Genomic DNA, 461,373 nt, shown 5'->3' with positions numbered 1-461,373 from the left:
GTCTATTTTTACAATGATATCATAATTAGAATCTAAAGTTTCAAAACCTTTCTGAAAAGCTTGAATCACTTTACTTCCCGGCATATGAATGGCATCTGAAGTTTTATTTACAACAGAAATATACGGATTGTGTTTTGCAAAACCCAACACGACTTCTTCAGTTTTATCTGTAGAATTGTCATTTACAACCACAACTTTTGATGGCAAAACAGTTTGAGAAACCAAAGATTCTAAAGTCAAGCCTATTAAATCTTGCTCGTTGTGTGCGGGAATGACGATGTAGTATTTCATTTTAAATTCCAAATTTTTAAAAATTCCAAATTCCAATTTTTGAGAATTAATCCCAATCTTCTAAAATTCCAAATTCCAATCAAAGCGGGTTCAATTGGAATTTAGGATTTTTTTATTGGAATTTGCCTTTAGGCTTTTATTTTTTCAGCCACAACAATATAATATCTCGGAGTGAAATATCTTAACAAGGGTCTGAATCCGAATTTTTTTACTGGATGTGTAAATTGTAATCGATCGGTAATTTTCCAGCCTGTTTTTTCTAAAAGCCAATCCAATTGCCAATCTTCAAATTCATGGTAATGTCTGTCCCACATATCGGTTTTAGAACGATATGCTGGCGAAAACCATAAACGTAATGGGATTGAAATTAATAGTTTGTCACATTTTACGTTTTGTAAAACTGTGTATGGATTTAGTAAATGTTCGAAAATTTCAAATGCAGTAAAAACAGTATATTCTTCCGTTTGTAGCGCCGTATGGTCGTTGTCTAAATCTTCGCCTTTTGTGTTTTTTACGGTATAGCCATTTTCTTCCATTATCTTAGAAAACGGATTGGGTACACCAAAATCAAAAATGGTTTCAGATGTGCTAACGTGCTTTTTTAAAAACTCTAAGGTAAGTTTGAATCTTTTATTCGGAAACGTTTTTTCGTACATAGTTATTGCGAACGAATTAATCTCTCGTTCTTGATTTTAATTAGGTCGCAAATATACTAAAAAAGTAATCAGTGTTCAGTTTTTAGTATTCAGTTGCGGTGCTAAGTTTTAAAATGAATTTCTCGCAAAGACGCGAAGTCGCAAAGTTTTGATTAAAAAAATAAACCATATAAGTAATATAAGTTCAATTAAAAGAAAACTTAATTGAACTTATATTACTTTTATGGTTAAAAACTTCGCGACTTCGCGTCTTTGCGAGATTATTTCACTCGACTTTAAATTTTAATATCTATAAACAAAAGCATTAATATTCATTCCAGCTCCAACTGAAGCAAAAATAAGAACATCGCCTTTGTTGATTTCGTGGTTTTCTATTTTTCCTTGTAAAATCAAATCGTATAGAGTAGGAACAGTTGCAACACTGCTATTTCCTAGATCGTGAATACTCATTGGCATAATATCTTTTGGAGCCGTTTTATCGTAAAGTTTGTAGAAACGTTCGATAATTGCTTCGTCCATTTTTTCGTTTGCTTGGTGAATCAGGATTTTTTTTACTTCATCAATTCCAATTCCGCTTTTATCTAAACAGCTTTTCATAGCGCATGGAACATTGCTTAAAGCAAATTCGTAGATTTTACGCCCATACATTTTAATGTATTTAATATCTGGATCTAAATCTGGATTATACGATTTTCCGAAGAAAAGATAATTCGCTTCATCATTGGCATAAGTAGCACTTTCGTAAGACAACAATCCAGCATCATCGGTCGATGCTTCTAAAATTGAAACTCCAGCTCCATCAGAATAAATCATAGAATCACGGTCGTGATCATCTACAACTCTCGATAAAGTCTCGGCACCAATTACCATTACTCTTTTTGCCATTCCAGATTTGATAAAAGCATTTGCTTGTAAAACGCCTTCAATCCATCCAGGACATCCAAAAAGAATATCGTAAGCCACACATTTAGGATTCTTAATTCCTAATTTGTTTTTAACTCTTGTTGCTAAACTTGGTAAAACATCAGTTTGATGCGTTCCTGTTTTTACGTCACCGAAATTATGCGCAAAAATAATGTAGTCTAAAGTTTCTGGATCGATTCCCGCATTTGCAATTGCTTTTTCAGCCGCAAAGAAAGCTAAATCAGAAGAATTGTATTGTGGTTCGGCATAACGACGATTCTCGATTCCCGTAATACCTTTAAATTTTTTAATTACAACTTCATTAGGATAACCAAAAGGAGTTCCGTCCTCATTTAAAAAAACATGTTTATCAAAATCTGTGTTTTTTACTTCTAAATTAGGAATATAACTCCCAATACCAATAATTTTTATTTTCATTTCCCTTTAATTATCCGATAAATTTAGTGCTAATGTATAAATAATATTATGATAACTATCATAAAAAATAGTATGCATGCATATAATTATGAAATAACTATTTTTCTGTAAATATATTGTCTTTTTTCTAATGATTTTTTAATATTTCCTAGATTTCAAACGATTGAAGGAGATTTCGAGGCTAAATTTTTTTTGCTTTTACCTTGATTTTATTGAAATAATTTCACAAAAGATTAGCAGAAAGTTATGTTTCTTTAAATCAGATTTCTTCTTTGTTGTTTGATGTGGAAAGTTTTAGGTTTCAAGTTATTCTAGAACCTGAAACCTGAAAATGGAAACAAAAATAAACCCGACAAGTTTTTAAAACCTGTCGGGTTTGTATATTATAAGAAAACTAAATTTTAGCTTTCCATGTAAGCTTCAATAGGAGCACAGCTACAAACTAAATTTCTGTCACCATAAGCATCGTCAACACGACGAACAGATGGCCAGAATTTATTGTCAGCAATATACTCTAATGGGTAAGCCGCTTTTTCTCTAGTATAAGGGAAATCCCAATTGTCTGTAGTTAACATTGCCAATGTGTGAGGTGCATTTTTCAATACATTGTTTTTATCATCAGCTGTTGCAACTTCAATTTCTTTTCTAATTGAGATAAGAGCATCACAAAAACGATCTAGCTCTGCTAAATCTTCAGATTCAGTTGGTTCGATCATTAAAGTTCCTGCTACTGGGAAAGAAACTGTTGGAGCGTGGAAACCGTAATCCATTAAACGTTTTGCGATATCACCAACTTCGATTCCGTTTTCTTTAAATGCACGGCAATCTAAAATCATTTCGTGAGCAGCTCTTCCGCATTCTCCAGTGTAAAGAATTGGGTAGTGACCCTCGAAACGAGATTTCATGTAGTTCGCATTCAAGATTGCGTGTTCTGTAGCACTTTTTAATCCGTCAGCACCCATCATTGTGATGTAACCATAAGAGATTAAACATACTAAAGCAGATCCGTAAGGTGCAGATGAAATTGCTGTAATAGCTTGTTCTCCACCTACTTTTAAGATTGGGTTGGTTGGCAAGAAAGGAACTAATTTCTCGTTCACACAAATTGGTCCAACACCAGGTCCACCACCACCGTGAGGAATAGCAAATGTTTTGTGTAAGTTTAAGTGACAAACGTCAGCACCAATTGTAGCAGGATTTGTTAATCCAACTTGCGCGTTCATGTTTGCACCATCCATATATACTAATCCGCCATTGTCGTGGATTAATTTTGTGATTTCAATAATTGAAGATTCGAAAACTCCGTGAGTAGAAGGATATGTAACCATTAAGCAAGATAAATCATCTTTGTGCTCAATTGCTTTTTCTCTTAAATCTTCTACATCAATATTTCCTTCTGGAGTAGTTTTCGTAACAATGATTTTCATTCCGGCCATCGCTGCAGAAGCAGGATTGGTTCCGTGAGCCGATGAAGGAATCAAACATACATTACGGTGGCCTTCGTTTCTTGACATGTGGTAAGCACGAATTGCCATTAATCCAGCATATTCTCCTTGAGCACCTGAGTTTGGCTGTAAAGTTGTTCCAGCAAATCCAGTAATTACATTTAATTGCTGCTCTAATTTTTTAAGCATTGTAATGTAACCTTCTGCTTGCTCAACTGGTGCAAACGGGTGAATGCTGTTCCAGTTTGGCATTGAAAGAGGCAACATTTCAGAAGCTGCGTTTAACTTCATTGTACAAGAACCTAATGAAATCATTGAGTGGTTCAACGATAAATCTTTACGTTCTAACTTTTTGATGTAACGCATTAACTGACTTTCTGAATGATGATTGTTGAATACATCATGTGTTAAGAAAGACGACGTTCTTTCTAATGAAGCAGGTAATTGACTAGCTTCAGTTAATTCAGAAACAGAAACCGTTTCTTTTCCTAAAGCTTCAGTAAAAATCGCAACGATTTGGTTGATGTCAGAAACTGAAGTCGTTTCGTTTAACGAAATAGAAATTGTATCAGCATCAACGTAGAAGAAGTTTACTTCGTTTTTCTCTGCTACAGCTTTTACTTTTTGAGCGTCTGCTTTTACTAAAATAGTATCAAAGTAAGCGGAGTTAATTTGAGAAACTCCAATTTTATTTAAAGCCTCCGCAGTAGTAACCGCCGATGCGTGAACTTTGTTTGCTATGTATTTTAATCCTTCTGGACCGTGGTAAACTGCGTACATTCCAGCCATAACTGCTAGTAAAACCTGAGCAGTACAAATGTTTGAAGTTGCTTTTTCACGTTTAATGTGCTGTTCACGAGTTCCTAAAGCCATACGTAAAGCACGGTTTCCATTTACGTCAATAGAAACTCCAATGATACGACCTGGCATAGATCTTTTGTATTCTTCTTTAGTAGCAAAGTAAGCAGCGTGAGGACCACCGTAACCCATTGGTACACCAAAACGTTGTGTAGTTCCAACCACTACAGCAGCTCCCATTTCTCCTGGAGAAGTTAAAGTTGCTAATGATAAAATATCAGCAGCAAAGGCAACTTTGATTTCGTTTTCTTTTGCTTTAGCAACAAAAGCACTATAATCGTTTACCTGACCGTATTTTCCTGGGTATTGTAAAATAGCTCCAAAAAACTCAGTTGAAAAATCAAAGTTTTCGTGGTTTCCAACAACTAATTCAATTCCAATTGGAGTTGAACGTGTTTGAAGTACAGATAAAGTTTGTGGTAAAATTTCTTCAGAAACGAAGAATTTGTTTGTATTGTTTTTCTTTTGATCACGAGTACGAACATCAAAAAGTAAAGCCATCGCTTCAGCAGCAGCTGTACCTTCGTCAAGTAAAGAAGCGTTTGCAATTTCCATTCCTGTCAATTCGATAACAGTAGTCTGGAAATTTAAAATAGCTTCCAAACGACCTTGAGCAATTTCTGCTTGGTAAGGCGTGTAAGCAGTATACCATCCTGGGTTTTCGAAGATATTTCTCTGAATTGGCGCAGGAACGATAGTTGGATGATAACCCAAACCAATATAAGATTTGAATACTTTATTTTTCTTCCCTAATTCTTGAATGTGATTTGCGAATTCATATTCTGTCATCGCAGGATCTAAGTTCAAAGGTGCTTTTAAACGAATATCGTCCGGAAGGGTTTCATAAACAAGTTGCTCAATTGAGTCAACTCCAATAGTTTTCAGCATGTGCTGAAGATCAGTTTCTCTTGGACCAATGTGTCTTAAAGCAAAAGCATCTGTTTTCATTTGTAGCTATCTATTTTTTTTAAATTGATGTGTTCGTACACCATTTTGACATACGAATCACATTTAAAAGTAAATGTGTTGTTTTTTTGTGGCGCAAAATTAAGTATTATTAATAATTTAATAGGTATTTTTAACTTCAATTTTTATCAATTTTATAACTAAAGAGTTGATTTGTTACCAATTGATTAGATTTGAGGCATGAAACTTCTAAAACAAATTTTCGATTTTTATTTAAACAGCAGTATTCACGTGGCTTTATCGTGCTATGCTTTGGTCCGAATTACATTTCATGTGTTTCATATTCAGTACGATGAGCCAATGGCATTGTTTGTTTTTTTCGGAACAATTGTAGGATATAATTTCGTAAAATATGACGCGCTGGTTCGGGTAAAGAAAAGCCCGATAGGAACTCAGCTAAAAATTATTGCTGTTTTGAGTTTTATTTCGGTGGTTTTAGTTGGGTATTATTTTTTTCATTTGAAGAGAATAACACAAATAGTCTCCGTTGGAATTTTTGCCATAACAGCGCTTTATACTTTACCTTTTTTTCCAAATCGAAGAAATGCCAGAAATTGGGCAGGAGTAAAAATCTACATTGTAGCTCTTTGTTGGGTTGGTGCTACTTTGGTTTTACCTTTAATAAATGCAGAAATTCCGTTTACCATAGATTTCTTTATCAAATGCATTCAACGTTTCGTATTGGTTTTTGTACTGATTCTAGTTTTTGAAATTTTAGATTTAGCCAATGACGATCCGCATTTGCAAACCGTTCCGCAGACCATTGGTGTAAAAAGAACTAAGATTTTAGGATTTTCGCTTTTAGTTCCGTTTTGGGTTTTAGGAATATTGACTTTTACGCTTCATGATCTTATCATTAACCTCATTATGGTGGTAACTTTAATGCTGTTTATTCTTTTTGCCAACACCAATCGTTCTAGATATTATACTTCTTTCTGGGTCGAAGCCGTACCTATTTTTTGGTGGTTAATGATTGTGTTTTCTAAATAATATTATTTTGGGCGTGTCCCTCCGGGTCGGGCTTTCGGCTAAATCTTTTATTCCGCTCCGCTGCATAAAAGGATACCGCCTCTATCCCTCACGCAAACCGTAAAATGAGAAAATTTATTTTCAAAAGAAGATTTATTAATTTTTTGAGTTGCCTCCAGTTTTAGCTGGAGGTAAAAAGAAGTATTGAATAAGGCTTTAGCCGAAAGATAAAGTTTGGCTAAAGCCTTCAACATTTGAACACATTTAATCTCCAGCTAAAACTGGAGGCAATTGAAATTAATATTTTAAAATCTGCCTAATCTGCGAAAACAAATTTTCAAAAAACTATTTTGTTTTTTGTTCTGCCAAAGCTTTATTCAAATCTGCTTTAGCCTCATTTAGTTTTTTTCTTTTCTTGTCGATTTTTTCTTTGCTTTCCTTATCCTTAATCGCTTCGTTCAAATCAGCAGTTCTTTCATTGACTTTTTGCTGTTTCTCTTTTACCTTTTTGTCAAGATCTTTGTTGACTGTTTTGGTGGTGCAATTTTTCTTGGTTTGCGCAATCGCTTCTTCAACACCTTTTATCTGATTTTGATTTCCAGCTTTTTTCGCAGCAGCTAATTTTGTGTTTAATTCACAAAGCTTTCTTTCACATCCTTTAAGAGTTGTACAATTACTTTGAGAAAACCCGACAAAAGAAATAACAAAAAGAATTAAAGTCAATATCGTTTTTAATTTCATAAGTATGTTTTTTTTTAATTTATAATTAATTCTTTTTAAGAATAATACTTATAAAATTAAGCAATTTATATTAAACGAATTTTTCAGAAACGGCTTTCAAAACCTTATTTCTTTCCAAAAGAAAATTAGTAAGATGTTTTTGCAAAAGCAAAATGTCAAAAAGTTTACCGAATATACCAAATGGAGTTTCATATTGTAAAAGGTCTTTCATGATCGTATGATTATTTTCTTCTTCAAAAAAATGTTCGTGTTTAAACGACTTGAATTTTCCTTCTTCCATTTCATCCACAAAATAATCATAGAAATTCATTGCAGTGATACGGCTTTTGTGAGTAAGGTAAAGCCCAAAATGTTTACCTCGCCAAGTTACGGTTTGGTTTAAATTAATTAAACTAGACGTTACACCAGCAATTGCTTTTTCTTTTGAAGGACTTGCCGATTGCTGATGAATATCGATATTTCTTGAAGCATCAAAAACGATTTGTTTTGAGGCTTTTATTTTGGTTGTGAGGTATATTGTTGTCATGACCCTTATTTTGCTTTTTCAAAATTTAAATTAAAAAAGATACCAGTAACTAGAGATGATAGTGAATACGCGACTGCAAAATCTAACCACATATTTCCTATTACATTATACATGGTAATGAAAATCCCTGTAATAGATATTAAAATTAGAATTCCTTTTGCAAACAAATTTGAAATTTGTTTTTGAAATAAAATACGATATACAAAAGCATAGAAAATATAAGTAGGAGTAGAGAAAATTAAGCTTAACAATAGTGTAATTGGATAAAGTTCCAAAAGCCCCATTGTTTGATGAGGGTTTGGGTATGAGTAATACAATATTTGTGAAATGAGAGGAGCTAGCAATAAGGTAAAAATTGAATGTTTAAACAAATAACTCCAATCTACATTTCGTGTTTTCATTTGTGTAATAAATCTTTAAAAGCATTATCAATATTTCCAAACTTAAATTGAAACCCATTTTCCAGAAGTCGCTTAGGAATTACATTTCTACTTTTCAAAACCAATTCTGTTTCAGTTCGAATAAAAAAAGATCCAATTTCAAGAAAGAATTTGTTCATCGGAATTCCGAATGGAAAACCAACCGCTCTTCTTAGTTTTTGCATAAAATCAACATTTTGAATTGGTTCTGGAGAAACTACATTTATAACTCCAGTAGTTTCTTTTTGAATAATAAAATCAACAGCATTGGCAAAATCTGCCTCATGTATCCAACTTATAAACTGATTCCCTTTTCCTTGTTTTCCTCCAAAACCAATTTTAGCCAAAGTCTTTAACGGAATAAAAGCACCGCCATTTTTTCCTAAAACAATCGAAGTTCGCAAAGCAGTTTTTAAAGTCTTTGGAGTTTCAGTTTTAAAGAATGCTTTTTCCCAAGAAAGCGCCACATTTATAGAAAAGTCATTTCCAATTTCTCCATCAATTTCATCCATTTGTTTGTCTAATGAAAATCGATAAATAGTTGCGGTTGATGAATTCAGCCAATGTTTCGGCGGATTTGTACAATTTAAAACGGCTTTATTTAGAATTTTGGTGCTTTCAATTCGAGATAAAAGAATTTCTTTTTTGTTCTCTTTCGTATAACGGCAATCGACAGACTTTCCTGCTAGATTAATTAAAACTGTAGCATTCTCCAATTCCTTTTCCCAGCCCGAAAAAGTTCTAGCGTTCCAATTTACATATTTAATTCCGTCAATTGTTTGAGATTTCCCTCGGGTTAGAATGACAATCTCTTCAAATTTATTTTTGAAATGATCGACTAAAACTTGTCCTAGAAAACCGGTTCCTGCTGCGATTATAAGCTTGCTCATGTGTTTTTCAAGTATTATACCCGACAGTTTTTTTAACCTCTGTCGGGTTTCGTTAATCTGATTAAGCTTTAAAAACTAATCTTTCTTCTCGCTGTGCCTCTTTTGCTTTTCTTTTTCCTCTAAAAAAGAAATACAAATTAAAGAATAACATAATTCCAAGATAAATAGAAAATCCGCCAATTTTATAACTTAGATTTTCGATTAATTCTTGATAAGTATCGTTGCTCAATTGCAATTCAAGAATCATTAGCGCAAAGCCAATATTTAAAAGATAGAATCCAGTTTCAAATAGTTTGTTAGTTGCCTGTGCAATATCTTCACGTCCTTTAAATATGTCAAGCATAAAGATTTTTCCATTTTTGAAAAGGGTTTTAGAAACATAATAAGTTAAAAATAAAGCGACTGGTAAATAAATTCCGTAACCGATTAAGATTTTTGTAGTTTCCATAATATTTAGTTTTTATTGTTATGAATTAGTTTTTGAACATACTTAGTTATAATCAAAATGTTGAGATAATGTAGAATTGAAATAATGAAAATTATGACAGCTGTTTTGATGCAAATTATTTCGATCAATTGAGCAGGAGAAATAATTTTTTGCCAGGAAATTAAAGTCATTGCACAATAGCCAATATTCAAAAGATAATATGCTAAAAGCAAAATCTGATTAATTTTTTGACAGAGATCAGCGTGGTTTGGGATTAATTCTAAAACAAAAATATTTCCGTTTTTGTAGCAGATTTTCCCCACTTTTAGGATAATGAAAATAGTTATGCTGAGGTAGGTAAAATACCCAATGATATTAAGATTCATAGTTTCCTGATTTATGAGATTTAATATATTTCTTCTAGAACAGGAAGAATCTGCAATTTCCGTTTGTTCTTCACTGTAATTTTTGAGCCTTCAGCCAAGAAAGTTGAAGTTGGTTTTTGAGTTTGAAGAAACCCAAAATCGGGTCCATAATTTTTTTCGAAATCAATATCAATTCGATGGTTTAATACTTCAAATTGTTCCCATCTTGGATGTGTCACTTCATATTCAAAAGTGGTTTCTTCATCGATTTTGGTGTATCCGAAATAATGTTCTGTAATAAATTCTGCTTCAGAATCGATTTCGATTTTACTTAAATCTTTTTTGGTTTCAATTTCAATTGTGTTCCATTCTTTATCCTTTTTCCATTGATAAATAAAAGTATTCGTGTTTTTATTTTCAATGATTTGATGTTTCATTTTCTGAGTTTCATAATGTTCCTGATACAAAGTATTGGCAATAAAAGTGATGGCTTTTTTAGGAACAATTTCTTTAATGAAAACCACTCCGCGTTTCCATTCGCCATTTTCAAAACGCTTTACATAAAATCTAAGATTCACTTCTTCAAAATTGATATGAAACGGAACTTTCAATCCTAAAACTTTAGTGTTTTTAAACATAAATCCGACCAAGCTTACGTAACATTTGTTGTTCCCAATGTCAATTTGAGTTCCTGCAGGAAGATATTTTTCTAAAATTGCAGCATCAATTTCATAATTGAAAAGTGCTAAGTTTTTCCATTCTGCTTTTAAGAAGTTCATGATAAGTTGTTTTTAAATTTTTAAACTTTCAGAAAAAAATGAAAGTTTAGGTTAAATTTTTTTATTTCATCATTTTTATAACCAGTTTTCCCAGCCAGTTATCATTAAATTCAGTCATTTTGTCCAACATATTGTCTGCTTTTAAAACGAAATCATACAATTTGGTAGTTTGATCTACAAAGTGTTTTTCTTCTGCCGAATCTTTCGGTTCGATAGTCGAAACTTCTTTTAAGATTTTTAGCGTTGGTTTGATTTCTCTTTTGCTTCTTTCTCTGGAAATTTTAACTGCTAATTCGTCTAAATCTTTTTCTGCTGTGAAAAATTCTTTTCTTTCCCCAGCTTTATATTCTTTATAAACAATTCCCCAATCCATTAAACCTCTTAAGTTCATACTGGCATTTCCGCGGGAAATCTGCAATTCTTCCATAATATCTTCCATAGAAACAGGTTCGTTCGAAACCATTAATAAAGCGTGGATCTGTGCCATTGTTTTATTAATACCCCATTGAGAACCTAATGCTCCCCAGGTTTGTACAAACTTATTTTTTGCTTCTTTGAATTCCATAAGTCAAATGTAAGTAAAAGTTTTTAAACTTTCAAAAATAATTGAAACATATTTAACGAATTATAAAGTTATGTTAATTCAAGTCTTGAATTTTTGATTAACTAATGAGAAAGATATTTTTGTAAAAATCACATTTTATGGAATTATACTACACATTTTCGGTACTTATTGTACTGGCTTCTTTCTTCGCCTATTTAAATTTAAGATTTTTAAAACTTCCAGGAACGATCGGAATCATGATTATTGCCATGTTGGTTTCGGTAGGAATTCGTCTTTTAGGAGACTCTTATTTTCCTGCAACGACTAAACATTTTTTTGATTTAATAAAAGAATTTGATTTCAACGAAATCCTAATGGGAGCAATGTTGAACTTTCTTTTGTTCGCCGGCGCACTTCACGTAAATATGGCAGATCTTAAAGAGCAAAAAGTTCCCATTATGATTTATTCTACAGTTAGTGTTGTATTGTCAGCTTTAATCATTTCTGGTTTGCTTTTTTATATTGCACCCCTTTTAGGAATAAAAATCCCTTATATATTTTGTTTAGTTTTCGGAACCTTAATTTCACCAACCGATCCAATTGTTGTTTTGGGCGTTTTAAAGGAAGCGAAAGTTCCTAAGAGAATTGAAACTAAAATCGTTGGAGAATCTCTATTTAATGATGGAGTAGCCGTAGTGATGTTTGCTGTTGTTTTGAAAATGGCAACCGACCCGACATTTGATATGACTTTTGGTTCTATTGCTTGGTTATTTGCAAAAGAAGGAATTGGCGGACTTTTATTAGGTGCTGTCCTTGGAATTTCGGCATCAAACGTTATGAAGAAAATTGACGATTATAAAGTATCAGTTTTAATCACGCTTTCTATTGTAATGGGAGGGTTTTTGATTGCTCAAAGTTTACACGTTTCGAGTCCGCTTGCGATGGTTGTTGCCGGATTGATTATTGGAAATTACGGTAAAAAAGTTGCGATGAGCGAAATTACCCAAGATTATTTAGGTAAATTCTGGGAACTTATTGATGAGATTCTAAATGCTATTTTATTCTTATTTATTGGTTTTGAGTTATTGCTATTACCAGATTTAAACAAACAATTACTAACGGGTTTCGTAGCTATCTTTATAGTATTGTTTTCAAGATTAACCTCAATAGTTTTACCGTGGAAATTCTTTGACATTTTTAAGTTCTTCGGAATCAGATCTGCTTACAACAAAGGTTCTTTAATGGTTTTGGTTTGGGGAGGAATTCGTGGCGGAGTTTCTATTGCGCTAGTACTTTCAATGCCTGAAGGAGAATATAAAAATCTTCTTTTGGAAGTAACTTATATAGTGGTGTTATTTTCAATTGTAGTACAAGGACTTACTGTTGGGAAGTTGGCTAAGAGAGTTTTGGAGAAAGAGTAAAAGAACAAAGAGTAAAGAAAATAGATGTTAGAGTAAAGATTTTATTTTTAAAACTTTAAAAAAGGACTGTCTCAAAAGTGAGTCAGTCCTTTTTTATTGCTTCTTATTTATAGTGAATTTGTTTTCTAGATATCAAAAAACTCCAGCGGAGCGATATCCTTACTAGTCTTATCGTTTATCTTCTTTAGAATAATTAGATTCTCCATTTATATTAATTTCTCCGCCTAAAAAACGAGGTTCCCGATTTCTCAAAACATCAAAAAAGGATTTAAAAACTGAGCCATATTCTCTAAAGCGAACATAATTATATCCAAGATATTCTCCATGGTTTGCAGAATATCCAGCTGATTTAATTCCGAGTTTTTGCCCGATATAAATGGCGCGATTTAAATGATATTCCTGCGAAATTAAAGTCGCTTTTTTAATCTTAAAAATATGTTTTGCTCGATACATTGTCGAATAGGTATCGAAACCTGCATAATCAATAAATATCTTTGTAGTGTCGACGCCATGATTGTAACAATAATTCTTCATTACCGTCAATTCATCGTATTCATCACGCCCGTTATCTCCCGAAAGCAGAATTTTATTAATGCGTTTAGCTTTCCAAAGCATTATTCCAGCATCCAAACGATCTTTTAAATATTTGCTTGGCTGATTTCCATTAATTCCTGCGCCAAAAATAATTCCGACATCATTTTTAGGGAATTTTTTAATTGAATAGTGAATGTATCTCTTAGTAGAAGATTTTACATAGTAATTTACTGAAACGACAGCAATCAATCCGATAATTGCAAGATAAAGCACTATTTTAAAATATTTTTTCACGGCTGGTATTTGTAAGATTAAGATTTAAAACACGAAGATAGTTAAAGTAAAACCAAATAAAAAACCGAAGCATTTCTACTTCGGTTTCAAAATTTAATTCTCTAGGAAACTTAGCAACTTAGGAGCTTAGTATCTTAGAAACTCTATAATAATCCCGCTCTTTTCAACAAAGCTTCAGGTTTTGGTTCTTGTCCTCTAAAACGTTTGTACAAAGTCATAGGATGTTCTGTTCCTCCTTTAGAAAGAACATTGTCTTTGAATTTCTTTGCAATTTCTTCGTTGAAGATTCCATTTTCATGGAAATATTCAAAAGCGTCTGCATCCAAAACTTCTGCCCATTTGTAGCTGTAATATCCAGAAGAATATCCACCTTGGAAAATATGAGAAAATGCCGTACTCATTGCATTTTCTTTTACGTCTGGATATAATTGTGTATTAGCAAATTGCTCGGTTTCGAAAGCTTTTAGATCGTTAATATTGGTTGGATCCTGTCCGTGCCAAGCCATATCTAATAATCCAAAACTCAACTGACGTAATGTTGCTAAACCTTCTTGGAAACTTGCACTTTCTTTAATTTTCTGAACGTATTCAATCGGAATGATTTCTCCCGTTTCGTAATGATTTGCAAACAAAGCCAAAGCCTCTGGCTCGTAACACCAGTTTTCCATAATCTGACTTGGTAATTCTACAAAATCCCAATAAACAGAAGTTCCTGATAAACTTGGGTAAACTGTATCTGCAAGCATTCCATGTAATCCGTGACCAAACTCGTGAAATAAAGTCGTTACTTCATTAAAAGTCAATAAAGACGGCTTTGTTTCGGTTGGTTTGGTGAAATTACAAACGTTAGAAATATGCGGTCTTTCGTTTATACCGTCTTTCACATATTGTGATTTGAATGAAGTCATCCAAGCACCGTTTCTTTTTCCTTTTCGTGGGAAGAAATCAGCGTAGAAAATCGAAACTAAATTTCCGTTAGCATCTTTTACTTCATAAGTGGTAACTTCTTCGTGGTATTTATCAATATCAAAAACCTCAGTAAAAGTTAAACCGTATAATTTTTTGGCAACGGTAAAAGCGCCATCTAATACTTTTTCTAATTGAAAATAAGGTTTTAGCTTTTCATCGTCTAAATTAAAAAGCTGCTGTTTTAATTTTTCAGAATAATACGCTCCGTCCCATTTTTCTAATTGTTCGATTCCGTCTAATTCTTTCGCGAAAGCAGTTAATTCTGCAAATTCTTTTTGAGCTGCTGGTTTTGCTTTTGCTAATAAATCATTTAAAAAAGAGAAAACTTTCTCCGGACTTTCGGCCATTCTTTCTTCTAGAACAAAATGTGCGTGCGTTTTATAACCTAATAAATTGGCTTTTTCAAAGCGCAATTTCGCTATCTTTAAAACATTTTCCTGATTATCAAATTCGTTATTCTGAAATGCTTTTGCACCAAATGCAATTGCCATTTTTTTACGCAATTCACGATTATCCGCATAAGTCAAAAACGGAACATAACTTGGATGATCTAAAGTGAAAATCCAGCCTTCTTTTTCCTGATTTTTGGCTAATAATCTTGCCGCTTCGATTGTTCCTTCAGGTAAACCAGATAAATCTTTTTCATCAGTTAAATGCAATTCGAAGTTGTTGGTTTCTGCTAAAACATTTTCGCCAAACTGTAAACTCAATTTCGATAGTTCTTTGTCGATTTCTCTTAATTGATTTTTCTTGTCTTCTGGCAGATTCGCTCCATTTCTCGAAAAACTTTTGTATTTTTTATCTAATAAAGTCGTTTGTTCTGCATTCAGATTTAAACTTTCTTTTTGATCGTAAACGGCTTTTACTTTTGCAAATAAATCAGCATTTAAGCGAATGTCATTTCCAAATTCTGAAAGTAAAGGCGAAACTTCCTGAGCAATTTTCTGCATTTCGTCATTGGTTTCAGCCGAATTCAAATTGAAGAAAATACTTGAAAGACGATCTAAAATATCACCAGAATAATCCATTGCTACAATTGTGTTTTCAAAAGTGGGTGCATCAGGATTATTTACGATGGCATCAATTTCAGCTTTAGCCAAAGCAATTCCTTCGTTGAAAGCAGGAACATAATCTTCGATTTTAATTTGCGAAAAAGGTGCGGTGTTATGTTTAGTTATAAATTTTGAAAGTAAAACACTCATTATATTATTATATTTTTTATTAATAAAAGGCAATTTTTTGAATTTCAAAGATAGCAATTAATAAAAACCTAATCATCTATACAAAATCGATTCTCAGCATAAAATCCTCTTAAATTGTGTTATAGATATGTTATTTATTGGTATAGGCGTTTTTAAAAGCGTAAATTGAAAAAATAGATTTGGCATTATAAAATGCGAATCATAATTAAAATAAAAAAATGATGAATTATCAAATTGTAATAAAGAATATTGATACGGTTAATGAAATTGAAGGTTATTGGTCAGACGAAGATTTTATTGCGTTATTAGAAAAATTCAATTATCCCGATGGCGCAACGGCTGAAAAAAGTAGTTTGGCAGAATTATTAGAAATGGCTATTTCAGATTATGAGCCTAACGAAGCTGCGCAAATAGTTTTGCACTATAAATTGGGAGATCAATTAAGCGAAGGTCAAATAGATCAAATATCGAACGATATGTTAATCGATAAGGTTTGCGAAGAATATCCAGAAATACACATGCAAGGCACTTTGTTTCATGTAAATCAATTGCTTTTTAAGGCGTATAATGGCAAATTTCCAAATGCAAAAGCTTCTATAGTTCATTTTTCAATGACACCAACTGATGGAGAAACACAAAAACTGACAGCCGAAAATGTACTAAAATTATTGAATAAAGGATTGTCTGAGAGAAATCTTATCAAGAGATTGTTTGAAAATCAAATTTCTCAAAATATTCCATTTCCAGAAGCTGAAAGTATTGTTTGGGATTTGAAAACAGATGATGATATCAACTATGATCTTGTTACTTCAGAAAATTGGATAAATAAAGAAGATATAAACGAATCTGAATTTGAATCTACTTTGGAAGAAGTTGAAGATGCAGCTTAATTCAAAAAAGAGATAAAATTGTAAATTTAGTTTAACAAAGAAGCTCAAAGAAAAAACACAGAGATTCACAAAAAAATTGTGCGCCTCTGTGTTTTTTTTTGTGTATCTCTGCGAAATTACTTTTTCAAACCTTCAGCAGCTTTATTTACCGCCGCTTTCAATTCTTCTTTATAAGAAATAATTGTATCTAAAACTTTTTTATCGTGGCTTCCGATGATTTGTGCTGCTAAAATTCCAGCATTTTTTGCACCGTTTAAAGCTACAGTTGCAACAGGAACTCCACCTGGCATTTGCAGAATCGATAAAACAGAATCCCATCCATCAATAGAATTGCTTGATTTTACAGGAACTCCAATTACAGGAAGCGGAGACATTGAAGCCACCATTCCTGGTAAATGTGCCGCTCCGCCCGCGCCCGCAATAATCACCGAGATTCCGCGAGTGTGTGCATTTTTGCTGAAATCGAATAATTTCTCTGGCGTTCTGTGTGCCGAAACGATATCTACTTCAACTTCTACATTAAATTGTTTTAATATGTCGATGGCATCCTGCATAACTGGCATGTCTGAGATGCTTCCCATTATAATGGCTACTTTACTCATTTTTTGTTTTTTGTTTTGTTTGTTTCAAGTTTCAAGTTTTGTTGAGAGTCAGCTGATTTTTTATTTTAATTTTGGAATCATATTCCAAATATCAATTTTAAATTCTTCTTGAATTGCTCTTAAATATTTTAAAGATTCTATTTCGTTTTCGATTTTTTCAGTAAAATAATCTAAAGCTGAAACTTCTTTTTCTGCAATTCTTTCTTTTCTTCTTTGAATAAATCTCTTTCTGTTTTTTACAAAAATTTCATCGTTCAGATTCAAAAGATCAATTAAGTTTTTTGCTTCGATATCTTCCGGATTATGTAGAAAATAGCCATCTGAATAAATCAATCTTGTTTCAAAATTTTCGTCGGTTGGATAAAGTATAGGCTCAATCCAAGTGGTTCTTTTAAGATTATTTGGTTTGTGCTTTACCATAAACCAATTTTGATATGAATCCGTTTCTAAATATTTCAAATTAGGATTAAAATGCTCTATATCAACGGCATCATTGCATCCAATATATTCTTCAGTGTAGGCGCAAAAGTTTTTCTGTTCTTTTAAAAGGATAGAAGACAATTTTCCGTTATTACTTTTTTTATAAATTATTTTTTGGATAATGATTTCAGAATTTGGGTTCTTAAAAACTCTTTTCATCTTTAGAAATTATATTCTTCACCTAATTTTTCTAACTGTTCTGAAATTTCTTCCTTCTTTTTTGGATCAGTTTCGAAGTGTATTTTTTGTTTTAAATCTAAATATTCTTGATGTTTTTGTTGTCCGTACTTATTAATATAATTGATTCCAAAATCATTGTAAAGCATGTCATTTGGATCATCTCCAATCGGTGAACTTCCTCTACTAATGATAACTTTTCCTTCATTATTAAAAGATAAAATAAACCTTTCATCAGGTTCGAACGAAGCGGCAATAAATGGAGAATGAGTCGCAACTATAAATTGCGCTTCAGGAGCTAAGTCCTGATAGAAATCCATTAAATCCATTTGCATGTCTGGATATAAAGATCGTTCAGGCTCGTCCATTAAAATGATTGTATCTTTAGTGTTCAATTTAAATAAAGGTAAAAATGATAGCAATAAACCTTTTGTTCCTGTACTTGTATTTTGGATTGGAATTATTTCGCCATTTTTTTTGTTTTTGATTGGAATCGAGTATTCAGTATTAATTAAATCAATTTCTAAATTTAATTTTTGTAAAACTGGATTGAATTTTTCAGCAAAAAAATCTAATTCATTTGGATTGTCTTTTTTCCATTTTTGAAATTCTAATCCAAGTTTTTTTGCGTCTGCAATGAGTCCCTTATGAATTAATTCAGACATTTTTTGAGTGAAATTTTTTCGATACTCTAATATGTCATTTATTAGATATAGCCAAATCTTAAAATCAGGATCATTACCAAAGATTAATCCATAGTTTTTTTTCGCATAATAATTAGAAATGTCTTTCAGTTCTGTACTATATTTTTCTATTAAATCAACTGGATTGTTCTTAAAGACCTGAATATTAGAATTGTTTATTAAATTTGCTTTGAAATAGAAAAAATCATTAATAAGATCTTCATCTATAATGAATTTTTCTGGTTCTTTGTCTGAAAGATCACGAGTATATTTTTCGTCACCATAAAAAATTTCATCATTCTTAAACTTAAAATAGGTTTTGTCAAATAATAAGTTTATTTCACCTTTAAAAATGCTTTCTTCATCAGCCACATATTTATTGCCAATTTTTTGTATTTCTATTGAAAACTTTAGAAAATGATAGATTAACTCTAACAATCCAGTTTTCCCAGTAGCACTTTGCCCAATAAAACATATTTTATCCAAAGGTTGGCCTTTACGATCGCCACTTTGATACGTAAAATCAAAATCTAGATTTTCTAAATGTCTAAACTGATCGATATGTAATTTTGAAATTTTCATGAATTGAATTTTTACAAATCTAATTAAAAAATGATTGCCATTTTAAACTGTGACTGCGACTAATTACTAATTACTTGCACTGATCACTTTAATAGTGTTCTTAACCTTCTCCGCAATTCGTCTTGCTTCAACCATGTTTTCATTTACGATTGTAACATGTCCCATTTTTCTGAACGGACGCGTTTGTTTTTTACCATAAATATGTGGTGTAACGCCGTCCCATCCTAAAATGGTTTCGATGTTTTCATAAACTACGTCTCCAGAATGACCTTCGGCACCGACTAAATTTACCATAATTCCGGCAACTTTGCTGTCCGTGTTTCCTAACGGAAGATCTAAAATAGCACGTAAATGATTTTCGAATTGTGAAGTGTAGCTTGCTTCGATTGAATAATGTCCTGAATTGTGAGGACGCGGCGCTACTTCGTTTACCAAAATTTCATCGTCCTGAGTCTGGAACATTTCAACAGCCAAAAGTCCAACATGATTAAAATTCTCTGAAACTTTTAAGGCAACTGCTCTTGCTTTTTCAGCTACTTTATCGTCGATTCTTGCAGGACAGATTACATACTCAACTTGGTTTGCTTCTGGGTGAAATTCCATTTCTACAACAGGATACGTTTTCATTTCTCCTGATGGATTTCTAACCACAATTACAGCCAATTCATTTTTGAACGGAACCATAGTTTCTGCAATACATTCTACATTTGGAAGCGTATCTAAATCTGAAGCTTGGCGAACTATTTTCACGCCATTTCCATCATAACCAAATTCAGTGCATTTCCATACAAATGGCAATTGTAAATCGTTAATTTTAGATTTTAGTTGATCTAAATTTTCGAATCTTTCAAATGGTGCAGTTGGGATATTATTTTTAGCGTAAAAATCTTTTTGAACACCTTTATTCTGAATTCCTTTTAAAGTTTTTGGAGATGGATATACTTTTAGGCCTTCGTTTTCTAATTGCGTTAAAGCTTCAAGGTTTACCAATTCGATTTCGAAGGTCAAAACATCGACTTGTTTCCCGAAGTTGTAAACGGTTTCATAATCCATTAGATCACCTTGAAAGAATTTGTTGCAGGCGATTTTACTAGGTGCTTCGTCACTCGGATCTAGAACGTAAGTTTGTATATCAAATTTTCTGGTGTCGAACAAAAGCATTTTACCTAATTGTCCGCCGCCTAATATTCCCAATTTAAAATCAGAAGAAAAATAATTCATTTTGTGTTGTGTTTTTGCAAAGATACTTTTTAATCTTTTTTTAGCCAAAATTTAGTTTTTCTGCTATGGATTGATAAAGTTTTGACACAGATTAAAAAGATTAAAAGGGATTTTTTTCCGCCACGAATTCACGAATTTTTTTTTCCTTGCATTATGTATAAAAAAATAATTCGTGAATTGCTTCGCCAATTTGCTATCGCTCGGGTCGTGGCTATTAAAACTATTTTATTTTCTTCAAAACTTCTTTGGCTACGGCTTTATAGGCTGCAGAATGATCTCCGAAATCTTTATCAATTATTACTTTTAATTCGGGATGAATCCAATCGTAATGATTTCCTAGAATATATAAAGTGCGAATCGAGTAGGCTTTTGTGGCCACTTTGGTATCATTAATTAGCCAATCAAAAGAAGCTTCAATGCAGTCTTGGAGATTTTCCTCAGAAAGTTGTATGCAGTTTTCGTTTTTCTTATAATGCGATTTAACTAAAAGTTGTGTCACTTTTGCAATCGGACGCATGGAGCTTTCGTCTTTTAAAACTTTCAGATTCGAACAGAAAAAGTCAAGATGAGGCTGGAGCCAAAGCAATTCTTCGTACGAAACAAATTCTAAAATCCAGCACGCTTTATGATTGTTTTTATCTTCGGGCGAAAAGCAAATTGAAACCAATTCACTAAAAAGCGTGGGGTTTTCTAGAACATCTTGAGCAGCTTTGAGACGGTTTTCTCTATATGCATTTACGTAATCCAGTTTTTTTTGCAATTCGGATAGCATTGTTTTTGGTATTTAATACAACGCTAAAATAAGTAATTTAATGAGATAATTCCGTAATAATTTATGGGTAATCCAGGATAATAAAATCTCGGTTGCGCATTTCCAACTCCTGTTGCATTGGTTAAAATCATAGAAGCATATTTTTCATTTGTTACATTATTGATTCCAGCGTCTAAGCGTGCTTTTAAACCCGATAGAATTTCGAATTGGTAACCCGTTTTTAAATTCAAAAGAGAATAAGAATCTGAAAAATTGGCATTAGAATCGTTCATTGGAATTTTATCTGTGAACTGAAAATCGGCTGAAATATAAAGCCCTGAATTTGTGTTTAAAATAAAACCTGCACTTGCCGTATTGGCTGGAACGCCAGTTAATTTATTTCCTGAATAATCATTTCCGTTATCGACAAATTCTTTGAATTCATAATTCCCGATAGATGTTCCGATGTAAGAGTTTAAATTGAAAGTTCGATTGATTGGCCAATTGTGATTCAATGAGATTTCGATTCCTTCATGAAACGTTTTTCCTGCATTTACGCCTTCGTATTGATCGTCGCCAATTCTTTTGGCAACTAATAAATCTTTAATTTCCATTCGGTAAACAGCAATTTGTGTATACAGTTTTTTATTGAAGAAATGTAGTTTTCCTCCCAATTCAAAATTATAACCTGTTTCGGGTTTAATGTTTTGATTGATGTTTCCTGTTGAGGTTAAAGTTTCTTCGGTTGCGGGAAGCGAAAATCCTCGGCTTACAGAAAAGTAAAAAGTTTGAATTTCATTCGGCTTAAATAAAAAAGAAAGTTGTGGCGAAAAAATGCCATCATAACTATATTCTTCCTTCGGATTATTCGCGGAAGCGGGAAAATCATTCTGCAATTCGAATTTGGTTTTGTTGTAATTTAATCCTGCTTGAATTTCAAATCGATCAGAAAGTAAAGTTCTAATTTGCGAAAAAACATTATAAAAATGTCTTTTTTGATCAGTTGCTGTAAGTTGATCGACCTGTAAACTTCCGTTTCCATTATTTTGCTGATATAGATTTTCGAAAGTATTACCGCTGTAATTATCTCTGAAATATTCCAATCCTGAAATAAATTGATTTTTGATTTTTCCGATTGTAAAATCACCAGAAAATTGTGTTCTTGCGCCAGAGGCAAAAGTATATTGACGTAAAATATCAAAAGGTCTCGGTTCGTTGCTGTCTTTATAATTGACGAAAACTGAAGTTGAATTATTTAAATGATCGTTTATTTTGAAATCATAAGCCAATCCGCCCAAAGTCGATTTGTATTCTTTGAATCCTTTTGAAGCTACCCAAGTCGGAGCTCCAGCTTGCGGATTATTTTCAAAAGTCGTTTTATTGATCGAACTCGGAATGTAAGCTTTCAAATAAGTGTAATTCGAAAAATAAGTCAGTTTGCTGTTTTTCCTCCTGAATAATTCTCCCGAAAGTGTAATTCCTTCCCGATTGTAAGCACTGTTTTGACGCCAGCCATCGGTTTTTAAATTATGATAACTGAGACTTAAAGAAGAACTTTTTTCGTTCAAATCAAAACTGACTCTGTTTTTGAGCAAGCCAAAGGAACCAAAAACAGAACTTATTTCAGTTTGATAATTGCCTTTTTTTAATATTTGAGGCGAAATGAGAATCGCTCCGCCCAAACCTGCTCCATAAATACTCGAAAGCGGCCCTTTTATGACTTCAAGTTGATTGATGTTTTGAAGATCGATATCGTCAATTACCGTTTCGCTGTTTCCAGAAGTCAGCGGAATACTTCCGTAAAAAGCTCTGATTTTATTGGTTCCGTATGGAGTTCTCGCGCCAATTCCGCGAATCGAAATTCGGGTTGTGGTGATATTTGAAGATTGCATAAAAACACCAGGAATGGTATTGATGATATTGCTAATGTCTGTGGTGTTATTTTGAAGTAATTCTTTTTCGGATAAAATGCCAATTGACGCGGAACTATTCTGTAAATCACGATTGATATGAAGCGGACTTATTAAAACTTCGTTCAGTTTTTGAGTTTTGACAGAATCAATATTTTGGACTTCTTTTTCTTGTGCAATTAGATTTTGTAAAATCGAAAAAACAATAATTAGAAAATAGTATTTTTTTAAAAACATATATTTTATGTAGCAATTCTAGGAATTTGGAATTTTATCTGAACAGATTACTATTGAGATTTATTTTTAACACATAGAAACATAGCATTGATTGAGGCAAAAAAGGCGTTTCACTTATCAAAAGCCACATAGCAAAACTATGTGCGAAAACGAGTTTTCTTAATAACATCTTTTAAACAAAAATCTATGTCTCTATGTGTTTAAAATTTTCTTTTTATAATTACTCCAATAATTTTCGGAATTGGAATTTGAGATTTAAGTATTGTGATTTATTTATTGGCCGTAACCTTCCAAATCGTATTACTGCTATCATCATTTACTAAAAGCGATCCGTCATTCATCACGGTAACGGCAACAGGACGTCCGTAAACTTCGGCTTTGTTTGCATCAGAAATAAAACCAGTTAAAAAATCTTCTGGTTTTCCTGAAGGTTTTCCATCTTTAAAAGGAGCAAATAACACTTTATAACCCGAAATTTTTGAACGGTTCCAAGAACCATGCTGACCTACAAAAGCGCCGTTTTTATATTTTGCAGGAAAAGCATCTTTAGTATAAAAAGCCAATCCCAATGAAGCAGTATGAGAACCAACGGGAACATCTGGAACAATTGCTTTTTCTACTAAATCTTTTCTTTCGCCTTTCATTCTCGGATCAGGAATACTTCCAAAATAAGAATAAGGCCATCCGTAGAAACCGTCTCTTTTTACACTTGTAATATAATCTGGAACTAAGTCGTCACCCAATTCGTCTCGTTCATTTACTGCAGTCCACAGTTCTTTGTTGGCAGGATTCCAGTCCATTCCAACTGGATTTCTAAGACCCGAAGCGAAGATTTTTTCTCCAGTTCCGTCAGGATTAATTTCTAAAATCGCGGCGCGACGCACTTCTTTGTCCATTCCGTTTTCGCCAACATTACTACCGGAACCTACAGAAACGTAAATTTTGTTTCCGTCTGGACTTGCCAATAAATTTCTGGTCCAGTGATTGTTGTAACCTCCCGCAGGAAGTTCAAGAATTTTTTCGCCTTTAGTTTCTAGCTTAAGCGGATTGTTTTTATAAGGGTAACGGTATAGTCCGTCGGTATTGGCAATGTAGAAAAAGTCTTTTAAGGCTAGCATTCCAAAAGGTTTGTTTAGCCCAGAAATAAAAACTTCTCTAGTTTCAAATTTTCCATCTTTGTCTTTATCTCTTAAAACGGTTATTTGGTTTTTACTGCTGCGTGTTCCGCTTTCTACAACAAAAATATCTTGGTTCGGCGCAATGTAAGTCCAACGCGGATTCTCAAATCCGTCAGCAAATTTAGTTACAGTAAAACCTTCAGGGGCTTTTGGAGTTTTGCCAGCAGGCCAGCCAATCACTTTACTATTGTTGCTTTTTGATTCGGTTGCATAGGGTGGAGGAAGCGTAATATCTCCAATGGCAGTTTTTACAATATTGCCTGGCTGTTTTGCCAAAGCTTCTTTTTCTTCTTTTTTTACTTGCCCATTGCAGGCAGTCATTAAGGCTAGTAACGGGATTGAAAATAAGGTTAAGGATTTTTTCATTGGTTTTTTGGAGTTAAATAATTATAGTACAACAATTTACTTAAAATTCAGATAGTCTCAAAAAATAATTTGTAAACATTAACTGATATTTAACATTCTTAAAAAATATCTCGATACACTCCATTTTGATAGAAGCAGTTAAGTTCTAATTCTTTATCTTTGTCCATTATTTTAAAATGAAAAATAATGATACAACTTCACGATAAACAATTTGTTCCGTTTATTTCGGCTAAAGAAATTGATTTTGCTTTAACTAAAATAGTGGCTCAGGTCGAAGATGATTTTGGAGATGATACGCCAATTTTTATTGGAGTTTTGAATGGCGCTTTTATGGTAGTGTCAGATTTTTTGAAAAAATATAAAAAACCGTGCGAGGTTTCGTTTATCAAAATGGCATCGTATGAAGGAACTGAAACAACAAATTCAGTTAAAGAACTAATTGGAATTAATCAAGATTTGTCTGGAAGAACGGTAATTATTATCGAAGATATTATTGATACTGGAAACACAATCGAAGAATTAAAGCATTTGTTTAAAGCACAAAATGTAAAGCATTTTAAAATTGCAACATTGTTTTTTAAACCAGAAGCTTATAAAAAAGATATAAAAATAGATTATATCGGAATTAGAATTCCGAACAAATTTATTGTAGGTTACGGTTTAGACTACGATGGTCTAGGAAGAAACCTAACTGAAGTTTACAAATTAGCAGAATAACAAAACACAACTATATATTCATTTAAAGACTTCTGAAAGACAGAGGTAACAACACTCATTTCAATTATGATTAACATCGTTTTATTTGGAAAGCCTGGTGCAGGAAAAGGAACTCAGGCAGAATTTTTAAAAGAAAAATACAATTTAACACACCTTTCAACAGGAGATATTTTTCGTTTCAATTTAAAAAATGATACTGAACTAGGAAAAAAAGCAAGAGTTTTTATGGACAATGGAGAATTGGTTCCTTGCGAAGTAACAACTGCAATGTTAATTGATGAGGTTAAAAAACATCCAGATACTGCAGGATTTTTGTTTGACGGTTATCCAAGAACAATCAATCAAGCAGAAGCTTTAGATAAATTTTTACCAACAATTGGGTCAAGCGTAACAGCAACAATCGCTTTAGAAGCTGATGATGAGATTTTGGTAGCACGTTTATTAGAAAGAGGAAAAACAAGCGGAAGAGCTGATGATCAAGACGAAGAAAAAATTCGTGTAAGATATCAAGAATATAATGAGAAAACAGCTCCGCTTATTGGATATTACAAAGAACAAAATAAGTTTCATGCCGTAGACGGTATCGGAACTATTGAACAAATTACAGAGCGCTTAACGTCAGTTATAGATAATTTGTAGAAAGCTTTTTAAGCTGTACGTTACTCCCGATAATTATCGGGCTCAAAAAAACTATTTTTCTAACTCTAAAACGGGCTTTTCAAATGTTTTTGACAATCAAAGTTTTTGGGTTAGAAAAATTAGTTTTTTAATTGACAGCCTTAATAAATTGAATACAAATTACATTTAACGAGACCATTTTATAACGAATCCCCTATCAATTGGAAATACTAATTATATTTTTTCTAATTCTATTAAACGGAGTTTTCTCCATGTCTGAAATCGCCTTGATTTCGGCCCGTAAAAACAGGCTGGAAACTGCTGCGAAAAAAGGCAACAAAAGCGCTAAAACGGCACTCGATTTAGCCAATTCCCCAAATAAGTTTTTATCTACTGTACAAATCGGAATTACCTTAATCGGAATTTTGACAGGTATTTATTCTGGTGACAAAATCACTGCCGATGTAGAACTTTTTGTAGCAGGTTTTGCAGCTCTTAAACCTTATGCACATTCAATTGCAGTTGGAATTGTAGTGGTAGTTTTAACTTTTTTCTCATTGGTTTTGGGAGAATTACTTCCAAAACGAATCGGATTAAATTATCCAGAAGCTATTGCTAAAATGGTTGCAATGCCAATGAAAGTGATCTCGATTATTACGGCGCCATTTATTTGGCTTTTAACTTCATCGACAGATTTTTTGCTGAATGTTTTTCAGATAAAACCAACTGCTGACGGAAAAGTTACCGAAGAAGAAATTAAAGCCATTATTAAAGAAGGTACGGAAGTAGGAGAAGTTCAGGAAATAGAACAGGATATTGTGGAACGTGTTTTCCATATCGGAGATAGAAAAGTAAGTTCGTTAATGACTCACAGAAAATCTGTTGATATGCTTCCATTAAAAGCAGACAGAGAAAAAATCAAAGAATTGGTAGTTCAGGATCTGCATGCTGTTTATCCAGTTTATAACGATAATTATGATGATATTGTTGGAGTTGTAACACTTAAAAATATTTTTGCTAACATCGAAAATGATAATTTTGATTTGTCAGCAATAGTTTCTGATGCACCTTATTTAATGGAGCAGACAACTGCCTATAAAGCTTTAGAAAACTTTAAGAAAACAGGAGTTCATTACGCTTTAGTTTCAGATGAATATGGGGTTTTTCAAGGTTTAATTACTTTGAATGATATTCTGGAAGCTTTAGTTGGAGATGCATCTGAGTTTTATAAAGATGAATTCCAGCTTATAGAAAGAGAAGACGGTTCTTGGCTGGTTGATGGACATTATTCGTTACACGATTTCTTAACTTATTTCGAGTTAGACGAACTAACAAACGATTACGAAGTAAATACTGTAAGCGGAATGATCATGACCGAGCTTTCTCATATACCAAAAGAAGGCGAAAAACTAGTTTGGCAGAAATTCGTCCTAGAAGTAATCGATATGGACGGTGTTAAGATTGATAAAGTGCTTGTGAGAGCATTGAAAGAGTAGAGAGAAAATTTGTTTCAGGTTTCATGTTTCAAATTTCAGATTATGCATTACGCAACTTGAAACTTGAAACATGAAACTTGAAACTTTACATAAACAAAGAAAATGACAGAAGGAAATTTTGTAGACTACGTTAAGATATATGTTTCTTCCGGAAAAGGAGGAAAAGGATCTACGCATTTACATAGAGAGAAATTTATTGAAAAAGGAGGTCCCGACGGAGGAGATGGAGGCCGTGGCGGACATGTGTATTTAGTTGGAAATAAAGGACTCTGGACATTATTTCATTTAAAGTTTGCACGTCACATTAAAGCTGGTCACGGTGGAGATGGAGGAGGCGATCGCAGTACTGGTGCAGATGGAGAAGATAAAATCATTGAAGTGCCATTAGGAACTGTTGTAAAAGACAAGGAAACGGGAGAGACACTTTTTGAAATTACGGAACACGGAGAAAAACAGATTCTTGCAAGAGGAGGAAAGGGAGGTTTAGGGAACTGGCATTTTAGAAGTTCTACAAACCAAACACCTCGTTATGCACAGCCAGGTTTGCTTGGAATAGAAATGGATGTTATTCTAGAACTTAAAGTTTTGGCCGATGTTGGTTTAGTTGGTTTTCCAAATGCTGGAAAATCTACATTATTGTCTGTATTAACTTCAGCAAAACCCAAAATTGCAGATTATCCGTTTACGACTTTAAAACCTAATTTAGGAATCGTAGCCTACAGAGATTTTCAATCTTTCGTAATTGCCGATATTCCTGGAATTATTGAAGGTGCTGCCGAAGGAAAAGGTCTTGGTCATTATTTCTTGCGTCATATTGAGCGTAACTCAACGTTATTATTTTTAATTCCAGTTGATACTGCTGATATCAAAGCAGAATATGATATTTTGGTGAATGAATTGACAAAATACAATCCTGAAATGTTAGATAAAGAACGTCTTGTTGTTATTTCAAAATGCGATATGTTGGATGACGAATTGAAAGCAGAGTTGAAAGCAGAATTAGATGTTTCGTTCAACGGAGTTCCTTATATGTTTATTTCATCTGTTGCCCAGCAAGGTTTAACAGATTTAAAAGACAGACTTTGGAAAATGCTTAACGAGTAAAAGTATTTTGCTAAAAATATAAAACCCGACAATATTATTTATTGTCGGGTTTTTACTTTTTGCACGAAAAAACAAAAAGTATTAAGATGGCTAAATCTTACTTTTATCTATAAACCAAAGTTTTTAGAGATTCCGATGCTTAAAGTCTTTCCAAAGTTAAAACCAAAATGTTCCTGTCTTGGATCATTTTTTCCATCAAGATTATCATAGTTGATTCCTCCAATAGAGAAATTTAAACCAAATCCTCTTTTCATATTAATGAATAAAGCTGGAGTAAGGCTTGCATACATTCCTTTTGCATCATTAACATTGGTAGATTGGTATCCAGCACCTAAATCACCAAAGACAGAAAATACATCTGAAAGCGGTACAGTATAACGTACAAAACCTCCAATTTTATATTTTTCAGTTGTGTCAGTTCCTTTTGTTTTTACATTCATAATAGAACCTTCAACTCCAGCTGTCCATTGGTCAGCAAACTGATATCCAACTTTTGGAGAAAATTCAAAATTTTCAAGTTTTGATTCTCCAATTTTATCAGAGGAGAATCCAACATTTCCGCCTAATAGGATAGAGTTTTTTTGTGCACTTACCATCGTTGTAAATAATATTACAACTGCTACTAACAATTTTTTCATTTTAATTTATTTTTATTTTGGATGGCAAATGTAGCAGAAAACAAATTGTAAGAAAAAATTTAGCATACAATTTTTATTTTGAAAGTTTATTTTTATAAATAATGATTTTAATTGAAGTTTAAAATCGTTTTATCTAATGTTTTTATTATTTTTTATGAGGTTACTTTCAAAATTTAAAGATTATTCTTGGTTTGCTAAAATTGTGAATTTCGCAAAATCATCTTTTGTTTTGTTTGTTATGTTTAGTTTATGATTGTTTAGCTTATTTTTTTTGCGAAAATGAGTTATATTCGCATCACTTAAACAAAATAACATGAAAAAAGTAATTTTATTCTTGACCATGTGCCTTATGGCTTTCCCAATGAGAGCCGATGAAGGAATGTGGTTTTTGATGTTTATCGAAAGATTGAACCATAGAGATATGGAAAAAATGGGCTTGCAATTGACAGCCGAAGAAATTTACAGTATCAACAATCATAGCTTAAAAGATGCGATTGTACAATTCAATGGAGGATGTACAGCTGAAATCGTTTCAAACAGCGGATTGGTATTGACTAATCACCACTGTGGATATAGCGCGATTGCAGAACTTTCAACTGCAGAACAAAATCATTTGAAAAATGGTTTTTGGGCAAAAAATCGTTCAGAAGAACTAAAGCCTAAATCTTTATACGTTCGTTTCTTTGTTCGTATGGATGATGTTTCAAAAAGAATCTTGTCTAAAGTAAATGATACTATGACAGAAACTGAAAGAAACAAAATCATTCAGCAAGAAATCGCTTTAATTGAAAAAGAAAACAGCGAAAACGGAAAATACACTGTTTCTGTTCGTCCTTTCTTTCAAGGAAATGAATATTACTATTTTGTTTATCAAGATTACACAGATGTACGTTTAGTTGGAACTCCTCCTGAAAGTGTTGGTAAATTTGGTGGAGATACAGACAACTGGGAATGGCCTCGTCAAACTGGAGATTTCTCTATGTTTAGAGTTTATGCAGATAAAGATGGAAATCCTGCAGCATATTCTAAAGACAATGTGCCATTGCAACCAAAGCACCATTTACCTGTAAGTTTAAAAGGAGTAAAAGAAAATGATTTTGCAATGATCTTAGGTTATCCAGGAAGAACAAACCGTTGGATGCCAGCTGGAGGAATTGAGCAAAACATTAAATATGCTTATCCTGCTTGGGTTGAAGGTGCAAAAACCGGAATGGATGTAATGAAAAAGTATATGGATAAAGATGCAACTGTTCGTTTACAGTATGCTTCTAAATATGCTTCAACTGCAAACTACTGGAAAAACCGTCAAGGTATGATCGATGCTTTAACAAAAGCTGGAACTGTAGATACAAAAGCAGAACAAGAGGATAAATTCTACGAGTGGGCAAGTAAACCTGCAAACAAAGAGAAATATGAAAATGTAATTCCGACTATCAACGATTATTACAGAGAAACAAACTTAAAAGCACGTCACGATAATTATTTGATGCAGCTTTTACGTACTTCTAGTTATGCAACTGGACCTGCTAATTTAGGAAATGCATTAATAGCTTACTATAAAGAAAATGATGCTAAGAAAGCAGAAATGCTTCCTAAAATCAATGCAATGGTTGAAAGCATCTATGGTGAGTTTAACGCTCCGTTAGAAAAAGATATTTTAGCAGCTCAATTGAATTTATATGCTTCAAAAGGTGCTGAATATGGAATTGCTACAGAAATTGCAAAAATGAAAACAGCTAATAATGGTGACTTTACTGCAGATGTAGCAAAAGCAACTGAGATTAGTTATTTTACTAATAAAGAAAAAGTATTAGCATTTTTAGCTGATCCAAAGCCATTGGCAATTGTACACGATCCGTTGTATATTATTTCTAATGATTTATTGACAAAATACCGTTCTAAAACAGACGATCAAGCAAAAGCGGATGATGGTTTTGCAACTGCTTACCGTAAATTGGTTGAAGGTTTAAGAGAATCTAAATTGAACGCAATTAAATATCCAGATGCAAACTCTACGTTGAGGTTAACTTACGGAAAAGTTCGTGCTTTACCTGCAGATCCTCGTAACGATGCAAAAATCAATAACTATACTACAATGGAAAGTATGGTTAAAAAATACAAAGCAGGAGATCAAGAATTTGACTTGCCAGCTCGTTTATTAGAGTTGAACAAGAAAAAAGATTTCGGACAGTATGCTGATAAAGCGGGATACATGCCAGTAAATTTCTTAACTGATAACGATATCACTGGAGGAAATTCTGGTTCACCAGTTCTTAACGGAAAAGGAGAATTAATCGGAATTGCTTTTGACGGAAACATCGAAGCAATGGCTGGAGACGTAATTTTTGATCCTAAATTACAAAGAACTATCAACGTTGATATTCGTTACGTACTTTGGATTATTGACAAATACGCAGGTGCTAAAAACATTATTGACGAATTGACGATTGCTAAATAATCTTCATTTCTTTATATAAAATTAAACCCGACAGTTTTAAGCTGTCGGGTTTTTTATTGTTTTTTACTTTTGTAAAGTATGTCATCCTGAGCGGAGTCGAAGGCTTGCCAATTGGAACGGGGCTTCGACTTCGCTCTGACTGACAAAAATATAGATTATATACTTTCGTTGGATTTTGAACACGAACGCTAGCGAACTGGCGAAGGAATTTAAAAATTGGAATTTCTAATTCACTTTTACTCGAATTCCTTTTGTATGACTTGCAAATTCTGGTGCATACATACTTTGAATTGTCGTAATTCCGTTTGAAAATTCTCCACTGTTATTTACTCGAATATCATATTCTAAAATATAAGTTCCTTTATTGATTTGGTCAAAGAAGAAATGTGTAGCGGCATCTTTTGTACTCATATAATATCCCAATCTATCAGAATATTTATATTGTGAAAGAACATTTACAGGCTCAAAACAAGAAGCGCGCATATCTTTTAAATGAATGTATTCTACATCTTCTTTCGAATTGATAATTAAACGGACTGTAACTAAATCTCCAATTTTTAAAGAATTTTTAGTTGTTATCTTTTGCAATTCGTCACCCTTAAGCGTATTTTTCTTTAGATACAATTCTTTCGAAACAGATAAAACAGCTCCAGTGTTATTTTTAATTTTATCTAAATCTTCAAAATACTGCCAATAAACACCGCCAAAACCTGGAATTTTAGATTTGTTTTGAAGGCTAATCGTAGCCATTTCTTTTTTTACTTCTTCAGCTTTCCAGTTTAGTTTGATGTATCCTATTTCGGCTTCTTTTTCATTTTCGGATAATTTTTTGGTCATGATTTTTTCATCTCCCAATTTTATAATTGTATTGTCTTTTACAGAAAGCCAATCGCTGCCTTGAAGTAATAATGCATAAATTGCTTCACTAGTTGATCTTGTTGTTGGCCAGTTTTTAGCTTGTTTGTTTTTTAGCAGCCAGACTTTCATTGCATCAACAGATTTGTTGTCTTGAGTAACTTCGGCGAAAGCCTCAATTAAAAGAGCTTGAGTTTCTATAGGCGCTTGATACCAATACCAACCTGGTTTATTGGCAATCCAATACATTCCCCAATCTTCATTGTTAGATGAATTTTCTTTTAAACTTTCAATGATTTTTTTAGCGCTTTCCTTTTCTCCAAAACGATTTAAGACTAAAGCTGTCAGTCCTTTTTCATAAATAGAATAATTTAACCAATCTCTTTTTGCCGTTTCTAGATACAATTTGGTTACTTTTTTTAAAGTGTCCGAAAGCGGATATTGTTCTAAATAAAAACTTCTGCTATATAAATAATGCAAATTAGAATATGGCCATCTCCAAATTAAACTGTTCGTTTCTTTATTGAATTTTACTCTTTTTTGATGTTCTTGTAAAAACTTGCCATCTATAAAAGGAATTGCGCTTTTAGTAATTTCATCAATTTTAAGATTTTGATTTTTAACCAATTTTGACAAATGGCCTAATCCTGCTAAAATATGTCTAGTAATGTAATCGTCTCCAGTACCGCCTTCAAACCATGAAAAACTACCATAAGAATTTTGTTTCTTTTTTAATTTTTCGAAAGTAGCTTCTTGCGAAGTTTTCATTTTTTCCAAATCAAATAAAACTGCAAAACTTTTCCTCTTTTCATCTTCATTTTGATTATCATTTAACCAAGGCGTTTCTGCCAGAATAATTGATTTTAGCTCTTCATTTTCTTCTAATTTTGGATTGATTTTCCCCTTTTTTCTCCATTCATCAAAAACGGCTGCAATTTTCGGATTGCTTGAAATTACTTCTGTAGCAAGCGCATTCGAATAAAATCGGGCAAAGGTCTGTTCTGAACATTCGTGCTCATATTCCATTAAATAAGGCAGAGATTGAATAGCGATCCATGCAGGATTGGAAGTGTACTCAAATGTAAATTGATGATTTTTTAATGTTGTCGAATTATTGTTTTTTAAGTTTTCAAAAGTGTATTCTTTCGTCGAATTTTCTCGAACCCAAATTGGAATACTTTCTGTAACGAGCATATTGTTAGTTAAAACAGGAATAATATTTTCTTCGCCATCTGAGAAATCACCTGATTTCGCCACGATTTTATATTGAATGCCTTGTAAACCTTCAGGAATTGTAACGGTCCAGCTTGCTGTAGTATTTCCATAAGCTGGAACCGTGAAACTTTTAAAGTTATCTGCATTTAGCATTTTAGCATCAATTGGTTCCATCGTTACAGCATCGAAAAGTTGTAAAGCAGCAATTCCAGTTTTGGCTTCGGCGGTAACATTTGAAATTTTCGTAGTGATAACAATTGTATCTTTTTCCCTAAAGAAACGCGGGAAATTTGGCAAAAGCATTAATTCCTTTTGAGTTACAACGTTTTTCTGCAAATAACCAGAAACTGCTTCTTTGTTGTGTGCAAATAAGCGAAGTTTCCAAGCGGTTAAAGCTTCTGGAGAGGTAAAAGAGAAACTCACTTTTCCTTGTGAATCTGTTTTTAAATTTGGTAAAAAGAAAGCAGTTTCAGATAAATTTTTTCTTGCTTTTACTTGATTTAATTCTTCTAATGCTTTTTTGTTTGCAGAACCTATATCATAAACAGTATTATCTTCTTCGTAAATAACATTTGAACTAACTGTAGTAATAGCAGCAGATAAGTTTGCTTTTTTCTGAATGCCGTATGCAGTAGTTACCACAACCTCTGATAAAGTACTTGAATCATTGGTTAAAACAATATCAATGAATTTTCTGTTTCCTACTAATACAGATTGGGTTTTGCTGCCAATATAACTAAGCTCAAGTTCTTCGTTTTCTTTAGCGTCTATTTCATAATAACCATCAAAATCGCTTTGAGTACTGCGTCTTGTACCTTTCACTACAATAGAAACTCCTGGCAAGGCAAGTCCAGAATTATCAGTTACAATTCCAGAAATCAATTTCGCATTGTAAGGTTTTTTAGCCTTTTTAGCAACCTGCATTTGATACAGTCTCTTTTGATGAATATTATTTTTGTTGTTAAAATCGAATCCAAACGACATTAATTTAATGTCTTCACTAAATAGTTCAAGTTGGTTTAGAGGTAGATTTAAATACATAATAGAGGCCGAAACCTGATCAAAACCAAATGAAGATTTCTTATAGCTTCTGTTATAATTATAGTCGTTTATGGCTAATATATTCCAATCATTTTTTGTAAACTGATCTAATGAACTGTCATACATGGAAGTTAAAATTTCAGCTTCATTTTTGGTGTCTTTTGATTTTAATTTGAATGACCAGTTTTCTGGACTTCCAGGTTGTATTTTACTCCTAAATGTTTCTACATTAAATTCTAATTTTGGAGTAATAGATTTTAATGCAACTGCTACATCACTAGAAAAAACTTCGTTTTCAAAAATGCTTTGAAACCCAATTCTTAATATGTTGTAAAACTCTTTCTTTAGCGGAATTTTTATTGTCGTTTGGTGGTTTTCTAAATGAATAATTTTTTCAAAAAAGACCTTACTATCATAATTTCCAATTGTTGAAATATAAAGTTCTGGGACTACAGAGGTTAATTTTAATAATACAAAACCATCTTTTTTCGCATCTTCATTTATCTGTACGGCCGAAAATAGTACACTTGGATTGAATTTATCTTTGCTTTGTTTAATCTGGAATTTAGTTGTGTTTTCTATTAAATTATCAAAACTGTCTTTTGCTGAAAAGACAATTTTGTAGTTTCCAGATTTGTAATTTGAGATAAAATCTAATGCGATTTTTTTATCTTTTTCGGTATCTACTTTTTTCGAATACACTAAGACTTCATCTTCTTTGCTATACTCCTGACCGTTTTGTTCGTACGGAAATAGTTTTTCGAAATCTTCATCAGATAATATTTGAATTTCTGGCGTAGGCCATACTCGTTTTTTGAATTTGCTAGGCAACGGACTTACGAAATATATTTTTATTTCACCTTTCGCAGCTAAAAACTCACCATTTAAATTGGTGCTTTTTAAAACAATTTCATTTTTATCTTTTGTATTAATTTGAGGATTAATTACGGTTTCTAAAACCAAATCATGATAACCCACTTTTACATTTGTCTGTGCATCGTGAGTTTCTCCATTTATATCAGTTACTCCTGCTTCTATAAGATAATTGAAAACTGGAAGATCTTTTTTTGAACTTTCCTCAGAAGGAGTAGCAATAAAATCAATGGCAAAATTCCCAGATGCATCTGTTTTGGTTTCGCCTGTTACTAAAACTTCATTTGAACTTGATGAATAATAGTCTCTCGAGTAATAGCTTGCATATCGTGTAACTTTATAAGTAACTTTTGCATCAGAAATGGAACTTCCAGCAAAAGCTTTGGCATTTCCTTTTACTTTTATGGATTGGTTTACTTTAAAAGTTTCTTTTTTAGGTTCGAAAGTGACTTCAAATTTTGGTCGTTTATACTCTTCAACTCTAAAGTAGGTTTGAGAATTTTCTAAGTCAACATGATCCCAAAAAGGGTGATCGTTTTCTTTTTTATTATAAATAATATCATTTTTCGAATGGTCAGATTCTTGAGCAGAAATTCCAAAAGAACCTGTCAAACCTGATTTTGGCAAAATAAATTCGCCAGAAAAAGATCCAAATTCATTGGTCGTTACATCAAATTTCTTGATTTCATTATAAGATGCATCTCTAAAAATAATTTTAAAAGAGGTTTGCGGAACAACGCTGGTTTTGTTTTTCCTCTTTTTAATAGCAATTCCTTTAAAATAAAGAGTTTGCCCCGGACGATAAATGGCTCGGTCTAAATAAAATTCGACTTTTCCTTTATAATCGTCATCTTCTTCATTTTCACTTTTATCATAATCTATAATGTAATTGATGTAATCTTTGTGAATTAGAATACTATCGTTTGAAGTAAACAATTCGAGAGTATCACCCTTGAATTTTACATTTTTAGTATTGTAAAGTGCAATTCCATTTTTTCCTGTTTTAAAGGTGGCGCTATATGTTTTTATAGTAACATTTTCTATAGGTTTTCCCGTTTTTCTATCTAAAACCTGATATTTTTCGATTTCATTTTCTTGAGATGCGAGGACACTAATGTTTGATGAAGTTATAGTTTCATACGTATAAGCTTTTGTGTTTTTAATGTCAGAATTGCTTTCAAAATAAACTAAATAAGATCCAGTTTTTATATTTGGCAAAAGTATTTCGGTGGTATATTTGAAATAGTCTTTTTTGTTTACAAGCGAATATTCTTTTGTGTAAGAAGGTGCATTTTTCAAAATAATGCTATTCACCAAACTGTCTTGGTTTAGATTTCTTGTTTTAAAATCAAGAAGCAGTTTGTGAGATATTTTATAAAATGAAACTTTTAAAGTATCTACATTTTTGTAATGAATAAACGCCCTCGCATTTTGTTCATTGTAAATGTATTTCTCCAGCTGGACATATAAAGATTTGGAAAGAATGTTTGCTTTTCTCTGTATCGCAAGTTTATAAGCATTTGACCGATTATTTACTTTTATTATGCTGTCAAGAATTGCTATGGCCTCGATATTATTATTTGGCTTCAATTCTTTTGATGCATCTCGATCTAGAATTGAGGCTTTTTCCAATTGAATTTTCTGAATAAGCGAATTGTCTTTTACATTTTTTTGAAAGCGAATTATGACATCAAGATATTCTTCATTGGAGAGATTTAATTTGTTTTTTAAAAACTGAATGCGCTCCCATTGATTTTCTTGCTTTGAATCTATGGTTTCTTGTTTTTGGTATAATGATAATGCTAAACGTAAATCGTCATAAGTTATAAAGTCTAAATTCAGTTTTATGAAATTGGCAGAGCTGCCTAATAAGTCATTTTTGTATTTAATTATATCTTCTTGAGCAAAGCTAGCGGAATAAACTTTTGAACTATAAATGGCGATATTTTCTTTGATGATATAATCAAATAAGTTTTCGTTTTTAAATTCTTCTAAAGCCGAATAATCAAATATCTGATCGTATTTTGAAAGAGGAGTATTTTTTAAAACAAGTTCATTTTCTAAACTCTTTTTTAAAATTAAATTGATTTGAGACGTAAAATTTACGGCTGTCCAAGTTAAAAAATCATCATTTAGAGTATTGATATTTGTTCTATTTCGGATGGAATAATTATTTTGAATAAAATAATCATTAAGGCATTTTGCATAAACGAGATTCAAAATTGCTTTTGAAGGTATAGAAACTCGATTTATATCGGTTTTTAAATTATTTAAAATTTTAGTCTGGGCATTTTCGTCAATTAGAAGAAGGTATTTTGAATGGTAGAAAAAACTTTTTATCATTTCGGCTTCATCTTTATCTGAAACGGCATCTTTATAGATTTTTTCAACTAATTCATTAGCTGATTTGGTTTTTCCTTCATTTTCAAAATCAATTACTTTTTCCCATTTCTTTTCATTTTGTTGTGCAAATACTGAGGTGGAGATAAATAATAAAACAAATATTATATTTTTCATAAGAGGGTTTTAATCTATAGATGATTAAATTTTAAAAAAGGTTGGGAAGATAGAATTGCTTTTAAAAATAATTTTCGTACAAATTAACAATTTATCTTTAAAACCAAATGATGGAATCTATAATTCCTTATTTTTGAAGAATAATTATTGAGTTTAATAAGTTATTTGCCATTTCGATTAACCGATTAAACAGTTTAACGATTAAACATTTTAAATGAAAACACATTTTATCGCCATTGGCGGAAGCGCAATGCACAATCTGGCATTAGCATTACATAATAAAGGATACCAAGTTACAGGAAGTGACGATGCTATTTTTGAACCTTCAAAATCAAGATTAGAGAAAAAAGGAATTCTTCCTGCAGAAATGGGCTGGTTTCCAGAAAAAATCACTTCAGATATTGATGCTATTATTTTAGGAATGCACGCAAAAGCGGATAATCCTGAATTATTAAAAGCGCAAGAATTAGGATTAAAAATCTACTCTTATCCTGAATTTTTATACGAGCAATCTAAAAATAAAACGCGTGTCGTAATTGGTGGTTCTCATGGTAAAACAACGATTACTTCGATGATTCTTCATGTAATGCATTATCATAATATTGCTGTTGATTATATGGTAGGAGCACAGTTGGAAGGGTTTGATACAATGGTGCATTTGACTGAAGAAAATGATTTTATGGTTTTGGAAGGAGATGAGTATTTATCTTCACCAATTGACAGACGTCCGAAATTTCATTTATATCAGCCAAACATTGCTTTGATTTCTGGAATTGCTTGGGATCATATTAATGTTTTTCCAACGTATGAAAATTACGTTGAACAGTTTGAGATTTTCATCGAAAAAATTACAAATGGTGGAATTTTGGTTTATAACGAAAATGATCCAGAAGTAAAACGCGTTTCTGAAGCAGCAACAAATCCGATTAGAAAAATCGCTTATTCAACTCCAGAATATGCTGTGAGTGATGGAGTGACTTTGTTAAAAACACCAGAAGGCGATATGCCAATTGAAGTTTTTGGAGCACACAACTTAAATAATTTAGCTGGAGCAAAATGGATTTGCCAAAACATGGGTGTTGATGAAGCGGATTTCTACGAAGCAATTGCAAGTTTTAAAGGCGCATCTAAGCGTTTAGAAAAAATTGCCGAAGGAAAAGGAAAAGTAGCTTATAAAGATTTTGCGCATTCGCCAAGTAAAGTGGCTGCGACAACAAAAGCGGTAAAAGAGCAATATCCAAATAGAACTTTAGTAGCTTGTTTAGAATTGCATACTTATAGCAGTCTAAATGCTGAATTCTTGAAAGAATATGAAGGCGCTCTAGAATATGCTGATGTTGCGGTTGTTTTTTATTCGCCAGATGCGGTTAAAATTAAACAACTGGAAGAAGTAACTTATGAGCAAATAGCGACTGCATTCAATAGAAAAGATTTAATCATTTATACCAATCCAGCTGAGTTTAAAGAATATTTATTCAATTTAAATTTAGATAATTCTGCACTTTTATTAATGAGTTCAGGAAATTACGGAGGTTTAAATTTTGATGATGTTAAAGGTTTGATTAATTAGAAAATTAGTCAATTTGGAAATTAGATAATGTGTCAATTGCTATACGATTGGCACATTTTTTTTTGAATTATATAATTGACAAATTTTCTAATTAGAAATTTCTTCGTATTTATAATGTCCTACAATTTTATATTTAAATAAGCAATCTTCCAAAACTTGTCCGCCTCCTACATTATGGACTATCAAATTGCGTTTTCCGTCAGCTGATTTTTTATTAGTTACAATACCAATGTGCGGAAGTTTGTTGTTAATTGTCCAGGTGACAAGTTCTCCAGTTTTATAGTCTTTAGCATTTTGTGTAACAGGCAATTTAGCGCCTTTTCTCTCAAAAAAGACTTCAAGATTAGGAACTCTTCTGTGATCTATATTGGTATCGGTTTTTGTCATTCCCCATTTTTTTAGATTTGGATAAAGCGAAAAATTTTCAATCATATCTTCATGGACTTCTTTTTGTAAATCGATATTTAGAATTCGATACGACCTTATTATTACATCGGTACAAACTCCTTTGTTTTTTGGAATATCACCATTTGGATAATCAATTTTAAAATAAGAAGGATCATAATCTATTGATGGATCAATTATTGAAATTGCGGCTTGTGATAGCCTTTCGGAGAAAGTTTTGGGTTCGGTATAATTTGAAACGTCGATGCTTTTAGTTTCTTTTTGCCGACAGGAGAGAAAAGATAATAAAATAAGGAAGGAAAGGAAAGGTTTCATTTTCAGGTGATTTAATTTTTAAAGATAATAAATTTTAAAAACGGCTGATATTTTTTGAAAGATTTTTCTTCTTTTTGATATCTTCGCCTTTCAAAATTTATATTATGGAAGGTGGACATTTTGCTATAAAAAATTGGTCAGATGATGACAAACCTCGCGAAAAACTAATGCTCAAAGGAAAAGATGCTTTAAGTGACGCCGAATTATTAGCTATTCTAATTGGTTCTGGAAGTCGTAATGAATCTGCGGTTGCTTTAAGTAAGCGTATTTTAGCGGCTACCAAAAATCTAACTGCCTTAGGTAAAATGACTATTTCTCAGTTGATGCAATTTAAAGGCATAGGTGAAGCAAAAGCCGTTTCAATAGTATCGGCTTTAGAATTGGGTAGGAGACAAAGAATAGAAGATGTTTTAAAATTAAAAAAAATAACTTCGAGTAAAGCTGTTTTTGATATTATGCAGCCCATTATCGGAGAACTTCCGCATGAAGAATTTTGGGTACTTTTTCTTAATAATTCAAATAAAGTGATTTATAAATCGCAATTAAGTAAAGGAGGTATTGCTGGGACAGTTGTAGATATACGATTGGTTTTTAAATTAGCGCTAGAAAATGGCGCTACAGCCTTGATTTTGTGTCATAATCATCCTTCAGGTGGTTTGGATCCGAGTATTGCCGACAAACAAATTACCAAGAAAATTAAAACTGCTGGAGAAATATTAGATGTTAAAGTTTTAGATCATGTTATTATAACTGAATCAAAATATTATAGTTTTGTAGATGAAGGAATTTTTTAATACATGAACACCAATATTACCGACATCTTTTTTGATTTAGATCATACGCTTTGGGATTTTGATAAAAATTCAGAAATGGCTTTTGATCGAATTTTCAAAACTAAGCATCAAGAAATCGTTACTCAAGATTTTATTAAAGAATATATTCCAATCAATCAAGAATGTTGGAAATTGTATCAGAATGATAAAATTACACATCAGGAGCTGCGTTATAATCGTTTGAAGTTTTCTTTCGACGCTTTGAATTATGTAATTTCAGAAGAGAATATTTTGGAAATTGCCAATGACTATATCGAGTTTCTTACCGACAACAATTATCTTTTTGATGGGGCAATTGAAGTTTTGGAATATTTAAAGCCTAAGTACAAACTTCATATTATAACAAACGGATTTGCTAAGGTTCAGGAAAAGAAAATTAATAATGCTTCGCTTGGAGGATATTTCAGTACCATTACAAATTCGGAATTAGCTGGAGTTAAAAAGCCAAATAGTATTATATTTGACTATGCATTAAAATTAGCCAATACATCTAAAGAAAGCAGTATCATGATCGGAGATGATTTTGAGGCTGATGTAAATGGTGCTTTAAATGCTGGTATAGATGCTATTTTCTTTAATGAAAAGCGAGTAGACGTTTCCGAAAATTATAAACAAATTAACCATTTATTAGAACTAAAAAAATATTTATAATGATGAGAATTAAAATTTTACTTACTGCAATTTTATGTTCAGTTGTTGGATTTGCACAGTCTATTAATGATTACAAAGCTGTAATTATTCCTCTGAAATATGAGTTTATGAAGACTGATAATCAATATCGTTTGGCAACTTTAAGCAAGCAAAATTTGACTAAAGCTGGTTTAGAAGCTTTTTATTCAAATGAACAACTTCCTGAGGGATATACAGACCGTTGCCAGGTTTTATATATGGATGTAGTAAGAGATAATGCTTTCTTGGTAACTAAACTTATTATAAAATTTAAGGATTGTTTTGGACAAGTGGTTTTTACTTCAGAAGCAGGAAAAAGTAGAGAGAAAGAATATGAAGTGGCTTATAAAGAAGCGTTAGACAATGCCTTTAAGTCAGTTTATGCTTTGCATTATAAATATAGTGGAAATCCAGTTGCAAATTCAAAAACATCTGCTCCTGTAAAAGCTGCTGTGGCAACAACTGTGGTTGCAACTCCAGTTGCTATTGCATCTTCGCCAGATTTGAAAGATCCAAATTTATTATATGCGCAACCAACAGAATCTGGCTATCAATTGATTGATAAAACACCAAAGGTAGTTATGAAGCTTCTTAAAACTTCTCAGCCAAATGTTTATATTGCTATAAAAGATAATGTTCAGGGTTCTTTAATCTTAAAAGAAGATGGACAATGGTACTTCGAATCTTATCAGAATGATAAATTAGTTTCAGAAAAAATTGTAGTTAAATTCTAAATACAAAATACGGCTTAATAACCGTATTTATCTTTCCAACGGTTCTTTAAAAATTCGCGGGTACTGTTCTCTCTAGAATTGTTTCCAGGATTATAAAGAACCGTTTCTTTTATAGCATCTGGAAGGAATTCTTGTTCGGCAAAATTATTGGCATAATCGTGAGAATACTTGTATTCATCTCCGTATCCTAATTCTTTCATTAGTTTAGTAGGGGCATTTCGCAAATGAATTGGAACAGGCAAATCGCCAGTTTGTTTTACCAGCTGTTGCGCATTGCCAATTGCCATATAAGAAGCGTTGCTTTTTGGTGAAGTGGCCAAATAAATTGCACATTGGCTTAAAATGATACGGCTTTCTGGATATCCAATTGTTGTAACAGCCTGAAAAGTATTATTGGCCATTATAAGAGCAGTTGGGTTAGCATTGCCAATATCTTCACTTGCCAAAATAAGCATTCTTCGGGCAATAAATTTTACCTCTTCTCCGCCTTCGATCATTCTTGCCAACCAATAAACGGCTCCGTTAGGGTCGCTACCGCGAATAGATTTAATAAACGCAGAAACAATGTCGTAGTGCTGTTCGCCAGTTTTGTCATAAAGAACGGTGTTTTGCTGTACGAGTTCAAAAACACGATCGTTGGTAATGGTAATTTCATCACCAGATGAAGCATTAACGACTAGTTCGAATACATTTAAGAGTTTTCTTCCATCACCGCCAGAAATACGCAATAAAGCTTCTGTTTCTTTTAGATTTATTTTTTTTGTCAGCAAATAGGAATCGGTTCTCATTGCGCGCTGTAAAAGAGCTTCTAAATCGGCTTTTGTAAATGCATTTAGTATGTAAACCTGGCAACGTGACAATAATGCAGGAATCACTTCAAAACTTGGATTTTCGGTTGTCGCACCAACCAGCGTTATCCAGCCTTTTTCTACAGCAGCCAAAAGCGAATCTTGCTGTGATTTGCTAAATCGATGAATCTCATCGATAAATAGAATAGGGTTTTTAGCAGTAAAAAGTCCGCCACTTTGTTTGGCTTTTTCTATAACATCGCGAATATCTTTTACACCAGAATTTATAGCGCTCAAAATATAAAAAGGTCTTTTGGATTCCTGAGCAATAATTTGAGCCAATGTTGTTTTTCCTGTACCAGGAGGTCCCCAGAAAATTAATGAAGGAATAATTCCTTTTGAAATTTGCTGTGTTAATGAACCAGTTGGTCCAACCAAATGATGTTGGCTTATATAATCTTCTAATTTTTGCGGACGAATACGCTCTGCTAAAGGTGCTTCCATAAATACAAAATTACTATTTTAAGATTTAAATTTCATTCATTCAAAAGTTAAAACAATTCGCAGAGAGAATGATTGTTCTGATTTGAGACAATTTTGTATTTTGATATGACAAAATATCAGTAAAATATTTTTGGATAGTTTTTTGAGTCCTGTTAATTGTTATTTTCTAAAAATATGAACGACACTAATTTTAGGTTTTCAAATTCGGTTATTGGACTTCCGATGTTTTTTGTCCTCTTTTTATGGATAGTATATTGGCTTCAGATCCGTTTTGATTTTGATTTTTATCGATACGGAATTTATCCTCGAGACTTGATTGGTTTACGTGGAGTTTTGTTCAGTCCATTTATTCATGAAAATTTAGATCATTTGTATAACAATAGTATCCCGCTTGTAATACTATTGGCGGCGATGCAGTTTTTTTATCCAAAACAAACATTAGGTGTTATAGGCTACGGGATTCTATTTTCGGGATTAATTACTTGGGTTGTCGGAAGAGAAAATTTTCATATCGGTGCTAGCGGATTAATTTATGTTTTAGTTAGTTTTATTTTCTTTAAGGGTATTCAAACCAAATATTATAGATTGGTGGCATTATCTTTAACTGTGATTTTACTTTATGGCGGAATGATATGGTATGTTTTTCCAGATGTTGATCAATCTATTTCTTGGGAAGGGCATTTAGCAGGACTTATTACAGGTTTTGTTTTGACATTGTTTTATAAAGCACCCGAATATGCAAAACCAATTGTTTACGATTGGCAGCGTCCAGATTTTGATCCGAGCAGTGATTCTTTTATGAAGCATTTTGATGAAAATGGAAATTTCGTTACTTTTTCCCATGAGGAGGAAGAGGATCAGATAGATTATTTTTCGTCTAGTCATCCAGTAAATTATATTGTAGTTAGAAAAGCAGATCAAGAAGAAACCGATGAATAATTTTCTTTGAAATAAAAAAAGTAAATTTGTTAGAGTAACAATTTAATCTTGAGCATTATGAAAATGAAGTTTCTACTTTTGTTTTTTAGTTTTGTTTTTACTGGGAAAGGAATTGCTCAATGTGAAATAAAAAATAGGATGCAGGCAGATGGCAGTATGATTTACTATTTTGAGCCAGCAGTTTTTTATACTACGAAATCAAAATCGTTGAAAATTAATATTGTTACAGATAAAGAGAATTATTTTGTTGCACTGCAGCCGACACCGTTTCCTGAAAAGAAAGTTGGAAAAAAGATCAAAGACGATTTAATAATTCATCTTGCAGATAACAAAACCTATAAGCTAGCACATTACGATACACAATATCGACGTAACGATTCTATAATGCAAGTTCTCTATTTGATAGACAATAAAGATCTTGATGCGTTTTCTAATTATGAAGCTATTACTGCTGAAATCAATATGGAAGGAACTGAATTTGTGAGAAGCTACAACTTTAAGCTTCACAAAGATGCTATCATCGAACAGCTTAAATGTTTTTTAAAGAAAGAAGAAAACTAATTATTCTTCATCCTTCATTTCAGGATGCTTTTTGGCTTCGATTTTCTTCTTAAGGTTTCGAATAAGATTATTGAATGTTAGAGTAAGCGAGGCTGCGTTGGTTGTTTGATTCCCGCTGTTTCGGGGAAGATATTCATTGCAATAGGTTAGTTCAACCTGAATATCATCCGAAAATAAATATCCAGCTCCAATATTTAAACGATTCCGATCAAAGAAACTTTCACCAGTAACTTTTGCTCCAGATTTGAAATAAAGCTCATCTGATGCAATTGCATATACAACACCGCTTCTTAATATTTTACTATTGATTGGTTGTATATATTTAATTTGCTGTCTATATCGAAGAACATTTTCATAATCATCATCTTCATTTCTCATATGACGGAATTCAGCACGCATTCTTGTGCTTAAAGTATATCCGGTTTTATGAAAGTAATAAATACCTTGAAGAGCAAATCGTGTTTCGGGAGATTCGAACTGACCTATTTCGGGTACATCTCTATTATTAAAATAGGCTATAAAAGCAGAGAACTTCCATCTGGGAGAAAAGTAATAATGTCCCCAGCCTCTAATAGATCTTTGAATGGTGTTATCAAATAAATTTGGAGATGATTCTTTACTACTATAAGCTGTGGCAACATCTATTTCTGTTGCCCATTTTTTGCTTAAAGTTTGGTTGAACTGAATTTCATTCCAAAATTGATTATACGTAGTATTTTGTCCGTAGCTGTTTGTAATTAGTAAAATTACAAACAGGCAGCGGAATATTGTAACTTTTGATTTTGAATTAGATTTTGAAAGCATTAATTAAAGGTATTTAATTATTTCATTCGCATCTTAATCTCTCAATGTGTTTTTAGGTTCTTTGGCGAACAGCTTCGTATAGAAAAGCACCACAGGCTACAGATACGTTTAATGATCCAATTGTACCGAACATTGGCAATTTGGCTTTTTCGTCAACTATTTTTAAAACAGAAGGGTTTATTCCTCGATCTTCAGATCCCATAATAATAGCCAATGGTTCTGTTAGTGATATGTCGTATATGTTTTGATCTGTTTTTTCAGTTGCAGCAACTGTTTTTACTCCAGAACCTTGCAAGTAAAAGATCGCATCTTTTATATGTTCAACTTTGCAAATAGGCACATTGAATACCGCTCCAGCAGAAGTCTTAACTGTATCTCCATTAACGGGAGCCGACCCTGCTTTTTGTATAATAATTCCGTTTACACCAGTACATTCAGCTGTTCTAATAATAGCACCAAAATTTCTAGCGTCTGATACCTGATCTAATATTAGAAAAAGAGGTTTTTGACCTGACTCAATCGTAGACTCAACTAAATGTTCTAAATCAATAAAACCAATAGGAGAGATGGTTGCTACTGCACCTTGATGATTATTTGGAGTAAGGCGGTTTAGTTTTTCTACAGGTACATAAGAGAAGTTAACGTTTGCACGTTTCATTACTTTCATTAAATCCTTCATAAGCTCACCAGAAATGTCTTTCTGTATGAAAACTTTATCTACTTCTTTTCCTGCTTGAATTGCCTCTATGATGGCTCTAATGCCAAATATTTGATGTTCTTTTTCCATTGGACAAATATAGGTAATATGTTTATATAAAAAAACCGCCCTGAATTAACAGAGCGGTTTTGATATATTGTTTTTCAGAATAAATTAGAATTTATCCCAGAAAACGTGAACTTTAAGTTTGTTTCCTCCAATTGCAGTAGAAGCAGCAGCCCAATTTGCATTGTTTACTGTTTGCTCGTTGATTGGATAAGTGTAACGTTTTGGAATTTCTCCTTCAGCAGCAGCAACAGCGTTAGCAGGTGCAACTAAAGCAGGGAAATCTAATCTTCTGTAAGAGTTCCAAGATTCGAACGGTCTGTTGAAGAAAGCAATCCAAGCTTGTTTACCGATTTTTTCTTTGTAAGTTGTTCCTGAAGCAGTAGCATAAGCTACTTCTGGTTTAGCTAAGTAAGCAGCAGCTTCACTTGCAATTCCCCAGTTTTCGAAAGAAGCAGTAATCGCTCTGTTATAGTAGTACTCAGCAGTATTTCCAACAGCATATCCTCTTGCAGCAGCTTCAGCTAAGTAGAAGTTAGATTCAGTAGCCTCAGCTAATAAACCTGGGAAATCAGCAGCTTTTAACTTATCTCCAATAGCAGAGAAATTTTGGTAAACGTTAGTTGGACCATTAAGACCTCCTTTGTAAGATCCGTCAGGCATTGCATTGAAATAAATAGCTCTTCTTGGATCTTCCAAAGCGTTCATTTCATTAACAATAGTTTCAGAAGCAACGAAGTCATTACGGTTACTAGCTACTAAGTTAGCAAAGATAGGATTGTACATTGGAGCAGCTCCTGGATAGTCAAAAGTTGCATTTTCTGTATTGTTTAAGATAACTCCAGCGTTGTAAGCGCTTTCAACTGTACTTTTAGAAAGTGCAGCATCAGCATCAGCTAAATTCAAACCAATTTTTAATTTCAAAGTGTTAGCAAAAAGTTTCCATTTTGCTACATCACCTCCATAGATAAAGTCAGCAGAACCAAAAGAATCAGCACTAGTATCTAATTGAGCAATAGCCGCATCTAATCTAGTGATTAATTTAGGATAAATAGCTGCATCATCTTCGTATTTAGGTAAAATTACTTCTTTTACTTTTAATGCGTCAGTATAAGGAACATCTCCATAAGTATCCACTAAAACTTGGAAAGTGTAAACTTGAAGGATTTCAATTAAAGCAATTTTATTTTTTTGCACAGTTGGATCACCAGCTTCAGTTAAAATTACTTCTTTTGAAGTTTGTAAGTTTCCTAATGTACTTCTATATAATGCATTCCAGTGTCCGTCTCCAATTCTTCTTGTAGTAATATTGAATCTAGCTTCTGTATTGTATTGAGTCGCAGCCCAATATTGAGATGCATATCTTAGGATACTTAAGTTAACACTTGGAGTTACTAGTTGATCTGTCAACTCTTTTTCAGCATTTGTGAAAAGCGTCTCAGAAGGCACATCGTAAGATTTGTCCTGGTCATTGTTGTATGTAGGATCATCACTTACACAGCTTGTCATAAATAATGACAATGCTGTTATTGAGAGGATTAATTTTTTCATCTTAGAAAGTCGCTTTAATATTAAATGAGTATACTTTTGTTGTTGGCATTACACCTGATTGAAAACCTTGAATGTTTCCAGATGATTGTCCAGCTTCTGGGTCAGCATACGGTAAATTTTTGTGAATAATCCAAAGATTATTTCCTAATAAACTAAATGAGATTGATTTAGCCATTGTTTTGTCTAAGAATTTAGACGGTACATTGTATGTGAAACCAACTTCTCTTAATTTTACGTAAGATGCATCGTAGATGAATTTTTTGTTTGGCTCAACTTCAACACCAAAACCAGCTCCTACCATGTTTGCAGGGATTCTAGATTGGTTTGGAGTACCATCTTCGTAAACTCCATCAAGGATAATACCTCCACCATTAGCGATAGAGTTTCTTAATGGGTTTCCTAAGTCGTTAAGACCAGCAGTTTCTGGGTAAAGACCTGTGTATTGTCCGTAAGCTTGATCTAGAGAATAAACACTTCCTCCTTTTTTCATATCGATTAAGAAGTTCAAAGAGAAATCTTTGTAGTTAAATCTGTTAGAAAGACCTCCGATCCAATCAGCTTGGATGTTTCCAATTACTTTATCAGTAGCAAGTAGGTAGTAACCATCTTCGTCAACTGTTTTGTTTCCGTTTGCATCATATACATAATCTGTTCCTCTCATTGTACCGTATGGTTGACCAACAGTAGCATTTAAAGAAACTCCATTTTGCCATGAAGCTAATTGTAAGTTATCTCTTCCTGCGTTCAAAGAAACAACTTTGTTTCTGTTCCTAGACCAGTTTACACCAACTTGCCATTCGAAATCTTTAGTTTTAACTGGCGAACCAAATAAAGATACCTCGATACCATTGTTTTGTAATTCTCCAGCATTAACTTGTGAAGATGCAAATCCTGTAGACGTAGATTGTGGTACGTTGAAAATTTGGTCTGTAGTGTTAGATTGGTACACAGATACGTCAAAACTTAATCTATTTTTGAACATAGCTGATTCAACACCAAACTCCCAGCTTTTTAATTTTTCTGATCTCAAATCTTTAAAGTTAACAAAAGTAGAGTTGTTAGCAAACATTAAGTTTCCGCCAATTAATCCATTGTTAATTTTCCATCCAAGTCTGCCAGCAACTGGGTCATTACCTACAACCGCATAGTTAGCTCTAAGTTTTAAGTTGTTTAACCAATCTTGTTTGATTAATTCAGATACAATGAAACTTGTTCCAAGTGACCAGTAATCATATTTATTGTTGTTTTGTGGTAAAGCAGTAGATTGATCTCTTCTGTATGAACCTTCAACGAATATAATTCTGTTGTAATCGATAGAACCTTGAGTATAAAGACCCAATTTGTTATAATTGATTTCTTGCTCTAATGGAGCAACAAATGACATTGAATTTGCTAAAGTAAACAATCCAGGAGCTACTAAACCTCCAGTTGTTGATCCGTCGAATGAATCTGTATGAGATTTGATGAAAGTTGATCCACCTAAAAGTTTTGCTGAAATTTTTTCAGAAATTTTTAAATCGTAAGTAGCAATGAAATCGTAAGTTGTCTGTAAGAAACTTCTTGTGTATAGCTCGTATCCTGAAGTTTCATCAAGAGCTTGTAAACCAAACTCTTCAGCGTGGCTTCCTTTTTCTTTTCTTAATTCTTGTCTGTCGTTAGAAGTATCAACAGTAACACGTCCTAAAACATTAAAGTTTTTTGTTATATCGTAAGAGATATTAGCACCTGCAAGAACTCTCGTTCTGTCATCAGAAGAGTAGTTTTTGTAACGGTCAAAGTATGGGTTGTTCCAATAAGCTGGAGCAAAATTTCCAGATAATGGATCATTCATGTTCCAAGTAACGTTTTGTCCGTTTACGTTGTATGCGTCTTTTAAGTCTCTAACGTCAACGTTAGTTTGCCACCATTGTCTGAAACCAGTTAAGATGTTATCTCCATAACCTGTACTGTTTCTACCTACTGTAGATTGGTCAGAGAATGTGAAGAATGCAGTTGTTTTAATTTTATCTGATAAGTTTCTTGAGAAACTACCATTGATAATATTTCTGTTTAATCTACTGTTTGGTAAAATTCCAGATTCATTGTTGTTAGTGTAGCTAAAGTTGTAAGATCCTTTTTCGTCTCCACCACTTAAACCAATGTTGTTAACTGTGCTGAAAGATTTTTGGAAGAATTTACCAGGATCATTAGCAGCAGCAACCCATGGAGTAGCTTTACCATAATTAGCGTTACCTGGAGCAAAAGCAGTCCATTGGAACACGTTTAAACTTGGGTCGAAAGCATTACCGAAAGATGAATCGGCAGTCATATCAACAACTTGATCAGGAATACCGTCTCCGTTAGCATCTGCTGTGTAGAAACTATCGTTTGGTCCTGAATAACCATTAGCTCCGTAACCTTTTTGGTACTTAATGAAAGTATCTTTGTCATAAGAACCCATAGAAGTTGTAGAACTGAAACTTACTCCTAAAGCGCTGTTTTTCTTACCTTTTTTAGTAGTAATCATAATCGCACCATTCGCAGCCTGGCTACCATATAATGCAGTTGCAGCAGCACCTTTAAGTACTGTAATAGATTCAATGTTGTTTGGGTCAATATCAGAAGCAGAGTTACCAAAGTCAAAACCTTGTCTTCCGCTTTTTGCTGATGCTGAGTTTAAGTTATCATTGCTAATAGCAACACCATCAACAACCATTAATGCTTGGTTGTTTCCAGTTAAACTTTTTGATCCACGAAGTACGATGTTAGTAGATCCACCAAAGTTAGAGTTAGTTTTAACCTCTAAACCTGCAACTTTACCTGATAAGTTGTTTAGGAAGTTGTTTGTTGGTGTTGAGTTAACTGTTTTTTCATCAAGTTTTTGTGATGAGTAACCTAAAGATTTTTTCTCTCTTTTGATACCTAAAGCTGTTGTTACTACAACTGCTTCAAGTTCTTGTGCATCACCTGATAATTTAACATTAACTACAGATGAGCTTGCAGCTACTTCTTGGGTTTTCATTCCAATGTAGCTAAATACCAAAACTTGGCTTGAAGATGCTTTAATAGAATATTTTCCATCAAAATCAGTTTGTGTTCCAGTTTTGCTTCCTTTCACTAATACACTTACCCCCGGTAAAGGCATACCTGTATTATCGGAAACTGTTCCTGAAACAGCTCTTTCTTGCGCAAATGTCAATTGCGCAACTAGTACTAATAAAAGCACTAAGAATCCATTGAACTTTAGTTTCATTTTTAAATATTTTGAATTAGTATCGCAAAACTCTTAATAATTTGTTAACTTTCCTAATAAAAAAAATATTTTTTTTGGTAAACCCTAAAATTTAACATTATAACATATGTTTACGATAGTGTTATATAATTGTATTTCCTGTTGATTTTGCTGTCCATTCGTGAGAATAATTCGTAAAATTCCATTTTTTGTTTCTATTCCCACACCTATACCGATTCCTATTAAATTCTTAATTTTTTTAGGATTTGAAATATTGGTTAAGTCTTGATATATAGCGTAATCAGCTATAGAATGGATGTATGCGCTTTTTGAAAACATATATCTGTATTCTGTAAGAAATGCAGAATAAAAATTTGCTTGTAGACTGTTTTCTGAAAATCCTCTGATTGAATTCATTCCGCCAAATCGAAATAATTCATTAGTAATATAATTTTTGCTGTCTAAATAGCAACTTTGAGAATTTATGTTAATGAAATTCTTGTTATTAAGTTTGAAATTGTACGCGGCATTTACATTTATATAAAATTGTTTGCTAGGATCTGCTGTTTCAAGATCATTATTTGTTTCTCTTTTTCCAAGGCCTAGTATCGAACTTAAAAATGCTTTTCCAGGCATGAGACTATTGTTGGAGTCTGTTTTTTTGTATTCGTATGTTGAAGTAAAGTAGGAATTATTGAAATCACTAATAGTAGAATTATTGATGTTTTGAATATCGCTTGATTCGGTAGATTGGTAGCCAAGGTAGATCTTGGAATTGTAATTTAAATAGTAGCCAAGATTGATGTCTGTTTTAGTGTTCTGAAATGTGCTGTCTTGTTTGAAGATGTTTAATTGTGCTTTTATTCCAAGTGGAGATTGAAACAGATAGGGGATCTCAAGTTTTGTGTTGAAGGTTTTTTGTTGGTTTCCGTCGCTTTTCCAATAAAGAGAAAATTTTTCGCCAGCTCGTAATATGTTTGTTAGTGAAATGTCCAGATAGCCATTTAGAATTAACTTTTTGTTTTCATCATTTGAAAAACCAATGTATCCATCAAAGTTATTGGCTTTTCTTTTGTCAAGATAGGTATAGATTTTGGTTGAATCTGAAGTAAATAAGATTTCGGGATATTTGGGCTGTGAAACAAATTCAAAACTATTAATGTCGTCATAAAGTTTTTTGACGGTTTCTTGATTAAAAGTTTTGTTTAGGTATTTTTTGTTTAATTGCTTAAGTGCTCCTTTTGGGAAATAGTCTTTCAAAGAAGAATTCGTGTAATTTACAATAATGGAATTTAAGGTTCTTTTTTTTTCGGAATCAAAATTTAAGTCGGCGTAAATTATTGAATTCTTTTTTTTGATGTTTTCAAGTTTGATTTTAGAAAATGCAAATCCTGCCTTTTCGTTGTTTGATATTTCTTGGTTTAAGAAATTTTCAAGTTCAGTATACGGTATTATTATGGTGTCTTTTGCTGTTTTTTTTGAATTATAAAAAAAACTATTTATACCTATATATATATGTATCTCTTTTATTCTAGTTTGCAAGTCCATTAAAACAGTGTAAGTGCTATCATTTACCTTTTTGTTTTCTAATGTTTTAGCGCTTATATAGCCTTGTTTTGCGAGTCTGTTTGTTACTGTTGAAATCTCGTTGTTTAGTGATTTTATATTTGGATGTTTTTTTGTGTAGAGTATGGAGTCAATAGTTTGGCTTTGTTTTTTGTTTATTCCATTTATATTAAGGTAGAAAGATTGCGCAAAACAATTTGATGATAGGAGTAAAATGAGTATGTAATATAATTGTTTCAAAAGCAATTGTTTTGTTAGTTAAATGTAAAGCAAATATCTAATGTTTCTTTGTGAAATCATAGATATAAATAATGTTGTTGAAAATTAATGATTTAACGTTTGTATAGTGAAAATTATTTTATACATTTGCAACCCCGTAAAAAGCGGGAATTTAATAAACATAATAATTTTTAGTATTAATTATGCCAACAATTCAACAATTAGTAAGAACAGGAAGAACTCAGATCACTAAGAAGAGTAAATCGGTTGCTTTAGATTCTTGTCCTCAAAGAAGAGGGGTTTGTACGCGTGTTTACACTACTACACCAAAAAAACCAAACTCTGCAATGCGTAAAGTTGCGCGTGTACGTTTGACAAATGGTAATGAGGTGAATGCTTACATCCCAGGAGAAGGACATAATCTACAAGAGCATTCGATAGTATTAGTGCGAGGTGGAAGGGTAAAAGATTTACCAGGTGTTAGATATCATATCGTTCGTGGAGCTCTTGATACGTCAGGTGTTGCAGGAAGAACGCAAAGAAGATCTAAGTACGGTGCTAAACGCCCAAAAGAAGCAAAAAAGTAATTTAAAAACTTTTAAGAAAAAGACATGAGAAAAAGAGCGGCAAAGAAAAGACCACTTTTACCGGATCCAAGGTTTAATGACCAATTAGTAACACGTTTTGTGAATAACTTAATGTGGGATGGTAAGAAATCTACAGCTTTTAAAGTATTTTATGATGCTATTGATATCATCGAATCTAAAAAGCAAAATGATGAGAAAACTTCATTAGAGATCTGGAAAGATGCTTTAACAAACGTTATGCCTCACGTAGAAGTACGTAGCCGTAGAGTTGGTGGAGCTACATTCCAAATCCCAATGCAAATTCGTCCAGACAGAAAAATTTCTATGGCAATGAAGTGGTTAATACTTTATTCAAGAAGAAGAAATGAAAAATCTATGGCACAACGTTTAGCTTCAGAGTGTTTAGCTGCTGCTAAAGAAGAAGGTGCTGCAGTTAAGAAAAGAATGGATACTCACAAAATGGCAGAAGCTAACAAAGCATTCTCTCATTTTAGATTTTAATTCGTAAAGAAATGGCTAGAGATTTAAAATATACAAGAAATATCGGAATCGCTGCTCACATTGATGCTGGTAAAACAACAACAACTGAGCGTATTCTTTTTTATACTGGAAAGTCACACAAAATTGGTGAGGTGCACGATGGTGCTGCAACAATGGACTGGATGGCTCAAGAGCAAGAAAGAGGTATTACAATTACTTCTGCTGCTACAACTTGTACTTGGAATTTTCCAACTGTACAAGGTAAAGTTATTCCAGAATCATTACCATACCACTTTAATATTATTGATACTCCTGGACACGTTGACTTTACTGTAGAGGTAAACCGTTCTTTGCGTGTACTTGATGGTTTGGTTTTCTTATTTAGTGCTGTTGATGGTGTTGAGCCTCAATCAGAAACTAACTGGAGACTTGCTGATCAGTATAGAGTTCCTCGTATGGGATTCGTAAATAAAATGGACCGTCAAGGTGCTAACTTTTTAGCTGTATGCGGACAGGTTAAAGATATGTTGAAATCGAATGCGGTTGCAATTACTTTGCCTATTGGTGATGAAGCAGATTTTAAAGGTATTGTTGACTTAGTTAAAAATCAAGCTATCGTATGGCATGATGAAACTCAAGGAGCTACTTTTGATATCGTTGATATCCCAGCTGATATGGTTGACGAAGTAAGACAATATCGTTCTATTCTTATCGAAGAGATTGCAACTTATGATGAAAATCTTTTGGATAAATACATGGAAGATGAAAACTCTATTACAGAGGAAGAAATCAACAATGCATTAAGAGCGGCTACTATTGATATGGCAATCATTCCTATGCTTGCTGGTTCTTCTTTCAAAAATAAAGGAGTTCAGTTCATGTTAGATGCTGTTTGTAAATATTTACCGTCTCCATTAGATAAAGAAGGTATTGAGGGAATTCATCCTGATGACGCTGATTTATTAGAGGAAGATCAAACGAAAATTTTACGTAAGCCAGATGTTAAAGAGCCATTCGCTGCTTTAGCATTTAAAATTGCTACTGATCCATTCGTTGGACGTTTAGCTTTCTTCCGTGCATATTCTGGGCGTTTAGATGCTGGTTCTTATGTTTTAAATACTCGTTCTGGTAATAAAGAAAGAATTTCTCGTATTTACCAAATGCACGCTAATAAACAAAATCCAATCGAATTTATTGAGGCTGGAGATATTGGTGCTGCTGTTGGATTTAAAGATATTAAAACAGGAGATACTCTTTGTGATGAAAAGAATCCAATTGTATTGGAGTCTATGAAATTCCCTGATCCAGTAATTGGTATTGCTATTGAGCCAAAAACAAAAGCTGACGTTGATAAAATGGGTATGGCTTTAGCTAAATTAGCTGAAGAGGATCCAACATTTACAGTTAGAACTGATGAGGCTTCTGGTCAAACTATTATTTCGGGTATGGGTGAGCTTCACTTAGATATCTTAGTAGATCGTATGAAACGTGAATTTAAAGTTGAAGTGAACCAAGGTGAGCCTCAAGTTGAATACAAAGAAGCGTTTACAAGATCTGCAACACATAGAGAGACTTACAAGAAGCAATCTGGAGGTCGTGGTAAATTCGGTGATATCGTATTTACAATCGAGCCTGCTGATGAAGTTGATGGTAAAGTTCCAGTTGGATTACAATTTATCAATGCTGTAAAAGGTGGTAACGTTCCTAAAGAATATATCCCTGCTGTTGAAAAAGGATTTAGAGAAGCTATGAAAACTGGTCCATTAGCGGGTTATGCTGTGGATAGTTTAAAAGTTACTTTAACTGATGGATCTTTCCACCCTGTGGATTCTGATGCATTATCTTTTGAATTAGCTGCAAGAATGGGTTATAAAGAATCTGGACGTGCTGCTGGAGCTGTTATTCTTGAGCCAATCATGAAAATCGAAGTTATTACTCCAGAAGAAAACATGGGTGATATCGTAGGTGACTTGAACCGTCGTAGAGGTCAGGTTAATGATATGGGTGATAGAAATGGTGCTAAAACGATTAAAGCTGATGTGCCTTTATCAGAAATGTTTGGTTATGTAACTACATTGAGAACATTATCTTCTGGTAGAGCAACTTCAACAATGGAGTTTTCTCACTATGCAGAAACACCTTCTAATATTTCAGAAGAGGTAATCAAAAAAGCAAAAGGTAACGCTTAATTTTAAGAAAATGAGTCAAAAAATCAGAATAAAACTAAAATCTTACGATCACATGTTAGTAGATAAATCTGCTGAAAAGATCGTAAAAACAGTAAAAACTACTGGAGCGGTTGTAACAGGTCCAATTCCGTTGCCAACTCACAAAAAACTTTTCACTGTGTTGCGTTCTCCGCACGTTAACAAAAAAGCGAGAGAGCAATTTGAAGTAATGTCATACAAGAGATTGATTGATATTTATTCATCTTCATCTAAAACTATTGATGCTTTAATGAAACTTGAATTGCCAAGTGGAGTTGAAGTAGAGATTAAAGTATAATTTTTTTATATTTTTTTATATAAAAAGCGAGGCATTTTTTGTCTCGCTTTTTTTGTTTTAAAAAGTTGTTTTTAGGTTGTGAAATTTATTTATTTTTTATTTATAAAAATTTTTACTTTTTTGTAAAAGCCTTTGTTTTAAAGGGGTGCGAGTTTTTTTTGTTGTGATTTTATTAATTAATTGTTATGATTGGGTTGCTTGAAGATTGAAAAAATAGACTCAAATTTTGTTATAATTAAGGTCGGTTTTGGTATTGTTTTGGAGCTTGGATTTTGATTATGAGCGATTTAATTTTTACAACTGTTTGGTATATTCGTTTTTAATGTCTACTTTTGCACTCCCTGTTTGGAAATTTCTGTTATTTTTAAATTGAAGGGAATTTTAGTAATTAATAATTAATATTTATGTCTGGGTTAATTGGTAAGAAAATCGGCATGACTAGTATCTTTGATGAAAACGGGAAAAATATTCCTTGTACAGTAATCGAAGCTGGCCCATGCGTTGTTACCCAAGTCAGAACCAAAGAGGTTGACGGGTATGAAGCGTTGCAACTTGGTTTCGATGACAAAAACGAGAAACATTCTACTAAAGCTGCTTTAGGGCACTTTAAAAAAGCTGGAACTGTTGCTAAGAAAAAAGTCGTTGAATTTCAGGATTTTGCAACTGAACAAAAATTAGGAGATCTTGTAGATGTTACTATTTTTGCAGAAGGAGAATTTGTGGATGTACAAGGTGTGTCTAAAGGTAAAGGTTTCCAAGGTGTTGTTAAACGTCACGGTTTTGGTGGTGTTGGACAAGCTACTCATGGTCAGCACAACCGTTTAAGAGCGCCAGGTTCTGTAGGAGCTTCTTCTTATCCATCTAGAGTATTCAAAGGAATGCGTATGGCTGGAAGAATGGGAGGAGAAAATGTAAAAATTCAAAACCTTAGAGTTTTAAAAGTAGTTGCTGATAAGAATCTACTTGTTGTTAAAGGATGCGTTCCTGGGCACAAAAACTCTTATGTAATCATTCAGAAGTAATGGAAGTAAAAGTATTAGATTTCAACGGAAAAGATACTGGTAGAAAAGTTCAACTTTCTGATTCAGTATTCGCAATTGAGCCAAACAATCACGCAGTATATCTTGATGTTAAGCAATATCTTGCTAATCAAAGACAAGGTACTCATAAAGCTAAAGAAAGAGCTGAAGTAACTGGAAGTACGCGTAAGATTAAAAAACAAAAAGGAACTGGTACTGCGCGTGCAGGAAGTGTTAAGAATCCATTGTTTAAAGGTGGTGGAACAGTTTTCGGACCAAGACCAAGAAGTTATTCATTCAAATTGAATAAAGGCTTAAAGAGATTGGCTAGAAAATCAGCTTTCTCAATCAAAGCAAAAGAGTCAAATATCGTAGTTTTAGAAGACTTTAATTTTGAAGCGCCAAACACTAAAAATTTCATTAACGTTTTGAAAGCTTTAGGGTTAGAGAATAAAAAATCTTTATTTGTGTTGGGTGAGTCAAATAAAAATGTATATTTGTCGTCACGTAATTTAAAGGCTTCAAAAGTCGTAACTAGCTCAGAATTAAGCACTTACGCAATATTAAACGCTAATAATTTAGTGCTTTTGGAAGGTTCTTTAGAGTTAATTGAAGAAAATTTAAGTAAATAATAGGAATATGAGCATTATTATTAGACCTATAGTAACGGAAAAAGTAACCAAAGAAAGTGAAGTTCTAAACCGCTTTGGATTCGTTGTTAACAAAAAAGCAAACAAAGTTGAGATTAAGAAAGCTGTTGAAGCTGCTTATGGAGTAACTATCGTTTCTGTTAACACAATGAATGTGAGACCAGATAGATCTACTAAATACACTAAAAGTGGTTTAATCAGTGGAAAGACAAATGCTTATAAAAAAGCAATTGTACAAGTACAAGAAGGAGAAACAATTGATTTTTACAACAATATCTAAGATAGAAAAATGTCAGTAAGAAAATTAAAACCTATTACCCCGGGTCAGCGATTTAGAGTTGTGAATGGTTATGACGCTATTACAACTGATAAGCCGGAACGCTCATTGATAGCGCCGATAAAAAACTCAGGAGGTAGAAATAGTCAAGGAAAGATGACCATGCGTTATACGGGTGGTGGTCACAAGCAGAGATATCGTATTATTGATTTCAAAAGAACTAAAGATGGAATTCCAGCTACAGTGAAATCAATTGAATATGATCCAAATCGTACTGCATTTATCGCTTTATTAGCTTACGCTGATGGAGAGAAAACTTATATTATCGCACAAAATGGATTGAAAGTTGGTCAGAAATTAGTTTCTGGACCAGAGTCTCAACCAGAAATCGGTAATACATTACCTTTAAGCAGAATTCCTCTTGGAACTGTTATATCTTGTATTGAGTTACGTCCAGGACAAGGAGCGGTTATCGCTCGTTCAGCTGGAACTTTTGCTCAGTTAATGGCAAGAGACGGGAAATATGCAACAATTAAAATGCCTTCTGGTGAGACAAGATTAATCTTGTTAACTTGTTCGGCTACAATTGGAGCTGTTTCTAACTCTGACCACCAATTAGTTGTATCTGGAAAAGCAGGTAGAACAAGATGGTTAGGAAGAAGACCTAGAACTAGACCAGTAGCGATGAACCCAGTTGATCACCCTATGGGAGGTGGTGAAGGACGTTCTTCTGGAGGGCACCCACGTTCAAGAAACGGATTGCCAGCTAAAGGTTACAGAACTCGTTCTAAGAAAAACCCGAGTAACAAGTATATCGTAGAACGTAGAAAGAAATAATAAGATATGGCACGTTCATTAAAAAAAGGACCTTTCGTTCATTATAAATTAGACAAGAAAGTTCAAGAAAACGTAGAAAGTGGTAAAAATGCAGTTGTTAAGACTTGGTCTAGAGCTTCAATGATTACTCCAGATTTCGTTGGACAAACTATCGCAGTTCATAACGGTCGTCAATTTGTACCAGTTTACGTAACAGAAAACATGGTAGGTCACAAATTAGGAGAGTTTTCGCCAACTAGATCTTTTAGAGGTCATGCTGGAGCAAAAAATAAAGGTAAAAAATAAAAGAAGCAATGGGAGTTCGTAAAAGAGAAACAGCAGATGCGAGAAAAGAGGCTAATAAGTCTATCGCTTTCGCAAAATTGAATAACTGCCCTACTTCACCTAGAAAAATGCGCTTAGTAGCGGACTTGGTAAGAGGTCAGAAGGTGGAAAGAGCACTTAACATTTTAAGATTCAGTTCTAAAGAAGCTTCAAGAAAATTAGAAAAACTATTAATATCTGCAATCAATAACTGGGAGCAAAAAAATAGTGAAGGTAATTTAGAAGAGGCTGGATTATTTGTTAAAGAGATCAGAGTAGATGGTGGAATGATGTTAAAAAGACTTCGTCCAGCTCCACAAGGTCGTGCACACAGAATAAGAAAACGTTCTAATCACGTAACAATCGTGCTTGGAGCTATCAATAACACACAAAGCAATTCTTAAGCAGCATGGGACAAAAGACAAATCCAATTGGAAATAGACTTGGTATCATCAGAGGATGGGACTCAAACTGGTATGGTGGAAATGATTACGGTGATAAACTTGCCGAAGATCACAAAATCAGAAAGTATATCCACGCTCGTTTATCAAAAGCTAGTGTATCAAAAGTAATCATCGAGAGAACTTTGAAACTTGTAACCGTTACTATCACTACTGCTAGACCTGGTATCATTATCGGAAAAGGAGGACAAGAGGTAGACAAGTTAAAAGAAGAACTTAAGAAAGTTACTGACAAAGAGGTTCAAATCAACATCTTTGAAATTAAAAGACCTGAGTTAGATGCTTATCTTGTGGCGACAAGCATCGCTCGTCAAATCGAAAGCCGTATTTCTTACAGACGTGCAATCAAAATGGCTATTGCTGCTTCTATGCGTATGAACGCTGAAGGTATCAAAGTTTTGATTTCTGGTCGTTTGAATGGTGCTGAGATGGCGCGTTCGGAAGGTTTCAAAGAAGGTAGAATTCCTCTATCAACTTTCAGAGCTGACATTGATTATGCACTTGCTGAAGCTCACACTACTTACGGTAGAATGGGGATCAAAGTGTGGATCATGAAAGGTGAAGTTTACGGTAAGAGAGAACTTTCTCCACTTGCTGGAATGGACAAAAAACAATCTGGTACAGGTGGTGGAAAAGGTGGAGATGCTCCTAGAGGCAAATCTAACTTTAACAAAGGTGGAAAACCAGACGCTCGTAAAAGAAAGTAAATTTTTAAACTAAAGAAAAATGTTACAGCCTAAAAGAACAAAATACCGTAAGGTACAAAAAGGTAGAATGAAAGGTAACTCTCAAAGAGGGCATGAACTTTCAAATGGAATGTTTGGTATTAAATCTGTACATGAAGATGGAATGTTCTTAACTTCTCGTCAAATCGAAGCTGCACGTATCGCTGCAACTCGTTACATGAAAAGAGAGGGACAATTATGGATTAAAATTTTCCCAGACAAACCTATTACTAAGAAACCTCTTGAAGTACGTATGGGTAAAGGTAAAGGAGCAGTTGAGTATTGGGCTGCTGTTGTTAAACCAGGAAGAATTATGTTTGAAGTTGGAGGAGTTCCATTGTCAGTTGCAAAAGAGGCTTTACGTCTTGCAGCTCAAAAACTTCCAGTAAAAACTAAGTTCGTCGTTGCTAGAGATTTCGAAGCATAATTTATATTTATTATGAAACAATCAGAAATAAAAGATCTTTCTGCAGCGGAGTTGCAAGAAAAGCTTAGTCAAACTAAGAAAGTATATGCTGACCTAAAAATGGCTCACGCAATCTCTCCAATTGCTAACCCACTTCAAATTAGAAGCGTTAGAAGAACAGTTGCAAGATTAGCTACAGAGTTAACTAAAAGAGAGTTACAATAATTGTATTCTGCTGAAAGATGGAAGAAAAAAGAAATTTAAGAAAAGAAAGAATAGGTGTTGTTACTTCAAATAAGATGGATAAATCTATCGTTATTTCGGAAGTAAGAAAAGTAAAACACCCATTATACGGTAAGTTCGTGTTGAAAACTAAGAAATATGTTGCACACGACGAAACAAACGACTGTAACATTGGAGATACTGTAAGAATTAGCGAAACGCGTCCTTTAAGTAAAACAAAATGTTGGAGATTAGTTGAAATCTTAGAAAGAGCTAAATAATTATGGTACAACAAGAATCAAGACTAAAAGTAGCAGATAACACGGGAGCTAAAGAAGTTTTAACTATTCGTGTTTTAGGAGGTACTAAAAGAAGATATGCCTCTGTTGGTGACAAAATTGTAGTTTCTATCAAAGATGCAACTCCAAACGGAAACGTGAAAAAAGGAGCTGTTTCAACTGCAGTTGTTGTGCGTACTAAAAAAGAAGTGAGAAGAGCTGATGGTTCTTATATCCGTTTCGATGACAATGCATGTGTTCTTTTGAACGCTGCAGGGGAAATGAGAGGAACTCGTGTTTTTGGTCCGGTAGCAAGAGAACTTCGTGAAAAACAATTCATGAAAATTGTATCATTAGCACCAGAAGTGCTTTAATTCGTTTTAAGATGATAAAGCTAAAAATAAAATCAGGAGATATCGTAAGAGTTATTGCTGGAGACCATAAAGGGGCTGAAGGTAAAGTTTTACGTGTTTACCGTGAAAAAAACAAAGCGATCGTTGAAGGTGTAAACATGGTTTCTAAACATACTAAACCAAGTGCTAAAAACCCTCAAGGTGGTATCGTTAAGAAAGAAGCTTCTATTCAAATTTCTAACATTGCTTTAATTGATCCTAAAACTAAGGAGACAACTAGAGTAGGTATTAGAGTAGAAGGAGATAAGAAAGTAAGATTTTCAAAAAAATCTAATCAAGTACTATAGTAATGGCATATACACCTAGACTAAAAGAAGAATATAAGAGTAGAGTAATCTCTGCTCTTAAAGAAGAGTTCGGATATACAAACGTGATGCAAGTTCCTAAACTTGAGAAAATCGTTTTGAGCCGTGGAGTTGGTGCAGCTGTATCTGATAAAAAACTTATTGACTATGCAGTTGATGAGTTAACAAAGATCACTGGACAAAAAGCAGTTTCTACAATCTCTAAGAAAGACGTTGCGTCTTTCAAATTGAGAAAAGGAATGCCTATTGGAGCAAAAGTTACTTTACGTGGAGAAAGAATGTATGAGTTTTTAGATAGACTTATCACTTCTGCTTTACCACGTGTTAGAGATTTTGGTGGTATTAAAGCTACTGGATTCGACGGAAGAGGTAACTACAATCTTGGAGTTTTAGAGCAAATCATTTTCCCAGAAATTGATATTGACAAAGTAAACAAAATTTCAGGAATGGATATTACTTTTGTTACTACTGCAAAAACAGACAAGGAAGCAAAGTCATTATTGGCTGAATTAGGATTACCTTTTAAAAAGAATTAAGACATGGCTAAAGAATCAATGAAAGCCCGCGAGGTGAAAAGAGAGAAAACGGTAGCTAAGTATGCTGAAAAGAGAAAAGCTTTATTAGAAGCTGGAGACTATGAAGGTTTACAAAGATTACCTAAAAATGCTTCACCAGTTCGTTTACACAACCGTTGTAAGTTAACAGGTAGACCTAGAGGTTACATCCGTCAATTCGGTATTTCACGTGTAACTTTCCGTGAAATGGCTAACAATGGATTAATTCCTGGTGTTAAAAAAGCATCTTGGTAATCTGGCAATAAGTTATTACTTTTGCAAACCAAAAAATAATTTTTAATTGATTAAAGGTTCGGGAGATGAGTATCTCCCGAAAACCATAATCGCAATCAAATACATATGTATACAGATCCTATTGCAGATTATTTGACTAGAGTTCGTAACGCTGTGGCTGCAAACCACAAAGTTGTTGAAATTCCAGCATCTAATCTTAAAAAAGAGATAACTAAGATCTTATTTGATCAAGGTTATATCTTAAGTTACAAATTTGAGCAGAACACAGTTCAAGGTTCTATCAAAATTGCTTTGAAGTATGATAAAGATACTAAAGAGCCTGTAATCAAAGATATCCAAAGAATTAGTAAACCTGGTTTACGTAAGTACGCAGGTGCTGCCAAATTACCTAGAATCCTTAACGGATTAGGAATTGCTATTGTTTCTACATCAAAAGGTTTGATGACAGGAAAACAAGCTAAGCAATTAAATGTAGGTGGTGAAGTAATTTGTTACGTATACTAATTTTAAACACTAGATAAAGATGTCAAGAATAGGTAAAAGCCCAATTGTAATCCCTGCTGGTGTAACTGTTGAAGTTAAAGACGGTATAATTACAGTAAAAGGAAAAAGAGGTCAACTAGTACAAGAGTTTTCGGACGTAAATGTAACTGTTGAAGGCGATCAAGTTTTAGTTGAAAGATCGTCTGATCATAAAGACCATAGAGCAAAACACGGATTATTTAGATCTTTGATCAATAATATGATTGTTGGTGTATCTGAAGGTTTCACAAAAGAACTAGAATTAGTTGGAGTAGGTTATAGAGCTTCAAACCAAGGTCAAAAATTAGATTTAGCTCTTGGATATTCTCACAATATTGTTTTAGAAATTGCTCCAGAAGTATCTTTAGAAACAGTATCTGAAAAAGGTAAGAACCCTATCGTAAAATTAACATCGTTTGATAAACAACTTTTAGGTCAAGTAGCTGCGAAAATCAGAGGTTTCCGTAAGCCTGAACCATACAAAGGAAAAGGTGTTAAATTTGTGGGTGAAGTATTAAGAAGAAAAGCAGGTAAATCAGCTTAAAATATAAGATTATGTCATTAACAAAATCTGAAAGAAGACAGAGAATTAAATTCAGAATTAGAAAATCGGTTAGTGGTTCTGCTGCAAGACCTAGACTTTCTGTTTTTAGAAGTAATAAAGAAATTTACGCTCAAATTATTGATGATGTAAATGGAGTTACTATCTTAGCTGCATCTTCTAGAGAAAAAGAAATAGGAAAAGGTACTAACGTTGAAGTAGCTGCTGCTGTGGGAAAACTAGTTGCAGAGAAAGCGTTAAAAGCTGGGATTGATACCATCACTTTTGATAGAGGTGGATATTTATATCACGGGCGTATTAAATCATTAGCAGAAGGCGCAAGAGCCGCTGGACTTAAATTCTAATATATTATGTCTAAATACAAAAATGTAGAATTGGTAAAACCTAGTGGTCTTGAATTAAAAGATCGTCTAGTTAGTGTTAATCGTGTTACTAAAGTTACAAAAGGTGGTAGAGCTTTCGGTTTTTCTGCTATTGTAGTTGTAGGTGATGAAAATGGAGTAGTTGGTCATGGATTAGGAAAATCTAAAGACGTTTCTGAAGCAATTGCGAAAGCAGTAGAAGATGCTAAGAAAAATTTAGTTAGAATTCCTTTGAATGGACAATCTGTTCCTCACGAACAAAAAGGTAAATTTGGTGGTGCACGCGTATTCTTAATTCCAGCGTCTCATGGTACTGGAGTTATTGCTGGTGGAGCTGTTCGTTCAGTTCTTGAGTCAGTAGGTATTCACGATGTATTGTCTAAATCTCAAGGATCATCAAATCCACATAACGTAGTAAAAGCAACTTTTGATGCTTTATTGCAAATGAGAAGCGCTCATACTGTTGCAAAACAAAGAGGTGTTTCTTTAGAGAAAGTTTTTAAAGGTTAATTCAGGAAATTATGGCTAAATTATTAGTAAAACAAGTAAGAAGCAAAATCAACTGTCCTCTTTCTCAAAAGAGAGGGTTGGAAGCTTTAGGTCTACGTAAAATTGGACAAGTTGTGGAGCATGAGTCAAATCCTGCTATCCTTGGGATGATAAACAAAGTTAAACACTTAGTTTCTGTTGAAGAAGCTAAATAACAAATACTGTTATGAATTTAAGTAACTTACAACCTGCTGAGGGATCTACACACAATCAAAATAAAAGATTAGGTAGAGGAGAAGGTTCTGGAAAAGGTGGTACCGCTGCACGTGGACACAAAGGAGCAAAATCTCGTTCTGGTTATTCTAAAAAGATTGGTTTTGAAGGAGGGCAAATGCCACTTCAAAGACGTGTACCTAAGTTTGGTTTCAAAAACATCAATCGTAAAGAATACGAAGGTGTTAATTTAGATACTCTTCAATTATTAGTTGATAACGGTGCAATTACTGATTCTGTTTCTATGACAGAGTTCGTAGCAAATCGTCTAGCTACTAAAAATGAAATCGTTAAGATTTTAGGTAGAGGAGAATTGAAAGCAAAATTAAAAGTAACTGCCCACAAATTTACTGCTACTGCAAAAGCTGCTATCGAAGCTGCTGGTGGAGAAGCTGTAACTATATAACTTATCTATTAAGATGAAGAAATTTATTGAATCAATAAGTAATGTTTGGAAAATCGAAGAACTAAAGAATAGAATCTTAATTACATTAGGATTGCTTTTAGTATATCGTTTTGGAGCACACGTTACGCTTCCTGGAATTGACGCAACGCAATTGACTGGTTTAGCGGGACAAACTAAAAATGGTCTAGGATCTATTCTAGACATGTTCACCGGGGGTGCTTTCTCTAAGGCTTCAGTTTTTGCCTTAGGTATCATGCCTTATATTTCTGCGTCTATTGTTGTTCAGTTGATGGGGATTGCGATTCCATATTTACAAAAACTTCAAAATGATGGGGAAAGTGGTAGAAAAAAGATTAATCAAATCACTCGTTGGTTGACAATCGCTATCACATTGGTTCAAGGTCCAACTTATATCTATAATTTATACAGAACATTGCCTAGTAATGCATTTTTGCTAGGCTTTAATTCTCCTGAATTTTTGTTCTCGTCTGTTATCATTTTAGTTACTGGTACAATTTTTGCTATGTGGCTGGGTGAGAAAATTACAGATAAAGGTATTGGAAATGGTATTTCATTGTTAATTATGGTTGGTATTTTAGCTCGTTTACCGCAAGCTTTTATCCAAGAGTTTACAACTCGTGTTACCAATAACAATGGAGGTCCAATGTTATTAGTTATTGAAATTATTGTGTGGTTATTAGTTATCATTTCTTGTGTATTGCTTACAATGGCAGTACGTAGAATCCCTGTTCAGTATGCTCGTCGTACAACTACGGGAGATTATGAGCAAGATTTGGCAGGAGGTAATAGACAATGGATTCCTCTAAAGCTTAATGCTTCTGGAGTTATGCCAATTATTTTTGCTCAGGCAATTATGTTTATTCCTGCGGCTGTAGCTGGATTGTCTAAATCAGATACATCACAATCTATTGTTGGTGCATTTAGTAATATGTTTGGTTTCTGGTATAATTTTGTTTTTGCAACTTTAATTATTGTATTTACATTCTTTTATACTGCGATCACTGTACCTACTAACAAAATGGCTGATGATTTAAAGAGAAGCGGCGGTTTTATTCCTGGAGTTCGTCCTGGAGCAGAAACTTCTGATTTCCTTGATAAAGTGATGTCTTTAATAACTTTCCCAGGATCTTTATTCCTTGCTTTGATTGCTGTGTTCCCAGCTATTGTTGTAAGTGTTATGGATGTACAACAATCTTGGGCGATGTTTTTTGGAGGTACCTCATTAATAATTATGGTTGGAGTTGCAATAGATACTATTCAACAAATCAATTCATACTTGTTAAACAAACATTATGATGGTTTAATGAAGACTGGTAAAAATAGAAAAGCGGTAGCTTAATATATTTATGGCAAAACAATCAGCAATAGAACAAGACGGATCAATCATTGAAGCATTATCAAATGCGATGTTCCGTGTAGAGTTAGAAAATGGACATATTGTAATTGCTCATATTTCTGGTAAAATGCGAATGCATTACATCAAATTATTACCTGGTGATAAAGTGAAACTAGAAATGAGTCCTTACGATTTGTCAAAAGCAAGAATTACTTATCGATATTAAAGGATATTCACTATGAAAGTTAGAGCATCAGTAAAAAAGAGAAGTGCCGAGTGCATTATCGTGCGTAGAAAAGGGAGACTGTACGTAATAAACAAAAAGAATCCTAGATTTAAACAAAGACAAGGATAATTATGGCAAGAATAGCAGGGGTAGATATCCCAAAAAACAAAAGAGGTGTTATTGCACTTACCTACATCTTCGGATTAGGAAAAAGTAGAGCTATCGAGATTTTGGAAAAAGCTCAAGTTAGCCAAGATAAAAAAGTTCAAGATTGGAATGATGATGAAATCGGAGCAATTCGTGAAGCTGTTTCATTTTACAAAATTGAAGGAGAATTACGTTCTGAAATTTCTTTAAACATTAAACGTTTAATGGATATCGGATGTTACAGAGGTATTCGTCATAGATCTGGTCTTCCATTAAGAGGACAAAGAACTAAAAACAACTCAAGAACAAGAAAAGGTAAAAGAAAAACTGTTGCTAACAAGAAAAAAGCAACTAAATAATAAGTAATATGGCTAAAGCAACTGCAAAAAAACGTAAAGTTATCGTTGAATCAACGGGTGAGGCTCATATTTCTGCCACTTTTAATAACATTATTATTTCTTTGACTAATAAGAAAGGTGAAGTTATCTCTTGGTCTTCAGCTGGTAAAATGGGTTTCAGAGGTTCTAAAAAGAACACTCCTTATGCAGCTCAAATGGCAGCAGAAGATTGCGCTAAAGTAGCACTTGAGGCAGGACTTAAAAAAGTGAAAGTTTATGTAAAAGGACCAGGTAACGGACGTGAGTCTGCTATCCGTTCTATTCATAACGGTGGAATTGAAGTTACAGAGATTATTGATGTTACTCCAATGCCACACAACGGATGTCGTCCTCCAAAAAGACGTAGAGTTTAATTTTTTATTTTTATAGTATAAACAAGGTAGAACATAGATTATCGAAGGATTAGACCTGAATTCATAATTTCTACCTTAAATTTTTTTTAAAATGGCAAGATATACTGGTCCTAAAACCAAAATCGCTCGTAAATTTGGCGAGGCAATCTTCGGAGATGATAAATCTTTCGAAAAAAGAAATTACCCACCTGGACAACACGGGATGGCTAAAAAAAGAGGAAAAAAATCTGAGTACGCTGTTCAGTTAATGGAAAAGCAAAAAGCTAAATATTCTTATGGAATTTTAGAAAAACAATTCAGAAATTTATTCGAAAAAGCATCAGCGACTAAAGGAGTAACTGGTGAAGTTTTATTACAATTATGTGAAGCAAGATTAGATAATGTTGTTTTTAGAATGGGAATTGCTCCATCTAGAAGAGGTGCGCGTCAAATCGTTTCTCACAGACACGTTACTGTAAATGGAGAGGTTGTTAATATTCCTTCTTACCACCTTAAGCCTGGTGATAAAGTTGCAGTTCGTGAAAAATCTAAATCTTTAGAAGCTATCGAACGTTCTTTATCAAATTCAAGTCATGTTTATGAATGGATTACTTGGAACAATGATCTTAAAGAAGGAACTTTCGTTTCTGTACCTGCGAGACTTCAAATTCCAGAAAACATTAAAGAACAATTAATCGTAGAGTTGTACAACAAATAATAATTGACTTAGTCGAAATTTATGGCAATATTTAATTTTCAAAAGCCCGATAAAGTTATCATGATCGATTCAACCGATTTTGAAGGTAAATTTGAGTTTAGACCTTTAGAACCTGGTTACGGATTGACAGTTGGTAATGCACTTAGAAGAGTTTTGCTTTCAGCGTTAGAAGGTTATGCAATTACATCTGTTCGTATCGAAGGTGTAGATCATGAGTTTTCTACTATTTCAGGTGTTGTTGAGGATGTTACCGAAATTATCCTTAATCTAAAACAAGTACGTTTCAAACGTCAGATTGAAGATATCGATAATGAATCAGTTACTATTTCTGTTTCTGGTAAAGATCAATTGACAGCAGGTGATTTTCAAAAATTTATCTCAGGTTTTCAAGTTTTGAATCCAGACCTTGTTATCTGTAATTTAGATTCTAAAATCAAATTGAACTTCGATTTAACAATCGAAAAAGGTAGAGGATACGTTCCTGCTGAAGAGAACAAAAAACAGAATGCTGCAATTGGAACAATTTTTACAGATTCTATTTTTACTCCGGTAAAAAATGTAAAATATGCAATCGAAAATTTCCGTGTAGAGCAAAAAACAGATTACGAAAAATTAGTTTTTGAAATTAAAACTGATGGATCTATTAATCCAAAAGATGCTCTTACTGAAGCTGCTAAAGTTTTAATTCACCATTTCATGTTGTTTTCTGATGAAAGAATTACACTTGAGGCTGACGAAATTGCACAAACAGAATCGTATGATGAAGAGTCATTGCATATGAGACAATTGCTTAAAACTAAGCTTGTTGATATGGATTTATCTGTGAGAGCATTAAATTGCTTGAAAGCGGCTGAAGTTGATACACTTGGTGATTTAGTATCGTTCAATAAAAATGACCTAATGAAATTCCGTAATTTTGGTAAAAAATCTTTAACTGAACTTGATGAACTTGTTGCAGTGAAGAATCTAACTTTCGGAATGGATTTAGCTAAATACAAATTAGATAAAGAATAATTTACTTCATATTTTGCTCTCCATAGTGGATTGTAGCAAGATGAAGATAAAAAAAACACGTCATGAGACACGGAAAAAAATTCAACCACTTAAGCAGACAGACTGGACATAGAAAAGCTATGTTGGCTAATATGGCTTGTTCTCTTATTGAGCACAAACGTATTAATACTACTGTTGCTAAAGCTAAAGCGCTTAAACAATTTGTTGAGCCTTTAATCACTAAATCAAAAGAAGATACGACTCACAATCGTCGTATTGTTTTTGCTTACCTACGTAGCAAATATGCTGTAACTGACTTGTTCAGAGATGTGGCTGCTAAAGTTGGAGACCGTCCAGGTGGATACACTCGTATCATTAAAGTTGGAAATCGTTTGGGAGATAATGCTGATATGGCAATGATCGAACTTGTAGATTTCAATGAACTTTACAACGGAGGTAAAAAAGAAGTTAAAAAAGCGAAAAGCCGTCGTGGTGGTAAGGCTAAAAAAGCTGAAACTGCTGCTCCAGAAGCTCCTGCTGCTGAAACAGAAACGACTACTGAAGCTTCTGAATAATTATGAAAGTAATCATTCTATAGAAATCAAGGATAAACTAATTTTTAGTTTATCCTTTTTTTTTGATTTTTTTGAAACCATAAAAATGTAACTTATTTAAAATGATAGGTTTTATTTTTACGGATGAAAGTTTTAAAAAATCTTGGAGGGGCTATTTTAAAGAAGTAAATTTGCAAAATTCTAATTACACTTAAAACTTATATTTTGGTTTTATAAATTGATTAAAAAACAATACAAATTAAATAATGAAATACACAACACGACAAAGCGCCATTTTATTACTTAGTGACGGAACAATCTTTCACGGAAAATCTATCGGGATTAGCGGTAAAACTTTTGGTGAAGTTTGTTTTAACACAGGGATGACTGGGTATCAGGAAATTTTTACTGATCCTTCTTATTTTGGGCAAATAATGGTTGCTACAAATACACATATCGGAAACTATGGTGTTAATGATTCTGAAGTTGAATCTGATAGTATTAAAATTGCCGGTTTAGTTTGTAAAAACTTTAGTTTTAATTATTCTAGAGAAAATGCTTCGGGAAGTTTAGAGGATTATTTTGCTAAACAAAATTTAATCTGTATTTCTGATGTTGATACGCGTGCACTTGTAAGCTACATTCGAGATAATGGTGCTATGAATGCAGTAATTTGTACAGATGGAACTTCAATTGAGGATTTGAAAAAAGAGTTGGCTAATGTTCCTAATATGGAAGGTTTGGAATTGGCTTCTAAAGTTTCAACTAATGAACCATATTTCTTTGGCGACGAAAATGCTACTTATAAAATATCAGCTTTAGATCTTGGTATCAAAAAGAATATTTTGAGAAATCTTGCTAAAAGAGATTGTTACATTAAAGTGTATCCGTTTGATTCAACTTATAAAGATATGTCTGAGTTTAATCCTGATGGATATTTCTTATCAAACGGCCCTGGAGACCCCGATCCGTTGTTTGGAGCAATTCAGGTTGCTAAGGAAATTTTGGCAGATAATAAGCCATTGTTCGGAATCTGTTTAGGGCATCAAGTAATTGGTTTGGCTAATGGTGTTGAAACTTATAAGATGTTTAATGGACACAGAGGAATTAACCACCCAGTAAAAAACATCCTTACAGGTAAAGGCGAAATAACATCTCAAAATCACGGTTTTGCTGTTAAGAGAGAGCAATTGGAAAATCATCCAGAATTAGAAATTACACATGTTCACTTGAATGATGGTACTGTTGCAGGAATGAGAATGAAGAATAAAAATTGTTTCTCAGTTCAATATCACCCAGAGGCTAGTCCGGGACCGCACGATTCGTCATATTTGTTTGATCAATTTGTAGAGAATATTAAAAGTGGCAAAGCCTAAAACGATGTAGTTAATAAATAAAGGTGTTTAATGACTACAATGCGTTTATAGTATTAAATATTTTTATAATTTCGAAAAAAAAATATAATTTATTAATAAAAAACAAAAATAATGAGTATTATAATTAAAGTTCACGCAAGACAAATTCTTGATTCTAGAGGTAATCCTACTATTGAAGTAGATGTAGTAACTGAAAATGGAGTTTTAGGTAGAGCTGCTGTTCCATCTGGAGCATCAACTGGAGAACACGAAGCTGTTGAATTACGTGATGGAGGTAAAGCTTATCTAGGTAAAGGTGTTTTGAATGCAGTGAACAATGTAAATACTGTTATTGCTGAAGAATTAGTGGGAACTTCTGTTTTCGAACAAAACACAATTGACCAATTAATGATTGATTTAGATGGAACTCCAAATAAATCTAAATTAGGAGCTAATGCTATTTTAGGGGTTTCATTAGCTGCTGCAAAAGCTGCTGCTAACGAACTTGGATTGCCATTATACAGATACGTAGGTGGTGTTTCTGCTAATACGTTACCAGTTCCAATGATGAACATCATCAACGGTGGTTCTCATTCTGATGCGCCTATCGCGTTCCAAGAGTTTATGATTTTCCCTGTAAAAGCAACTTCTTTTACGCATTCTATGCAAATGGGAACTGAAATTTTCCACAGTTTGAAAAAAGTTTTACACGATAGAGGTTTGAGTACAGCTGTAGGTGACGAAGGTGGTTTTGCTCCAAACTTAGCTGGTGGTACTGAAGATGCATTAGATACAATTAAATTGGCTGTTGAAAAAGCAGGTTATTCTTTCGGTGACGAAATTATGATCGCTCTTGACTGTGCTGCTTCTGAGTTTTATGTAAACGGTAAATACGATTATACTAAATTTGAAGGTGAAACTGGAAAAATCAGAACTTCTGAGGAGCAGGCTGATTACTTAGCTGAACTTGCTGCTAAATATCCAATTATTTCTATCGAAGATGGTATGTACGAAGATGATTGGAATGGATGGAAATATTTGACTGAAAAAATTGGTGACAAAGTACAATTAGTAGGTGATGATTTGTTTGTTACTAATGTTGAGCGTTTGTCTACAGGAATCCAAAAAGGAATTGCTAACTCTATCTTGGTAAAAGTAAACCAAATTGGTACTTTAACTGAAACTATTGCAGCTGTAAATATGGCGAAAAACGCTGGTTACACATCTGTAATGTCTCACCGTTCTGGAGAAACTGAAGATAATACAATTGCAGATTTAGCTGTAGCTTTAAACTGTGGTCAAATTAAAACTGGTTCTGCTTCTCGTTCAGATCGTATGGCAAAATACAATCAATTATTACGAATTGAAGAAGAATTAGGAAGCACTGCTTATTTTCCAGGTTTAAATGCTTTCAAGATTAAATAATCATAAGAGATATATTAAGATAAACCATTCATTTTTTAATGAATGGTTTTTTTTTGGAGTTTTAACAAATTCATAGCAGTATTCTTTTTTTAATTAGTCTTAAATTCATTAGATTTGATAAATTATTATTTAAAGAATTATTTCCAGTATATTATGTCAAAAATAGCTACATTAGAAATAGATGGTAAAAAGATTGAGCTTCCAGTAATCACAGGAAGCGAAAACGAATCAGCTATCGATATTAACAAATTACGTGATTTAACAGGTTTTATTACCCTTGATCCAGGTTATAAAAATTCAGGGTCTTGTACAAGCGAAATCACTTTCCTAGATGGAGAAGAAGGAATTTTGCGTTACAGAGGATACTCGATCGAAGATCTTGCAGAAAAAGCTAATTTCTTAGAAGTATCTTATCTTTTGATTTTTGGTGAATTGCCTACAGCTTCACAATTAGAAGATTTTGAAAATGGTATAAAAAAGCATTCTTTGGTAAACGAAGAAATGAAAAATATCATTGATGGTTTTCCTAAAACGGCTCACCCAATGGGAGTGCTATCTGCTTTGACTAGTGCTTTAACGGCATTCAATCCTAAAGCAGTTAATGTTGATAATGAAAAAGAAATGTACGAGGCTATTTGTAAAACAATGGCAAAATTTCTTGTAATTGCTACATGGACTTATAGAAAATCTATGGGTTATCCTTTAAACTATTACGATAATACAAAAGGATATGTAGAAAGCTTTATGCAATTAATGTTTAAATTGCCTACTGGTCCTTATGCTGCAAATCCAGTAATCGTAAATGCTTTAGATAAATTATTTATTCTTCACGCAGATCATGAGCAAAACTGTTCTACATCTACTGTTAGAATGGTAGGTTCTTCTCACGCAGGCTTATTTGCTTCAGTTTCTGCAGGAGTTTCTGCTTTATGGGGGCCACTTCACGGTGGAGCAAACCAAGCTGTACTTGAAATGCTTGAAGAAATTAATAAAGATGGCGGAGATACAGATAAATTCTTAGCAAAAGCAAAAGACAAAAATGATCCTTTCCGTTTAATGGGATTCGGACACAGAGTTTATAAAAACTTTGATCCAAGAGCTAAAATTATCAAAAAAGCAGCAACAGAAGTACTAGAGACTTTAGGTGTTGAAGATCCGATTTTAGATATCGCAAGAAAATTAGAAAAAGCTGCTCTTGAAGATGAATACTTCAAAGCAAGAAACTTATATCCAAACGTTGATTTCTACTCTGGAATTATCTACAGAGCTTTAGGAATTCCAACTGATATGTTTACTGTTATGTTTGCAATTGGAAGACTACCAGGTTGGATTGCGCAATGGAAAGAAATGCGTGAAAACAAAGAACCAATTGGAAGACCAAGACAAATTTATACAGGACATCCTTTACGAGAGTTTAAGTCTAATAAATAAAAAACGAAAGCTTCACTTAACTGTGAAGCTTTTTTTATATTTGCTCAAAATACAATAGAGTTATGTTGCAATTAAATGTAAAGAACGAAACGTCTCGACTTCGTGCTGTAGTTTTGGGTTCTGCTGTTCATAATGGACCAACTCCAACTATAGAAGAGGCTTATGATCCTAAATCGTTGGAACATATTAAGGCGGGAACTTATCCTTTAGAAAAAGATATGGTTGCTGAAATGGATGCTTTTAATGCTGTTTTTCAGAAATATGATGTTACAGTTTATCGTCCGGAAATGATTGAAAACTACAATCAGATTTTTGCACGAGATATTGGGTTCGTAATTGATGATATCTTTGTGAAATCGAATATTCTTCCAGATAGAGAACGCGAATTAGATGCTATTCAATATGTAATTGATCAGATAGATCCATTAAAAGTAGTTCGCCCTCCAGAAGAAGTTCATATTGAAGGAGGAGATGTTATGCTTTGGAATGATCATATTTTTATCGGAACTTATAAAGGAAGTGACTATAAAGACTACATTACAGCAAGAACCAATATGCATGGTGTGAACTATATCAAATCGTTATTTCCTAATAAGATTGTAAAAGAATTTGATTTGGTAAAATCTAAATTAGAAGCAAGAGATAATGCATTGCATTTAGATTGTTGTTTTCAGCCGGTTGGAAAAAATAAAGGTATTATTTATAAAAGAGGTTTTCGTGAGGAGGCAGATTATCTTTATTTAGTGAAGCTTTTCGGGAAAGAAAATCTATTCCATATTGAAAGAAACGAAATGTATAATATGTTTTCGAATGTATTTTCAATTGATGAAAATGTGGTGGTTTCTGAAAAGAATTTCACGAGATTGAATAATTGGCTTCGTGAAAATGGTTTTACTGTTGAAGAAATTCCATATGCTGAAATTTCAAAGCAAGAAGGTTTGTTGAGATGTTCAACGCTTCCATTAATAAGAGACTAAAAAAAAACAATTTTAAATTTCAGTCTTCTAGAAAAACTTGAAACTTGAAACAAAAAAATAAAGAATGATACAGACTACTAATGCTATCGTGATGATTCGCCCAGTTGCATTCAGGATGAATGAACAGACGGCTGTAAATAATTATTATCAAAAAGTATTAGACGGACTTTTACCAAGTACCGTTAATGCTAAAGCGCAACAGGAGTTTGATGCTTTTGTTGAAAAATTAAGAACGGTTGGGGTAGATGTTACTGTTGTTGATGACAATTTAGAGACTGATACTCCTGATAGTATTTTTCCAAACAATTGGGTTTCATTTCATGAAAATGGAGATGTGGCCCTTTATCCGATGTTTGCTGAAAATCGTCGTCAAGAACGTCGTGAAGATATTTTGGATACTTTGGAAGAAAAAGGATTCGAAATTTCTAATATCATGGATTATACTTCAGCAGAAGAAGATGGCATTTTCTTAGAAGGAACAGGAAGTTTGTTGTTAGATAGAGCTAATGGAAAAGCATATTGCGCGTTATCTCCAAGAGCAGACGAAGAATTGTTTATAGAGTTCTGTGAAGATTTTGATTATGCTCCTGTTATTTTTGAAGCTTTTCAAACGGTTGATGGCGAGCGTAAACTAATTTATCATACTAATGTAATGATGTGTTTAGGTGAAACTTTTGCTGTTATTTGTGCAGATTCTATCGATGATAAGAAAGAACGAAAAATGGTTCTGGATAATCTTAAACAAGATCAAAAGGAAGTTATTTTAATAACAGAAGACCAAGTGAATAATTTTGCAGGAAATATGTTAGAAGTTCGCGGAAAAGATGATAAGAGATATATTGTTATGAGTGCTTCTGCACACCAGATCTTAACTCCAAAACAGATTGCTCAATTGGAAAATCATGCAGAAATCTTAAGCTCAAGCCTTGATACAATTGAAGCTTGTGGCGGAGGAAGTGCAAGATGTATGATGGCTGAAGTTTTCTTGCCGAGAAGTTAAAATAAAAGATCTAATAAAAGAAAGGGATAAAATCATACTTGATTTTATCCCTTTCTTTTTAAAAACATTTTGGAGTTAAAAATTTCCTTTTATAATATTTACTATAGCACTTACTATGTATTGAATTCCGATAGAAATAACGATAAAACCAACAATTCTTGAAATAGCGACAATTCCAGATGCTCCTAAAATTCTAGCTAAATAATGAGCGCTTTTTAAAATAGCAAAAATCGCTACAGCAATTGCTAGAATCGCTAATGATGAAATTATAATTTCGTTTATTTCATGATGCTCTTGATAAAAAGCAATTAAAAGAGACATCGATCCAGGGCCAGCAAGCATTGGTATTGCTAAAGGTGTTAATGCGATATCATTTCTGTGTTGCGCTTCATTTTCAATTTTTTTATTGATTCCTCGTTTCTTGTTGAATTTTCCAGAAAGTAAAGAAAAACCAGAATTTACAATTACAATTCCGCCCGCAATTCTTAAGGCGTCTATGCTGATTCCGAAAAAAGTTAAAACATATTGGCCAATGAAATAAGAAACCAATAATATGATGAAAACATTGATTGCGGTCCAAAGAGAGATTCGTGATCTTTCTTTTTGAGAGTCGTGTTGTGTTAATCCGACAAAAATAGGTACAGTTCCAATTGGGTTTAGCACTGAGAACAAGGCAGCAAATAAGTAAATAAATAATTCCATATTATATTGATTGGTTGAAGTAAATGTAATTATTTTTTGATGTTTTTATGTGAAATTATGTTATAATAATGTTTTTATTGCTGTTTATTCTGAATCAAAGACATGAAGTTAAATCGTTCTTTTTGATTACTTTTGCAGTCTAAACAAAAACAATGAAAAATAAAAAAACATTAGTCATAGGAGCATCTACAAATCCAGAACGTTATTCTTATAGAGCAGTAAATATGCTGGCAGGAAAAGGACATTCTGTTTTAGCAATCGGACAAAAAGCAGGAGAAGTTGCTGGAGTAAAAATTCAAACTAAAGCGATACCAGTTAAAAATATTGATACCATCACTTTGTATTTAAATCCTATTCGTCAGAGAGATTATTATAATTATATTATTGAGTCACATCCTAAACGAGTGATTTTTAATCCAGGAACAGAAAACCCAGAGTTGTACCAATTACTAGAATTAAATGATATTCAAGTAGAGGTAGCTTGTACATTAGTTTTGTTGGCTACAAATCAATACTAAAATATTATTTGTCACTTTCATTTTAACATTGAAAAGAAAGGTGTTTCGTAATAAATTCTCGTTAGTGTTAAGCTTTGAATTTAATGGCTGTAATGTAGGCTAAACCATTAAAAGTATTACTTTTGTCGTCATGGAATTTTCATCAAAATTAATTGAAAAAGCGGTAAACGAAATGTCGCAATTACCTGGTATAGGTAAGCGTACGGCACTTCGATTAGTTCTTCATTTATTAAAACAACCTAAAGAACAAACAGCTTTTTTGTCTCAAGCATTATTGAAAATGCGTGAGGATATTAAGTTTTGTGAAAGTTGCCATAATATTTCTGATACTAAAATGTGCGAGATTTGCGCTAATCCAGTTAGAAATCATGAAACAATATGTATTGTAGAAGATATTAGAGATGTTATGGCAATAGAAAATACAGGGCAATTTAGAGGAATATATCATGTGCTTGGAGGTAAAATTTCACCTATTGAAGGAGTAGGCCCAAATCAGTTAAATATTTCTAGCTTAGTAACAAAAGTAAAATCTGGAAATGTAGCGGAGATTATTTTTGCGTTAAGCTCAACTATGGAAGGAGATACAACGAATTTTTATATCTATAAACAAATTGCAGATTCTGATATTATAATTTCGACAATTGCGAGAGGAATATCGGTTGGAGATGAATTAGAATATGCAGACGAAATAACACTTGGACGAAGCATCTTGCATAGAGTTCCTTTTGAAAAAACATTTAAAAACAATTAACTAAACCCCAAATAGCGATTATGTTTTTCTTGATATTAAAGGAAAAGATCTTTGCGAAAACATTGAACGAATGACAAAAAACAGTTTTTTTCTATTTTTATTAATCTCTACATTATTTACCTCGTGCATTCCAATCAAAGATTTGGTTTACCTTCAGGATAAAAATGATTCAGGAGAACAAGCAGCGATTGTAGCAGTAGAATCAAAACCATATAGATTGCAAGTGCATGATGTTTTAAAAGTTAATATAAAGGCAATAGACTCAAAATTAGTCTCTATTTTTAATACAACTGAAGGCGAAACTGGTCAGGCAGGCAAGAGCGAAGCTAGTTTGTACTTTGATGGATTTACAGTTGACGATCACGGAAATATAAGAATGCCAATTCTTGGAGAAATTAATGTAATTGGATATACTCTTGAAGAGACAAGAATAAAAATCGAAAAGAAATTACTGGAAGAATATTTTAAAAGCGAAGCAAATATTTTTGTAACAGTAAAACTAGCGGGTTTTAGATATACAATTAATGGAGAGGTTGGAAGTACAGGTACAAAAACATTATTTAAAGATAATGTAAATATTTTAGAAGCTGTTGCAAATGCTGGAGATATTACAACAGTCGGTAATAGAAAAGAAGTAACCATAATTCGTCAGAGTCCAACTGGTGTTCAACTGCATGAGATTGATCTTACAGATGTGAACGTAATGAAATCACCTTATTATTATTTACAGCCAAATGATTATATCTATGTAAAACCATTGAGGCAAAAAACATGGGGAACGGGTCAAACGGGGATACAGTCAATAGGGACAATAATCACATTATTGTCTTTGGCAACAACAGTTTATTTAATTATAAAGTAAAAAATAGGTTTTTAAAATGTTAGACATTAAAGATTTTGCCATTTTTGAAAATCATTCTCATTTTGATTTTAAAGGGTTTCTGTTGAAAATTGCAAGTTACTGGAAATGGTTCCTTGTGAGTTTGATTATCACATTCACTATTGCTTACCAGATAAATATTCGTAAAGAAAAAATTTACGGAATGCAAACCATGATTTCTATTAAAGAAGAAAGCAATCCTTTTTTTACATCAAACACCAGTTTGGTATTCAATTGGGGAGGAGTTTCGGATCAGGTAAATGGTATTTCTACAATTTTGCAATCAAGATCTCATAATGAACTAGTCGTAGATAAACTTCAATTTTATATTAATTACTTAGAGCAGGGGAAATACAATTTAATTGATTCTTACGGAGCGGTACCATTCTACGTCGATATTGACAAAACAAAGGGACAGCTTGCAAATACATTAATTAATATAAAATTTTTAAGCGAAAATGAGTATCAAATTCAGATACCATTTGAAGTTAATTCTGTTTCGTTAATTACTTATAGCAATAATTCTTATGGCAAGACGTCAGTACAACCCACAACTTTTATTAAAAAATACAAAGTGGGAGAACGTGTTAATCTTCCGTTTTTAGATTGGAAACTTCAAATAGTAGATAATCCAGGTTTTTATAAAGGTAAAGAATACTCTGTAAGATTTAATGATTTTGATGGAACTGTATCTCAATACAAAGGCATAAATGTAGATGCTGGAAAAAGTGCGGGGTCGTTGTTGACTTTGTCAATGCAAGGAACAAATAAAGCAAGAATGGTTGATTATCTAAATGCTACCGTAAGGATGCTTATGAAATTGCAATTAGATGGTAAAAACCAATTTGCAACAAACACTATTAGATTTATTGATAGTACTCTTGTTGCAATGGAATCTCAGCTTAAAGAGACTGGTAACGAATTAAAATCTTTTCAAAAAGATAAAAATATCTACCAAATAGAAGATGGTGGCTCTAGGGTTTCAGAGAAGATAATGAATTTTGATGTTGAGAAAGATCAAGTTACTAGAAAAATAGCTTATTATAATTCGTTAAGATCATATTTAAATAGTAGCGACGACTATTCTAGGTTGCCAGCACCTTCTGTTGCTGGAATTGAAGATCCTAATGTTGTTGCTAATGTTTCCAAACTTATAGCTCTTTCTACTCAAAGATCAGAAATGGCTTATGCTGTGAAAAGTGAAAAAATATTTAAAGATTTTGATAATCAAATGGCTGCGGTAAAAAATGTTCTTCAAGAAAATATTGTTACGGCTAAGTCTTCTTTAGTTTATGATTTATCTTTGTTAAATGCCAAAATTGGCCAAGCAGAAAGCACTGTTAAAAAACTTCCTGCTGAACAACAGGAATTACTGAAGATTAAAAGAAAATATGATTTGAACGACAATATCTATACAGAGTTTCTTCAAAAGAGAAATGAAGCAGAAATTGTAAGAGCATCTAACCTATCAGATATTCATTTTATTGATCCTGCAAAGGATATTGGTGGAGGTTTAATTGGGCCTAAGACTTCTGTAAACTATGTAATGGCTTTGTTCTTAGGGATTTTAATTCCTTTGTTGTTTGTTTTGTTAATCTTCTTTATTAATAATTCAATTCAGAATGGTGATGACATTAGTAAACTAACTCAAATCCCATTGCTCGGAGTGATTGGTATTAATAAAGACTCAGGAAGCTTAGCGGTTTTTGATAAACCAAAATCTGCTCTTTCAGAATCATTTAGGGGCTTACGTTCTTCACTTCAGTTTTTATATAAAAAACAAAAAGTTGACGGATCAAAAACCTTAATGATTACTTCTTCAATTAGTGGAGAAGGAAAAACATTCTGTTCTATAAATATTGCTACAGTTTTTGCTTTAAGCGAGAAAAAAACAGTAATAGTTGGTTTGGATTTAAGAAAACCAAGATTGGCAGATGAATTTCAATTAAAATCATCTCTAGGAGTTGTCAATTATTTAATAAGACAAAATAATTTAGAAGAAATTACTAATCAGACGCCAATCCCTAATTTAGACATAATACTTTCAGGGCCAATTCCCCCAAATCCTTCTGAGTTAATTTTAAGTGATGCGATGAAAGAATTGATTGATGAACTTAAGCAAAAATATGATTATATAGTTTTGGATACTCCACCAGTTGGTTTAGTAGCAGATTCGCTAGAATTAGTTCAGTTTGCAGATGTAATATTGTACATTGTAAGACAGAATTATACTAAGAAAGATATGATAACGTTGTTGAATACTAGGCTTAAACGTGGAGAGTTGAGCAACGTGAGTATTGTATTAAATGGTTATGAAAATAAAGCAAAATACGGTAGTGGTTATGGATATGGTTACGGCTACGGAGCTTATTCGAATGGTTATCATGAGGAGGAAGTTAAGGATGGATTTTGGAAAGCATTTTTAAATCGAATTAGAAAAAAATAAACTTTGACAAATGGAAATCAGGGTAAAGAATACAATTTTGATTACTGGGGGAGCTGGATTTATAGGTTCAAATTTGACTGAGTATTTTTTAGGCTTAGGCTATAAAGTCGTTTGTTTGGATAATTTTTCTACAGGCCATCGTTATAATTTAAAAGATTTCTTAAATAATCCTGATTTTAAGTTGATTGAAGGTGATATCCGGAATTTAGCTGATTGCAATTTAGCTGTTGAAGGAGTAGATTATGTTTTACATCAGGCAGCTTTAGGTTCTGTTCCTAGGTCGATAAAAGATCCAATTACGACTAATGATGTAAATGTTTCGGGTTTTTTAAATATGCTTACAGCAGCACGCGATGCTAAAGTAAAACGATTTGTTTATGCTGCGAGTTCTTCTACTTATGGAGACTCTCAAGGATTACCCAAAGTAGAAGATGTTATAGGAAAACCATTGTCTCCTTATGCAATTACAAAATATGTGAATGAGCTTTATGCGGAAATTTTTAGCAAGACATATGGATTAGAAACAATCGGACTTCGTTATTTTAATGTTTTTGGAAGAAAGCAAGACCCTAATGGAGCTTATGCGGCTGTAATTCCAAAGTTTGTAAAGCAATTTATGAGCCACGAGAGTCCAATAATTAATGGAGACGGAAATTATTCTCGTGATTTTACTTACATAGACAATGTAATTCAAATGAATGAGTTGGCTATGACTTGTCAAAATTTAGAAGCAATTAATACTATTTATAATACTGCATTTGGAGACAGAAATACTTTAAATGACTTAGTTGGATATTTAAAAGAATATTTATCAGACTTTGATCCAAAAATAAAGGATGTTCCAGTTATTTATGGCGAAAATCGAGCAGGAGACATTCCGCATTCTCTAGCAAGTATCGAAAAAGCAAAAAGAAATCTCGGTTATAATCCAAAGTATTCTTTGCAAGACGGGTTAAAAGAAGCTGTTGAATGGTATTGGAATAATTTAAAATAAATTTAAGATCAAGATAAAATAGATCAAATGAAAATTACAAAAATTTGCTGCATTGGTGCAGGATATGTTGGAGGGCCAACAATGGCAGTGATTGCTCAAAAATGTCCTCATATTCAGGTTACGGTTGTTGATTTAAATGAACAAAGAATAGCAGATTGGAATGATCCGAATCCTGAAAATATTCCAATATATGAACCTGGACTTTCTGAAATTGTAGCAGAAGCAAGAAGCAGAAATTTGTTTTTTTCTACAGATGTAGATAAAGCGATAGATGAAGCTCAAATGATATTTATTTCTGTAAATACACCAACCAAGACTTATGGAAAAGGAAAAGGAATGGCAGCAGATTTAAAATATATCGAATTATGTGCTAGACAAATTGCAAGGGTTGCAAAACAAAATAAAATTGTAGTCGAGAAGTCAACTTTACCAGTGAGAACCGCTGAGGCCATTAAAAGTATATTGGATAATACAGGAAATGGTGTTCAATTTCAAATTTTATCTAATCCAGAGTTTTTAGCAGAAGGAACTGCAGTTACAGATTTATTAAACCCTGATCGAATTTTGATTGGTGGAGATAAAACTCAAGAAGGTGAAGAGGCAATTAATTCCTTAGTAGAAGTTTATTCAAATTGGGTAAGCAAAGATCGAATTTTGACAACAAATGTTTGGTCGTCTGAATTGTCTAAACTAACCGCAAATGCATTTTTAGCACAACGTATTTCTTCAATAAACGCGATGTCAGAGCTTTGCGAGAAAACAGGCGCAAATGTAAATGAAGTGGCTAAAGCGATCGGTATGGATAGTAGAATTGGCTCTAAATTTTTGAAAGCTTCTGTAGGATTTGGCGGTTCTTGTTTCCAAAAAGACATATTAAATTTAGTATATATAGCAAAATCATACGGATTAAATGAGGTTGCAGATTATTGGGAGCAAGTGATTATTATGAATGATCATCAAAAAAGAAGATTTTCAAATAAAATTGTTCAGACTTTATATAATACAGTAGCCGATAAAAAAATTACTTTTTTAGGTTGGGCTTTTAAAAAAGACACAAATGATACAAGAGAGTCTGCAGCAATTTATGTTGCTGATGATTTAATAAATGAACAAGCCAAAATCTCCGTTTTTGATCCGAAGGTTTCTAAAACTAAAATGCTAAGTGACTTAGATTATTTAGAAACGAGAGCAAGTGAAAATAATCTTGACGCACTAAGTGTTTTTGATAATGCTTATGAGGCATGTAAAGACGCACATGCGATTGCAATTTTAACAGAGTGGGATGAGTTTACAACTTATGATTGGAAAAGGATTTACGATTCTATGCATAAGCCAGCTTTTATATTTGATGGAAGAAATATTTTAAATGCCAAACAATTAGAATCAATTGGATTCGTTTATAATGGTATTGGAGCATAAATTGGTTTTGTATTTGTAGAATTAAATGGAGTGGAATATGTTGCTTCATCCTAAATAAAAAAAAATGAATTGGTATGTTGTTTATACAAAACCGAAATGGGAAAAGAAAGTAGCAGATAAACTTAATCAGCTTGGAATAGAATGTTATTGTCCATTGATTACTCAAATAAAACAGTGGTCAGACAGGAAGAAGAAAATTGAAACGCCTCTTTTTAATTCCTACGTTTTTGTTCAGTTATCCGATTCAGATCGTAACTTAGTTTTTCAAGTACAAGGAGTAGTTAGGTATTTGTTTTGGTTAGGAAAGCCAGCAATTGTAAAAGATCAAGAAATTGAAATTATTAGAACAAGTTTAAAATCCCCGAATCTAAAGGATGTTTCAGTTTCGACTATTCAGGTTGGAGATAAAATTAAATTAGAGTCCGGTGCGTTTATCAATCAAGATGCAATTGTTCAGGAAGTTTCTAATAATTATTATGTGCTGGTGCTTGAAGCTTTAGGGTGTGTCTTGAAAATAAAATATAAATAACAGCGTTATCCAATAAAAAGTTAACAGAAGAGAAGTCTTTTTTTAGATTTTTTTCTTCTGTTTTTTTTATAAAGTAATTATTTACAGCCTGATTAATAACACATTGTGGGTAAGCGTTTTTTTATTAACAATTTGTTTTTGAGTATTACGGGAAACCGTATTGATTAACTAGAGTTATTATACTATATTTGCGCGAAAATGATTAATTTAGGCATCTGAGTCAGATATTGTGACTTGGAACGGCGAAGCCGTGAATTTTTAAAAGCCTAAAGAAATTAAAAAGATGGAGCTAGAAAAAAATATTAAAATTGCAGTTATTGGTTTGGGCTATGTCGGTTTGCCACTGGCTCGATTGTTTGCAACAAAATATTCTGTAATTGGTTTTGATATAAATGAATCGAGGGTTAGTTCTCTGAAATCAGGAACAGATACAACATTAGAAGTAGAGGATGATGTTTTACAAAGCGTTTTAATAAATAAAACCGATGAAAAAGAAGGACTATATTGTACTACCTCTATAGCGGATATTGCTGAATGTAATTATTATATAGTAACAGTTCCTACACCAGTAGACAAAAACAATAGACCAGATTTAACTCCTCTTTATAAGTCGAGCGAAACAGTTGGTAAAGTTTTAAAAAAAGGAGATATAGTTATTTACGAATCAACTGTCTATCCAGGAGTAACAGAAGAACAATGTGTGCCAGTTTTAGAACAGGTGTCTGGTTTAAAGTTTAATGAAGATTTTTTTGCAGGATATTCTCCAGAAAGAATTAATCCTGGAGACAAGGAACATACAGTTGAAAAAATTTTAAAAGTAACATCAGGCTCAACACCAGAAATAGGTTTAAAAGTTGACGCTTTATATAAGTCTGTAATTACTGCTGGAACCCATTTAGCTCCAACAATAAAAGTAGCGGAAGCAGCTAAAGTTATTGAGAACTCTCAGCGAGACATTAACATTGCTTTTGTTAACGAATTAGCTAAGATATTCAACTTAATGAATATCGATACTCAAGAAGTATTAGAAGCGGCATCTACAAAATGGAATTTTTTGCCATTTAAACCAGGACTTGTCGGCGGACATTGTATTGGTGTAGATCCTTACTACTTAGCACAAAGAGCACAGGAGTTTGGTTATCACCCAGAAATAATTTTGGCAGGAAGACGCTTGAACGATAGCATGGGCGAATATGTGGCTTCACAAATAGTGAAGTTAATGATAAAAAAAGGTATTTCGGTTAATGGAGCTGAGCTGTTAATGCTTGGTATTACTTTCAAAGAAAATTGCCCAGACGTTAGAAATACAAAAATTGTCGATGTTATAAAAGCATTAAAAGATTACGGAATAGTGGTTACTATTTTTGATCCTTTAGCTAATAATGAAGAAGTTAATAAAGAATATAAGCTGGAGACTATTAACTCTCTGCCTGAAAAAGAATTTGATGCATTAGTATTAGGAGTAGCTCATTCAGAGTTTCTTCAAATAGATTTTTCAAGTTTGCAAAAAGAAAAAAGTTTAATTTATGATGTAAAAGGAGTTTTAGGATCTTTGGCAGACAACAGACTTTAGATCTCCTTTTTTATTTAAGAGTATATGAGTTCAGATAAAACGATAACGCACGTAATACTTACTGGAGGAGTTGGAAGTAGACTTTGGCCACTTTCTCGTAAAAGTAGACCAAAACAATATCTTGAAATATTTGATGGTAAATCTTTATTTGAAATGACAGTTAAACGAAACAGTCATTTAGCAAATAAAGTAATGGTAGTTGGGAATGTTGATAATCATCATTTGAGTGGCAAAGTGATGGAAAAAACAAGTACTTCTTACATAAATATTATTGAGGCAACGCCAAGAAATACGGCTGCGGCGATAGCTTTTGCTGCATTTGCATCTGAACCTAATGATATTTTAATAATTACTCCGTCAGATCACATAATAGATCAGATGGAGAATTATAATCAGGCTATCAACGAGGCGGTTACAAAAGCTAATGATGGTTTTATTGTAACTTTTGGGGTTATTCCAACTAAACCAGAAACAGGTTATGGTTATATAGAAGCAGAGGGGGACAATGTAATTTCTTTCCGTGAAAAGCCAAATGAAACTACAGCAAAGGAGTTTATTGCAAAAGGCAATTTTTTATGGAATAGTGGAATGTTTTGTTTTAAAGCAAGTGTGCTTTTAGAGGAGTTGAAAAAATTCCAGCCCGATGTTTATGAAAAATCAAAAACAGTATGGGAGGGAAGTAATGATGGATTTTTAAATTTTGACTTATCTATGGAAATTCCTTCTATCAGTATTGATTATGCAGTAATGGAGCGTAGTAAAAAGATTAAAGTTGTTCCTGCTTCGTTTTCATGGTCAGATTTAGGCTCATTTGAATCAGTATATGATTATTTATATTCTAAAGGACATTCAACAGATTCTAACGGCAACATGGTTATTGGATGTGATAAGCATACCACTTTTCTTGGTTTGAAAAATACTATTTTTGTCTATACAGAAACGGCTAATTTAATTTTGCAAAAAGAAAATTCACAAGATGTAAAAGATATATATAACGAATTGGAAAAACAAAATTCCGATTTATTAAATTAATAAAAAGCATTTAAAATGAAAAAAATTTTAATAACTGGCGGTGCTGGATTTATTGGTTCTCATGTAGTAAGACGTTTTGTAAACAAATATCCGGAATATCAAATTTTTAATTTGGATGCTTTAACCTACGCAGGAAATCTGGAGAACATAAAAGACATTGAGGATAAACCAAATTATACCTTTATTAAAGGAGATATAGTTGATGAAAGTTTTATAAATGACCTTTTTAAAAAACATGAATTTGAAGGAGTTTTACATTTAGCTGCTGAATCACATGTTGATCGCTCGATAGAAGACCCATTAGCATTTGTAAAAACTAATGTTATCGGAACTATGAATTTATTAAATGCGGCTAAAAATCAGTGGAAGGGCAATAATGAAGGAAAAAGATTTTATCATATCAGTACAGATGAAGTGTATGGTTCATTAGGAGCTGAAGGTTTATTTAAAGAAACTACTTCTTATGATCCAAACTCCCCTTATTCCGCCTCAAAGGCTAGTTCAGACCATTTTGTAAGAGCGTATGGAGAAACTTACGGACTTCCATATGTTTTAACTAACTGTTCGAATAATTACGGTTCATTTCATTTCCCCGAAAAGTTAATCCCATTATTTATAAACAATATAATTAATAGTAAACCTCTTCCTGTATATGGAGACGGAAATTACACTCGTGATTGGCTTTTTGTGGAGGATCATGCCATTGCCATAGATTTAGTTTTTCACGAAGGAAAAAATCATGAGACCTATAATATTGGAGGTTTTAATGAATGGAAAAATATTGATTTAGTAAAGCTTCTTTGTAAAATTATGGATCAAAAATTGGGTCGTGAAGCTGGAGATTCTGAAAACTTGATTACTTATGTAAAAGACAGGCCGGGTCATGATTTAAGATATGCAATCGATGCATCTAAAATCAATACAGAATTAGGATGGAAACCTTCGGTTACTTTTGAAGAAGGATTAGAAAAAACTATAAATTGGTATCTTAATAATAAAGAATGGCTTCAAAATGTTACTTCAGGAGCCTATAAAGAGTATTATCAAAAACAATATTCATAAAAAGTATACTTACAATAAATATATCGAAGATAATTTTTCCTGTAAATTATGAAAAAAATAATATACGTTCTTACATTTTCTTTTGCATTAATAACATTTAATGCAACTGCACAAGATTTAATGAAATCCAAAGATTTAAGTTCTGTAAGAGTAGATTACTTATCAGATGATGATTTGACAAAAATTAGCGCTCAGTTAAAAAGTAATAACACAACTATTGAGCAAGTTGAATCAATGGCACTTTCAAAAGGTATGAACCAAGCAGAGTTTAATAAACTTAAGATTAAGCTTAATGATTATGAAAAGAAAAATTCAAAAGATGGTGGAAAAGATAAAAATAAGGATAGTAAATTAAAATCAGGTGATAAGGATTCAGAGTTTGGCAGAAAACAGGAAAAAATTAAAAATGAGAAGATAAAAGATTCTTTGAATGCATTAATTTTTGGATCAGAACTCTTTGATAATCCTACTTTAAATTTTGAACCAGATTTGAATTTGGCAACTCCTATGAATTACATTCTCGGTCCTGGTGATGAATTGCAAATAAGCGTTTATGGTGTTCAAGAATATAATGCTAATGTACCAGTAAGTGTTGAAGGCAAAATAAATATTGATTATGTTGGGCAAATTTCAGTTTCAGGAATGTCTATAGAAGCGGCAACACAAAAAATAAAAGCGGCTGTTGCTAGAGTTTACAGTACCGTTCGCTCTGGGCAATCTCAAGTTAGCATTAGTTTAGGAAAAATACGGACTATAAAAGTTACCATTGTTGGAGGTAAACAGCCAGGGAATTATTCTATTTCTTCGCTAGCAACTGTTTATAATGCTTTACATTTAGCTGGTGGGCCAGGAAAGAATGGGAGTTATAGAAATATTGAATTGATACGAAACAATAAGGTTTACAGGAATATTGACATTTATAGATTTTTAGTTAAAGGAGATCAATCTGATAATGCTACCTTAAAAGAAAATGATGTAATTAGAATTCCTGCATATACACAAAGAGTAACTGTAGAAGGTGAAGTAAAAAGACCAGGGATTTTTGAAATGAAAAATGGCGAAAAATTCTCAGACTTATTGAATTTTGCATCTGGCTTTAATGAATTTGCTTATACTGCTTCAGTAAATGTATTGCAAAAGACAGGAAAAGAATTTAAAGTCCACGATATAAATGAAAGTGAATATAATTCCTATCAACCTCAATCCGGAGATGTTTTTAGAATTACTAAGATTATAAATCGATTTGAAAATCGTATCAAGATTGAAGGGGCTGTTTTTAGACCAGATTATTATTCTTTTACAGAAGGGATGAGGATTTCAGATCTTGTGACAAGAGCAGAAGGATTAAAAGAAGATGCTTATAGTAAAAGAGCAAGAATTATTCGTTTAAGAACAGATTTAACAACAGAAATTGTTAATTTAGATTTAGGAGCCGCTTTGTCAGGTGATTTAAATGAAGATATTGAACTAAAAAGAGAAGATATAGTGACGGTATATTCTATATTAGATTTTAGAGAAGAATATAAAGTAACTATAGATGGGGAAGTAAAAAATCCTGGAGAGTATGAATATTTTGAAAATTTAACTTTAAATGATTTAGTGGTTCAAGTAGGTGGCTTAACTGGTTCTGCTTCAAAAAGAGTTGAAATTGCTAGAATGATTAAGTCTGATGCTATTGATGATGCTGACCCTAAACGTGTAGAATTAGTGGAACTGGAAATAACCGCAGACAATAATGAACAAGTTAAAAATTTTGTTTTAAAACCTTTTGATGTTATTAATATTCGTAGAATGGCAGTTTATGAAAAACCCGAAATGGTTAAAGTTAGTGGGGCTGTTACTTATCCTGGTAAATATGTATTGGCTAATAAAAAAGAGAAGGTTTACAATGTGGTGATGAGAGCAGGAGGTTTAACATCAATTGCAAATTTAGATGGTATGAAAATCAAAAGGCCAATCAAGGAAGAACAGATTGAGCAACTAGAAAGTATAAATCTTAACTACGATAAGAAAGAAACTTCTGAAGAGGGAGTTGATTTAAAGACAAAAGATACTCTCAAGTCTAGATTGTCAAAAAGACTTAGAGATGATTTAAAATATACTACAATTCCTGTAAATTGGGTGAAAATCGTTAAAGATAAAAATCATTATTCTAATGTTACATTATTTCCTGGAGATGAAATAGAAGTTGCTGTCTATAATGAAGGAGTAAAAGTTACAGGAAATGTATTATTGACATCTGAAATTCCATATAGAAATGGAAAAGGATTTAAATATTATATAAATTCTGTTGGGGGAGTAGATAGTAAAGGATGGAAAAGAAAGGCATATATAATATATCCCAACGGAAAAGCAGCAGTGACAAGTTCTTTTTTATTTTTTAGGTCTTATCCGAAAGTAGAGCCAGATTCGCAAATTGTTGTACCAGAAAAGCCTGAAAAGAGAAAGATGAGTGCAGGTGAATGGGCTGGTCTTGGGACAGCATTTGCCAGCTTGGCATTATTAATTGTAACTGCTTTTAAATAAATTTTGATGGAAAATACGGCGACAGAAAGTGATGAGCTCTTGTTTAAGGATGTGTTAGAAAAAGTGAAACAACTTATAGTTTATTTTTTTAATCATTGGAAAATAATTTTTATTGCAGGCTTTATAGGAGGGGGACTAGGGATAGTCTACTCATATATTAAAAAGCCTATTTATACGGCAACATTATCTTATGTTTTAGAGGATGAAAACTCAAATGGCGGGTTAGGTGGTGCATTAAGTTTGGCAGGAACTTTAGGTTTAGGCGTTGGAAGTAATGGAGGAGGAGGAGTTTTTTCAGGATCAAACTTAACAGAATTATTTAAATCTCGTAATATGGTTGAAAAAACCTTATTAATGCCAGTCAAAGTGGAAGGGAAAGAAATTTCGTTAGCTGAGATGTATATTCAAATTAATAAATGGCGTGATGTTTGGAATACACAGCCTAAGTATAAAACTATTCAGTTTCTACCAACTAGTGATCGCAAAAAATTTACAAGAGTTCAGGATAGTATCTTGGGAGTAATTTATAGCAATTTATCAAAAAGTTCTTTATCAATAGAGCAAAAAGATAAAAAAACTGCAATTACATCCATTGAAGTTGCTTCTGGAAATGAATTATTTTCCTTTTACTTTTGTGAAGCACTTGCTAAACAGGTTGGTAAATTTTACATTGAGACCAAGAGCAAAAAAGCTCGTACCAATATGGAGATTTTATATCGGCAAACTGATTCTATTAGAAGAGAATTAAATGGCGCGATACATGGTATGGCTGTAGCCAATGATAATACATTTATGTTAAATCCTGCACATAATGTTCAACGTGCACCATCTTCTCGCAGACAGGTAGATATTCAGACTAACACAGCAATTCTTGCTGAGTTAGTAAAACAATCGGAATTAGCTAAAATTACGCTGAGAAAAGAAACACCTTTAATCCAGGTAATCGATAGACCAATTTTGCCTTTACCCAAAGAAAAATTTGGGAAAACAAAGGGATTGCTAATTGGTGGATTTTTAGCTGTATTTATTAGTTTAATTTTTTTATTATTTAAGAAACTATTTTCTGAAGGGACTTTCAAGTAGCCCCATGCTTATATTATGAAACCATTTATTATTGATTTTCCTAAGATACATGACCCAAGAGGAAATCTTACCTTTCTACAAGGATTGCAACAGATTCCATTTGAGATCAAAAGAACATTTTGGACATATGATGTTCCTGGTGGCGAAGTACGAGGCGGTCATGCATATAATTCTCAAAAAGAAGTGATTATTGCTTTAAGTGGAAGTTTCGATGTTATAATTACTAACAAGGATGGTATAACGGAAAAGTTTTCTCTTAATAGAAGTTATTATGGCTTGTATTTACCAGCAAAAACATGGAGGCATATTGAAAATTTTTCAACAAACTCGCTTGCATTACATATTTCTAGCGAATCATTTTCAAAAGAAGATTATATTAGAGATTTTGAAGAATTTAAAATTTTGAAAGATGTATAATGTATCAGATTGTAAAATAATTGATTTGTCTCAAGTACATAACGACGCTGGTAATATTACAGTTTTAGAGAACAATATAAATATTCCTTTTGCTATAAAGAGAATTTATTATTTATATGATGTCCCTAAAAAGGCAGACAGAGGTGGACACGGACATTATGAGTTGCAACAATATATTGTTGCAGCAAGTGGTTCATTTACATTCGTGCTAGATGATGGTGTCAGTAAGAAAGATTTTTTTTTAAATGATCCATCAAAAGCATTGCATATCCAGCCTGGAATTTGGAGAGAGATTAAAGATTTTTCTAGTGGTTCAATATGTTTAGTTCTAGCTTCACATGAGTATAGTGAATCTGATTATATAAGAGATTACAAAGAATATTTAAAATATAGAAATGATACACCCATTATCTGATGTTAAGTCTACCAACATAGGTATTGATACTGACATATGGCAATTTGTAATTGTGTTAAAAGAAGCTGTAATTGGCAGTAGATGTAATATAAATTGCAATGTTTTGATTGAAAATGACGTATTTATTGGAGATGATGTTACAGTAAAACCAGGAGTGCAAATTTGGGATGGTATCTATATCGGTAATAAAGTAATGATAGGGCCTAATGTAACTTTTACAAATGACAGAATTCCAATTTCAAAAAATAAAAATTACAAAAATGAGAAAACAATAGTTGAAGATTATGTTTCAATTGGTGCAAATTCAACAATTTTATGTGGTATTAAAATAGGTTATAAAACTTTAATAGGGGCGGGAAGTGTATTAACAAAAAGTACTTCTCCATATACTGTATGGTACGGAAATCCAGCAAAGCATACAGGTTATATTACAGACGATTCAATTTTACTAAATTTGAACTTAGTAGATCGCTGTACTGGTGAAGAATATTATTTAGATGGATTTAGACCAATTAGAAAATGATTAAATTTTTAGATTTACAAAAAGTTAATGCCCAATATAGTGATGAACTAAAATCTGTTGCGGCTGAGGTAATTGATAGTGGATGGTATTTATTAGGCGACAGAGTACAAGAATTTGAAAATTCTTTAAAAGATTTTCAAGATGGAGGAAATGTAGTTGCTGTTGCAAATGGTTTAGATGCATTACGTCTTATTTTCAAAGCCTATATAGAATTAGGTATTATGAATGAAGGAGACGAAGTAATTGTTCCTGCAAATACCTACATTGCTTCAGTACTAGCGATTACTGATAATAATTTGGTTCCTGTTTTAGTTGAGCCAAATTTGGAAACCTATAATTTAGATATAGATTTAGTAGAAAGTAAAATTACTTCAAAAACTAAAGCTATTATGGTTGTTCATCTGTATGGAAGGGTTTGTTGGAGTACGGAATTAGAAAATATAGCTAAAAAATATAGCATAAAAATTATTGAAGACAATGCTCAGGCAATTGGTGCAAAATGGAATGGTATAAAAACTGGGAATTTAGGGGATGCTGCTGGATTTAGCTTTTACCCAGGCAAAAATTTGGGTGCATTGGGAGATTCGGGTGCAGTTACGACTAAAAATCCTGAGTTAGCTGAAGTGATACGTACATTGGCGAATTATGGTTCTGCACAAAAATATGTAAATCAGTATCAAGGATTAAACAGTCGTATGGATGAAATACAAGCTGCTTTTTTAACTGTTAAGTTAAAACATTTAGAAAATGAAGCTAAAATTCGTAGAGAAGTGGCATTTGAATATATTAGAAACATTGATAATAAAAGTGTAATTTTGCCAAATTATAATGAATATGAAGAACATGTATGGCATCTTTTTGTTATTCGTGTAAAAAATAGAGATGAACTGTATTCGTATTTGACTGAAAACGGTGTTCAAACATTAATTCATTATCCTATCCCAATTTATAAACAAGAGTGTTACAATTACATGTCGAATATTTCTTTACCAATAACAGAAATTATTCATAATGAAGTTTTGAGCTTACCTATTAGTTCTGTTATTACAAAACAAGAAATTTCAAAAATTGTAGAGCTTTTAAATTCTTATAATAGAATACCTTGATTAAGAAACTTAAAATAATTTTATCAAATCCTTTTTTGATATGTAGATTTATTATATGTAAAATAAAATCTATTTACTATTCTATGTATATAGATGAAGGTAGTAAGGGAAAAATTATTATAAATAATCCTCATATCTCTTTAAAAATTAAAAAAAGTCAAGGATCGAAATTAATATTAAATGGTGATGTTTTTATTAATTCTCACATTGGTGGCACAAATCCAATTATTATCACTTTAGGAGTTAATTCAACTTTAAAGATTGATGGTGATTTTATAATTGGAAATGGTGTCAAATTGATTTTAAGTGATGAGGCCTTTTTATATTTGGGAGGTAAAGATATTGAGTCAGGTTCTGGAATAACAGCAGATTCCGTAATAATGTGTTATAAAGATATTAGAATAGGTAAAGATTTTTTATGTGCTTGGAATGTCTTCATCACCGATTCTGATTGGCATACAATAGAAAATAAACAACATTATGAAAATGTGACTATTGGTAATCATGTTTGGATCGCGAATAATAGTAGTGTTTTAAAAGGCTCTACAATTTGTGATAATTCAATAGTTGCAAGTTTAACCAAAATTAGTAATAAATCATATCCTCCTAATTCAATGTTAGCAGGAATACCTGCTAATATTGTAAAATCAAACATATCTTGGTCAAGAGATATTTGATATATATCACAAATGAGGAATTTGTATTGCAAAACTTACGACCAATGCAAATCATTTTGAAAGCAAAGAAATTCAGTTTGAGTTTTTAGATGAATAATAAAGAAGAAGAAAAGGATGCCCTTAAAGCGACAGGGACAGTTGGAGGAGCTCAAGTTATTAATATATTGATTTCTCTTTTGAGAACTAAAGTCATTGCCTTAATTTTAGGCACTTTTGGAGTTGGGGTAGTTGGAATATTAACTACAGCGACAGACATGATAAGAAACTTTGCAAGTCTAGGTCTTCCATTCAGTGGTGTAAGAGATATTTCAATAGCAAATGCCAAAAAAGATGATTTAGAAATTTCAAGGATTGTTAAAGTATTCAATAAATGGATTTTTATTTCAGCCCTTGTTGGAAGTATTATTACTGTAATATTTTGTCTGCCATTAAGCAGGTTCTTATTTAATAATGATATTTATACTGTTGGAATAGGGTTTTTATCGGTTTCAGTTTTTTTTTCTACATTGGCTGCAGGTTATCAGTCGGTTATGCAAGGTAAAAGAGCTGTTTTATTGATGTCTAAAGCGACTATTGTCGCGAATTTTTTTGGCTCTTTGGTCTCGGTATTATTTTATCTTGTTTTAAAAGATAAAGGAATAGTTCCTTCACTTATCTTAATGGCATTAGTTAATTTTTTAGTTATCTATTTCTTTTATAAAAAATTACGAATTCCAAAATATAAAAAGATTTCAGTTATAGAATCATGGAGTACTGCAAAAGTGATGATTCGGATAGGATTTTTTACTATAATAGTCAGTATTGTTGAGCAATTTGTAAGTCTAGGCTTAAGAGCTTTTTTGTCTAATAAATCGGGAATAGACGGGGTTGGACTTTTTACAGCTGCAAATACAATTGCAACAATGTATCTGTCAATTGTGTTAAACTCTATGGCGAGTGATTACTACCCAAAATTATCTTCAATACATGATGATAATCATAAGTTAGGCGCAACTGTTAACAATCAACTTTATATTGTTCTATTATTGGCATCACCTATTATTATTGGTATGGTTGGGTTTGCGGAAGTAGCGATTAAGATTTTATATTCAAGTAAATTTTTAGGAGCTGTTTCAGTACTAAAATGGCAGATAATTGGAGATTTCTTTAAAATTATTGCTTGGCCATTTGGATTTGTTTTTTTAGCAAAAGGCCTAGGTAAACTCTTTGTTTTTAGTAATGTTTCTTATACGATTATTTATATTGCAAGTGTATATTTAAGTTGGGACAAATTTGGGTTTTTATCAATAGGATTATCTTTTTTCATTGCTCAGTTTTTTTTGATGGTTTTTATATGTCTATATAGTAATTTTCGATTTGGTATAAATATTTCTTCTAAAAACATAAAAGTTGTAATTGTAATGTTTTTTCTTTTAGCAGTTTCCTTTTGTTCTCATGAATATTTTACAGGACCTTTACGTTTAATGATTTCTGTTATTGCATTGATTTTTTCTATTATCTACTCTATATATAATTTAAGTTTAATAATGGATGTAAAAATGCTTATAAGCAGAATAATAAGAAGAAAATAATGTCAACAAAACCTCTTATATCAGTTGTTATACTTTGTTATAACCAAGAAGCTACAATAGCACGTACAATTGAAAGCGTATTACAGCAAGAAACAAACTATAGCTTTGAAATAATTATTGGAGAAGATGCATCCCCAAATGATAACACACGACTAATTTGTAAACAATATGCGGAAAAGTATCCTGATATTATTCACCTTATGGATAAACAACCAAATAAAGGTCTGTTGAAAAATTATATTGATTGCATACAGAAGAGTAGGGGTAGATATTTAGGAGTTTGCGCTGGTGACGATTGGTGGCATAATCCTCATAAACTGGAAATGCAGGTTCAATTTTTAGAAAAAGACAATAGTTTTGGATTAGTTTTTACTGATTATAGAATAGTGAATGTAAATAATAATGTTGAAGTTTTTACAAGTTCAAAGCCAATTATTGTTGACGAAAAAAAGATGTATTTAAATTTACTAAAAGGTAATTTTATTTCAGCGGGAACAGTAATTTTTAGAAAAGAAATTTTCTCTAAATATATAAACTTTGATAAGTTTATATCACTTGGTTTTGTAATGGAAGATTATCCTATGTGGTTAGAGATGATACAACATACAAAGTTCAAATATATACCTGTAGAAACCATAACTTATACTGTAGCAGAAGGATCTCTAAGCAACAATAAAAGCAACTACGAGAAAACTGAAAAATTTGAGAATGCAGTGTTCGATATAAAAAAGCACTTTTTAAGCAAATATTCAACTAATGATATTACTGTTAAAAAACTTCAAGAATTGCACCATAATTTTTTAGCAACTAATTTTATTAAGGAAGGACATTTTGAGAGAGCTAAATATCATTCGAATTTCTTAGTTAGAACAGGACTCAAGGGGTTTGTGAAATTTTTAATATGTAATACTCCTTTCGTCAAATTGTATTCAAATTATCTTAATAAAAGTTAAAATGGATAGAGATATTAGATTTTTGACCATTTTTACTCCTTGCGAAAATATCCATCTAATTAAAGACATTGGTATGATTCCATATGTTCTTTATAAAGAATTTAATTATAATTCTACTGTAGCAAGTTATAATAACGGTGAGTATCCATACCTACAAACAGATGTTAAAGGATTAAAACAAGTCTTTATAAAAAAAGTTTTTAAGAGTGAGTTCCTAAATTCGTTAAATTTCATACTTTTTAACTTTAGAAAATTTGATATTTTACAGGTTTATCATTTTTCACTAAAACATGTCTTATTGTTGTATGCGTTTAAGATTCTCAATTTTAGAAATAAAAAAGCGAGAGTTTTTCTGAAGATGGATGTGAATGATTCAATTAAAGATTGGAAATTTACTTTTATAAAAAGAAAAATTTATAAATTTCTTCTAGAAAAAATTGATTTACTTAGTTTAGAAAGTAAGAAACTTAATGATTTTGCTTTAAACAATAATATTTTTGGGAACAAAATTAAATATATCCCTAACGGCTTTTATGATTATGGAATAAGGAAAGATATCAAATATGCCAATAAGGAGAATTTAATTATAACAGTTGGTCGTATTGGATCATTTGAAAAAAATAATGAAGTGCTTCTTGAAGGTTTCAAAGAATTTTCTAAATTAAATGATAAATGGAAACTTGAAATTATAGGTCCAATTGAGGAAAGTTTTATAGCTTATATTAATAGTTTCATGAAAAATAATCCAAGTCTAAAAGATAAAGTTTCGTTCACAGGAGCGATTTCTGATCGAAAAGCTTTAGATGATAAATATAAAAAAGCAAAGATCTTTGTATTGACATCAATCTCGGAAGGTTTTCCATTAGTATTTCTTGAAGCTATTAAGTCTGGATGCATAATTGTATCTACTGATTTAAATACTGCTCACGATGTTACTGATGATGGAAGATTAGGTAGTATTTTTCCCATTGGTGATCATGTTGAGTTATCGAAAATTCTAAATGAAAAGGCATGTGACGAACAAAAGTTGTCTGAAGATTGCTTATCCATTCAAAACTTTGCTTACGAAAATTTTTATTGGAAAAATATTTGTCATAATATAATCACATTAATGCATTGCAAAACTAATTAAGAAATTGTAAATGAATGTTTCAATTATAATAGTAAATTATAATACTAAGGATTTGTTATCTAATTGTATTGGATCAATTTACAGTAATACAAAAGATGTCGACTTTGAAATCATCATTGTCGATAATGCTTCAATAGATGGCTCACAGGAGCTTATAAAAGAAAAATTTCCTGAAGTTGTTCTTATTGAGTCAGAAGTAAATTTAGGCTTTGGAAAAGCTAATAATTTAGGAGCAGAATTTGCTAAGGGTGATTACTTATTTCTTTTGAATTCCGACACTATTTTGCAAAATAATGCAGTTTTTTACTTTTTAGATTTTTATAAAAAAAATAATAATTTAAATATAGGATGTCTGGGAGGTATGTTAGTTGATGAAAATGGAGAAATTATTCATTCAGCAGAGCAGTTCCCTTTAAAAAGGACGGTAATATTTAAGATAATAAATAATTATTTATCTAAATTATTTAAATATCCATATAAATTGGATATTATAAAATTTGATAATAATCGATATGTTGAAGTAGATTACATCACTGGAGCTGACCTTTTTTTGACAAAGGAACTATTTTTAAAAGCCGGAAAATTCGATCCAGTTTTTTTTATGTACTTTGAAGAAACAGATTTGCAACTACAGATACATAAATTAGGATTAAAGCGTTATTTAATTAAAGAGCCCAAGATAATACATCTCGAAGGAGCAAGTGTTGCTGAAGAAGATTTTTCAGCAAAGAAAAGAATGATGATCAACGATGGGATGTTTAAATACTTCAAAAAGAATTCTTTTATCTTAAGTTATTATTTATTTAGGTTTGTCTATTTAATTGTGAGGTTACCTATTTTATTAGATAAGAGATTAACACTGAAAGAAAAATCGCAGTTTTTTTTCTCATTGGTTAGTTAAATTACGTAAACTGATTTAACTAAATATTGTTTGAAGTTTAAAATAATTAAGCATTGGGGATCTACATAATTTTATTTTTGATACTAGTCACTCTAAGTTTTACTGATTACGTTCGCTTTGATAAAAACCAAAGGAAAATATTTTTGGTAACAGGGGCGTGTGTATTTTTCCTAATTTTCTGGGCATTTGCCAGTTTAAGATGGGAATGCGGTACAGATTGGGAATCTTATTTTGATACATTCTATTATTTTTCTGATGCCCATACTGTAAATTTTGAACCAGGCTATATTGTTTTAGCGGGTCAAATTAGGCAATACACATCAAATTACACTGTTTTTCTTACTATTTTTTCCTTTTTATGTTTGACTTTTAAATTTTCCTATTTCTATAAATTTCATAAAGAGTTCTTTTTTACACTTATTTTATTATATTTTTGCTATTACTTTGCTGATATATTTGCAGTACGTCAAAATTTGGCAATTTCTTTGACATTATTTAGTACCATTTTTATTATAAGAAGACAACCTTTTTATTTTGCTTTATTTGTAATATTAGCATCATCAATTCACTATTCTTCAATACTATATTTTTTGGCTTATTATATTTATTGGACTAAAATCAGTGACAAAACTTTTTATTACTTAGTAGCATTTTGTGTAGCATTAGGATTAATTGGAATAGGCACATTAATTTTAGACTTAGTGTTAAGAGTTTTAGGAATTGATGGTTTTATAGGAGCAAAAATAAATAATTATCTTAATGAAGATAGTGAAGTATTGAATACAACTAATAATCCAATTGTAATGTATTTACTTGGTGTCACAAAGAGACTCTTATTTATACCTTTTTTTATTTTCGTAAAAAATAGATCCAAAGGCAACTTTTTGTACTTTCAAGGTTATTTTAACCTTTATATGATAGGGAATTTGACATATTTTGTTTTTGCAAAAGATTTGGCTGTATTTGCAAGAGCATCTGTTCCTTTTCTTTTCTTTGAAATTTTTTTAATAGGATATTCGCTGTCTTTCTTTAAAACTAGAAAAATGATGTTATTAACGGTATTTGCCGTAGTTATTTTTTTCTCTTGGACTAGATTTAATGCTTTAGTTAATTCCTATTACAATCTTTATGTGCCTTATAATTCAATTTTTAATAAATAAGCAAACTATTTTTCAATGAAAAATACAATAATAATAAGTGAAGTGTCTCATATAGGAGAGATTCATTTTCAGGTAAATAGTTGTTTTATTGAAATGATTACGAAAAGTAATCCATCAAGTAAGGTTATGTTTGTTGCCGAAAAAAAGCATGTTAGTGCGGTAAGATTTAATTTGGAATTATCGAATATACAAAATTTGGAATATTTACCATTTGAAGGATTTTATAATGAAGAAAAATTTAAGTGGAGATCCAGAATTATTGGAGAATGTAAACAAATCCTGAAAATTTTTAAACTCGCAGCATTACATAAAAATGAGTTATTTATATGGACATGTTTGTTTCCAACAGGACACCTTTTTTTAAATATTCTTCTACTTTTTAAAAAAAACACCAAACACATTATAATTTTGCATGGTGAGCTAGAATTATTGAAAGGAAAAAGAAAATCTGAAATTTTCTTAGGTATTATTCTTAAACTAGCATTTTTCTTAAGCAGTAAAAAAAATAAATACATAGTACTTGGAGATAATATTAAAAAAAGTTTAAAGGGCTTATTAAGTAATTCCACATTAGATAAAACATATTCTATATTACATCCATATAATTTTTGTGTAAATAAAGAAAATCTGATTAATAAAGAAGATTATAATGGATTAAACATCGGCGCGATTGGAACACAAATGTTATCAAAAAATTCTAATTGCATTTATGATTTAGGAGAATATTTTAAAAGTGAAGTTATTAATAATAAAATTAATTTGCTCACAATTGGAAAAGTACTTCCTGAACTAAAAAAATATCAAAATGGCTTTGTTAGAAATTTATATTCAGATTCTTTCGTTTCACAGCAAAAGTTTGAATTAGAAATATCAAAACTAGATTTTGTAATTTTTTTCTATGACAATAATTCTTACAAACTGTGCGCAAGCGGAGCCATTTTTGAAGCAATTAGGTTGGAAGTGCCAATAATATCTATCAAGAATGACTTTTTTGTGTGGTTATTTGAGAGTTTCGGCGAATTTGGGTTTCTATGCGATGATCTGAATGAGATCAAGCATGTTATTAGTGAATTGAATCATCAAAATTATAAGAAAAAAAATGAAGAATTTAAGAATAATATGAGACAATTTAAGATTGATAATAATTTAAGTAAGATCTCTTTAAAGCTTGAAGCAATTTTATGAAAAATATTGTCACAATTTCTGCTGTCGTTCCTATTTATAATTCACAGAAAACGATTGCTAAATGTTTAGAATCTATCTTAAGCCAAACAGAAAATGTTAACGAAATTATTATTGTTGATGATGGCAGTGTGGATAGATCTGTAGCTATTGCTAACGAAGTGTTAAAATCTGTACATGGTATAATGATAGTTTTAGTAGAACAAGAAAATGCCGGGCCTTCAGCAGCTAGAAATAAAGGTGTTTCATTGGCGACTAGTAGTCATATTGCTTTTTTGGATAGTGATGATATATGGTCACCTGATCATATTAGAAATGTTAAAGAATTTTTTCAAGAAAATGATAGTTTCAAAATCGTGGCAACAAAATATTTAGGCGCGCCGATAAGTTATGTAGGTGAAATTTTTTTGAAAAAAATGCTTTATAAAAACTATTTCCTAACTCCTTGTGTTGTTTTAAAAAAAGATGTATTTTTTGAAGTAGGCGGCTTTAATGAAGAAATGAGTTTTGCTGAGGATTATTTTTTGTGGCTCAGTATAATTTCTAATAATAGAGGTTATTTATTAGATTATGTTGGAGCAGCAAATGTTGATGATAAAAAGGTTTTTGGACAGAATGGATTATCATCAAACTTGCGACTAATGCATGAAGGGGTTTTACAATGTTATAAAAATCTCTATTCAAATAAATTAATAAACTATAAAACTTATATAAAAATTATTTTTTTTGAAAAAATTAAATACTTGAGAAGAATTATTATAAGTTGTGTTGTTAAAAATGAGTTATCATGAATATTAGACTTTTTATATTATTTGGTTTATTATGCTCATCGATTTTAATATTTAGTTTTACATCTCAAAAGGATGTTTTTTTTGAGGATAAAATATCTGTACTTGATTTTGGTGCGCGAGGTGATGGAATGACAGATGACTCAGATGCTTTTGAAAATGCAATTATATATTGTATTAAAAATCAAAAAACATTATATATCCCAAAGACTCAACAAACCTATAATTTGAATAAAACTATTCGAGTGGAGTTACTAAAAGGTGAAAAAATTAAAATTATATCAAATAAAGCAACAATTACTCCAAAAATCACTGATACAAGGAGTGCGTATAAATTAACTCCTTTTAAAGAACATGTTTTTATTTCTATAGGAAGGAAAATAAATTCAATCTATAAACCTGAAGAGCCTACTGAAAATATAGGGACACAAATATTCATTTCAGGATTAGTAATAGACGGAATTCAACAGGAAGTTACTAAAAATGTACACTCATTTGATGATGATATATATATTGCGGCACAATTTGTATCTGAAAAAGTAATTGTGGAAAATTGTGTTTTTAGAAATATAAATGGTTATGGTTTGAGAATTCATGATGTTTTAAATAGCAATATTAAAAACTGCAAATTCATAAATGTTGGAGGTAGAGGTTATACCCAATTCGCAAATAAAGTTGATATGGACGGATTTGGAGACGCCATTTATCATGCAAAAGTTAATTCGAATGCGAAAATAGTAATTAAGGATTGTTTTTTCGAAGGGAAAATTACTAATAATAAAAGGAGTAGATCGGCGTTGACATTCGAGTATTCGACTTTTCCATATGACGTTTCTATTAGTAACGTAAATATTTCGGGCTATGCAAAGTGTCTCCATATCGAAGAAACTGCTAAAACAATTTTTAGATTAAAGAATGTAAAATTTGAAGACTTTAATTTTGCTATCGCAAATGTTCTTAATGACTCTTCAATAATTTATTTACAGAATGCAATTGTAAAAGTAGGATTTAACGATGGCAATGATAATGGTGATGCGTTAGCATTTTTAAATTATCATAGCACTGCTAAAATATATGTAAGTGATTCTGAATTAGATTTTAACGGAAGAGAAAAAGCATATCAGAGTGCAGTTGGATTAGTGAAAGTTGAAAGATCAACAATTAATGGCAACAATACTAATTTTTTCTTTGCTGACGGCAATACTATTTTCTCATATTGTAAATTTATAAATTTTGGCGGGCACGAAATGTCTTTTTTTTCTAATGATAAAAGCTTAAAATATAAAATTGAAAATTCAAAGTTTATAGGGAACTCGAGAAAAGATATAAGTGCAAAATATGTTAAATTAGAAATTAATAATTAATTTTATTCTAAAAAGCATTTTTTTAAATAAATATTGGAATTTTAAAATAATCTTTTAATAAGTAAATTGCTAGAACTATAAATACTAGCAGACATTTTATACAACTTAGTTTAATTTATGAAAATTCTCCAAATTGTAAAATATTATGATCCATGTCAAGGAGGTATGGAAAGTGTAGTTAAAAATTTAGTTGAAGGTGTAGTTGATTGTTCCGACGAAATTAATTTTACAGTTTACTCGAATAATCATGTGAAAAGTTTTACTCGAGTAAAAAAAATATTCGGTAAAATCATTGTTCTTAAAGAAATAACACCTCTTTTTCTTAAAAGTCAACCTCTGAATTTGAGATATCCAGCATTAAAGAAACTAATAGCAGAAAATGATATCATTCATCATCATTACCCATTTCCTACTATGGAAGTAAGCTTATTAAGATATCTTAAGAAGTGCCAAAATAAAAAATTAATCATTACTTGGCATGCCAATATAAAAAATTCTCGGTGGAGCTGGATCGAGAAATTTTACAACCCTATGATTAAAAAAATATTGGATAGGGCAGATTGTATTATTGTAACTTCTCCACAACTTTTTGAAGCTTCTAATATTTTAAAAGATTATAAAGATAAAATAAAGGTCATTCCTTTGAGTTTTGACCCAAAGTATAAGATTTCAGCTGGTAAAAAAATGCCTGAAAATAGAAATTTCGAACTACTTTTTGTTGGTAAGTTGAGAAAGTATAAAGGGGTTGAATATTTGATTGAAGCTATTCAAAATTTGCCTGTAGGACTCACCATTGTAGGGAATGGTGAAGAACTAGAAATTTTGAAAGAAAAAGTAAATTCTGTGAGCTTACAGGATAAGGTTCGTTTTATTACTAATGCTTCTGATGAAGAATTGTCACAAATTTATCAAGCTTCGGATTTATTTGTTCTCCCATCAATTAATGAAGCAGAAGCATTTGGAGTTGTACAATTGGAAGCTATGGCAAATGGTCTTCCTGTTATAAATACAAATTTAAATTCAGGAGTGCCTTTCGTATCATTAAATGATTTTTCGGGTATTACAGTAGAACCAAAATGTTCTAAAAGTTTAAAATGTGCGATTGAGAGAATAATAGTTAATAAAGAATTATATGAGCTTTTTTCTTCAAATGCAATTCAAAGAGTAGGATTGTTTACGCGTAAAAAAATGTCTGAATCATATTTAGAGGTGTACAATGCTTAGAGTCATAATTACTGGTAAATCGGGGTTTGTAGCGCAGAATCTCTCTAGTTATTTTTCAACCATTCCATTTTCTACCTCTTTTATTTCATTAAGAAATTCTAAATGGAAAAATAATCTTTCTGGTGATGTAATTATACATTTAGCAGGAAAAGCCCACGATCTTAAAAATGTCAGGAATGCTTCAGAATATTTTGAGGTTAATACTTATTTAACCCACAAATTATTTGACTTTTTTATAGAAAGTGAAATTAAGGATTTTATTTATTTTAGTAGTGTAAAGGCTGTTGCCGATCAAGTTTCGGAAACTTTGTATGAAGATGTTTTGGCAAAACCAAAAACCCCGTATGGACAGTCAAAATTAAAAGCAGAAGAATATATTTTATCGAAACAAATTCCAGAAGGGAAAAGAGTTTTTATAATAAGGCCTTGCATGATTCACGGACCAGGAAATAAAGGGAATTTGAATCTTTTATACAATTTTGTAAAAAAAAGAATTCCATATCCTTTAGCAGCTTTTCATAACGAAAGATCTTTTTTAGGAATAGATAATCTTAATTTTTTAATTAAAGAAATTATCCAAAACAAACAGATTTCTTCAGGAGTTTATAATTTTTCGGATGATGAGGTTTTATCTACAAATGAGCTTATTGAAATTGTTTCAAGGGTTTTGAACAAAAAAACACTTTCAATAGCAATTCCTAAAGCTTTAATTAAGGGGATAGGTAAAATCGGAGATGTAATTAAATTACCTTTAAACTCTGATAAAATTCAAAAATTAACTGAAAATTATAGGGTTTCAAATCAAAAAATAAAAGATGCTGTCGGAATTGATAAAATGCCATACACAGCTAAAGAGGGACTTGAAAGAACAATAAAAAGTTTTATAAATTAGATAATGCAATATACAATTTTAGGAATTATTTTAATGATTATTATGTTGCTCTATTTTAAAGTAGCAGATCATTTTAATATAATTGACAAACCAAATCAAAGAAGTTCGCATACAGAAATTACTTTGCGAGGAGGTGGAATCATTTTTTGGTTTGCAGCATTGTTATATTTTGCTCAAAACATTGAAACTAATTTCTTTTTTTTTACAGGAATTACTTTAGTCAGTTTAGTCAGTTTTTGGGACGATATTCAAAGTTTATCAAATAAAATCCGAATTTCAATTCATTTCCTTTCCATCACGTTAATTTTTTTTGATTTAAACTTATTTACTTTCGTCCCAATTTGGATAGTTTTAGTAAGTTACGTATTAGCAATAGGGCTCATTAATGCCTATAATTTCATGGATGGAATTAATGGTATTACAGGGCTTTATACTTTAGTAGTAATGGGGTCACTGTTGTATGTAAATACAAAAATCCAGCTTTTTACTGATGGTGTTTTTATAATATATGCAATGATTGCGAGCTTAGTTTTTCTGTTTTTTAATTATAGAAAAAAAGCAAAATGTTTTGCAGGCGATGTCGGAAGTATTGCTATAGCTTTTTGGGTAATTTATCTGGTGTTAGGACTAATTCTAAAAACAGAATCACTTATATGGTTATTATTTTTGGCAGTTTATGGAGTTGATGCAGTTTGTACAATTCTACACAGACTTTATCTTAAACAGAATATTTTTGAAGCGCATAGATTGCATTTATATCAGGTTCTTAGTAATGAATATAAAATACAACATAGGTTGGTATCTCTTCTTTATGCTTTAGCCCAGACAGGAATTTCTTTAATAGTTATTTTTCTTTATCAAAAAGTTCAGGATGCAATTATATTCGTAATTGTAATTTTGCCTTTATTATTCCTTTATTCATCAAAATTTTATTTATTAAAAAAAGTAATTTAAGATTGAATCATGGAACCTAAAATAATTCAAGGAGGAAAATTTTCAGATCATCGAGGAAGTATATCTTATGTAAACGATTTTAGTTTTACAGATATTGAAAGATTTTATATTATAAGTAATTCTAAAGAAAATCCAATTCGTGCGTGGCAAGGACATAAATTAGACGCAAAGAATTTTTATTGCCTTTCAGGCTCTTTTAAAATTCATTTTATAAAAATTGACAATTGGGAGAATCCTTCAAAGGACTTGGCTATTGAGACTTTTTTAGTTTCGGAATCTGACAGCAAAATTGTTCACATACCAGCTGGTTATGCAAATGCAGTTGAGTCTCTTGAAGAAAACTCAAAATTGATATCGTTTTCTACATTATCATTAAGTAATGTTAATGAAGATGATGTTCGTTATCCGTCAGATTATTGGCATATTAATAATGGACAATAAGAGAATTTATTTGTCATTATCTCAAGAAAGCGGATTTGAGCAAGAGTATATTCAGAATGCATTAAAGTCAAATTGGATTACTTCTAGTGGCCCAAATGTTGATGAATTTGAATATAGAATCCAAAATTTTTTTAAAAATGAAAATTTTGTTACGGCGACAAATTCGGGAACGTCTGCTATACATTTAGCATTAATTTTATTAGGTGTTAAAAGTGGAGATGAAGTGATCTGTCAAACTATGACTTTTGTAGCTTCTGCAAATCCAATTTTGTACCAAAATGCATACCCGATATTTGTAGATAGTGAAGTAGATACTTGGAATATCTGTCCGAAAAATCTTGAAATTGCAATAAAAGATAGGATAAGAAAAGGAAAAAAACCAAAAGCAATTATAGCAGTACATTTATATGGAATGCCTTATAAAATTGATGAGGTTCATTCAATTGCTGATAGATACGGCATACCAATTATTGAAGATGGTGCCGAAGCTCTTGGGAGTACTTATAAAGAAAAAAAATGTGGTAGTTTTGGGACTTTTGGGATTTTGTCTTTTAATGGTAATAAAATCATTACCACTTCAAGTGGAGGAGCATTAATTTCGAATTCAAAAAGCATAAAAGAAAAAGCTATTTTTTATGCAACCCAATCAAAAGATTCAGCTGTACATTATCAGCATAGTGAAATAGGATATAACTATAGAATGAGTAATATCTGTGCCGGAATTGGTCTTGGACAAATTAAAGTTTTAGAACTGAATATTCGTCTTAGACGAGATAATCATTTATTCTATGAAGAAATTTTTAAAGACATTCAAAACGTACAACTATTCGATAATCCAAGCGGTGACTTTTTTTCTAATTTTTGGCTAAATACAATATTACTTGAAACAAAGATAGAAAGAGAAAGGTTGAGACTTGCTTTTGAAGAAGCTAATATAGAGAGTAGACCATTATGGAAGCCAATGCATTTACAGCCAGTTTTTGAAAAGTATTCCTATTACGGTAATAAAGTTGCTGAAGAATTGTTTGAAAAAGGCTTATGCTTGCCATCAGGATCAAATTTAAGTGCTAAAGATAGAAGTAGAATAAAAGAGGTTATTATAAATTTCTTTAAGTGAATAAAAAAATTAAAATGAAAATCGAAGAAACGTTTATAAAAGATTTGATAATAATTGAACCAACAGTATTTGGAGACGAAAGAGGGTATTTTTTTGAGTCTTATAGTAAAACTAAATTTGAAGATTTAGGGATTAATATTGAATTTGTTCAGGATAATCAGTCATTTTCAAAGAAAGGGACTTTAAGAGGTTTACATTATCAAAATCCTCCTTTTGCCCAGACAAAACTAGTTCGTGTTTTAGAAGGTGAAATTATTGATGTTGCAGTAGATTTAAGAAAAGATTCTCCTACTTATGGAAAAGCATTTAGTATTCTATTGTCAGCAGAGAATAAAAAGCAGTTATTAGTGCCACAAGGATTTGCGCATGGATTTTCAGTTATTAGTGACACTGCTTCAGTAATGTATAAATGTGATCAATTTTATAATAAAGCCTCTGAGGGCGGAATTAAATACGATGATCCGTCTTTGAGCATTGATTGGGGAATGAATCTGGATGAAGCAATAGTTTCAGAAAAAGATCAAATTCTTCCTTTTATTGAAAATTGTAATAGTTTATTTTAATGAAAAAAATTTTAGTAACTGGTGCAACAGGACAATTAGGATCAGAACTTTCAGTTTTAGCGCCTTCTTATCCTCAATATGATTGGGTATTTGCAGATAGAACTCAAATTACATTAGATAACTTGGAAATGCTTCAATCCCAATTAGAGGCAATTTGTCCTGATGTTATATTTAATTGTGGAGCTTATACAGCAGTTGATAAAGCTGAATCAGAAAAAGATTTAGTTTTTACAGTAAATCATTTAGCAGTAGAATTAATCGCAAAATATGCACGAGAAAAGAACGTTAGATTAATTCACGTTTCAACTGATTACGTATTTGATGGAACTTCGTCAATTGCTTTGGATGAAAAAGCTGAAACTAAACCTATAAATGTTTATGGAGAAAGTAAATTGGCTGGAGAAATTGATTGTTTAAAAGAAAACCCAGAATCCATTATTATTAGGACTTCGTGGGTTTATAGCAAGTTTGGAAATAATTTTGTAAAAACAATGCAGCGATTGATGCAGGAAAGAGAGGAAATTAATGTGGTTAATGACCAAATAGGTTCTCCCACTTACGCTGCTGACTTGGCTAAAGCAATGATTGATATCATCGAATCCTCAAAATGGATCCCCGGAATTTACAATTATTCGAATGAAGGCGAAATAAGCTGGCATGAATTTGCTTTAGGCATTAAAGAGCTTGGAGATTATAACTGTAAAGTTGTTGGAATTCCTTCATCAGCTTATCCAACCCCTGCAAAAAGACCAAGTTACTCACTATTAGATAAGAAAAAGATAAAAACAGTTTATAATTTAGAAGTTCCAAATTATAAAGAAAGTTTAAGAAAGATGTTTGCTTAAATTAAAAATGATTTGAAGATTTATACGAGAGAATTTCAAGGAAATCTAAAATCTAAAATATAAAATCAAAATATATGAAAGGAATTATATTAGCTGGAGGTTCTGGCACAAGATTGCATCCATTGACATTAGCTGTAAGTAAACAGCTAATGCCGGTTTACGATAAACCTATGATTTATTATCCGTTATCAACATTAATGATGGCAGGAATTAATGAAATTTTAATTATATCTACCCCTCACGATCTACCGCATTTTAAAAAACTTTTAGGCGATGGGAGTACGGTTGGTTGTAAGTTTAGTTATGCAGAACAACCAAATCCGAATGGATTGGCTCAGGCTTTTGTAATCGGAGAGGAATTTATTGGAAAAGATAAAGTTGCTTTAGTACTGGGAGATAATATTTTCTTCGGTACTAATATGCAGCAATTGTTAAAAGATAATGCGGATCCAGATGGAGGAGTTGTTTTTGCTTACCATGTTTCGGATCCTGAAAGATATGGAGTAGTGGAATTTGATGAAAGTAAAAATGCTATTTCTATTGAGGAAAAACCTTTAGAACCTAAATCTAATTATGCCGTTCCAGGACTTTATTTCTACGATAATTCTGTTGTAGAGATTGCAAAAAGCATAAAACCAAGTGCTAGAGGTGAATATGAAATTACGGATATAAACAAAGTTTATCTTGAAAAAGGCAAATTAAAAGTGGGTATACTAAGTAGAGGAACAGCTTGGCTGGATACAGGAACTTTTAATAGTTTAATGCAAGCTGGGCAATTTGTACAAGTTCTAGAAGAAAGACAAGGATTAAAGGTTGGGTGCATTGAAGAAATTGCATGGAGGCAAGGATTTATTGACGATGCACGACTGGAAGAATTAGCTCAGCCATTACTTAAATCTGGTTATGGAACTTATCTTTTGGAATTTTTAAAGCAAAAGAAAAAAGGTGTTAAAATTTAATTTGCACCATTAAGTAATTATTTAAAACCTTTAATTTGTATTTTTGTATAAAGTTCAAATTTTACTGACTTAAAAAATGCTAAATTGAATACAGAAAAACCAAATAATATAGCCTCTTTGTTATATAGAACCTTTTCTCCAAGAAACCTTAGAGCAAATATCAATAATTTGAGTTATTTGCCTAGGTGGATTATTGTTGCTATTGATGTAATGGTTTTGTTTTTTTCATTTTCCTTTACTTATTTGCTTTTTGATGGAACTGCAATTGGGTACATTATAACTTCTCATGATTTTTATTTTGTAGCGGGATTAATAACAGTCAATATATTTTTCTTTTGGCTCTTTAGAACCTATTCAGGAATTATTAGACACTCCTCATATATTGATGCAATAAAATTGCTTTTCTCTCAAATGTCAGTTTTAGTTTTCTTTCTATTTATAAATCTAATATTTGAATTATATACTGGGCATAAAGCATTTTTAAATACAGCGCTTTTTATCAATTTAGTTTTATCTTTTTGCGGCCTATTTTTATATCGTGTTATTGTAAAGCAAACATTTGAGATGTATTTTTCGGAAAAAGCGACAACTAAGCTTGTACGGACAGTTATTTATGGTACAGATGCAAATGCAATTTCTGTCGCAAATGCTTTAAAATTTGAGACGCCTTCTAGGTTTAAAATTGTTGGATTTGTTGATAAGAATAATCAGAATGCATCTAAGAGAATGCTAGATCTTCCTATTTTAATTTTAAGAAAGAAACTTCCTGCTTTAATGCGTTCTGTTGCAGCAGAAGGGGTAATTATTGCAGATAAAAGTTTGACAAAAGATGAACAACTTATTATTGTTGATCAATGTTTAGAGTTCAATTACAGAGTATATACGGTTCCATTGATTTCAGATTGGGAAAATCAAAAAGAAATTTCTCAGAAAGTAAAAAATATACAGATTGAAGATTTATTAGAAAGAAAACCTATAGTCTTAGATAGTAAATCAATTTCGAAACAATTAAAAGATAAAACAATCTTAATAACAGGTGCGGCTGGTTCAATTGGGAGTGAGATTGTCAGACAGGTTCTGAATTTTAATCCAAAAAATGTAATTGTTTTAGATCACGCAGAGACACCGTTACACAATTTATGCTTAGAAACTCAGGGAATGAATTTCAGCACGAAAATTGTTGCAGTAATTGCTGATGTAAGAAGTAAAAAAGCTTTAGAAAAAGTTTTTAAAAATTATAATCCTCATGTTGTTTTTCATGCGGCAGCTTACAAACATGTGCCTTTGATGGAAGAGAATCCGTCTCAAGCAATTCAAACTAATATTAAAGGAACTAAAAACCTTGCCGATTTAGCTTGTAAATATCAGGTTAAGAAATTTGTAATGGTTTCTACCGATAAAGCTGTTAACCCAAGTAATGTAATGGGGGCTAGTAAACGTATTGCAGAAAAATATGTGCAGTCTCTATTCTTAAAAAACCAAAGGGAAAAGGTTGAAGGGGGTACAAAATTTATTACTACTCGTTTTGGAAATGTTTTAGGCTCAAATGGATCTGTTGTTCCCTTATTTACTAAACAAATAGCAGAAGGAGGACCAGTAACAATTACACATCAGGATATAATTCGTTATTTTATGACAATCCCTGAGGCATGTCAACTTGTATTAGAAGCTGGAGCTATGGGTAATGGTGGTGAAATTTATATTTTTGACATGGGTAAACCAGTTAGAATTATTGATTTGGCACGAAAAATGATTAAGCTGGCTGGTTTTATTCCTGACAAAGAAATTAAAATTAAAATAGTTGGTTTAAGACCTGGAGAAAAACTTTACGAAGAATTATTAAATGATACTTCTAAGACTCTTCCAACACATCACAATAAAATCATGATTGCGCAAGAAATTCAAGACGAGTATGAAAATCTTCATAATGAGGTTGATGAATTGATAGGAATTGCTGATTTTTACGAAAATGATGATATTGTTTCAAAAATGAAAAAGATAGTTCCAGAATTCAAAAGCATGAATTCAACTTTTGAAGTTTTAGATAAATAAGATCAAACAAAAATAAATTCAAATATAGTCAAGAGGTGTTTTTTTAAACGCCTCTTGATATTTTAAACAAATTTTAAAATGTTAAAAATCTTGTTAAATTTTTTAAATTAAGATTTTTAAGCCCCTTTAAATGGATTCTAAAAATACAAACGACTGGCTGTTTGAAATAACACCCAAGAATAAATTTTTCTCGCTTAATTTTAAAGAAATTTGGCAATATCGAGATTTACTAATGCTTTTCGTAAAGCGAGATATAATTACAGTTTATAAACAAACTGTTTTGGGACCACTCTGGTATCTAATTCAACCTTTGTTTACTTCTATAACCTTTACCATCATATTCAATAATGTAGCAGGAATTAAGACGGGATCTATTCCACCATTCTTATTTAATCTTGCCGGAATTATGGTTTGGAATTATTTTACTGCTTGCTTAAATGGAACCTCAGATACTTTTAAATCCAATGCAGGAATATTTGGGAAAGTATATTTCCCTAGAATTATTACTCCTTTATCAATAGTAATTTCGAACTTAATAAAATTTGGAATTCAATTTGGGATATTTATTTTCTTTTACATTTTCTTTTATTTTCAAGGAGCAGATTTAAACCTAAATGCATCAGTATTATTTTTTCCAATCTTAATTTCATTTATGGGAATTTTGGGGTTAGGTTTGGGTATGATGATTTCTTCAATGGTTACTAAATATAGAGATTTAAATAATTTAGTTGGTTTTGGAGTACAATTACTAATGTATATATCTGCTGTAATGTATCCCATGGAATTAATAAAAGAAAAACTTCCAAAATTTGGATGGATTGTAGAATACAACCCATTGGCTTATGTTATAGAAACTTCTCGCTATATGCTTTTAAATATTGGAAGTATTTCAATTTTGGGTTTAGTATATACAATGATAATTACAATTGTAGTTTTCTTCATTGGGTTACTAATTTTTAATAGAACAGAAAAAAGCTTTATAGATACTGTATAAATGAAAGACATCATATTAAAAGCTGAAAATATCTCTAAGCAATATCGTTTAGGTCAAGTTGGAACAGGTACTTTAAGTCATGATTTAAATCGATGGTGGCATAAAATTCGAGGAAAAGAAAATCCATATCTCAAAATAGGAGATATTAATGATCGCTCTACAAAAGGAACTTCAGATTATGTTTGGGCTTTACAGGATATAAATTTTGAAGTGGAAAGAGGTGAGGTTTTAGGAATTATTGGAAAGAATGGGGCAGGAAAATCTACGCTTTTAAAAATTCTTTCAAAAGTTACCGCACCAACAACAGGTAGTATAAAATCTCGAGGACGTATAGCTTCTTTATTAGAAGTTGGTACAGGTTTTAATGGTGAAATGACAGGAAGAGAAAATATATTTCTAAATGGAACCATTTTAGGAATGACTAAAAAGGAAATTGCTTCAAAATTAGATGAAATTATTGCATTCTCAGGATGCGAACGTTACATAGATACCCCTGTAAAAAGATATAGCTCTGGAATGACAGTACGATTAGCATTTGCTGTTGCAGCATTTTTAGAGCCAGAGATTCTGATAATAGATGAAGTGCTTGCTGTAGGTGACGCAGAATTTCAAAAAAAGGCTATTGGTAAAATGAAAGATATTGCTAGCGGTGAAGGAAGAACGGTTTTATTTGTCAGTCATGATTTAGCTGCCATAAAAGCATTATGTTTGAAAACAATTCTATTAAACAATGGTAATGTTCAAATGATTTCTGATACAGAGACTGTTATAAATACCTATTTATCTTCTAGTACTTCTGAAGAATTATTAATTAAAAAAAATGCTGGAAAAGTAATTACAGATATTGAAATGCCCGAGAAAACTCAAATATTTTCAGGTAAACCATTCGACTTTTCTGTATACTTTAATAATAATGAACTGACCCAAGCTTCTTTAGGATACTTAATTAAAAATGAAAGCGGGCAGACGGTCATGGCTGCCAATATGCATCAGTACGGACAGAATTTGACAATTGATACAGGTCAGAATAAAATAGGCGTTCACATTGATCGATTACCCCTTAATCCAGGAAATTATTCTCTATCATTATATTTGAGCAATGGAGCATTTGATTTGGACATTCTCGAAGAGGCGGTATCATTTAATGTTTTTTGGGATGATGAAAATGTGATTGGCCCTAAAAAGGGGTGGGGATGGACATATGCCAAAACAGAATGGATTTATTAAAATAATATTTTAAATGAAGAATTGTATTTTATGCGAATCTGAAAAGATCAGCAACTATGAAAATGTTAGCTTCGAATTGCTAAAGAAAATTTATAAAAATTCTCTAGATATTGACATTTCGAAAGGATTAGAAAATGATGCTGATATAAAATTTTACCATTGTGAAAATTGCAGTCTAGATTTTTTTGAACCAAAATTTGCAGGTGATGGCTTTTTTTATGAAGAATTACAGCGTAAGAGAAAAGTTTATTACAGTCCGGATAGAAAAGAATTTGAATCTGCTTCAGAATTTATACAAGAAAATGAATCGGTTTTAGAAGTTGGATCAGGTTCTGGTTTTTTTGCCCAAAAAATAAAAACCAATAATTATGTTGGTTTAGAATTTAATGATGAAGCAATTAAAAAAGCCAGTGAAAAAGGAATAAAATTAATTAAGCAAAATATTGAAAAGTATGCTGAAAACACTGAGGAGAAATTTGATGTAGTTTGTTCTTTCCACGTTCTAGAACATGTACAAAATCCCAGAGAATTTCTGAAAGCTTCGATTAGCAAATTAAATCCTAAGGGAAAACTTATTATCGCAGTTCCTTGTAACGACTCAGCTTTAACTAGTAATCATAATCATATACTTAATCTTCCGCCTCATCATATTACGAGATGGAAAATCAGCTCGTTGATAAGACTTGTAGATCTTTTTGACTTGAAATTAATAGATTATAAAGTCATCCCAATTTCTGAAGACATTAGCAAAAGACAATACCTTAAGTATGTTATGTTAAAAAAGGTCGTCAATATTCTTTATCCTAAAAACAAAATTGTAATAGATCCTCAAAAACTAAACAGGGTAAAAAAATGGACAGATTTTATAGTTTCTAAATTGAGACTTCATAAAATGTACAATCAAAAAAAGATTGTAGGAGAAAATGTAATGTTCGTTTTTGAAAAAAAATAATAGACCAGTATAAATGAAAGTCTTGTTTTGGTTAGGCTCTTTTCCTGCTGTTTCGGAAACTTTTATTAGAAATCAGATTGTTGATTTGATTGATAATGGAATCGATGTACAGATTTTTTGCAACAGCAAAAATGAAGATATACAAGGATTAGAAGGATTTGAAAAATATGATCTGTTAAACAAGACGATAGACTTTAAAGATATTTTACCTCAGTCAAATTTTAAAAAAATAAAAAGTTTTTTTAAAATTTTGCTAAATCATTTTTTGACTTTCAATTTCTGGTATTTTATTAAATTATTAAGGCTTTTGCTTATCGAAAGAAAAAGTTATTCTTTCAGTTCTTTTTTTATTCTCAATTATATTTTAGCTCAAAAAATAAATGTTATCCACTGTCATTTTGGGCCCATAGGAAAAAAAGCTGTATTTATAAAAAAAATAGATGTACCTGTAAAATTAATCTGCACATTTCATGGATATGACATTCGTCTGGGGATAAAAAGAGGAAAAATGTTCTATAGTGATTTGTTCCGTTATGCTGATTCAATACTTTCAATATCAAACTACAATAAAGAAATGTTATTGTCTTTTGGCCTGAACCCTAAAAAAATGGAAGATTTAAATAACGGTGTTGCAGTGTCTTCAGAGAAAAAACATAAAGAAAAAAGAAATGAAGAAGTACAAATACTAGCAGTTGGAAGATTGGTTGAAGAAAAAGGATATGATTTGGCTCTAAATGCAATTTCAGGCTTTCGTAAAAAAAATCCAGAAGTGAAGTTTCGTTATGATATTATTGGAGGCGGACACCTCGAAAAAATATTAAAACAAAAATGCAAAGATTTGAATATTGAGTCTTTGATTACATTTCATTTGTCGCAAAATTCTGAATTTGTAAAAAGTAGAATGCAAAATTCTGATTTTCTTTTGCTTAGTAGTTTACAGGAAGCAATTCCGACAGTTATTTTAGAAGCTCAAGCATATTCACTTCCTGTTCTTGCAACCAATGTGGGATCTGTGAGGGATTTGGTAATCAATGATAAGACGGGCTTTTTATCCGAGGTTTCCGAAGAAGCTCTTATTACATCTTTAGAAAGGATGTTTAAAAATAAAAATAAATGGGAGTTTTATGGGGCTAATGCAAAGAGAAATATAATTCTTAATTATGATAAAAATAAGCTTACTCAGAAATTAATAAAAATATATCAGGTATAAAGATGAACAGTCCTTTAATTTCTATCATAATTCCAGCTTATAATCGTGCATATATTATTGCCGAAACATTAAATAGCATTTTAATACAAACCTATCAAAACTGGGAATGTATTATTGTCGACGATGGGTCATCAGATGGTACAGAAAAAGTGGTAGATGAATTTGTGAAAAAAGATAATCGCTTTAAATTTTACAGTAGACCTTCTGACCGCTTAAAAGGAGCGAATGCCTGTAGAAATTTTGGACTTGAGAATAGTAAAGGCGAATATGTAATGTTTTTGGATTCAGATGATATTTGTGAAACTTTTTGTTTAGAGGAAAGGGTAGATATATTTATGAGCGATCCAACAATAGATTTGTTAATTAGAGACACAGCTTTTCTTATTGATGATGTAAAGCAAACATTTTCTATTAATAAAAATCCGGAAACAAAGAACAGTGAAGAATATTTAAGTATGTTCTTGAGCTATACAATTCCTTGGCCGATAATGGCATGCTCATATAAAAAAAACAGTATTGCAAATTGTAAATTTGATGAAAATTTAAAGCGTTTTCAGGATTTAAGTTTTAATATAAAAGTACTTTCGCAATCTAAAAAGATAAAGACACACAGAGATTTTAAAATCGATAATTATTACCGAGATGATAAGTTAAAGGTTCTTAGGCCAAATTTTATTAAAAATATTTACGAGTCACTTATTGTTTTTTGCCAAATTCATAAAGATTTATTAGTCAATAAAAACTATAAATTAGATTTTCGAAAATTTATTAGTAAAATTATTTTACAGTTTTTAATGCCCTATTTTTATGAAAACAAGAAAGAATCTAATAAATTTCTTTTCTGGGCAATTAAATCGAATATTTTTGCAGTAAATCAGAAATTCACAGTAGTAATGATGCTACTTTTCTTAAATGCTGGACTATTTAAAATACAGGGTATTGGAATGAACAGACTCAGAAATAGATTTAAAATAATCGCAAATTAATTTGGAAGAACGAGTGTTAGAAAAAACTTTAATTTCTGTTATTGTACCTTGCTATAATCAAGCACATTTCTTGTCAGAAACTTTGCAATCTGTCTTAGATCAAACTTTCGGAGATTGGGAATGTATTATTGTTAATGATGGCAGTCCAGATAGTACAGAAGAGATAGCTCGAGAATGGTGTAGTAAAGATTATCGTTTTAAATATCTGAAAAAAGAAAATGGAGGTTTGTCAAGTGCAAGAAATGCCGGAATTACAGTTAGTGAAGGAAAATATATTCTGCCTCTTGATTCAGATGATAAAATTCATTTTACATTCTTGGAAAAGATAAGTCAGGCTTTCATAAAAAATAGAAATTTAAAGTTAGTTACCTCAAAAATTAAGTTTTTTGGAATCAATAATAGTGAAATGAAACTACCAGATTATAAATATCAAAAATTATTGGTGCGAAACTGTTTTGTTTGCTGTTCTTGTTTTGAAAAAAAGGAATGGGAGAGAGTAAACGGGTATGATGAAAAGATGAAATCATTTGAAGATTGGGAGTTTTGGATTAGAATTCTAGATGAAAAGAGTCAAGTGTATAAAATTCCAGAATTTATGTTTTTTTACAGAAAGCATGAATTAGGGAGCATGAGCAACAAATTTGTAAGGGATCCTGATTTTTATTTCGGATTATACGATTATGTGTATGAGAAACATAAAGCAATTTATAAAAAATATTTTCCAAATCCCATTATAGCTTATAATGAAAATTTGATTTTAAAAGAATTCAACGAAAAAGTCAAAAAGAATATTATTTTTAAATTGTTAGTGAAAATCAAGACCAGATTATGAAAATTAGTGTTATAATTAGAGCTAAAAATCAGGAGAAAGCTCTTGATTTTCTACTTAAAAATTTAAAACAAAGGTATGCTCAGGAAATCGATGAGGTTATTGTTTTAGATAATTTATCTGTAGACGGTAGCCGCAAAACAGCAGAAGAGTATGGAGCTAAATTTGTTTCGATAGAAAAATTCAGTTACGGAGGCAGTGCAAATGTGGGAGCTTCATCTGCATCACATGAAATTGTAGTTATATTTAGTGCACATTCTTATCCCGTTAGTCCTGACTTTTTTAAGGTAATAAAGCAAAAATTTGAAGAAAATGCAAATTTAGCTGGTCTTAGATGCCTTCATTCAACAAATGATTATAAGAATTATATATTGGGTATAGATGCTGTTACTGATCCAAATAAATCGGGTCTGATTTTTTCTGGTTCTGCTTTTAAGAAAGAAATATGGAAGATTATTCCTTTTAATGAAAATGTGCCGACTTTTGAAGATAAAGATTGGACCAAAAGAGTATTAAATGCAGGTTATACAATTGATTTTGCTCCAGTAGTTTTTAATTATGAAATAAAAAGAACAAATGCCCAGAATTATTTTCGATTTACAAGAGATGTGATTGGCAACTATCAGATTTGGCATCAGGAATATTCAGGACTTTCAATTCTAAAAGGATTTATAATGTCTTTAATTAGAATATTTAAAAAATCTTTCATAGAAGTATATTACGCATTTAAAAGAATGTTTTTTATGATTCGTTTTAAGTTTAATAAACCACAAAAATTCGATTATTAATGAGAATCATTTTTTTGTATTGGTGTTCTTTAAAACGAGAAGACAAAAGAGATAATTATGGTGATGTACTATCTAAATACATAGTTAAAAAGCTGAGTAGATCTTTTGTAATTAAGGTTAAATATCCGTCATCAAAATTCTATAATTTTTTTATAAAAAATTATAGTGTGATAGGCAGTATTATAACAGCGGCAAGTGCAAACACAATTGTTTGGGGAAGCGGTATTATAAAAAAAAATGAAAATATCAGAAAAGCTATTTTTTTGGCGGTTAGAGGCCCTCGTACAAGAAAGAGAATAATGGAATTGGGTTATGAAGTTCCTGAAGTTTACGGCGATCCAGCAATTTTACTTCCTATTTTGTTTGAAAATAAAACAGCAAAGAAATTTCAAATTGGGATTATACCGCATTATGTTGATTATGATGAAGTAAATAAGTTTTATAAAAATGATCAGAGAATAAAAGTAATTGATTTACTAACTTCTGATGTAGAACAGACGACAATTGAAATATTAGAATGCGAAAAAATTGTATCATCGTCCCTTCATGGAGTAATAGTTTCGCAGGCTTACAATATTCCTGCTTTATGGGTTAAATTTTCAGATAAATTGTCTGGAGATAATGTTAAATTTTACGATTATTTTGAATCGTTAGATATTCTATATAAGAAAGAATTTTTATATAGAGTAAACGATTTAACATATGAGGAAATAAACGCTTTATTATCTGATAATAAAGAGATTTTACTTCCTAATGAAGAAATTGTTTCTTTGAGGAGAAAGGAATTACTAAACACTTGCCCTTTTATTAAATGAGAGTAGGCGAAAACCCTGTAAGAGATAAACAAATTCAAAAAAGTGACGCTTTTCATAGAGTTATCATTCCATTGTATATTCCTGATGAAGAAGGATATTATGCAGATGCTTTTCAGATTTTTAAATATTGTCTGTTATCCGTAAAAAAAACAAGCTCTTCTTCTATTAAAGTATCTGTAGTAAGTAACGGAAGCTGTGCGAAGGTTAATGAAAAATTAGTAGCTCTTCTTAATGAAAATGATATTGATGAACTAATTATAGAAAAAAGCCCCATTGGCAAAATTAATAGTGTTTTAAAAGCACTTCGAACAGCAGATGAACGTTTGATTACAGTAACTGACGCAGACGTTTTGTTTGATAATAATTGGGAAAAAGCAGTTTTGGAAATTTTTAAGGCTTTTCCGAAAGCAGGTTCTGTAAGTCCGGTTCCTGTTTTTAGAACTCACTTCAGACATACAGGCAATATTTGGATGAATCATTTTTTTTCGAAAAAAATATTCTTTAGGTCAGTAAAAAATCCAGAGGGATTAACAGCATTTGCAAAAAGTATAGGTTGGGAATGGTTGGACTTAAAGTTTAAAGATGTAATAGGAACGATAAAAGTCAAAGATACTACTGCAGTTTTAGGATGTTCACATTTTGTGGTTACTTACAAACGTGAAGTTTTTAATGAGTCGCCTAAAAAAAATAGCAAATACTTATTAGGAGGAAGCAGTGAACATTTATATCTAGATGTACCAGTTTTGAAAATGGGCGGATATCGTCTTGCAACTTATGATAATCATGCGTTTCATATGGGGAACAGTTTAGAGCCTTGGATGATCAATATTTACGAAAATTTGATAACGAATGAAAAGCAGATTTTAGATTATAGTTTTTTAAAGAAACTCAAAAAGAACAAACTAGATTTTTTTTTAAGTGAAAAAGTTTTTAGAGGAATTATTAGCATTAAAAGAATTAAAAATTATATACTTAAACGTAAAGGACTCACCAAGGAACAAATTAAAAATTTTACAAGTTGATATCAATTGTTTTAACCAATCGAAATCGAGATTTAAATATTGTGAAAAAATGTTTAGACTCACTCCAAAATCAGTCTAATGATCGATTTGAATTGTTTTTTGTAGATTATGGTTCTGAGCAAACTTATTATGTCCGTTTAGAAGAATTAATGTACTCTTATCCTAAAGCAAATTTTATTAACTGTCCAGTTTCAGGACAGCTTTGGAATAAATGCAGGGCTATTAACATTGTACTAAAAAGCTGTAAAACAGACTTTTTTTTCGTAGGAGATATAGACATGATCTATCATCCTAATTTTGTACAGAGACTTTATGAACTAAAAAAAGAAAATACAGTCAAATATTTTCAGGTAGGCTTTTTGGATAAGAATCAAAGCAGAAAAAGTGGTTCATTTGAAGAATATAAAATTAGTTTTAATTCTACGATAGGCGCAACAGGAATGACGTTGTACCCAACACAATTGCTGAAACAGATTAACGGATTTGATGAGTTTTATCATGGTTGGGGATCAGAAGATACAGACGTACATGTCAGGTTAAAAAATCTTGGTATAACTGTTGAATATTATGATAAAGAAATTTTGTTGCTACATCAGTGGCATCCGAAAGTATATCGCTCAGTACATAATAAAGTTGCTTTTCATTCTTCACTGGAAAAAATCAACTCCAGATACCTTTTACAAACCGATAAGTTAAAAAAAACTAAGGCCAATCTTAATTTTGAGTGGGGAATAATTCCAAATCCTTATGATTATCACTCTTTAGAAAATCCTAATGTTTTTATTTCCTTAACAAATGAAAAAGCGGCAATCGATGCTTTGCTTCGAGGTATACTGAATAATTTAAAAAATTCAATTGCAGAAATAGAAATTAAAAAAACTGCGAATGAGAATAAAATAAAAAATCTAATCAAAAGATTTGTAGGGAAAAAGTATAATGAATATTACGATTTTCAAATAATAAACAATTTACTTTTAGAAGTTATAATTTCTTTTTACAGAAATGCACCTTATCAATATTCTATGGATCAAAATAAAATTCGTTTAAAAATAAAACTATAAGAAACTTAATGATCAAGAAAATACTTAAAATGCTGAAAGGCGTTAAAAATCTAGATTCTAGAATCCAGAAAATTGAAACATCTACTAGCCAAAATAGAAATGAGAAAAAATCGGATATCGAAAGATGGCAGGACAAAAATGAATTATTCACAAATTGGAATCAAAGAACTGCAATTTTAGGAGATTTTATTATGCCCGATTCGGATATAATAGAATTTGGAGCTGGTAATATGTTCTTAAAAACATATCTTTCAAACTATAAAAGTTATACACCTTCTGATATTGTAAAGAGATTTGATGAAACCGTGGTTTGTGATTTAAATGCAGAAATAGATATCGATTTTTCAAAATATCAAGCAGTAGTTTTCAGTGGTGTTTTAGAATATGTTTATGATATTGATAGAGTTTTCGAGATAATTTCAAAAGACATTAAACAGGTTGTCATTTCTTATTGCTGTTCCGATATTGTACAATTAACAAGAGAAAAAAATGGTTGGTTAAGTGATTATACTTATAATGAACTGATTGAAATTTTTAAAAAGTATAATTTTGAAATTATAAATTATACTGAATGGAAAAAGCAGTCGATTTTTAATCTTGTAAGTAAATCAAATACTTAGGAATAATAAACTAATATTAGTCTGAAAACGCAAAAATCTTTATTTAAATAATAAAAATTATGAAAAAAATTGCCATAATTCCACTTCGTAAAAATTCAAAAGGGATTTCTGGAAAGAATAAAAAGAAAATGCTTGGAAGACCTCTTTTTTCATGGGTTCTAACAGAAGCTATTTTCTCAGAATTAGATGAGGTTTATGTTTTTACAGATGATCAGGATATTATAGATTATATCCATAGAGAATATTTTTGGACTCCAAAAGTGAAGACGCTTTTGAGAAATGATGAAAATGCTTCTGATACAGCATCTACAGAAAGTGCCATGTTAGAATTTTCAGCAATGATTAAAAATGATTTTGATTTGTTATGTTTATTGCAGGCAACCTCTCCAATGACAAAAGCTAATGATATAAATGCAACATTAAACGAAATTCTTATCAATAAAAAAGAATCGGCTTTAACGGTTGTCAATACACATCGTTTTATCTGGAATTCAGACGGAACTTCAAGTAATTATGATGTTTTTAAAAGACCAAGACGTCAGGATTTTGACGGATTATTGATTGAAAACGGAGCTGTTTATGTGACCACAAAAGAAGCTTTTCTAAATTCAAAAAATAGAATAAGCGGTTCAATTGGTTTGGTAAAAATGGCAGAAGAATCTCTTATAGAAATAGACAGTTTATCTGATTGGGATATTATTGAAAAACTTTTAGGAGATCGTCAGAAAAAACAAAAAATACATCAAAGAATAGATTATTTAGTTTTAGATGTCGATGGCGTGTTTACAGACGGATGCGTATATTATGATGCAAATGGTGAAATGGCTAAAAAATTTGATATGCGCGATGGAATGGGCTTAGAAATTTTAAGACAAAATAATGTTGAGGTTGTTGTTTTGACATCAGAAAATTCTGATTTAGTTGCTCAGAGAATGAAGAAATTGCAGATTAAACATATATTTTTAGGAGTAAAAGATAAATTTTCCTTTTTAACACATTTTCTTTCGGAGAGAAATAGTAGTTTTGGCGCCGTTTCGTACGTGGGCGATGATGTAAATGATTTAGCAAATATTTGTAGCGTTGGATGGTCTTTTACGCCAGCAGATGCAACAGATATTGTAAAAGCAAATGCTGATTATGTTTTGACACATCAATCGGGATCAGGTGCAATACGCGAAACTTGTGAAATTTTATTAAAGTACAATAAACGTTATGAAGGAATTTAAAAAACCTTATGTGATAGCCGAAATTGGTTGCAATCATAAAGGCGAAATGGAAATCGCAAAAGAGTTAATTAAAATTGCAAAAATCTTCGGAAACGCAGATGCGGTTAAATTTCAAAAGCGCAATAATAAAGAGCTTCTAACAGAAGAACAATATCATGCTCCACACCCAAATGCTTCTAATTCTTATGGAGAAACGTATGGTGAACACAGAGAATTTTTAGAGTTTGATGTTGAACAGCATAGAGAGTTAAAAAGGTATTGTGACGAAATTGGAATTACTTATTCTACATCAGTTTGGGATACAACTTCTGCAAAAGAAATTGCGTCATTAAATCCAGATTTTATTAAAATACCTTCTGCTTGTAACAACAATTTTGAAATGTTGGAATGGCTTAGCGAAAATTATTCAGGAGAAATTCATATTTCTACAGGAATGACAACTAAAGACGAAACAGATATTTTAGTTGATTTTTTTACAAAAAAAGAAAGAAACAAGGATTTGGTTTTGTATAACTGCACATCAGGTTATCCCGTTCCTTTTGAAGATGTTTGCCTTTTAGATATTAATATTTTACAGCAAAAATATGGGCAAGAGGTTAAACATATTGGTTTTTCAGGTCATCATTTAGGTATTGCTGTAGATATGGCTGCTTATACCTTGGGAGCTAATATTATAGAAAGACATTACACTCTTGATCGAACATGGAAGGGTACAGATCATGCGGCTTCATTAGAACCTATGGGGTTAAGAAAGCTTACGCGTGATTTAAATGCAGTTTACCAGGCATTAACTTTTAAATCGTCTGATATTTTACCAATAGAACAAATTCAAAGAGATAAATTAAAAAATAAAAAAGTTTAATTGTATGTTTTTCTCAAACACGATTAGACTTTTTTGGTGGAATGAAAAAATCATTCAAAAAAAAAATAAAGAGAATTACGGAGATCTTTTAGGCAAATATCTTGTCGAAAAAATATCTTCAAAAAAAGTTGTTTTTGCTTGGCCAAAAAAGTTTTCATTTTTCGATTGGTTTGCTCCTATTTATGTTACAATTGGAAGTATATTAGCAAACGTAAATCATAAATGCATTGTTTGGGGAAGCGGTATAATTAATCAGAAAATAAGGGTAAAAAAAGCAGTTTTTCTTGCCGTTCGAGGACCTCAAACAAGAAAATATCTTCTAAGCCTTTCTTATGATGTCCCAGAAATTTACGGAGATCCAGCATTATTATTACCAAGGTATTTTAATCCTAAAATTGAAAAAAAATATAAATATGGTTTTGTGCCTCATTACAATGATTTCAAAATAGTAAAAGATTGGTTTAAAGATAATCCAGAAGTACTTCTGATAGATATGATGACAAATGATATTGAATCAAAAACAATAGAATTTCTTCAATGCGAGAAAATTGTTTCATCTTCACTTCACGGAGTTATTATCGCACATGCTTATAATATTCCAGCTGTTTGGCAGAAGCTTTCTGATAAGGTGTTTGGTGATGATATAAAATATCAAGATTATTATGAATCTGTGGATTTGCCATTTTTTAAACCAGAAATAAGATTTGAAAAATATTCTGTTTCTGACTTGGAAGATTTATTCGAAAAACTTCCAAATCTTCCAAGAAGAGAAATTATAAATCAATTATGTGACGGATTAATGAATGTCTGTCCTTTTAAATAAAAACTTTAGCGAGCATATTATAGATTTTTGTTTTCGATGAAAAAAAACATATTTATTTTTTTACCTGATGGTGTTGGACTTCGAAATTTTGCTTTGACTTCTTTTAAAGAAATTGGCGAAAAGAATAATTTCGATATTACATATTGGAATAATACACCTTTCTCAATTACGGAGAAATTAGGTTTCAAGGAGTTAAAAATTCAAGAAAAATCACTACACCCGTTAACGACAGTTTATAGTCGCGCACGTAAAAGAATGGAATTATGTTTTTTTGATAAGAAGTTTAAAGAAGTGGTTTATAGTACCTATAATTTTCCACAATCTTATAAAGGAGCCAATAATCTTGCTAAAAGTTTAATGGTTGATGTTTTAACAATTTTTGGCTCTAATGAAAAAGGAATCAAATTTGTTAGAGGACAAATAAAGAAAGGAGAGCGCACTACAAGCAAATACAAAGAAAGTAGGAGACAATTAGAAGAGCATAAGCCAGATTTTGTTTTTTGTACCAATCAACGCCCAACTCAAGCAATTGCTTCTATTTTGGCGGCACAGGATTTAGGAATTCCAACAGGAACTTTTATTTTTTCTTGGGATAATCTTCCTAAAGCAACGACATTAGTAGAAACTGATTATTATTTTGTGTGGAGTGAGCACATGAAAAAAGAAGTTCTAATGTATTGCCCTTATGTAAATGAAGACCAAATTTTTGTTACAGGAACGCCCCAATTCGAAAGTCATTTTGACAAGGCACTTTTGCAATCGAAAGAAGACTTTTATAATTCACATAATCTTGATTTTAGCAAAAAATACATTTGTTACTCAGGTGATGATATAGTTACATCTCCTTTAGATCAATACTATTTAGAAGATTTAGCATTATCAGTTAGAGAATTAAACCAAAACGGATATTCCTTAGGTATTATTTACCGAAAGTGCCCAGTAGATTTTACAGATCGTTATGATGAGGTTTTGAAGAAATATCAAGATGTTATGGTAAGCATTGATCCATTGTGGAGCCCAGTTGGGGAAAATTGGAATGAAATTATGCCGACAAAAGAAGATTTTGCATTGCAGGCAAATATTTGTGAATACACAGAATTTGTTGGTAATATTGCTTCTTCTATGGTATTTGATTTTTCTGCACACAATAAATCTTGTCTCTTTTTTGATTATGAACAACCACAATTAAAAAAAGGAATTCGAGATATTGGACAAAATTATAAATACATTCATTTTAGATCAAAACCTTCCGAAGAAGCTGCTTTATGGATAAGAGATAAAAGAAATCTAACTACTATAGTTAAAAATATTATTGACGGAAAAATTTCAAGTGTAAAAGAGAGTAAAAAATGGTTCGAGATTATTGTTGGACCAAATCCGACCAAAGCATCTGAAAAAATCTGGGAAAGTTTAAACAGCATTTTAAGAAAGTAAACATTTATGTTCTTTAACTCTTTGGCTTTTGCCATATTTTTACCAATAGTCTTTTTCTTATATTGGTTCGTTTTCAATAAAACAAAAAGCAGACAAAATGCTTTGTTGATTGTGGCCAGTTATTATTTTTATTCTTGCTGGGATTGGAGATTTCTATTCCTGCTAGTTTTTTCTACATTTTTAGACTATTTCACAGGAATTCAAATTGAGAGAAGCAACTCAGAAAAGGGACGAAAATTTTGGTTTTGGCTTAGTATTTTAGTGAATTTAGGATTTTTAGGAATTTTTAAATACTATAACTTCTTCGCTACTTCATTTGCAGAAATGTTTACTTCTCTTGGCTTTAAGGTAAGTCCAATGCTATTGAATGTAATTTTACCAGTTGGAATTTCATTTTACACTTTCCACGGATTATCTTATGTGATTGATATTTACTATAAAAGAATAAAAGCAGAATATAATTTTATAGATTATTCTTTATTTGTAAGCTATTTTCCACTGTTAGTTGCAGGTCCAATAGAAAGAGCAACGCATTTACTGCCTGAGTTAAAAGAAAAACGCGAATTTAATTTAGAAAAAGCAAAAGAAGGAGTTTACCAAATTGTTTGGGGATTAGTTAAAAAAGTGGTTATTGCCGATACCTGTGCCGTTTATGCAAACGCTATTTTTGATCATTATCCTTCAATGAATTCTTTTTCATTGATTTTAGGAGCAATTTATTTTGCTTTTCAGATCTATGGAGATTTTTCTGGATATTCAGACATAGCTCTGGGAGTTTCCAAATTATTTGGTTTGGAGTTGTTGAGGAACTTTAATTACCCTTATTTTTCAAGAGATATTGCAGAGTTTTGGCGTCGCTGGCATATTTCGCTTTCATCTTGGTTTCGAGATTATTTATATATTCCGTTAGGAGGAAGCAAAGGTGGTCTTTGGATGAAAATCAGAAATACATTTATCATCTTTATTGTTAGCGGATTTTGGCATGGTGCCAACTGGACATACATAGTTTGGGGATTTATAAATGCTCTTTATTTTCTTCCTTTATTATTGTCCAATAGCAATAGAAACAATATGGATTCTATTACTTTAAGATGGAATTTTGACTCTGTTAAAGTATTGTTTAGCATTTTAACCACTTTTTTATTGACTTGTGTGGCTTGGGTATTTTTTAGAGCAAAAACAATCACTGATGCCGTTTTATATCTAAAAAAAATATTTACTAATGGAGAGTTTAGTGCTCAGTACTTAGATAATGAACGATACAATTATGAATTATTACTAATGATTGGCTTGTTCGTTCTGGTTGAATGGAATAATAAAACCAAAGTTGAGCCAATTTCTGGAAAAAGAAGTATGCTAAAAATGGCTTTGGCTATTATCGCTATTATCGCTTTTGGAACGTACTCTGATTATAAAGAATTTATTTATTTCCAATTTTAATGAAGAAGTTTTTATTATACATATTAGGAATTTTTCTTTTAACAGTTTTGGTAGCGGTTATCTTAGACGGATTGTATACTTATGTTTTTATGCAGTCAAGAAACCGTGGCAAAATTGAAACCGTTTTTAACTCTACAGCAAAAAAATACGATGTCGTGATTTTGGGTTCTTCAAGAGCTAATAATCATTTTGTGTCGCAAATGTTTGAAGACAAAGGTCTAAAAACATTCAATTATGGAATGAGTGGCGGGCATTTGTTTGAAGCTTCATTAATGTTGAAATTGATGATTGAAAGAAAATATGAGATTAAAAACGTAATTCTAGAAGCAGATTTGAATCTTTCTAGCGATCAAGAATCTGAAGGTGTTGCGACAAAGTTTTTACCCTATATTCATCATTCAGAAGTTATAAAAGATCATTTTTCAACAGAAAAGAACTTTAATGAGTTGTACTATATTCCCTTTTATAGATATGTGAAATTTGATTCTAAAATTGGTTTTCGTGAGATTTATAAAATAGTGTCAAAAGAAAAAAACAATACCTTAGATAATTTAGGATATTATCCGTTAGAAAAACATAAAAATGGCAATATGAAAAATAATATTGTCAATTTAAATCCATTGCCACACAATAAATACTACGAAGAGATTAAAGACATATGCAAAAAGAATGGCATCAATTTTATTGCTGTTATGACGCCAATGTGCGAGAATGTTTTTGGGATGAATTATTTTGACAAAGTAAAAAAGGCATATCCAGAAATTCATAATTACGAAAATACAGTTATTGAAAACAAATACTTTTCTTCATGTGGACATATGACAGATGAAGGAGCGAGATTGTTTACCGCAAGAATTATTAAAGATTTTTTTTAATAAAGGATAAGTTTTTTAATATTCAAAATGTTAACATTTAGTAAAATAGGAAAGAAAGGTAATTTGGGGAATCAACTTTTTCAAATAGCCTCAACTATCGGTTTAGCGGTCAAGAATAATCGAGAATTCTCTTTTTTGCAATGGAAATATCAAGATGCATTTAAAAATAAATTACCACTTTTATCCTTAAATCAATCTTTGTTTAACCATATTGAGGAAAAAGAATATCATTATCATCAATGGATTTTTGGAGCTGATAATTTTGATATTAGTGGTTGGTTGCAAACAGAAAAATACTTTGATATCGAATTGACAAAATACTATTTTGAGTTTTCAGATTCTTTAAAAGAAAAAATTAATAATAAATATGGTGAGGTTTTAAAAAAACGTACAATTTTAATTTCTATCCGCAGAGGAGATTTTGTAAATCACAAGGATTATTTTCAACTTCCAATAAATTATTATTTAAATAGTTTAGCAGTATTTTTTCCAGATTGGATTTCTTGTAATCTTATTGTTTTGAGTGATGATATCAATTATTGCAAATATCATTTTTCATTTTTAGAAAATGCCTTTTTTGGAGATGGGTTAAATGAAACGGAACAACTTTGTCTAGGAACAATGTGTCATGATTTTATAATAAGTAATTCTACTTTCTCTTGGTGGACAGCTTGGCTTGGGGAAAAAAGTGATTCAAAAATTATAAGACCATTCAAAAATTTTGATGGACAAAAAAGTAAAGAACTTAATGATAAAGATTATTATCCAGAACGATGGATAAAATATAATCATTTGGATCAAAAAATACAGTTGCATAATTTATGTTTTTTTATAAATGCTAGTAGGAATAGAGATGAAATTAAGGCATATCTGTCTAACTATTTTGAAGCAGAATTTGTTTTAAATGAAGAAAATTTTCAGTTTCCGAGAAATATTTATTTTATAAAGAAGGATTATTTTCTACCTCCACTTTTAGTTTATTTCTCTTGGTTAAAGCTTGAAAAATCTAATATATCCTTGGTCGTTAATAATGCAGTGAAAGTTTTTGAGGTGTCAAAATCATTAAATTACAAAGAGTTTGCAGTACAACAAGATTTTGGTCTTTTCTCAAAAATTTTTTCATTCGCAAAGAAGAGTAGCAAAAAAAGAAGTTACGAGCAGAAGATTTTTATTAAAAAAAGTGATGCGTTAGATTTAAATAAGAGTAAAGAAAACGAGCTTTTGGTATGTTTTTCTGCAGGTAGTTTTCTTAATATTGGAGGATATAAATTTAGTTTCAAAAGATTCTTGAAAACGAAAGAAAGACAATTAAAACGTACCGTGAAGAAAAAATTGAATAAAATAAAAAAATGAAACCAGACCTACATGTTGCTTATATTGTTTCTCATTATCCTCATAATGCTTTCGGGCACGATGGAGGAATTGGGACAAGCGTTTTTACTTTGGCTGAAAAACTAAAAGAGTTTAATGTACAAGTTTCTGTTTTTGTATATGGACAAAAGGAAGAATTTGTTATCGAAGAAAAGAATACGACGATTTATAGTTTGAGTAATAATAAAGGGAAGTTTTTTAGTTTTTACTGGAATAGAAAAAAAATACAAAAATTCATTAATAGAATTATTCTCGAAAAAAAGATTGACATCATTGAAGCGCCAGATTGGACTGGAATTACAGCTTTTATGCAGTTTAAAATTCCGTTAATAATTCGTTTTCATGGTAGTGATGCTTATTTCTGCTATTTAGAAAATAGAAAGCAAAAACTTAAGAATTTCTGGTTTGAAAAATTAGCAATTAGTAATGCAGACGCATTTATTGCTCCAACAAAATTTGCTGGTGAAATTTCAAAAAAGCTTTTTAAGATAAAGGGAAAAGAAATTAAGAAGATTTATAATGGCTTGAATCTTCAAAATTTTGAAAACCAAAACCCCGAAAAGTTTGAAAAAAACGTAATTCTTTATATCGGTGCTTTAATAAGAAAAAAAGGAGTTTTAGAACTGCCAGACATTTTTAACAAAGTGCGTAAGGATTATCCGGATGCAATATTAGTTTTAATTGGAGGCGATGTTCCCGATTTAAAAACAAACTCAAAATCAACTTGGGAGTTAATGAAGGGGGTGTTTTCTAAAGATGATTTGTTGAATGTAAATTATTTGGGGAAAATTCCATACAGCGAAGTTCAAAAGTACATAAAGAAAGCAAATGTTTGTGTGTTTCCGACTTTCGCAGAGACTTTAGGAATGGTTACTATAGAATCAATGGCCATGCAAAAAGCGATTGTAAATAGTAATATTGGTTGGTCTCGGGAACTTATCATAGATAAAGAAAATGGTTTTTTAGTTCACCCTTCGAATCATGATCTATATGTTGAAAGAATAAAAGAGGTTTTGAAAGATGACTTATTAGCTAAAAAAATGGGTAGATCGGCTAGAGAATATGTTGAAGAAAAATTTGACATCAATAAATTGGCGCTTGAAAATATCAAATTTTATCAAAAAATTATAAATTTAAAAAAATGATAATTGTTTATCATCAAAATAATGAAATAGTAAAAGTTGAGGCAAAAAGCAATCATGTTTTCTCTGAAAAGAAAAGTATTGCTGAAAGCCTAATTGAAATTGCAAAAAAGTTTCCGCAAGATTTAATTATTTGGACCCATATCTCATTAGACTCTTACCTAAATGTTAAAAAAATAGAGGAAATATTTCATCACGATAAGATAATGGCTTCCTATAATTTATCGTCCAATAATTTTATTTCTGATAATATTGGCTATGTAGAGTTATCACCTTTTTTAAAAATAAACAAAAAAGTAAGTTATCCAACTTGGATGATGAGTAGTCATGTTGGAGGAATTCACGCGTCTGTTTTATTAACTTTAAAAAATCAAATAAAGTTAGATGCAAATTTTGACTATTTTTTAAATTCAGTAGCAAAATTGGGTATGCCTCTTGGGCTCTTATGCTATTCTGATCCAAATCTACTACAAGATTATCCTGAAATTTTTCCAGAGCATAAGAATAATAAAACCCTTTTTTTTCGATTTGTTAAGCAACATTATAAAGGGCGCTGGACCTTTTTATTATTTTTAGATTTGCTTCTTTATCAAAGAACATTTGCCATTTTTCCCTTTCTATTAAGCTTTTTTTATAAAAGAAGATATTTACATACAGATGTATTCAATAAAATTAAAATCAAATCTAAAAATAAAGTAATTGAAAAAGGAACTATAGATGTAATTATCCCGACAATTGGACGAAAAAAGTATTTATATGATACTCTAAAAGATCTTTCCTTACAAACATTTTTGCCAGGAAATATTGTTATTGTGGAGCAAAATCCTGTTCAGGGTAGCATCACAGAACTTGACTATATTTTGAACGAAGATTGGCCATTTCAAATTAAACATATTTTTACGCATCAAACAGGAGCATGTAATGCAAGAAATTTGGCTATAAAAGAAGTGAAAAGCGAATGGATATTTATGGCGGATGATGATATTCGGATAGAATCGGATTTCTTGGAAAAAACATTTCAGATAATTAAAAAAGAAGGAATCGAGCAAATTACTTTAGGATGTTATCATTTTGATTATCCTTTAAAGAAAAAAATAAAACAGAAATTTCAATGGGGTAGTTTTGGTTCAGGCTGCAGTATTGTAAAGACTAAAAACATAAAAACACTTTCTTATAATATGAGTTTTGAATTTGGTTATGGAGAAGACAGTGATTTTGGAATGCAGCTAAGAAATTTAGGGCATGATATTCTCTATTCTCCAAAACCAGAAATTGTTCATCTAAAGGCACCAATTGGAGGTTTTAGAACAAAACATATTTTAGCTTGGGCAAACGAGAAAGTTCAACCAAAACCATCTCCTACAGTAATGCTGAATAAAGTTCTAAATTTGACTCAAAAACAGATTCAAGGGTATCGAACTGTTTTGTTCTTTAAATATTATAAATTTCAAAAAATTAAAAATCCAATACGATATTATCTTAATTACAAAAAACAGTGGTCACAAAGCCTATATTGGGCTAATATTTTAAATGCAAAAAAATGAAATTTTCATTAATTATTTGTACATATATGCGATCTGAGTCACTTCTCAAATTGTTGAACTCAGTAAACAATCAGAGTAAATATCCAGATGAAATTTTAATCATTGATGGATCGCTAAATGAAGAAACAAAAGATGTTTTAGCTAAAAATAATTTTAAAAACTTAAAATATTTTTTAGTTTCAGATCAGAATAGAGGTTTAACTAAACAAAGAAATTTTGGAATTTCGAAAGTGGACAGTGATACTAAAGTAGTTTGCTTTTTGGATGACGATACGGTTTTGGAATCAAATTATTTTTATGAAATAATTAAAACATTTCAAGATAGACCTGATGTAATAGGCGTAGGAGGTGTATCTTTAAATCAAAACAAATGGAAACTTCAGAAAGCCAGTAAGAGGTATAACAAAAGAAGATATTATTTCTTTGAAGGGTATTTTTATCCCGAAGGATTGAGAAATGTTGTTCGAAATTATCTTGGACTTGCTTCTAACTTAGGTCCGGGGAAAATGCCAGCATATTCTCATGGACGCACATGTGGGTTTCCTTTAACGGGTAGGACTTATGAAGTAGACTTGTTAATAGGAATGGCAATGTCATTTAGGAAGGATATTTTTGATAGAATTAAGTTTTCAAAATTTTTTGAAGGCTATGGTTTATATGAAGATGCTGATTTTAGCTTAAGAGCTTTACAATTTGGCAAAAATGTAATTAATACTAATGCAAAATTAAATCACTATCATGATCCCTCTGGAAGACCTAATAGATTTAGATATGGTAAAATGGTAGTCCAAAATGGTTGGTATGTTTGGCGTATTAAAAACCCAAATCCTAAATTGATGGATCGTTATAAATGGAATTGCATAACAATTTTATTAATTCTAATAAGATTTAGCAACGCAATCACAAGCAATACTGAAAGAACTCAGGCTTTTACCGAAGCATACGGAAGACTCAATGCTTATTTTAGCCTTGTATTTAATAAACCGACCCATATCAAATGAAAAAAATAATATTTATCTCATTTAGTTTAGGGACAGGTTCTGTCTCGGATTACTTTTTGGCTTTGGTCGAAAATCTAAATAAAAAATATCAGATAATTATTTTTTCTGATACTATGATTAATGAAGAAGTTGTAGTTCCCAAAGAAGTTGTTATAAAATATTGGCCTTCAACACGTCCAACCAAATGGGTAGATGGTGTTTTTCTTTACCGAAACATCAAAGAATATCGTCCTTCAATGACAATATCTATTTTTGGATCGGTAAATATTTTTTTGATTGTTGGATTTTTATGCGGAGTAAAAACTAGGATCGCTTGGATCAGGACTTTAAGCTCTCAGTTCAAACAGAAAAATATATTAGTTTTTAGGAAAAGATTGTTATACAAGTTAGCAACTAATTTTGTTACAAACTCTAATGCAACAAAAGACGATGTTAATAAAAAATTTCACGTTCCAATTTCTAAAATAATGGTTTTGCCAAATTCAATTAGAGATTTTTATTCAGATATTCAATCTGTTAATGATGCGAATATAAAAGTAATAACCTATGCTGGCAGGCTACATAAGTCCAAAGGAGTTGAAGTTCTCATAAAAGCATTCTCCAAAATCTGCACTCAATTTGCAGATGTAAAATTAACGATCATTGGATCAGGCGAAGAAGAAAGTAATTTAAAGAAACTGGTTAAGGATTTAAAGTTGGAAGAATTTGTGGACTTTAAAGGGAATTTATCAAGAAACAAAGTTTTAGAAATGTTTAAAAGCTCTTATCTAGCAGTTGTGCCAAGCCATTCTGAAGCATTTGGTTATACGGTTATAGAAGCGATGAGCATGAAAACATTAATAATTGGAGCAGATAATACAGGTATTAAGGAAATAATCCGAGATAATAATACAGGTTTACTTTTTGAAACAAATCAAGTTAATGATTTACATGAAAAAATTAATAGTGCTTTATTAAACCCTGAAGTAAGAAATAAATTAGCACTAGAAGGTTATAATCATTTTAAAAATAATTATGAGACATCAGGCGCAATAAAAAGAGACTTATATTATTTTGATAATTTAATGAAAAATATTAATGAATAATTTTGCTAAAGCACAAATAGTTTGCAAATTTCTCCCTCCAATAATTTCGCAATATGTTAGAAATAAGATTTTGACATTTAAGGAAGGCGAGGTTCTATCTATTAATTTCAGAAAAAAAGCTATAACAGGAAGTCAATTTATAGGAAATACTAATGATTTTCATGCTTTAAAATTTGGAGTACATGGATATTTTGATTGGAGAAACGTTATACTAGTCAATGAAATTTTAAAACACTACAAGGGCACTATTGTAGAAGTTGGAGCCAATATAGGTACTGAGACAATTTGTTTTGCGGATATTGCAAAAAAGCAGCAAGTTGATGTAATTGCTTTTGAACCCGTTCCAGCAAATTACGATGCAGTTTATGTCATAAAAAAAGAGAATAATTTAAACGAGTTAGCAATAATTAATAAATTGGTTTCTCATGAAATTGGTTATTCTTTTTTTAAAATGCCAGATGGAAATGAATCAGGTTCCGGTTTTATTGCAAATCCTATATCCAAAGAAGGCTTTCGGGAGTTTGAAGTTACAACCTTAAACTTCGAACTATTAGATAAAAAAAATAGCGCTGTTTTTGCTATCGATGTAGAAGGATTTGAATTTAATGTGCTTTTAGGAGGTGTTGACGTTATTAAAAAGGACAGACCATTTCTTATTTTGGAAGTAAACGAGAATTATTTACAAAAAAGAGGAAATACTACTATAAAAGAGTTAAATGCATTTTTGGATGAGTTAGAATATACGCCATTTTATATAGATAAATTAGGATTGAAAAAAGTTGATATATCTAATTTTAAAGTAAAATCCAATAAAAATTGGATTTGTATACCAAGAGAAAAAATGGCAATAAAAGATAAGTTATCAAGTAGTATTTTTTACAATGCATTAAATCCTCTTATAAATTATAGAATTCTGTAATGAAATTTGCTATTATTACTCATGTAAATCACATTCAGGTTAAGGATCAATATTTTGGTTACGCACCTTATATTCATGAAATGAATATTTGGTTAAAATATAGTAATGAAATAATAGTTGTTGCTCCTACTATAAAAGCAGATTTAACCCCTATTGATCTGGCTTATAACCATTCGAGTGTAAAATTTAAAACTATTCCCTCTATAAAATTTACAAATTTAAGAAGCTGTCTTGTATCGCTATTAAAGTTGCCTCTAATATCTTGGACACTGTTTTGGGCGATGAAAGAGGCAGATCATATACATTTGCGTTGTCCTGGTAATATAGGATTGATAGCATGTTTTATCCAGATTTTATTTCCTGCAAAAAACAAAACAGCTAAATATGCTGGGAACTGGGATCCTAAAAGCAATCAGCCATTGACATATAATTTACAAAAATGGATTCTGAAAAATACCTTTTTAACTCATAATATGAAGGTCTTAGTCTATGGTAGCTGGGAAAATCAAACTAAAAATATACTGCCTTTTTTTACTGCAAGTTATTCAGTTGCTGAAAAAGAAATTGTTGAAAAAGAAGAGATTTTAACTACTGTTAAATTCATATTTACAGGAACTTTAGTCGAAGGGAAAAACCCCTTGTACGCTATTAAATTAGTAGAAGAACTTAATAGAAGAGGGATAGATTCGACATTGGATTTATATGGAGATGGTATTGAAAGAAAAGGTCTGGAGGAATATATTTTACAGAATACGCTAGATAAATTTGTGTTTTTACACGGTAATCAAACCAAAGAAGTCCTTAAGAAAGCTTATCAAAAGAGTCATTTTGTTGTTTTACCCTCGAAAAGCGAAGGCTGGCCAAAAACAATTGCTGAAGGAATGTTTTGGGGATGCGTTCCCTTGTCGACAAATGTTTCCTGTGTTCCTTATATGATAGATTACGGAAAACGTGGAGTATTATTAAAAATGAACATTAAGGAGGATGTTGATCAATTGCAAATGTTAATTTTAGATAGAACTGTATTTTTAGAAAAAAGTAAATTAGCTTCTGATTGGTCTCAACATTATACAACAGAATTTTTCGAATCTCAAATAAAAGAACTGCTTAAATGAGAGTATTACAGTTAATAGATTCATTAGAAGTAGGTGGTGCAGAACGAATGGCGGTTAATTATGCCAATTCTTTGTCAAATGAAATTGAATTTTCGGGATTAATAGCAACTAGAAAAGAAGGGCAACTGGTTTCTCAATTAGATGAAAAAGTTTCTTATTCGTTTTTAAATAGAAAGAAATTAGTGGATTTGTCGGCTGTGTTTAAGCTAAGGAATTACATTAAAGAAAATAAAATCGAGATTATACATGCTCATAGTTCTTCATTTTTTATTGCCACTTTAGTAAAAATTACCTTTTTTAGAGTAAAAATTGTATGGCATGATCATTATGGATCGCGCGCAAAAGAATCTATAAAACAAAATAGAGTTTTAGTCTTTTGTTCTGTCTTTTTTTCTTCCGTTTTTGTTGTTAATCTCCAATTGAAAAAATGGAGTGAAAATAATATGTTTTGTAAAAAAGTATTATTTATACCAAATTTCAGTTTGAGCCTTAATGAGTCATGTGAGATTACAAAGTTGAAAGGAACAGATGGTAAAAGAATTGTCTTTTTGGCTAACTTAAAAAATCCAAAAAATCATATACTAATCCTGAGAGCATTTGCGGAGCTAAAACTCAATAAGTTTGGTTGGAGCTTACATTTGATTGGAAAAGATTATATGGATTCATATTCAGATAAATTAAAAAACTTTATAGTAGTAAATTCTTTAGAGAATCACATACATTTGTACGGAGAAAAAAATGATATTAAATATATTTTATCTCAATCTTCAATTGGAGTTTTAGCTTCAACTGAAGAAGGATTTCCTGTTACACTTTTAGAATACGCATTATCAAATCTGGCTGTTATATCTACAAACGCAGGTTATTGCTCAGAAATTATTAAAGATGGTGTCGAAGGATTTCTTTTCGACCCTTTATCTGAAGTTGTGTTAATTGAGAAGTTAAAAAAAATTACTCAAAATGATGAGCTTAGGCAATCTTTCGCAGATAGCTTTACTAAGTTGGTTAAAAAAAGCTATTCTGAGAAAATCATTATTCAAAAATTAATTTCAGCATATAAAATTGCTTAGAATGAAAAATAAAACATTTTCTTACAGCCTTTTGATCTTTATTCATGTAATAATTGCTGTGGTAATTTTTGTGATACCTTTTTTATCGAAACTATATGCTTTATTAATTGCTTTAGCAGGGACTATTATTATCGTTAAAAGCAAAAACAAAAACAATGAAGTACTTTTTGTTAGCGCATATCTTGTGGGAGCTGAGGTTTTTCTTAGAATGACGGGAGGAAATTTTAATAATGAATACGCAAAATTTTGTGTTATTGGTTTTATGTTCCTTGGTATGATATATAGTAATTTTTCAAAAAGTGCATTAATTTATTTATTTTTTTTTACGCTCCTAATTCCTTCTATTCTAATTACTGCCAATTATCAAGATACAGGAACAGATATTAAAAAAGTTTTATTTTTTAATTTATCGGGACCGGTTTGTTTAGCAATATGCTCCATATACTCATTTGGGAGGAAAGTTACTCTCGATAATCTCCAAAAGCTATTATTAGTTATGGGATTTCCTATTATTTCTACAACTGTATATTTGTTTCTATATACTCCTAATATACAGGATGTTGTAGTAGGAACTCAATCAAATTTTGAGACTTCAGGTGGTTTTGGACCAAATCAAGTGTCAACTATATTAGGGTTAGGAATGTTTATTTTCTTTACACAAATGATTTTGTTTTCAAAAACTAAAATAGAATTGCTAATAAATGGAGGGTTATTTGTTTTTATAAGCTATAGAGGGATTGTCACCTTTTCTAGAGGAGGAATTATTACTGGTGTAGTAATGATTATTTGTCTGTTGTTTTTATTGTATTATTTTTCAAATGCAAAAGGTAGAAGAAAATTTACTTTAGTTTTTACTTTAACAATTGCTTTAGGAATAGGTATTTGGATTTATAGCTCTTTTCAAACAAGAGGTCTTATAGAGAAAAGATATGCTAATAAAGATATGCTAGGAAGAGAAAAGAAAGATAGACTAGGAGGTAGAGAGCAAATAATGGATGCTGATATTGCACTTTTTTTAGATAATCCCATTTTTGGTGTTGGTGCTGGACTTAGTAAAGAAAAAAGAGCAGATCAACTTGGAGTAGCAATTGCTTCACATAACGAAGTAACTAGACTTTTTTCTGAACATGGATTAATGGGTATTTTTGCACTATTAATAATTGGAGTTACTCCCTTTGTTTTGTATATAGAAAATAAGCAGCATTTATATTTTTTATCATTTTATTTTTTTTGGTTGCTAACAATAAATCATGCGGCAATGCGAACAGCAGCCCCTGCATTTATATATGCATTATCGCTTCTTTTTGTGCAAGTGAAAATTCCTGAAGAAACAGAAAATTAATAAATTAGTTATATTTTTTTGCGATACATTTGCTTTGCCCTAACCCAATTAAAACCTACAAATGATGTTCTCAAAAAAGAAAATGCATTTTGAAATTTCGGAGAGGAAGATATTGCTTCTTTCTTTTGATGCTATTTTTATTTTATCCGCGTTATATCTATTAAGTTCAGTATTTGACTATCATTATTTTGAATTTGATATTCACAGCTCGTTGAGTATTCTTTTACTAATTGCCTATCTTTATATTTTCGGAGTAATTTTTGAAATTTATAATTTACAAGTGGCAAGCAATCAGCTTCAGATTCTGCAGAATGTCATTTTTACTGTCACTGCTACTGTTCTCGCTTATTTGTTTACACCAATTCTTTCTCCTGTATTGCCTAAACAGAGGCTCGTTATATTAATATTTTATTTTACAATATTAATTACGCTGTTGGTATGGCGTTTGTTTTACTGTTACTTTCTAGCCTCTCATCGTTTTTCTCAAAGTGTAGTTTTGATTTGTGACCAAAGCGAAGTTGAAGAATTAGTTTTAGGATTAGAGAATGTCGATCCGCATTATAAAATTATTGGTTTTGTAAACTCCGATTCTATTGCAGATGAAAATCTAGATTTTCATTACGTAAAAGAAATAAAGAAGGATGCTCTAGAACATTTTGTATTGACACATCATGTTTCAGAAATCATAATTGCTTCTCAAAATACAGATGGCATCACTCCAGATTTATATCAGCAACTGCTTCATTTATTAGAAAAGGGAGCTATTATACGAGAATATACTCAGGTTTACGAAAGTAAAACACAACGAATCCCAGTTCATCATATAGAAAAAGATTTTTATAGATTTTTTCCTTTTAGCAGAAGTAATAGCAATAAACTTTATTTGTCTTTTGTTCGGCTTATAGAAATCATGTTTTCTATGTTGGGACTATTAATTTCCCTAGTTTTTATACCAATAATTTTTATTTGCAACATCTTTGCAAATAAAGGAAGTCTTTTTTATACTCAAGAAAGAGTAGGGAAAAATGGTGATATTTTCAAGATTTATAAATTTAGAACCATGACAGAGAATTCAGAAACCAATGGAGCTGTTTTTGCTGTTCATAATGATAAAAGGGTTACTCCGTTTGGTAAATTTATGCGAAAGTCAAGAATCGATGAACTGCCTCAATTTATTAACGTTTTAAAAGGAGACATGGGCGTAATTGGTCCAAGGCCTGAGCGTCCTTTTTTTGTTGAAGAAATCGCGGCTGTAATGCCTTTTTATGAAACACGCCATGTAATTAAGCCTGGACTTACAGGATGGGCGCAGGTTAATTATTCTTATGGAGAATCTATAGATGAGAGTTTGATTAAACTTCAATACGATCTATACTACATAAAGCACAGAAGTGTTTTTCTTGATTTGAGTATCACTTTCAAAACCATTACTACGGTTTTGTTCTACAGAGGTCAATAATATTTTTTAGATTATAATCGGAATTGGTTTTTTGTTGCGAATAGCTGTTCGCACTAAAACCACTCCGCTTGTAACGATTAACGGTAAAGTGATGAAGAAATGTGCTTTGTTAATCAAAAACAAAAAGTAAATCACTAAAAGGACAAAGTTGATTAACGAAAAACGATAAGTCCATAATTTGTTTCTGAAAATGGAAAACAAAACTAAAAGTAATAAAAGCGGACTGAATAATAATACATTATAATTCATTGCTAGTTCTTGGTGAAAAGAATAAAATCCCATAATAACAAAGAATATTCCAATAAGAGATAAGATCAAAAAGTAGATTTTATCAACTGTTTTGTTTCTGGCGAAGATTACAAAAAGTAAGATAAAAAGATAGGTATAGATGTTATTCCACAAAGATTTTGGAGTCTCTTTTGTAAATTCTAATAACGTTTTGCTTTTTGAAGCTAGAGGCTTATTTTGGAAAGTAGTTTTGTCCAAACTGTTTTTCAATTCAAATGGAAGAAAAATTCTTGTTCCCATTTGATCTACTTTCGTTCCAAAAATAATGCTTGTTCCCAACTGATCATAAAAATGACCATCAAAGTAAGGAAACAGAATAGAGCGATAGGTTTTGTCTGTGTCTTCTGTTTTAGCAATTACATTTCCGCCTAAAGTTTTATTTACCACATCAACAACCATTGAAGTGCAGTTTTTGTCGATAAATTTGTAAGTATAATAACGCTCGTCAGAAGCTAAAACTGCATTTAATTGGTCGAAAAGTTTTTGTTTTAAATCTTGAGAAATCAGTAATTCCTGCTCATAAATACTTCTTTTTTCATAAGTGTATTCATTAAAAAAATCTGCATAAGAGTGTACTGTTGCAAAATATTGAAGATCTCCTTTTGCGAACTTTAGAACAAAATTTGGAGTTCTAAAATCAAAAGTTCCGTAATTGTAAACAACGTCAAAATTGTTTCCAGGATCTAAAACTCTAATTCCTGTATGTCCGAAATAAGAATACGTTTCGTTTCCAAGTCCACAAGTCAAAATGCTAATTTTAGCATCTTTAGATAAAGCTAAACTTTGGCTGAAACCAATAAAACTGGATAAGAATAATAAAATAAAAAGTGCTTTTTTGGACATGACAGTTTTCATGATTTAAAATTTTAATGTTTTTTGGTTTCTAATTATTATCTAAAGATACCTAAATCTACTTTCAGCGAAAAAATATTAGAATACAACGCAGTGCTTTGATTTCCTAAATCAGTTAAGGCATAATCAATTTGTATGCCTTTATATCGAAATCCTAAACCGATATTAGGCTGAAAGTTTACTTTTTCAGTATTGTCCAATTGTGTTACATTCTGAAAATTTCCTGCACCAGCTCTAACAAAAACCAAATCGGTATACCCAAACTCAAACCCTAGAGCTGGGTCTATACTTATAGGTTTTGAAGAAATGATATCATTTGTCTGTTCAAATCGCATATTTAAATTTGCAGAAGTCACAAGACTGCATTTGTTATGAAAATCAAATCTTTTTGAAACTCCCAATTGTGCTTTTGGCAGTGTTATTTCTGTGCTTTCTGGCAATTCGTTATTTTCTCCCGGAATTGCATTAGCGATTTTGGCATATTCTTCTTCATCAATATTCCAAATGTTGTAAGTTGTGGTAATGTCTCGAAGCATTAAACCAAATTTCCAATCGTTTCTTTCAAATTGAAGTCCAATATCAAATCCAAATCCCCACGAATTAGCAAATTTTCCAATTACTCTTCGAATTACTTTTGCGTTTACACCATATTGAAATCCATCAACAGGCAGTTTTCGAGCATAAGAAAAAGTAAAACCATAATCTGCAGTAGAGAAAAGACTGATTCTATTATAATCTATATTTCCTTGATTATCTATTAATTGTGTGGTATCCATGATATCGTCGACTCCAAAACGAATCATCGAAATTCCCCAAGCACTTCTGTCATCAATGGGGCTTGCGTAGCCTATGTAATCGTATTGCGCAATATTAGCAAAATAGCTGGCGTGCATTAAAGCAATTTGATGATCTTCAAGATGCGTTAAACCTGCAGGATTCCAGTAAACAGCATTTACATCATTGCTAGAAGCAGTTACAGCACTTGCCATTCCAAGAGCCGCGGCATCGACACCAATATTCATAAATTCATTCGAATATTTTCGAACAGTTTGTGCATACTGAAAAGTACAACTCCAAAGTAATAAAAACACTAAATATTTCTTCAACGTATATGTTTTTGCAGATCGAGGCCTGTTTTTAAATTTTTATCAAAAATATAATATTTTACTCATCTAATAAGTTCCTTTAGTTAAATATTCCGAAAGTCATACTTTGAAATAAAAAACTCTCTAAAAAACTCGTTTTGCATCGAGTTATTATGCTAAATTTGTTCTCTTCCAATATCAAAACTTTAAGCTATGAATATTAAAAAGCATATACCAAATCTAATTACATTAATCAATCTTTTCTGTGGCTGTGTCGCAGTTGTTTTTGTCTCTAAAGGAGATTTTTTAATGGCTTTTTACATGGTTTGCTTGGGAATCTTTTTTGATTTCTTCGATGGTTTTTTTGCCAGATTATTTAAAGTTTCAAGTCCGCTTGGATTACAGTTAGATTCTTTGGCAGATATGGTGACAAGTGGCGTTGTGCCAGGTTACGTCATGTACAGTATGTTTGCTAGAGGCGGTGATCAACTAGGAAATCAAGCAATTGTTCCTTTTTTAGGATTTATTATAACTTTAGGCGCCTGCTACAGATTAGCCAACTTTAATATCGACACGCGTCAGACAGATTCGTTTATTGGCTTGCCAACTCCTGCAAATGCCATTTTTATTATTAGTTTGCAAATAGTTCTGGATATGTATGCAGATTCGTCTCTTGTAATTCTTGAATTATTAACAAATCAGTGGGTTTTATTACTTGTTACTTTGGGTAGCGCTTACATTATGAATGCTGAAATTCCATTATTTTCTTTAAAAATTAAAAAATTCAGCTTAAAAGACAATGCACTTCAAATCGTGTTTTTGATTGTTTCAGTATTGTTAGGGGTATTACTTCATTACATTGCAATTCCGCTGATTATTGTTTTCTACGTTTTACTGTCTATTATCAATAATCTATTTCTGAAAAAGTAATTCTGTTTAATGGCAAGAAAAACGACTTATCGTAAAACATATTCAAGAAAACCAGCTGGAAGATCTTTTCTGAGCAGACTTTTTCGAGGACTTTTATTGATTTTTTTCGGACTTTTATTCATTGGGATAATTTATCATTATCGCAAAGGACTTGCTTATTATTTAGGTTTTAAAACAGAAAAGGTTTTAGATGAAGATGCGGTTGATAAACATCTTTCTGATGTTAGAAATATTCGTGTTCTTGAAAATCATAAAGGAAAAGTAATTGGAATCGACGTGTCCGAATTTCAGGGAAAAGTCGATTGGGAAGAAGTCGAAATTTTAGATGAGAAATACCCGGTTCAATTTGTTTTTATTCGTGCAACTGCAGGGAATGATCGTGTAGATAGACAATTCAAAAGAAATTGGGAAGGAGCAAAAGAAAATAAAATCATGCGTGGCGCATATCATTATTATCGTCCTAACGAAAATTCTATAGAACAAGCAGATCTTTTTATCAAAACAGTAAAATTACAAAAGGGAGATCTTCCGCCAGTTTTAGATATCGAAAAATTACCTAAAAATCAGCCTTTAGATAGTTTGAAAAAAGGGCTGAAACGTTGGTTGAATAAAGTCGAAAAACACTATCAGGTTCGTCCAATAATTTATTCTGGTGAACGATATTATTCTGATTTTTTAAAAGAAGAGTTTAGCGAATATCTTTTCTGGATTGCCAATTATAATTTCTACAGAGAGAAAATCGAAGATGATTGGCTGTTTTGGCAGTTTACAGAAAAAGCTTCTCTGCCAGGAATCAAACACCGAGTTGATGTTAATATCTACAATGGCGATTTAGAACAATTGCATTTTATTACGGTTGAGTAATAGTGATCAGTTTTTAGATTTTTAGTTTTCAGTATTTTATCAAAAAAAAAGTTTTTTAGTCTCAGCCCAAAACTGACCACTAAAAAACTGACCACTGAATACTTTTTTTAATTTATTTCAATAAAACTAAAATAACAATTATTATAAAAGGTAATAGAAGCATTACGGAATATGGATTGGCAAAATTTATAGTATAACCCATCCATTGAATCTTTTTGGGAGGAAGCAATCTTTTGTCTTTCGGATTATAATAGCAGGTGTTGAAGAAATACCAATTCTTTGGATCTTTATGCCAATTATCGTAATCTTCCTGAGTTGGTTTTTCTGATTTCATTCGTAACTTTTTTAAGAATCTTAGATTAAAAAAAATGGTAAAAAGAAATTTGTATTTTACTTTTTACCATTCAGATATAACTTTCTTAAAATTCCAGTTTCTTTTTACGAAGCTCGAAGTTTTGTCCAAGATAAACGCGGCGAACCATTTCATCTTCTACCAATTCTTCTGGAACTCCTGCTTTAAGAATTCCTCCTTCAAACATTAAGTATGTTTTGTCGGTAATCGCTAATGTTTCCTGAACGTTGTGATCGGTAATTAAGATTCCAATGTTTTTATTTTTCAATTGCGCCACAATTCGCTGAATATCTTCAACTGCAACTGGGTCAACTCCTGCAAAAGGCTCATCCAATAAAATAAATTTAGGATCGGTTGCCAATGCACGGGCAATCTCTGTACGACGACGCTCACCTCCAGAAAGTAAATCGCCTCGGTTGGTGCGAATGTGTTCTAAACTGAATTCTTCGATTAAACTTTCCATTTTAGCAATCTGTTCTTCTTTAGAAAGTTTAGTCAATTGTAAAACGCTCAAGATATTATCTTCAATGCTTAATTTTCTAAATACGGAAGCTTCTTGTGCCAAATAACCAATTCCTTGCTGAGCACGTTTGTACATTGGGTAATCAGTAATGTTCAAATCGTCAAGATAGATGTTTCCTTGATTTGGTTTTACCAATCCCACAATCATGTAAAAAGACGTTGTTTTTCCAGCTCCATTCGGACCCAAAAGCCCTACGATTTCTCCTTGATTTACTTCAACAGAAATCCCTTTTACAACACTACGTCCTTTATAGGTTTTGATTAAATTATCGGCTCTTAGCTTCATTTTTTTTAATTAGATAATGTGTCAATTTGATAATGAGATAATTATTATCTCTGTTGGCAAAATAAAATAAAATAAACTAATCAATTAAAATAATTAACATATCGTATAAAATTATCTAATTGACTAATTATCAGATTATCTAATTGCCACTTTCTTCAAGAGCTTCCCAGAATTCATAAGCTCTTCTTAAATGAGGAATCACAATTGTTCCTCCAACTAGAGTTGCGATTCCCATTGCTTCCATCATTTCTTCTTTAGAAACGCCTTCTTTATAGCTGGTTTCTAAATGGTATTTTACGCAGTCATCACATCTTAAAACAGTTGATGCTACTAGACCCAAAAGTTCTTTTGTTTTTACATCAAGAGCGCCTTCAGCATAAGCGTTAGTGTCAAGATTAAAAATTCGCTTTACAATTTTATTATTGTCGGCAAGCAGTTTTTCGTTCATTTTAGAACGATAGTCGTTAAATTCTTGAATGATATCAGACATTTTCTTTTAATTTATTTCTGTAAACAACTTTCGAAATCAAAATACTTACTTCGTAAATAATCAACATCGGAATTGCTACAATGGTTTGACTTACTACATCTGGAGGTGTAACAATAGCTGCGATAACCAAAATAAGGACTACAGCATATTTCCAATACTTTCTTAAGAATTCAGGAGTTACTAATCCTAATTTTGTTAAGAAATAAATAGCAATTGGAAGTTCAAAAAAGATTGCGCTTCCAAGAATACTCGTTTTAACCATTCCCATATAAGATTCTAGAGTAAATTGGTTTTTTACCACATCACTTATGGAGAAAGTAGCAACGAAGTTTACCGACATCGGAATTACAACAAAATACCCAAATAATACTCCTAAAAAGAAAAGTAGTGAAGAGACAAAAATGAATAATTTTGCATTTTTTCTTTCTTTCTCATAAAGGGCTGGGCTGATAAATTTCCAGATTTCCCATAAAATATAAGGGAAACTCAATATGAAACCAGCCAGAAGACACATCCATACAAAGATGTTAACCTGACCTTCCATTTCGGTATTCTGAATAATAAAATTCAGTTCTGTGATGCAAATGCTGTCAGCAAAACCTAGCTGATGCGATAAGTCGCAAAACCAAACATAGGTAAAGAATGTTGGTCTTATTGGACCTAAAATAATTTGATCAAATAAATAATCACTAATAAAATAAGTAACAAATGCCATGATGCATGTTGCAAGTGTACTTCTAACCAATAACCATCTTAGTTCTTCAAGATGATCCAAAAATGACATTTCGCCAAGATTTTTTTTTGCCATTATACGATTCCTTCTTTTAAAATGTCATGTAAATGTAAAACGCCTTTGTACGTTCCTTCGTCAGAAACAATTAGCTGTGTAATAGAGTAGTCTTCTAAAATATTTAAAGCATCGACAGCCATAGTTTCAGACGAAACTACTTTTGGATTTTTAGACATAATATCCCTTGCAGTTAAGTCCGCAATAGTATCTACGTCGTTTAGCATTCTTCGGATGTCTCCATCGGTAATAATTCCAACAATTTTATTGTCTTCAATTACTGCAGTAACTCCTAATCTTTTTTCAGAGATTTCAAAAATCACTTTTTTGACAGATGTATCAGGAGCTACAGCTGGTTTTAGTGAGTTTTCTATCATATCTTTTACGCGAAGCAATAGTTTTTTTCCTAAAGCACCTCCTGGATGATAAACTGCAAAATCTTCTGGTTTAAAATCACGCATCTCCATTAAACAAACGGCTAAAGCATCACCCATTACAAGCTGTGCTGTTGTGCTATTTGTCGGAGCTAAATTGATAGGGCAGGCCTCTGTGTCAACAGTTGTGTTTAAAACCAAATCTGAACCTTTTGCTAAAAATGAAGTTGTGTTTCCTGTAATAGCAATTAAGGTGTTTCCAAATCTTTTTAATAAAGGAACAAGGACTTTGATTTCGGGACTATTTCCGCTTTTAGAAATGCAAATAATGACGTCGTCGTTTTGAATCATTCCTAAATCGCCGTGAATTGCTTCTGCGGCATGTAAAAACATAGAAGGAGTTCCGGTTGAATTAAAAGTAGCCACCATTTTTTGTGCAATGATCGCGCTTTTTCCAATCCCCGTCACGATCAAACGGCCTTTGGTTTCGTATATGCGTTGGACAGCTTCGTAAAAATTTTCGTCCAAAAAATCAATTAGTTTTGTAATTGCTTCACTTTCAGAGAGTATTGTTTTCTTGGCAATCGCCAATATATTTTCTTTTGTGATCAAAACAGAATATTTAAAATTTGTATGTATAAAAGAAAGTTGTATCTTTATGTGTTGCAAATTTATACAAAATACCATTAATATAGAGAATGAATTCAAATGAAATTGAAATACATAAAGAATTAAAGAAGTATTTCGGCTTTAGCCAATTTAAAGGCTTGCAAGAGCAAGTCATTACGAGTATCCTAGACAGAAAGAATACGTTCGTAATAATGCCGACTGGTGGTGGAAAGTCTCTTTGCTATCAACTGCCAGCTTTAATTCAAGAAGGAACAGCAATTGTTGTTTCTCCTTTAATTGCTTTGATGAAAAATCAGGTTGACGCAATTCGAAGTCTTTCGTCTGAGAATGGAATTGCACATGTATTAAATTCTTCCCTAACTAAAACAGAAATTGCTCAAGTCAAAAAAGATATTACGTCTGGATTGACCAAACTTTTGTATGTCGCCCCCGAATCATTAACAAAAGAAGAATATGTAGCCTTTTTACAAAGTGTGCCTATTTCTTTTGTTGCTATCGATGAAGCACACTGTATCTCAGAATGGGGACATGACTTTAGGCCAGAGTACAGAAATCTGAGAAATATAATTAAGCAGCTGGGGAAAGTGCCTATTATTGGACTTACTGCAACTGCAACACCAAAGGTTCAGGAAGATATTCTGAAAAACCTTGATATGGTAGACGCTAATACTTTTAAAGCGTCTTTCAACAGACCGAACTTATATTATGAAGTTCGCACAAAAACAAAAAATATCGAATCGGATATTATTCGATTTATCAAACAGCATAAAGGCAAATCTGGAATTATTTACTGCTTAAGTCGTAAAAAAGTAGAATCGATTGCCGAAGTTTTACAAGTGAACGGAATCAGTGCGGTTCCTTATCATGCAGGTTTGGATGCAAAAACGCGGGCTAAACATCAGGATATGTTCTTGATGGAAGATGTCGATGTCGTTGTAGCAACAATCGCATTCGGAATGGGAATTGATAAACCAGATGTTCGTTTTGTAATTCACCACGACATTCCAAAATCATTAGAAAGTTACTATCAGGAAACGGGTCGTGCAGGACGTGACGGCGGAGAAGGGCATTGTTTGGCTTATTACTCGTATAAAGATGTAGAAAAGCTAGAGAAATTTATGTCTGGAAAACCAGTTGCAGAACAAGAGATTGGTTTTGCACTTTTACAGGAAGTTGTGGCTTACGCCGAGACTTCAATGTCGCGTAGAAAATTCCTTCTTCATTATTTCGGTGAAGAATTTGACAGCGAAACAGGCGAAGGAGCCGATATGGACGACAACGTTCGTAATCCAAAACATAAAGTAGAAGCCAAAGAAGAAGTGGTTAAGCTGCTGGAAGTTGTTCGCGATACGAAACATATTTACAAGTCAAAAGAAATTGTCTTTACTTTAATAGGGCGTATTAATGCTGTTATTAAAGCGCACAAAACAGATACGCAACCTTATTTTGGTTCTGGTTCAGGCCACGACGAAAAATATTGGATGGCTTTATTGAGACAAGTTTTGGTAACAGGACTTTTGTCAAAAGATATTGAAACTTATGGCGTAATAAAAATTACGCAAGAAGGTCTTGACTTTATCAAAAAGCCAGTTTCATTTATGATGTCTGAAGATCATGAATACACCGAAGCCGATGATGAAACTATTGTAACTGGAGGAAAATCTTCTGGTACTGCAGACGAAGTTTTAACTGGGATGCTTCGTGAACTTCGTAAAAAAGTAGCCAAAAAACTTGGAGTTCCTCCATTTGTAGTTTTCCAAGATCCTTCGATTGAAGATATGGCTTTAAAATATCCGATAACAATTCAAGAATTATATAATATTCATGGTGTTGGTGAAGGAAAAGCTAAAAAATATGGAAGCGAATTTGTTGCTTTAATCAGCCGTTATGTTGAGGACAATGATATTATTCGCCCAGACGATTTGGTAGTAAAATCTACTGGAGTAAATTCTGCAAACAAATTATATATTATTCAGAATATCGATAGAAAACTTCCATTAAGTGATATCGCTTCCGCGAAAGGACTTTCGATGGATGCGCTGATTAAAGAAATGGAGCAAATCGTTTATTCTGGAACCAAACTAAATATTAAATATTGGATTGATGATATGCTTGATGATGATCAGCAGGAAGAAATCCACGATTATTTCATGGAATCTGAATCTGATAAAATCGAAGATGCCTTAAAAGAATTTGATGGCGATTACGATATTGACGAATTACGTTTAATGCGTATTAAGTTTATTAGCGAGGTTGCTAATTAAATTCCAATATTTTAAATTCCAAATTCCAACCCTTTGGGAAATATTCAAAATAAAAATTCCAAATTCCAAGTTTTTTATAGCATTGGAATTTGGAATTTTCTTTTTTAAGAATTTTAATTTTTTGGAATTTTACTCGGTATAAACTTCCCCACGATGTGGTTTCAAAGCATCTCTTACTTTTATCATATTTTCATCGGTTACAACCATAAAAGCTATGGCGTACATATCGTCTATGATTTTAAATCCTGTAATATTTAAAGGTAGCTTTTCAATTACTATATATTCTTTCAAATGGATCTCGTGATGTTCTGCTGTTTTTGCAGAAGCGGGACCACGGAAATCCCAGATTAGTTTTATTTTTCTAGACATTTTTTTAAGGTGCAAAGGTTGAGAATTGCAAAGGTACAAAGTCTCTTTTGAAAATTGATTTTTATCTTTTTCTCAATTGTCAGTTCGAGCGGAGTCGAGAACTAGGTATGTATTTCGAATTCGCTTACTGTGATAAAACGGGATTTAGAATTGGATAAAATTTACAATTGATAATATCTCATTTCAAAGTGCTATTTTTGCAGAATAATTTCGGTTTATCAAATCATAAAAAAAATAATTATAAATGAAGGATGATTCAGTTTCAGAGGAGTTGTTTTTAAGTGAAGCAGCAAAAGCGCATTTACAGACAGCAGGAAAATGGGTTTATGTAATGTCTAGCTTTGGATTGTTAATAATAGCTTTTTTTATTCTTCGTTTACTTTATGATTATATGTCGTTATCTAATTGGGATGATGTTCCAACAGGAGGAGGAGTTGGGTATATAATGATTATGAGTTTATTGCCTATTTTTATCATAGCCTTTTTGATAATTCTTTTTCCACTTTATTATTTATATAAATTTTCTTTAAATGTCAAAATAGCATTTAGAGATGATGATTCAGAAGCATTAGAAATTTCGTTTAGATATTTAAAAATGCATTATATGGCTTTAGGAATTGGAATACTTGCATATGTTGGCTTGTATTTTTTAATGTCTAAATTCTTTTAATAATATTAATTACCTTTTTATAAAAATGCCTAAAGAACTTTTACTTCAAGTAACACCAGAAATTGCTGCAAACGAATCATTGCTAAAAGACCATTTGTCTAAGCAGGTTAAAGTTTCTGCTCAAGAAATTCAGCACGTTTCAATTTTAAAACGCTCTATTGACGCACGTCAGAAAGCGATTAAAATTAATTTGAAAGTTCTTATTTATTTAAAAGGCGAACCTTTTCAGGAAACCAAAATTCAGCTTCCTATATATAAGGACGTTTCGAATGCGCAAGAAGTTATTGTGGTTGGCGCTGGTCCGGCTGGACTTTTTGCGGCACTGCAATTAATTGAATTAGGTTTAAAGCCAATTGTATTGGAACGCGGAAAAGACGTTCGAGGCCGTCGTCGTGACTTAAAAGCGATAAATCGTGAACACATCGTTAACGAAGATTCTAATTATTGTTTTGGCGAAGGCGGAGCAGGAACGTATTCTGATGGAAAATTATATACGCGTTCTAAAAAACGAGGTGATGTAACTAGAATCTTAGAACTTTTAGTGGCTTTTGGAGCTTCTGAAGACATTTTGGTAGAAGCGCATCCGCACATTGGAACTAATAAATTGCCTAAAATTATTGAAGATATCCGAAATAAAATTAGAGAATTTGGTGGTCAGGTTTTATTTGAAACTCGTGTAAGCGATATTTTAGTAAAGAACAATGAAGTTGAAGGAATCGTAACGCAAAACGGAGATAAAATTCACGCCAATAAATTAATCTTGGCAACAGGACATTCGGCGCGTGATATATTTGAATTATTAGATAAAAAGAAAATTTTAATAGAAGCAAAACCTTTTGCTTTGGGAGTTCGTGCAGAACATGCGCAAGAATTAATCGACAGTATTCAATACAGCTGTGATTTCCGTGGCGAACATTTGCCGCCAGCGCCATATTCTATTGTAAAACAAGTTAACGGTCGCGGAATGTACTCATTCTGTATGTGTCCAGGTGGAGTAATTGCACCATGTGCTACAAGTCCTGGAGAAGTGGTTACAAATGGTTGGTCACCATCAAAACGGGATCAGTCAACAGCAAATTCTGGAATTGTAGTCGAATTGAAATTAGAAGATTTTAAGCCTTTTGCCAAATTCGGCGCTTTGGCTGGAATGGAATTTCAAAAAAGTATCGAACAAAAAGCTTGGCATTTGGCTGGACAAACTCAAAAAGTACCAGCGCAAAGAATGATTGATTTTACACAAAGTAAAGTTTCAGCAGATATTCCGAAAACATCTTATGTGCCTGGCACTACTTCGGTAGAATTGGGACAGGTTTTTCCAGGTTTTTTAACTCAGATTATGCGTCAGGGATTTCAGGATTTTGGAAAATCAATGCGAGGTTATTTAACTAACCAGGCAATTTTACATGCGCCAGAAAGCAGAACTTCATCTCCAGTGAGAATTCCGAGAGATCCTATGACTTTAGAGCATTTGCAGATCAAAGGTTTATATCCTTGCGGAGAAGGTGCAGGTTATGCGGGCGGAATTATTTCTGCAGCAATTGATGGCGAAAAATGTGCCTTAATGATTGCGGAATCCTTGAAATAATTGGCTTCGCACTTTTCATGTAGGAAAAGATTGTTATCTTAGTATTCTGATTTTAATAGAATATTCCCCAAAGATGACAATACAAGAAATCGAAAAAAAATACGGATTTGAATTTCCGCTCTTATACAAACAGTTAGATGCAGACGGCATGCTTGATGTCGGAGAATATGGCCCAAATTGGTATACAGAGGTTTATCCTACTTTAAAAGAGAATCCGCCTTTGCTTCTACATTCGTATGATTTTGAATCATTGAATTTAAAATCGGTTGCCGAAGAAATAGAAGAACTTCAAGATCCAGAAGATTATCGAAATATAAATCCAGAATTTAAATTTATTCCGTTCGCTAAAAGTGGCGGTGGCGATCATTATTGTTTCTTTTTAAACGAAGAAAATAATGGAGATGTGCCGATCGTTTTTGTTTGGCATGACATGAACGAAGTGAATTATCTGGCAAAAAATCTTCAGGACTTTATCTTCAAAGTTTTATTGATCGATATGTCGAAACAAGATGTTTACAATGAACTTACTGATGAAGAATTTAGAAACGACATTGAATCGGTTTTTAAATCGCACAAAAAGTATTTGACAGAACAGCAAAATACAATTTTGTCTGCTATTTTAGAACGCGATATTATTGATTATGAAATACATGTTTCTCCAAAAATCGTAGAATCGGCTAGAGGATTATTAACAGATTTCGAATTAGAATCGATTGTCAATGAAGTGATTCCTTTTGATAAAATGAATCAGAGTTTTAAATATTCAAACGATTAGTTTTTATACAAGATATTTTTATGAGCTTTTTCTCCAATCTATTTAACAGAAATAATGATCCAAAATCGATCATTTCTTTTGATGTTGTCGATCCCATTTATTCGTATTTATATAACCAAGAATCTAGCCTTGAATTTAAAGTAAAAGGAATTCAAGAAGATGTTATGGTAAATTTATTTTTCTTTCCAAGTTCTTTCGATCATGAAGAAGGAAAAGAAGAAATTAAAAAAGCAGGTTTCCATAATTCGTATGAAGTTCTAAACGAGCTTTATAAAAAAGTGAATATTGGAGTTCTTTCAGACGAAGCCATACAAGAAGGTCTAGAATATGATTTTATACACATTCAGTTTTATTCGGAGCCAACCGCAGAAGAGAAAAAGTTTTTTAAACGTTCGATAAAAAACTTTGTAATCTTTTTTTGCTGCACCAATAGTTTAGAAGTAAACGATTTTAAAATATTGTATTCAGGAAGACATTTCTTCGATTATACAAAGGGATTGTTGGAAAGTGAGCTCTTGGATGTAAATAATCCGAAGAATGAAAGTGAAGCAATTGGAATTAGAGATTTTAAATTGGTTTTACAGGGAATCTGTCAGTATTTAAATATTGAAATTCCAGAAACGGTGGAACTTTCTTCGTCTGAAAATTTAGTAGAAAGTGTAGAAGCTACTCTAGAATCTTTTGAAGAATTTATCAAATTAGTTTCAAGAGAAAATATCGAAGAAAAAGAACTGAAAAAACAATCTAAAAAGCTCTTTAAGGACTATCAAAAAGGAACAAATGAATATCATGCTATTGTTGATGGTCATTTTAATTTCTTTGAAAGTATTGATGCCTGGAACAGCGACTGGAAATTTGATCCCGAAGATGCTGAGTATTTTATTTCTGAAATGATTGGCGAAGATCTTAATTTCGAATATCCGGAAGAAACCTATAGTCATGATTTGTTTCCTTATATTCAATCAGCTTTAGAAAAACGCGGTTTCGAATTAATGAGTTACAATACAAATGGAGATAATTACTTGTTTTTTGTAGCCAATAAAGAAGATGTTGGCAGAATTTTAGAATTATCTGAATTGACAAAAATTGAAGTAGATCGGTTATGATATTTTAGCCACGAATTGCACAAATTTTCACGAATTAATTTTAATCCAAAGAGAAAAAATTAGTGAAAATTTGTGCAATTCGTGGCTAAAAAAAATTAAGGAATCAAAATAATTTTCCCAGTGCTTTTTCTGCTTTCTAGAAAATCATGAGCCAGTTTTCCTTCTGATAATTTAAAAGAAGTTGGTTCAGAAAGTTTGATCTTTCCTTCTATAATCCAATCGAATAACTGAGTTGCTCGCTTAATTCGTTCTTCTTTAGAATTCAAATAACTCCATAAATCGCCTCCGGTTAAAGTTTTAGAACCGTCCATTAGCATTCTAGGATCTACAGGTGCTGGATCTCCGCCCGCCATTCCGAAGAAAACGACTTGTCCGCATTCTTTAGTAACTTCAAAACTTTCCATTAAAGTACTTCCAATACTGTCATAAACGGCATCGACACCATTTGGAACGACTTTAAAAACTTGTGATTTCCAATCTTCATTGTAAAGAAAAACATGGTCTGCGCCTTGTTCAAATCCGATCTTCGCTTTTTCTGCAAATGAGGTTAAACCGATAACAGTTGCACCCAAAAGTTTACTGATTTGAGTTAATATCTGCCCAACTCCGCCAGCAACCGCATGTATTAAAACAGTTTCTCCTTTTTGGGTTTTGTGACTGTCTGTAGCAAGATAATGAGCGGTTAAGCCTTGAAGCAAAACAGAAGCTGAAGTTTCAAAAGAAATATTCTCAGATAATGGAATAATATGATTTACATTTACGGCCACCAATTCTGCATTTGCAAAAGGAGAGTCGGCAAAAGCCACACGATCACCAACTTTGTATTCTGAATGATTGTTGGTATCGACCACAATTCCTGCGCCCTCATAACCTGCAATAAAAGGCGGATTTCCTTTTAAATGATAATTCCCTTTTCGGCGGTAAACATCGGCAAAATTTAGTCCGATGGCTTTCATTTCGACTAAAATTTCATCTTTTTTTAATTGTGGATTAGGGATTTCTATATATTCTAAAACATCTGATTCTCCAAAAGAAGAAAAGGTAAGTGCTTTCATTTTTGAGTAATTTAAGAATGTAAAGTTCGGGAAAATTCAAAAGAAAAAGCCTCAAAATAATTGAGGCTTTGGTTTATTTTTTCTTGACCACAGATTAAAAGGATTTACATAGATTTTTTTCAGTTTCAATTTAAAAATCTTAATAATCCTTTTAATCTGTGGCCAAAAAACGAATTAGATCTTAGGAAACTTCATATCATTAAAAGTGCTTTTTTGTTTGGCTAAAGCTTCGATATCTTGCCATTTTCTAGGAGAATCTACAGAAAGGTTTTCGTACGAATCTTTAAGCATTAAAATATCATCTTCGATACGAACGCCGATATTCCACCATTTTTTATCGCATTTACTGTTTGCTGGAATATAAATTCCCGGTTCAACAGTAAGAATCATGTTTTCTTTTATAAGAGTTTGAGGCCCGTTGTAAGTTCCTTTGTCATGAACATCTAAACCTAAAAAGTGCGAACAGCTATGAGGATAATATAATCTTACATCTTTTGGATCTGTAATAATTCCTAATTTAATCAAACCTTTGGCTATAACGTCTTTTGCGGTTTCGTTTAAAGCGACTAGCGGAGTTCCTTCTTTGCAGATTTTAAAAACAGCTTCTTGAGCATCATATACGATTTGATAAATCGCTTTTTGTTCTTCAGTAAATTTTCCGTTTGCCGGAATTGTTCTAGTAACGTCTGCAGAATAACCGTGATACTCAGAACCAACATCCATTAGCAATAATTGATTGTCAATTTTTGTGGCGTTGTTTTCCCAATAATGCAAGATACATCCGTTTGCTCCAGCGCCTACAATTGGCCCATAACCCTCGGCTTCTGCACCGTAGTGTTTATGAATGTAAGCATGAATTCCGTCAACTTCATTTTCGCTCATATCTGGACCCACGGCTTTCATAACTTCGTTATGTGCAATGCACGAAAGTTTTACCGTTTTGCGCATCAAGACAAGTTCTTCTGGCGTTTTTATTTCACGAAGAGAACTGGTAATTTTAGAGAATAAATTTGTTGAATCTTCATTTGCTTTCGTAATTTCTGCTTTAGATTTAAATGATTTCAGCAAGACGTATAAATTGTCAGGATGGTCGCTTTCTTTTGCATCTGTAGGGAATTCGTCGTAAATAACTTTATCGAATTTTGAGAAATCGATGGCAAACGCGTTAAAATCTTTTCCGTTATAAACAGTGGTAAAGCCAAGCTTTGATTTGGCGCCTTCAATTCCTAAACGTCTTCCTGTCCACATTTCACGAGTTGCATTTTTTTCTCTAACAAAAAGAACTTCATTATACTTTTCGGTGCCTTGTGCTTCTTTAAAAATTAATAAAATAGCATCTGGTTCTTTGTATCCTGATAAATAATACATGTCAGGATTTGCGTGGTAATTGTAATCGATATCTCTAGAAAAAACTCTTTCGGGATAAGAAAAAACAACTGCGACAGAATTGGCAGGCATTAAAGCTCTAAAAGCTTCGCGTCGTCCTTGATGAAATTCTTTTGTGAGATAATCTGTTGGAAGGTTTTCTTGCGATTGAACAAGCGAAGTGGTCAATGCAAATACAAACATAAATAGGAATTGTTTCATTTTTTGGTTTTTTATTGATGATTTTGGTCTTTTTGATTGATGCAAATTACAAAAAAAATAGTGTCACTTGTTTTATTTTAAACATCTGGACTATAAAACTTTAAATAATTTGTAGTAACTTAGAGACAGAAAATAACGGCTTTGGATAAAATTTAAGCTTAAGAAAAGCGGTAACTGGGCATGAATATTGAGAATAGGATTTTATAGAATTATTTTAGTTCAAAAAATAAAACAAATTATAAATCTTTAAAAAACATTTTTATGAAAAAATACACATTTGCAGTCCTTTCAGTTTTAACTTTATTATTTGCTTCATGTACAGCATCAAAATCTGCTTCTAATGAAGGTGATTTATTTGGCACGACGTGGGAGTTAGAATATATCTCAGGACCAAGAATTGCTTTTGAAGGATTATATCCGAATAAAAAACCACAGCTTACTTTTGATCAGAAAGAAACAAAAGTTTATGGAAATAACGGATGTAATGGTTACAGTGCATCTTATACCTTAAAAGGGAAGTCTTTGACTTTTGGAGAAGAGGGGCCAACTACAATGATGTTTTGTGAAGGTGGGGGAGAACAGCAGTTTCTAAAACAAATTAGACAAATTACAAGTTATTCTATTGATAAAGACGGAAAACTAAATTTGATTCAAGGAGATATTGCAATGATGAGATTTAAAAAAGTAGCTAAGCAATAGTTTTAAAAGTCACTATAAAAAAAGGGATATGAAAAATCATATCCCTTTTTTGTTTTTATTCTAAAGCTGATTTATTTTCAATTTCAATTGCTCGATATTTTTACTGATAATGTTTTTGTCAGTAGTAGTTTTGGCTAAACTCATTGCGGTTTCGAAATGCTGTAACGATTTTTTTGTATTAACTTCAGAATAAAGATTTCCAAGTAAAGAATAATAAAAATGATTATCGGTTAAATTTAGTTTTTCGGCTTCTTTGATGGCTTCTTCTTTGCCTTTTACTTTAGATAAGGCGTAAGTTCTGTTTAAAGCCACAATTGGCGAATATTCTAAAATGATTAAATTGTTGTAGAGTTCCAGAATATTTTCCCATTTCTCGATTGTTTCTTTTTTAATAGTATGCCAATACGCAATTCCAGCTTCTAAGTGGTATTTTGAAAGTGTGTTTCCGGTTGAAGACTGACTTAGAAAATAAGCTCCTTTATCTATTAATTCTTGATTCCAAAGCGATTGATCCTGATCTTCATATAAAATAATTTCTCCATTTAAACCCGTTCGGGCATCAAATCTTGACGAATGAAAACACATCAAAGCCATTAAAGCATTGGTTTGCGGGAGATTTGTGCTTTCGTTCTGAATCAATAAATAAGTCAGACGCATGGCTTCAGTGCAAAGGTCTTTTCGTAAAGTAGTATTTTGCGAAATAGAGTAGTAGCCTTCAGAATAAAGCAGGTAAATAGTTTTGAGAACGGTTTGTATTCTGTCTTTTATTTCAGCGTTATTCGGATGCTGAATTTTTATATTTTCTTCCTTCAGTTTTTCTTTGGCGCGATTTATCCTTTTGTAAATAACTTCTTTATTAGATAAAAATGCATCAGAGATTTCATTAATTCCAAAACCGCATAATAGATTTAAAGCAAGGGCAATTTGAGCTTCCTCAGAATTGCAGGGATTGCAGACTGTAAAAATCATTGCCAGCTGACTATCAGCAATATTTTGATCAGATAAATCAAGGTCGATTTCAGGATTGTTTAATGGAGTATTGTATTTTATTTCGGTAACTATTTTGGTTTCAAAAACGTTATTTCTTTTCAGGTAGTTTTTGGTTTTGTTTTTAGCAACGGTATACAGCCAAGCAGTCGGATTTTCTGGTATTCCTTTAATAGCCCAAGTTTCTGAAGCGGTTAGAAAAGTGTCGCTTACAATATCTTCTGCAATTTCGATATGCTGAATTCCAAATAAGCTGCAGAGAACTGAAACTATTTTTTGATATTCGGTTCTGAATAAATTGGGAATAAGTTCTTTGTGCTCCATATTTTAAGGAAAAATGCCTAAGTAAAGATACAAAGGCATTTTTATATAAGTTAGTTCAAAAATCTAAACCGCCATTCTAATTTCGACATTTCCACCAAAATTTAAAACGGGACATCCTTGCGCGATTTCGGCAGCTTCATCGTAATCTTTGGCTTTAATAATGATTAGTCCGCCAATAGATTCTTTGATTTCAACAAAAGGTCCGTCGGTAATCCCTTTATTTGAGTTTACAAGTTTTCCTTGTCCGTCCCAGCGTTGTAAGGGTCTTGCAAGTTTATCTTGCGCGGCTAAACTTCCAAACCAGTTTTGCCATTGCTGTAAATGCTGTTGCAATTCTTCCGGCGACGGCTGGGTTTCTTTTGTTTTAAAATCTCTTCTGAAAATCAATAAAAACTCATTCATTTTTTTATATTTTATAATTGAATAATCTGCTTTTAAGTTTTATAAAGTTAATTGTTTTTAGAGAATAAAGTCAATTAGGATTTACCCGAATTGTCCTACTCTGTAAGTTCCTGGGGTATTCGCAAAAGTAATGTTTAGGCGATTCCAAGCGTTAATTGCAGCAACGGCAAGCGTAAGATCGATTAATTCTTGTTCTGTAAATTCAGCTTTTGCAATTTCGTAGATTTCGTCTGGAACATCACAGGCATTCACCGCTTCTGCCAAAGCAAGAGCAACTCTTTCTCTTTTTGTGTAATAAGGGGCTTCTCTCCAAACACTTAATCCAAATAAACGTTGTGTTGTTTCTCCAGCGGCTAAAGCTTCTTTAGAATGCATGTCTAAACAATAACCGCAGTTATTGATTTGAGAGATTCTGAAATTGATTAATTCCATAAGAGATGCTTCGATTGCTCCTTTTTTCAAGTAACCGCTAATTCCAAATAATGTGCTAACTGCTTTTTGACCTTGTTCGAATAAATTAAGTCTAGTTTCCATGATGTATATTTTTTAATTGTTTATACCCTAATAACAATCAAACTTTCAGGATTGGACAAAAAAGATAAAAAAAAATAGAATTATTTTTCGATTAAGAGAAAATGCCTGTTTTTATGCGGGTTTATGAAATAAAAAAACCGTCCATTTTTTTGGACGGTTTTAGAATAATATCATTTTTAAGCTTTATTTCTTTTTAAGTTTGTCTTTAAAAACCTTTTCAAACTTTTCTATTTTAGGCTGAATTACCATTTTGCAATACGGCTGGTTCTTATTGTTTGCATAATAATTTTGATGGTAATCTTCGGCTTTATAAAAAAATTTAAAAGGCTCTACTTTCGTTACAATTGGGTTATTGTACACTTTAGCTTTGTTTAATTCGGCAATAATACTTTCAGCAGCTTTTTTCTGTTCGTCATTTTTGTAGAAAATAACAGAACGATATTGCGTGCCAACATCAGCTCCCTGACGATTTAAAGTTGTGGGATCATGAACCGTAAAAAAGACTTTGAAGATTTCATTAATATCGGTTATGTTTTTGTCGTATGTTATTTGAACTACTTCGGCATGACCAGTTGTTCCGGTGCAGACTTCTTCGTAAGAAGGATTTGCGGCTTTCCCTCCTGAAAATCCAGAAACAACAGATTTGACTCCGTCCAGATTTTCATAAACGGCTTCAACGCACCAGTAACAGCCTCCGCCGAGTGTAATAGTTTCCAGATTCGCCTTTTTATTTTGCGAAATGCCATTCAGCGAAAGCGCTAAAAGACATATTAAAAGTATATTTTTCATTTGTAGATTATTTATTATCCGGAACAAAATCAAGAGCAATCGAATTCATGCAGTAGCGTTTTCCGGTTGGTTCTGGACCATCGTCAAAGATGTGTCCTAAATGTCCGCCGCAGCGTCCGCAAAGAGTTTCGGTTCTTTCCATTCCAAGAGAATTATCTTCTTTAAAAACAATGCTTTTTTTGTTTTCCTGTTCAAAGAAACTCGGCCATCCGCAGCTGCTCGAAAATTTTGCGGTCGATCTAAAAAGCAAGTTACCGCATGAAGCACAGTAATAGGTTCCTTTTTCGTCAGTATTCCAATATTTGCCTGTAAAAGGTCTTTCGGTATCGGCTTCACGCATTACGGCATACACATCCGCTGGAAGAACCTTTTTCCATTCGGCATTGCTTACGTTAAGTTTTGTTGTGTCGGTATTTGAATAATAAGGATTTCCGGGCTTACTGATTTTATTTTCCATAACGGCTGTTTTTGCAGTTTGTTTTTTTGTGTTTTGTCCGCATGCCTGAAAAATAAATAGCGGAATCAAAAAACAAAGGCTGAAAATTAGGTTTTTAGATTTCATAAGTTCTTAGGTAGATTAATCTGTATATCAAAGATACGTTGAGAATTAGCTTCAAATTACAGTGTTTATTATTATTGAGATTTTTTTAAGTGTGTTTTAACTTTTTATTAGTTACGTAAAAGAAGACAATGTAGTTTTTATGTCTTAATTTTAACAGCTTTTAAATTTTTAGGATAAATTATAATATTGTAAATCAGTAAAATAGAAATTTGGTCTGAGGCTTGCTTTTAGACAAGCTGAATTAGCATTTTTAAGCCATTTCTTTTTTCGTATTTTTGTTTGCTTAAGAAGCCTTATGACAGAAGAAAACGTAATACTAGTTAATCAAAACGATGAACAGATTGGCTTAATGCCAAAATTAGAAGCACATGAAAAAGCGCTTTTGCACCGTGCCTTTTCGGTTTTTATTTTGAATAGTAAAAACGAAATTATGCTGCAACAGCGTGCTCATCATAAATACCACTCTCCGTTGCTTTGGACAAACACTTGCTGCAGTCATCAGAGAGAAGGAGAAACCAACATCGAAGCGGGAAGCCGAAGATTGTTTGAAGAAATGGGTTTTAAAGCCGAATTAAAAGAGCTGTTTCATTTTATATACAAAGCACCTTTTGATAACGGTTTGACAGAACATGAACTGGACCATGTTATGATTGGTTATTATAATGAGGAACCAAGCATAAATCCAGACGAAGTAGAAGACTGGAAATGGATGAGTATTGAAGATGTTAAAGCAGATATTGAAAAACAGCCCGAAATTTATACCGTATGGTTTAAGATAATTTTTGATGAATTTGATCATTATCTAGAAGACCATAAATTATAGCCAACTAACCAGAAACATAAATGAGAGTAACCATATCAAGAAAAGCGCATTTTAATGCGGCACATCGATTGCATCGAAAGGATTGGTCATTTGAAAAAAACGATGCCGTTTTTGGAAAATGCAATAACCCGAACTTTCATGGTCATAATTATGGTTTAACAGTAAGTGTTACAGGAAAAATTGACCCGGAAACTGGTTTTGTTTTAGATGTGAAAGTATTGGCGGATATTATACGAGAAGAAGTAGAAATTCCGTTTGATCACAAAAATCTGAATTTGGATGTTCCTGAATTTGCAGATTTGAATCCGACCGCAGAGAATATTGCTGTTGTGATATGGAATAAAATTAGACAACGAATTCATGCCGACTTTGATCTTGAAGTGGTACTGAACGAAACGGAACGAAATTTTGTAACTTATAAAGGAGAATAAAAAATGTCATTAAAAATAGGAGATATAGTTCCGAATTTTACTGCGAAAGACAACAATGGAGAACTTTTTGAAAGCCAAAGCGTTTTAGGAAGAAAGCCAGTGGTCATTTACTTTTATCCAAAAGATAATACGCCTGGTTGTACAACTGAAGCTTGCAGTTTTCGGGATCAATACGAAGATTTTAAAGATTTAGGAGCTGAGGTAATTGGTGTTAGCAGCGATAGTGTAAAATCACATCATAAATTTGCAGCTAAACACAAATTGCCTTTTATTTTGCTTTCTGATCAGGATAAAAGATTAAGAAAACTTTTTGGTGTCCGCAATAATTTGTTCGGACTTCTGCCAGGACGCGTTACTTATATAATTGATAAAAATGGTTTGCTAATTTCGATATTTGACAGTGCAAATGCTGCAAAACATATACCGAAAGCCTTAGAAATTGTTCAAGAATTAGTATCGTAGGTTACCAAAATAGTATCAAATTAGAATTAATTAAACAAATATATTAGCCTAAAAACATGAGTCAAAATCTATACCCTTTGCAATTTGAACCGATTTTAAAAGAAAGAATCTGGGGAGGAGAAAAATTAAAAACTATTTTAAATAAACCAATCGTTTCTAAAATTACTGGCGAAAGCTGGGAATTATCTACTGTACAAGGCGATGTTAGTGTAGTTGCAAATGGAGTTTTAAAAGGAAAATCGTTAATGGATTTGATTGATGAAACGCCAGATGCGATTTTAGGAACTAAAGTTTATGAAAGATTTGGAAAACAATTTCCGTTGCTTTTTAAATACCTAGATGCAAGAGAAGATCTTTCTATTCAGGTGCATCCAAACGATAAATTGGCTAAAGAACGTCACAATTCATTTGGAAAGACTGAAATGTGGTACGTAATGCAGGCCGATGCTGATGCTAGAATTATTGTTGGTTTTAAAGAAGATTCTAGCAAAGAAGAATATTTGAAACATTTGCATGATAATACTTTGGTTTCGATCTTAGATGATGTGAAGGCAAAATCGGGAGATGTTTTCTTCTTAGAAACCGGAACAGTTCACGCAATTGGAGCTGGATTAGTAGTTGCCGAAATTCAGCAGACTTCTGATATTACATATCGTTTATACGATTTTGATCGTGTAGATGCACAAGGAAATAAAAGAGAATTGCATGTAGATCTTGCATTAGATGCCATTAACTATAATAAAGTTGATACGCAGAAAAAATACGAGTCTAAAGTAAATACTTCAAATACTGTTGTTGACTGTCCTTATTTTACAACTAATTTTATTCCTTTAGAAGACAAAGTGGAAGTGGTTAAGAGCGGAGAAACATTTACGGTTTATATGTGTATTGAAGGAAGTTTCGAAATCGAATATGACGGATTTAAGCATACTTATATTAAAGGAGATACTGTATTGGTTCCAGCTGCGATAAATGCATTTAATTTGAGCGGAAAAGCTTCAATTTTAGAAATTTACATTTCTTAGCATTAAATTTAAAGATAATATGTACTTTTGCAGACGCAAATTAAAATAATAAGAAAAATGGCAAACGTTAAGAATTTAAAGAAAGACATCAACTTCGTATTAGGAGATATTATTGAGGCAGTTTACTTGTTTGAGATGTCAACAACAGGAAATCCTACTCCAGAAACGAATGCTTTGGTCGATGAAGCTATCGCTGCATTCGATACTTTGATTACAAAAGTGAACGCAAAGAACGTTGAAAATAAAAAAGCACACTTCAAGCAAATTAATGTTGAATTAGAACAAGCTGCTAATCAATTGATTGAAAAAATCAACGCATTATAAGCAAAAAAAAGTGTAAAAAAGTGCAAATTTATTTTGGGAAATTGAAAAACCGCTTTATATTTGCACCCGTAATGACGCCGATGTAGCTCAGCTGGCTAGAGCAGCTGATTTGTAATCAGCAGGTCGTGGGTTCGAGTCCCTCTATCGGCTCAAAAAACGGAAACCATTCGCCTCGGCGAATGGTTTTTTTAATTATAGAGAGAGGTGTGAAATTTTTTTTGGAATATTAAAAAACATTTATATCTTTGCACTCGCAAAATAGGCCGATGTAGCTCAGCTGGCTAGAGCAGCTGATTTGTAATCAGCAGGTCGTGGGTTCGAGTCCCTCTATCGGCTCAAAAACCATCACAGAAATGTGGTGGTTTTTTTTTATGCCATTTTTTAAAATTTCAATTCTAAAATTCCAAATGCCAATTTTTCGGCGAAGAAGAAGTTACACTAGGAATTCGACAAAGATTGGTGGTTTTCTTTACGGAAGTTTTTCAAATATAGCTCGCGGTTTCAACCACAGGAAGCATATTAAATGAAACGTATTGCATTGTGGTGATTTAATTATGTTTTAAAGATTGAAAACCGCTTGCGATAGCATTTATATGCTTTGCGGGATTTTTGTTGAATTTAAGCATAAAAAAAACGTCCTGATAATTCAGGACGTTTTTCATTGTTGCTTTTATGTTTTATTCAGCTGGAGCTGGAGTTGTTGCAGCTGCTGGTGCATTTTGTTCTGCTTTTTTAACTTCAGCAACATACTTAGTTAGTTTCTTTCCATAAAGTGACTGTGCTACTTTTGGCGTCATTGATTTTTGAATGGTATCAAGAAACTTCAAATTGATATCGTAAATCTCTGCTAACGCAATATAAGGTGCTACTTCGTGATCTTTATTGTTTATGGCAAAGTTTGTAGCGTATAAATATTTTCTTTTAATATTTGACTGTTGTTTTGCGTCAATGCTGTCAATTGCTTTTTGATCTTGTCTTTTTAAAGCTTTGAATTTTGATTCAACCATAGACAAGTTTTCGTCTCTAAAACGAGTATTGATTTTTTGGTATTCCTCATATAATTCTTGGTTTTTAGATCCAGTAATTTTTGCACCAGCGATGAAGTTGTCCAAATTGGTGTCGATATTGATAGTTCCTGGCTCGGCAAAAAACAAAATGTTATTGTCTAATGAGTTTGTTACGCCTCGATCTAAATATAAATAGAGCATTTCTGGAGATTCTAATTTAATATCTCTTTCAAAAGCTGAGTTTCCATCAATTTTGATGCTGTCAATAGCAACAAGAGAAGTGTTGACAATTCTTTGGATATATAAAGTTCCGGTTTTTAAACCTTTAATGTTTCCTGTGATGTGTAGGTTATCAGCAGCTGATTCTTTTTTGCTACAAGATGCTAATACTGCAAGAGTAACAAAAGCAATTAGTGTTTTTTTCATTAGTTTTTGAGATTTTGGTGCAAAATAAAGAAAATAGTTTAAATGTAAATAGGGGTTATGTTTTATTTTTTATAAAAAAAATAAATCCCAATTTATTTCTAAATTGGGATACTAAAGTAATGCAAGAAAAGGGTTTACATCGACAAAATAAACGAAGTGCCATTTTCGTGCGTATAAGTGTAAGTTGCATCGCAGTCATTGTTTCCGTAATCTATAACTCCGTTTAAAATACCTCCTTGTACTTTTAATTGTCCTTTGGAGATAAATAAACAAGAATATTTTTTAATTAGTGGTTCTTTTACTGTCAAAGTAAGTGCTACACCATTTGAAGATGTTACGGTATGCGTGCCATCGATAATTTCGTAAACATTGTCAGATAAAATTAAAGGCGTGTCTGCACCTGCAGTTTGTTTAGTAGTGTAAGTTCCCGAATTGGTATAAACGCCTCCTTGTAAATCGGTTAATTTTCCATTAGTAACTTTTCTGGTCCATTGTGGCGTAGATTGAATAGTTGTAGTGTTTGTATATTCAATAGTTCCCTCTAATTTGATGTCTTTTATAGAATAGTCAATTCTTTTAATTGTCATTTTGCTTCCAGTTTCTGTAATTGGTCCTGAAAGTGTTACTTCTAGTTTTCCTTTACGCGTAAAATTATTTCCGTCTTTGCATCCTGCTGTTCCAAAATCGGCTAAAAAGACTTTAGGATAATTTCCTCCATTTGGCGTTGTAATGGTAATTGTTGCGCAAATTCCAGGAGGTGTATCGGCAGGTTTTCCAGAAGTTGAAGTGCTTGTACTGATTAAGAGACTGGTGTTAAGATCCATTTCGTTTGAAGTGTCAATGGCAACTGATGCTCCAATGCTGGTTAAGTCTGTTGAAACGGCTGGGTCGTTATTGTCGCTTGAGCAAGAAACATATAAAAGTGCTGTGGCACAAATGGTTGTTAATAAAATAGCAGTTTTTTTCATAGGGTCTTTTTGTTTTGGGTTAGATTAATAAGGCAGTCAAATGTAATAAAAAATTTGAATTGCAATAAAGGTCATTTAGTGGTAATCTATAGCGCTTTATAACGAATTTTTGAAGAAAAAATTATGGTTGAAGGGATGAGAAATAAAAAAAGCTGCCCAAACTGAGCAGCTTTTACTAAGATAGCATCTAAATGCTTATTTGATCATTTCGAAACTTCTTTTTACGAAAGCAGTAAGCGCTTCGCCTTTTAATAGGTTTTGAGATAATTTAGCTAAATCTAAAGCTTGTTTAACTAAATGCTCTTGGTGCGTTTTGTCTTCTGTATTTAAAATACTTGAAGCTAGATCAGAATTGGTGTTTACAACCAAATTGTACATTTCTGGCATATTACCCATTCCGAACATTCCGCCACCACCTGTTTGGCTCATTTCTTTCATTCTACGCATAAATTCTGGTTGCGTGATGATGAACGGAGCTGCTTGAGAATCCATAGCTTCCAATTGAACGCTGTATGCTTTTGGAATATAAGCTTCTAAAGAAGTTTTTAAAGCTGCTTTTTCGTCATCAGAAAGTTTAGAAATAGTGTTTTCTTCTTTTTTGATTAAATTGTCAATGTGATCAGAGTCAACACGTACAAAAGTTAATCCGCTGTTATCGTTTTCGATTTTTTGGATTAAATGCGAAATAATAGGAGAATCTAAAAGCAATACTTCATAGCCTTTGTCTTTTGCTGCCTCAATGTAAGAGTGCTGCGCATCTTTATTTCCAGCATAAAGAACTACCAATTTACCATCTTTATCAGTTTGGTTTTCTTTTAGTTTTTCTTTTAATTCTTCTAAAGTAAAGTAAGTGTCATCTACAGTTGGATATAAAACAAATGCACCTGCTTTTTCGTAGAATTTCTCTTCAGAAAGCATTCCGTATTCTAAAACGATTTTAATATCGTTCCATTTTGCTTCAAAATCAGCACGGTTTTCGTTAAATAAAGCTTTCAATTTATCTGCTACTTTACGAGTAATGTAGTTTGAGATTTTCTTAACAGCTCCATCTGCCTGTAAACCAGAACGAGAAACGTTCAATGGAATATCTGGAGAATCGATAACACCTTTTAACATTGTCAAGAATTCAGGAACAATTCCTTCTACGTTGTCAGTAACGTAAACTTGGTTTTGGTACAACTGAATTTTGTCTTTCTGGATTTGCATATCATTACCCAATTTTGGGAAATACAAAATACCAGTTAAGTTAAAAGGATAATCTACATTTAAATGAATGTGGAATAATGGCTCTTCAAACTGCATTGGATACAATTCTCTGTAGAAGCTTTTGTAATCTTCATCAGATAATTCAGAAGGCTGTTTTGTCCAAGCTGGATTTGGGTTGTTAATGATATTGTCAGTTTCAACCGTTTCATTAACGTAGTCTTCTGGAGCGTCTTCTGGTTTTGGAAGCGTTTCAGTTCTTGTTCCGAATTTAATCGGAATAGGCATGAACTTGTTGTATTTGTTTAATAAACCGCTAATTTTAGAATCATCTAAAAATTCAAGAGAATCTTCAGCAATATGAAGAATGATTTCTGTTCCGCGTGAAGTTTTGTCAGCTGGCTCTAAAGTAAATTCAGGACTTCCGTCACATGTCCAATGTGCCGCTGGCTCATCTTTGTATGATTTTGTAATGATTTCAACTTTTTCAGCTACCATAAAAGCAGAGTAGAAACCAAGTCCAAAATGTCCGATAATTCCAGAATCTTTAGCAGAGTCTTTGTATTTGTCCAAAAATTCCTCAGCTCCAGAAAAAGCTACCTGATTGATGTATTTTTCAACTTCATCAGCAGTCATCCCTAAACCTTGATCGATAATGTGGATTTTTTTACCTTCTTTATCGACTTTTACTTCAATAATTGGGTTTCCGTATTCTGCTTTAGCTTCACCAATGCTAATAAGATGTTTTAATTTTAAAGTAGCATCAGTACCATTAGAAACAAGCTCGCGTAAGAAAATTTCGTGGTCGCTGTATAAGAACTTTTTAATTAAAGGAAAAATGTTTTCTACTGAAACATTAATTTTACCTGTTGCCATATTTTTTAATTTTTGATTTAATTTGATGATTTTCATTCGTTCAAATAAAATACCAATTGTATTTTGGGTGACAAAATGTCGGAAATGTTAATTCTGAAAGAAAATAAATAGATTCTAAAACGAAAAATATCTTTATGAATCGTATATTTGTGGTACAATAATTGTTAAAAAGGCAAGTATTAATCTAAAAAAAATTGTACAAAATGAAGAAGAGTATTTTTATATGCTTGATTGCCGCTATGTTTTTTGCGTGTAAGTCAGCTTCGTCAACAGCTTCATCTTCTGAAGCAACTACGCTTTCAACAAAACTTGACAAATCGACTCAAGTAGCGTTAAAAGGGAATTGGGTACTTACCAATGTTTCTTACCCAGGTTCTGATTATATCAAAGTAAATTCATTTGATCTTGCAGATTCAAAATGTTTTATTGGAAGTACTTGGAGCTTTATTTCGAATAATAATAAAGGAACAATGGCTTTGACTTCGCCAAGTTGTACTGGATTTTCTTCGCCAATTGTATGGAGTATCAACAATCAAGGTTTGTTTGTGTTGAAAATTCTTAATGCAGGTGAGAAAGCGAAGAAAGTTAGAGATGGTTATTTGCTAAAAGTTGCAGGTGTAACTGAAAGTTCTTTTCAGTTAGTTGATAATATCAATGTGGGAGGTCAGGTAAAAGATGTGGTTTACCAATTTCAAAGAGCTAATTAATATTTTAAAGATATAGAAAATGAGAAAGATAACGGTTTTAGGTTTAAGTAGTTTAATGGTTATAGCTAGTTTTTTTACAAGCTGTGATTCAGTAAAAAACGCAAATAATACGCAAAAAGGAGCCGGAATTGGTGTAGTTGCAGGTGGTGTTATTGGTGGTATTTTAGGAAATAATATCGGACGAGGCGGAAACGCTGCTTTAGGAGCTGCAATTGGAGCTGCTGTAGGTGGAGGAACTGGAGCTTTAATCGGTAATAAAATGGATAAACAAGCTCGTGAAATTGATCAAGCTTTACCAGGTGCTTCTGTTGAAAGAGTTGGTGAAGGTATTCACTTAACATTAAACGAAAACGCTGTTCGTTTTGATACTAATAAATCTACTTTAACAGCTCAAGCAAAAGCTAATTTAGATAAATTAGTTCCTGTATTCAATGATTATGGAGATACAGATATTCAAATTTTTGGTTACACAGATAATACTGGAAAACCAGAATACAACTTAACACTTTCTGGACAAAGAGCTGCTTCTGTGCAAGCTTATTTAGTTTCAAAAGGATTAAAATCAAGCCGTTTCAAAACTTCAGGTTTAGGAATTGCAGATCCAATTGCAACAAATGATACTCCAGAAGGTAGAGCTCAAAACCGTCGTGTTGAATTTTCAATTACAGCAAACGACAAAATGGTAAATGACGCTAAAGCAGAAGCTGGAAAATAGTTTCTAATAAAATAAATTATCAAAAAAGCTGTTTCAAATAATTGAAGCAGCTTTTTTTTGACTTTAGAAATTAAACATTGTAAATTTGACGACTCATATTACAACTCATGCTTGACATTCAAAATATATCTTTTTCGTACACCGAAAGCCCCGTTATAAAAAACATTTCTTTTTCTATTGAAAAAGGCCAGAATATTGCGATTATTGGTGAGAGTGGCTGCGGAAAAAGTACGCTACTCAAGCTTATATACGGATTATACGATCTGGATGAAGGGAAAATTTTTTATGGCGATAAACCGATCTTGGGACCAAAGTTCAATCTAATTCCAGGGATGCCTTATATGAAATATCTGGCACAGGATTTTGATTTGTCTCCATACGAAACAGTTGCAGAAAACGTAGGTAAGTTTCTCTCGAACGGTTTTGCAAACATGAAAAAGCTTCGTGTTCAGGAATTGTTAGAAATGGTAGAAATGGATCAGTTTGCAAATGTTAAGACCAAATTTCTAAGTGGTGGACAACAGCAAAGAGTGGCGTTGGTTCGAGTTTTGGCTTTAGAACCAGAAGTAATTTTGTTAGACGAGCCATTTAGTCAGATAGATGCTTTTAGAAAAAATGCTTTACGTCGTAATTTATTTCGTTATCTAAAACAAAAAGAAATTACGTGTATTATTGCAACACACGATAGTACAGATGCTTTGTCTTTTGCCGATCAGGCAATTGTGATGAGAAGCGGAGAAGTGTTGGTAAAAGATGATCCTTCAAAAATATACGAAGATCCAAAGGTTAAATATGTGGCATCTTTGTTTGGAGAAGTAAATGAAATTCCGACTCATTTATTATTGTCTTACGCAGACGAAGCGCATAAAACATTAGTTTATCCGCATCAATTTAAAATGGTTTCAGAATCAAAATTAATGGTAAAAATAAGAAGAACTTATTTTAGAGGAAGCCATTATTTAATTGAAACAGTTTATAAAAGGCAGTTGATTTTCTTTGAAAGCGAAATAGATTTGCCGCTTGAACAAGAAGTTTTCCTGGCTTTAAATTATTTGTAATTAGGGAATGTGTCAATTAGAAAATTAGATAATTTCTAATTGTTAAAATAATAAACCCGACAGTTTTCAAAAACTTGTCGGGTTTACTTTTAGAATCAAATTATGAATTTAGTTTTTCAGATACTTTTCTAAGAACTGATCTTGTTCCCATAGCAAGTGCAAAATGTTTTCTTTTGCTACATAACCGTGAGATTCTTTAGGTAGAATAACCATTCTTGCTGGTGCTCCTAATCCTTTTAATGCTTGAAAATAACGTTCTGTCTGCAAAGTAAAAGTTCCCGGATTATTGTCTGCTTCTCCATGAACTAATAAAATTGGCGTTTTCATTTTTTCTGCATTCATAAATGGAGACATTGCGTTGTAAACTTCTGGCGCTTCCCAGTAATTTCTTTGTTCAGATTGGAATCCAAATGGAGTTAATGTTCTGTTGTAAGCACCACTTCTCGCAATTCCGCATGCAAAAAGATCTGAATGGGTTAGTAAGTTGGCAGTCATAAAAGCTCCATAAGAATGTCCTCCAACAGCCACTTTTTTACGGTTAATATAGCCTAAGGCATCTACTGCATCAATCGCCGCTGCCGCATTATCTACTAATTGCGAAATAAAATTGTCGTTTGGTTCTGTAGTTCCTTCTCCAATAATTGGAAAAGCAGCGTCATCTAAAACTACATAACCTTTTGTTACCCAATATACAAATGAGCCATAATAGGGGAAAGTGAATTCGTTTGAATTTTGAGTCGATTGAGAAGCGCTATTTCTATCTTTATATTCTGCTGGATATGCCCAGATCAATAGCGGCAATTTTTCTTTTTTAGTTTTATCATAACCAACAGGAAGATATAAAGTTCCTGAAAGCTCCAATCCGTCCTTACGTTTGTATTTAATAACTTCTTTGCTAACGTCTTTAATGCTTTCAAACGGATTTTTGAAATCAGTAACTTGTGTTAGGCTATTTTGTTTTTTTATATTTCTGAAATAGTAATTTGGGTATTCTGTTTTTGACTGAATCATAACTAAGATTTTCCCAGACTTGAAATCTTCAATTTCTAAAATATCCTCTTTTTTATCTTTATAAGGAGAAGTATAAATACGTTTTGATTTTAAAGTTTCTACATTGAATTCGTCTACAAAAGGAAACTGTCCGTTTTTAGTATAACCTTCGCCAATTCTATAAAGGTTGTTTTTTTCGATTGCTAAAACATATTTATTGTAAGCATTCTTTTTTGTTTCAAAAACTCCCGGATCAGAATAAACATCTTGCGAATTTCTATCCGTAATCATTTTTGGCTGCTGATTTGGGTTTAATGGATTAATCAAAAATGTTTTGGTGCTTCTTGTGTCGTACCATTCTTCAGAAAGAACCGCTAGATTGTCATTCCCCCAAATAATATCGCTAAAACGCTGTGGAGTTTTTGCTAATGAAGAAGCTTCTTTGTCGAAAGGCGCATCCCAAAGAAAAACTTCATCTCGATAATCAACTTTGTTTGCAGGATCTCCTTCGTCTAAAGCTACAACATAAGATAAAGTTGCCGGTTTGTCGTTTCTCCAAGCCATTTCTCTTTTTCCTTTTCGAACAGCCATAAAACCTTTTGGCATAATTTCATTTAAAGGAACCTCATTTACCGTTTTAATTTCTCTTCCGCTTAAATCATAAACAACTGTTTTAGATGGAAATCTGTTTAATGGAACTACATAAGAAAATGGTTTTTGAATTGTTGTCAGCATAATGTACTGACCATCTGGAGAGATTCTTTCTCCAGCAAACATAGCGGCGTCTTTGTATAAAACAGCATCTCCATTTAGTTTTACTTTATACAATTCAGAAGTTATGCAGTTTTCAAAATTAGCTTCGTCGTTTTTATTTTTCAGCATATCGGGATACGTTCTATTTTGAGATTTTTCTCCTGAAGTATTTGAAATAATCGGCCCAGTAGACAGATCTTTTTTAGAATCTAAAAGAGGCGGTCTGTTTTTAGGAAGCATTTTTGCTAAGATAGTTTCGCTGTCTAAAAACCAGTTAAACGGATTTCCAAGATTGGCATTTACTCTAGCTTCTGTGAGTTTTGTTGCTTGTGCGCTTGCAACATCTAAAACCCAAAGTTCTACACCAGAATTGGTAGTATGCGAGAATAGGATTTTTTTGTCGTTTGGCGACCAAAGAATGTTTGATATTTTCGGATTATCAGGGAGTCCTTTTACCTGAATTTCTTCCTTCCCGTTTATTTTTCTTAGTTTAAGATTGATTAAATACGTTACAGTGCTTGAAATATTAGTAACCGGATTAATTCTCAAACCAGCTAGACGAACTTCGTCTTGATTGAGGTCATCGAGCGTTTTATAAGTATTGCGATACATCAAGAGCATGTTCTCTTTTTTTGTATCCATTGATACGGAAGGAGCTCTTTGATAATCTGCCAAATCTAAAATAGATTTTGAAGGTTTTTGATAAGTTAGATTCTCCTGTGCAAAAGAGAAAAAGCTTATATTTAGAAATAAAAACAGTGTAACCTTTAATTTCATAGTTTGAATTTTATGGGTTTGTAATTGGTATTCAAAATGTTTGTCTAAGATAGTTTTGTCTTGTTACATCTTGAGCCTGATTTTTAATTTTTTTCAATGTTTGCATGCGAAAATTGTCTTTTCAAGAAGCAAATGATAATAAGTTAGCGTAGAATTAGAATATATTAAATTGCTAATAACGAAAAAAATAGTATTTTGTGTACGTATATTTTAAAGTATGCGTAAATTTGCAATCCAATTTTTTAATAAATAATAATAGATATATGTATCATTCAAAAATAGCTGGTTTAGGATATTATGTTCCTTCTAATGTGGTGACTAACGATGATTTGTCTAAGATAATGGATACCAATGACGAATGGATTCAGGAAAGAACCGGGATTCAGGAAAGAAGACACATTATCCGTGGAGAAGACACTACTACTTCAATGGGAGTAAAAGCAGCTAAAATTGCAATAGAGCGTTCTGGTGTTGCCAAAGAAGATATTGACTTTGTAGTTTTTGCTACATTAAGTCCAGATTATTATTTTCCAGGACCTGGAGTTCTGGTTCAAAGAGATTTAGGTTTAAGAACAGTTGGAGCATTAGATGTTAGAAATCAATGTTCTGGTTTTGTTTATGCAATTTCTGTTGCAGATCAATATATTAAAACTGGAATGTATAAAAATATTTTGGTTATTGGTTCTGAGGTTCACTCTACAGGTTTAGACATGACAACTCGCGGACGTGGAGTTTCTGTAATTTTCGGAGACGGAGCAGGAGCTGCAGTTTTAAGCCGTGAAGAAGATTTAAGCAAAGGAATTTTATCTACGCATTTGCATTCTGAAGGAGAACATGCAGAAGAATTGGCTTTGCAAGCGCCAGGAATGGGAGCGCGTTGGGTAACAGATATTATTGCAGATAATGATCCGAATGATGAAAGTTATTACCCGTATATGAACGGACAATTTGTATTTAAAAATGCTGTAGTTCGTTTTGCTGAAGTAATCAATGAAGGATTGGAAGCAAATGGTCTTCAGGTTTCAGATATTGATATGTTGATTCCGCATCAAGCGAATTTGAGAATTTCTCAATTCATTCAAAATAAATTTAAATTGACGGACGACCAAGTTCATAATAATATTCAGAAATACGGAAACACAACCGCAGCATCTATTCCGATTGCTTTAACTGAGGCTTGGGAACAAGGAAAAATTAAATCTGGAGATACTGTAGTCTTAGCAGCCTTCGGAAGTGGATTTACTTGGGCAAGTGCTATTATTAAATGGTAAAATAATCATCTTACATTATATTTTTTTTAAACCTGCTTCTTATTGGGAGCAGGTTTTTTTATACGCATTTGCCAATAGGAGCGCCCTTCGACTTCGCTCAGGGAGACAAAGCTTTAACGATTATAGAAGTTCTTGATTTCTAATTTGTCAGGCTGAGCGAAGTCGAAGCCCTCGTTCCAATAGGCACGCCCTTCGACTTCGCTCAGGGAGACAAAGCTTTGACGACTGTATATGTTTAGATTTCTATTTGTCAGGCTGAGCGAAGTCGAAGCCGCGTTTCTATTAGCACGCTCTCCTTAATGTTTTTGAATTAAATTTCTTACTTTTATTGTTTTTGAAGTAAAAAATGATGAAAAGATATTACGTCTATATTTTAAAATGCTCTGATGGAAGTTATTACACAGGAATGACAAATGATATAAATCGAAGACTAAATGAACATAATTATGGTTTAAATCAAGAAAGCTATACATTTCATAAAAGGCCTTTGGAGTTGGTGTTTTGTACAGATTTTAATGATGTTATCCAAGCTATTGCATTTGAAAAGCAAGTAAAAGGCTGGAGCAGAAAAAAGAAAGAAGCTATAATAAAAGATAAATGGGAGGATTTGAAAAAACTTTCTCAATGTTTGAATAAAACAACTCATAAAAATTTTAATAAAAAGGATGTTTAGTATTAAATTAGCCGTCGGTTTTGTTTAGTATAACAAAGCGACTTGTCAGGCTGAGCGAAGTCGAAGCCCACGTTCCAATAGGAGCGCCCTTCGACTCCGCTCAGGGAGACAAAGATTGAACATAATTTTTTTGCAGCTTGTCAGACTGAGCGGAGTCGAAGCCATTTTAATACAATACAAATGAAAAAAAATCAACTAGAAATAGCTTGTTTCAATTATGAATCGGCAGTAATTGCTCAAGCAAATGGTGCGGATAGAATTGAGCTATGTGAAAATATGAAACTGGGAGGAACTACGCCAAACTCTATTTTGGTAGTAAAGGTTCGCGAAAGTATAAATATAAAAATGCATGTTATTATAAGGCCTAGAGGTGGTGATTTTGTCTATTCTGACGAAGAGCTTACCGAAATGAAACAAGATATCAAGCAATATAAAAAACTAGGCGTTGATGGTTTCGTTTTCGGAATTTTAAAAGAAAACGGAAAAGTAAATAAAAAGCAGAATAAGGAATTAGTGCATTTGGCACATCCGTTATCGTGTACTTTTCACCGTGCTTTTGATGTAGTTAAAAATCCTGAAAAAGCACTTGAAGATGTAATCGACTGTGGCTTCAAAACCATTTTGACTTCAGGTCAAGGTGTAAATGTAGAAGAAGGAATTTTGGCTCTAGAAAGGCTTCAAGAACTAGCGGGAGACAGAATTGAAATTATGCCAGGAGGAGGTTTAAGATCTTCAAATATCAAACTGTTGCAAGAAAAATTAGATCTCACTTTTTATCATTCTTCAGCAATCACAGATAATTCTGAAACTGCAAATCCAGAAGAAATAAAGGAGTTGCGTAACTTTTTATAGAATAGAATAAAACAAAAAAAGTCTGGAGGTGGCAATCTCCAGACTTTTTTTCTACAAGAAATTATTCAAAAAATTATTTAAAAAATTTTCTCAGACAAGATTAGAACATTCCGCCCCCGCCTTTGTTAGTATTGTCATCTCTTTGTTTACGCTGTAAATTTTTGATTTTTCCACCTCCAAAGTTATAAGTCAAACCAAAGTAAACCGTTTGGCTCTCCCATTTAAACTGACCTGCTTGAGGATAAGGATACATGGTATCAAAAGCATATTTCATTGTATTGAAAACGTCATTGAAACGAACGCTTAAATTCATTTTGTTGTCCAATAAGGTATAACGTGTACCAATATCCATTTTATACATTTCGTGGCTGTTGTTTTGAAGTCCGTCTGTAGCACCTCTATAGAATCCGAAAGCTAAGAAACTTAAACGTTTGTTTACTTTAAAATTAGAGTTCATACGTCCGTTGAAAGCGGCAACAGTAATTTTTCTATCGATTGGATTACTTGTATTTGTTGCAGGATCGTATTGGAATACAATACCTTGCTGATTAATACTTGAGAAATCAATCGATGGCTGGATATCCCACCATTTTGTGATTTTATAATTAAAAGAAACTTCAAATCCGTAAGCTGTGTTGTGATCGTAGTTGGTAAAACTCATGATTTGTTTTTCCATGCTCGGATCTGCTGGATCAGGATATAAAATTCTGCTGATTTGGTCATTAATACTTCTCACAAAAACTCCAGTTGTAAAACTTCCTTTTTCAAGAGTTTTAGTATAATTTACTTCAACTGAGTTGGTAAACTGAGGTCTTAATTCAGGATTTCCTAATGAAGTAACTAACGGAGTAGCAAATTCACGAATAGGTTTTGTCTGTTCTAAACTCGGACGGTCTACACGACGGCTGTAGCTAAACTGCAACGTGTTTTTCTCATTCAAATTATACGTTAAATATGCTGATGGATACAATGTAATATAATCATCATCAAATTTAGTTTGGCCATAATTTAAGTTAGCTTGTACTTTATAGCTTTCAAAACGCGCACCCAATTGATAGCTAAACTTTTTGTATTTCTGTCCAAATGTTACATAAGCAGAATAAATATCTGTGTCATACGTATAATGAGACGTTTGATCTGCTACTGGTAACAAAGGATTTCCAGTCACATAATCGTTATCTGTTCTCGTGATTCTTGCCTCAGCTCCAGCTTCAAGGGTTGTTTTTTCGTTTAACGGATTAACATAATCTACGTTTACAGTACTTAACTTTCTAGTTCCTTGCAGAAAATCATTATATACAATACCCGAAGCAGTATTGTCAATTTTGGTCGTTTTAGTGTCAAAAGCAGCATTTTGAGTTTCTTTATTATCACTATAATTTGCTTCAAAATCTAAAGTGTGACCTTCTTTTTTAAAGATGTGTTTGTATGCCAAATTGTATGTTCCAACTCTATCAGGTCCCCAATAGCTAGATTTCTGAAAGATATTAGAAATATCAGAACCGGTTACATTATTGTAATCAATATCAGTGTCTACAAAACCTTTTCCGTTAGATTTGTTTTGATTGGTGTAGATAGACAAGGTGTTATGGTCATCAATTAAATAATCCATTCCTATTTTGTATAAGTAAGAATCATTATCATTCAAAACAGCTATATTTTGAACTATATCTTGATCAAATCTTTGGATGAATCCTGTGTTTTGGTAAGTACCAAAGTTTTGCCCCACATTTCCAAAGAAATTTACTTTCCCTGTTTTGTAATTTAAATCTAAAGATTGATTGTATTTTGCCGTTTTACCAAAAGTAATACCACCACTATAGCTTCCATTAAAACCAGTGTTTGCATTTTTGTGTAAGATGATATTAATGATTCCAGACATTCCTTCTGGATTGTATTTTGCACTTGGGTTCGTAATCAATTCAATTTTCTTGATAGAAGTTGACGGAATTTGTTTTAACAATTGAGCAGGGTCAATATTACTCGGACGCCCATCAATTAATACACGAACATTATCATTTCCGCGAAGTGAAAGTTTTCCGTCCTGATCCACATTTACAGAAGGAATATTGTTCATAATGTCAGATGCCGAAGCTCCAGCAGTTGTCAAATCCTTACCAACGTTAACTACTTTTCTATCAATTTTTTGTTCGATTGTAGAACGTTCTGCGATAATGTTAACCCCTTTTAATTGCGTTGCTTCTTCTTCAAGAGAAACATTTAAAGTGGCACTTTTTTTGTTTTCGCTCAAAAGAACAGAACCGATATATTTTCTAAATCCAATATATTGAATCTCGATAGTGTAACTTTTTAAAGCAATGTTTTTAAATGAATAGTCCCCGTTATCGTCTGTATTTACTCCAGAAACCACTTTTCCATTTTCTTTAAGCGAAACCGTTGCATAAGAAATCGGCGCGTTGTTCGACTTTTCTGTAATTTTTCCAGTAATACTTCCAGTATTCTGGGCCTGTGCAGTTGCGATTATACCTAATAACGCAAACAGAAAGAATTTTAATTTCATGATTTTTTTACTGATTATTTTTGATTTGATTGATGATGATGATTTCGTTTTGTTAGTTTTTTCTTTTTTTCTTTTTCTTGACCTTAAAAAATTAGAGTCTCTATTAAGACTCTTTTACAGTTGATATGTTACAAGAAATTAAATAAAAAAGTGTGTTTTTTTTCTCATGGACTGTTTTGTAAGAGATTACGGTTTTGATTTTTTGATAATTTTAACAATTAAAAAATGCGCTTTTTTGTCAAATTGAAACTCTTTTTCTGAATTTAATATGTTTTTGATTTTCTCTAATTGATGAATAAGCAGTATCTTTGCTCACTTTAAAATAAGTTTACATGTCATTATCACAAATTCTTACACCTTCTATACAAAAAGCAATACAAGCATTATTTGATGTTACTGTTGATAAAATCGAGTTTCAAACTACTAGAAAAGAGTTTGAAGGAGATATTACAATGGTAATTTTCCCTTTGCTAAAAGTGATTAAAAGTAATCCGGTTGAATTAGGAAATAAAATTGGAAATTATCTAGTTGAGAATGTTTCTGAGGTTGCTCGCTTTAATGTAGTTTCTGGTTTCTTGAATATTGTTATCTCAGACAGTTATTATGTGAATTTCTTTAACGGAATAAAAGATCAAAAACAGTTTGGTTTTGTAGCTCCAAATCCGGCAGAGAAAGCAATTATGGTAGAATATTCTTCTCCAAACACTAATAAACCTTTGCACTTAGGTCACGTTCGTAACAATTTGTTAGGATATTCTGTTGCAGAGATTTTAAAAGCTTCTGGTAAAAAAGTGTATAAAACTCAAATTATCAACGATAGAGGAATTCATATCTGTAAATCAATGCTGGCTTGGGAGAAATTCGGAAACGGAGAAACGCCTGAAGCATCTGGTTTAAAAGGGGACAAACTAGTAGGTAAATACTACGTAGAGTTTGATAAAGCTTACAAAAATGAAATTAACGGTTTAATAGAAGCTGGAAAAACAGAAGAAGAAGCCAAAAAGCAAGCTCCAATCATTATCGAAGCGCAAGATATGCTTAAGAAATGGGAAGCTGGTGACGAAAAAGTAATTGAGCTTTGGAAAAAAATGAACGAATGGGTTTATGAAGGTTTCGCAACAACTTACACAAATCTTGGAGTTAATTTTGATAAATATTACTACGAAAGCAATACCTATCTTTTAGGAAAAGATGTTGTTCAGGTAGGTTTGGATAAAGGCGTTTTCGAAAAAGATCCAGACGGTTCTGTTTGGATTGATTTGACAGATGAAGGTCTTGACCGAAAAATCGTTTTACGTTCTGATGGAACAGCGGTTTATATGACACAAGATATCGGAACCGCAATTCAACGTGTTAAAGACATGCCAGATGTTGGGGGAATGGTTTACACAGTTGGAAACGAGCAAGATCATCATTTCAAAGTTTTATTCTTAATCTTGAAAAAATTAGGTTTTGATTGGTCTTCAACTTTATATCATTTGTCATACGGAATGGTTGATTTGCCATCTGGAAAAATGAAAAGCCGTGAAGGAACCGTTGTAGATGCTGATGATTTGATGCAAGATATGACCGATACTGCCAAACAAATCTCAGAAGATTTAGGGAAATTGGATAGCTATTCTGCCGAAGAAAAAGCAAAGTTGTACAAAACAATTGGTTTGGGAGCTTTGAAATATTACATTTTAAAGATAGATCCTAAAAAACGTATTTTATTTAATCCAGAAGAATCTGTCGATTTTGCTGGAAATACAGGACCTTTTATTCAATACACATACGCGAGAATTCAGTCAATAATCCGTAAAGCCGATTTCGATTTTTCTAATAAAATTGAAATCGAAGAATTGCATGAAAAAGAGAAAGAATTGGTAAAACAAATCCAACTTTTCCCAGAAGTAATTCAGAATGCGGCTCAGAATCATAGTCCAGCATTAATTGCTAATTATACGTACGATTTAGTAAAAGAATATAACTCTTTTTACCAATCAGTTCATATTTTAGGAGAAGTTGATTTAACTAAAAAAATATTCAGAGTGCAGCTTTCTCAAAAAGTTGCCGAAGTAATCAAATCTGCATTCCAACTATTAGGAATTGAAGTTCCAGAGAGAATGTAAGAATTAAAGTTTAAGAAATTTAAAGCCAATAGTTTTTGAACTATTGGCTTTTTTTATTGCTTTTTTGGCTTATCCGGTAATATTTACAGTTTGACTCTTTATTAGTTTTGTATCATATTTCACAGTATTTAATTGCATAGTCATTAAGATATCTCCTAATATTCGTTTTTTAACTATTTTGAATTAGTAAGCTTTTAGTATAAATGATACAGGATTAAAACCATCTACAGATAGGTGGTTTTTTTGTTTGTTGCAAAAAAACTTGTAAGTTTATTTTTATAATAAATTATGTTAAATGAATGTAAAATCTTGTTAAAATTAATTTAATTTTATAAGTTGCGCCCCTTAATTCAAATAAACTATAATGAAAAGAAAATTTAAAGGATTTGCAATTCTTGTGTTTTTGTTGACTGCTCAATTGTTTTTTGCGCAAGAAAAAACAATTTCAGGAATTGTATCAGATGGAAGCGGACCAATTCCAGGTGCGAATGTTATGGTAAAAGGAACTAGCAATGGAGTTCAAACCGATTTTGATGGAAAATACAAGATTAAAGCAAAAACAGGAGATGTTCTGGTTTTTTCTTATATGGGGATGAAAGATCAGTCGGTTACCGTTGGAAATTCATCTTCTATAAATATTAAAATGCAGGAAGGTGGAGAACAATTAGAAGAAGTTGTGGTTCAGGTGGCTTATGGGACACAAAAGAAACAGGAAATTACAGGAGCTGTTTCTAAAATTGATTCAAAAATGTTAGAAACATCTCAAGCATCTAATGCAGTGCAATCCTTAACAGGGAAAGTTGCCGGCGTACAAATTAGCGCTAATTCTGGTCAGCCTGGAGATGCTCCTCAAGTAAGATTTAGAGGTATTGGTTCGATTTCATCTTCAAATGCACCATTATATGTGGTAGACGGAATACCATTTAATGGAGATATCAACTCTATATCAACTCAGGATATCGAATCAATTAGTTTTTTAAAGGATGCATCGTCTAATGCACTGTATGGAAGTAGAGGAGCAAACGGAGTAATAATTGTTACCACCAAAAAAGGAAAGAAGGGACAATTGACAGTTACTTATGAAACTAAAATTGGAGTTAATTCACGAGCTGTACCTGAATATGATATGATTAAAAGTCCAGCTGATTATTATAAAGCAGTATATAATAGAGTTAAAAATGGTTTAATTTATCAAGGACAAACACCAGCTAATGCTTCAAATATTGCTGCCCAAAATTTAATAGAAGGTGATACTTATTCTCTTGGATATAATAATTATAATGTAGCCAATAATCAGGTTATAAATCCAGCAACAGGAGAAATAAATGCAGATGCTAAGTTACTGTATCATGATAATTGGTCAAAAGCATTATTTAGAGATGCTATTAGACAAGAGCAGTATTTAAGCCTATCAGGTAGTACAGACAATCTAAACTCTTATTTATCTATTGGTTATTTATCAGATGATGGATATACGATCAATTCAAACTTTGAACGTGTAACATTGAGAGCTAATGTAGATTATAATGTTTCGAGTAAAGTAAAAATTGGAACAAATGTAAATTATGCACATTCAAACCAAAATGCTCCAATTTCAAAAACATCATCTTCAACATATAGCAATTTATTTAGTTGGGCTCGAAATATTGCACCTATATATACTATTTGGCAAAGAGATGACAGTGGTAATATGATTTATAATCAAGATGGTACTAAATCTTATGATTTTAACCAAAAAGGAGATCGACCTTATGGTTCAAATTTGAACCCTTATGCAACTACATTATTAAATATTAAATCAAATGAAGAAAATAAATTTGGTGCCAGAGCTTATGTTTCTGTTGAATTCTTAAAGGATTTTAATTTTAGATATAATATTGGATATGATTTTTTATCAGGCTATTATCTGACAAGTACAACAGGTGAAGGTGGTGACGATATGGGAGTGAATGGTCGAATAGGAACGGCTACTAAAAATGAATATACATTAACTAATCAGCAATTATTATCCTGGAAAAAAACTTTAGGAGAGCATACGCTTGATGTATTAATCGGTCATGAATCATCTGATTTTACTTCAAAAATGTTAGCGGGGCAAAAAAGTAATGTGGTCATATCTAATTTACCAATCATTAGCAACGCTACAAAATATGGTTATTTGGATGGTTATAATGACTTATATAAAGTAGAAGGTTATTTTTCAAGATTAAACTATAACTATAAAAACAAATATTTTGTTAATGCAAGCTTTAGAAGAGATGGATCTTCAGTATTTGCTCCAGAAAACAGATGGGGTAATTTTTATGGTTTTGGAGCTGCTTGGTCTGTGATTAAAGAATCATTCTTTCCTAAAACAAAATGGATCACCGATTTTAGAATAAAAGGTAGTTACGGAGAGCAAGGGAATGATAATATAAATTACCCAGTTACGTCACAAATTAGTCATCGCAGTTATTTTGGTAGTTTAAGAAACTATTATGCCTATGAAACTCAATACGAAATAGTACCAGATTCTGACGGTAATGCTAGTGTTTTAAATGTTTTTGAAGCAGATAAGAGTGTTAAATGGGAAAAATCTAAAAATTTAAATATAGGTTTTGATATTAACTTATTTGATAGAATTTCTATTGAAGCTGAATATTTTGAAAGAAATGTTAGTGATTTGATATATAATTTTCCTATCGCTTTATCTACAGGAACATCATTTGTTTCTAAAAACATTGGAGATATGGGAAATAAAGGGATAGAGATAAATTTAGGAGTTGATGTTGTTAAAAACAAAAATGTAGACTTCAATATTTGGGCTAATGTAACAAGTTATAGAAACAAGATAACGTCGTTACCAAAAGCATTTACAGATGGAATTTATCGTTTTGAGGTTGGGGCTCCTGCTTATTCATATTTTTTAAGAGAATTTGCTGGAGTTGATAAAGCAAATGGCGATGCATTATGGTATAAAGATGAGAAAGATACTAGTGGAAACTTAACAGGAAATAAAGTAACTACTAATGTCTTTGGAGATGCTACAACATATTTGAGTAAAAAAGACGCCAATCCAGATGTATATGGTGGATTTGGAACTTTATTAAGATATAAAAATATTACGTTTCAAGCTAGTTTTGCTTATCAATTTGGTGGTTATATGTACGATGGAGTTTACCAATCTGCCATGTATTCGGGGTCGGATAATATAGGCCAGAATTATCATAAGGATGTCACAAAAGCATGGACAATTGATAATCCGACTTCAAACATACCAAGAGTTGATCATATATCAATCTATCAAATGGGAAATTCAGATTATTTTTTAATAAAGTCTGATTATATAAGCCTTCAAGATGTTTCGATAGGATATAGCTATAATGATACTTGGCTTAAGGATTTAGGTATACAATCTACAAAATTTACTTTGATGGGCTCGAATTTAGCATTATGGTCTAAGAGAACAGGAATGGATCCAAGGCTAAATAGATTAGGAGAAAGGGTAAATAATGGGCAGTCGCTTAATGTGTATGGTGTGATGAGAAGTGTTTCATTTGGTTTAACAGTAAATTTTTAAGGACATGAAAAAGATAATAATAGCAATTCTGTTTTTACTGACTCTTACAAGCTGTGATAAAGAGTTTCTTGATACAGTTCCAGAATCAACAATTAATAAAGAACAATTGGCAACTTCTGCATCGGCGAATCAAGCTATTGTAAGTGGAATTTATTCTGCATTACGATCTTATGGATTAGCAATTGGAAGCAATCATGAAGATTATGGTCATAAATCTGTGCTTTCTGCAATGGATATGATGTCTAATGACATGCTAATGACAAAATCAAGCTGGTATCAATCTTTCTATACTTATATTGGTAGACAACAAACGAATTCAAGATCTAGATTAGTGTGGAATACATACTATCCTCAGATTAAATCTACAAATATTGTACTTGGAGGTATTCCGTCAAGCACTACCGATGAAAATTTAAAGGCAATTCGAGGCCAAGCTTTGGCTTTAAGAGGTTATTTCTATTTTATGTTGGCTCGCACATATGGACCTACATATATTGGCAATGAAACTAAATTATGTGTTCCTCTATATATAGAGCCTACATTAGAAGGTAAGGCGAGATCTAACGTGAGTGAGGTGTATAGCTTGATAGAAACCGATTTGAAGGAATCTATAGAATTATTAGCATCGTATAAGAGATCGAACAATGATTCTGTGGATCAAACAGTTGCAGAGGCTTTTTTAGCAGAAGTATATTTAGAAATGGGAAAGTATACGGATGCGGCAAATATGGCTCATCTTGCAAGAAAAAACTATACTTTGCTTAATGAAGCAGAATGGATGAATGGTTTTTATATTACAAAATCTAATGAAACCATGTGGGGAGCAACACTAAATTCTTCAATTAGTACTTTTGTTGCAAATTTCTTTGGTCATTTTGATAATACAAACGCTTCGGGATATGCAGGAGGAATGGGAATTTATAAAAATATAGACAAAAGTTTGTATAATAGTATTTCAGAAACCGATTTTAGAAAAAAAGCCTTTGTCTCTACATCAGGAAATTTGATCTATCCGTCTTTGCCAGCTTATGCAAATATAAAATTTAGAGATCCAACTATAGACGCCGGTAGTTATATTTATTTGAGATCTTCTGAAATGTATTATATAGAAGCAGAAGCACTAGCAAGATCTGGAAATGAAGCTTCAGCAAAGCAAGTATTGTATGAGATAACAATAACTAGAGATCCGTCATATACGCTTTCTACAAATTCAGGTTCGTCATTAATTAATGAAATAATTCTTCAAAAAAGAATTGAATTGTGGGGAGAAGGTTGTGCTTGGTATGATATGAAGCGATTAGGAGTTTCTTTGACAAGAGATTACGATGGTTCAAATCATCCTGCATTTGGTAAATTTAATATTCAAGCAGGAGATAATAGATTTATTTTTCAAATTCCTCAAGCAGAAATTGATGCCAATCCATTAATTGTGCAAAATCCATTATAATAAAAATTAAAAAACAAAAAAATCCGGAAGCTTTAAAAACTTCTGGATTTTTTTTTAAATGAATTTTCGTGTAAAAAAGTATTAACGAGATTTGTGTATGTTGTTTTTATAAGTATGTTTACAGAAGGAAATAATTGGTTGTTTTACAGCTAAAAGGGCCAATAAACAAAGAGAAAAATCGGCTTATGATACCATAAAATCAATGCGAGGAAGCCGAAAATCGTGAGAGTAGGCAAAATTTAAACCCAAAAACAATGATTAAAAAACCTTTACTTTTAATGATGCTTCTTTTTGCATTTACAGCAACAAAAGCTCAAGATTTAATTAACCCATCTTATGGATTTTCGCACAGTAAAACAGCTTACATTACGCTAGCAGACGGAACAGAAATTAGCGGAACTATTCGTGATATTGATAGAGACAAAGGGTTAATTGAATTTATTAAATTACAAGACGCAGCTGGAAAAAAACACAAACTAAAACCAGAGGATATTAAGTATATGTACTTACCACCTAGTGGACTTGATAATTTGACTAAAAAAATTGATTTTGGTACAGATTTTCAAAAATGGAACGATGATAAACTGAACCAAGAGTACTTAAAGGAAGGTTACGCATATTTTGAAACTGCTGATGTGCAAATCAAAAAGAAAAAATCAAAATTATTAATGCAACTTTTAAACCCTGCATTTAGTAAAGAATTTAAAATATACTGTGATCCACATGCAAAAGAAACTACTTCTTTAGGAGTTGGAGGTATTAAATTTGTAGGAGGAGATGCTAAATCTTACTATGTTGCTAAAAAAGATGCACCTGCATTTTTATTAAAGAAAAAAGAATACAAAAAAGAATTTGCAACATTGTGGAGCGGATGTGACAAATTAATCACTGCATCTGCAGCAGATCCAAAATGGACAGATTTATCAAGACACGCTGTTACTTATTCTGAGTGTGCTCAGTAATTAAATAGAACAAATAAAAAAATCCGGAAGCTTATAAACTTCCGGATTTTTTATTAACAACTAATTCTAATTACTTAACAAATTTGTCAATGATTTTATCTGTTTCTGCTTTTGCAGTATCTGGTTTCAAATCAAATAAAAGAGAGTAAAGTGCTTTTCTGTCAACTTTTGCCTCTAAGTTTAAATCTTGGTGTCTGTCAAAAAGAGTCTGCCATTTGTCACGAACGTTTTTCCAAAGCGCGTTATTTTCTTTCCACCATTTTTGAGCTGCTAGACATTTAACATCTGGAACTTTAGTATAAACGTCAAATCCTTTTTCTTGTGCTAACAAAACATCTTTTCCAGCATCGTCACGAACCAATTTGTCATTGTCTTGTTCATGATTCCATCCTGTAGAAGTAATTTCATGAATGTTTCTTCTTTTTAATACATTGTAATCGTTACGTTTTGTTTGCTCTCTTCTTGGAAGCGGTGCATCAGCAACGTTTGCCCAATAATCTTGCCCGTCAACGTGAACCCATGTTGAAGACCCTTCATATCTTGGACTATCATCTACTTGATATACTTTTTGAGTCCATTGTCCTTTAACCGCTTTTTTGTCTAGCTTTTTGTATTTCCAAGTATTGCCTTTGTCAAAAGAGTATAAGTCTGTGTTTTCGTATAGCCAATCTTGTCTCCAGTGTTTGATGATCATATCGTCACTTACAATCAATAAGTGCTGCATTACAATTTTGTTTGGAGTATCTTCTAATAACTCTACCCATTCTAATGCAGATTCATGTTTAGTCTCTGACGGCTTATAAGTAAGAGTGTCTTTTGGATATGAAAATGTTTCTGTGAAGTTAAACTTCACTTCGTAACAACCACACATTGATTTAATTGACTTAATGTCTTGTTGTTTTTTGTCCTGACTAAAACCAAGACCACATGTTAAAGCCAAAGCGGCTGACAGAAAAAGGCTTTTTGAAATCATAACTTATTGTTTTGTTTTTAAATTTTTCGCAAATATATAAATTTAATTTAGAACAATTAAAAATAGTTATATATTTGCATCGATTATTAAGACTGAATAAAAATAATGAAAATTAAAATTACCCTTTTTGCTGGACTACTTTTTTGTACTTATTCTTTTGCGCAGCAAAAAGATACTATTAAATCGGCTGAAAAATTATCAGAAGTTGTTGTTACAGGACAGTTTGAGCCACAATCTATAAAGAAGTCTGTTTTTAATGTACGTGTGATTTCGAAAGAAGATATTAAACAGTTAGCAGCAAATAATTTATCAGATGTTTTGAATCAGTATTTAAACATTACAATTCGAAATAGTGGAAGTGATGGACGTTCGACTGTTTCTATGTTTGGTTTGGATGCTCAGTATTTTAAAATCTTAATAGATAATATTCCATTAGTAAGTGATACTGGAATGGGTACAAATGTAGATCTAACGCAGGTGAATCTTGATGACGTGGAGCGTATCGAGATTATAGAAGGCTCTATGGGAGTAACTCATGGTGCAAATGCAGTGACAGGTATCTTGAATATAATAACTAAAAAAGGTGGTGGTTATAGATGGCAGATAAGCGCAACAGTTCAAGAAGAAACAGTAGGAAATGAATATGGTCTTTTTGATAAAGGTCGTCATATTCAGGCAGCTAAGATAGCCCATAACTTTAATGAAAACTGGTTTATAAATATAGGAGGAAATCGTAATGATTTCGCAGGCTTTTATGACGATAAAGAAGGAAAAGATTATACTGGAAATGATGGTTTGAGAGGTTACAGCTGGTTGCCAAAAGAACAATTAGTAGGAAATGCAATGCTGGGATATCAAAAGAATGACTTTAGAATTTTTTACAAGTTTGATTACTATGGAGAAAATGTTCATTATTATAATCCAATTATAATTCCGCAGGATAATTTTCCTTTTCCAAATACCTATTATACAAATGATAAAAGATTTATAACAAATCGCTTTTATCACCATTTAAATTCTAACGGAAAGCTTTTTTCTAAACTTAATTACAATGTTTCAGTTTCGCATCAAAAGCAAGAAAGGGATTTGGAGAAATTCAATTATCAGCTTGAAACAGAAAAAGAATTCGCCAACGATAGACAAACATACCAGTCTAAGGAAGTATTTTATTCTACAGGAACACTAAGTAATTTCTTTGATAGTAAAAAAGTTGATTTTCAAATGGGATATGAAATCACAAATGAGAATGGGTTTTATAATTCAGCAGCAGGAACTTTTAAAGATGATCAGCAGCAATTTAAAGACGTAAGGAAAAGACTTGAAAATTATGATATTTTCTCTGTAGCTGAAATTAATCTAAATGATAAATTTTCTATCCGCCCAGGTCTTAGATACTCTTTTCAAGCACAATTTGATAATCAATACGCAAGTTCTTTAGGATTGAGATATCTCTTTAAAAAAGGGTTAGAAGCAAGAGCTTCACTTGGAAAATCTTATCGTACACCTAATTTTGATGAACTCTACACTTATTTTGTCGATTCAAATCATAATCTTCAAGGAAATCCCGATTTAGTTCCCGAAAATAGTACTTCATATGAGCTTAGTTTTAAAAGATCTTGCTTTTTTGATTCAGGTGCTCAGATTGCAAATAATTTGGCAGTTACTTATTTGAATGTCGATGACCGAATCGATATGGTCTTGACAGATGTGAATCCGTTAGTTTATAAATATGTAAACATTAATAAATACCAAATGTGGAATATCTCTACCACAGAACAGTATTCTTATAAAAACTGGAACATAAAAGTAGGAGCGGCATTGGTAGGAATTTCTCGAAAATTGGACCTGGCTGCTTTGAATGTAACATCTGATGATAAATTCTTGTATTCTTTAAACTTAAACTCTAGTATTTCATACAATATTCCGAAGTGGAATACACTATTTGCTCTTTACTATAAGTACAATGGAAAACAACAGCAATTTGTAGCGGGAACGGATACAGATGGAAGCGCTAAATTCTTTTTAAGTGAGATCAGTCCTTACAGCTGGATGGACGCTTCTGTTCGAAAATTATTTTTCAAGAATCAATTTGAAGTCACAGTTGGCGCTAGAAATTTATTTGACATAACCAATGTGCAGACTGTTCAAAGTGGAGGTGCAACAGGTGGCGCACACGCTTCTGGAAGTCCCGATTTATTATTAGGATACGGACGCTCTTACTTTCTTAAACTTACATATAACCTAAATTTTAATTAATACATAAATCCAATGAAAAAAAACTTTATTTTAATTCTGTCCTTTATTTTACTGGCTTTTACAGCTTGTAATAGTGACGATGCTGAACCGGTTGTAAACTCGGTTGCTTTTGCTGCGACATCAGTAAATTTAGCAAATGAATCGACTCCAATCGAAATTAAATTTGCTTCTCCAACTGCATCTGCTGGGTCATTGACTATTATCTATACTGAAACTTCAGTTGCAAATGGTACAGATTATAGCACTACGCCAGCTATTGCTGCAAATAAGATAATTGTTCCTTTCGAACAAAATGTTTCTTCTGTTAGTTTTACTTTTAAAAAATTAAAAGAGGCTATTGAAGGAGAAGTGAAAAATGTTGTATTTACAATTTCAAGTGCAACGATAAACTCTACAATAGCTGAAAACAAAACAATTCAGGTTAATTTTAACGAAACAGCTTCTTTAGGGTCTGCTTTAGCTCCTGAATTAGGGGGGTCTGCTCAAGCAAATCAGGTATTTGTTGACTTAAGCAGCGGAAAACTGACTAGTGTAGTAAGAACTTCTTGGGATTTAGGTTTCTATTCTGGATCAGAATTCAGAGTAGTATTAAATTCATCTTTAAAAATGTCTGCTAAAGTATTAGAAACAACTAATATTGATGAAGTTCAAGCTGAAGATCCAACGATGCTGTTTTCTCAAGGAAGCGGAAATCCTGCTTTAGTTGATGATCCAACTGGAGATCTTACAAAAACTACTATCGCAGCAGTTTCTGCAACTGATTCAGAAAATAAGGTTTACTTAATCAATATGGGAAATAATCCGGCGGCTGTTGGTCTGGGAGCTGAAGGTGCTGTAGCTGGAACTTCAAGAGGTTGGAAAAAAATCAGAGTTTTGAAAAGCGGAAATGATTATAAAATTCAATATGCAAACATTGACGCAACAACTCACGATGAAGTTGTAGTCTCAAAAAATAGTGCATTTAACTTTACATTCTTTAGCCTTTTAGATAAGAAAACAGTTAGCGTTGAGCCACAAAAAGCACAATGGGATCTTAACTTTACTTCATTTACAAATGTTATTCCAGGACAAACTGGATTAACTCCTTATTTGTATGCTGATTATGTAGTAAATAATAGTAAAGGAGGAGCTCAGACTTATCAAGTTCTTACAAGTGCATTTACATATGAAGCATTTACATTGGCAAATGTTGATAACACTAAGTTTAACAACGATCCAAGAAATATTGGTTCTAACTGGAGAGGAACAAGTGTGATTGGGCCTACTGGTCTTCCTGTTTCTCAATTTGTTTTAAGAACAGATCGTTTCTATGTTGTTAAAGATCCTGCAGGAAATATTTATAAATTGAAATTTACAGGAGGTTTAAGTGCTGCTGGAGAAAGAGGTTATCCTACTTTCCAATATGCGATTTTAAAATAAATTCATAGATGAAAAAATCTAAAGATTATAAAGAATATTTCATTTTAACTTAAAAAATGCTTCAGCATTAAAATTTAGTTAATCATTAGCGTTGTTTTTTTTATTTTTTTTTTTGATTCAAGAGGTTAGAAATTCTAACCTCTTTTTTTTGTTCTACTTTCTTGTTAAAATGAAACAGAAACAAAATGTTATTCTATCTTTGCACAAATTTTTTCTGCAATAAGTTAACCATTATTTAATTGGTTTAATTTTTGAATGCAGTTCTTCATATTTTATAATTATTTAGGTGAATACAAAATCTTATTTTTTTCAGTCTTTTGCGATCGTTGCGTTAGCGCTGGTTGCTTTTATTGGGTTTAAGCAAATTCTTCCAGACAAAATATTTTCTGAGACTAAATTAGATTCTAAAAATATATTGATAGACAGTCTGCTTTTGGAATCTGTTGCCGAAGATTCTCTATCGCTAGACAAAGACAGTATTGCAAAAAGTGAGCAAGCACTAAACGGGCAAAAAATTGTTTTTGATGAAACCGAAGGAATCGAGTTTCCAGCCGAAACATTTGAAAACTACAAAGGATATCAGTACCTAATTTCTTTCTATGAGAAATTGTATCAGTTAGAAAAAAATCCTCAGAATAAAGTTAGAATTGCTTATTATGGAGATTCTATGACTGATGGAGATTTAATTGTACAAGACGTTCGTACTAATTATCAGGAACGTTTTGGAGGAAATGGAGTAGGATTTGTTTCTATTACTTCAGAGTCTGCGGCGTCAAGAGGTTCTGTAAAATCAACCTATTCTAAAAACTGGAAGACACAATCTTATTTAAATGTAAAAAGGCCAACAAGTCCTTTTGGAGTTAACGGACATGTGTTTTTTGCAAATGATAAATCCAATTCAACTTGGGTTCAGTACGAAGCGGGACTTAATAAGTATTCTACTTCTTTAGATAATGCAACCTTATTTTACGGTCGCTCGTCTAAAACAGGAAAAGTTAATTTCATTATCGGAAAAGACACTATCAAGAAAAGTCTTTCGCCAAATAGTTTAGTGAACACACTAAAAGTTTCATCTGGAAGTTTAAAAGCTTTCAAGGCAAACTTTGTTCAGGCAGATTCTATTCCGATTTACGGATTTAATTTTGATAATGGAAGCGGGGTTCACGTAGATAATTTCTCGCAGAGAGGAAATTCTGGACTTCCAATTTCAATGTTCAATGCAGATGTAATGAGAGCTTTTAATAATAGTCTAAAATACGATTTAATTATTCTACATTACGGAACGAACGTTTTAAATTACGGAACAAAAAATTATTCTTGGTATGAAAAAGGAATGACTAAAACCGTAAATAAAATTAAAGAATCATTTCCAGGAGTTTCAATCCTAATTGTTTCTACTGCCGATAAATCGACAAAATATGATTTAGAAATGAAGACCGATTCTGCTGTAGTTCCATTAATGAAAGCACAAAAACACTATGCGTTGGAAGCGCAGGCAGGATTTGTGAATTTATATACTTTGATGGGAGGAGATGGTTCTATGATTAAATGGGTTGATGAAACTCCTGCAAAAGCAAATAAAGATTATACCCACTTTAATCAACGTGGTGCAAAAGCAATTGGTAATTTGCTATACGGACAATTGAATAAAGGATACGAAGAATATAAAGTGCTCAGAGAAAAAAGAGATGCTGAAGGAACTAAGCCAAAACCAGTGAGAAAAGCCAGACCCGATTCCGTTTCAGTAACAAAAGATAGTGTATGATAAACAAACTTATTTTTTTCTTTTGTTGTCTTTTTTTTGCAACAAATGAAAAAACGCCAAAAACAGATGTACATCCAACACCTAAAAGTATGATTCAAAAAGCAGATAAAGCAATAATTGATGCTCCTTCTGATGGTCAAATTTATAATGCAAAAGCGTTAAATGATTTTTTTCAGAAACTGGAAAAAAACGAAGATCAGAAGAGTCAAAAAATCAATATTGTGCATATCGGAGATTCGCACATTCAAGGTGATTTGATGACTAATGAGATCAGAAAAAAACTGCAGCAGAAATTTGGTAATGCAGGACGCGGTTTAGTATTTCCGTATCAATTAGCTAAAACAAATGGTTCTTATAACGAACGTTTCAAATCGAATAGAACTTGGGAAAGTTATAGAAACATTCACCCAGTTAAGAATTGTCCGATTGGGTTGAGCGGAATAGGACTTTGGAGAGATTCTGGCGGATTTGTGATGGAAATGAACGTAAAAGATTTAGCTTACAAATTCAATACGATAAAAATTATTACGCCACAAAATCAGGATATGTTTGATTTGGCAATTTCGTCAAAAATCAATTCTATCCAGACAACAGAACCAAAAGTTATTACGCACAAAATTAAAAAAGGCGAAGTGCTTGGTACAATTGCAGACAAATACAATGTTTCGATTACAGAAATTAAAAGAGACAATCATTTAAAGTCTAATAATATCAGAGCGGGAAGAACCTTAAAAATTGCCACAAAGGAAACGAGACAAAAGACGATTTCAATGTCAGAATTTGTTCCCTTAGCAGTAAAATCTGATTCGTATTCGCACTATTATAATTCTGAAAATGCTTTGAGCCGAATTTTCTTGATTCCGAACAAAGAAGCAAAAGACTACGAGTTAAACGGAATTGTTTTAGAAAAAGACGCTCCTGGAATTATTTACAGCGGAATTGGAGTAAATGGAGCTAAATATTCAGACTACAATAAATATCCGTTATTCTTTGAGCAATTAAAATCATTGCATCCTGACTTACTGGTTTTTTCTTTAGGAACAAATGAGAGCTATGATCATTTAGATCCAGAAAAATACATTCGGGAGCTAAAAGAATTTATCTCCAATATAAGGGCACAGAAAATAGATGCGCCGATCATTGTAATGACACCGCCGCCATCTTTGCTAAGAAGAAAACCAAATACCTATATTGATGATTATGCTAAACAAATTCTTAATATAGCTCAGAAAGAAAATCTTGCCGTCTGGGATTTATACGATGAGTTTGGCGGAATGAGCGGCATCAGACAATTAAAAGTACAAGGATTAATAGGACCCGATTGGGTTCATTATTCAAAAAGAGGATACGAGAAACAAGGAGATTTGTTTACTCAGGCGTTTTTAAGATCATACGATAATTTTAAATCAAAGAAGTAAGTTGACAACAATAGATAGCATTAATAATTGGTTTATTCAAAATTTTGGTGCAATTACAATAGAGCAAGTTAAAAGTTGGTTCGTTTATAATGAAGACGAAAAACTTTTATTCAATACCGGTTTATTCTTAGGTTTATTTCTGGTTTTCTATTTTGTGTATGGTTTTTTACGCAAAACATTTTATTTGAGATTAACGTATGTTATTCTCTTTTCACTATTCTTTTACTACAAATCGAGCGGAATTTACTTTTTGTTGTTATTGCTCTCATCTGTTGTAGATTATGGTTTGAGCCAAATTATTTACAGAGAAAGCAGAGACGGTGTTAAGAAATTTTACTTGGTAATAAGTGTTATTTTAAACTTAGCCCTTTTAGGCTATTTCAAATACATGAACTTTTTGATTGTAACGTACAACGATATGTTTCATGGTAATTTTGCACTTCACAATGTTTTTCTTCCTGTTGGAATTTCGTTTTATACTTTCCAATCCATGAGTTATATTATTGAGATTTATAGAGAAGAAATTAAGCCTACAAAAAATTACATCGAATATTTATTCTTCGTTTCGTTTTTCCCGCAATTAGTTGCTGGACCAATTGTACGTGCGAAAGACTTCTTGCCTCAGATTTATCAAAAATTAAACTTGACCAAACAAGATGTAAACAACGCTTTGTTTTTAATTATAGGAGGTTTAATCAAGAAAACAGTAATCTCAAATTACATATCAGTAAACTTTGTTGACCGTGTTTTTGACACGCCAATGAGTTATACTTCATTCGAAAACTTAATGGCTTCGTATGGATATGCCATTCAGATTTACTGTGATTTCTCTGGATATTCAGACATGGCAATTGGTATTGCGTTATTGCTTGGATTTAAATTGCCAGTCAACTTTAGAACTCCATACAAATCGACTTCGATTACCGATTTCTGGAGAAGATGGCATATTTCGCTTTCGACTTGGTTAAAAGACTTTTTATACATTTCGATTGGAGGAAACAGAGAAGGTTCTTTCGCAGGATATTTATTCCCAAGTTTATTTTTCTTCGGATTATTGCTTTGGGGAATGTCTTGTTATAATGAAAGTATAATTCCGCTTATCATTGCAGGAGTCAGTATTTTAATTTTCGCTTTGTCATTTTTATTGTCAAGCAAAATAAAACAAACCTTGGTAACCAATTTCAATCTGTTTACCACGATGCTTTTGGGAGGTTTGTGGCACGGAGCAGGAGCACAGTTTATCGTTTGGGGAGCACTTCACGGATTAGCATTGGCAGTTCATAAAATATTTATGGAATTTTTTCCTTCGAAGAAAGACAAAAGGCCAAATTTCTTGTGGAGATTTTTCTCAATCGTAATCACATTCCATTTTGTGGTTTTCTGTTGGATTTTCTTCCGAGCTAGAGATTTCGAAACAGCCTTGCAGGTAATTAATAATATTGGTCAGTTGACATTCGAACCAGAACTTTGGAAAACAATTGTATTAGGTTATAAAAATGTTTTCGGATTGATGCTGTTCGGTTATGTTTGGCATTTCTTGCCAGATTCATTCACAAACGGAATGAAATCTGTTTTCGATAAAACACCATTATTAGTAAAAGCAATAATTCTGGGATTTGTTTATTGGATTGTTTACGCAACCGCAGTAGCTGGTTCGCAGCCATTCATTTACTTCCAGTTCTAAAAAGATATGGCCGCAAAGGCGCAAAGGTTTTATTCTTTGCGCTTTTTTTTGTTTTTGCCACAGATTAAAGAATTGAAAAGATTTTTTCACGCAGATTCTGCAGATTTTTTAGCAGATTTTATTTTTTAGATTTTAAATAATAATAATCTGCGCGAATCTGCTTAAATCTTTTTAAATCTGCGTGAAAAAACTTTGCGACTTTGCGAGCAAAAAAACATAGCGTTCTTTGCGTAAACCTTCGTGCACTTTGCGGTTAAATTGCGCTTAAATAAAAATTGCCTGAAATATCTAATTAGATTATCTTTGCACTTCATATAAAGAAAATGATATGTTTGATAATTTAAGTGATAAGTTAGATAAAGCGTTCCATATATTAAAAGGACACGGTAAAATTACAGAAGTAAACGTTGCCGATACCTTAAAAGAAGTTCGTCGAGCATTACTTGATGCCGATGTTAACTTTAAAATTGCTAAAGATTTTACCGCTAGAGTAAAAGACAAAGCAATTGGTCAGGATGTATTAACAACATTACAGCCAGGACAATTATTGGTTAAGTTAGTAAAAGACGAACTTACTGAATTAATGGGTGAAGACGTTGCTGGTGTGAACCTTTCAGGAAATCCAACAGTGATTTTGATGTCAGGACTTCAAGGTTCTGGTAAAACGACTTTCTCTGGAAAATTAGCTAACTTCTTAAAAACAAAGAAAAACAAGAAACCACTTCTTGTAGCGTGTGATATCTACCGTCCAGCGGCGATTAACCAGTTACATGTTGTGGGAGATCAAATAGGTGTTGAGGTTTACTCTGAGCCAGAAAATAAAAATCCTGTAGAAATTGCTCAAAACGCAATTAAACATGCAAAAGCAAACGGATTCAATGTTGTTATCGTCGATACAGCAGGACGTTTAGCCGTAGATCAAGAAATGATGGACGAAATTGCTCGTGTTCACAAAGCAATTCAGCCACAAGAAACATTGTTCGTTGTAGACTCTATGACAGGACAAGACGCTGTAAACACAGCAAAAGCTTTCAACGATATCTTAAACTTTGATGGAGTTATCTTAACGAAATTAGATGGTGATACTCGTGGTGGAGCTGCACTTTCAATCAAATCGATTGTAAACAAACCAATTAAATTTGTTGGTACTGGTGAGAAAATGGAAGCAATTGATGTTTTCTATCCAGAACGTATGGCAGAGCGTATCTTAGGAATGGGAGACGTTGTGTCTCTTGTTGAAAGAGCTCAAGAACAATTTGACGAAGAAGAAGCAAGAAAACTTCAAAAGAAAATCGCTAAAAACGAATTCGGATTTGACGACTTCTTAACGCAGATTCAACAAGTAAAGAAAATGGGTAACATGAAAGACTTGGTTGGAATGATACCAGGTGCTTCAAAAGCCATGAAAGATGTTGAGATCGAAGATGACGCTTTCAAACATATCGAAGCGATCATTTATTCGATGACTCCAGGAGAAAGAAGCAAACCAGCGATTATCGACGTAAAAAGAAAAGCCAGAATCGCAAAAGGTTCGGGAACTAAAGTCGAGCAAGTAAATCAGCTGATGAAACAGTTTGACCAAATGAGCAAGATGATGAAGATGATGCAAGGCCCAGGCGGAAAAAATCTGATGAAAATGATGGGAGGTATGAAAGGGATGCCGGGTGGTATGCCAGGAGGAATGCCGAAATAATAAAAAGAGTTTCAAGTTTAAGGTTTCAAGTTAAGAAACCAAAACTTGAAACTTTTTTAATTCAATAAATAGTAAGTTTCAACAATAACATGAAACTTGAAACTTGAAACAAAAATTAAAACCTGAAACAACACACAATGCAACTACTAGACGGTAAAAAAACATCTAACGACATTAAAAACGAAATTGCAGCCGAAGTTCAATCAATAAAAGTAGCTGGAGGAAAAGTGCCTCATTTAGCAGCCGTTTTAGTAGGTAATAACGGAGCAAGTTTAACTTACGTAGGAAGTAAAGTAAAATCATGCCAAGAGATTGGTTTCGATTCAACTTTGGTTGCTTTACCAGAAACGATTACAGAAGACGAATTATTGGCTAAAATTAAAGAATTGAACGAAGATGATAATCTTGATGGATACATCGTTCAGTTGCCTTTGCCAAAACATATCGACGAGCAAAAAATTTTATTAGCAATCGATCCAGACAAAGATGTTGACGGATTTCACCCAACTAACTTTGGAAGAATGGCTCTTGAAATGGAAAGTTTTATTCCGGCAACACCATTCGGTATTATGGAATTGCTAGAGCGTTACAAAGTAGAAACGGCAGGAAAACATACAGTCGTAATTGGAAGAAGCCATATCGTAGGACGTCCAATGAGTATTTTAATGAGCCGTAAAGGAAATCCAGGTGATTCTACAGTTACGCTAACTCACAGCCGTACAAAAGACTTAGCAGAATTCACTAAAAACGCCGATATCATTATTACAGCTTTAGGAGTTCCAGAATTCTTAAAAGCCGATATGGTCAAAGAAGGAGTAACCGTTATCGACGTTGGAATTACGCGCGTAGACGATGCATCAAATCCAAAAGGATACGTTATCAAAGGAGATGTTGATTTTGACGGAGTAAGCAAAAAAGCTGCGTTTATTACACCAGTTCCAGGTGGAGTAGGGCCAATGACAATTGCAATGTTGCTTAAAAATACTCTTTTAGCGAGAAAAATAAGAAGCGCAAGAAATAAATAAAAATTGCGTCAAAATATAGTTGCAAAGCCTGTTCGATCGAACGGGCTTTGTCTTTTTAATATATAATTAATAGTTTAAAGTTTTGGTTCTTAAAAATAAAGGATACTTTTGCACCACTTAAAAAACACTTCTCCAAATGGACGATTATTATTCGTTAGTATTTAATTAAAGCAGCTTTTGAAATTTTCAAAATGCTGCGCTAAAAACCTGTATTTTGAAATGAAAGCCTTTTACACAAACAACAACGGATTGGTAGAAATCCAAAAATGGACTTCAAATTGCTGGATTCACATCGAATCTCCAACAGAATCAGATAAAAACTATTTAGTGGATGAACTTCAGGTTCCTGAAGCTTTTTACAATGATATTGAGGATATCGACGAAAGACCCCGTATCGAAATCGAAGACGGCTGGACACTTATCATTATGCGTATTCCAGTTAAAAGTGGCGATATCAAAATTCCTTTTCATACCGTTCCTCTCGGAATCATTTTTAAAGATGATATCTGTGTGACCATCAGCTTTTATAAAACAGAAATCATTGCCGATTTTGTGTCGTATTCACAACGTAAAAACATCGAAATTGAAGACAATTTCAACCTTGTACTAAGATTGCTTTTGTCGTCAAGCGTTTGGTATTTGAAATATCTAAAACAAATCAATCATAAAATAAAACTTGCCGAGGATAACTTAGAGAAATCGATCAAAAATGAAGAATTGCAAGCCTTGCTTCAAATCGAAAAATGTTTTGTATTCTTCATCACTTCATTAAAGGCAAATGACGTTTTATTTCAAAGAATTAAAAATCTAAAAGCGCACAAAGCCAATTACGACCCAGAATTATTAGAAGATGTCGAAATCGAATTAAATCAGGCACAAGACACAGCCAATATTTACAACAACATCTTAACAGGAATGATGGATGCCTACGCTTCTGTAATTTCAAATAATATGAATACAATCATGAAACAGATGACGTCCATTTCGATCATCTTAATGATTCCAACCTTAATCGCCAGTTTGTACGGAATGAACGTGCCAAACGGCCTAGAAGAAAGTAAGTACGGAATCTGGATTCTACTTTTAGTCTCTATAATTCTATCTACTTTCGGAGTTCTTCTATTCAAAAGAAGAAGATGGTTTTAATTCAAAATTTCAAAATAGTAAAAGCCTGTTCGTTAAGAATGGGCTTTTTGTTTTTATAATTTGGGCGTGACCCCGACCCGTTGAAAGGGCAAACATACTTTACGCTTATGCGCCCTCTCAACGGGTCGGGGTCGGGCTATCCGCGCTACTTCGGTAGCCAGCTCCTATCCCTCACGCAACTTTACGGAGAGACCTAACAGGTTTTTAAAACCTGTTAGGTCTTACTTAAATAAAAAAATCACTTTTTTTATTTGTCAATTCAAAATAAATAATAACTTTGTAACGCAAAGTACTTTAATTATGAATCAAAAGCACCAAGAAGATTTAGCACATATTCGTTCCATGATGGAGCGCTCTTCACGATTTATATCATTAAGCGGACTTTCGGGAGTTTTCGCAGGTCTTTCGGCTTTAATTGGCGGAATCTATGTTTACCAGCTTTTTAAAGCAAACGGCATGGATTATCTAAATGATGAGCATAGATTATATTCTACCAATCTGGTTTCAGAATTATTCTGGATCGGAATCACAATTTTAGTATTTGCATTTGCATTCGGAATCTTTTTTACCATTAGAAAAAGCCGAAAATACAATTTGCCAATCTGGACTTCAGCAACAAAAAAGATGTTGTTCAATCTAGCCGTTCCGCTTTTAGCTGGTGGAGTGTTTTGCTTAGCAATGATGTACCACGGTTACTTTGGTTTAGTGGCGCCATCGACATTAATATTTTACGGATTAGCCGTTATAAACGCAGAAAAATATACATTTTCAGATATTAAATATCTAGGTTTTTCGGAACTGATTTTAGGATGTATTGCACTTTTTAATATAGGATATGGTTTGATTTTCTGGATTATCGGATTCGGGATCCTACATATTGTATACGGATTAGTGATGTTCAAAAAATACAAATAACCCAATGGGAATTATTGATAAACTAAATAAAGATTTTGAAAGCCGTGTCAGACTGGGTATAATGTCCGTTCTGATGGTTAACGACTGGGTAGATTTTACCGAGATGAAAGCGCTTTTGAATATCACCGACGGTAATTTAGCGAGTCATTCCTCTGCGCTTGAAAAAGCAGCTTATATCGAAGTGAAGAAAGAATTTGTGGGCAAAAAGCCAAAAACCTCTTATCAGGTAACCGATCTGGGGCGTGCAGCTTTTAAAGAGCACTTATCGTACCTTGAAAAATTAATGAAATCATAAATAACGCTATTTTTTTACCTAAAAACTTTGAATTACAAAGTACTTTTAAATTCATCAATCATGAAAAAACATCAAATTATCTTAGCCTGTACAGCGGTTTTTATACTGCTTTTTTACAACCAATCGGTAGGAATCAATATTTCTATTTTCGGTGTAGTTCTTACGCTCTTGATTAGTTATTTCTTTCAGGAAAAGTTTGTCGACAGATCGCATTTAGTTCTTGTAATGACGTCGATCTTGTCTTGTTTCGCCTTTGCATGGTACGGAGATGCAGCATCATTTTTTGCTTTAGCTTTATCAATTTTATTTTTACAATTTAAAACACAAGATGGAGAACTTAAAATGATTCAGGTTTTCCCTCTAATAGTCTTAAACGGATTTACTTCTATTGGCAGAATATTCATTTTTAAACAATGGCTTCCAGAACGCAAAATCCACAATGATTTTGCTAAAAAATTAATTGCCTTTGTTCTTATTCCAATTATTTTTCTCGGATTGTTTTTTATCGTGTATTCTTTCGGAAGCGATCATTTCTCTTCATTATTTACAGATTATGAATTAGATATTAATCTTCCGCAATTAATTGCAATGTGCATTTTAGGATTCTATATTTCGTTCAGCTTTTGGAATTACTGGGTTCCTGATGTTTGTTACGAATACAATCCGAAATTAAGTAATGATTTCAGTAATATTTCTGAAATAAAAAATCAAAGTACTTTTTCATTTTTAGATCTTGATTTCGAAAGAAAAAGTGGCGTAATTACTTTGTTTCTTTTAAATATCATGTTGCTAGTTTTTATCGCAACTTACAATTACGAACAGTTTTTTGAAGTAGTTGAAAAAACAAATCTAAGTTCTGATACGCACGAACGCGTAAACGCCGTAATTTTTTCAATCTTAATGGCAGTAGGGGTAATCTTATTTTATTTTAAAGGAGGTTTTAATTTTGATGAAAAAGCATCTTCTTTAAAAACGCTGGCTAAAGTTTGGCTAGGGCTAAACGTGATTTTAATTATAAGCGCGATTATTAAAAACTCAGAGTATGTTTCTTTTTATGGTCTTACTTATAAAAGGTTAGGCGTGTATGCTTTTCTAATTTTAGCCATTATCGGATTAGTAGTTTCATTTCAGAAAATCAGCAAACAGAAAACAAATGCTTTTCTTTTCAATCAAATGCTTTGGTATTTCTACGGAACGATTCTTTTATGCAGTTATATAAACTGGGGCGGTTTAATTACGAATTACAATATTTCTGTAAACAAAGGCGTAGAGCCAATTTTCCTTAGCGGGTTAAATTTTAATGATGAAGCTCGACGAGAATATTTCAAAAAGAACAATTTAGACGGAAAATATGCAGAATCGGTCAGAGAAGAAATGATCTGGAATTATCAAGATGCTAGCTTTTTATCTAAAGCATTATATTATGATTTTTTGAATAAAGAAAAGAAATAGAACAAAATGAAAAATCCCATTCAGTTACTTGAATGGGATTTCTGTTTTATTTATTATCTCCTCTTTTTTTAAATCGAGGATCGTGTTTGGAGATATAATTTTTTCTTCTAGTTGGAGTTGCACTTGAATTCGAAGTTTCAACTTTAGGAAGACTCGCTTCTTCGGTTTTGCTAGAAGGCTCAATCAACTGATTCAATTCTTTTATTTCATCATCGGTTAAATCTCTATATCTTCCAACAGGAACATCCAAAGAAATATTGATGATTCTAATACGTTTTAACGCCGTAACTTCATACCCCAAGTATTCAGACATTCTTCTAATCTGACGGTTTAATCCTTGCGTTAAAATGATCTTAAAAGTGTATTTGCTGATTTGCTCTACTTTACATTTTTTGGTAACCGTATCCAAAATCGGAACACCATTTCCCATTCTCTGAATAAAACGATCTGTAATGGGTCTGTCAACGGTAACGGTATATTCTTTTTCGTGATTGTTTCTGGCACGAAGAATCTTGTTTACGATATCACCATCATTGGTCATAAAAATTAATCCTTCACTGGCTTTATCCAATCTTCCAATTGGGAAAATACGTTTTGGATAATTAATATAATCAACAATGTTATTTTTAACTTCTAAGTTGGTAGTGCATTCAATGCCAACTGGTTTGTTGAAAGCCAGATAAACCAGTTTCTCGTTTTTTTCAACGATTAATTTTCCGTCTATACGTACTTCATCATCTGGCGAAACTTTAGTTCCCATTTCAGCCACAGCGCCATTTATTGTAACGCGTCCTTCTTCGATTAATTTATCGGCTTCACGACGAGAACAATAACCAGTTTCTCCTATAAATTTATTGAGACGTTTCAAATTTTCTTCCATACTGCAAAAGTAGGCAAAAGTTTAGATATCTTAGAATTTTAGAATTTAGACTTTAGATTTTAGATTTTTGAGAAAAAACTTAGAACCTTAGTAGCTTAGAATCTTAGCACCTTTTCTACGAATCATGAAAAACCGAACTATCACTCGGCGTTTCTTTTCGATCAAACATTCCGTAATCACGAACCACAGTCGCAATTCGTAAATGATAATCTTTAAAAACTTCATTTCGACCTTTTGCCTGCGCGTGACGATGCATTTCCAGATTTCTCCATTGCTGAATACTTTCTTCATCTTTCCAAAATGATAAAGACAACACTTTTGAAGGATCGGTAAAACTTTGAAATCGTTCTATAGAAATGAATCCTTCAATATGGTCTAATTCTGGACGCAGACTTGCAGCGATGTCCAGATATTCTTCTTTTTTTCCTTCGTTAGGAATTACTTCAAAAATTACAGCTATCATATTTTTATTTTTTTTATTGTAATGAAATCCAGATATTCTTCGGTAATCTGGCATTTATCATGGGTTCGTATTGAATATTATTTTCTAGAATGGTAACGGTATTGAATTGATTAAATAAAAAACATAAAGCTTCGGTAGTTAAATGAATAGAGAAATGTTTAGCCAGACACATATGACCGCCAATTCCGAAAGTTAGATTTTCAGCATTATTATTTCTTTCAATGTCAAATTTTGATTCATTTTCAAACTTCTTCCAATCTCGATTTGCCGACGCAAGCACAACTAAAATAGGATCATTTTTTTTAATTAGGCTTTTGCCGATGTAAAAATCTTCCGTCGCAACTCGTCTTGTATTGTGAATGGGCGGGTCAAAGCGTAAAGTTTCTATTACCGATTTTTCAATTTCTGTTTTACTAGAAAAAGTTTTATTATTCAGAATCTGCAAGAGAGAATTGCTCAAAATTCCTCTTCCCGCATCAAAACTCTGAATAAACAATCCAATTAAATTGCTAATGCTTATTGTTTTAATTTCGTCAAGCGAAAGAGAATTTGATTCCGAAATTTTGGCTGATAAAGATTCATAAAAGTTTAATTGAAAAAGCTGTTTTTCTACGATTGAAAATATTGTTGCTGAAACTTCATTTATAGATTTTACTTGTTCTTCTGTTTTCTGCGGAAGCATTATTTTAACCATAGATTCTATTTGGTTTGCAATAAACTCACAATCCTTTTCTTCAAAATTAAAACTTTGTAAAACAACTAGAACTGGCAGTTTCTTGCAAACCGAATTTACCCAATCTATTTTGTTTTCAGCTAAATTGCTTTTTATTAATTGGGAAATAATTGAATTGATATCTACAGATTTCATTTTTGAAAACAACAACATTGCGATTTCTTTTGAAATTTTATGCTGTATCCCGTTTGATAATCGTGTCAGATTATTTAAAATTTCTAATGCCTTTTTGTTCAGTTTTTGTTTGTTGTCTGGATTTACAGCCGGAATCTCAGCTTTAGGATTTTTCAAAATAGAAACACAATCTTCATAAGAATATATTGCCCATATTTTATTGGTTTCATCCCAATAAACGGGATTGTTTTGCAACATGTTTTTATAGATCAAATAAGGATCGCTGCTGTCAGATTGAAGGAATAAAGTTGACTTCATGTGGAATGTTTTTAGCAAAGTTATTTAACTTTACAAGGCAATAGTTCATTCTGCACTTAACTGTGAACATCTAAATGGAAGATCAATTTATAAAAACAGCATCCTTAATTGGCGATCCTACGCGCGCTTCAATTTTGTGGACTTTAATGGACGGAAGAGCTTTTACAGCTACAGAACTGGCAGTAAGCGTCAACACATCTCCGCAAAATATTAGTATGCATTTAGGGAAGCTTCTCGATGCCGATTTGCTTTGTGTAGAAAAACAAGGACGTCATAAATATTACCGATTTTCAAATAAAGAAGTCGCATACGCGCTTGAAGCAATGGCAAGTTTAGTTCCGAAACCTGAAGTTGCTTCGAAAGGTAAAGCAGAAACTTATCCTCCAATAAAATTCTGCAGAACTTGCTATGATCATCTAGCGGGAAAGATTGGCGTGGCTTTAACGGATAGTTTATTGGAACAAAAAATAATTGTCAATCAAAATAACACTTTTGAAATAAGTTCAGATGGGAAAAAGTGGTTTTCAGATTTTGGAATTAATTTGGAAGAAGCACAAAAACAAAAACGAATTTTCTTAAAACCGTGCTTAGATTGGAGTGAACGTAGAAATCATATTGCCGGTTCAATTGGAACATTGCTTTTTAATAAAATGTTGAAAGAAGACTGGCTCAGAAAAACTGAAAATTCGAGAGCTATTACTGTTACTGGAAAAGGAGAGAAGGAATTGCTGAAGTATTTTAAGATTGTTGTTTAAAAATTTTAGATTGCAGATTTTAGATTAATAGATTTCACGCAATCTTGTCATTTCGACGAAGGAGAAATCTTCGTGAGAAGCTCGACAAAGATTGGGTTTTCGTTACGGAGTTACTTGCGAAGATTTGCTTCGCCTGTTCGCTATCGCTCGAGTCTCCTTCGTCGAAATGACAATACTGCCGTTTTTTAAGGGAAAAACTTAGTGCCTTAGCGACTTAGTGGCTCAGAACCTTCAGGCGAAAAAAGAAACTCAATCACTTTATCATACAATTCATCATCATGCATTCCGTGGCCTAAACCAGAAGTTTCAATAAACTGACTATTTTTCCAATTGCTTGCTATTTTTTGCCCTTCGGCGAAAGCCACAATTTTATCTGAAGTATCATGAGCAATAAATCCAGGAATAGTAAATTGGGAGGCAAATTTCTGTCCCGAAAAATCTTCCAATTTAAAATTGAAGCGGTCCAAGAATTTACTTTCTAAAAGAGAAAACATTTTGGTATTTAGGCTCAGCATTGAAACGTAATTGTCTATTAAAGTTTTTAACTCTGAAGGAGCTCCTAAAATTACCATTTTGTTGATGCTGGTATTCGGGAATAAATATTGATGGTAAACGCAAGCTGCGCCTCCAATCGAATGTCCGATAATAATTTCTGGCTGGTATTTTTCTACTGCTTTATTGATAAACTCAGCATAAAGCGGCACATTAAATTCTTTTCCGCTGCTTTGTCCATGAGCTGGAGCATCGATGGCAATAATAGTGCTTCCGGATTTTTGAAGGTGAGGTAATGTTTTTTTCCATCGCGCAGCATTGCTTTCCCAACCGTGAACCAATAGAATTTTGGTTTCATTTCCTTTCCAGATGTAGGTTTGAAAATGATGTTCGTTATGATGAAACGTTTCTGTTTCTGTGTGTCGCAAAACTTTCGGAAGTTCTTCTTTTTTCAATCGGCCAATTCGCGGTTGGCTGAAAAGCGCATAAGAAAGTTCAACAGCTTTTTGCGGACGCACATAGCTCAAAAAATTAATATAAGATCCAACTGATTTTAATGTAATAAAACGAATGCCTTTTTTAATTCCCAAAACTTAATTTTTTTTTCTAAAGGTAAAAAATGTTTTGCCACAGATTAAAAGGATTAAAAAAAGATTTTATTCAGCATAAGAATAATTTAATCTGCGTTAATCCTTTTAATCTGTGGCAAAAAAAATAAGTAAAAAAAAAGTCCCGATTTAATCGGGACTTGATATTAGAATTTTGCGAACAATTGTTCCATTTTTTCTTTTTCTTCTTCAGCTAATTGAGTATCAACTAAAATTCTTCCAGAGTGCTCATCAGTAATGATTTTCTTTCTTGAAGCAATTTCAACCTGAGTTTGTGGCGGAATTGTAAAGAAAGATCCAGCAGAAGCTCCTCTTTCGATAGAAACTACAGCTAATCCGTTACGAACACTGCTTCTGATTCTGTTGTAAGCTGCTAATAATCTGTCTTCGATTTGTGAAGCAAATTCAGCAGATTTCTCAGTCAAGAAAGTTTCTTCTTTCTGAGTTTCAGCCATGATAGCATCTAACTCAGATTTTTTATGTTTTAAATGAGAGCTTTTAGCATCAAGTTTTTCTTTTAAATTAGAAATAACTTCTTTTTTGTGCTCGATAGAAGCTTTCATTTCTTTGATTTGCTTTTCAGCCAATTGAATTTCTAATTCTTGAAATTCAACTTCTTTTGTCAAAGAATTAAATTCTCTGTTGTTACGTACTGATTCTTGTTGTTTAGTGTACTTCTTGATAACCTCTTTATGCTCCTCAATAGCAATTTTCTTTGCTTTGATTTGCTCCTCAATCACTTCAAGTTCACCTTTCAGTTTTTCTGAACGAGTGCTCAAACCTGCAACTTCATCTTCTAAATCTTCAACCTCTAAAGGAAGTTCTCCTCTAACGTTTCTGATTTCGTCAATTCTAGAGTCAATAAGCTGTAAATCGTATATTGCTCTTAACTTGTCCTCAACACTTAATTCTTTCGTATTCGTCATATTCTATAAGTACTTAACTGGATTTGTATTTTCTTCCGATAAAATGATTGCAAAATTAAGAATTTTTTTTCGAAGATAATCAACAATATAATTTTTTGTATAGCGTTCGCTCTCAAAATGACCAATATCTGCCAAAAGTAGCTTGTTTTCAGCTTCATAAAACTGGTGATACTTCAAATCGGCAGTCAAAAAAGCGTCGGCTCCAGCCTGAATTGCATTTTTTATGGCAAAACTTCCAGATCCTCCCAAAACAGCAACTTTTTTTATTTTTTTACCTAAAAAAGCAGAATGACGAATTCCGTCGGCAATCATTTTTTCTTTTACAGAAACAAGGAAATCTTTTTCATCCATTTCAGTTTCAAACTCACCAATCATTCCTAAACCAATATTTTGGTGAGCATTCTTTAAATCGTAGATCTCATAAGCGACTTCTTCGTAAATATGATTCGCAAAAAGTGCTTTTAAAATTCTGGACTGAAGATGTTTTTCAAAAACCACTTCAATTTTAATTTCTTCTCCTGTATGCAGTTTTCCTTTTTCTCCAATTACAGGATTGCTGTCTTCATTTCCTTGAAAAGTAAAAAAACCTTGCGTGTTGAAACTGCAATTGTCATAGTTTCCAATTGTTCCAGCTCCAGCTTCAAACATGGCATTTCGAACTTTATCTGCATTATCTGGAACAGTGAAAGTGACTAATTTTTGAATGAAATTTTGTTTCGGAATCAAAACCTTAGTATTTGTCAATCCTAATGCATCGCAGAAAATTTTATTTACGCCTTGCGAATGATTGTCAAGTGCGGTATGAACGGCATAAATAGCAATATCGTTTTTGATCGCTTTTAAAATAGCGCGTTCTACATAATTTTTGCCTGTAATTTTTTTAATTCCAGAAAATAATATCGGGTGAAAACAAACGACTAGATTACAGTTTTTAGCAACAGCTTCGTCAATAACACTTTCTAAGGCATCATGACAGACTAAAACTCCCGTAGATTCGGTTTCAGAATCTCCAACTAAAAGTCCAACATTGTCAAAATCTTCGGCATAAGCCAAAGGAGCCATTTCTTCAAGAGCCGATATAATATTTTTGATTTTCATTTTCAGTTTTTTCCAAATTTTTGTTGGTAACAACTATTTATACTAATGGTAATAATAGTTGATACTAAAAGTACAAATTTAGTACATTTGTAATATAAAATTTATAAGTTATGACAACTATAAAAATTAACGAACGCACGAAGACAGGAAAAGCATTTATGGAAATGTTTGAAGCTTTCTTTAAAGGTCTTGATGGTATTGAAATTGTAGAAACGGATAGTTATGGACAGGTTAATGAGGAGCCAAGTATCTATAGTGCAGAATTTATTGAAAAAGTTAAAAAAGCAGAAGAGAATATTAAACAAGGAAAAACGACAAGATTAAATCCAGATGATATATGGGGAAGTATTTTGTAGAATTTGACGATATTGCTCGTAAAGATTTGAAAAGTCACTATAAATCAGGAAATAAAGCTACCATAAAAAAGATCGAAAAAATACTTTTGGAACTAACTGAAACCCCTTTTTTTGGAGAAGGACAACCAGAGGAATTGAAGTATAGTCTTAATGGATATTGGTCTAGAAGAATTAATCAAAAAGATAGAATGATTTATCGGGTAGAAGAAGATATCGTAACCGTTATTATAGTTTCAGCAATGGGACATTATTCAGATAAATAATTCTATGAACTTACTTCGAAAAATACTTTTCCCTTTCGCCATTTTATACGGATTCATTACTTCGATCCGTAATTTTCTTTTTGATAAAGGGATTCTAAAATCCACTTCGTTTGATATTCCAGTAATTGCGGTTGGAAATCTTAGCGTTGGCGGTACTGGTAAAACACCTCAAATAGAATATTTAATTCGTTTATTATCTGATAAATATAAAATTGCCACTTTAAGCCGCGGTTATAAAAGAAAGTCAGAAGGTTTTGTTTTGGCTAATGAAAATTCGAATGCCGAAATTTTGGGAGATGAACCTTTTCAGTTTTATCAAAAATTTCAAAATATAATGGTTGCTGTTGATGCCAATCGTACAAACGGAATTCAGCAATTACTTTCTCAAAACGAACAGCCAGAAATTGTTCTGTTGGATGATGCCTATCAGCATAGAAAAGTAAAAGCTGGTTTTTATATTTTACTGACTTCTTATGGTGATTTATATGCAGACGATTTTATGCTGCCAACGGGGAATTTGCGTGAAAGCAGGAGCGGAGCAGAAAGGGCTAGTATAGTAGTTGTTACAAAATGTCCTAAAATTTTAACAGAAGAAGAACAAACTGAGATTAGATTAAAATTGAAGTTGAAAGGCAGTCAGAAAGTCTTTTTTACTTTTATAGACTACGATATGATCATTTATGGTAAAAACGAAAAAATTGCCGTTAGTGAAATCAAATCAGAACCAAAACTTCTTTTAGCTGGAATTGCAAAACCAAAACCATTTTTTGACTACCTAAAAAATGAAAGTGATGAATGCTTGACTTTTCCAGATCATCATCATTTTTCTGATGCAGATTTAAATTCAATTCGAAATAAAGCAAACGGAAGGAAAATAATCACCACCGAAAAAGATTATGTGAGATTGAAAGACTCAGAGTTAGTAGATCAATTGTATTATTTGCCAATAAAAAGCTCGTTCATCAATCATCAGCAAGATTTTGATGCAACGATTTTAGAGTATGTAAAAGAAAACTCAAAATCTTAGCATCTCAGAAACTTAGTTTCTCAGTTAATCAAAAAACTTAGCAATAGTAGTGTAGAAATCGTCTGGTACAAAAGGTTTGGTAATTACGTCATCCATTCCAAAAGAAAGAAGCATATCTCGGTTTTCGTCAAGCGAAATAGCTGTTAAAGCAATAATTGGAGTCGCTTTATCAAATTCGCGAATCAATTTGGTAGCTGTCGTTCCGTTAATTCCAGGAAGATGAACATCCATTAGAATCATGTCGAAGCGTTTAACTTTTAAAAGTTCGACAGCATCTTCTCCATTGTCAACAATTTCGCAAGTGATATTTTTGTTTTCCAACATTTTGCGAGTGATCATTTGATTGATCTTGTTGTCCTCAATCAATAAAATAGATTTGTTTTTCAATTGTTTGTCATTATAAGGTTTTACTTCTTCGATTACTTCCAATGGTTCATTATTGATTTTGAAGTTTAACTTGAAGGTAAATGTAGAACCTTTACCTACTTCACTTTTTAATTTTATTTCGCCTCCTAAAAGTTCTATTAATTTTTTTACAATTGTAAGACCAAGACCTGTTCCTCCATATTTTCTGTTTACTTCGATAGAACCTTGAGAAAAGCTCTCAAAAACAGATTGAAGTTTGTCTTCAGGAATTCCGATTCCAGTGTCGACAATTTCGAAATAAACCGTTGCATTTTCTTCTTCCTGAGAATACAGTTTTGCGATAACATTTACGTGGCCGTTCTGAGTAAATTTTAAAGCATTGTTGATTAAGTTTAGTATAATTTGAGATAATTTAGTTGGATCTCCAATTAGATTGTCAGGAATGGTTTTGTCTATTTCTAGATTGAAGTAATTCTTATTGGCGGTTGCCAATTCTTTTAGTGAACTTTGAATGTTAAAAAGCAGTTCTTTAAGATTAAAACTGATATTTTCAACTTCGACTTTAGTCGAATCAATTTTGTTGATCTCTAAGATTTCGTTGATAAAAGTGGTCAAATAATTCCCAGAGAATTTTAAAGATTCTAAGTACTTTAATTGTTTTTTCTTCGGTTTGTCTTCCAGTAGAATATGGGTAATTCCGTTAATTGCATTCAAAGGTGTCCGGAGTTCATGGCTTACTGTAGACAAAAATTCAGATCTTGCTTTTGAAGCTTTTTCTGCTTTGTTTTTGGCCAGAATCAGTTCTTTGTTTTTTTCTCGAAGTAATAAATTGTTCTGGTTTCTGATGATGTTGTTTTTGTACAGCGCTAAACTCAAAAGGGATAAAATCGAAATCAAAGCAATTGCCAAAATACTAACCAATTTAGAATAGCGATATGTTTTGAGTTGAAATTTTTCTTCGCTTTCTTTCTTAATTGTGTTGCTTAAAGATTGATTTTTTTTGAATTTTTGGAATTCATCCAAATCAATTTTGGCATTTTTTAGTTTTAGCATATAATTTTCCAGCTGATAATGCTCGTCTAGGTAGGAATATGCCAGATCATAGTTTTTATTTTGTTTGTAGTATTGGCTTATGGCTAAAACGATTTTCGATTTCTTCGGAAAATCATTGATTTTGTCATTGTAATCTAAGGCTTTATTAAAATATATAATTGCCGAATCGTTTCTTTTAAGTTGCCCTTCAATTAAACCAAGCTGATAATAGGTATCTACTTTGGTTTTTATAATTGCATTGTTGTCTGGTTTTTTAGTGATTGCTTTAAAAGTCTTTAGTGCCGATTTAAGATCGTTATTGGTTTTAAATGCTAAAGCTTTCTGATAATTTAATATTTCTGCGTTGTCATTGATGTTCAGATTTTTAAGTAAATCTTTGGCTTTTGTGTAATAAACGTTAGCTGTTTTGTAATCGCCTTTTGCGGTATTTGTTACGCCAATATAATGCAAAGCCAAAACTTTTGTGCAGCTTGGTTTTAAAGTGTCGAATAAAGAAACCGTTTTATGGAAGTTTTTTAAAGCGTCTTCAAATTTTCTCTGGTTGTAATAGATTTTTCCGAGCTTAAAAGTCTGATTGGCCAAATTCTCTTTTTTGCCATTTTCTTCACAGAAATTAATCGACTTTTCGGTGTAATAAACCGCCTGATCAAACTTTTTATTGTTAAGGTTAGAATTAGCCAGCTTGTTATAATAGGTAACACTATCCGTATTCTTTTTAGCTTGAGAATACAAAAATGAGTTTAAAAAACAAACAACAATAAAAAGATAGTATTTCATCATGTATGGCAACGCTATTACAATGAATCTTATTTTTTTCTTATCAGTAAAATTAAATCGATCAATCTTGATGAATAGCCAATTTCGTTATCGTACCAGCCTACAACTTTTACCATTTTATCGATAACCGAAGTTAGCTGTGCATCAAATAAACAAGAATGTGTATTGCCAATTACATCAACCGAAACAATCGGATCTTCGGTGTAATCTAATATTCCTTTTAAATTTGTCTTTGAGGCTTGTTGGAATGCTTTATTTATTTCTTCAATGCTCACGGCACGTTTTACATTGAAGGTTATGTCTGTTAATGAACCGTCTGGAACTGGGACTCTAATACCACAGCCACCCATTTTATTGTGCAATTTAGGAAAAATTTTTGTTAATGCCTTAGCTGCACCTGTAGTTGTTGGAACAATCGACTGGCTGGCACCTCTCGCACGGCGTAAATCCTTATGTGGCTGGTCATGAAGACTTTGGTCTGTCGTGAAAGAATGTATAGTGGTAATGTAAGCTTGCTCAATTCCGCACAATTCTTCGATAATTTTGATCATCGGAGCAGCATTATTCGTTGTACAGCTTGCATTAGAAACTATATCTTCGTTTCCGTCCAAAATATGTTCGTTTACACCAAGAACTACCGTTTTGATTGTGTCAACTTCTGATGGAGCCGAAAGAATTACTTTTTTTGCTCCAGCTTCCAGATGCGCATTTAATTCTTCATGCGTTTTATATTTACCTGTCGACTCAATCACAATATCAATCGAATGCGACTTCCAGTCTATGTTTGAAATGTTTTTTTCATGAAAAAAGAAAAAATGCCTTCCGTCTACAATGATACTATTTTCGTCATGACTTACTTCGGCTTTCAAAACACCGTGAATACTGTCATATTTAATTAAATGCGACATGGTTTTGTTGTCTGCAATGTCATTTATAGCAACGACTTCGATTTCGGGGTGATTTAAAAGTAATCGGAATAAATTTCTTCCAATTCTTCCAAATCCATTAATAGCAATTCTTGTTTTCAATTTTTTATTTATTCGTTTAACTGTTTAATCGTTTAATCGGTTTTACAATTAAACGATTAAACGATTAAACTTTTTTATAAAATATGTTTTTGCGCTTTATAGGAAGAACGAACAAGAGGTCCACTCTCAACATGTCTGAAACCTAAATCAAGACCAAATTTTTCATATCTGGCAAATTGTTCAGGTGTAATGAATTCTTTTACAGGAAGATGTTTTTTACTTGGCTGTAAATACTGTCCAATTGTTACAACATCAACATTTGCATTTCTTAAATCTGTCATAGTCTGGAAAACTTCTTCTTCAGTTTCTCCAAGACCAAGCATAATTCCAGATTTTGTTCTGTTGATTCCTTTTTCTTTCAGATAACGAAGCACTTCTAAACTTCTGTCATATTTGGCTTGAATACGAACTTCGCGAGTCAAACGTCGTACAGTTTCCATGTTATGCGAAACAACTTCAGGATTTGCTTCTACAATACGATCAAGGTTTCTTTCAATTCCTTGAAAATCTGGGATCAAAGTTTCAAGAGTAGTTTGAGGGTTCATTCTTCTGATGGCTCTCACGGTTTCCATCCAAATGATAGAACCACCGTCTTTAATATCGTCTCTGTCAACGCTAGTGATTACAGCATGTTTGATATTCATGATTTTAATAGAACGAGCTACTTTTTCAGGCTCATCCCAATCTACCGTTTCTGGTCTGCCTGTTTTTACACCGCAGAAACCGCAAGAACGAGTACAGACATTTCCTAAAATCATAAAAGTTGCTGTTCCTTCACCCCAACATTCGCCCATGTTTGGACAGCTTCCAGAAGTACAAATGGTATTTAAATTATATTTATCAACTAAACCTCTGAGTTCAGTATATTTTTGTCCGATAGGTAATTTTACTTTTAACCACTTTGGTTTTGTGGTTTGTATATTTTCAGTGACTGTTTCCATATATCAATGTTCAAAGTACAAAGATACGGAATGTAGTTTATTTTGAGATGTTTATTTGCTTTTCCTTTACACATCATGTTTGCGAGGGATATTGAAGATAATTGCGTTAAAGTGTTAATAGGTTGCTTTTAAATATATTTAACGATTGTTTTTTTAGCTTGTATTTAATATTCAGATGTTCGATTTGATTTTTATCGAATTTAAAAGTTTAGCCTTAATCTGTTACAAATTTGGCTTCTTGAGATCTTGTAAAAATTATGCTGTACTAATTTTGTTGTTATTTTAACAGTTTTAAAAACATGAAAAAAAGAATTATTTTATTAGGGACTTTATTTGCAATTTTGAGTTTTACCAAAACAAATGCGCAAATACTTTCAGATAAAACTATGGGAGCTTTAGGAAAAGGTGTTTCAGGATTTACTTTTAGTGATGCAGATGCAGCAGCTTTAGCCAAACAATCTGTTGCGGAATTGGATGCAAATAATCCAGTTGCCGATTCAAAAGATGGATATTCAATTCGTTTAAATCGTTTGTTTGGGAAGCACATCACAAGTGAAGGAGTTACCTTAAATTATAAGGTATATTTAGTAAAGGATATTAATGCTTTTGCGTGTGCTGACGGAAGTGTTCGTGTGTTTGCAGGTTTAATGGATATTATGGATGATAATCAATTGCTTGCTGTTATTGGTCATGAAATTGGACACGTTGTTAATCATGATACAAGAGATGCGATAAAAGCGGCGTATAAAAAAGAAGCTTTATTGGATGTCGCATCATCGCAGTCAGGAAAAATTGAGACTATGACAAAATCTCAATTGGGACAAATTGGCAGTGCAATGATTGATAGCAAACACAGCAGAAAGCAGGAATCTGAGGCTGATTCATTTTCGTATGATTTTATGAAAAGAAATGGTTATGATGTAAATGCTGTAGAATCAGCTTTTAGAATTCTTCAAAATTTAAGTGAAGGTGCAGAGGCTTCTTTTATGACCAAAATGATGAGTTCACACCCTGACTCTGGTAAAAGAGCAGACGATGCTAAGAAAAAAGCGACAAAAGATGGTTTGTATAAAGCTTATGTACAACAGAAAATTGTAAATACTCCACCAGTAACAACTAGTGCTAAAACAACTACAAAAAAAACAACAACCAAGAAGAAGTAGTGTTTTATAAAATCTCAAAAACCGATAAAATCTTAAAAGAGTTTATCGGTTTTTTGTTGATCCTTATTCTGAATAATAGTTAGAATCTTGTTATTAAGTTAGTTAAAATTTTATACCTTTAATTGTTGAAAAACAAGTCTGATGTGAAATGAAATAGCATATTTGTTATTTACATTTGTTGTTAAATTGTAATTATAAAAAAATATGAAAAAGAAATTTATAATAGCGGGACTTTTATTTACAGCATTTGGTTTGACTAAAATGACTGCACAGATTAATTTTGGAGATAAGGCGATTGGTGCAGTTCAAAAAGGAGTTACGGGTTTTACTTTTAGTAATGCCGATGCGGCAAAATTATCTAGAGAAGCGGTAGATAAATTAGATGCCGAACATGAAATTGCTGGACCAACTGACGGTTATACTTTAAGATTAAATCGTGTTTTTGGAAAACATGCTTCTGGTGACGGATTTACTTTAAATTATAAAGTATATAAGTTGAAAGAAGTAAATGCTTTTGCAACTGCAGACGGAAGCGTTCGTGTATATTCGGGTTTAATGGATATTATGGATGACAATGAATTAATTGCTGTAATTGGGCATGAAATCGGACACGTAGCAAACAATGATTCGAGAGATGCTATTCGCGCGGCTTATCAAAAAGAAGCTTTAATGGATGGAGCAGCTTCTCAGTCTGCAACAGTGGCGACAGTTACCGATAGTCAGCTTGGAAAAATTGGAAGCGCAATTATTGATAGTAAATATAGTCGTAAACAAGAATCTGAGGCAGATTTATTTGCTTACAATTTCATGAAGAAAAATGGTTACGATGTAAATGCTGAAGAATCTGCTTTTAGAATTTTGGCAAAAATGAGCGAAGGGTCACAAGCTTCGTTTATTGATCAAATGATGAGTTCGCATCCAGATTCACAGAAAAGAGCAGATGAAGCTAAAAAAAGAGCAGAAAAAGATGGTTTGTATAAACCTTACGTGCAACAAAAGATTGTAAATACAGTTCCAGCAGCCACTACAACTAAAAAAGCAACAACTACGAAGAAAACTACAACCAAAAAGAAATAAGAGTTGTGTGTAATCATAAAAAATAACCCGGCAAAATGCCGGGTTTATTTTTTTATCCTAATACATGAAAAGCAAGAATCTTTTGCACTTCATAAACATTAACCGATTTATTAAATTGTTTTACAATACTCGGATGTTGTTCGCTTGAAATCCAGATTTTTAATTCGGCATCCAAATCAAAAGTTCCAGCTGTTTCTACACTAAAACGAGTAATGCTTTTATAACCAATAGATTTGTATTCTGTTTTACTTCCTGTAATTCCTTGTACATCAACCAAGATTAATCGTTTGTTGGTGAAAATAAAAGTATCGCGAATAAGTTTAAAACCCATTTCGATTTCTTCATTTGCCGTCAAAAGCTGTCCGTATTTTTTAATTAAATCTTCTTGACTTACTGAACCCGCATTGCCAAGAATTGCTGAAAATATTCCCATTATTCTGTTTTAATTTAGTTAAAATGATTTCCGTTTTGAAGGAGTAAATGTAGTCGATTTTGTTAATTTTTTTGGTTTGATTTAAATTTAATTATTAACGGAACAACTGTTATGGCCGTTAAGAAGGATGCTATAAAAGTGACAATTAAATTTCCAATATTTAAAGCTTTTGGATCTAATGCAAATCTCATTAATAAAATCGTAACGGTAAATAAAACAACAGCACTCCAATACAGTTTATTAATAGCGGTTTGGGGATAAGAAACTTTTGGAAGTTTAGAGAAAGCATATATTATAACACTAATTCCAAAAAGAGTGCTTGAATGCTGAGCTATTTTCCAAAACGGAATTTCTACTCCAAATATTGATAAGGTGTTTTGAAAAGTATCAAACTGATGAACAAAATAACCATGTTTATGTGTAAAAGCATCCCAGAAAATATGAGAAAATATTCCAACCAATAAAGAGATTAAAACGATAAACCAATTTCTTTTAAAATAAACATTCCAGTCAAAATCTTTAAAAATTAGAATTCTGTTTTTTATAAAAAATGGAAGATTTTGAAACAAGAGATTTTTAGTTAAATTATGAAAGAGAAAAGTTAGTAAAAGAGCAAAAGGTAAATCAAACCAGAAAATACCATTTAGAGTATGGCTGTAATCGCTTTTGACTTTCATGCGGAGAAAATATTCGAAATCAGGAGTAAGGCTTCCGATTACTAATGCTGTTATAGAAAACCATGATTTTGGTAAATATCTTAACGGAAGAATTATTGCAGGATGCGAAAATGTAAAAGGCATTAAAGTTGAATTTTAATTAGATAGGGGTTGATTGATGAATTAAATGTAACAAAAAAGCAGAACCTAAGTTCTGCTTTTTCACTTTTCAAAATATTTATATTATTCGACTTCTGTTTTTATTGTGATTGGAAGATTGTATGCAGTTCTAACTGGTTGTCCGTTTAGAACTCCTGGAGCCCATTTTGTTTTTAATGATTTCAAGACTCTAATGGCTTCTTTTCCTACTCCATAACCAGGATCATTTTTTACCATAATGTCTGTAAGCGATCCGTCTTTTTCAACTACAAACGATACATACACTCTTAATGTTTTTTCTACATCAAGTTCTGGTCTGCGGAAATTGTTTCCAACATACTTGTAAAACTGCGCGATTCCACCTGGGAATTCTGGAAGCTTATCCAGAACTGCAACAGAAACAGGATCGTTTGTTGGCGGTGCAACCGAAGCAACATCTCCATTTCCTCCAGAAGAAGGCATTGTATTAATTGCAGGTCCATTTCCAGTTGTATTGTCTGTAGCAGGTACATTTTCTGTATTTGATGCAATATTTTCAACTGCCTCTTGTGTTCTCGCTACTACAGGATTTGTTAGCTGTACCGCATCTGTTTTTGGTACTGAACTCTGTTCAACCATAGGTGCAGGCGGAGCTGGCGGTGGTGGCACAACAATAGGATCCACGGGGATAACCGTAGGTTTGTAGATTGTTGGTTCTGGCTCAACTTCAACAGTTGAAGACGTAATTTTGCTAATAAGTACAGGTGCACTTCCTAAAGCCGTTATTAACAATAAACCCATAAAGAGAGCTGTAACAGAGTTTTTGGAATTCTCCTGACGTAGCTGATAAGCGCCGTATTCTTTGTTTTTGTTCTCGAAAACAAGATCGGTCCACTTGTTTTCATAAATGCTTAATTTAGACATAATTTTTGGGTTTTAAGGTTAAGTAACTTTAAATCATACGCAGAAAAGGTTTAGGTTTGAGCTAACAACGTAAAAGTTGTAGTTTTAGTATTGTGGAAATCTGTTTATTTTAAGAATAAAACGAGTAATTATTTATTCTTTATTTAAAGATAATAAATTATCTGTTACGTTCGATAATTTCGGCTAATAATTTTTTAGCTCGCAAAAGTTTCACTTTAACGCTGCTTAACGGTTCGTTTATCTTAACGGCAATTTCCTGATAAGACATTTCCTGAAAATAACGAAGCTGAATTACTTCTTGGTAGTGTGGTTTAAGTTCTTTGATGCATAGAAGCAGACGAGAAAGATTCTGTTCTTTAATTAAAGCATCTTCTGCAGATGGAGTAGGGTCGGCAATGTTGTATGCCTGCTGGTCTTCGTTGTCTGTGATTTCTATAAAAAGATTGGTTTTCTTTTTTCGAAGCAAATCAATATAGACATTTTTTGCAATTGCAATAAGCCAGGTGTTAAACTGAAATTCTGAATTATAAGAAGCTATTTTATCAAAAGCTTTAGAGAAGGTTTCTATGGTAATATCTTCTGCGGTGGTTTCGTTTTCGGTTCTTTTGAGCATAAACGAATACACCTCATTCCAATAATGATCTAATAAAAAAGTAAAGGCGATCTGATCGCCTTTTTTTGCTTTTTCTATTTTAGAATTTATTTCCAATATACGGGTTTTGAAAAGATATTAGTTATAAAGATATTAATTTGCGTTAATATAAGCGCTATCTCAACAACTGGAAACCAAATTTTAATATCTTTTTCTTTTAATTTTCCTGCTGAAAATCCAATTACAGTCCATACAACAGTATAGCGTGTTGCTAAAATTGCTAATACGGCAATCCATTGGAATTGAAATGCTAATAATACAATAACTAATAAAAAGAAAAATAATTGTGAAATGAAGAATAGTCCTAACTGCATTTTATCAAAGAACTTGTAATGTTCTGCGGTAGAAATATGTCTTCTTTTCTGAGTAAACCATTCCTTGTAAGTAGTCTTAGGTTTTGAATAGGTAAAACTTTCAGGTGTATAAGAAATAGTTGTGTTTGTTTTATTTGCGGCCTGATTAATGAATAAATCGTCATCGCCAGAGCGAATCTGAATGTGGTCAATAAAGCCATTTACATTAAAAAACTCTTCTTTTTTGTAAGCAAGATTTCTGCCGACTCCCATATAAGGAAGTCCCATTTTTGCCCAAGAAAAATATTGTATTGCTGTTAGAACAGTTTCAAAGCGAATAATTTTGTTTAAAAACGAACGCTCTACTTTTTCATAACCTCCATACCCTAAAACGATTGTTTTATTCATGGTAAAATGCGAAGTCATAGAGGTAATCCAATCTTTTGAACTTGGGAAACAATCTGCATCTGTAAAAAGTAAATAATCTTTCTTCGCTGCTTTTATCCCAAGCGTTAAAGCGTATTTTTTATTTCCCCAGAAAGCCTCGTTATTTTCGACTTTTACCAAACGGATATTAGAGAATTCTTTTTCAAATTCTTCAAAAACCTCAAGAGTTTCATCGCTAGATGCATCGTCAATTAAGACAATTTCAAAATCTGGATAATCTTGCTGTGCCAAAAGCGGAATGTATTTTTTTACATTCTCTTCTTCGTTTTTAGCGCAAACGATTACAGAAACTGGAAGATTTTTAGGCTTAATGTGCTGTGGCTTAGCAAAAGCAAATTTCCCAAAGACTCCTAAATAATAAAATAATTGAACTACGACAATAGCAATAAAAAAGTAAAATATGTATATAAGCATCTGATTTATTTGATTCTATTAATTTTCACGTTCTGCGACTGCAAATGTACTTATCAATTCGATAATTTCAATAGCTAAAGCAGATTTACTTTCGGCATTTTGACATTTCTTTTGCAACAGCAATAGACTGAGGGTTTTCGGTTTTTTCTAATTCCGAAATTATGTTTTTGTAATTATGATCGTCACGGTTTTGGGAGAGTTTTTTTGTGGCTTGAATTTCGTCAATTTCGATTTCAAAACCAAAAATCCCTCTGGCTTCGCGCATTGTTTTTTCAGATAAATCTTCAACTCGTACTGGATTTTTAGAATTTGCTTCGTATTTATCTACAAGTTTTTTCAGTTGTTCTACTGAAGTTTCGTAATCCACAATCTTGATTCTTCCGTAAACATGTACAGCTATGTAATTCCAAGTTGGCACATTTTCGTGATCGTACCAAGAAGAAGAAATGTAACTGTGTGGACCTGTAAAAATGGCCAAAATCTGATCATTTGCCACAAAACCTTCCGCTTGCGGATTCAGTTTTGAAATATGCCCTTGCAAAATTTCTTTTCCGTCAGCATTCATTTCCAATTCTATCGGAATATGCGTTGCGCATAATTTTCCGTTGGTCTGATTGATCAGGATTCCAAAACTATTTTCTTTCAAAAAAGCTCTAATTTCCTCAGGATTTTCGTTTTTATATAAATCAGGTGTGTACATTATTTGTGGTTTAAGAAAGAGATTTTACAAACAAACTCAAGGTTTAACTCTCAATTGTTGCTTTGTTTAAGTTGAACAATTTTGAATTTGCGCCAAAATAAATAAGGACAAAACCAATAATGGTAAAGATAATTCCTTCTATTAAACATTGTATGGCAAAACTATCTGAAAGCAATACTCTTAGTGGTCGGAAAAGAAGTGAAAATATTTCTTTCCTAAAAAACTTTAATCTTAAAAGAACATATAGAGCAAGTGCCAATAAAATAGTATTTATAGAAGAAAGTCTGTTTTTCCAGTTCAGGAATGCCGCATAAAAAATGCCAACCACAAGAGCAAAAAAGATCCAGATATAGACACTTGGCCAGAAATTTAAAACATCTTCATTTGTAGGGAATAATCTATTCCAGATTTCAGGTTTCTGAAACTGAAATTGATGCTTCATGCAAATAATTTTATCTGCAACAGTAAATAATCGTAATTGATAAATGCCATCAATTAAGAAAATCATTCCTAAAAAATGAATTATAAGAATCCCTACGTTTAATTTTTTCATTAAAAAGATTTCATTAATGAAGTTTTATTTTTAAATCACATTCACTTCTGCCTCAATTTGAATGCCGAATTTTTCAAAAACGGTTTTCTGAACTTCTTTTGAAACGGCTAAAATTTCTTGTCCTGTCGCGTTTCCGTAATTTACTAAAACTAATGCCTGATTTTTATGAACTCCAGCATCTCCAAAACGTTTTCCTTTAAAACCAGCTTGTTCAATCAGCCAACCTGCAGGAACTTTTACTTCGGTTTCTGAAACTTTGTAAAATTTCATTTCTGGGAATTTTTGGTGGATTTTCTCAAAATCAGATTTCAATAAAATCGGATTTTTGAAGAAACTTCCGCTGTTTCCTAGTTCTTTCGGATCTGGCAATTTACTTTGTCTAATCGCGATTACAGCATTGCTCACATCTTTTAGTGTTGGTTGTGTAATGTTGTTTTTAGCCAATTCAGCCAAAATATCTCCGTAAGAGGTGTTGATTTTATGATTGCGTTTGGTCAATTTAAAAATAACCGAAGTAATAATATATTGGTCTTTTACTTCATGTTTGAAAATACTTTCGCGGTAGCCAAAATTACATTCAGCATTGTTGAAAGTTCTCATTTCCTGAGTTTCAATATTCATGGCTTCGCAAGAAACGAAAGTGTCTTTAATTTCCGTTCCATAAGCTCCAATATTCTGAACTGGCGTTGTGCCGACATTTCCAGGAATAAGCGACATGTTTTCTAATCCGCCAAAATTATTATCAATTGTATAAAGTACGAAATCGTGCCAAGTTTCTCCAGCCTGACTTTCAACCCAAACAAAATCGTCGTCTTCTTTAATTGTTTTTTTGCCTTTTAAATCGATATGAATCACCAAAGCGTCAATATCTTTTGTTAAAAGCATATTGCTTCCGCCTCCTAAAATAAATTTTTTCTCGTTTTGGTTTGCTGCTAAAACTGTTTTCAATTCAGCAATAGAATGAACGGCAACAAATTGTTTGGCATTGGCTTCAATGCCGAAAGTATTATATTTTTTTAAAGAAAAATTGGATTGGATTTCCATAAATAAAAGGCTTTTTAATATAGTTCAAAAGTATGAATTATAATTTATTTGTGGCTGTATTTTACCGCAAAGGCACAAAGTTTACGCAAAGTTCGCTAAGCTTTGCGTTCTTGGCGTTTAAATATCATGCAGATTCAGCAATTCATGATACTTCTCCGAAATAACTTTCATATTAATATCATAATTCGCATTTTCCTCGACAAATTTTCTATTTCGAGTAATCGCTTCATTTCGCAATTTAGGATTTTCAAAAGACCAGATTAATTCATTGGCTAACATTTCAATGTCATCAATTGTAATTAATTGGCCATTTTCTCGGTGTGTAATCCAGCTTTGATTCCCAGGAATATCTGAAACAACAGGAAAACAATTAGAAGCCATTGCCTCAAACAAAGAGGCCGAAACGCCTTCGGTAATTGGCATGCTGATATAAATATTTGATTGCTGTAGTAATTTTGGAAGTTCTGTGTTTGGGATTCTTCCTGTAAAAATCACTTTATTTTCGATTTGCAGCTCTCTCGCCAAATCTTTTAAATATTGTAGTCTTGTTCCGTCTCCAACAATCGTTAATGAAAAATCAATTCCTTTTTGATTCAAAATTCCGAAAGCTTTTAAAATAGAATCGTGTCGGTATTCTGGCTGAAGTGAGCGCGTTACAATCGCTTCAATTTTGTTCGAATTATTTGTTGATGGAGTAAAAAGAGATAAATTAATTCCTTTAGGAAGAACCAAAACTTTATCCATGTCAACCCCAGTTGCTTTCATGTGAATTGCCATAACGGGTCCCCAAGCATGGATTAAATGCGCTTTTTTGAAAGCATATTTTTGTATGAATTTCTTAAAAGGATACAGTTTAGATTCTTCAGGCCATAAATCGGTTCGCCCTTGCTGTGCGATTGCAATGGTTTTAGAGCCAGAAATTGCTGCAAGAAAACCATAACTAGTGGTCCTTTCAGCAATTACCATGTCTGGTTTTTCTTTTCTTATTGTTTTTCGAATGGAAAGAGGAGAGAAGAAATACTCTAAAATACGTTTGAATCTATGGTTGTTAGAAGTCTGAAGTTCCCAAGTGATAATTTCAAAATCGCCAAATTCTTTTAGGCCTTTCATCCAAGTGATGGCATCTGCACGATAAGATTCTCCAAGAAAAAGTATTTTCCTTTTCATTATAAAAGTTTTTTCGCCACGAATTCACGAATTAATTTTGAATAATTCGTGAATTCGTGGCGATTTTTTTTATTTCTAAAATTCTTCAGTATCCAAAGCGCGGTTGATGAATTCGTTTAGAGGTTTTAAAGCAATCAATTTTTGGCTCATTTTCTTTACGAAATCTTTTTCCGTCACCTCAGAAACATTATAAACCTGAGTTGCGGTGAAACTTTTCAGTTTTAAAAACTCAATTGCAGGATGATCTTTTTCATAACCGCGAGGCATGCTTTTAAGTGAATTGTTTTCGTTGATGTCTAAATTTCCAAATTCTTTCTTGAAGTTTTTATCGTTTAAAATTTCCTGTAAATCTTCGTAGAAAAAAGCGATTTCTTTACGGACTTTCTTTAAGTCTTCCGCTTCAGGCGAATAAAATCCGCCAGCAATAAAACTCGCACCTTTTTCTATATGAACATAATATCCGGCACGATTTGCACCTTTTGCACCAGCTGACATCCAAACGCCCAAATGTGCTTTATAAGGAGATTTGTCTTTAGAAAAACGAATGTCACGGTTTATTCTGAAAGTGCAGTTTTTAACTTCCAATAATTCCAATGAAGGATCAAGCGGTTTCATGGCATCCAGAAAATCGCTTACCAATTGATGGTAATCTTTCTTGAAAACTTCGTATCGCTTTTTATTTTCCTGAAACCATTCGCGGTTATTGTTCTTTTTTAAATCGTCTAAAAATTGCAATGATTCTTTCGTTAACATAATCCTTATATATTTTATTGCAGTTGTTTTTAAGTTTTTTGTTCAGGCTAATTTACTGATTTCTATTTTGTGATTAATTCTGAAAGTTGATACAAATTGTACCAAATTTCCCGAATTACAAATTGAATATCTTATAAGTCTGATGTGTCGATTTTACAATCGCTTCGGTTCTTTCTGGATGCGTATCCGAAATAAAAAGCTGTCCAAAGGTTTCACTATTTACCATTTCTACAATTTTGGCAACACGCGTTTCGTCCAGTTTATCAAAAATATCATCAAACAAAAGAATAGGTTTTACACCGCTTTGTTTTTTCAAAAACTCGAATTGCGCTAATTTTAAAGCAATTAGAAAAGATTTCTGCTGACCTTGAGATCCGAATTTTTTTATCGGATGCAAATCAATTTCAAAAGACAAATCATCTTTATGGATTCCAACAGAGGTATAATGCAGCGCTCGATCTTTATTGATGTTTTCCTGCAAAAGCGTTAAAAGGTCTTTTTCGAACAAATGACTTTCGTAAACCAATTGCACACTTTCTTCAGATCCCGTTATTGCCTGATGGTGTCTATTAAATATAGGTATAAACTGTTCTAGAAAATCTTTTCGTTTTTCAAAAATCGATTTTCCGTAACCTTGTAACTGTTCGTTATATATAGATAAGGTATCATTGTCAAAAACATGATTCAAAGCAAAATATTTTAAAAGTGCATTTCGCTGTGTGATTACCTTTTGATATTGTATTAATTCGTGTAGATAAGTAGCGTCTAATTGCGAAATCACACTGTCCATAAATTTACGGCGTGTTTCGCTTCCTTCAACGATTAAATCTCTATCTGCAGGAGAAATAATAACTAACGGAATAAAACCAATATGATCGGAGAATTTGTCGTAAGGTTTTCCATTTCGCTTTAGAACTTTTTTCTGTCCTTTTTTTAAACTGCAAACAATCTGCTCGGTTCTCTCATTTTTTTCGAGTTCGGCATCAATCACAAAAAACTCTTCGCCGTGTTTGATGTTTTGAACGGCAAGCGGATTAAAATAACTTTTTCCGTATGCCAAATGATAAATAGCATCGAGCACATTAGTTTTTCCAATGCCATTTTTTCCAACAAAACAGTTTATTTTGATGTCAAAATCAAAACTTGCTTCAGAAAAGTTCTTGTAATTAAATAATGAGATTTTGTTTAAATGCATTTGTAAGGACTCCAAGTGTAATATTTACTGCTTTTGAGCATTAAAAATTTGAGGCTGCAAATTACCGAAAATTATCGATATAATTGGCTTTAGCCCTTTCTTAGGCTTATTTATTTTACCGCTTTTGCGAAAGGATAAGTGAATCATGAAAATATTTCTTTTAAAATAGTGATAAAATTGAAATTTTTTACCTCAGTTTCAATAAAAATTTTATTTTTGCCGTTCACTAAATAAATTTTAAATGGCAACTTACAATAAAAGAGGATATAAGACACCAAAAGAAAAGGAAGTAAAAGAAGTGGTTACTGAAGAGCAACAAGTAGTTATTGATGAAAAAGACAGCACAACAGCTGGAGTTTTCTCAAAATTAGACGAAACAGCTTCAAGAACTGAGGATTGGGTGGCTAAAAATCAAAAAATCATTATTGGTTTAGTTGCTGGTATAGCGGTTGCTACAATTGGATATTTGGCTTACCAAAAATTTATAGCAACTCCGAAACAAGAAGAGGCTGCAAGTGAAATGTTTGTTGCGCAACAAAACTTTGAAAAAGCTGTAAACGGTGTTTCTAGCGATTCATTATTCAAATTATCATTAAACGGTTCAGAAGGTAAATTCGGATTTATTAAAATCGCTGACGAATATTCTGGAACTGACGCTGGAAATTTGGCAAATTACTATGCTGGTATCGCTTACTTAAATACTGGTAAATTTGATGAGGCAATTAAATATTTAGGTGAATTTAAATCAGAAGATGTAGTTTTAAGTGCTTTAGCTAAAGGTGCTACAGGAGATGCTTACTCTCAAAAAAATCAGCAAAAAGAAGCTTTAGATTTTTATGTGAAAGCTGCTGAATCTAACAAAAACGATTTTACAACACCTCGTTTCTTGTTAAAAGCTGGAAAAACTGCTTTAGCTTTAGGGCAAAAAGAAGATGCTTTGAAATACTTTAATGATATTAAGGATAATTACGATAATACTCCAGAAGCAGCTTCTGTTGATGCTTTGATTGGATTAGCGCAATAAAAATTTTAGACTTTAGATTTAAGATTGTAGATTTGTAGTTACGAATCTAAATTCTAAAATCAAAAATCTAAAATATTACAGATGGCTACTGAAAATAAAAATCTATCAGAATACGATAAAAACACAATCCCAAACGCGAAAGACTTTCGGTTTGGGATTGTTGTTTCTGAATGGAATGATACTATAACAGAAGGACTTTATAATGGTGCTTTTGATGCTTTGGTTGATTGCGATGTTCCTGCCCAACAAATTATCCGTTGGAATGTTCCAGGAAGTTTTGAGCTAATCTACGGCGCTAAAAAAATGCTTCAGACACAAAATGTGGATGCCGTTATCGTAATTGGATGTGTAATTCAAGGAGAAACGAAACATTTTGATTTTGTTTGTGAAGGTGTTACACAAGGAATTAAAGATTTGAATGTTCAAACTGATGTTCCGGTTATTTTCTGTGTTTTAACAGATAATAATATGCAACAATCTATTGACAGAAGTGGAGGGGTTCACGGAAACAAAGGAACTGAAGCGGCGATTGCGGCAATAAAAATGGCTTATATTCGTCAGCAGGCTTCAATAGCTCATGTTTATAATCAGCCATTGTTAGCTTCGGGAGCAATTCAAATTGAAGATTCTCCGAAAAAAATAGAAAACGAATAAGCACTTTTGTTTTAAAAAATATTAAAACCTATACTGTTAAAAGTATAGGTTTTTTTATGCTTTTTTTGTGATTGTATTAAGTCGCATCGAATTCGGAATTATATTATATTTGAGTTGATATCAAATTTTGGAATTATGAAAAGACCTTTACTTCTTATTTTATTGTTGTTGTTTTTTGAGGTTATTTTGGCTCAAAATAAAATCAATCAAAGTTTAAAAATAGAATTGGATTCGATTATGAAATCAGATCAGATTCTTAGGGAATATCTCGATTCTGAAACAACAGAAATTAGAAAAAAAGAAATTTTAAAGGAAATCGGTCGGCAGGACGACAATGATTTCAAAAACAATATATGGATGTATATGAATGCGCAGGATTCTGTGAATATGAAGAAGGTTGAAAAAATTATTCTGGATTATGGTTATCCCGGGAAAAGCTTAGTAGGTGAACCAACAAATGAATCTGCATGGTATGTTATTCAGCATAGTAAAAAAATATCTAAATATTTGCCTTTGATTGAAGCTGCTGCTAAAAAAGGAGAAATTGCGTTTACTCGTTTTGCAATGATGGAAGATCGTTATCTGACTCAGCAAGGTAAAGAGCAGATTTATGGAACTCAAGGACAAGGCAAGTTAATTACAAATAAACAGACCGGAAAGAAAGAATTTTTTAATTACGTTTCTCCAATTCAAAATCCAAAAAAAGTTAATAAACTGCGAAAAGAAGCTGGTTTTACTACAACAGTTGAGGAAAATGCAAAGAGAATGGGGATTGAATATAAAGTTTATACACTTGATGAAATTGCAAAAATGAATTAATATAAATTGCAATTCTTCTGTTTTGTAGACTGTTGTAGTTTTTGTTTTTTTTATGATTATTCTTATTCTAAAAGCCAATCAAAATTCACTAAATTTGTACTTCTTGGTTTATAAAAAACCTAATCTAAACTTTAAAATTATTTTTGCTTAATGTCGAGTATTATTCAATTGCTTCCTGATCACGTTGCTAACCAAATTGCTGCTGGAGAAGTGGTTCAAAGACCAGCTTCAGTCGTAAAAGAATTGTTAGAAAATGCTGTTGACGCCAAAGCAACTGATATCAAATTAATTATAAAAGATGCTGGTAAATCGCTAGTTCAGGTAATTGATAATGGTGTTGGAATGACCGTTACAGATGCCCGTTTGTGTTTTGCCCGTCATGCTACTTCCAAAATCCGCCAGGCAGAAGACTTATTTTCGCTTGGAACAAAAGGTTTCCGTGGAGAGGCTTTGGCTTCTATCGCGGCGATTGCGCACATGGAAATGAAAACCAAACAGGATCAGGATGAACTTGGAACGCATATTGTAATTGAGGGAAGTAAATTTGTTTCGCAAGAAGTGGCTGTTTTGCCAAAAGGAACTTCATTTGCGGTTAAAAACTTGTTTTTTAATATTCCAGCTCGCCGTAATTTCTTAAAGTCCGATACGGTTGAATTTCGCCACGTGATGGATGAGTTCCAGCGTGTAGCATTGGCACATCCAAATATTCATTTTAGTTTTTATCATAACGGAAGTGAGATGTACAATCTTCCTGCAGCAGGATATCGCCAGCGAATTGTTGGTATTATGGCAGGAAAAACGAATGAAAAATTGGTTCCTGTAAACGAGGATACCGAAATTATAAACGTTCAAGGTTTTGTATGTAAGCCTGAGTTTGCTAAGAAAAATAGGGGTGAGCAGTTCTTTTTTGTAAACGATCGATTTATAAAAAGCAGTTTCTTGCATCATGCTGTAATGTCTGCATACGACGGATTGCTGAAAGATGGTTCTCAGCCAAGTTATTTCTTGTATCTGCAGGTTCCGCCAAATACCATAGATATTAATATACATCCAACTAAAACAGAAATTAAGTTTGATGACGAGCAAGCATTGTATGCTATTTTAAGAGCATCTATCAAACATAGTTTAGGGCAATTTAATGTTGCTCCTGTTTTAGATTTTGACAGAGATGCCAATTTAGATACGCCATACCATTATAAAGATATGGAAGTGGGAATTCCAACGATTCAGGTAGATGGAACTTTTAATCCTTTTACTGATGATAAAACCAATCAGCATTATAGTAAAGCCGCTTCGGGATCATCAGGATATAGTTCGGGGTCTTCTTTTTCATCTTCGTCGGGATCATCTTCTTCTGGGGTGTCGTATTCGGGTTATTCCAAAAGGGTAGAACCAACCACAAGCTGGGAAAGTTTATATGTTGGTTTAGATGTCGAAAATCCAGAAAGCATAGAAAGTTCGCCATTCACATTTGAAAATGAAGAAGTGACTTCTTCTTTGTTTAATGATGAAGATGTAGAACAAGCTACTCAGAAAACGTATCAAATTCATAAAAAATATATCGTTTCGCCTATAAAATCGGGAATGATTATTGTGGATCAGCAGCGTGCGCATCAGCGAATTTTGTACGAACAATTTTTGCTGAATATGACCGTTAATCAAGCTTCGAGCCAACAGTTGCTTTTTCCTTTAGATTTGTTTTATTCGGCATCTGAAATGGAATTAATAGAAGAATTAAAACCTTCATTGGAAACAACAGGATTTGTTTTTGACGAAAGTAAAACTGATCACGTTGTAATTTCTGGAATTCCTGTAAATATTACAGAAAGTGAAGTCTCACAGGTAATCGAACAATTGTTAAGCGATTTGCAAGATGGAATTCCAGCAAATAGTTACAGTCAGAACGATACAATTGCCAAGTCAATGGCCAAAAGTTTAGCGGTTAAAACAGGATCTTATTTAACCGAAAAAGAACAAGATAATTTGGTAAACGGATTGTTTGCTTGTAAAGATCCGAATATTTCACCTTTTCAAAAACCTACCTTCATTACCATGCGTGTTGAAGATATAGATAAAAAGTTTGCTTTATGATGAATATGACTCCAGTAGTTAAACAACTGCTTATTATTAATATTATATTTTTTATTGGCTCTCAAATAGTACCAGTTTCTTATGACTATTTAATGATGTATTATCCTGAGAGCGATAATTTTAGGGTATGGCAGATTATTACGCATATGTTTATGCATGCGCCATTGCCAAATTTTGCACATATTTTATTTAATATGTTTGCATTGTATAGTTTTGGTTCTGCATTAGAACATTTTTGGGGCGGAAAGAAATTCTTGTTTTTTTATATCTCTTGCGGATTAGGTGCGGCATTGTTGCACACTGGAGTAAACTATTTGCAATTACAGTCCCTTCTAAGTTCTGTTTCTGATTTGAATTTGTCTAAATCAGAATTACATTTGATTTTGAATGCAAACTATTCATCATTATTTGATGCGAGCGGAAAAATGGTGCAAGGTGATATTGCTGCTATTTTAAACAAAGTGCATTGTACTCAAGAACAATTCAATGCACTGGCGCAGTCGAGTGCTATAGTTCAGTCACCTGTTTTAGGTGCTTCTGGGGCAATTTATGGTTTGCTTACAGCTTTTGCATTTATGTTTCCAAATGCACAGCTTGGCCTAATGTTTATTCCTATTCCAATTAAAGCAAAATATTTTGTTCCTGGAATTTTAGCAATCGACTTGTTTTTAGGCTTTAAAGGAAGCTCTTTATTTGGAAGCGGCGGTACAGGTATAGCGCATTTTGCCCACGTTGGAGGTGCAATTACTGGTTTTTTAATGATGTGGTACTGGAAAAAAAATCAGTTTAATAACAACCGTTGGAATTAATTTTTAACTTTAAAGTACAAATTCTAAAACAAAAGAGTTTCTATGAATATTTTAGACGATTTAAAATTACAATATAGATTAGGAGGTATTGCCATGCGTGTCATGTACTGGAATATAGCATGTTTTATTGTATCGCTTATTTTCTTCTATAACTATTCAAATGGTTTTTTTAATTTTCCAAGTTGGATTGCTTTGTCTTCAGATCCTCAGGTTTTTATGTTTAAACCATGGACTTTTTTAACGTACGCTTTCTTTCATGATGGATTTTTGCATTTATTGTTTAATATGATGGTGCTTAATTTTGCCAGCTCTTTGTTTCTCACGTATTTTACTCAAAAACAATATTTAGGATTGTATCTTTTAAGCGCTCTTTTTGCAGGAGTGGCTTTTGCGCTGAGTTTTTATCTGTCTAATATTGGTGGTTCCATTGTTGGAGCATCGGCTGCCATCATGGCAATTTTGGTTGCTACAACAACTTATTCTCCGCTAATGAATGTTCGCTTGTTTCTATTTGGAAATGTAAAGCTTTGGCATATTACTGCTGTTATTATAATTTTAGATTTGATGCAGTTTCGTCTTGGAAACATGGGTGGGCATATTTCTCATCTAGCCGGTGCCTTCTTCGGATTTGTTTATATTAAATTGCTACAAAACGGTACCGATTTAAGTACTATCGTTTCTAAAACTTTAGATTTCTTTGCGAATCTTTTTAAAAAATCTCCTACGACCCCATTTACAAAAGTTCATAAAAATTACAGAAAACCTACAGAAAAAACCACATCAAGAATTGTTACTAAAGATAAAACGCAGCAACAGATTGATGAAATTTTAGACAAAATAAGCCAGTCGGGATACGACTGCTTGACAAAAGAAGAAAAAGAGTTTTTATTTAAAGCTGGAAAATAAACTTGTAGGAGATAAATATGAAAAACCTTTCTTGGTTTAATAAAATAATGTTCTTTTTGAACATAGTGCTGACTGTGCTTACATTTAGCGTCTATGTTTTGCCTTTTTTAGCACCTAAAAGCTTTCCGCTTTTATCGGTGCTTACTTTGTTTATGCCAGCCTTTTTTGTGGCCAATATATTGTTTTTTATCTATTGGGGAATTCAGTTTAAAAAACGTCTTATTTTGTCTGGTTTGGTTTTGCTAACAGGAATTACATTTATTAGTAAATTTTATAAGTTTTCTGGTAAAGAGTATGTGAAGGACGAAAAGGATTTTTCTGTGATGAGTTATAATGTACGTCTGTTTAATGTCTTTAAATGGCTGGATCGTGATGATATTCCGTCCAATATTAAATCTTTTATCGACGAAAAAGATCCTGACATTTTGTGTATTCAAGAATATTCAAATTCTGCACATTTAGATTTAAAAGTATATCCGCACCGTTATATTTTTATTGATGGTAAAAAAATTAAAACGGGGCAGGCTATTTTTTCTAAATTTCCTATTATAGACGAAGGAAAGATTGTTTTTCCGAAATCAGATAATAATGTTGTTTATGCTGATATTAAGCGAGGAAAAGATATTATTCGTGTCTATAACATGCACTTGCAATCCATTAAGATATCTCCAGATGTAAGTGAGATTTCTGATGATATTGATAATGTAAATCAGAAAAAATCACAGCGTATTTATGCTAGAATCAGTAAAGGGTTCACACAGCAGCAAGAACAGGCTGAAATTTTTAAAGAGCATATTAAGAAATGCAATTATCCGATTATTATTTGTGGCGACATGAATAACAGTCCGTTTTCTTATGTTTATAGAAGTATTAAAGGCAAGCTAAAGGATGCCTTTGAAGAAGCGGGAGAAGGTTTTGGAGCTACTTATAAGTTTAAATATTATCCTGCAAGAATTGACTATATTTTTACAGACAGTAAAATGAAAGTAAAGCAATTTGAAAGTTTCTCTGATTTCGAAAACTCAGATCATTATCCCATAATGACAAGACTTTTGGTGGAATGATTTATTAGCAGAAAGTGAAAAGTGAAAAGTGAAAAGTTAAGGCGATATGAGAATTCATAATTCATAACTTATAACCCGTAATTCATATCTTATATAATTTTCTGTGTTTTTAGATAATCCATTGCAAACTTACCTTCATTAAAAAGTAAATCCAAAACACTTAAATTGTTGATGAAGCCATGTTTGTCGTCAAAAACCTGAGTGTATTTTTCGAAAGAATTTGCATCTTTTTTACCATTTGCCAAATATCTGAAATCGGTAAAATCATTTACTTCATGAAAATATTCTGTTGTTTTTCCAAATTCTAATTTCATTCTAAGACATTTCGTAACAATGTCTAAAACTTCGAAGTTTAAATCCATCAAAAATTGGTGTTTTTTCTCAAAAATAGCAGCAATATCGTCTTCAAAGTACTCGAAGAACGGAGAGCTTCTATATGCCGCTTCAAGCGATTTAAAATGCTGTTTCTGCCAATCAAATTCGTTTTCGATCAAAACGTCTTTTGTTTTCTGATGTGTCGCTTTAGAATGCTTAACAGGGATATTTAATAATTGAATTCCATTAGGACTATAGATGTAAGTTCTATTTCTATTAGTTTGTTTCTGAAAATTATCTTCCATTTCAAAAGTGATGCTGTCAGATTGCGCAATTACGGCAAAATGACTGATAGATGGAAAATAAGTTGGAAGTATTAAGGAATTCATTTCGTTTTGTTTCAAGTTTAAAAGTATCAGGTTTCAAGTTGACGTAAAAACGTGAAACTTGAAACCTGATACAAAAATAACTTTTTTTTAATTATGCTTTATTCTCTCTTCTTTTTTTCCAAATAAAATCTCCTACAAAATAGATAGCTAGAAGAATTAAGAAGTATTTGAAGTAAGATTGAGGCTGACCTTCACCATCTACAGTTGTAAATACTCGGCTCCAGCGAACTTTATTGATGCCTTTTCCGTTAGTATCCCAGCTCATCCAAATGAAAACTGGTTTTCCTACGATATGATCTTCTGGAACATAACCCCAGTAACGGCTATCTTCTGAGTTATGACGGTTGTCTCCCATCATCCAGTAATAGTTTTGTTTGAAGGTATATGTTGTTGCAGGTTTTCCATTAATTATGAATTTTGAACCTTGCAGTTCTAATGTATTTCCTTCATAATTGGTGATAATCTCTTTGTAGAAAGGAAGAGACTCATTTGTTAGGGCAACTGTTTTTCCCGCTTCAGGAATGTAAATAGGTCCCATGTTGTCTTGGTTCCATTTGTTGATGTGAGGGAAAATGTCGTTGTTGTCTCCTGTGTCAACTTTTCTAATTACAGCAGTAACTCCTGGAGTGTGTTTAAATCTTTCTGCTCCAGCTTCTGTTAATGCACCTAGATAAAGAGTGTCTCTTTTTTCAGTTCTAAAACCTGCTGGATCTGTAATATCTAATTCTTTGAAGATACTTTCAAAGTCAATAGATGTTTTTCCGTCTAATGCTACAGCGTATGAGTACTGAGGCTTTGCTCTTTCAGGTAAAACTAGTTTTTTTCCATTAATAAAAACATAACCGTCTTTTATTGATAAGCTGTCTCCAGGAATACCAACACATCTTTTTACATAGTTTGATTTTTTATCAATTGGCTTGATAACACCCGGTCTTCCTTTTGGTTCAAAGAAATAGTGAACTGTATCGACGGGCCAGTTGAAGACGACAATGTCGCATCGGTTTATTTTCTGAATAGCTGGCAATCTAAAATAAGGTAATTGTGGCCAGCTTAAATATGATTTACTTTTTGTTAAAGGAATAGAGTCGTGAACCATTGGTAATGCAACAGTTGTCATTGGAACTCTAGGGCCGTAGTTTAATTTGCTTACAAATAAGAAATCACCAATTAATAAAGATTTTTCTAAAGATGATGTTGGAATTGTGTAAGGCTGTACAACATAAGTATGGACTAAAGTTGCGACTATAATGGCGAATAATAAAGAGCTAACAGTATCTGCTGCTTTATTTTCAGGAGTTAATTTACGCTCTTTATGGTATTCTAATTTTTGAGTGTAATTAACAACATAAATGTAAAAACCGAATGTGAAAAGTCCTAAAATAGTGTCTAAGGTTGATTTTTTACCAAAGGTTCTTAGTGTTTCCACCCAAATAACTGGAAACATAATTAAGTTGATAATCGGGATGAAAAGTAGTAATGTCCACCATGTTGGGCGTCCGATAATCTTCATTAAAACGATAGAATTGTATACCGGAATTGCTGCTTCCCAGCTTTTTCTTCCTGCTGCCTGATACAATTTCCATGTTCCAAGAAAATGAATAATTTGAACGGCTAAGAAAAATACGAACCAAGAGTAAAGTGTCATAATATTGTATTTTAAGTTTCAAATTCAAGTTTTTAATAATCCTGAATTTTGGTCGATTATTGTAAGTTTAGTACATCTTTCATAGAGAAAATTCCCTGTTTTCCTGCTAGCCATTCTGCTGCAACGACAGCGCCAAGGGCAAAACCTTCGCGGTTATGAGCAGTATGTTTAATTTCGATGCTGTCGATAGCAGAATCGTAATTTACAGTGTGTGTTCCAGGTATTTCTCCAATTCTTTTTGCTTCAATATGAATTTCATTCTTTTTTGCTTCATCCATAGTCCAATTTGCGTAGTCGCTGTTTTGGATAACGCCTTGAGCTAAAGAAATAGCTGTTCCGCTAGGAGCATCAAGTTTGTGGATATGGTGAATTTCTTCCATCGAAACTTTATAAGAATCGAATTGCTTCATGATTTTAGCTAAATATTCATTTAGTCCGAAGAAAATATTTACTCCCAAACTGAAGTTTGAACTTGAAATAAATCCTCCTTTTTTCTCATTACAAAGTGCAATCATTTCGTCATAATGTTCTAACCAACCAGTAGTTCCTGATACCACAGGAACATTAGCGTTAAAAGATGCAGAAATGTTGCTCACTGCTGCTGATGGAACGCTGAAATCGATGGCAACATCGGCTGTTGAAAGCCCGTCATAGGTGTTGAATTCATCTTTCCTTAAAACTATTTCATGACCTCTTTCTAAAGCAATTGTTTCGATTACTTTACCCATTTTTCCGTATCCTAAAAGCGCAATTTTCATTATGATTTGTTTTTTGATTTTTTAAATAGAATTCAATCTATTAAAACTTATAATTAAAAGTTAGACCAACGTTTGGTTTGAATGTTACATCGGCAGGATAAATTTCTGGACGCATTGAAAGTCTTTCGTTTACGTTAAATTGTATCAACGCAGCGTCAACATTGGCATCGATTATGTTTAAAACATAGAATCCAACAACGAATAAAGCAGATAAATCTCTATTTCTTTGGTAGAATTTTTGTCCGGCAATAAGTCGGCTATCATCCAGATATTTGTAATTGTCATCGTTATAACCTTCTAATCTTCGTTTGTAGGCGTCACGATAATCATGGTATTTTTTATTGTTGTCTATGTAGAAATACAAACTTGTTCCGATTGCTCCGTAAACCAATGGAATTTTCCAGTATTTTTTGTTGTATGCTTGGCCTAAACCAGGTAGAACTGCAGAGTAAAAAGCTGCTTTTGCTGGTGTAAGCGGGTCTATTTCTTCTAATGATGTGGTGTCTTTTACGACCAAAACCGTGTCTTCTTTTACCTGGGCAAAAAGAGAAACGGTTCCTGTTAGAAAGAACAATAGACCAATGGGGACAATTTTATTCACTATCCGTTTATTAATTTCATAATTCTGTTAAAGTCAGCTTCAGAATTAAATGGAATTGTAATTTTTCCTTTTCCGTTACCAGCGACTTTTATATCAACTTTTGAACCAAAATAATCGTTGAAAGAATTTTTTTGAGTTTCTCTAACTACGAATGCAGCATCTGCTTTTGGCTTTCCATCTGCTTTTGGCTGTAAACCTTCGTGGTAATTTTTAACTAAAGCTTCTGTTTCGCGAACAGATAGATTTTGGCTAACGATTTTTTGGTAAATATCGGTTTGAACATCTAAATCTTCGATATTGATAATTGCTCTACCGTGTCCCATGCTAATAAAACCATCACGAATACCGGTCTGGATAATCGGATCTAATTTTAAAAGACGCAAATAGTTGGCAATTGTCGAACGTTTTTTACCCACTCTTTCACTCATTTGTTCTTGAGTTAATTGAATTTCGTCGATTAAACGTTGGTATGATAAAGCAATCTCAATTGGATCTAAATCATGACGTTGGATGTTTTCAACCAAAGCCATAACCAATGATTCGTTGTCATTTGCAATACGAATATAAGCAGGAACGTGAGTTAAGCCTACTAATTTAGACGCGCGAAGACGACGCTCTCCAGAGATTAACTGGTATTTGTTAAAATCTAATTTACGAACAGTAATAGGTTGAATTACACCAAGTTCTTTAATAGATGTGGCTAATTCACGTAATGATTCTTCATTAAAATTGCTTCTAGGCTGAAACGGATTTATCTCAATCGCACTTATTTCAAGCTCAATGATGTTTCCAACAACTTTGTCAGCATTTTTGTCTTCTACTGATTTGATGTCGTTTTCCGGATCTTTTAATAATGCAGATAATCCTCTTCCTAAGGCTTGTTTTTTAATTACTTTTGTCATAAAAACTATTTGCTGTTTTTCTTTATAATTTCCTGTGCTAAATGAATATAGTTTACGGCACCTTTGCTTGTCGCATCATAATTAATGATACTTTCTCCAAAACTTGGAGCCTCACTTAGTTTTACATTTCGCTGAATTACAGTATCAAAAACCATATCGTTAAAGTGTTTTTGAACTTCTTCTACAACCTGATTTGATAAACGTAATCTTGAATCGTACATTGTTAGTAATAAACCTTCAATGTCAAGATCTGGGTTGTGGATTTTTTGAATACTCTTAATAGTGTTCAATAATTTTCCTAATCCTTCAAGTGCAAAATATTCACATTGAATAGGAATAACTACAGAATCTGCTGCTGTTAAAGCATTCAAGGTTAACAAACCTAAAGAAGGTGCGCAGTCGATAATGATATAATCATATTCTTCTTTTGCTTCTTCCAATGCTTTTTTAAGCATGTATTCGCGGTTTTCTTTGTCAACCAATTCAATTTCGATAGCAACAAGGTCAATGTGAGCAGGGATCACGTCAACGTTTGGAGCTGTACATTTTAAAACGGCTTCTTTTGGTGTTACAGTATGTTCAAGTATTTGGTAAGTTCCGGTTTCAACTGTTTCTACGTCAATTCCAAGACCAGATGTAGCATTGGCCTGTGGATCAGCGTCGATTAATAATACTTTTTTCTCTAAAACACCTAATGAGGCAGCAAGATTTACTGATGTAGTAGTCTTTCCAACGCCTCCTTTTTGATTAGCAATAGCAATGATTTTGCCCATTTATTTTCTGAATTTTGAACCGTAAAAATACAATTATTTATGGTTTCTGAAAATCTATTTTGTTAACATTTGTGAAAGTGTGCCTAATCGGGCTTTCATGGGTGTTTGATAGAAAATTATTCTAGTTATGAATGAAGTTATTAATAAGTTTTTGATACAATTTAGTGGTATTCTTGCCTCAAAAAGACAAGAATCTAATTTTGATGTGAGAAAAACTTCTTATTTTAAAATCTCGATAGTGACATAAACTAAGCCACTTTTTTTATTAGATGCAATATCCATAAAAGCTCTTTTGCTGAGATCAATTTCTCTTCCGTTAACAAAAGGTCCTCGATCTGTAATTTCTACGATCGTGAATTTATTGTTAGCCTCGTTTGTTATTTTTAGTATTGTGCCAAAAGGGAATTTTTTATGTGCAGCAGTTAGCTCATTGTTGTCGAATCTTTTTCCACTTGCTGTTTTTCTTCCATTAAATTTATCATGATAATAAGAAGCGTGGGCATTTTTCTTATATAAGACACTTTCTTTTGCTAATGAACACGAATCTATTGAAATGATGTTTTTTTCTTGCGCAATTATAGCAGTAGAAAAAACTAAAGCAATAAATAATAGAATCTTTTTCATTTTGTTTTCTTTTTCTATTTGGGGCAAAAAAAAACTATTAAAGAAAAAGAGATGTCTTGGATAAGGCATATTTATGTTAGAAAAAGACAAAATTTAGAGATTTTGTAGTGTTTTTGATAAGAAAATTGAGATCAAAAGCGGACTCGAAGGTTGAAGATTATTGCTATTTTGGGCTTTCTTAAAATTATAATTATTACAATCTATCAAACCACAAAATGAACATTCTTATGAGTAAAAAAGCAATTTCATTATTTACAGCATTTGCATTTATACTGCTTTTATGCAGTTTTACTTCGTCGTTTTTGAATAACGAAAAAGTAGAAGGGAATAAAAAAATTGAACGCAAAATTGTTTACAGCAAAAAGAAACATAGTATTACATTATCATGGTCGGCTTTTGGTTCTTCTGGAAATTATATAATTACGAGAGGGGGCAGTCGTTTGGCATCTGATTTTGTTTCAGTAGGATCAACTTCTAAATTGATATTTACCGATAATAAGCCGAATGCAGCTAAATATGAGAATTATTATAAAGTAACTCGAAACGATGTTACCATTATAATTTCGCTCGAAAATCAGATTTTTGGAGATCATATGTATTTCTACGATAGAAAACATGAAAAAGCTGAAACAGCCCGAAATGAAATTAACGCACAATTTGGCAGTATTGGTTTAGGCGGTGCAAATGGAGAGTGGACAACAAAACGTCAGGCTTATTATTTTAAACCAAATCTTAAGGGACAAACCTACGATTTGGGCGGATCGGGTTCTGCATCGTCTGCAGCATCTAATGCCATAGAATTAGGGTTTTATTCTCATATTGGAGGTTTAGGAAAAGTGCCTTCAGATGTTAAATTGGGAGCAATATTTACAAGGCCTCATCTTTCTGGTGGAGCAAATGCGACTTGTACATTTTGGCGTTCTGTTGAAAATGTAGAAGTAATGCGTGATTTTTCATGGACGGTTTCTCAGTCAACTAGCGCCAGAAGATTGCTGATTGAAAATACTTCAAAGTATATTTCGGATATTGGAGATACTAACTTCTAGGGCAGCGGCGGTTTTATTGCAGATACTCATTATACATCTGCAAGACCGAACTGGGGTGGACAGCAACAATGGTATACTAGAAATTCTGTTTCCCTTCCGGTTCTGAGGCTATGGGAGGATCGTATAATATGGTTTGGCAGGGATGTGTAAATCCTCCTCAGGCAGATGATGCCAATTCTCCAATTCCGACAACTCCTATTATACGAGAAAAACCTTTTCTTTTTATCGATAATGACGGAGAATATAAAATTTTTGTTCCGGCTTGGCAAAAGGATAGAGTTGGAGTTTCATGGTCGGCAACAGATATAGGGAAAGGTGAAATTCAAGATTTGATTGCAAACTGGTATGTGGCTAAAGAAGGAGATACTGATGTAGAAATTAATGCTGCATTGAAAGCGGGGAAAAATATATTTTTCACTCCAGGGCACTATGCTTTAAATGCTCCGATTCAGGTAAACAGAAAAGATGTCATACTTCTGGGGGCTGGTATTGCTTCTGTGACGCTAGAGCCAACAGAAAAAAATACTTGGGGTTGTATTTATGCCGATGATAAAGACGGAATTATCATTGCTGGACTTTTAATGGATTCATCGAATAGTACGATCTATCAAGTTAGAATTGGTAATGAAGAAGCAAATACAGATCATAGTGCAGATCCTATTTTGCTTAGCGATATTACTTGCCGAGTGGGTGGAGTTCAGTCAAAAAATATTCAGATTCAGGCTTCTATGCAAATAAATAGCAATAATGTTGTAGGAGATCATTTCTGGTTGTGGCGTGCCGATCATGGTTCGCAGAAAGGTGGCGACGCACGTTGGAAAAGAGATAGATGTAAAAACGGACTTATTGTAGCGGGAAATGATGTGACGCTTTATGCCTTGTTTGTAGAGCATTATCAGGAATATGAAGTATTATGGTTAGGAGAACGTGGTCGAACTTTCTTCTTTCAAAACGAACCACCATACGATGCGCCAAATCAGGAAAGCTGGAGCAGTCAGGGAGGTAGAGTTAATGGTTATGCTGCATTTAAAGTAGCAAATTCGGTAAAAGAACATCATACTATCGGGATGGGGTCTTATGCAGTTTTTACAGGAACGGATGGGAATGTGAATAAGAAAAATGGTTTTGAAGCGCCTAATAATCCAAATGTGAAATTGGAAAAAATGTGTATTACCCGTTTTGCAGGTTCAGGAAATATTCAGAATGTTATTAATGGTACTGGCGGAAGCACGGCAACTGGTGTAAAACGTGTGGCATCATATAATAATGGAGAAGGCGTACAGCCTTTTGATGAAGAATTTATTTTGCCTAGTAAAGAATCTTATCCTGTTTATATAAGTATGGAGAAATAAAATTAGTAATAAGTTTATTAAAGATAGCCTCTAAAGAAAGATTGTTTTTTTAGACTGCACCCAAAAGTTTAGACAAATTAATAATTAAGTTTTATAATAATGAGCTCGATATTGTATCGGGCTCATTCCTTTTAGATTAAGTTTAATTCTGTCATTATTATAATAATTTATATACTCGATAATCTCTTTTTTCAATTGATTAATGGAAGTGTATTTTTTAAGATAAAACAACTCTGATTTTAATATTCCAAAGAAGTTTTCAATTATTGCATTATCAAGACAATTACCTTTTCTGGACATGCTTTGCATAATTCCTTTTTTCTTTAATAAATGCTGATATTGTGTCATTTGATACTGCCATCCTTGGTCAGAATGCAGAGTCAGATTAGTATTGTCCGGTATTTTTTTAAATGCTTTTTCAAGCATATTTAAAACTTGATTAAACACTGGTCTTTGCGATAAGTCATAGCTGATTATCTCTCCATTAAACAGATCGATTATCGGCGATAAGTATAATTTATTGCCAGAAACATTAAATTCAGTGACATCGGTTGCCCATTTCTGGTTAGGTATATCAGCCTTAAAATTGCGCTGTAGCAGATTAGGGGCTATCTTTCCCTGCTCTCCTTTATACGATCTGTACTTCTTGATTCTGATTAGACTTTTTAATCCTAAAAATTTCATCAATCGAAGCACTGTTTTGTGATTAATTAAAATCCCCTCTTTTTTGAGTAATAGAGTAATACGTCTATATCCTAATCTGCCCTTATGATAATTGTAAATCTGTTTAATTAAATCTTTTATCTCTTGATATTTATCGATTACCTGACCTTTCTTTTCATAGTAATAATACGTGCTTCTAACCATGTTCATACAATTTAGTAAAAGATCTAAATCATACTTATGCCTTAATTCCATTATGGTTTGAGCTTTTTGTTTTGATTGGCTTGCTCGGCTTGAACTAAGGCGTTGAACTTTTTTAGAATTTCGTTCTCAGCGCGCAGGTACTCTAACTCCTTTAAGAGTTCCTCTTCCCTGGTTAAAGGTTTGTCTGTTTTTCGTTGCTTTCTCTTAAAATTCATAACTGCTGGTCTGCCACGTGATTTAAGTTCTAAGCCTGCCAAATCATCTTTTGCATATTTTCTTTGCCAGCTTATTATGGTTGACTGCGCTGGAATTTTGAAAATCAAGCAGGCTTCATCCAAAGATAATGACTTATTTTGAATGGTTTGTATCACTTTTAATTTAAAGTCTACAGTATAAACTTTATTTTTCTGCCTTGGTAAAAGACCTTCAATTCCAAATTCATTATAGCGGCTAATCCAGCATGTAAGGTTGCTTTCAGCTATCTTGTTTGCTCTAGCTGTGCCTTTAACCGAGTTATGCCTTTTCATAACTTCTTCTACACAACGAAGTTTAAATTCACAATTGTACTTGACTTTTCTTTCCATAAAAATGCCCCCAAATAGTGTCTAACTTTTTGGGGGCAGTTCATTTTAGAGGCTATTTTTTTAGATAGTGTAAAAACAAAAAAGCCGAACATTTCTGTTCGGCTTTTGTCGGGGTGGCAGGATTCGAACCTGCGGCCTTCCCGCTTGAAGGCGGGACGCGATAACCGGGCTACGCTACAAATGATATATGAAATCTATGTCTTGTAGGTATCTTTTTGCACCACGTTTTTTTATTTTAGTTTCTAAAATCATCGCTTCAGATCTTGAGTCAAGTTGAATTGTATAAATGATTTTCCAAGGGACGCCGTTTTTTGTAGACAAGGATTGTCCATTATTGTGTCTATTAAGTCTGTCTTCCATATCATTAGTTTGACCAATGTAGAACTTTTCTTTTTTAGCGCTGTAAAGAATATAAACGAAAAACATAAAGTGTAAAATTTTAAGAAAAACAAAAAAGCCGAACATTTCTGTTCGGCTTTTGTCGGGGTGGCAGGATTCGAACCTGCGGCCTCCTGCTCCCAAAGCAGGCGCGATAACCGGGCTACGCTACACCCCGAAGATGTAATTTTGTTGTAGTGCCCGAAAGCGGATGCAAAGATATAAATAAATTTGATTTGTAAAAGGAAAAAATGAAAATAAATAAAACTTATTTCCACATAGCTATTTCAGATTTATTTTAGACGTTATTTTTTATAATAAAGTTTACATTTGCAACTCAAAAATACTATTACTATGTCAAATACAATCGAAAAAATTAAATGCCTTATTATAGGTTCTGGTCCTGCAGGTTATACTGCGGCTATTTATGCGGCTAGAGCTAACATGAATCCAGTATTATATCAAGGAATGCAGCCTGGTGGTCAATTGACAACTACTAATGAGGTTGAAAACTTTCCTGGTTATGTTGATGGAGTAACAGGACCTGAAATGATGATTCAGTTACAAGATCAAGCAAAACGTTTTGGTGCAGACATTCGTGACGGATGGGCAACAAAAGTTGATTTTTCTGGAGATATTCATAAAGTTTGGATTAACGATACAATCGAATTACACTGTGAAACTGTAATTATTTCTACAGGTGCTTCGGCTAAATATTTAGGATTGCCATCAGAACAGCACTATTTAAATATGGGTGGTGGAGTTTCTGCTTGTGCAGTTTGTGACGGATTCTTCTACAGAAACCAAGATGTTGTTATTGTTGGAGCAGGAGATTCTGCTTGCGAAGAAGCACATTACTTATCTAAACTTTGTAAAAAAGTAACGATGCTGGTTAGAAGCGAAAAATTTAGAGCTTCTAAAATCATGGAAGAGCGTGTTCGTAAAACTGAAAATATTGAGATTTTAATGAATCATGATACAGTTGAAGTTTTAGGAGACAACAATGTTGTTCATGCTATTAAAGCTTTAAACAAAACAACTGGCGAAACAATCGAAATTCCTGCAACTGGTTTCTTTGTGGCAATTGGTCACAAACCTAATACAGATATTTTTAAAGATTATATCACTCTTGACGAAACTGGTTATATCGTAAATACACCAGGAACATCTAAAACAAATGTAGATGGTGTTTTCGTAGCTGGTGATGCTGCAGATAATGTATACCGTCAGGCAATTACGGCTGCGGGTACAGGTTGTATGGCGGCTTTGGATGCTGAAAGATATTTGGCTTCAAAGGAGTAAGTTAAAAAGTTTCAAGTTTCAGGTTTCAAGTTGTTGGAACTTTGAAATCTTTGTAATAAAAAATCCCAGTCTAAAATTTTTAGACTGGGATTTTTCTTTTTCGGTATATTGATTTTTAAACTTTAAAAAGTTTACAATGTCGTTGTTTTTGCTTTTGTTGCGCCTGGCTTTTTAATTAGTTTTGCTTCTTCGCTAAAGCGTGTAAGGTCTATTTTTGGATCGCCATATAATGAAATTTCAGACTTGTCTCCAGCTGCTATTGCAATGGTGGTATCTGCTAAAATAGTAGCAACGGCAGAACCTTCAGCGGTAACATTTGCATCTTTCAAAGTAAATTTTGTTCCTGTAAAAACAGAATTATTGTCTAATCTAATAGTTGCTTTTTCGGCAATGCCTTCAATTGCAGCAGTTGCTTTTTGATACAAATCACATTTGAATTTTACAGCAGAAACCAATGTTTTAACCACGGCATTTTTACTCAATTGTAAATTTCCGTCTTCGGCTTTCAAGTTTAATTCTGTTCTAGATTTATCATCGGCAATTAAAGTAAATCTCTTTGCATTTACATTCAGATACAATTTAGAATAATCAACGCAATTCATCGTAATATCATCTAATTGCAATTCCTGAATAGCATAAACAATAGCTTCATTTTTAGTGATTACTTTATTTAATGATTTAGTATAAGTAACCTTAACAGATAATTTCTTGAATATAGAAGATTCTTTATTGGTATATAATCGAAGTGTTTTTTCTCTTAAATCCATTCCAATGATATCGTGAAGATTGTCATCGGCTTCAATTTTAATTTCGTTTTTTTCTCCTTGTTCCAAATAAACTTCAATATTATCATCGACTTCAAGGGCATCAAAACTTCCAACTTCTTTTATTGAGGTTGTCACAATTTTAGAACCTTTAATTTTTTCTCTTTTTTGAGCGAAAGTAAGAGTCGTAACACATAATAATAGGAGCAGGGCTGTACTTTTTTTCATTAATTCTAGATTTGATTTTGACAAATATAAAAAAATCATCCACTTTTGATGAATGATTTCGTTTATATTTAACAGTTGCGTTTTTAGCTTTTATTTACGCTTCCTCCAGATGTTGCCGATTTTTCAATTGTTTTTGGAGTACCGCCATAGTTAATATTTCCTCCGCTAGAAGCGTCTGCTTTTAAGCTTAAGATTGGTCGTACAGAAACTGTTCCTCCGCTTGAAGCATCTGCCTGAACATCATTGGCCATTAATTTTTCGGCATCAATACTTCCTCCGCTAGAAACAGAAGTAGTAAGACTTAATGCTTTACCTTCAATATCTATAGATCCGCCACTTCCAGCATCTATTGCGATTCTGTCAGATTCAATTTTAACATCCATCGAAGCTGCACTAGAGGCTTCTAAAGTAATGTCTTCACCTTGAATAAGTCCATTGGTTTCGACAGTTGAAGCGCTTGAAGCTTCTATTTTATGAATAGCAGGCATTTTTACCGTTACCGTTTTTGATGTAATATTGCGGAAAGAGCTGTATTTGCATTCTATAATAAGTGTTCCGTTTTCTACTTTAGTAACGATTTCTTTTTGAAGATTGTCATCAGCTTCAACGGTAATTTCTGTAACATCAGACTGTACAATAACCAAATCGATAGCATTGCTTACAGAGATGTTTTTAAACTCTCCTTGAACGGTTCTTTTTTCTGTTGTAACATTGCCGCTTCCTTCAATTGCATTCATGTTAAAATTACATGAAGCAAACAATAAAGCAGTAATAGCTATGATTATAAATTTCGTAATATGAATGATTATTTTTATCATGGTTTAGTTAGTTTTGATTATTACTCCGTTTTTATCAGTGGTTAGTCTTCCTTTAGTTTTTTTTCCGTTAATAACTTCTTTTCCGTTAATTTTAACCGAAACTTCTCTTACCGTATCATTGGCTTCAATTTGAGCATCATTAATGGCATTATTAACTTCTTCGTTTATATTCTCGTAGTCAGTTTCATCATTATCATTATCTTCATCAGCAGGACAGTTTAAACATTTTACTTTAGACCCGATAACTTTGTAATTGTAATCTCCGTTGTAATTTAATTCAAAGAAATTGTCATCTGAATTATAGTAATCTCTTACAGAAGAATCTGGTTTAACTAATTGCCCTTCTGGTAAGTAAAGATAGATGTCAACTTCTTGGCCTCTAAATTTGTTTTTTACATCTGTCAGAAAATAGTTATCCAAAATTAAATGATTTCCGTTAACTTGAAACTTATAATCGATTTTTTCTGCTCTTTTTTTAGCATTTGTAAAAGAGTTTCCTCTTGCACTTTTTTCAATCTGCATAAATGGAGTCGATTCGTCTGTGCGTAATACGTGTATACGTACATCATTAGAATAAATCAGTTCTTTGTTTGCAGAATCTTGTACAAACTCAAATTCTCTATAGTGGTTCAAGCTTTTTGTGTAATAATCATTGTACTTGAACTTAATGTATAAAGTATCGGTAGGTTTGATTGCCAGAACTTTTTTCTCTACTACTTTATTATCGTATGAAATTTCAGTTGCCTGTTTGATTCCGATACTAGTAAGAATTGCGATAGAAATAATCCAAAGAGCTAAAAGAGTGTATTTTGTTATGTTTCCGATTGATTTTAAATTTGGAGATAACAGTTTAAATCCTAAAAGAGTTAAGAAGAAAAACGGTATTCCAACAGCAAAGAACATTAACAATCCGAACGACCAAAGCGGGTATTCTGTAAAGTTTCCAGCTTCAACAAAATTCTGCCAAGGGAAATCAATAAAAATATTAGTTCCTAAAGTAAATACGCCAATCAATAACATGATTAAGGTAGAAATCCCTGAGATAATTAAAATTACGCCTAAAAATTTAGCAAAGATTTTAAAAACCGTCATGACAAAGTCTCCAAATGAACTACTTATTCTCCCAGCTCCCGACTTTACTTGGTTTCCCATTTTGTCATAATCCGCATTTTTGAATTTCTCAGAAAGCGAATCAATTTCTTCTCTAACTTTTTTTTCGATGTTAGAAATGGTTACTGGTTCTCCTGTCATTTCCAATTTTTCAGAAGTTGTAACAGCTTCAGGAGTTACAATCCAAAGAACGAAGTAAGCTAAGATTCCTGTTCCAAAACCTGCAAAAACAAAGATTAAGAATATGATTTTAATCCAAACGGCGTCAATTCCGAAATAATGTCCTAAACCTGTCGCTACACCGCCAATCATACCATTTTCTTTGTCACGATATAATTTTTTGTGTTTTCTTGCGCTGTAGTTATTGAAAGATTGATTTGCATTTTCTTCGTCTTCAATTCTATAATCTTCTGGTTGACCCATTACAGCAATCACTTCGTCAACATCTTTCAGTCCAACAACATGTTTTTCGCTTTTTTGTTTTTCTGTCAACAATTCAGAAACACGCATTTCGATATCTTTAATAATTTCATCTTGTCCAGATGAGTTGTTAAGTGATCGTTTTATAGCGTCAAAGTAGCGTGTCAATTTTAAGTATGCATCTTCATCGATGTGAAAAAACATCCCGCCTAAGTTAATATTTACTGTTTTGTTCATGACTTATTGATTTTGATTGGTGATTAGATTTACGGCGTCAGATAATTCTGTCCAGGTGCCGCTAAGTTCGTTTAAAAAAGTTTGTCCTATCTCGGTTAACCCATAATATTTTCGTGGTGGCCCAGAGGTCGATTCTTCCCAGCGATAATTAAGTAAACCGTCATTTTTTAATCTAGTTAACAACGGGTAAACGGTTCCTTCTACAACTAGTAATTTTGCGTTTTTTAAAGTGTCTAATATTTCAGATGTATATGCGTCTTTTTCTTTTAGAACTGATAAGATGCAAAACTCAAGAACACCTTTGCGCATCTGTGCTTTTGTGTTTTCAATGTTCATAATTTCATTTTGTTTTTTTTTGATTGAACAATTCGTTTTTTGATTGATGATAATTTGATTGATGATTGATTGCGAAACTTATTTGATTTGATTGATGTTTCGACTATAACTTTTAATTTTTTAGTGTCACTTTATAAAAGGAATCGTAAGCGGATATTTGTATAATTCTCCGTTTGAAGCTTTTATTGAAGCATAGATCACTAAAAAGAATTCAACGAATTTTAAAACTCCAAAAAGGACCACAGCGGTAATTCCAACACTTAAAAGTCCAATGTTTGCTTGAAAGTTAAAGTTTCTAATTACAAAATCGTCGTCATTAAAAACAGCTTCTAACGGAAGATTCTGCAAAAAAACAGTAACGAAAATCGGAATAGCAATAAGTGCTAAGATCAAACTGTAAAGCAAAATGCTTAACTGAAAATTTAAAGCTTGTTTTCCGTGATGATCTGCAAATTCAGACTTGTCTTTATAGTTTGTCCAAATGATTAGCGGAAAAATATAGTTCCCAAACGGAATTATATATTGGCTTAAAGTACTCAAATGAGTAAATGATGCTGTATTCTTTTCTGATGTTTTTTCCATGATGAGTGGTGTTGTTGTTTCCATGATTAAAAGTATATAGTAATTTCTTATGCAAATATATGTCTAAAAGACAGTATCTTGTTTTGCATAGTACCAAATATTAACAAAAAATTAACAAATTTAAAACAGTGAAATAACATTTAAAAGACTGAAAATCATTCCGAATGCTTGTCTTTATTGGGAATCTTTTGATATGCGAATAATTTATTGTGCATGCATAGTTTTTTTGTATTTTTACAAGAAAAAACAAATCATATGGCACTTTCGGTCTCAAAACTTAACAAATTCGTCTTGTTCAAATTACCTTCTGCATACTTTTGTGGTGTGCGTGTAAAAGCAATTGATAGTGATAGTTGCATTGTAAGTGTCAAGCATCGCTGGATCAATCAGAATCCGTTTAACTCCATGTATTTTGCTGTTCAAGCTATGGCGGCAGAGCTTACAACGGGAGCTTTAGTGATTTCTCAGATTCAGCAAAGTGGAAAAAAAATTTCGATGTTAGTAGCCAACAACAAAGGGAACTTCACAAAAAAAGCGACAGGAAGGATTACTTTTGTCTGCAATGACGGGCATTTAATTACAGAGGCAATAAAGAAAACCCTAGAAACTGGAGAAGGGCAGACGTTCTGGATGAAATCTATTGGAACTAACGAAGAAGGTGTTCAGGTTTCTGAAATGGATTTTGAATGGAGTATTCGAGTTAAATAGTTTTTTTGCCGCGAATTCACGAATTACAATTTATGAACTTTGGCAAAGTTTTAAACCGTGGCAAAGTTTCACAACAGTATAAAAAAAGGCCTCAAATATTTTTGAGGCCTTTTCCATGAAATCATCATTTCAATTATTTTTTAACACAACAAGACTTTTTATCTTTTTTCTCAGTTGAGGTCTTTTTGCAACAAGATTCCTTTTTTGCTTTTTCTTTTGTTGCAGGTTTTGTTTCCTGAGCCATTACACCGATCGAAAATAAAGCAACTGTTACTACCGTGATAACTTTTGTCATTTTTAAATGTTTTTTAGTGTTAGAGATTATAATTGGTAAATCAAATATAAATTGATTTTATATCTGTAAGAATAGTTTGATTGTTAATGTTTTGATAAAAGTGGATTAAAACATTAAAAGCCATAAGCAACTTTACGCTCTTTATATTGACCTTTTTCTATAACCCAAGCCAATTCATAACTTCCGGCACCATCGCTATTGCTTGAAGAAATATATAAAATGTTAGAGTCTTTGTCATAATTTATTTGAGTTCTAAAAAGATTCGGTTCAAATAAATCCTCGAAAGCATTTTTAGGAAGTTCAATAGTTTGAGATCCTATGGTTATCGTTATGGATTTAAAAGTTGTTTTAGGAATTCCGCCGTCAGTTCCCCAAAAATGCTTCCCGTTAATTTTTTCTACGATCGATTTATTGTCTTTAAAATAGCTAAGTTTTGCAGTGTTTGATTGGAAATTTTTACTTTCAATACTAATAGTAATATCAGCTTTTTGGAAAACAACTTTCGTTTTAGTTTCCTTTACTAACGGAATTTTATCGAAATCTGATAAATACTTAACTCTATCTTTGTATAAATAACCACTTAAATCTTTGTTGTTTTTAGAATAATCTATATTGATCCAATTGTTTACTGGTTCAAAGCAATAGACAACAAAATCATTGTTTAGCTTATCTGAAATGTTATTTCCTTTTGAAGCTTCTGTTCTAATATTTACATATCCATCGTTATCTTTTATTACAGCAAATTGGGCAAAGGAAGTGTAACCAATTAATAATATAAGGGTAAGTTGTATAAATTTCATTTGTTTTTAAAATCATTTTTTAGACAATCCAAGCATCTTCTATTTTATCCACGACCCATTTGTTTTTTATTTTTTTGATGAAAATTCGATAACCATACCCGCACATACCGCCACATTCACTTCCTGCAGTGAGAATGCCATATTTTTTTTCATCATCAAATTGAATTCTGCTTAAACTAATAACTCCTCTTATAGAATAACAGCATTCATTGTAAAATCTTCGGTCATTTCCACGTGGTATTCTTGGAACGTAATGAAGCTTAAAAGCTTGATATGAATCTAATCTTTTTCTATTAAACTTATAATTGAGAGTATCTAAAGTATTGTTTTCTGAAGTTACGGCATCTTTAAAGTGGTCTTGAAGTTTTTTAGAATTGTTTCTTACAACTGTTTTATCCAAAAAAACAAGATCAACTGGAAATTTCTTTTTTTTAAATTCTGCTAGCTCTTTATTGAATCGCTTGTTTGATTCATTTCGTCGATTCAGTTTATATTCTGATGGATCAACTCCTGGCGGTGGAGGCGGGACATAAGTTAGCACAGCATTTACCCAAATAGAATCAATTAGTGCAGGATAAACTTTATACATTACGTCTTTTTCAAATTTCAAATTAGATTCTCTATTATTACAACCTGCTAAGATTATTAGTGAAATAAAAAGTAATGTAAAATAGATTTTTCTCATATTTTAGTTAAAAAAATTGTCGTCAATTTCAATGTTTAAAGATTTCATAATTATGCCTTTATAATTTTCTTTTAGTAATTTATGCATTGTTTGTTGTGATTTGAAAATGATCTTATAGTTATCATTTTCAATTTCAATGCTTTTAATAGATTTGCTAATTTCACTAATATTTTTATCGTTCCATCGTCCTCTTCCAAAATAAATATAGCCTTCTTTTTCTTCAGGATTATGAGGGACTAAATTAAAAACAATTGAATCTCCTTTTTTCATTTCATCCAATTGATCGTTTATCACTTGTGGATTTATTATCAATTTTACTTTGACATTACTTTCTCCTTTATTAGTAAACAAAATACCCTGTGATGGATCACAGCTTGTTAAAGTTATTCCAAGGATTAGGAGAAGTAAAAAAGATGTTTTCCTCATGATTATTGATTTTAAGAAAACTAAGATAAAATTTATTTCATTACTTAGAATTCTTTTCAATGAACTTAAATCACTTATATGGTGAAAAATTAAATTAATAATTCAAATTTACCCCAAATCCAATTCCCATATCGCTGTCATAATGTGTTGTGATTCCGAAGTTTCGGGCAACAATATATTTCAATCCCGCCATATATTCTTTATCGGTATTCCACATTAAATTCATTCGAAGTCTTTGCGAAAGCGGAATATCTTTTCGTTCAAATTGTAAACGAACATTTCCATCCGTATAAACTTCAACTTGTGCTTTTATGAGCATTGGTAAAGTATATTCGACACCGGCACTAAAAACCGAACGATTGTCTTTGGTATTTTTCTGCCCGAAAAGATTTTGTTCCTGTTCGTCCATTCCCATTTTTCGATAGCGCCAGTCAAAACCAATGAAAGGCATTAACCATTGATTTTTTCCGATGTAACGTCCAATATGTGTTTCCGTTTCGTAGCCATGTTTGTCGTTGTAACCCAATCTCCATTCCGTTCCGATGCTCCAACGTGTGTTGCTGAACATGGCTTCACCATCATTTCCGTTGGTTGCAAAATCATTTTCAGCCATAAAATGAAACATACGGTCATCCATTTTCAGCATTTTGAAAGCCATTTCTGGATGATGAATCAACGGATTTGGAGCTGAATTTTCGTAACTGAAAATTCTCCCCATTCCAGCCATCATGTGATATAAAATATGACAGTGAAAAAACCAGTCGCCATCAGCATTTGCCTGAAATTCGATCTTATCGGTTTCCATAGGCATAATATCAATCACATTTTTCAGTGGAGAATAATCTCCGTGTTCATTTAAAATTCTAAAATCATGTCCGTGTAAGTGCATTGGGTGGCGCATCATCGAACCGTTGTATAAAACAATACGAACGTTTTCTCCTTTTTTAATTAAAATTTTATCGGTTTCAGAAACCACTTTATTGTCCAAACTCCAAACATAACGATTCATATTTCCAGAAAGCGTAAAACGTAATTCTTTTACAGGTGCATCTTTCGGAAGATTGGTTTTAAAAGGAGATTTGAGCATTCCGTAATTTAAAGTCACAATTTCTGAAGTTTCAGTGCTGTCACTTTCCATTTTCATGCCTTCCATATTATGATTAGAATGATCCATTTTAGGCTTAGAATTTTCATCTTCGCCCGAAATTTCTGGATACATTATGGCATTCATGTCCATTTTATTCAAAGACATATTCATGCCCATGTCGTTCATTTCGCCGTTCATTTTCATCATATCGTTCATCATTTTCATGCCTTCAAAATATTTTAATTTCGAAAGATGATGAATAGGCTGTCTTTCTCCATTTCCTAAAAATAGAGATGCAGATCCCGTTCTATCTTCGGCTGTAGCCAAAAAAGCAAAAGATTTATGGTCTTCGGGAATTGTAACCACAACATCATAGGTTTCAGAAACTGCAATAATCAAACGATCGACTTCTACAGGTTCAACATCATTTCCGTCACTAGCTACAACGGTGATTTTTCCTCCACCATAAGTCAGCCAGAAATAACTGGAAGCGCCTCCGTTTGCAATTCGCAATCGGACTTTTGAACCTGGTTTAAGATCAGAAAACTGTTGTTCATTTTGACCATTAATGAGAAACTTTTCATAATATACATCGCTGACATCCATCGCGTTCATTCTTTTCCATTCGTTGGTCACTTTGGTAGAAAAATGTCCTTGTTTTACAGCTTCGGCATAACTTTGCGTTGTTCCTTTTTTAATTGCGAACCAATCGTTGGCATTGTGCAGCATTCGCTGAATATTCTCTGGTTTCAAATCCGACCATTCGCTTAAAATAACTGGGATTGTCGGTAAATCGTCAATTCCCTTTCTGATCGTTGAATCGTCTTTTTTCTTATTGATGATAAAAAGGCCGTATAAACCAATTTGTTCCTGTAAACCAGAATGACTGTGATACCAATACGTTCCGTTCTGAATAATCGGAAAGGTATATTTATGAGTAGTTCTAGGTTCAATCGGCATTTGAGTTAAATACGGAACGCCATCTTCTTTATTAGGTAAAAACAATCCGTGCCAATGCATCGAAGTTGTTTCCTTTTTTAATTCGTTATGTACGTAAATTTCTGCAATATCCCCTTCGGTAAAAGTTAGAGTCGGCATCGGAATTTGTCCATTTACTGCAATCGCTCGTTTTTCTTTACGCGAAAAATTGACAATGGTATCACGAACATGCAAATCATAACGCACTACTTTTTGAGCCCTTAGCTGAAAAGCGATTAAAGAAAGTATTAGGATATATTTGATATTAATCATAAATTATAATTTTAGATTTCTCAATCGTAAAGCGTTTACAATTACTGAGACTGAACTCAAACTCATGGCAACAGCAGCCAACATCGGCGAAAGTAAGATCCCTAAAAACGGATATAAAATCCCCGCTGCAATTGGCACGCCTAAAGTATTGTAGATAAAAGCAAAAAATAAATTCTGTTTGATATTTGACATTACGGCATGGCTGAGGTTTTTAGCTTTTACGATTCCGTTTAAATCGCCTTTTACCAAAGTAATTTTAGCACTTTCTATCGCAACATCAGTTCCTGTTCCCATTGCAATTCCGATATTCGATTGCGCTAAAGCTGGCGCATCATTAATTCCATCTCCCGCCATGGCTACAATTTTTCCTTGTGCTTGAAGACGTTCGATTTCTTTTAGTTTATCTTCTGGAAGACAATCTGCTTTAAAGGAACTCAGATGCAAATGTTCAGCAACAGCTTTTGCGGTATTATGATTATCGCCCGTCATCATGATAACCTCAACACCTTGAGCGATTAATTCTTTAATGGCTTTTGCACTGTTTTCTTTGATAGCATCAGTAATGGCAACATAGCCTAAAACAATAGTGTCAATTGCGATATATGAAATAGTTTTTCCTAAATTTTGTTCGGCAATAACTTTTTGTTCTAAATCATCAGAAACAGAAGCGCCTATTTCTTCCATTAATTTTTTATTTCCTAGAGCAACTTTTTTGCTTTCAATGTTTCCTAAAACACCTTTTCCAGCTATGGTTTCAAAACCTTGAACTTCTTTAAATTTAGTGTTTTTTGCTTTCGCGAAATTGACTACAGCTTGCGCCAAAGGATGTTCGCTATGCTGATTTAAAGAGGCAATGTTTTGAAGCAGAAAATCTTCCTCATTATTAATTGAATATATTTTTTCTACAGATGGTTTTCCTTCGGTAATTGTTCCTGTTTTATCGGTTATCAAAACATCAATTTTATTCATGTTTTCTAATGCTTCGGCATTTTTAATCAGGATTCCGTTTTGAGCGCCTTTTCCCACTCCAACCATTACAGACATTGGCGTTGCTAATCCGAGTGCGCAAGGGCAAGCAATAATTAAAACGGCAATCGCATTAATTAATCCGTAAACGTAAGCGGGTTCTGGACCAAATTTTGCCCAAAGAAAGAATGTTAAAATCGAAATGATCACAACTGTCGGCACAAAATATTTAGAAACGCGATCGGCTAATTTCTGAATTGGAGCGCGAGATCTGCTGGCATCATTTACCATTTGAATAATTTGCGATAACATGGTTTCTGATCCTACTTTTTCAGCAATCATCACAAATGATTTGGTACCGTTTATAGTCCCGGAAATGACGGCATCGTCCATTTTTTTATCAACCGGAATTGGTTCTCCCGTAATCATAGATTCGTCGATGCTGCTTTCGCCAGAAGTTATTTTTCCGTCAACCGGAATTTTCTCTCCTGGTTTTACACGAAGTAAATCGCCTTTTTTAATAGTATGAATAGAGATTACTTTATCTACTCCGTTTTCAACTAAAGTCGCTTCAGTTGGCGCTAATTTTAATAATTCTTTTATGGCTCCGTTTGTTTGTCCATGAGCTTTGGCTTCCAATAATTGTCCTAATAAAACTAAAGTGATAATTACGGTCGCAGCTTCAAAATACAAATGAATTGTTTCGTGATGTGATTTGAATTCCGATGGAAAAATATCTGGGAAAAACATTCCGACAATACTAAATAGGAACGCAACACTGGTTCCTATTCCAATTAAAGTAAACATATTTAAATTCCAAGTCACAATAGATTTGTAAGCGCGAACGAAAAACATCCATCCTGCATAAAACAAAACGGGAATAGAGAATAAAAGCTGAACCCAATTCCACTTTTCGATAGACATTATATTATAGAGTGGATTATTCGGAATCATTTCTGACATTGAGATAATGAAAATAGGAAGTGTAAACAAAATCGCAATTTTCATCTTCTTCAATAAATCAGAATAGGTTTTGTTTTCTTCACTTTCTGAAGCTTGCATTGGAACTAAATCCATTCCGCAGATCGGACAATCGCCAGGTTCGTTTGAAATGATTTCTGGATGCATTGGACAAGTAAATTGCGTTGCAGTTATGGCAATTTGCGGAACTAAATCCATTCCGCAGACTGGGCAATCTCCGGGTTTATTGTATGTTTTGTCGCCTTCGCAATGCATGGGGCAGTAATAAACGCCATTTGCACTGTGCTGATGTATTTTTTTAGTTTCTGTTTTATGATGATCGTGGTTCTCTTTTTTATGGACAGAACAGCAAGATTTAGCAGCTTCGCCATGATTTTTAGGAGAATCCATTTCGATAGTATAATTTCCTGCAGCAGACAAAACTTCTTGAAATTTTTCTGTTGGAACATGTTTGTCCATTGTAATCGTAGCCGTTGGCGGATTCAAGGTTACTTCTGCCTGAACGCCTTCTACTTCGTTTAGAGTTTTTTCAACTTTGGTTCGGCATCCGTTGCAAGACATTCCTGAAATTATATATTGATGAGTCATTTTATTGGTTTTTAAGTATTACAATGCAAATTTCCGAAGTATCTGTGAGTTCGGTTTGTACAATTTTGGGAATGATTTGTAAGATTTACAAAATTTTATTTAACCGCAAAGGACGCAAGGATTTTTTGCTATGCAGGGTTTTATATAAAAACGCAAAGTTCGCAAAGCTTTGTCTTAAAACATCTTTGCGAACCTTGTGTAAATTCTTTGCGTCCTTTGCGGTTAAATCAACTATATATTCTCGATCTGAATACGCATTTTATCTTTTGATTGTTTGAACGAAGTAGGGGTAAAGCCGGTAATTTTCTTGAATTGATTGCTCAAATGTGCCACATTGCTGTAGTTGAGAATATCTGCAATTTCGCTTAACGAAAGCTCATTATAAATCAATAATTCTTTTACTTTTTCAATTTTCTGACTGATGAAATACTTTTCAATCGTGGTATTTTCAATTTCGGAAAATAAGTTGCTTAACGAATTATAATCCTGATTTAAGTTTTCTGCCAAATAATCAGATAAGTTAATTTTAAGTTCGTTGTTTTTATGATGCACTAAATCGACAATCAGATTTTTTATTCTTTCGACGGTTTTTGTTTTTTTATCGTCAATTAAATCAAAACCTAAAACTTGAAGGTTTTCTAATAGAACTTCTTTTTGCTCGTCGCTGATTTCTTTTTCCAGTTCGACTTCACCCAATTCAACAGAAATAGTAGGAAGTCCGAGTTTTTCGAACTCAGACTTCACTGCCATTTTGCATCGGCTGCACACCATATTTTTGATGTAAAGCTTCATATTATTTAATCGTTTCTACCACATTTCCACAAGTCAACATAGAAGAACCGTAATACGGATTTTTAACTGCTTTTTCTTTGCTCAACCAATCAGCATCTGCCATTGGGCAATATTGTTTGTAGATTGGCTGTTCTGGACTTGAAACTTTTATTAAATCATAAGTGTTTTTAGATAAAGATTTAAAAGTCTCGCGTTGTTTTTTAAGATCTGTTGTTGTTGAAATACTTTTAGCATCGGCAGTTAGTTTTTTAACCACTTTCATCCAAACCGTATGTTCGTTGCTTTTTAGTTTGTCCATTTTTACCGCAGTAATCGCTGTCAGTAAGTCTTTGGCTTTCGCCGAAGTCAATTTGCTGTCACTTTTAATAAGTGCATCTTTTACAGTAAAATAAGCATCATAAACAGATTGAAGCTGACTCGCATCAACGATTTCTGTTGTTCCCGATTCTAATTTTGTTGTATTTGCCTGAATGTTATTTGCACTTAATAATACGGTAAGTACTGTTGCTAAAGCTATGATTGATTTTTTCATTGTATATAATATTTAGGTAAAGGATTTTATTTCCTTTAAAATTAATTAAAAATTTCGTTTTAAAAAAGACCCAATATGGGCTGTCATAAATACGATAATTATATTTTCGGCTTCAGCCAAATAGAAGTAAATCCAGAAGAAATTGTAGAATTACTGTAAGATGAAATAGTGTTTTTTAAAGAAAAATTGAAAACATCATTTTGTAACTCAAGATCATTTGAAGTTAAAATAACAAATTGCAATGCAGAAGTTGTACAGCCAGAATGACGACATTTTCCGTCACAATTGTGTTTTTCCTTTTTTGAAGTTTTCTTTTCGCAGCATTTTTTAGAACAGCTGTTTTCTTCTTTAGAAGCAATTTCTTTATGATGCACCATATTGCATGCGTAGGTATAACTCGGATTCAAAAAGAAACTGAGTGTTATAAAAAGCAGCATTATATGGATTTTCTTTTTCAAAGAAATTGTTTTTAGAAGTACAAATTTAGTTAAAAATGTGTGCAGAAATTACTTTTTAAGATTTCAATAACTACAGTTTCTTAAAATCGGTTGGTTTCATGTTTTTTCGCTTTTTGAAATAATTCGTCAAATGACTTTCATCTGTAAAACCAAATTCGTAGGCAATCTGTTTAATTGGCAATTGATTGTTATGAAATCTTTTTTCGATTAAAGTCGTTCTTAAATTATGAATGTATTCGCGATAACTGATGCTGAAAGTTCTTTTGAAATAAGCACTAAAATAGGTTTGAGCAATATTAAAATGATCTGCAATCACTTTTACCTGAACCAGTTTGGGCTGATAAATATTCTGATGAATGTAATTCGCAATTTGTTCGCTATCCAAATGAGTCGATTTCATCTGTAAATTCATGCCTCGAATTGTTTCTTTAATTAAACCAAAGAGAGAAAGAATTTGATAGAAAACAATGGGAGATGAGGTAACATCTATATAATGTCCGTAGGTTACAATGTTTTCAACCGTGTTTTTTAAAATCGTTTTGCAAGGTTCGTCAAACTTCAAAACCGTTTCTTTTAGGATCTTATCACGCATGAAGCTTTCGGGAGTATTTACTAAAAATTCATCGCAAGTAAGATTCTGTTTGGAGTTGAAATAATTATCTGTGAATTTGATAAAAATGAATCGGGTACTTTTCTTTATATCAAAATAATGTTCGTCGTCTGGCGAAATAACAAATAGATCTCCAGCCTTATACGGAAGCAGATTGTTATTGAGGTGATGAATTCCGCTTCCTTTCTTTATATAGATGATTTCATAATACGTATGCGTATGCGGAGGGAGATGAAACTTCTCTTCTTCAAATTCATCAAGAACAAGCGTTTTAAACTGATTTAATTTAGGCATAACTTAAATATACAATTTTATGTCACAAATTTACAATTTTTTTTAAGGCTAACGGTGTTAATTTTGCCTCGTAGAAATCTATTCCTTTCTACAATAAATCAAAATGAAAAAAAGTCTTATTGCGCTCTCTTTAGGAGGGTTAACTATTGGTATTACAGAATTTGTAATGATGGGATTGCTCCCAGATATTGCTTCAGATATGAAAGTTTCAATCCCAGTTGCCGGATATTTAATTTCATCTTATGCACTTGGAGTTGTTATTGGAGCGCCTTTGTTAGTAATCGCAGGAAGAAATTATGCACCTAAAAAAATGCTTTTAATTTTAGCTTTAATGTTGGCCGTTTTTAACGCATTGTCAATTATTGCTCCCGATTATAATATTTTATTTGCATCTAGATTTTTATCTGGATTGCCGCATGGAGCATTCTTTGGAGTGGGAGCGGTAGTCGCAAGCCGTTTGGCAGATAAAGGAAAAGAAGCGCAGGCAATCTCTATAATGTTTGCTGGTTTAACTATTGCCAACTTAATAGGTGTGCCAATTGGAACTTATATAGGTCATCATTTTATTTGGCGTTATACTTTCGTATTAATTGCTATTGTTGGATTATTGACTTTCTTGGCCATTTATCTATGGATGCCAAATCTTGAAAAAGGAGAAAGTGTAAATATGAAAACACAACTTCAGTTCTTTAAGAAGACAGAAGCTTGGTTGATTATCGGAATTACCGCAATTGGTTTTGGTGGGCTTTTTGCCTGGATCAGTTATATTGCTCCTTTATTAATTAATGTGTCTAAATTTTCACCAGAAGATGTTTCTTCTATCTTGATTTTAGCAGGACTAGGAATGGTAGTGGGGAATTTTGTTGGAGGTAAATTGGCAGATCGTTTTTCGCCAGCGCCAACGACATTAGCTTTATTATTAGTAATGTCTTTAGATTTAATTCTAGTTTACTTTTTCTCATTCAATCAATATGTATCGCTGTTTCTTACTTTTTTGACCGGAGCTATTTCATTCTCGGTTATTGCGCCAATTCAAATGCTTATGATTCGTACAGCAAAAGGAGCAGAAATGATTGCTTCGGCATCACTTCAAGGGAGTTTTAATATTGGTAATGCTTTAGGTGCTTTCCTTGGCGGATTACCTTTGGCTGCGGGTTTCAGTTATTCGTCTCCAAACCTTATTGGAGTTGTGATGTCGGTAATCGGAATGATTATTACATTCATATTGATGAGGTTACATCAAAAACAAGTTCAGATGCAGCCTGCATAAACTTTAATATATTATCTTTTTAAGCCCTTAACGTTTGTTTAAGGGCTTTTTTTGTGCTTTTAAAGAAGTAAACTTATAGTCAAAATTACTTTTTCCTTCAACTTGCCGACTTCATTTATAGGTAAAATCATTGTAAATTTTAAAATATAAATAAAATCTCTCTAATTTTTTTAGCTTGATTTTAACTTTTTAAGTGTAAAATTAACACCTAATAATTTCGTAATAGTTATTCATGTAATCGATTGTTTTTTTTATAAAAATCGAATCAAATGCGCGAATAATAAAAATATATTTAATATTTTATATCGAGATAAATTATATATGTCATAGAAAAAACCAATATATTTTTTAATATCTAATTTTTTTTATGAAATTTTTGGGAAATATTATTTTTCGTTTAAAAAAAATATCTATGTTTGTGTAATCGATTACAACTTTGTTTTTAATCTTCGAAATCGATTAAGTTATAGGATGGAAAACAGAGCAGGAATAAAGCTTTGGGGGAGGAGTAAATAAATTACTGTTAAATAAAAACCACAAATATTAACTATAAAATGAATTGAAAGTAACCACAAAAAACCACTTAAACCAAAAAGAAAAAACTTTTAATAACTTAAACAATCAACCATGAACTTTAAAGAACTATTAAACAAAGGAGCAAATTTTTGCTTTAAACTTGTTTTCTTACTGTGCTTATTGATCGGTAGTCAAGTACACGCGCAGGGCACAACGATAGAGGGAACCGTGAAGGATGCTGCGGGACTTTCTCTTCCTGGGGTAAACGTCTTAGAAAAAGGAACTAAGAACGGAACTTCTACCGATTTTGACGGGCATTACAAAATAAAACTAACCAATCCGAAAGCAGTATTAAGTTTTTCTTTTATAGGATTCAAAAACATTGACATTTCTGCCGAGGGAAAAACGAAGGTTAACGCAACGATGTCTGAAGATTCTAACAACTTAAATGAAGTTGTTGTAATTGGATATGGAACTGCTAAGAAATCTGATTTAACTGGTGCAGTTTCTACTATTTCAGGTGCTGATTTGAAAAAAGTGCCGGTAGCCAATGTTGCTGAAGCTTTAACGGGTAGAATTGCCGGTGTGCAGGTAACTGCCGCAGAGGGTTCTCCAGATGCTGATATTAAAATTAGAGTTCGTGGAGGAGGTTCACTTACTCAAGACGCTTCGCCTTTAATTATTGTGGATGGATTTCCAATCAATAATATGAATGATATTTCTTCATCTGATATTGAAACGATGACGGTTTTAAAAGATGCAGCTTCAACTGCAATCTACGGATCACGTGGTGCAAATGGGGTAATTCTTATTACAACAAAAAGCGGAAAAGATGGAAAAATGGCCGTAAACTTTAATATGTTTTACGGTATGAAAAAGATGGCGAATAAAATTGATGTTTTATCTCCAGAGGATTATACGAAATGGCAATATGAATATGCTTTGCTTTCGCAAAGTGGAACTAAAGTAGCTTCTAATCCAGATAGCTATACAAAGTATTTTGGAAATTGGCAAGATCACGATCTGTACCAAGGTCTTAAAGGTGATGATTGGCAAGAGCAAATTTTTGGACACACAGGTGAAGTTCAAAGCCGTGATTTAGGAATTAGAGGAGGAACGGATAAGCTTAATTATAACTTTAATTATGCTCATTACGATGAAAAAGCTATCATGGTAGGCTCAAACTACAAAAGAAATAACTTAGCATTAGCTTTAAAAAGCAAATTAAGCAATAAGATAGATGTTGGTTTTACAGTGCGTTATTCAGATACTGAAATTGACGGTGGTGGTGTAAATGAGCAAAATGAGAAATCTTCATCAGATTCACGTATGCGTACTATTGTGGGGTATGCACCACTTCCAGTTGCAGGTTTAACTTCAGAAGATGTGAATGGGGATGGGACAGATATGTTGATAAATCCTTTTACTTCTATTTCGGATAATAATCGTCAGCAGTTTCGTAAAAACTTTAATATGTTAGGAAGTTTTGGATGGGAAATTGTAGATAATTTAAAATTGAAAGTAGATTTAGGTCTGGATAATTTTAATAATCAAGATTATCGTTTTTACGGTCTTACTACTTATTATGTGGCTAATGCGCCGTTGGCTACGTTACAGAATATGCCTGCAATGATTATGTCAGATAGTAAGGAGAGACGTTTCAGAAATGCTAATACGTTGAATTATGATTTCAAAAAAATAATGGGAGAAGATCATCATTTGACGGCTCTTGTTGGAGAAGAAAGCATTAATTATACAACAAATACGCTTACATCGACAATTCATGGATATCCTACTTTTTTTGATTTTGAAAAAGCAAAAACATTAACAACACAAGGAACTCCACAATCAGTAGATAATTATTACAGCCCTGATGATAGATTATTATCTTTCTTCGGACGTGCAAATTACGATTACAAAAACCGTTATATTTTCACAGCTACATTTCGTGCAGATGGTTCTAGTAAATTCCAAGAGCAAAATCGTTGGGGATATTTTCCAGCATTTGCTGCAGGATGGAAACTTTCTGAAGAGAATTTCTTGAAAAATAAAAGCTGGTTAAGTCTTTTAAAATTAAGAGCAAGTTATGGAGAAGCAGGAAACAATAATATTCCTGTTGGACAGCAAGTACAAATTTTCCAATCTACAGCAACTACCTGGATTAACGGTGTTACTAGTGTTTGGGCGCCTTCTAAAACAATGCCTAACCCAGATTTGAAATGGGAAACAACAGTGACTCAGAACTTTGGTTTAGATTTCGCGTTTTTCAAAAATCGCTTAAGTGGTAATTTTGATGTTTATAAAAATGTTACAAGTGACTTATTAATCAATTTTCCAGTTTCAGGAGTTGGATATGATTTCCAATATCGTAACATGGGAGAAACGCAAAATACAGGTTTTGAGGCTACTATAAATGTTGTTGCGATTGAAAAAGCAAAATACGGATTGAACTTTTCATTCAATATGGGAATAAACAAAAATCGTATTAACTCGTTAGGGGTTATGAGTGATTTTGGACAAGCAACAGGATGGGCTTCTTCACAAATTGGAGATGATTATTTAGTGGCAGTGGGTTCTTCTTTAGGTAGTATGTATGGCTATAGAAATGATGGTAGATATGAAGTTTCTGACTTTGATTTTGTTGGAGGAAAATATGTTTTGAAAAGCGGAGTGGTTAATACTTCTACTTCTCTAGTAGGAGACGGAAGCGGTCTTAAGCCTGGAGATATGAAATTAAAAGACATTAATGGAGATGGTAAAGTAGATGTAAATGATAAAACCGTTATTGGTAATGTTAACCCTAAAAGCACAGGAGGTTTTGTGATTAATGGAAATGCTTATGGTTTCGATTTAATGGCAGCTTTTAACTGGAGTATTGGTAATGAGGTATACAATGCCGATAAAATTGAATTTTCTACAGCTACGGCTTCAGGAAGATATAAAAATTTAAATTCTACTATGGCTGATGGACAAAGATGGACTAATTTAGATCCAGCAACAGGACAATTAGTAACAGATAATCCTGAAGCGTTAGCAGCTCTTAATGCTAATACAACGATGTGGTCTCCTTATATGAGATCGGCTATTTTTACTGATTGGGCAGTTGAAGATGCATCTTTTTTAAGATTGAATACTTTAACATTAGGGTATACTACACCTGAAATGTTTACATCTAAACTAGGAATTTCAAAATTGAGATTTTATTTAACGGCTAGCAATGTTTTTGTTTGGACTGACTTTAGTGGTTCTGACCCTGAAGTTTCAACAAAAAGAAAAAATCCACTTACACCAGGGGTAGATTCAAGTCCTTATCCAAGAAGCAGACAGATGATTTTTGGAATGAATCTTAATTTCTAATTTTAAACGATCACAAAATGAAACATAAAATAATAATAGCGGGATTGATTATTGCGGCTTTATTTAGTTCTTGCCAGCAATTTGAAGACGATTATTTAGATACAGAAGCGCCGTCAACATTAGAACCATCTTTGATATTTTCTGAAGTAGCACTTGCAAAAGGAGCTATTGATGGAATAAAAGTGCCATTTGCAGAAACCAATTCTTATAGAGGAAGATTTTTACCATATTATGGATTAAATACAGATGTAGAATGGTACAATACTTCGCAAACAGCAGGAGATAAAGCAGATTTGTGTGTGTATGATGCGAAGCCAACTAATACGGAGATGAATACTACCAACAATGCGTATTCAATGATGTATTCAGGTATTGAGCGTGCCAATATCTGTATTAAGGGACTACGTCAATATGGGAATCCTACACCAGGCTCAGAAATGGGACAATTACTAGGAGAGGCTTTAACATTAAGAGCGATCTATTATGCCGATTTGCTTAAGTCTTGGGGTGATGTTCCAGCTCGTTTTGAGCCTATCACTACTGCGACATTATATTCGCCTAAAGCAAGTAGAGATGTTATTTACAAACAATTAATTGCAGATTTAGGTGAGGCATCAACATTGGTGGCATGGCCTAACGAAACTTCTTATACAAGTACGGTAGAACATGTAAATAAAGCTTTTGTAAAAGCATTTAGAGCACGTTTGGCTTTGGCGGCAAGTGGTTATCAGCAATATCCTGATGGAGTAAGAAGAAGTAGCGATCCAGAACTTTCAGTTGCCAACATGTATGCATTGGCATTAAAAGAATCTCGCGAAGTGATCCAAAGTGGTTCTGCTCGTTTAGAATCTACTTTTGAAGGATTATGGAGAAAATACAATGAAGAAAATACTGCTGCGGGAGGAGAATCGCTTTGGGAGCTTCCTTTTTCTGATGGGCGTGGTAGAATGTTATTCACTTTTGCGGTAAAACACACTGCAGCTGCTGATCAATTTCAAGCTAATGGAGCTAACCGTGGAGGTGTAGCAGGACCATTGCCATTTGTTTTCTATGACTATGATCAAGCAGATACACGTAGAAATGTTACTTGTGTACCTTACAAATATGGTGCAGCAGTAAATGGTATTGCAAAACAAGAATTGGGTACTCTAGATACATGGTATTTTGGTAAATATCGTTACGAATGGATGAAACGTTATGTGACTTCAACTAATGATGACGGGGTTAATAAAATGTACATGCGTTATGCTGAGGTGCTTTTAATAGCTGCTGAAACAGCAAACGAATTAGAAGGTCCAAGTGCAGCAATGCCTTATTTGAAAGAAATTCGCAGAAGATCATTTTCTACAGCAGATCAACCGACTAAAGTTGAAACTTATGTAAATGGCTTAACGAGCAAAGATGCAATGTTTAATGCTCTTGTTGAAGAAAATAAATATGAGTTTACAGGAGAGATGGAGCGTAAACAAGCGCTTATTCGTTGGAATTTGCTTAAAGCAAACTTAGATAAAGCAAAACAAAAAATGGCAGAATTATCTACTCGTACAGGACAATATGCAGATGTACCCGCTACTTTGTACTATAAATATCAGGCCGATAATGTAAGTTTAGATATCTATGGACTTAATCGTGGAGAAACTACAAATCCAGGAGCATTGTATTCTTCTACTGCTTGGACATGGACAGGAACTGCTGCAGATGCTAAGATAGCTTCATTGTATAAAGTGGGAGTAAATCCTGATGAGAGACAATTCTGGCCAATATGGCAAGTATTTCTTGATGCAAGTAATGGTCAGTTAAAAAATGATTACGGTTATTAAAATCTTTCAAAAAACTAATAATAAATTATAAGTTATTATGATGAAAACAATAAATATATTTAAAGGATTAATAACCGTATTACTTCTTTCAGTTGCAATTTCTAGCTGCGAAAGTTATAATGAAGCGTTATTAGACGGTATAGGAAATACAAGAGAATTTTCTCCCATCGGACTTAAAGCTACTATCAGAAACTCGACCACGGTTGAGTTAGATTGGACGGTTAAAGCAGATGAAAATGCAGATCATTATGTAGTTGAATTTAGTGCCGATGATCCGAGCTTCGCTACAATTTATAAAACGATAAATGTTGCTCCTACAGAACTTCCTGTAAAAGTAGCATTAGAAGGAGAAACGGTTTATTCTATTAGAGTAAAAGCAGTTACTTCTGGCTTAGCAGATTCTAAATGGTCGGTTATAACAGCTACAACATTATCAGAGCAGATCATGTTCCCTGTTCAAGATGCAGATATTCAAGCAACTCAAGTTACATTGAGATGGACTCCAAATAGCGCTGTAACACAAATTACTGCTATGCCTGGAAATATTGCGCACACCATTACGGCAGCTGAAAAAACAGCCGGGGTAGCTACACTTACAGGGTTAACACCAGAAACGGCTTACACTGCAATTTTATTAAACGGAACAAAGAAAAGGGGTAATGCAACTTTTACTACCGGAATAGACATTGGAACTGGAATATTAATTAAAGAGGGAGATGATTTCCTTCAAAAAATTATTGATGCGCCTTCTGGATCTGTTTTAGTATTCATGCCAGGTAATTACACGGCTCAAACAGGAACAATTGCGGTAAATAAAACTTTAACGCTTAGAGGTCTAAGACCAGAAAACAAACCAAAGCTAAAAGTTAATTTCACGTTGGCTAATAATCCGGCTAATTCAAGTGAAGTAGTTAACCTTTCTTTAATCGATTTAGATTTAAACGGAACTGGTACAACTGGCGGAGCAATAGCAATTGCTACAGCAGCTACTACAGGTTTAGGAGATGTTTTAATAAGCGGATGTTACGTTCATGATTATCCTTCTCAATTAATCTACGGAAATGCATCAGCAAAATTGAAATCATTCTCTGTGGATAATAGTATTATTGAAAATGTAAACGTTAATGCAGGTGCTGATTTTATTGACTTCAGAACTACTTATGTGGCAAGTGTTTCTTTAACAAAAAGTACATTTGACACTTGTTCATCACGTGATTTCATCCGTTTAGATGCTGCTTCAGGATTAACAGGGACAGGATTAACAAGTAATGTGTTAATCGATGGATGTACTATCTATGCACCGACATTACCAGCAGCAAGTAGAATTTTGTACATACGTTTTGTTTCTAATTTATCAACAGTACGTAATACATTATTAGCAGTTGGATCTGCAGTGTACACCAATTCAACAGCAACGGCTGTTCCAGGATTTGCAAATAATAATAATTTCAATTCGCCTAATTTACAGATAACAACAGGTAACAATAGACCAGATGCTTCTGCAACTGTATTAGATCCTCAATTTACGAATGCAGTAAATGGCGATTTTACAGTTAAAAATCAAACATTAATTGATAGAAAAGTGGGAGATCCACGTTGGATAAAATAAAAATCGTGGTTGATTAAATAGAGAAAGCGGGATACAATTTAGTTTGTAGTCCCGCTTTTTTAGTTTTCAGTCTCAGTTTTCAGTCACGGTTTTCAATCTCAGTTTTCAATCTCAGTTTTCAGTCACGGTTTTCAGTTACTGAAAACTGTGACTGCGACTGAAAACTAAAAATCATTCTATGGATAAATCAAATTTTTGAAGCAAACCCGCAAGTGCCGTATGGGAAACCTTTGTTCCTTTAATTTTATTTTCGGATGGATCAAAAGCATAATTTTTGGAAGTTCTGAAATCGGTTTTCTCCAAAATGCTTTCCACAAAAGTGGCCCCCGAAAGATCACAGTTTTTAAAAACAGCCAAAGATAAATCGGTATTAGAAAAATCAGTTTCTTTTAAAAGGCAATCTGTAAAATTGGTTTTCTTCAGTTTTTTATAAATGAAAGTAGAATAGTCTAAAACACAATCTTGAAAATTCATCGAAAATAAAAAACTATTGCAAGCGCTAAAATCCAACCCCATTAATTTACAGCCTATAAAATTGATGTTTTTTAATCCCGTATTTCTCAAAGTAGCCAAAGAAAGATTGCAGTTTTTAAAAGTGCAATCTAGAAAGTCGTTATGACTTAAGTCACTTTTAGAAAAGTTGCAATTAATGAATTCGCAGTTTACAAATTCGACATGGGCTAAACTCTGATCCGAATAATCAATCGTTTCAAAAGTTCGGTTTTGGTATAATTTTGATTCCATATAAATTTAAAAGGCTTGTAAAGTTTTATTCTAATTCGATACAATCGAAAATACTATTGTTTTGAAGTAATGCGGTTACATTCAGCTCGCTGTCAACTCTCAGAATGTTGTCGCAATCTTCAAGGTCAAAATTCCACAAAGAATTAGGCAATAATTCATTTAGGAGTACAGAGGCCGATTCAAATTTGGATGGGCTGTCAACAGAAGTTTTAAAAACATAAATCATAATTTGCATTTTTGAGGAAGCAAATTTCTGAAAAACACCCGCATATTTGTTAGGATTCTATAATCAATAATTAGGACTTATCAATCATTTTTCGATACCGAATAGGAGAGATTCCTTCTGCTTTTTTAAAAAATCGACTAAAGTAAGATTGATCTTCAAAGCCTACTTGCGTTGCAATTTCACCTACAGAAAGTGTGGTTTGAAACAATAAATATTTGGCCTCTAGCAATATGTTTTCGTCAATCCATTTTACAGCAGATTTTCCTGTTACATTTTTTACACATTTGTTTAAATGGTTAGGAGTAACATTTAGCATCGAGGAATAGTAATTGACCTGATGTTGGGTTTTAATATGGTCATGAATCAATTCTTTAAATTTCCCCGTAATTGCTTCTGCCGCCGAAATACTTTTAGAAGTCTTCACCGCATTTTTATTCATTTCATAAAACAAAGTAATCAGATACGACTGAACAATATTTAAATCTGTAACCGTTTTTTCAGAATATTCCTTTTTCAATCGTTCCAAAATATTGGTAATTGGGGCAATATCTTCGGGAGCAAGTTTAATTTTGGGATCTCCTGAAATTTTTAGAAAATCAAAATCATTGAGCAGTTCACGGCTGCCATATTTTCGAATCAATATATCGGGATGAAATTGGCAGATATAACCTTTATGAATGTTGTTGACATTATCAAGCGAAAAAATCTGACCAGCAGGAACCATAATCATTTCATTATCGGTCGTGGCATATTCCTGATAACCCAATTTCATAACATGCTGACCTGAAGAAATAAAAATCAAAGTATGGCAAGAATGTTTCGAAGGCGGAACAGGATGCTGCATCTGCATCATTTCTTCGATTTCCAAACAGAAAAAATGATCAGAATTCGATTTAAAAAGTAAATGAATAGGATTGTCTTCTCCTAAAAACTTTTCTCGAAATCCTTTTGGATTATAGGTTTTTATTTTCTCCGCCTGCTTTTTCATTCTAATAATATAATCTAAAATCAAGCAGTTTGCAGAGATTGTAATGTTTAGCATATAGATCTTCAACCACTTCAATTATATTGTCGTTTTCCTGATACAAGCTAAAAAAAGCTTTGTCAATCGTGCTACAACTGGCAATTTTATTGTAGGTAGAACCGTAGCCAGAAATGGCTCTTGCTCCAGTTATGTCTAAGAAATATTGCGCTTCTTCTTCGTTTAAATCTAAAACCTTAAGATTGGCAAAATGAATAATTTTACCTTTCATTTTTCCTTCAAACAATTCGGCAATTTCTTCAATGCTGTAATAATAATCGTGAAGGCAGATATTATTTTCCTGCCCAGGCATGGCTAAATAAATGATTTCATAATCTTTGAAATTATGATCTTCGTAAAGCAGAATATTCAGACTTTCTTCTAAACCTTCGATCGTATCGCAAGTTTTATGAATGCTCGAAATGCCTTGGTCTATGGCCAATTCTTCCAAACATTTTACCACATTGGTTTGGGTATGATCGTCTATATCTTTAACGCCTTCAAGGCAGAAAATAAATTTTTCACTATCCATGCAGTTATTCTTTCTGGTTTTAAATTTTTTACTGGTTCTCGCAAATGTATTTTTTATATCATAAAATCCAATAGCGAAAACAGACTTTAACGTCTTTTTTGGATTTTAAATTTAGGTTAGAGCATCGTAAATTTTTAAACGTATTTTTGTAAACCGAAAATAAATTACACATGATACAAATTAACCAAACGGCATCATTTGCTATTGAAGATATATTATTCTGTTTTGCGCTCGAATCTGAAGCAGCAGAAGTTTTTAAAGATCACAATGTCTTAATTACCGGAATCGGAAAAGTAAATGCAGCTTACGAATTGACAAAAGCCATTCAAAAGAAAAGGCCCTCTGTAATCATAAATCTAGGTTCGGCGGGAAGTAGCTGTTTTCAAAAAGGAGATGTAATTTGCTGTACCAAATTTGTACAAAGAGATATGGACGTTCGCGGTTTGGGTTTTGCTTTATACGAAACGCCACTTTCTGGTTTGCCGCCACTTTTAGAATATGGTTTGTTAATGGATAATCTTCAAGAAGGCATCTGCGGAACTGGAGATAATTTTGAAATGGGACATTGTTCAGACGCTTACAATGTGGTTGATATGGAAGCCTACGCCTTAGCTATGATTGCGATGAAAGAAAATATTCCATTTTTAAGTCTAAAATATATTTCTGATGGAGCCGATGATAATGCTGCAGAAGATTGGACGATTCAAGTTCATAAAGCAGCTATTGCTTACGGGAAAATTTTAGGATTGATAAAAGAATCAGAAGCCATTTCTTAGTTGAAATGGCTTTTTTGTTTATGCATAATTTTTTAAGTTAAATAATGCTTTTAATCATTTCCTTTATCATCTTTAAAGCTTCAGTTGACGTTTTACGAATAATTATTTTATTCTTTTTATCTTTTATCAAAGCCGTAAACTGATTGTCTTCTATATTAATATCGACGATAGTTCCGCCATATTTTAAAGTGGTTTCTGCAATTGCAACTGGTAAGTTTGTTGCTCCAGAAGTTCCTAGAATAAAAAGTATTCCAGAATTTTTGGCAATTTTCAAAGAACTGAATTTTTTATTTGTTTGTTCGTCATAATATTCGTCAAACCACAGAATATTTGGTCTCATCCAACTTCCACAACTTTTACATTTTAAAAGCTCTATTTCTCTTTCGGTTAAATCTTCATCAATCTCTTTTCCTTTTATTTCTTCAGGTAAATTTATAATTTCTCTGCAACCGTTTGAACACTTTATTTGTCTGTTATTTCCATGAATTTCGAAAATTCTTTCTGTTCCGCTTAACCTGTGTAGGTTGTCTATATTTTGAGTAATTAGATGAAATCTGTCTTTTAAAATGTTTTCAATTTCGACCAATTCGTAATGGCTTGCATTCGGCTTTGCATTTTCGAACATTTTTTTTCTAAATAATGAATATTGCCAAACTTCTTCAGGATTTTCTTTGAAGTATTTAAACGTTCCAAACTCTTCAGGTTTATGAAATTTTGTTCCCTTGATCCAAATACCATCAACACCTCTATAAGTCGGAATTCCACTTTCAGAAGAAACTCCGGCGCCCGTTAAAAAGGTAAAAAGATTTCTTTTATTTTTAGTGGAAACTTGTTTTATTATGTCTTCTAATTGTTCCATGTTTAATGAAAAAAGGATTAATCTTTTTTAATTTTTAAATTCAAGATATGTTTGCTTTAATCGATAGCACTTTTTTTATAAAACAGATATTTTCCATTTTCTTTCCTGTAAATTTTAAAAATAGGAGTATTTGATTTTTTTGAAATAGAATCTCCTATTTTTAGGTCAAAATTATTCTTAAATGTAGAGTCAATTCTCAATCCATTTTGCAAATAAAATTCAGTCGTTCTTAATTGCCAATTATTTCGCTTTACAATAATGCTGTTTACCTCTAATCTTATAAATTTTTTATTCAATTGATTATTATATATAAGAAATATGGTCACTGCAGAAATAACAATAAATAGGGGTAAAATTCTAAAAATATTTATTTTTTTCATACTTATTTTAATGGGGAAATTGGCTTAAATACAGCAATATATTGATGATTTGCTTGAATATTTATTAGTGATTATTGGTTAAGGTTGGCAAATTTAATTCCAAATATATTAGTATTTTTCGTAGAATAAAGATCAAAACAGACTGATTTTACAATTAGAAAGTGTTATAAATGCTAAACTGATAAGTATTTGATGGGTTATTTTATAGAAATGGTTGAGGTTGATTTAATACAGCTCTAAAGAAACTTTTTAACTTTATAATCTTCATATTTTACTAACTAAAGATCCTCAAAACCAAAATGATTTTAACTATGAAAAAGATAATAATGCTGTGTTGTACTTTTCTGCTAATTGGAAAAGCAATAGCACAGGAAATTCCGTTGGTATCTAACATTTCAGCTCGAAACAATATTACGTTAAACGGAAAATGGAGATATATTGTAGATCCTCTCGAAAACGGATATTACAATTATCGTTTAGAGCCCTTTAAAGACAATGGCTTTTTCGAAAATAAAAAATGGAATACCACAGAGTTGAGCGAATATAATTTCGCAACCTCATCAGTTATGGATATTCCGTCTGATTGGAATTCGAAAGATCAAAGATTGTTTTTTTATGAAGGAACGGTGTGGTTTCAAAAAGATTTCAATTATAAAAAAGACGCCAAAACCAAAGGAATTCTTCATTTTGGAGCTGTCAATTATGATGCGAAAGTTTACGTAAACGGAAAACTGGCAGGAACACATATTGGCGGTTATACTCCTTTCAATTTTGATGTTACCAATTTATTAGTCGACGGAAACAATTTCGCAGTAGTAAAAGTCGATAACAAACGCCATAAAGACAATGTTCCAACGGTAAATATGGATTGGTGGAATTACGGCGGAATCACAAGAGACGTAACTCTGGCTCAAGTTCCGAATACGTATATCGAAGATTATCTAGTTCAATTGGATAAAAAAGAAAAAGGAAAAATTTCGGGTTGGATAAAACTAAACAGCGAATCAGCAAATCAAACGGTTTCTATTTCCATTCCAGAATTGAAAATCAAAAAAAGCGTTACAACAGATGCTAAGGGAATTGCCTCTTTTGAAATTAAAGCCAATCCTATTTTATGGACACCAGAAAAACCAAAATTATATGATGTAACCATTTCTAAAGCAGATGAAAATATCGCCGATCAAATTGGTTTTAGAACCATTGAAACCAAGGGCAAGGAAATTCTGTTAAACGGAAAAAAAGTCTTTTTACGCGGAATTAGCATTCACGAAGAAGCGCCTTTTAGATCTGGAAGAGCTTGGTCTCAAGACGATGCCATTACGTTATTGACTTGGGCAAAAGAATTAGGCTGTAATTATGTTCGTTTGGCGCATTATCCGCACAATGAAAATATGGTTAAAGAAGCCGAAAAGATGGGATTAATGATTTGGTCTGAAGTTCCGGTTTATTGGACCATTTCTTGGACAAATCCTGATACCTATGCCAATGCCGAACGCCAGTTGCACGATATGATTTACAGAGATAAAAACCGTTGCGGCATCGTGATTTGGTCAATTGCAAATGAAACTCCGCATGGCGATGATCGAGATGTTTTCTTAAGCAAATTGGCAAAATATGCGCGTACGCAAGATAATTCTCGATTAATTAGTATGGCGATGGAAGTTACTTCGAGCTCCAATAATATCAATACGCTTCATGATAATATGAACGAATATGTAGATATTGTAAGTTTCAATCAATATTTAGGCTGGTATAGAGGAACCAATGAATCTTGTAAAGACATGCAATGGGTAATTCCGTACAACAAACCCGTTATTGTCAGTGAATTTGGAGGCGAAGCTTTGCAAGGTTTACACGGCGACAAAAAAGAACGCTGGAACGAAGAATATCAGGAAGAATTATACATTCAAAACACACAAATGTTTAATCGAATTGAAGGTTTAGCAGGAGTTTCGCCTTGGATCCTAGTTGACTTTAGATCGCCAAGAAGACAATTGCCCAATATTCAGGATTTCTTTAACCGTAAAGGTTTAGTTTCCGATCAAGGAATTAAAAAGAAAGCTTTTTATGTTATGAAAGATTGGTACGCAAAGAAAGAACAAGAATATAAGTAAGTTAAAAATTTAGATAAAGTGAAAAACCTTCAAAGTTTAATTTTGAAGGTTTTTTTGTAATTTTATTTGAAAAAATATAAAGCTTAAATGGAAGTAGAAATTATCATAAGATTGCTTTTAGCCGCATTTTGGGGAGCTTTAATTGGAGCTGAAAGAGAATATAGAGGAAAAGCTGCTGGACTTCGCACCACAATAATGATTTCTGTCGGAGCTTGTTTCTTTACCTTAATGTCCCAATGGATCGGAGGAGATGGAAATCCAGATCGTATCGCTTCTAATATTGTTACCGGTTTAGGTTTCTGTGTGCGGGAGTAATCTTTAGATCAGACAATCATGTTTCGGGCATTACAACGGCAGCGACAATATGGTCGGTTGCGGCAGTTAGTATGGGAGTAGGAGCGGGTTATTATTTTGCTTCGGCTTGTGCGGCGCTTATGATTCTTATAATTCTAACGATGCTAACTTTTCTTCAGGATAAAATTGACCTAATCAATGAGCATAAAACGCTTCGAATAACCTTTAAGCGCTCAGATGCGGGTCATGCGAGATGTAAAGAGCTTTTTTCGACTTACGGTATAAAAGCTAAACTGTTGGTGCAACACCGTACTGTAGATCATATTATTTTAGAGTGGCAGATACACGGTTCGGAACATGCTATAGAATCTCTGTATGGTTCGCTTTTGCAAGATCCAATTTTTGAAGAATTAGTTTTATAAAAAAAAGAATAATGAATTTTAATTTACAACCCGTTTTAGAAAATGATCTTTGTATTCTATCTCCTTTAGAAGAAAAAGATTTTGATGCATTATACAAAGTGGCTTCCGATCCTAAAATTTGGGAACAGCATCCCAACAAAGACCGTTGGAAAAAAGAAGTATTTGAAAACTTTTTTGAAGGAGCGATTAAAAGTAAAGGCGCTTTTAAAATTATAAATAAAGAAACCGGAGAAGTTATCGGAAGTACACGATTTTACGATTTTGATCAAGAAGACGATAGTATTTTTATCGGCTATACTTTTTATGCTGTTTCGTGCTGGGGAAAAGGCGTAAATCAAAGTGTAAAAAAGACCATGCTGGATTATCTTTTTCAATATGTTTCAAAAGTAAAATTCCATATTGGTGCCGAGAATATTCGTTCGCAAATTGCGATTTCAAGAATAGGAGCCGAAAAAATAGCAGAGGAAGTAGTAGCTTATTTTGGAGAAAAACCGAAATTGAATTTCATTTATGAAATTGAGAAGCCAAATTAGAAATGAAATATTTTATTTTTTGTATCCAAACTTGAAATATAGTATAGTGTCTTTTTTATGAATTGTAAAAAAATCTTCGTTTTGTTTTTTGACTATTGTGTCACCAATTTCAAAGTCTTTGTAATGCCAAGCGAATAAAGTATTCTCTTCACAATAAATCTCAATCGTATTATTTTTGTTGTTTTTTATTTTTAAATTAACTTCTCTCCCATGGTTTAGCGGTTTCTTTTCTAAAATGACAAAATCTAAATCTATCCCTTCAAAATATGCTTCTGATTTGCTTCTGTTATACTTTTTACAGGAGGAGACTAAAACGAGACAAGATAATATAAACAGAGCTTTTTTTATTTTCATTTTTAAGAAATGATGCAGAGATTAGTGGCTAGACCATCAAGTCAACAATAAAGAAACTTTGATGTGTTCTTAATTAATTTGTACTAAAATATAGAAAAAAGTTGTTTCACTCAAATTTTAGAATAAATAAAAAACCACCTCTTTTGAAAGGTGGTTTTTTACTTCTTATTGCACCAAATAATCAATTTGATCGGCTTCGCAAAGTCTAAAATAGCCAAAGGCGAAATTATTAGCATCAGAAGTATTGACAATATTTCCTCTAATATTTCCTGGAGGAACAGAAAAAGGATTTGAACTGGAAGCTTCCAAAATTAATTTCCAGTAATTATAGAAGTTTTTAGAAACGCCTCTATGCGTAATTGTAACCGTATTTCCAGGTTTCATTTTGTCTTCATTAGAATATCTTGTACTGATTTCGTTTCCGTTATAAAACTCATCATTTGTAATTTCATATTCAGGATAAATCAAAAATGGAGCTTGATAATCGGTTACATAATAATTGATCTGATCTGCTGGGTCGTTGTAATAAAAAGTCAATTCAATGATATCTGTTCCGTCAAAATCAGGAACAATTTTTTGTTCAATTTTATTAATCGGAGTTACAGAAGTTAGTTTTTCAACTGCCGTAAAACTTTGCCCTTCAGCATTGATAAATAATTTATAATCGGCATCGATTACAGGAATAAAATTGGTGCATTTATAAACTCCAGCCTCGGTTTCGTTAAAGGTAAAAACATCTCCGTTACTATTTTCTACTCGTACTTGCGCACCAGAAACTTTTGGTGTAGAATTGTTGTAATAAGGAGCCGTTTTACTAATTTTTATAGTTTGTTCCTTTCCGTCAGTTCCTTTTTTCCAGATTATTTCGGCATCGATAACCAGTTTCGTTTCGCCAGTTTCCAGATCCAGATTGACTACATCTTCGCAAGAAGCAAAAGAAAAAACAAAAAGAAGACTTATTAATGCCAATGCTCTGTTCATTATCGTATATTTTTTCAATTTATTCATAGCATTAAAATTTAAAATTATAAGAAACTCCAGGAACAATTCCGAAAATAGAAAGCCTTCTGGTTTCATTTGCTCCTGTATCTTCATTGGTTGTAAAACTCATAGAAGCCGCATTTTTTCTGTTGTAAATATTATAAAGGCTAAATACCCAATAGCTCTGCCATCCTTTCTTTTTGTCTGGTTTTGGCGTGTATGTAGCCGCAACATCTAAGTGATGGAAAAGCGGTAATCTATTTTCGTTTCTCAAAGAATAATTCGGAATATGAATGCCTCCCATTTCATAATAACCATTGGCATACGTTACCGGCTGTCCAGACTGTAAAGTGAAATTTCCATTAAATGACCATTTTGGGTTCAATTCATAACTTCCCACAATACTCAAATTATGCAGTTTGTCGTAACCAGATAAATACCAGTCGCCATTTGCAATTCCTGGTTCTTCGGGAGTTCTCCCTGGCGTTTTTTGTTCTGCTCTAGATAAAGTATAAGAGACCCATCCAGTGAAAACGCCTGTATTTTTTCTGAATAACAATTCTAAACCATAAGATCGGGCTTTTCCGTTTAGAATAACTTGCTCAATATTGTTGTTAGCCAAAACATCAGCGCCGTCAATATAGTCAATACGATTTTGAACATTTTTATAGAATAATTCGGTTTCTAAAGAGTAATCTCCGTCTTTGAAATTTCTGAAATACCCCATCGCATATTGGTCCAAAAGCTGAGGTTTTGTGAAAGGTCCGCTTGGTGTCCAGATGCTCATTGGCAACGGTGACTGTGTGTTTGATAAAATATGAATGTATTGTGCCATTCTGTTGTAACTTGCTTTTACAGAAGTTTCGTCGTTAAAAGCATAAGACAATGCAGCTCTCGGTTCAAAATTATTGAAACTGCTGATTTTTTTTCCTTTTCCATAAGAAATGCTTCCGTTTGGAGTTCCTTCCTCATAAATATTGTATAAAGGATTATAAACAACAGCCTGATTGTTTTCGTAAGTGCTGATGGTTTCATCTCCTAAACGGTAAAACATGCTGTAACGAAGTCCATAGCGGAAAGTCAGTTTTTCTGTAATCTGATTTTCAAAATCGACAAAAGCAGAAGTTTCTAAAGCATATTTTTTATCCAGCTGCATATAATTAAACTGCGAATCTGAAGAAGTCGGTTTTACAACGCCAGGATTGAAATTATAATACAAACCATCAATTCCATAATTGATTTTAAACTTCTCCGATTGTTGGAAATTCCAATTGTATTTCAATCCGTAACTCGCAATATTGCTGTCCCATTTAAAACTTTCAATTGGAATTTCTAGATTGAATCTGTAATCACTATAAAAAACGGATAAATTGCTGTTCAAGCGATCAGTAAATTTATGTTTCCAATTTAAAATCCCCATTGTGCTTCCATACGTACTTGCAAAACGATCGTTAATATCGAATAAATCATTTCCGAAATAACCCGAAAACGAAAGTGTATTCTTGGCATTAAAACGATAATTTAATTTGGCATTTAAATCATAAAACATCGCTGAGTTATTATTATCTGCCAATTTCATAAATAAATGCGCATAAGAAGCTCGCCCAGAAACAATAAAAGAACCTTTTTCTTTTTCTAACGGACCTTGAACTAAAAGACGGCTGGAGATAATTCCAATTCCTCCATTTACTTTATATTCTTCAAAATCTCCAGTTTGCTGCGTTACATCTAAAACAGAAGAAACACGTCCTCCAAATTTTGAAGGAATCCCTCCTTTATATAAATCTAAACCGTTAACGATATCGGCATTAAAAATAGAGAAGAACCCAAACATATGCGAATCTGCATAAACTGGCGCACCATCCAAAAGAATCAAATTCTGATCGGCAGCACCACCTCTTACATTAAAACCCGAAGAAGCTTCTCCCGCATTGGTAACTCCAGGAAGAGTCAAAATTGATTTTAATGGATCTGGCTCACCCATAGCAACAGGAATTTTTTTAATTTCCTGCATCGAAAGCTTATTAACACTCATTTGAGTTGCTTTAATATCGGCAGCTTTATTGTTCATTACAATAACTTCTCCCAATTGCTGGCTATCTGGATCTATGTTGAAATTGACTTTATTGTCATCTGTAACAGAAACTCGTTTTTCTTCATTTTTAAATCCAACATAACTTACTTGAACCGTGTAATTTCCGTCAGGAACTTCAATGCTATAATTTCCATTAACATCTGTTACAACACCTGTTTCCAATTCTTTAATAAAAACATTGGCGCCAATAACGGGTTGTCTTTCATCGTCAAAAATGCGACCTGTCAGCTTATTTTTTTTTTTAGCTGTTTTTTGAGTTTGAGATTTCTGTTTGACAAAAATATTATTGCCCGAAATAGAAAACTGTACAATCGAAGTTTGATTTAATTCAGAAATAATCTTCTCAATTTCGATAGTCTTAAAAGTGCTTTTTTTCGTAAAATATTTTTTATTCGTATCAATTTGATCTGTAAAAGCAAATTTAAAATCGGTTTGATTTTCAATCTGCTTGAAGAACTCTTTTAATGTCGTATTTTGATCTACAGTTATGGTAACGCTCTGAGCGGACATACATAAACTGAATAAAAAAAAGCATGCTGAAATTATATGCTTCATGAAATTTTGTATTTTTGAATATTATTAAATGGAATAACCTCGTGTTATCCTGAATATTAGGAGGATGTGGAGTTTCGCGGCTTACATCCTTTCTTGTTTTTTATTGAAAAGTGATCTGTTTTAAATCTTCATTTATTTCAAAATTTAGGTTATACATTTCTGATATTAATTGTAAAATTGTTTTTAAATCCTCTTTTTTATTGATTCGGATTGTAATTTTCTGATCAAGATTTTCTTTCGGAATATTGACTTTATAGCCATAGTTTTCTTCAATGTATTGACTGATAATCGACAGTTTTTCGTTATCAAAATCTATAAATCTGCTAAATTCTGTTACTGAAGCCGTTTGGTTTCCGTAGGTAAATTTATCACCAGGTTTCAAAATCCATTTTTGATTTTGGCCTTTTACATTCATTTGAACGCTTCCTTCAAAAAGTTCAACGGTCACTTCTTCATTTTCAGATTCTTTAACCGTAAAAGAAGTTCCTAAAACGGTAGTTGTCGTTTCATCGCAGAAAACCTGAAAAGGATGCTGTTTGTCTTTTTTAACTTTAAAATAAGCCTCACCATCAATTTGAATTTTTCTGTTCAAGGCAAAATTCTGCCCAAAAGAAATTTTAGAATTCGGACCTAATTCTACTTTTGAACTATCTGGCAAAACAACATACTTTATGGCTGAGGTAGTATTTTCGATTACATTTTCGGCAAGAACTATATTTTCAGCAGCAGTTTCCTGGTTGAAATAAATTCCAGTTCCAATAAGTGTAAAAAGTAAAACAGAAGCCGCCGCATAAAGATGCCAAGGTTTAAATTTCCTTTTCTTCTCAGAAAATGTTTTAGCATGGAATTGTTCCCACGAAGCTTGTTTTTCGGTGTCCGAATGAGAAAGGGGAGACTCTTCCCATAACTTTTTAAATTCCTCGTCAAATTTTTCCTGATCCATTTTTTTTAGGTGTAAATGATTTGACAATGAAAACCTTGTTTGTTAAAAACACTGTAAACCATTTCTTTAATGTCTCGATTAGTTTCGATTTTAAGGATGTTTTCTTTTCCTTGACGATCAAAATTTATGATACAATCAGAAATAATAAACTGTAAATAAGCTACAAGTAAACTTGCGTCTTTCTTTGTTTTTACATTAGTTTTATACGCTTCGATATGCATTTTTAGTTCTTGTTTTTTAGTATAACAAACGAGAACTAAAAAGTTCCTAATGGTTTTCGATTTTTTTTCGAATAAATTTACTGGCGAGATAAATATGATTGGCAATGGTCTTTTCAGAAAGATCCGTTATTTCTGCAATCTCCTTATAGCTAAGGTTTTCCAGTTTGTGTAAAGTGAATATTTTTTGCTGCTGCTCTGGAAGCTGATTTATGAAATTTTGTAGTTTTTCTTGTCTTTCTTCAAAAATTCCAGTGTCAGTTTCTTCATCTAGCATTTCAACTTGAGAAGGATCAAGCTGTACTATTTTATTTTCTCTGTTAACATGATTAATAATAATGTTCTTGCAGATAGTAAAGATCTGTTTGTCGAACAGTACCTCTTCGTTAAGCAGTTCTCTTTTATTGTATAGTCTTATGAAAGTTTCCTGAACAAAATCTTCGGGAGTAAGTACAGAAGAATGGAATCGTTTGGCAATATTTATAAGTTTATCGTAATAGTTGAAGTAGACTTCTTTGAAAGCTGCTTCATTACCTTTTTTTAAACTTAAAATAAATTTTTTATTGTCCATAACGAAAATATCGTGACTAGCTTCCTAGTTCTAAACTCATTGGAGTCAATATTATTGTATTCAGAAATTGAGTTGTCCCAAGTGAGAATGTAATAAGTTACAAAGAACCGTAATTTAATTTAAGATTTGACGCTTTTGCATAATAAATGTTACAATTTATACGCTTCTTTTTTTATGTATAAAAACAAATTAGCAAAGGAAAAGCAATGTTAGTATTGGTGTTTTTCGAGCCATTACTGCGATAAACCGATTTTTATCCTTAAATTGTTGGTTACAAAAATTAACTGCTATGACTTTGCAAAGACTTTTAGTTTTAATCCTTATTCCTTTTTTGATTTCCTGTGATAATAAAAAAGAACAAGAACTCACACAAAGAGAAAACGCGCTTCTGGAACGCGAACAGAAATTTGCCGACAAAGAAGCCGAATATGAATTATTGTTGAAGATGAAAGACAGTCTTCAATTGGCTGTACAGATAAAAGATTCGGTGCCCAAGATTCAGACTTGGCCAGATAGCCTAAAGATTAAATGGAACAGTAAAATGATTTGCCGAGAATCCAATTGCAGTAATTATGTTATTGGAGATCAGCGTACAGAAGTCTGGGAATTTGCATCAGATTCTACAGGAATGTACGCGAATGTATTGAGCAATAATCAGATTAAGAGAGTTTTTAGAGGACAATATTTAGTCAATAAAATAGTACTCGATTCAGCCAAAGAGAGTTCTGCTAAAAGCAATATAAAAATTAATGTTGTATTGGACGATATCAAAAAAAATGTCATTAAAGGAACGCAGACCATAACTGGACAAGACAATTGCACTACAAAATTCTCGGTCGAACTTACGCCATCTAAAAAATAATTTATGTTTTTGAGTATACATCATATAACTCTCCCAATAGAAGATCCGCTTTTAAAATTTCTTATCGAAATTATCATCATCTTGTGCATTCCTCTTTTATTGAATAAAATTAAGGTGCCACATTTGCTTGGGCTTATCATTGCTGGAGCTGTTGTTGGTCCTAACGGTTTTGGATTGCTTTCAAGAGACAGCAGCGTTGTGGTGACGGGTACAACAGGATTGTTGTATATTATGTTTTTGGCTGGATTGGAAATTGATATGGCCGATTTCAAAAAAAATAAATGGAAGAGCATCACCTTTTCTCTTTACACTTTTGCTGTTCCTTTTATTTTAGGACTTGTTGGCGGTTATTACATTTTAGGTTTTTCATTATTGACTTCGGTGCTTTTTGCCAGTTTGTTTTCATCGCATACTTTAATTGTATATCCAATGATCAGCAGTTTAGGAATTGCTAAAAATCTTGCGGTTAATGTAACGGTAGGCGGAACCATGATAACAGACGTTCTTTCTCTTCTTGTTTTGGCTGTTGTAGTCGGAATGTCACAAGGAGAAGTCGGAACAGCGTTTTGGCTGAAACTTTCCATTTCTATGGTTCTATTTACTTTGATTGTTTTATTAGTGTTTCCCATAATTGCCCGATGGTTTTTTAAGAATGTAGAAGATAAAATTTCGCAGTATCTTTTTGTTATTGTAATGATTTACCTTGCCGCGCTTCTAGCTGAACTTGCTGGAATTGAATCGATAATTGGAGCATTTTTTGCAGGACTGGCGTTAAACAGACTGATTCCGCATACTTCCTCTTTAATGAATAGGGTAGAGTTTGTAGGGAATGCCATTTTTATTCCTTTCTTTTTGATAAGTGTGGGAATGCTTATTGATTTTAGTGCTTTTATACAAAGCTGGGAAACCTTATGGGTGGCCGCAATTATGCTGATTGCTTCAATTGGCGGAAAATATTTTGCAGCAATCTTAACTCAGAAAACATTTAAATTGACCAATGATGAAGGCAAACTGATTTTTGGAATGAGTTCGGCTTCTGCTGCGGCAACTTTAGCATCAGTGATGGTTGGGTACAATATCATTATTGGAGAAAATGATGCAGGCGAACCAATAAGACTTTTAAACGATCATGTTTTAAATGGCAGCATACTTCTGATTTTGATTTCCTGTACTGTATCTTCTTTCGTTTCTATGGCAACTGCCCAGCGTATAGCAGATGCAGATAAGGACAATAAAGTATCGGGAAATAGTGAAGAAAAAGAAAATATACTTTTGGCGCTTAACCATGAAGATACCGTAGATAAAATGGTCAATCTGGGACTTATGGTAAAAACTTCAACCAACACAGATCGAATTTTTGCTGTAAATGTTATTAATGAAGAAGAAAATGAATCGTCGGTAAAAAATGCCGAAAGAATTTTAGAAGCGGCAGTAAAAGCAGCTTCGGCGGCCGATGTTAAACTAAATCCCATTACGCGCCATGATAATGATACCGCCAGCGGAATAAGTAATGTTGTTAAAGAAAAAGAAATTACCGATCTTATTGTAGGATTACAAGGTGGAAAAGGCTTTTCGGCTTCTTTTGTATACAATTTGTACAACGGATACCTTCGAAATAAAAATATAAATCTCATGGTGTATCATGCAGTTCAGCCGGTATCGACAATTAAAAAATATGCTGTGCTGATACCTGAAAATGCAGAAATGGATGCTGGATTTTTTCATTCGATGTTAAGGATCTGGAATATCGGACGTAATTCTGGTGCGAAAATGAGTTTCTATGGAAAAGACAAAACCATGCTCATTTTGAAAAGGATTGTAAAAAAAGCATCAATTGAAGCTACATTTGAAACCATTGGTTCTTGGCAAGAAGCGCAAGAAATTGCTTTCGATCTAGGACAAGACGTTGGATTGATAATTATGATGGCCGATAAAGGAATGCGTTCTTACGTTCCGCATATGAAGGATGTGCCAGATCTGCTTAATAGTAGAGCGAGCAATAATAATTATATACTCATTTATCCTTTTAGCAAAACAGAAATAAATACTATAGAAAAAAGAGCTGTAAGCAGTCACGACGATTTTGTGGAGATTGGTAAAGTCATTCGAAATATTTTTAAATAAGGATAAAAATAAAACCCCTTAAACACAGATAGATTTAAGGGGTTTTGTTTTTTGGGATATTTAAGAATTCAGCGTAAGCATCATTTGAATATCTACTCTGTCGTAAGATGACGAAATGCCTGTTATTTCTTTAAAACCTAGTTTTTCATACAATTTAATAGCGGGTTTCAGTTTGGTGTTGCTTTCCAGATAGATTTTAGAAGCGCCTTGTTCTATAGCCCATTTTATTGCCGATTCAGCCAATAATAGTCCAACACCTTTTCCTTGCGCTTTCGGACTTACAGCCATTTTGGCCAATTCGTAATCATACTCTTTTCCATCACCTTTTATTAAAGAGCAAACGCCTAAAACTTCATCATTTAAAATGGCAGAAAATATTTCTCCGCCTTTATTTATAATATATTCTTCGGCATGATCGAGCGCTTTTATGTCATTTGGTTCAACTACAAAATAAGTCGAAATCCACTCTATATTTAAATCCTTAAAACTTTTTTGATACTTCGGATTATAAGTTGTTATTTCTACTTGGTCTTTATTCTTCATAATGCTATTAAATACTGTTTTTTATTATTCTGCCCAATTTTTCTAAATCAGAATCGACGCGTTCATTCCATTCTAAAACATACGTCAATCTCATGCAGTTGTTGTATTGATTGTACTGCGAAAAAATTCTTCCCGGCGCAAAGACGATTTTTTGGGCTAGGGCAGTGTTGTATAATTCTGTTGTAGAAATTCTTTCATCTAATTCTAGCCATAACATAAAACCGCCTTTTGGTTGTGCTATTTTAGTATTGTCAGGGAAATAAGATTCTACAGCTCGGTTAATCTGGAGATAATTAGCATAAAGCTTATTTCTAAATGTTCTAAGATGATGATCGTAACGTCCGTGTTCTAAGAAATCTGCAATAACATCTGAGTATAAAGAGGAATTACAAACTGTTTGAACCAGCTTTTGACGTATAATTTTGTCTTTAAATTTTCCAGGAGCAATCCAACCAACACGATAACCAGGCGCAAGAGTTTTAGAAACAGATCCTATCCACAAAACCAAACCAGCTTCATCATAAAATTTACAAGGTTTCGGACGCTCTGAACCAAAGTAAAGATTACCGTAAATATCATCTTCAATTAACGGAATGTTGTATTGAGTAATTAGCCTTACCAATTCCCGTTTGTTTTCATCAGGCATTTGAAATCCCATTGGATTATTGAAATTGGTAACAAAACAACAAGCCTTAATCTCAGGCAGTACTTTTTTCAAGGCATCAAGATCTAATCCATACAAAGGATGGGTTGGAATTTCAACCGCTTTCAGGCCTAATGCCTTAATTGCTTGAAGTATTCCAAAATAGGCTGGACTTTCTACCGCAACGCTATCTCCAGGAGATGTCACGGCCATAAGCGCATTATACATTGCGTGCATGGCACCAGAAGTAATTACAAGATCATCTTCCGTAATTTTTCCTTCCATAACCAATGCCCATTTTGCAATGGCTCGTCGAAGTTCTTCCGATCCCTGAACTGGTTCGTAGGCAGTGCCTGCATCACCTCTATTGCGAACAGCATTGATGATTCCTTTATTAAGTTTAGCAACTGGAAGGAAATTCTTTCCGGGTAATCCGAGTGCAAATTGTGTTACATCGGTTTGATTGATGGTGCCGAAAACTTTATCAATAAGATCTTCAGGGGTGTTTTTTGTTTCGTGATTGTTTATACTCGCAATTGTGGGAAGTGCCGTCGTTCGCTGTGAACTTTTACTCACATAATATCCCGTTTTTGGGCGGGATTCTATAAGCGAACGGCTCTCTAATTCCAAATACGCTTGCTTAATGGTATTTAAGCTAACATTATACAGCTTTTGCGCACTTCTAACAGAAGGCAGTTTGTCGCCAAGCGAAAGAGTCTCATTGTGAATTTGATCCTCAATAATTTTGGCAATTTTAAAATATAATGTTTCGTGATTTTTCATTTTTTCTTTTCCGTTAAGCGTCTAAAAGCTCAGGCAGTGAACAAAATGTTCTGTGCTTTGCCTTAATTGTTCGGCGTTATTGAAATTTGCATTCCTCTTTTTCTTTAAAAAATTCAGAATGTATTCATTAAATATTATTCTGTCTTCATTAGTCAAACTTCCGTCATCATATATTTGAAATATGATTTCGTTCTTTTCATCCAATATTAAACTAGCAAACGAATTAATTTTATTGTCTTTTTCGCAAAGAAGAAAAGGAATTCCAAAAAGCATTTTATCTTCAGCTTTCACATTACTATTTTTATTGAAGATGTTTTGTAAAATCTCCATGTCAAATATATATACCTCTCTAAAAGTTATTTTTTTCTGTGTTATTGCTTTAGATTCCATATCTTTTTTTAGCAAAATTATTGCTCTTAAAGATTTGGGTACAGATACAGAAAAATATTTTTTTAAGGGTACAGATAAAATTACTGTTTTTTGATGACAGGGAAAAGAATTGTAAAAAGAAAGTCCCTGAATATATTTATTCAAGGACTTTTACTATTTTCTTAAAAATTATTAAGGAAAGACTAAAAAATAATTATTGCTTTTCCTGTTCCAAATCTGCAGCAGAAATCTGATCTAAGATGTTGGTTTGATTTGGCGAAATGTAGTTTTTGTTTTCGCTAATTTGCTCTTTCTTAAAAAGAAGATCAAGCGCATTGTAAAGTTTTAATAAAACATCTTTGTCTTCTTTGGCAATATCTAAAGCAGTATTGAAATTAAAAACATAATTATTAGAATTACGTACTTCTACTTTTATAGTTTTAGATGTGATCTTAAATTTTACTATGTCCATATGTTATAAATTACCTCTGCAAAATAACTATTTTAATGGCAGTTTTTATGGTTATTTTTTGATTTTTTAATTACAAAGAATTTTTATTTTCTTCTTTCAATTTCAGCAGTACATCCATTGCTTTCAGAGCGTCATTTTCGTCAACAAATATGTGGTCGTGTAAATAGGCGGCAACTACATTGCAACTAATATTGGCATTTCCTAGTGCCTGAGAAAATGCAGCGGTCAAACCCACAGCGGCTAAAGAAGAATGAACTTCTAAAGTAATCCAAGAAGCAATATAAGAGAAATGAAGATTAAGCTCTTCTGCAAAATGTTTTTCTAATACTACAGTAATGCCTTCTTTTTCTTTAAATAGAAATAAAATTTTTGAAAAAGGAATCTGTTCCAGAGAATCTACTTTTGTAAAAACATATTTTCCTTCATTAAGAACAGGATTAAGATTCTCCAAAATAGTACTTAAATTTATTTCGCCTTCCATAAAATGAGGAGTATTTTTTATTTAAAGATAATAAAAAACCCTTAAATGTTTCTGTCTAAGGGTTTTACCTTTAAGTAGCGAGGACGGGAGTTGAACCCGTGTCCGCGTTGGCGGATAAGAATCCTGCTATAGTTGTTGCTGAATCAATTTTTTTATGAACTCTCTTCCCATCCCAGTTTTTAGAAATTTCTCTCTTTTCATCGCATCATTCTTTGAATTGAAAAACTCAACATAGATTACTTCCCAAGGTCTAAATTTGATAGTGTAACCTTTTTTTGCCAAAAGATTGTGAGATTTAAATCTTTCTATCAAGTTGGAAGTGAATCCAGTATAGTTCTTTCCGAATTTTTTAGAATAAAGTATGTAAACTACAAATTCTTCCATAACTTTTAAGATGGTAATGGTAAAAAAAAACACCACTTCGAAAAGTGGTGTTTACCTGTAGCGAGGACGGGAGTTGAACCCGTGACCTCAGGGTTATGAATCCTGCGCTCTAACCAACTGAGCTACCTCGCCTGGACTGCTATCATGAATTCCTGATTGCGGGTGCAAAGATATAAATATTATTAAAGCATACAAGCATAAAATGAAGAAAAAAAAATATTTTTAAAAATGCATTGTTTTTGGACATATATTCTTATATTTCGAAAAAAAATAAAGTAGCACATGGATTCAAAAATACGTTACGAAATAGAGTTTCCGATCAATTCTTCGCCACAATTATTGTATCAATATATATCAACTCCGTCAGGTTTACAAGAATGGTTTGCTGACAATGTTAATTCAAGAGGTGAATTTTTTACCTTTATGTGGAATGATTCACAGGAAAAAGCGCGTCTGGCTTCAAAAAAATCTGGAGAAAAAGTAAAATTCAAATGGGTTGATGATAGCAGTAAAGATACTGAGTACTTTTTTGAACTTCATATTTTAGTCGATGAATTGACTAAAGATGTATCGCTTATGGTAGTCGATTTTGCCGATAAAGATGAATTAGGCGAAGCTAAACAATTGTGGGAGAATCAGATCTCAGATCTAAAACATCTTATAGGATCTGTTTAGCAAAAGTCTATTTTATACCTTATATTTGCCCTGAACAAAATTCAGGGTTTTTTTATGATTAATTTTAACGGAAATATAGCGCAGGAAGACAATATGTTAACTCTAAACCGCGCTTTTTTGTATGGTGACGGAATATTCGAAACAGTAAAAATTGTCAATGGGAAAATCTTGTTCCTTGAAGATCATTATTTTAGATTAATGGCTTCAATGCGTGTGGTTAGAATGATGATTCCGATGGATTTTACAATGGAGTATTTTGAAGAACAGATTCTTAGTTTGGTAAAAGAACAAGGAATTGAGGCTTCAGCACGAGCAAGAATTACAGTTTTTAGAAACGATGGCGGTTTATATCTTCCCAAAAGCAATGATATTTCATTCTTAATCAACGCTATTTCTCTTGGAAATAAATCCTATAGCGTAAATGCAAACGAATACGAAGTAGATTTGTATAAAGACTTCTACGTGACAAAACAATTATTATCTTCTCTTAAAACGACCAATAAGATAATTAATATTACAGGAAGTATTTATGCGAGTGAAAATGATTTGGCAAATTGTATCTTACTGAATGATAGTAAAAATGTTGTAGAAGCACTTCAGGGAAATATTTTTATGGTAATGGGTAACAAGCTTATTACGCCTCCAGTTTCAGAAGGTGCTTTAAACGGAATTATGCGTAAACAGATTTTAGTTCTAGCTAAAAAAATAGAAGGTATAGAGGTATCAGAAGAAATAATTTCGCCGTTTGATCTTCAAAAAGCAGACGAATTATTTCTAACTAATGTAATCATGGGAATACAGCCGATAACTAAATATCGAAAAAAGGAGTTTACAACAAATCTGGCTCATTTATTAGTGCAGCGACTAAATGAATCCATCTCTGAAAATTAATTCAGATATGGATTTTCAGGTGCGTTAGACCAAATAAGATAATCGCCGCCAAGCTCAATAATCTGCTCTTTCCAAAAATGGGTAGTAGATTTTCCGATAATTTTATTTTTGTAATTATTATCAGCAATAATCCAAGAGTTTCCCTGCATTTCATTCTCAAGCTGATTTTCTTCCCAACCAGTGTAGCCTAAGAAAAAACGAATATTATTTTTGCTAATAGATCCGTTGTTTATTAAGTCCTTGGTTGACTCAAAATCGCCACCCCAATAAATCCCGTTTGAAATCTCAACACTATTTGGGATTAATTCAGGGATATTGTGAATAAAATAAAGGTTGTCTTGTTCTACAGGGCCGCCGTTATATATCTTAAAGTTAGCATCAATCTCGGGTATTAAGTCATTAATAGTATATTTTAATGGCTTATTAATTATAAAACCTATTGATCCTTCCTTGTTATGGTCTGCTAATAAAATTACCGATCTGTTAAAAGATAAATCTCCAATTATTGAAGGCTCGGCAATAAGCAGGTGTCCTTTTTTTAATTTTTCTGAAATCATACGGTTACAATTTTTATTAAATTTAATCATAAAAAAATTAAAATCACAAAAAAAATCGTTAAACCGCATAAAAAAACCTTCCAGAAGGAAGGTTTTAATTATATTATAAGTTTAGAGAACTTTCTTACTTAGTTCACTGCACCTTCTAATTCAGCACCAGCTTTAAATTTTACAACGTTTTTAGCTGCGATTTTGATAGTTTTTCCTGTTTGAGGGTTTCTACCGTCTCTAGCAGCTCTTGAAGATACTGACCATGATCCGAAACCTACTAATGAAACTCTTCCACCTTTTTTCAAAGTAGTTCCTACATTACCTAAAAAAGACTCTAAAGCTAATTTCGCCGCAGCTTTTGTAATTCCTGCATCAGCAGCGATAGCATCGATTAATTCTGATTTGTTCATAATAATTAGTTATTAATTGTTGGTTAAAAAAAATTGTTAATACACAAATTTAGTAGGAAATCCGTTGCGTGCAAGTGTTTTCTTTATTTTTAGCAAAAATTGTTAATAACTTGCTTTTTTTGTTCATAAAGGGTGTTATTCATCGATGAAAAACAGGTACAAACCCCTGTTTTACTGACCTTAATACACTTTTGCAACATCTGAAAAGCTTACTCCATTTAATAATTCTGAGGCAAGCATTCTCTTTTTTCCTGGAAATTGTAGACTTAATAACTGAATAAAGCCCTCTTTTATTGCAATCTTGATTTCTTTTTTAGTGCTAATTAGCTTTCCGATCTCATAAGAATGTGATTCTGAGACTAGTTTGGCTTCGTAAATTTTGATATTTAATTCTTCATTTTGATCTTTTAAAAAGCACCAAGAGGCAGGATACGGACTTAATCCTCGAATTAAGTTATTAATTTCTTCACCAGATTTTGTCCAGTCGATCTTGCAGTTTTCTTTGTTTAATTTATAAGCAGTTTTAATATCGTGGTTGTCTTCTTGGATTGTTGTGGTAACATTTCCGTTTTCAATAACTTTTAAAGTATCAATTACAGTTGTGCTTCCTAGGTCCATTAAACGATCATGAAGTTGTCCTGCCGTTTCTTCTGGCTCAATATTGATTTCAGAATTTAAAATCATGGCACCGGTATCAATTTTATCATCAATAAAGAAAGTCGTAACTCCAGTTTTAGTTTCTCCATTAATAATAGCCCAATTAATAGGAGCAGCCCCACGATAATTTGGCAATAAAGAAGCATGAAGATTAAAAGTTCCTAAACTTGGCATTTCCCAAACCACTTTTGGCAGCATTCTAAAAGCAACTACGATTTGTAAATTGGCATTTAAAGCTTTTAATTCGGCTAAGAAACTCTCGTCTTTTAAATTGGTTGGCTGTAATAAAGTAAGGTTGTTGGCAAGTGCATATTCTTTAACAGCCGAATATTTAATTTTTTGTCCGCGTCCTGCTGGTTTATCTGCAGCAGTAATTACGCCAACAACATCATAGTTATTTTTAATAATGGTGTCCAAAATGCCAACGGCAAATTCTGGCGTTCCCATAAATATAATTCTCAATTTCTCCATTATGATTTTAAAGTGTATTTATTATTCGCTTGTATAATGATATGATTGTTTTCGAGCAATTCCTGAAGAACCGACAAAATGTCTTTTGTATCCATTTTTATCTGATTTTCTATTTCTCTCGAAGTCAAAGAAGCGGTTCTGAGTAAAGATAAAATCTTATCTGCAATTGAATCGGCCTCGGTAATTTTTCCTTTTAGTGTAATGCAGTACGAACAGATGCCGCAGTTTTCTTTTGTTTCTTCTCCAAAATAATCCAAAACCAATCTGTTTTTGCAGGTTTTATTGTCCTTTATATAATGAAGAACCGATAAAAGCTGTTCTTTTTTAACTTCATTCTGTTTTTCTAAATATTTCGAAACTCTATTTATAGTATGGTCATCTTCACGAACTTCATTAAACAAAATTGTAGCATCGTTATTTTTAGATTTATATTCAATAATTTCTTTTTCTTTTAATTTCTCTAAAACAGCAAGAACCTGTTCTTCAGAACGATTCGATTTTTTAGCAATCAATCCCAGGTTTAAATTAGATTTTACCTCGTAAACTCCTGGGTAAGTTCTTAGAATGGCCAAAATGATTTCTTCGTCATTTGGGTTTAAACTCATGTATCGAATGACTTCTTTAGATTCGATCAAAAACTGAATATTGATTTTCTCTGAAAACTCCTGAGACATGGTAATAATTCCCTGCTGATTCAGAAACTGTAAAGCATTATAGGTTTTAAGAGTAGGGAAGTCGTATTTATTGCAAAAATGATTCAGTTTGAAAGAAAAAGTTTCGTCTAAACCTTCTCCGTAAGCAATCTGAAAGTAGTTGCACAGTTTGTTGTACATCGTTTTCAGAAACTTTTTGTCTGGCAAAATATTTAAAAATTGCTGTTCCGTCTGAATAGAATCTGAATTATTATACAAAAGAACCGAAAAGGCTTTTGCGCCATTTCGTCCTGCGCGCCCAGATTCTTGATAATAATTTTCTAAGTTTTCTGGAAGCTGTGTATGAATAACGGTTTTTACATTGTCTTTGTCAATTCCCATTCCGAAAGCATTTGTGGCAACAATAACTTGCGCCTGCTCAGACATCCACAACTGCATGTTTTTGTCTTTTTCTTTAGATGAAAGTCCGCCGTGATAGTAAGTTGATGTAAAACCTAACGATTGCAATTGCGAAGACATGTTTAAACACCCTTTGCGATTTCGCACATATATAATAGAAGGCTGCGGATTTTTTTTAAGAATCTGTTCGGTGCGGTATAATTTATCTTCCACTTCAAAAACCATATAAGCGATATTTTTTCGCTCAAACGACTGCTGAAAATGTCTTGGATTTTTTAATTCTAACTGCGTCCTAATATCTTCAATAACTCTCGGAGTTGCTGTTGCAGTCAAAGCCAAGAACGGAATTTTCGGAAAGAACTTTTTCAATTCCGAAATTTTAAGATACGCAGGCCTAAAATCATGACCCCATTGCGAAACACAATGCGCTTCGTCAATAGCAATTAAATTGATAGGCAGGTTTTTAATACGTTCCAGAATCCAATCCGATTGCAAACGCTCTGGCGATAAGTAGAGGAATTTATAATTTCCGTACTGGCAATTATCCAAAAGGTCAATCAATTCTTCGGTATGAATTCCGCCCGTAAGCGCAATTGCTTTGATGTCTCTTTTCTGCAGATTCATCACCTGGTCTTTCATTAAGGCAATCAAAGGCGAAATAACGAGACAGATTCCTTCTTGCATCATGGCCGGAACCTGAAAACAAATTGATTTTCCGCCGCCCGTAGGAAGCACGGCAAAAGTATCCTGTCCTTCCAGAACCGAATCGATAATTTCTTTTTGCAACGATCTAAAACTGTCGTGTTTCCAGTATTTTAGAAGAATATCCTGTGCTCCGAGCATTGCTTTGGTTTTAAAGTTAAAAATTTAGAAAACAGTTTCTAGTTTTGCAACTTTAAACCATACCGCTAAATTTTGTCTAAGATATAAAGAATTCTGTTTTCAACTGTATCTTTAGGAACTTCAATCAGTTCGTAACCATATTTTTTGTAAGTTTCAACAAGGTGCTCTTGGATTTTTACTGCCTGATCAAAATTTTCATAACGTTCAGAATCACTTTGGTAAATTTCTTCCCAAGGCGGTAAAATAAAAGTTTTAGAATATTTATAATCTTCGCATGCTTTAACGAAACTTTCCGGATATTCATCGCCAATATAATCCATATAAGCTACCACATCTGGAATTCCTCTGTCAATAAAAACCACATTATCAGGTTCTTCAAGAGCATTTTTATATTGATCGATACGACCTTCCAATAGCATTTCGCTAAACAAAAGCGGCTGTTCTAGAAACAACTGCTCAATGCCTTGTTCTTGCGCTTTCATGGTAACCTGTCTAGAGATTTCTGGATAGCAGCAAAAGCCACGAGCTACCAATTCGTTAATAAGTGTTGATTTTCCAGTACCAGGTCCGCCAAGCAAGACTATAATTTCTTTTTGCACTATTCTAAAAATAAAGCGCAAATTTACCTAAACTTATTTATAATTAAAAAGAATATTTGCTTGAAGCGAAAGATTTGGCATTTTTTCTAGTCATGGGTTCCTGCTGTCCGCTGCAATCTTATGCTTTTTAAAGAAAAAAGCAAAAGGATTTCCGCTTCCATCAGGGCTAAAAAGGAGAGATGGTTTTGTTTTTGGAATTATTTTATGAATGTAATTTTACGAAACAAAAAAGTCCCAGAGGGACGACATATTTATAGAGAAAATAGGGATGTCATAGGTTAAAAAGCTCTGGAGGAGCGAAACATTTTATTGTAATTAATATGTCGCTCCTCCGGAGCTTTTTGATATGTGGTAAATTGTTTTTCTATAAATATTTTGCTCCGCTGGAGCAGTTTCTAAAATGGGAAAAAGAAAACTATTTTTTATGCTCTTCCTGAAATGTTTAGATTTGAATAATTATGTTTGGTTAAATTGATCTTTAAATTAATATTGCAGTTTCCGCCGTCACTCATATCTATTAGGCTATATTGAAATGTTTCATTCAAATCGAAATCTTTACAATAACAGCTTATCCATATTTCTTTTTCTTGTTTTTCATTTAAAACAACAATACATTGTTTTAGGTATTGATTTATATTTCTAAGTTTTGAACTATTTTCTGAAAAGCATTTTTTTAAAATTTCATCCAATTCGGTTAATTCGTTTTGATTTAAATCTAAAGGTTTGATATTTTTTGATCTATTTCGAAAGTATCTTTCATGAAATTTTTCTTCAAAACTAAAAAAAGCGTAGTCCTTATGTTTTTTTAAATCTAATTTACTTTTTGTATGAAACACATTCTTTTTGACTTCAATTTTTAGAGGAAAGTCTCCGTCAATAAATTCAATGAAATTATTTTTTATGACTGCTTTTTTACTTCCGTTATAACGGAAACGTGTTTGACTGAAATAAATAGTGTCATTTTTCTTGTAGCAGAAGTCATTAAATTTTTCTAATTTTTCATGATTTATATCTTTGTCAATAATTGTAAAGATATATGAGCTATCGGAGAAAAATTGAAATTTGAAGCTTGACTTGCCAAAGAAATTATAATGATTTACAGCAGAGATTTGCTCGATCTTTTGTTCATTTTTTTTAGATTTAGATTCTTTACATTGAATGCATAATCCTAGAATAATTATTGACAATATTATTTTCATAGGTTTTATTTTACTCACAAAACAAATACTTCCCAGAACTTTTTCCGTTTTTAGAAGGAACAATCAAATGCGATTGGAATTTTTTGCCTTTCAGAACATCATTCACAAAATCTAAAACATATTGTTGTCCTTCGTGGAAAAGATAACCAGAGAATTCATGTCCGCCACCGCAGAAAGTAATCAGTTCGATGTCTTTATGCAAATCGTTCATTTGATTATAAACGGCATAAGAGCCAAAAAGAATCAACCAACCAGAAGCATTTGTTGGGCAAGAACGATGTGAACCTGCAGCGTACGGAACAGTATCATCATTGCTTCCGTGCGCCAATAACATCGGAATTGCTTTTTCTTTTGTAATCAAATTAATATCTTGAATCGCTCCCGAACCTCCAATGAAACCTTTGTATTTAAAGTTATCAGGCAGATTGCTTTTGTATAAATTCATCAATTTATAATCCCAGAACGAAGCGTGAAAACCAATTTCTGCCCCAGCGCTAATTCCAGAAATAAAGATTTTTGAAGTGTCAAAATTATATTTATCAGCATTCTCAACTAAGAAAGCTGTTGCCTGCCACATATCGCTTACGCCAATTTGGATCGCTTTTATTTTTTCGGTTAAAGTTCCTTTACAGCCAAAATCTTTTCCTTTCATATATAAACTGTACGAAATACTGGCAACGGCATAACCGTTTTGAGCCATAAATTTTCCGAATTCTTTTTCGCTTGTTCGTTCTCCGCCAGAAAATCCACCACCGAAAGCGAACATAATCAACGGAATTTTTTCGCCAGCTTTTTTCTTAGGCAGATATAGATCTAAATCCAGTTTTAAAGTGTCATTTTGGAAATAGGTTAGAGTTTTAATTTCTTGTGCCTGAACTGAATTTAGTGTAAGAACTATAAAAAGTAAAAGGAGTTTTTTCATTGTAGTATTTTTTAATCTCGCAAAGTCGCAGAGACGCAAAGTAATTTCTTAAAAGCTTAATTAGTAAAAAAAACTTTGCGTCTCTGCGACTTTGCGAGCAATTTTTTAAGCAGATTATTTCTCAAATATAAGCGTAAATTTTACAAAGAAATAATCTTCGAATACTTTTTTCTATGCACCTTTGAGCCTTTGTAACTTTGTCCCTTTAAAACAAAGTTTTAACCCCGAAAAAATTCTAAAATCTAAACTCAGAAATCTAAAATCAAAAACCGTATATTTGCGTTTATTTTTAATTACAAATGGAGAACGATAAAGAAAAAAATACAGCCGAATTTTACGAAAGATTAAAAGTGGAGCTTGATAACGCAAACACTTGGCCGGCAGAATATTTGTACAAATTTATTGTACCTTCTGTAGCAGATAATGTAGAGCGTGTTGAAAAAGCTTTCGATAGAATGGGAGCGGTGATTAAAACAACAAAATCAAAAACTGGTAAATTTACCAGCGTTTCTGTAGATGTTACTATGCACAGCTCAGATGATGTAATCAGTAAATACAAAGAAGTTTCTACAATAGAAGGTATAGTTTCATTATAAACTTATGATCGAAAAATATAAAAGAGAAGCCGCAAGTGACGTTGTTTTCAATTTAGAATACAATTCTGAAAGACAGCGTTTAATTATTCCGGAGTACGGTCGTCATTTGCAAAAATTGATTGATCAGGCAACTGCAATCGAAGATGATGAAACGCGCAATAAAGCCGCAAAATACATCATTCAGGTTATGGGAAGTCTGAATCCGCATTTGCGTGATGTTCCAGATTTTCAGCATAAACTTTGGGATCAGCTTTTTATTATGTCTGATTTTAAACTTAATGTAGAATCACCATACCCGATTCCGTCAAGAGAAGTTTTGGAGCTAAAACCAGATGCTTTGCAGTATCCGCAGAACTTTCCAAAATATAGATTTTATGGTAATAATATCAAATATATGATTGATGTTGCCAATAAATGGGAAGAAGGCGAAATGAAAAATGCACTGATCATGGTAATCGCCAACCACATGAAAAAATCGTTTTTGAGCTGGAACAAAGACACCGTAAAAGATGATGTGATTTTTGAACATTTATATGAATTATCAGGTGGCAAAATCAACTTATTGCACAGTACAGAAGAACTGTTAAATACTACAGATTTAATGCGTACCAACAAACGCATGTCTAATAAAACAGCTTCTGGTATACAGCCGAAAACTCAGAATAACAAAAACAATAATAAAGGCGGTCAAAAAAAGACATTTCAAAAAAATAATAATCAAAAGTAAAAAAAGCTACTAAGAGGCTAAGCCCCTAAGTTGCTAAGTTTTTTTACTTAGATGCTTAAAAAATAAACAAAAACAAAAATATAAAAAAAGCTGCTAAGCTACTAAGCTACTAAGTTGCTGAGTTTTTTTACTTAGAATCTTAGAATCTCAGAATCTTAGAAACTTTGAAAGAACCTAAACAAGATCTATGGGAATTTTTAAAATCGAAGGAGGAACTCCTTTAAAAGGAGAAATCACTCCGCAAGGAGCAAAAAATGAGGCATTACAAATTTTATGTGCCGTGCTTCTAACAGGAGAGAAAGTAAAAATTAATAACATTCCTGACATTATAGACATCAATAAATTAATCACTTTGTTGGGTAATTTAGGGGTAAAAATTCAACGTAACGAACCAGGTTCGATCACTTTTCAAGCTGACGAAGTTAATGTTGGATATTTAGAAACTGAAGCTTTTAAAAAAGAAGGAGGAGCGCTTCGTGGTTCTATTATGATTGTTGGTCCGCTTTTGGCTCGTTTCGGAAAAGGATATATTCCAAAACCAGGAGGAGATAAAATCGGTCGTCGTAGATTAGATACACACTTTGAAGGTTTTATTAACCTTGGAGCAAAATTTAGATATAACAGAGAAGATCATTTTTACGGAGTAGAATCTCCAAAAGAGGGATTAACTGGAACAGATATGCTTTTAGACGAAGCTTCTGTAACTGGAACTGCAAATATTGTAATGGCAGCAGTTTTAGCAAAAGGAACAACTACAGTTTACAACGCTGCTTGTGAGCCATATTTACAGCAATTGTGTAAAATGCTAAACTCTATGGGAGCAAAAATCACTGGAGTAGGATCTAACTTATTGACTATCGAAGGTGTTGAAAGCCTTGGAGGTTGCGAGCACAGAATTTTACCAGATATGATCGAAATTGGTTCTTGGATTGGTCTTGCAGCTATGACAAAAAGCGAAATCACAATCAAAAATGTAAGCTGGGAAAATTTAGGTTTGATTCCGAATACTTTCAGAAAATTGGGTATCACAATCGAAAAACGTAACGACGATATTTACATTCCTGCTCACAAAGATGGATATGAAGTGAAAACAGATATCGACGGTTCTATCTTAACTATTGCTGATGCTCCATGGCCAGGATTTACACCTGACTTATTAAGTATCGTTTTAGTCGTGGCAACGCAAGCAAAAGGAGACGTTTTAATTCACCAAAAAATGTTCGAAAGCCGTTTGTTCTTCGTGGATAAATTAATCGATATGGGAGCAAAAATTATGTTATGTGATCCGCACAGAGCTGTGGTTATGGGGCATAATTTCGAATCTCAATTGAAAGCAACTACAATGTCTTCTCCTGATATTCGTGCAGGAATCTCATTATTGATTGCGGCGCTTTCTGCAAAAGGAACAAGCACGATCCAGAATATCGAACAAATCGACCGTGGATACGAGCGTATCGACGAGCGTTTGAGAGCAATCGGCGCAAAAATCGTGAGAGCTTAAAAAGTTGATAGCCTTGAATTCACAAATTTTTATTTTCAAAGATTATAAAAAATAATTCGAGAATTCGTGGCGAAAAAAAAATAGTCTAAATGACAAACGAACAAAAAGCTATAAAAGCTACTATCTTTAGTATAGTTGGAAACACCTGCTTGGCCCTTGTAAAAGGTCTTGCAGGTTTTTTTGGCAATTCTTATGCCTTGATTGCAGATGCGATTGAATCGACGACAGATATATTTGCGTCCTTCTTGGTGCTGTTTGGAATCAAATATTCGAATAAACCGGCAGACGAAAATCATCCTTATGGTCATGGTCGCGCAGAACCTCTTATTACGTTTTTGGTTGTTGGATTTTTAATTACTTCAGCAACAATTATTGGCTACGAAAGTATTGCCAATATTGGGACTTCGCACGATTTACCGAAATCCTGGACTCTATATGTTTTAGGCGCAATTATTATCTGGAAAGAGTATTCTTTTCGTTTGGTAATGAAAAGAAGTAAGCAAACAAATAGTTCGTCTTTAGCAGCCGATGCTTGGCATCATAGAAGTGATGCCATTACTTCTGTGGCTGCTTTTATCGGAATTTCAATTGCCTTAATTATGGGCAAAGGTTACGAATCTGCAGATGATTGGGCTGCGCTTTTTGCCGCTTTTTTTATCTTATATAACAGTTATAAAATTTTCAGACCAGCGCTTGGCGAAATCATGGATGAAAATCTAAATGACGATTTAGTAGAAGAAATTCGTGTTGTCGCTTTAACTGTTCAAGGAATTCTTGGAACCGAAAAATGTTTTATTCGTAAAGCAGGAATGCGTTATCATGTTGATCTTCACGCCATAGTTTCGGCAAAAATTTCAGTAAAAGAAGGACATGATTTGTCTCATAAATTGCAAGATACTTTAAAAGAACAAATTCCGCAGTTAGGAAATGTTTTGATTCATATTGAACCAGATGATTATCATTGTTAAAGATGCTAAGGTTCTGAGATGCTAAGATGCTAAGTTTTTTTCTTTGTCAAAGTTTTAAACTTTGACAAAGATTAATTTATAAATCTGCTTAATTTACAATCTAGTTAAAACAAGATTATAAATTAAGCAGATTTTTTTTAAGATTGAAAATCTTTGCGCGGGCTTCGACTTCGCTTAGCCTGACAAAATTAATATTAAGTACTAAAAGAAAACTTAGAATCTTAGCATCTCAGAACCTTAGAACCTTAGAATCTTTTTTTTAATCTAACGCATTCAAAATCTTCAACCCAAAGACAACACCATTTTGCCGAATTCCTCCTTGATAAGAATGCACATAATCTACTCTGAATAATTTAAATTTTCCGAAACCTAAATTGTCTAAACCAACAGTGAATTCAGAATATGGTTTTTTGTCTGGAATCGCTAAAGCATGAAAACCAATATTCATAGTCGATTTTAAAAGATTCAATAACGGAATTTTATTCATGATAAAACCAGTGTCATTGTATTCAGTATGCATTTCAAAATAACTGTCATTTGTACTGTTTGAATAGTATGGCATCATATTAAAAACATTCAAATAACGTTCGCTTGTTCCTATATGGGTTTGGTTTCCGTTGAAATGTCTGTAATCGATAAACGAAATATTTTTTGCATTAAAGAACTTGCCTCCTCTAAAATTGGTTCCTAAAAGACCTTTATTTCCAAGAGATAAATCATATTGAACAGAAGCACCTATTCTTTCGTATTCGTACTTTTTTTCGCTTGCCGCGAATGCTTTTTCGAATGCTAAATAAACGGTCGGATATTTATCATCTTTAAAATTAAATCTGCCGTCTGGTCTTGAAATGTATTTGTTGCCAAAGTTGATTCTAGATGTTACAAGAGCTTTAAATAAATGATGCTGATCAAAAGCGGGAGTTGTAAAATCGTCTGGAGCCAGCGGATTATTGGAAGAATAAAGATCCTCTTTTTTAAAGAACGAATAATCGGTGGTGTTAAAAAGAGGTTTGCGCTGTTCGTATCCAATTTTTCCGGTAAGATTTACTCCATTCGCAATATCTTGACCGTAATTGATTTCAACAAATTCTAAGTTGTAAAGCTTCATGTAATTGTCTTTAAAAAATAAAGAACTTATAGAGTTGATCAAATTAGAAATAGGTTGTGCGCTATTAAATTGCGCTGTTTTTGTTCCTCCAGAACCCCAAATTGTAGCGTAATTCATCGTGTTGAATCGATGGCTGAATTCGCCAATGGCACGAAAACGTTCATCCGAAAATCCGTAATTAAAAGTGGTGCTTATTGAAGTGTTTGTTCCTTTTTCCTCATCCCATTTTTTAAAAGAGAAACCAGAATCGAGATTGAAACCCTGAACCGTATTAAAACTTAAAGAAGAAATATTTAGCAAACCTTTATAATCAAAAGAATATTTCTTGAAAGTGTTTTTATAATCATACCCCATTAAAACATCCCAGACTTTAAATTTATTGTTTTTTGCGTCTAGAGAATCAGTGTATTTTTTTGATTTTCTAATGGTTTGCAAACTGTCTTTTTTGGTGTAATCATTGCTTTCTTCCATAGTTAACGGAATCGGACGAATTTCATTCCAGAAAGCATCATCTTTTTTATTCGCATTGAGGTCAAAAGCCACCAGTTCGTTTCCGAAAGTTTTCTTTTCAAACGATGCTGGAAATTCATAATTCGAATAAACATAATTGAAATTTCCAGAAAACTTTACGCCAAAAATACCCGCATTAAAAGAAAGTGTCTGTGCATTTTTGGACCATATTTTATTTTTGGAGTTATAACTGAAACTCTGTTTTAGATTCATTATTTCAGTAAATTCATTTTTCATTCTATACCCTTTGATATCTAAATCGATGGCATAAATGGCAAAACTATCGTCTACAATATAAATGTAACCTTCAAAAACGGGTTCTTTATCGCGTTTCGGAATGACTTTAATTTTATTAATCTGCTGATTGTTATCGTCGTAAAAAGTGCTTTCTAATTTGTATTTGTAGTAATTAAAAGCATTGTCTGCGATAGGAGAGATGAGTTTAACATCAAAATCTAAAGCATTATCATAAAAATCATAATTGGATAATGCTGCTGTATTGTAACTGTAGCCACGGTTATTTCCAGAAATTTTAGAAGCTATAATGTTTTCTTTAAACTTGTTTGGTTTTTCAAGACTAACTTTAGATATTGTTTCAGATAAATATAAAATTCCTGCTCCTGTCGAATCTAAATTAGCACCCATATCGCTGCCCAATTCTACTTTTTTGCCTAGAATTTTTTTAGGAAGATCTTTGACTTTAAGCATTCCTTTCGAATAAAAGTCGGCGGTATATCTTCCTGTTTTATCTGAGTTTTCTTTTTTATTGGCAATGGCACTTTTTATAATTGCATTTGCGGGATTATTTTTAGGATCAATCACAACTTCATTTAATGCGAAGCTTTCTTCTTGGAGCTGAACATCCAAAATGACTGTTGTTGTTGCTGCGAGAACAATTTTCTTTTGAGTTTTATAGCCTAAATATTGAAAAATTATTGTACTTCCCGCAATTTCTTTTACGTTAAGCTGATATTTTCCTTGTTCGTTAGAAGTGGTGCCGTGATAGGTGCCTTCTTGAAAAATAGAAACAAATGGAAGCGGATTTCCCTTTTCATCGGTTACAGTTCCTTTGATTTGAGCGAAATTAGAAATAGAAAATAATAAAAAAGCGAGTAAAGTATAGTTTCTCATGAAAGTGGTTTCTCTCACAAAAATAAAACAAGTTGAAAATGAGGTTACTAATAATTTGTTAAATTCGATAAGAAACTACTGACTTGTTTGTCAGGCTGAGCCAAATCGAAGCCTCATCTGGTTTCCATTAGCCTTCGACTTTGCTTAGGATGACATTTGTTTAAAAAAAATTATAAAAACGACTGAATCGCTAATTCGTAACTTTTTAAACCAAATCCTAGAATAACGCCTTTGGCATTACCGGATAAATACGACTGATGTCTAAAACTTTCTCTAGCGTAAGTATTAGAAATATGAACTTCTATTACAGGAGTTGTAACGGCTTTCATCGCATCTCCCAAACCAATAGAAGTATGCGTGTATGCGCCTGCATTTAGAATAATCCCGTCATAAGTAAAACCGCATTCTTGAATTTTACCAATCAGTTCGCCTTCAATATTACTTTGATAATATGAAAGTTCAATGTTTGGGAATTTTTGTTTCAACGTTTCAAAATAATCTTCAAAGGTTTGGCTTCCATAAACTTCAGGTTCTCTTTTTCCTAAAAGATTCAAGTTGGGTCCGTTGATAATGCAGATTTTCATATGTGTATGTTTTGTTTTGAGATATTGACATTGCTATTGATTTTTGCAATTGTCATTGAGCTGTGTAAAAATAAAAAAAACCGCAATAATAAATAGAGCGGTTTTTGTAAAAGTATGTGATATATTTTTTAGAACATGAATCCAGCAGAAATCTGGAATACAGAGTTTTTGATATCTGCATTTTTAGAAGCCTCTGTCAAACCTAAACCATAACGACCTTGTAAAAAGATGTTTTCAGTAAGTTTAACGCCTAAACCTGCATTTACACCGAATTCGAATGTTTCACCATTTTTAACATCGAAATCATTTCTTTCACTTACTAAGAAAGAAGCTTGCGGACCAACTTCTAAGCTGAAAGTGTTGTTTAAGTAAAATTTAGCCATTACAGGAATAGCGATATAACCTAGTTCATTTTTAACATCTTCACTCACATCGCTAAATTTATAAGATGCACCTGTAGTAGAGTACAATAGCTCTGGTTGAATAGAAAACTTGTCTAATAATTTTACTTCTGCAACTAAACCAGCGTGGTAGCTAGTGATTCCTTCTTTATCGATTTGATCTGGAAAATCTCCAGTTTGGCTTGCAAAGTTAACCCCTGCTTTTACTCCTAATTTTAGTAATTGTGCTTGTACTGCTGCTGATGTTGCTAGAAACAAAACAGCTGCTAAAAGTATTTTCTTCATAAAAAGGTTTTTAAAAATTGGTATTTTAAAATGTTATTTAAAGTTCAAAACTACATATTTAGCATTTTATTGCATTATAATTTTGATTAAATAATTACTAAAATTCCCACTCAAACTGTTTTTTCAATTTAGAAAAACTTCTTTTCTTCTTTCAAAGCTTTGATTTTCAATTGGTCTATATCGATTTTATTTTTGTCTTATTCTAATACTTTTTAAACTTATCGCGGAGCATTTTTTGTAAGTCTAATCTTATTTTTGTCGAATATTAATCAAATAATATTTTAAAAATTATGAAAAAAATTGTTTTGGCTGCTATTGCAGTAATGACTTTCGGATGGGCAAATGCTCAAGAACAAACAGCAAAAGGCAAATGGTTAATTGAAACTAATACTTCTTTTGGAGCTACCAATGTAGGTAATACAGGATTCTCATTATCGAGTGTTGATGGAGAAACTACTTGGGGATTAGGAGCAGAAGGAGGATATTTTGTAGCTGATAATCTAGCAGTTAAAGTTGGTCTTGGCTATAATGATTTTGGACACAGTGACAATGCATTTTCTTATAAAGTAGGGGCAAAGTATTATTTATTAAATAAATTTCCTTTAGAGGCTTCTTATACTGGAGCTAGTATAAAAGGTTATGATGAAAACCCTTCTTTTGTTGGTTTACAAGGTGGCTATGCTTGGTTTCTTGGAAAAAATGTTTCTGTTGAACCAGGTCTACGTTACAATATTGGTTTGAATGACTATAAAGATGTTTTCCAATTCAACGTTGGTTTCGCTTTACACTTCTAAGTATTTAGTTAATCAAGTGTTTTTTAAAAGCCTCTTCGCTAAAATGAAGAGGCTTTTTGTATTATGGAAATTCTAATTTTTAAATTGGCTTAATTCAAAATTAACAATTACTCTAATATTTACTATTTTATTTGTTAAAAACCTAATGTAGATTTATGAAGAATATTTTTATATTTGATGTGATTAATTTAACCCAAAACAAATTAAAATGAAAAAAATTATTTTATCTGCCATTGCAATTATGGCTTTTGCATTCTCAAATGCTCAGGAAACAAGATTTGGAATAAAAGGAGGTCTTAATATAACAAGTTTTGCTGGTGGTAACTATTATGATGCGAACTCTTTAGTTGGTTTTCAAATAGGAGGTTTTGCTGAAATTAAAGTTATCGAGAGATTGTCTATTCAGCCAGAGCTTTTGTTTTCTACTCAAGGTGCTAAACTTGAATTTGGCAATAGAGATTTTGATACTAAATTAAACTATATTAATGTTCCTGTTTTAGCTAAATTTTACGTTACTAAACAATTTACCGTTGAAGCTGGACCACAATTAGGATTTTTAGTTTCTGCGAAAAGCGAAGGAGAAGATGTTAAAGATGGTTTTAAATCTGTTGATACTGGGTTTAATTTTGGAGTTGGATATAACTTTACAGATAATTTTTCAGTTGGCGCTCGTTATACTGTGGGGTTATCTAATATTGCAGATAATGATGCTGACACTTGGGATGAGTATTATGATAGCCCAAAAAACAGTGTTTTAGCTATAACTGCTGCTTATAAATTCTAATCTGAATTTTAAAATATTTTAAAAACCTTCCCAATGATGGAAGGTTTTTTTATGCCAAAAAATTACTTACTTTGTAAATATGAATTGGAGCAGATACATAAAAGATTATCAGTCGTATTTGAGGATTGAGAGAGGTTTGTCTAAAAATACGATTGAGAACTACGGCTTTGATATCGAACGTTTGTGCCTTTTTTTAGAAACCAATCAAATAGATGTTTCGCCAATAAAAATTTCAGATGAAACATTACAGCAATTTATTTATTCGGTCGCTAAAGAAGTAAATCCGAGATCGCAGGCAAGGATAATTTCTGGACTCAAAAGTTTCTTCAATTATCTGGTTTTTGAAGATTATCGAAATGATAATCCTTTAGAATTAATTGAAGCCCCAAAAACAGGCCGTAAATTACCCGATACTTTATCGCTTCAGGAAATTGACGCTTTGATTGAAAACATCGATTTAAGCACCAACGAAGGCGAGCGAAACCGCGCCATGCTGGAAACTCTTTATGGCTGTGGACTTCGTGTTTCTGAGTTGATTTCGCTAAAAATATCAGATCTGTTTTTTGATGAAGGTTTTATTAAAATTACGGGTAAAGGAAACAAGGAAAGGTTTGTTCCGATAGGATCATTAACTCAGAAATATATTGATATTTATAGAAATGCAATTCGTTGTAATCTCAATATTAAAAAAGGAGCAGAAGATACTTTATTTTTGAATCGAAGAGGAAATCAGTTAACACGCGCGATGGTCTTTACTATCATTAAAGATCTTGCACAAAAAATGGGGTTGAAGAAGAATATAAGTCCGCATACCTTACGCCATTCGTTTGCTACACATCTGCTTGAAAATGGTGCAGATTTGAGATCAATTCAATTAATGTTAGGGCATGAATCTATTACAACAACAGAAATTTATGTTCATCTGGATCGCAGTTTTTTAAAAGAGGTTATGCATAGTTTTCATCCGAGAAAATAATTTTTTATCGTATGTGCGTTTTTTGTTTTGAAAATTTATATATTGTGTTAAAAATTTGCATTAAAAGGAATTAAATATAGCAAAATATGATGTTTTGTTTTGCTTCTCTCGCATAAGTTCTCAATATCTTATTTACATAAAAAAGTAGTATATGGTTTTTGATTTATATGGAAATGACGATTGCTTGGAGGTAAATAATTTTTATAAAAAATTGTTGGCCGAAATGCCCGACCTGCTTTTTCAGTTTGTTATTGATGCTGATAATAATTACACCTTTCCACTTGTAAGTAAATCGGCCGATGAAATATTTGAACTTTCAGCAGTGGATTTTAATAATGACATGAAGTTTATAGTTTACGATCGAATTCTACCACAGGATCGTGAGCTTTTTTTTCAGTCTTTAGTCAAAGCTAGAAAAGAAATAAAACCTTGGGAAATTGAGTTTAGAGCTGTTCTTCCAAAAAAAGGAATGCGCTGGTTTAGGGTTTCCTCTAAAACAGAATCTTCTGCAAATGGAAATGTAATTTTCTATGGACATGTTTCGGATATTACGGAATTGAAAGATAAAGAAGAGAAACTTAGGATTTCTGAAGAACGTTTTCAATTTGCTTTGGATGCCTCTACTGTTGGAATTTGGGACTGGGATATGGTTACTAATAGTGTTTTTTATTCCTCCTTGTCTCTTAAAATTTTAGAACTGGAATCTACCGATATTTTTGATGATCCAGAACGTTGGGATAAAATCGTTCATCCTGATGATCTACCAAAATATTACTCCGATATTCATGAACATTTTGATAATAAGATTCCGTTTTATGAAAATTATCATCGTGTAATGACTTCCAGTGGAAATTACAAATGGATTTTGGATCGGGGAAAAGTGATTAAACGGGATGAAAATGGAAAGCCCTTACGTGTAATTGGAACCCATACAGATGTATCTGCGCAAAAAGAAAAAGAGCTGGAACTTTTAAAAACGATGAAATTGTATAGTGATCAAAACAGTCGTTTATTGAATTTTTCGCATATTGTTTCGCACAATTTAAATACACAGGCCGGGAACATAAAATCGATTTTAGATCTTATCGATGCTGATGTTAGTAAGCAAACTGTAGCTGAAATGCTGGAATACTTGCGAGCCGTTTCTAACGATCTCAATGAGACTATTTCAAATCTTACCCAAATTGTAAAAACGCAAAGCAATATTAATATTGCAGTAGTTCCGTTAAAGCTTTGTGAGTATATCGAGAAGACAATTTCGACTATTAAAGGTTATGATAAACAACGAAAAGTAACGATAATAAACAACGTTCCGAAGTATCTCACGATTAATTTTAATCCGGCGTATATGGAAAGTGTTTTGCTGAATTTTACAACAAATGCAATTAAATATGCACATCCTGATCGTGATCCGATAATTACTTTTGATTTTGCAATAGAGCCAGAAGGATTTAAATCGCTTAAGATTTCAGATAATGGTCTAGGAATCGATTTAAAGGTTTATGGCGATTTAATATTCGGAATGTATAAAACCTTTCATAAACACGAAGAAGCTCGAGGTATCGGGTTGTATATTACAAGAAATCAAATTGAGGCTATGAAAGGAACGGTTGAAGTAGAAAGTGAAGTAGGAGTGGGTACCAGTTTTAAAATCGTTTTTAATGATATGTAAAACTTAAATAGAGATATAAAAATAAAGGCTGTCAATTGACAGCCTTTATTTTTTATATATGTTCCTAAGATTATTTAGCAATATTTACAGCTCTTGTTTCTCTAATAACTGTAACTTTTACTTGTCCAGGGTAGGTCATTTCTGTTTGAATTTTTTGCGAAATTTCAAAAGATAAGTTTGCTGCATTGTCATCAGAAACTTTTTCACTTTCTACAATTACACGAAGTTCTCTACCGGCTTGAATTGCATAAGCATTTTTAACCCCACTGAATCCGTAAGCTACATCTTCAAGATCTTTTAGACGCTGGATGTAAGAATCAAGAACCTGACGTCTTGCACCTGGTCTTGCTCCAGAAATAGCATCACAAACTTGAATGATTGGAGATAACAAAGATTTCATTTCGATCTCATCGTGGTGCGCTCCAATTGCATTGCAAACCTCTTCTTTCTCACCATATTTCTCAGCCCATTGCATACCTAAAAGGGCGTGTGGTAAATCACTTTCTGTATCTGGCACTTTTCCGATATCGTGTAATAAACCAGCTCTTTTAGCTAGTTTTACGTTTAATCCTAATTCTGCAGCCATGATACCGCAAAGTTTAGAAACCTCTCTTGAGTGTTGTAATAAGTTTTGTCCGTAAGAAGAACGGTATTTCATTCTACCCACCACTTTAATTAATTCTGGGTGTAAACCGTGAATTCCTAAGTCGATTACGGTACGTTTTCCAACTTCAATAATTTCGTCATCAATTTGTTTGGCTGTTTTAGCTACAACTTCTTCGATACGTGCTGGGTGAATACGTCCGTCAGTTACCAATTTGTGTAAAGATAAACGAGCAATTTCTCTACGAACAGGATCAAAACAAGAAAGAATGATAGCTTCTGGTGTATCATCAACAATGATTTCAACTCCAGTTGCAGCTTCAAGAGCTCTAATGTTACGTCCTTCACGACCAATAATACGTCCTTTTACATCGTCAGATTCAATGTTGAAAACAGAAACACAGTTTTCAACTGCTTCTTCAGTTCCCACTCTTTGAATAGTGTTGATGATGATTTTTTTAGCTTCTTGCTGTGCAGTTAATTTTGCCTCTTCAATAGTTTCTTGAATATGAGACATTGCTTTCGTTTTAGCTTCAGCTTTTAAACCTTCTACCAATTGCTCTTTTGCTTCTTCAGCAGAAAGACCAGAAATTACTTCTAATTGCTGTAATTGACTTTTATGAAGTTTGTCAACTTCAGCTTGTTTTTTGTCTAAAACCTCAATTTTGTTGTTGTATTCGGCAGTTTTAGCCTCAAAGTCGTCGTTAACTTTTTTAGCTTTAGAAAGTTCGTTAGAAACTTGAGATTCTTTATCGCGTACACGTTTTTCTACTTCAGCAACTTTTTTGTCTCTTGCTAAAATAACTTGTTCGTGTTCTGATTTCAATTCGATAAAACGTTCTTTTGCTTGAAGAATTTTATCTTTTTTGATATTTTCAGCTTCCAAATTAGCGTCTTTTAAGATTGAAGCTGCTTCTTTTTTAGCGTTTTTAATTAGGTTTGAAATATTACTTTTCTCGATAATTTTAGCTATTGCAAAACCTGCTGCAATACCTACAATACCAATGATGATCGTTATGATGTCCATGTTTGTTAGGGTTTATATATAAAAAAAGCCTACATTAATTGCTTGTATAAACTCGTAAAGACAAGTTTTGAGCTAACTCACTGTTCAAGTTTCCCAGCCAAATGGAGGGCATACTATAGTAGCGACGATTTGCTCATTCTAAATTGTTAGTGTTGAGTTTACCAATTGTGAACTAATGTAGGCAGTATCTTAGTTTCTGTAAAGAACGTTTATTTTTCGAGATATTGATCTAAAAGCGAATTTAATCTTTTAATTCTTTCGATAGTCTCTTCTCCATCGATTGCGTTGTCAATTTGTTTTTGTTCTACTTGAGATGCAAATTGTAATGCACACATGGCTAGAACATCTTGTTTGTCACGAACCGCGTAATTTTCTTCGAACTGCTTTATCATAGCATCAATTTTTTTAGAAGCACTTCTAAGTCCTTCTTCCTGACTAGGCTCAACCGTAAGCGGATAAACGCGGTCTGCAATTGATATTTTAATTCTAAGCTTTCCGTCCATATTATTAATCTGATAGTTGTGCTATACAGTAATCAATTTCGCGAATTAATGAATTTATTTTAAGCTTTGTCTCTCTCTTGTTATTGTCGCTGCCAAGTAACGAATTGGCTATTTTAAGTGTTTCATTTTGCTTTTTCAAAGCTTCCATTTCCTCAGATTGTTTCTGGATAATTTGCGCAGCTTTGGCTAATTCTAATCGTAATACTTGATTGTTTTGCTCCAAACCTTTTGATTTCTCAAAAAGCTTTTGGGCTTTATATTCAAGAGTATCAATTATTTCTGCAATTACACTCATTATACATCCTATTCATTACTTAATCCTACAAAGTTAATATTCCTTTTTATTAATGCAATTTTTTATCGATTTTTTTACATTAAAATAGATAAATATATGTAATTCAATTAATTGTAGAATTATAAGTTTTTTCTTGCTTTTATTGGTCTATTTTTCTTTATCTTAGCAAAAATGTTGCTTATGAGATTTTCTGCCTTTACCCTTTTGATTTGTAATTTTATATTTGCTCAAACGCAATATCCTAAAGACTATTTTCGTCCTCCATTAGATATTCCGATGCAGCTTTCGGGTAATTTTGGAGAGTTAAGGCCTAATCATTTTCATGCTGGTTTTGATTTGAAAACCAATCAGAGAGAAGGGTTAACTGTTCATGCTATTGCTGATGGATATGTTTCGAGAATCAAAATTTCGACTTTTGGAAATGGAAAATGCATTTACATCACGCATCCAAATGGTTATACTTCTGTTTATGGACATTTGCAAACACCAACTGGTGCAATTTTGGATTATGTAAAAAAAACACATTACAAAGAAAAGGCGTATGAAATTGAAATGTTTCCAAAGCCAGGTGAACTTCCTGTTTCAAAAGGAGATATAATTGGCCTTTCTGGAAATACAGGTTCGTCTGAAGGTCCGCATCTTCATTTTGAAATAAGAGATACTAAAACGGAGTTTGTCATCAATCCGATATTCTTTGGTTTTGATCAAAATTTAAAAGATACCAAAAAGCCTACTTTGTCAAGTTTATATGTTTATCCTTTGGATAATGGTACTGTAAATCTTTCAAAACAGCCTTTGTTGGTTAATATGGTGCTTCAGAAAGATGGAACTTATTTAGCTTCTAAAGTAAAAGCTAACGGAAAAATAGGTTTCGGAATTAATGCGGTAGATACAGATGATGTCTCACATAACAAAAATGGTGTTTTTAATGTTTCAACTTTTTTAAACGGAAATCAGAATTATAATTATCAATTTAATACCTATTCTTTTGATGAAATGCGTTACATCAATGCTCTGATAGATTATTCTCGTTATAAAAAATCTGGACAGCGCGTGCAAAAGCTTTTTATGAAAACGCCTTTTGCTTTAAGCATTATAAAAACAGATTCTCTTCGTGGTATTGTAAAAGCAGAACCTAATTTAACTTCAAATTACAAAATCGAGGTTTCAGATTATTTTGGAAACATGAATTCGGTGACCGTTCCAATTGAGTTTGATACCGCGATGCCACTTGTAGAAGCGGAGCCGGTTAACGGAAAATATTTTATTAAGTATAACAGAGATGCCAACTTTGAGAAAGATAATATGTCGGTTTTCTTTCCAGCAGGAACTTTCTATGATGATTTTAATATGAATTTTGATGTTAGAAATAACAAAGTTTTTATTCATGACGATACGGTTCCGGTGCATTCTAATTTTACAATTACGATAAAAGACGATACTTATCCGGAATCATTACGAGACAAGCTATATATTGGTAAAGGAACAAGCTATAATGGAACCATTAGAAAAGGAGACGTTTTTACTGCCAAGGCAAAAATATTAGGTGCATATGGTTTGGTTTTGGATACAATTGGGCCAGTGATAAAAATTGCAAAACCAGTTGAAGGAAAATGGATTAGCGATCAAAAGAAAATTGACTTTACAATAGGCGATGCTTTGTCGGGAATTAAGTCTTATAATGGATATTTAAACGGAAGTTGGGTTTTGTTTGAATACGAAAATAAAGCCAGAAGAATTACTCATACTTTTGATGATCAGTATTTGGCAGAAGGAGAAAACGTTTTAAAAATTGAGGTAGTTGATAATGTAGGAAATACTACTATCTTTGAAACTCGTTTTTTCAGAAGTCAAAAAAAATAAAACCCCAAATCTTTGAGTCAAAATAGGTTTACATTCGCTTTTCTCTTTTTATTTTTCAGCTGTATTGCATTAGCTCAAAACGCTCATATTAAAGGGCTGATTTTAGATGCAGAGAAACATCCTGTTTCGGGTGTAAACGTTTCTTGGCAGAATACTTTAGTTCAATCAGATTCGAATGGTTTTTATGAAATCGTAATTCCTTCCAACAAAAAAGTTTCTTTGATTTTCACTCACGTTTCATTAAAAATGATGAGTCTAACCGTTAGTTTGAAAACAAATGAAGTTTTTGTTTTTAATCCGATTATGAATAATTCTGAGGAGCAAATGGGAGAGGTTTTTGTTTCTTCTGGAAATAGAAAGCGAGTTCAAGGGATTGCCTCTGTTGATACGGAAACCATAAAGAAAATTCCAGGCGCAAATGCCGGAATCGAAAATATTCTGAAAACGCTTCCGGGTGTTAATTCAAACAACGAGTTGAGTTCGCAATATATGGTGCGAGGCGGGAATTATGATGAAAATCTAGTTTATGTGAATGAAGTAGAAGTTTATCGTCCGTTTTTAATTCGTTCGGGACAGCAAGAAGGTTTGAGTTTTACGAATACAGATTTGGTTCAAAATGTTGAATTTTCTGCTGGTGGATTTCAAGCCAAGTTTGGAGATAAATTGTCTTCTGTTTTAGATATTACTTATCGCAAGCCAACTCAATTTGGTGCTGCTTTTGAAGCCAGTTTTCTAGGAGGAAGTGCTGCAGTCGATTTAGTGTCTAAAAACAAAAAATGGTCAGCGGTAACTGGAGTGCGTTATAGAAATAATAGCCTTTTAGTAAATAGCCAAGATACAGAGACGAATTACAAACCGACTTTTGCCGACATTCAAACGAATATCAATTATGATATTTCTGAAAAATGGCAAATGAGCTTTTTAGGAAATATTTCTCAAAATAAATATTCATATGAACCTTTGGTGCGCCAAACTAATTTTGGTACAGCAGACCAGCCAATGGCGCTTTCAGTTTATTATGACGGGCAAGAAAAAGATCAATACGATACTTATTTTGGGGCTCTGAAAACTACTTACAAAGCATCTTCTACACTTACTTTAAAATTAATTGGTTCTTTATTTCATACTACAGAAAAGGAGCATTTTGATATTTTGGCTCAATATCGTTTAGGAAGCGTAAATGCTGAAGATCCAGAAAATGCTTCGGCTATTGATTTTACGCGCGGAATTGGTTCTCAGCTAAATCATGCCCGTAACGATTTGGATGCTTTAATTGCAAATATTGAACTGAAAGGAATTCAGAACTGGAAAGAAAGCCAGTTAGAATTTGGTTTAAAATATACTAGAGAATCTATTCGAGATCGAGTAGTAGAATGGGAGGTAATCGATTCTGCTGGATTTTCTATAAATCCGCCTTTGCTTATTCTTCCAAAAAATAATCAGCCCTACGCTCCTTATACTGGGCCGCTTTTGCCGTATCAAGATATTCGTGCTACAAATTTTAATACCATAAATAGATTTTCTGGTTATGCGCAGTGGAATAAACAATCAGAAATTGGTTCAAGTCAGATTTGGTATCATTTAGGAGCGCGTTTTCAAGGATGGAATGTTTCGGGAGCAATAGAAGAAGGAAAAACACAATTTGTAGTAAGTCCGCGTGCGCAATTTGCAATAAAACCAGATTGGGATCGCGATATGGTTTTTAGAATTTCTGGAGGATTGTATCATCAGCCGCCATTTTATAGGGAACTTCGAGATCTGGACGGCGTCGTAAATCCGAATGTAAAAGCACAAGAAGCGATTCATGTTGTTTTGGGTAACGACTATAATTTTAAAATGTGGAATCGCCCCTTTAAATGGGTAACGGAACTTTATTATAAATCACTTTCAGATGTAAACGTGTATTCTATCGATAATGTTCGTATTCGTTATGTTGCCAATAATAATGCAAAAGCATATGCGCAAGGTTTAGATTTTAGATTAAACGGCGAATTTGTGCCTGGAACCGAATCTTGGGTAAGTTTTGGGTACATGAAAACGGAAGAAAATTACGAAAACAAAGGATATATTGCCCGTCCGACAGATCAGAGATTAAAGTTTGCGATGTTGTTTCAGGATTATATGCCCAACATTCCAAGTGTGAAAGTATATTTGAACTTGGTTTATAATACAGGTTTGCCAGGTGGTGCGCCTGCTTACACAGATCCATACTTGTATCAAAATAGATTGAATGATTATAGAAGAGCAGATATTGGTTTTGCAAAAGTTTTTGTAGACAGCAGTACGCAGAACACAAAAACGGGCTGGCTAAAAAACTTTAAAGAATTGTCTTTGGGGTTAGAAATTTTTAATCTCTTTAATAATCAAAATGCGATTACAAATACTTGGGTTCGTGATGTGTACTCAAAAAATCAATATGCGATTCCAAATTATATGACTTCGAGGGTTTTTAACGTTAAAATTAACGCGAGGCTTTAATCTGCTCCGTAATCGGTTATAAAATTCAATAAAAACAAAAAATACAATCAAAAATAGTATATTTGATAATCGTATATAATCATTGTAGATGAAAAAGTATTTTAAATATATCGCCCTTATACTTATCGGAACAGTCATAAGCTGCCGAGAAGAAGTTCAAAAACCAAAAGTAAGCTACGGTGCTTCAAATAAAGTGAGCATTACTAAAACCGATACAACCCAGATTGAAATCGCCGATTTGCCAATTCAATTGGAAGGAACCAATTATTTAATTCATCCAGTTGGAGATTTAAGAGTTTTTGAAAGAGGATCTAAGGCAAGATTTGGTTCTTCGAGCGTTAATGATGTAAGTTTTACGATTTCTAATTTAGGAGAATATGAAATTACAGGATATCTTCAGAATTTAAAATTCCAAAAAGTAGATTCAGATTCTATCCGACCTTTATCAGATAAACCAGTTCTAATTTTAACAGCTACTTTTCTGAAAACCGTTGCAGATAAAACGCATAATAATGTTATGGTTTATACATTAACAGATTCAGATACTAATAAAGACGGAAAAATTGATACAAGCGATATTAAAACTTTGTACTTAAGTGATATCAGTGGAGAAAATTTCACAAAAGTTTCAGCAGATCTTCAAGAGTTGGTAGATTGGAGTTTAATTGAATCTAAAAATCGTCTGTATTTTAGAACCATTGAAGATACCAACCAAAATGGTCAGTTTGATAAGAACGATGTTTTACATTATAATTACATAGACTTAGGTTCTAAAAAATGGGAAGTGAAGAGTTATAAGCCGATTTAAGGTGCTAAGGTTCTGAGATGTTAAGATTCTAAGTTTTTTTTTGCCACAGATTAAAAGGATTAAAAAGATTTATAAAAAAGAGAGGCTGTTTCAATAAGTTGAAACTGCCTCTCTTTTTTAAATTGCTTTTATTAATGAAAACAGCGTTTTTTATTTTTATACATCAAGCCGTCATTCCGTAGGAATGTCTGGTCGGTAGAAAAAAATGATGACAAATCAATTTACGTTCCGTAGGAACGTTTGATGTGTTGGATTGTCAAAAAAATGTCTAAATCAAACGTTCCTACGGAACGTAATTAACCAAAACAATATAATTTTTTCTACCGATGAAATGTTCCTACGGAACATAATCAAATCAGAAACGGGAAAAAATCTTTCTAATCCTTTTAATCTGTGGCAAAAAAAACTTAGAATCTTAGCATCTCAGCACCTTAGCATCTTTAAATCAATATATCACTTTCAAGATCAGATTTTTCGATTTCGAAACCAAATCCTAAACGTTCAACCAATTCAATTACCAGTTTTTTATACCAGTTTTCAGATTTTGGGTGAATATATATTTTTTCGATCAATTGATTAATGTCGACGTTGATCTTTAAACCGTCGTTTAATTTAATATCGCTTTTGGAAGTATCACTCAGAATACGGACTTCCCTCTCGTATTGAAAACTCTTTCTTTTAAATAAAAACGGAAAGAATAAATCATCAAACGGAATATATTCTTTTTTATAATCGATGTAATTTACTTCGCCGATAAACTGGTCAAAATTGTTTTCTGGTTTTACTGCTTTTTGCAGTCTTCCAATTGTAGATTGAATAGCTAAGCCTTCGTTGTTTTTGGTAAAAATCTGCCACATGGCAAAAGATTCATATTCATTGATGTGCCAGCTGCTTATGGCTACTTTTTCGCGATGTGTTTTGTAGTAATTTAAAAATTCAGGGTTATCTGCCGCTAGCTTTTTAATTTCTTCGTAAGTCGGTTCGCTAAAAGTGCCTTCGTACTGATCTTCAAACTTGTCAGAACGCGACATGAATAGTTTTTTAGAAAGTAAAAGGTCTAGAAATTTAGATAAATCAAGATATTTCCACACAATAGTATCAGAGTCATCTGGAAGTTTTATGTTGGGGTTTTTAAGATACATTTTTGGTAGAGTTACAAGATTTGTTCTTAATCAACCTAAAGTTATAAAAATAAACACAGATTAAAGAAATTAAACTGAGTTTTAATATTTCCTTAATCTGTGTAAATTAATCTGGTGTTTGATGTGTTCTTACGATTCGAAAGACTGCATGGTTACAAGTTTATTGTAAGTTCCGTTGTGGGCAATTAATTCTTCATGAGTTCCTTGTTCAACGATTTTTCCTTTTTGCATTACGACAATCACATCTGCTTTCTGAATAGTCGAAAGTCGGTGTGCAATTACAATCGACGTTCTGTTCTGCATCATGTTTTCTAATGCTTCCTGAACAAATTTTTCGCTTTCTGTATCCAAAGCCGATGTCGCTTCATCTAAAATCATAATCGGCGGATTTTTCAATACGGCACGAGCAATAGATAAACGCTGTTTTTGACCTCCAGAAAGCTTATTTCCACTGTCACCTATATTTGTGTAGATTCCTTGCGGAAGATCCTTTACAAACTCAAAAGCATTCGCAATTTTAAGCGCTTCGATAATCTCGTCATCAGTAGCGTCCAATTTTCCTAAAGCGATATTTGCTTTAATGGTATCATTGAATAAGATACTGTCTTGTGTTACCAATCCCATTAAGCTACGAAGTGATTGCAGGTTCATGTCTTTAATGTTGATGCCGTCAATAGAAATCGAACCATCGTTAACATCGTAAAAGCGAGTCAATAAATTTGCAATTGTACTTTTTCCGCTTCCAGATTGTCCTACAAGAGCAACAGTTTGTCCCTTTTTTATTTGAAGAGAAAAATCTTTTAAAACTGTTTCTTCTTCGTATTTAAAGTTTACATTTTGAACAGTGATATTATCATCAAAAGAAGTTTTTTCAACAGCATTTTCTTTAGAAACGATAGTATTTTCTTGTTCTAAAATTTCAAGTACACGTTCTGCTGCGGCATTTCCTCTTTTTACTCCATAAGAAGCTTTAGAAATTGCTTTTGCAGGAGTTAGAATGTTGTAAGCTAATCCCATGTAAGCAATAAACGCAGCGCCTTCTAGTGTTTTGTCAATCAAAACCATCTGACCGCCGTACCAAAGTAAAATAGCAATTACGGTAATTCCCATAAATTCACTTGCTGGAGAAGCTAAGTTTTGGCGGTTTCCAATACTATTTGATAAAGTGAAAAAACGCTCTGTCGAGTTTTGAAAAACTTTATTAAAGTAATTTTCAGAATTATATCCTTTTACAACTTTCAATCCGCCAATTGTTTCTTCGATCGTAGAAAGGAATCTTCCTTGCTCTTCTTGGGCTTTGGTTGATTGTTTTTTAAGCTGTTTTCCAATCAATGAAATAATATATCCAGAAACAGGAATAAAAATGAAAACAAACAAAGTTAGCTTAGCGCTAATGATAAGCATTGTGGTTATGGTAAAGATAATCGTTAAAGGTTCTTTTACAATAAGTTCCAAGATGGCTAAGAAAGAGTTTTGAACCTCGTTTACGTCAGCTGAAATTCTAGAAATTACGTCTCCTTTTCTTTTTTCAGAATAAAAGGCCAAAGGGAGTTCTAGTGTTTTTTTGTACAAAGCATTTCGCATATCCTTTAATACTCCATTTCTAAGGAAATTAATAAAAAACATCGCCAAATAATCGGCTAAGTTTTTAAGTAAAAAGATCGAAATGATAATAGCGACCATTACCGATAAAACATAACCAGGTTCATGGTTTTTTTGTGCGGTGGTAATGTAGTAAGCCAGGTAATCTTCGGCATATTCTTTTATTTTAAAAATGCCTTCGTAAACTGGCTCTATTTCTACTCTTTTTCCTTTTTCAAATAAAACCTGAAGCATTGGTATTAAAGCAACAAACGAAAGTGTGCTGAAAAGCGCATACAAAACATTGAAAAAGATATTTAAGAATGCGTATTTTTTATACGGATATATAAAAGGAACTATTTTTTTGAAATTACTCATTTATTTTTCTTGATGTTATTTTCTTTTGGTTGGTCAGCTCTTTTGGGTTTTAGTATTTATTTTGAGCATGTAATTTTCAATGCACAAAATTAATCCAATTGAGGTGTTTTCAATTTCTTTTTAGTTTTTTTTATAAAAAAAACTCTGATTTACTTTCAAGATTGTAAACCAGAGTTCAAAGATATCGAACTTGTTAATTCTGCATGCAATTTGCAAAATTGTGTAATTGAGAAATGCAGGTTTAGTTTAACTGCATGTCTGCAATGATATTTTGTATTTTGCTATCTAAGAATTTCTCTGCTTCATCAAAATCAGAAACCGATGCGATTTCAGCATTTACACTAATGTAGAATTTAATTTTAGGTTCCGTTCCACTAGGTCTAGCGCAAATTTTTGATCCGTCTTCTGTATAATAAATCAATACATTCGATTTTGGGATTTCCATTGTCGATTCTGAACCGTCTAATAAATTTAAAGCAATAGACGATTGGTAATCCTCAACCATAATAACTCTTTGTCCGTTGATTTCTTTCAAAGGATTCTCGCGTAAATCAATCATCATTTGGTTGATTTCTTGTAAACCTTCCATTCCTTTTTTAGTCAGCGAAACTAAGAATTCTTTGTAGAAACCATTTTCAACATAAAGCTGTAAAAGTTCTTTATAAACAGAGCTTCCTGCAGCTTTAGCTTGAGCAGCAACTTCGCATATTAATAAGGTAGCAGCAACAGCATCTTTGTCTCTAACGGCATCGCCAACCATAAATCCGAAACTTTCTTCACCACCACCGATAAATTCAAGCTCAGGAAAATCTTTGATCATTTTTGCGATCCATTTAAAACCAGTCAATCCTACTTTGCATTCAACACCATAACTTGTTGCCAATTCCATCATCATTGGAGTAGAAACGATTGTTGAACCTACGAATTGTTTTCCGTTTAGTTTACCTGCTTTTTTCCATTGTTTCAATAAGAAAGAAGTCATTAAAACCATAGTCTGATTTCCGTTCAATAAAATCATTTTACCATCGTTGTTGCGAACAGCAACTCCCAAACGGTCGCAGTCAGGATCTGTACCCACTACAATGTCAGAATTTGTTTTATCTGCTAGAGCCAAAGCCATTGTTAACGCTTCTGGTTCTTCTGGGTTCGGAGATTTTACTGTTGGAAAATTTCCATCTGGAATAGCCTGTTCAGGAACAATATGAACATTTTTGTATCCAGCTTGCGATAAAGTATCTGGAATTGATTTTATAGAAGTTCCGTGCAATGAAGTAAAAACGATATGAAGGTTGTCTTTAGCTTCAGCTGGAGTATTAAAACTTGCATTTTCAATAGACGATTTTATAAATGCTTTGTCTATTTCAGTATCAATGTATTCAATCAAATCTTCGTTTGCATTGAATTTGATTTTATCGTAACCCAAACTTTCAATTACATTGACAATTTCTTTGTCTTGAGGCGGAACAATTTGCCCACCATCTTGCCAGTAAACTTTGTAGCCGTTATATTCTGGTGGATTGTGAGAAGCTGTTAAAACAATTCCGCACTGGCATTTTAAATATTTAAGTGCAAAAGATAATTCTGGAGTTGGCCTTAAATCAGAAAACAAATACACTTGAATTCCGTTTGCCGAGAAAACATCAGCTACCACTTTTGCCAAAGTGTTGCTATTATGGCGACAGTCGTAAGCAATAGCTACTTTTAAAGGTTCGTTTGGAAAAACTTGATGCATGTAATCAGATAATCCCTGAGTATTTTTTCCAAGCGTATATTTATTGATTCGGTTATTTCCGATTCCCATAACACCGCGCATTCCTCCAGTTCCAAACTCTAGGTTCTTGTAAAAACTTTCTTCAAGTTCTTTAGGAGAAGTTGTCATTAATTCCTTAACAGCAGCTTGCGTTTCTTGATCGAATGTTGGTGTCAACCATTCGTTTACAGCGTTTAATATATTTGGTGCAATGTTCATATGTTTTTTTTAAGTTTTAATTAAAGATAAGGCCTTTTTCAGGAGCTAATCCTGCTGTCCACTATATCTTTTGTGGTGAACCCCACCACAAAAGGATGCCGTTCCCATCAGGGCTAGGGCGCTTCGTTAAAAATTAACCTCTCGGGCTACTTTGTAACGTGCTTCATTGCTTTTAGTTCTTAAGATAATTTCGCCTAAGAAACCTGCTAAAAATAATTGAGTACCAAGAATCATAGTGGTTAAAGCAATGTAAAACCACGGATTGTTGGTAACCAAAGTATATTTCATTCCAGTATACATGTGGTATAGTTTGGAAACACCAATGTATCCGGCAGATAAAAATCCGATAATAAACATTAGAGAACCCATTGCGCCAAATAAGTGCATAGGTCTTTTTCCGAATCTTGATAAAAACCAAATCGTAATCAAATCCAAGAAACCGTTTATAAAACGTTCCATTCCGAATTTTGTTTCACCATATTTTCTAGCTTGGTGAATGACTACTTTTTCGCCAATTTTTCCAAATCCAGCATTTTTAGCCAAAACAGGAATATAGCGGTGCATTTCGCCAGAAACTTCAATGTTTTTTACCACGACATTTTTGTAGGCTTTCAATCCGCAGTTAAAATCGTTTAGCTCAACGCCAGAAGTTTTTCTAGCCGCCCAGTTAAATAATTTTGAAGGAAGATTTTTGGCCACAACAGAATCGTAACGTTTCTTTTTCCATCCAGAAACCAAATCGTATTTCTGATTTATAATCATTTCATACAATTCAGGAATTTCGTCTGGGCTGTCTTGCAAGTCAGCATCCATGGTAATAATAACATCACCTTTTGCTTTTGCAAAACCAGCATGTAAAGCCTGAGATTTTCCAAAGTTTTTCATGAAACGAATCCCTTTTACACTAGGGTTTTCGTTAGAGAAACTTTCAATAATCTGCCAAGAATTATCTGTACTACCATCATCTACAAAAATGATTTCATAAGAGTAATTGTTAGACTGCATCACTTTAATGATCCATGTGTAGAGTTCTTTAAGTGATTCCTCCTCGTTTAGAAGCGGTATAAGTATAGATAAATTCATTTATATTTTTATTCTTGTGTAGATTTGCTTTTAAAAAATGCTGCTAAAATTAATCCTAAGATTGAATAGCCAATAATGCTGAAAATAAGAGCTTTTAATTGTTCAACAGTTGAGAAAGGATTATTTTCTTTCATTTTAGTTAAGGCTTCATTTATTTTAGCGGCTGGAGTTCCAAATTTCTGTAATGTTTCAGCCATGTATTTAACCAATAATTCGCTTATAGTTGTTTTTGCTTCAGGATCAATTACATTAAATAATAGGATGCTGAACAAAGTAGAAATTGCAAGAGCAATTATTGTAGTTATAAAGAATGTTGTAAAAGCGTCTTTGAAAGAGAAAAAACCATTGATGTCTTTTTTTGTTTTAGTAAGTAATACGATTCCAATTACTACATAAATAACAAAAGTTAAACCGCCAATCCAGCCTGAAACAAATAATTTTAAATCTACGGCATAGATAGTTGCTGTAATTAATGCCAGAATAATTCCTAAGATGATTCCGTAAGTAACGCCGTTCTTTTTTATAACTTCATTAATCATATTGTGATAGGTTTAAAATTAATCCACAAATATAGTAATTCCCACTATAATCGGATATAAAAAAAGCTTTTCGAAATAAACTAAAAAAAAATAAGCTAACTGTTTGTTTATTAAAAAAGAATTGTAAATTTGCACACTCAAAAATAATTAAATTTTTAAACAAAAAAGAGTATTGCTTGTTTATACCTTTTTCTAACCATGAAAAAGCTTCAAAATGAAGATGCTCTATTAACAATAAATAAAAAGACAAGATGAAAAAAGGAGTTCACCCAGAGAATTACAGATTAGTTGCATTTAAAGACATGTCTAATGATGACGTTTTTATCACTAAATCTACTGCAGATACAAAAGAAACAATTGAAGTTGACGGAGTTGAGTATCCAGTTGTAAAAATGGAGATTTCTAGAACATCTCACCCTTTTTATACTGGTAAATCTAAACTTATCGATACTGCAGGACGTATTGATAAATTCAAAACTAAATACGCTAAACACGCTAAAAAATAATAGCTGTTTTACATTATACAAAAGCCTTCCAATTCTGGAAGGCTTTTTTTATGCGTTAAATATTACTTTTCGTTAAAATGGTTTTTTACTAAACCGGTAAAATATTTGTAACTTTGGTGCCAGGTAACCAAATCAAATTTTAACAAACACTCAATTATTTATGAACTACATTCTTTTCGACGGTCCCGTTCGGAATGCTTTATTACCCTTTACTTTTACAAGACCAGTAGCTGATATTTTGGTAGGAATCATGACAATTCGCCAGAAATGGGAAAAATATCTTGGTTCAACAATCACGACTATAACAGAGGAATATTTATCGGAGAAATTCCCAATGGTTGAAATGGAGGAAAATGTAATGATCAATGCAGCGTATTTGCCAAATGATACTCTTGCAGAGATGGTTTCTAATTTAACAGAAAACCAAGCAATCTTTAGAGGTGAAGATGTAATTGCATTTTTTGCAAACGAAAACCAAGAAGAAGTCGATTTTGATTCTTATGAAATTATTCAGTACAATGAAGATTGTATTACGATAGAGCATACTTGGGATATTTTCTCAAAAAACGATGCAGCGATTCGTCAAGATTTTAAATACTTGACAGAAGATCGTACTTCGCAACCCATTCCTAAAAGCGTTAATGTAATTGCTCCAGAAAATATTTTTATTGAAGAAGGTGCAAAACTAGAGTTTGTAACTCTAAATGCTTCAAACGGTCCTATATATATAGGTAAGAATACCGAAATTATGGAAGGGACGGTTATTCGCGGACCTTTTGCTTTATGTGAAAATGCAATGGTAAAAATGTCGGCGAAGGTTTATGGTGCAACGACTGTTGGGCCAGGATCGAGAATAGGCGGAGAAGTTAAAAACTCAGTTCTTTTTGCCAATTCAAATAAAGGGCATGAAGGATTTTTAGGAGATTCTGTTCTAGGGGAATGGTGTAACATTGGAGCAGATTCTAATAACTCAAACCTAAAAAACAATTACGAAGAAGTAAAATTATGGAGCTATGAAACAGAAGGTTTTGCTAAAACCGGACTTCAGTTTTGTGGTTTAATGATGGGAGATCATAGTAAATGCGGAATCAATACGATGTTTAATACAGGAACTGTTGTTGGTGTAAGCGCTAATATTTTTGGTTCTGGATTTCCTCGTAATTTTGTTCCTAGTTTTTCTTGGGGAGGAGCAGCAGGTTTTACAACTTATGTAACTAAAAAAGCTTTTGAAACAGCGAGGTTAGTGATGAGCCGAAGAAATATAGAATTCGATGCAACGGAAGTTGCAATTATGGAGCACATTTTTGAAGAAACAAAAAAATGGAGAAAAGACTAATTTAATTAGATAATTATAGCAAACCCGACAGGTTTTTAAAACCTGTCGGGTTTTGTTATTTTAAGGTTTTAGAGAATTTTCTAATTTCCTAATTGACATATTTTCTAATTTTACTTATTTATCAATCTTAGTAAAATCCCCTTTTAAGTTGAATTTTAATTCTAAACCATTGGTTAATTTTGTTTCATATCCAGAAGAACCAATTTCTATTTTGGTTACGTCTTCTTTAGGGAAATTTGCTTTTATGTAAGAAGCAATTTTTTTTGGGATAATAGATTTTGGAACTTTTCCAGTTTTAGCATCCACTTCTTTCCAGTTTCCTTTTTTGTCAAATTCAATTTCTGTTTGATTGCTAAATTGAACTTTGTATTCTGTAGATAGAATTTCTTTGTCTTCTAATATATAGCTAGGTTTCTTAGATCCAAAATGTGTTTTTAAGAATGTTTGTGCGTTTCCCGGTAAAGCCTCTTTTTTAATTACAGTTTTTTGTGCATTTGTAGTAAGTCCAAATAGTAATCCCGTAATTAAGCAGATTGTCAGTTTTAATTTCGTTCTCATATTTTGCTGATTTTTAAAATTATAGTATAAGTTAAGACTAAAATTTTGAAATATTAAAAAATGATTGGGGTTTCGTTCTTTGCGATTAAGACATTATTTAATTTGTAAATTATCTGGACAACACATTTTCATAATTATCTAATTTTCAAATTGCCTAATTATCTAATTAATCTATCTTTGCAGCACGAAAAAAAAATGGGTAGTCAGATAAACGATTAACCGATTAAACAAATTAACAAACACAAATGATTACAGTTAACGATATTTCGGTTCAGTTTGGTGGAACTACACTTTTTAGCGATGTTTCTTTTGCTATTAATGAAAATGACAAAATTGCCCTGATGGGTAAAAATGGTGCGGGAAAATCTACACTTTTAAAGATAATTGCAGGTGCAAACAAACCTTCAACCGGAAGTATTTCTGCTCCAAAAGAAGCTGTAATCGCTTACTTGCCACAGCATTTGCTTACCGAAGATGGTGCAACGGTTATGGAAGAAGCATCAAAAGCTTTCAGTGAGATTTTTACAATGAAAGCTGAAATCGATGCTATTAATGAGCAATTGACAGTTCGTACAGATTATGAAAGTGACGAATACATGAAATTGATCGAAAGAGTTTCTGACTTAAGCGAAAAATTTTATGCAATTGAAGAAGTAAACTACGAAGCTGAAGTTGAGAAAATTTTGGTTGGTTTAGGTTTTGAACGTGAAGATTTTGGACGTCAAACTTCTGAATTTTCAGGAGGATGGAGAATGCGTATCGAGTTGGCTAAAATTCTATTGAGAAAACCTGATTTGATTTTGCTAGATGAGCCAACGAATCATATGGATATTGAAAGTATTCAGTGGTTAGAGGAATTTTTGCTAAACCAAGCTAAAGCTGTAGTGGTAATCTCGCACGATAGAGCTTTTGTTGATAATATCACCAATCGTACTATTGAGGTTACAATGGGAAGGATTTATGATTATAAAGCAAAATATACTCATTATTTAGAATTAAGAAAAGATCGTAGAATTCACCAGCAAAAAGCATATGATGAGCAGCAAAAAATGATTGCAGACAACAGAGCTTTTATTGATCGTTTTAAGGGAACATTCTCTAAAACAGATGCCGTTCAGTCTCGTGTAAAAATGCTTGAAAAATTGGAAATTGTTCAGGTTGATGAAGTAGACACATCGGCTTTACGATTAAAATTCCCGCCAGCAGCACGTTCTGGGCAATATCCTGTTATTGTAAAAGAAATGTCTAAAGCTTACGGAGATCACGTAGTATTTAAAGATGCAAATATTGTAATCGAGCGCGGACAAAAAGTGGCTTTTGTTGGAAAAAATGGTGAAGGAAAATCGACAATGATTAAAGCCATTATGAAAGAAATCGGCGTTGATTCTGGAAGCGTAGAAATTGGTCATAATGCACAAATCGGATATTTTGCTCAAAATCAAGCGGCTTTATTAGATGAAAATGCTACTATTTTTGAAACAATCGATAGTATTGCCGTTGGTGATATCAGAACGCAAATCAAAAATATTTTAGGAGCTTTTATGTTTCAAGGTGACGATATTACTAAAAAAGTAAAAGTGCTTTCTGGAGGAGAGAAAACTCGTTTGGCAATGATTAAATTATTGTTGGAGCCAGTTAACTTGTTAATTCTAGATGAGCCTTCGAATCACTTGGATATGAAAACCAAAGACATTATTAAAGATGCTTTACGCGATTTCGACGGAACTTTGATTCTGGTTTCTCACGACCGTGATTTCCTTGACGGATTAGCGACGAAAGTTTTTGAATTTGGAAATAAAAGAGTGAAGGAACACTTTGAAGATGTGGCTGGTTTCTTAGCGCATAAGAAAATGGATTCTATGAGAGAGATCGAGAAATAATATTTTTCAATATAATTTTTAAAGGGCATAAGTTTATTCTTATGCCCTTTTTCTTTGTTGCAATATTCGTAACAGTATTTTAATGCAATTTTTTTTACATAAAATATCTTTTTTTGTTACTTTAGTATTCCCATTTCGTGTTGACTGTAAGTAATTAAGTTTTTTGATCAAGAATAGAACGCTGATTTTTAAATCACTATATAAGCATTGCTGTTTCATTTAATTTAAGCCTATGAGTAAAAGTCTACTATCGCCATTTTTTTTTCTTATTTTTATAACGCCATTTTTTTTCTACGCCCAAGGAGATGTGAATCAAGGAGCTGATAAAAAAGAGAGTGAAGAAGTAAAATATCCGCAATTTCAATTAAAAGGGCTTCTTCAAGCAAGATATCTAGAGAGTTTTGGAGATAATGTAGACGTTTTAGGAACTCATCATTCAACGGGAGATGCAGTTCAAAGTTCTTTTGATATAAAAAGAATGCGTGTGGGTTTAAATACAAAGTTAAGCGAGACTACAGAAATTGTAATTCTGGTCAATTTAGCCGATTTTAAATCTGATCCAAAGGGAAAAGTTCTTGAAAATGCCTACGGGAAATATACTTTTAATAAATATATAGCTTTAACAGGAGGGCAATTTCGTCCAGCATTTGGTCTTGAGGAGCTTGTTCCGGTAGATATTATTAAATCTTTTGATTTTTCGAATCAGTATTATGAATTTGGAAAAAATGGATGGACAAGTTTTCAAATTGGAGCATCAGCGACAGGAGGTTTTGATATTGGAAAAATCCCAGTGAATTATGCGGTTTCTATTTTAAACGGAAATGGGAAAAATGTAGAAATGGATAAAGATAACGGAAAACAATATTCTTCAAGATGGGTTTTTGGTTTGTCAAAAGAGCATAAAATTAATCTGGGTTTAAACGGAGGTTTTGGAAAAGTCTTTAAGGAAGATGTTTTTGCATTAGGAGCAGATATTACCAGTGATTTTAAAATAACCGATAAACTTAGTTTTGATTTGCAGATAGAATATAAGCAAGGAACAAACCATAATTTATATTATTCTTTACCAGTTGCTAGCCGTACAGAGAATGTTGCAGATTATCAAATGCGCGGGATCTATTTTCTGCCGAATTTTAGATATGTAGTAGATTATAAAAAACTCACCGCATTTGAAATTTCTTGCCGCTACGAAACTTTTGATCCGAGCTACAAAATCGATTCAAATGTGCGCACCACTTACACGCCAATGGTTAGTTTGGAATTCGGAAAATCGTATACAGGACGTATCGAGATGGGATTTGAAATTGACAGATTTGATAAGAGTATTCCAGATACGTCAACCTACAACGATAATTTATTTTTAATTCAGTTACAGCTCAGAATTTAATTCACTTAATCTTTGTTTTTATGAAAGAAGTAAAAATTCCACAGACCCTAATTACGCTGGCAGTTTTGGTTGCCATTTGGTTTGTTCCAGCTCCAGAAGGAGTTGTAACAGAAGCTTGGCATTTATTTGCCATTTTCGTAGCTACTATTTTAGGAATTATCTTAAAAGCGGCTCCGATGGGAACAATGTGTATGATTGCAATTGCTTTAACGGCGATGTCTCAGGTTTTGGCTCCAGGAGATCCTGGAAAATCGATCACATTAGCATTAAAAGGATTTGGGGATAAGGTAATCTGGCTGATCGGAATTTCATTTTTTATAGCAAGAGGATTTATAAAAACAGGTCTGGGAAACAGAATTGCTTTTTTATTTATAAAAATATTCGGAAAAAGTTCTTTAGGACTCGCGTATGGTTTAGGATTGGCAGATTTGGTTTTAGCGCCAGCTGTTCCAAGTAATACGGCTAGAGGAGGAGGAATTGTTTATCCGATCATGAAATCAATGTCGATGAGTTTTGGTTCAATGCCTGACAAACCTGAAACGCATAGGAAATTAGGGGCTTATTTAACTTTAAATAGTTATAATATGAACCTGATTGCTTCTTCGATGTTTTTAACAGGAACAGCGAGTAATCCGATGTGTCAGAAGTTTGCACTTAATTTAGGAATAAAAATTAGCTGGATGTCTTGGGCGGCGGCGGCAATTGTTCCGGGGTTATGTGCTTTTATTGTAATTCCGTTCGTTCTTTATAAAATTTATCCTCCAGAATTAAAAAAGACTGGGGATGCACCGCAGATTGCAACACAGAAATTGAAAGAAATGGGGGCAATAACTAGAGATGAATGGATGATGTTGCTGACCTTTTTTATTCTGCTTTTTCTTTGGATGACAGGAGATCTGCTTTCTATCGATGCAACAACAACAGCTTTTATCGGATTGGTAATTTTACTTTTAACTTCAGTTTTGACTTGGGATGATGTAAAAGCCGAAAAAGGAGCTTGGGATACCATTGTGTGGTTTTCTGTTCTAGTAATGATGGCCAGTTCGCTTAATGAATTAGGTTTTATCGCATGGTTTAGCGATTTAGTAAAAGCAGAAATTGGCGGATTAAGCTGGCAGATGGCTTTTCCAATCATTATATTGGTATACTTCTTTAGTCATTATCTTTTTGCAAGTGCAACTGCGCACGTTGCAGCAATGTACGCAGCCTTGCTTGGTGTGGGTGTTTCGCTCGGAATTCCAGGATTATTGCTAGCATTTATGCTTGGTTTTGTCGGATCTCTTTACGGAACTTTAACGCACTATGGTCACGGTCCGGCACCCGTATTTTTCGGGAGCGGTTACGTTGACCTAAAGAGCTGGTGGGTCAAAGGGCTTATAACTGGTTTGGTTATGCTCTTTATCTATATGGTAATAGGAGGATTGTGGCTCCGAGTAATTGGATATTTTTAGATTCTGATTCCTGGAGGAAGTAATTCTTTGTATCTAGGGTTTTTTTTGAAAAACGAAACAATCTTTGGGTGAATAGGAACTACTCTGTAATTTTTTTCAGAACTTAAATCTAATATATTTTTAAGCAGCATATTGATCGTTTCTTCGTTCTCGTATGAATCTGGTTTATTGATCTTGGTTAAAAAGATTTTTTTTTCTTGAAATGAATACTCAACTGCTAACATTCCTTCGGGGATGACAGTTTCAAATTGGCGTGCAAAAGTGTTGTCTTTGATTTCCATAGTTACAGAAGATTCCATAGTAATTTCTTGTTAGGTTATTGGTAAATAGTGAATTTGGGACTCGAAATTTTATTGAAAGAAAATTCTTTATAAGTTTTAAATTCAAGAAATATTTCGAATTGCAAAGGTAATCATTTGATTTTCAATATTAAATTATTTTTTGCAGCTATAAACTTTAAGTTTTTGTTTTGAACTTGGATTTTTTTTGAATTGCTATAAAATAGGTCTGAAATTTGATTATCATGACATTAAAAAAAGTAACTTTATTTTTTAGAATAAAGGTTTTAATGGTAATTTCATTTTAATATTATGAGTAAAATTCCAGTTTATTTTATGCCAGGTTTGGCTGCGAGTTCATCTATTTTTGAAAGAATAAAATTGGATGAAGATACTTTTGAAATGCATCTTTTGGAATGGGAAATTCCAAATCCGAAAGAATCTTTATCAGATTATGCACTTCGAATTAGTAAAAATATAAAACACGAAAATCCTGTGTTAGTCGGAGTTTCTTTTGGAGGAATCCTAGTTCAGGAAATTTCGAAACATATAAAAGCACGAAAAGTTATTATTATATCGAGTGTAAGAAGCAATTTGGAGTTCCCGAGAAGAATGAAAATAGGGAAGAGGACAAAAGCTTACAAACTAATTCCGATGCAGTTAATTCTGAATGTTGAGAAATTGGCTAAATTTTCATTTGGCGAAAAAGTCAATAAGCGAATTAAATTGTATGAGAAATTTTTATCTGTCCGTGATTTAGGATATCTGCAATGGGCGGTAGAAAGTGTAATTTTATGGGAGCGAGATAAAATTGATGAAAATGTAGTGCATATCCACGGAGATAAAGATGATGTTTTTCCGATTAAATATATTGATAAATGTATTTTAGTCAAAGGAGGGACACATATTATGATCTTGAATAAGTACAAATGGCTGAATGAGAATTTGCCTTCTATTATACTTGAGTGAAATTCCAATTTTAAAAATTCCAAATTCCAATACTTTGAGGATTTTTAATCTTTGTCAAAGTTTTAAACTTTGACAAAGATGCATTTAAGAAAATTTGCACGCAATCTTGTCATTTCGACCTTAGGGAGAAATCTTCGCAAGTAACTCCATAAAGTAATTCAAGAAAAAAAGTGAGAATCAGTATAATCGTTTTGGTGTTAATTTTAGTAGGATGTAAATCCTCAAAGAGAGACTGCGATTTTACATTTTTTAAATGGAATATCCATGAATCTTATTATTTGAAGTTTAATTCTTCTGATACGCTCTATTGTATAGATACTTATGGATTTAAAAAAGAAACGACTTTTACAATTTTAAATAAAGACGAGAAAGAAAGGATTCAAAATATATTAGATACTATTACTTTTCCTAAAAATGAAACTTTTGAAAATAATGATATGGATGATGGAACAACTTACGGTTTCATTCTACAAGATAAAAAGCGGTCAAAGAAACTTAAAATTCATGGAAATGCTGGTCCTCAACAATTTTGGTATTTTGGTGAAGTTCTAGAAAAAATTAAACTGAATCTTCAGTTTGCTAAAACAAATAAGAAGATAGATTTGAAAGAAATTAATAAAATGGTCATATTTGAAATACCGCCTACATTTACCATTGATACTGTAGGATTAGAAAAATAAATTTTACTGGTTTTTTCTTTGTCAAAGAAACACACAAAGAAACACACAAAGAATTACTCACAACCTTGTCATTCTGAGGAACGAAGGATCGCGCTCGTAACTCTACAAAGATTGGCGATTCTCTGTATGGATTTTCTAGTGTGATCCTTCGTTCCTCAGGATGACAAACTAAAGAAAGTCTTTAGTAGAAAATCTAAAATCTAAACTCAACAATCTAAAATAAAAAAATCCCAAACTCTTTTGGAATTTGGGATTTATAATATTGTAATTTAGAAAATTAGATTTTCTTCATTTGTTCTTTCATCATAGAGATTTGCTCTTTCAGCATTCCCTGTTTGTCTAATTTTTTAGCTTCGTTTAATAAATTAGTCGCTTCCAATTTTCTTCTGCGAGACATCGCAACTCCAGCAAGGTTTAATTTAGCTACAGCCAAATCCATATCCATTGATAATCCAAGTTCGATTGCTTTTTTGAAATGTTTCTCCGCTTGGTTGATATTAGTTTGAGATAACATAATACCTTGTAAGTAATTTAAGTATCCTTGTTGTTTTCTTACTAATGCACCTTCTGGATTTTTGATATATGATAACCATTTATTAGCACCTTCGAAGTCTTGTTTTCTTAATTTAAGGAAGGCTAAAAGGATAAATTCGTTTTTAAAATAAAGAAAAATTGGAATTGCAGTCAATAAGATAAGGAATATACCATTCCCAATATTACTTTCTGTAAATTGCCAAATGCCCGCCACTACAAGAAGTCCGGCCAAAATAAGTTTAATATTCTTGTGAAACATAATTATTGTAAATTTGTGATTGCAAAGATAGTAAAAGGAATTAAAAATATTTTTATAAAAGTACTTGCCAGAAAAAAAAGTCTTTGTATATTTGCACTCGGTTTTTGAACAACGATATCCAAAACCAAATAAACGAGTTAATAGATACCATTTTTAAAGATACAAAGCAATGAGCAAAAGAACGTTTCAACCATCGAAAAGAAAAAGAAGAAATAAGCACGGATTTATGGACAGAATGGCTTCTGCGAATGGAAGAAAAGTTCTAGCGCGTAGAAGAGCAAAAGGAAGACATAAATTAACTGTTTCTAGCGAGCCTAGACACAAAAAATAATGTTTGTATAAACATACATAAGGCGATTACTTTTTTAGTATCGCCTTTTTTTATACCTTGTCGGTAAAAAATCTCTCAACTTTCTAGTTTATAGTGCACTAGAAAAGTTTTTTTAAATCGTAAATAACTACACAATACATACAAAATGCCTAAAGACACATCAATAAAATCAGTTTTAATAATAGGTTCAGGACCTATTGTTATTGGCCAAGCTTGCGAATTCGATTATGCGGGATCTCAATCTGCGCGCTCGATTCGTGAAGAAGGAATTGAGGTTATCTTGATTAACTCGAATCCAGCGACGATTATGACCGACCCATCTATGGCCGATCATATTTATTTGAAACCTTTAACGACAAAATCGATTATTGAAATTCTTAAGGAACATCCACAAATTGATGCTGTTTTACCAACAATGGGAGGGCAAACAGCCTTAAACTTGTGTTTGGAAGCTGAAGAAAAAGGAATCTGGCAAGATTTCGGAGTGAGATTAATCGGTGTTGATGTAAATGCTATTAATATTACAGAAGACAGAGAGCAGTTTAAGCAGCTTTTAGAAAGAATTAATGTACCAACTGCACCTGCAAAAACAGCTACTTCTTACCTTGAAGGAAAAGAAATCGCTCAGGAATTTGGTTTCCCGCTTGTAATTCGTCCTTCGTTTACACTAGGAGGAACTGGAGCAGCTGTGGTTTACAAAAAAGAAGATTTTGATGAGCTTTTAACTCGCGGACTTGAAGCTTCTCCAATTCACGAAGTTTTAATTGATAAAGCTTTAATGGGATGGAAAGAATATGAGTTAGAGCTTTTAAGAGATAAAAATGACAATGTTGTAATTATCTGTTCTATCGAAAATATGGATCCAATGGGAATCCATACGGGAGATTCGATTACAGTGGCGCCAGCGATGACATTATCTGATACCACTTTTCAAAAATTACGTGATTACGCTATCTTAATGATGAGAAGTATCGGAAATTTTGCTGGAGGATGTAACGTACAATTTGCAGTTTCACCAGACGAAAAAGAAGATATCGTAGCAATCGAGATCAATCCTCGTGTATCTCGTTCTTCTGCTTTAGCATCAAAAGCAACTGGATATCCAATTGCAAAAATTGCTTCTAAATTAGCTTTAGGATACAACTTAGATGAGTTGCAAAACCAGATTACAAAATCTACTTCGGCTCTTTTTGAACCAACTTTAGATTATGTAATCGTAAAAATACCACGTTGGAACTTCGATAAATTTGAAGGTTCAGACAGAACTTTAGGTCTTCAGATGAAATCTGTAGGTGAGGTTATGGGAATTGGACGTTCTTTCCAAGAAGCACTTCACAAAGCGACTCAATCTTTAGAGATTAAGAGAAATGGCTTAGGAGCAGACGGAAAAGGATATAAAGATTACGAATTGATTATCGATAAACTGACTCACGCAAGCTGGGACAGAGTTTTCGTAATTTACGATGCAATTGCAATGGGAATTCCGTTGAGTACAATTCACGAAATTACAAGAATCGATATGTGGTTCTTAAAACAATACGAAGAGCTTTATACTTTAGAAAAAGAAATCTCAAACTACAAAGTTTCTGATCTTCCTAAAGAATTATTGCTTGAAGCAAAGCAAAAAGGTTTTGCTGACAGACAATTGGCTCACATGATGAACTGTCTAGAAAGTGAAGTTCACTCTTTACGTATGGAGAAAAACATCAACCGTGTGTTTAAACTGGTTGATACTTGTGCGGCTGAATTTAAAGCTAAAACACCTTATTACTACTCAACTTTTGAGGCAGAAATCGAAAAAGCAAATGGAGAGCGTTATGTAGATAACGAAAGTGTTCTTACAGATAAAAAGAAAGTAATCGTTCTTGGTTCTGGACCAAACAGAATTGGTCAGGGAATCGAATTTGATTACTCTTGTGTACACGGAGTTTTAGCAGCTAAAGAATGTGGTTACGAAACGATCATGATTAACTGTAATCCTGAAACGGTTTCTACAGATTTTGATACTGCTGATAAATTATACTTCGAGCCAGTTTTCTGGGAGCATATTTATGACATTATTCAACACGAAAAACCAGAAGGTGTAATTGTGCAGCTGGGAGGTCAGACAGCTCTTAAATTAGCAGATAAATTATCTAAATACGGAGTAAAAATTATCGGAACTAGTTTTGATGCACTTGACTTAGCAGAAGACAGAGGAAGATTCTCAGATTTATTGACTGAATTGCATATTCCTTTCCCAAGATTCGGAATCGCTGAAACGGCTGACGAAGCTTCAAAATTGGCAGATACTTTAGATTTCCCACTTTTAATTCGTCCTTCTTATGTATTAGGAGGTCAGGGAATGAAGATTGTAATCAACAAAAAAGAGTTGGAAGAGCACGTTATCGATTTGTTGAAAGCAATTCCAGGAAACAAATTACTTTTAGATCATTACTTAGCAGGAGCAATCGAAGCTGAGGCTGATGCGATTTGTGATGCTGATGGAAATGTTTACATCATCGGAATTATGGAGCACATTGAGCCTTGTGGAGTTCACTCTGGAGATAGTAACGCAACATTGCCTCCTTTCAACTTAGGAGAATTTGTAATGCAGCAAATTAAAGATCATACGCATAAAATTGCGAGAGCTTTAAAAACTGTTGGTTTAATCAACATTCAGTTTGCAATTAAAGATGATACAGTTTACATCATCGAGGCAAATCCTAGAGCTTCAAGAACGGTTCCGTTTATTGCAAAAGCTTATGGAGAACCTTATGTAAACTACGCTACAAAAGTAATGTTAGGTCACAATAAAGTAACTGACTTTGATTTCAATCCGCAATTAAAAGGATACGCAATCAAACAACCGGTTTTCTCTTTCAGTAAATTCCCGAATGTAAATAAAGCGTTAGGGCCAGAAATGAAATCGACAGGAGAAAGCATCTTGTTTATTGATGACTTAAAAGACGATCAATTTTACGAATTGTACTCTAGAAGAAAAATGTATTTGAGTAAATAATCTCAGATTCTATTATAAAAGAAAAAGCTCCAATGAAGATTGGAGCTTTTTCTTTTATAATGTCAAGATACTGAAAGTTAGCCTCTGTTTTTAGTGTATTCTTTTTTAGCATGATTATAATTAAAGTATCTGTTTTCGTTTGCTATCCATGAAGAATTTAAGCCAATGAGATTATTGTATTTTTCTCGATTATTAGAATTTCCAATATATTTTTCATCTTCAAGTACAATAGAATCTCTTTTTATTTCTCCATTTACTATTGCAATATAGAAATCATCATCGGGGATATCTGCCCATTCTGTATAATATCGAATTGAAAAAGTCTTTAATTCATATGTTTCAATAATGTCAACTATTGATTTGATATTATGTTCATAATCGGATGAGTTTGCTTGAGTTTCATAAATTGGAAGTGTTTTTAAATATTGTAAGTACTCTTTTATAGTATTAAAACTGTCAGCTTCCTTAATGAAATATTCTATTGTACTTCCGTTCAAATCTAAAGGTATAATTACTATGCTCTCTTCAAAAAAATGAACTAAATCTTTATTGTATTGACTTTTTTCATTAGTTAAAATTGCGCAAATTTTTTGTCCCATGATTTTATTACTTATTGAATTAAGTATTGGTTTTGTTATTAAAAAAAAGCTCCAACGTAAATTGGAGCTTTTTGTTTTAGAATGTTTTATTACTTCACAATAATCTTCTTAGACGTATTGTTTATTTTTAAAATATAATTTCCTGGAACTACATTCGATACAGAAATAACATTGTCCTTTATATCTGCAGATTTGTAGCTTTTAACGTTTCTTCCTGTCACATCATACAAGTCAATAGTTTCGATTGTAACGTCGCTACCATTTTCAATGTGTACAAAATCTGTTGCTGGGTTTGGATATACTGCAAGACCTTTTTCAGTTTTTTTGATATCACCTAAACCCAAAGTTGGAGATGTGATTTTAATAACTTTTTTAGTGCTAGAACTGGTACTAACGTAAAGAGCTCCATCATAAATTGCCATTTGTGCAGGCTGGTCATAGTTAGTATTAAAATAAATAAATTCTTCTTGGTCACCATCATTCCCGTTCGCAGGAAAACGGAAAATTCTATTTTGTAAACCTGTAGAAATGTATAAATCGCCATTTGGAGCAACTACAAGATTTGCTGGGTTTCTCAGTTCTGAAATTAGTGTTGATACTACTCCTGCAGGTGTTATCTTTTTTACTACACCATCCATTTTGTCAACAACGAGTAAATTACCTGATTTGTCAAATGCTAAACCATTTGGCTGACTGAAATCTGAAGCAAAAGTTGTTGTTACTCCAGCTGCAGTTCTTTTTTTAATGTTTCCAGAATTTGATTCAGAATAAAATACATTGTCGTCTGCGTCGATGGCAATTCCGTAAGGGCTTCCACTTGCTGGATACGCCGTAACTACTCCTGATGGCGTAATTTTTTCTATTTCCTGAATGAAACCAGATCCTGCCATCCAAAGATTTCCACTCTTGTCAAAAGCAATTTGTTGTGGTGTACCATTTACTGTTGCAAAATTGCTTTGTACTAATTGAGGTGTAACTTTAGTAACTTTATAAGTGTAAAAATCAGCAACAAATAAATTTCCAGAAGCATCAAAAGCAATCCCGGTTGGAGTGTTAAATCCCGTAGTTACGTAATCGGTTGGAGTTTGTGCATTTGCGCCAAATGCTGATAATAATGTAAAGAGTAAAATTTTTTTCATATAGTATATTTAGGGTTTGGTCAAAGATATAATTTTAAGTGAATAAATTATTTTTTTTGTAAGAAAATATATTTTGAAGATTGTATTTTTAATTTACTATACTATTGAGACACTTTTGTTTAGTTAAAAAGAAGTCTGATTTTAATGCTAACAATTGAAATTTCGTACAAAAAAAGCCTCATTTTTTTAAATGAAGCCTAATACTGTTTTTTTTATTGATTTAAACTTTATTCAACCTGATTAAAGCTCATATTATCTCTAGTGTTTTTTTGAACTGAAATAGCACCGAACAATGCTAGTAAAAAAGCAAAAGCATAGAAACCTTTTTCGCTAGGAAGAATTGTTGCATTCCATAATCCAACAACCAAAAGAACGATTGAAAGTAATGTTCCGAACCAGCAGATTCCGTAATAAATATCTGTTACAGGAAGTTTTTCAAGTCTGTCTCGAACGCTTTTTTGCAAAGAAACTACGGCAAAAAGTCCGAACATTAAAACTGTAAAATAGTATCCTTTTTCATTTAATAACATTTCAGCTCTTGCTAGTCCAACGATAAAACCGACAGTTCCAGCTCCAAGAGCTACCCAAGATGCCGCAATAAAGGCATTTGATGTTTTTTGTATCATATTAATTCTGGTTAAATTAGATTTTTGAGATTTGTTTTTTTTTATAATCTCAGTTCGTAAATGTAATTAAATTTGATTAATGGCAAAATGAAAATGAAAATAAATTAATAAGTATAATCTTAGTAGATGTTATAAAAAAAGCTCCAATATATTGGAGCTTTCTTAATTTAAAAAGTAAGATTGTATTATTTTTTAAGTAATTGTTCTAAAGGTTTTAACTGCTCCATATCTATTTTAGATTTCTGTAAAACAGACATTAAAGTCATAATGTTGTTTGGATTCATGTTTTCGCCTAAAACCCTAACTACAGCAAACCCATTTTCTTTTCTATTGGCAAAAATGATAAACTCTTTAATATTATCATCACTTCCAACATAGCTAACAGAAGCACCGTCTTTACCAGAACCAATTTTCATTAACTCTTGATATTTCGGATCTTTTAATATGGCTTTTACTTTATTTCGTTCTGTCTCAAACTGTGCCTGATTGTTTTGATCAGCTTTGAAAGCTAGAATATTCATTTTGTCAAATGAATTTAAAGCTTCGCTTTGCTCTGCAGATAATTTTGTTTTATCCACATTCAGGATGTTTGGTGAAACATCTAATGCTATAAAATCTTTTTTCTCCGAATTTTCAACAAAATACTTTTGCAATGTTGGTTCAGAATTACAGCTTCCTAAAGTTAGAAGAGCCGTAAGTGCTATGATGAAAATATTTGTTCTCATTGTTATTTTTTGCCTTTAGAAGCTTTCTTTAAGTCTGTACCGCCAGGAAGTTGCATTTTATCTGTTAATACTGAGATTTCGTTTAGATCAAAATTACCAGTTAAAGATAATAAAACAGTTTCGTCGTTTTTTGCACCATCCACATACATTAATAATTCTCTTATTTGAGTATCTGTAGCGCCAGATTTCACCATTATTCTAACATTTTTCCCGCCATCATTTACACGCATTAATTCTTCTAGTCCGGCAGTTTTTACATATTTGTCGGCAGTAGCTTTCATGTCTGCTTCGATTTTTGGATTTTTAGTGGTGAACACTTTTAAGTAATCCAGTTTTTTAATTAGAGCAATATACTGCTGTGTTTCTTTATCAGAAGCGTCAACTTTTACTTTGCTCATTAAATCAAACATTTTTTTGTTTACAATTACTGAGGTTACTTCATCCTGACCATCAAATTTGTCAAAAGCGCCTTGTGCGTAGAATGTTGTGCTTACTAATGCGAATACTAAAGTTATAATGAAGTTTTTACTCATACTTAGTTTATTGCTTTTTTGGTATTCGTGAATCGTTGATTTCATGACTATTTTTGTGTTTAATTACTGTTTAAAAATTTTGTTTTTTGATTGTTCGAATTCATTAATGTAGTGTACACTTTCAATACCTACATTAACATTGCTTGATAATAATGCCAAAGCTTTTTGTGTTGCTTTAAGCGCTTCTTCGGGATCATCATAGGTTCCTAATTCTGTTTTCGAAGCTACTGCAGTAGTGTTTTTTTGTTCGCTCGCAAAATAATAGGTTCCAATTCCCAGCAAAACAACAGCTGATGCCGCAATCGATAACCACGCTACGTTACGTTTCTTAGATTGTAGTGGAATTTCATACGTTGATTTCTGTTCTTTTGCATGAGAGAAATAGCCAAACATAGATTTGTATTGCTCCAAATGCTGCGCAACATTTGGTGAAGAGAAATATTCTTTTAATTGATTTTCCTCAGCAATAGAAGTTTCTCCCTGAAAGTATTTTTCTAATATATCTTCTATTTTATTTAGTTCCATAAAGGTGTGTATTTGTCATTGATTCTCTAATTTTTTTTCTTGCTCTCGAAAGCGCCACTCGTATTGCCGTTTCGTTCATATTAACGATTTTGGCTATTTCTTCAAATTCATATTGCTCCACATCTCGTAGCTGAATTAATAATTGCATTTGTTCGGGCATCTCATTTATAATTTTTTCAACCCATTCTAAACTGTCTTGATCTTCCAGTTTTTTATCCAATTGCGGCTGCCGATCGGTAAAGTTGTTGTGAACAATTTGCAGATTGCTAGCCCTTTTAGATTTTAGCTGATCGAGACAATAATTTTTGGTCATAGTCATCGCCAATGCTTCTACGCTATTATAGCTTTGCAGATTGTCTTTTTTGTTCCATAATTTTACCATTACTTCCTGAGTTGCATCTTCTGCTTCTTCGGTGCTAGTAAGCAATCTTTTTGCCAGACGAAAAACTTTGTCTTTAAAAGGATTTATTAATTCTATAAATACAACTTGGTTCATTAATCTGATGGTTAATCGTTAGCTTATATATTCAAGACGAGACACAATTATATTTGTTACAACAAAAAAGAAAATATTTTTTTATGTAAAAAAAATACTGCTTTTAAGATAAAGCTAAAACTAAAGATACTATTTTTACGTTTATTCAGAATATATAACCTACACGATATGAAAACAAATTTAAAGAGTATTCTTTTTCTCTTTTTATTCGCATTTTCTTTACAGTCTTGTGAAGATCAGGATGATGTTGCAGCTCCAGCAGACTTGCAGATTAATAATTTTATTTGGAGAGGACTAAACGAAGTCTACTTATGGCAGGCCGATGTGCCCAATCTAGCAGATGGCCGTAATTTGCAGCCCAATTTTAATCAGTTTTTAAGAGGATATTCTCATTCAGAGGATTTGTTTGAGGATTTATTAAACAAGCCCGTGAGTAAATATCCAAATGGCGATGCCATTGACCGTTTCAGTTGGATTGTTGAAGATTACACTGTTTTGGAACAGGAGTTAAGCGGTGTTACAAAAAATAATGGTGTTGACTTTAGATTGAGCCGCGTATCTTCAGGATCGAATGATGTGGTAGGTTTTGTACGATATATTATTCCAAATTCTGATGCTTCTACTAAAGCCATTAAGCGTGGTGATCTATTTACGAGTGTAAATGGTGTGAAACTTACGGTTTCAAATTATCAAGAATTATTATTGAACAAGGATAGTTATACGCTAAACTTGGCAGATTATAATGGAAGCAGTTATGTTTTGAATGGAAAATCGGTTGACTTGACGAAAACTGTTTTAGAAGAAAATCCTATTTTAATCAGTAAAGTGATTCCTTCTGGAAGCCATAAAATTGGTTATTTAATGTATAATGGTTTTTATCCAGGATATGACGAGAAATTAAATCAGGCTTTTGGCGAATTCAAATCGCAAGGAATAACAGACCTAGTTTTAGATCTTCGATATAATGGAGGAGGATCTGTTACATCTTCTATTAGACTTTCTAGTATGATTACAGGACAGTTTGACAACCAGATTTTTGCTAAAACGCAGTTTAATACAAAGTGGATGAAAGATATGACTGCTGATGATTTAGAAAGTTTGAATTACAGATTTGTAAATAATATTGATGGAAAAGCGCTAAATAGCTTAAACTTAAATACAGTTTATATCATTACAACGGCTAGTACTGCATCTGCCAGCGAATTGGTTGTTAACGGATTAACCCCTTATGTTAATGTCGTGCAGATTGGAGAAACTACGACAGGTAAAAATGTGGGTTCATATACGATATATGATTCAGAAACTTTATTTACTAAAAAAGGAATTAATCCAAATCATAAATATGCAATGCAACCTTTAGTGTTTAAGATTTCAAATTCTGCAGGTTTTGGAGATTATACTCAAGGTTTGCAGCCTACTTATGTACAAAGAGAATATTTGGATACCTATGGTATTTTAGGTGAAACGTCTGAGCCTTTGCTTAATCTAGCTATTTCAAAAATTACAGGTGTTTCTGCTAGAAGAGTTCTAAACGATTCTGAACCGGAACATCCTTATTTGACCGATTCAAAAATTATAAACGGATTAAGACACGGAATGTATTTTCAAAATGCTCCAAAGAGTTTTTAAGAAATTATGCAATAAATAGAAAAGGCTTTCATCACTGAAAGCCTTTTCCATAAAAAAACAAAAACTAATTCTAAAGGTAAAATTAATCGTTAAAGTAGAATCCGTTTGGACCTAAACCAACAGTTAATTCTTTTAATAAGCTTCCGCTTAAGTTATAAATATAAGCTTTACTGCTTGAAGCAAAATCACCACCATCTGCAATAAAGATTCTATCATCTTTTACAGCAAAACCATACATTTTTCCGTACTCAGAAGTTGAGCTGTATTCGAAAATTGGAGTTGTAGAAGCTGAAGTTGCGGTGTAATCCATAGCGTAAACTGCAGTTTCTAGAGTATAGTATATTTTATTGTTGTAAATGTCTAGGTTTTTAACTCCATCAAGAGCTTCTGGAAAAGTAATTTTGCTGATAGAATTGTCAGATAATTTTACTTTTATAATTTCACTTCTTTCTCCGTATGAGCTTCTAATAGTGTATAAAACACCATCTTTAATTTCCATTGTATCTGCTCCTAAACCAATAGTTAAAGAAGTTTCAAGCTTATTTGTTGCTGGATTTACTACAAGTAATTTATCGTTATTGTAAGGTTCAGTTACATATAGCTTATTGTTGTAAACTTCAATATGGTTAGCCGTTGTATTTAGGTTAATTGTAGATTCTACTTTGTTTGTAGCTAAATTGATAACAGCGATAAAATCATCTGTATTACCAGCTGGGTTTGTGCTAGACGCGTAAGTATTGGCATTGGTAACATAAGCTTTTCCGTCTTTTACAACACCGTATCTTGGAGTAATTAAGCCAGTCTCAATCTTTGCTTCAAGTTTAAATGTATAACGATTTACTACATTTATAACATTAGAACCGCCAGCAATGATGTATGCTTTATCTCCATCAAAAAAGATATTCTGAAGATATTTTCCAACAAAATCAGAACCATTTACAGTATTGTATACATCTTTTGTGAAAGTATTTAAATCGTCGCTAACGAAAGAAACAGAACCTCCATCAGTAAAATTTCCCTCATTTAAGATGAAAATTCCATCATCATAAACTCCTTTTGGATCATTGGAGTCATCGTCATTAGAACAAGAAACAAAAAGCGAAACGCTAAGTGCTACTAAAAATAATCTAGTTAGTTTCATTATATTAAAATTTAAGGTTTAAGTACAAATTAAAATTCCTTCCTGGCATTGGTCTATATTCTAAACTTTGATAAAATGTATTCCAAAGATTTAAAACCTGAAATCCTACTTTAAAAGAAGACAAAAGTTTAAAATCGTAGTCAATTCCAATATTAGATACATTGTAGGCATCAACAATTTTATCAGGATCGTTGTCAGATTGTGTATAGACAAAGCCATTATAAAGAAATTGATAATAGGCAGAAATGCTTTTTCTTGAATAAGCAACAGAAGCTGTAACTTTATTAAAAGGAACAAAAAACAACTGTTTTTTGGTTTCAACATTTTCTGAAACTGTATAAGCGTAAGTTGCATTTGCAGTCAGGTTGTTTTTGCCATAACTTTTCTTCCAACTCAACAATGTTTCTGCTCCATAGCTATTTACTTTGTCTGTATTTTGTGGCATCCAAATACCATTTGTTCCAGGAACCCATCTTAGCAAATCTTTTATTTTCATGTAATAAAAGGTCTGAGTTATACTAAAATTTTGAAAAGTAAAAACATTGCCAATTTCTGCCTGATAAGAACTTTCGGGTTTTAAGTCTGGATTTCCGCCTTCTTCCCAATACAAATCATTGAAGGTTGGAATTCTGAAATTTCGTGATGCATTTAATTTCAAATTATATAATTTCCCAAACTGATAAGAAGAACCAACTGAAAATAGGACAGGAGATTGGTAGTTGTCTGTGAATTCTTTTCGAATACCAAATTCGTTTTTCCAATTAACTGAAGCATCTTGTTTAAGAAGTAAAGCTGCAGAACTTATTTCTCTTACATTGTCGCCAAAACCACTGCCATATCCTTTTGTTCGATTATATTCTAGGATTCCATTGGCTTGTAATGATTTGAATATTTGATACCCCAGATCTGCTTTTGTGATTAAGCCTTCTGTTTTTCCGTAAGTATAAATATTACTCGAATTATCGGCATAATATTGATAGTTCTCGAAAATATAAGCAGTTTTTAAATTGGTAGTAAACTTCCCAAAATTACCGTCATATTCTAGTAAGTTTCTATTAAAGCCATTAACATACTTACTTTTCATTTCCGATTCAGAAACCAAAGACGTATTTCTATCTGTGTTTGAGGTTTGGGTGTATAGTTTTAGAGTGTTTTTGGCATCAATTTTATAACCAGCATTAGCACTTAAAGTAATAACGTCATATTGGCCATTTTGGTTCCAGCGCTGTTCGCCTTTCCAGTTGTACTGGTTCAGATATTTATAATCGTTTGTCGAACTATTTTTAGACAATCCGATTTGAGCACTCCATTTTTTGTTAGAAATAGAAGTTTTATAGTTAATCCCAATCGTATTAAAACTACCATAATCTAGTCGTAAATTATTCTCAAAACGATTAAAAAACAACAAATCGTTGTTTAAATGAACGGTTCCTCCAACAGCACCGCTTCCATAAATCACGCTTCCGCCACCCGCTTTTACGCTTATCGAATTATAATCGGAACCCGAAATGGTATTAAAATCGGTGCTTCCGTTCATTTGGGAATTAATGTTAATTCCATTCCAGATTACTGCGGTCTGAGAAGAGGTAGTTCCTCTAAAAGCTACCGTAGATAGCATTCCGCGACCGTATTCTTTAAAGTAAATCGTAGAATTAAAGTTTAATAAATCGGTTAGAAGAGCTTCGTTTTTGCCAATAACAGAATCGTTTAATTTTAAAACAGATTGTGAAACTGAATATTTTTTTAAATTTTTGTCTGAAACCAATACTTCTTTAAGGCTGGTAATAGAATCGCTCTGCGCCCAAATAATCTGGCACATCACAAATAAACAAAAAGCAAGAAGTCGTTTTAAAGTCATAATTCCTTCACTCTTTTTCCCGAGAGCTCGATAAATTGTTACAAAGGCAGGTCTCCTGGCTTGCGTCTTGCTGTTTACCTTCCCATCACGCAGGGCGTGACAGTGGTGATGTAGTTACAGCAAGCATTCATTTTTGTGAACTTAGCTTACAGTTGCGGGTACAGCTCAAGAAATTACTTGATTCCCTTTTAATGTGTTTTTGAATTAAAAACACAACCTTAATTTGCTGCAAAGATAAAGTTAAAAATACTGATTATTCAAATTTCTTTTACGTTTCATGGAAAATTATAAATTATTTGCATTAAAAATCGATTTTTATAACTTCTCCGAAATCAACTTTATTATTGAAAGCGTCTTTTAATGGCAGTGAACTCTGATGGCACAAAATACTTCTGATGATTCCGGCGTGAGCCACAATAACAATTGGCTGATTTGTTTTAGAAATTGTTTCAGATAAAAAATTACCGACTCTTTCGTGTAATTCAACAAAAGATTCTCCGTTTGAAACTTTGATATTCACAAAATCTTCCATCCACGGATTGAGCTCCTCAGACGGAATTTCGTTCCAGCTTTTCAATTCCCAATCGCCAAAATTCATTTCCTTTAAACGTTCGTCTTCGTGATAAGAAATGGTTTTAATATTTTCTTGAATATGTTTTGCTAAAATGACACAGCGCTTTAACGGACTAGAGAAGATTATTGCCTCCGAAGGAAGTTCAGAAATAATTCTGCCGAAAATTTCATCAAATGGAACTGCAATATCAACATCTGATTGTCCGTAACAGATTCCTTTTTCGCAGATGGTTTCGGTATGGCGAACTAGATAAATTTCCATAAAAATAAAATACTTAAGTAAAATACCACTTCGCAAACTTGTTGTGTAGCGCCAAGACAATCTCCTGTATAACCGTCAATCCATTTCTGAAAATATCGCGCTAAAAAATATCGAGTTATATAAACGGGAATTATAGCCAGAAGAAATTTTAAATCAAAATAAGAAAATACAAGTAACGGAATTAATCCAAAAAAGAAAGAGCCAAAAACTTCTTTCCAAGTATATTGTTTAGCGATTGGTTTGCTTTTGCTAGAAGCATCTTCACGCGAATATTCGTGTGTAAAAATAATACTGATTGCCGCCAGACGACTCAAAGAATGTGCAGAAATGAATAAAAGGAAAATTAGTAAAATGTTATTAGTGAAAAGTAAAATAGATTCTGAAAGCAGTTTGAATTTTAGTAGAAAAAGTAAAACCAATCCGATTGCTCCATAAGCGCCAATAGCGCTGTCTTTCATAATCATTAGGATTTTTTCTTTGGTCCAGCCTCCACCAAAACCATCACAGACATCGGCAAATCCGTCTTCATGAAAAGCTCCAGTAGTTAAGATAGAAGCAATAATTGCCAATATAACAGCAATTTCCGTTGAAAGAAAAAATGAAAAAAGATAAAAAGCCAGAAAGGAAATACTCCCAACAATCCAACCAATAAATGGGAAATATCTTGTGGCTTTATTTAAATAATCTGGATGATGTGTAATGTTTTTTGGACACGGAATTCTGGTGTAAAACATTAAACAGGTGAAGAAAATATGTAGTTCTTTTTTCATTTGATTATAATTGTTTGGCTAAAGCCCTCTTTAGGAGCAAATTTATAACCTCCAGATAAATCTGGAGGCAATTCAAAAATAAAATTTAAAAAAAAAATGATTTCTATGAATTGCCAACATCTTTAGATGTTGGTTTATTTATAGGTACTAAGATTGGCTTTAGCCAAATTTTCTTGAGATTGCTTACATCCAAAATTGACTATAAATTCTTCACATTTCATTTGATTATGATTATTGTTTGGCTAAAGCCCTCTTTAGGAGCAAATTTATAACCTCCAGATAAATCTGGAGGCAATTCAAAAATAAAATTTTAAAAAAAAAATAATTTCTATGAATTGCCAACATCTTTAGATGTTGGTTTATTTATAGGCACTAAGATTGGCTTTAGCCAAATTTTTCTTAAGATTGTTTAAATCCAAATTTGATCATAAATTCTTCATATTCTTCTTGAAATGTTTTCTTTTTATGATGCTCTTCTTGATTTTTAATATAATCCCGAACTTTATCTACAATAGATTCTGAAACTGAAACTGCAAAATATTCATCCTGCCATTCAAATTTATCTCTAGTCAATTGATTTTTATTAATCCAATATGAAGATTCACCTTTTAATAGCTGTATTGTTTTCTGAAGAGTCTGATTATTACCTAATGAAATTAAACAATGGCAATGATCAGAATATCCACTAATGAAATGAAGATAAATTTCTTTATTTAATGCATTTTCTTTCATGTGATTCCACACTTTTTGACGAAGATCAGCTGAATTTAAAAAAGGAAATCTGTTTTTGGTACTCCAAACACAATGAATATAAATTTTTGTAAAAGGCATGTAATAAATAACTTTAATTAGAAATTCAAAGTTATAAACTTTAAACCTTAAAAGAAAGTTATTTCCTACTTATTCCCGCGCTTTCAAAACTCGCCATTTCATTCAAAAAAGATTCAGCCGATTTTAAAATAGGAAACGCGACAGCACAGCCTGTTCCTTCTCCCAAACGTAAATCGAGATTTAAAATAGGTTTTGCTTCTAAATAATTTAGCAATTCCGAATGCGCTTTTTCAGCAGAGCAATGGCAAAAAACAGCATTTTGTTTGATGTTCGGATTTATATTGGAAGCAATTAAATATGCCACAGTACAAATGAAACCATCAACGAGAATTATCATTTTATGATCAAAAGCAGCAATCATTCCGCCAGCCATTTGAAGAATCTCAAAACCGCCAAAATAGGAAAGTTGCGAGATTAATTCGGCTTGACCAGAATAATTATCTAATGCTTTTTGGAGTAAATTTTGTTTTAGAAGCAGTTTTTCGTTTTCAACTCCAGTTCCTTTTCCGATACATTCTTGAATAGGGAAGCCGGTTAAAAGGCTCATTAAAACAGAAGCGGTTGAAGTGTTTCCAATTCCCATTTCGCCAAAACCAATGCAGTTTGAACCAGATTTTGCAATATTTTCAACAATCGATTTTCCTTTCTCAAAACAGAAATGAACTTCCGATTCGCTCATTGCGGGAACATGGAGAAAAGACTGCGTTCCCTTTGCAATTTTAGCATCGATTAATTTGGCATTAGTTGGAAAATCATAGTTGACGCCTGAATCTACAATAGACAACTCAATATTGTTTTGTTTGCAGAAAACGTTTATTGCTGCACCGCCATCGAGAAAATTATTGACCATTTGTCTTGTAACATCCTGCGGATAATCACTTACGCCATGATTTGCAATTCCGTGATCTGCTGCAAAAACGACAATATTTGGTTTTACGATTTTCGGATTTAAAGTTTCAAAAACCTTTGCCATTTGAAAGGCCAGAGATTCTAAAGTGCCTAAAGAACCTACAGGTTTTGTTTTTGAATCTATTTTTTCTTGTAAAAGTGTATTGAAATCAGATTTGTTTTGTATTTCGCTTTCTGATTTCAAATCAAAATCTGGAACATTTATTTGATGAATTTCTTTGATTTCAGTACAGATAGGCGCTTCCGATTTTTGTTTCCAATGCAATTGCTGCAGCATTGGCTGATTGTTGTAATTGGTGGCTGGTTTTCCGATGCAGAAATATCCCAGAGGTTCTATATTTTCAGGTAAATCAAGGATTTTTTTAAACTGATAATAATTGAGGATCGAAACCCAGCCCATTCCATAACCTTGTTCTGTCAGCGAAAGCCAAATGTTTTGCGCGGCACAAACCGAGCTGAATTTTACTGCTTCGTTACTGCCAATTGTTCCAATCGTAAACTGATTGAGAACCGAACGGTCGTAAGCAATGACGAGCCCGATGGGTGCTTCTTCGATTGCTTCGAGTTTTAGTGATCTGTAAAGTTCTTTCTGTTCAGGATTATCGGTAAGTTCTTCGGCTTTTTTATTATAGTCTAAAAAAAGTTTTTTAATAGACGTTTTAACCTCGTCTGACTTAATCAGAAAATATCTTGTAGCATCGGTCAATCCGACAGAAGGTGCCCAATGCCCAGCTTGTAAAGCTTTCTCAATTACTTCATCTGGAACTTTATCGGCTGTAAAATGTCGTGTGTCTCGGCGGGATTTTAATATATCGTCTAAATTACTCATAATTTTCAATTTCAAATATCAATATCAATATCAATTTACTCTTTATGTAAAGATACTTCACGATATTGGAATTTGAAGTTTAAAAATTCAGAATTTGTTTTATTGATTTTTGAAATTGACATTGAATTTTGCCATTGTTACCCTTTTATTTTAACTGGAATTCCCGAAACCATCAGCACAACTTGATCGGCATTTGCAGCAAGAAATTGATTCATCCAACCCTGAAGTTCAACAAATTTCCTCCCTATGTGAGTTTCTGCATGAACGCCCATTCCGATTTCGTTTGTTACAATAATGATATTGGCATTTTCATGTTTGGCAATGGCAAGAAATTCTTTTTTTGCTTCTTCCAAACTAAGCTCCACATCGTTTTTAGTATCAATAAAAAAATTAGTCAACCAAAGCGTTACACAGTCAATTAAGGCCGTTTTTCCAGAAAAATCAATTTCGCTTAAGTATTTCTCTTTTTCAATATTGGTCCAATGTTCGTCTCTTTCCTGCTGATGACGATCAATTCGGTTTTGAAAATCTGCATCCCACTTTCGAGCAGTCGCTACATATAAAGGAGAGTCGGAAAGTTCTAAAGCTAATTTCTGAGCATACCCGCTTTTTCCAGAACGCTCGCCGCCAGTTATTAAGTAAAGCATTTTTATATAATGGTTAATTATTAATTGTTAGTTGTTAATTTTTTTATGTTTAATTGACTTTTGGAAGTTTTAAGTATGCTAGTAATTAACTTTAATATAGCAATCGCATCATTAGAAATGTTTTGAAATTCCTTTTCGTTAAGATAATCAGTTGCTTTTAATAATTCCAGCCAATAGACAGTTTCATTAGCTTCTTTTTGAGCAATTGCAAATTTATGAATAAAATCGCTTTTACTTTCGGCGTGTTCTGCTTCTCGAATCATTGCACCAACACTCGTTCCAGATCTTAAAAGTTGCTTTGCTAGAATAAATTCTTTTTTATCATTATTTAAATATTGATATAGTTTGACAATTCTTACAGCGAAATCAAAACTTTTATTTCGAACAATATTATTTTTCATAATTTACAATTAACAATTTATAATTAACAATTAAAACGGGCAATGTCGGCAGTTGTTTCCGCAGCAAGTTCCTCTTTTTAAATGAAACCAAGCTTTAAAAACGTAATTGCCATTTTCGATATAATAGTCAATTCCTTCAATTAAATTGTCGTTTTTCGGCAATAGCATTGCCTTATTATTAAGAGCCTTTTTTGGAGTTACGGTTTCGACATAAGCATCAATTTTATCTTCGCAGGCTTCCTTAAAGCACACAGGACAAAGGCAATCGCCTCCTTCAGAAAGATTGAAAATGGGTGGGTAATCATTACACCAGCACTTATTTTCGGGTGAAGTGTCTCCGCATGAAAAAGCGGTTTCGCAACTGGAGCAGATTTTTGTTTTTGGTGCATTCATCAAATAAAAGGCTATTTGTTTAAATTTGTACGAATAAAGGTAAACAAAAAAAATAGAAATTAATTTACCTTTGTGGCTACACAAAACATAAAATATGAAATATTTTTTCCATAAATTACCCGTCGTTTTTGTACTACTTATCCTAATTGGATGTAAAAAAAATGAAGCGCAAGATGTTGTAAAATCTACTACTGCCAAAGAAAGTATCGAATTTGCTTCTGGACTTTCGATTGTGAAAAACGAAGGCTATTCGATTGTAAATGTGAGTAATCCGTGGCCAAATTCTAAAACGAAATTTACTTACATTTTAAAAGAAAAAGACGTACAAATTCCAGATAGTTTAAAGAAATATATTGCTATAAAAGTTCCTCTAGAAAGTGTTGTTGTAACTTCAACTACAAATATTCCTTTTTTAGAAATGTTAGAAGTTGAGAATAAATTGGTCGGATTTCCACATACTGATTATATTTCTTCGGAAAAAACAAGAGCGTTAATTGACAAAGGTTCTGTAAAAAACGTTGGACAAAATGAAAAACTGAATATCGAACAATTAATAGAATTATCCCCAGATTTGATTGTTACGTTTGGTGTAGATAACAATAACCCGATGCTGGATAATCTTAAGAAAAGCGGTTTAAATGTTTTGATTCAAGGTGATTGGATGGAACAATCTCCGCTAGGAAAAGCAGAATGGATTAAACTTTACGGCGCTTTATTCGGAAAAGAAGAAAAAGCAAAAGAATTGTTTGATAAAATTGTAGAAAGCTACAATCAGGCGAAAAAATTAGTTAGCGATAAACCAGCAACTTCAAAAGTGCTATACGGATCTATGTACGAAGATGTTTGGTATGTTGCCAAAGGAAATAGCTGGGTGGCAGAGTTTATGAAAGATGCAAAAGCTAATTATTTATGGGCTGATTTAAAAGGAACTGGAAGCGAAGGTTTGTCTTTTGAAAAAGTTTTGGACAAAGCCAAAGATGCTAATGTTTGGATTGCTTCTGGATCTTTTAAAAGTTTGGATGAATTGCAAAAAGCAAATCCGCATTATACGGAATTTGATGCTTTTAAAAATAAAAGTGTTTATAATTTTGAAGGTAAAATGGGAGCGACAGGCGGAACGGTTTATTACGAATTGGCGCCAAGCCGCCCTGATTTGGTTTTGAAAGACTACATTAAGATCTTTCATCCCGATTTACTGGCGAGCTACGAGTTTACTTTTGCTTCTAAACTGAATTAGTTTTGGTGAGTAAAACACGAAATACCATTTTATTTGTCGTTCTGGCTTTAGGTCTATTATTAATGTTTTTTGCTAGCATTAGTTTAGGATCGGTTACAATTCCGTTGAAAGATGTTTTTGCAAGTTTAACAGGTGGTCATGCTGCAAAATCAACTTGGGAATATATTATCATTAATTATCGTTTGCCAAAAGCAATTACGGCAGTTTTAGTCGGAACGGGGCTTTCAATAAGCGGACTTTTAATGCAGACTTTGTTCCGAAATCCGCTTGCTGGACCTTATGTCTTAGGATTAAGTTCTGGTGCAAGCCTTGGTGTGGCTTTTGTCATTTTAGGAGCAGGATTTCTACCTTCTTTTTTAAGTGTAATTGCATTGTCTTCTTACGGAATTGTTTTGGCATCTACTTTAGGAAGTACTTTGGTTCTTTTTTTAGTTTTAGTTGTTTCGCAACGATTACGTGATACAATGGCAATCTTGATTGTGGGTTTAATGTTCGGAAGTTTTACCACAGCAATCGTAAGTGTCCTAACTTATTTTAGTACGGCAGAACAACTTCAGAAATTTACTTTTTGGTCAATGGGAAATCTTGGAAACCTTTCTTGGACAACCATTACAATTTTAACTTTCTGTGTTGGAATTGGATTGGTTTTAAGCGCCAAAAGTATCAAACCATTAAACGCCTTGCTTCTTGGAGAAAATTATGCAAAAAGCATGGGATTGAATTTTAAACAGGCCAGATTAGTTATCATTTTTGCAACAAGTATTTTGTCTGGAGCGATTACAGCATTTGCAGGACCAATTGCTTTTGTAGGTTTAGCAGTGCCTCATATTGCAAAACTGACTTTTCAGACAAGCAATCATACTATTTTGTTTTGGAGCACTTTATTTTTTGGTTCGATAATAATGCTATTTTGTGATATTGTTTCGCAAATGCCAGGCTTTGATGTCACACTTCCAATAAATGCCGTTACGTCTATAATTGGTGCACCTGTTGTTATTTGGCTTTTAGTTCGAAAAAGAAATTTTTAATACTATTTAGCCACAGATTAAAAGGATTTTGTTTTTAGAAAAAAAACTTAGAACCTCAGCATCTTAGTAACTTAGAATCTCAAAAATGAAAAATATCTTAAAAACATCGGATTTAAACATTGGATACAAATCCAAGAAAGGAGTGACGACTATTGCTGAGAATCTTAATCTTAATCTTGAAGCGGGTAAATTAATCACTTTGATAGGGGCAAACGGAATTGGAAAATCAACTTTACTCCGAACGATTACTGGAATTCAAAAGCCTTTATCGGGAAATGTTTATTTGAACGAAAGAAATATTTCAGACTATCAGCCTTTAGAATTGGCACAAAATCTTAGTTTGGTTTTAACCGAAAAGCTACCGCCAAGTAATCTTTCTGTTTTTGAATTAGTTGCTTTGGGGCGCCAGCCTTATACCAATTGGGTTGATAAATTGTCTAACGAAGATATTCTAAAAGTTCAGGAAGCAATGCAATTGACACAAATCGAACATTTGGCTTCAAAAAAACATTTTCAAATTAGCGACGGACAATTACAAAAAGTTTTAATTGCACGAGCATTGGCACAAGATACGCCGTTAATTATTCTAGACGAACCTACAACACATCTTGATTTACTGCATAAAGTTTCCTTGTTTAAGTTATTAAAGAAACTAACAAAAGAAACGCAAAAATGTATTTTGTTTTCGACACATGATATCGATTTGGCCATTCAGTTAAGCGATGAAATGATTATGATGACGCCAGAAAATATAGTGCAAGATCAGCCGTGTAATTTAATTTCAAACGGAAGTTTCAGCAATTTGTTCAAAGATGAAAATATTGTTTTTGATGCTGAAAAAGGGAAGTTTATTGTGAGTTAATATTATTGTTTTCAAAACGAATACGGTAGACATGAAGCAAATTTTCTAATTCTTGATTTTTTACGTCTAATTCTCCAATATCAATCTTTTCATTATTAAATGCCAAATATGTTGTGGAATTTCGTCCTCTTGTTTCGGTAAAAACTCTATCGTTTTTTATGTTTTTCCATTTAATAAGCTTTTCATCTTTTAATTTTATTCCTTCAGCATTAATTATAATTTGAGGGCTTTTATCTCGTGACTTTTTAATTTGACCGTTAGTTAAATAAAGACCAGATCCTAAAAATAATAGTCCCCAATATTCTTTTTCATAAAGCATATAAAAACCTAATAGAATACTACCTAAATAAATTGCCAATAACAAAAGAACGGTAATTTTTGAATAATAAATGAATGTTTCTTTTGGAACCGAAATGTCATCTTTATAGATGTCTTTTTCTAGAAATTTTTTATCTAACTGTTTTAATTTTTGTTTTTGCTGATAGTTTTTAAATTCTGTCTTTTCGAACCAACTTCCGCTTTTCCAAATCAATTTTTCTTCAACAGCTTTTCTCTGTAATTCGTGAATATTTCGAACATTTTCATATGCCCAAATTTTCCAGTTATTGACAAAATAGCTCCATACAAGCCATCCAGATACAAATCCCAAAACAAAACCTACGAGAATAATCCATCCTTCTAGTAATTGTATATACGAAAGGTAAATTCCGCCACAAATAAGGCCAAAAGTTACAATCATTGGCAAATATTTTAATTGCCATCTGCCTTTGCTTAATGCCTGTTCTACAGTTACGCTTTCTTTCATAAAGTTAAAGAAGAAATTTAATTACATTATTTCAATTAAGCAAATAAACGATTAAACCTTTTTTAATCCAATCTGTCTCCTCGCTTCACCAACCACAAAAGCAACCGAATTAGCAATATTAAAACTGCGAATAAGCGGTGACATCGGAATCGTTAAATGATTTTCGAATCTTGCCATAAATGCTGCGCTCAAACCAACGCTTTCTTTTCCGAAAACCAGCCAGTCACCATCTTGAAATTCGTTTTCTAAATAGGATTTATCAGAATGCGAACTCATTAAAAAAACACGAGATTGATCTGGAATCTGCGCAATCCATTCTTCTACATTTTGATATTCGGTAACATCAAGATGAACCCAATAATCCAATCCCGAACGTTTTAGATTCTTGTCGTTTATTACAAATCCGAAAGGATGAATTAAATGAAGACGACTTTCTGTGCCCACACACAATCTGCCGATATTTCCAGTATTATTTGGTATTTCTGGTTCTACAAGAACAACGTTTAACATCTTTTTTGAGTTATGAATTATGAGTTATGAGTTTTTTAGAATTATCTAATTTTCTAATTGAAAATCGGATACTTCTAAAACTTCTCCTGCTTTTAGATTTTGCAAATATACGTTTCCTATTCGAACACGAACCAGACGAAGCGTTGGAAAACCAACTGCAGCAGTCATTTTTCGAACCTGACGAAACTTTCCTTCGTTTACGGTAATAGAAGCCCAAGAAGTCGGGCCATGTCGTTCGTCTCTAATTTTTTTGGCTCTCGGTCCAAAATCTGGAATTTCAGTAACGATAAAAGCAGAACAAGGTTTTGTTTTGTATTTTCCGCCATCAAGACCAATTTCGACACCTTTTTGCAATTGCTCGATAGCTTCTGGAGTAATGACACCGTCAACTTGAACGTAGTATTCTTTGTCTACTTTTTTGCTTCTTACTTGTTCGCTTACCATTCCATCAGTTGTCAATAAAAGTAAACCTTCAGAATCTTCATCCAATCTTCCAATTGCCATTGTTCCTTCGGGGAAATTGTGCAATTCGCCCAAAAGCTTTTTCTTTCTTTTTAATTCATAAATAAATTGGCTTAAGTAGCCGTAAGGTTTAAAAAGAATGAAGTGTTGGTGCATTTTTAATTTTTTGCAAAGATAGTTCCTTTCTTAAAATTAAAACCGATTACGGCTTTTGAGATTTCATTTTTTTCAGCCATTGGTACACAAACCAAATTACGGTTGTAGCAAAAATGACAATTAAAATAGGATAGTAGTTTTTAAAAAATTCATGAAAATAACTTCCGACTAAAATATAAACAGAAGCCATGCAAAGTTTAATCAAGATAAATTCGGAATTGGACCAGCTGGTTTTGATTTTGAAGAAATTCATAATATGAAGTCTTAAGTTGCTTTGAATAAAGGTAATAAATAAAAAATGAGATGGCAATTATAAAAGATATGCAATCTTAAGTCGTAATTTTTTTGGAGTTAGAATTCGTAATATTATCATTTAAATCTAAAAATGATATTGTTATGGAAACGAATAATTTAGGAACAAAAAAGATAAACGGAACGCAAAAGGATATTGATGAATCTAAAGGAAAAAACGTTTCGCACGATAAAGAACTAAAAGATGCCAAATTGAATAAGGAGTTGGTAACCGATACCGATGGGGATAAAAAAATTGTGGAAAGAGCCCGAAACGAAAATGAAAATATTAATGAAACGCTTCATCAAGTAAATCCTGATAATGCAAATGCAAATCGTGGAGTGGAAACAGAGGATGAGGCCAAAAAAACGGTTGAGAATAAAGACCGCAATTCTGATATAACACCCAATCGATATCCAAACTCACATCCAGATAATCATAAAGATCGTGGAAATATGAAATTGGATGAAGAGGAATAAGACAATACGAAATTTTAAGCAAAAAGGAGTCAAATTAATGTCAAATAACATAAGATTAGCGGTTCGCGTTAATGTTATTGTAAACTCTTTTTAAAACTTCGGTATCGGTTGAGATCTTCGTAAATTAGAGGTATCAATTTAAAAACATATTTAAAATGGCACTTTTAGAAAATAAAGTAGCTTTTGTATCTGGCGGAGGATCAGGAATCGGACGCGCGGTAGCAGAAGCCTACGCTCGAGAAGGAGCAAAAGTAGTAGTATCGGATATAAATGTAGAACACGGTGAAGAAACCGTAAATAATATAAAAGAAAAGGGTGGAGAAGCTTTTTTCGTAAAAGGAGACTCGTCGAGTGCAGCTGATAATAAACATATGGTTGAGGTGACAGTTTCTAAATACGGTCGTCTGGATATCGCGTGTAATAATGCAGGTATGGGAGGACCAGCCAAACCAACAGGAGAATATGATCCAGAGGCTTGGGATAAAGTAATAGGATTAAATTTAAATGGTGTTTTTTATGCCTGCCGTTACCAATTGGAGCAAATGGAGAAAAACGGAGGAGGAAGCATTGTTAATATCGCTTCTATCCACGGGCAAGTTGCGGCTCCACTTAGTCCAGCCTACACCGCTTCTAAACATGCCGTGGTTGGATTGACAAAGAATATAGCGGTAGAGTATGCGCAAAAAAATATTCGATGCAATGCTGTTGGACCAGGTTATATTGAAACAGCACTTTTAAAAGACAATTTAAATAAAGAAATGATGCAGGCCGTTGCGGCAAAATCAGCAATGAATCGTTTAGGAACAACAGAAGAAATTGCCGAATTGGTAACTTTTTTAAGTTCTGAAAAATCTTCTTTCACAACAGGAAGTTATATTATAGCCGATGGTGGTTATACAGCTGTCTAATTATTTTTTAGAGTAAATAACAAGACAATTGAAAAAAGCAGTAAGCGAAAGTTTACTGCTTTTTTTGTTTAAAATAAGCTGAATTTGTAGGAAATACGGGCGTTTGTGAGGTTTTTTGATGTAACTGATGTTTTGAATAATGTTTTGTGTTAGGTGTTTTTTATTGATTTTATTTTATTATCTTTAAGATTGTGTTAAGTTTTATTGAATTATATTGATAAATGACCAAACATTAAGTTTATGGTTTTGTAACATTAGCTTAATTTTAAAGACAATAAATTTGAACTCTAAAAACTCTATTCTTTAACGTATGAAAAACAATTACTCTTTTCGTCATGTAATGACTTTTTTAAGTTTTTTCTACTGTCTGGTGCTAAGTGCACAGACAATGCCAGATAAACGTTCAATACCTTACACGCAAAATTTTGAGGAATTAGTAGCCGGAACTACTACTGCATACCCTGTTGGTTTTCAGGGATGGACAGTTACCGGGCAACCAGGAGCCAATTTTAAAACTATTGCGCCTGTAGCCAATGCAGTTTTGGCAGCTGTTGCATCTAATTTGCCAGCGTCTGCTGCATCTGGAACGGGGAATGTTTATAATTATGATGGTAAACTAGGCTTTTTAAACACTGGAAGTGTTGATTATACTATTGGTTTTGCCTTTTCAACTTCTGGAGTAACAAATGTGAGGGTTAAATATGATGCAATGACTATTCGTAATCCATATGGGCTTCCTGGAAATCCAGTTTCAAGCCGAATAAATGAAATGGTATTGCAATATCGTATTGGAACAACTGGAGAGTTTACATCTTTGTTAGGGACAGTTTATACTAATAATACAGTTTTGCAAACTGGAAATACTACCGAACCGCAAAATCTTCAGACTATAAAAGTAACTTTACCAGCAGCATGTAATAATCAGGAGGAAATTCAAATTAGATGGATTTCAAGACAAATTTCAGGTGCGGGTTCTCGTCCATCTTTTGCAATTGATAATATAGATATTGAAAAAGATCTTTTTGCTCCAGTTAATATTACAGGCTATCCAAAGGCAACTAATGTTTTAGGTGATAGTTTCGATTTTATTGATAAAATAGATGAAATCGGAAAGACATATTATGTACTATTGCCTGGTGGCAGTACAGAACCAACAATTGCACAAATAAAAGCAGGACAGGATTCAAACGGAACCGCAGCACTGCAATCTGGGGTTTTTGATATAACAAATCCAGCTCAGGAATATGTAAAAAGTTTTACGGGATTAAATTTAAATACTGCTTATAGTGTTTTCTCTATTTCTGAGGATCCTTATGATAATTTACAAAATTCAGTTAGTAAAACAGATGTTACAACACTCAGTGTGATGCCTCCTGCGATTTCTCCATCTGTTGCTGTATTGAATTTAGGAGGTACTGAACCAAATTTTGATCCTTTAACAAAAAGCTACCAAATAGGAGCTTCTGATCTTACTGCGAATGTAGTAGTTACTGCATCAGGAAGTTTTACTATTTCAAAAGATAATACGACATTCTCAACATCTTTATCATTTGTTCCTACTGATTTTGATTCTAATGCGACACCAACGGTTTATGTAAAATTCACTCCAACTTCTGTTGGCAGTTTCACTGGTTCTATAACTCATGAAACAACAGGCGGTACAACTAAAACAGTTAATTTGACTGCTTTTGGAGTAAATCCTTATGTACAAAATTTTGACGATCCAAATGTTTTTGTAAACAGTAAATGGTCACAATACAATGAAGCAGGACCTATAAACCAATGGACTCACACTACACAATCTCGAAATGTTAATTCTGGAACTGGAGCGGTTTTAATGAATGGATATTCAGACAGTGGAGCAAGTAAAGATTGGTTAATTTCTCCAAGATTACGTTTAGATGGCTTTACTCAAATTCCGTTATTATCTTTTTATTCTCGTCAATTTTATGATGGACCATCTTTAAAATTAATGGTTTCAACCAATTATGATGGAGTTAGCGACCCAAACACAGCAATTTGGATACCACTAAATGGTAAATTTCCGGAAACTACAGGAAGTTATGCAAAATCTGAGTTTATAAATTTAGCCTCTTATAAAACAGATCATACGTATTTGGCTTGGGTTTACGAAACTACTTCTGGCGGACTTGATAATGCTGCAGAATGGTCTTTTGATGACTTTGCTATTATGGACGAATCGAAATATGTAGATTCTAACCCGCGTTTAGATTTTGCAGATGTAAGCCCGAATTCAGTTTCTGCTAGTCAGTCTTTTGTTTTTAATGCGGCAGGTTATGGTGATATTACTATTGCTGCTCCAGCTTCGTATGAATTATCGGGAGATAATATCTCATTTGCGTCAAGCATTATTGTTTCTTCTGCAGATGCCTTAATAGGAAAAACAGTTTATGCGAGATTTGCACCAACAACAAAAGAACCAACTATTTCTGGTGTTTTAACTATTACAGGAACCTCTCTAAATAAAGAAATTGGTTCATTTACGGGATCTTCTATATTAAAGGAAGATACTTATGATGTGGTGTCTTATAATTTAGAGTTTTTTGGAACTGATGTTAAAGATAAAACGGGTAAAGAATTTGGACCAACAAATGATGCGTTGCAAATAGAAAACGTGGCTAAAGTAATGAACAAATTAAATGCTGACGTTTATGTAGTTCAAGAAGTTTCAGATGAACTGGCACTAGATGTTTTAATTCAAAAAATTAGTGTTAACGGAAAAACATTCGATAAAACAATTTCAACTTCTTGGTCTTACTCATTCCAAGCTTTAGATCCGTATTTCCCACCTCAAAAATTGGTTGTAATTTACAATACGCAAACGACTACTGTAAAAAGCACAAAAGTTTTGTTCAAAGATTTATACGATCAAGTTCGTTTTAACACGGTAGTTTTACCAGGTTATCCAGGAACAGATACTCCAGAAAAAAACGATGATAGTTTTTTCTCATCAGGACGTCTTCCTTATTTGGTTCAGGTTGAAGCTAATGTTGGCGGAGTTAAAAAAGAAATTAACTTGATTGATCTTCACGCACGTGCAAACAGCGGAACTGATATTTCAAAATACAATCAGCGTAAGTATGATATTGACTATCTAAAAGATGCATTAGATGCTGAATATCCAGATGCAAATTTAATTCTTTTAGGAGATTTTAATGACGATGTAAAAGCGTGGGTTGGAAATGCAAATACAGCTTCGTCTTATAAGAAATTTGTAGATGATACTACTAATTACAATGCATTAACATTAGGTATTAGTCAGGCTGGAGCATATAGTTTCTTAAGTTCGCAAGGATTTTTAGATCATATCTTAATTTCAAACGAATTGAATGAAGATTATATCGCCAACTCAATTGCAGTTTACGATCCAAGAAATGATATCGCAAATTATACGACAACAACTTCAGATCACGGACCAGTAATTGCTCGTTTCGAATTGAAAAAAGACGTGCTTTCTACACCTGATTTTGGGAAAAATAAATATTTCGTAAAAGCATATCCAAATCCTGCAACAGATGTTTTGAATTTTGATATCAAAACAACTTTAGGGAGAGATTTGAAAATTAGATTATACGATTTTAATGGTCGTGCGATTGGAAATCCAATTAGCGTTAAAAATGAATCTGAAGTTAGTACAGCAGTTGTTGCAGTTGGTAATCTAGTTTCTGGAGTTTATTTCTACACAGTTACAGAAAATAATAAAGTAATTTTCAAAGATAAAATCATCAAGAAATAATTGATTTTCAAGAAAAGAAAAAAGCTGTCTCAAAGGGACAGCTTTTTTTGTTGAACGAAAGATTCTTTCTCTCTAAAACCCCAGCGGGGTAAAATATTTATAGAGCTAAAACAACACAAATAAAAAAAGCTCCGGAGGAGTGACATGTTTTTTCTGCAACATAAACATGTCACTCCTCCGGAGCTTTCTGTTGTAAACATTTATACTTTACTATAAATATTTCGCTTCTCCGAAGCTTACAAAAAAAGCTGTCCTTTTGAGACAGCTTGCTTTTTATGCAAATATTTTTCTGATTTCATTTAAATCAATTTGATCTCGATCGGTAAAAGAAAAGAAATAATCCAATTGCCATTTTTGAGTTTTTTGTGCTTGTTTGCTCGTAGTTTCATCCCAAGGCGGGTAAACTCTTGTCGCTCTAATTCCTTCTTTATTTTGGGTAGAAAAAATACCTTTTTCAAGTAGCGTTTTCTTCGGAAAAATAAATTGACCCCAATTCTGATCTTTTCGAACATTGACAATTACAAAATCAATAGCATCAGAATAATCAAAAGGTTCTATCGTTCCAGTTTGATTTCGTTTCCATAGAGTAACAAACTGACCTGTTTTGGTTGGAGTTATTTTGGCCTCTCGATAGCAAATGTTTTTATTGTTTAGCAGAAAACGATAGGCGCTGTATTCGTCGCTTTCGCTTTCTTTTTCAACAGAAGTTATTAATAATTCAGCCTTATCATAAACGATTTCTTTGCTTAATGATAAATCAGCAGGAGCTGTAGTAAAATTCATAAAATTCAATTCTCAAGTATTCTTGAAATTTACTGCAAATTTGTTTTAGAAAGAAACATTCAAACCAAAATTTAATCCCCATTGGAATTGGTTGAAAGACTGACTGTTTAACGGATTGATATAATAATTCATAGCAGGCTCAACAAAAACATTGGTTTTTTTATACACACGATATTGAACCGTACTGCTCAAAGTAGAACCATAAACATAATCATTCGCATTCATGTTTTCTCCTATAGAATGCCCATCCAAATTCACACTATTAGAAATTAATTTACCCACAAAACCACCTGTATTTAAATTAATGCTGGCTTTATTTTTATTAAAAATAGAGTAAGAAACCTCAAGAGGCATTTCTACATATCTTAAATTTTGATCCAGTTTACCTGTTTGCACATTTTCACTTTTTAGAGCTTCTTTTGTACTATTTGAAATCAAAAGATAATCTTGGGCTGGTGCATTAGACGAAGCGACCGGATAACTATCAGGGGCAAAAAAAGCATTGCTTTTGGCAGATAGATAAGATACATTGGCAACACTTTGTCCTAATTCGCTAATTTTCAAACCAGAACCAACAGCCCATTTTTTGTTAATGCTGTATTTTGTTTTTACACCATAAGAATTAGATTGTTTAGAATCGTTTACGTTACCCAATGTTTTTTCGTTCTTGGTGTTTTCAGAACTTGCAACACCAGCAAAAACGGCAACAGCCCATCTTTCTTTTTTATTGATAAGATTGTCTTTTTTCTCTTTTTCTTCTTTTTTCTTTTCTGGACTTAAAATTCCTTTTTCTAAATTCTGAAGTTCAGCCAACTGCATAGAATCGGTTTTGCTCAAACTGTTGGTGATTTTTACATCTTCTTTTATAATAACAGCTTTGTCATTGCGTTTATTCTCATTTTTACTAGAAACCCCATTATTTGAATTATATGCATTGCTGTTTGTAAAAGAGTTATTATTTGCAGAATAGCGCTGATTATTGAAAGCAAGATTTTTATTGTTTTTTGGAGCAATCTGTTCTTCAAAAATCGAATTGGAAAGCTGTTTTTTTGCTGTCGAATTAAATTTGTTTTGTTTGCCAAATGCAACTCTTTCTTCAGAAATTCCTTTATTAGAAGATTTTGCATTGTTTTCTAAAATAGATTTTTTAGAAGATTTCAAAATAGATTTATTTTCTGCTAAACCTGAGTTTTGATAGGCAACAGATTGGTTCGGAGTATTTGCTGGAACTCCTGTACTAGATTTTTTAGAAGATTTTGCAATTGCTTTTTCTTCTGATGAACCCGAGTTTTGATAAGCCACAGATTGATTCGGAACATTGGCAGGAGTTGGCGCAATGTGTTTAGAATCTTTTTTAGTGGTTTCGTTTTTAGAATTTGTTTCTGCTACAGAAGTTTCTTGAACTGGAATTCCTGATTCTGTATTGAATTGATTTTTTCTTGTCGAATTGTGGTTTAAAGAATCTGCTGTTTTGCCAATATTTTTATTTTGATCTAAATTTCTGTTGTTAGAATTATCGTTTGTTTTTTTATCCAAAACAACACTATTGTTGCTGTTTTCTAAACCGCCATTGTTGATTTTTATATTTTCAGGCGAAGCAGTAAAATGTAATATTGAAGGCAGAAGCAACCCTAATAATAAGCATGCAGCAGCCGACCACCAAAGAACAACTCGCTTCTTCTTTTTAGGTTTGTCTAGTTTTTCTTCAATCTGACTCCATAACTCTGGAGGCGGAACACTCGAAAAGTCTTCCATTGATGAAAAAATATCTTCTATTTTGTGCTTCTTCATGCTGTTTTAAAATTTTTTATGCTCAAAATTCGCTTTTGTAATATATGCTTGGCGCGATTTAAATTTGATTTTGATGTCCCTTCGGAGATTTTTAAGAGTTCGGCGATTTCTCTGTGTTTCATTTTTTCAAATACATACAAGTTAAAAACCGTCCGATATTGATCTGGTAAATCCCGAATGTATTCCAGCAGTTTTTCCTGTTCTATCGGAATAGCTTCCAGTTCCTCTTCTTCTACAAAATCGGTATCGGGATCAAAAACATCCAAAAAGAAACTCTCTTTTTTCTTTTTGTTTAAAGTCTCGATAAGCTTGTTTATAAAAATCCGTTTCAGCCAGCCTTCAAAACTTCCTTCAAATTTATATTGGCCTATTTTCTGAAACGCAATTACAAAGGCCTCCTGAAAAACATCTTTCGCGTCATCTTCGTTCTTCATATATTTCAAACAGATACCATACAAAACAGGAGAGAACAACTGATAAATTTTCAGTTGTCCCTCCCTGTCATTTTTCATGCACAGTTTGATATATTTTTCTAACTCGTCTTTCAAGAAATGGTTCAAATTTGATTTTGCAAAAATAGTTTTAAATAGCTTACAAAACTATCTTTTAAAAATAGTTCGAGTACCGTCTTGACTGTTGCTTACAATTGTTAGGTTTTGATTGTCAAGGTTTTCTATTACGTAAGTTTTGCCTTCAAACGTAATTAGATCATGTTCCGACTGGTCAAAATACCCTTTTCCTTTCTCTATCTGATAAGCGCTGTTTCTTATCTCCACATTGTCTTTATAAGTAATAACCCTTCCATCTTGAGTAAAGATGATTTTTTTGTTAAACCCAATTGATTTTGGGGTCGCCACATAAGGATTGTTAGAACCTCCTATAGATTTTTCCCAAATCCAAGTATTTATTATTGATCCTGCCGCTTCTTCTCTAGAAGCATTTACAGAAATCATTGATGTAAAAAGAAAACAGACAATAAAAGATAAAAAGAGTTTCTTCATGATTGTATTATTTTAAGCTTGTAATTTTTTCTTGAATCGTTTTTTTGAAAATTTTTATTTCGGCACTTTGGTCTGCAGTGTCGTTGTTGTCAATATAAACCTTAGTAAGGCTTGCTCCTTGACGCAATTCAAAATAAATTCCGCCTTGATCTCCAGCATCAGGAGTACCATATGTTTTAGTTTGTCCTTTTAAAGCCAAAATCTCTGCAGGAACATCTTTTAATAATAGAGTATATTCGCCTCTTTTGATTGTTGGAGTATATCTGTATTGCCCAAAAGCATATTGTTTTGCTCCAACATTTAAGAATTTTAAAGTGTTGTAATCATTAATCTGATAGAATTTTTGACAGTCCGAGCTTAAACATTGGTTATTGAAGCTTCCAATAATAATATTATCTGCATTTTCTGTAGTTTTATTGAAGATCATTCCTTTTGATGTTTTCGGAATCAAAACAAAATCAGTTGGGTATGTAGGAGCTTGAGTTACGTTTTCGCCCACAGCAGGAGTTCTTTCGTAATAGTTTACCACGATTTCACAATTGTTTTCTACAATAGAGCTAATTACAATTTCGTAACCGCTTGTAGGTTTAGCACCAGCAAAAATTCCAACTAAATATTCTTTTGTAAAATCAATATTTGGGTCACTTGCAACAGGACAGCTGTTCGCATGTTTTGTGAAATACTCATTCATTTTTTCTTGAGATCCCACAACAATTGCTGCTGGATTATTTTGTAATGTTTTTTCAGTATAATTACAAGAGAAAGGAAAACCAGTAAAATTTACAACTGTATTTGTACCGCAATCTACATAGTTATTTCCGTCATTGAGAGAACAGGCGCTGAATCCGAAGGCTACAAATAAGCCAAGCATTAATTTTTTCATAATTATTTTAATAGGTTTATATTTTAGTAGATAGGGGTTTCAAAAAAAGGTTGCGTTGAGGTGAAATATTTTTTTTGAAATAAAATGTTGGTTTAGTTTGGATTGGGAATGAATTAGTGAAATTTCTATTTTAAAAACTATGCACTACGTATTATTGCGTACTTTTACGTAAAATAGACTTAGTTATGACCGATTATATACCGTTTTTATTAGGATTTGTTGTTGCGCTATTTATAGGCATATACGTAGGCAGAATGCTTTCTGCATCAAAATTTCAGTCAGAAAAAGCTATTTCTGAGGAAAGATTAAATGCCATAAACGGTCAATTGCAAATGCAGAAAGAGCAGTTTGAAAATGAAAAAAATAATTTGCAGAAACAATTGCAGCTGAGTATTACTGAGAAAGAAAACATTCGAACAGAAAAAGATAGTTTGGCCATTCAGCTTTCTAAAAAAGAAGTAGATTTTGAAAATTTATGGGAACGCCATAAAGAGCAAAAAAGTGAAATCAATGAACTTCAGGAAAAATTCACCAAAGAATTTGAAAATCTTGCCAACAAAATTCTAGAAGAAAAATCGGCAAAGTTTACAGAACAAAATACCGTGAACATGAAAAATATCCTGACGCCTTTGCAGGATAAGATTCTAGTTTTTGAGCAAAAAGTAGAGCAGACCCATAAAGAAAGTATCGACTATCATGCAGCGCTTCGTCAGCAGATTATTGGTTTGAGTGAGATGAACGCGCAAATGAGCAAGGAAACTCTAAACCTTACCAAAGCATTAAAAGGTGATAGCAAAATGCAGGGAAATTGGGGCGAATTGGTTCTAGAACGTGTTTTAGAAAAATCAGGATTAGAGAAAGGAAGGGAATACGAAGTGCAGCAGAGTTTTAGCAATGCAGAAGGAAATCGCGTTTTGCCAGATGTTGTCATTAATCTTCCAGACGGTAAAAAAATGATTGTCGATTCTAAAGTTTCACTTTCTGCTTACGAAAAATGGGTTAACGAAGAATCTGAACTTTTAAAAATAGAATTTCTTAAAGAACACGTAATCTCTATAAAAAGACATGTGGAACAGTTGGGCAGTAAAAACTATCACGATTTGTACCATATGGAAAGCCCAGATTTTGTACTGCTGTTCATTCCGATGGAACCTGCTTTTGCAATTGCTTTAAACGAAGATCCTTCTTTATACACAAAAGCATTTGACCGGAATATTGTAATTGTAACGCCAAGTACACTTTTGGCAACGTTAAGAACAATTGACAGCATGTGGACCAATCAAAAACAGCAGGAAAACGCCTTGGAGATTGCAAGACAAGCCGGAGCGTTGTATGATAAATTTGAAGGTTTTGTTTCTGATTTAGTCCGAATTGGAAATAAAATTAAAGACACAAAAACAGAATACGAAAGCGCCATGAATAAATTGGTTGACGGAAAAGGAAATCTTATCTCAAGCGTAGAAAGATTAAAGAAAATGGGAGCAAAGGCAAAAAAGGCGCTTCCAGAAAATATTATTGCAAGAGCAATCAATTCAGATGAAAATGAATTATTGAATTAGAAAAGAGCTAAGAAGCAAGAGAAAAGAATATAGAATATAGAATATAGAATATAGAATATAGAATATAGAATATAGAATATAGAATATAGAATATAGAATATAGAATATAGAATATAGAATACAACTAATCAACAATACCAAAAACAAAAACATGAGTACAGATTTTAAGCCCGTTTCATCATCAAAAGTTAGTATATCAGAATTAATGTTGCCTTCGCATACTAATTTTAGCGGAAAAATTCACGGGGGATATATTTTACAATTATTAGATCAAATTGCCTTTGCATCGGCATCAAAATTTAGTGGAAATTATTGTGTAACCGCTTCAGTAGATACCGTAAACTTTCTGAAACCAATTGAAGTTGGAGAATTGGTTACCATGAAGGCTTCTGTCAATTATGTCGGAAGAAGTTCTATGGTCGTAGGAATTCGTGTAGAAGCAGAAAATATTCAGACAGGAGTTATTAAACATTGTAATTCGTCTTATTTTACAATGGTTGCCAAAGATAAAGAAGGAAAAAGCGTTCAGGTTCCAGGATTGATTCTGTCTAATTTGCAAGAAGTGCGTCGTTTTAGAAAAGCAATAAAACATATTGAAGTTCGAAAAGAAGTTGAAGAACACGAAAAATTAGCCAATATAAATTCTATCGAAGATCTAGCAAGCCTAGAAAAATATAATGTTCTATTAGAAATCAGCTAAATTTTCTTATATTTAGGAGTTATACATTAAATACTAGAAAATATGATCAAGTTTGGATATACAATTTTATACGTTGAAAATGTCGAAGAATCTATTGCATTTTATGAAAACGCATTTGGATTTTCGAGAAAATTTGTCTCGCCAGATGGCGATTATGGCGAATTAATTACAGGAGAAACAACACTTTCATTTGCTTCAAAAAAATTAGCTTCAAATAATTTACCTGATGGTTTTGTCGAAAGCAGTTTAGAAGACAAACCTTTTGCAATAGAAATTGGTTTTATAGTAGAGAATGTACCTGAAGTTTTACAGAAAGCCACTTCTTTTGGAGCAGTTATGGTTTCAGAACCTGTAGAAAAACCATGGGGACAAGTTGTAGCGTACGCAAGAGATTTAAATGGCTTTTTAATCGAGATTTGTACAGAAGTAAAAGGTTAATGTAAAAGTCTTTTTTTGAAAATGAATTACATACAGAACAAACCTTATTTTGTGTTTTTAGGATTAATAGTAGTTCTTTTACTATATGGCTTTTATAAAGGGAATGAAACCATTGTTCTCAATATTCATGCGACTTATTTTGTAATCTCTTGGAAACACTTAATGATTCTTGTTTCATGTTTTTGTGGAATATTGGCTTTGGGTTATTTTGGTATGCTGAAACTAAATTTTGTTTTAATAAATTGGATGACAGTTTCTCACGTTTTAATAAGCCTAATAGGTTTGTTTATAGTTTTTATTTTGCCTAAATTTTTTAGAGAAATTGTTCCGGGAGATATATTGTCAGTTATAAATGACTCAAATTTTAATCAAAGAATAGAATCAGGAATCTTGATTTTGATTTGTGTATTATTAGGAACTCAACTTCTGTTCTTTGCAAATGTAATTTTTGCTTTAATAAAAGGAAGATCTTAAATATTTTGTATTTCACGATTCTCATTTTACAACAAAAAACATTCACAAATATTTAGCATAAGTACCAAAACTTTGCATGTATAAATTCCGTAACTTTAAGTATAATTATTGGGTTACGGAATTTTTTCACTGAGTATTGCCGTTCGATTTTTCAGATTATTAAGAATCTGATTTTTTATTTTCTCTTAGTCCAGATAAATTGAATGACATAATTGTTTAAATGCAGACGATTATGAAAACAACTACTTTATTATTTTTATTTTTTACGGCCTTTTCAGTCATTGCCCAAGACAAATTTTTTACTAATACGGGAACAATAAACTTTGAGGCGTCTGTTCCTTTGTTTGAAGAAGTGAGAGCTGTAAATAGACAAGTTGCTATACTTTTAGAACCTAAAACAAGTACTTTTATTTGTACTGTTATCATCAAAGATTTTCGTTTCAAATTAGATTTAATGCAAGAGCATTTTAATGAAAATTATATGCAAAGCAATCGCTATCCGAAAGCGGTGTTTAAAGGCAAGATTGAAAAATTTGATTTGAAAAATATTAATGAAGTAGAAAAAGAATATCAGATAAAAGGGAAACTGAATCTACGCGGAAAATCGAAGGAGATTATTGTAAAAGCTTTGATTAAAAGAGTTCCAGAGGGAATTCAGATAATTTCAGATTTTCCAATTGCAGTTTCCGATTTTAATATTAATATTCCAACTCCTATAGCATCGAAAATTGCAAAAACAGCCAATACAGAACTAACGGGAATTATTCGTAGTGATGAGACCATGCTGACTTTGAAATAAGAATTACTTAATGCAATTAATAAGCGTCTTTTCTAAATCTGTAAATTGAAACTCAAAACCTGTTTTCTGAATTTTTTCTGAAGAAACACGCTGTCCTGTTAAGATGGCCTCACTCATTTGTCCCAGTAGAATTTTTAATACAAATGCCGGAACTTTAGGAATCCAGATACTGTAATCGTAAAGTTTGGCCATAGTTTTAGAAAATCGGGAGTTTGTGGTATTGTCGGTTACACATGCATTGTAGGCACCTTCGAGTTTGGTGTCTTCAATGCTTTTTAAATAGATCTGGCACAAATCTTCAATATGAATCCAAGGAAGATATTGTTTGCCAGAACCCAAAACAGCACCAAAGCCAGATTTAAATGTGGGAACCATTTTTTTTAAGAAACCTTCGTTTTTACCAAAAACAATTCCAGTTCGAATTTTGACTGTTCGAATATTTAAAGAACCAATTTTATCGGCGGCATTTTCCCATTTCTGACAAGTAATGCCAAGGAAATCATCGGCTGGTGGGGTATTTTCAGTACAGATTTTATGACTAGTAATAGCGCCATAAATTCCGATTCCTGAAGCAGAAATAAACGCTTCCAGCTTTTTATTGTTCATTTCCAAAATAGAATAGATCATTTCAACCGGTCTTACGCGACTTTCTATAATGGCTTTTTTGCGTCTTTTAGTCCACCTTTTTTCTACAATTCCTTCGCCAGCAAGATGAATAATGTAATCGGCATTTAGAACTGCATTTTTGTCAATGTAGTTTTTCTTTAGATCCCATTTGTAATATGTGACTCTTCCGTTGTTTTCTCTATCAGAACGACTCAAAATGGATACGGAAAAACCTGCTTCGATCAGAACATCTGTCAAATATTTACCGACGAAACCAGTTCCGCCTGTTAATAGAACATTTTGAGCCATAATAGTTTATAATATTTTTAACAGTGTATCGTGTTTAATGATTAGTAAAGGTACTTAAACAATGTTTACCTTTATGGCAAATTCTAAATTTTAATAAAATGGCGACTAAAAAAAAGGTAATTACCAAAGATGATATCGTTTCAAAATATATGGAAGAGGTTTTAGAAAAAGGTCAAAAACCAAAATCGGTTTATCATTTTGCCAAAGAAAATGATTTTACTGAAGCTGAGTTTTATACTTTCTTCGGAACATTAGAAGGTTTAGAAAAAGAAATATTTCGATTGTTTTTTGAAAACACGGTTAATCTTCTTCACAAGAATGAAGAATATCAGGGATATGATATGAAGAATAAAATGCTGAGTTTTTATTTTACTTTCTTCGAAATCCTGACAGCCAACAGAAGTTATGTTTTGCAATCCCTTAAAATAGATCGAAACCCAATCAAAAATTTAGTTCAGTTAACAACACTTCGAAATAGTTTCAAAGACTATGTTGCTGAGATTTTAACAGATGATTACAGATTAGAGCAAGAAAGATTCCAGAAATTTCAAGAAAAAGCCATTCAAGAATCTTCTTGGTTGCAATTGATGATGACCATTAAATTTTGGATGGAAGATGAATCTCCTGCTTTTGAGAAAACGGATATTTTTATTGAAAAATCGGTTAACGCTTCATTTGAGTTAATGAATGTTGCACCAATGAATCATCTGATTGATTTTGGAAAATTTTTGTTTAAAGAAAAAGTACACAGCAGATAATGAAAACAATTGATTATATCCCAACTTCTAAAATTGAACGAGCGGGAAAATTGGTTCAGACTGGTGCTAAGATTGGTGTAAACTATGTAAAGCATTATGCCGAAAAAATGGTAAACCCAGATTTAACCCGCGATAAGCTAAATGAGAACAATGCAGAAGATATTTATGACGGACTAAAAAGCTTAAAAGGAAGCGCCTTAAAAGTAGCTCAGATGCTGAGTATGGATAAGAACTTTCTGCCTCAAGCTTATGTAGAAAAATTTTCTTTATCTCAATTTTCTGTTCCGCCACTTTCTGCTCCTTTGGTTTTAAAAACGTTCAAAAGCAATTTTGGAAAAACACCTTACGAAATTTTTGACGAGTTCAATCCGAATTCTGTAAATGCGGCAAGTATTGGTCAGGTGCATTTGGCAAAGAAAAACGATAAAAAACTGGCGGTTAAAATTCAATATCCTGGAGTTGCCAATAGTATTTCGTCAGATTTAGCTTTGGTAAAACCAATTGCGATTAGAATGTTTAATCTTCAAGGAAAAGATTCTGATAAATACTTTAAAGAAGTTGAAGACAAACTAATTGAAGAAACCAACTATTTTTTAGAATTACAACAAAGTCAGGAAGTTGTTGATGCTTGCAGTAAAATTGAAAACATTACTTTTCCGAATTACTATCCAGAATTTTCGTCAGAGAAAATCATTACAATGGATTGGATGACGGGAATTCATCTCTCTGAATTTACAGCCATAAATAAAGATCAAGAAGCAGGCGATAAGTTAGGACAAGCACTTTGGGATTTTTACATGTATCAGATTCATGTTTTACGAAAAGTACATGCAGATCCGCATCCAGGGAATTTTTTGGTTAACGATCAAAAGCAATTGATCGCTTTAGATTTTGGTTGTATGAAACAAATTCCAGAAGATTTTTATACGCCCTATTTCGAATTGATCAATAAAAATGTAATTACAGACCAAAAGCTTTTCAATGAGAAATTATTCGAATTAGAAATTCTGCGCAAAGATGACACGCCTGCAGAAGTGGAATATTTCACCGAAATGTTTCATGATTTATTGTCGCTTTTTACAAAACCTTTTCAAAACGAAACTTTCGATTTTGCCGATGAAAAATTCTTTAATGCAATTGCCGAATTAGGAAAACGTTTCTCAGAAGATACAAACCTGAAAAAAATGAACGGAAATCGAGGTTCTAAGCACTTTATTTACATTAACCGTACTTTCTTTGGTTTATACAATTTAATGTTTGATTTGAAAGCTAAAATCGTGGTGAATGACTATTTGAAATATTAAGTTTTTTTGTTTCAGGTTTCAAGTTTCAGGTTGGCTGAGCTTTATGTATAGAACTTTGTCAAAGTTTTAAACTTTGACAAGGTTTTTTTATTTAGTTGTCATCCTGAGGAACGAAGGATCACACCCGTAGCTCTACAAAGATTATCGATTCTAGTTGCAGAGCTTCTTGTGTGATCCTTCGTTCCTCAGGATGACAAAAATGAGTATAAATCTGCAAAATCTGCGTGAAACAAAACTAAGCATGCAATATAAACCTGAAACCTGAAATCTGAAACTTGAAACCTGAAACAAAAAAAACTACTTCAAAATCCCCGCCTTGTAAGTCGCAATCGCTCGATCTCTCGCAAAAGCATGATCAACCATAGGTTCTGCGTAACCAAAATCAAACTCGGGAATCCATTTTCTAATATATTGTCCTTTTTCGTCAAATTTCTTTTGTTGGATTTCGGGATTAAAAACTCTGAAATAAGGAGCAGCATCACAGCCTGTTCCTGCTGCCCATTGCCAGTTTCCTACGTTTGAAGCCAATTCAAAATCTAAAAGTTTTTCTGCAAAATACGCTTCGCCCCACTGCCAGTTAATCAGTAAATGTTTGCAAAGAAAACTGGCTACAACCATACGCACGCGATTGTGCATATAGCCTGTTTCGTTTAATTGTCGCATTCCAGCATCGACCATCGGATATCCTGTTGTTCCATAACACCAACGTTTGAAATCCTCTTCGTTATTTCGCCATTGAATTCCGTCGTAATTGGATTTAAAATTATGATTAACACAATTTGGAAAACTAAATAGAATCTGAATAAAGAATTCTCTCCAGATTAATTCACTCAAAAAAGTCTGATTTTTTCGTTTTGCCCAGTTTACTAATTTTCGAATGCTTACAGTTCCGAAGCGTAAATGTGGCGAAAGATAAGAAGTGCTGTCCAGAGCTGGAAAATCTCTGGTTTCTTTATAATGAGAAATTTGCGTTAAGCTGTGCGGAAGAACTTTTATAGAGCTTCTTTCAAAACCTATTTCGGCTAAATCTGGAAATTTGAATTTGTTTTTCGAAAAATTAGATTGATATGGTGTCGAATCATATTCTGAAGCAGATCCAGAAAGATGATATTTCTCCAGCCATTTGTTTTTGTAAGGTGTGTAAACGGTATAAGGAAGTCCGTCTGCTTTGGTGATTTCTTTTTCTTCAAAAATTACATGATCTTTAAAAGACAGCGATTCAATGTTGTTTTCTTTTAATAAAGATGAAATCAAGCTGTCACGTTTAATAGCGAATGGTTCATAATCTTTATTAAAGAAAACGTTTTGAATGTCAAATTCTTCGACAAGCGATTTCCAAATGGCATTTGTTTTTCCTTTTTTGATTAAAATGGAAGAATCAAATGGGTTTAATTCTGAGTTTATTTTTTTTAATGAATCATAAATGAAAGTTACTCTCGCATCGTTTTTTGGAAGATGCTCTAAAATATCATCATCGAAAATAAAAAGAGGTATAACAGGAAAATCGGATTGTAAAGCATGAAATAATCCTGTATTGTCTTCTAAACGCAAATCACGTCTAAACCAGAATAAAGTAACTTTTTGTTTTGTCATTGTATGTAGTTTTTAAACACATAGAAACATAGATTTTTTATTTTTCATTTAAGAATTTTAGAAAGAAACTAGTTTCTGACACATAGCTATGTGTTTTTATGCAAGTGAAATGCCTTTTATAGATTTAGTATTCTATGTTTCTATGTGTTTATTTTTTTAAGCTTTTTTAGAATTAAATAATTCTTCAATTTTATTAAATCTGTAATCGAAAATACTTTTCAGTTTGTTTTTTACGATTAAACGATTCATGATTCGACCTAAGATTCCGAATGGAAGAGCGTAATGAACAATGTCGGTCATTTTGGTTCCTCCGTCTGGTGTTGGTTCAAAGAAATGCTTGTGATGCCAAAGTTTATAAGGTCCAAATTGCTGAATGTCTACAAAATATTCGTTTTCTTGGCAAGCCGTAATTTCGGTAACCCAAGAGGTTTTAATTCCGAAAAGAGGTCTTAAGGTGTATGCAATTATTTGTCCGTGATACATGCGCTTGCCGTCGTAATCCTGAATTTGAAAATTCATATTGTCGAGAGTAATAGTCTGCAGGTTTTTCGGACTTGAGAAAAAATCCCAGCAATCTTCTACACTTGCATTAATATGCTGTACGGTAACTATTTTATATAATTTCATAATCACAAATTTTTCTTGTATCAAGGGCAGACACAAAAGAAAAGGTAACGCCCCAAATAATGCTACATTTTATAATATTTGAATGGTACGAACAACATTCCGAAACATTCTCCTTTTTCTTTTTGTAAATGTTTGTGGTGTATTTTATGGGCTTTTCGTAATCCGATGAGGTATTTGTTTTTGGTGTTTTTAAACCATTTAAAACGCTGGTGAATCAAGACATCGTGAATTAGAAAATAACAAACGCCGTAAAGTGTGATTCCGCAGGCAATGAAAAACAAATAGTTAAATCCGCCTTGAACGCCAAAGTAGAATAAAATAATACTTGGAGTGGCAAAAATGACGAAGAAAATATCGTTACGCTCAAAGGTATTTTCGTATTTCGGCTGATGATGATCAGCATGAAAATACCACATAAACCCGTGCATTATGTATTTATGCGTGAGCCACGTAACACATTCCATGAAAAGAAAAACGCCTAAAAAGATTAAAAAAGAAATCATTTTATAAATGTTGAGGTTTAAAATTATCGCTTTATTGGTTTTGAGTTTAGCTTTGGATTATAAAAGATTGACTCAAAAAAATAGTTTTTAAAAATTGCTGATTTTGTCATTTTTGTCATCCTGAGCGAAGTCGAAGGAACGCAAGTAGCTCTGCAACGAGAATCTAATCTTTGGCGAGCTTCTAGCGGTTCTTCGACTTCGCTCAGAAAGACAAACTGTTTGTTTAATCGTAATTACAAAGTTGAAGGAATTTAAACCAGCTTCAATTTATAAGTCACAAAAGACTGCGCCAAAAGCCCCGCTTTGGTATAATTAGAAACCCGAATTCTCGAATTTCCAATCTCGTAGTATGGCGTGTGTTTAAGCTTTTGAAGTAGTTTTTTGTAATAAACATAAGCGGTGTAAACGCCAAATTTGGCTTCGATTGGTAATTTTACAATTCCTTGATAGGCAATTCTAAAATCTTCTTCGATTTCTTTGATGATTTGATTTTTTGAATCTTCGTTGAAATTATTCAGATTTACGCCTGGAAAATAAGTGCGATTCAAGATCGTATTATCGTCTTTTAAATCTCTTAGGAAATTGACTTTCTGAAAAGCAGAACCTAAATGCATAGCTTCATTTTTCAGCTGTTCGTATTTATGTTCTTTTCCAGATACAAAAACTTTCAAACACATTAATCCTACAACATCTGCAGAGCCGTAAATGTAATCTATGTATTCGGTTTGCGTTTGGTAATTTGACTTTATAAGATCCATTTTCATGCTTTTTAGAAAAGCCTGAACTAAATCATCGCTAATGTTGTATTCTTTTACAGTCTGTTGAAATGAATTCAAAATCGGATTTAAACTGATGCCCAATTGCATTGCTTTGTAATATTCTTTTTCGAAATCTTCAATAAGATATTCTTTTTCATAATCGTGAAATGAATCCACAATTTCGTCAGCAAAACGAACAAATCCGTAAATACTGTAAATGGCATCTCGAATGCTTGGCGAAAGCATTTTTACGGCTAAAGAAAATGAAGTACTGTAATTTTTGGTTACCAGTTTGCTGCATTTGAAAGAAACGGCGTCGAATAGTGATTTCATTTTTTAAGATCTAAAAGATTTTTGAATTAATTCAGCTGCGAGTTTTCCTGAAATTAAAGCAGGCGGAACACCTGGGCCAGGAACGGTTAATTGTCCTGTGAAATATAGATTCTTTACTTTTTTGCTTTTTAATTTTGGTCTTAAAAAAGCGGTCTGCAAAAGTGTGTTGGCCATTCCGTAAGCATTTCCTTTGTAGGCGTTATAGTCGCTTACAAAATCGTTCTTACAAAATGATCTCTTAAAGATAATGCTATTTTTTATTTCTTGTTGCGTAAGTTCTTCAAAACGAGTGATTATCTTTTCGAAATATTCTTCTCGTAACGCTTCGTTATCTTCGATTCCGGGTGCTAGCGGAATTAAGAAAAATCCAGATTCCATTCCGTATGGCGCTGCTGTCACATCTGTTTTGGATGGGAAGTTGGCATAAAATAAAGGTGCATCGGGCCATTTTGGATTATCGTAAATATCTGCAGCATGCTGATTGAAATCGACATCAAAAAATAAAGCGTGATGCGAAATGTTTTCTATTTTTTTATTGAAACCAACAAAAAATAGGAGAGAAGATGGAGCGAAAACTCTGCTTTCCCAATATTTTTCAGAATACATTCTGTGTTCTTTTTCGAGTAAAATTTCCGAATGATGATAATCGGCACCACTCAAAACAATATCTGCCTTAAGGGTTTCGCCATTAATTACAATTCCTTTCGCTATTTTGTTTTCAACAATTATTTTATCAATTGGCGAATTGGTTTTAATGGTTACTCCAAGTTCTAATGCCAATTTTTCGATTCCTCGAATGACATCAAACATTCCAGTTTTAGGATGCCAAGTTCCTAAACCGAAATCGGCATAATTCATAAAATTATAAAAGGAAGGTGTTTTAGTTGGTTTTGCTCCAAGAAATAAAACTGGAAATTCTAGAATCTGAATTAATCTTTCATTCTTGAAATTTTTTCGAATATCGCCACTTACGTTTTTAAAAAACTGATTGAGTTTTAATGCCGTTTCTTTGGTAATTAATTCAAGAGGAGAAACTCCAGGGCGATAAACCAAATCCTTGATTGCAATGTCGTAATTGCTTTTGGCTTGATCAATAAAGCTTTGCAGTTTTTTACCGCTTCCTTTTTCGATCGTTTCAAAAGTGTATTTGATCTCTTCTAGATTATCGTAAATGCTGATGAAATCATCCATTCCGAAATAAACACGATAGGCCGGATTTAATTTTATCAGTTCATAATAATCAGAAGGTTTTTTATTGAAGTCTTGAAAAAAGCGTTCAAAAACATCTGGCATCCAATACCAGCTTGGTCCCATGTCAAATGTAAAACCATCTTCTTTAAATTGTCGCGCGCGTCCGCCAATTGTACTGTTTTTCTCGTAGACAGTAACTTTGTTTCCTTGTTGTGCAAGGTAACATGCGGCCGCCAAAGAAGAGAAGCCTGAGCCTATTATTTGGATAGTTTTTCTCATTTGTTTAACAAATATAAGAAAAACTTAAACAAAAATAAATTAAAGCATGTTAATAGTTTCTTCCATCGAATCAAAAACTCGAATTCTGTCTGTTAGGACTTTCTCATCAATGTATTCAACCATTTTACCCATAAGCCAGATTTCGTTATTTTTCTGCAATAATTTCTGTCCCATAGATTTTACATATTGATTAATTACGCTTCGGTCTGGTTGGACAGTCATAAAGGAAATGAACGTAATGTTCTCAAAATGTTTGGTTAAATCCTGCAAGTTTTCAATTGGCATACTTTCTCCTAGATAAATGGTTTTGTAGCCTTTGTCAAGAATCTCGTATTGCAGGTATAATAATCCGATTTGGTGAATTTCGTTTAACGGAAGTGATAAAACAAAAATTCGATCAGTTTTGATTGGTTTTCTAATTTGAAGACTTTCTGTGTAAATCAATATTTTCTGCTTGATCAAATGACTCATGAAATGTTCATTTGCAGGAGTAATCGTTTCAGACTGCCATAATAATCCCAACTCTTTTAAAAGAGGTAAAAAATGTTCTTTAAAAACTTCTTTAAATGTTTTTTCGGTAATGAGCCAATCAAATGTGTTGAAGAATAATTCTTGATCAAAGTTCATCATCGCCATTTTAAAAGAAGTGATGGCGTAGTTTTGGGAATTTTTCTTCGAAATTATTTCGCGTACCAGTTGTGGTATTTTTTCTTCAGGATAGGTTGCAATTTTAGAAATCTTATAGCCGTATTCATGCAGTAACGTAATGTTTAAAAGTTTCTGCAGGTTATGAAGATTGTAAAATCTAATATTAGTGTCGGTTCGCATAGGTTCAAGGATATTGTATCTCTTTTCCCAGATGCGTATGGTATGCGCTTTTATTCCAGATAAGTTCTCAAGATCTTTAATGCTGAAAACAGTTTTAATATTGTTTATCATTTTTCGCGATTAAGTCAACAAATGTAAAATAAAATCTTAGATTCGACATTAAAACTAAATTAAAAAGATAGAGAATTAGAGGTTTACGTATCCATAATATATTTTTTACCTAAAATCAGGTATTTTTTTCTTAAGAAATATATTACTTTGATAAAAAAGAAAACAGCCTGCTAGATTAAAATCTTGACAGACTGTTCTTATTTTTTTACTTTATGTATTATTTGCAGAAAGTGGCTCTGTTTTTTGCGGCGCTTTGGCTTCCTAACTCAATTGCTTTTGTAAAATCCTTACAGCAATTTTTCTTATCGCCAATTTTGTTATAGGCCAATCCTCTTAAATTGTAGGCAACATAATCTTTCGGGTTTAAACCTAGAGAAGCGGTGCAATCTTCAATTGTTCCTTCGTAGTTTTGCAGTTTGTAATTGACATTGGCTCTGCCTGTAAAAGCGTCTGCATTCATGTCGTCTAACTCGATAGTCTTGCTAAAATCAGCTTGAGCGCCTTTTAAATCGTTTAACTTGAATTTTGCTACACCACGGTTCTGATAAGCTTCGACAAATTTAGAATTCATGCTTATAGCTTTGGTGTAATCGGCGATGGCGCCTTTTGTATTTCCAGCTTCAGCTTTTTTCATGGCTTTGTCAAAATAGCCTGTTGCTGATTGTGCCCAGATTGAGCAAGACATCATAATAAGTGATGCTAATAGTAGGTTTTTCATAAACTAATTTGGGATTAGTGATTTAATTATTTCCCAACGAATTTAAGAAAGTTTTTATCTTGTGAGAAAATTTCTTTTGGTAAATGAAGAAATAGTAAGAGAAAATTAAAGGAGGTTTTTCTAAAGGTATATTTTTTTTAAGATTTGATATTTCTTAAAAAGAAAAAGGTCAAGTAAAATAAATTACCTGACCTTTTGTGACCCGACTGGGGCTCGAACCCAGGACCCCATCATTAAAAGTGATGTGCTCTACCGACTGAGCTATCGAGTCTTCATTTCTTCAATGAGGGTGCAAATATAAGTACTTTATTTAGCTTATCAAGCCTTTTTTTTAATGAATTTTGAAATAAATTTTCATGAGAGGGGTAAGTGTTTGTTTTGTAGTGAAATAAAAAGATTCTTTTTTAAATAAAAAATAAGATAGAAGTTAATCGTATTTGTCTTTTAGTCTAAATTTTGTGATGGAATTGTTTGATATCATGAAATTATAGCCAATGTCAATAGTTTTGTCTTTCGATTTGAAATATCTTCCATCTGTATAAATTATTTCTTTTTTGTCTTGGTCATTCCAGAATTCGATATAGTATTTGTGTTCAAAAGTGTCGTTTGTTTCTTTGCCTTTGAGAATTTCTGTAAATAAATAAAAGCTTTCAGATTTTGTTAAATCGCAAATCTGATTCCCTTTTGTGAAACTGATTCTCCATATTGGAAATAAAAATTTTTCTTTTTTTAATGGAGTCAGTTTTATATGTTGGTATAAATATCGAACAGGTGTATATGCCCAAACTAATGCAGTGGGTGATTGTCTTCCGTAATCACGGATCGTCTTTATGATTTTGTTGTTTTTTATAAATGTTATAGTAACAGTCTCATCATCAGTCCAGTTTGCTTCATAACTGTTTTTAAGATTGATTATGTCAGCTTTTTTAAAACTGGTTTGAATTTCTTCATATTGGGTTTGAGTTATTTTAGATTGGAAGAAGCCATTTTGAGTGTTATAATCTTGACCATAGTATAAAACATTGCCTTTTTTTTCAATGCTGATGTTTGAAATAGGGCAAGAGCCATAGCAGCCCGAAGAAGAAACTATAATCTGATCATAATTCTCATTTGGATTAATTTTGTATTTTATTCTTGCGTATTTTACAAATATGCTATCACCTATTTTTGTTGTTAATGTGTCTCTTGTTATCGAACTTAATTTCTGATTTTCCCAAGTTTTGCTTTCTAAGTTGAAAATTTTTAAACTATCATTTTCGATTTTATATTTAGTTGTAGTTCCTAAAAAAAATGTCTTTCTGTTTTCTCTTTCTACAGCATTAATTGTTTTAAAATAACCAGTTTTGTTTTCGGCTATATTGTTTTTTAAAAATATATATCCTCTTTTAGGCGAGCCAAATGGAGGGGGAGGTGGCGGGATATTGGAGTTGCTATTTGTTTGTGGTTTTCTTTGATCATCTGTTTTGATGTAGATCCATTCTCCAACTAGATCTTTTTCTAGTTTTTTGTCATTGTTCTTTTGGCAAGAATATAAAATGAAAAATATTATGACATATAATATGGGAGTTAACTTCATATGTTTACTTTGGTTATTGTGGCTTTTGGTTTTACAGTAATGTAAATATAATCGATTTTGAAATAGTTTTAATAATGAAGCTAAGGAGAGGTTTTTGGAATAAAAAAAGCGGAAATCTTTAACTAATAAAGATTTCCGCTTTAAGTGACCATGGAGGGATTTGAACCCTCACGCCCTTGCGAGCACCACCCCCTCAAGATGGCGAGTCTACCGTTTCTCCACATGGCCTAAAAAGAAAAAAGGTCGAGTAAAATAAATTACCCGACCTTTTGTGACCCGACTGGGGCTCGAACCCAGGACCCCATCATTAAAAGTGATGTGCTCTACCGACTGAGCTATCGAGTCATTGCTTTCAAGAAATTTAATTTGTTAATCACAAAATTTGTGACCCGACTGGGGCTCGAACCCAGGACCCCATCATTAAAAGTGATGTGCTCTACCGACTGAGCTATCGAGTCATTTAATTTCTTGAATGCGGGTGCAAATATAAGGAGTTTTTTTTGAAGTTTCCAAGCTATTTTATCATAAATTTGTCTTTTTTTTGGAAAAATTCTCAAATGCTTAGTTTATAAGGTTTTATTAATATGAAAAAAATTGTGTTGTTAGGTTATATGGGTTGCGGAAAGTCTACAATTGCCCAAAATTTGTCAAAAATTACAAATATTCCGTTCTTAGATTTAGATAAATGTATCGAAGAAAGAGTAAATTTATCCATAAATGAGATTTTTGAGAAGCATGGAGAAGTATATTTTCGAAAATTAGAGCATGAAATGTTCGTCGAATTGCTGCAATCTTCAGAAAATACTATTATTGGTCTTGGAGGAGGTACTCCGTGTTATGCCAATAATCATGAATTATTAAAAGGAGACGATGTAGTGTCTGTATATTTAAAAGCGTCAATTGATACCTTATATAATAGATTGGTGCATAATAAAAGCAAACGCCCTTTGATTGCCAATATGAATGAGGAAGAAATGAAAGAGTTTATCGCGAAACATTTATTCGACAGAAGTTTTTACTACAATCAGGCAAAACATAAAGTTTCGGTTGATGATAAATCTGTCGAAGAAACGGTTCAGGATATTTTAGATATATTAACTTAAAGAAGCATAGTCGCCGTTTTCTGAATTGAAAACAACTTGAACATGCTCTAGTAAAGAAGTTGAAAGCGAAATGCCTTTGAAATCTGCCTTTACGGGATATTTTTTATGATTACGATCAACAAGTACTGCTGTTTTGAATTTTTTAAGCGGGACGTCTAAGAAATGACGAACAGCATAGATTAATGTAGTTCCAGAGTTCAAGACATCATCAACTAGAACTAACCCTTTGTTTTTGTATTCTTCGGCGGTTAATGAAGTTTGTATTGCTTGTTGCGGATTTTGTTTGTTTATTTTGACTTCGCAGATCGAAACTTTTAAGGTTGAAATATTGCTAAGCGCCGAAGCGATTTTTTCGGCAAAAAGAAATCCGTTAGAAGCAATTCCGGCAATAACAACTTCTTCTTCGTCTACAAAAGTCTCGTAAATTTGGTAAGCGATACGTTTTATTTTATGTTCGATTTCCTGATTGGTCAAGATTATATTGCTGCTCATAGTGTATTTTTTTGCTAAGATAATTAATTTAAAATCCAATATAGAAAATCCAAATTCCAATTTTTTTTATAAAATGTCAATATTTTAAATTCCAAATTCCAAGTTTTGAGATAGGTTTATTTTTGGGATCTGGAATTTGATTGCTTTTTTGGAATTTGGAATTTGAAGTTTTAAAATTTATTCTACTTCTTCCTCTTCATCATAAATATCGTCTCCGTAATCGTCAATATCTCTTCGGTCTTTTTTGGTCGGACGTCCTGCGCCAGTTCTTCTAGAATGTTCTTTAGATAATTTTAATAACTCTAAATGTGCAAAAGCTTCTGGAGGCGTTTCGTTTTTTTGATAAATATCTACCAACTTAGCTCCAACTCGATTTTGCGGAATGTCTAAAACCGTTATAATTTGTGTAATTTGATCTTTTCTAAATGTAATTCGGTCTGTTGGAAAAACTTCTTTTGAAGGTTTTGCAACTTGCCCATTTACAGTGATCTGATTCTTTTTGCAAGCTTCGGTTACCATGTTTCTAGTCTTGTAATATCGAACGCACCACAAGTATTTATCTATTCTCATAATTTTTCTAAAATCCAAGTTAAATTCTTTACAAAAATAAATCAATATTGTATCTTGCGCACCTAAAAAAATGATAATAATGAATAAATTTAAATATTATTTTGTTTTGTTACTTGCTGGTCTTGCCATCGTTTCTTGTAATAAAAATGACGATGATAAAACAGAAGTTGTTCCTTTAAGGGATTATCAAGAGCAATTTAATACTGATAATGCAGATATTGAAGAGTATTTAAAGACAAATTATATTACTGTGACAGCCGATATGGATGTAACAATTTCGCCCATAACCGATGCTGCTTCACAACCCTCAATAATGTCTTACTTAAATAGCGCTACTTATCCAAAGTTGGTTTTAAGAGAAATCCCATACATACATGGTATAACTTATAAAATGTATTATTTGGTTTTAAGAGAAGGTACTGGTGTTGCTCCAATGAATACGGATGGTGTTTTTACTGCTTATAGAGGAGAATATTTAAAACGTGTGGAAAAGACAGATACAGAGCCAGAACACTTAACAACTACTTTCTTTGATCAGGTTGTATATCCAAAGAGTATTATTGATATGTATGTGCTTAATGTTGTAAAGGGATGGAGTGAGATCTTTCCTCTGTTTAAAACAGGAACAACGACTTATAATGATGATGGAACCCCAAATTACCAAGATTTTGGTGCGGGTGTTTTATTTATACCTTCAGGATTAGGATATTATGCTGCGCCACCTTCTTCAAGTACCATTCCAGCATATTCACCTTTAATCTTTAGCTTTAAGCTTTATGATATTAGAAGAATGGATCATGAAAATAATGGTTACTCTAATGGTGTTTTATTAGAAAATCCAGATGGTGTATTTGATTATCAGGAGGATATTAACGGTGATGGTTTTGTTCGTGATTATAGAGATACAACTACATATCCTAATCCACCTGCTAACCCAGATGATACAGATGGTGATGGTATTCCAGATTTTCTAGATCATGATGATGACGGAGATGGTTATACGACAAGATTTGAACTTACAAAACCTACAGATGCTCCTTTTTCAGGATTAAGCAAATATTATCCTTACGATCCTATTTTGGATAATCCTGCTACTCCAAATGTAGATGAAAGCGAATTGTGGGCTATTCCTAGAAGACCAACAGGAGAACTTACTGATCCTGCAAAGCCAGAGTCAATCACAAATCCTCGTAAGTATGTTCCTGAGGATTATACAGCGCCAGGAAGATTAAGAATTCATTTGGATAAAACGTATCCTTATCAAAAGAACTAAAATATAGAAGTTAAATAAGAAGCCTCGAAATGTTAATTTCGAGGCTTTTTTAGTTTGTGTTTAGTTGTTAAGTATTGATTTTTAGTTCGTTATGTTTTTGTTGTAAGATTTTATTTCTTTTTACGGAATCACGTAAGGATTTTATTTCTTATTGTTATAGATTTGAAAGAATAATATTAAAATTTTACAAAAATGAAAAAAATTATTGCATTGTTTTTAGTGCTTACTGCTTTGTCATGTAGCAGCGAAGATCAGGTCAATCAAGAAGTTTCGGCTGTAGGAGATTCAGCTTCAGTTTTAGATGGTAAAATGTTATCATTTAAAAATGAAGAACTTTTTGTTAAAGAATATTCGGATCTCGCAAGCTTAGGTTCTGATGAGCTTAAAAATTGGGTTTCTTCAAAAAAGTTGGTTTCATTGTTAAATACTTCAGATGATTCTGCAAGTATAGAAGGAGATGTTTTATCTGAATCAAGAATTATCTATTCAGATGCATTAAAGTCAATTTTAAATTCAGAATCAAAAGTAAAAATTAATGGGAACGTTTTATGGTTAAATGAGCGTACTTTTTATTTGCTTTCCAAAAATCAGATTAACAAAACTCCTGAACAACTTGTTGCTGAAAAAGAAAATTTGGAAGTTTATGGCAGTTTGTTAAGCGTGTCTTCTCCTGTGAAAAATTCAACGGGTAGAGATGTTATTCCAAATGAAAATAGGATAAAGACCTTTGTTTCGGGAGAGGAAAATTTTAATGTTCCAGGAAGTAGAATTAGACTTGTTTTAGATCTTTATAATGAAACAATTGTTTTGAACAATGTAATTCAATCTAGTAAAATGTATTTAAGATCTACATTGCAATATAGATCATGCTCTACTTGGAGATGCACATGGAAAGAAGCTTCAAATATTAGGGTAATTGATACTTATAGTCTAAGTGGTTCTAATTCAGTGTTGTGGAAATTTTCATTATTTCAGATGACAACTTCGGCTACTCAAACATCATTGATTGCGACATGGAATCCAGCCAATCTTCCTGCACCAACTGCACCAACGGCTTGGTATACTAATTTTAATGTTTCTGGACCATTTAAAATTTATGTTGGAAATGGGCCATACCATGAAGTTCAACTTTCGTGGTATTAAAAACGGAATATTTTAGTATATAAAAAACCTCGGAATGTAAATTCCGAGGTTTTTTTATGTTCAAGAAAATCTAATAATTATTTTCTTTTGATAACTCTTTCTACAGCTTCAACAATTGCTTGATTGTTTAATTTGTATTTTTCCATTAACTGCTCTGGAGTTCCAGATTCTCCAAAACTATCTTTAACAGCTACAAATTCTTGTGGAGTTGGATTGTTTAAAGCCAATACGCCAGAAACACTTTCTCCAAGACCTCCAAGGTAGTTGTGCTCTTCAGCAGTAACTACACATTTCGTTTTAGCAACAGATTTTAAAATAGCTTCTTCATCAAGAGGTTTGATTGTATGGATGTTGATTACTTCAGCAGAAATTCCTTTTGCTTCAAGAGCTTCAGCAGCAATAAGAGCCTCCCAAACTAAGTGTCCAGTAGCAATGATTGTAACATCTGTTCCTTCGTTTAATAAAATTGCTTTTCCAATTACGAAAGGCTCATCTGCAGGAGTAAAGTTAGCTACAACTGGACGTCCGAAACGTAAATAAGCTGGACCATGGTGATCTGCTAATGCTAAAGTTGCAGCTTTAGTTTGGTTGTAATCGCAAGTATTGATTACAGTCATTCCAGGCAACATTTTCATTAAACCAATATCTTCTAAGATTTGGTGCGTTGCTCCATCTTCTCCTAAAGTTAAACCAGCGTGAGAAGCACAGATTTTTACATTTTTATCTGAATAAGCAACAGATTGACGAATTTGATCGTAAACTCTACCTGTAGAAAAGTTTGCGAAAGTTCCTGTAAAAGGAATTTTTCCACCAATTGTTAAACCTGCAGCGATTCCAATCATGTTAGCTTCAGCGATTCCGATTTGGAAAAAACGCTCTGGGTGATTTTTCTTGAAATCATCAAATTTCAATGATCCAATTAAGTCAGCACATAATGCAACAACATTTTCATTTTTTTGACCTAATTCAGTCATTCCCGCTCCAAAACCAGAACGAGTATCTTTACTTCCTGTATTTTCGTATTTTTTCATTTTTTATTTTTTGAGATGCTAAGTTTCTAAGTGACTAAGTTTCTAAGCTGAAAACTGTCTACTGAGACTGAACACTTTTTAATAATCCGCTAAAGTTGAAATGTTTTGAGCTAAAGCACTAGCCAATTGATCATTGTTTGGTGCTTTACCATGCCAAGCATGAGTGTGCATCATGAAATCTACACCATTACCCATTTCTGTATGTAATAAAATGCAAACTGGTTTTCCTTTTCCTGTTCTTGATTTAGCATCAGTTAAACCAGCGATGATAGCATCAATGCTGTTTCCTTCTTTGATTTCTAAAACATCCCAGTCAAAAGCTTCAAATTTAGCGCGAATACTTCCCATTGGCAGAACTTCATCAGTTGTTCCGTCAATTTGTTTACCATTAAGGTCGATTGTTGCAATAATGTTGTCTACTTTCTTAGCAGAAGCGTACATAATCGCTTCCCAGTTCTGACCTTCTTGCAATTCTCCGTCTCCGTGTAAACTATATACGATATGATTGTCTTTGTTTAATTTTTTAGCTTGAGCTGCTCCCAAAGCTACAGATAAACCTTGTCCTAATGAACCAGATGCAATACGAACTCCAGGTAAACCTTCGTGAGTTGTTGGGTGTCCTTGTAAGCGAGAATCTAATAATCTGAAAGTTGCTAATTCTGAAACTGGAAAATAACCGCTACGTGCTAGAACGCTATAAAAAACAGGTGAAATGTGTCCGTTTGAAAGGAAAAATAAATCTTCTCCAATTCCGTTCATATCAAAACCTTCTTTGCGGTCCATTATGTTTTGATATAATGTTACCAAAAATTCAGTACAACCTAATGAACCACCTGGGTGTCCAGAGTTTACAGCATGTACCATTCTAAGAATATCTCTTCTTACTTGGATCGTTAAATCGCTTAATTGTTGTGTGTTAGGCTTCATTTTATATGTAAAAGTTAAACTGAAGCAAAAGTAAACGTTATTTTGTGGGCAGGCAAATGATTTTTTGCTTTAGTTTTACAGCAATTGTTAAATTTTACTGTTTTTTTTACATTATGTAAAAAAATATCACGTCAGTTTTGCTTTCTAACTTTTTACAAGTGTGTTTTTTACAATTTTAATTAACTTAATAAAAAAATCCTGCATTTAGCAAGATTTTATTTTTTTTACGATTTACTCTGTATCACCTTCGCTGTAGTAATTGTTTTCTTCATCTTCTGAACCAATATCTTCCTGTTCGTCATCTAATTCAGCCCCTGGAATATCCAAATCATTTCCAATTTTGTCGCTGTTTTGTTTCCATTCGTTGTCATTATTAATTATTCTTTCTCCAGAAATATCTTGAGGATCGATATCTTCTAATCTTTCTTCTTGATTGTAAATATCTTCGTTTGCTGTATAATCCATGTTTTCAAGGTTTTTCTCAATTTGTTCATCCTTGATATTATCTAATTTATCTTCCGAGTTAATCATGATTTCTAAAATTTTAGTTGAATATTAAAATTACAAAAAGAAAGAAATGAGTTTGTTATACTTTAATAGTAGGATTGTTGCAGTTTTTACATTCCTATTTTACCGATGAAATTTCTTTTAGAGCCGTTTGCGTTAGGGATAGGAGCGGTATACTTTTGCGATAAATGTCTCGTCTTAATTGAAATGATATTTTCTTGAGCAAAAGATATAGCGGATAGCCCGACCGTAAGGGAACGCCCAAATCAGGATAAGTTCAAATCTTAAAAATAGAATCTGAAATTAAGAAAATATTAGCTAAATTTCTAATTGACAAATTTTCTAATTCATAAAATTTCCCTGAAATTAAACTATCTTTGCCGACTGAAAAACGAATTTATGAAGTTTGATTTATTACAAAAAGATCCGCAGTCAAAAGCAAGAGCGGGTAGTATTACTACAGATCACGGAGTTATAGAAACTCCTATTTTTATGCCAGTTGGTACTGTTGCTTCTGTAAAAGGAGTGCATCAGCGTGAATTGAAAGACGATATTAATCCGGATATTATTCTTGGAAATACCTATCATTTGTATCTGCGTCCGCAGACAGAAATTTTAGAGAAAGCCGGAGGACTTCATAAATTCATGAACTGGGATCGTAATATTTTGACTGATTCTGGAGGATATCAAGTATATTCTCTTTCTTCAAATAGAAAAATTAAAGAAGAAGGAGTAAAATTTAAATCGCACATTGACGGTTCTTATCACTTTTTTACGCCAGAAAATGTAATGGAAATTCAGCGTACAATTGGTGCAGATATCATTATGGCTTTTGATGAATGTACGCCATATCCTTGCGATTACCGTTATGCACAACGTTCTATGCATATGACACATCGTTGGTTGGATAGATGTATCAATCATTTGGAAAAAGTACCTTATAAATATGGATATGAACAAACGTTTTTCCCGATTGTTCAAGGAAGTACTTATAAGGATTTACGTCGTCAGTCGGCAGAATATATTGCGAATGCAGGACAGCAAGGAAATGCAATTGGCGGACTTTCTGTTGGAGAGCCAGCTGAAGAAATGTATGCCATGACTGAGGTAGTTTGCGAAATTCTTCCTGAAGATAAACCTCGTTATTTAATGGGGGTTGGAACTCCAATTAATATTTTAGAAAATATTGCGTTAGGAATTGATATGTTTGATTGCGTTATGCCAACTCGTAATGCAAGAAATGGTATGTTGTTTACAGCAAACGGAACAATCAATATCAAAAATAAAAAATGGGAAGCAGATTTTTCTCCAATTGATGAAATGGGGCATACTTTTGTGGATACAGAATATACAAAAGCCTATTTACGTCACTTGTTTGCGGCCAACGAATATTTAGGAAAGCAAATTGCTACCATTCATAATCTTGGATTCTATATGTGGTTGGTTCGTGAGGCAAGAAAACATATCTTAGCCGGAGATTTTAGACCATGGAAAGAAATGATGGTTAAAAATATGAGTCAGCGTCTTTAAGAATTTAAAGTTTCAAGTTTCAGGTTTCAGGTTCTCTAGAGGACGAAATCCAACAACTTGAAACCTGAAACTAAAAAAACTTGAAACAATAAAATTATATGCTTTCAATAATAGATAAATACATCTTAAAAAGGTACCTCGGGACATTTTCTGTGATGCTTCTTTTATTTGCACCAATCGGAATCGTAATTGATGTTTCTGAAAAGGTAAATAAAATGCTTGAAAACAAGATTCCGTTTGGAGATATTGCCTTCTATTATTACAATTTCACAATTTATTTTATTAATTCGCTGTTTCCGATATTCTTGTTTTTATCGGTAATTTGGTTCACTTCAAAGCTGGCCAACAATACAGAAATTATTGCGATTTTAAGTTCTGGAATTTCATATACACGTTTCTTGCGTCCTTATATTATAGGTGCAACTATCGTTTCTATTTTTGTTTTGCTAATGGGATTTTTTATCGTTCCAGCGGCCAGTGAAGGCTATAATAATTTTAGATACACGTATCTGAAAGGTAATGGAAAGGAACTCATGCGTGGTGAAAATACCAATGTTTTCAGACAAATTAACGATCACGATTTTATTTTTGTAAACAGTTTTAACGAAGAATCAAAAACGGCCTTCAACTTTTCATTAGAACATTTTGAAAAAGAAAAACTGACTTATAAAATCACTGCAAGCCGCATAAAATGGGATCCTAAAAAGAAGATTTACGTTTTATACGATTATACTAAAAGAACCGTAGGAGAACTAAATGACGTAATTGAAAAATCTCCAGAAAAAAATGTTGCCTTCAAATTTGAATTGGCAGATTTAACTCCAGTAGTTTATATTGCCGAAACGCTAACTTTGGGTAAACTGATCGATTTTATTGAAAAAGAAAGAAAAAGAGGTTCAGGAAACATCAATACCTATTTGGTTGTTCTTTATAAAAAATACAGTATTCCGGTTTCAGCATTTATTTTAACTATTATTGCGGTTTCAGTTTCTTCTATGAAACGCCGTGGCGGAATGGGAATGAACCTTGCTATTGGAATTGCAATTGCGTTTTCATTTGTATTCTTTGATAAAATATTTGGTACACTTGCCGAAAAATCTACATTCTCACCTTTATTAGCTGTTTGGTTCCCGAATATTGTTTTCGGAATTTTAGCAGTTTACTTATTACGTAATGCGAAACGATAATTTAAAAAGTTATTTAAATCTACACTTAATTGTTTTTATCTGGGGTTTTACAGCTATTCTAGGCGCTTTAATTACAATTGATGCCGATAATCTGGTTTGGTACAGAATGTTGATTGCCATGATTTTTCTTGGCGGATTTATTGCATTTAAAAAACAATCTTTTCAAGTTCCGATAAAAGAATTTTTTAAATTGATTTTTGTTGGATTATTGATAGCATTACACTGGATTTTCTTTTTTAAAGCAATTCATGTATCCAATGTCTCCATTACGCTTTCCATATTTTCTTTAGGAGCTTTTTTCGCTTCTTTATTAGAACCTTTATTTTATGGAAGAAAAGTGCTTTGGTATGAAGTGTTCTTCGGACTAATAATTATAGCTGGTTTAGGATTGATCCTGCAAGTTGAAATAAAATATCTTACAGGAGTTTATTACGCTTTGGCAGCCATCATTTTAGGAGTTTTATTTACCTTAATGAATGGAAAATTAATTTCAGATCATGAACCTTCAGTAATTACATTTTATGAATTTGGAGCGGGCGTTTTCTTCATCACCCTTTATTTTTTATTTCAAGGAAAATTTACAGCAGATTTTTTCGAAATGTCTTTAAATAATTGGGTTTTATTATTGATTTTGGCCTCAATTTGTACGGCTTATGCTTTTACCGCTTCAGTAAAAGTAATGCAACGATTAACGCCTTATACCGTAATGTTAACGACTAATTTGGAGCCAGTTTACGGGATAGTTTTGGCTTATTTTATCTTGGGAGGAAAAGAAAAAATGAGTGTCGAGTTTTACATCGGAGCAGTCATAATCATCATAACAGTTATTCTAAACGGTGTTTTCAAACATTATCAGAACAAGAAAGAAAACTTGTAATAGTTTACTTATTTTTAAATTGCATTTTTATACTTTAAATAACAATTAACTTCGCCAATGATATAATATTTTTATATTTGCGGTTCGATTTACAAACAAAATTCAAAAATCCATGGAATATTTAGATTTTGAGCTTCCAATTAAAGAACTTGAAGAACAGTTAGAAAAGTGCGTTATTATTGGAAAAGAATCTGACGTTGACGTAACGCCGACGTGCAAGGAAATCAACAAAAAATTAGTAGAGACTAAAAAAGAAATATATAAAAACCTTACGGCTTGGCAGAGGGTACAATTGTCAAGACACCCAAATAGACCTTATACTTTAGACTACATTAGAGCAATCTGTGGAGATACTTTCTTAGAACTTCATGGAGACAGAGGTTTTAAAGATGATAAAGCAATGGTTGGTGGTCTTGGAAAAATAAACGGACAGTCGTTTATGATTGTTGGACAGCAAAAAGGTTACAATACAAAAACACGTCAGTACCGTAATTTCGGTATGGCTAATCCAGAAGGATACCGTAAAGCTTTGCGTTTGATGAAAATGGCAGAAAAATTCGGAATTCCAGTTCTTACTTTGGTAGATACTCCAGGTGCATATCCAGGACTTGAAGCTGAGGAGAGAGGACAAGGAGAAGCTATCGCTAGAAACATTTTTGAAATGGTTCGTTTGCAAGTGCCAATCATCACAATTATTGTTGGGGAAGGTGCTTCAGGTGGAGCTTTAGGAATTGGTGTTGGAGACCGTGTTTATATGTTAGAAAATACTTGGTACTCTGTAATTTCTCCAGAATCTTGCTCTTCTATTTTATGGAAAAGCTGGGAGTACAAAGAGCGTGCAGCAGAAGCATTAAAACTGACTTCTTCTGATATGAAAAAACAAAAATTAGTTGATGATGTAATTCCAGAACCATTAGGCGGAGCGCATTATGACAGAGAAACTACTTTTAAAACAGTAGCGGAATATATTACAAAAGGATATAACGAATTGAAAGACTTATCAACAGCCGATTTAATTGCCCAGAGAATGGACAAATACAGTAATATGGGCGAGTATAAAGAGTAAATTCATATTTAACGATTAAAAATCCGAAGCCCTGCGGTTTCGGATTTTTTTTTGGTTATGAACAAAAAAACAAATTTATAAACAACTTAATAGTTATAACTCGATAGTAGAATTTTTTTAAATTTTGCTACTTTCGCTATATGGAAAATTTCAAAAACTTAAACCCTGTTAAGGTCGACAAAACCACAATCATCAATCTAGAAAAAGGTAAGCTTCCTCCTCAAGTTATAGACTTAGAAGAGGCTGTTCTTGGTGCGATGATGATTGATAAAAAAGGGGTAGATGATGTAATTGATATTTTACAGCCAGATGCTTTTTACAAAGACGCGCACAAACATATTTTTGAAGCGATTTTACAGCTTTTTACCGAAACACAGCCAATTGATATTTTAACGGTTTCAACGCAGTTAAAGAAAAACGGAAAGTTAGATTTGGCTGGAGGAGATTTTTACCTGATTCAGCTTACGCAAAAAATTGCTTCTTCTGCCCACATCGAATTTCACTCGCGTATTATTCTTCAAAAATTTATTCAAAGAAGTTTAATTCGTATTTCATCTGAAATTATCGAAGAGTCGTATGATGAAACTACAGACGTATTCGATTTGCTGGATAAAGCCGAATCTAAATTATATGAGGTAACGCAAGGAAATATCAAGCGTAGTTCTGAAACCGCTCAGAGTTTGGTTCTTCAAGCGAAAAAACGTATTGAAGAAATCGCTGGTAAAGAAGGTTTGAGTGGTGTGGCAACTGGATTTGAGAAGTTGGATGAAGTTACTTCTGGATGGCAGCCTTCCGATTTAATTATTATTGCGGCTCGTCCCGGGATGGGTAAAACGGCTTTCGTCCTTTCGATGGCGAGAAACGTAAGTATTCAGTTTGGACATGCAGTTGCGATTTTCTCTCTGGAGATGGCGTCGGTTCAGTTAATTACGAGGCTTATTTCTTCTGAAACAGGATTGTCTTCAGAAAAACTAAGAACGGGTAAATTAGAAAAACACGAATGGGAACAGCTGAGTACTAAAGTGAAAAACTTAGAAAAAGCGCCATTATTTATTGATGATACACCTTCGCTTTCGATATTCGATTTACGTGCAAAATGTCGTCGTTTGGCTTCACAGCACGGAATCAAGTTAATTATTATTGACTACTTGCAGCTGATGACTGCAGGGGGAAGCGGAAAAGGAGGAGGAAACCGTGAGCAGGAGATCTCGACAATTTCTCGAAACTTAAAGGCTTTGGCAAAAGAGTTGAACGTTCCTGTAATTGCACTTTCTCAGTTATCGCGTGCCGTTGAGACCCGTGGATCTAGTAAACGTCCGCTTCTTTCGGATCTTCGTGAATCTGGAGCGATCGAGCAGGATGCCGATATTGTATCGTTTATTTATCGTCCTGAATATTATAAAATTGAAGAATGGGATGATGATGAAGCATCTTCGACACAAGGACAGGCCGAGTTTATTATAGCCAAACACCGTAACGGTGGTCTTGAAAATATTCGTCTTAAATTCTTAGGACATTTAGGTAAGTTTGATAACCTTGAAGAATTTACTGGAGGTTACGATGATTTGCCATCTAAAATGAATCACGATGATAATCCTTTCATAACGAAAAATTTACCATCTGCTAACGAAGCTTTCGGAAGTAATTTAAATGATGATGATGACGACAGCGATGTTCCATTTTAAAAGTTAAAAAGCCTTATTATTAAGGCTTTTTTTATGTTTTTATGTTAATCGTCTAATAAAAATCAGTAGTTTAGCTAAACCAATTACAAACTATTAGTTTTTTAAAAATTATTAACCAATAACAAATTTAAATTATGAATGAAGAAACCTTTCCAGGACCTATTCAGATTCCTGTAGCAACTGCAGACAAGTGGGAAAAGAGATATGACGACGATAAATCTGTCGAAGACTCAAAGAACAAAGTAAAAGCTTTCTTAATACCTAGAGAAAGTTTGAAAAAAGTGCTAGAACTTGATACAGAAGCGGTTTGGGCTTATTTGGGAATAAATGATCAAAATGAAAAAACATTACTTTTTGTAGGAGCCAAATACGATGAGAAAACTAAAAAGTGGATTAATGTCTACGGTAAAGGAGATGGAGTAGAAGGTGGCGAAGGAGCTGCTGATGACATTGTATACGATGGAACTAGACCAAGCCCACCGTATTAATTAAAGACTTTTTTAAGAATGGATGATTTTTTAATTTATTCAGGTTATTTGATTTTATTAATTAATCTAGTATTATATTCCATTAGCTTTTTCCGTAAGGAAAAAGCTAATGGTTTTTTTGTTCTTTATTTAGCATTTGCATTTTTAATGCAGATGTCAATGGAATTATTGTATCATTTGCATTATAATAATTTATTTTTAGTTAATGTTTTCATTATAGGCCAAATGATTTTATTAGGTCTTTTTTATAATTCGTTGATAAAAATTTTGAGCCAAAAAATATTTATAAAAAGTATTTTGTCAGTTGGAATATTAATTTTTTGCATCCAATTTCTAACAAATCCAAATGAGTTTTTAAAATTTAATTTATTTGCTATTACATTAACCTCTTTGTTTTGTGTCATTTTTGGCTTACTACATTTCTACAATATGCTTACCGAAAAGAAGGTTTATTATTATGTAACAATAGCGGTTATCTTTTTTATGTTAGGCTCTACTGTTTTGTATTTGATTGGAAATTTAACCTTGACATTAAGTTTAGAAGTTAAATATTTTTCATGGAAACTAAATGCTTTTTTATTTTTAGTTTATCAATTAGTTATATTATATGAATGGAAGGTAAGTTTTTCTAAAAAGTCTTTAGAAAACTAATTTGTATTATTAAAAATAGATTATGAACTCCAATTCAATCCCTGAAAAAGAATTAGTTGCTATTATATTATATATCTCGCTATTTTTTATAATTGTTGCAGTTGCGTTAATTATATTCTTTTATTTTTCTAGAAAAAAAATTATTCAAAAAGAATTAGAAAAGATAGAATTAATACTTCGATATCAAAAAGAACAGCTACATGCTATTATTGTAACGCAAGAGGAAGAAAGAAAAAGAATTGCTCAAGATCTTCATGACGATATTAGTTCAAAATTGAACATCGTTTCTTTAAACAGTCATTTGCTTACAGCGCCAAACCTTACAGAAGCAGAAACTGCAGAAATTACAGAAAACATAATTGCTTTGACCACAAAGGCATTAGACAATTCTAGAAAAATTGCGCATAATTTGCTGCCTCCAGTTTTTGAAAAATTTGGTTTAAGTGCAGGTATTGAAGAATTATGCGAAGAATTTGAATCGAGCAAATCGGTAAAAACGTATTATAAAAATGACATCGATTTTGATGAGAAAGACATAGACAGGCATTTGCATGTTTTTAGGATTCTGCAGGAATTAATGAATAATTCGATTCGTCACGGAAAAGCGTCAGAGATATGGATTTCTTTTGCCAATAAAGACGGAATAAATACTTGTGACTATATAGACAACGGCATTGGTTTTAATTGTTCAAATGCCGAAAACCAAAAAGGTTTAGGTATGAAAAATATCGATAGCCGAATATCATTTTTGCAGGGAACAATCGAAATTGACTCTGAAATTAATAAAGGTATTGTTGTAAATTTTACTTTTTAAGGCAAATTATGTGTTTTATTAAGGTTTTTGGTCAATAAAATAAAGGTATTTAGATTTTTTCTAATTCATATTTTGTAATTTCGACAAACCAAATTAAACGACCAAAACCAAAATAAGATGAATGCTTCTATTAAAATTGCTCTAGTCGATGATGAAATTTTGTTTAGAAAAGGAATTTCTTTTTTATTACAGAGAGAAGAAAATATAGATATTCTCTTTGAAGCCTCAAATGGCGACGAGCTTATTACGCAACTAAATGAAAGAGAAATAACGCCCGATATAATAATAATGGACTTAAAGATGCCGGTCTTAAACGGAGTCGAAGCCACAAAAATTATTAGAAAAACGTTTCCCGATATTAAAATTATTGCATTAACTAGTTACGATACCAAATCGTTTGTTGCCAATATGATTCAAGTTGGAGCAGTAGCTTACTTAATAAAAAATACCACTCCAAAAGATCTAATTCATACCATCAACGAAGTAGCAAAAAAAGGATTCTATTACAACGAAAATGTTTTAAAAACAATTCAAGAAACCATAGTTTCTCCTAAAAATACAAGAGGCGGTTTAGAAACCAATTTCCTTTCGCCACGCGAAATAGAAATTCTGCAATTAATTTGCCAGCAGAAAACTACAGCAGAAATTGCAGAACATCTTTTTTTAAGTCCAAGAACTATAGAAGGACACAGAAATAATTTATTACTTAAAACAGAATCGCGAAATATAGCTGGCTTAGTTGTTTATGCTATTCAGAATGAATTGGCAGTTTTAACAATCTAGAAAAATTATGCTGTCAAAAACTGAATTGACAGTACATAATATAATATGATTGTTATGACAAGAACGCATAGTCCTATTTTCTGAATTATATTCAGACCCTTTTGCTGGTTATTACTTTCATTAAACTTCATAGTTGGTTATTTTTTTTACAGCGATTAGTTTTATGAACCTGGGATAGCAAATGTATAGAGAATATTCTTCCTAATTACAGGTGTTTTTACCTGTTTTTTATGGTTTAAAAATCAAGTTTTCTTCAAGTTTTTTATTTAACATTCTTTATAAGTAAGAAAAGATTCTAAGTATTCCTTTTTTGCTGATGGCTTTTATATCTTTACTAAAATAATTTTCTGATGAATAAAAGTTTATTCTACCTTTTTATACTGTTAATGTCATTTAATGCAAAGGCTTCGTTTATCTTACTTCCGATGGACGAAACGACGCAACAAAATCATTTAAAAGCATACGGAATTACTTACTGGTGTTTGAGTAGAGATTATAAAGCAAGCTGGCTTTTAAATTATCGTGGAGGTTCTTTCTTACTTCCTGATGCTGATGAAATTAGAAAAGAATGTAAAATAAGAGGAGTTAGTTTTGAAGTGATTTCAGATAGTGAACAGGCTTCTATTTTAAACGAAATTTCGAGCCCTTCTCAAAATATGGAATCGGTTATTTTAGAGAAAGCACCTAAAATTGCCGTTTATACCCCAAAAGGAAAACAACCGTGGGATGACGCCGTAACTTTGGTTTTAACTTATGCCGAAATTCCTTTTACTCCCATTTATGATGAAGAAGTTTTAAGCGATCAGTTATTAATGTACGATTGGCTTCATTTGCATCACGAAGATTTTACCGGACAATACGGAAAGTTTTATGCGGCGTACAAAAATACACCTTGGTATATTGATCAAAAAAGAGATGCTGAAGCTTTGGCGACAAAATTAGGATATGCAAAGGTGTCTCAGGAAAAAGGAGCCGTAGCAAAAAAAATTAGAGATTTTGTAATTGGTGGTGGTTTTATGTTTGCTATGTGTTCTGCAACAGATAGTTTTGATATTGCCCTTGCAGCAGATGGAGTTGATATTTGCGAAGCTATGTTTGACGGAGATCCTAGCGAATCAAATTATCAGTCAAAATTAAATTATAATAATTCTTTTGCCTTCAAAAACTTTACTTTAGAAAGAAGACCAGAAGTTTACGAGTTTTCAGATATCGACATGACGACGAAAAGACGCATTGTGATGGAAAAAGATTATTTTACGTTAATGGAATTTTCTGCAAAATGGGACCCGATTCCAAGTATGCTATGTCAAAACCATACACAATTAGTAAAAGGTTTTATGGGACAGACCACTTCTTTTGATACGTCTTTAATAAAATCGAATATCTTGATTATGGGAACATGCGAATTAAATGGCGAGTCAAGATACATTCATGGAGAAAAAGGCAAGGGAATGTTTACTTTTTTTGGAGGACATGATCCAGAAGATTTTCAGCATCAGGTTGGAGATCCGCCAACGGTTTTAGATTTGCATCCTAATTCGCCTGGATATAGATTGATTTTGAACAATGTTCTATTTCCAGCTGCTAGAAAAAAGAAACTTAAAACCTAAATTAGTTAAGAGAAAACTCAAACCAGATCGGAATATGATCGGATATTTTTCTTGCATTTTGCAAAGAATCAAAATCTTCGTAGAATTTAATAATTCCAGAATTGCTAACGTGTAGATTTGATGTCTTATAAAAGATATTGTCAAATTCAGATGCAAGACAAATATTGTTTTTGCATTGCTGTTTCAGAGTAGTTTTTTGATTTTTTAATACAGAAGCATATCCGTTTTTTTTCAACGGATTAAAAACAGTGTGCTTTTCAGGACAGTTAAAATCGCCTAAGAAAACAAGATTTAGATCAGGATATTCGTTGGGTAGAAACTTGAAGTATTTGATTTCGGTTTCGGGTTGTTTTTTTTGCGTTATAGCATGAAAATTAACAAGAGTGATTGTCTTTTTATTAATTTCAAACGTAGCAAAGTAGGGTTCGCGATCAATTTCTACGCTATATTTTCTTTCTAGCCAAGGCTTAGTTTTCAATTTGGCTTTATTGGTCTTCCAAATAAAAGCATACCGTTCTGTTTTGTAACTGCTTCCAGAAGTAGGATCACTTATGCTGTAATCCCATTTATTTCCTTTTTGATTAAGCACTGTGGCAAGTTTTGCAATAGTTTGAGCACCTCCGTTTCCGGCAACCACTTCTTGAATTGCGATTATATCATAATTAGAAATTACTTTGGCGATATAATTTAAATGAGAATCAGATTTTGATTTTCCAAAGTTTTCGATATTCCACGATACCACTTTGGTTTGAGCAAAAGATATAAATGCAAATAATAATAAGACGAGGCTGAGCGTTTTTTTCATGAAAAATTTAATGGAACTAAGATATAAATCTTCTCTTCCAGCAATAATTAAGCCTTTCTTAAAATTAATTAATGTTTTTTATATCGATTTTTTAGAGCTGTCCCGATAATTATAATTTGTAAAACTAATAATGCTGGAATAAATATTATTTTCCAATCAATTTCTAGCCATCCAGTTTTTTCAGAAATAACTGCAAAGCTTATTGATAAAAAGAGGCAAAGTAGCATTGTTTTCATAAGGATTCTATTTTGTGTAGTATTAAGTCTAGAGAATATAATACTCGCTTTACTTTTTGGTTTCATTGGTAGGTTAATAGGTCATCACAAATTTAGGGGTATAAAAAGTGTTATCCTTACGGGAAACCGTAAAGTGTATAAAAAATTATACTAGCCCAAAATCTTTTGCAATAGCAATTAAATGCACATTATTATTAGCTTTAAAATAAATCTTCAACTTATTAATTCTTTTTTCTATACTGCTTGTTCCGTTAGGAGTTATAGATGAATCTTTGAACTCTCTAGAAATACTTTCTAAAATATGTCCCTGAGATAAAAGTTTTAAAATTGAGATATCGTAAGATTCAATTTCAATTAAAGCTTTATCATTAAAGTTAAAAGACAAATCAGAAGAAAGAATTTTTTCTTCGTTATTAAAAGTGCTTTCGATAGCATTTCTTAATTCAGAAATACTATTTCTTCCTTTTGTAACATAAGCATTAATGCCAAGTTCATTAAAAAGAGTTTTAATTCTATAACTTTTATCTTCTATAGAAAAAACTATTTTTTTTAGTTCTGGCTGTACTTTATTTACAGCTTCAACAAGTTCATCGCCACTATTTAAAGTTACTTTTCTATGATCAGATTTAAACGATAAGTCTGTAATCATTAAATCGTAAGGTTCTTTTTCAGCCAATGCCTTTTTTACTTTAAGTAATCCTTCGTCGCAATATTTCACGTGATGAATTACAGGAACTTGTAATTCTTCAAGTACTTGAACAACTGCAATGCTGATACTATCTAAATCTTCGGCAACTAAAACTTTTTTAAACATATATTTTCTTATATTGGAAATTTGAAATTTACTTTAAAACCATTTTCTGAATATGGGTCAAAATTAAGAGTTCCTTTTATTGTTTTAATACGGTTTTCCACATTTTGTAGTCTTTTTTCTAAAATAATATATTTAGGGTCGATTTTGCTGCCATTATCAGTATACAAAATCAGGATGTTTTTCCCTTCTTTTTTAAACGTTATGCTTGCTAGAGAGGCATTGTTGAGCGTTTTCATCTGATCGAGAATTTCTTGAAGCACGCGAAAAACGGTTATTTTCTTGACACGATCAATTTTAGACCAAGAAAAAGTATTTAAGCCATTTATAATAATACTTAGCTTTTGGCCGGTATATCCAGAAATCATTTCTTTAAGCTCACTTGCAAAATTTTCATTGGTTTGTATGGCATTATTTTCTCTCGAAATACTTCGTGTTTTGGAATAAATGCGGCTCAAGTAATTGAGAAATTGTTCTTTATTACTGATGTTTTCAAGGTTGTTGTTTTCGGCAAAAGATAAAGTTTCGTGAATGTCTTTTTCAAGGTCGTTTTCTAATTTATCAGAAATTCGAATTTCGTTTTTAAAAACAGCATCATTTTTCTCTCTTTTGCCTTTCAAAGTCAGGTAAAAAACTAGAAAAATGAATATAAAAATGGTTATTGATAATGCAATATAAGAGATAAAACTCCTGTTCTTTTGTCTTTGCATTTCCAATTTATGCTCTGCTCTTTGAATTTTAAGCTCTAAGTTTTCTTCTTTATCCTTTGTGAAATTATATTTTATAGTGGCAAATTGATTTTTTTGTGTTAAACGAATTTTATTAATACTGTCTCTAAAACGAATATAAATCTTAGAATATTTTTTTATATCATTTCCTGTACTGGTTCTTATTAAAGTTTCCAGAGCATACTTTTTTTGCTTGTAGGTATTTACAACGCACGAATGTTTATAAGCTGTTTCGGCATATTTTTTTGCCAAAGCAGGATTTGAACTTAAGTAATAATCAGAAAGGTTTGAATAACTATCTGGTAAGTTCTGTTTATCATTTAATTTAATTCTAGTTTTAAGAGCTTCTTGGTAGTAGGGTAGCGCTCTAGAATCATTTAAATTAGCATAAGAAATTCCTATATTGTTCCTCATTACTGCATAGTCTAATGCTTCATAATCTTTTAAAGAATTTGTTTTTTTCTTATTGCCATAATAACCAGTAGTGGTTAGTTGTTTATAGATTTTAATCGCTTTTTTATAATCACCCTGATACATGTAAACTAATGCAATATTAGCTAATGCATTTGCTTCCCTTCTTGGACTTGCATTTAGATTGTATGCTTTTTTAGCATATATAAGCGCATTGTCATAATCCTTTGTTGCAGAATAATTTTCTGAAATAATTTTGTATGTTTCCCAAGCAAACCTTGGTTTTTTTAGGTATTTAAGTTGGGGTAATACTTTAGTAGCGGTAGCCTCACTTTCCAGATAATTGCCTTCATATTGCTGAATTAGGGCTATAGAAATTAATGCGTCAACATAATCTATTCTGTTTTTTTCAGGGTCTGAAAGATGAATTATGGTGAGGTAATTTTTATAGGCCTTCAAATATTCATTTTGTTCAAAATCACGGTCAGCTATTATGGTCAGCCTTTTTATTTCTGCGGTATTGTCCGTTCTTTTTATAACTGCCGGAATTTCTTTTTCGCAAGAAGTCGGAATGACCAGCAGAAAAAGAACGGAAACTAAAATTGGAACAAAAGCAGATATTTTCATTTGAGGACCTTATGGTTAAAGCATTATTTATATTGGAAGTTTTACAAAAACCTTAAATCCCTGATTTGGATTTAAAGCAACATTAAAGGTTCCTCGTACTGGTTTAAGGCGATTTTCGATAGTAGCAAATCTCTTATTTAAATTAATATCATCTTGAATTTGGGTACAGTTGTCAGCGTAGGTAATTACTATAGTTCTCTCATTCTTCTTAAATGTGATACTTGCCAGCGAAGCATTACTGATAATTTTTGCTTGATCAAAAATTTCCTGAACAACACGGAAAACAGTTATTTTTTTTACACGATCAATTTTAGACCAGGATAATGAGTTTAAACCATTTATAATAATATTTAAATTAGAAGTTGTGTATCCTGAAATCATTTCTTTAAGGACTTTTTCGTAATCTTCATTAATGATAATTGCACTGTTTTCTCTTGAAATATTTCTTGTTTTTGAATAAATATTGGTCAAATTATAAAGAAATTTTTCTTTGTTTTCGAGATTTTCTAATTTGTGATTTTTTGCAAAAACTAATGTATCATAGATATCTGTTGTTAGTTCATTATGTAATTTGTTTGATATGCGTATTTCGCTTTCAAAAACAGCATCATTTTTTTCCTTTCGTCCTTTATGAGTAATATAATAAGCAATAAAAAACAAAGCGAAAGTACTGATAGAAATTACTATGTAGGAAATAAAACTTCTATTTTTTTGCCTTTGAAGCTCTAATTCGTTTTCTGCTTTTTGATTTTTGAGTTCTAAATTTTCTTCTTTATCTTTCTTTGAAGTATATATAATATCGGCAAATTGATTTTTTGCCTTTTTCCGGCTAATAAGGAGACTGTCAATTTTTTTGCTATAAACTTTCCAGTGTTTTTTTGAATTTCCAGCATTATCCGCTTCCAGCAGATGAGCTAACATGTTAATTTCATTCGTTGCCGATTTTGCTTTTTTAGAATAATAGTAGGCTTTCTCTGCATTAATTTTTTTTAGCTCTGGATTATTGTATTTCGAGTAATATAAATAAAAAGCATAGTAATTGCCAATTAGTTCATAATCGTCGTTAAGTGTAAGAGTTAATTCTAAACTTTCGTTAAAGCATTTGAATGAATCTTCTTTATGACCTCCGAGTCGTAAGTAGCAAAGACCTAAATTATACAATATAGCGGCACGCTGAATATTTGTATTCGAAGGCGTGATTTTATCTTCAATTCTGTATCTAGAAATTGGTTCTAATAGATCTATTGCCTCTTGATATTTTTCCTGGTGCATATATGCAAATGCAATTTCAGATAATATCCGTGCTTTTCTAAAAGTTGAGATTGCCTTTTTTAATGCTTTTCTATGATAATATAGCGCCTTTTCATAGTCGTACATATACAAATAGTTATAGGCCATAAAGGTATAAGCATTAACGGCATACTTTACATTGGTAGTTTTTTCTAAATAAGGGAATGCTTTTATAAGGGTAGTTTCTGCTTCAGAATAATTGCCATATTGCTGAAATATTTCTACCATACTGTTTAATGCACCTACGTAATCATCTGCATAGTCAGCTTTTGGAACGCATAATAATTGTGTTTTGTTGAAATAAAAAAGAGCACTGTCGTTTTTTTCTAAATCCCAAAAAGCATTTGCTTTTTGCATCATTTGTTTTATTTCAGCTGAATGATCTGTTTTATTATAATTTACTCGGGGTTTATTTATTTCAGAAGATCGTATAGAAAAAAATAGTGCTAAAATTAGAGCGAAGATTAGCAAATAAAAAACAAGATGCTTTTTTTGAAAAAAGAAAAATAGGTCTTTAATCATTATACTGGAAGTTTAATTAAAACTTTGAAACCCTTTCCAGATTCTGAATGAATTTCAATATGGCCTTTGGCAGCATGAATTCGGTTCTCAATATTATGCAAACCATTTCTTAAAACCATTTTGTTTGTATCAATTCCTTTTCCGTTATCGGTATAATTGATTATTATAGTATTTTCCAGTTCTTTAAAGGTTAATGCAGCTAGAGTTGCATCGCTATGTTTTTTCATATTTACAAGTAATTCCTGTATAGTTCGGTAAATTGATACTTTTTTATTTTTATCAATTGTATCCCAAGAAATGGTATTCAAACCATTTATTAATAGATTAATATTTGGCGTGTCAAATCCTGAGATCATCTCTTTCAGAGAGGATATATAATTTTGATTACTAATAACAGGAGTATTATCCTTCGAAATATTTCTTGTTCGAGAATAAATATTGTCTAGATTTTTTAATAAATGATTTCTGTTTTCTTCAGAAGAAAGATTTCTGTTTTCGGCAAATGCCATTGTATGGTAAATATCGTTAGCCAGCTCATCATGTAATTTTTTTGAAATTCGGATTTCGCTTTGATAAGTTGCTTCAATTTTTTGGCGATTAGCTCGTACAGTAAGAAAAAAATATAGAAAAACAATTAGACATGAGGCAAATATAATTATGACATATGAAACAATATTTCTGCTTTCCTGTTTTGCTATTTGGAGCTCATTTTTAATTTTCTGTGCTCTTAATTTCAAGTTTTCCTCTTTTTCTTTTTTAGAGTCGTATTTGATTTTTGCAAATTGATTTTTGGCTTTTTGCCTTACTTCATAAATGCTGTCAATCACTTTTGTATAAATAAGTGCATTTTTTTTTGAATCAATATCAGAACTATTTTCTATGATAAACTTTAAAGCAACTAAGCGGTCATCGGTGTTGCCCGATAATGTGTAATTTTTATAGCTTAATTGAGCATATTTCATTGCTAAATCAGCTTTGTTGTTTTGATAGTATTCGGCAAGATTGTAGTAAGTTCTGCCCAAACCATCGGTATAATTTGCTTTTGACTTTATTTTTAAACTCGTTTCAAAAAAAGACAATGCTTTTGGGTCCTTAAGTTTATAATAGCAATAACCTATATAATCTAATATTTTAGAATAGTTTTCAGGGCTTTGCTGTACAATTTTCTCATTACTTATCGAAAGAAAAATGGGTAATGCTTTCTCAAACTTTTGTTGCTTTAGGTAAATAACTGCGATATTATTTTTAGCTTCAAGTTTGTTAATTCTACTGGTATTTAAAGTAAAAGCTTTAGAATAATAGTATATAGCAGTTGGATAGTCATAAGTGTAATAATAATTTCTTCCTAAAACACTATAGATATTCCATACATAATCTTGATTTTTTATTCGGTTTAAAAACGGAATTGTTTCCATTGATGTTTTAATGCTTCCCACAAAATCCTCATGTTCCTGTTGAATTTCGGCCATGTAATACATGCAGGAAACATAATTTTTAAGATCTTCTTTAAGATCGCAAGCTGCTCTAGCTTTATTGTAATAAAAAAATGCGCTGTCAGTGTTGTTGTGATTCTTGTAAAATTGGTCTGCTTTGCTTATCAGCTTATGAATTTCGTTCTCTCTTTTTGTTTTTTTTGAGTTATCTGTATTTTGCTTTTGACAAGAAAAAAACAATAATAAAGTAGTTATTAAAGAGGCAACTATTTGTAATCTTTTTGGTATCATGCGCCAAAAATAAAAAATTCTAGAAATCATGAAAGAGTATAAATACGGTATTTTAAAATATTTTCAATTTACGCTTTTTTTAATTCTGATTTCTAAATAAATACGAAAAGCCCTTTATCGATAAGGGCTTTTAAGTTCTAATTGCTTGTAAATATTCTCTTTATAAATTATGACGCACGCATTCCGGTAGTAATTGCTAATCTATTCCAAGAGTTAATTGTGATGATAGCCAAAAGTATTTCTGCAAGGTATTTTTCATCAAATAATTTAGCTGCATTTTCGTAAACTTCATCAGAAACGTGATTGCCAATTAAGGTTACTTGTTCTGTTAAAGCTAAAATTGCTTTTTCTTCTTCGGTGTAAAAATCAGCTTCGCGCCAAGCACTAATTAAGTAAATTCTTTGTTCAGAAATGCCGTGTTTTCTAGCATCAGCAGTATGCATATTAATACAAAATGCACAACCATTAATTTGAGAAGCACGGATTTTGATTAATTCTTTATGAACGGGAGTTAATGAAGTTGTAGAAATATATTTCTCTAAGTTCATTAATGCTTGATAAGCTTCTGGAGCAACATTCGGAATAACAATTCTTGGTTTCATTTTTATATGTTTTAAAAGTTCATTACAAAGGTCAGCAATGTATGCTTGTAAAAACTTGAACTACTTCAAGAAATTCCAATCAGACTTTTCCAGCTCGTATTTTACTCATAAATTCTGCAGAGAAATCCAAATAGGAGGCAAGCATATACTGAGGAACGCGTTGAACAAATTCTGGGAAATGGTCATTAAAGTGATGATATCTTTCTTCTGCCGACATTGTAAATAAGAACTTGATACGCATTTGCATAGCGCCAAAACTTTTTTGCATCACTATTCTGAAATACTTTTCTAGATTTGGTATTTCAATCAGTAGTGATTCTAAAATTGTTTTGTCAATGGCAATAACTTCTGAATTCTCTATAGCCTGTAAATAAAAGCTTGAAGGAACATGATTATGGTAACTTAGATAATCTGTAATCCACCAATTTTCGATGCCAAATTGCAAAGTTTGTTCAGCTCCTTTAGAGTTGATGATATATTGCCGAATACAGCCTTTAGTAATAAAGTACATAGTATTGCAAATTTGGCCTTCTTGAAGTACATGCTCTTTCTTTTTTACTTTCGAAAGTTCTAGGCGTGATTCCAATTTATCAATATCTGAAGGTTCAAGAGAAATGAATTTTTTGATATGCAGGATAAGTGAATTTTGCATTACTTTGAAATTTATATAGATGATTAATTGTAGAAATTAATATCAAAGTTACTATTTACTTTTATGCCATTGCTAACCGCAGCAGTCCAATCTGCATGTTCAATAAATTCACTGATTTGGTCGGCTATCAAATTGTAGCACTTTTCATTTTTTTGATTCTTAAATTCAATCTTTACAGTAATGTCAGATATTGAATTGTCTTTGTTAATTGTAAATTTAACTTTGGCAAAAAAATCTCTTTTTTCGTTGCTTTGAATAAATTTTTTAGGGAATACAAACGAAGAAAAAAAATCTTTTTGGATTTGAATCTTTTGCTCTAGAAAGTCTCCAGCTTTTGGATATATCATACAGTAATCATCTACCTCATAAGGATATTCAAAAGGGATGTGTATTCTGCTCATCACATATAAACTGTCAGCAGTCTTCTTTATGTTTTTAATGAAGTTTTGGCCATATTTTGCATTCAACAATTCATTAGATGCTTTGCAGTAGCAATTTGTTACTAATGGGTATCCATCCGCACCATCTGAACTCCAAATTGATGAGAACTCAGGTTCAAAAGATTCAGAATAATCAATTCCCTTTTCTTTAAGTAAATTTATTAAATAAGGATAATGTCTATTGTAGTCGCTGTCAAGATATCCTTCGGGAATAATATTATAAAGGACTTCTCTAGATTTAAAATCTAATTTAGCTCTCTTAATTTCCGAGATACAGCCAACATCACGTTTGTCAATTATACCAACGATGGTTTGTACAGAGTTTTTATCCAAATTACTCTCTTGGGCTTTTGTCCAAAGCATTTGTGTAAGGAATAAAAGTACAAAGAGTTTTTTCATTTCTTAATTGTGTTCGTATCGAAAGATAATAAAAACAAAAAACCATTCGAATAAACGAATGGTTTTTTTATAATAAGTAAGTAATCTTAAATTGAGTTTATAAAACGTTTATTTTACTTTATTAAGAATAGCTTTGAAAGCTTCTGGGTGGTTCATAGCTAAATCTGCAAGAACTTTACGGTTCAATTCGATTCCGTTAGCTTTAACTTTCCCCATGAATTGAGAATAAGACATTCCTTCTAATCTAGCTCCAGCGTTGATACGTTGAATCCATAAAGCACGGAAATTTCTTTTGTTTTGTTTTCTATCGCGGTAAGCGTAGCACATTGCTTTCTCTACTGCATTCTTAGCAACTGTCCAAACGTTTTTACGTCTTCCAAAGAAACCTTTGGCTTGCTTCATTATTTTTTTTCTTCTTGCTCTTTTAGCAACTGAATTTACCGATCTTGGCATAATTTTAATGTGTTTTTGTAGCAGGCGTCCTGAATTGAATCAAAGGAACTTAAAGCCATACTCCAAGGTTATATAAATAATTTTTTTAACCTAAAGAATTATTAGATAATTCTTAATTGTTGTTTGATGCTTTTCATATCTGTTTTGTGAACTAGCGCTGAGTGAGTCAAAGCTAATTTACGTTTTTTAGATTTTTTAGTCAAGATGTGACTTTTAAAAGCATGCTTTCTTTTAATCTTTCCAGAGCCAGTAACTTTAAAACGTTTCTTAGCGCTAGATTTTGTTTTCATTTTAGGCATTTTTCCTAGTGTTTTAATTTATTCTTACTTACTTATTTTTTTTAGTTGTCAGTCTCGGTTTTCAGTTTACAGTACGAAAACTGAAAACTGCGACTGCAAACTTTTTTACTTTTTCTTCTTCGGAGCAATGAACATAATCATTCTCTTTCCTTCCAAAACAGGCATAGCTTCAACTTTACCATGTTCCTCTAAATCCTGAGCAAGACGTAATAATAGAATTTGACCTTGATCTTTATAAATGATTGAACGACCTTTGAAGAAAACAAAAGCTTTTAATTTAGCTCCTTCTTTTAAGAATTTCTCAGCGTTCTTTCTTTTAAATTCATAATCATGCTCGTCAGTTTGAGGACCAAATCGTATTTCCTTTACAACAACCTGAGAAGATTTAGCTTTTAATGCCTTATCTCTTTTCTTTTGTTCGTAAACAAATTTCTTGTAATCCATGATTTTACAAACCGGTGGTTCAGCGTTTGGCGAAATTTCAACCAAATCCAATTCAAATTGGTCAGCTAAACGTAACGCATCGGCAATTTTAAAAACCCCTGGTTCAATGTTTTCACCTACAAGACGTACTTCAGGAACACGAATAAGATTGTTTATTCTGTGCGCATCTTTTTTCTCTACTCGAGGTTGAAAACCTCTGTTACTTTTTATTGCTATGACTTTCTAATTTAAGTTAAACTGTAAATACTTTTAATGTCTTTTTTATTTCTTCGTCTACAATCGAAGCAAATTCTTCGATAGAAACTGTGATATTGCCTTTCCCTTCTTGTCCGTGACGACGAATAGAAATCGTTCCGTTTTTCTCTTCTTCCTCACCAACGATAAGCATAAATGGGATTTTCTGCATCTCTGCATCTCTAATTTTCTTACCGATAGTTTCATTTCGGTTGTCAATTAGGGCGCGAATTTCGTGATTTTCTAGCAAATCTAAAACTTTTTTAGCATAATTTTCGTATTTCTCGCTCAAAGACAAGATAATAGCTTGTTCAGGCATTAGCCAAAGTGGGAAATTTCCTGCCGTATGCTCTAGCAAAATTGCTATAAAACGTTCCATAGATCCAAAAGGAGCTCTGTGAATCATAACAGGGCGATGTAATTCATTATCAGCACCTTTGTAAGTCAAATCAAAACGCTCAGGTAAGTTGTAATCTACCTGAATTGTTCCTAATTGCCATTGTCTTCCCAAAGCATCTTTAACCATGAAATCTAGTTTCGGACCATAAAATGCAGCTTCACCATATTCTACAACAGTATTAAGACCTTTGTCTTTTGCCGCATTGATGATAGCATTTTCTGCCTTTTCCCAGTTCTCATCAGTACCAATGTATTTTTCTCTATCTTCTTGATCTCTTAATGAAATCTGAGCAGTAAAGTTTTCAAAACCTAATGAACCAAATACATACAATACAAGGTCGATTACTTTTTTGAACTCTTCATCTAATTGCTCTGGAGTACAGAAAATATGCGCATCATCTTGAGTAAACCCTCTAACGCGAGTTAAACCATGTAATTCTCCAGATTGCTCATATCTATATACAGTACCAAATTCAGCGTAGCGTTTAGGTAAATCTTTATAAGACCATGGTCTTACATTGTAAATCTCACAGTGGTGAGGACAGTTCATTGGTTTCAATAAAAACTCTTCTCCTTCAGCTGGTGTATGAATCGGTTGAAAACTATCAGCTCCATATTTAGCGTAGTGACCAGAAGTAACATAAAGTTCCTTTTGACCAATATGCGGACTAACTACTTGCTCGTATCCAGCTTTCTTTTGTGCTTTCTTTAAAAATTGCTCCAAACGTTCTCTTAAAGCAGCCCCTTTAGGTAGCCATAAAGGTAAACCCTGGCCAACTTTCTGAGAAAAAGCAAATAATTCAAGCTCTTTTCCAAGTTTACGGTGATCGCGACGTTTCGCTTCCTCAAGAAGTTCAAGATACTCAGTCAAATCTTTTTGTTTTGGGAACGAAGTTCCATAAACACGAGTTAACTGTTTGTTTTTCTCATCACCTCTCCAGTAAGCACCAGCAACACTCATGATTTTTACAGCTTTGATAATTCCAGTATTTGGAATATGTCCACCACGGCATAAATCAGTAAAAGTCGAGTGGTCGCAGAATGTAATAGTTCCGTCTTCAAGATTTGAAATCAATTCAGTCTTGTAAACATTGTCTTTATACATTTCCAGCGCTTCCGCTTTAGTTACAGGACGCATCTTAAAATCGAACTTCCCTCTTGCAATTTCAAGAATACGATCTTCAATCTTTTTGAAATCAGCTTCAGAAATTTTCTGATCTTCAAAATCCACATCATAATAGAAACCATTAGCAATTGCAGGCCCAAGGGTTAATTTAATTCCAGGGTACAATTCCTCAAGAGCTTGCGCCATTACGTGCGAAGTAGAATGCCAGAAAGCTTTTTTACCTTCAGTATCATTCCAAGTATATAAAATAAGATTACCGTCGGTCGTTAATGGAGTTTCGGTTTCAATAGTTGTACCATTAAAAGATGCAGAAATCACGTTTCTAGCAAAACCTTCGCTAATGTTTTTAGCGACCTCCATTGGAGTTACGCCTTGAGCGAACTCTCTAATTGACCCATCGGGTAAAGTAATCTTGATCATTGTTTATAATTTTGTGAATGCAAATATACATGATTACAAAAATACATACAATATATTAAGTACAAGTTTACTCATTATATATAAGTATGGTTTTTGTTCTACTATATATAAGGTAATTCTAATTACTTGTATATATAAGGATAAAGCCGAAGTTCTTTTTAAGTTATAGCAAACCCGACAGTTTTTCAAAACCAGTCGGGTTTAATATATATATAAGGAGAAAATCTAGCTTGTCCGTCTGAGTGAAGCCGAAGCCATTTTCGCGGCAGCATTTGGAATTTTGGATTTTAAAAAATTGAGATTTGGCATTTATCAGGAGCTGTTTCCCGCTATCCGCTCCAATCTTTTGTGCCGAACCCCGGCACAAAAGGATTTCCGCTTCTATCGGGGCTAGGGCACCATTTTCCAGAGGCGGCTTAAAGGGGAGAGAGCGGGTTTTGGAAGAGAGGGAAGGAAAAGCTTGGCGCCTCAGCGCCTTTGCGGGATTAAAAACGGAAGATGTCGGCTTTTGAAAACATGGAATTTCTTCAAAAAACGGGCTTAAAGGCTGAAAACCCCATAAAAAGCGAATGCTGAAACGGGCGTAAAATGCCAAAACAGCGGGGCTGCAGAGAAAAAACCTACAAGACTTCAAAAAAGTTTATGCTGTAAACGGCGAGTTATTAGAATGTTAAGAAAAACATGGAAAAAATATCAAAAAAACTCTTTGAAAAAGCTTGCGCAAGCGGAAAAAGGTTCTACTTTTGCACCCGCAACAGCGAAGGCGTTCATCGAAATACTGGCAGGAAAGGAGAATCAGACGGAAAGAAATTTTCAAAAAAAAAGATTCGAAAAAGCTTGCGAGATTTGAAAATGCTTTCTACATTTGCACCCCGCAAAACACGGAAAGTTCATTGAGAGATTGGGAGGGAAATTAGAGAAAACGGGATTGAAAAAAATCTTAAAAAAACTTTAAATTTTTCTTGCAGGAAACAAAAAGAAGTTTTAGTTTTGCACCCGCTTTGAGAGATAAGCGAAAGACAGAAAATTACGTTCGTAGACATATTGAATTGACAGCCGTTCTAACAGAGATGTTAGAACAAAAAGAATAAGAGCAGTAGAATCGTAAGATTCGAAAAGAACCGATAGAAAGAGCATCGATTATATAATATTAAAATATACGATGAAGAGTTTGATCCTGGCTCAGGATGAACGCTAGCGGCAGGCTTAACACATGCAAGTCGAGGGGTAGAGGCTTTCGGGCCTTGAGACCGGCGCACGGGTGCGTAACGCGTATGCAATCTGCCTTTCACAGAGGGATAGCCCAGAGAAATTTGGATTAATACCTCATAGCATTACAGGATGGCATCATCCTGCAATTAAAGTCACAACGGTGAAAGATGAGCATGCGTCCCATTAGCTAGTTGGTAAGGTAACGGCTTACCAAGGCGACGATGGGTAGGGGTCCTGAGAGGGAGATCCCCCACACTGGTACTGAGACACGGACCAGACTCCTACGGGAGGCAGCAGTGAGGAATATTGGTCAATGGACGCAAGTCTGAACCAGCCATGCCGCGTGCAGGATGACGGTCCTATGGATTGTAAACTGCTTTTGCACAGGAAGAAACACTCCGACGTGTCGGAGCTTGACGGTACTGTGAGAATAAGGATCGGCTAACTCCGTGCCAGCAGCCGCGGTAATACGGAGGATCCAAGCGTTATCCGGAATCATTGGGTTTAAAGGGTCCGTAGGCGGTCTTGTAAGTCAGTGGTGAAAGCCCATCGCTCAACGGTGGAACGGCCATTGATACTGCAGGACTTGAATTATTGGGAAGTAACTAGAATATGTAGTGTAGCGGTGAAATGCTTAGAGATTACATGGAATACCAATTGCGAAGGCAGGTTACTACCAATTTATTGACGCTGATGGACGAAAGCGTGGGTAGCGAACAGGATTAGATACCCTGGTAGTCCACGCCGTAAACGATGGATACTAGCTGTTGGGAGCAATCTCAGTGGCTAAGCGAAAGTGATAAGTATCCCACCTGGGGAGTACGAACGCAAGTTTGAAACTCAAAGGAATTGACGGGGGCCCGCACAAGCGGTGGAGCATGTGGTTTAATTCGATGATACGCGAGGAACCTTACCAAGGCTTAAATGCAGACTGACCGATTTGGAAACAGATCTTTCGCAAGACAGTTTACAAGGTGCTGCATGGTTGTCGTCAGCTCGTGCCGTGAGGTGTCAGGTTAAGTCCTATAACGAGCGCAACCCCTGTTGTTAGTTGCCAGCGAGTCAAGTCGGGAACTCTAACAAGACTGCCAGTGCAAACTGTGAGGAAGGTGGGGATGACGTCAAATCATCACGGCCCTTACGCCTTGGGCTACACACGTGCTACAATGGCCGGTACAGAGAGCAGCCACTGGGTGACCAGGAGCGAATCTATAAAGCCGGTCACAGTTCGGATCGGAGTCTGCAACTCGACTCCGTGAAGCTGGAATCGCTAGTAATCGGATATCAGCCATGATCCGGTGAATACGTTCCCGGGCCTTGTACACACCGCCCGTCAAGCCATGGAAGCTGGGGGTGCCTGAAGTCGGTGACCGCAAGGAGCTGCCTAGGGTAAAACTGGTAACTAGGGCTAAGTCGTAACAAGGTAGCCGTACCGGAAGGTGCGGCTGGAACACCTCCTTTCTAGAGCCCTATGTGTTAGCAGCAATGCACGCTGGGGAAATAAGATGCCGGACTATGGTTTTGGAATCTGAGATTGTATTGCTCTTGCTGTTAATTTAAAAAAAATGATAAAATTAAGTAAAACAGAGTCTCGTAGCTCAGCTGGTTAGAGTACTACACTGATAATGTAGGGGTCGGCAGTTCGAGTCTGCCCGGGACTACTATTTAACTTAAAAAAAGGAAATTCTAGAGTTGAGTTCTTATGAATAATCATTCATAATTCATAATTCACAATTCATAATTAGATTGGGGGATTAGCTCAGCTGGCTAGAGCGCCTGCCTTGCACGCAGGAGGTCAACGGTTCGACTCCGTTATTCTCCACTGTCCCGATAAATCGGGAAAAAGTTCATTGACATATTGAGATAAGAAAATAATAAGAAAGTAGAAAGCGTTTTTTGCAATTTATTGCAAAAGACAAAACAAAACGGTCTTGTTTTAATTAACAAGATTGGTGCAATAAGCAAAATAAGGGCGCATGGGGAATGCCTAGGCTCTCAGAGGCGATGAAGGACGTGATAAGCTGCGAAAAGCTGCGGGGACTGGCACACACAGATTGATCCGCAGATATCCGAATGGGGCAACCCGCTATGTTGAAGACATAGCACACCGATAGGTGGGCAAACCCGCTGAACTGAAACATCTAAGTAGGCGGAGGAGAAGAAAACAAAAGTGATTCCGTAAGTAGTGGCGAGCGAACGCGGATTAGCCCAAACCAGTTATGTTACGGCATAGCTGGGGTTGTAGGACCGCGACATTTCATGCATGAGGAACCGGAAGCTTCTGGAAAGGAGCGCCACAGAGGGTGACAGCCCCGTATGGGCAACAAATGTAATGGATAGCGGTATCCTGAGTAGGGCGGGGCACGTGAAACCCTGTCTGAATTTGGCGGGACCATCCGCTAAGGCTAAATACTCCTGAGAGACCGATAGTGAACCAGTACCGTGAGGGAAAGGTGAAAAGAACCGTGAATAACGGAGTGAAATAGATCCTGAAACCATGCGCTTACAAGCGGTCGGAGCCCTTTCGTGGGGTGACGGCGTGCCTTTTGCATAATGAGCCTACGAGTTAACGCTGCTGGCAAGGATAAGTGGTTAAGCCATGGATCCGCAGCGAAAGCGAGTCTGAATAGGGCGCTTTAGTCAGTAGTGTTAGACGCGAAACCGTGTGATCTACCCATGGGCAGGTTGAAGCTGTGGTAACACACAGTGGAGGACCGAACCGGTTGACGTTGAAAAGTCTTCGGATGACCTGTGGGTAGGGGTGAAAGGCCAATCAAACTCGGAAATAGCTCGTACTCCCCGAAATGCATTTAGGTGCAGCGTTATTTTAGTTATATAGAGGTAGAGCTACTGATTGGATGCGGGGGCTTCACCGCCTACCAATTCCTGACAAACTCCGAATGCTATATAATGATTGATAACAGTGAGGGCTTGGGTGCTAAGGTCCAAGTCCGAGAGGGAAAGAACCCAGACCATCAGCTAAGGTCCCCAAATATATGCTAAGTTGAAAGAACGAGGTTTGTCTGCCCAGACAGCTAGGATGTTGGCTTGGAAGCAGCCATTCATTTAAAGAGTGCGTAACAGCTCACTAGTCGAGCGGACGAGCATGGATAATAATCGGGCATAAGCATATTACCGAAGCTATGGATTTGCATGTATGTGCAAGTGGTAGGGGAGCATTCTGACAGGGCTGAAGGTGTATCGTAAGGTATGCTGGACCGGTCAGAAAAGAAAATGTAGGCATAAGTAACGATAATGCGGGCGAGAAACCCGCACACCGAAAAACTAAGGTTTCCACAGCTATGCTAATCAGCTGTGGGTTAGTCTGGACCTAAGGCGAACCCGAAAGGGACAGTCGATGGCCAACGGGTTAATATTCCCGTACTTCTTATTGCTGTGATGGGGTGACGGAGTGATGAAAGCGCCGCGAACTGACGGAATAGTTCGTTAAAGCACCTAGCTATAGGGTCTCTAGGCAAATCCGGAGATCTTGGTGAAATGCGATAGTACTCGGAGTCTTCGGACAAAGAGATAGTGCGCCTAAGGGCTTCCAAGAAAAACCTCTAAACTTCAGGCAGTAAGAACCAGTACCGTAAACCGACACAGGTAGTTGAGGAGAGAATCCTAAGGTGCTCGAGAGATTCATGGCTAAGGAATTAGGCAAAATAGACCTGTAACTTCGGGAGAAAGGTCGCCAGCAGCAATGCTGGCCGCAGTGAAGAGGTCCAGGCGACTGTTTATCAAAAACACAGGGCTCTGCAAAATCGTAAGATGAAGTATAGGGCCTGACACCTGCCCGGTGCTGGAAGGTTAAGAGGAGATGTTATCTTCGGAGAAGCATTGAATTGAAGCCCCAGTAAACGGCGGCCGTAACTATAACGGTCCTAAGGTAGCGAAATTCCTTGTCGGGTAAGTTCCGACCTGCACGAATGGTGTAACGATCTGGACACTGTCTCAGCCATGAGCTCGGTGAAATTGTAGTAACGGTGAAGATGCCGTTTACCCGCAGTGGGACGAAAAGACCCTGTGCACCTTTACTATAGCTTAGTATTGACCTTGGATAAATGATGTGTAGGATAGGTTGGAGACTATGAAGCGGCGTCGCCAGGCGTTGTGGAGTCATTGTTGAAATACAACCCTTTGTTTATCTGAGGCCTAACCCCGCAATGTGGGGGACAGTGCTTGGTGGGTAGTTTGACTGGGGTGGTCGCCTCCAAAAGAGTAACGGAGGCTTCTAAAGGTTCCCTCAGTACGCTTGGTAACCGTGCGTAGAGTGCAATGGCATAAGGGAGCTTGACTGAGAGACATACAGGTCGATCAGGTACGAAAGTAGAGCATAGTGATCCGGTGGTTCCGCATGGAAGGGCCATCGCTCAAAGGATAAAAGGTACGCCGGGGATAACAGGCTGATCTCCCCCAAGAGCTCATATCGACGGGGGGGTTTGGCACCTCGATGTCGGCTCGTCACATCCTGGGGCTGGAGAAGGTCCCAAGGGTTGGGCTGTTCGCCCATTAAAGTGGCACGCGAGCTGGGTTCAGAACGTCGTGAGACAGTTCGGTCTCTATCTACTGCGGGCGTTAGAAATTTGAGTGGATCTGATTCTAGTACGAGAGGACCGAATTGGACAAACCTCTAGTGTATCTGTTGTCCCGCCAGGGGCACCGCAGAGTAGCTACGTTTGGAAGGGATAAGCGCTGAAAGCATATAAGCGCGAAACCCACCACAAGATGAGATTTCTTTTAAGGATCGTGGAAGATGACCACGTTGATAGGCTACAGATGTAAAGGCAGTAATGTCATAGTCGAGTAGTACTAATAATCCGTAAGCTTATGCACAAACTTTTCCCCCCGGGCAATCGGGGGGAGGAAACTTTCTAAAATAATGCTTATTTGTTTCTTTATCTCAGTATGTTAAAATATTGTTTAATTGATAATTAACAATTTATAATTGATAATTAATGATTAAAAGCTGCTTGCAGCGAATAGCCTTAAGGTGGTTATTGCGGCGGGGCTCACCTCTTCCCATCCCGAACAGAGAAGTTAAGCCCGCCTGCGCAGATGGTACTGCAGTTTTGTGGGAGAGTATGTCGTCGCCTTTCTTTTGAAAACCCTATCCAAATTGGATGGGGTTTTCTGTTTTTTATATGTTTTGGAAAACTTCCCCATGGCTGCTTATAAATAGATAGGTGCGTTAGTGATGGGAGCGGCATCCTTTTGCGGGGCACGAAGGGCTTCTTTTTCCCCTAAACATCCATCCGCAAAAGATACAGCGGACAGCACGGCCCAGAGGGAAACGCCATTGGCATTAGAAAGCTTGAGCTTATAAGTGTTAAATTATAGACAATTGTTGGCTGTTAAATATTGATACTTTAGACTTTTTGGATTTGAATGAGTATTTTTGTGTTTAAATTACTTTTTAAACATGAAGAAAAATATTTTATTGTTAGCGCTTCTTGCTGTTACAGGCTTAAGTGCACAACAACGTCCAAAGTTAGTCGTGGGTATAGTTGTCGATCAAATGAAAATGGAATATTTATATCGTTTTTCAGATGATTTTTCTCCAAATGGCTTTAAAAGACTAATGAATGATGGATTTACTTTCCAGAATATGCATTACAATTATATGCCAACTTATACTGCTCCTGGACATGCTTCAATCTACACAGGTACAACACCAGCGACTCACGGAATTGTAGGTAACGAATGGTTTAGCAGAACGCTTGGTAAAGAAACGTACTGTACTGACGATGCTGGTGTTAAAACAGTAGGTGACGGTACAGCAGAAGAAGGTGCTATGTCTCCAAAAAACCTTCAAAGTACTACTATTACTGATGAAGTTAGAATGGCTACTAATTTTACTGGAAAAGTTATCGGAATGAGTCTGAAGGATCGTGGTGCTATATTACCAGCCGGTCATTTTGCTAATTGGGCATTTTGGTACAGTAAAACGGGGTCTTTTATTTCTAGTACTTTTTATGGAGAGAAATTACCTGAATGGGTTACCGAATTCAATAATGAAAAAAACTACTTAAAATATATTAATAAAGGTTGGGATTTATATAAACCAGCTTCTGTTTATAATGAAAGTCTTCCAGATAATAATCCGTACGAAGGGAAATTATATGGAAGTGCTGCACCAGTTTTCCCATACGATTTAAAATCTATGTATGAGAAAAATGACGCTGGTGTTATTAGAGCGACGCCTTTCGGAAACGATTTGTTAGCTGAATTTGCAAAAAGAGCTATTGAGAAAGAAGAATTGGGTAAAGACAACATTACAGACTTTTTGACTGTAAGTTTTTCTTCTACAGACTACGTTGGGCACTTGTTAGGGCCAAGGTCTATGGAACTTCAAGATACTTACTTGAGATTGGATCAAACCATTGCTGATTTTTTAGCATATCTTGATAAAACGGTTGGTAAAGGAAATTATTTACTTTTCTTAACCGCTGATCACGCTGGTGCAGAAAATGTAATTTATCTTAAAGACCGTAAGTATAATGTAGATAATTACCCTTCTAAAGAGGTTAAGAAAAGCTTACAGGAATTTTCGACTAAGACTTTTGGAGTAGATTTAGTTCAAAATTATTCAAACTTTAATGTGTTCTTCAATAAGCAAATTATTAAGGATAAGAAATTGGATCTTGATAAAGTTAAAGATGCTTTTAAAAAGTTTTTAATTACTCAGCCACAAGTTAAAAAAGTTTATACGGAAGAGGAAATTTTAGCTAATGCTGGAAATGATTATGCTCTTAATTTTGTAGCAAAAGGATATGACGTTACACAAAATGGTGATTTAGTTATTGTAGATAAACCTGGAATGATAGAATATACACCAACAGGAACATCACATGGAACAATTTATAGCTACGATACACATGTTCCTGCTATTTTTTATGGTTGGCACATCAAAAAAGGAGAATCTTACGATAAAAAAGCTATTACAGAGATTGCTCCAACAATAGCGCAGAAAATTAAAGTTACGTTTCCAAATGGAACAGAAGCGAAAGTTATGACTGAAGTTCTAGATAGTAAAAAATAGAAAAAATATAATACTTTGAAAACCTGTCTTCATGACAGGTTTTTTTATGGCATAAAAAAAGGCTTTTCAATTAAGAAAAGCCTTTTGTAATAGTGACTTAGTAAGCACTTGTTTAAGTATTAGCCTATGCGTTTGCTAATACTATTTCTTCGTTAAAAGGTAAATTCCAAGCTTCTGCAACTCCTTTGTAAAGGATTTTTCCATTTGCTACGTTTAACCCTTTATTTAGTTCTTCATTTTCAGCACAAGCTTTTTCCCATCCTTTATTTGCTAATTGTACAGCATATGGCAAAGTTGCGTTTGTTAAAGCTAAAGTAGAAGTGTAAGGTACAGCTCCTGGCATATTAGCTACACAATAGTGAACGATATCGTCGATAATGAAAGTTGGGTTTTCGTGAGTTGTTGGAGTACAAGTTTCAATACATCCTCCTTGGTCTACCGCTACGTCAACAACAACAGTTCCTGGACGCATTAATTTTAGCATATCACGAGTAATTAAGTGAGGTGCTTTTGCTCCTGGAATTAAAACTGCTCCAACAATTAAGTCAGCATCTTTAATTGCTCTTGTAATATTGTAGTGATTAGACATTTCTGTGTTTACGTTTGCTGGCATGATGTCATCTAACTGACGTAAACGTGGTAAGCTTAAGTCCATAATGGTAACTTGAGCACCTAAGCCAGCAGCCATTTTAGCAGCTTGAGTTCCTACGATTCCTCCACCTAAAACTAATACTTTTGCTGGTGGAACACCTGGAACACCTCCTAAAAGAATTCCTCTTCCTTTTAATGGTTTTTCAAGGTATTTTGCTCCTTGTTGGATTGCCATACGACCAGCAACTTCAGACATTGGAACTAATAATGGTAAGCTTCTGTCTGTTTTTTCTACAGTTTCATAAGCTAAACATACAGCTCCTTTTTCTAACATTGCATGCGTCAATTCTTCAGAAGAAGCAAAGTGGAAGTAAGTAAATAATAATTGATCTTTTTTGATCAATGGATATTCAGAAGCAATTGGCTCTTTTACTTTGATGATCATTTCAGCGATAGCGTAAACTTCTTCGATAGTTGGTAAAACAACTGCACCAGCTTCAGCATATTCTGCATCAGCAAAACCGCTTCCTAATCCAGCAGTAGATTGAACATAAACTGTATGTCCGTGTTTTTTCATTTCAGAAACACCTGCAGGAGTTAAGGCAACTCTGTTTTCATTATTTTTTATTTCTTTAGGAACACCTATTATCATTTTGTTATATTTTTTTGTTTTTACTGAAATTGTTTTACAAATCTACAGATAGAGAATAAATTATGGTTTAACGCATAATAAATAAGAAAATATTATTTTATTTTTTACTTTTACAGAAAAATATTCTGTTTAGAAGCATATTTTATTCTTTAAAAAGAAAAAATGACTAAATCGGACTAATTTTAATAAAACGTTTTCGTTATGGCTTTAGATGAAATTGACAAAAAAATCCTACGTCTATTACAGGAAGATGCGCACTACACTTTAAAAGACATCGCAAACAAAATAAATTTGTCTTTAACGCCTGTTCATGATCGGGTGAAACGTCTTGAAAAAGATGGAATTATAGAAAAATATGTGACGCTTTTAGATAAGAAAAAACTTGGAAATAATTTGACCGTTTATTGTCAAGTTACGCTGACAAAACAGACTTATGATACTTCGGAAGGATTTAATCAGTCGATTTTGAATTTGCCTGAAGTTGTAGAATGCAATTATGTTTCAGGAAACTTCGATTATATGCTGAAAATCATAATTCCAGACATGGAAAGTTACCATCATTTTCACCAGAAAAAATTATCAATACTACCTGAGGTTTCACTAATAAATACCGTTTTTGTAATTTCAGAAGTAAAGAGTACTACTGTTCTTCCTATTTAAACTAAAACAAAAAACCATCAAGAAAATCCTGATGGTTTTAAGAAAAAAAGTTAGTTTGGTTGAATTAATAATAAGTATAACGTCTTACTTTGGCAATATATTTTGCTAAGCGAATTACTTGATGACTGTAACCATATTCGTTATCGTACCAAATATACAGTACAATGTTTTTTCCATCTTTTGAAACAATTGTTGCATTACTGTCATAAATAGATGGAGCAGAAGTTCCTACTATGTCAGACGAAACCAATTCGTTATTCAAAGAATATTTTATTTGCTCTACCAGTTCTCCTTCGAGGGCATACTTCTTCATGATTTTATTGATTGCCGTAATAGAGGTAGGTTTCTTAACTTCTAAATTTAAAACAACAAGAGATCCATTAGGAACAGGAACGCGAATCGCATTCGAAGTTAATTTGCCTTCTAACGACGGTAAAGCTTTTGCTACAGCGCTTCCTGCTCCAGTTTCGGTAATTACCATGTTTAAAGCTGCAGCTCTTCCGCGACGGTATTTTTTGTGCATATTATCAACCAGATTCTGGTCGTTGGTATAGGCATGAATGGTTTCTAAATGTCCTTTTACAACCACAAGAGTTTCTTCAACTACTTTTAAAATTGGAGTTATGGCATTTGTTGTGCAAGAAGCGGCAGAGAAAATATTTACTTCATCAGGATTAAAATCGTTATGATTCACACCATGTACAATATTTGGAACACCTTTTCCTGGAGCAGTTAACAAAACTTTATTTGCTCCGTTTGAGGTTAAATGTCTTTTTAATGCTTCTTCTGTTGTAAATGCGCCAGTATTATCAATAACTAAAGCGTCATTAATTCCGTATGCGGTATAATCAATCTCTTCTGGCGAATTGGCAGTAATGATATGAACGGTTGTTCCGTTTATAATTAAAGCATTATTTTTAGCATCGGCTATCACAGATCCTTGAAAATCGCCGTGAATGGAGTCGTATCGCAATAGAGAAGCTCGTTTCTCTAAGCTTGATGCATCATTTTTATCGCGGGTTACAATTGCTCTTAATCGCAACTGATTTCCTTTTCCTGTTTTCGACATTAGCTCTCTTGCCAATAAACGTCCAATTCTTCCAAAGCCATATAAAACAACATCTTTTGGTTTGATTTCTTTTGAAGATTTTGCTTTTTTCAGTTTATCAATAACAAAATATCTTGCATCGGGATATTTTTCATCTTCTAAACGATACTCGTAAGTTAGTTTTCCTAGATCTATCTTTGCTGGCGGAAGATCTAATGATAAAACCACTTTTGCAATCTCGACAGAATCGAATATTGTAATTGGTTTTCCAACAAATTCACCAGCATATTGATGAAGATTGATAATATCGCTAACGTTTTTATCCAATAATTGATTTTTGAATAAAACCATCTCGATTGATTTGTCATACCATAAATCGCTTATGACTTTAATTAATTCGACACCTGCTTTTCTTCGGTCGACTTGTAAGGATACCTCTTTTTGGTACAATGATTTGTTACTCATAATTGAAAAAATAAAATGCTCACTATTTTAAAATTTGGCGCAAAAGTATCTATTTCAATCGATTTCGTAAACTATTTTAGCATTTATTTTTGAAAATAAAAAAGCCACCTTAATTTTCTTAAGATGGCTTTTTTGAAGTTTTCAGTCGCAGTCACAGTTTGCAGTTTTTAGTAGCCGAAAACTGTGACCGAAAACAGAGACTTAAATTATAATTCTGAAAATCTCTCCGTTTCTGTTGATCATTTCAATTCTTACGCTTTGTCCTTCGTCTTTTTTGCTCAAAAGTTTAGAAACAGTTTCAACGTTGGTTGCTTTTACATTATCAATACTTAGAATAATATTTCCTAGTAGTTCGTTTTGATATTGCATTAAATTTTCATTGCTGATGTTTTTAATTTTAACACCATAATCAATTCTGAATTTTTTCTTGTCAGCAGCATCAATGTTTTCTAATTCAATTCCTTTAAATTCGGCACTGTAAAACTCATTTTTGCTTAACGTTACAGGAACTGTTTTGGTTTTTCCTTCTTTAATATAAGTTACTTTTACAACATCGTTTGGACGTTTTGTATTGATATAACCTGATAAATCTGCATAAGTTGCAATATTTTGGTCATCCAATTTTACGATAATGTCACCTTTTGTTAAACCAGCTTTTTCTGCACCTGAGTTTTTAGAAACTCTATTAATATAGAATCCTTGTGTTTCTGTTACTCCCAATTCTTTAGAAGCCGTTGCATTTAATTCACCTCCTTCAACACCAAGAATACCTCTTTGAACATTTCCGTATTCCATAATATCCTCAATAATTTTACGAGCAATATTAGAAGGAACCGCAAAAGAATATCCAACATAAGAACCTGTCATAGAAGAAATCATGGTATTGATTCCAATTAATTCTCCTCTAGCATTTACTAACGCTCCACCACTATTACCTGGGTTTACAGCAGCGTCAGTTTGTATGAAAGATTGAATGCCGCTTTGGTCTAAATTTCTGGCTTTCGCCGAAACAATTCCAGCAGTTACTGTTGAAGTTAAATTATACGGGTTTCCAACTGCCAATACCCATTCTCCAACTTTCACATTATCAGAATTGGCAAAAGCAGTGTATGGAAGTTTCTCATCGGCATTGATTTTTAAAAGAGCAATATCCATTTTAGAATCAGTACCAATTAACTTCGCTTTGTATGATTTTTTATTGTTTAAAGTGATTTCAATTTCTGTAGCGTCTTTAATTACGTGATTATTAGTCACAATGTACCCGTCTTCAGAAATAATTACACCAGAACCAGTTCCTACTTGTTCTTGTTGTTGCTGTCCGCCGTATCCGTAGAAAAACTCAAGCATCGGATTGCTTACGGTTCTTCTCGAAACATTTTTTACGTGAACAACAGTGTGGACAGTTTTGTCTGCGGCTTCGGTAAAATCTAGTATTTCAGCGCCTAAACCAACATTTTTTCCATAAGAGTTAGGGGCAAGAGTTACAACAGAATTTCCTTTTCCAAAAAAAGAATTGTTGCTTTCAAATAATAACTTGTAAGCACCAAGAGTAATAGCGCCACTTAATAATGATACTAAAAATAAGGCTGAAAATCTTTTCATATTAGAATTTGTAATTAAGTTATTAGAATTTAAGTTTCATGTTTTATTTAACGTAAAATTACTTCAAAAAATTATTTGGAAAAACGGTTTAACGCTCTTTAACAATGATTAACATTTCATTAATTAATAGTTCGTACTTTTGTATTTCTAACAACTAAAAAATGCAAGTAGAATTTTATAAATATCAAGGCACAGGAAATGATTTTGTAATGATTGATAACCGTTCTAATTTCTTTCCAAAAGACGATGTTAAACTTATTGAGCGTCTGTGTGACAGACGTTTCGGAATTGGAGCTGACGGATTAATCCTTTTAGAAAATGATACCGAAACCGATTTTAGAATGGTCTATTACAACTCGGATGGAAACCAAAGTTCGATGTGCGGAAATGGAGGTCGTTGTCTTGTTGCTTTCGCTAATCAATTGGGAGTAATTGATGATAAAACGACTTTTATCGCGACAGATGGTTTGCATCATGCTTCAGTAAATAATGATTCGATTGTTTCCTTACAAATGATAGATGTTAATGAAATCCAGAAAAAAGATTCTTATACGTTCCTAAATACAGGTTCTCCTCATCATGTTCAGATTGTGGATGATTTGGAACATTATAATGTAAAGGAGAACGGAGCCGCAATTCGTTATGGTGAATTGTACGGAGAAAAAGGCAGTAATGTCAATTTTGTAAAAAAGGTAGATAACGATACTTTTTCTTTAAGAACATACGAAAGAGGCGTTGAAGATGAAACTCTTGCCTGTGGAACTGGCGCAACTGCAGTTGCAATTGCTATGAATGCAATTGGAGAAACAGATAAAACTTCAATAAACTTAAATGTTGAAGGCGGAAAACTTGTCGTTTCTTTTGATAAAGATAATGATGGTTATACAAATGTTTTCTTAACAGGACCTGCAAAATTTGTATTCAAAGGCACAATTGAGATTTAATTTATAAATATCAATTTTTTAAATCCCAAATTCCAATTGAGATTTTAAAATCTAAAATCTGCAATCTAAAATCTAAAAATATCGAAATGATAACATTAAAAGGCGATTCCATTTATCTACGTGCTCTTGAACCTCAAGATTTAGAGTTTATTTACTCTATAGAAAATGATGAAAATATCTGGGAAGTTAGCAATACGCAAACTCCTTATAGCCGTTTTTTGATTAAACAATATTTAGAAAATGCCCATCAAGATATTTATGAAGCAAAACAGCTTCGTTTAGCAATCTGTCAAGACGAAGATTTTCCTGCTATCGGATTGATTGATTTGTTCGATTTTGATCCGAGAAATAATAGGGCAGGTATAGGTATTGTGATTCAGAAAGAAGAAAATCAGGGGAAAAACATTGGATCTGAGGCTTTAGAGCTTTTAATAAAGTATTCTTTTTACAATTTAAATCTCCATCAATTGTATGCAAATATTGGTGTTCAAAATGTAGCCAGTCTTGCACTTTTTACTAAATTTGGTTTTAAGAAAATCGGAATCAAAAAAGACTGGATTTTGTATCATAACCACTATCATGATGAAGCAATTTATCAGTTAATTAATAAACAAATTTAAATTTTAAGCTTTGAGTCTAAAGAAAATAATCACAATAAGTGCCGTAGCCATTATTTCAGTTCTATTGATATATGGTTTTATTTTAGTAAGTAAAATTTTTAGTTCTAATACTAAATTTGAAGAGAAAGAAATATATGTTTACGTGCCTACAGACGCTAGTTATGCCGATGTAAAGAAAATATTAGCACCTTATATTAAGAATTTTGACAACTTTGAAATGGTTGCTGAAAAAAGAGATTATCCGCAAAATGTAAAATCGGGTCGTTTTCTTTTAAAGAAAGACATGAACAACATCGATCTAGTTCGTGCAATGCGTTCTAATATTCCGGTTAAGTTAGTTTTTAATAACCAAGAACGTTTAGAAAACTTTGCTGGAAGAATTGGAAAAGAAATCGAAGCTGACAGTTTATCCTTAATGAAAGCTATAAAAGATTCTACATTTTTAGCCGCAAACGGATTCAATGAAGAAAACGTCTTTGCAATGTTTATTCCAAATACATATGAAATTTATTGGAATACATCGGCAGAGAAGTTCCGTGATAAAATGATTAAAGAATATAATAATTTCTGGACGGATGATAGAATCGCTAAAGCAAAAGCGCAAGGATTAACTCCGGTTCAAGCCACAATTTTAGCATCAATTGTACACAAAGAGTCCGTTAAAAAAGACGAAAGACCTCGTATTGCTGGTGTTTATTTAAACCGTTTGCGTTTAGAAATGCCATTACAAGCGGATCCAACAGTTATTTATGCTTTAAAATTGAGAGACAACGACTTTGATCAAGTTATTAAAAGAGTTTTTTATAATGATTTAGTTATGAGATCTCCATACAATACTTACGTAAACAAAGGACTTCCTCCAGGACCGATCGCAATGCCAGATATTACAGCTTTAGAAGCAGTTTTAAACCCAGAAAAGAACGATTATATTTATTTCTGTGCAAGTGTTGACCGTTTCGGATATCACGAGTTTGCGGCGACATTGGCAGAACACAATGTAAACGCAAAAAAATATTCAGACTGGATCGCTAGTCAGGGCGTAACAAGATAATTTTGCTTGTCTAAATAATATTATAAAACCGAAGTCAATTTTGCTTCGGTTTTTTTGTTTTCTTTTTGAGGTGAAAATGTCCTTTAGAACTAAAATTTATCAAATTGCTATTTTGACGATTTTATAGTTTATCGTAATAAAAAAATAAACATTTATTAATGAGGAATTTTATAAAATTCGAAAATTGCTTTTCAAGATTTGCATAAAAAATCATAACCTTTACGTAAGGTAATTCTTTCTTTTTTGCTGAAAAAGCTTAAAATTTATATAAAATACAATTTTTTTTGACCTCATTTTTCAGTTTTTGAGGCCAAAAAAATAAGCTTCAAATCTATCGGAAACCACTATCATAACTGGGATGATCGCGATTTACGTTTTTACGTAAAAAACGCTAAAGCATTGGTTTTTAGTATATTTTTGAAATAACTTATCTTTGCACCGTAGAAATTTCAAGAGGGTGACAGCGTCTTGAAGAAAAACAATTTATGATAAAGAAATGGTATTTTTATGCGAGTTTAGTCGTTATTATTACATTTTTAAGTTTGGGATTTATTCCCTCAGAAAAAGAAACCAAACCTTGGTTTTTAATTGAAAAAACAGATGGATCAGAATATATTTTTCCATCAAAAGAAAAGGATGATTATCCGAACACCAACGTCCCATACACAGGAAATCATCTAATAGGATTTAAAGAGGCAGTAGCTTTTAAAGAATCACAAGGGCAATACAGACTAGTAAATTCTCTTGGCTATATGGGTAAATATCAATTTGGTTCTAAAGCTTTAAGAGCAATCGGAATTAATGATAATAAAGCCTTTTTAAAAGATCCTGCTCTACAAGAAAAAGCTTTTATAGCTTTGTTAGCCAAAAACAAATGGATTTTACGTTACGAAATCGAAAAGTATCAAGGTAAAATTATCAGTGGTATTGAAATTACCGAATCTGGAATTTTAGCGGCAGCGCATTTAGGTGGTGCAGGTTCTGTAAAGAATTTTTTCAAAAACAAAGGAAGCAGACATTTTAGAGATGCTTTTGGAACTTCTTTGAAAAGCTACATGAAAGATTTTGCAGGTTACGATCTTTCTTTTATAGAGGCAGATAGTAACGCAACAGTAAACGACTAAATTAAAAGAGGTTGTTTCACAATTGTGAAACAACCTCTTTTTCTATTTTATTTCTTTTGTCTCGAAATCTTTATTCATTTTCCCAAGTATTAATAGCTAAGAACTGTGACTGCGACTGCTAACTTTAATCTATTAAGGCTTCTAAGATTTTTATAGCTGCTTCGCTTATTTTAGTTCCAGGTCCAAAAACGGCTGATGCTCCGGCATCGAACAAGAATTGATAGTCCTGAGACGGAATAACACCACCTACAATTACCATTATATCTTCGCGTCCATGTTTTTTTAGTTCTTCTATTACTTGCGGAACTAATGTTTTATGACCAGCAGCAAGAGATGAAACGCCCAAAATATGAACATCATTTTCTACCGCCTGTTTTGCTGCTTCTGAAGGAGTTTGAAATAACGGACCTATATCAACATCAAAACCTACATCGGCATAACCTGTTGCAACTACTTTTGCACCTCGGTCGTGACCGTCTTGTCCCATTTTGGCAATCATAATTCTAGGACGTCTACCTTCTTGTTTAGCAAAAACATCTGCTAGTTGTTTTGCTCGCTCAAAATTTTCGTCATTTTTTATTGCTGCACTATACACTCCGCTAAAAGATTTGATTTGTGCTTTAAAACGGCCAAAAATAGTTTCCAATGCATTACTAATTTCGCCTAATGTTGCTCTGTTTCTCGCAGCTTCAACGGCAATTTCCAGTAAGTTGCCTTGTCCAGTTTGTGCACAAAGGATTAATTTTTCTAGTGATTGATTTACTTTTTCAGAATCTCTGGTTCTTTTTATTTCTTCCAGACGCTCAATTTGCTGTTTACGAACCAATTGATTGTCTACATCGAGAATATCTAACGGATCTTCTTTTTCTAAACGATATTTATTTACGCCAACAATAATATCTTGTCCGCTGTCAATTCTTGCTTGTTTTCTCGCAGCTGCTTCTTCAATTCGAAGTTTCGGAATTCCAGCTTCGATCGCTTTTGTCATTCCGCCAAGTTCTTCAACTTCTTCAATTAGCTTCCATGTTTTTTCAACAATATCGTTTGTCAGACTTTCAAGATAATAACTTCCAGCCCAAGGATCTACTGTTTTAGTAATTTTGGTTTCTTCTTGAAGAAATATTTGTGTATTTCTAGCAATTCTCGCAGAAAAATCTGTTGGAAGCGCAATAGCTTCATCTAAAGCATTGGTATGTAAAGATTGTGTTCCGCCAAAAACCGCTGCAGAAGCTTCTATACAAGTTCTCGCCACATTATTAAACGGATCTTGTTCTGTTAAGCTCCATCCACTAGTTTGGCAGTGTGTTCTTAAGGCTAAAGATTTATCGCTTTTTGGATTGAACTGTTTTAATAATTTAGCCCAGATCATGCGGCCAGCTCTCATTTTGGCAATTTCCATAAAATGATTCATTCCGATTGCCCAGAAGAAAGATAATCTTGGAGCAAAATCGTCAATTGTCATCCCAGTTAATAATCCAGTTCTGATGTACTCTAAACCATCGGCCAAAGTATAAGCCAATTCAATATCGGCGGTTGCTCCAGCTTCTTGCATGTGGTAGCCAGAAATGGAAATAGAATTGAATTTTGGCATTTTCTTGCTCGTAAATTCAAAAATATCTGCGATTATTTTCATTGAAGGAGTCGGAGGGTAGATGTAGGTATTTCTCACCATAAACTCCTTTAAAATATCGTTTTGGATCGTTCCTGTCAATTTTTCGGGACTAACGCCTTGTTCTTCTGCAGCAACAATGTAAAAAGCCATAATAGGTAAAACAGCTCCGTTCATGGTCATAGAAACCGACATTTCGTCTAATGGAATCTGATCGAAAAGCACTTTCATGTCTTCAACAGAATCAATTGCAACACCTGCTTTTCCAACATCACCAACTACTCTTTCGTGATCTGAATCGTAACCGCGATGAGTTGGCAAGTCAAAAGCAATGGAAAGTCCCTTTTGTCCTGCTGCTAAATTTTTTCTATAAAAAGCATTGCTTTCTTCTGCTGTAGAAAATCCCGCATACTGGCGAATGGTCCATGGACGTCTCACATACATGGTAGCGTATGGTCCGCGCAAATTGGGTGCGAAACCAGCTCCGAAATCAAGAAATTCTAAATCTTCGATATCTTTCTCCGAATAGTTTTTTTTGATTTCGATTCCTTCGGCAGTCGTAAAGTTGTCAGAACTAGAATTAACTTTTGGTTCCTGACTTTTAACTTCTAGCTTTATATGTTTAAGGTCTTTTCTAATCATTGAGACACTTGTTTTTGAATTTGTAATTAATTACGGTTGAGATTATTATTCAAGCTCCAATCTTTCTTGCTCCATTTTCTCAGCCAATCTTTTTTCAATAATTGGCGTAATTAATGTTTTTCTTGGTTTGATTTTTACAAAAGGAAACAATTCTAAATCATGTTTCATTCGGTCTTCTTTGTTTGGATATTTGTTAGTTCCTAAAAGAATCTCTTTTTTAGAATCGAATAATTCCTGCTCTTTATTGGCACTTTCTTGAATCTTCTTTTTGATGGTTCCATCATTTAAAAGTTTTATGAAACCGCCATTGGCTTCAATTTCTTTAAATAATGCCAAACTTTTTTCTGCCAATTGCATAGTCAAACTTTCGATATAATAACTTCCATCGGCTGGATTGTCTACTTTGTCAAAATAACTTTCGTGTTTTAAAATCAAAAGCTGATTTCTGGAAATTCGGTCTCCAAATTCATTGTCTTTGTGGTACAATGCATCATAAGGTAAATTGGCAATTGCATCGGCTCCTCCCAAAATTGCCGACATGCATTCGGTTGTGGTGCGAAGCATATTGACATTATAATCGTAAATCGTTTTATTACGTTTTGTTGGTGTTGCCAATATATGACATTCGATTTTTGAATTGTATTCTTTAGCAATTAAATCGAAAAGCATTCGAAACGCACGAAGTTTAGCAATTTCAAAGAAATAATTTGTTCCAACAGAAACCTGAAAAACAATAGATTTTGCAGTATCGAAGAAACGATTTAAATATTCGTTTGCATGCGCTAAACTATAAGCAATTTGCTGCGTAATATTGGCTCCGGAATTTTGATACAACCCTAAATCTACACTAAGCAGATTTAAATTGGCCGTATTTTTAAAGAGTAGATCTAAAGTGTCAAAATTATTTTTCTCCGAAGTTGTAAACCAATTTCCTTCTCTTGCGAGTTGTCCGATTGGATCAAAATTGCAATAGAATTTAGCTTTTTTCTGGATTGAAATAGTATCTAATTTTTTAACGAAATCGATTGAGATAAAATTGAAATTAAAGTAAACCATTTTGTTTTCTAAAGGAAGATTTTCTAATAATTTTTGAACATCAATTTTATCGTTTTCAATTGTAAAACGAAGGCTTTCTGCACCTCTTTCTAAAGTGTTTAAAGCACGTTCGATAGATTTTTCTACGTCGAAAACAAAGATATTTTGGCAGATTTTAAAATCTGAGGCTTGCGTATTTACATTTGCTGTTTTTGTAAATTCGTCGCTGTGATAAAAAGGTTTTACCTGAATATCTTCTGGAGAATTCCAAATAACAGTCTGATTGTAATCGGCTCCATCTAATTCAAACTGAATTTTTTGTTTCCATTGTTTGGATGAAATCGGATTAAAATCGTCGAATAGGTTAGTGGCCATTGTATTTTGTTTGATTATTCTTTTTCTTGAATCGTGTCTCCTTCAAATTGAATGATATAAATATCCTCGCTGTCTTTTTTCATGAAATACTTTTCGCGAGCGTATTTCTCAATTTGTTCAGGATTTTTGAGCTGTTTGATCTGCTCTTGATCTTTTTTGATCTCGTCCTGATAATACTTTTTATTATCCTCAAGTTCATGAATTTGCTCATCTAAAAAGCGATGATCAAAATAGGAGTAATTGTCTAGAAATAACATCCAAACAATAAAAAACAGCAAAACCCAAACGTATTTGTTTCCTAGGTATTTGAACCATTTTCTGTCTTTGTATGGAATTTTAAATTTCATTTTTAAACGAATATTTCTTTTGAGTTATTAGTTTTTTTTAGCCCCGATAGAGCCGGTATCCTTTTTATGGTCTCGTTTCTTTAACGAGACCATAAAAAGATAAAGGCGAAAGCGGGAATCAGCTCCTAATTATTATGGTTTAAATTTACGATAAAAATTATGAAATTCTCTGATTAATTACAGCGCGAACTACATCTATTGCTACCGTATTGTATTTGTCATTCGGGATAATAATGTCTGCAAAAGCTTTAGAAGGTTCTATAAATTGCTCATGCATAGGTTTTAAAGTAGTTTGGTAACGGTTTAAAACTTCATCAATATCACGTCCTCTTTCTGAAATATCTCTTTTTAAACGACGAATTAATCTTTCATCAGAATCGGCGTGAACAAAAACTTTAATATCAAACATATCTCTCAATTCAGGATTTGTTAGAATTAAAATTCCTTCTACAATCATTACTTTTCTAGGATGTGTCGAAATGGTATCGTCTGTTCTGTTATGCTGAATAAAAGAATAAACAGGTTGGTCAATTGTTTCGCCTGCTTTTAGCGCTTTTAAATGCTTAACCAATAATTCGAAATCAATTGCTCTTGGATGATCAAAGTTGATTAATGCTCTTTCGTCAAACGATAAATTATCAGTTTGTTTATAATAAGAATCTTGAGAAATTACCCCAACTTCTGTATGTGGCAATTCGTTCATGATTTGGTGTACTACTGTTGTTTTTCCACTTCCTGTTCCTCCTGCAATTCCTATAATGAGCATAAATTTGATGTTATAATTTGTTTCGCAAAAATAATAATTTAACTGAATAGCTAAACATTTAATATAATTTAACCATATAAGTAATGTAAGTAAAATTAAGCTAGAAAATATTTAAACAAAATGTTACTTAACTGAAATTATTGCCGTTATATTAATAAAAGACCGAATTATTTCTTTTAAACCATTTAAGCAATATAATTAAATATAAATAGTTCTTTTTTCTGGACTTAAACAAGCTTTTAGATTTATTGATAAAAAATCTCCATTAAACTTATAATCTCTTAAATGAACTTATATGGTGAATATAAAAAAATCCCGAAAGTAAACCTTCGGGATTTCGTGCAATCAGTATAGTTTAAAAAAAATATTCTGAATTTAGTAAGCACTTGTAATTATTTATTCTTTTTTGCTTTTATCATCATTTCAAGTTGATCCCAAAGTTCTTCTGGAATTGCTTCTAACAAGTTGAATTGTCCAGCGCCTTTTAACCATTCGCCTCCGTCAATTGTAATTACATCTCCGTTGATATAAGATGAAAAATCAGAAACTAAATAAGCCGCTAAATTGGCCAATTCCTGGTGATCTCCAACTCTTTTTAATGGCACTTTTTTCGCCATGTCAAATTTTTCTGAAAGATCTCCTGGTAATAATCTGTCCCAAGCTCCTTTTGTTGGAAATGGTCCTGGAGCAATGGCGTTAGAACGGATTCCGTATTTAGCCCATTCTACTGCAAGACTTCTTGTCATGGCCAAAACTCCCGCTTTTGCTGTAGCACTAGGAACAACATAAGCAGATCCTGTCCAAGCGTAAGTTGTAACAATATTTAAAATCGTAGCAGAAGTTTGTTTCGTATCGATCCAGTGTTTTCCAAAAGCCAACGTACAGTTTTTAGAACCTTTTAGTACGATATCTATCACAGTATCAAATGCATTTGCAGATAATCTTTCTGTTGGAGAAATGAAATTTCCTGCTGCATTATTTAAAAGAACATCTACTTTTCCGAAAGCTTTTAAAGTCTCTTGAAGCATATTTTCTACTTCTTCGTAATGACGAACATCACATTGAAGAGGAAGACATTTACCTCCCGTTTGACTTTCCAGTTCGGCAGCCGTAGTTTTTAACTTTTCTAGGTCTCTAGAAGTTATGGCTACTTGAGCTCCTAATTCGAGAAAATATTTGGTCATAGCTTTGCCTAAACCGCTTCCGCCGCCCGTAACGACAATGACTTTGCCTTGTAAAGCATCATCACGTAACATCTTATCTGTGTAGCTCATACTTTTTTCTTTTTTTGCAATATTAGTTAAATAAAATAGGATGCATGCATAATAATGTTATAAAATTTTGAAAAAAATTATATTTCAGATAATTTTTTTGCTGCAGACTCTAATGTGAAGTCATCCTTTGCGAAACAAAAACGAATTAATTTTTGATCTTTATGATCGGAATAGAAGGTTGAAATAGGAATTGCAGCAACTCCGTGTTTGGTAATAAGATTTTTGCAGAAAGTAACATCGTCTTCATCTGAAGTGTTGGCATAAGAAGCAACTTGAAAATAAGTTCCTTCGCAAGCTTTCAATTCAAAACGGCTATTCTGAAGCAGTTTCTGAAAATAATCTCTTTTTTCTTGATAGAATTTTCCAAGAAGATTAACATCAACAACATCTAAATATTCGCTGATAGCAAATTGGGAAATACTGTTTACGCTGAAAACTAAAAACTGGTGAACCTTTTTAATTTCTTTCATTAAATGTTCTGGTGCAATGGTATAACCAATTTTCCAGCCTGTTATATGAAAAGATTTTCCAAAAGAAGAAACCATGACACAGCGATCTAAAAGAAAATCTTTTGTATGTGCAGAAATATGTTTTTCTTCGAAAGTAATGTATTCGTAGACTTCGTCGGACAAAATGATAATGTCTGGATATTTTTCGAGAAGATTTTTTAAGTGAACAAAATCATTTTCGGTTAAAATTTTCCCCGTAGGATTATGCGGATTATTGATAATCATCATTCTGGTTTTAGCAGAACACGCTTTTTCAATTCTTTCCCAATTTGGAGTATAATCGTCATTCAGCGCTACTCGAACGGGTTTGGCTTTGCAAAGTAAAACTGGAGACTCATAAGAATCATAACTCGGATCGAGAATAATTACTTCGTCATTTTCTTTTACTAAAGCTAAAATTGTAGTGAAAATTCCCTGAGTTGCTCCAGCCGTAACCAAAAGTTCTGATTCAGGATTGATGGTTCTGTTATAGGAGTTTTTAGTGAGTTGAGTAATTTTATTCATCAATGGCGGATAACCTGCCATTGGAGTATATTGGTGAACGTTTTCTTTTGCTAATCGGGAAACAATATCAGTTAATCTTTCGTCAACCGGAAAATTTGGAAATCCTTGAGAAAGATTGATCGCATTATATTCGGCTGCCATTTTTGACATTATCGTGAATATGCTTGTGGTTACGTTTGGGAGTTTGCTCATAGTGAGGTTTGATTTTTGGAAAAGAGGGGTAATTAAATTTAATCAACTACTATAGTAACAGGATATAAAATTCGAACTGTTTTGTTGTTTTGTTTTCCGGGAATCCATTTAGGAGATTTTTTTAGAACCCTAATTGCTTCAGTACCCGTGTTTCCATCTCCAAGATCCCTCAAGATTTTTATATCGCTCAAAGATCCATCTCTCTCAATAATAAATATAGTATATACTTTTCCTTTTAAGTCTTTTCGTGGGTTTTTATAATTGTCTTTTAAAAAGCGTTCTAATGCTTCTTGGCCACCTGGGAATTCAGGTTTGACTTCGATTCCTGCTGTATTGTAAATTTGATTTTCTTCAAAAGCAGCTCTTTCAGCATCGCTAATATATCGTTTAGGTTCTTCAGTTTGTGAAAATCCATTTTGGGCAAAACAAATTAAAATCAAAATTAAAACCTTTTTCATAGGCAATGGATTTTAAATATTAATTACATTTTATGAATAATAAAAATCGCAGGACGCTTATCTAAGTCAACTTTTAATTTTTTCCAATCCGCAACTTTCAATGTTTTGATGAATTCTGTTGGAAGCGTTATATCTGCTGCAATACAAAGATGAGTTGCAGGACTTAAAATCTGCAAAAGATCTTCAATCAGTTTGTTGTTTCTGTATGGAGTTTCAATAAATAGTTGCGATTGATTTTTATCATAAGATAATTTCTCAAAATGACGAATTGCCGATTTTTTCTCGTCTTTATCAATTGGTAGATATCCGTTGAAAGTAAAACTTTGTCCGTTCATTCCAGAAGCCATCATGGCCAGTAGGATAGAAGAAGGACCAACTAAAGGTACAACTTGAATTCCTTTTTCGTGAGCCAACTTTACAATTGCAGCACCTGGATCAGCAACTCCTGGACAGCCGGCTTCGCTCATTAATCCCATGTTTTTTCCTTCTAATAAAGGTTTAATGAAATCTAAGTGTTCGCTAGTTTCTGTTCTTTTGTTTAAAGTGAAAAGAACCAGTTCAGATTGTTTCTTTTCAGGATAAACTGCTTTTATTGATTTTCTCGCCGTTTTGTCGTTTTCAACAATATAATGGTCAATAACTTCTATCGTTCTTCTAACGGTTTGAGGTAAAACATCCATCGGATCGCTTTCGCCCATTGTAGTTGGAATTAAATATAATTTTCCGAGAAGTTTCATGTGTTTTTTCTTTAAAATTAAAAAATTCAATTATCTCTTTTTTAGAAACAATTGAATCGAATTAGGAGTGTTTTTTAAGTAATTGATCTGCAATAAGATCGGTTACTTCGTCTAGCATTTGGTAAACATTGTCAAAACCATTTGCTGAGCCGTAATATGGATCTGGGACATCGACATTTTCGTTTGGAAATAAATCGTTTAAAATCAAACGAACTTTGTTTCTGTGTTCTGGAGTTTTGGCTAAATTAAGTACATCGCGAAAATTAGAATTATCCATTACATAGATATAATCGAATTTGTCAAAATCAGAAACTTGAATTTGTCTCCCTTTTTGCTCGCCGATATTGATTCCGTTTTTTTTGGCAACTTCAATAGAACGTTTATCAGGACAATGGCCAATATGCCAAGAACCTGTTCCAGCCGAATCCACTAAAAATTTATCTTGAGGTAATTTAGAAGCTAAAATTCCTTCTGCTAAAGGAGATCTACAGATATTCCCTAAACAAACCATTAAGATCTTTACAGGCATGGTGCGTCTTAAAGCGTTAGTTTTTTATTGATGTCTTCAACAAACTTTTTAAATTGTTTGTCTGTAGAAACTAAATTATCGACTGTTTTGCAAGCATGAAGAACAGTTGCGTGATCGCGGTCTCCAATTTGTGAACCAATATTTGCCAAAGAAGCTTTTGTGAATTTTTTAGCAAAGAACATCGCTAGTTGCCTTGCTTGTACAACGTGCCTCTTTCGAGTTTTAGACTGAAGTGTTTCAATATCTAATTGGAAATAATCTGAAACGATTTTTTGAATATAATCGATTGAGATTTCTCTCTTTACGTTTTTAACAAATTTCTCTACAACACTTTTAGCCAGTTCAATCGTAACTTCTTTTTTGTTGAATGAAGATTGAGCGATTAAGGAAATAATTGCCCCTTCCAATTCTCTAACATTTGATTTGATGTTTCGAGCAACATATTCTAAAATATCTTCAGGCATTTCAACACCATCACGATATAAAATATTTTTTAAGATCGAGATACGAGTTTCGTAATCAGGCTGATGCAACTCTGCAGATAATCCCCATTTAAAACGAGACAATAATCTTTGTTCGATATCCTGCATATCAACAGGAGCTTTATCTGAAGTTAAGATTACTTGTTTTCCGTTTTGATGTAAATAGTTGAAAATATGGAAGAATACATCTTGTGTTCCTGATTTTCCAGATAAGAACTGAACGTCATCAATAATTAAGACATCGATTAATTGGTAAAAGTGAATAAAATCATTACGATTATTCTTTTTTACAGAATCAATGTATTGCTGCGTAAAAATCTCAGCAGAAATATATAAAACGGTCTTTTCTGGATATTTATCTTTTACCTCTACACCTATAGCATGTGCTAAGTGTGTTTTTCCTAAACCAACTCCTCCAAAAATCAATAACGGATTAAATGAAGTTCCTCCAGGTTTGTTGGCAACAGCCATGCCTGCAGAACGAGCCAAACGGTTGGAATCTCCTTCTAAGAAATTGTCAAAACTGTAGTTCGGATTTAACTGAGACTCAATTTTTAAATTTCTAATTCCAGGAATTACAAACGGATTTTTTAGTTCAGGATTTAAGTTTTTAAACGGAGCATCAACCTCTTGCGGTTTCATTGGCACTCTGTTGGCACTTGGCAGCTGCTCGGTAAACGGCTGTTTATTGCCATAAGTGTTCTCCATTTTAATTTTATAGAGTAACTTTGCGTTTTTTCCCAGTTCTTTGGTAAGCGCAACTTTCAATAATTTTACGTAATGCTCTTCGAGCCATTCGTAGAAAAATTTACTTGGAACCTGAATGTATAATGCGTTATCGGTTAGCTCAACTGATTTGATTGGTTCAAACCAAGTTTTATATGCTTGGTCTTGAATATTATCCTTTATAAAGGACAAACAGTTTTCCCATACCGATTGAGCAGTTTTAGTCATAGATTCAGATAAATTTTTATTATTGTTATAAAGATTCTCCTAATAAAAGAGGAGCAATTTTATTCCGTATTTCGGGATAACAAATATGTGAACAAATTTCTGTAAAAAAAAATATTTTGGTATCTAATTTTATAAAAAAAAGTTGTAATGCGGCTTTTTAAATTCGAATTTTTTTAATATTTTATAAATGAAAAATCATCAGACTCAAGTACGAGTTCGTTACTCAGAAACTGACCAAATGGGAGTCGTTTATCACGGCAATTATATTCCTTATTTTGAAATTGGACGCGTGGAATGGCTTAGAAATAAAGGGGTTTCGTATAAAAGCATGGAAGAAAGTGGTATTGGTCTTCCAATTGTCAACATGAACATCAATTACAAAAAATCGGCGAGATACGACGAACTTTTGACAATTCACACGACTTTCAAAAGTCACTCTTTTGTAAAGATCGAATTTGACTGCGCAATTTACAATGAGGCTAATGAGTTATTAACAACTGCGACATTTATTTTAGTATTTGTAGCGTTAAAAACGGGTCGACCAACAGCTCCTCCAGAATACATTTTAGACATATTCAAAGCACTTGATGAAAAGTGTTAAAATAGCCTTTGTTTTGGTGTTAAATTATATAATTTTAATATCAATTTCGAACATTAAATCAAAAATGCTGAATACTGTTTCGGCATTTTTTTTTCGTGTTTTTGTCACAATTTTGCCAATTGGCAGTCCAGAAATTTCATCCATTTCCATTTCCTGAGAAGTGATTTCTAATTTCTTTTCTTTGATCACTCGCATTACTTTATTCATGTTTTTGTAATCAAAAGAAATTAAAAATTCAACATCAATTGTCTTTTCAACGATTTCACAAACTTCCAAAGTCTGTTGTGCAGTTGTTCGATAGGCAGAAATCAATCCGCCAACGCCTAATTTTACTCCGCCAAAAATACGAACGACTACAACTAAAACGTTCGTTAATCCAAAAGATTGTATTTGTCCGTAAATTGGAGCTCCGGCTGTATTGCTTGGTTCTCCATCGTCGTTGGCACGATACGAGATTTTATTTCCAACACCAATTTGGTAAGCGTAGCAATAGTGTACTGCGTGTGGATGTTGCTTTTTAAGTTCCTCGATAATTGGTTTTACTTCGTCTTCATGATCTATCGGAAAAGCATAGCCAAAGAATTTACTGCCTTTTTCTTTAAACAGTATTTCTTCAGATGCAGATGCAATAGTTTGATAAGTATCGTTAATTTCCAAAAGCAGTATTCTAAATTATATTCTTTTTATAAAGGTCAATCACATCTTCTTTTCCAACCTGAAGATTCCAAATTTTAATTCCTAAAGCTGCGGCACTGTCTGTATTTTCTGTTTTATCATCAACAAACAAAGTGTTTTCTGCAACTAGATTATTTTGGTCTAATACAAATTGATAGATTTTCGGATCTGGTTTTCTCATTCCTATATCAAATGAAAAATATACTTTTTCGAAACAAGCATAAAAATCTTTGTAAAAAGAAATTCCGCTTTTTTCTTCAAATGTATTAATGTGAATAGAGTCGGTATTGCTCAACAAAAACAAGCGGTATTTTTTTGATAGTTCCTGAAGAAACTCTAGACGATAAAAAGGGAAGTCTGCTAAAACTGCATTCCAAGCTCTCAAAATATCATCTTTAGAAGCATTTGGTAATTGTTTTTGAAAACCTCCAATAAAATCTTCTGGTGAAATAGCTCCCACTTCAAAAGAAAGATTTAATTGATCCAATTCATTATTCCATTCTTTCATTCCTAATTTTTGCAAACCAGAAATTGTGGCAGGTTTATCTAAATTGATGAAAATATCTCCAAAGTCAAAAATTATCGCATTAATCATGATTTCTAATTTGTATTAGTTCGTCACTTAATATGTTAGTCTTTGTGGTGGTTTTTCTGGTAATAATTGGAGCTCTCGTTCCATTTAGAAAACTCGTTTTTCCAACAAAAATTCGAGCTTCATCCCAAAGATTTTCATCAATAAAAGATTGGAGTGTTTGTCTTCCTCCTTCAATTATTATAGATTGAATTTGATTTTGATATAAAACATCCAAAATTTGAGGGATACTATTTTTATCAAAGTCAATTGCTTCAAATTGAGTGTTTTCTTTTGATGGTTTCGAATCTTTAGAAAAAATAAAAGTTTTTACAGAGTTATCAAAAATAAAACTGTTTTCATCGATTCTATTATTTTGATCAATAACAACTCGAACGGGATTATTGCCGCTCCAATCTCGAGCATTTAATTTCGGATTGTCATCAACAACAGTCTGTGTTCCAACCAAAATTGCCTGTTCTTCAGTTCGCCATTTGTGAACCAATTGTCTTGAATATTGGTTCGTAATCCAAATTGGCTGGCGCGCCTGGTCGATTTCTTTTTCTGGAGCTAAAAATCCGTCTTGACTTTCGGCCCATTTTAAAATAATATATGGTCTCTTTTTTTGATGGAAAGTAAAAAAGCGTTTATTCAGTTCGTTGCATTCCTCTTCTAAAACTCCAACAGTAACATTCGCTCCGGCTTCAATTAATTTTAAAATTCCCCTTCCCGCTACTTTTTCGTTAGGATCAACTGTGCCGACCACAACATTCGGAATTTCATTTGCAATAATCAAATCACAGCAAGGGGGTGTTTTTCCAAAATGACTGCAGGGTTCTAAACTTACATAAATTGTAGCTTTTTTTAAGAGCGATTTGTCTTTTACAGAGCGCACGGCATTTACCTCTGCATGAGGTTCGCCAGCTTTCTTATGCCAGCCTTCGCCGATAATCTGGCCTTCATAAACAATAACGCTACCAACCATTGGGTTTGGATATGTTGCTCCAAGTCCATTTTGTGCCAGTTCGATACAGCGTTTTATATATTTTTCATGTATATTCACAGTGCAAAAGTAGTTAAATTTAAGATTATCATTAACTGAAAAAGGTTAAGTTGTGAAACAATCGAGATAGTTATAAGAGTATTCAAAACTATCTTTATTTTTGTAGTTGTAATGATTTAGAACAAAAAAATGGTAAATTGGCTTATACGAGTAATTGAAAAAGGAGACAATCAGGAAGTTGCAAGTTTGATACGTTCTGTTTTTGATGAAATGGAAATTCCAAAAGTTGGAACTGCATACGAAGATCCTTGCTTGGATTTGATGTTTGAGGAATATAGTAAAACGAAATCGGCCTATTTTGTTGTTGAAAATGAAGGGGAAATTGTAGGCTGTGCTGGAATTGCACCTTTAGAAAATGGAGATCCTGAAATTTGTGAATTGCAGAAAATGTATTTCCTTCCAAAAACAAGAGGATTGGGGATTGGAACCCAAATGATGGATAAATGTTTGGAACAAGCAAGAGCTTTTGGTTTTAAAAAATGTTATATCGAAACCATGCCATTTATGCATGCAGCGCAAAAGCTTTATAAAAAATCCGGTTTTGAGTATTTAGATGCTCCAATGGGATGTACTGGGCATAATTCTTGTCCGGTATGGATGCTGAAAGTATTGTGATTTTAATGTAACAAATTTGAAGTAGCAAGACTTATTGAAAGATAAAATATCAGTTTTGGACTGATGTAAATGCCCAAAAAATAAAAATGAAAATTAAACAATATCGTACTCAGTTTATTAAAGAATTATCTCCTTTTTACGATGCGTACGAAGCAGAGAGTTTTTTTTATTTAATTTTAGAAGATAAGCACCAACTTCGCCAGATTGATTTAGCTTTAAATCATGAGTTGGTATTTGATGAGAATGATTTTGTGATATGGGATGAATTGCTGAAACAGCTTAAAAAAGAAGTTCCAATCCAATATTTGCTTGGGAAAACAAACTTTTACGGTTTGGATTTTGAAGTAAATGAAAATGTTTTGATTCCGAGGCCAGAAACAGAAGAATTGGTCGAGTGGATTATCAATGAAAATACTAGTAGAGATAAAAATAAAAAATTAAGAATTCTCGATATTGGAACAGGAACTGGCTGTATTGCGATTTCGTTAGCCAGTAATCTTCCACATGCAGAAGTTGTTGCCGTTGACGTTTCTAAAAAAGCAATTGAAACGGCCAAAAGAAACGCTGTAAGAAATAATGTCGAAGTGACTTTTGTGTTATTGGATATTTTAAAAGAAGAAGAATTAAGATGCCAGTTTGATATTATTGTTTCTAATCCGCCGTATGTACGAAATTTAGAAAAAGCAGAAATCAAAAAAAATGTTTTGGACTACGAACCGCATTTAGCTCTTTTTGTTGAAGATCACGATGCTTTAATTTTTTATAGAAAAATTGCCTTACTGGCAAAAAAAGCCCTTCTAGAAAAAGGAAAATTATATTTCGAAATCAATCAATATCTTGGAAAAGAAATGACCGATTTATTAGAAAGTATGGATTTTAAAAGTGTAGAGCTTCGAAAAGATATTTATGATAATGACAGAATGATTTCTGGTAAGGTTTTGAAAGGCTAGTAATTTAATAATTCGTTTAAAATCTTATGGAAGACCATAATCACCCCAAAGATGAGTTTATTGTAATTGATGGTTATTTTTCAGGAAATGGAATTAAATCTGTTAAAGATATTGTAGAAAAGCGTTTTGAAAATCGATTAAAAACAGATTTCTATAATGATTTTATAAATTGGTCTAAAGCTGAAAATGAAATTCTGTTAGGAACGTTTAGAGCCTCTGCCGCTTGGCCTTTACTTACGGATTTAGGATGTATTTTTGATTTTCGTAACCCAGAAAAATTTGTTTATCAGGAATTTAAACTTGTACATTCTTTAGTGAATGGGTGGATTCCAGCAGAAAGCACTTCGATAGGAAATAATCATATTATAGCTGTAAAGTTTGAAAGGCAGATCCCTAAAATGCTGCATGAACTTTATGAAGAAAATGAATATCATCCCAAAGCACCAAGTGGTTGTCTTCAATTAGGAATATGTCGTAAAAAAGATTTTCCCATTATTCTAGAAAATATTAGAAAGAATCGTTTAAAAAGTAAAAGTGATTATTTAACTGAAAACTGACACTGAAAACTATTCGTAACGCAACGCTTCAATAGGATCTAATTTTGATGCTTTAATAGCAGGATACAAACCAGAAACTATTGCCACGCAGAAACTGGTTGCAAAAGCGGCAAAAATAGCCATCCACGGAATCACAAAAGAAAAACTCATAGCTGTGGCTATCCCGAAACCAAGAAGAATTCCAAGAAAGATTCCAACTAAACCACCAATTTGTCCGATTAATAAAGTTTCGATAAAAAACTGAAAAGCAACTGTTGATCTTTTTGCCCCTAACGCTTTACGAACACCAATTTCGCGTGTACGTTCTGTTACCGAAACAATCATAATATTCATTAAAGCAATAGATGATCCTAAAATGGTAATTACAGAAATAGTCCACGCTGCTAATCCTAGATATTGAGTTATGCTTAGAATACGATTAATCAAATCATCGCTTCGAACTATTCCAAAATTATTGTCACGAACCGGACTTAATTTACGAACTCTTCGCATTGTACTTGTAGCATTGTCTATGGCTTCGTCTAAAACTTCTTTTTTAGAAACCATTACACTAATGGTATAATTGATATTTGGTGCAGTAAATAAAGATCTCGCAACTTGAATTGGAATTAGAACTCTTAAATCCTGGCTGTTGCCAAACGTAGAACCTTTCTCTTTTAAAACACCAATTACCTTAAATCTTGCGCCTCGAATAGAAATGGTTTTATCAATTGGATTAATATCTTTCAAAAGTCCTTTTTCAAAATCAGAACCAACAATACAAGAGTAAGTATTGTTTTCAATATCAAATTGGTTAAAACTTCTTCCTAAACTAGTTTCTAGTCCAGAATTGGTAATAAAATGTTCGTCTACGCCTACAATTGTAATTTCTGGATCTGTTTTTTCGCTCAAGTATTTTACTTCGGCAGTTGTAGTTGCGGTAAAAGATAGAGAGGTTTCTGTAAATGGGTATTTGTATTTGCTTTTGAAAGCCACAGCTTCTGGATAGGAAATAATCGGATTGATGACTTCGCGTTCGTTTCCGCCACGGTTTCGAACTTTATTTTCATATTGATTGATGTTAAAAGTATTGGCTCCCATAGAAGCAAAATCGCTGGAAATTGTGTTTTCTAAAGCCGAAACTACAGTCAAGATTCCAACCAAAGCGGTAATACCGATGGCAATAATTAAAACAGTAAGAATAGTTCGCAGCAGTTGTGTTTTGATAGAACCAAATGCAATTCGGATATTTTCTTTAAATAATTTTAGCATCATGACCAATTTGTCACGAAAATACGGTTTTTGTTACAAGTTTGTTTTCGAAGTGTTATTATTTATTTTAAAAAGTAAGATATTTGCAGACGATTTGAGATTTTGAATAAAATCCAAATCATTAAGAAATTAATGTTAAAGATTTTTGAAGATAAAGATTGGAAAATAATCTAAAATCAGAAATCTAAAATCAGAAATCTAAAATCTAAAATAGAAAAGATGGCTTCGAAACCAAGTATACCAAAAGGGACAAGAGATTTTTCACCAGCAGAGGTGTCAAAACGTCAATATATTATTCAGACTATAAAAGCTAATTTTGAGAAATTTGGTTTTCAGCCAATCGAAACGCCTTCGTTTGAAAATTCAGATACCTTAATGGGGAAATATGGAGAAGAAGGAGACCGTCTTATTTTTAAAATATTAAACTCAGGTAACTTTTTCTACAATAAAAGTAAAATTGAATTGCCAGAATCGATCGAAGAATTGCAACTAAATTCTGCTGAAAAAATTACTTTAGAACAAAGAATTGAGCTAAATAAATTTACAGGAAAAATTTCTGAGAAAGCGTTACGTTACGATTTGACAGTTCCGTTTGCAAGATACGTGGTACAGCACCAAAGTGAAATTGAATTTCCTTTTAAGAGATACCAAATCCAGCCAGTTTGGAGAGCAGATAATCCGCAAAAAGGGCGTTTTAGAGAATTCTTTCAATGTGATGCCGATGTTGTAGGTTCGAAGTCGCTTTGGCAGGAAGTTGAGTTAGTTCAATTGTACGATACTGTTTTTACTTCTTTAGGTTTAGAAGGCGTTACAATTAAAATCAATAATAGAAAAATTTTATCTGGAATTGCTGAGGTAATTGGCGCTTCAGATAAATTAATCGATTTTACGGTTGCTCTTGATAAATTGGATAAAATTGGAGAAGACGGCGTAAAGAAAGAAATGATTGAAAAAGGAATTTCTGAAGAAGCGTTGGTAAAAGTACAGCCACTTTTTAGTTTCTCTGGAACTTTTGCAGACAAAATTGCACAACTTTCAGAATTATTGTCAGCTTCTGAAGAAGGTATGAAAGGTGTTGAAGAGCTTAAATTTATATGTGACAATGTTGCTGAATTAGGACTTTCTACTTCAATTTTAGATTTAGATGTGACTTTAGCTCGTGGTTTAAATTATTATACAGGAGCTATTTTTGAAGTTGCAGCCCCAAAAACTGTTGCAATGGGTTCTATCGGAGGTGGCGGAAGATACGACGATTTGACGGGTATTTTTGGTTTGAAAAACATGAGTGGTGTCGGAATCTCTTTTGGTTTGGATAGAATTTATTTGGTTTTAGAAGAATTGCAATTATTCCCTGAGACTGTTGCGGCTACTTCAAAAGCACTGTTTTTGAATTTTGGAGATAAAGAAGCGCTTTACGCTTCGCAGGCAATTCAGAAATTGAGAAAGGAAAATATAAAAGTAGAATTGTATCCTGATAGTGTAAAAGTTGGAAAACAATTTCAATATGCAGACAAGCGTTTAATTCCGTTTGCAGTATTGGTTGGAGATCAAGAAATTACTTCAAATTCTTATACGCTTAAAAATTTAGTGACAGGAGAGCAGGTTTCTGTAGATTACGAAGGTTTAAAAAATGCTTTACAGGCATAATAAAATTTTGTTTCACTCAGATTTTTCAGATTGGAGCAGATTTATTTTATTTTTTTGTTTAAAAAATCTGTACAAATCTGCCTAAATCTTTTTTAAAATCTGCGTGAAATAATTTTTCTTTCTAAGAAGCAAATAAAATTCGAAGAATTAAAAAAAAACTTTATCAAGTTAACTATCTGGAACAAAAGTTTTTGCTTTAGATTCCGCAGATTCAAAGGGTTTTCTTTTAAAATCTCTGCCTGAAATAGTTGCCAGAGAAGAAAAAAAACTTTTAATTTGCCAACCTTAAGTTACGGGCGTAGTTCAAGGGTAGAATAGCGGTCTCCAAAACCGTTGATGGGGGTTCGAATCCCTCCGCCCGTGCAAAATAAAGTTCGCAAAGCTAAATCAATACAAAGCTTTGCGAACTTTTGTCTTTATATATGGTTTTATAAATAAAAAACTTTGTGTTCTTTGCGATAATTTTTTAGGTATTGTCATTAATACATTAGAGATGAAGAAAGCATAAAAAAAAGCTTCGTCTCTATAGGCGAAGCTTTTTTTAATATAAGGTAAACTTGAATTAATAATTATTTAGAGGCCGAAGCCAACCCTTAAATTCAATTTTTGGTGGTAATAATTTATGTTTATTGGTCTCAAAGATAAGATAAACTAAAACGTAATAGTCTTAAAATTATAATAAATTTTTTCTGTGCAAATGCGTTTTTTAAATGTCTCATAATTAATAAAGTGACAATTTGACATTTTATAAGATTTGGCAGTACTTTTGCAATCCAACAGAAAGAAATAAAAATGAAGTTTAAGAATATTTTTAAAAATAAAAGTAATATGACTACGGAAAATACAGAATTCGATCAGGAATTAGACGACGTAACGTTAGAGAACAATGCCAACGGAGAACAGTTGATTGTTGAAGAATTAAGTGTTGAGGAGCAATTAGCTAAAGACTTGGCTCACGAAAAAGATAAGTTTTTGAGATTATTTGCTGAATTTGAAAATTACAAAAAAAGAACTTCAAAAGAGCGTCTTGATTTATTTAAAACAGCAAACCAAGAGGTTTTATTGGCAATGCTTCCAGTTTTAGATGATTTTGACAGAGCGACAGTTGAGATCAACAAGTCTGAGGATGAGAATTTGAAAAAAGGTGTTGAGTTGATTCACGAAAAACTGAAAAGTACTTTAGTTTCTAAAGGTTTAGAGCAAGTTGAAATTCAAGCAGGAGATGCTTTCAATGCTGATATTGCTGAGGCAATTACCCAAATTCCAGCTCCGTCTGATAAATTAAAAGGGAAAATTGTTGATGTTATTGAAAAAGGATACAAATTAGGAGACAAAATTATTCGTTACCCTAAAGTTGTAGTTGGAAACTAAAAAGCAAATAAAAATTCTGACTCCAATTTTGGATTTTGGAATTTTAGAATTTGGAATTTAAACCTAATTATGAAAAAAGATTTTTACGAAATACTAGGCATTTCAAAAAATGCTGATGCTGCCGAAATTAAAAAAGCGTATAGAAAAAGCGCGCTTAAATACCACCCTGATAAAAATCCAGGCGACAAAGAGGCAGAAGAAAACTTCAAATTGGCGGCAGAAGCTTATGAAGTTTTAAGTGATCCACAGAAAAAAGCGAAATACGATCAATATGGTCATCAAGCATTTGATGGTTCTGGCGGATTTGGCGGTGGCCACGGCGGTATGAATATGGATGACATTTTCAGCCAGTTTGGTGATATTTTTGGTGGCGGATTTGGCGGTTTCGGAGGCGGAGGCGGAGGCCCTCGTCGTGCGAAAGGAAGCAATCTTCGAATTAAAGTGAAATTAACTTTAGAAGAAATTGCAAATGGGGTTGAGAAAAAAGTAAAAGTAAAACGTAAAGTTCAGGCAAAAGGCGTAACGTATAAAACTTGTACGACTTGTAACGGTCAAGGACAAGTAATGCGTGTAACCAATACCATTTTAGGAAGAATGCAATCTGCATCTACTTGTCCTACTTGTGGTGGTTCTGGTCAGATTTTAGATAAAAAACCTTCTGAGGCAGATGCTCAAGGAATGGTTCAAGAAGACGAAACAGTATCAATTAAAATTCCTGCGGGAGTTGTTGATGGTATGCAGTTAAAAGTTGCTAACAAAGGTAACGATGCTCCAGGAAACAGTATTCCAGGAGATTTAATTGTAGCGATTGAAGAAGTTGAGCACGAATTCTTGAAGCGTGAAGGAGAAAATATCCATTTCGATTTATACATCAGTTTTCCTGAAGCAGTTTTGGGAGCTTCTAAAGATATTGAAGCAATCAACGGAAAAGTTCGTATTAAATTGGAAGAAGGAATTCAGTCTGGAAAAATCTTAAGATTGAAAGGAAAAGGAATTCCAAGTTTAAATGGTTACGGAAGCGGAGATTTATTGGTTCACGTAAACGTTTGGACTCCAAAAACATTAAATAAAGAGCAAAAACAATTCTTTGAAAATGCTTTAGCAGACGAACATTTTGTTCCAAGTCCAGAGAAATCAGAGAAATCGTTTTTTGAAAAAGTAAAAGATATGTTCTCATAATCTTAACTTCTTTTAAAGTTATAAAAAAATTAAAAACCCATTCTAGCATAAATTAGAATGGGTTTTTTGCGTAATATGCCACAATTTCGCTTCGAATTATTTACTTTTACAGTCGCTGAACCGTAACAGGCAAAGTGACGCAGTAAATCCTTAAAAATAGCATGAGTAACTTACTTGAAGTACATAAAGTTGTAAAAAAATACGGCGATTATGTAGCACTTAACGAAGTTTCATTAAATGTGCCAAAAGGCAGTATATATGGACTTTTAGGTCCCAATGGAGCCGGAAAAACTTCCCTTATCAGAATCATAAACCAAATTACATTGCCAGATAGTGGCGAAGTAATTTTGGATGGAGAAAGATTGCAACCCAAACATGTGCAAACTATCGGGTATCTTCCAGAAGAAAGAGGTTTGTATAGTTCGATGAAAGTGGGAGAGCAATGTTTGTATCTGGCTCAAATGAAAGGCCTTTCTAAGGCTGAAGCCAAAAAACAATTGGATTATTGGTTTGACCGATTAGGAATTCAAGGCTGGTGGAACAAGAAAATTCAGGAACTTTCTAAAGGAATGGCACAGAAAATTCAGTTTGTGGTTTGTGTTTTGCATAAACCAAAATTGCTAATTTTAGATGAGCCCTTCTCCGGATTTGATCCTGTAAATGCGAATGTTATTAAAGATGAAATTCTGGCATTGAAAGAACAAGGTTCTACTATTATTTTTTCGACGCACAGAATGGAAAGTGTAGAAGAGCTTTGTGAAAACATTGCTTTAATTCACAAATCCAATAAATTGATCGAAGGGAAAGTGGCAGATGTGAAACGTCAGTTTAGAACCAATAGTTTTGAAGTGGGAATTTTGACAAATAATGTTGAAGGTTTGATGTATGATATCACTCAAAAGTTCACGGTTTCGCCTGCGAGTTTTAAATCTTTAAATGATGATTTGAAATTAAATATTCAGATTGGAAATGCAAGTCCAAACGAATTATTGAATATTTTAACACAACGTGGACAAGTAACACATTTCGTAGAAAAAATTCCGAGCATAAACGATATTTTTATCCAAACGGTAACGGAAAACAAAAAATTAAATTCCAATAATTAAATTCCAAAATCCAAGTTTGAAACTGCGAGAGTTGGAATTTGGGGTTTTAGATTTGAAAATTAAAAATATTTATGAGCATCATCTCGTTGATTATAAAAAGAGAATTTATTGCCAAAGTCCGCAATAAATCTTTTGTTGTCATGACATTTTTGAGTCCGCTTTTATTTGTGGCGATTGCTGTTTTTATTGGCTATTTAAGCTCGATGAAAGCAGAAACAAAAAGAATTGCAATTCATGACGAAACCGGACTTTTTGCATCTGATTTTTTAAAAGAAAATAAAAAAGGAGCCGAATTCAAATATTTAAATTTATCTGAAATTGATGTAAAGGCTTTAAAAGATAGCATTACAAAAGAAAATTTCAACGGATTAATCGTTATTCCGAAAACAAAAAATATAAAAGATTTAGAAAGTAAAATTGAATTTATTTCTAATAATAGTCCGAGCATTTCTTTTATTGAAAATACTCAAGATATCATTGGAAGTAAAATTACAAAACTAAATCTGGAAGAAGCAAAACTAGACACTTTGGCCATCCAGAAAGCACAGTCAGATGTAAATATTCATTTGATTAAAGCTTCTGGAGAAGAAAGTCTGAAAGGTTTAAATGAAATTAAAATCGGAATCGGAGGCGCATTTGGTTATTTGATTATGATGTTTATTATCATTTATGGAAACATGGTAATGCGAAGCGTAATCGAAGAAAAAACAAACAGAATTATCGAAATCATTATTTCATCTGTAAAGCCATTTCAGTTGATGATTGGTAAAATTGTCGGAACGTCATTGGCTGGAATTTTGCAATTTATGATTTGGGCTATAATTGGGTTAGGATTGATGTTTGCAGCTTCGGCATTTTTCGGCGTGAATGTTGGTCCGACAGCAAGAATTTCACCGGAATTAATGCAAAGTGCGCAGCACGAACTTGCTGGATCGGCGCAAATGTATATTGCTGAATTATGGAATTTGCCAATTGCAAGCATCATAATCGGATTTGTGATTTATTTTATTGGAGGATATTTTTTATATAGCTCATTTTACGCGGCAATTGGAGCAGCAGTTGACAATCAAACCGATTCTCAGCAATTTTTGCTGCCAATTTTAATGCCTCTGATTTTGAGTGTTTATATCGGTTTTTTTACAGTTGTAAACGATCCGCACGGAAGTGTTGCAGTTATCTTTTCAATGATTCCGTTAACTTCGCCAATTGTAATGCTAATGCGTATTCCGTTTGGCGTGCCGTGGTGGCAAATCGCAATTTCGGTATCATTATTGTTTGCTACATTTTTCCTTGTGGTATGGTTCGCAGCCAAAATCTACCGTGTAGGTATTTTAATGTACGGCAAAAAACCGACTTGGAAGGAATTGTATAAGTGGCTGAAGTACTAGTTTTTAAAAGTTACAAAGTTACAAAGTTACAGAGCGACAAAGGTTCAAAGTTTTTTTATTTGAATTTTTTATGACTTACAAAAGTAGCTTTAAGATTGTGTTGAAGCATAAATGAGATATTACTAATAGCAGGTTAATAAGTAGCATAGTGACAAAGATTTTAAACTTTGTGACTCTGTAACTTTGCAACTTTGAATCTTAGAAAAAAAATGAGTAAAATACTAATTGTCGAAGACGAAGCAGCGATCAGAAGAGTTTTGGTAAAAATATTATCAGAAGAAAATGATGCGTATCAGGTTGATGAAGCTGAAGATGGTGTTGCGGGACTTGAAAAAATAAAAAACAACGACTATGATTTGGTTTTGTGTGATATCAAAATGCCAAAAATGGACGGTGTTGAGGTTTTGGAAGAAGTAAAAAAGATCAAACCAGAAATCCCGATGGTGATGATCTCGGGGCACGGTGATATGGAAACTGCGATTCAGACCATGCGTTTGGGAGCTTTTGATTATATCTCAAAACCGCCAGATTTGAATCGTTTATTGAATACGGTTCGTAATGCTTTGGATAAAAAACAATTAGTAGTTGAAAATAAAATCCTGAAGAAAAAAGTTAGCAAAAACTACGAAATGATTGGTTACAGCGAATCGATTAATCATATTAAAGTGATGATTGATAAAGTGGCGCAAACAGAAGCGAGAGTTTTGATTACTGGACCAAACGGAACAGGAAAAGAATTAGTGGCGCATCAGTTGCATGAAAAAAGCGAGCGTTCTAGTTTTCCATTAATCGAAGTAAACTGTGCTGCAATTCCGAGCGAATTGATTGAAAGCGAATTGTTCGGACACGTAAAAGGTGCTTTTACATCGGCTGTTAAAGATCGTGCCGGAAAGTTTGAAGCAGCAGACAAAGGAACTATTTTCTTGGATGAAATTGGTGATATGAGCCTTTCGGCGCAAGCCAAAGTTTTGCGTGCTTTGCAAGAAAGTATGATTACGAGAGTGGGGGCTGATAAAGATATTAAAGTTGATGTTCGTGTTGTTGCGGCAACAAATAAAGATCTGAAAACAGAAATTGCAGAAGGCCGTTTCCGTGAAGATTTATACCATCGTTTGGCAGTGATTTTAATTAAAGTGCCGCCATTGAATGAAAGACGTGATGATATTCCGGCTTTGATTTCGCATTTTGCAGAAAAAATAGCTTTAGAGCAAGGAAATGCGGTTAAGTCGTTTTCGGCGCAAGCCATAAAATTATTGCAAGAATACGATTGGACAGGAAATATTCGTGAACTTCGAAATGTAGTTGAAAGATTGATTATTTTGGGAGGAAACGAAATCTCAGAATCAGATGTGAAAATGTTCGCAAGCAAATAAAGTGCTTCGCGCTTTAGGCTATAAGCTTTAGGCTTTAAGCTTTTATAGAAACTAAATAATTTTTGCTTACAGCGCATAGCTTAAAGCTTAAAGCTCAAAAAAATGAAACTAAAAAAAATAAACGAGAAATTACAAGACGGATTAGTTGAAAATGGTTTAACGGAAGCGAATGCTTTGCAGTTGGAAACTTTTTCAACCATAAAAAGCGGTGCTGATTGTGTAATTATTTCTCCAAAAGGAAGTGGAAAAACAACAACGATTGTTTTAAATGTGATTCAGCAATTGGCTGGTAAAACGGAAGAATCGCCACGCGCTTTAATTATTGTGGAAGACAAAGCAAAGGTTTTGGAAATGGTTGAGCTTTTTGAGAAGTATGGGAAATACACCAATTTGGAAGTTTATGGTGTAAACGAAAAAGGCGACATGGATTATGATAAAAACTATGTTTCTACAGGGATTGACGTTTTAATTGGTACGCCAACTAAATTAAATGACATGTTTAGTACAGCGGGTTACAATGTAAATCGTTTAAAAATGTTTATTTTGGATGATGCAGATCCGATTTTGAAATTACGCCATGATCCAAAAATCACACGTATTTCTAATAGTATTGCCAAAGTGCAGCGAATTATCTTTTCTGAAACTCTGACAGAGCGTATTGAAATTTTGGCAGATAAAATTATGGTTGAGCCTTATTTGTTTGATATGGATGAAGAAGGAGAAGAGCTTGATGAAGACGAAGACGATATTGAAGAAGAATAATTTACAATAAAGTTTTCAGTCCCGGTTTTCAGTCTCAGTAACTGAAAAGCGGGATTTTTTATTAATTATTTGCCACTCTCAGTTTTCAATCTGGGTAAAGACTAAAAATGAAAACTGTGACTTAAAACTAATTTAGATATGGAGATTTTAAAAACGTTTAAATTTTTAGGAATTGTACTGTTGTGCTTTTTTCTGATTATTTATGTTTTGATGATATCCTATTTTTATTTTAATCAGGTTGATTTAGTTTTCTATCGTTCAAAATTGCCTAAAGACTATAAATTTGATTATCAGCAAAAATTTGAAGAAATCAATATTTTTTCTTTTGATGGATCTGTATTGAATGGATTATTGTTTAAAGCTGAAAACTCAAAAGGACTTGTTTTTTATCTTCATGGAAATGCTGGAACACTTGAAACTTGGGGAAAAATTGCAAAAATATACACTTCATTAGGCCATGATATCTTTATTTTAGATTACAGAAGTTTCGGAAAAAGTGAAGGCGAAATAGAGAATGAAGAGCAATTGAGTAAAGATATTTCTATCGTATATAAGAAAGTGGCTGAGAGATACGCTGAAGATAAAATTATTATTGCAGGATATTCAATTGGTTCTGGTTTTGCCACAAAATTGGCATTAGAGAATAAACCGAAAGCTTTGATTCTTCAAGCGCCGTATTATAATTTTCTAGAATTATCTAGCTCTAGAGCGCCATTTTTTCCTGACTTTATGAAGAAATTTAGTTTGGAAACAAATCTTTATCTTCCAAAAATAAAAAGGCCAATTTATATTTTTCATGGAACTAAAGATCAGTTAATTCCAATTGATAATTCAGTCAGGCTAAAGAAGTTATTAAAAGCAAATGTCTATTTTTATCCGCTGAAAAATCAAGAACATATTGGAGTAAATGAAAATGAAGATTTTCAAAAACAATTAAAAAGAATATTAGAATAAAAAAATAAAAAGTTATGGGATTAATGAAAGTATTTTCTGGAAGTGAAGTATTAGCAATTGCTTTGCAGGAAAGATTAGAAGAAGCTGGGGTAGAAACAGTAAAAAAAGACAATATTCAATCTGCACGTTTAGGAGGTTTTGGTCAGACAGATTTGGCGATTGAAGTATTTATACAAGAAACAGATTTTGCAAAAGCAAATCCGGTTATAGAAGAGTTTAGAATGAGTCTTTAAAAGTTTTCAGTTTTCAGTTGCGGTTTTCAGTGGTTACTGAGACTGCGACTGAAAACTGCGACTGAAAACTAAAAAAATGCAATACAAAATGTTAGTGCTCGACATGGATGACACCTTGTTGACAGACGATCACAGAATATCAGATTTAAATAAAAAAGTAATACTAGAAGCACAAGCAAAAGGCGTGTATGTTGTTTTGGCTTCTGGAAGACCAACTACCGCAATGACAGCTTATGCAAAGGAGTTGGAATTAGATAAAAACGATTCGTATATGATTTCGTTTAACGGCGCAATAATCAGCCGTGTAAAAGATGATTTAGTTTTGTTTGAACAGAAGTTGACTGTAGAACAAATTCATGCGTTATACGATTATAGTGTAAAAAAGAATGCGCACATCATTACGTATTTAGACGACCAAATCATTAGCGAAACAGATTCTGAATATATTGAGGTAGAAAAAGAAATCACGGGAATGGCACATCATAAAGTTTCAAGCTTTAAAGATTATGTAGACAGACCAGCGGTTAAATGTATTTTGTTGCAAGATCCAGCTTATTTAAAAACCTTGGAAAAAGATTTAATGGAGGCTATGCCACATTTAAGTGTTTCGATGTCTAAACCATTTTTCTTAGAAGCGGCACAACAAGGCATTGATAAAGCTGCGAGTTTGAAACTTTTGGCAGAAAAGCTGGGTATTCATCAAAGTGAGATTATCGCCGTTGGAAACGCAGGAAATGACTTGACAATGATAGAATATGCAGGTTTAGGAGTTTGGGTAGATAATGTGAATCCTGAATTGCGTGATAGAGCAGATTTAATCGTGGCTTCAAATAATGATGATGGTGTTGCTGAAGTGGTACAAAAATATATTTTAAATTAAATAAAAGATGAAAAATTCAATTGAAACAGAGCGTTTGCTTTTACGAGAATTAGAACTTTCTGATGCGGAAGGAATGTTTGAATTGGATTCTAATCCAAACGTGCATTTATTTGTCGGCAATAGACCTGTAAAACATATTGACGAAAGCATTGAATATATCAAATTTGTTCATAAACAATACAAAGATCTTGGTACAGGAAGATGGGCTGTTGTTCTTAAAGAAACTAACGAATTTATTGGCTG

447 protein-coding genes, 11 tRNA genes, 3 rRNA genes, 1 pseudogene and 1 riboswitch (2 of these 463 only partly in view) are annotated in these 461,373 nt (G+C 32.9%); of the genes and pseudogenes, 251 read left to right on the top strand and 211 right to left on the bottom strand.

The window, feature by feature from the left end:
* The 4 genes from QLQ95_RS05600 to gcvP form a co-directional block, all read right to left on the bottom strand.
* Window positions 1–291, bottom strand: the 5' portion of a protein-coding gene (locus QLQ95_RS05600; RefSeq protein ID WP_428238870.1) for a glycosyltransferase family 2 protein. It extends 558 nt beyond the left edge of the window; only the first 291 of its 849 coding nucleotides appear in the window; it begins with the start codon at window positions 289–291; its stop codon lies off the left edge, out of view.
* A gap of 128 nt (window positions 292–419) precedes the next feature.
* On the bottom strand, window positions 420–947 hold the full coding sequence (locus QLQ95_RS05595) for a methyltransferase (RefSeq protein WP_095931815.1): 528 nt from the start codon (window positions 945–947) through the stop codon (window positions 420–422).
* Window positions 948–1,229: 282 nt separating this feature from the next.
* Entirely contained in the window at window positions 1,230–2,288 is a 1,059-nt protein-coding gene (locus QLQ95_RS05590) for a 3-oxoacyl-ACP synthase III family protein (RefSeq protein WP_095931816.1), read from the bottom strand.
* A gap of 401 nt (window positions 2,289–2,689) precedes the next feature.
* Window positions 2,690–5,539 carry an aminomethyl-transferring glycine dehydrogenase gene (gene gcvP, locus QLQ95_RS05585; protein ID WP_320492968.1) on the bottom strand — a complete coding sequence of 950 codons (2,850 nt, stop codon included), beginning with the start codon at window positions 5,537–5,539 and terminating at the stop codon, window positions 2,690–2,692.
* A 198-nt stretch (window positions 5,540–5,737) separates the two neighbouring features.
* Here gcvP and QLQ95_RS05580 point away from each other — a divergent pair, with 198 nt between their 5' ends.
* The gene (locus tag QLQ95_RS05580) at window positions 5,738–6,547 is read left to right on the top strand and encodes a UbiA prenyltransferase family protein (RefSeq protein WP_482502974.1); all 810 of its coding nucleotides are present in this window, start codon (window positions 5,738–5,740) and stop codon (window positions 6,545–6,547) included.
* 324 nt (window positions 6,548–6,871) lie between these two features.
* Here QLQ95_RS05580 and QLQ95_RS05575 read toward each other — a convergent pair whose 3' ends face one another.
* The 8 genes from QLQ95_RS05575 to QLQ95_RS05540 form a co-directional block, all read right to left on the bottom strand.
* Window positions 6,872–7,267 carry a DUF1090 family protein gene (locus QLQ95_RS05575; RefSeq protein ID WP_320492971.1) on the bottom strand — a complete coding sequence of 132 codons (396 nt, stop codon included), beginning with the start codon at window positions 7,265–7,267 and terminating at the stop codon, window positions 6,872–6,874.
* 70 nt (window positions 7,268–7,337) lie between these two features.
* Window positions 7,338–7,793 carry an SRPBCC family protein gene (locus QLQ95_RS05570; RefSeq protein ID WP_482502972.1) on the bottom strand — a complete coding sequence of 152 codons (456 nt, stop codon included), beginning with the start codon at window positions 7,791–7,793 and terminating at the stop codon, window positions 7,338–7,340.
* Between the two features lie 5 nt (window positions 7,794–7,798).
* Window positions 7,799–8,194 (bottom strand): hypothetical protein, encoded by a 396-nt coding sequence (locus tag QLQ95_RS05565; protein ID WP_482502970.1) that lies wholly within the window; start codon window positions 8,192–8,194, stop codon window positions 7,799–7,801.
* Window positions 8,191–9,102 (bottom strand): TIGR01777 family oxidoreductase, encoded by a 912-nt coding sequence (locus tag QLQ95_RS05560; RefSeq protein ID WP_482502968.1) that lies wholly within the window; start codon window positions 9,100–9,102, stop codon window positions 8,191–8,193. The genes QLQ95_RS05565 and QLQ95_RS05560 overlap by 4 nt, the downstream gene beginning before the upstream one ends.
* A 61-nt stretch (window positions 9,103–9,163) precedes the next feature.
* Window positions 9,164–9,550, bottom strand: a complete 387-nt coding sequence (locus QLQ95_RS05555; protein ID WP_095931528.1) for a hypothetical protein — start codon at window positions 9,548–9,550, stop codon at window positions 9,164–9,166.
* Window positions 9,551–9,555: 5 nt separating this feature from the next.
* Window positions 9,556–9,915 carry a hypothetical protein gene (locus QLQ95_RS05550; protein ID WP_095931527.1) on the bottom strand — a complete coding sequence of 120 codons (360 nt, stop codon included), beginning with the start codon at window positions 9,913–9,915 and terminating at the stop codon, window positions 9,556–9,558.
* Window positions 9,916–9,935: 20 nt separating this feature from the next.
* Window positions 9,936–10,673, bottom strand: coding sequence for a YqjF family protein (locus QLQ95_RS05545; RefSeq protein WP_482502965.1), 738 nt, complete (start codon window positions 10,671–10,673; stop codon window positions 9,936–9,938).
* A gap of 61 nt (window positions 10,674–10,734) precedes the next feature.
* Window positions 10,735–11,238: a GbsR/MarR family transcriptional regulator gene (locus tag QLQ95_RS05540; RefSeq protein WP_095931525.1), complete on the bottom strand. Its 504-nt coding sequence runs from the start codon at window positions 11,236–11,238 to the stop codon at window positions 10,735–10,737.
* A 137-nt stretch (window positions 11,239–11,375) separates the two neighbouring features.
* Between QLQ95_RS05540 and QLQ95_RS05535 the strand changes: the two genes are divergently transcribed.
* Entirely contained in the window at window positions 11,376–12,638 is a 1,263-nt protein-coding gene (locus QLQ95_RS05535) for a cation:proton antiporter (RefSeq protein ID WP_379798869.1), read from the top strand.
* A gap of 168 nt (window positions 12,639–12,806) precedes the next feature.
* Here the strand turns inward: QLQ95_RS05535 and QLQ95_RS05530 are convergent, their stop codons facing one another.
* Together QLQ95_RS05530 and QLQ95_RS05525 are read right to left on the bottom strand one after the other, a co-directional pair.
* Window positions 12,807–13,466: a SanA/YdcF family protein gene (locus tag QLQ95_RS05530; protein ID WP_095931521.1), complete on the bottom strand. Its 660-nt coding sequence runs from the start codon at window positions 13,464–13,466 to the stop codon at window positions 12,807–12,809.
* A 143-nt stretch (window positions 13,467–13,609) separates the two neighbouring features.
* Window positions 13,610–15,637, bottom strand: a complete 2,028-nt coding sequence (locus QLQ95_RS05525; protein WP_428238880.1) for a M3 family metallopeptidase — start codon at window positions 15,635–15,637, stop codon at window positions 13,610–13,612.
* 218 nt (window positions 15,638–15,855) lie between these two features.
* On the opposite strand from QLQ95_RS05525, the gene QLQ95_RS05520 reads away from it, so the two are divergent.
* Complete coding sequence (locus QLQ95_RS05520; RefSeq protein ID WP_482502962.1) at window positions 15,856–16,527, top strand: hypothetical protein; 672 nt, start codon at window positions 15,856–15,858, stop codon at window positions 16,525–16,527.
* 116 nt (window positions 16,528–16,643) lie between these two features.
* Here QLQ95_RS05520 and purE read toward each other — a convergent pair whose 3' ends face one another.
* The 7 genes from purE to QLQ95_RS05485 all read right to left on the bottom strand — a co-directional run bounded on the left by purE (window position 16,644) and on the right by QLQ95_RS05485 (window position 24,714).
* On the bottom strand, window positions 16,644–17,129 hold the full coding sequence (gene purE, locus QLQ95_RS05515) for a 5-(carboxyamino)imidazole ribonucleotide mutase (RefSeq protein WP_012022518.1): 486 nt from the start codon (window positions 17,127–17,129) through the stop codon (window positions 16,644–16,646).
* A 60-nt stretch (window positions 17,130–17,189) separates the two neighbouring features.
* Window positions 17,190–17,768, bottom strand: coding sequence for a hypothetical protein (locus QLQ95_RS05510; protein WP_482502960.1), 579 nt, complete (start codon window positions 17,766–17,768; stop codon window positions 17,190–17,192).
* 2 nt (window positions 17,769–17,770) lie between these two features.
* On the bottom strand, window positions 17,771–19,051 hold the full coding sequence (locus QLQ95_RS05505; protein WP_482502958.1) for an AAA family ATPase: 1,281 nt from the start codon (window positions 19,049–19,051) through the stop codon (window positions 17,771–17,773).
* A gap of 66 nt (window positions 19,052–19,117) precedes the next feature.
* A complete protein-coding gene (locus QLQ95_RS05500) occupies window positions 19,118–20,272 on the bottom strand; it encodes a 5-(carboxyamino)imidazole ribonucleotide synthase (protein WP_482502956.1) in 1,155 nt (384 codons plus the stop codon).
* A gap of 220 nt (window positions 20,273–20,492) precedes the next feature.
* The gene (locus QLQ95_RS05495) at window positions 20,493–21,044 is read right to left on the bottom strand and encodes a hypothetical protein (RefSeq protein WP_482502954.1); all 552 of its coding nucleotides are present in this window, start codon (window positions 21,042–21,044) and stop codon (window positions 20,493–20,495) included.
* Window positions 21,045–21,067: 23 nt separating this feature from the next.
* The gene (locus QLQ95_RS05490; RefSeq protein WP_482502952.1) at window positions 21,068–23,170 is read right to left on the bottom strand and encodes a TonB-dependent receptor; all 2,103 of its coding nucleotides are present in this window, start codon (window positions 23,168–23,170) and stop codon (window positions 21,068–21,070) included.
* Window positions 23,171–23,439: 269 nt separating this feature from the next.
* Complete coding sequence (locus tag QLQ95_RS05485; RefSeq protein ID WP_482502950.1) at window positions 23,440–24,714, bottom strand: PQQ-dependent sugar dehydrogenase; 1,275 nt, start codon at window positions 24,712–24,714, stop codon at window positions 23,440–23,442.
* 186 nt (window positions 24,715–24,900) lie between these two features.
* Here QLQ95_RS05485 and hpt point away from each other — a divergent pair, with 186 nt between their 5' ends.
* The 4 genes from hpt to obgE all read left to right on the top strand — a co-directional run bounded on the left by hpt (window position 24,901) and on the right by obgE (window position 28,649).
* A complete protein-coding gene (gene hpt / locus QLQ95_RS05480) occupies window positions 24,901–25,431 on the top strand; it encodes a hypoxanthine phosphoribosyltransferase (protein WP_244165420.1) in 531 nt (176 codons plus the stop codon).
* A gap of 66 nt (window positions 25,432–25,497) precedes the next feature.
* Complete coding sequence (locus tag QLQ95_RS05475; RefSeq protein ID WP_057114947.1) at window positions 25,498–26,070, top strand: adenylate kinase; 573 nt, start codon at window positions 25,498–25,500, stop codon at window positions 26,068–26,070.
* 200 nt (window positions 26,071–26,270) lie between these two features.
* Complete coding sequence (locus QLQ95_RS05470; RefSeq protein WP_320492985.1) at window positions 26,271–27,545, top strand: hemolysin family protein; 1,275 nt, start codon at window positions 26,271–26,273, stop codon at window positions 27,543–27,545.
* A gap of 102 nt (window positions 27,546–27,647) precedes the next feature.
* The gene (gene obgE, locus QLQ95_RS05465; RefSeq protein WP_248728288.1) at window positions 27,648–28,649 is read left to right on the top strand and encodes a GTPase ObgE; all 1,002 of its coding nucleotides are present in this window, start codon (window positions 27,648–27,650) and stop codon (window positions 28,647–28,649) included.
* A gap of 107 nt (window positions 28,650–28,756) precedes the next feature.
* Here the strand turns inward: obgE and QLQ95_RS05460 are convergent, their stop codons facing one another.
* The gene (locus tag QLQ95_RS05460; RefSeq protein ID WP_482502946.1) at window positions 28,757–29,287 is read right to left on the bottom strand and encodes an outer membrane beta-barrel protein; all 531 of its coding nucleotides are present in this window, start codon (window positions 29,285–29,287) and stop codon (window positions 28,757–28,759) included.
* A 313-nt stretch (window positions 29,288–29,600) separates the two neighbouring features.
* On the opposite strand from QLQ95_RS05460, the gene QLQ95_RS05455 reads away from it, so the two are divergent.
* The gene (locus QLQ95_RS05455) at window positions 29,601–31,745 is read left to right on the top strand and encodes a S46 family peptidase (protein ID WP_320492987.1); all 2,145 of its coding nucleotides are present in this window, start codon (window positions 29,601–29,603) and stop codon (window positions 31,743–31,745) included.
* A 225-nt stretch (window positions 31,746–31,970) separates the two neighbouring features.
* On the opposite strand, the gene QLQ95_RS05450 is transcribed toward QLQ95_RS05455, so the two are convergent.
* Entirely contained in the window at window positions 31,971–38,246 is a 6,276-nt protein-coding gene (locus QLQ95_RS05450) for an alpha-2-macroglobulin family protein (RefSeq protein ID WP_482502944.1), read from the bottom strand.
* A gap of 214 nt (window positions 38,247–38,460) precedes the next feature.
* Here QLQ95_RS05450 and QLQ95_RS05445 point away from each other — a divergent pair, with 214 nt between their 5' ends.
* Window positions 38,461–39,816: a UDP-N-acetylmuramate--L-alanine ligase gene (locus tag QLQ95_RS05445; RefSeq protein ID WP_482502942.1), complete on the top strand. Its 1,356-nt coding sequence runs from the start codon at window positions 38,461–38,463 to the stop codon at window positions 39,814–39,816.
* 87 nt (window positions 39,817–39,903) lie between these two features.
* Here QLQ95_RS05445 and QLQ95_RS05440 read toward each other — a convergent pair whose 3' ends face one another.
* Window positions 39,904–40,536, bottom strand: a complete 633-nt coding sequence (locus QLQ95_RS05440; protein WP_482502940.1) for a DUF1287 domain-containing protein — start codon at window positions 40,534–40,536, stop codon at window positions 39,904–39,906.
* A 104-nt stretch (window positions 40,537–40,640) separates the two neighbouring features.
* Between QLQ95_RS05440 and radC the strand changes: the two genes are divergently transcribed.
* Genes radC through QLQ95_RS05425 form a run of 3 tightly spaced genes read left to right on the top strand, consistent with a single transcriptional unit; the run spans window position 40,641 to window position 42,772 of the window.
* Window positions 40,641–41,330 (top strand): RadC family protein, encoded by a 690-nt coding sequence (gene radC / locus QLQ95_RS05435; RefSeq protein WP_482502938.1) that lies wholly within the window; start codon window positions 40,641–40,643, stop codon window positions 41,328–41,330.
* A gap of 3 nt (window positions 41,331–41,333) precedes the next feature.
* Window positions 41,334–42,020 (top strand): YjjG family noncanonical pyrimidine nucleotidase, encoded by a 687-nt coding sequence (locus QLQ95_RS05430; protein WP_482502936.1) that lies wholly within the window; start codon window positions 41,334–41,336, stop codon window positions 42,018–42,020.
* Between the two features lie 2 nt (window positions 42,021–42,022).
* The gene (locus tag QLQ95_RS05425) at window positions 42,023–42,772 is read left to right on the top strand and encodes a hypothetical protein (RefSeq protein ID WP_482504053.1); all 750 of its coding nucleotides are present in this window, start codon (window positions 42,023–42,025) and stop codon (window positions 42,770–42,772) included.
* A 14-nt stretch (window positions 42,773–42,786) separates the two neighbouring features.
* On the opposite strand, the gene QLQ95_RS05420 is transcribed toward QLQ95_RS05425, so the two are convergent.
* On the bottom strand, window positions 42,787–44,064 hold the full coding sequence (locus QLQ95_RS05420) for a replication-associated recombination protein A (protein WP_095931508.1): 1,278 nt from the start codon (window positions 44,062–44,064) through the stop codon (window positions 42,787–42,789).
* 174 nt (window positions 44,065–44,238) lie between these two features.
* Between QLQ95_RS05420 and QLQ95_RS05415 the strand changes: the two genes are divergently transcribed.
* Both QLQ95_RS05415 and QLQ95_RS05410 read left to right on the top strand, forming a co-directional pair.
* On the top strand, window positions 44,239–45,003 hold the full coding sequence (locus QLQ95_RS05415) for a rhomboid family intramembrane serine protease (RefSeq protein WP_320492993.1): 765 nt from the start codon (window positions 44,239–44,241) through the stop codon (window positions 45,001–45,003).
* 57 nt (window positions 45,004–45,060) lie between these two features.
* Window positions 45,061–45,564 carry a hypothetical protein gene (locus tag QLQ95_RS05410; RefSeq protein WP_320492994.1) on the top strand — a complete coding sequence of 168 codons (504 nt, stop codon included), beginning with the start codon at window positions 45,061–45,063 and terminating at the stop codon, window positions 45,562–45,564.
* Here QLQ95_RS05410 and QLQ95_RS05405 read toward each other — a convergent pair whose 3' ends face one another.
* The 5 genes from QLQ95_RS05405 to QLQ95_RS05385 form a co-directional block, all read right to left on the bottom strand.
* Window positions 45,565–46,368: a DUF2490 domain-containing protein gene (locus QLQ95_RS05405; RefSeq protein WP_428238890.1), complete on the bottom strand. Its 804-nt coding sequence runs from the start codon at window positions 46,366–46,368 to the stop codon at window positions 45,565–45,567.
* A 52-nt stretch (window positions 46,369–46,420) separates the two neighbouring features.
* A complete protein-coding gene (rlmB, locus tag QLQ95_RS05400; protein WP_095931505.1) occupies window positions 46,421–47,155 on the bottom strand; it encodes a 23S rRNA (guanosine(2251)-2'-O)-methyltransferase RlmB in 735 nt (244 codons plus the stop codon).
* A gap of 84 nt (window positions 47,156–47,239) precedes the next feature.
* The gene (locus QLQ95_RS05395; RefSeq protein WP_095931504.1) at window positions 47,240–48,682 is read right to left on the bottom strand and encodes a SusD/RagB family nutrient-binding outer membrane lipoprotein; all 1,443 of its coding nucleotides are present in this window, start codon (window positions 48,680–48,682) and stop codon (window positions 47,240–47,242) included.
* A gap of 1 nt (window position 48,683) precedes the next feature.
* Window positions 48,684–51,914 (bottom strand): SusC/RagA family TonB-linked outer membrane protein, encoded by a 3,231-nt coding sequence (locus tag QLQ95_RS05390; RefSeq protein ID WP_428238891.1) that lies wholly within the window; start codon window positions 51,912–51,914, stop codon window positions 48,684–48,686.
* 84 nt (window positions 51,915–51,998) lie between these two features.
* Window positions 51,999–53,699, bottom strand: a complete 1,701-nt coding sequence (locus tag QLQ95_RS05385) for a BamA/TamA family outer membrane protein (protein WP_482502933.1) — start codon at window positions 53,697–53,699, stop codon at window positions 51,999–52,001.
* A gap of 182 nt (window positions 53,700–53,881) precedes the next feature.
* Between QLQ95_RS05385 and rpsL the strand changes: the two genes are divergently transcribed.
* The 37 genes from rpsL (at window position 53,882) to ctlX (ending at window position 77,482) form a co-directional block, all read left to right on the top strand.
* A complete protein-coding gene (rpsL, locus tag QLQ95_RS05380) occupies window positions 53,882–54,265 on the top strand; it encodes a 30S ribosomal protein S12 (protein WP_007136570.1) in 384 nt (127 codons plus the stop codon).
* Window positions 54,266–54,289: 24 nt separating this feature from the next.
* On the top strand, window positions 54,290–54,766 hold the full coding sequence (gene rpsG, locus QLQ95_RS05375) for a 30S ribosomal protein S7 (protein ID WP_017495022.1): 477 nt from the start codon (window positions 54,290–54,292) through the stop codon (window positions 54,764–54,766).
* 11 nt (window positions 54,767–54,777) lie between these two features.
* Window positions 54,778–56,934, top strand: coding sequence for an elongation factor G (fusA, locus tag QLQ95_RS05370; protein ID WP_095931501.1), 2,157 nt, complete (start codon window positions 54,778–54,780; stop codon window positions 56,932–56,934).
* Window positions 56,935–56,944: 10 nt separating this feature from the next.
* Window positions 56,945–57,250, top strand: coding sequence for a 30S ribosomal protein S10 (gene rpsJ / locus QLQ95_RS05365; RefSeq protein ID WP_007803605.1), 306 nt, complete (start codon window positions 56,945–56,947; stop codon window positions 57,248–57,250).
* Window positions 57,251–57,654: 404 nt separating this feature from the next.
* The gene (gene rplC, locus QLQ95_RS05360; protein WP_095931500.1) at window positions 57,655–58,272 is read left to right on the top strand and encodes a 50S ribosomal protein L3; all 618 of its coding nucleotides are present in this window, start codon (window positions 57,655–57,657) and stop codon (window positions 58,270–58,272) included.
* Complete coding sequence (rplD, locus tag QLQ95_RS05355; RefSeq protein ID WP_482502930.1) at window positions 58,272–58,901, top strand: 50S ribosomal protein L4; 630 nt, start codon at window positions 58,272–58,274, stop codon at window positions 58,899–58,901. The genes rplC and rplD overlap by 1 nt, the downstream gene beginning before the upstream one ends.
* Before the next feature lie 7 nt (window positions 58,902–58,908).
* Window positions 58,909–59,199 carry a 50S ribosomal protein L23 gene (gene rplW, locus QLQ95_RS05350; RefSeq protein ID WP_008464286.1) on the top strand — a complete coding sequence of 97 codons (291 nt, stop codon included), beginning with the start codon at window positions 58,909–58,911 and terminating at the stop codon, window positions 59,197–59,199.
* A gap of 9 nt (window positions 59,200–59,208) precedes the next feature.
* Window positions 59,209–60,033 (top strand): 50S ribosomal protein L2, encoded by an 825-nt coding sequence (gene rplB / locus QLQ95_RS05345; protein WP_008464287.1) that lies wholly within the window; start codon window positions 59,209–59,211, stop codon window positions 60,031–60,033.
* Between the two features lie 6 nt (window positions 60,034–60,039).
* A complete protein-coding gene (gene rpsS / locus QLQ95_RS05340) occupies window positions 60,040–60,318 on the top strand; it encodes a 30S ribosomal protein S19 (RefSeq protein ID WP_008464288.1) in 279 nt (92 codons plus the stop codon).
* Between the two features lie 8 nt (window positions 60,319–60,326).
* Window positions 60,327–60,740, top strand: a complete 414-nt coding sequence (rplV, locus tag QLQ95_RS05335) for a 50S ribosomal protein L22 (protein WP_482502928.1) — start codon at window positions 60,327–60,329, stop codon at window positions 60,738–60,740.
* A 5-nt stretch (window positions 60,741–60,745) separates the two neighbouring features.
* Complete coding sequence (gene rpsC / locus QLQ95_RS05330) at window positions 60,746–61,504, top strand: 30S ribosomal protein S3 (RefSeq protein WP_008464292.1); 759 nt, start codon at window positions 60,746–60,748, stop codon at window positions 61,502–61,504.
* A gap of 19 nt (window positions 61,505–61,523) precedes the next feature.
* Window positions 61,524–61,949 carry a 50S ribosomal protein L16 gene (gene rplP, locus QLQ95_RS05325; protein WP_008464295.1) on the top strand — a complete coding sequence of 142 codons (426 nt, stop codon included), beginning with the start codon at window positions 61,524–61,526 and terminating at the stop codon, window positions 61,947–61,949.
* A 12-nt stretch (window positions 61,950–61,961) separates the two neighbouring features.
* On the top strand, window positions 61,962–62,153 hold the full coding sequence (rpmC, locus tag QLQ95_RS05320) for a 50S ribosomal protein L29 (RefSeq protein WP_008464297.1): 192 nt from the start codon (window positions 61,962–61,964) through the stop codon (window positions 62,151–62,153).
* Window positions 62,154–62,170: 17 nt separating this feature from the next.
* Entirely contained in the window at window positions 62,171–62,431 is a 261-nt protein-coding gene (gene rpsQ, locus QLQ95_RS05315; protein ID WP_012022485.1) for a 30S ribosomal protein S17, read from the top strand.
* A gap of 2 nt (window positions 62,432–62,433) precedes the next feature.
* Entirely contained in the window at window positions 62,434–62,802 is a 369-nt protein-coding gene (gene rplN, locus QLQ95_RS05310) for a 50S ribosomal protein L14 (protein WP_007803649.1), read from the top strand.
* Window positions 62,803–62,813: 11 nt separating this feature from the next.
* On the top strand, window positions 62,814–63,128 hold the full coding sequence (gene rplX, locus QLQ95_RS05305) for a 50S ribosomal protein L24 (RefSeq protein ID WP_026727873.1): 315 nt from the start codon (window positions 62,814–62,816) through the stop codon (window positions 63,126–63,128).
* 2 nt (window positions 63,129–63,130) lie between these two features.
* Window positions 63,131–63,682 carry a 50S ribosomal protein L5 gene (gene rplE / locus QLQ95_RS05300; RefSeq protein WP_012022484.1) on the top strand — a complete coding sequence of 184 codons (552 nt, stop codon included), beginning with the start codon at window positions 63,131–63,133 and terminating at the stop codon, window positions 63,680–63,682.
* Window positions 63,683–63,685: 3 nt separating this feature from the next.
* Entirely contained in the window at window positions 63,686–63,955 is a 270-nt protein-coding gene (gene rpsN, locus QLQ95_RS05295) for a 30S ribosomal protein S14 (protein ID WP_008464305.1), read from the top strand.
* Window positions 63,956–64,060: 105 nt separating this feature from the next.
* Window positions 64,061–64,459, top strand: coding sequence for a 30S ribosomal protein S8 (gene rpsH / locus QLQ95_RS05290; RefSeq protein WP_008464306.1), 399 nt, complete (start codon window positions 64,061–64,063; stop codon window positions 64,457–64,459).
* A gap of 19 nt (window positions 64,460–64,478) precedes the next feature.
* Window positions 64,479–65,021, top strand: a complete 543-nt coding sequence (gene rplF / locus QLQ95_RS05285) for a 50S ribosomal protein L6 (RefSeq protein ID WP_248728271.1) — start codon at window positions 64,479–64,481, stop codon at window positions 65,019–65,021.
* Window positions 65,022–65,032: 11 nt separating this feature from the next.
* On the top strand, window positions 65,033–65,383 hold the full coding sequence (gene rplR / locus QLQ95_RS05280) for a 50S ribosomal protein L18 (protein ID WP_035650451.1): 351 nt from the start codon (window positions 65,033–65,035) through the stop codon (window positions 65,381–65,383).
* A 3-nt stretch (window positions 65,384–65,386) separates the two neighbouring features.
* A complete protein-coding gene (gene rpsE / locus QLQ95_RS05275) occupies window positions 65,387–65,911 on the top strand; it encodes a 30S ribosomal protein S5 (RefSeq protein ID WP_085949269.1) in 525 nt (174 codons plus the stop codon).
* Window positions 65,912–65,922: 11 nt separating this feature from the next.
* Window positions 65,923–66,105 (top strand): 50S ribosomal protein L30, encoded by a 183-nt coding sequence (gene rpmD / locus QLQ95_RS05270; protein ID WP_008464315.1) that lies wholly within the window; start codon window positions 65,923–65,925, stop codon window positions 66,103–66,105.
* Between the two features lie 11 nt (window positions 66,106–66,116).
* A complete protein-coding gene (rplO, locus tag QLQ95_RS05265) occupies window positions 66,117–66,569 on the top strand; it encodes a 50S ribosomal protein L15 (RefSeq protein ID WP_095931496.1) in 453 nt (150 codons plus the stop codon).
* Window positions 66,570–66,582: 13 nt separating this feature from the next.
* Window positions 66,583–67,929 (top strand): preprotein translocase subunit SecY, encoded by a 1,347-nt coding sequence (gene secY / locus QLQ95_RS05260; protein ID WP_482502924.1) that lies wholly within the window; start codon window positions 66,583–66,585, stop codon window positions 67,927–67,929.
* Between the two features lie 7 nt (window positions 67,930–67,936).
* A complete protein-coding gene (gene infA / locus QLQ95_RS05255; RefSeq protein ID WP_007136545.1) occupies window positions 67,937–68,152 on the top strand; it encodes a translation initiation factor IF-1 in 216 nt (71 codons plus the stop codon).
* A 12-nt stretch (window positions 68,153–68,164) separates the two neighbouring features.
* On the top strand, window positions 68,165–68,281 hold the full coding sequence (gene ykgO, locus QLQ95_RS05250; RefSeq protein WP_002987490.1) for a type B 50S ribosomal protein L36: 117 nt from the start codon (window positions 68,165–68,167) through the stop codon (window positions 68,279–68,281).
* A 2-nt stretch (window positions 68,282–68,283) separates the two neighbouring features.
* Window positions 68,284–68,658, top strand: a complete 375-nt coding sequence (rpsM, locus tag QLQ95_RS05245) for a 30S ribosomal protein S13 (RefSeq protein ID WP_008464322.1) — start codon at window positions 68,284–68,286, stop codon at window positions 68,656–68,658.
* A gap of 8 nt (window positions 68,659–68,666) precedes the next feature.
* Window positions 68,667–69,050, top strand: coding sequence for a 30S ribosomal protein S11 (gene rpsK, locus QLQ95_RS05240; protein WP_026727866.1), 384 nt, complete (start codon window positions 68,667–68,669; stop codon window positions 69,048–69,050).
* Between the two features lie 91 nt (window positions 69,051–69,141).
* Window positions 69,142–69,747 carry a 30S ribosomal protein S4 gene (gene rpsD, locus QLQ95_RS05235; protein ID WP_095931494.1) on the top strand — a complete coding sequence of 202 codons (606 nt, stop codon included), beginning with the start codon at window positions 69,142–69,144 and terminating at the stop codon, window positions 69,745–69,747.
* Between the two features lie 21 nt (window positions 69,748–69,768).
* The gene (locus QLQ95_RS05230) at window positions 69,769–70,761 is read left to right on the top strand and encodes a DNA-directed RNA polymerase subunit alpha (RefSeq protein WP_008464329.1); all 993 of its coding nucleotides are present in this window, start codon (window positions 69,769–69,771) and stop codon (window positions 70,759–70,761) included.
* A gap of 62 nt (window positions 70,762–70,823) precedes the next feature.
* On the top strand, window positions 70,824–71,315 hold the full coding sequence (gene rplQ / locus QLQ95_RS05225; RefSeq protein ID WP_095931493.1) for a 50S ribosomal protein L17: 492 nt from the start codon (window positions 70,824–70,826) through the stop codon (window positions 71,313–71,315).
* Window positions 71,316–71,560: 245 nt separating this feature from the next.
* Entirely contained in the window at window positions 71,561–72,670 is a 1,110-nt protein-coding gene (gene carA / locus QLQ95_RS05220; protein WP_482502921.1) for a glutamine-hydrolyzing carbamoyl-phosphate synthase small subunit, read from the top strand.
* A 111-nt stretch (window positions 72,671–72,781) separates the two neighbouring features.
* Entirely contained in the window at window positions 72,782–74,074 is a 1,293-nt protein-coding gene (gene eno / locus QLQ95_RS05215; protein ID WP_095931491.1) for a phosphopyruvate hydratase, read from the top strand.
* A 153-nt stretch (window positions 74,075–74,227) separates the two neighbouring features.
* Complete coding sequence (locus QLQ95_RS05210; RefSeq protein WP_095931490.1) at window positions 74,228–75,505, top strand: citrate synthase; 1,278 nt, start codon at window positions 74,228–74,230, stop codon at window positions 75,503–75,505.
* Window positions 75,506–75,567: 62 nt separating this feature from the next.
* Window positions 75,568–76,482: a dimethylarginine dimethylaminohydrolase family protein gene (locus QLQ95_RS05205; RefSeq protein WP_428237221.1), complete on the top strand. Its 915-nt coding sequence runs from the start codon at window positions 75,568–75,570 to the stop codon at window positions 76,480–76,482.
* 64 nt (window positions 76,483–76,546) lie between these two features.
* Window positions 76,547–77,482 (top strand): citrulline utilization hydrolase CtlX, encoded by a 936-nt coding sequence (ctlX, locus tag QLQ95_RS05200; RefSeq protein ID WP_320493019.1) that lies wholly within the window; start codon window positions 76,547–76,549, stop codon window positions 77,480–77,482.
* Window positions 77,483–77,557: 75 nt separating this feature from the next.
* Here the strand turns inward: ctlX and QLQ95_RS05195 are convergent, their stop codons facing one another.
* A complete protein-coding gene (locus QLQ95_RS05195; RefSeq protein ID WP_095931487.1) occupies window positions 77,558–78,184 on the bottom strand; it encodes a MarC family NAAT transporter in 627 nt (208 codons plus the stop codon).
* 152 nt (window positions 78,185–78,336) lie between these two features.
* Between QLQ95_RS05195 and QLQ95_RS05190 the strand changes: the two genes are divergently transcribed.
* From QLQ95_RS05190 to QLQ95_RS04890, 61 genes are all read left to right on the top strand, one after another.
* On the top strand, window positions 78,337–78,702 hold the full coding sequence (locus QLQ95_RS05190; protein ID WP_095931486.1) for a CoA-binding protein: 366 nt from the start codon (window positions 78,337–78,339) through the stop codon (window positions 78,700–78,702).
* A 130-nt stretch (window positions 78,703–78,832) separates the two neighbouring features.
* Window positions 78,833–79,453 (top strand): recombination mediator RecR, encoded by a 621-nt coding sequence (recR, locus tag QLQ95_RS05185; protein ID WP_095931485.1) that lies wholly within the window; start codon window positions 78,833–78,835, stop codon window positions 79,451–79,453.
* A gap of 70 nt (window positions 79,454–79,523) precedes the next feature.
* Complete coding sequence (locus QLQ95_RS05180; RefSeq protein WP_095931484.1) at window positions 79,524–80,315, top strand: polysaccharide biosynthesis/export family protein; 792 nt, start codon at window positions 79,524–79,526, stop codon at window positions 80,313–80,315.
* 16 nt (window positions 80,316–80,331) lie between these two features.
* Entirely contained in the window at window positions 80,332–82,779 is a 2,448-nt protein-coding gene (locus tag QLQ95_RS05175) for a polysaccharide biosynthesis tyrosine autokinase (protein WP_482502917.1), read from the top strand.
* A 10-nt stretch (window positions 82,780–82,789) separates the two neighbouring features.
* Window positions 82,790–83,773, top strand: a complete 984-nt coding sequence (locus tag QLQ95_RS05170) for an SDR family oxidoreductase (protein ID WP_482502915.1) — start codon at window positions 82,790–82,792, stop codon at window positions 83,771–83,773.
* Between the two features lie 27 nt (window positions 83,774–83,800).
* Window positions 83,801–85,192: a UDP-glucose 6-dehydrogenase gene (locus tag QLQ95_RS05165; protein ID WP_482502914.1), complete on the top strand. Its 1,392-nt coding sequence runs from the start codon at window positions 83,801–83,803 to the stop codon at window positions 85,190–85,192.
* A 64-nt stretch (window positions 85,193–85,256) separates the two neighbouring features.
* Window positions 85,257–85,721: a UpxY family transcription antiterminator gene (locus QLQ95_RS05160; RefSeq protein WP_095931480.1), complete on the top strand. Its 465-nt coding sequence runs from the start codon at window positions 85,257–85,259 to the stop codon at window positions 85,719–85,721.
* 283 nt (window positions 85,722–86,004) lie between these two features.
* Window positions 86,005–87,294, top strand: a complete 1,290-nt coding sequence (locus tag QLQ95_RS05155) for a nucleotide sugar dehydrogenase (protein ID WP_482502913.1) — start codon at window positions 86,005–86,007, stop codon at window positions 87,292–87,294.
* 24 nt (window positions 87,295–87,318) lie between these two features.
* Window positions 87,319–88,326 carry a mannose-1-phosphate guanylyltransferase gene (locus QLQ95_RS05150; protein ID WP_095931479.1) on the top strand — a complete coding sequence of 336 codons (1,008 nt, stop codon included), beginning with the start codon at window positions 87,319–87,321 and terminating at the stop codon, window positions 88,324–88,326.
* Between the two features lie 15 nt (window positions 88,327–88,341).
* A complete protein-coding gene (gene rfbB / locus QLQ95_RS05145; protein WP_095931478.1) occupies window positions 88,342–89,388 on the top strand; it encodes a dTDP-glucose 4,6-dehydratase in 1,047 nt (348 codons plus the stop codon).
* Between the two features lie 48 nt (window positions 89,389–89,436).
* Window positions 89,437–91,914, top strand: coding sequence for an SLBB domain-containing protein (locus tag QLQ95_RS05140; RefSeq protein ID WP_482502911.1), 2,478 nt, complete (start codon window positions 89,437–89,439; stop codon window positions 91,912–91,914).
* A 6-nt stretch (window positions 91,915–91,920) separates the two neighbouring features.
* Window positions 91,921–92,997 carry a Wzz/FepE/Etk N-terminal domain-containing protein gene (locus QLQ95_RS05135; protein WP_095931476.1) on the top strand — a complete coding sequence of 359 codons (1,077 nt, stop codon included), beginning with the start codon at window positions 91,921–91,923 and terminating at the stop codon, window positions 92,995–92,997.
* Between the two features lie 15 nt (window positions 92,998–93,012).
* Window positions 93,013–93,414: a sugar 3,4-ketoisomerase gene (locus QLQ95_RS05130; RefSeq protein WP_095931475.1), complete on the top strand. Its 402-nt coding sequence runs from the start codon at window positions 93,013–93,015 to the stop codon at window positions 93,412–93,414.
* Complete coding sequence (locus tag QLQ95_RS05125) at window positions 93,407–93,829, top strand: sugar 3,4-ketoisomerase (protein ID WP_095931474.1); 423 nt, start codon at window positions 93,407–93,409, stop codon at window positions 93,827–93,829. Before QLQ95_RS05130 ends, QLQ95_RS05125 begins: the two co-directional genes overlap by 8 nt.
* Complete coding sequence (locus tag QLQ95_RS05120; protein WP_172426950.1) at window positions 93,810–94,352, top strand: acyltransferase; 543 nt, start codon at window positions 93,810–93,812, stop codon at window positions 94,350–94,352. The genes QLQ95_RS05125 and QLQ95_RS05120 overlap by 20 nt, the downstream gene beginning before the upstream one ends.
* Complete coding sequence (locus tag QLQ95_RS05115) at window positions 94,349–95,458, top strand: DegT/DnrJ/EryC1/StrS family aminotransferase (RefSeq protein ID WP_095931472.1); 1,110 nt, start codon at window positions 94,349–94,351, stop codon at window positions 95,456–95,458. Before QLQ95_RS05120 ends, QLQ95_RS05115 begins: the two co-directional genes overlap by 4 nt.
* A gap of 83 nt (window positions 95,459–95,541) precedes the next feature.
* On the top strand, window positions 95,542–96,135 hold the full coding sequence (locus QLQ95_RS05110; protein WP_095931471.1) for an acyltransferase: 594 nt from the start codon (window positions 95,542–95,544) through the stop codon (window positions 96,133–96,135).
* An 89-nt stretch (window positions 96,136–96,224) separates the two neighbouring features.
* Entirely contained in the window at window positions 96,225–97,706 is a 1,482-nt protein-coding gene (locus QLQ95_RS05105; protein ID WP_095931470.1) for an oligosaccharide flippase family protein, read from the top strand.
* Complete coding sequence (locus tag QLQ95_RS05100; protein ID WP_095931469.1) at window positions 97,706–98,659, top strand: glycosyltransferase family 2 protein; 954 nt, start codon at window positions 97,706–97,708, stop codon at window positions 98,657–98,659. The genes QLQ95_RS05105 and QLQ95_RS05100 overlap by 1 nt, the downstream gene beginning before the upstream one ends.
* A 1-nt stretch (window position 98,660) precedes the next feature.
* Window positions 98,661–99,791: a glycosyltransferase family 4 protein gene (locus QLQ95_RS05095; RefSeq protein WP_095931468.1), complete on the top strand. Its 1,131-nt coding sequence runs from the start codon at window positions 98,661–98,663 to the stop codon at window positions 99,789–99,791.
* A gap of 10 nt (window positions 99,792–99,801) precedes the next feature.
* Entirely contained in the window at window positions 99,802–100,692 is an 891-nt protein-coding gene (locus QLQ95_RS05090) for a glycosyltransferase family 2 protein (RefSeq protein ID WP_095931467.1), read from the top strand.
* Between the two features lie 77 nt (window positions 100,693–100,769).
* Window positions 100,770–101,852, top strand: a complete 1,083-nt coding sequence (locus tag QLQ95_RS05085) for an EpsG family protein (protein WP_172426949.1) — start codon at window positions 100,770–100,772, stop codon at window positions 101,850–101,852.
* 15 nt (window positions 101,853–101,867) lie between these two features.
* On the top strand, window positions 101,868–103,037 hold the full coding sequence (locus QLQ95_RS05080; RefSeq protein WP_095931465.1) for a hypothetical protein: 1,170 nt from the start codon (window positions 101,868–101,870) through the stop codon (window positions 103,035–103,037).
* Complete coding sequence (locus QLQ95_RS05075) at window positions 103,034–103,825, top strand: glycosyltransferase family 2 protein (protein ID WP_095931464.1); 792 nt, start codon at window positions 103,034–103,036, stop codon at window positions 103,823–103,825. Before QLQ95_RS05080 ends, QLQ95_RS05075 begins: the two co-directional genes overlap by 4 nt.
* A complete protein-coding gene (locus tag QLQ95_RS05070; RefSeq protein ID WP_095931463.1) occupies window positions 103,822–105,186 on the top strand; it encodes a hypothetical protein in 1,365 nt (454 codons plus the stop codon). Before QLQ95_RS05075 ends, QLQ95_RS05070 begins: the two co-directional genes overlap by 4 nt.
* A 117-nt stretch (window positions 105,187–105,303) precedes the next feature.
* Window positions 105,304–106,410 (top strand): glycosyltransferase, encoded by a 1,107-nt coding sequence (locus tag QLQ95_RS05065; protein ID WP_095931462.1) that lies wholly within the window; start codon window positions 105,304–105,306, stop codon window positions 106,408–106,410.
* Window positions 106,403–107,302 carry an NAD-dependent epimerase/dehydratase family protein gene (locus QLQ95_RS05060; protein WP_095931461.1) on the top strand — a complete coding sequence of 300 codons (900 nt, stop codon included), beginning with the start codon at window positions 106,403–106,405 and terminating at the stop codon, window positions 107,300–107,302. The genes QLQ95_RS05065 and QLQ95_RS05060 overlap by 8 nt, the downstream gene beginning before the upstream one ends.
* A 3-nt stretch (window positions 107,303–107,305) precedes the next feature.
* The gene (locus QLQ95_RS05055) at window positions 107,306–108,256 is read left to right on the top strand and encodes an MraY family glycosyltransferase (protein ID WP_095931460.1); all 951 of its coding nucleotides are present in this window, start codon (window positions 107,306–107,308) and stop codon (window positions 108,254–108,256) included.
* A gap of 9 nt (window positions 108,257–108,265) precedes the next feature.
* Entirely contained in the window at window positions 108,266–108,697 is a 432-nt protein-coding gene (locus QLQ95_RS05050; RefSeq protein WP_095931459.1) for a WxcM-like domain-containing protein, read from the top strand.
* Window positions 108,687–109,814, top strand: coding sequence for a DegT/DnrJ/EryC1/StrS family aminotransferase (locus tag QLQ95_RS05045; RefSeq protein WP_482502905.1), 1,128 nt, complete (start codon window positions 108,687–108,689; stop codon window positions 109,812–109,814). Before QLQ95_RS05050 ends, QLQ95_RS05045 begins: the two co-directional genes overlap by 11 nt.
* 14 nt (window positions 109,815–109,828) lie before the next feature.
* Window positions 109,829–110,377, top strand: coding sequence for a dTDP-4-dehydrorhamnose 3,5-epimerase (rfbC, locus tag QLQ95_RS05040; protein ID WP_095931457.1), 549 nt, complete (start codon window positions 109,829–109,831; stop codon window positions 110,375–110,377).
* Entirely contained in the window at window positions 110,377–111,222 is an 846-nt protein-coding gene (gene rfbD / locus QLQ95_RS05035; protein ID WP_095931456.1) for a dTDP-4-dehydrorhamnose reductase, read from the top strand. The genes rfbC and rfbD overlap by 1 nt, the downstream gene beginning before the upstream one ends.
* A 74-nt stretch (window positions 111,223–111,296) precedes the next feature.
* The gene (gene rfbA, locus QLQ95_RS05030) at window positions 111,297–112,181 is read left to right on the top strand and encodes a glucose-1-phosphate thymidylyltransferase RfbA (protein ID WP_095931455.1); all 885 of its coding nucleotides are present in this window, start codon (window positions 111,297–111,299) and stop codon (window positions 112,179–112,181) included.
* A gap of 84 nt (window positions 112,182–112,265) precedes the next feature.
* Window positions 112,266–114,233 (top strand): polysaccharide biosynthesis protein, encoded by a 1,968-nt coding sequence (locus tag QLQ95_RS05025; protein ID WP_095931454.1) that lies wholly within the window; start codon window positions 112,266–112,268, stop codon window positions 114,231–114,233.
* 130 nt (window positions 114,234–114,363) lie between these two features.
* Complete coding sequence (locus tag QLQ95_RS05020; RefSeq protein ID WP_482502902.1) at window positions 114,364–115,227, top strand: ABC transporter permease; 864 nt, start codon at window positions 114,364–114,366, stop codon at window positions 115,225–115,227.
* Complete coding sequence (locus tag QLQ95_RS05015; RefSeq protein WP_482502900.1) at window positions 115,228–116,454, top strand: ABC transporter ATP-binding protein; 1,227 nt, start codon at window positions 115,228–115,230, stop codon at window positions 116,452–116,454.
* A 13-nt stretch (window positions 116,455–116,467) separates the two neighbouring features.
* Window positions 116,468–117,406, top strand: coding sequence for a class I SAM-dependent methyltransferase (locus QLQ95_RS05010; RefSeq protein ID WP_482502898.1), 939 nt, complete (start codon window positions 116,468–116,470; stop codon window positions 117,404–117,406).
* 13 nt (window positions 117,407–117,419) lie between these two features.
* Window positions 117,420–118,616 (top strand): glycosyltransferase, encoded by a 1,197-nt coding sequence (locus QLQ95_RS05005; RefSeq protein WP_482502896.1) that lies wholly within the window; start codon window positions 117,420–117,422, stop codon window positions 118,614–118,616.
* Window positions 118,617–118,618: 2 nt separating this feature from the next.
* Window positions 118,619–119,602 carry a glycosyltransferase family 2 protein gene (locus QLQ95_RS05000; protein ID WP_482502894.1) on the top strand — a complete coding sequence of 328 codons (984 nt, stop codon included), beginning with the start codon at window positions 118,619–118,621 and terminating at the stop codon, window positions 119,600–119,602.
* Window position 119,603: 1 nt separating this feature from the next.
* Entirely contained in the window at window positions 119,604–120,434 is an 831-nt protein-coding gene (locus QLQ95_RS04995) for a glycosyltransferase family 2 protein (protein WP_482502892.1), read from the top strand.
* Window positions 120,431–121,219, top strand: a complete 789-nt coding sequence (locus QLQ95_RS04990) for a glycosyltransferase family 2 protein (protein WP_482502891.1) — start codon at window positions 120,431–120,433, stop codon at window positions 121,217–121,219. The genes QLQ95_RS04995 and QLQ95_RS04990 overlap by 4 nt, the downstream gene beginning before the upstream one ends.
* On the top strand, window positions 121,219–122,034 hold the full coding sequence (locus tag QLQ95_RS04985) for a polysaccharide pyruvyl transferase family protein (protein WP_482502889.1): 816 nt from the start codon (window positions 121,219–121,221) through the stop codon (window positions 122,032–122,034). The genes QLQ95_RS04990 and QLQ95_RS04985 overlap by 1 nt, the downstream gene beginning before the upstream one ends.
* Entirely contained in the window at window positions 122,031–123,056 is a 1,026-nt protein-coding gene (locus QLQ95_RS04980) for a glycosyltransferase family A protein (protein ID WP_482502887.1), read from the top strand. The genes QLQ95_RS04985 and QLQ95_RS04980 overlap by 4 nt, the downstream gene beginning before the upstream one ends.
* Window positions 123,053–124,117: a glycosyltransferase family 2 protein gene (locus tag QLQ95_RS04975; RefSeq protein WP_482502886.1), complete on the top strand. Its 1,065-nt coding sequence runs from the start codon at window positions 123,053–123,055 to the stop codon at window positions 124,115–124,117. The genes QLQ95_RS04980 and QLQ95_RS04975 overlap by 4 nt, the downstream gene beginning before the upstream one ends.
* An 8-nt stretch (window positions 124,118–124,125) precedes the next feature.
* The gene (locus QLQ95_RS04970; RefSeq protein WP_482502884.1) at window positions 124,126–124,737 is read left to right on the top strand and encodes a hypothetical protein; all 612 of its coding nucleotides are present in this window, start codon (window positions 124,126–124,128) and stop codon (window positions 124,735–124,737) included.
* 59 nt (window positions 124,738–124,796) lie between these two features.
* A complete protein-coding gene (locus QLQ95_RS04965; RefSeq protein ID WP_482502882.1) occupies window positions 124,797–125,963 on the top strand; it encodes a cytidylyltransferase domain-containing protein in 1,167 nt (388 codons plus the stop codon).
* Entirely contained in the window at window positions 125,950–126,825 is an 876-nt protein-coding gene (locus QLQ95_RS04960) for an N-acetylneuraminate synthase family protein (protein ID WP_482502880.1), read from the top strand. The genes QLQ95_RS04965 and QLQ95_RS04960 overlap by 14 nt, the downstream gene beginning before the upstream one ends.
* A 4-nt stretch (window positions 126,826–126,829) precedes the next feature.
* Complete coding sequence (locus QLQ95_RS04955; protein WP_482502878.1) at window positions 126,830–127,648, top strand: polysaccharide pyruvyl transferase family protein; 819 nt, start codon at window positions 126,830–126,832, stop codon at window positions 127,646–127,648.
* 36 nt (window positions 127,649–127,684) lie between these two features.
* Window positions 127,685–129,082, top strand: a complete 1,398-nt coding sequence (locus QLQ95_RS04950) for a UDP-glycosyltransferase (protein ID WP_482502875.1) — start codon at window positions 127,685–127,687, stop codon at window positions 129,080–129,082.
* 6 nt (window positions 129,083–129,088) lie between these two features.
* Window positions 129,089–130,522 carry an MBOAT family O-acyltransferase gene (locus QLQ95_RS04945; RefSeq protein ID WP_482502873.1) on the top strand — a complete coding sequence of 478 codons (1,434 nt, stop codon included), beginning with the start codon at window positions 129,089–129,091 and terminating at the stop codon, window positions 130,520–130,522.
* Window positions 130,522–131,397 (top strand): hypothetical protein, encoded by an 876-nt coding sequence (locus tag QLQ95_RS04940; protein ID WP_482502871.1) that lies wholly within the window; start codon window positions 130,522–130,524, stop codon window positions 131,395–131,397. The genes QLQ95_RS04945 and QLQ95_RS04940 overlap by 1 nt, the downstream gene beginning before the upstream one ends.
* Window positions 131,398–131,424: 27 nt before the next feature.
* Window positions 131,425–132,750, top strand: a complete 1,326-nt coding sequence (locus QLQ95_RS04935) for an alpha-1,2-fucosyltransferase (RefSeq protein ID WP_095929355.1) — start codon at window positions 131,425–131,427, stop codon at window positions 132,748–132,750.
* A complete protein-coding gene (locus QLQ95_RS04930; RefSeq protein ID WP_482502869.1) occupies window positions 132,747–133,913 on the top strand; it encodes a glycosyltransferase family 4 protein in 1,167 nt (388 codons plus the stop codon). The genes QLQ95_RS04935 and QLQ95_RS04930 overlap by 4 nt, the downstream gene beginning before the upstream one ends.
* Window positions 133,910–135,454, top strand: coding sequence for a glycosyltransferase family 2 protein (locus QLQ95_RS04925; RefSeq protein WP_482502867.1), 1,545 nt, complete (start codon window positions 133,910–133,912; stop codon window positions 135,452–135,454). Before QLQ95_RS04930 ends, QLQ95_RS04925 begins: the two co-directional genes overlap by 4 nt.
* Window positions 135,451–136,455 carry a glycosyltransferase family 2 protein gene (locus tag QLQ95_RS04920; protein ID WP_482502865.1) on the top strand — a complete coding sequence of 335 codons (1,005 nt, stop codon included), beginning with the start codon at window positions 135,451–135,453 and terminating at the stop codon, window positions 136,453–136,455. Before QLQ95_RS04925 ends, QLQ95_RS04920 begins: the two co-directional genes overlap by 4 nt.
* Entirely contained in the window at window positions 136,452–137,540 is a 1,089-nt protein-coding gene (locus QLQ95_RS04915; protein WP_482502863.1) for a glycosyltransferase family 4 protein, read from the top strand. Before QLQ95_RS04920 ends, QLQ95_RS04915 begins: the two co-directional genes overlap by 4 nt.
* The gene (locus tag QLQ95_RS04910) at window positions 137,533–138,459 is read left to right on the top strand and encodes an FkbM family methyltransferase (protein WP_482502861.1); all 927 of its coding nucleotides are present in this window, start codon (window positions 137,533–137,535) and stop codon (window positions 138,457–138,459) included. The genes QLQ95_RS04915 and QLQ95_RS04910 overlap by 8 nt, the downstream gene beginning before the upstream one ends.
* Window positions 138,459–139,574 carry a glycosyltransferase gene (locus QLQ95_RS04905; protein ID WP_482502860.1) on the top strand — a complete coding sequence of 372 codons (1,116 nt, stop codon included), beginning with the start codon at window positions 138,459–138,461 and terminating at the stop codon, window positions 139,572–139,574. Before QLQ95_RS04910 ends, QLQ95_RS04905 begins: the two co-directional genes overlap by 1 nt.
* Entirely contained in the window at window positions 139,571–140,644 is a 1,074-nt protein-coding gene (locus QLQ95_RS04900; RefSeq protein WP_482502859.1) for a glycosyltransferase, read from the top strand. The genes QLQ95_RS04905 and QLQ95_RS04900 overlap by 4 nt, the downstream gene beginning before the upstream one ends.
* 1 nt (window position 140,645) lies before the next feature.
* A complete protein-coding gene (locus QLQ95_RS04895; RefSeq protein ID WP_482502857.1) occupies window positions 140,646–141,986 on the top strand; it encodes an O-antigen ligase family protein in 1,341 nt (446 codons plus the stop codon).
* A 64-nt stretch (window positions 141,987–142,050) separates the two neighbouring features.
* Window positions 142,051–143,445: a sugar transferase gene (locus tag QLQ95_RS04890; protein ID WP_320493313.1), complete on the top strand. Its 1,395-nt coding sequence runs from the start codon at window positions 142,051–142,053 to the stop codon at window positions 143,443–143,445.
* A gap of 6 nt (window positions 143,446–143,451) precedes the next feature.
* On the opposite strand, the gene QLQ95_RS04885 is transcribed toward QLQ95_RS04890, so the two are convergent.
* Both QLQ95_RS04885 and QLQ95_RS04880 read right to left on the bottom strand, forming a co-directional pair.
* Window positions 143,452–144,588 (bottom strand): lipoprotein N-acyltransferase Lnb domain-containing protein, encoded by a 1,137-nt coding sequence (locus QLQ95_RS04885; protein ID WP_482502856.1) that lies wholly within the window; start codon window positions 144,586–144,588, stop codon window positions 143,452–143,454.
* Between the two features lie 35 nt (window positions 144,589–144,623).
* On the bottom strand, window positions 144,624–145,691 hold the full coding sequence (locus QLQ95_RS04880) for a putative type IX sorting system protein PorV2 (RefSeq protein ID WP_482502854.1): 1,068 nt from the start codon (window positions 145,689–145,691) through the stop codon (window positions 144,624–144,626).
* A 192-nt stretch (window positions 145,692–145,883) separates the two neighbouring features.
* On the opposite strand from QLQ95_RS04880, the gene QLQ95_RS04875 reads away from it, so the two are divergent.
* Window positions 145,884–146,600, top strand: a complete 717-nt coding sequence (locus QLQ95_RS04875; protein ID WP_095929365.1) for a CDP-alcohol phosphatidyltransferase family protein — start codon at window positions 145,884–145,886, stop codon at window positions 146,598–146,600.
* Window positions 146,601–146,609: 9 nt separating this feature from the next.
* Window positions 146,610–147,464: a glycoside hydrolase family 25 protein gene (locus QLQ95_RS04870; RefSeq protein WP_095929366.1), complete on the top strand. Its 855-nt coding sequence runs from the start codon at window positions 146,610–146,612 to the stop codon at window positions 147,462–147,464.
* Between the two features lie 112 nt (window positions 147,465–147,576).
* Here QLQ95_RS04870 and QLQ95_RS04865 read toward each other — a convergent pair whose 3' ends face one another.
* From QLQ95_RS04865 to QLQ95_RS04845, 5 genes are all read right to left on the bottom strand, one after another.
* Window positions 147,577–147,798, bottom strand: a complete 222-nt coding sequence (locus QLQ95_RS04865) for a DUF5808 domain-containing protein (protein WP_095929367.1) — start codon at window positions 147,796–147,798, stop codon at window positions 147,577–147,579.
* An 85-nt stretch (window positions 147,799–147,883) separates the two neighbouring features.
* The gene (lptB, locus tag QLQ95_RS04860) at window positions 147,884–148,624 is read right to left on the bottom strand and encodes an LPS export ABC transporter ATP-binding protein (protein ID WP_029272155.1); all 741 of its coding nucleotides are present in this window, start codon (window positions 148,622–148,624) and stop codon (window positions 147,884–147,886) included.
* A 139-nt stretch (window positions 148,625–148,763) separates the two neighbouring features.
* Window positions 148,764–149,114 carry a carboxymuconolactone decarboxylase family protein gene (locus QLQ95_RS04855; protein ID WP_320493054.1) on the bottom strand — a complete coding sequence of 117 codons (351 nt, stop codon included), beginning with the start codon at window positions 149,112–149,114 and terminating at the stop codon, window positions 148,764–148,766.
* Window positions 149,107–149,922 carry a twin-arginine translocase subunit TatC gene (tatC, locus tag QLQ95_RS04850; protein WP_095929369.1) on the bottom strand — a complete coding sequence of 272 codons (816 nt, stop codon included), beginning with the start codon at window positions 149,920–149,922 and terminating at the stop codon, window positions 149,107–149,109. Before tatC ends, QLQ95_RS04855 begins: the two co-directional genes overlap by 8 nt.
* A complete protein-coding gene (locus QLQ95_RS04845) occupies window positions 149,922–150,887 on the bottom strand; it encodes a KpsF/GutQ family sugar-phosphate isomerase (protein ID WP_482502852.1) in 966 nt (321 codons plus the stop codon). Before QLQ95_RS04845 ends, tatC begins: the two co-directional genes overlap by 1 nt.
* Window positions 150,888–150,973: 86 nt before the next feature.
* Between QLQ95_RS04845 and QLQ95_RS04840 the strand changes: the two genes are divergently transcribed.
* Complete coding sequence (locus tag QLQ95_RS04840; protein WP_482502851.1) at window positions 150,974–153,169, top strand: RecQ family ATP-dependent DNA helicase; 2,196 nt, start codon at window positions 150,974–150,976, stop codon at window positions 153,167–153,169.
* A 129-nt stretch (window positions 153,170–153,298) separates the two neighbouring features.
* On the opposite strand, the gene QLQ95_RS04835 is transcribed toward QLQ95_RS04840, so the two are convergent.
* Entirely contained in the window at window positions 153,299–153,538 is a 240-nt protein-coding gene (locus QLQ95_RS04835; RefSeq protein WP_428237190.1) for a hypothetical protein, read from the bottom strand.
* Window positions 153,539–153,782: 244 nt separating this feature from the next.
* Between QLQ95_RS04835 and QLQ95_RS04830 the strand changes: the two genes are divergently transcribed.
* The 4 genes from QLQ95_RS04830 to QLQ95_RS04815 all read left to right on the top strand — a co-directional run bounded on the left by QLQ95_RS04830 (window position 153,783) and on the right by QLQ95_RS04815 (window position 157,674).
* Window positions 153,783–154,208, top strand: a complete 426-nt coding sequence (locus tag QLQ95_RS04830; protein ID WP_320493057.1) for a hypothetical protein — start codon at window positions 153,783–153,785, stop codon at window positions 154,206–154,208.
* Window positions 154,209–154,233: 25 nt separating this feature from the next.
* Window positions 154,234–155,793, top strand: coding sequence for an NAD(P)/FAD-dependent oxidoreductase (locus tag QLQ95_RS04825; RefSeq protein WP_482502850.1), 1,560 nt, complete (start codon window positions 154,234–154,236; stop codon window positions 155,791–155,793).
* A gap of 73 nt (window positions 155,794–155,866) precedes the next feature.
* Window positions 155,867–156,568 (top strand): SMI1/KNR4 family protein, encoded by a 702-nt coding sequence (locus QLQ95_RS04820; RefSeq protein ID WP_427875181.1) that lies wholly within the window; start codon window positions 155,867–155,869, stop codon window positions 156,566–156,568.
* Between the two features lie 20 nt (window positions 156,569–156,588).
* Entirely contained in the window at window positions 156,589–157,674 is a 1,086-nt protein-coding gene (locus QLQ95_RS04815) for a DUF6630 family protein (RefSeq protein WP_482502848.1), read from the top strand.
* Window positions 157,675–157,769: 95 nt separating this feature from the next.
* Here the strand turns inward: QLQ95_RS04815 and QLQ95_RS04810 are convergent, their stop codons facing one another.
* Both QLQ95_RS04810 and QLQ95_RS04805 read right to left on the bottom strand, forming a co-directional pair.
* The gene (locus QLQ95_RS04810; protein WP_482502846.1) at window positions 157,770–158,729 is read right to left on the bottom strand and encodes a quinone oxidoreductase family protein; all 960 of its coding nucleotides are present in this window, start codon (window positions 158,727–158,729) and stop codon (window positions 157,770–157,772) included.
* A 174-nt stretch (window positions 158,730–158,903) separates the two neighbouring features.
* Window positions 158,904–160,316, bottom strand: a complete 1,413-nt coding sequence (locus tag QLQ95_RS04805; protein WP_482502844.1) for an aminopeptidase P N-terminal domain-containing protein — start codon at window positions 160,314–160,316, stop codon at window positions 158,904–158,906.
* A gap of 261 nt (window positions 160,317–160,577) precedes the next feature.
* On the opposite strand from QLQ95_RS04805, the gene QLQ95_RS04800 reads away from it, so the two are divergent.
* The gene (locus QLQ95_RS04800; protein WP_482502842.1) at window positions 160,578–161,015 is read left to right on the top strand and encodes an META domain-containing protein; all 438 of its coding nucleotides are present in this window, start codon (window positions 160,578–160,580) and stop codon (window positions 161,013–161,015) included.
* Between the two features lie 60 nt (window positions 161,016–161,075).
* Here the strand turns inward: QLQ95_RS04800 and QLQ95_RS04795 are convergent, their stop codons facing one another.
* The 5 genes from QLQ95_RS04795 to msrB form a co-directional block, all read right to left on the bottom strand.
* Window positions 161,076–162,326 (bottom strand): RNA polymerase sigma factor, encoded by a 1,251-nt coding sequence (locus QLQ95_RS04795; protein WP_482502841.1) that lies wholly within the window; start codon window positions 162,324–162,326, stop codon window positions 161,076–161,078.
* A gap of 63 nt (window positions 162,327–162,389) precedes the next feature.
* A complete protein-coding gene (locus QLQ95_RS04790; RefSeq protein ID WP_073408983.1) occupies window positions 162,390–162,728 on the bottom strand; it encodes a YciI family protein in 339 nt (112 codons plus the stop codon).
* Window positions 162,729–162,809: 81 nt separating this feature from the next.
* Entirely contained in the window at window positions 162,810–163,262 is a 453-nt protein-coding gene (locus QLQ95_RS04785) for a carboxymuconolactone decarboxylase family protein (RefSeq protein WP_095929380.1), read from the bottom strand.
* 183 nt (window positions 163,263–163,445) lie between these two features.
* Entirely contained in the window at window positions 163,446–164,051 is a 606-nt protein-coding gene (msrA, locus tag QLQ95_RS04780) for a peptide-methionine (S)-S-oxide reductase MsrA (protein ID WP_482502839.1), read from the bottom strand.
* A 7-nt stretch (window positions 164,052–164,058) separates the two neighbouring features.
* On the bottom strand, window positions 164,059–164,613 hold the full coding sequence (gene msrB, locus QLQ95_RS04775) for a peptide-methionine (R)-S-oxide reductase MsrB (RefSeq protein WP_482502837.1): 555 nt from the start codon (window positions 164,611–164,613) through the stop codon (window positions 164,059–164,061).
* Between the two features lie 295 nt (window positions 164,614–164,908).
* Here msrB and idi point away from each other — a divergent pair, with 295 nt between their 5' ends.
* The 7 genes from idi (at window position 164,909) to QLQ95_RS04740 (ending at window position 168,014) form a co-directional block, all read left to right on the top strand.
* Window positions 164,909–165,436 carry an isopentenyl-diphosphate Delta-isomerase gene (idi, locus tag QLQ95_RS04770; protein ID WP_428237184.1) on the top strand — a complete coding sequence of 176 codons (528 nt, stop codon included), beginning with the start codon at window positions 164,909–164,911 and terminating at the stop codon, window positions 165,434–165,436.
* Window positions 165,437–165,456: 20 nt separating this feature from the next.
* On the top strand, window positions 165,457–165,867 hold the full coding sequence (locus tag QLQ95_RS04765; protein WP_066033610.1) for a 6-carboxytetrahydropterin synthase: 411 nt from the start codon (window positions 165,457–165,459) through the stop codon (window positions 165,865–165,867).
* Between the two features lie 3 nt (window positions 165,868–165,870).
* Entirely contained in the window at window positions 165,871–166,329 is a 459-nt protein-coding gene (locus tag QLQ95_RS04760; RefSeq protein ID WP_482502835.1) for a peroxiredoxin, read from the top strand.
* A 56-nt stretch (window positions 166,330–166,385) separates the two neighbouring features.
* Window positions 166,386–167,354 (top strand): type I phosphomannose isomerase catalytic subunit, encoded by a 969-nt coding sequence (locus QLQ95_RS04755; RefSeq protein ID WP_482502834.1) that lies wholly within the window; start codon window positions 166,386–166,388, stop codon window positions 167,352–167,354.
* 57 nt (window positions 167,355–167,411) lie between these two features.
* Window positions 167,412–167,678, top strand: coding sequence for a hypothetical protein (locus QLQ95_RS04750; protein ID WP_111364281.1), 267 nt, complete (start codon window positions 167,412–167,414; stop codon window positions 167,676–167,678).
* 76 nt (window positions 167,679–167,754) lie between these two features.
* Window positions 167,755–167,828: transfer RNA gene (locus tag QLQ95_RS04745), tRNA-Thr, on the top strand.
* Window positions 167,829–167,940: 112 nt separating this feature from the next.
* Window positions 167,941–168,014 (top strand) — tRNA-Thr (locus tag QLQ95_RS04740).
* Between the two features lie 341 nt (window positions 168,015–168,355).
* On the opposite strand, the gene QLQ95_RS04735 is transcribed toward QLQ95_RS04740, so the two are convergent.
* The 3 genes from QLQ95_RS04735 to htpG form a co-directional block, all read right to left on the bottom strand.
* The gene (locus QLQ95_RS04735) at window positions 168,356–169,111 is read right to left on the bottom strand and encodes a DUF4369 domain-containing protein (RefSeq protein ID WP_482502832.1); all 756 of its coding nucleotides are present in this window, start codon (window positions 169,109–169,111) and stop codon (window positions 168,356–168,358) included.
* A gap of 134 nt (window positions 169,112–169,245) precedes the next feature.
* Window positions 169,246–170,079 (bottom strand): hypothetical protein, encoded by an 834-nt coding sequence (locus QLQ95_RS04730; RefSeq protein ID WP_320493073.1) that lies wholly within the window; start codon window positions 170,077–170,079, stop codon window positions 169,246–169,248.
* Between the two features lie 195 nt (window positions 170,080–170,274).
* Entirely contained in the window at window positions 170,275–172,158 is a 1,884-nt protein-coding gene (gene htpG / locus QLQ95_RS04725; protein ID WP_482502830.1) for a molecular chaperone HtpG, read from the bottom strand.
* A 203-nt stretch (window positions 172,159–172,361) separates the two neighbouring features.
* Here htpG and QLQ95_RS04720 point away from each other — a divergent pair, with 203 nt between their 5' ends.
* From QLQ95_RS04720 to QLQ95_RS04710, 3 genes are all read left to right on the top strand, one after another.
* Entirely contained in the window at window positions 172,362–172,865 is a 504-nt protein-coding gene (locus QLQ95_RS04720) for a lipocalin family protein (protein WP_095929387.1), read from the top strand.
* A 19-nt stretch (window positions 172,866–172,884) separates the two neighbouring features.
* Entirely contained in the window at window positions 172,885–173,580 is a 696-nt protein-coding gene (locus QLQ95_RS04715) for a YiaD family glycine zipper/OmpA-like lipoprotein (RefSeq protein ID WP_095929388.1), read from the top strand.
* Between the two features lie 107 nt (window positions 173,581–173,687).
* Window positions 173,688–174,638: an ABC transporter ATP-binding protein gene (locus tag QLQ95_RS04710; RefSeq protein WP_095929389.1), complete on the top strand. Its 951-nt coding sequence runs from the start codon at window positions 173,688–173,690 to the stop codon at window positions 174,636–174,638.
* Between the two features lie 108 nt (window positions 174,639–174,746).
* On the opposite strand, the gene QLQ95_RS04705 is transcribed toward QLQ95_RS04710, so the two are convergent.
* Window positions 174,747–177,158, bottom strand: coding sequence for an alpha/beta hydrolase family protein (locus QLQ95_RS04705; RefSeq protein WP_482502828.1), 2,412 nt, complete (start codon window positions 177,156–177,158; stop codon window positions 174,747–174,749).
* 263 nt (window positions 177,159–177,421) lie between these two features.
* Here QLQ95_RS04705 and QLQ95_RS04700 point away from each other — a divergent pair, with 263 nt between their 5' ends.
* The 3 genes from QLQ95_RS04700 (at window position 177,422) to QLQ95_RS04690 (ending at window position 179,954) form a co-directional block, all read left to right on the top strand.
* A complete protein-coding gene (locus QLQ95_RS04700; RefSeq protein ID WP_248728175.1) occupies window positions 177,422–178,429 on the top strand; it encodes a 3-oxoacyl-ACP synthase III family protein in 1,008 nt (335 codons plus the stop codon).
* Between the two features lie 349 nt (window positions 178,430–178,778).
* Window positions 178,779–179,102, top strand: a complete 324-nt coding sequence (locus tag QLQ95_RS04695) for a GIY-YIG nuclease family protein (protein WP_320493314.1) — start codon at window positions 178,779–178,781, stop codon at window positions 179,100–179,102.
* Between the two features lie 180 nt (window positions 179,103–179,282).
* The gene (locus QLQ95_RS04690; protein WP_320493077.1) at window positions 179,283–179,954 is read left to right on the top strand and encodes a copper homeostasis protein CutC; all 672 of its coding nucleotides are present in this window, start codon (window positions 179,283–179,285) and stop codon (window positions 179,952–179,954) included.
* Window positions 179,955–180,054: 100 nt separating this feature from the next.
* On the opposite strand, the gene QLQ95_RS04685 is transcribed toward QLQ95_RS04690, so the two are convergent.
* Entirely contained in the window at window positions 180,055–182,475 is a 2,421-nt protein-coding gene (locus QLQ95_RS04685) for a TonB-dependent receptor (protein WP_095929392.1), read from the bottom strand.
* 332 nt (window positions 182,476–182,807) lie between these two features.
* On the opposite strand from QLQ95_RS04685, the gene argS reads away from it, so the two are divergent.
* The 4 genes from argS to QLQ95_RS04665 all read left to right on the top strand — a co-directional run bounded on the left by argS (window position 182,808) and on the right by QLQ95_RS04665 (window position 190,554).
* Window positions 182,808–184,586: an arginine--tRNA ligase gene (argS, locus tag QLQ95_RS04680; RefSeq protein WP_095929393.1), complete on the top strand. Its 1,779-nt coding sequence runs from the start codon at window positions 182,808–182,810 to the stop codon at window positions 184,584–184,586.
* A 364-nt stretch (window positions 184,587–184,950) separates the two neighbouring features.
* On the top strand, window positions 184,951–188,145 hold the full coding sequence (locus QLQ95_RS04675) for a SusC/RagA family TonB-linked outer membrane protein (protein WP_482502825.1): 3,195 nt from the start codon (window positions 184,951–184,953) through the stop codon (window positions 188,143–188,145).
* 4 nt (window positions 188,146–188,149) lie between these two features.
* Entirely contained in the window at window positions 188,150–189,592 is a 1,443-nt protein-coding gene (locus tag QLQ95_RS04670) for a RagB/SusD family nutrient uptake outer membrane protein (protein ID WP_095929395.1), read from the top strand.
* A gap of 254 nt (window positions 189,593–189,846) precedes the next feature.
* The gene (locus QLQ95_RS04665; RefSeq protein ID WP_427875162.1) at window positions 189,847–190,554 is read left to right on the top strand and encodes a hypothetical protein; all 708 of its coding nucleotides are present in this window, start codon (window positions 189,847–189,849) and stop codon (window positions 190,552–190,554) included.
* Window positions 190,555–190,624: 70 nt separating this feature from the next.
* Here the strand turns inward: QLQ95_RS04665 and QLQ95_RS04660 are convergent, their stop codons facing one another.
* Entirely contained in the window at window positions 190,625–191,527 is a 903-nt protein-coding gene (locus QLQ95_RS04660) for a DUF6607 family protein (protein WP_320493082.1), read from the bottom strand.
* A gap of 105 nt (window positions 191,528–191,632) precedes the next feature.
* Between QLQ95_RS04660 and QLQ95_RS04655 the strand changes: the two genes are divergently transcribed.
* From QLQ95_RS04655 to QLQ95_RS04605, 11 genes are all read left to right on the top strand, one after another.
* A complete protein-coding gene (locus tag QLQ95_RS04655) occupies window positions 191,633–193,783 on the top strand; it encodes a TonB-dependent receptor plug domain-containing protein (protein ID WP_482502823.1) in 2,151 nt (716 codons plus the stop codon).
* Window positions 193,784–193,795: 12 nt separating this feature from the next.
* Complete coding sequence (locus QLQ95_RS04650) at window positions 193,796–195,202, top strand: HmuY family protein (RefSeq protein ID WP_482502822.1); 1,407 nt, start codon at window positions 193,796–193,798, stop codon at window positions 195,200–195,202.
* Window positions 195,203–195,488: 286 nt separating this feature from the next.
* Complete coding sequence (locus tag QLQ95_RS04645; RefSeq protein ID WP_428237376.1) at window positions 195,489–196,967, top strand: SGNH/GDSL hydrolase family protein; 1,479 nt, start codon at window positions 195,489–195,491, stop codon at window positions 196,965–196,967.
* 89 nt (window positions 196,968–197,056) lie between these two features.
* The gene (locus QLQ95_RS04640; RefSeq protein WP_428237377.1) at window positions 197,057–198,385 is read left to right on the top strand and encodes a GDSL-type esterase/lipase family protein; all 1,329 of its coding nucleotides are present in this window, start codon (window positions 197,057–197,059) and stop codon (window positions 198,383–198,385) included.
* A gap of 1 nt (window position 198,386) precedes the next feature.
* A complete protein-coding gene (locus QLQ95_RS04635; protein WP_428237378.1) occupies window positions 198,387–200,069 on the top strand; it encodes an MBOAT family O-acyltransferase in 1,683 nt (560 codons plus the stop codon).
* A 328-nt stretch (window positions 200,070–200,397) separates the two neighbouring features.
* Window positions 200,398–201,762 carry a signal recognition particle protein gene (gene ffh / locus QLQ95_RS04630; protein ID WP_482502820.1) on the top strand — a complete coding sequence of 455 codons (1,365 nt, stop codon included), beginning with the start codon at window positions 200,398–200,400 and terminating at the stop codon, window positions 201,760–201,762.
* Window positions 201,763–201,899: 137 nt separating this feature from the next.
* Entirely contained in the window at window positions 201,900–202,787 is an 888-nt protein-coding gene (locus QLQ95_RS04625; RefSeq protein WP_095929403.1) for a bifunctional 5,10-methylenetetrahydrofolate dehydrogenase/5,10-methenyltetrahydrofolate cyclohydrolase, read from the top strand.
* 219 nt (window positions 202,788–203,006) lie between these two features.
* A complete protein-coding gene (locus QLQ95_RS04620; RefSeq protein ID WP_095929404.1) occupies window positions 203,007–203,933 on the top strand; it encodes a magnesium transporter CorA family protein in 927 nt (308 codons plus the stop codon).
* A gap of 300 nt (window positions 203,934–204,233) precedes the next feature.
* Window positions 204,234–204,848: a hypothetical protein gene (locus QLQ95_RS04615; protein ID WP_095929405.1), complete on the top strand. Its 615-nt coding sequence runs from the start codon at window positions 204,234–204,236 to the stop codon at window positions 204,846–204,848.
* A 4-nt stretch (window positions 204,849–204,852) separates the two neighbouring features.
* Window positions 204,853–205,143: a winged helix-turn-helix domain-containing protein gene (locus tag QLQ95_RS04610; RefSeq protein WP_095929406.1), complete on the top strand. Its 291-nt coding sequence runs from the start codon at window positions 204,853–204,855 to the stop codon at window positions 205,141–205,143.
* 60 nt (window positions 205,144–205,203) lie between these two features.
* Window positions 205,204–206,595 carry a DUF4153 domain-containing protein gene (locus QLQ95_RS04605; protein ID WP_428237379.1) on the top strand — a complete coding sequence of 464 codons (1,392 nt, stop codon included), beginning with the start codon at window positions 205,204–205,206 and terminating at the stop codon, window positions 206,593–206,595.
* Window positions 206,596–206,641: 46 nt separating this feature from the next.
* Here the strand turns inward: QLQ95_RS04605 and rluF are convergent, their stop codons facing one another.
* From rluF to QLQ95_RS04590, 3 genes are all read right to left on the bottom strand, one after another.
* The gene (gene rluF / locus QLQ95_RS04600) at window positions 206,642–207,475 is read right to left on the bottom strand and encodes a 23S rRNA pseudouridine(2604) synthase RluF (protein WP_320493092.1); all 834 of its coding nucleotides are present in this window, start codon (window positions 207,473–207,475) and stop codon (window positions 206,642–206,644) included.
* Window positions 207,476–207,590: 115 nt separating this feature from the next.
* A complete protein-coding gene (locus QLQ95_RS04595; RefSeq protein ID WP_250837347.1) occupies window positions 207,591–207,938 on the bottom strand; it encodes an antibiotic biosynthesis monooxygenase family protein in 348 nt (115 codons plus the stop codon).
* 13 nt (window positions 207,939–207,951) lie between these two features.
* Window positions 207,952–209,103, bottom strand: coding sequence for a cytochrome P450 (locus tag QLQ95_RS04590; protein ID WP_482502816.1), 1,152 nt, complete (start codon window positions 209,101–209,103; stop codon window positions 207,952–207,954).
* A 74-nt stretch (window positions 209,104–209,177) separates the two neighbouring features.
* Here QLQ95_RS04590 and QLQ95_RS04585 point away from each other — a divergent pair, with 74 nt between their 5' ends.
* Entirely contained in the window at window positions 209,178–209,858 is a 681-nt protein-coding gene (locus QLQ95_RS04585) for an ArsR/SmtB family transcription factor (protein WP_095929410.1), read from the top strand.
* 206 nt (window positions 209,859–210,064) lie between these two features.
* On the opposite strand, the gene QLQ95_RS04580 is transcribed toward QLQ95_RS04585, so the two are convergent.
* From QLQ95_RS04580 to QLQ95_RS04570, 3 genes are all read right to left on the bottom strand, one after another.
* Complete coding sequence (locus QLQ95_RS04580) at window positions 210,065–210,940, bottom strand: alpha/beta fold hydrolase (protein ID WP_320493094.1); 876 nt, start codon at window positions 210,938–210,940, stop codon at window positions 210,065–210,067.
* 164 nt (window positions 210,941–211,104) lie between these two features.
* Complete coding sequence (locus tag QLQ95_RS04575) at window positions 211,105–211,884, bottom strand: zinc ribbon domain-containing protein (RefSeq protein ID WP_095929412.1); 780 nt, start codon at window positions 211,882–211,884, stop codon at window positions 211,105–211,107.
* A gap of 3 nt (window positions 211,885–211,887) precedes the next feature.
* Window positions 211,888–212,982: a Nif3-like dinuclear metal center hexameric protein gene (locus QLQ95_RS04570; RefSeq protein WP_095929562.1), complete on the bottom strand. Its 1,095-nt coding sequence runs from the start codon at window positions 212,980–212,982 to the stop codon at window positions 211,888–211,890.
* A gap of 110 nt (window positions 212,983–213,092) precedes the next feature.
* Here QLQ95_RS04570 and QLQ95_RS04565 point away from each other — a divergent pair, with 110 nt between their 5' ends.
* Genes QLQ95_RS04565 through lpxK form a run of 3 tightly spaced genes read left to right on the top strand, consistent with a single transcriptional unit; the run spans window position 213,093 to window position 214,628 of the window.
* The gene (locus tag QLQ95_RS04565; protein ID WP_095929413.1) at window positions 213,093–213,338 is read left to right on the top strand and encodes a DUF2683 family protein; all 246 of its coding nucleotides are present in this window, start codon (window positions 213,093–213,095) and stop codon (window positions 213,336–213,338) included.
* A complete protein-coding gene (locus QLQ95_RS04560) occupies window positions 213,320–213,601 on the top strand; it encodes a Txe/YoeB family addiction module toxin (protein ID WP_095929414.1) in 282 nt (93 codons plus the stop codon). The genes QLQ95_RS04565 and QLQ95_RS04560 overlap by 19 nt, the downstream gene beginning before the upstream one ends.
* Window positions 213,602–213,605: 4 nt before the next feature.
* Window positions 213,606–214,628 carry a tetraacyldisaccharide 4'-kinase gene (gene lpxK, locus QLQ95_RS04555; protein ID WP_095929415.1) on the top strand — a complete coding sequence of 341 codons (1,023 nt, stop codon included), beginning with the start codon at window positions 213,606–213,608 and terminating at the stop codon, window positions 214,626–214,628.
* A 24-nt stretch (window positions 214,629–214,652) separates the two neighbouring features.
* Here the strand turns inward: lpxK and QLQ95_RS04550 are convergent, their stop codons facing one another.
* The 3 genes from QLQ95_RS04550 to lipA form a co-directional block, all read right to left on the bottom strand.
* Window positions 214,653–216,824, bottom strand: a complete 2,172-nt coding sequence (locus tag QLQ95_RS04550; RefSeq protein ID WP_320493315.1) for a tetratricopeptide repeat-containing hybrid sensor histidine kinase/response regulator — start codon at window positions 216,822–216,824, stop codon at window positions 214,653–214,655.
* Window positions 216,825–216,853: 29 nt separating this feature from the next.
* A complete protein-coding gene (gap, locus tag QLQ95_RS04545) occupies window positions 216,854–217,852 on the bottom strand; it encodes a type I glyceraldehyde-3-phosphate dehydrogenase (protein WP_320493095.1) in 999 nt (332 codons plus the stop codon).
* Window positions 217,853–217,926: 74 nt separating this feature from the next.
* Window positions 217,927–218,793 (bottom strand): lipoyl synthase, encoded by an 867-nt coding sequence (gene lipA / locus QLQ95_RS04540; protein ID WP_482502812.1) that lies wholly within the window; start codon window positions 218,791–218,793, stop codon window positions 217,927–217,929.
* A 299-nt stretch (window positions 218,794–219,092) separates the two neighbouring features.
* Here lipA and QLQ95_RS04535 point away from each other — a divergent pair, with 299 nt between their 5' ends.
* Together QLQ95_RS04535 and QLQ95_RS04530 are read left to right on the top strand one after the other, a co-directional pair.
* Window positions 219,093–219,956 carry a M48 family metalloprotease gene (locus QLQ95_RS04535; protein WP_320493096.1) on the top strand — a complete coding sequence of 288 codons (864 nt, stop codon included), beginning with the start codon at window positions 219,093–219,095 and terminating at the stop codon, window positions 219,954–219,956.
* A gap of 204 nt (window positions 219,957–220,160) precedes the next feature.
* Window positions 220,161–221,033 (top strand): M48 family metalloprotease, encoded by an 873-nt coding sequence (locus tag QLQ95_RS04530; protein ID WP_482502810.1) that lies wholly within the window; start codon window positions 220,161–220,163, stop codon window positions 221,031–221,033.
* Between the two features lie 52 nt (window positions 221,034–221,085).
* Here the strand turns inward: QLQ95_RS04530 and QLQ95_RS04525 are convergent, their stop codons facing one another.
* The 11 genes from QLQ95_RS04525 to recF form a co-directional block, all read right to left on the bottom strand.
* The gene (locus QLQ95_RS04525; protein ID WP_095929421.1) at window positions 221,086–221,466 is read right to left on the bottom strand and encodes a PH domain-containing protein; all 381 of its coding nucleotides are present in this window, start codon (window positions 221,464–221,466) and stop codon (window positions 221,086–221,088) included.
* A 62-nt stretch (window positions 221,467–221,528) separates the two neighbouring features.
* Window positions 221,529–222,266, bottom strand: a complete 738-nt coding sequence (locus tag QLQ95_RS04520) for a DUF4184 family protein (RefSeq protein ID WP_320493099.1) — start codon at window positions 222,264–222,266, stop codon at window positions 221,529–221,531.
* A gap of 99 nt (window positions 222,267–222,365) precedes the next feature.
* Complete coding sequence (locus QLQ95_RS04515) at window positions 222,366–223,184, bottom strand: energy transducer TonB (protein WP_320493100.1); 819 nt, start codon at window positions 223,182–223,184, stop codon at window positions 222,366–222,368.
* A 157-nt stretch (window positions 223,185–223,341) separates the two neighbouring features.
* The gene (locus tag QLQ95_RS04510) at window positions 223,342–223,893 is read right to left on the bottom strand and encodes an RNA polymerase sigma factor (RefSeq protein WP_095929424.1); all 552 of its coding nucleotides are present in this window, start codon (window positions 223,891–223,893) and stop codon (window positions 223,342–223,344) included.
* Window positions 223,884–224,990: a glycosyltransferase gene (locus tag QLQ95_RS04505; protein WP_482502807.1), complete on the bottom strand. Its 1,107-nt coding sequence runs from the start codon at window positions 224,988–224,990 to the stop codon at window positions 223,884–223,886. The genes QLQ95_RS04510 and QLQ95_RS04505 overlap by 10 nt, the downstream gene beginning before the upstream one ends.
* A gap of 85 nt (window positions 224,991–225,075) precedes the next feature.
* Window positions 225,076–225,690 (bottom strand): FMN-binding negative transcriptional regulator, encoded by a 615-nt coding sequence (locus tag QLQ95_RS04500; RefSeq protein WP_482502805.1) that lies wholly within the window; start codon window positions 225,688–225,690, stop codon window positions 225,076–225,078.
* A 43-nt stretch (window positions 225,691–225,733) separates the two neighbouring features.
* A complete protein-coding gene (locus QLQ95_RS04495) occupies window positions 225,734–226,243 on the bottom strand; it encodes a hypothetical protein (protein WP_482502803.1) in 510 nt (169 codons plus the stop codon).
* A gap of 30 nt (window positions 226,244–226,273) precedes the next feature.
* The gene (gene murB / locus QLQ95_RS04490; protein WP_482502802.1) at window positions 226,274–227,287 is read right to left on the bottom strand and encodes a UDP-N-acetylmuramate dehydrogenase; all 1,014 of its coding nucleotides are present in this window, start codon (window positions 227,285–227,287) and stop codon (window positions 226,274–226,276) included.
* A 117-nt stretch (window positions 227,288–227,404) separates the two neighbouring features.
* A complete protein-coding gene (locus QLQ95_RS04485; protein ID WP_482502800.1) occupies window positions 227,405–228,454 on the bottom strand; it encodes a glycosyltransferase in 1,050 nt (349 codons plus the stop codon).
* 75 nt (window positions 228,455–228,529) lie between these two features.
* The gene (locus tag QLQ95_RS04480; RefSeq protein WP_320493106.1) at window positions 228,530–229,207 is read right to left on the bottom strand and encodes a DUF2461 domain-containing protein; all 678 of its coding nucleotides are present in this window, start codon (window positions 229,205–229,207) and stop codon (window positions 228,530–228,532) included.
* A gap of 115 nt (window positions 229,208–229,322) precedes the next feature.
* Window positions 229,323–230,402, bottom strand: a complete 1,080-nt coding sequence (gene recF / locus QLQ95_RS04475; protein WP_095929431.1) for a DNA replication/repair protein RecF — start codon at window positions 230,400–230,402, stop codon at window positions 229,323–229,325.
* A 241-nt stretch (window positions 230,403–230,643) separates the two neighbouring features.
* Between recF and QLQ95_RS04470 the strand changes: the two genes are divergently transcribed.
* The 7 genes from QLQ95_RS04470 to QLQ95_RS04440 all read left to right on the top strand — a co-directional run bounded on the left by QLQ95_RS04470 (window position 230,644) and on the right by QLQ95_RS04440 (window position 237,769).
* Window positions 230,644–231,426: a tetratricopeptide repeat protein gene (locus QLQ95_RS04470; RefSeq protein ID WP_250837326.1), complete on the top strand. Its 783-nt coding sequence runs from the start codon at window positions 230,644–230,646 to the stop codon at window positions 231,424–231,426.
* An 81-nt stretch (window positions 231,427–231,507) separates the two neighbouring features.
* A complete protein-coding gene (gene ribH / locus QLQ95_RS04465; RefSeq protein ID WP_095929433.1) occupies window positions 231,508–232,080 on the top strand; it encodes a 6,7-dimethyl-8-ribityllumazine synthase in 573 nt (190 codons plus the stop codon).
* A gap of 135 nt (window positions 232,081–232,215) precedes the next feature.
* Window positions 232,216–232,899 (top strand): DUF6624 domain-containing protein, encoded by a 684-nt coding sequence (locus QLQ95_RS04460; RefSeq protein ID WP_320493108.1) that lies wholly within the window; start codon window positions 232,216–232,218, stop codon window positions 232,897–232,899.
* A 150-nt stretch (window positions 232,900–233,049) separates the two neighbouring features.
* Window positions 233,050–234,990 (top strand): DNA mismatch repair endonuclease MutL, encoded by a 1,941-nt coding sequence (mutL, locus tag QLQ95_RS04455; RefSeq protein ID WP_482502797.1) that lies wholly within the window; start codon window positions 233,050–233,052, stop codon window positions 234,988–234,990.
* Entirely contained in the window at window positions 234,987–235,799 is an 813-nt protein-coding gene (locus QLQ95_RS04450) for a rhomboid family intramembrane serine protease (RefSeq protein ID WP_172426882.1), read from the top strand. The genes mutL and QLQ95_RS04450 overlap by 4 nt, the downstream gene beginning before the upstream one ends.
* A 42-nt stretch (window positions 235,800–235,841) precedes the next feature.
* The gene (locus QLQ95_RS04445) at window positions 235,842–236,705 is read left to right on the top strand and encodes a rhomboid family intramembrane serine protease (protein ID WP_379801433.1); all 864 of its coding nucleotides are present in this window, start codon (window positions 235,842–235,844) and stop codon (window positions 236,703–236,705) included.
* Between the two features lie 17 nt (window positions 236,706–236,722).
* Window positions 236,723–237,769, top strand: coding sequence for an endonuclease/exonuclease/phosphatase family protein (locus tag QLQ95_RS04440; protein ID WP_172426883.1), 1,047 nt, complete (start codon window positions 236,723–236,725; stop codon window positions 237,767–237,769).
* A gap of 89 nt (window positions 237,770–237,858) precedes the next feature.
* Here the strand turns inward: QLQ95_RS04440 and QLQ95_RS04435 are convergent, their stop codons facing one another.
* The 7 genes from QLQ95_RS04435 to QLQ95_RS04405 form a co-directional block, all read right to left on the bottom strand.
* Entirely contained in the window at window positions 237,859–238,473 is a 615-nt protein-coding gene (locus QLQ95_RS04435) for a WbqC family protein (protein ID WP_095929437.1), read from the bottom strand.
* Between the two features lie 91 nt (window positions 238,474–238,564).
* Complete coding sequence (lepB, locus tag QLQ95_RS04430) at window positions 238,565–240,118, bottom strand: signal peptidase I (protein ID WP_320493111.1); 1,554 nt, start codon at window positions 240,116–240,118, stop codon at window positions 238,565–238,567.
* A gap of 56 nt (window positions 240,119–240,174) precedes the next feature.
* Window positions 240,175–240,876 (bottom strand): 4-hydroxy-tetrahydrodipicolinate reductase, encoded by a 702-nt coding sequence (gene dapB, locus QLQ95_RS04425; protein WP_482502794.1) that lies wholly within the window; start codon window positions 240,874–240,876, stop codon window positions 240,175–240,177.
* Between the two features lie 40 nt (window positions 240,877–240,916).
* On the bottom strand, window positions 240,917–241,477 hold the full coding sequence (locus tag QLQ95_RS04420) for a DUF5683 domain-containing protein (RefSeq protein ID WP_095929440.1): 561 nt from the start codon (window positions 241,475–241,477) through the stop codon (window positions 240,917–240,919).
* Window positions 241,477–242,379 (bottom strand): ParB/RepB/Spo0J family partition protein, encoded by a 903-nt coding sequence (locus QLQ95_RS04415; protein WP_095929441.1) that lies wholly within the window; start codon window positions 242,377–242,379, stop codon window positions 241,477–241,479. The genes QLQ95_RS04420 and QLQ95_RS04415 overlap by 1 nt, the downstream gene beginning before the upstream one ends.
* Window positions 242,380–242,384: 5 nt before the next feature.
* Window positions 242,385–243,152, bottom strand: a complete 768-nt coding sequence (locus tag QLQ95_RS04410; protein WP_008464569.1) for a ParA family protein — start codon at window positions 243,150–243,152, stop codon at window positions 242,385–242,387.
* 219 nt (window positions 243,153–243,371) lie between these two features.
* A complete protein-coding gene (locus tag QLQ95_RS04405) occupies window positions 243,372–243,776 on the bottom strand; it encodes a septal ring lytic transglycosylase RlpA family protein (protein WP_482502792.1) in 405 nt (134 codons plus the stop codon).
* A 227-nt stretch (window positions 243,777–244,003) separates the two neighbouring features.
* On the opposite strand from QLQ95_RS04405, the gene QLQ95_RS04400 reads away from it, so the two are divergent.
* Entirely contained in the window at window positions 244,004–244,822 is an 819-nt protein-coding gene (locus tag QLQ95_RS04400) for a hypothetical protein (protein ID WP_482502791.1), read from the top strand.
* Window positions 244,823–244,932: 110 nt separating this feature from the next.
* Window positions 244,933–246,174, top strand: coding sequence for a hypothetical protein (locus QLQ95_RS04395; protein ID WP_482502789.1), 1,242 nt, complete (start codon window positions 244,933–244,935; stop codon window positions 246,172–246,174).
* 84 nt (window positions 246,175–246,258) lie between these two features.
* Here the strand turns inward: QLQ95_RS04395 and QLQ95_RS04390 are convergent.
* The 3 genes from QLQ95_RS04390 to QLQ95_RS04380 all read right to left on the bottom strand — a co-directional run bounded on the left by QLQ95_RS04390 (window position 246,259) and on the right by QLQ95_RS04380 (window position 248,181).
* Window positions 246,259–247,625 (bottom strand): IS3 family transposase gene (locus tag QLQ95_RS04390; protein ID WP_414655674.1). Its coding sequence is split into 2 segments (ribosomal slippage): window positions 246,259–247,157 and window positions 247,157–247,625, totalling 1,368 coding nucleotides; the frame shifts between segments, so codons are not numbered across the junction.
* Between the two features lie 174 nt (window positions 247,626–247,799).
* Window positions 247,800–248,051, bottom strand: coding sequence for a GIY-YIG nuclease family protein (locus tag QLQ95_RS04385; protein ID WP_482502787.1), 252 nt, complete (start codon window positions 248,049–248,051; stop codon window positions 247,800–247,802).
* 55 nt (window positions 248,052–248,106) lie between these two features.
* Window positions 248,107–248,181 (bottom strand) — tRNA-Pro (locus tag QLQ95_RS04380).
* A 176-nt stretch (window positions 248,182–248,357) separates the two neighbouring features.
* Here QLQ95_RS04380 and trxB point away from each other — a divergent pair.
* A complete protein-coding gene (gene trxB, locus QLQ95_RS04375; protein WP_095929443.1) occupies window positions 248,358–249,305 on the top strand; it encodes a thioredoxin-disulfide reductase in 948 nt (315 codons plus the stop codon).
* 131 nt (window positions 249,306–249,436) lie between these two features.
* Here the strand turns inward: trxB and QLQ95_RS04370 are convergent, their stop codons facing one another.
* The 5 genes from QLQ95_RS04370 to QLQ95_RS04350 all read right to left on the bottom strand — a co-directional run bounded on the left by QLQ95_RS04370 (window position 249,437) and on the right by QLQ95_RS04350 (window position 253,800).
* On the bottom strand, window positions 249,437–250,297 hold the full coding sequence (locus tag QLQ95_RS04370) for a GIN domain-containing protein (RefSeq protein ID WP_253251799.1): 861 nt from the start codon (window positions 250,295–250,297) through the stop codon (window positions 249,437–249,439).
* 83 nt (window positions 250,298–250,380) lie between these two features.
* Window positions 250,381–251,115: a head GIN domain-containing protein gene (locus tag QLQ95_RS04365; RefSeq protein WP_428239113.1), complete on the bottom strand. Its 735-nt coding sequence runs from the start codon at window positions 251,113–251,115 to the stop codon at window positions 250,381–250,383.
* A 3-nt stretch (window positions 251,116–251,118) separates the two neighbouring features.
* Window positions 251,119–252,882 (bottom strand): PspC domain-containing protein, encoded by a 1,764-nt coding sequence (locus QLQ95_RS04360; RefSeq protein ID WP_428239114.1) that lies wholly within the window; start codon window positions 252,880–252,882, stop codon window positions 251,119–251,121.
* Window positions 252,883–252,885: 3 nt separating this feature from the next.
* Window positions 252,886–253,218: a PadR family transcriptional regulator gene (locus tag QLQ95_RS04355; RefSeq protein WP_008464689.1), complete on the bottom strand. Its 333-nt coding sequence runs from the start codon at window positions 253,216–253,218 to the stop codon at window positions 252,886–252,888.
* A gap of 126 nt (window positions 253,219–253,344) precedes the next feature.
* A complete protein-coding gene (locus QLQ95_RS04350; RefSeq protein WP_095929566.1) occupies window positions 253,345–253,800 on the bottom strand; it encodes a DUF4870 domain-containing protein in 456 nt (151 codons plus the stop codon).
* 255 nt (window positions 253,801–254,055) lie between these two features.
* Between QLQ95_RS04350 and QLQ95_RS04345 the strand changes: the two genes are divergently transcribed.
* Complete coding sequence (locus QLQ95_RS04345; protein ID WP_095929567.1) at window positions 254,056–254,508, top strand: DUF4442 domain-containing protein; 453 nt, start codon at window positions 254,056–254,058, stop codon at window positions 254,506–254,508.
* Between the two features lie 133 nt (window positions 254,509–254,641).
* Here QLQ95_RS04345 and QLQ95_RS04340 read toward each other — a convergent pair whose 3' ends face one another.
* The 10 genes from QLQ95_RS04340 to QLQ95_RS04295 form a co-directional block, all read right to left on the bottom strand.
* Window positions 254,642–254,803 (bottom strand): hypothetical protein, encoded by a 162-nt coding sequence (locus QLQ95_RS04340; RefSeq protein WP_250837310.1) that lies wholly within the window; start codon window positions 254,801–254,803, stop codon window positions 254,642–254,644.
* A 113-nt stretch (window positions 254,804–254,916) separates the two neighbouring features.
* Window positions 254,917–255,603: a hypothetical protein gene (locus QLQ95_RS04335; RefSeq protein ID WP_482502784.1), complete on the bottom strand. Its 687-nt coding sequence runs from the start codon at window positions 255,601–255,603 to the stop codon at window positions 254,917–254,919.
* A 19-nt stretch (window positions 255,604–255,622) separates the two neighbouring features.
* Window positions 255,623–256,288 (bottom strand): hypothetical protein, encoded by a 666-nt coding sequence (locus QLQ95_RS04330; protein ID WP_482502783.1) that lies wholly within the window; start codon window positions 256,286–256,288, stop codon window positions 255,623–255,625.
* 3 nt (window positions 256,289–256,291) lie between these two features.
* Window positions 256,292–256,714: a hypothetical protein gene (locus QLQ95_RS04325; RefSeq protein ID WP_482502781.1), complete on the bottom strand. Its 423-nt coding sequence runs from the start codon at window positions 256,712–256,714 to the stop codon at window positions 256,292–256,294.
* Window positions 256,715–256,808: 94 nt separating this feature from the next.
* Complete coding sequence (locus QLQ95_RS04320; protein WP_482502780.1) at window positions 256,809–259,052, bottom strand: multicopper oxidase family protein; 2,244 nt, start codon at window positions 259,050–259,052, stop codon at window positions 256,809–256,811.
* A gap of 3 nt (window positions 259,053–259,055) precedes the next feature.
* Window positions 259,056–261,587 (bottom strand): heavy metal translocating P-type ATPase, encoded by a 2,532-nt coding sequence (locus QLQ95_RS04315; RefSeq protein ID WP_482502778.1) that lies wholly within the window; start codon window positions 261,585–261,587, stop codon window positions 259,056–259,058.
* Between the two features lie 231 nt (window positions 261,588–261,818).
* Window positions 261,819–262,379: a helix-turn-helix domain-containing protein gene (locus tag QLQ95_RS04310; protein ID WP_482502776.1), complete on the bottom strand. Its 561-nt coding sequence runs from the start codon at window positions 262,377–262,379 to the stop codon at window positions 261,819–261,821.
* Between the two features lies 1 nt (window position 262,380).
* On the bottom strand, window positions 262,381–262,911 hold the full coding sequence (locus tag QLQ95_RS04305; protein ID WP_320493128.1) for a DUF3347 domain-containing protein: 531 nt from the start codon (window positions 262,909–262,911) through the stop codon (window positions 262,381–262,383).
* 98 nt (window positions 262,912–263,009) lie between these two features.
* The gene (locus tag QLQ95_RS04300; protein WP_253251800.1) at window positions 263,010–263,369 is read right to left on the bottom strand and encodes a hypothetical protein; all 360 of its coding nucleotides are present in this window, start codon (window positions 263,367–263,369) and stop codon (window positions 263,010–263,012) included.
* Window positions 263,370–263,439: 70 nt separating this feature from the next.
* A complete protein-coding gene (locus tag QLQ95_RS04295) occupies window positions 263,440–264,273 on the bottom strand; it encodes an AraC family transcriptional regulator (RefSeq protein WP_095929454.1) in 834 nt (277 codons plus the stop codon).
* A gap of 103 nt (window positions 264,274–264,376) precedes the next feature.
* On the opposite strand from QLQ95_RS04295, the gene QLQ95_RS04290 reads away from it, so the two are divergent.
* The 4 genes from QLQ95_RS04290 (at window position 264,377) to QLQ95_RS04275 (ending at window position 272,845) form a co-directional block, all read left to right on the top strand.
* Window positions 264,377–265,543, top strand: a complete 1,167-nt coding sequence (locus QLQ95_RS04290) for an MFS transporter (protein WP_095929455.1) — start codon at window positions 264,377–264,379, stop codon at window positions 265,541–265,543.
* Window positions 265,544–266,170: 627 nt separating this feature from the next.
* Window positions 266,171–269,416, top strand: a complete 3,246-nt coding sequence (locus QLQ95_RS04285) for a SusC/RagA family TonB-linked outer membrane protein (protein WP_320493129.1) — start codon at window positions 266,171–266,173, stop codon at window positions 269,414–269,416.
* A 17-nt stretch (window positions 269,417–269,433) separates the two neighbouring features.
* Window positions 269,434–271,236 (top strand): RagB/SusD family nutrient uptake outer membrane protein, encoded by a 1,803-nt coding sequence (locus tag QLQ95_RS04280; RefSeq protein WP_482502773.1) that lies wholly within the window; start codon window positions 269,434–269,436, stop codon window positions 271,234–271,236.
* Between the two features lie 37 nt (window positions 271,237–271,273).
* A complete protein-coding gene (locus tag QLQ95_RS04275) occupies window positions 271,274–272,845 on the top strand; it encodes a DUF4957 domain-containing protein (protein ID WP_482502771.1) in 1,572 nt (523 codons plus the stop codon).
* Window positions 272,846–273,016: 171 nt separating this feature from the next.
* Here the strand turns inward: QLQ95_RS04275 and QLQ95_RS04270 are convergent, their stop codons facing one another.
* From QLQ95_RS04270 to QLQ95_RS04255, 4 genes are all read right to left on the bottom strand, one after another.
* A complete protein-coding gene (locus tag QLQ95_RS04270; protein WP_095929459.1) occupies window positions 273,017–273,589 on the bottom strand; it encodes a pentapeptide repeat-containing protein in 573 nt (190 codons plus the stop codon).
* A gap of 25 nt (window positions 273,590–273,614) precedes the next feature.
* Window positions 273,615–273,815 (bottom strand): hypothetical protein, encoded by a 201-nt coding sequence (locus tag QLQ95_RS04265; RefSeq protein ID WP_095929569.1) that lies wholly within the window; start codon window positions 273,813–273,815, stop codon window positions 273,615–273,617.
* A 70-nt stretch (window positions 273,816–273,885) separates the two neighbouring features.
* Entirely contained in the window at window positions 273,886–274,803 is a 918-nt protein-coding gene (locus QLQ95_RS04260) for a helix-turn-helix domain-containing protein (RefSeq protein ID WP_253251801.1), read from the bottom strand.
* A 1-nt stretch (window position 274,804) separates the two neighbouring features.
* Entirely contained in the window at window positions 274,805–275,368 is a 564-nt protein-coding gene (locus QLQ95_RS04255) for a DUF6642 family protein (RefSeq protein WP_095929461.1), read from the bottom strand.
* 170 nt (window positions 275,369–275,538) lie between these two features.
* Here QLQ95_RS04255 and QLQ95_RS04250 point away from each other — a divergent pair, with 170 nt between their 5' ends.
* Window positions 275,539–276,144, top strand: a complete 606-nt coding sequence (locus QLQ95_RS04250; RefSeq protein WP_320493133.1) for a 5'-methylthioadenosine/S-adenosylhomocysteine nucleosidase family protein — start codon at window positions 275,539–275,541, stop codon at window positions 276,142–276,144.
* 37 nt (window positions 276,145–276,181) lie between these two features.
* Here QLQ95_RS04250 and QLQ95_RS04245 read toward each other — a convergent pair whose 3' ends face one another.
* Together QLQ95_RS04245 and QLQ95_RS04240 are read right to left on the bottom strand one after the other, a co-directional pair.
* Window positions 276,182–277,003, bottom strand: a complete 822-nt coding sequence (locus QLQ95_RS04245; RefSeq protein ID WP_482502769.1) for an SIR2 family NAD-dependent protein deacylase — start codon at window positions 277,001–277,003, stop codon at window positions 276,182–276,184.
* A 56-nt stretch (window positions 277,004–277,059) separates the two neighbouring features.
* The gene (locus tag QLQ95_RS04240; RefSeq protein WP_482502767.1) at window positions 277,060–277,383 is read right to left on the bottom strand and encodes a hypothetical protein; all 324 of its coding nucleotides are present in this window, start codon (window positions 277,381–277,383) and stop codon (window positions 277,060–277,062) included.
* Window positions 277,384–277,694: 311 nt separating this feature from the next.
* Between QLQ95_RS04240 and QLQ95_RS04235 the strand changes: the two genes are divergently transcribed.
* The 3 genes and pseudogenes from QLQ95_RS04235 (at window position 277,695) to QLQ95_RS04225 (ending at window position 280,746) form a co-directional block, all read left to right on the top strand.
* Entirely contained in the window at window positions 277,695–279,497 is a 1,803-nt protein-coding gene (locus QLQ95_RS04235) for a glycoside hydrolase family 2 protein (protein ID WP_482502765.1), read from the top strand.
* Between the two features lie 87 nt (window positions 279,498–279,584).
* Window positions 279,585–280,213: pseudogene (locus QLQ95_RS04230) on the top strand (MgtC/SapB family protein).
* Window positions 280,214–280,224: 11 nt separating this feature from the next.
* Complete coding sequence (locus tag QLQ95_RS04225) at window positions 280,225–280,746, top strand: GNAT family N-acetyltransferase (RefSeq protein ID WP_482502763.1); 522 nt, start codon at window positions 280,225–280,227, stop codon at window positions 280,744–280,746.
* A gap of 12 nt (window positions 280,747–280,758) precedes the next feature.
* Here QLQ95_RS04225 and QLQ95_RS04220 read toward each other — a convergent pair whose 3' ends face one another.
* From QLQ95_RS04220 to QLQ95_RS04195, 6 genes are all read right to left on the bottom strand, one after another.
* Window positions 280,759–281,100: a hypothetical protein gene (locus QLQ95_RS04220; RefSeq protein ID WP_095929468.1), complete on the bottom strand. Its 342-nt coding sequence runs from the start codon at window positions 281,098–281,100 to the stop codon at window positions 280,759–280,761.
* 165 nt (window positions 281,101–281,265) lie between these two features.
* The gene (locus QLQ95_RS04215) at window positions 281,266–282,108 is read right to left on the bottom strand and encodes a DUF4249 domain-containing protein (protein WP_482502761.1); all 843 of its coding nucleotides are present in this window, start codon (window positions 282,106–282,108) and stop codon (window positions 281,266–281,268) included.
* A gap of 4 nt (window positions 282,109–282,112) precedes the next feature.
* The gene (locus QLQ95_RS04210; protein WP_482502759.1) at window positions 282,113–284,731 is read right to left on the bottom strand and encodes a carboxypeptidase-like regulatory domain-containing protein; all 2,619 of its coding nucleotides are present in this window, start codon (window positions 284,729–284,731) and stop codon (window positions 282,113–282,115) included.
* A gap of 100 nt (window positions 284,732–284,831) precedes the next feature.
* Complete coding sequence (locus QLQ95_RS04205) at window positions 284,832–285,674, bottom strand: FecR family protein (RefSeq protein WP_482502757.1); 843 nt, start codon at window positions 285,672–285,674, stop codon at window positions 284,832–284,834.
* Window positions 285,675–285,679: 5 nt separating this feature from the next.
* Window positions 285,680–285,895 (bottom strand): hypothetical protein, encoded by a 216-nt coding sequence (locus QLQ95_RS04200; RefSeq protein ID WP_095929472.1) that lies wholly within the window; start codon window positions 285,893–285,895, stop codon window positions 285,680–285,682.
* A 46-nt stretch (window positions 285,896–285,941) separates the two neighbouring features.
* Window positions 285,942–286,463: an RNA polymerase sigma factor gene (locus QLQ95_RS04195; RefSeq protein ID WP_095929473.1), complete on the bottom strand. Its 522-nt coding sequence runs from the start codon at window positions 286,461–286,463 to the stop codon at window positions 285,942–285,944.
* A gap of 289 nt (window positions 286,464–286,752) precedes the next feature.
* Between QLQ95_RS04195 and QLQ95_RS04190 the strand changes: the two genes are divergently transcribed.
* A complete protein-coding gene (locus QLQ95_RS04190; protein WP_320493145.1) occupies window positions 286,753–287,325 on the top strand; it encodes a hypothetical protein in 573 nt (190 codons plus the stop codon).
* Window positions 287,326–287,328: 3 nt separating this feature from the next.
* The gene (locus QLQ95_RS04185) at window positions 287,329–289,449 is read left to right on the top strand and encodes a cation:proton antiporter (protein WP_482502754.1); all 2,121 of its coding nucleotides are present in this window, start codon (window positions 287,329–287,331) and stop codon (window positions 289,447–289,449) included.
* Window positions 289,450–289,509: 60 nt separating this feature from the next.
* On the opposite strand, the gene QLQ95_RS04180 is transcribed toward QLQ95_RS04185, so the two are convergent.
* The 7 genes from QLQ95_RS04180 to QLQ95_RS04150 form a co-directional block, all read right to left on the bottom strand.
* The gene (locus QLQ95_RS04180; RefSeq protein WP_482502752.1) at window positions 289,510–289,992 is read right to left on the bottom strand and encodes a GNAT family N-acetyltransferase; all 483 of its coding nucleotides are present in this window, start codon (window positions 289,990–289,992) and stop codon (window positions 289,510–289,512) included.
* Between the two features lie 7 nt (window positions 289,993–289,999).
* Window positions 290,000–291,418, bottom strand: a complete 1,419-nt coding sequence (locus QLQ95_RS04175; RefSeq protein WP_095929477.1) for an aminotransferase-like domain-containing protein — start codon at window positions 291,416–291,418, stop codon at window positions 290,000–290,002.
* A gap of 21 nt (window positions 291,419–291,439) precedes the next feature.
* On the bottom strand, window positions 291,440–291,952 hold the full coding sequence (locus tag QLQ95_RS04170) for a hypothetical protein (RefSeq protein WP_482502751.1): 513 nt from the start codon (window positions 291,950–291,952) through the stop codon (window positions 291,440–291,442).
* Window positions 291,953–292,001: 49 nt separating this feature from the next.
* Entirely contained in the window at window positions 292,002–292,259 is a 258-nt protein-coding gene (locus QLQ95_RS04165; RefSeq protein WP_095929479.1) for a hypothetical protein, read from the bottom strand.
* Window positions 292,260–292,329: 70 nt separating this feature from the next.
* A complete protein-coding gene (locus QLQ95_RS04160) occupies window positions 292,330–292,740 on the bottom strand; it encodes an ACT domain-containing protein (RefSeq protein WP_482502749.1) in 411 nt (136 codons plus the stop codon).
* Window positions 292,741–292,866: 126 nt separating this feature from the next.
* Complete coding sequence (locus tag QLQ95_RS04155) at window positions 292,867–293,124, bottom strand: GIY-YIG nuclease family protein (protein ID WP_428239135.1); 258 nt, start codon at window positions 293,122–293,124, stop codon at window positions 292,867–292,869.
* A 58-nt stretch (window positions 293,125–293,182) separates the two neighbouring features.
* Window positions 293,183–293,256, bottom strand: a tRNA-Met gene (locus QLQ95_RS04150).
* 150 nt (window positions 293,257–293,406) lie between these two features.
* Between QLQ95_RS04150 and QLQ95_RS04145 the strand changes: the two genes are divergently transcribed.
* Window positions 293,407–293,799: an START-like domain-containing protein gene (locus QLQ95_RS04145; RefSeq protein WP_095929482.1), complete on the top strand. Its 393-nt coding sequence runs from the start codon at window positions 293,407–293,409 to the stop codon at window positions 293,797–293,799.
* A 54-nt stretch (window positions 293,800–293,853) separates the two neighbouring features.
* Window positions 293,854–294,690: an aminotransferase class IV gene (locus tag QLQ95_RS04140; protein ID WP_482502747.1), complete on the top strand. Its 837-nt coding sequence runs from the start codon at window positions 293,854–293,856 to the stop codon at window positions 294,688–294,690.
* On the opposite strand, the gene QLQ95_RS04135 is transcribed toward QLQ95_RS04140, so the two are convergent.
* The 7 genes from QLQ95_RS04135 to QLQ95_RS04105 all read right to left on the bottom strand — a co-directional run bounded on the left by QLQ95_RS04135 (window position 294,687) and on the right by QLQ95_RS04105 (window position 301,391).
* Window positions 294,687–295,247 (bottom strand): YqgE/AlgH family protein, encoded by a 561-nt coding sequence (locus QLQ95_RS04135; RefSeq protein ID WP_008464759.1) that lies wholly within the window; start codon window positions 295,245–295,247, stop codon window positions 294,687–294,689. The genes QLQ95_RS04140 and QLQ95_RS04135 overlap by 4 nt on opposite strands.
* 128 nt (window positions 295,248–295,375) lie before the next feature.
* Window positions 295,376–295,648: an HU family DNA-binding protein gene (locus QLQ95_RS04130; protein WP_008464760.1), complete on the bottom strand. Its 273-nt coding sequence runs from the start codon at window positions 295,646–295,648 to the stop codon at window positions 295,376–295,378.
* Between the two features lie 180 nt (window positions 295,649–295,828).
* A complete protein-coding gene (fmt, locus tag QLQ95_RS04125) occupies window positions 295,829–296,776 on the bottom strand; it encodes a methionyl-tRNA formyltransferase (RefSeq protein WP_428239137.1) in 948 nt (315 codons plus the stop codon).
* On the bottom strand, window positions 296,776–298,671 hold the full coding sequence (locus QLQ95_RS04120; RefSeq protein ID WP_428239138.1) for a RecQ family ATP-dependent DNA helicase: 1,896 nt from the start codon (window positions 298,669–298,671) through the stop codon (window positions 296,776–296,778). Before QLQ95_RS04120 ends, fmt begins: the two co-directional genes overlap by 1 nt.
* A gap of 65 nt (window positions 298,672–298,736) precedes the next feature.
* Complete coding sequence (locus QLQ95_RS04115) at window positions 298,737–299,270, bottom strand: AAA family ATPase (protein WP_250837272.1); 534 nt, start codon at window positions 299,268–299,270, stop codon at window positions 298,737–298,739.
* A gap of 422 nt (window positions 299,271–299,692) precedes the next feature.
* Window positions 299,693–300,487, bottom strand: a complete 795-nt coding sequence (locus tag QLQ95_RS04110; protein WP_428239139.1) for a hypothetical protein — start codon at window positions 300,485–300,487, stop codon at window positions 299,693–299,695.
* Entirely contained in the window at window positions 300,480–301,391 is a 912-nt protein-coding gene (locus tag QLQ95_RS04105; protein ID WP_428239140.1) for an alpha/beta hydrolase family protein, read from the bottom strand. Before QLQ95_RS04105 ends, QLQ95_RS04110 begins: the two co-directional genes overlap by 8 nt.
* Window positions 301,392–301,690: 299 nt before the next feature.
* On the opposite strand from QLQ95_RS04105, the gene QLQ95_RS04100 reads away from it, so the two are divergent.
* The 4 genes from QLQ95_RS04100 to QLQ95_RS04085 all read left to right on the top strand — a co-directional run bounded on the left by QLQ95_RS04100 (window position 301,691) and on the right by QLQ95_RS04085 (window position 305,183).
* Complete coding sequence (locus QLQ95_RS04100; RefSeq protein WP_066033683.1) at window positions 301,691–301,987, top strand: DUF493 family protein; 297 nt, start codon at window positions 301,691–301,693, stop codon at window positions 301,985–301,987.
* A 4-nt stretch (window positions 301,988–301,991) separates the two neighbouring features.
* Window positions 301,992–302,714, top strand: a complete 723-nt coding sequence (locus QLQ95_RS04095) for a DUF4290 domain-containing protein (RefSeq protein WP_095929489.1) — start codon at window positions 301,992–301,994, stop codon at window positions 302,712–302,714.
* 187 nt (window positions 302,715–302,901) lie between these two features.
* Window positions 302,902–304,215 carry a UDP-N-acetylglucosamine 1-carboxyvinyltransferase gene (gene murA / locus QLQ95_RS04090; protein WP_095929490.1) on the top strand — a complete coding sequence of 438 codons (1,314 nt, stop codon included), beginning with the start codon at window positions 302,902–302,904 and terminating at the stop codon, window positions 304,213–304,215.
* 89 nt (window positions 304,216–304,304) lie between these two features.
* Complete coding sequence (locus QLQ95_RS04085; RefSeq protein ID WP_095929491.1) at window positions 304,305–305,183, top strand: cation diffusion facilitator family transporter; 879 nt, start codon at window positions 304,305–304,307, stop codon at window positions 305,181–305,183.
* A gap of 259 nt (window positions 305,184–305,442) precedes the next feature.
* Here QLQ95_RS04085 and QLQ95_RS04080 read toward each other — a convergent pair whose 3' ends face one another.
* The 3 genes from QLQ95_RS04080 to QLQ95_RS04070 all read right to left on the bottom strand — a co-directional run bounded on the left by QLQ95_RS04080 (window position 305,443) and on the right by QLQ95_RS04070 (window position 309,202).
* Complete coding sequence (locus QLQ95_RS04080; RefSeq protein ID WP_482502742.1) at window positions 305,443–307,932, bottom strand: DUF5686 and carboxypeptidase regulatory-like domain-containing protein; 2,490 nt, start codon at window positions 307,930–307,932, stop codon at window positions 305,443–305,445.
* A gap of 170 nt (window positions 307,933–308,102) precedes the next feature.
* On the bottom strand, window positions 308,103–308,516 hold the full coding sequence (gene aroQ, locus QLQ95_RS04075) for a type II 3-dehydroquinate dehydratase (protein WP_456897178.1): 414 nt from the start codon (window positions 308,514–308,516) through the stop codon (window positions 308,103–308,105).
* Between the two features lie 128 nt (window positions 308,517–308,644).
* Complete coding sequence (locus QLQ95_RS04070; protein ID WP_095929494.1) at window positions 308,645–309,202, bottom strand: porin family protein; 558 nt, start codon at window positions 309,200–309,202, stop codon at window positions 308,645–308,647.
* A 290-nt stretch (window positions 309,203–309,492) separates the two neighbouring features.
* On the opposite strand from QLQ95_RS04070, the gene QLQ95_RS04065 reads away from it, so the two are divergent.
* From QLQ95_RS04065 to QLQ95_RS04050, 4 genes are all read left to right on the top strand, one after another.
* Window positions 309,493–309,996, top strand: a complete 504-nt coding sequence (locus QLQ95_RS04065) for a hypothetical protein (RefSeq protein ID WP_320493161.1) — start codon at window positions 309,493–309,495, stop codon at window positions 309,994–309,996.
* 208 nt (window positions 309,997–310,204) lie between these two features.
* The gene (locus tag QLQ95_RS04060) at window positions 310,205–310,780 is read left to right on the top strand and encodes a porin family protein (RefSeq protein ID WP_320493162.1); all 576 of its coding nucleotides are present in this window, start codon (window positions 310,205–310,207) and stop codon (window positions 310,778–310,780) included.
* Between the two features lie 79 nt (window positions 310,781–310,859).
* Complete coding sequence (gene xerD, locus QLQ95_RS04055; protein WP_320493163.1) at window positions 310,860–311,756, top strand: site-specific tyrosine recombinase XerD; 897 nt, start codon at window positions 310,860–310,862, stop codon at window positions 311,754–311,756.
* Between the two features lie 151 nt (window positions 311,757–311,907).
* Window positions 311,908–313,428: a PAS domain-containing sensor histidine kinase gene (locus tag QLQ95_RS04050; RefSeq protein WP_482502738.1), complete on the top strand. Its 1,521-nt coding sequence runs from the start codon at window positions 311,908–311,910 to the stop codon at window positions 313,426–313,428.
* A gap of 70 nt (window positions 313,429–313,498) precedes the next feature.
* Here QLQ95_RS04050 and rny read toward each other — a convergent pair whose 3' ends face one another.
* The 3 genes from rny to QLQ95_RS04035 all read right to left on the bottom strand — a co-directional run bounded on the left by rny (window position 313,499) and on the right by QLQ95_RS04035 (window position 315,856).
* A complete protein-coding gene (gene rny, locus QLQ95_RS04045) occupies window positions 313,499–315,058 on the bottom strand; it encodes a ribonuclease Y (protein ID WP_091497308.1) in 1,560 nt (519 codons plus the stop codon).
* Between the two features lie 209 nt (window positions 315,059–315,267).
* Complete coding sequence (locus tag QLQ95_RS04040; protein WP_250837260.1) at window positions 315,268–315,561, bottom strand: cell division protein ZapA; 294 nt, start codon at window positions 315,559–315,561, stop codon at window positions 315,268–315,270.
* A 4-nt stretch (window positions 315,562–315,565) separates the two neighbouring features.
* On the bottom strand, window positions 315,566–315,856 hold the full coding sequence (locus QLQ95_RS04035) for a hypothetical protein (RefSeq protein WP_095929500.1): 291 nt from the start codon (window positions 315,854–315,856) through the stop codon (window positions 315,566–315,568).
* Window positions 315,857–316,036: 180 nt separating this feature from the next.
* Between QLQ95_RS04035 and QLQ95_RS04030 the strand changes: the two genes are divergently transcribed.
* From QLQ95_RS04030 to QLQ95_RS04020, 3 genes are all read left to right on the top strand, one after another.
* Window positions 316,037–317,719 carry a M23 family metallopeptidase gene (locus QLQ95_RS04030; RefSeq protein ID WP_482502736.1) on the top strand — a complete coding sequence of 561 codons (1,683 nt, stop codon included), beginning with the start codon at window positions 316,037–316,039 and terminating at the stop codon, window positions 317,717–317,719.
* Window positions 317,720–317,731: 12 nt separating this feature from the next.
* Window positions 317,732–320,197: a carboxypeptidase-like regulatory domain-containing protein gene (locus QLQ95_RS04025; protein ID WP_482502734.1), complete on the top strand. Its 2,466-nt coding sequence runs from the start codon at window positions 317,732–317,734 to the stop codon at window positions 320,195–320,197.
* An 88-nt stretch (window positions 320,198–320,285) separates the two neighbouring features.
* Window positions 320,286–321,005 carry a hypothetical protein gene (locus QLQ95_RS04020; RefSeq protein WP_482502732.1) on the top strand — a complete coding sequence of 240 codons (720 nt, stop codon included), beginning with the start codon at window positions 320,286–320,288 and terminating at the stop codon, window positions 321,003–321,005.
* A 440-nt stretch (window positions 321,006–321,445) separates the two neighbouring features.
* On the opposite strand, the gene QLQ95_RS04015 is transcribed toward QLQ95_RS04020, so the two are convergent.
* From QLQ95_RS04015 to QLQ95_RS03995, 5 genes are all read right to left on the bottom strand, one after another.
* The gene (locus tag QLQ95_RS04015) at window positions 321,446–322,147 is read right to left on the bottom strand and encodes a hypothetical protein (protein WP_095929503.1); all 702 of its coding nucleotides are present in this window, start codon (window positions 322,145–322,147) and stop codon (window positions 321,446–321,448) included.
* A 129-nt stretch (window positions 322,148–322,276) separates the two neighbouring features.
* A complete protein-coding gene (locus QLQ95_RS04010; RefSeq protein ID WP_428239148.1) occupies window positions 322,277–324,106 on the bottom strand; it encodes an ABC transporter ATP-binding protein in 1,830 nt (609 codons plus the stop codon).
* A gap of 241 nt (window positions 324,107–324,347) precedes the next feature.
* Window positions 324,348–326,075, bottom strand: a complete 1,728-nt coding sequence (locus tag QLQ95_RS04005) for a phospho-sugar mutase (protein ID WP_320493169.1) — start codon at window positions 326,073–326,075, stop codon at window positions 324,348–324,350.
* 126 nt (window positions 326,076–326,201) lie between these two features.
* Window positions 326,202–327,158: a glycosyltransferase family 2 protein gene (locus QLQ95_RS04000; protein ID WP_095929506.1), complete on the bottom strand. Its 957-nt coding sequence runs from the start codon at window positions 327,156–327,158 to the stop codon at window positions 326,202–326,204.
* Window positions 327,159–327,166: 8 nt separating this feature from the next.
* Window positions 327,167–327,697, bottom strand: a complete 531-nt coding sequence (locus QLQ95_RS03995; RefSeq protein WP_428239149.1) for a DUF4199 domain-containing protein — start codon at window positions 327,695–327,697, stop codon at window positions 327,167–327,169.
* A gap of 251 nt (window positions 327,698–327,948) precedes the next feature.
* Here QLQ95_RS03995 and QLQ95_RS03990 point away from each other — a divergent pair, with 251 nt between their 5' ends.
* Entirely contained in the window at window positions 327,949–328,203 is a 255-nt protein-coding gene (locus QLQ95_RS03990; protein ID WP_007804523.1) for a type B 50S ribosomal protein L31, read from the top strand.
* Window positions 328,204–328,363: 160 nt separating this feature from the next.
* Window positions 328,364–329,539 carry a GlmU family protein gene (locus QLQ95_RS03985; protein ID WP_482502729.1) on the top strand — a complete coding sequence of 392 codons (1,176 nt, stop codon included), beginning with the start codon at window positions 328,364–328,366 and terminating at the stop codon, window positions 329,537–329,539.
* 114 nt (window positions 329,540–329,653) lie between these two features.
* On the opposite strand, the gene QLQ95_RS03980 is transcribed toward QLQ95_RS03985, so the two are convergent.
* Window positions 329,654–330,097 (bottom strand): PepSY-like domain-containing protein, encoded by a 444-nt coding sequence (locus QLQ95_RS03980; protein ID WP_095929510.1) that lies wholly within the window; start codon window positions 330,095–330,097, stop codon window positions 329,654–329,656.
* Between the two features lie 245 nt (window positions 330,098–330,342).
* On the opposite strand from QLQ95_RS03980, the gene QLQ95_RS03975 reads away from it, so the two are divergent.
* From QLQ95_RS03975 to QLQ95_RS03965, 3 genes are all read left to right on the top strand, one after another.
* A complete protein-coding gene (locus tag QLQ95_RS03975; RefSeq protein WP_482502727.1) occupies window positions 330,343–331,977 on the top strand; it encodes an ABC-F family ATP-binding cassette domain-containing protein in 1,635 nt (544 codons plus the stop codon).
* A 232-nt stretch (window positions 331,978–332,209) separates the two neighbouring features.
* Window positions 332,210–333,364, top strand: coding sequence for a porin (locus tag QLQ95_RS03970; protein WP_482502725.1), 1,155 nt, complete (start codon window positions 332,210–332,212; stop codon window positions 333,362–333,364).
* Window positions 333,365–333,384: 20 nt separating this feature from the next.
* A complete protein-coding gene (locus QLQ95_RS03965) occupies window positions 333,385–334,815 on the top strand; it encodes an anion permease (protein WP_250837247.1) in 1,431 nt (476 codons plus the stop codon).
* Here the strand turns inward: QLQ95_RS03965 and QLQ95_RS03960 are convergent.
* Window positions 334,812–335,114, bottom strand: a complete 303-nt coding sequence (locus QLQ95_RS03960; protein WP_250837246.1) for a GNAT family N-acetyltransferase — start codon at window positions 335,112–335,114, stop codon at window positions 334,812–334,814. The genes QLQ95_RS03965 and QLQ95_RS03960 overlap by 4 nt on opposite strands.
* Window positions 335,115–335,405: 291 nt before the next feature.
* Here QLQ95_RS03960 and QLQ95_RS03955 point away from each other — a divergent pair, with 291 nt between their 5' ends.
* Together QLQ95_RS03955 and QLQ95_RS03950 are read left to right on the top strand one after the other, a co-directional pair.
* On the top strand, window positions 335,406–336,062 hold the full coding sequence (locus QLQ95_RS03955; protein WP_320493172.1) for an alpha/beta hydrolase: 657 nt from the start codon (window positions 335,406–335,408) through the stop codon (window positions 336,060–336,062).
* Between the two features lie 170 nt (window positions 336,063–336,232).
* Window positions 336,233–336,742 (top strand): hypothetical protein, encoded by a 510-nt coding sequence (locus QLQ95_RS03950; protein WP_482502722.1) that lies wholly within the window; start codon window positions 336,233–336,235, stop codon window positions 336,740–336,742.
* A gap of 277 nt (window positions 336,743–337,019) precedes the next feature.
* Here the strand turns inward: QLQ95_RS03950 and QLQ95_RS03945 are convergent, their stop codons facing one another.
* Complete coding sequence (locus QLQ95_RS03945) at window positions 337,020–337,535, bottom strand: hypothetical protein (RefSeq protein ID WP_011921618.1); 516 nt, start codon at window positions 337,533–337,535, stop codon at window positions 337,020–337,022.
* A gap of 169 nt (window positions 337,536–337,704) precedes the next feature.
* On the opposite strand from QLQ95_RS03945, the gene rpmH reads away from it, so the two are divergent.
* The gene (rpmH, locus tag QLQ95_RS03940) at window positions 337,705–337,866 is read left to right on the top strand and encodes a 50S ribosomal protein L34 (RefSeq protein ID WP_008464848.1); all 162 of its coding nucleotides are present in this window, start codon (window positions 337,705–337,707) and stop codon (window positions 337,864–337,866) included.
* A gap of 145 nt (window positions 337,867–338,011) precedes the next feature.
* Window positions 338,012–340,867, top strand: a complete 2,856-nt coding sequence (carB, locus tag QLQ95_RS03935) for a carbamoyl-phosphate synthase large subunit (protein WP_482502719.1) — start codon at window positions 338,012–338,014, stop codon at window positions 340,865–340,867.
* Window positions 340,868–340,944: 77 nt separating this feature from the next.
* Here carB and QLQ95_RS03930 read toward each other — a convergent pair whose 3' ends face one another.
* The 7 genes from QLQ95_RS03930 to QLQ95_RS03900 all read right to left on the bottom strand — a co-directional run bounded on the left by QLQ95_RS03930 (window position 340,945) and on the right by QLQ95_RS03900 (window position 345,510).
* Window positions 340,945–341,466 carry a hypothetical protein gene (locus QLQ95_RS03930; RefSeq protein ID WP_320493186.1) on the bottom strand — a complete coding sequence of 174 codons (522 nt, stop codon included), beginning with the start codon at window positions 341,464–341,466 and terminating at the stop codon, window positions 340,945–340,947.
* 89 nt (window positions 341,467–341,555) lie between these two features.
* On the bottom strand, window positions 341,556–342,605 hold the full coding sequence (locus QLQ95_RS03925) for a T9SS type A sorting domain-containing protein (protein ID WP_482502717.1): 1,050 nt from the start codon (window positions 342,603–342,605) through the stop codon (window positions 341,556–341,558).
* Between the two features lie 227 nt (window positions 342,606–342,832).
* Window positions 342,833–343,231: an inner membrane protein YiaA gene (yiaA, locus tag QLQ95_RS03920; RefSeq protein WP_250837242.1), complete on the bottom strand. Its 399-nt coding sequence runs from the start codon at window positions 343,229–343,231 to the stop codon at window positions 342,833–342,835.
* A gap of 185 nt (window positions 343,232–343,416) precedes the next feature.
* Complete coding sequence (locus QLQ95_RS03915; protein WP_482502715.1) at window positions 343,417–343,956, bottom strand: DUF4252 domain-containing protein; 540 nt, start codon at window positions 343,954–343,956, stop codon at window positions 343,417–343,419.
* A gap of 2 nt (window positions 343,957–343,958) precedes the next feature.
* On the bottom strand, window positions 343,959–344,534 hold the full coding sequence (locus QLQ95_RS03910) for a DUF4252 domain-containing protein (protein WP_250837240.1): 576 nt from the start codon (window positions 344,532–344,534) through the stop codon (window positions 343,959–343,961).
* Between the two features lie 18 nt (window positions 344,535–344,552).
* The gene (locus tag QLQ95_RS03905) at window positions 344,553–345,014 is read right to left on the bottom strand and encodes a hypothetical protein (RefSeq protein WP_095929518.1); all 462 of its coding nucleotides are present in this window, start codon (window positions 345,012–345,014) and stop codon (window positions 344,553–344,555) included.
* The gene (locus QLQ95_RS03900) at window positions 345,001–345,510 is read right to left on the bottom strand and encodes an RNA polymerase sigma factor (protein ID WP_008464858.1); all 510 of its coding nucleotides are present in this window, start codon (window positions 345,508–345,510) and stop codon (window positions 345,001–345,003) included. Before QLQ95_RS03900 ends, QLQ95_RS03905 begins: the two co-directional genes overlap by 14 nt.
* A 168-nt stretch (window positions 345,511–345,678) precedes the next feature.
* Between QLQ95_RS03900 and QLQ95_RS03895 the strand changes: the two genes are divergently transcribed.
* Window positions 345,679–347,139, top strand: coding sequence for a S41 family peptidase (locus tag QLQ95_RS03895; RefSeq protein ID WP_482502712.1), 1,461 nt, complete (start codon window positions 345,679–345,681; stop codon window positions 347,137–347,139).
* Window positions 347,140–347,221: 82 nt separating this feature from the next.
* Here the strand turns inward: QLQ95_RS03895 and QLQ95_RS03890 are convergent, their stop codons facing one another.
* The 9 genes from QLQ95_RS03890 to QLQ95_RS03850 form a co-directional block, all read right to left on the bottom strand.
* Entirely contained in the window at window positions 347,222–348,280 is a 1,059-nt protein-coding gene (locus QLQ95_RS03890) for a DUF5074 domain-containing protein (RefSeq protein ID WP_482502710.1), read from the bottom strand.
* Window positions 348,281–348,284: 4 nt separating this feature from the next.
* Window positions 348,285–350,138, bottom strand: a complete 1,854-nt coding sequence (locus tag QLQ95_RS03885; protein ID WP_482502708.1) for a TonB-dependent receptor plug domain-containing protein — start codon at window positions 350,136–350,138, stop codon at window positions 348,285–348,287.
* Between the two features lie 28 nt (window positions 350,139–350,166).
* Window positions 350,167–350,374: riboswitch (cobalamin riboswitch) on the bottom strand.
* Window positions 350,375–350,439: 65 nt separating this feature from the next.
* Complete coding sequence (gene cobC / locus QLQ95_RS03880) at window positions 350,440–350,973, bottom strand: alpha-ribazole phosphatase (protein ID WP_095929521.1); 534 nt, start codon at window positions 350,971–350,973, stop codon at window positions 350,440–350,442.
* Window positions 350,958–351,743: an adenosylcobinamide-GDP ribazoletransferase gene (locus QLQ95_RS03875; RefSeq protein WP_095929522.1), complete on the bottom strand. Its 786-nt coding sequence runs from the start codon at window positions 351,741–351,743 to the stop codon at window positions 350,958–350,960. The genes cobC and QLQ95_RS03875 overlap by 16 nt, the downstream gene beginning before the upstream one ends.
* A gap of 399 nt (window positions 351,744–352,142) precedes the next feature.
* Window positions 352,143–352,574: an IS200/IS605 family transposase gene (gene tnpA, locus QLQ95_RS03870; protein ID WP_428239160.1), complete on the bottom strand. Its 432-nt coding sequence runs from the start codon at window positions 352,572–352,574 to the stop codon at window positions 352,143–352,145.
* Between the two features lie 58 nt (window positions 352,575–352,632).
* A complete protein-coding gene (gene cobT / locus QLQ95_RS03865; RefSeq protein WP_482502705.1) occupies window positions 352,633–354,312 on the bottom strand; it encodes a nicotinate-nucleotide--dimethylbenzimidazole phosphoribosyltransferase in 1,680 nt (559 codons plus the stop codon).
* Between the two features lie 137 nt (window positions 354,313–354,449).
* Window positions 354,450–354,959: a bifunctional adenosylcobinamide kinase/adenosylcobinamide-phosphate guanylyltransferase gene (gene cobU / locus QLQ95_RS03860; protein WP_482502703.1), complete on the bottom strand. Its 510-nt coding sequence runs from the start codon at window positions 354,957–354,959 to the stop codon at window positions 354,450–354,452.
* Window positions 354,960–354,979: 20 nt separating this feature from the next.
* Complete coding sequence (locus tag QLQ95_RS03855; RefSeq protein ID WP_320493205.1) at window positions 354,980–355,360, bottom strand: four helix bundle protein; 381 nt, start codon at window positions 355,358–355,360, stop codon at window positions 354,980–354,982.
* A gap of 30 nt (window positions 355,361–355,390) precedes the next feature.
* Window positions 355,391–355,753, bottom strand: coding sequence for a C1orf53 family protein (locus QLQ95_RS03850; RefSeq protein WP_320493207.1), 363 nt, complete (start codon window positions 355,751–355,753; stop codon window positions 355,391–355,393).
* Between the two features lie 94 nt (window positions 355,754–355,847).
* Between QLQ95_RS03850 and QLQ95_RS03845 the strand changes: the two genes are divergently transcribed.
* The 3 genes from QLQ95_RS03845 (at window position 355,848) to QLQ95_RS03835 (ending at window position 358,880) form a co-directional block, all read left to right on the top strand.
* Window positions 355,848–356,990: an ABC transporter substrate-binding protein gene (locus tag QLQ95_RS03845; protein WP_482502700.1), complete on the top strand. Its 1,143-nt coding sequence runs from the start codon at window positions 355,848–355,850 to the stop codon at window positions 356,988–356,990.
* Window positions 356,991–356,992: 2 nt separating this feature from the next.
* Window positions 356,993–358,018: an iron ABC transporter permease gene (locus QLQ95_RS03840; RefSeq protein WP_095929527.1), complete on the top strand. Its 1,026-nt coding sequence runs from the start codon at window positions 356,993–356,995 to the stop codon at window positions 358,016–358,018.
* Between the two features lie 85 nt (window positions 358,019–358,103).
* Window positions 358,104–358,880: an ABC transporter ATP-binding protein gene (locus tag QLQ95_RS03835; RefSeq protein ID WP_320493213.1), complete on the top strand. Its 777-nt coding sequence runs from the start codon at window positions 358,104–358,106 to the stop codon at window positions 358,878–358,880.
* Here the strand turns inward: QLQ95_RS03835 and QLQ95_RS03830 are convergent.
* Genes QLQ95_RS03830 through QLQ95_RS03815 form a run of 4 tightly spaced genes read right to left on the bottom strand, consistent with a single transcriptional unit; the run spans window position 358,867 to window position 361,066 of the window.
* Window positions 358,867–359,685: a hypothetical protein gene (locus QLQ95_RS03830; RefSeq protein ID WP_428239165.1), complete on the bottom strand. Its 819-nt coding sequence runs from the start codon at window positions 359,683–359,685 to the stop codon at window positions 358,867–358,869. The genes QLQ95_RS03835 and QLQ95_RS03830 overlap by 14 nt on opposite strands.
* 51 nt (window positions 359,686–359,736) lie before the next feature.
* Window positions 359,737–360,195 (bottom strand): tRNA (cytidine(34)-2'-O)-methyltransferase, encoded by a 459-nt coding sequence (locus QLQ95_RS03825; RefSeq protein ID WP_428239166.1) that lies wholly within the window; start codon window positions 360,193–360,195, stop codon window positions 359,737–359,739.
* 45 nt (window positions 360,196–360,240) lie between these two features.
* Window positions 360,241–360,813, bottom strand: a complete 573-nt coding sequence (locus QLQ95_RS03820; protein WP_428239167.1) for a pseudouridine synthase — start codon at window positions 360,811–360,813, stop codon at window positions 360,241–360,243.
* Between the two features lie 46 nt (window positions 360,814–360,859).
* Window positions 360,860–361,066 carry a hypothetical protein gene (locus tag QLQ95_RS03815; RefSeq protein ID WP_320493215.1) on the bottom strand — a complete coding sequence of 69 codons (207 nt, stop codon included), beginning with the start codon at window positions 361,064–361,066 and terminating at the stop codon, window positions 360,860–360,862.
* A 143-nt stretch (window positions 361,067–361,209) separates the two neighbouring features.
* Between QLQ95_RS03815 and QLQ95_RS03810 the strand changes: the two genes are divergently transcribed.
* The 3 genes from QLQ95_RS03810 to QLQ95_RS03800 all read left to right on the top strand — a co-directional run bounded on the left by QLQ95_RS03810 (window position 361,210) and on the right by QLQ95_RS03800 (window position 366,249).
* The gene (locus QLQ95_RS03810) at window positions 361,210–361,584 is read left to right on the top strand and encodes a hypothetical protein (RefSeq protein WP_320493216.1); all 375 of its coding nucleotides are present in this window, start codon (window positions 361,210–361,212) and stop codon (window positions 361,582–361,584) included.
* A gap of 155 nt (window positions 361,585–361,739) precedes the next feature.
* On the top strand, window positions 361,740–362,492 hold the full coding sequence (locus QLQ95_RS03805) for an SDR family NAD(P)-dependent oxidoreductase (protein WP_482502696.1): 753 nt from the start codon (window positions 361,740–361,742) through the stop codon (window positions 362,490–362,492).
* A gap of 310 nt (window positions 362,493–362,802) precedes the next feature.
* A complete protein-coding gene (locus QLQ95_RS03800) occupies window positions 362,803–366,249 on the top strand; it encodes a T9SS type A sorting domain-containing protein (RefSeq protein ID WP_482502693.1) in 3,447 nt (1,148 codons plus the stop codon).
* 273 nt (window positions 366,250–366,522) lie between these two features.
* On the opposite strand, the gene QLQ95_RS03795 is transcribed toward QLQ95_RS03800, so the two are convergent.
* From QLQ95_RS03795 to QLQ95_RS03775, 5 genes are all read right to left on the bottom strand, one after another.
* Window positions 366,523–367,032: a MepB family protein gene (locus tag QLQ95_RS03795; RefSeq protein WP_095929535.1), complete on the bottom strand. Its 510-nt coding sequence runs from the start codon at window positions 367,030–367,032 to the stop codon at window positions 366,523–366,525.
* A gap of 45 nt (window positions 367,033–367,077) precedes the next feature.
* A complete protein-coding gene (locus tag QLQ95_RS03790; RefSeq protein ID WP_482502691.1) occupies window positions 367,078–368,823 on the bottom strand; it encodes a hypothetical protein in 1,746 nt (581 codons plus the stop codon).
* Window positions 368,820–369,335 carry an RNA polymerase sigma factor gene (locus QLQ95_RS03785; protein WP_320493221.1) on the bottom strand — a complete coding sequence of 172 codons (516 nt, stop codon included), beginning with the start codon at window positions 369,333–369,335 and terminating at the stop codon, window positions 368,820–368,822. The genes QLQ95_RS03790 and QLQ95_RS03785 overlap by 4 nt, the downstream gene beginning before the upstream one ends.
* 87 nt (window positions 369,336–369,422) lie before the next feature.
* The gene (locus tag QLQ95_RS03780; protein WP_095929538.1) at window positions 369,423–369,824 is read right to left on the bottom strand and encodes a hypothetical protein; all 402 of its coding nucleotides are present in this window, start codon (window positions 369,822–369,824) and stop codon (window positions 369,423–369,425) included.
* 7 nt (window positions 369,825–369,831) lie between these two features.
* Complete coding sequence (locus tag QLQ95_RS03775) at window positions 369,832–370,707, bottom strand: protease complex subunit PrcB family protein (protein ID WP_482502689.1); 876 nt, start codon at window positions 370,705–370,707, stop codon at window positions 369,832–369,834.
* 185 nt (window positions 370,708–370,892) lie between these two features.
* Here QLQ95_RS03775 and QLQ95_RS03770 point away from each other — a divergent pair, with 185 nt between their 5' ends.
* The 5 genes from QLQ95_RS03770 (at window position 370,893) to QLQ95_RS03750 (ending at window position 374,677) form a co-directional block, all read left to right on the top strand.
* On the top strand, window positions 370,893–372,266 hold the full coding sequence (locus QLQ95_RS03770; RefSeq protein ID WP_482502687.1) for a DNA recombination protein RmuC: 1,374 nt from the start codon (window positions 370,893–370,895) through the stop codon (window positions 372,264–372,266).
* A 151-nt stretch (window positions 372,267–372,417) separates the two neighbouring features.
* Complete coding sequence (locus QLQ95_RS03765) at window positions 372,418–372,966, top strand: acyl-CoA thioesterase (protein WP_095929541.1); 549 nt, start codon at window positions 372,418–372,420, stop codon at window positions 372,964–372,966.
* 42 nt (window positions 372,967–373,008) lie between these two features.
* Complete coding sequence (locus QLQ95_RS03760) at window positions 373,009–373,404, top strand: VOC family protein (protein WP_428239174.1); 396 nt, start codon at window positions 373,009–373,011, stop codon at window positions 373,402–373,404.
* Between the two features lie 21 nt (window positions 373,405–373,425).
* Window positions 373,426–373,878: a hypothetical protein gene (locus tag QLQ95_RS03755; RefSeq protein WP_482502685.1), complete on the top strand. Its 453-nt coding sequence runs from the start codon at window positions 373,426–373,428 to the stop codon at window positions 373,876–373,878.
* Window positions 373,879–374,110: 232 nt separating this feature from the next.
* Window positions 374,111–374,677, top strand: a complete 567-nt coding sequence (locus tag QLQ95_RS03750; RefSeq protein WP_172426887.1) for a YceI family protein — start codon at window positions 374,111–374,113, stop codon at window positions 374,675–374,677.
* Window positions 374,678–374,680: 3 nt separating this feature from the next.
* Here the strand turns inward: QLQ95_RS03750 and QLQ95_RS03745 are convergent, their stop codons facing one another.
* Window positions 374,681–375,592 (bottom strand): TIGR01777 family oxidoreductase, encoded by a 912-nt coding sequence (locus QLQ95_RS03745; protein WP_482502682.1) that lies wholly within the window; start codon window positions 375,590–375,592, stop codon window positions 374,681–374,683.
* Between the two features lie 98 nt (window positions 375,593–375,690).
* Here QLQ95_RS03745 and QLQ95_RS03740 point away from each other — a divergent pair, with 98 nt between their 5' ends.
* Both QLQ95_RS03740 and QLQ95_RS03735 read left to right on the top strand, forming a co-directional pair.
* Complete coding sequence (locus tag QLQ95_RS03740) at window positions 375,691–376,350, top strand: TetR family transcriptional regulator C-terminal domain-containing protein (RefSeq protein WP_379800913.1); 660 nt, start codon at window positions 375,691–375,693, stop codon at window positions 376,348–376,350.
* Window positions 376,350–377,654, top strand: a complete 1,305-nt coding sequence (locus tag QLQ95_RS03735; protein ID WP_482502680.1) for an ABC1 kinase family protein — start codon at window positions 376,350–376,352, stop codon at window positions 377,652–377,654. Before QLQ95_RS03740 ends, QLQ95_RS03735 begins: the two co-directional genes overlap by 1 nt.
* 297 nt (window positions 377,655–377,951) lie before the next feature.
* On the opposite strand, the gene QLQ95_RS03730 is transcribed toward QLQ95_RS03735, so the two are convergent.
* The 12 genes from QLQ95_RS03730 to QLQ95_RS03675 all read right to left on the bottom strand — a co-directional run bounded on the left by QLQ95_RS03730 (window position 377,952) and on the right by QLQ95_RS03675 (window position 386,629).
* Window positions 377,952–379,247: a cryptochrome/photolyase family protein gene (locus tag QLQ95_RS03730; RefSeq protein ID WP_482502678.1), complete on the bottom strand. Its 1,296-nt coding sequence runs from the start codon at window positions 379,245–379,247 to the stop codon at window positions 377,952–377,954.
* A gap of 156 nt (window positions 379,248–379,403) precedes the next feature.
* Window positions 379,404–379,874 carry an SRPBCC family protein gene (locus QLQ95_RS03725; protein WP_482502676.1) on the bottom strand — a complete coding sequence of 157 codons (471 nt, stop codon included), beginning with the start codon at window positions 379,872–379,874 and terminating at the stop codon, window positions 379,404–379,406.
* A 62-nt stretch (window positions 379,875–379,936) separates the two neighbouring features.
* Complete coding sequence (locus QLQ95_RS03720; RefSeq protein WP_095929550.1) at window positions 379,937–380,377, bottom strand: sterol desaturase family protein; 441 nt, start codon at window positions 380,375–380,377, stop codon at window positions 379,937–379,939.
* A gap of 251 nt (window positions 380,378–380,628) precedes the next feature.
* On the bottom strand, window positions 380,629–381,468 hold the full coding sequence (locus tag QLQ95_RS03715) for a phytoene/squalene synthase family protein (protein WP_482502674.1): 840 nt from the start codon (window positions 381,466–381,468) through the stop codon (window positions 380,629–380,631).
* 3 nt (window positions 381,469–381,471) lie between these two features.
* Complete coding sequence (locus QLQ95_RS03710; protein WP_482502672.1) at window positions 381,472–382,938, bottom strand: phytoene desaturase family protein; 1,467 nt, start codon at window positions 382,936–382,938, stop codon at window positions 381,472–381,474.
* Window positions 382,939–382,977: 39 nt separating this feature from the next.
* On the bottom strand, window positions 382,978–383,877 hold the full coding sequence (locus QLQ95_RS03705) for a MerR family transcriptional regulator (RefSeq protein ID WP_095929553.1): 900 nt from the start codon (window positions 383,875–383,877) through the stop codon (window positions 382,978–382,980).
* Between the two features lie 217 nt (window positions 383,878–384,094).
* A complete protein-coding gene (locus QLQ95_RS03700) occupies window positions 384,095–384,595 on the bottom strand; it encodes a tetratricopeptide repeat protein (RefSeq protein WP_253251808.1) in 501 nt (166 codons plus the stop codon).
* 198 nt (window positions 384,596–384,793) lie between these two features.
* A tRNA-Lys gene (locus QLQ95_RS03695) sits at window positions 384,794–384,866 on the bottom strand.
* A gap of 156 nt (window positions 384,867–385,022) precedes the next feature.
* Window positions 385,023–386,171: a DUF6438 domain-containing protein gene (locus QLQ95_RS03690; protein ID WP_428239176.1), complete on the bottom strand. Its 1,149-nt coding sequence runs from the start codon at window positions 386,169–386,171 to the stop codon at window positions 385,023–385,025.
* A gap of 145 nt (window positions 386,172–386,316) precedes the next feature.
* Window positions 386,317–386,399: transfer RNA gene (locus QLQ95_RS03685), tRNA-Leu, on the bottom strand.
* 44 nt (window positions 386,400–386,443) lie between these two features.
* Window positions 386,444–386,516: transfer RNA gene (locus tag QLQ95_RS03680), tRNA-Lys, on the bottom strand.
* A 40-nt stretch (window positions 386,517–386,556) separates the two neighbouring features.
* Window positions 386,557–386,629, bottom strand: a tRNA-Lys gene (locus QLQ95_RS03675).
* A 126-nt stretch (window positions 386,630–386,755) separates the two neighbouring features.
* Here QLQ95_RS03675 and QLQ95_RS03670 point away from each other — a divergent pair.
* Window positions 386,756–387,274 (top strand): shikimate kinase, encoded by a 519-nt coding sequence (locus QLQ95_RS03670; protein WP_320493239.1) that lies wholly within the window; start codon window positions 386,756–386,758, stop codon window positions 387,272–387,274.
* On the opposite strand, the gene QLQ95_RS03665 is transcribed toward QLQ95_RS03670, so the two are convergent.
* Together QLQ95_RS03665 and QLQ95_RS03660 are read right to left on the bottom strand one after the other, a co-directional pair.
* Window positions 387,266–387,766, bottom strand: coding sequence for a phosphoribosyltransferase domain-containing protein (locus QLQ95_RS03665; protein ID WP_320493241.1), 501 nt, complete (start codon window positions 387,764–387,766; stop codon window positions 387,266–387,268). The genes QLQ95_RS03670 and QLQ95_RS03665 overlap by 9 nt on opposite strands.
* Window positions 387,767–387,943: 177 nt before the next feature.
* A complete protein-coding gene (locus tag QLQ95_RS03660) occupies window positions 387,944–388,336 on the bottom strand; it encodes an RNA-binding S4 domain-containing protein (protein ID WP_320493243.1) in 393 nt (130 codons plus the stop codon).
* A gap of 79 nt (window positions 388,337–388,415) precedes the next feature.
* On the opposite strand from QLQ95_RS03660, the gene bamM reads away from it, so the two are divergent.
* The gene (bamM, locus tag QLQ95_RS03655; protein WP_320493245.1) at window positions 388,416–389,609 is read left to right on the top strand and encodes a BamM family beta-barrel-assembly machinery protein; all 1,194 of its coding nucleotides are present in this window, start codon (window positions 388,416–388,418) and stop codon (window positions 389,607–389,609) included.
* Between the two features lie 192 nt (window positions 389,610–389,801).
* Window positions 389,802–390,752 (top strand): hypothetical protein, encoded by a 951-nt coding sequence (locus tag QLQ95_RS03650; protein WP_320493247.1) that lies wholly within the window; start codon window positions 389,802–389,804, stop codon window positions 390,750–390,752.
* A gap of 77 nt (window positions 390,753–390,829) precedes the next feature.
* Here the strand turns inward: QLQ95_RS03650 and QLQ95_RS03645 are convergent, their stop codons facing one another.
* The 3 genes from QLQ95_RS03645 to QLQ95_RS03635 all read right to left on the bottom strand — a co-directional run bounded on the left by QLQ95_RS03645 (window position 390,830) and on the right by QLQ95_RS03635 (window position 393,241).
* Window positions 390,830–391,783: a transketolase family protein gene (locus QLQ95_RS03645; protein ID WP_095931689.1), complete on the bottom strand. Its 954-nt coding sequence runs from the start codon at window positions 391,781–391,783 to the stop codon at window positions 390,830–390,832.
* Between the two features lie 78 nt (window positions 391,784–391,861).
* A complete protein-coding gene (locus QLQ95_RS03640) occupies window positions 391,862–392,710 on the bottom strand; it encodes a transketolase (RefSeq protein ID WP_320493251.1) in 849 nt (282 codons plus the stop codon).
* 231 nt (window positions 392,711–392,941) lie between these two features.
* Entirely contained in the window at window positions 392,942–393,241 is a 300-nt protein-coding gene (locus tag QLQ95_RS03635) for a hypothetical protein (protein ID WP_320493253.1), read from the bottom strand.
* 375 nt (window positions 393,242–393,616) lie between these two features.
* Here QLQ95_RS03635 and tgt point away from each other — a divergent pair, with 375 nt between their 5' ends.
* From tgt to QLQ95_RS03585, 10 genes are all read left to right on the top strand, one after another.
* Entirely contained in the window at window positions 393,617–394,747 is a 1,131-nt protein-coding gene (gene tgt, locus QLQ95_RS03630; RefSeq protein ID WP_095931686.1) for a tRNA guanosine(34) transglycosylase Tgt, read from the top strand.
* A 98-nt stretch (window positions 394,748–394,845) separates the two neighbouring features.
* Window positions 394,846–395,934: an LptF/LptG family permease gene (locus tag QLQ95_RS03625; protein ID WP_095931685.1), complete on the top strand. Its 1,089-nt coding sequence runs from the start codon at window positions 394,846–394,848 to the stop codon at window positions 395,932–395,934.
* Complete coding sequence (locus QLQ95_RS03620; RefSeq protein WP_320493258.1) at window positions 395,921–396,811, top strand: DMT family transporter; 891 nt, start codon at window positions 395,921–395,923, stop codon at window positions 396,809–396,811. The genes QLQ95_RS03625 and QLQ95_RS03620 overlap by 14 nt, the downstream gene beginning before the upstream one ends.
* Before the next feature lie 112 nt (window positions 396,812–396,923).
* Complete coding sequence (locus QLQ95_RS03615; RefSeq protein WP_095931683.1) at window positions 396,924–397,877, top strand: acetyl-CoA carboxylase carboxyltransferase subunit alpha; 954 nt, start codon at window positions 396,924–396,926, stop codon at window positions 397,875–397,877.
* 140 nt (window positions 397,878–398,017) lie between these two features.
* Window positions 398,018–399,562, top strand: coding sequence for a replicative DNA helicase (gene dnaB / locus QLQ95_RS03610; RefSeq protein ID WP_095931682.1), 1,545 nt, complete (start codon window positions 398,018–398,020; stop codon window positions 399,560–399,562).
* Between the two features lie 134 nt (window positions 399,563–399,696).
* Entirely contained in the window at window positions 399,697–400,050 is a 354-nt protein-coding gene (locus QLQ95_RS03605; RefSeq protein WP_095931681.1) for a hypothetical protein, read from the top strand.
* A gap of 18 nt (window positions 400,051–400,068) precedes the next feature.
* Window positions 400,069–400,701 (top strand): hypothetical protein, encoded by a 633-nt coding sequence (locus QLQ95_RS03600; protein ID WP_482502664.1) that lies wholly within the window; start codon window positions 400,069–400,071, stop codon window positions 400,699–400,701.
* Between the two features lie 22 nt (window positions 400,702–400,723).
* Window positions 400,724–401,515: a sensor histidine kinase gene (locus QLQ95_RS03595; protein ID WP_095931679.1), complete on the top strand. Its 792-nt coding sequence runs from the start codon at window positions 400,724–400,726 to the stop codon at window positions 401,513–401,515.
* Window positions 401,516–401,632: 117 nt separating this feature from the next.
* Entirely contained in the window at window positions 401,633–402,298 is a 666-nt protein-coding gene (locus tag QLQ95_RS03590) for a response regulator transcription factor (protein WP_250837191.1), read from the top strand.
* Window positions 402,299–402,648: 350 nt separating this feature from the next.
* Window positions 402,649–403,908 carry an asparagine synthetase B gene (locus QLQ95_RS03585; protein WP_095931677.1) on the top strand — a complete coding sequence of 420 codons (1,260 nt, stop codon included), beginning with the start codon at window positions 402,649–402,651 and terminating at the stop codon, window positions 403,906–403,908.
* A 1-nt stretch (window position 403,909) separates the two neighbouring features.
* On the opposite strand, the gene QLQ95_RS03580 is transcribed toward QLQ95_RS03585, so the two are convergent.
* From QLQ95_RS03580 to QLQ95_RS03515, 14 genes are all read right to left on the bottom strand, one after another.
* Window positions 403,910–404,713, bottom strand: coding sequence for an endonuclease/exonuclease/phosphatase family protein (locus QLQ95_RS03580; RefSeq protein ID WP_095931676.1), 804 nt, complete (start codon window positions 404,711–404,713; stop codon window positions 403,910–403,912).
* A 68-nt stretch (window positions 404,714–404,781) separates the two neighbouring features.
* Window positions 404,782–404,949: a hypothetical protein gene (locus QLQ95_RS03575; RefSeq protein ID WP_172426959.1), complete on the bottom strand. Its 168-nt coding sequence runs from the start codon at window positions 404,947–404,949 to the stop codon at window positions 404,782–404,784.
* A gap of 145 nt (window positions 404,950–405,094) precedes the next feature.
* Window positions 405,095–405,763 carry a DNA-binding transcriptional response regulator gene (locus QLQ95_RS03570; protein WP_095931674.1) on the bottom strand — a complete coding sequence of 223 codons (669 nt, stop codon included), beginning with the start codon at window positions 405,761–405,763 and terminating at the stop codon, window positions 405,095–405,097.
* 8 nt (window positions 405,764–405,771) lie between these two features.
* Window positions 405,772–407,526 (bottom strand): ATP-binding protein, encoded by a 1,755-nt coding sequence (locus QLQ95_RS03565; RefSeq protein WP_482502661.1) that lies wholly within the window; start codon window positions 407,524–407,526, stop codon window positions 405,772–405,774.
* 27 nt (window positions 407,527–407,553) lie between these two features.
* Window positions 407,554–409,176: an ATP-binding protein gene (locus tag QLQ95_RS03560; RefSeq protein WP_482502659.1), complete on the bottom strand. Its 1,623-nt coding sequence runs from the start codon at window positions 409,174–409,176 to the stop codon at window positions 407,554–407,556.
* Between the two features lie 161 nt (window positions 409,177–409,337).
* On the bottom strand, window positions 409,338–411,062 hold the full coding sequence (locus QLQ95_RS03555) for a tetratricopeptide repeat-containing sensor histidine kinase (RefSeq protein ID WP_482502657.1): 1,725 nt from the start codon (window positions 411,060–411,062) through the stop codon (window positions 409,338–409,340).
* A 167-nt stretch (window positions 411,063–411,229) separates the two neighbouring features.
* A complete protein-coding gene (locus QLQ95_RS03550) occupies window positions 411,230–411,664 on the bottom strand; it encodes a carboxymuconolactone decarboxylase family protein (protein WP_095931670.1) in 435 nt (144 codons plus the stop codon).
* Between the two features lie 79 nt (window positions 411,665–411,743).
* The gene (locus QLQ95_RS03545; protein ID WP_320493283.1) at window positions 411,744–412,316 is read right to left on the bottom strand and encodes a Crp/Fnr family transcriptional regulator; all 573 of its coding nucleotides are present in this window, start codon (window positions 412,314–412,316) and stop codon (window positions 411,744–411,746) included.
* 23 nt (window positions 412,317–412,339) lie between these two features.
* Complete coding sequence (locus tag QLQ95_RS03540; RefSeq protein WP_320493285.1) at window positions 412,340–413,155, bottom strand: hypothetical protein; 816 nt, start codon at window positions 413,153–413,155, stop codon at window positions 412,340–412,342.
* A gap of 108 nt (window positions 413,156–413,263) precedes the next feature.
* Window positions 413,264–413,608 carry a 50S ribosomal protein L20 gene (gene rplT / locus QLQ95_RS03535; RefSeq protein WP_007810721.1) on the bottom strand — a complete coding sequence of 115 codons (345 nt, stop codon included), beginning with the start codon at window positions 413,606–413,608 and terminating at the stop codon, window positions 413,264–413,266.
* Between the two features lie 101 nt (window positions 413,609–413,709).
* Window positions 413,710–413,907: a 50S ribosomal protein L35 gene (gene rpmI / locus QLQ95_RS03530; RefSeq protein WP_022827375.1), complete on the bottom strand. Its 198-nt coding sequence runs from the start codon at window positions 413,905–413,907 to the stop codon at window positions 413,710–413,712.
* 105 nt (window positions 413,908–414,012) lie between these two features.
* Window positions 414,013–414,567, bottom strand: a complete 555-nt coding sequence (gene infC, locus QLQ95_RS03525; protein ID WP_095931668.1) for a translation initiation factor IF-3 — start codon at window positions 414,565–414,567, stop codon at window positions 414,013–414,015.
* Between the two features lie 16 nt (window positions 414,568–414,583).
* Window positions 414,584–416,530 (bottom strand): threonine--tRNA ligase, encoded by a 1,947-nt coding sequence (thrS, locus tag QLQ95_RS03520; protein ID WP_095931667.1) that lies wholly within the window; start codon window positions 416,528–416,530, stop codon window positions 414,584–414,586.
* Window positions 416,531–416,693: 163 nt separating this feature from the next.
* Window positions 416,694–417,125 carry a hypothetical protein gene (locus tag QLQ95_RS03515; RefSeq protein WP_482502654.1) on the bottom strand — a complete coding sequence of 144 codons (432 nt, stop codon included), beginning with the start codon at window positions 417,123–417,125 and terminating at the stop codon, window positions 416,694–416,696.
* Between the two features lie 564 nt (window positions 417,126–417,689).
* Here QLQ95_RS03515 and QLQ95_RS03510 point away from each other — a divergent pair.
* The 6 genes from QLQ95_RS03510 (at window position 417,690) to pafA (ending at window position 424,784) form a co-directional block, all read left to right on the top strand.
* Window positions 417,690–419,203 (top strand): 16S ribosomal RNA (locus QLQ95_RS03510).
* A gap of 126 nt (window positions 419,204–419,329) precedes the next feature.
* Window positions 419,330–419,403 (top strand) — tRNA-Ile (locus QLQ95_RS03505).
* A gap of 87 nt (window positions 419,404–419,490) precedes the next feature.
* Window positions 419,491–419,564: transfer RNA gene (locus QLQ95_RS03500), tRNA-Ala, on the top strand.
* Between the two features lie 132 nt (window positions 419,565–419,696).
* Window positions 419,697–422,578: ribosomal RNA gene (locus tag QLQ95_RS03495) — 23S ribosomal RNA — on the top strand.
* A 153-nt stretch (window positions 422,579–422,731) separates the two neighbouring features.
* Window positions 422,732–422,841, top strand: a 5S ribosomal RNA gene (rrf, locus tag QLQ95_RS03490).
* The 16S, 23S and 5S rRNA genes sit together here with 2 tRNA genes alongside, the layout of an rRNA operon.
* A gap of 323 nt (window positions 422,842–423,164) precedes the next feature.
* On the top strand, window positions 423,165–424,784 hold the full coding sequence (pafA, locus tag QLQ95_RS03485) for an alkaline phosphatase PafA (protein WP_482502652.1): 1,620 nt from the start codon (window positions 423,165–423,167) through the stop codon (window positions 424,782–424,784).
* 124 nt (window positions 424,785–424,908) lie between these two features.
* On the opposite strand, the gene ald is transcribed toward pafA, so the two are convergent.
* Entirely contained in the window at window positions 424,909–426,027 is a 1,119-nt protein-coding gene (ald, locus tag QLQ95_RS03480) for an alanine dehydrogenase (protein ID WP_095931877.1), read from the bottom strand.
* Between the two features lie 201 nt (window positions 426,028–426,228).
* Here ald and QLQ95_RS03475 point away from each other — a divergent pair, with 201 nt between their 5' ends.
* Complete coding sequence (locus tag QLQ95_RS03475) at window positions 426,229–426,687, top strand: Lrp/AsnC family transcriptional regulator (RefSeq protein ID WP_073416996.1); 459 nt, start codon at window positions 426,229–426,231, stop codon at window positions 426,685–426,687.
* Between the two features lie 64 nt (window positions 426,688–426,751).
* On the opposite strand, the gene QLQ95_RS03470 is transcribed toward QLQ95_RS03475, so the two are convergent.
* Window positions 426,752–428,200, bottom strand: a complete 1,449-nt coding sequence (locus QLQ95_RS03470) for a glyceraldehyde-3-phosphate dehydrogenase (RefSeq protein WP_095931876.1) — start codon at window positions 428,198–428,200, stop codon at window positions 426,752–426,754.
* 201 nt (window positions 428,201–428,401) lie between these two features.
* Entirely contained in the window at window positions 428,402–429,802 is a 1,401-nt protein-coding gene (locus QLQ95_RS03465) for a trypsin-like peptidase domain-containing protein (protein ID WP_095931875.1), read from the bottom strand.
* A gap of 161 nt (window positions 429,803–429,963) precedes the next feature.
* Between QLQ95_RS03465 and dapF the strand changes: the two genes are divergently transcribed.
* From dapF to QLQ95_RS03445, 4 genes are all read left to right on the top strand, one after another.
* On the top strand, window positions 429,964–430,746 hold the full coding sequence (gene dapF, locus QLQ95_RS03460) for a diaminopimelate epimerase (RefSeq protein ID WP_095931874.1): 783 nt from the start codon (window positions 429,964–429,966) through the stop codon (window positions 430,744–430,746).
* Between the two features lie 86 nt (window positions 430,747–430,832).
* The gene (locus QLQ95_RS03455; protein WP_095931873.1) at window positions 430,833–431,366 is read left to right on the top strand and encodes a GNAT family N-acetyltransferase; all 534 of its coding nucleotides are present in this window, start codon (window positions 430,833–430,835) and stop codon (window positions 431,364–431,366) included.
* Window positions 431,367–431,376: 10 nt separating this feature from the next.
* A complete protein-coding gene (gene mltG / locus QLQ95_RS03450) occupies window positions 431,377–432,417 on the top strand; it encodes an endolytic transglycosylase MltG (protein ID WP_482502649.1) in 1,041 nt (346 codons plus the stop codon).
* 485 nt (window positions 432,418–432,902) lie between these two features.
* A complete protein-coding gene (locus QLQ95_RS03445) occupies window positions 432,903–433,541 on the top strand; it encodes a peptidoglycan-binding protein LysM (RefSeq protein WP_320492394.1) in 639 nt (212 codons plus the stop codon).
* A 124-nt stretch (window positions 433,542–433,665) separates the two neighbouring features.
* Here the strand turns inward: QLQ95_RS03445 and scpA are convergent, their stop codons facing one another.
* The 10 genes from scpA to dnaA all read right to left on the bottom strand — a co-directional run bounded on the left by scpA (window position 433,666) and on the right by dnaA (window position 443,954).
* Window positions 433,666–435,792 carry a methylmalonyl-CoA mutase gene (gene scpA / locus QLQ95_RS03440; RefSeq protein WP_482502647.1) on the bottom strand — a complete coding sequence of 709 codons (2,127 nt, stop codon included), beginning with the start codon at window positions 435,790–435,792 and terminating at the stop codon, window positions 433,666–433,668.
* Window positions 435,793–435,837: 45 nt separating this feature from the next.
* Window positions 435,838–437,202: a methylmalonyl-CoA mutase subunit beta gene (locus QLQ95_RS03435; RefSeq protein WP_482502646.1), complete on the bottom strand. Its 1,365-nt coding sequence runs from the start codon at window positions 437,200–437,202 to the stop codon at window positions 435,838–435,840.
* Window positions 437,203–437,216: 14 nt separating this feature from the next.
* A complete protein-coding gene (locus QLQ95_RS03430; RefSeq protein ID WP_095931869.1) occupies window positions 437,217–437,549 on the bottom strand; it encodes an FtsB family cell division protein in 333 nt (110 codons plus the stop codon).
* A gap of 157 nt (window positions 437,550–437,706) precedes the next feature.
* Window positions 437,707–438,315: a uridine kinase gene (udk, locus tag QLQ95_RS03425; RefSeq protein WP_095931868.1), complete on the bottom strand. Its 609-nt coding sequence runs from the start codon at window positions 438,313–438,315 to the stop codon at window positions 437,707–437,709.
* 392 nt (window positions 438,316–438,707) lie between these two features.
* Window positions 438,708–439,589, bottom strand: a complete 882-nt coding sequence (locus tag QLQ95_RS03420; RefSeq protein WP_172426967.1) for an SDR family oxidoreductase — start codon at window positions 439,587–439,589, stop codon at window positions 438,708–438,710.
* Window positions 439,590–439,666: 77 nt separating this feature from the next.
* Window positions 439,667–440,794: a methionine aminotransferase gene (locus QLQ95_RS03415; RefSeq protein WP_482502643.1), complete on the bottom strand. Its 1,128-nt coding sequence runs from the start codon at window positions 440,792–440,794 to the stop codon at window positions 439,667–439,669.
* A 38-nt stretch (window positions 440,795–440,832) separates the two neighbouring features.
* Window positions 440,833–441,252 (bottom strand): energy transducer TonB, encoded by a 420-nt coding sequence (locus QLQ95_RS03410; protein WP_482502641.1) that lies wholly within the window; start codon window positions 441,250–441,252, stop codon window positions 440,833–440,835.
* 23 nt (window positions 441,253–441,275) lie between these two features.
* Window positions 441,276–441,989, bottom strand: a complete 714-nt coding sequence (locus QLQ95_RS03405) for an SAM-dependent methyltransferase (protein ID WP_095931849.1) — start codon at window positions 441,987–441,989, stop codon at window positions 441,276–441,278.
* Between the two features lie 61 nt (window positions 441,990–442,050).
* Window positions 442,051–442,518 (bottom strand): low molecular weight protein-tyrosine-phosphatase, encoded by a 468-nt coding sequence (locus QLQ95_RS03400; RefSeq protein WP_482502639.1) that lies wholly within the window; start codon window positions 442,516–442,518, stop codon window positions 442,051–442,053.
* An 8-nt stretch (window positions 442,519–442,526) separates the two neighbouring features.
* Window positions 442,527–443,954: a chromosomal replication initiator protein DnaA gene (gene dnaA, locus QLQ95_RS03395; RefSeq protein WP_095931847.1), complete on the bottom strand. Its 1,428-nt coding sequence runs from the start codon at window positions 443,952–443,954 to the stop codon at window positions 442,527–442,529.
* Between the two features lie 187 nt (window positions 443,955–444,141).
* On the opposite strand from dnaA, the gene QLQ95_RS03390 reads away from it, so the two are divergent.
* Window positions 444,142–444,555 carry an acyl-CoA thioesterase gene (locus QLQ95_RS03390; protein WP_095931846.1) on the top strand — a complete coding sequence of 138 codons (414 nt, stop codon included), beginning with the start codon at window positions 444,142–444,144 and terminating at the stop codon, window positions 444,553–444,555.
* Window positions 444,556–444,579: 24 nt separating this feature from the next.
* Here the strand turns inward: QLQ95_RS03390 and QLQ95_RS03385 are convergent, their stop codons facing one another.
* From QLQ95_RS03385 to ribD, 3 genes are read right to left on the bottom strand one after another with little or no spacing between them, the layout of a single operon-like run.
* On the bottom strand, window positions 444,580–445,212 hold the full coding sequence (locus tag QLQ95_RS03385) for an IMPACT family protein (protein ID WP_095931845.1): 633 nt from the start codon (window positions 445,210–445,212) through the stop codon (window positions 444,580–444,582).
* Between the two features lie 10 nt (window positions 445,213–445,222).
* Window positions 445,223–445,825, bottom strand: a complete 603-nt coding sequence (locus tag QLQ95_RS03380) for an HAD family hydrolase (RefSeq protein ID WP_095931844.1) — start codon at window positions 445,823–445,825, stop codon at window positions 445,223–445,225.
* Window positions 445,818–446,864: a bifunctional diaminohydroxyphosphoribosylaminopyrimidine deaminase/5-amino-6-(5-phosphoribosylamino)uracil reductase RibD gene (ribD, locus tag QLQ95_RS03375; protein WP_482502637.1), complete on the bottom strand. Its 1,047-nt coding sequence runs from the start codon at window positions 446,862–446,864 to the stop codon at window positions 445,818–445,820. The genes QLQ95_RS03380 and ribD overlap by 8 nt, the downstream gene beginning before the upstream one ends.
* 129 nt (window positions 446,865–446,993) lie before the next feature.
* Between ribD and QLQ95_RS03370 the strand changes: the two genes are divergently transcribed.
* The 3 genes from QLQ95_RS03370 (at window position 446,994) to QLQ95_RS03360 (ending at window position 448,986) form a co-directional block, all read left to right on the top strand.
* Window positions 446,994–447,479 (top strand): GNAT family N-acetyltransferase, encoded by a 486-nt coding sequence (locus QLQ95_RS03370; protein ID WP_482502635.1) that lies wholly within the window; start codon window positions 446,994–446,996, stop codon window positions 447,477–447,479.
* An 86-nt stretch (window positions 447,480–447,565) separates the two neighbouring features.
* Window positions 447,566–448,429, top strand: coding sequence for a peptide chain release factor N(5)-glutamine methyltransferase (gene prmC / locus QLQ95_RS03365; protein ID WP_482502633.1), 864 nt, complete (start codon window positions 447,566–447,568; stop codon window positions 448,427–448,429).
* A 26-nt stretch (window positions 448,430–448,455) separates the two neighbouring features.
* Window positions 448,456–448,986, top strand: coding sequence for a hypothetical protein (locus tag QLQ95_RS03360; protein WP_482502632.1), 531 nt, complete (start codon window positions 448,456–448,458; stop codon window positions 448,984–448,986).
* Between the two features lie 9 nt (window positions 448,987–448,995).
* Here the strand turns inward: QLQ95_RS03360 and QLQ95_RS03355 are convergent, their stop codons facing one another.
* A complete protein-coding gene (locus tag QLQ95_RS03355; protein ID WP_172426966.1) occupies window positions 448,996–450,240 on the bottom strand; it encodes an ABC transporter permease in 1,245 nt (414 codons plus the stop codon).
* Window positions 450,241–450,456: 216 nt separating this feature from the next.
* On the opposite strand from QLQ95_RS03355, the gene hisS reads away from it, so the two are divergent.
* From hisS to QLQ95_RS03295, 12 genes are all read left to right on the top strand, one after another.
* The gene (hisS, locus tag QLQ95_RS03350) at window positions 450,457–451,884 is read left to right on the top strand and encodes a histidine--tRNA ligase (protein WP_095931838.1); all 1,428 of its coding nucleotides are present in this window, start codon (window positions 450,457–450,459) and stop codon (window positions 451,882–451,884) included.
* 292 nt (window positions 451,885–452,176) lie between these two features.
* A tRNA-Trp gene (locus QLQ95_RS03345) sits at window positions 452,177–452,247 on the top strand.
* Between the two features lie 429 nt (window positions 452,248–452,676).
* Window positions 452,677–453,255, top strand: coding sequence for a nucleotide exchange factor GrpE (locus QLQ95_RS03340; RefSeq protein ID WP_095931837.1), 579 nt, complete (start codon window positions 452,677–452,679; stop codon window positions 453,253–453,255).
* Between the two features lie 69 nt (window positions 453,256–453,324).
* Window positions 453,325–454,434, top strand: coding sequence for a molecular chaperone DnaJ (gene dnaJ, locus QLQ95_RS03335; protein ID WP_095931836.1), 1,110 nt, complete (start codon window positions 453,325–453,327; stop codon window positions 454,432–454,434).
* A 161-nt stretch (window positions 454,435–454,595) separates the two neighbouring features.
* Complete coding sequence (locus QLQ95_RS03330) at window positions 454,596–455,540, top strand: ABC transporter ATP-binding protein (RefSeq protein ID WP_250837147.1); 945 nt, start codon at window positions 454,596–454,598, stop codon at window positions 455,538–455,540.
* Window positions 455,541–455,611: 71 nt separating this feature from the next.
* Window positions 455,612–456,928, top strand: a complete 1,317-nt coding sequence (locus tag QLQ95_RS03325; protein ID WP_095931834.1) for an ABC transporter permease — start codon at window positions 455,612–455,614, stop codon at window positions 456,926–456,928.
* Window positions 456,929–457,137: 209 nt separating this feature from the next.
* Window positions 457,138–458,301: a sigma-54-dependent transcriptional regulator gene (locus tag QLQ95_RS03320; RefSeq protein WP_482502628.1), complete on the top strand. Its 1,164-nt coding sequence runs from the start codon at window positions 457,138–457,140 to the stop codon at window positions 458,299–458,301.
* A gap of 102 nt (window positions 458,302–458,403) precedes the next feature.
* Window positions 458,404–459,063 carry a DEAD/DEAH box helicase gene (locus tag QLQ95_RS03315; RefSeq protein ID WP_482502626.1) on the top strand — a complete coding sequence of 220 codons (660 nt, stop codon included), beginning with the start codon at window positions 458,404–458,406 and terminating at the stop codon, window positions 459,061–459,063.
* Window positions 459,064–459,201: 138 nt separating this feature from the next.
* Window positions 459,202–460,017 carry an alpha/beta hydrolase gene (locus QLQ95_RS03310; RefSeq protein ID WP_482502625.1) on the top strand — a complete coding sequence of 272 codons (816 nt, stop codon included), beginning with the start codon at window positions 459,202–459,204 and terminating at the stop codon, window positions 460,015–460,017.
* 14 nt (window positions 460,018–460,031) lie between these two features.
* A complete protein-coding gene (locus QLQ95_RS03305; RefSeq protein ID WP_095931831.1) occupies window positions 460,032–460,250 on the top strand; it encodes a putative signal transducing protein in 219 nt (72 codons plus the stop codon).
* Window positions 460,251–460,326: 76 nt separating this feature from the next.
* A complete protein-coding gene (locus QLQ95_RS03300) occupies window positions 460,327–461,130 on the top strand; it encodes a Cof-type HAD-IIB family hydrolase (protein ID WP_095931830.1) in 804 nt (267 codons plus the stop codon).
* A gap of 7 nt (window positions 461,131–461,137) precedes the next feature.
* A protein-coding gene (locus tag QLQ95_RS03295) for a GNAT family N-acetyltransferase (RefSeq protein ID WP_428238267.1) crosses the window boundary here: on the top strand, window positions 461,138–461,373 show its 5' portion. The gene runs 295 nt beyond the window's last position; only the first 236 of its 531 coding nucleotides appear in the window; it begins with the start codon at window positions 461,138–461,140; the stop codon falls past the right edge of the window.

This window comes from Flavobacterium sp. B330r, from assembly GCF_056824325.1.
This window is presented reverse-complemented; position numbering and strand designations above follow the sequence as displayed.

What these genes read in the sequence shown, in the direction of transcription:
- QLQ95_RS05595 (WP_095931815.1), bottom strand. Translation starts at nt 947, where the DNA reads ATGTACGAAAAAACGTTTCCGAATAAAAGATTCAAACTTACCTTAGAG.
- QLQ95_RS05590 (WP_095931816.1), bottom strand. Translation starts at nt 2,288, where the DNA reads ATGAAAATAAAAATTATTGGTATTGGGAGTTATATTCCTAATTTAGAA.
- gcvP (WP_320492968.1), bottom strand. Translation starts at nt 5,539, where the DNA reads ATGAAAACAGATGCTTTTGCTTTAAGACACATTGGTCCAAGAGAAACT.
- QLQ95_RS05580 (WP_482502974.1), top strand. Translation starts at nt 5,738, where the DNA reads ATGAAACTTCTAAAACAAATTTTCGATTTTTATTTAAACAGCAGTATT.
- QLQ95_RS05575 (WP_320492971.1), bottom strand. Translation starts at nt 7,267, where the DNA reads ATGAAATTAAAAACGATATTGACTTTAATTCTTTTTGTTATTTCTTTT.
- QLQ95_RS05570 (WP_482502972.1), bottom strand. Translation starts at nt 7,793, where the DNA reads ATGACAACAATATACCTCACAACCAAAATAAAAGCCTCAAAACAAATC.
- QLQ95_RS05565 (WP_482502970.1), bottom strand. Translation starts at nt 8,194, where the DNA reads ATGAAAACACGAAATGTAGATTGGAGTTATTTGTTTAAACATTCAATT.
- QLQ95_RS05560 (WP_482502968.1), bottom strand. Translation starts at nt 9,102, where the DNA reads ATGAGCAAGCTTATAATCGCAGCAGGAACCGGTTTTCTAGGACAAGTT.
- QLQ95_RS05555 (WP_095931528.1), bottom strand. Translation starts at nt 9,550, where the DNA reads ATGGAAACTACAAAAATCTTAATCGGTTACGGAATTTATTTACCAGTC.
- QLQ95_RS05550 (WP_095931527.1), bottom strand. Translation starts at nt 9,915, where the DNA reads ATGAATCTTAATATCATTGGGTATTTTACCTACCTCAGCATAACTATT.
- QLQ95_RS05545 (WP_482502965.1), bottom strand. Translation starts at nt 10,673, where the DNA reads ATGAACTTCTTAAAAGCAGAATGGAAAAACTTAGCACTTTTCAATTAT.
- QLQ95_RS05540 (WP_095931525.1), bottom strand. Translation starts at nt 11,238, where the DNA reads ATGGAATTCAAAGAAGCAAAAAATAAGTTTGTACAAACCTGGGGAGCA.
- QLQ95_RS05535 (WP_379798869.1), top strand. Translation starts at nt 11,376, where the DNA reads ATGGAATTATACTACACATTTTCGGTACTTATTGTACTGGCTTCTTTC.
- QLQ95_RS05525 (WP_428238880.1), bottom strand. Translation starts at nt 15,637, where the DNA reads ATGAGTGTTTTACTTTCAAAATTTATAACTAAACATAACACCGCACCT.
- QLQ95_RS05520 (WP_482502962.1), top strand. Translation starts at nt 15,856, where the DNA reads ATGATGAATTATCAAATTGTAATAAAGAATATTGATACGGTTAATGAA.
- purE (WP_012022518.1), bottom strand. Translation starts at nt 17,129, where the DNA reads ATGAGTAAAGTAGCCATTATAATGGGAAGCATCTCAGACATGCCAGTT.
- QLQ95_RS05510 (WP_482502960.1), bottom strand. Translation starts at nt 17,768, where the DNA reads ATGAAAAGAGTTTTTAAGAACCCAAATTCTGAAATCATTATCCAAAAA.
- QLQ95_RS05505 (WP_482502958.1), bottom strand. Translation starts at nt 19,051, where the DNA reads ATGAAAATTTCAAAATTACATATCGATCAGTTTAGACATTTAGAAAAT.
- QLQ95_RS05500 (WP_482502956.1), bottom strand. Translation starts at nt 20,272, where the DNA reads ATGAATTATTTTTCTTCTGATTTTAAATTGGGAATATTAGGCGGCGGA.
- QLQ95_RS05495 (WP_482502954.1), bottom strand. Translation starts at nt 21,044, where the DNA reads ATGCTATCCGAATTGCAAAAAAAACTGGATTACGTAAATGCATATAGA.
- QLQ95_RS05490 (WP_482502952.1), bottom strand. Translation starts at nt 23,170, where the DNA reads ATGTTTTTAAAAAAATACTATTTTCTAATTATTGTTTTTTCGATTTTA.
- QLQ95_RS05485 (WP_482502950.1), bottom strand. Translation starts at nt 24,714, where the DNA reads ATGAAAAAATCCTTAACCTTATTTTCAATCCCGTTACTAGCCTTAATG.
- hpt (WP_244165420.1), top strand. Translation starts at nt 24,901, where the DNA reads ATGATACAACTTCACGATAAACAATTTGTTCCGTTTATTTCGGCTAAA.
- QLQ95_RS05475 (WP_057114947.1), top strand. Translation starts at nt 25,498, where the DNA reads ATGATTAACATCGTTTTATTTGGAAAGCCTGGTGCAGGAAAAGGAACT.
- obgE (WP_248728288.1), top strand. Translation starts at nt 27,648, where the DNA reads ATGACAGAAGGAAATTTTGTAGACTACGTTAAGATATATGTTTCTTCC.
- QLQ95_RS05460 (WP_482502946.1), bottom strand. Translation starts at nt 29,287, where the DNA reads ATGAAAAAATTGTTAGTAGCAGTTGTAATATTATTTACAACGATGGTA.
- QLQ95_RS05455 (WP_320492987.1), top strand. Translation starts at nt 29,601, where the DNA reads ATGAAAAAAGTAATTTTATTCTTGACCATGTGCCTTATGGCTTTCCCA.
- QLQ95_RS05450 (WP_482502944.1), bottom strand. Translation starts at nt 38,246, where the DNA reads ATGAAAAATATAATATTTGTTTTATTATTTATCTCCACCTCAGTATTT.
- QLQ95_RS05445 (WP_482502942.1), top strand. Translation starts at nt 38,461, where the DNA reads ATGAAAACACATTTTATCGCCATTGGCGGAAGCGCAATGCACAATCTG.
- QLQ95_RS05440 (WP_482502940.1), bottom strand. Translation starts at nt 40,536, where the DNA reads ATGAAACCTTTCCTTTCCTTCCTTATTTTATTATCTTTTCTCTCCTGT.
- radC (WP_482502938.1), top strand. Translation starts at nt 40,641, where the DNA reads ATGGAAGGTGGACATTTTGCTATAAAAAATTGGTCAGATGATGACAAA.
- QLQ95_RS05430 (WP_482502936.1), top strand. Translation starts at nt 41,334, where the DNA reads ATGAACACCAATATTACCGACATCTTTTTTGATTTAGATCATACGCTT.
- QLQ95_RS05425 (WP_482504053.1), top strand. Translation starts at nt 42,023, where the DNA reads ATGAGAATTAAAATTTTACTTACTGCAATTTTATGTTCAGTTGTTGGA.
- QLQ95_RS05420 (WP_095931508.1), bottom strand. Translation starts at nt 44,064, where the DNA reads ATGGAAGCACCTTTAGCAGAGCGTATTCGTCCGCAAAAATTAGAAGAT.
- QLQ95_RS05415 (WP_320492993.1), top strand. Translation starts at nt 44,239, where the DNA reads ATGAACGACACTAATTTTAGGTTTTCAAATTCGGTTATTGGACTTCCG.
- QLQ95_RS05410 (WP_320492994.1), top strand. Translation starts at nt 45,061, where the DNA reads ATGAAAATGAAGTTTCTACTTTTGTTTTTTAGTTTTGTTTTTACTGGG.
- QLQ95_RS05405 (WP_428238890.1), bottom strand. Translation starts at nt 46,368, where the DNA reads ATGCTTTCAAAATCTAATTCAAAATCAAAAGTTACAATATTCCGCTGC.
- rlmB (WP_095931505.1), bottom strand. Translation starts at nt 47,155, where the DNA reads ATGGAAAAAGAACATCAAATATTTGGCATTAGAGCCATCATAGAGGCA.
- QLQ95_RS05395 (WP_095931504.1), bottom strand. Translation starts at nt 48,682, where the DNA reads ATGAAAAAATTAATCCTCTCAATAACAGCATTGTCATTATTTATGACA.
- QLQ95_RS05390 (WP_428238891.1), bottom strand. Translation starts at nt 51,914, where the DNA reads ATGAAACTAAAGTTCAATGGATTCTTAGTGCTTTTATTAGTACTAGTT.
- rpsL (WP_007136570.1), top strand. Translation starts at nt 53,882, where the DNA reads ATGCCAACAATTCAACAATTAGTAAGAACAGGAAGAACTCAGATCACT.
- rpsG (WP_017495022.1), top strand. Translation starts at nt 54,290, where the DNA reads ATGAGAAAAAGAGCGGCAAAGAAAAGACCACTTTTACCGGATCCAAGG.
- fusA (WP_095931501.1), top strand. Translation starts at nt 54,778, where the DNA reads ATGGCTAGAGATTTAAAATATACAAGAAATATCGGAATCGCTGCTCAC.
- rpsJ (WP_007803605.1), top strand. Translation starts at nt 56,945, where the DNA reads ATGAGTCAAAAAATCAGAATAAAACTAAAATCTTACGATCACATGTTA.
- rplC (WP_095931500.1), top strand. Translation starts at nt 57,655, where the DNA reads ATGTCTGGGTTAATTGGTAAGAAAATCGGCATGACTAGTATCTTTGAT.
- rplD (WP_482502930.1), top strand. Translation starts at nt 58,272, where the DNA reads ATGGAAGTAAAAGTATTAGATTTCAACGGAAAAGATACTGGTAGAAAA.
- rplW (WP_008464286.1), top strand. Translation starts at nt 58,909, where the DNA reads ATGAGCATTATTATTAGACCTATAGTAACGGAAAAAGTAACCAAAGAA.
- rplB (WP_008464287.1), top strand. Translation starts at nt 59,209, where the DNA reads ATGTCAGTAAGAAAATTAAAACCTATTACCCCGGGTCAGCGATTTAGA.
- rpsS (WP_008464288.1), top strand. Translation starts at nt 60,040, where the DNA reads ATGGCACGTTCATTAAAAAAAGGACCTTTCGTTCATTATAAATTAGAC.
- rplV (WP_482502928.1), top strand. Translation starts at nt 60,327, where the DNA reads ATGGGAGTTCGTAAAAGAGAAACAGCAGATGCGAGAAAAGAGGCTAAT.
- rpsC (WP_008464292.1), top strand. Translation starts at nt 60,746, where the DNA reads ATGGGACAAAAGACAAATCCAATTGGAAATAGACTTGGTATCATCAGA.
- rplP (WP_008464295.1), top strand. Translation starts at nt 61,524, where the DNA reads ATGTTACAGCCTAAAAGAACAAAATACCGTAAGGTACAAAAAGGTAGA.
- rpmC (WP_008464297.1), top strand. Translation starts at nt 61,962, where the DNA reads ATGAAACAATCAGAAATAAAAGATCTTTCTGCAGCGGAGTTGCAAGAA.
- rpsQ (WP_012022485.1), top strand. Translation starts at nt 62,171, where the DNA reads ATGGAAGAAAAAAGAAATTTAAGAAAAGAAAGAATAGGTGTTGTTACT.
- rplN (WP_007803649.1), top strand. Translation starts at nt 62,434, where the DNA reads ATGGTACAACAAGAATCAAGACTAAAAGTAGCAGATAACACGGGAGCT.
- rplX (WP_026727873.1), top strand. Translation starts at nt 62,814, where the DNA reads ATGATAAAGCTAAAAATAAAATCAGGAGATATCGTAAGAGTTATTGCT.
- rplE (WP_012022484.1), top strand. Translation starts at nt 63,131, where the DNA reads ATGGCATATACACCTAGACTAAAAGAAGAATATAAGAGTAGAGTAATC.
- rpsN (WP_008464305.1), top strand. Translation starts at nt 63,686, where the DNA reads ATGGCTAAAGAATCAATGAAAGCCCGCGAGGTGAAAAGAGAGAAAACG.
- rpsH (WP_008464306.1), top strand. Translation starts at nt 64,061, where the DNA reads ATGTATACAGATCCTATTGCAGATTATTTGACTAGAGTTCGTAACGCT.
- rplF (WP_248728271.1), top strand. Translation starts at nt 64,479, where the DNA reads ATGTCAAGAATAGGTAAAAGCCCAATTGTAATCCCTGCTGGTGTAACT.
- rplR (WP_035650451.1), top strand. Translation starts at nt 65,033, where the DNA reads ATGTCATTAACAAAATCTGAAAGAAGACAGAGAATTAAATTCAGAATT.
- rpmD (WP_008464315.1), top strand. Translation starts at nt 65,923, where the DNA reads ATGGCTAAATTATTAGTAAAACAAGTAAGAAGCAAAATCAACTGTCCT.
- rplO (WP_095931496.1), top strand. Translation starts at nt 66,117, where the DNA reads ATGAATTTAAGTAACTTACAACCTGCTGAGGGATCTACACACAATCAA.
- secY (WP_482502924.1), top strand. Translation starts at nt 66,583, where the DNA reads ATGAAGAAATTTATTGAATCAATAAGTAATGTTTGGAAAATCGAAGAA.
- infA (WP_007136545.1), top strand. Translation starts at nt 67,937, where the DNA reads ATGGCAAAACAATCAGCAATAGAACAAGACGGATCAATCATTGAAGCA.
- ykgO (WP_002987490.1), top strand. Translation starts at nt 68,165, where the DNA reads ATGAAAGTTAGAGCATCAGTAAAAAAGAGAAGTGCCGAGTGCATTATC.
- rpsM (WP_008464322.1), top strand. Translation starts at nt 68,284, where the DNA reads ATGGCAAGAATAGCAGGGGTAGATATCCCAAAAAACAAAAGAGGTGTT.
- rpsK (WP_026727866.1), top strand. Translation starts at nt 68,667, where the DNA reads ATGGCTAAAGCAACTGCAAAAAAACGTAAAGTTATCGTTGAATCAACG.
- rpsD (WP_095931494.1), top strand. Translation starts at nt 69,142, where the DNA reads ATGGCAAGATATACTGGTCCTAAAACCAAAATCGCTCGTAAATTTGGC.
- QLQ95_RS05230 (WP_008464329.1), top strand. Translation starts at nt 69,769, where the DNA reads ATGGCAATATTTAATTTTCAAAAGCCCGATAAAGTTATCATGATCGAT.
- rplQ (WP_095931493.1), top strand. Translation starts at nt 70,824, where the DNA reads ATGAGACACGGAAAAAAATTCAACCACTTAAGCAGACAGACTGGACAT.
- carA (WP_482502921.1), top strand. Translation starts at nt 71,561, where the DNA reads ATGAAATACACAACACGACAAAGCGCCATTTTATTACTTAGTGACGGA.
- eno (WP_095931491.1), top strand. Translation starts at nt 72,782, where the DNA reads ATGAGTATTATAATTAAAGTTCACGCAAGACAAATTCTTGATTCTAGA.
- QLQ95_RS05210 (WP_095931490.1), top strand. Translation starts at nt 74,228, where the DNA reads ATGTCAAAAATAGCTACATTAGAAATAGATGGTAAAAAGATTGAGCTT.
- QLQ95_RS05205 (WP_428237221.1), top strand. Translation starts at nt 75,568, where the DNA reads ATGTTGCAATTAAATGTAAAGAACGAAACGTCTCGACTTCGTGCTGTA.
- ctlX (WP_320493019.1), top strand. Translation starts at nt 76,547, where the DNA reads ATGATACAGACTACTAATGCTATCGTGATGATTCGCCCAGTTGCATTC.
- QLQ95_RS05195 (WP_095931487.1), bottom strand. Translation starts at nt 78,184, where the DNA reads ATGGAATTATTTATTTACTTATTTGCTGCCTTGTTCTCAGTGCTAAAC.
- QLQ95_RS05190 (WP_095931486.1), top strand. Translation starts at nt 78,337, where the DNA reads ATGAAAAATAAAAAAACATTAGTCATAGGAGCATCTACAAATCCAGAA.
- recR (WP_095931485.1), top strand. Translation starts at nt 78,833, where the DNA reads ATGGAATTTTCATCAAAATTAATTGAAAAAGCGGTAAACGAAATGTCG.
- QLQ95_RS05180 (WP_095931484.1), top strand. Translation starts at nt 79,524, where the DNA reads ATGACAAAAAACAGTTTTTTTCTATTTTTATTAATCTCTACATTATTT.
- QLQ95_RS05175 (WP_482502917.1), top strand. Translation starts at nt 80,332, where the DNA reads ATGTTAGACATTAAAGATTTTGCCATTTTTGAAAATCATTCTCATTTT.
- QLQ95_RS05170 (WP_482502915.1), top strand. Translation starts at nt 82,790, where the DNA reads ATGGAAATCAGGGTAAAGAATACAATTTTGATTACTGGGGGAGCTGGA.
- QLQ95_RS05165 (WP_482502914.1), top strand. Translation starts at nt 83,801, where the DNA reads ATGAAAATTACAAAAATTTGCTGCATTGGTGCAGGATATGTTGGAGGG.
- QLQ95_RS05160 (WP_095931480.1), top strand. Translation starts at nt 85,257, where the DNA reads ATGAATTGGTATGTTGTTTATACAAAACCGAAATGGGAAAAGAAAGTA.
- QLQ95_RS05155 (WP_482502913.1), top strand. Translation starts at nt 86,005, where the DNA reads ATGGAGCTAGAAAAAAATATTAAAATTGCAGTTATTGGTTTGGGCTAT.
- QLQ95_RS05150 (WP_095931479.1), top strand. Translation starts at nt 87,319, where the DNA reads ATGAGTTCAGATAAAACGATAACGCACGTAATACTTACTGGAGGAGTT.
- rfbB (WP_095931478.1), top strand. Translation starts at nt 88,342, where the DNA reads ATGAAAAAAATTTTAATAACTGGCGGTGCTGGATTTATTGGTTCTCAT.
- QLQ95_RS05140 (WP_482502911.1), top strand. Translation starts at nt 89,437, where the DNA reads ATGAAAAAAATAATATACGTTCTTACATTTTCTTTTGCATTAATAACA.
- QLQ95_RS05135 (WP_095931476.1), top strand. Translation starts at nt 91,921, where the DNA reads ATGGAAAATACGGCGACAGAAAGTGATGAGCTCTTGTTTAAGGATGTG.
- QLQ95_RS05130 (WP_095931475.1), top strand. Translation starts at nt 93,013, where the DNA reads ATGAAACCATTTATTATTGATTTTCCTAAGATACATGACCCAAGAGGA.
- QLQ95_RS05125 (WP_095931474.1), top strand. Translation starts at nt 93,407, where the DNA reads ATGTATAATGTATCAGATTGTAAAATAATTGATTTGTCTCAAGTACAT.
- QLQ95_RS05120 (WP_172426950.1), top strand. Translation starts at nt 93,810, where the DNA reads ATGATACACCCATTATCTGATGTTAAGTCTACCAACATAGGTATTGAT.
- QLQ95_RS05115 (WP_095931472.1), top strand. Translation starts at nt 94,349, where the DNA reads ATGATTAAATTTTTAGATTTACAAAAAGTTAATGCCCAATATAGTGAT.
- QLQ95_RS05110 (WP_095931471.1), top strand. Translation starts at nt 95,542, where the DNA reads ATGTATATAGATGAAGGTAGTAAGGGAAAAATTATTATAAATAATCCT.
- QLQ95_RS05105 (WP_095931470.1), top strand. Translation starts at nt 96,225, where the DNA reads ATGAATAATAAAGAAGAAGAAAAGGATGCCCTTAAAGCGACAGGGACA.
- QLQ95_RS05100 (WP_095931469.1), top strand. Translation starts at nt 97,706, where the DNA reads ATGTCAACAAAACCTCTTATATCAGTTGTTATACTTTGTTATAACCAA.
- QLQ95_RS05095 (WP_095931468.1), top strand. Translation starts at nt 98,661, where the DNA reads ATGGATAGAGATATTAGATTTTTGACCATTTTTACTCCTTGCGAAAAT.
- QLQ95_RS05090 (WP_095931467.1), top strand. Translation starts at nt 99,802, where the DNA reads ATGAATGTTTCAATTATAATAGTAAATTATAATACTAAGGATTTGTTA.
- QLQ95_RS05080 (WP_095931465.1), top strand. Translation starts at nt 101,868, where the DNA reads ATGAAAAATACAATAATAATAAGTGAAGTGTCTCATATAGGAGAGATT.
- QLQ95_RS05075 (WP_095931464.1), top strand. Translation starts at nt 103,034, where the DNA reads ATGAAAAATATTGTCACAATTTCTGCTGTCGTTCCTATTTATAATTCA.
- QLQ95_RS05070 (WP_095931463.1), top strand. Translation starts at nt 103,822, where the DNA reads ATGAATATTAGACTTTTTATATTATTTGGTTTATTATGCTCATCGATT.
- QLQ95_RS05065 (WP_095931462.1), top strand. Translation starts at nt 105,304, where the DNA reads ATGAAAATTCTCCAAATTGTAAAATATTATGATCCATGTCAAGGAGGT.
- QLQ95_RS05060 (WP_095931461.1), top strand. Translation starts at nt 106,403, where the DNA reads ATGCTTAGAGTCATAATTACTGGTAAATCGGGGTTTGTAGCGCAGAAT.
- QLQ95_RS05055 (WP_095931460.1), top strand. Translation starts at nt 107,306, where the DNA reads ATGCAATATACAATTTTAGGAATTATTTTAATGATTATTATGTTGCTC.
- QLQ95_RS05050 (WP_095931459.1), top strand. Translation starts at nt 108,266, where the DNA reads ATGGAACCTAAAATAATTCAAGGAGGAAAATTTTCAGATCATCGAGGA.
- QLQ95_RS05045 (WP_482502905.1), top strand. Translation starts at nt 108,687, where the DNA reads ATGGACAATAAGAGAATTTATTTGTCATTATCTCAAGAAAGCGGATTT.
- rfbC (WP_095931457.1), top strand. Translation starts at nt 109,829, where the DNA reads ATGAAAATCGAAGAAACGTTTATAAAAGATTTGATAATAATTGAACCA.
- rfbD (WP_095931456.1), top strand. Translation starts at nt 110,377, where the DNA reads ATGAAAAAAATTTTAGTAACTGGTGCAACAGGACAATTAGGATCAGAA.
- rfbA (WP_095931455.1), top strand. Translation starts at nt 111,297, where the DNA reads ATGAAAGGAATTATATTAGCTGGAGGTTCTGGCACAAGATTGCATCCA.
- QLQ95_RS05020 (WP_482502902.1), top strand. Translation starts at nt 114,364, where the DNA reads ATGGATTCTAAAAATACAAACGACTGGCTGTTTGAAATAACACCCAAG.
- QLQ95_RS05015 (WP_482502900.1), top strand. Translation starts at nt 115,228, where the DNA reads ATGAAAGACATCATATTAAAAGCTGAAAATATCTCTAAGCAATATCGT.
- QLQ95_RS05010 (WP_482502898.1), top strand. Translation starts at nt 116,468, where the DNA reads ATGAAGAATTGTATTTTATGCGAATCTGAAAAGATCAGCAACTATGAA.
- QLQ95_RS05005 (WP_482502896.1), top strand. Translation starts at nt 117,420, where the DNA reads ATGAAAGTCTTGTTTTGGTTAGGCTCTTTTCCTGCTGTTTCGGAAACT.
- QLQ95_RS05000 (WP_482502894.1), top strand. Translation starts at nt 118,619, where the DNA reads ATGAACAGTCCTTTAATTTCTATCATAATTCCAGCTTATAATCGTGCA.
- QLQ95_RS04990 (WP_482502891.1), top strand. Translation starts at nt 120,431, where the DNA reads ATGAAAATTAGTGTTATAATTAGAGCTAAAAATCAGGAGAAAGCTCTT.
- QLQ95_RS04985 (WP_482502889.1), top strand. Translation starts at nt 121,219, where the DNA reads ATGAGAATCATTTTTTTGTATTGGTGTTCTTTAAAACGAGAAGACAAA.
- QLQ95_RS04980 (WP_482502887.1), top strand. Translation starts at nt 122,031, where the DNA reads ATGAGAGTAGGCGAAAACCCTGTAAGAGATAAACAAATTCAAAAAAGT.
- QLQ95_RS04970 (WP_482502884.1), top strand. Translation starts at nt 124,126, where the DNA reads ATGATCAAGAAAATACTTAAAATGCTGAAAGGCGTTAAAAATCTAGAT.
- QLQ95_RS04965 (WP_482502882.1), top strand. Translation starts at nt 124,797, where the DNA reads ATGAAAAAAATTGCCATAATTCCACTTCGTAAAAATTCAAAAGGGATT.
- QLQ95_RS04960 (WP_482502880.1), top strand. Translation starts at nt 125,950, where the DNA reads ATGAAGGAATTTAAAAAACCTTATGTGATAGCCGAAATTGGTTGCAAT.
- QLQ95_RS04955 (WP_482502878.1), top strand. Translation starts at nt 126,830, where the DNA reads ATGTTTTTCTCAAACACGATTAGACTTTTTTGGTGGAATGAAAAAATC.
- QLQ95_RS04950 (WP_482502875.1), top strand. Translation starts at nt 127,685, where the DNA reads ATGAAAAAAAACATATTTATTTTTTTACCTGATGGTGTTGGACTTCGA.
- QLQ95_RS04945 (WP_482502873.1), top strand. Translation starts at nt 129,089, where the DNA reads ATGTTCTTTAACTCTTTGGCTTTTGCCATATTTTTACCAATAGTCTTT.
- QLQ95_RS04940 (WP_482502871.1), top strand. Translation starts at nt 130,522, where the DNA reads ATGAAGAAGTTTTTATTATACATATTAGGAATTTTTCTTTTAACAGTT.
- QLQ95_RS04935 (WP_095929355.1), top strand. Translation starts at nt 131,425, where the DNA reads ATGTTAACATTTAGTAAAATAGGAAAGAAAGGTAATTTGGGGAATCAA.
- QLQ95_RS04930 (WP_482502869.1), top strand. Translation starts at nt 132,747, where the DNA reads ATGAAACCAGACCTACATGTTGCTTATATTGTTTCTCATTATCCTCAT.
- QLQ95_RS04925 (WP_482502867.1), top strand. Translation starts at nt 133,910, where the DNA reads ATGATAATTGTTTATCATCAAAATAATGAAATAGTAAAAGTTGAGGCA.
- QLQ95_RS04920 (WP_482502865.1), top strand. Translation starts at nt 135,451, where the DNA reads ATGAAATTTTCATTAATTATTTGTACATATATGCGATCTGAGTCACTT.
- QLQ95_RS04915 (WP_482502863.1), top strand. Translation starts at nt 136,452, where the DNA reads ATGAAAAAAATAATATTTATCTCATTTAGTTTAGGGACAGGTTCTGTC.
- QLQ95_RS04910 (WP_482502861.1), top strand. Translation starts at nt 137,533, where the DNA reads ATGAATAATTTTGCTAAAGCACAAATAGTTTGCAAATTTCTCCCTCCA.
- QLQ95_RS04905 (WP_482502860.1), top strand. Translation starts at nt 138,459, where the DNA reads ATGAAATTTGCTATTATTACTCATGTAAATCACATTCAGGTTAAGGAT.
- QLQ95_RS04900 (WP_482502859.1), top strand. Translation starts at nt 139,571, where the DNA reads ATGAGAGTATTACAGTTAATAGATTCATTAGAAGTAGGTGGTGCAGAA.
- QLQ95_RS04895 (WP_482502857.1), top strand. Translation starts at nt 140,646, where the DNA reads ATGAAAAATAAAACATTTTCTTACAGCCTTTTGATCTTTATTCATGTA.
- QLQ95_RS04890 (WP_320493313.1), top strand. Translation starts at nt 142,051, where the DNA reads ATGTTCTCAAAAAAGAAAATGCATTTTGAAATTTCGGAGAGGAAGATA.
- QLQ95_RS04885 (WP_482502856.1), bottom strand. Translation starts at nt 144,588, where the DNA reads ATGAAAACTGTCATGTCCAAAAAAGCACTTTTTATTTTATTATTCTTA.
- QLQ95_RS04875 (WP_095929365.1), top strand. Translation starts at nt 145,884, where the DNA reads ATGAATATTAAAAAGCATATACCAAATCTAATTACATTAATCAATCTT.
- QLQ95_RS04870 (WP_095929366.1), top strand. Translation starts at nt 146,610, where the DNA reads ATGGCAAGAAAAACGACTTATCGTAAAACATATTCAAGAAAACCAGCT.
- QLQ95_RS04865 (WP_095929367.1), bottom strand. Translation starts at nt 147,798, where the DNA reads ATGAAATCAGAAAAACCAACTCAGGAAGATTACGATAATTGGCATAAA.
- lptB (WP_029272155.1), bottom strand. Translation starts at nt 148,624, where the DNA reads ATGAAGCTAAGAGCCGATAATTTAATCAAAACCTATAAAGGACGTAGT.
- QLQ95_RS04855 (WP_320493054.1), bottom strand. Translation starts at nt 149,114, where the DNA reads ATGTCTGATATCATTCAAGAATTTAACGACTATCGTTCTAAAATGAAC.
- tatC (WP_095929369.1), bottom strand. Translation starts at nt 149,922, where the DNA reads ATGGCAAAAAAAAATCTTGGCGAAATGTCATTTTTGGATCATCTTGAA.
- QLQ95_RS04840 (WP_482502851.1), top strand. Translation starts at nt 150,974, where the DNA reads ATGAATTCAAATGAAATTGAAATACATAAAGAATTAAAGAAGTATTTC.
- QLQ95_RS04835 (WP_428237190.1), bottom strand. Translation starts at nt 153,538, where the DNA reads ATGTCTAGAAAAATAAAACTAATCTGGGATTTCCGTGGTCCCGCTTCT.
- QLQ95_RS04830 (WP_320493057.1), top strand. Translation starts at nt 153,783, where the DNA reads ATGAAGGATGATTCAGTTTCAGAGGAGTTGTTTTTAAGTGAAGCAGCA.
- QLQ95_RS04825 (WP_482502850.1), top strand. Translation starts at nt 154,234, where the DNA reads ATGCCTAAAGAACTTTTACTTCAAGTAACACCAGAAATTGCTGCAAAC.
- QLQ95_RS04820 (WP_427875181.1), top strand. Translation starts at nt 155,867, where the DNA reads ATGACAATACAAGAAATCGAAAAAAAATACGGATTTGAATTTCCGCTC.
- QLQ95_RS04815 (WP_482502848.1), top strand. Translation starts at nt 156,589, where the DNA reads ATGAGCTTTTTCTCCAATCTATTTAACAGAAATAATGATCCAAAATCG.
- QLQ95_RS04810 (WP_482502846.1), bottom strand. Translation starts at nt 158,729, where the DNA reads ATGAAAGCACTTACCTTTTCTTCTTTTGGAGAATCAGATGTTTTAGAA.
- QLQ95_RS04805 (WP_482502844.1), bottom strand. Translation starts at nt 160,316, where the DNA reads ATGAAACAATTCCTATTTATGTTTGTATTTGCATTGACCACTTCGCTT.
- QLQ95_RS04800 (WP_482502842.1), top strand. Translation starts at nt 160,578, where the DNA reads ATGAAAAAATACACATTTGCAGTCCTTTCAGTTTTAACTTTATTATTT.
- QLQ95_RS04795 (WP_482502841.1), bottom strand. Translation starts at nt 162,326, where the DNA reads ATGGAGCACAAAGAACTTATTCCCAATTTATTCAGAACCGAATATCAA.
- QLQ95_RS04790 (WP_073408983.1), bottom strand. Translation starts at nt 162,728, where the DNA reads ATGAATGAGTTTTTATTGATTTTCAGAAGAGATTTTAAAACAAAAGAA.
- QLQ95_RS04785 (WP_095929380.1), bottom strand. Translation starts at nt 163,262, where the DNA reads ATGGAAACTAGACTTAATTTATTCGAACAAGGTCAAAAAGCAGTTAGC.
- msrA (WP_482502839.1), bottom strand. Translation starts at nt 164,051, where the DNA reads ATGAAAAATATACTTTTAATATGTCTTTTAGCGCTTTCGCTGAATGGC.
- msrB (WP_482502837.1), bottom strand. Translation starts at nt 164,613, where the DNA reads ATGAAATCTAAAAACCTAATTTTCAGCCTTTGTTTTTTGATTCCGCTA.
- idi (WP_428237184.1), top strand. Translation starts at nt 164,909, where the DNA reads ATGACAGAAGAAAACGTAATACTAGTTAATCAAAACGATGAACAGATT.
- QLQ95_RS04765 (WP_066033610.1), top strand. Translation starts at nt 165,457, where the DNA reads ATGAGAGTAACCATATCAAGAAAAGCGCATTTTAATGCGGCACATCGA.
- QLQ95_RS04760 (WP_482502835.1), top strand. Translation starts at nt 165,871, where the DNA reads ATGTCATTAAAAATAGGAGATATAGTTCCGAATTTTACTGCGAAAGAC.
- QLQ95_RS04755 (WP_482502834.1), top strand. Translation starts at nt 166,386, where the DNA reads ATGAGTCAAAATCTATACCCTTTGCAATTTGAACCGATTTTAAAAGAA.
- QLQ95_RS04750 (WP_111364281.1), top strand. Translation starts at nt 167,412, where the DNA reads ATGGCAAACGTTAAGAATTTAAAGAAAGACATCAACTTCGTATTAGGA.
- QLQ95_RS04735 (WP_482502832.1), bottom strand. Translation starts at nt 169,111, where the DNA reads ATGAAAAAAACACTAATTGCTTTTGTTACTCTTGCAGTATTAGCATCT.
- QLQ95_RS04730 (WP_320493073.1), bottom strand. Translation starts at nt 170,079, where the DNA reads ATGAAAAAAACTGCTATTTTATTAACAACCATTTGTGCCACAGCACTT.
- htpG (WP_482502830.1), bottom strand. Translation starts at nt 172,158, where the DNA reads ATGGCAACAGGTAAAATTAATGTTTCAGTAGAAAACATTTTTCCTTTA.
- QLQ95_RS04720 (WP_095929387.1), top strand. Translation starts at nt 172,362, where the DNA reads ATGAAGAAGAGTATTTTTATATGCTTGATTGCCGCTATGTTTTTTGCG.
- QLQ95_RS04715 (WP_095929388.1), top strand. Translation starts at nt 172,885, where the DNA reads ATGAGAAAGATAACGGTTTTAGGTTTAAGTAGTTTAATGGTTATAGCT.
- QLQ95_RS04710 (WP_095929389.1), top strand. Translation starts at nt 173,688, where the DNA reads ATGCTTGACATTCAAAATATATCTTTTTCGTACACCGAAAGCCCCGTT.
- QLQ95_RS04705 (WP_482502828.1), bottom strand. Translation starts at nt 177,158, where the DNA reads ATGAAATTAAAGGTTACACTGTTTTTATTTCTAAATATAAGCTTTTTC.
- QLQ95_RS04700 (WP_248728175.1), top strand. Translation starts at nt 177,422, where the DNA reads ATGTATCATTCAAAAATAGCTGGTTTAGGATATTATGTTCCTTCTAAT.
- QLQ95_RS04695 (WP_320493314.1), top strand. Translation starts at nt 178,779, where the DNA reads ATGAAAAGATATTACGTCTATATTTTAAAATGCTCTGATGGAAGTTAT.
- QLQ95_RS04690 (WP_320493077.1), top strand. Translation starts at nt 179,283, where the DNA reads ATGAAAAAAAATCAACTAGAAATAGCTTGTTTCAATTATGAATCGGCA.
- QLQ95_RS04685 (WP_095929392.1), bottom strand. Translation starts at nt 182,475, where the DNA reads ATGAAATTAAAATTCTTTCTGTTTGCGTTATTAGGTATAATCGCAACT.
- argS (WP_095929393.1), top strand. Translation starts at nt 182,808, where the DNA reads ATGTCATTATCACAAATTCTTACACCTTCTATACAAAAAGCAATACAA.
- QLQ95_RS04675 (WP_482502825.1), top strand. Translation starts at nt 184,951, where the DNA reads ATGAAAAGAAAATTTAAAGGATTTGCAATTCTTGTGTTTTTGTTGACT.
- QLQ95_RS04670 (WP_095929395.1), top strand. Translation starts at nt 188,150, where the DNA reads ATGAAAAAGATAATAATAGCAATTCTGTTTTTACTGACTCTTACAAGC.
- QLQ95_RS04665 (WP_427875162.1), top strand. Translation starts at nt 189,847, where the DNA reads ATGATTAAAAAACCTTTACTTTTAATGATGCTTCTTTTTGCATTTACA.
- QLQ95_RS04660 (WP_320493082.1), bottom strand. Translation starts at nt 191,527, where the DNA reads ATGATTTCAAAAAGCCTTTTTCTGTCAGCCGCTTTGGCTTTAACATGT.
- QLQ95_RS04655 (WP_482502823.1), top strand. Translation starts at nt 191,633, where the DNA reads ATGAAAATTAAAATTACCCTTTTTGCTGGACTACTTTTTTGTACTTAT.
- QLQ95_RS04650 (WP_482502822.1), top strand. Translation starts at nt 193,796, where the DNA reads ATGAAAAAAAACTTTATTTTAATTCTGTCCTTTATTTTACTGGCTTTT.
- QLQ95_RS04640 (WP_428237377.1), top strand. Translation starts at nt 197,057, where the DNA reads ATGATTCAAAAAGCAGATAAAGCAATAATTGATGCTCCTTCTGATGGT.
- ffh (WP_482502820.1), top strand. Translation starts at nt 200,398, where the DNA reads ATGTTTGATAATTTAAGTGATAAGTTAGATAAAGCGTTCCATATATTA.
- QLQ95_RS04625 (WP_095929403.1), top strand. Translation starts at nt 201,900, where the DNA reads ATGCAACTACTAGACGGTAAAAAAACATCTAACGACATTAAAAACGAA.
- QLQ95_RS04620 (WP_095929404.1), top strand. Translation starts at nt 203,007, where the DNA reads ATGAAAGCCTTTTACACAAACAACAACGGATTGGTAGAAATCCAAAAA.
- QLQ95_RS04615 (WP_095929405.1), top strand. Translation starts at nt 204,234, where the DNA reads ATGAATCAAAAGCACCAAGAAGATTTAGCACATATTCGTTCCATGATG.
- QLQ95_RS04610 (WP_095929406.1), top strand. Translation starts at nt 204,853, where the DNA reads ATGGGAATTATTGATAAACTAAATAAAGATTTTGAAAGCCGTGTCAGA.
- QLQ95_RS04605 (WP_428237379.1), top strand. Translation starts at nt 205,204, where the DNA reads ATGAAAAAACATCAAATTATCTTAGCCTGTACAGCGGTTTTTATACTG.
- rluF (WP_320493092.1), bottom strand. Translation starts at nt 207,475, where the DNA reads ATGGAAGAAAATTTGAAACGTCTCAATAAATTTATAGGAGAAACTGGT.
- QLQ95_RS04595 (WP_250837347.1), bottom strand. Translation starts at nt 207,938, where the DNA reads ATGATAGCTGTAATTTTTGAAGTAATTCCTAACGAAGGAAAAAAAGAA.
- QLQ95_RS04590 (WP_482502816.1), bottom strand. Translation starts at nt 209,103, where the DNA reads ATGAAGTCAACTTTATTCCTTCAATCTGACAGCAGCGATCCTTATTTG.
- QLQ95_RS04585 (WP_095929410.1), top strand. Translation starts at nt 209,178, where the DNA reads ATGGAAGATCAATTTATAAAAACAGCATCCTTAATTGGCGATCCTACG.
- QLQ95_RS04575 (WP_095929412.1), bottom strand. Translation starts at nt 211,884, where the DNA reads ATGACGAATACGAAAGAATTAAGTGTTGAGGACAAGTTAAGAGCAATA.
- QLQ95_RS04570 (WP_095929562.1), bottom strand. Translation starts at nt 212,982, where the DNA reads ATGAAAATCAAAAATATTATATCGGCTCTTGAAGAAATGGCTCCTTTG.
- QLQ95_RS04565 (WP_095929413.1), top strand. Translation starts at nt 213,093, where the DNA reads ATGACAACTATAAAAATTAACGAACGCACGAAGACAGGAAAAGCATTT.
- QLQ95_RS04560 (WP_095929414.1), top strand. Translation starts at nt 213,320, where the DNA reads ATGGGGAAGTATTTTGTAGAATTTGACGATATTGCTCGTAAAGATTTG.
- lpxK (WP_095929415.1), top strand. Translation starts at nt 213,606, where the DNA reads ATGAACTTACTTCGAAAAATACTTTTCCCTTTCGCCATTTTATACGGA.
- QLQ95_RS04550 (WP_320493315.1), bottom strand. Translation starts at nt 216,824, where the DNA reads ATGAAATACTATCTTTTTATTGTTGTTTGTTTTTTAAACTCATTTTTG.
- lipA (WP_482502812.1), bottom strand. Translation starts at nt 218,793, where the DNA reads ATGGAAACAGTCACTGAAAATATACAAACCACAAAACCAAAGTGGTTA.
- QLQ95_RS04535 (WP_320493096.1), top strand. Translation starts at nt 219,093, where the DNA reads ATGAAAAAAAGAATTATTTTATTAGGGACTTTATTTGCAATTTTGAGT.
- QLQ95_RS04530 (WP_482502810.1), top strand. Translation starts at nt 220,161, where the DNA reads ATGAAAAAGAAATTTATAATAGCGGGACTTTTATTTACAGCATTTGGT.
- QLQ95_RS04525 (WP_095929421.1), bottom strand. Translation starts at nt 221,466, where the DNA reads ATGGGAATATTTTCAGCAATTCTTGGCAATGCGGGTTCAGTAAGTCAA.
- QLQ95_RS04520 (WP_320493099.1), bottom strand. Translation starts at nt 222,266, where the DNA reads ATGCCTTTTACATTTTCGCATCCTGCAATAATTCTTCCGTTAAGATAT.
- QLQ95_RS04515 (WP_320493100.1), bottom strand. Translation starts at nt 223,184, where the DNA reads ATGTCTAAATTAAGCATTTATGAAAACAAGTGGACCGATCTTGTTTTC.
- QLQ95_RS04505 (WP_482502807.1), bottom strand. Translation starts at nt 224,990, where the DNA reads ATGCTTATATACATATTTTACTTTTTTATTGCTATTGTCGTAGTTCAA.
- QLQ95_RS04500 (WP_482502805.1), bottom strand. Translation starts at nt 225,690, where the DNA reads ATGTACACACCTGATTTATATAAAAACGAAAATCCTGAGGAAATTAGA.
- QLQ95_RS04495 (WP_482502803.1), bottom strand. Translation starts at nt 226,243, where the DNA reads ATGAAAAAATTAAACGTAGGGATTCTTATAATTCATTTTTTAGGAATG.
- murB (WP_482502802.1), bottom strand. Translation starts at nt 227,287, where the DNA reads ATGGAAATCCAATCCAATTTTTCTTTAAAAAAATATAATACTTTCGGC.
- QLQ95_RS04485 (WP_482502800.1), bottom strand. Translation starts at nt 228,454, where the DNA reads ATGAAAAGGAAAATACTTTTTCTTGGAGAATCTTATCGTGCAGATGCC.
- QLQ95_RS04480 (WP_320493106.1), bottom strand. Translation starts at nt 229,207, where the DNA reads ATGTTAACGAAAGAATCATTGCAATTTTTAGACGATTTAAAAAAGAAC.
- recF (WP_095929431.1), bottom strand. Translation starts at nt 230,402, where the DNA reads ATGCATTTAAACAAAATCTCATTATTTAATTACAAGAACTTTTCTGAA.
- QLQ95_RS04470 (WP_250837326.1), top strand. Translation starts at nt 230,644, where the DNA reads ATGGCAACTTACAATAAAAGAGGATATAAGACACCAAAAGAAAAGGAA.
- ribH (WP_095929433.1), top strand. Translation starts at nt 231,508, where the DNA reads ATGGCTACTGAAAATAAAAATCTATCAGAATACGATAAAAACACAATC.
- QLQ95_RS04460 (WP_320493108.1), top strand. Translation starts at nt 232,216, where the DNA reads ATGAAAAGACCTTTACTTCTTATTTTATTGTTGTTGTTTTTTGAGGTT.
- mutL (WP_482502797.1), top strand. Translation starts at nt 233,050, where the DNA reads ATGTCGAGTATTATTCAATTGCTTCCTGATCACGTTGCTAACCAAATT.
- QLQ95_RS04450 (WP_172426882.1), top strand. Translation starts at nt 234,987, where the DNA reads ATGATGAATATGACTCCAGTAGTTAAACAACTGCTTATTATTAATATT.
- QLQ95_RS04445 (WP_379801433.1), top strand. Translation starts at nt 235,842, where the DNA reads ATGAATATTTTAGACGATTTAAAATTACAATATAGATTAGGAGGTATT.
- QLQ95_RS04440 (WP_172426883.1), top strand. Translation starts at nt 236,723, where the DNA reads ATGAAAAACCTTTCTTGGTTTAATAAAATAATGTTCTTTTTGAACATA.
- QLQ95_RS04435 (WP_095929437.1), bottom strand. Translation starts at nt 238,473, where the DNA reads ATGAATTCCTTAATACTTCCAACTTATTTTCCATCTATCAGTCATTTT.
- lepB (WP_320493111.1), bottom strand. Translation starts at nt 240,118, where the DNA reads ATGACACTTTACTCTTGGTTCGTATTTTTCTTAGCCGTTCAAATTATT.
- dapB (WP_482502794.1), bottom strand. Translation starts at nt 240,876, where the DNA reads ATGAAAATTGCGCTTTTAGGATACGGAAAAATGGGTAAAGTAATCGAA.
- QLQ95_RS04415 (WP_095929441.1), bottom strand. Translation starts at nt 242,379, where the DNA reads ATGACAAAAGTAATTAAAAAACAAGCCTTAGGAAGAGGATTATCTGCA.
- QLQ95_RS04410 (WP_008464569.1), bottom strand. Translation starts at nt 243,152, where the DNA reads ATGGGCAAAATCATTGCTATTGCTAATCAAAAAGGAGGCGTTGGAAAG.
- QLQ95_RS04405 (WP_482502792.1), bottom strand. Translation starts at nt 243,776, where the DNA reads ATGAAAAAGATTCTATTATTTATTGCTTTAGTTTTTTCTACTGCTATA.
- QLQ95_RS04400 (WP_482502791.1), top strand. Translation starts at nt 244,004, where the DNA reads ATGAGTAAAAAAGCAATTTCATTATTTACAGCATTTGCATTTATACTG.
- QLQ95_RS04395 (WP_482502789.1), top strand. Translation starts at nt 244,933, where the DNA reads ATGGGAGGATCGTATAATATGGTTTGGCAGGGATGTGTAAATCCTCCT.
- QLQ95_RS04385 (WP_482502787.1), bottom strand. Translation starts at nt 248,051, where the DNA reads ATGTTTTTCGTTTATATTCTTTACAGCGCTAAAAAAGAAAAGTTCTAC.
- trxB (WP_095929443.1), top strand. Translation starts at nt 248,358, where the DNA reads ATGTCAAATACAATCGAAAAAATTAAATGCCTTATTATAGGTTCTGGT.
- QLQ95_RS04370 (WP_253251799.1), bottom strand. Translation starts at nt 250,297, where the DNA reads ATGAAAAAAAGTACAGCCCTGCTCCTATTATTATGTGTTACGACTCTT.
- QLQ95_RS04365 (WP_428239113.1), bottom strand. Translation starts at nt 251,115, where the DNA reads ATGATAAAAATAATCATTCATATTACGAAATTTATAATCATAGCTATT.
- QLQ95_RS04360 (WP_428239114.1), bottom strand. Translation starts at nt 252,882, where the DNA reads ATGAACAAAACAGTAAATATTAACTTAGGCGGGATGTTTTTTCACATC.
- QLQ95_RS04355 (WP_008464689.1), bottom strand. Translation starts at nt 253,218, where the DNA reads ATGAACATTGAAAACACAAAAGCACAGATGCGCAAAGGTGTTCTTGAG.
- QLQ95_RS04350 (WP_095929566.1), bottom strand. Translation starts at nt 253,800, where the DNA reads ATGGAAAAAACATCAGAAAAGAATACAGCATCATTTACTCATTTGAGT.
- QLQ95_RS04345 (WP_095929567.1), top strand. Translation starts at nt 254,056, where the DNA reads ATGGCACTTTCGGTCTCAAAACTTAACAAATTCGTCTTGTTCAAATTA.
- QLQ95_RS04340 (WP_250837310.1), bottom strand. Translation starts at nt 254,803, where the DNA reads ATGACAAAAGTTATCACGGTAGTAACAGTTGCTTTATTTTCGATCGGT.
- QLQ95_RS04335 (WP_482502784.1), bottom strand. Translation starts at nt 255,603, where the DNA reads ATGAAATTTATACAACTTACCCTTATATTATTAATTGGTTACACTTCC.
- QLQ95_RS04330 (WP_482502783.1), bottom strand. Translation starts at nt 256,288, where the DNA reads ATGAGAAAAATCTATTTTACATTACTTTTTATTTCACTAATAATCTTA.
- QLQ95_RS04325 (WP_482502781.1), bottom strand. Translation starts at nt 256,714, where the DNA reads ATGAGGAAAACATCTTTTTTACTTCTCCTAATCCTTGGAATAACTTTA.
- QLQ95_RS04320 (WP_482502780.1), bottom strand. Translation starts at nt 259,052, where the DNA reads ATGATTAATATCAAATATATCCTAATACTTTCTTTAATCGCTTTTCAG.
- QLQ95_RS04315 (WP_482502778.1), bottom strand. Translation starts at nt 261,587, where the DNA reads ATGACTCATCAATATATAATTTCAGGAATGTCTTGCAACGGATGCCGA.
- QLQ95_RS04310 (WP_482502776.1), bottom strand. Translation starts at nt 262,379, where the DNA reads ATGAAGCTTTACATCAAAAATATGGTGTGCAGCCGATGCAAAATGGCA.
- QLQ95_RS04305 (WP_320493128.1), bottom strand. Translation starts at nt 262,911, where the DNA reads ATGAAAAAATCAATCATAGCTTTAGCAACAGTACTTACCGTATTATTA.
- QLQ95_RS04295 (WP_095929454.1), bottom strand. Translation starts at nt 264,273, where the DNA reads ATGCCTAAATTAAATCAGTTTAAAACGCTTGTTCTTGATGAATTTGAA.
- QLQ95_RS04290 (WP_095929455.1), top strand. Translation starts at nt 264,377, where the DNA reads ATGAAAAAAAGTCTTATTGCGCTCTCTTTAGGAGGGTTAACTATTGGT.
- QLQ95_RS04285 (WP_320493129.1), top strand. Translation starts at nt 266,171, where the DNA reads ATGAACTTTAAAGAACTATTAAACAAAGGAGCAAATTTTTGCTTTAAA.
- QLQ95_RS04280 (WP_482502773.1), top strand. Translation starts at nt 269,434, where the DNA reads ATGAAACATAAAATAATAATAGCGGGATTGATTATTGCGGCTTTATTT.
- QLQ95_RS04275 (WP_482502771.1), top strand. Translation starts at nt 271,274, where the DNA reads ATGATGAAAACAATAAATATATTTAAAGGATTAATAACCGTATTACTT.
- QLQ95_RS04270 (WP_095929459.1), bottom strand. Translation starts at nt 273,589, where the DNA reads ATGGAATCAAAATTATACCAAAACCGAACTTTTGAAACGATTGATTAT.
- QLQ95_RS04265 (WP_095929569.1), bottom strand. Translation starts at nt 273,815, where the DNA reads ATGATTTATGTTTTTAAAACTTCTGTTGACAGCCCATCCAAATTTGAA.
- QLQ95_RS04260 (WP_253251801.1), bottom strand. Translation starts at nt 274,803, where the DNA reads ATGAAAAAGCAGGCGGAGAAAATAAAAACCTATAATCCAAAAGGATTT.
- QLQ95_RS04255 (WP_095929461.1), bottom strand. Translation starts at nt 275,368, where the DNA reads ATGGATAGTGAAAAATTTATTTTCTGCCTTGAAGGCGTTAAAGATATA.
- QLQ95_RS04250 (WP_320493133.1), top strand. Translation starts at nt 275,539, where the DNA reads ATGATACAAATTAACCAAACGGCATCATTTGCTATTGAAGATATATTA.
- QLQ95_RS04245 (WP_482502769.1), bottom strand. Translation starts at nt 277,003, where the DNA reads ATGGAACAATTAGAAGACATAATAAAACAAGTTTCCACTAAAAATAAA.
- QLQ95_RS04240 (WP_482502767.1), bottom strand. Translation starts at nt 277,383, where the DNA reads ATGAAAAAAATAAATATTTTTAGAATTTTACCCCTATTTATTGTTATT.
- QLQ95_RS04235 (WP_482502765.1), top strand. Translation starts at nt 277,695, where the DNA reads ATGAAAAAGATAATAATGCTGTGTTGTACTTTTCTGCTAATTGGAAAA.
- QLQ95_RS04225 (WP_482502763.1), top strand. Translation starts at nt 280,225, where the DNA reads ATGAATTTTAATTTACAACCCGTTTTAGAAAATGATCTTTGTATTCTA.
- QLQ95_RS04220 (WP_095929468.1), bottom strand. Translation starts at nt 281,100, where the DNA reads ATGAAAATAAAAAAAGCTCTGTTTATATTATCTTGTCTCGTTTTAGTC.
- QLQ95_RS04215 (WP_482502761.1), bottom strand. Translation starts at nt 282,108, where the DNA reads ATGAATAAATTGAAAAAATATACGATAATGAACAGAGCATTGGCATTA.
- QLQ95_RS04210 (WP_482502759.1), bottom strand. Translation starts at nt 284,731, where the DNA reads ATGAAGCATATAATTTCAGCATGCTTTTTTTTATTCAGTTTATGTATG.
- QLQ95_RS04205 (WP_482502757.1), bottom strand. Translation starts at nt 285,674, where the DNA reads ATGGATCAGGAAAAATTTGACGAGGAATTTAAAAAGTTATGGGAAGAG.
- QLQ95_RS04200 (WP_095929472.1), bottom strand. Translation starts at nt 285,895, where the DNA reads ATGCATATCGAAGCGTATAAAACTAATGTAAAAACAAAGAAAGACGCA.
- QLQ95_RS04195 (WP_095929473.1), bottom strand. Translation starts at nt 286,463, where the DNA reads ATGGACAATAAAAAATTTATTTTAAGTTTAAAAAAAGGTAATGAAGCA.
- QLQ95_RS04190 (WP_320493145.1), top strand. Translation starts at nt 286,753, where the DNA reads ATGACTTTGCAAAGACTTTTAGTTTTAATCCTTATTCCTTTTTTGATT.
- QLQ95_RS04185 (WP_482502754.1), top strand. Translation starts at nt 287,329, where the DNA reads ATGTTTTTGAGTATACATCATATAACTCTCCCAATAGAAGATCCGCTT.
- QLQ95_RS04180 (WP_482502752.1), bottom strand. Translation starts at nt 289,992, where the DNA reads ATGAAGAATAAAGACCAAGTAGAAATAACAACTTATAATCCGAAGTAT.
- QLQ95_RS04175 (WP_095929477.1), bottom strand. Translation starts at nt 291,418, where the DNA reads ATGAAAAATCACGAAACATTATATTTTAAAATTGCCAAAATTATTGAG.
- QLQ95_RS04165 (WP_095929479.1), bottom strand. Translation starts at nt 292,259, where the DNA reads ATGGACATAGTAAAATTTAAGATCACATCTAAAACTATAAAAGTAGAA.
- QLQ95_RS04160 (WP_482502749.1), bottom strand. Translation starts at nt 292,740, where the DNA reads ATGGAAGGCGAAATAAATTTAAGTACTATTTTGGAGAATCTTAATCCT.
- QLQ95_RS04155 (WP_428239135.1), bottom strand. Translation starts at nt 293,124, where the DNA reads ATGGAAGAATTTGTAGTTTACATACTTTATTCTAAAAAATTCGGAAAG.
- QLQ95_RS04145 (WP_095929482.1), top strand. Translation starts at nt 293,407, where the DNA reads ATGGATTCAAAAATACGTTACGAAATAGAGTTTCCGATCAATTCTTCG.
- QLQ95_RS04140 (WP_482502747.1), top strand. Translation starts at nt 293,854, where the DNA reads ATGATTAATTTTAACGGAAATATAGCGCAGGAAGACAATATGTTAACT.
- QLQ95_RS04135 (WP_008464759.1), bottom strand. Translation starts at nt 295,247, where the DNA reads ATGATTTCAGAAAAATTAAAAAAAGGACACCTGCTTATTGCCGAGCCT.
- QLQ95_RS04130 (WP_008464760.1), bottom strand. Translation starts at nt 295,648, where the DNA reads ATGAACAAATCAGAATTAATCGATGCTATCGCTGCTGATGCAGGAATT.
- fmt (WP_428239137.1), bottom strand. Translation starts at nt 296,776, where the DNA reads ATGGAGAAATTGAGAATTATATTTATGGGAACGCCAGAATTTGCCGTT.
- QLQ95_RS04120 (WP_428239138.1), bottom strand. Translation starts at nt 298,671, where the DNA reads ATGCTCGGAGCACAGGATATTCTTCTAAAATACTGGAAACACGACAGT.
- QLQ95_RS04105 (WP_428239140.1), bottom strand. Translation starts at nt 301,391, where the DNA reads ATGAAAAAACTCCTTTTACTTTTTATAGTTCTTACACTAAATTCAGTT.
- QLQ95_RS04100 (WP_066033683.1), top strand. Translation starts at nt 301,691, where the DNA reads ATGGAGAACGATAAAGAAAAAAATACAGCCGAATTTTACGAAAGATTA.
- QLQ95_RS04095 (WP_095929489.1), top strand. Translation starts at nt 301,992, where the DNA reads ATGATCGAAAAATATAAAAGAGAAGCCGCAAGTGACGTTGTTTTCAAT.
- murA (WP_095929490.1), top strand. Translation starts at nt 302,902, where the DNA reads ATGGGAATTTTTAAAATCGAAGGAGGAACTCCTTTAAAAGGAGAAATC.
- QLQ95_RS04085 (WP_095929491.1), top strand. Translation starts at nt 304,305, where the DNA reads ATGACAAACGAACAAAAAGCTATAAAAGCTACTATCTTTAGTATAGTT.
- QLQ95_RS04080 (WP_482502742.1), bottom strand. Translation starts at nt 307,932, where the DNA reads ATGAGAAACTATACTTTACTCGCTTTTTTATTATTTTCTATTTCTAAT.
- aroQ (WP_456897178.1), bottom strand. Translation starts at nt 308,516, where the DNA reads ATGAAAATCTGCATTATCAACGGACCCAACTTGAATCTTTTAGGAAAA.
- QLQ95_RS04070 (WP_095929494.1), bottom strand. Translation starts at nt 309,202, where the DNA reads ATGAAGAAAATACTTTTAGCAGCTGTTTTGTTTCTAGCAACATCAGCA.
- QLQ95_RS04065 (WP_320493161.1), top strand. Translation starts at nt 309,493, where the DNA reads ATGAAAAAAATTGTTTTGGCTGCTATTGCAGTAATGACTTTCGGATGG.
- QLQ95_RS04060 (WP_320493162.1), top strand. Translation starts at nt 310,205, where the DNA reads ATGAAAAAAATTATTTTATCTGCCATTGCAATTATGGCTTTTGCATTC.
- xerD (WP_320493163.1), top strand. Translation starts at nt 310,860, where the DNA reads ATGAATTGGAGCAGATACATAAAAGATTATCAGTCGTATTTGAGGATT.
- QLQ95_RS04050 (WP_482502738.1), top strand. Translation starts at nt 311,908, where the DNA reads ATGGTTTTTGATTTATATGGAAATGACGATTGCTTGGAGGTAAATAAT.
- rny (WP_091497308.1), bottom strand. Translation starts at nt 315,058, where the DNA reads ATGGACATCATAACGATCATCATTGGTATTGTAGGTATTGCAGCAGGT.
- QLQ95_RS04040 (WP_250837260.1), bottom strand. Translation starts at nt 315,561, where the DNA reads ATGGACGGAAAGCTTAGAATTAAAATATCAATTGCAGACCGCGTTTAT.
- QLQ95_RS04035 (WP_095929500.1), bottom strand. Translation starts at nt 315,856, where the DNA reads ATGAGTGTAATTGCAGAAATAATTGATACTCTTGAATATAAAGCCCAA.
- QLQ95_RS04030 (WP_482502736.1), top strand. Translation starts at nt 316,037, where the DNA reads ATGAGATTTTCTGCCTTTACCCTTTTGATTTGTAATTTTATATTTGCT.
- QLQ95_RS04020 (WP_482502732.1), top strand. Translation starts at nt 320,286, where the DNA reads ATGAAAAAGTATTTTAAATATATCGCCCTTATACTTATCGGAACAGTC.
- QLQ95_RS04015 (WP_095929503.1), bottom strand. Translation starts at nt 322,147, where the DNA reads ATGTATCTTAAAAACCCCAACATAAAACTTCCAGATGACTCTGATACT.
- QLQ95_RS04010 (WP_428239148.1), bottom strand. Translation starts at nt 324,106, where the DNA reads ATGAGTAATTTCAAAAAAATAGTTCCTTTTATATATCCGTATAAAAAA.
- QLQ95_RS04005 (WP_320493169.1), bottom strand. Translation starts at nt 326,075, where the DNA reads ATGAACATTGCACCAAATATATTAAACGCTGTAAACGAATGGTTGACA.
- QLQ95_RS04000 (WP_095929506.1), bottom strand. Translation starts at nt 327,158, where the DNA reads ATGAATTTATCTATACTTATACCGCTTCTAAACGAGGAGGAATCACTT.
- QLQ95_RS03995 (WP_428239149.1), bottom strand. Translation starts at nt 327,697, where the DNA reads ATGATTAATGAAGTTATAAAAAAGAACGGCGTTACTTACGGAATCATC.
- QLQ95_RS03990 (WP_007804523.1), top strand. Translation starts at nt 327,949, where the DNA reads ATGAAAAAAGGAGTTCACCCAGAGAATTACAGATTAGTTGCATTTAAA.
- QLQ95_RS03985 (WP_482502729.1), top strand. Translation starts at nt 328,364, where the DNA reads ATGAACTACATTCTTTTCGACGGTCCCGTTCGGAATGCTTTATTACCC.
- QLQ95_RS03980 (WP_095929510.1), bottom strand. Translation starts at nt 330,097, where the DNA reads ATGAGAACGAAATTAAAACTGACAATCTGCTTAATTACGGGATTACTA.
- QLQ95_RS03975 (WP_482502727.1), top strand. Translation starts at nt 330,343, where the DNA reads ATGATTACAGTTAACGATATTTCGGTTCAGTTTGGTGGAACTACACTT.
- QLQ95_RS03970 (WP_482502725.1), top strand. Translation starts at nt 332,210, where the DNA reads ATGAGTAAAAGTCTACTATCGCCATTTTTTTTTCTTATTTTTATAACG.
- QLQ95_RS03965 (WP_250837247.1), top strand. Translation starts at nt 333,385, where the DNA reads ATGAAAGAAGTAAAAATTCCACAGACCCTAATTACGCTGGCAGTTTTG.
- QLQ95_RS03960 (WP_250837246.1), bottom strand. Translation starts at nt 335,114, where the DNA reads ATGGAATCTTCTGTAACTATGGAAATCAAAGACAACACTTTTGCACGC.
- QLQ95_RS03955 (WP_320493172.1), top strand. Translation starts at nt 335,406, where the DNA reads ATGAGTAAAATTCCAGTTTATTTTATGCCAGGTTTGGCTGCGAGTTCA.
- QLQ95_RS03945 (WP_011921618.1), bottom strand. Translation starts at nt 337,535, where the DNA reads ATGTTTCACAAGAATATTAAACTTATTTTGGCCGGACTTCTTGTAGTG.
- rpmH (WP_008464848.1), top strand. Translation starts at nt 337,705, where the DNA reads ATGAGCAAAAGAACGTTTCAACCATCGAAAAGAAAAAGAAGAAATAAG.
- carB (WP_482502719.1), top strand. Translation starts at nt 338,012, where the DNA reads ATGCCTAAAGACACATCAATAAAATCAGTTTTAATAATAGGTTCAGGA.
- QLQ95_RS03930 (WP_320493186.1), bottom strand. Translation starts at nt 341,466, where the DNA reads ATGGGACAAAAAATTTGCGCAATTTTAACTAATGAAAAAAGTCAATAC.
- QLQ95_RS03925 (WP_482502717.1), bottom strand. Translation starts at nt 342,605, where the DNA reads ATGAAAAAAATTTTACTCTTTACATTATTATCAGCATTTGGCGCAAAT.
- yiaA (WP_250837242.1), bottom strand. Translation starts at nt 343,231, where the DNA reads ATGATACAAAAAACATCAAATGCCTTTATTGCGGCATCTTGGGTAGCT.
- QLQ95_RS03915 (WP_482502715.1), bottom strand. Translation starts at nt 343,956, where the DNA reads ATGAGAACAAATATTTTCATCATAGCACTTACGGCTCTTCTAACTTTA.
- QLQ95_RS03910 (WP_250837240.1), bottom strand. Translation starts at nt 344,534, where the DNA reads ATGAAATCAACGATTCACGAATACCAAAAAAGCAATAAACTAAGTATG.
- QLQ95_RS03905 (WP_095929518.1), bottom strand. Translation starts at nt 345,014, where the DNA reads ATGGAACTAAATAAAATAGAAGATATATTAGAAAAATACTTTCAGGGA.
- QLQ95_RS03900 (WP_008464858.1), bottom strand. Translation starts at nt 345,510, where the DNA reads ATGAACCAAGTTGTATTTATAGAATTAATAAATCCTTTTAAAGACAAA.
- QLQ95_RS03895 (WP_482502712.1), top strand. Translation starts at nt 345,679, where the DNA reads ATGAAAACAAATTTAAAGAGTATTCTTTTTCTCTTTTTATTCGCATTT.
- QLQ95_RS03890 (WP_482502710.1), bottom strand. Translation starts at nt 348,280, where the DNA reads ATGAAACTAACTAGATTATTTTTAGTAGCACTTAGCGTTTCGCTTTTT.
- QLQ95_RS03885 (WP_482502708.1), bottom strand. Translation starts at nt 350,138, where the DNA reads ATGACTTTAAAACGACTTCTTGCTTTTTGTTTATTTGTGATGTGCCAG.
- cobC (WP_095929521.1), bottom strand. Translation starts at nt 350,973, where the DNA reads ATGGAAATTTATCTAGTTCGCCATACCGAAACCATCTGCGAAAAAGGA.
- QLQ95_RS03875 (WP_095929522.1), bottom strand. Translation starts at nt 351,743, where the DNA reads ATGAAAAAAGAACTACATATTTTCTTCACCTGTTTAATGTTTTACACC.
- tnpA (WP_428239160.1), bottom strand. Translation starts at nt 352,574, where the DNA reads ATGCCTTTTACAAAAATTTATATTCATTGTGTTTGGAGTACCAAAAAC.
- cobT (WP_482502705.1), bottom strand. Translation starts at nt 354,312, where the DNA reads ATGAGTAATTTAGACGATATATTAAAATCCCGCCGAGACACACGACAT.
- cobU (WP_482502703.1), bottom strand. Translation starts at nt 354,959, where the DNA reads ATGCTTTACTTAATAACTGGCGGCGAGCGTTCTGGAAAAAGCGGGTAT.
- QLQ95_RS03855 (WP_320493205.1), bottom strand. Translation starts at nt 355,360, where the DNA reads ATGAAAAATAATATTGTTCGAAATAAAAGTTTTGATTTCGCTGTAAGA.
- QLQ95_RS03850 (WP_320493207.1), bottom strand. Translation starts at nt 355,753, where the DNA reads ATGAATGCACCAAAAACAAAAATCTGCTCCAGTTGCGAAACCGCTTTT.
- QLQ95_RS03845 (WP_482502700.1), top strand. Translation starts at nt 355,848, where the DNA reads ATGAAATATTTTTTCCATAAATTACCCGTCGTTTTTGTACTACTTATC.
- QLQ95_RS03835 (WP_320493213.1), top strand. Translation starts at nt 358,104, where the DNA reads ATGAAAAATATCTTAAAAACATCGGATTTAAACATTGGATACAAATCC.
- QLQ95_RS03830 (WP_428239165.1), bottom strand. Translation starts at nt 359,685, where the DNA reads ATGAAAGAAAGCGTAACTGTAGAACAGGCATTAAGCAAAGGCAGATGG.
- QLQ95_RS03825 (WP_428239166.1), bottom strand. Translation starts at nt 360,195, where the DNA reads ATGTTAAACGTTGTTCTTGTAGAACCAGAAATACCAAATAATACTGGA.
- QLQ95_RS03820 (WP_428239167.1), bottom strand. Translation starts at nt 360,813, where the DNA reads ATGCACCAACACTTCATTCTTTTTAAACCTTACGGCTACTTAAGCCAA.
- QLQ95_RS03815 (WP_320493215.1), bottom strand. Translation starts at nt 361,066, where the DNA reads ATGAATTTCTTCAAAATCAAAACCAGCTGGTCCAATTCCGAATTTATC.
- QLQ95_RS03810 (WP_320493216.1), top strand. Translation starts at nt 361,210, where the DNA reads ATGGAAACGAATAATTTAGGAACAAAAAAGATAAACGGAACGCAAAAG.
- QLQ95_RS03805 (WP_482502696.1), top strand. Translation starts at nt 361,740, where the DNA reads ATGGCACTTTTAGAAAATAAAGTAGCTTTTGTATCTGGCGGAGGATCA.
- QLQ95_RS03800 (WP_482502693.1), top strand. Translation starts at nt 362,803, where the DNA reads ATGAAAAACAATTACTCTTTTCGTCATGTAATGACTTTTTTAAGTTTT.
- QLQ95_RS03795 (WP_095929535.1), bottom strand. Translation starts at nt 367,032, where the DNA reads ATGAATTTTACTACAGCTCCTGCTGATTTATCATTAAGCAAAGAAATC.
- QLQ95_RS03790 (WP_482502691.1), bottom strand. Translation starts at nt 368,823, where the DNA reads ATGAAGAAGCACAAAATAGAAGATATTTTTTCATCAATGGAAGACTTT.
- QLQ95_RS03785 (WP_320493221.1), bottom strand. Translation starts at nt 369,335, where the DNA reads ATGAAAAATGACAGGGAGGGACAACTGAAAATTTATCAGTTGTTCTCT.
- QLQ95_RS03780 (WP_095929538.1), bottom strand. Translation starts at nt 369,824, where the DNA reads ATGAAGAAACTCTTTTTATCTTTTATTGTCTGTTTTCTTTTTACATCA.
- QLQ95_RS03775 (WP_482502689.1), bottom strand. Translation starts at nt 370,707, where the DNA reads ATGAAAAAATTAATGCTTGGCTTATTTGTAGCCTTCGGATTCAGCGCC.
- QLQ95_RS03770 (WP_482502687.1), top strand. Translation starts at nt 370,893, where the DNA reads ATGACCGATTATATACCGTTTTTATTAGGATTTGTTGTTGCGCTATTT.
- QLQ95_RS03765 (WP_095929541.1), top strand. Translation starts at nt 372,418, where the DNA reads ATGAGTACAGATTTTAAGCCCGTTTCATCATCAAAAGTTAGTATATCA.
- QLQ95_RS03760 (WP_428239174.1), top strand. Translation starts at nt 373,009, where the DNA reads ATGATCAAGTTTGGATATACAATTTTATACGTTGAAAATGTCGAAGAA.
- QLQ95_RS03755 (WP_482502685.1), top strand. Translation starts at nt 373,426, where the DNA reads ATGAATTACATACAGAACAAACCTTATTTTGTGTTTTTAGGATTAATA.
- QLQ95_RS03750 (WP_172426887.1), top strand. Translation starts at nt 374,111, where the DNA reads ATGAAAACAACTACTTTATTATTTTTATTTTTTACGGCCTTTTCAGTC.
- QLQ95_RS03745 (WP_482502682.1), bottom strand. Translation starts at nt 375,592, where the DNA reads ATGGCTCAAAATGTTCTATTAACAGGCGGAACTGGTTTCGTCGGTAAA.
- QLQ95_RS03740 (WP_379800913.1), top strand. Translation starts at nt 375,691, where the DNA reads ATGGCGACTAAAAAAAAGGTAATTACCAAAGATGATATCGTTTCAAAA.
- QLQ95_RS03735 (WP_482502680.1), top strand. Translation starts at nt 376,350, where the DNA reads ATGAAAACAATTGATTATATCCCAACTTCTAAAATTGAACGAGCGGGA.
- QLQ95_RS03730 (WP_482502678.1), bottom strand. Translation starts at nt 379,247, where the DNA reads ATGACAAAACAAAAAGTTACTTTATTCTGGTTTAGACGTGATTTGCGT.
- QLQ95_RS03725 (WP_482502676.1), bottom strand. Translation starts at nt 379,874, where the DNA reads ATGAAATTATATAAAATAGTTACCGTACAGCATATTAATGCAAGTGTA.
- QLQ95_RS03720 (WP_095929550.1), bottom strand. Translation starts at nt 380,377, where the DNA reads ATGATTTCTTTTTTAATCTTTTTAGGCGTTTTTCTTTTCATGGAATGT.
- QLQ95_RS03715 (WP_482502674.1), bottom strand. Translation starts at nt 381,468, where the DNA reads ATGAAATCACTATTCGACGCCGTTTCTTTCAAATGCAGCAAACTGGTA.
- QLQ95_RS03710 (WP_482502672.1), bottom strand. Translation starts at nt 382,938, where the DNA reads ATGAGAAAAACTATCCAAATAATAGGCTCAGGCTTCTCTTCTTTGGCG.
- QLQ95_RS03705 (WP_095929553.1), bottom strand. Translation starts at nt 383,877, where the DNA reads ATGATAAACAATATTAAAACTGTTTTCAGCATTAAAGATCTTGAGAAC.
- QLQ95_RS03700 (WP_253251808.1), bottom strand. Translation starts at nt 384,595, where the DNA reads ATGAAAAACCTACTATTAGCATCACTTATTATGATGTCTTGCTCAATC.
- QLQ95_RS03690 (WP_428239176.1), bottom strand. Translation starts at nt 386,171, where the DNA reads ATGAAGTTAACTCCCATATTATATGTCATAATATTTTTCATTTTATAT.
- QLQ95_RS03670 (WP_320493239.1), top strand. Translation starts at nt 386,756, where the DNA reads ATGAAAAAAATTGTGTTGTTAGGTTATATGGGTTGCGGAAAGTCTACA.
- QLQ95_RS03665 (WP_320493241.1), bottom strand. Translation starts at nt 387,766, where the DNA reads ATGAGCAGCAATATAATCTTGACCAATCAGGAAATCGAACATAAAATA.
- QLQ95_RS03660 (WP_320493243.1), bottom strand. Translation starts at nt 388,336, where the DNA reads ATGAGAATAGATAAATACTTGTGGTGCGTTCGATATTACAAGACTAGA.
- bamM (WP_320493245.1), top strand. Translation starts at nt 388,416, where the DNA reads ATGAATAAATTTAAATATTATTTTGTTTTGTTACTTGCTGGTCTTGCC.
- QLQ95_RS03650 (WP_320493247.1), top strand. Translation starts at nt 389,802, where the DNA reads ATGAAAAAAATTATTGCATTGTTTTTAGTGCTTACTGCTTTGTCATGT.
- QLQ95_RS03645 (WP_095931689.1), bottom strand. Translation starts at nt 391,783, where the DNA reads ATGAAAAAATACGAAAATACAGGAAGTAAAGATACTCGTTCTGGTTTT.
- QLQ95_RS03640 (WP_320493251.1), bottom strand. Translation starts at nt 392,710, where the DNA reads ATGAAGCCTAACACACAACAATTAAGCGATTTAACGATCCAAGTAAGA.
- QLQ95_RS03635 (WP_320493253.1), bottom strand. Translation starts at nt 393,241, where the DNA reads ATGATTAACTCGGAAGATAAATTAGATAATATCAAGGATGAACAAATT.
- tgt (WP_095931686.1), top strand. Translation starts at nt 393,617, where the DNA reads ATGAAGTTTGATTTATTACAAAAAGATCCGCAGTCAAAAGCAAGAGCG.
- QLQ95_RS03625 (WP_095931685.1), top strand. Translation starts at nt 394,846, where the DNA reads ATGCTTTCAATAATAGATAAATACATCTTAAAAAGGTACCTCGGGACA.
- QLQ95_RS03620 (WP_320493258.1), top strand. Translation starts at nt 395,921, where the DNA reads ATGCGAAACGATAATTTAAAAAGTTATTTAAATCTACACTTAATTGTT.
- QLQ95_RS03615 (WP_095931683.1), top strand. Translation starts at nt 396,924, where the DNA reads ATGGAATATTTAGATTTTGAGCTTCCAATTAAAGAACTTGAAGAACAG.
- dnaB (WP_095931682.1), top strand. Translation starts at nt 398,018, where the DNA reads ATGGAAAATTTCAAAAACTTAAACCCTGTTAAGGTCGACAAAACCACA.
- QLQ95_RS03605 (WP_095931681.1), top strand. Translation starts at nt 399,697, where the DNA reads ATGAATGAAGAAACCTTTCCAGGACCTATTCAGATTCCTGTAGCAACT.
- QLQ95_RS03600 (WP_482502664.1), top strand. Translation starts at nt 400,069, where the DNA reads ATGGATGATTTTTTAATTTATTCAGGTTATTTGATTTTATTAATTAAT.
- QLQ95_RS03595 (WP_095931679.1), top strand. Translation starts at nt 400,724, where the DNA reads ATGAACTCCAATTCAATCCCTGAAAAAGAATTAGTTGCTATTATATTA.
- QLQ95_RS03590 (WP_250837191.1), top strand. Translation starts at nt 401,633, where the DNA reads ATGAATGCTTCTATTAAAATTGCTCTAGTCGATGATGAAATTTTGTTT.
- QLQ95_RS03585 (WP_095931677.1), top strand. Translation starts at nt 402,649, where the DNA reads ATGAATAAAAGTTTATTCTACCTTTTTATACTGTTAATGTCATTTAAT.
- QLQ95_RS03580 (WP_095931676.1), bottom strand. Translation starts at nt 404,713, where the DNA reads ATGAAAAAAACGCTCAGCCTCGTCTTATTATTATTTGCATTTATATCT.
- QLQ95_RS03575 (WP_172426959.1), bottom strand. Translation starts at nt 404,949, where the DNA reads ATGAAAACAATGCTACTTTGCCTCTTTTTATCAATAAGCTTTGCAGTT.
- QLQ95_RS03570 (WP_095931674.1), bottom strand. Translation starts at nt 405,763, where the DNA reads ATGTTTAAAAAAGTTTTAGTTGCCGAAGATTTAGATAGTATCAGCATT.
- QLQ95_RS03565 (WP_482502661.1), bottom strand. Translation starts at nt 407,526, where the DNA reads ATGAAAATATCTGCTTTTGTTCCAATTTTAGTTTCCGTTCTTTTTCTG.
- QLQ95_RS03560 (WP_482502659.1), bottom strand. Translation starts at nt 409,176, where the DNA reads ATGATGCAAAAAGCAAATGCTTTTTGGGATTTAGAAAAAAACGACAGT.
- QLQ95_RS03555 (WP_482502657.1), bottom strand. Translation starts at nt 411,062, where the DNA reads ATGATACCAAAAAGATTACAAATAGTTGCCTCTTTAATAACTACTTTA.
- QLQ95_RS03550 (WP_095931670.1), bottom strand. Translation starts at nt 411,664, where the DNA reads ATGAAACCAAGAATTGTTATTCCGAATGTTGCTCCAGAAGCTTATCAA.
- QLQ95_RS03545 (WP_320493283.1), bottom strand. Translation starts at nt 412,316, where the DNA reads ATGCAAAATTCACTTATCCTGCATATCAAAAAATTCATTTCTCTTGAA.
- QLQ95_RS03540 (WP_320493285.1), bottom strand. Translation starts at nt 413,155, where the DNA reads ATGAAAAAACTCTTTGTACTTTTATTCCTTACACAAATGCTTTGGACA.
- rplT (WP_007810721.1), bottom strand. Translation starts at nt 413,608, where the DNA reads ATGCCAAGATCGGTAAATTCAGTTGCTAAAAGAGCAAGAAGAAAAAAA.
- rpmI (WP_022827375.1), bottom strand. Translation starts at nt 413,907, where the DNA reads ATGCCTAAAATGAAAACAAAATCTAGCGCTAAGAAACGTTTTAAAGTT.
- thrS (WP_095931667.1), bottom strand. Translation starts at nt 416,530, where the DNA reads ATGATCAAGATTACTTTACCCGATGGGTCAATTAGAGAGTTCGCTCAA.
- pafA (WP_482502652.1), top strand. Translation starts at nt 423,165, where the DNA reads ATGAAGAAAAATATTTTATTGTTAGCGCTTCTTGCTGTTACAGGCTTA.
- ald (WP_095931877.1), bottom strand. Translation starts at nt 426,027, where the DNA reads ATGATAATAGGTGTTCCTAAAGAAATAAAAAATAATGAAAACAGAGTT.
- QLQ95_RS03475 (WP_073416996.1), top strand. Translation starts at nt 426,229, where the DNA reads ATGGCTTTAGATGAAATTGACAAAAAAATCCTACGTCTATTACAGGAA.
- QLQ95_RS03470 (WP_095931876.1), bottom strand. Translation starts at nt 428,200, where the DNA reads ATGAGTAACAAATCATTGTACCAAAAAGAGGTATCCTTACAAGTCGAC.
- QLQ95_RS03465 (WP_095931875.1), bottom strand. Translation starts at nt 429,802, where the DNA reads ATGAAAAGATTTTCAGCCTTATTTTTAGTATCATTATTAAGTGGCGCT.
- dapF (WP_095931874.1), top strand. Translation starts at nt 429,964, where the DNA reads ATGCAAGTAGAATTTTATAAATATCAAGGCACAGGAAATGATTTTGTA.
- QLQ95_RS03455 (WP_095931873.1), top strand. Translation starts at nt 430,833, where the DNA reads ATGATAACATTAAAAGGCGATTCCATTTATCTACGTGCTCTTGAACCT.
- QLQ95_RS03445 (WP_320492394.1), top strand. Translation starts at nt 432,903, where the DNA reads ATGATAAAGAAATGGTATTTTTATGCGAGTTTAGTCGTTATTATTACA.
- scpA (WP_482502647.1), bottom strand. Translation starts at nt 435,792, where the DNA reads ATGATTAGAAAAGACCTTAAACATATAAAGCTAGAAGTTAAAAGTCAG.
- QLQ95_RS03435 (WP_482502646.1), bottom strand. Translation starts at nt 437,202, where the DNA reads ATGGCCACTAACCTATTCGACGATTTTAATCCGATTTCATCCAAACAA.
- QLQ95_RS03430 (WP_095931869.1), bottom strand. Translation starts at nt 437,549, where the DNA reads ATGAAATTTAAAATTCCATACAAAGACAGAAAATGGTTCAAATACCTA.
- udk (WP_095931868.1), bottom strand. Translation starts at nt 438,315, where the DNA reads ATGCTCATTATAGGAATTGCAGGAGGAACAGGAAGTGGAAAAACAACA.
- QLQ95_RS03420 (WP_172426967.1), bottom strand. Translation starts at nt 439,589, where the DNA reads ATGAGCTACACAGATAAGATGTTACGTGATGATGCTTTACAAGGCAAA.
- QLQ95_RS03415 (WP_482502643.1), bottom strand. Translation starts at nt 440,794, where the DNA reads ATGAGCAAACTCCCAAACGTAACCACAAGCATATTCACGATAATGTCA.
- QLQ95_RS03410 (WP_482502641.1), bottom strand. Translation starts at nt 441,252, where the DNA reads ATGAAAAAGGTTTTAATTTTGATTTTAATTTGTTTTGCCCAAAATGGA.
- QLQ95_RS03405 (WP_095931849.1), bottom strand. Translation starts at nt 441,989, where the DNA reads ATGAAACTTCTCGGAAAATTATATTTAATTCCAACTACAATGGGCGAA.
- QLQ95_RS03400 (WP_482502639.1), bottom strand. Translation starts at nt 442,518, where the DNA reads ATGCCTGTAAAGATCTTAATGGTTTGTTTAGGGAATATCTGTAGATCT.
- dnaA (WP_095931847.1), bottom strand. Translation starts at nt 443,954, where the DNA reads ATGACTAAAACTGCTCAATCGGTATGGGAAAACTGTTTGTCCTTTATA.
- QLQ95_RS03390 (WP_095931846.1), top strand. Translation starts at nt 444,142, where the DNA reads ATGAAAAATCATCAGACTCAAGTACGAGTTCGTTACTCAGAAACTGAC.
- QLQ95_RS03380 (WP_095931844.1), bottom strand. Translation starts at nt 445,825, where the DNA reads ATGATTAATGCGATAATTTTTGACTTTGGAGATATTTTCATCAATTTA.
- QLQ95_RS03370 (WP_482502635.1), top strand. Translation starts at nt 446,994, where the DNA reads ATGGTAAATTGGCTTATACGAGTAATTGAAAAAGGAGACAATCAGGAA.
- prmC (WP_482502633.1), top strand. Translation starts at nt 447,566, where the DNA reads ATGAAAATTAAACAATATCGTACTCAGTTTATTAAAGAATTATCTCCT.
- QLQ95_RS03360 (WP_482502632.1), top strand. Translation starts at nt 448,456, where the DNA reads ATGGAAGACCATAATCACCCCAAAGATGAGTTTATTGTAATTGATGGT.
- QLQ95_RS03355 (WP_172426966.1), bottom strand. Translation starts at nt 450,240, where the DNA reads ATGATGCTAAAATTATTTAAAGAAAATATCCGAATTGCATTTGGTTCT.
- hisS (WP_095931838.1), top strand. Translation starts at nt 450,457, where the DNA reads ATGGCTTCGAAACCAAGTATACCAAAAGGGACAAGAGATTTTTCACCA.
- QLQ95_RS03340 (WP_095931837.1), top strand. Translation starts at nt 452,677, where the DNA reads ATGAAGTTTAAGAATATTTTTAAAAATAAAAGTAATATGACTACGGAA.
- dnaJ (WP_095931836.1), top strand. Translation starts at nt 453,325, where the DNA reads ATGAAAAAAGATTTTTACGAAATACTAGGCATTTCAAAAAATGCTGAT.
- QLQ95_RS03330 (WP_250837147.1), top strand. Translation starts at nt 454,596, where the DNA reads ATGAGTAACTTACTTGAAGTACATAAAGTTGTAAAAAAATACGGCGAT.
- QLQ95_RS03325 (WP_095931834.1), top strand. Translation starts at nt 455,612, where the DNA reads ATGAGCATCATCTCGTTGATTATAAAAAGAGAATTTATTGCCAAAGTC.
- QLQ95_RS03320 (WP_482502628.1), top strand. Translation starts at nt 457,138, where the DNA reads ATGAGTAAAATACTAATTGTCGAAGACGAAGCAGCGATCAGAAGAGTT.
- QLQ95_RS03315 (WP_482502626.1), top strand. Translation starts at nt 458,404, where the DNA reads ATGAAACTAAAAAAAATAAACGAGAAATTACAAGACGGATTAGTTGAA.
- QLQ95_RS03310 (WP_482502625.1), top strand. Translation starts at nt 459,202, where the DNA reads ATGGAGATTTTAAAAACGTTTAAATTTTTAGGAATTGTACTGTTGTGC.
- QLQ95_RS03305 (WP_095931831.1), top strand. Translation starts at nt 460,032, where the DNA reads ATGGGATTAATGAAAGTATTTTCTGGAAGTGAAGTATTAGCAATTGCT.
- QLQ95_RS03300 (WP_095931830.1), top strand. Translation starts at nt 460,327, where the DNA reads ATGCAATACAAAATGTTAGTGCTCGACATGGATGACACCTTGTTGACA.